Genomic DNA, 461,373 nt, shown 5'->3' on the forward strand with positions numbered 1-461,373 from the left:
AGCGAAAACGCACGCGCTGATCGCCGAGATCGACCGGCTGATCGTCGCGACGGGGATCCCGCGCACGCTGCGCGAGGTCGGCATCGGCGAGGCCGACCTGCCGAGGATGGCGTCGGACGCGATGCTGCAGACGCGCCTGCTCGTGAACAATCCGCGCGAGGTGACCGAGGCCGACGCGCTGGCGATCTATCGGCAGGCATGGTGACGCGACGGGTGCGATGCTGCCGGCCGGCCGGGTACCGTCAATTCAGGTCGCGATCCTTGCAGGTCGGCTCGAGTTCGCCGTCGAAGTACTGATACAGGTGCACGAGCAACTTGTTGGCGCCGATCTTGCGCCCGAGGTAATGCGTGCCTTCCACCGACGTGCAGGTCGAGAAGGCGAGTGGCAAGCCGCCGTCGAGCACGGCTTCCGGGTGTGCGCCCTGACGCACGAAATGCGCGGTGCCGACGACGCCGAAGCCGCGTGTGTCCGCCGGCACCGACTTCGGCAGCGACAGGGCGTACGCGGCGATCGTGCGGTCGTCGTGCAGGCTGTCGAGAATCTGGTTGCCGGGCTTGCCGGCGGGGCCGGTGATCGTCGCGCAGCAGCGCGCGACGCCTTTGTCGTCGTCGGGCAGCACTTGCAGCGACGTGCCTGCCGCGAGATGCGTATTCGGCGTGTAGTAGACGCCGTCGGCGACCACGCCGACCTGCTGCGCATGCGCGGCGAGGGAGACGGCGAGTGCCGGGGCGATCAGGAGCGGACGAGGCGGTCGGATGGGCATGATGGCGGCGATGATACACGTCGTGCGCAAGCGCCGCGCGGGCCGGGCACAGCCCGCGATCAGGCCCGCGACGCGTCGGCGCCGGTTGCCACCACGTACGCCGATGCCTGCTTCGTGCCGTCCGGCTTCGTCTGCAGGTACACGCCCTGGATTTCCGGCTCGAAGCCCGGCAGCGCGTTGATCCCGGCTTCGAGCGCGCGGAAGTAGTCGAGCGCCGGGCCGCCCCACGCTTCGCCGGGCACCACGCAGAAGATGCCGGGCGGATAGGGCAGCGCGCCTTCGGTCGCGATCCGGCCTTCGATGCGCTCGAGCGTGACGAGCTCGACGTTGTTGCGGATCAGCTCGGCATTCGCGGCCTGCGGCAGCATCGCCTGCTTCGGGAACTGCGCGCACCGGAACATCTGTTTCTGCAGATGCTTCATGTCGTGGCTGCGGTAGAAATCGTGCATCCGCTGGCACAGCTGCCGCAGGCGCATGGTGCCGTACAGCTCCGGATACGCTTCGCACAGCGACGGAATCGCTTCGCGCAGCGGCGTGTCCTGGTCGAGATGGCGCTCGAACTGCGCGAGGTGCGCGACCAGATGCTGCAGCTTGCCGGAACTCTCCGACGGCGTGAGCAGGAACAGGATCGTGTACAGGTCGGCTTTCTCGGGCACGACGCCGTGCTCGCGCAGGTAGCGCGCGAGGATCGGCGCCGGCGCGCCGAACGCCGCGTATTCGTGCGTGTCGCGATCGATGCCGGGCGTGGTCAGCAGCAGCTTGCACGGATCGACGAAATACTGGTCGTTAGCATAGCCTTCGAAGCCGTGCCACGTGTCGGCCGGATGGAAGCGGAAGAAGCGCAGGTCGTCGACGATCTGCTCGGTCGGGTAGTCGGCCCACGGGCGGCCGTCGACATGCTGCGGGACGAACGGGCGGATCTGGCGGCAGGTTTTCAGCAGCAGCTTGCGCGCATCGACGCCGTGTGCGACGCAGTCGCGCCACAGGCGCTTGCCGGCCGGGCCGGCATGCATCTGCGCGTTGACGTCGAGCGCCGCGAACATCGGGTAGAACGGGCTCGTCGACGCGTGGATCATGTACGCGTTGTTGAAGCGCCGGTGATCGCAGAAGCGCTTCTGCCCTTCGATGTGGCTGTCCTTCTTGTGGATCTGCGACGTCTGCGAGAAGCCGGCCTGCTGTTTGTGCACCGACTGCGTGACGAAGATGCCGGGATCGTCGGGGCCGAGCGTCAGCATCAGCGGCGAGCAGTCCTGCATCATCGGGATGAACTGCTCGTAGCCGACCCACGCCGAATCGAACAGGATGTAGTCGCACAGATGCCCGATCCGGTCGACGATTTCGCGCGCGTTGTAGATCGTGCCGTCGTAAGTGCCGAGCTGGATCACCGCGAGCCGGAACGGGCGCGGCAGGTCGGCGCGCTCGGGCGCGACGTCGCGGATCGCGTCGCGAATGCGCGCTTCGCCGAGCGCCGCGCTGTCGACGCCGCCGATGAGGCCCCACGCGTTGCGCGCGGTCTCGAGGTAGACCGGCCGCGCGCCGGACAGCACGAGCGCGCCGAGGTGCACCGACTTGTGGTTGTTGCGGTCGAACAGCACGAGATCGTCGGGTGCGAGCAGCGCGCTCGTGACGACCTTGTTCGACGTCGACGTGCCGTTCAGCACGAACCAGGTCTTGTCCGCGTTGTAGATCCTTGCGGCGTTGCGCTGTGCTTCCAGCGCGGGCCCTTCGTGAATCAGCAGGTCGCCGAGCCGGACGTCCGCGTTGCAGAGATCCGCGCGAAACAGCGTCTCGCCGAAGAAATCGAAGAACATCCGGCCGAGCGGATGATTCGAGAAGAACTGGCCGCCCTGATGGCCGGGGCAGTCGAATTCGACGTAGCCGCGCTGCACGTATTCGCGCATGACCTTGAAGAACGGCGGCAGCAGGTTCTCGCTGTAGATGTCGGCGGCGGCGGAAATCTGCCGGCCGTAGTAATGGCGGCCGCCGTGCCGGAGCTGGATCACGCCGCTCGCGCTCGGAAGGACCGACGGCGGCACTTCCTGGCCGGGCTCGACCGCGACGAAGAACGGAATCGCGAAACCGGTTTTCTCGACGGTTTTCAGCACCTTTTCCGCGACATCGATTCCGACGACGATGGCCGCGATATTCGTGAAATCGGTCTGAAATACGTCGACCTGTTCGTGCGTGGTGAGGAAGGCGCCAATCAGCGCCGGCTCGACTGCGATTTTCAACAGGCTCACGCGAACTCTCCGGTAAATGACCTGAAACGGGAGCCTCATTGGCGCCAGCGCGCAATCCTGAACCGACACGCGTTGCAGCCGATTGAAACGGTCCCGCGAATGCGGAATGGAATGCCGAAGGCTCGCTGCACGAAGAACCCTTGCGCGGCGCGGCACAGCGGCGATCGGGCAGTGCCCGGCGCAGCTGATCGTAGCAACAAAAGCATACGGATTCAATCGAACTGAATCGTCAATGCCATGGCGGCATGAGCATGATCAAATAATCGGGAATTGGCGTGCTGCGGTGCACATAAAAATGATCAAATCATGAAATTCGATTTGAAAGGCGCCGATTTTTTTTACCGAATCGTCGGCTTTTCAGCGAAAAGCATCTATGGCATAGTCGGCTCCGAATTGGATGGCGAATCAAGCCGGAACTGCGAGCGTCTCATGCCGCTGCCCGTGACCTGCTGTCCGCGTGCTCGTGAGACGAACGATACCAATCGAAGCAACGCAACAGCGAGGGCAAAATCATGAATACTTCTGTCGGCGGCATTCGTCGTCTCGGCATGCGTGCGCTACTGGTCGACGACGAAATCGCGCAGGAAACCGCGACCGGGCGTGCGGTCCGCACACTGAGCGCGGAGCTCGCGCAACGCGGTGTCGACGTGCTGACGGCGACGTCCGCCGACGATGCCATCGTGCTGATCCGCTCCGATCCGTCGATCCAGTGCGTGCTGCTCGACTGGGATCTCGGCGTGGACGGCCACGGGCCGTCCGAGGCGGTGGTCGATGCAATCCGGCATCGCAACGGCAGCGTGCCGATCTTCCTGCTGGCCGACCGCAGCGTCGCGTCGTCGGTACCGGCCGCGGTGATGGGCAAGGTCGACGATTTCGTGTGGCTGCTCGAGGATACGGCCGACTTCATCGGCGGGCGCATCCACGCGGCGATCGAACGCTATCGCTCGACCGTGCTGCCGCCGATGTTCGGCGCGCTCGCGAAGTTCTCGCGCGTCTATGAATACTCGTGGCATACGCCGGGTCACACGGGCGGCACCGGCTTCCTGAAATCGCCGGTCGGCCGCGCGTTCTTCGAATACTTCGGCGAATCGCTGTTTCGCTCGGACCTGTCGATCTCGGTGGGCGAACTCGGCTCGCTGCTCGACCACTCAGGCCCGATCGGCGAAAGCGAGCGCTACGCGGCGCGCGTGTTCGGCGCGCATCGCACGTATCACGTGACGAACGGCTCGTCGACGTCGAACCGCATCATCCTGATGGCGAGCGTGAGCCGCGACCAGATCGCACTGTGCGACCGCAATTGCCACAAGTCGGCCGAGCACGCGATGACGATGTCGGGCGCGATCCCGACCTACCTCGTGCCGACGCGCAACCGCTACGGGATCATCGGGCCGATCGCGGCGGAGCGCCTCACGCAGGCGGCGATCCGCGAAGCGATCGCATCGAACCCGCTCGCGGCGGGGCTGGCGGACCGCCAGCCGAAGCATGCGATCGTCACGAACTCGACGTACGACGGCCTCTGCTACAACGTGACGCGTGTCGAGGAACTGCTCGGCGCGAGCGTCGATCGGCTGCACTTCGACGAAGCGTGGTACGGCTACGCGCGTTTCAATCCGATCTACCGCGACCGCCATGCGATGCACGGCGACCCGCGCGACCACCATAAGGATCGGCCCACGGTATTCGCGACGCAGTCGACGCACAAGCTGCTGACCGCGCTGTCGCAGGCGTCGTACATCCACGTGCGCGACGGCCGCAGCCCGATTCCGCATGGTCAGTTTAACGAAACGTTCATGATGCACGCGTCGACGTCGCCGAACTACGCGATCATCGCGTCGAACGACGTCGCGGCCGCGATGATGGACGGCCCCGGCGGCGCCGCGCTGACGCGCGAATCGATCGAGGAGGCCGTCGCGTTCCGGCAGATGATCGCGCGGATGAACGGCGAATTCGGCGCGAAGGGCGACTGGTTCTTCGAATGCTGGCAGCCCGACACCGTGCTCGAGGCGCGCACGGGCCGCACGCTGCCGTTCCACGATGCGCCGCCCGACCTGCTCGCGAGCGACCCGGCGTGCTGGGTGCTGCGCCCCGGCGCGCAATGGCACGGCTTCGGCAATATCGAGGACGGCTACTGCATGCTCGACCCGATCAAGGTGTCGATCGTCACGCCGGGCGTGGCGCCGGCCGGCGGCCTGATGCCGGTCGGCATCCCGGCGAGCGTCGTCACCGCGTATCTCGATGCGCGCGGCATCGTGGTCGAGAAGACGACCGATTTCACGATCCTGTTCCTGTTCTCGATCGGCATCACGAAGGGCAAGTGGGGCTCGCTCGTCAGCGCGCTGTGCGATTTCAAGCGCGACTACGATGCGAACCTGCCGCTCGACATGGCGATTCCGTCGCTCGCGAAGGAGCATGGTTCGCGCTATGCGGGCATGGGGCTGAAGGATCTGGCCGACACGATGTTCGCGGCGATGGAGCAGCTCGGCACGACGCGCCTGATGTCGGAGGCGTTCTCGATCCTGCCGAAGCCGGAGATGAGCCCGGTGCGCGCATACGAGCATCTCGTGCAGGGCCGCATCGAGCAGGTGACGCTCGACGAGCTGGCCGGGCGCACGGTGGCCACCGGCGTCGTGCCGTATCCGCCGGGCATTCCGCTGTTGATGCCGGGCGAGAACGCGGGGCCGGCCGGCGGCCCGGTGCTTGGCTATTTGAAGGCGCTCGAAGCGTACGACCGGCGTTTTCCGGGCTTCGCGCACGACACGCACGGCGTGGAGGTCGAGGACGGTACGTACCGCGTGTACTGCCTGACGGCCTGAAGCCCTGAATCCCGATCGGGCGAACGAGCGACCGGCCGCGCGGCGGCCTCACATCGAAGGATCGAACACCATGGAAAACGCAGCGCACCTATCCGACGCGGCCCCGGCGGCCGCGCGGAAGCACCGGATGAACGTCTGGCAGCTCACCATTCTCACAGCGGTCAACATGATGGGCTCCGGCATCATCCTGCTGCCGGCGAAGCTTGCGCAGGTCGGCACGATCTCGCTGCTGTCGTGGATCGTCACGGCCGGCGGCTCGCTCGCGCTGGCCTATGCGTTCGCGCGCTGCGGGATGCTGAGCCGCAAGCCGGGCGGGATGGGCGGCTACGCGGAGTACGCGTTCGGCAAGGCCGGCAACTACATGGCGAACTACACGTACGGGCTGTCGCTCGTGATCGCCAACGTCGCGATCGGCGTCACGGCGGTCGGCTACGGCACCGTGCTGTTCGACGCGACGCTGTCGCCGCTGCAGACGGGCCTGTGGACGATCTTCCTGCTCGTGCTGACGACGGTCGCGAACTTCGGCGGCTCGCGCATCACCGGCCGGATCGGCGCGGTGACGGTGTGGGGCGTGATCATTCCGGTCGTCGTCGTATCGCTGATCGGCTGGTTCTGGTTCAGCGGCGCGACCTGGGGCGCCGCGTGGAATCCGCACAACCTGCCGTTCGGGCCGGCCGTCGGCGGCTCGATCGCGGTGACGCTGTGGGCGTTCCTCGGGCTCGAATCGGCGTGCGCGAACTCGGATGCGGTCGAGAATCCGGAGCGCAACGTGCCGATCGCCGTGCTCGGCGGCACGATCGCGTCGGCGATCTTCTACATCGTGTCGACCAACGTGATCGCCGGGATCGTGCCCAACGCGATCCTCGCGGCGTCGAACGCGCCGTTCGGCATCGCGTTCGCGACGATGTTCACGCCGACCGTCGGCACAATCGTCACCGCGCTGATGGTGATCGCGTGCATCGGCTCGCTGCTCGGCTGGCAGTTCACGGTGGCGCAGGTGTTCAAGAGCTCGGCGGACGTCGGCTACTTCCTGCCGGTGTTCGCGCGCGCGACGCGCACGGGCACGCCGATCGTCGGCATGGTGATCCTGCTGGTCGCGCAGGTCGCGCTGGCGCTGATGACGATCAGCCCGGAGCTGAGCAGCCAGTTCCAGAAGATCGTCGATCTCGCGGTCGTCACGAACCTCGTGCCTTACGTGATGTCGATGGCCGCGCTGATCACGATCCAGAAGGTCGCGAAGGTGCCGCCGGGCAAGGCGCTGGTGACGAACGTGATCGCGATGGTCGCGACCGCGTACAGCTTCTACGCGCTGTTCAGCTCGGGCGAGCAGGCGCTGATGCTCGGCGGCCTGTGCGTGTTCCTGGGCTGGACGCTGTTCGGCTTCGTCAGCGCGCGCTTCTACCAGATGGAAGTCGACGCGCACGTGAAGGAGCCGGGTAAGTCGCTGCAGGCGTGACGGCTAGCGGTCGCGCTTCGTCAGCAGCGGCGGGAGCGCCGTTTTCAGCAGATCGACGACGGCGCGCACGCGCGGCGGCAGCGGCCGCTGCGCGTGCACCAGCACGTTGAGCGCGAAGTCGGGGATGTCGTAGTGCGGCAGGAGGCGGACGAGCCGGCCGTGCGCGAGCGCATCGGCGCAAGCCGGATGCTGGACCACGCCGATGCCGCCGCCCGCCGCGATCGTGTCGAACATCGGGCGCCAGTGGCTGGTGGTCATGACCGTGCGGATGCGCGCGTAGTCGACCGCACCGCCGTCGCGCTGCAGCGGCACCTGTTCGTTCGCGAACACGCCTTTCACGCGGATGAACGGATGGTTCGCGAGGTCGGCCTTCGTGTCGAGCGGGCCGTGCCGGTCGAGATACGACGGCGCGGCGACGAGCACGCGGCCAACCGCGCCGAGCGCGTACGCGACGAAGCCGCCGTCGCGGAGCTGGCCGACCCGGATCGAAATGTCGACGCCTTCGGTGACCGGATCGACGATATCGTCGTTCAGCACCAGGTCGATGTGCAGTTTCGGATACGCGGTGCGGATCTGCATCAGCACGGCCGGCATCACGACCTCGCCGAAACATTGCGGCGCCGCGAGCCGGATCGTGCCGTCGAGCGCATTCTCCGTCTTCGACACCGATGCAACGGCCAGTTCGGCCGCCTCGAGCAGCGCCTTGCTGCGTTCGTAAAAGATGCGGCCTTCCTCCGTGCACGCGAGGGTGCGCGCACTGCGCATCAGCAGCCGCGTGCCGAGATGCTTTTCGAGTTTCTCGATGCGCTCGCTGACGGCCGGTTGGCCCATGTCGAGATCCCGCGCCGCGCCGGACATCGTGCCGCGCTCCACGACCCTGACGTAGATGCGCATCGTCGCCAATAAATCCATGAAGTCGCGCCTTGTGTCTTCCGGTTCGATTTTTACCGATCGACTGATGGTACCAAAGCGGCTGAAGAGCGACTGTGTGCGTGAAGCCGATACTGACTATCGGCCGGAACGCGACCGGTGCCCGCCGAAGCCGCGTGCGTTCATCCACGCCGTGAGCGAAAATCGGCTTCCTTCCGCGCGACCGACAGGAGACCCGACATGACGCAACAGAATGAAGCCCGACGGACGCACTGCGTCGCATGGCAGATCGTGCAGACGTGGCAGGCAGCCGAATGGTGCCGGCTCGACGAGTCGCAAACGGGCATCGCGCTGTCGGGTTCGGTCGCGGGCGCGATCGACGGCACGCCGTTTCGCATCGACTACGCGATTACATGCGGGACCGACTGGCTCACGCGCTCGGCGCGCGTGACGCGGTGGAGCGGCACGGCGCCGCCACGGCAATGGGACATCGCGTGCAATGCAGGGCAGTGGACGATCGACGGTGTCGATGCACCGATGCTTGCGGGTGCAACCGACATCGACCTCGGCTTCAGTCCGTCGACCAATACGCTGCCGATCCGGCGGCTGGCGCTCGCCGTCGGCGAGTCGGCCGAGATTCGCACCGCGTGGCTGCGGTTTCCGAGTTTCGACATCGTGCGCGGCGAGCAGCGCTATACGCGCACGGCGCCGCACGTGTATCGCTACGAGAGCGGCACGTATGCGGCCGATATCGCGATCGACGACGCGGGCCTCGTCACCGACTACGACGAATGGCGGCGCATCGGCGCGGCGCCTGCGCCGTGACGCATCAGCGAGCGCTGGCGACCGACAGTTTGCTCGGAATCAGCTTCAGCGTGCTGAACGCGTCGGCGATGCTCTGCTGGTACGCGACCGTCGCATCGGTGATCGTCTGCACGCCGTAGCCGGCGCGCTTGAGCGCGACTTCTAGCGTCGGCGCGTCGAGGCCGACGAGCGGCGACAGTTGCGCGGCCACCTCGGGCACGTGATCGCGCGCCCAGCGGTCGACCGCGTCGACTTCGTCGAGCAGCGCGCGCAGCACCTGCGGGTGCGCGGCCGCGTACTTGCGCGCGGCGAGGTAGTACTGCGTGTTGCGCACGAGCCCGTCGCCGTTTGCGACCACGCGCGCGCCGAGCTGCCGTTCGGCGGCGGCCAGGTACGGATCCCAGATCACCCACGCATCGACGCTGCGCTGCACGAACGCGGCGCGCGCGTCGGCCGGCGTCAGGTAGATCGGCTGGATGTCGGCATACGTGAGGCCCGCATGCTCGAGCGCCTTCACCAGCAGGTAGTGGACGTTCGAGCCCTTGTTGAACGCGACCTTCTTGCCGCGCAGTTGCGCGACGGTGCGGATCGGCGAATCGGGCAGCACGACGATCGCCTCGCCCTGCGGCGCGGGCGGCTCGTTGCCGATGTAGACGAAATCGACGCCGGCGGCCTGCGCGAAGATCGGCGGGGTTTCGCCGACCGTGCCGACGTCGATCGCGCCGGCGTTCAGCCCTTCGAGCAGTTGCGGGCCGGCCGGGAATTCGAGCCATTGCACGGTGACGCCCTGGCTCGCGAGACGCTTCTCGAGCGTGCCGCGCGCCTTGAGCACGACGAAGTTGCCGTATTTCTGGAAGCCGATGCGCAGCCGCGTGCCGCCGGCGTCGGCGCGTGCGGGCCCGGCCGCGAGCGGCCCGAGCGCGAGCCCGGCCAGCCCGGCGGCCGCGCCGTGCAGCCACCGGCGGCGGCGCGGGTTCGCCGGGGTCGTTTCAAGGTCTGCGTGCGGTGTGTCGTTCATCGAGGCGTCCTGCTGGCGGGTTCACGGGTCGCGCGGGCATGGCGCGATCGGCACGGGACGCGGCCGGTTGCGGGCGATGCGCGCGGCCGGCCCGCGCCGGATTCGAGACGATACGGCCATGCGGGACGGCGGCCAACCAATGAATCCGCATATGCAAATCAGCGGCCGGACGATCCGTGAACGGTGACGCGGCAGGGCGCCGCCGCGCTCACTCGGTGACGAGCGGGCTTTCCTCGATCGAATCGACGCGGTCCGGATAGAACGCGAGGTGCCCGCGAATCGATTCGACGGCCGGATACGGATGCTCGTACGTCCACACAGCGTTGGTCGCGCGTTCGCCGCCGGCCGGAATCGAGTAGTACGCGCAATCGCCCTTGTACGGGCAGTAGGTCGCGTGGTCGGTGCGTTCGAGCAGCGACATGTCGGCATCCTCGCGCGGAACGTACAGCACCGCCGGATAGCTGGCCTCGCGCAGCGCCAGTGCATGGCGCGTATCGGCGACGACCTTGCCGGCGACCTTCACGACCACGCGCGACGCGTGCGGTTCGATCAGGATCGGATGATCGGGGCCCGGCGACTTGACGGGACGAGAGGGCGTATCGGGGTTGATCGACATCGTGGGTCCTCCAGGAACGGGCGGCGCACCGGCGGGCGCGCCGTGCCGGCACGCGTGCGCCGGTGGATTCCCGCGCACCGGTGCCGGCGTTGGCCAACCGATACGATGCGCCAATTCCGCGGAACCTGCAGGGGGCCGGAAGGACGCGCGCGGCCCTGAGCGAATGGCGCTGCGTCATGTCATGACGCCGGGCCCGGTGTCGCGGCGGTGTTCGCGAGCCTGCGTGCGGCGCTCGCATGGACATTCTCATGCAGCGGCAGCGGGATGCATCCGCGACGATAAGCAACGCGGAATTAATTGGTAAGCGATCGGCGGGATGCGCGCGAAGATCGACGGTCGTCATTCGCATCGCACCTCTTGCTTCCGTCCCTCACCATGAAGAATCCTTTCGTTTCGTCAGCCGCGCGCCGTCCGCGCGGCGTATCGCCTGCCGGCGCCGCGCTTCGCTGCATCGCCGCGTCGTTGCTGCTGGCCGGCGCCGCGACGCACGCGCTCGCCGCGCCCACGGGCAAGACGCTCGTGTACTGCACCGAAGGCAGCCCGGCCGGCTTCGATCCCGGCCAGCACACGACGAGCACCGATTTCGATGCGAGCACGTACCCGGTCTACAACGGGCTCGTGCAATTCAGGCGCGGCACGCTCGATCTCGAACCGGCGCTCGCGACGAGCTGGGACGTGTCGCCCGACCAGCGCACGATCACGTTCCACCTGCGGCGCGGCGTGAAATTCCAGACGACTGCATGGTTCAAGCCGACCCGGCCGTTCCAGGCCGACGACGTCGTGTTCACGTTCCGCCGGATGCTCGACCCGGACGATCCGTTCCGCAAGGCCTATCCGGTCAGCTTCCCGTATTTCAGCGATCTCGGCTTCGACCGCAACATCGAACGCATCGAGAAGGTCGACGACTATACGGTGCGCTTCGTGCTGAAGACGCCCGACGTCGTGTTCGTGCGCAATCTCGCGATGGCGTTCGCGTCGGTGCTGTCGGCCGAATATGCGTCGCAGCTCGCCGCGCGCCATCGCGAGTCGGACATCAACCAGTTCCCGGTCGGCACGGGGCCGTTCCTGCTGCGCACGTACCAGAAGGACGCGCTGATCCGCTACGACGCGAATCCCGACTACTGGAAGCCGGACGACGTGAAGCTCGCGCGCCTCGTGTTCGCGATCACGCCCGATCCGGCCGCGCGACTGCAGAAGCTCGTGGCCGGCGAATGCCAGGTGTCGGCGTTTCCGCGGCCGGCCGATCTCGAGACGGTGCGGCGCGACCCGAAGCTGACGCTGTTTTCGGGGACGGGCTTCAACGTCGGCTTCGTCGCGTACAACACGCAGCATCCGCCGCTCGATCGTGTCGACGTGCGGCGCGCGCTCGACATCGCGATCGACAAGACGGCGATCATCAAGACCGTGTTCAACGGCGACGCGACGATCGCGACGAACCCGATGCCGCCCGCGCAATGGTCGTACAACCCGCGCCTGAAGGACGCGCCGCGCGATCCGGCCGCCGCGAAGGCGCTGCTCGCGCAGGCCGGCTTCCCGAACGGCTTCGACCTGACGCTGTGGGCGATGCCCGTGCAGCGCCCGTACAACCCGAACGCGCAGCTGATGGCGCAACTGATCCAGCAGGACTGGGCGAAGATCGGCGTGCGTGCGAAGATCGTCAGCTACGAATGGGGCGAATACAACCGCCGCGCGAAACACGACGGCCAGCACGACGCGATCCTGTACGGCTGGTCGGGCGACAACGGCGATCCCGACAACTGGCTCGGCACGCTGCTCGGCTGCGACGCGGTGCACGGCAGCAACCTCGCGAAGTGGTGCAACAAGGACTTCGAGCAACTCGTGACGGCGGCGCGTTCGAATGCCGATGTCGCGAAGCGCACGGCGCTGTACGAGCAGGCGCAGGTGGTGTTCAAGGACCAGGTGCCATTCACGCCGATCGCGACGTCGATCGTGTCGCTGCCGATCTCCAAGCGCGTACACGGGTTGACGTTCTCGCCGCTCGGCGGGCACCGGTTCGACGGCGTGTGGCTCGATTGACGGAAGCGGAGGCCGGCGCGCCCGTGCACGCCGGCGTTCGCCGCGTCAGTCGAGTGCGACGGCGGCCGCCGTTTCGACCGGCGTGCCTTCGAGCGCCACCGAAGGCGCGCCGTCGGGGCCGACCGGCACGTCGCCGATGAGCGTCGTGCGATAGAGCTGGCGGTCGAAGTCGAGATCGAAGATGTCGACGGGCGCGAGATGTGCGGTCGCACGGTTGTCCCAGAACGCGATGCTGCGCGGTTCCCACTTGAAGCGGATCGTGAATTCCGGCCGCGTCACATGCTCCCACAGCAGTTCGAGCAGCGCCTGGCTCTCGCGCGGCGTCAGCCCGACGATCGATTTCAGGAAACTCGGGCTCACGTACAGCGCGCGTTCGCCGGTTTCCGGATGCACGCGCACGAGCGGATGTTCGGTCACGAGCGGGCGGCGCTCGACGGCATCGTCGAACGCACCGGTCGCGCGCGCGCCGGGCGGCGGCGTGAAGCGATGGATGCCGCGCAGGGTATCGACGAAGCCGCGCAGCGGCGCGGACAGCGTTTCGTAGGCGCGCACGAGGTTGGTCCAGTGCGTGTCGCCGCCGTACGGCGGGATCGTCACGCCGCGCAGGATCGACGCCCACGGCGGGTTCACGGCGGCCGTCACGTCGGTGTGCCAGCCGGTCCAGGGCCGGCGCACCGGTTCGCCTTCGAAGCGCGTCGCCTTGCGATGCTTCGCGATCGAATAGACGGCCGGATGGCCGTCGACGTGCCCGAACACCGGGTGGCCGACCGTCGGCTCGCCGAACTGCGCGGAGAACGCGACATGCTGCTCGTGCGTGAGGAATTGTTCGCGGAAGAAGATCACGCGCCATTGCAGCAGCGCGGCGCGGATCGCCGCGATCTGCGGCGTGGTCAACGGTTGCGTGAGGTCGACGCCGCGGATTTCCGCACCGATATGGGCGGACAGCGGGATCACGTCGACCGGCTGGGCGGCGGGTTCGAGTAGGGCGCTCATGCGACGCTCCTGGCGGAAGTGAACGGGAGAGACGGACGACATCGTTGCGCGTGCAGGCGTCGGTCCGGCGGCGTGCGGTTCATGGCGGGTGTCCTGCAGGGAATGGCGCGGCGGCGCGCGGGAAAGCGCGCCGCCGCGGGACGTGAACGTTATTGCAGCGTGGCGCCCGGCCCTTTCAGCAGCACGCTCTGGCGGCCGTCGATGCCGACCGGCACGTCGCCGTGCACGGTCGCGCGGCGCACGACACGGCGCGCATCGCCGTAGTCGTTGATCGCGTAGTGCTGCGTCGCGCGGTTGTCCCAGATCGCGACGTCGCCTTCCTGCCAGTTCCAGCGCACCGTGTTCTCGAGGCGCGTCACGTGCTCGTGGAACACCTGCAGCAGATGCGCGGAATCCTGCGACGACAGCCCCTTGAGCTTCTGCACGAAGTGCCCGAGCACGAGCGTGCGCTCGCCGGTTTCCGGATGCACGCGCACGACCGGGTGCTCGGTTTCGTAGACGGTCGACGTGAACACTTCGCGGTAGCGCTTCAGTTGCGCATCGTCGGCATGCACGTGCGTCGACGCATAGTCGTAGGCGTTCGTATGCAGCGCCCACAGCGTGTCGGCGAGCGCGCGCAGCGGGTCGGGCAGATGCGCGTACGCGGCGGCCGTGTTGGCCCATACGGTATCGCCGCCGAACGGCGGGATCACGACCGCGCGCAGGATCGAGATCTTCGGGTACGCATCGACGAAGGTCACGTCGGTGTGCCACGAATTGGCGCGTGCGCCGTGCGCGGAATCGAGTTCGAGCAGGGCCGCGCTGCCGTCGACGGACGGCACGGTCGGGTGCGCGACCGTGTCGCCGAAGCGGCGCGCGAACGCTTCCTGTGTCGTGTCGTCGAGATGGTGCTGGCCGCGGAAGAACAGCACCTTGTGGCGTAGCAGCGCGGCCTGGATCGCGTCGAACGTCGCATCGTCGAGCGCGGCCGACAGCCGCACGCCGGCGATTTCGGCGCCGATCCGGCCGGCGACCTGGCGAAGCTGAAGCGGAACGGCGGCCGTGCGCGGCGCGGCGTGCGAAGCAGGCGAAGACGAGTGAGCGGCGTGCTGGACTTCGGACATCGGGAGTCTCCTGGGAGTCGGGTCGGTCGAGTCTCCATTCAAGCAGGCGCCGCGCGGAACCGGAACCGATGAATCGTCACAACCTTAGCGTGCGAGCTGCGATGAACGATATGTGTCGTCATGCTGAGCAATGCGGAAGCGTTGCATCGCTACCACGCGAGCCGCCATTCGCCGATCCGGTGCGGGCGCGCCCCGTCGATGCGCTTGCCGCCCGAACCGTCGTCGCCCGGCGGTTCGCTGTCGTCGAAATCGGCGAGCACGGTGTCGCGCAAGCGCGCGAATGCCGGCGAATCGCGCCGGCGCGGGCGCGGCAGCGCGACGTCGACGATGCGCGCGATGCGCCCGGGACGCGGCGCCATCGTGACGACGCGGTCGCCGAGATAGACGGCTTCGTCGACGTCGTGCGTGACCAGCATCATCGTGATGCGCTCCTGTTCCCAGATGCGCAGCAGTTCGTTCTGCATCTTCGCGCGGGTCTGCGCGTCGAGCGCGCCGAACGGCTCGTCGAGCAGCAGCACGCGCGGGCGGTTCACGAGACCGCGTGCGATCGCGACGCGCTGCGCCATCCCGCCCGACAACTGGTTCGGAAACGCGTGCTCGAAACCGTTCAGCCCGACGAGCGCGATGTGTTCCGCGACCGCGTGCCGTTTCGCGGCGACGTTCAGCGGCGCGTTGCGCAGCGCGGCGCCGATGTTCTGTTCGACGGTCAGCCACGGGAACAGCCGGTGATCCTGGAACACGATGCCGCGCTGTAGCGACGTGTCGCGCACGCGTTCGCCGCCGGCGCGGATTTCGCCGGTGTAATCGGTGTCGAGCCCGGCGACGAGCCGCAGCAGCGTCGACTTGCCGCAGCCGCTGGCGCCGACGATCGTGACGAATTCGCCGGCGCGCACGTGCAGCGACACGTCGTCGAGCACGGCGAGCGACGCGCCGCGTTGCGCGTAGTGCTTGCTGACATGGAGGATGTCGAGCGAATCGGAGGCGAGGGTCGTCATGGCGGTACGAAGAAGGGTGCGATATCGAAGGAAAGGGCGGGAAGGAAAGGGCGCTCAGCGCGTCAGGTCGCCGCGCCGGGCCAGCACCGTGCGCTCGATCGCCCGCGCGGTCGCGTTCAGTGCCCAGCCGGTCACGCCGACGACGATGATCCCGAACAGCACGAGATCCATCCGGAACTGCTCGCTGCCGTCGATCAGCGTGTTGCCGATCCCGCTGCCGGCGACGAGCAGGTATTCGGCGCCGAGCGTCGCGAGCCACGAATAGATCAGGCCGAGATACAGGCCGGTGAAGATCGACGGCAGCGCGGTCGGCAGGATCACGTGGCGGATGAGCTGGAGCCGCGAGTAGCGCAGCGCGCGGGCGACGTCGACATACGTGCGCGGCACCGCGTGAATGCCGTCGCAGGTATGGGCGGCGACCGGCAGCAGCGCGGCGAGCGACAGGAACACGACCTTCGCGACGTCGCCGAGCCCGAACCACACGGAAATCAGCGGAATCCACGCGAACAGCGAGATCTGCTTGAACGTGTCGAAGCTCGGGCCGACCATCCGCGCGGCGATGCGCGACAGCCCGAGCGCGGCGCCGAGCAACAGCCCGCCCGTCGCGCCGATCGCGAACCCGCACGCTTCGCGTGCGAGCGACGCCGACAACGCGCGGCCGAGCGCACCGCTCGCGGCCTGCGCCCACGCGGTGTGCAGCACGTCGGCGGGGCCGACGAACAGCCCGCTTTTCACGAGGTGGACGGAAGCGATGGCCCACCAGAGTGCGAACGCCACGAGCGGCAGCACGAAGCCGCGCCAGTCGGGCGCATGCAGGCGGCGGGCGGCCGTGGCGGGCGGTGTGGCTGACGGCGTGGCGGCGTGCGGCACGGGCGATTCTCCTTCGATGGGGCGTGCGGCCCGGTTCAGCCGCGAAACGCGGACGGCACGCCGCGGCGCAGGCGCGCTTCGAGTGCGTCGAGCGCCCGGTTGATCAGCAGGCCGACCGCGCCGACCACGACCACGGCCGCCATCACGAGATCGAGCTGGAACAGTTGCCGCCCGTACACGATCAGGTAGCCGAGCCCTTCGGACGACGCGACGAGTTCGACCACGACGAGCGCGAGCCACGACTTCGTGAACGCGAGCCGCACGCCGGTCGCGAGCGTCGGGATCGCGGCCGGCAGCACGACGTGGACGATGCGTTGCCGGCGCGTGTAGCCGAACCCGCGCGCGACTTCGTCGAGGGCGGGCGGCGTCTGGCGAAACCCCTGCAACGTGCTCAGCGTGACGGGGACGAGCGCCGCATGCGCGATCAGCAGGTACTTGAGCGGCTCGCCGACGCCGACGAGCAGCAGCAGGAACGGCAGCCAGCCGAGCACCGGAATCTGCACGAGCGCGTTGAAGCTCGGCAGCACGTAGGCTTCCAGTGTGCGCGACAGCCCGAGTGCGACGCCGATCGACACACCGAGCAGCGTGCCGGCCGCGAAGCCGACGAGCACGCGCTGCAGGCTGATCAGCGTGTGACGCACGAGATCGCCGCTCGACGCGAGTTCGGCCAGCGTGTCGACCACGCGTTCGGGCGGCGGCAGGATTTGCGGTGCGATCCAGCCGCGCGCGCTGCCGACGCTCCACAACGCGAACAGCAGCGCGGGCAGCATCCACGGCGCGAGCTGCCACGCGAGCCGTTTCAGCGCAGCCGCGCGGCGCGGCGGCACGGCGAGCGCGTGCGATTTGGACGACGGGGACGACGGGACGGGAAACGCGGTGTCGCTCATCGGGGCGGGCTCGGTCAGGAGAGGGGCTTGCCGGCGGCGTCAAAACGCGGCCAGTAGTGTTCGAGCTTCAACGTGCGCAATGCATTGTCGAGATACTTCGGTTCGAACCAGCCGTCGACGTCGACCGGCTGGCGGATCAGCTTCAGGTTCAGCGCATCCTGCGCGACGGCCTTGTAGCGCGCGACGACGAACGGATCGATCAGCGGGGACAGGCGGTCCTTCAGGCGCTGGTTCGCATAGTCGGCCTGCCACGACGCATACGGCACGCCGCTTTTCGCCCACAGCTTGAACAGCGCATCGCGGTTCGCCTCGTCGGACGACCATTGCGCGCCCTTCACGAACGCGGTGACGACGCGCTGCACGATGTCCGGGTGCGCGCGGTCGAAATCGTCGAGCACGAGCAGGTGGGTTTGGCGCGTCAGTTGCGGGCCGTCGTTCTGCGATTCGTAGATGATCTTCGCGAGGCCCGCGTCGCGCAGCTTGTAGAGCGCATAATCGCCCACCGACGCGTCGATGCCCTTCGACGCGAGCGCGGCGAGCGAGCTGGCCGCGTCGAGGTTGATCACGCGCAGGTCGCGTTCGCCGAGGCCATTCCTCGCGAGCGCGTTGTCGGCGACGAGCTGCAGGTTGGTGCCGCGGAAGATCGACACGCGGCGGTCCTTCAGGTCCTTGATCGAGCGGATCGTGGAGTCGGGCGGCACCGCGATCTTGATGCCCGAGCGCACGCTCGCGGCGAGCAGCAGGCGCGTCTTGATCCCGTTCGAGCGCGCGAGCACGGCCGGCAGGTCGCCCTGGTACGCGAAGTCGAGCGCCTTGTTGGCGATCGCCTCGTTGACGGCCGGGCCCGCGCCCTTGAAGAACAGCCATTCCACCTTGATGCCGTCGGCGGCGAATTCCTTTTCGACGAGCTGCTGCAACTGCACGGTGGCGGCGCTCGAGCCGCCGAACGTCGGGGGATCGCCCGCGCCTTGCTGGGCGACGCCGATGCGGACAGTGGCGGGCTTGTCCGCGTGCGCGGCGGCGGCCGGCAACGCAACGAGGGACGCGATCAGCAGCGATCGCAGCAGGCGCAGGGGAGACGGGAATCGGTCGATCATGGCGCGTCGGATGGCGAGGAGTGGAAGTCGTGCCGGAGGGAGGCAGAACCATTCTGGAGGACGCATTCGGCGCGGGACAAGCAACGATTTGAACTATGCTTATCGCCGCGTTTCGGGTTGGCAAATCACGCGTGTCGCCGATTGGAAACGGCGGCGCGCGCGAGCGCGGTTCCCGCATGTCGATCGGCGGTAAATCGATCGTCGGTGACGGCGGCGCCAAGTCGAATCGGGCAACACGATCGGGGTGTGCAATATTTTCCGGATCATGCTGGCCAGTACGAAAATAAATACCGGATAGCGCGCCCGCGTGTGCGTTTTAAATTCGGGCAGGAAAATTCTCGGCATATCGAAAAACTGAATAAAAATCATCGAAATGCACGGCGGAAGCAACGATGCATGCCGGTATTAACATTCTTGCGGCGCGCGAAGCCAGGCCTCCCGCCTCACGCTTGAAAAGCGGCAGATGACATGCGCGTATTTCATCGTTGAAGCGCTTCGCCCATAAATGCATCCGACGCTAAATAATTTGAATTCGCCCAAAAAATTGTCTATACCCTAGACGAATTAGCGTGATCCGCATCGTGTCAATGCGGCTACGCAACAGACGCGCGAAAGGAGCGGCAGATGCCATTGCCGTCCACCGCGCAGTGCAGCGATCGAATGGATTCAGGGGAATGCGCACGGCCCGATGCCAGGGCTGCCGCATGAGTCATGAATGGGCGAACGTCGTGCGCGCCACCGAAGCAACGCCGCGTCTTTACATTCAACGGTCGATCACCGACCCCGTCACACGGAGGTTGTCATGCTGCAATACGTCAAGAGCTTGCTGCGCGATGAACGTGGTGTCAGCTCGCTCGAATACGCCGTTCTGGCCGGCATCGTCGTGGTCGCGCTCGCGGCGGTCGGGGTGATTCTCAGCAGCACGTCCGGTGGCTTGCCGGCCGTGTTCACCGCGCTGATCAACAAGGTCACGGCGTTGATCTGATCCTCTGAACCCGAGCGCCGCCGACGAACACACGGATCCGCAGCGGTACGACGTATCCAGCCGGGGCGCGCCGACGGACGGCTCTCCGATGCTCTATCTCGTACAGTCGGCGGCGACGCTCGTGCTGGTGTCGCTCGCGATGCAGGATGTGTGCGCGCGACGCCTGTCCAATCGTGCCGTGCTGGCGTTCGCGATGCTGTATTTCGTCGCGGCGGCACTCGCGCGCGATGGGCTCGCGCAACTCGCCGGTCATGGGGCGACCGCCGCGGCGATGCTGCTGTTGTTCGCCGGCCTGCGGTACGCGGGCTGGATCGGCGGCGGCGACGTGAAGCTGGCGGCGGCGGTGTTCCTGTGGGCCGGCCCGGCGCTCGCGTTCCCGGTGTTGACGATCGTCGGTGCGAGCGGCACCGCGTGCGGCCTCGCCGCACTCGCGGCCGGCGCATTGCGGCGTCGCACCGCGCCGGCGGGTACGATCGCGACGCGCGGCGTGCCGTACGGCGTCGCGCTCGCGCTCGGCGGCACGCTGGCCGTCTGGGCGCCGTTTCCTCATGCGGTTTCGCTTACCTAGACCCGGGGGACGCACGCCGCCATGCCCAAACCCCTGAGAATGGCCGTCCTGATCATCGCTGCCGCGATCGGTGCGTTCATCCTGCGCCAGCTGTTCGTCGCCGCGGCGACGCCGCCGGCGCCCGGCGAAGCGGCCGAGGTGCGCGTGCGCGTCGCGACGGCGGACCTGCCCGAAGGGCTGCTGCTGCGCGACAACGATCTCGCGTGGAAGCGCATGCCGCGCACGCAGGTGCCGGCCGGCGCGTTCGTCGAGTCGCAACCGGGCGCGAACCTGCAAGGCGCGCTGCTGCGCAACCGGGTCGACGCCGGTGCGCCGATCCGCGCGGAGAACGTGATCCCGGCCGGCGCACCGGATTTTCTCGCGGCCGCGCTGCAGCCCGGCATGCGTGCGATCTCGGTGCCGGTCGACGACGTGTCGGGCAACGCGGGGCTGATCCAGCCAGGCGACTTCGTCGACGTGGTGCTCACGCAGCAGATCGGCGGGTCGGCGACGACGCCCGGCACGTTCGAAGCGGAGACGGTCGTGCGGCGCGCGCGCGTGCTCGCGGTCGGCTCGGAATTCCAGCGTGCGAAGACGCCTGCGAGTGCGCCGGAAGTACCGGCCCGCGCGCGCACGGTCACCCTCGAGGTCGCGCCGCGCACCGCACAGGTCGTGCTGGTCGCGACGCGCCTCGGATCGCTGTCGCTGGCGCTGCGCAGCTTCGCGACGAGCGATCGCCGTCAGGCGGCGGGCGGCGACGAAGCAGAACCCGATACGCCTCCGGTATGGGCCGGCGACGTGTCGCGCGCGGCCCGCGGCGCGGCGCGGGCGCCGTCCGTGAGGACGGACGCCGGCACGCGGCCGGGGTCGCAGGGCAATACGGTCGTGATCTACCGCGGCTCGTCGGTCGACGATGGGTCGCGCGGCAGCGGCACCGGCACACCGGGCGTGCCGCCGCTGCCGTCGGGTTGGCCGGGTACGCCGGTTGCGCCGGCCGCACCCGCGGGCGGCTACGCCGCCGCGGATGCGACGGCGCAGGCGCCACGGATGGCGGCGCCGCAGTGACGCGGTGACGATTCGGGGCCGGCCGCCCGGCGGCCGGCATTTGACGGGAACACGCATGGTGCGCATCGTTCGTTGGATCGCTTTCTGGTGCCTGGCCTGCCTCGTCGCGCCGGGCGTCGCGCTCGCGCAGCGCCCGCCGGCGGCGGACGCCGGCGCGGCGTTGTCGATTGCGACCGGCAAGGGCGAGATGCTGTCGCTGTCCGAACCCGCGACCGCGATGTTCGTCGCCGATCCGGGCATCGCGGACATCCAGGTGCCGTCGCCGCGCACCGTGTTCGTGTTCGGCAAGAAGGCCGGCACCACCACGCTGATCGCGCTCGGCGCGAACCATCGGCCGATCCTGCGCCGGACGGTGATCGTGCAGGTCGACACCGCCTCGCTGCAGACGGTGCTCGACAGCCGCTTTCCGCAATTGAAGCTGTCGGTGTCCGGCGCGCCGGGCTCGCTGATGGTGTCGGGCAAGGTGCCGAGCGCGGCCGACGCGGATGCCGTGATGCAGTCGCTCGCGCCCTACGTGAACGACAAGGAAAAGATCGTCAACCGGCTCACGCTGTCGCGTCCGATCCAGGTGAACCTGCGCGTGCGCGTGACGGAAGTGAGCCGCAACGTCACGCAGCAGCTCGGCATCAACTGGAGTTCGCTCGGCGCGGCAGGCAACTTCATCGGCGGATTGTTCAACGGGCGCACGCTGTTCGATCCGACGAACAAGCTGTTCAACCTGTCGCCGACCGGCGCGTATTCGGTGCTCGGCGGCTTCCATACGGGGCGCTGGTCGATCGACGTCGTGCTCGACGCGCTCGACCAGGAAGGCTTGATCACGATGCTCGCGGAGCCGAACCTCACCGCGATGTCCGGCCAGACCGCGAGCTTCCTCGCGGGCGGCGAGATCCCGATCCCGGTCGCGCAGGCCGGCAACACGACCGGCGCGATCACGGTCGAGTTCAAGCCGTTCGGCGTGTCGCTCGACTTCACGCCGACCGTGCTCGCCGACAACCGGATCAGCCTGAAGGTGCGCCCGGAGGTGAGCGAGGTCGACTCGAACAACAGCGTGACGACCGGCGGCATCACGGTGCCGGGGCTCACCGTGCGGCGCGTCGAGACGACGGTCGAGCTGTCGAGCGGACAGAGCTTCGCGATCGGCGGGCTGCTGCAGAGCCAGACGGCCAATACCGTGTCGCAGATCCCGGGCCTCGGCCGGCTGCCGATCATCGGCCGGCTGTTTTCGTCGAAGAACTTCCAGGACAACAAGACCGAGGTCGTCGTGATCGTGACGCCGTACATCGTGCAGCCGACCGGGCCCGGCCAGCTCGAGCAGGCGCTCGACACCGTCGCGCGGCCGAGCAGCGATCTCGAGTTCGCGATCCAGCGCAATCTCGGGCTCGACCTGCTGTCGGGCGACACGCCGCGTCTCGTCGGCGCCGCGGGCTTCGTGTACTGACCGGAGGAGCGCGCATGCGAGTTCGAACCCTGTTCACCGCACCGTTGGCGCTGGCGCTCGCGGCCTGCCTGTCGACGCCGCCGCCGATCAACCTGCCCGATGCACGCGCGATCGGCTTCGACGGCGTCCGTGCGGTGCCGCCCGACTGCGCGAAGCTGATGCAGCCGTCCCATCTCGTCGATGCAGGGTTCGGGCGGCCCGGCGTGCCGTTCGGCTGCGCGACCTACACGAATCTCGCGACGATGCTCGCCCGTCCGGAGGACCTCGTCGCGCCCGTGCCGTACGGCGGTGCCGATGCGCAAGTCGCGGCCGACGCGGTGCGCCGCTACGTCGAGGATCGCGTGAAGCAGCCCGCGCCGGGCAAGACGCTGACGACCGGTTCGCCCGGCCATTGACCCACTCCCGATGCGATCGCGATGCCGCCCATGAACGTCCTCGACCGCCAGAACGCCAAGCGCGCCGCCTCCGCCGGAGCGGCGGATCTCATCGCGGTCGTGTCCGATGCCGGCAGCGAGGATGTGATCCGCCGCGTCGCACAGGACCTGTCGATCACGCGCGCCCATGTGCAGCCGGGCCATTGCGACGATGCGATCCGGCTGCTGCAGCAGCACGAGCGCTCGCCGCGCCAGCTGATCGTCGACGTGTCGGATTCGGTGCTGCCGGTGTCGGACCTGATGCGGCTCGCGGACGTGTGCGAGCCGTCGGTGCGGGTCATCGCGATCGGCACGCAGAACGACGTCGGGCTGTTCCGCAACCTGCTCGGCATCGGCGTGCAGGACTACATCGTGAAGCCGCTGACCGTCGAGCTGATGCGGCGCGCGCTGACCACGACGGAGTCGGTCGTGCAGGTGCGCACCGGCAAGATCGTCAGCTTCGTCGGCGCACGCGGCGGCGTGGGCACGACGACGATCGCGGTCAACCTCGCGCGCTGCCTGGCGGGCGAGAAGCGGCGGCGCGTCGCCTACGTCGACCTGAACCTGCATGGCGGCGGCGCGAACTCGATGCTCGGGCTGTCGAGCAACAACGGGCTGATCGAATTGCTGAACATGGAACTGCGCCCCGACGACGCGCTGTTCGAGCGCATGTTCGTCACGAAAGGCGACCGCCTGCACGTGCTCTCGGCCGAACTCGCGTACGGCGAAGAGGCGCTGCTGCGCGACGATGCGATCGCGCAGCTCGTCGACATGCTGAAGGACCGCTTCCATTACGTGCTGTTCGACGTCGGCTACCGTGCCGGCAAGCTGTTCGAGGATGCGCTGACGGCGTCCGATCTCGTCTATATCGTCGCCGATCGGTCGGTGCACGCCGCGTACGAAGCCGCGCGGCTGGCACGCTTCGTGAAGGAGATACCGGGCGAGCGGATGCTGTCGATGGTGCTGAACAATCCGCTCGAGCCGGTCAAGGGACGCGTCGCGCAGTCCGATTTCGAGGACGCGTTCGGCGGTGTGCGGCTGCGCGAGCTGCCGCACGACGCGCAGTCGCTCGCGGTCGCGGAGAACCTGGCCGAGCCGATCGAAGGCTCGAAACGCCGCGGCTTCCTGGAAGAGATCCGGCTGCTCGCGAACGGCATCACCGGCGAATCGATGGCCGTCGCCGAGCCGTGGTATGCGCGCTTCTTCAAACGGAGGAAAGGATCGTGACGTTCGGTACCCGCAAACGGCCGACGCCGGACCCTGCGCCGGCGGGTTCCCGTGCCGCGCCGCGAGAGGATGTGCCCGCGGCGGGGCCGGCCGTGAGCCCGGCGCCCCCGGCAGCCCCGCCGGCGGCGCCCGCGCGCGGGACGACGGTGGCCGATACGCAGGAGGCCCTGATCCGCTCCGGCAAGTTCGACGCGATCCGCACCGCGGTATTCGCGTCGATGAACATGTCGGCCGCGCTGATGAAGACGCGCGACGAAGTGCGGGCGGGCATCGAACAGGTGGCCGCGCATACGGTCGAGCGCGAACGCCTGAAGATCACCGCGGGCGAACAGGTGCTGATCGTCGACGCGATCCTGAACGACATGTTCGGCGTCGGGCCGATCGAGCCGCTGCTCGCCGACGACACCGTGTCCGACATCCTCGTGAACGGCCCCGACCAGGTGTACGTCGAGCGCGCGGGCCGGCTCGAACTCACGCCGCTGAAGTTTCGCGACAACGCGCACGTGACCAGCGTCGCGCAGCGGATCGCGGCGGCGGTCGGGCGCCGCGTCGACGAGAGCAGCCCGATGGTCGACGCACGCCTTGCCGACGGCAGCCGCGTGAACGTGGTGCTGCCGCCGATCGCGATGCGCGGCGCGTCGATCTCGATCCGCAAGTTCGCGAAGCGCGACATCACGCTCGCGCGGATGGCGCATCAGGGCAACATCTCGCACGGGATGCTGCAGGTACTGAAGGTCGCGTGCGCATGCCGGCTGAACATCGTGATCTCGGGCGGCACCGGCTCGGGCAAGACGACGCTGCTCAACGCGCTGTCGCAGCACATCGAGGAGCACGAGCGGATCGTGACGATCGAGGACGCGGCCGAGCTGCAACTGCTGCAGCCGCACGTGGTGAGTCTCGAGACACGGCCGGAGAATACGGAAGGGCTCGGCGGCATCTCGCAGCGCGATCTCGTGCGCAACGCACTGCGGATGCGGCCGGACCGCATCATCCTCGGCGAAATCCGCGGCGCGGAGGCGTTCGACGTGCTGCAGGCGATGAACACGGGCCACGACGGTTCGATGACGACGATCCATGCGAACTCGCCGCGCGACGCGATCAGCCGGCTCGAAAGCATGGTCATGATGGCGAACGCGAACCTGCAGCTGCTGTCGATCCGGCGCCAGATCGCGAGCGCCGTGCACCTGTTCGTGCAGGTCGAGCGGATGCGCGACGGCGTGCGCCGCGTGACCCGGATCACCGAGATCGTCGGGATGGAGGGCGAGGTCGTGATCACCCAGGACCTGTTCGCGTTCCGCCAGGACGGCGACACGACGCGCGACGCGGTGAAGGGCGTGTTCGAGGCGTCGTCGCTGCGGCCCGCGTTCGCGCCGCGCGCCGCGTACTACGGCGTCGAGGATGCGCTCTCCGAGGTATTCCGGCAATGAGGGCCGCGGACCTGTTCGCGCTTGGCGCATTCGTTGTGATCCTGGCCGCGGGTCTCGCGCTGTCGGCGTGGCTCGATCGTGCGCGCCACACGCCGGAGCAGCGCGTGCGTGCGCGGATGCGGCACCTTGCGTCATCGCTGGCGGGCCGGGAGGCCGGTGCGACCGCCGCACCCGGCGTCGCGCTGTTCAACCTGCCGCGGCGGCAAGGCCGCGCGCGCGCGCGGCTGCAGCATTACGTGACGCGCGTGCGCGCGGTGGGCGGCGAACGCGGGATGCGGATCGTCGTCGTCGCCACGATCGCCGGCGCGCTGGCCGCGATCGTGGTGGTGGAGCTCGTCGCATTGCCGCGCATAGTCCATCCGCTGATCTACGTCGGGCTGCCGCTGGTGGCGATGCGCGCCAGCTACCGCGCGCTGGTCGAGCGGTTCCGGCTGCGCTTTCTCGAAGCGTTTCCGGACGCGATCGACCTGATCGTGCGGGCGGTGCGCGCGGGCATTCCGGTCACGCAGGCGATCAGCACGGTGGGCGACAGCGCGGCGGAGCCGGTGCGCTCGACGTTCCGCACGATGGGCGACAGCCTGCGCGTCGGCGCGGATCTGAAGGACGTGCTGACGCACGCGGCCGACCGGCTGATGATCGCGGATTTCTCGTTCTTCACCGTCTACCTGCTGCTGCAGCGCGAGACGGGCGGCAGCCTCGGCGAGACGCTCGACGAGTTGTCGAGCATCATCCGCACGCGCCGCGACATCCGCCTGAAGACACGCGCGCTGACCGCCGAGGGGCGGATCACGACGAAGATCATCTCGGCGGTGCCGTTCGTGATGATCGGCGCGCTGTTTCTCGTGAACCGCGCATACGTGATGCTGCTGTTCGACACGCATGCCGGACGTGTGATGCTGACGATCGCCGCGGTGCTGCTGACGATCGGACTGCTGACGATTCACAAGATCTCGAAACTGGATACCGCGCGATGACGATGTCGATGCTGGCCGCCCGCGGCCTCGAACTGTTGCTGCTGGTCGCGTGCGTCGCGGCGGCGCTCGCGACGCCGGGCGGCGGCACGCGCCGGCGGATCGCCGTGCGCGTGCAGCAGGCCGCCGGACAGCGGCCGCCGTCGCTGGGCGGGGGGCGCCTGCAGCCGGGCGAGGTGCGTCAGGATCTGACGCGACGGCTCGCGCAGTTGGGCGAGCGGCTGCCCGTGCTCGATCCGATGCAGCGCGCGAAGCTCGGGCTGCAGCTGACGCGCGCGGGCTTTCGCGAACGGCGTGCGGTGTCGTCGATGATCGGCATCAAGCTCAGCTGCGGCGTGCTGTTCGCCGGCGTCGCGATCGTGTTCAGCCCGTACATTCCGCGTTTCGGCGAATACTTCGTGATCCGGGCGGTGGCGATGGTCGCCGCGTTCGTGGTTGGCGTGATCGTGCCGGAATACGTGCTCGGCGCGATGATCCGGCGCCGCCGGCGGATCATCGCCGCGTGCTTTCCGGATGCGCTCGACTTGCTCGTGATCTGCACGATGGCCGGCAACAGCCTCGTATCGGGCGTGCGGCGCGTTGCGCGCGAACTCAAGCGCATCTGTCCGCCGCTCGCCGACGAGCTGACGGTATGCGCGGACGAGCTGACGCTGAGCGGCAACGTGTCCGAAGCGCTCACGCATTTCGCCGTCCGTGTCGACTTTGCGTCGGCGCGCTCGCTCGCCACGACGCTCACCCAATCGCAGCGGTTCGGCACGCCGATCACGCAGGCGCTGCGGACCCTGTCGCGCAGCGAGCGCACCGAGCAGATCGTCGCGCTCGAGGAGCAGGCCGCGAAGCTCGCGCCGAAGATCACGCTGCCGATGATGCTGTTCATCCTGCCGACGGTCGGCCTGATCGCGGCAGGCCCGGCGGCCATCCGTCTGCTCGAGGTGTTCAAATGAAAGGCTCCGCCATACGCGCATTCGCCTTCGCGGCCGTGCTGCCGCTGCTGGCCGGCGGCTGCGCGCCGGGCATCCAGACGCGGCCGGCGCTGTCGCACAAGAGCGACGACCCGCAGGCCGAATTGCGCATTGCCGACAGCGCGCTGGCCGGCGGCAACGTCGATCTCGCGTCCACGCTGTACGGGAAAGTGCTCGCCCGGCATCCCGATTCGCTCGCGGCGCAACTGGGGCTCGCCGACGTCAACTACCGCGCCGGCGATCTGGAGCGCGCACGCATGCTCTACGAGCAGGCACGGCAGCAGGCGCCGGCGGAACTCGGGCCGCAGGTCGGGCTTGCGCGCGTCGCGTTGCGGCAGCGGCGGCTCGACGAGGCCGCGCTCCGCTATCGCGACTTGCTCGCAGCACAGCCGAACCTGCCGCTCGCGGCGCAGGGGCTCGGCACGGTGCTCGACTTGCAGGGCCGCCACGAGGACGCACAGGCCGTGTACCGGGACGCGCTGCGCGCCCATCCGGACGCGCAGGGGCTGCGCGTCGACCTCGGGTTGTCGCTCGTGCTGAGCAATCGTCCGCGCGAGGGCGTGAACGTGCTGCTCGACGTGGCCGGGCTGCCCGATGCGCCGTGGCAGGCGCGCCAGAATCTCGCGTTCGCGTATGGCGTGCTCGGCAACACCGATTCGGCGAAGAAGCTGCTGTCCGCGGATCTGCCCGCGTCGGCGGTGGCCGACAATCTGCGCGTGTACCAGGCGGTGCGTGCGCAGCTCGCGTCGCGCCCGGTTGCCGATGCGGCGCGGCCGTTGAAGGGCGCCGCGCTCGAGCCGCGTACCGTGCCGCCCGCCGCGGGGGCCGCAAAATGACACGCGGGGCGACCGGCGCCCGCCACGCGCGCGGCGTCGTATCCCTCGAATTCGTATTGATGCTGCCGTTCCTGCTGATGGTGCTGATCGGCATCATCGACACGAGCCTGCTCCTGTGCGACAAGGCCGTGATCACGAACGCGAGCCGCGAAGCCGCGCGTGCGGGCGTCATGCTGCGCGTGCCGATGCTGACCACGACCCAGATCGCCAACGTCGCGTCGAGCTACACGCAGAACAGCCTGATCACGGGCGGCACCGCAACCACGCCGACCGTCACCGTGACGCAGGCGAACGGCACGACGTCAGGCACCGCGCTGACGGTCACGGTCACCTACACGTATTCGGGAATGGTGCTCGGTTCGGCGTTCAGCGCGCTGACCGGCCCGGTGACGATCTCGGCCAGCTCGGTGATGCTCTATGAGTGACGCGGCCGGCAAGCCATCCAGCGGGACGGCGCGCGAGCGCGGCTCCGTCGCGCTGTTCTTCCTGATGTTCCTGATTCCGCTGTTGTCGTTCGGCGCGCTGGCGATCGACATCGCGTGGGTCGCCACGGTGCGCAACCAGCTGCAGAATGCCGCGGACGCGGCCGCGCTCGCGGGCGCCGATGCGATGATGTCGCCGACCGGCGGCGCGCTGAACTGGTCGCAGGCCGCGCCCGCGGCGAACGGCGTGATCGCGCAGAATTCGGCGGCGGGCGCACCGCTGGCGAGCGGCACGGTGACGGCCGGCTACTGGAACGTGACGCGAACGCCTGCGTCGATGCAGCCGACCACGATCACGCCCGGCCCCTACGACGTGCCGGCGGTGCAGGTGACCGTGTCGCGCGCGCCGGGCGTCAACGGCGGCTCGATTCCGCTGCTGCTCGGAGGACTGCTGGGCATCCCCGGCGCGTCCGGCGTCGCGACCGCGATCGCGGTGCTCGCCGCGCCGGGCGGGGTCGCGGCGGGCGCGCTCTTTCCGGTCGCGATCGACCAGTGCGTGTACAACCAGTACTGGAATGCGCAGACCAACCAGCCGTTCATCGATCCGCTGACGGGATTGCCGTACAAGTTTTCGATCACGAACGGACAGACGTATGGCGCGCTGTGCATGGGCGGCCAGTGGACGTCGTTTCAGTCCACCGCGACCGACACGACGACGATGGGCGGCCTGATGGTGACCGGCAACCCGACGACGCTCAGTATCGGCGACACCATCAATCTCGCGACCGGCGTGAAGGCGACGCTCTATACGTCGGTGCCGGTCGGCGCGACGGTCGTGCTGCCCGTCGTCACGCAGACGTCGAGCAGCACCAGCGTGCCGATCGTCGCGTTCGCGGCGTTCCACATCGACGTGTCGCTGGGCGGCACGTACAAGTACATCCAGGGGCACTTCGTTGCCGGCGTCAAGATGACCGGCGTCGCGACGGGCGTCGGGCCGTACTACGGCGTGTACGTGCCGCCTCGGCTGGCGTTGTGAGTGTGGCGAGCGTCGTGCCGCGCGCGGCGCAGCAGCACCAGCAGCGCGAAGAGCGTCACGGCCGGGCCGAGCTGCGGCAGTTGCAGCCACGGGTTCAGGTATTCGGCGATCGGCAGCGCCCACATCAGCGCGATCGCGGCCTGTTCGCCGCGCAGCCAGCCGTCGCGCCAGCCGATCGCGAGCATGCAGGCGATCGCGATCGCGAGCCACGCGAGTTCGTAGTGCCACACGTACGGGTTGGCGACCAGCGTCGCGACCGCCAGTACGGCCGCGCGTACGCGGGTATCGCGCGACTGCGTCCACACGATGCAGGCGGCGGCGATCGCGATCACGGCGATACTCGCATGCGCGGCATACGCGGCGCCGAGCGGCACGCCCGCGAGACGGAACGCGGCGAACGGCGTCGGCGATGCGAACCAGAACACCACGCCATGCTCGAGGACGATCGAGCGGACGAGGCCGGCGCTGGCGACGAACAGGCGCAGCGACTCGACGCCGCAGACGAGCATGCTCAACGCGGCGAACGCGCCGGTCGCGAGCGCGGCCCACATGATCGTGCGCCATGCGCGCACGGCGACCAGCACGAACGGGAACAGCAGCGCCATCTGCGGCTTGACCGACAGCAGCGCGATGCAGAGGCCGGCATACAATGGCCGCCGATCCGCCCAATAGACGGCCAGCGCCGCGCACGATGCGGTCAGGAACGTGTTCTGCCCGAGCGTCGCGGTGACGAACACGCACGGCGCGGCGATCAGCGCGAATGTGCCGGCGCGCCATGCGCCGGGAGTCGTGCGGAGGCCGGATACGCGCCACGCGGCGAGGCCGAGCATGAACACGCCGAACGCGACGAACAGCGGATAACCGAGCGCGAAGGGCAGCAGCGCCAGCGGCGTCACGAGCAGCAGATAGGTGGGCGGGTACAGCCACGGGGCGAAGACGTCGCGACGAAGATGCGGGAACAGCTCGGGCAACAGCCGCGAGAATGCGGAGAAATCGTACGCTTGCGCCGGCGAGCCGTGCAGCATGACGTACGAGGCCGACCAGAACACCGAGAAGTCGGCGCCGGGGCGCGACAGGACGCTGCCGGACGCGTGCCGGACGACCGTCGTCCAGATCGCGATGAACAGCGCGTACAACACCAGCATCAGCGCGCTGTACAGGACGACGCGTCGCGGTGTGAGCCACGCGGCGACCGGGCGCGCCGCCGAGCGTATCGATTGCCGGGGAATGTCCAATTGCCGCGAGCCGGTTCTACTTGAACGACGCTTTGCGGACGGCGACGCCGGCGGCCGACGGCATCGCCGTCCGGCGGCGGGCCGCATGCGCACGCTTCAGCGGGAACTGCAGCAGCTTCGAGGCCGGCTGCCCGGCGGCCTCGCGCTCGGCACGGTAGCGCCGCCGCACGAGATAGACGGGGCGCTGCTTGGACTCATGATAGATCCGGCCGAGATATTCGCCGATCACGCCGATGCCGATCAGCTGGATGCCGCCGACGAACAGCACGACGGAAATCAGCGACGGGTAGCCGTGCACCGGATTGCCGTACAGCAACGTCCGCACCACGATGAAGGCGCCATACACGAGCGACAGCATCGCGAACGTGAGGCCGACGTAAGTCCACACGCGTAGCGGCACGGTGCTGAAGCTCGTGATGCCCTCGAGCGCGAAATTCCAGCGCCGCCATCCGGAGAACTTCGAGCGGCCGCCGCTGCGCGGCGCACGCGTGTATTCGACGATCGCGGTGCGAAAGCCGACCCAAGCGAACAGCCCCTTCATGAACCGTCGCCGCTCGGGCAGCGCGCGCAGCGCATCGACGACCTCGCGATCCATCAGGCGGAAATCGCCGACGTTTTCCGGCATGTCGACTTCGGACAGCGCGTTGTGCACGCGATAGTAGAGCGCCGCGGCCGCGCGTTGCAGGTACGGGTCGCACATCCGGTCGGTGCGTTTCGCGGCGACGACCTCGGCGCCGCCGCGCCAGTGTTCGATCATCGCGGGGATCAGCGCGGGCGGGTCCTGCAGGTCCGCGTCGATCAGGATCACCGCGGCGCCGGCCGCCTCGTCGAGGCCCGCGGTGAGCGCCGCTTCCTTGCCGAAGCGGCGTGTGAGATCCACGACGTGGACGCGCGGGTCGCCGGCGGCGATCGCGAGTAGCCGGTCGAGCGTGCGATCGCGGCTGCCGTCGTTGATGCAGACGATCTCGAAGCGCACCCCGGCGACCGACTCGAGAACCGGCAGCGTTTCGGCAAAGAACGCGTCGATCGTTTCTTCTTCGTCGTGAAACGGCACGACGAGCGATATCAGCGGCTTCCTGGCGTACGTGGGCATCCTGCGGTCTCCCGAGAGATCCGGCCTGCGCTGCACCGTATGGTTCCGGTTGTCGTTTGCCGAACGGGCCCGGCCCGGTTCGGCGCGAATTCGGTTCCCGCCTGCTTGTCCACCGCCGACCGGACGACAGGCGTTGCATTCATTGTAGGCAGGAATCGCCGATTCGTAACACGTATCGGTGGTTTTGATGGCGGACGGGCTCGCCGGGGGAAATGCCGGTCGGCGGTTGTCGGCGATCCGCGCGCGGCGGCGCCAGGATGGCGTTTTCGACGTCGACGGCGGGCGCGGCACGTTCAGCCAGTCGGGGCCGATGCTGCTGGTCGCCGCGATGCGCACGCTGGTCGCGTCGACGTTCGGCGACGACGTGCCGGATCCCGATATGTCGAAGCCGAACTGAGTACCCGCGAAGCCGGTTACGCGGCCGACAGGTTGCGCACCGCGATCGACGCGACGTCGACCCGCTTCGGCAGGATCGCATCCGCGGCCGCACGATCGGCGACGCGTTGCAGCACGTCGATGTCGGCGCCGCTGAGGCTGCGCTGCGCGAGCGCGGCCCGGCGCGCGATATCGGTGGCTGCGTCGGGCGGCAGGCGCGTGAGCGATGCATAGACGCTCGCGTAGTCGGTGGGATGCGCGAGCGCCCATTGGCCCGCACGGGCGAGCCGCGCGAGCACGTCTGCGAGCGCCGCGCGTTTCGCGCCGTCGTTCAGCGTCTCGATCGGCGACGTGAGGAACGCCAGCCCCGAATTGATGCCGCTGCCGTCCCGGACGATCCGCGCACCGCGTCGCACCGCATGCCCGTAGTACGGGTCGAAGGTCGCCCAGATGGGAATCCGCTTCGCCTCGAACGCGGCGAACGCGTCGACCGGCAGCACGAAGCGCACGTCGACGTCGCGCGGCGCGAGTCCGTGTTCGCGCAGCGCGCCGTACAACTGGTATTGCGAGATGCTGCCGCGCGCCGACGACACGACGACGGTTTGCCCTTTCAGGTCGGCCACCGTGCGAACCGGCGAGTCGGGCTGCACGACGATGCCGAGCGACGCCGGCGAGCCGACGCGCGTCGCGACGATCCGCAACGACGGATCGCCGAGCGCGGCCGTCAGCACGGGCAGGTCGCCGGCCGGTGCGAGGTCGATCGCGCCCGCGCGCTGGGCCTCGAACAGCGGCGCGGCGCCCTGGAAATTGGCCCAGCGGAACCGGTACGGCGTGCCGTCGAGCACGTGCGCGGCTTCGGCCAGCGCGCGCAGGCCGCCGGCCTGGTCGCCGAGCACGAGCGTGACGCCCGACAGGTCGGTGCCGGCCGCGCTTGCGGGCAGCGCGAGGCCACCCGCAAGCGGCGCGGCGGCGAGGGCGGCAAGGCGCTGCAGCGCGCGGCGGCGCGCTGGGGCGAAAGAGTGGGTCATCGGCGGCGTGTCCTCGGTGATCCGCGCGCGGGCGGCGCGGCTGCCGGGCAGGTTACGGAATCGGTTTCCGGCCGACAAACATCGAATCGTGAAATGCATATTCGCGCGGCGACCGCCGGTGCGGCCGGCGCTGATACCCGACGCCCGGGCGCTTGCGCGGCCGCCTTACGTGGCCGGCGCAACCGTGCGCAGGAAGGCCCGCACGGCCGGCGCCTTTTCGAACCGCCGGTGCGCGAGCGCGAGCTCCGACATGATCGGCTTGCCGGCGATCGGCCGGTACACGACGCCCGGCAGCGACACGCAAGCGGCGAGCGCATCGGGAATCACCGCGACCCAGCCGTTCACCGACACGCACGCGAGCACCGCGAGCAGGCCGCCCGGCCGTGCGGCGACGACCGGCGCGAAGCGGCCGCGACGCGCGACTTCGAGCGTGCCAAGCTCTTGTTCGGGCACCGCGAAGCGCGCGTCGGCGAGGTCCGCCGCGCGCACGGCCGCCATCGCCGCATAGCGCGAATCGGCCGGCACGGCCGCGACGAACACGTCGCGCTGCAGCGTGACGATCCGCAGCCCGCCGGGCAGCGGCAGCGGCGGGCGCACGTACGCGAGGTCGAGCCGGCCCGCGTCGAGCTGGTTCGCGACGTCGTCCATCGGCACTTCGCGCAGGTTCAGCTCGATGCGCGGGTGCGCGGCGCGGAACGCGCCGACGGTGCGCTGCAGCGTGCCCGAATAGACGGCCGACGACACATAGCCGATCTCGATCCGGCCGAGTTCGCCGCGTTCGGCCAGCGCGGCGAGTTCGCGGCCGCGCTGCAGATGGTCGAGCGCGGCGCTCGCTTCCGCGAGATAGGCCTCGCCGGCCGCGCTCAGCGTGACCGCGCGGCGCGACCGGTGAAACAGCCGCACGCCGAGCACGTGCTCGGCTTCCTGGATCTGCCGCGTGAGCGCGGGCGGCGCCATGTCGAGCGCCTCGGCCGCGCGCGCGAAATGCAGGTGTTGCGCGACGCTCAGGAATGCGCGCACGTGACGGAATTCGAGCTGGCTCATGGTTGCGATTTTCGTCAATCAAACAGCATTGAAGTATCAATGACAGGCAATACCGGGCAAGCCTAGCATACGGCTCGTTCATCCTGTTCCGGAGTGGCCGATGTCCCAGTCTTCACCGGCGTCGCGCGCGAGCGCGGCTGCCGCCCCGCGCACGGGCACCCGCCTGCCTGCCGCCGCGACGCTCGCCGTCGCGTCCGCGACCTGCTCGCTGATCGTGCTCGACACGAACGTGGTGGCCGTGTCGCTGCCGAGCATCGCGCGCAGCTTTCACGCGAGCTTCGCCGACATCGAATGGGTCGTGAGCGCGTACATGACCGCGTTCGCCGCGTGCCTGCTGCCGGCCGGCGGGCTCGCCGACCGCTTCGGGCGCAAGCGGATGCTTTTCACGGGGCTCGCGATTTTCTTTCTCGCGTCGCTCGGCTGCGGCATCGCGCCGTCGGCCGGCTGGCTGATCGCAGCGCGTGCGGTGAAGGGCGGCGGCGCCGCGCTGCTGCTGACCGCGGCGCTCGCGGTGATCGCGGTGATCGCGAACCGGTTCCCGGACGGGCGCGAGCGGGCGCGCGCGTGGGCGATCTGGGGCATGTGCATGGGGATCGCGACGGCCATTGCGCCGCTCGTCGGCGGCGCGATCACGCAATGGATCGGGTGGCGCTGGGTGTTCCTGCTGAACCTGCCCGTCTGCCTGCTGCTGGCGGCCGGCGCGCGCGTCGCGATCGACGAATCGAACGATCCGCATGCGAAGCGCGTGGACGCGGCCGGCAGCCTGCTGTTCGGCGCGGCGCTCGCCTGTGCGATCGCGGCGCTGATCGGCGCGCCGTCGCACGGCTGGCTGTCGGCCGCGACGCTTGGCCGGCTCGCGCTCGCGGCCGCGCTGCTGGCGGCGTTCGTCGGCGCGGAGCGCTGGCAGGCGCGGCCGATGATCGATCTCGCGCTGTTCCGCCAGCCGCGCTTCGTCGGCGCCGTGCTCGCGATGTTCGGTTACGCGGCGTGCGCGCAGGTGATGATGACGTTCCTGCCGCTGTACCTGCAAAACGCGTTCGGGATGTCGGCGATCGACGCGGGGCTCGGCATGCTGCCGTTCGCGTTCGCGATGATCGCCGGCCCGTCGCTCGGCGCGGCGCTCGCCGCGCGCGTGTCGTCCGGCGGCGTGCTGGCGGGCGGGCTCGCGCTGATCGGCGCGGGCAACCTCGCGACCGCGGCGCTGACGGCCAGCGGCGACTACCGGCTCGTCGCGCTCGGCATGTTCGTGACGGGGTGCGGCGCCGGCATCATGAACGGCGACACGCAGAAGGCGATCATGGCGTGCGTGCCGCCGAATCGCACGGGCATGGCGTCGGGCATCAGCACGACGACGCGCTTCTCGGCGATCGTGACGGCCGTCGGCGTGCTCGGTGCGGTGCTGGCCGCGAGTACGCATACCCGGCTCGACAGTCTGCTGTCCGCTACGCCCGGCCTGCGCGCCTTCGCCGATGCATCGTTCATGTCGAGCCTGCTGGCCGGCGACCTCGCGCAGGCGCTCGGCCGCGTGCCGCCGTCGGCTGCCGGTGCGCTCGCGCAGGCGGCGCCGGTCGCGTTCGCGAGCGGGTTTGCCGAGGCGCTGACGGTGAGCGGCGTGCTGGCGCTCGGTGCGGCCGTCGTTGCATACACGTTGCTTGCGCAACCGGTGCGCGAACGCGCGTGACGGACAAGCCGGCCTGCGCCGCGCATGGGCCGCGCCGGCACGGAACCGTCAAGCTGGCGCGTGCTCGTTTCACGCAACCTATTCAAAATGTCGTCGACGATCGAGAGTCTGTTGCCCGTGTTTGGGCAAATCGCGATCGCACTCGTGCGGCCCGTCGTTTCAACCCTTCGATCCGTCAGCCTTTCAGCGCGTCGCGATCGACCTGCGCGTCATGCAGGTCACGCGTGGCGTTACGCAGCTTCGCCTGCTTGTCGGCGAGCTTGCGTTGCGCGTCGTTCAGCTTCCTTGCATCGCCGAGCGCTTCAGCTTCGTGGACGCGCGCCTGTGCGTTGCGTACTTCGTCTTCCGCGTCGCGCAGGTCGCGCGCCTTGTCGGTCAGCTTGCGTTCGGCGCGTGCGAGCTGGCCGGCGTCCGTGCAGTTGGCCTTGATCCGTTCGAGCGCGGCCTGCTGGCGCATCGCCTGTTGCGTGTTGCCGAACCGTTTCGCGTTGTCGATCTGCGTGTGCAGCGCACGGATGCGTGTTGCGCAGTCCTGAGTGCCGGCGAATGCGCCGGTGCTCGCGAATAGCGCGACCGGGACGGCCAGCGCGACGAGTACGTTCTTCATGGGTTTCCTCGATTCGATAAAGCGGCCACGGGCGTTCGCGATGCGACGTCCGCCGGCACGTGTTCAAGGCGTCATTCTGACGAGTCGGCGCGGCGCGGGTAAATAGGACCGGTCTGACATGCAGCGGTCGAGCGGATGCTTGCGACCCGGGTGCGGCCCGGGTGCGGCGCCGGTCAGTGCGACTTCGTCGCGATGCGATGGATGCGTGCCGCCTGCGCGACGCGCGACGGGGGGGACGCATGGCAATGCGTGGCCGGTCTGCGGCGCGTGCGCCGGGTGGGCTCGGGTGGATCGGCGACGGCCGGCGCGGTTGTCGGGGTATCTGCATCGACCCCGGAAGCGGCGACCGCGGCGACGGCCGGCAGCATCGCCTCGGCGTCGAGCCACGCGCGCGTCGCTTCCGCGATCAGCCCGCGCAGCCACCGACCGCCTTCCGCGCAGGATCCCGATTCGTTCCACGTCATCCGGTACACGATGTCCGGCGGCTCGGCCGGCAATGCGACCGCGGCGAGCGGCAGCAGCTTCGCATAGTGCCGCGCGAGCCGGTACGTGGTGGTGAGGATCATGTCGGTGCGCACGAGCGCATGCGCGGCGAGCTCGAAGTGCGGCAGTGTGACGACGATGCGCCGCTGCAGGCCCACGCGTTCAAGCTGCCGGTCGATCGCGCCGGACGCTTCGAGCCATGACGGCGTCGGGCACAGCTGCGGCGCCGCCGCGAACGCGGCGGCCGTCATCGCGCCGCGCCGCGCGAGCGGATGCGTCGCGCGCATCAGGCACACGACGCGGTCGTCGAACAGGTCGTCCTGCCGGAAGCGCGGCCGGCGTGCGGGCCGGTTGTCGATCACGACGTCGAGCTCGCCGTCGGCGAGCGCGCGCTCGTCGTCGAACCCGTCGCCGAGCGGATGAAACACCAGTTGCGCGTTCGGCGCACGTTCGCGGAACAGCGCGACGAGCTTCGGCACGAACAGCACGTTCAGGTAGTCGGGGCAGCCGATCCGGTAGGTGCGCACCGACGTGCGCGCGTCGAACCTCGGCTGCTGGATGCGGATGAAGTCGATCACGCGCAGCGCGTTGCGCAGCGGCTCGATCAATCGTGCGCCGAACTCGGTCGGCACCATCCCGTAGCGGCTGCGCACCAGCAGCGGATCGCCGAGCAGCGTGCGCAGGCGCTTGAGCGCGGCGCTCGTCGCCGGCTGCGACATGTTCAGGCGCACGGCCGCACGCGACACGGTACGCTCGGTCAGCAGCACCAGCAGGATGCGCATCAGCCGTGCATCGAGCACGTCGAGCGCGCCCGCGGCGTCGGACGCGTCGCGGGACAGGGCGGGCGGGTCTAGCGGGTTCCGCATGCCGATACGCGTCCCGGCGAGACAGGGCGTGCGCGCCACACGGCAGCCGGCCGGCGGCCCGTCATTGTGCGAAGGTTCCCGGCCAGCCGACGATCCGCTTCGGGCGCGGCGGCGCGTACGTGCGGACTTTCGACGTCTTCAGCTTCAGGCGCACCAGCGACTCGGCGAGTGCGACCGCGGCCGACACGCCATCGACGACCGGCACGCCCGTGCATTCCTCGATCTGCCGGTCGAGGCCGGCCATCCCGCCGCAGCCGAGGCAGATCACTTCCGCGTGATCGTCCTTCACCGCGCGCTGCGCCTCGCCGACGATCGACTCGATCGCGCGGGCCGGATTCTCTTCCAGCTCGAGCACCGCGAGGCCGCTCGCGCGCACCGACGCGCAGCGCGCATCGAGCCCGGCGAGCTTCAGGCGATCCTCGATCAGCGGCACTGTGCGGTCGAGCGTCGTGACGACCGAGTAGCGATGGCCGAGCAGCATCGCGATGCTCGCGGCCGCTTCGGTGATGTCGACGACGGGCACCGTCAGCAGTTCCTGCAGCCCTTCGCGGCCGTGTTCGCCGTAGCCGGCCTGGATCACCGCGTCGTACGGCTCGTCGTAGCGCAACACGCGATCCATCACGGCGATCGCCGCGAGGTAGCTCTCGAAGTTGCCTTCGATCGACTCCGCGCCGAAGCGCGGCGTGAGCCCGACGATCTCCGTGCCGGGCGACGCGGCGGCCTGCGCCTGCGCGGCGATCGCGTCGGTGATCGACTCGGTCGTGTTGACGTTGACTACCAGGATCCTCATCGGTAACTCCGTATGCGTGTGTGTCAGTGTTGCGCGCAGGCGACCGCGATGTGTTCGCCGGAGCGTTCTTCGTAGTGCCGTTTGCGATCGGCCAGCAGCCAGTACACGCTGCCCGCGATCGCCGCGCCGAGCAGCCAGGAGAACGGCGTCATCGCGCTGAAGGCCGGCACGACGGCGAGCGTGATCGAGATCAGCGCGGACGGCACGAGCGCCGCGAGCGCCTTGCGGTTCACGCCGCGCGTGTAGAAGTACGCGCCGGTCGGCGCTTCGGTATAGAGATCGGGCACGTTCACGCGCTGCTTGCGCACGAGCCAGTAGTCGACCGTGATGATCCCGTACAGCGGGCCGAGCAGCGCACCGAGGCCGGACAGGAAATAGACGATCACGATCGGGCTGTTGTACAGGTTCCACGGCAGGATCAGCACGGCGATCGTCGCGCTGATCAGGCCCGCGCGGCGGAACGACAGGCGGTGCGGCGCGAGGCTCGTCAGCACGAAGGCCGGCGCGACGAAGTTCGCCATGATGTTCACGGCCACCGTCACGATCAGGAACGCGAGGCAGCCGAGCACGAGGAACAGCTTGTTCGGCACCGTCGCGATGATTTCGGTCGGGCTGTGGATGATGTGGCCGTTCACCTTGAACTGCGCGCCCGCGAGCACGAAGCTGATCGTCGCGAACACGAGGATGTTGACCGGCAGACCCCAGAAGTTGCCGACGCGCACCGTCTTCGCGCTCGGCGACGAACGGGAGAAATCGCAGAAGTTGAGCACCAGCGTGCCGTAGATCGCGAGCCACAGCGAGCCGCCCGCGAAGATTTCCGTCCACATCTTCAGGCCGGTCATCGGCTTGCCGATCGACATCGCGAGATGGCCGCCGGTGCGGCTGAACATCCACGCGGCGAGCGACAGCGTCGTGACGAGGATCACCGGGCCGGCGAGCCCCTCGTACTTGCGGACCATTTCCATCCCGTACGTGAGGATGCCGATCTGCACCAGCCAGATCGCGACGAACGTGATCCAGCCGAGCGTCGACAGCCCGAAGATCGCGTTCTGGTCGAATGCGACGAGGCCCGGCCAGATCGCGGTGAGCAGCACGCGCAGCACGACGGACGCGAGATAGGTCTGGATACCGAACCATGCGATCGCGATCACCGCGCGGATCATCGCGGGCAGCAGCGCGCCGTAGATGCCGAAGCTCATCCGGCTGATCACCGGGAACGGCACGCCGGTCTTCTGGCCCATGTAGCCGGTGAGGTTCATGAAGCAGTAGACGAGCACCGCGCCGATCGCGAGCGACGCGAGCATCTGCCAGCCCGACAGGCCGAGCGCGAACAGCCCGATCGCGAACGAGTAGTTCGCGATGTTGTGCACGTCGTTGGTCCACAGCGCGAAGATGCTGTAGCGGCCCCACGTCCGGCCTTCGGCCTGGGTCGGCGCGAGATCGGGATTGTGCAGCCGCGGGCTCAGCGCGGGATCGCGCGCGGCCGTGTCGGTTCGATGCGATGCGTCGTCCGCGCCGAGCCCGATGCCCGCGCGGTGGATGGCTTCCAGTTGCACGCCGTTGTCTCCTTCCATGTGCGGGGCGCGAGACCGGCCGCGTGGGTACGCAGCGTGGGCCCGGCCGCCGTGGACGTTATGTCTCGGATTTGTTCGCGAGTATGGGCGGCGGGCTCCATGATGGGAAATTAAATATTCGGCTGGGCGTCATTCGAAAAATGAATGAGACGCGTGCGGCCAAGGCGGCCGGCGACGGCACGCAAATTGCGGGTCAGCGGGTTCCATCCACATCGACATCAGCGGAGGTGTCATGCAGCGATATTCATTTCGTCACGTATCGCGAGCCGTCTTCGCCGGCCTCCTGATCGCGGGCCTGGCGGCCGGCGCAGGCTGCCAGAAGAAGAGCGACAACGGCGGGGCCAGTTCTGACTCGGGCGCAGCCAGCGGCATGTCGGCCGCGCCTTCCACCGCGCCATCGGCCATGCCGAGCAGCGGGGCGGCCGGCACGAGCATGCCGGGCGCGGCTTCAGCGCCCGGCGCGAGCGGCGGCTGACGCGGTCGGGCGGTCAGGCGGACGGCGCGTGAGCGTGCGGTCCGCCGGCCGGGTGCCGTGCCGGTGGCACGCGCGCCGCAGGGCGCGCGTGCGTGGCCGTGCGCGTGAAAGATTTGCAAGGACCGTTGTAGCGATTTCCGGCCCGGCAGCGACGGCGTGACGCCGGCGTTCGCAGGCCGGCCAAGGAGGTGCGATGCAAAACGCGGAATCGAACCCTACCCCGGAAAAGCAGCGGGAACAGATCGAGAAGAGCCCGGTGAAGACGCCGGCGGCCGGCGACATGCCCGACGCGGCGACCCAGGCCGCGCAGGTGGCGCGGCGTCCGCTGACGCCTGAGGCGGTCGCCGGGAAAATGCCGACCGGCTTGCCGGCGATCGATGTCGACGCGCATGCGGTCGACAGCGGCGATCCGGTGCGCCGGGCGGCCGGCCGGATCGTCACGCTCGACAACGCGAACATGGCGATGACCGACAACACGGTCGACGTCGACGGCAAGGGCATGGAGGCGCGCACCGGCGCGTCGGAGCTGCAGGACAACGTGATCTATTCGAACGCGTCGCTCGACGAAGCGGTCGCTACGCCCGACGACGGGCTCGGCGGGATCGAGAGCCGGCCGTCCGGCAACCTGCCGCAGATCGCGACGCGGCCGGGCTGGCGCGTGCGCCATGTCGGCGATGTCGATGTCGAGCACGGCGACCGGACGCGCGCCGAGCATGTGATCTGCCTCGAACGGTCCGACGACTGATCCCGGTATTCGACCCGCGGCGGCCGATGCAATCGCACCGGCCGCCGCGACCTTTTTCGGCCCTTACTGCGGCCCCAGTTCCTGCGCGGACGTATCGGCGTTGTTGCCCTGCGCGACGAGCACGTGAATGTCGTTCGGCGTCACGTCGCCGACGCCGCCGGACGGAATCGTCAGGAGCAGCCAGTCCGCGTTGTTGCCGATGCTGACCGGCGCGGTCTTGAGGATCGGCGACTTGCTGCCGGCCGTCGTGACGATCACCTGGTAGGTGCCGCCGTTCAGGTAGACCGAATCCTGCGTCGTGGCCGGCACGGCATTCTGGTAGGCCGCACCCGCCATCGTCGGGCTTTGCGTCGTGATGTCGGTGCCCGGCGGCACGACGTACACGTCCACGTTCTGCGCATTCGGCGATGCGTTGAAGCTGCGCACGCGCGCCTTGTCCGACAGCAGGCCCTTGTCGTACGGATCGTCGATGACGGAGATCAGCGACGTCGTGCTCGGCAGCGCGATCGTCGTGTAGTGGTGCCCGTTCGCGGCACTGAACGCTTGGGACGCAATGGTCGTGGTCGTGCCCGACACGTCGTAGCTCGCGGTCTGCGTGCCCGAATCGACGTCGTGATAGCGCGTCACGCCCTTGTAGGCGACGCCCGACTGGTCGACCTTCGCATTCAGGTAGTAGTCGAGGTTCGGGCCGGCCGGCACCGCGTTGATGAAGCGCGCCTGCGGCTTCGAGATGCCGAGTTCGGTCCCGGCGTCGTCGCCGCCGCCGCACGCTGCGAGCACGGAAATGACCGAGCACAGGGCCACTATCGTTCGTATTGATTTCATGTCGTCCTCTCGTTCAGGAAACCTGCCTTGCGATGCGGGACTGCCGCGCAACGGATCGCGCGGGGCGCAGCGCCGGTTGGAAGGAAGATGGCTGTCCGCCGGATGGCGGGCGCGGGAATGGCGCAATCGACGTGCCTGTGCGGAGAAAAAGCGGCGAGCGACGGCGGCACGGCGGCGGGAAGCGCGCACGCGCCGGGCTGGCGGCGTGCGCGGGATGACGCGGGGAACGTGGAGGGGGCGGACCGCGCGATCGGCGCGGTTGTAAAAAGGCAGCGTTGCGCGCGCGGCGCGCTGCTCAGTGGTTGATCAGCGGTTCACGAGCCGGGCCGGATAGGCGAGCGCGAGTGCGCAGCCCACCAGCATGCACGCGGCGAAGCCGTACAGCCCCGCGCTTTGCGAATGGAACGTGTCGCGCAGCCAGCCGATGAAATAGGTGCTGCCGAACCCGCCGAGGTTCGCGATCGAGCACGCGAACGCGATCCCGCCGGCGGCGGCCGAGCCCTTCAGGAACGTCGACGGCAGCGCCCACACGACCGGCATCGCGGCGGCCGCGCCTGCATTGATCAGCGAGAACAGCAGCACCGTGCCGAGCGTGCCGTGCGACGACGAAGCCGCGATCGCCAGAGCGACGGCCGACACCATGAACGGTACGACGATATGCCAGCGGCGTTCGCGCGCGCGATCGGAGCTGGCGCCGCAGAACAGCGTGGCGAGCACGGCGGCGGCGTTCGGGATCACCATCAGCCAGCCGATGTGATACGCGTCCTTCACGCCGGTGTCGCGCAGGATCGTCGGCAGCCAGAAGCTCACCGCATACAGGCCGAGCAGCACGCACAGGTCGATCAGGCCGAGCGCCCACACCTTCGGATCGGAGAATGCCTTGCCGAGCGCGTGGCTCTTGTTGCCGGACGGATCGGCGTCGAGATTCGCGCGCAGCATCCGCTTCTCGTCGGCGTTCAGCCATTGCGTGGATTCGATGCCGTTGGGCAGCCAGCGCAGCACCGCGAAGCCGAGCAGCACCGACGGCAGCGCTTCGAGCAGGAACAGCCACTGCCAGCCGCCGAGCCCGTGCGCGCCGTCGAACGCACGCATGATCCAGCCGGAGATCGGGCTGCCGATCATGCTCGACAGCGGCAGGCCCACCATGAACAGCGCGACGATGCGCGCGCGACGCGCATCGGGATACCACTGCGTCAGGTACAGCAGCACGCCCGGCAGGAACCCGGCTTCGGCGGCGCCGAGCAGGAAGCGCACGATATAGAACTGCATCGGCGTGTGCACGAACATCGTCGCGCCCGACAGCAGGCCCCACGTGATCATGATCCGCGCGATCCACAGCTTCGCGCCGACGCGTTGCAGCACCAGATTGCTTGGGACTTCGAACAGGATGTAGCCGGCGAAGAACAGGCCGGCGCCGAGGCCGTATACGGTGTCGCTGAACTTCAGTGCGTCGAGCATCTGGAGCTTCGCGAGCCCGATGTTGATGCGGTCGAGATAAGCCGCGAAGTAACACAGGCAGAAGAGGGTGATGAGGCGCAGCGTGACCTTGCGGTAGAGCGCGCCGTGCAGCGCGTCGTCGGCGGACACGGCGGCGCTCGGGTGTGCGGTAGACATGGGACTGCCCCTGTTCGAGTGTGACGGATGAATGGGTGGCGCGATCGACGCAAGCGGGCGTTCCGCTGCGCACAGGAGTCTGTATATCACGTCAAATAAATAGCGTACACACTAGAAAATACCGAATTGAGCAGGCATGAATCCGGACACCTTCAAGCAAGCGTTTGCGCGGGAAAAGGCCGTGTTTGCAAAGGGGTTTTGGACGATATGAAGCATGCGCTGAAAAGGCTCATTCACCCGTGACGGCATGCACGAAATTCGTGCGTATGCGCTCAAAATTGAAGTGTGTGCGCGAGAGCCGGCAGCAGCGGACGCATGCACGCGCGGCAGCCGCTGCGACGGTGCGCGGCCGGGCCGACGCGCCGCCGCGATCGGCGGGCGACCCGATGCGGCCGGGCGATCGTCACGCACAACCTGCATGCGATTGCGCGAATCATGATGCACCGCAATGACGCGACCGTCCGGCCGCCGGCTGCACCGATTTGAGGGTGTACACTGCTTGTCTTTCATTTGCACGCGGGCGCGGGCCTGCACTCTCATGGCGTCTTCCAAGGATTCATACGATTTTCATGACCAGGTCGGGCATCTGCTGCGCCGCGCGTACCAGCGGCACGTTTCGATTTTCCAGGAAGCGATCCCCGATTCGGATCTCACGGCCGCGCAGTTCGTGACGCTGTGCGCGGTCAAGGAACGGCACGCGTGTTCGCTGAACGACATCGTCAAGGCGACCGCGATCGATCAGGCGACGATTCGCGGCGTCGTCGAACGGCTGAAGACACGCGCGCTGATCGAGGTGTTGCCCGACCCGAACGACGGCCGCAAGCTGATCGTGCGCACGACCGCGGCCGGCCTCGCGCTGATCGACCGCACGGTGCCGTTCGCGCGGCAGGTGACGGAGCGCACGTATGGCGCGCTCAATCCCGGCGAACGGGTCGCGCTGCAGTTCCTGCTGCGCAAGATGATGGAAGAAGACGGCGACGCGTGACGCGGGACGCGCGGCGCAGGCCACCCTACGTCGCGCTCGCCGCGAACGATGAGCGGGCCGTGTCGGCGCGCATCAGCCGCCCGGCGTCGCGCAGCGTGGCGCGCACCATTTCGGGCGTGAACGGCGGCGCGTAGAAGCGTACGCCGGTCGCATCGAACAGCGCGTTCGCGACCGCGGCCGGGCCCGGCACCGATGCCGATTCGCCCGCCCCGAGCGGCGGTTCGCCTTGCCTCGGCATCAACACGACATCGACGTCCGGCACTTCCGCGAACGTCAGGATCGGGTAGCTCGCCCATTCGCGCGACGCGACCTTGCCGTCCGCGAACCGCACGCGCTCCTTCAGCGTGCGGCTCAATACCTGGATCACGTTGCCGTGGATCTGGTGGCGCACGCCGTCCGGGTTGATCATCGTGCCCGTGTCCTGACCGACCGTCACACGTTCGATGCGGATCTCGCCCGACACGCGGTCGACGCTCAGGTCGACGATCCACGCCGACCACGCCGCGCCGAAGCCGGGGAAGCGGCTGTGCACGTAGCGCGCATACGCGATCCCGCGGCCGCGCACGAGCCGGGCTTCGTCGCGTTCGCCGAGCGGGCGCGGCACACGTGGCGTCCAGCCCGCGCGGTCGGCCACCGCCTGCAGCAGTTCGGTCGCGCGCGCGTCCTGCAGATGGCGCAGCCGGAACGCGAGCGGATCGACGCCGGTCAGCGCCGCGCATTCGTCGACGAACGCATCGTGCGCGAACGAGTTCGGCAACGCCGACACGCCGCGCAGCCACGATGCGCGCACGAGCGGCGCGAGATCTTCGCAGACGAAGCGGCGATGCGGGCTCGCATACGGCGACACGGCCGTGCGGTCGCCCATCTCGAACACGCGCGGCTCGGGCGCGAGCGCGCCGGTCAGCAGCGCCGCGAGCAGCGGCGCGTCGTTCGACGGATAGCGCGTCGTGAAGTCATAGCCGAGCAGGCGGCCGTCGCGCGTGACGGTGCCGGTCACCTGCATCGACTGGCCTGCGCCTTTCGGTTCCCACAGATGTTCGTCCGCGCGCGACAACTGCACGCGCACCGGGCGGCCGACCGCGCGCGACAGCAGCAGCGCGTCGCCGCACACGTCGTCCGCGCCGTTGCGGCCGTAGCAGCCGGCCGCCTCCATCCGCACGACATCGACGTCGGCTTCATCGCGCGCGACGAGCGTCGCGAGGTCGTAGCGCAGCGACACGGGGTTTTGCGTGCCGGACCACACGGTGATGCGCCCGTCGCCGGGCGCGCGGTAGTCGGCGAGCGCGCACGACGGGCCGATCGAGCCGTGCATCTGGAACGGCCACGCGTAGGTGCGGGACAGCGTGAGCGTGTCCGGTTCCGTTCGCGCGGCGTCCACGTCGCCTTCGTCGAGCAGCACGCGGCGTCGGGCCGGCGCGGCGGCGATCGCGGCGGCCGGCTCGTCGAGCGGCAGCAGCGCGGGAAGCGGCCGCCACGTCACGCGCAACTGGCGCGCGGCGCGGATCGCCTGCTCTTCGCGCTCGGCGACGACACCGACGAAATCGCCGAGCGCGACGACGGCCACGAGCCCCGGCACGTCGGCCACCGACGCGCGATCGACGTCCACGAGCGACGTGCCGACGAACGGGCCGCTGTCGTGGCCCGCATACGGCGGCCGGACCACGCGGCCGTGCAGCATGCCCGGCACGCGCATGTCGTGCACGAACGTGAGCTGGCCGGTCGCTTTCGCGGGCAGGTCGACGCGCGGCGACGAGCGGCCGACGATCCGGTAGTGAGCAGGGTCCTTCGTGCGGGTGTTCAGATCGAGCGTCAGCGCGATCCGCTGCGCGGCGACGAGCGCGGCGAACGTGATCGCCTGTCCATCGGCTGCAATCGTTCCATCGTCGATGCCCAGCCGCGCCGCGTCGACACCGAACCGCTCGGCGGCGAGCGCCAGCAGCGCGTGACGGGCCTGGGCGGCCGCGCAGCGCAGCGGCGTCGCGGAAATCTGGATCGTCGCGCTCGCGATGGTCGGGCCCTGGTTCGGCGTCGCGGCCGTGTCGCCGAGCACCATCGTCACGCACACGGCCGGCACGTCGAGTTCCTCGGCGACGATCTGCGCGAGCGACGTGCGGATGCCGGTGCCGAGATCGACGTGGCCGTTGAACGCGAGGATGCGGCCGTCGTCGAGAATCGCGACGAACACTTCGGGCAGCGCCGGCACGTAGGACGACAGGCTGCCCGGCTGGCCGGGCGCCGGCTTCACGGGCGGCGCGGGCGGCCGGATCACGGTCAGGCAGCCGGTGCGCGCGAGCAGTTCGGAGCGGTTCACGGAGGAGGGATCCTGTCGGGGAAGGTGCGGCCGGCGCGCGGTCGCGACGGATGCTGCGTGCGTGCAGCGCGCGGCGCACTCGAGACGGCGGGCGGCCGCGGCGCGACGGCGCATGCGGTCAATCTAGGTCGCCAAAACCGCAGCGTCAATTGCGCGCGGGTGCTGGCGTAGCCACCGCTCAAGCCGCTCAAGCCGCCCGAACCGCCCGAACCGCCCGAATGGCCCGAATGGCCCGAATGGCCCGAATGGCCGGAGCCACCCGCGCGACGCGGCAGCTCAGCGCGCCTGCACGGCATCGATCGCCGCGATCGCATCGTCGAGCGGCATCACGGCCGCATATTTCTGCTGCATGTCGAACAGGTTCGCGTCGTGCGGTGCGATCGCGCGATCGCCGACGCAATCGGCGAGCACGAGCGGGCGGAACCCGTGCGACATCGCGTCGACGACGCTCGCGCGCACGCAGCCGCTCGTTACGGCCCCCGCGACGAGCAGCGTCTGCACCGCGCGCTGCGCGAGCCACGGCGCGAGCTGCGTGCCGAAGAACGCGGACGGCACGGTCTTGCGCACGACGAGTTCGCCGGGCGCGGGCGTGAGTTCGGGCACGATCGCGCTGTTCGGGTGATGCTCGGTCAGCGTCGCCATGCCGGGCACCTTCAGCGAGAACACGTTGTCGTCGCTGCCGTCGTCCGCATACACGATGCGACTGTGCGCGACCGGCCAGCCGCGTTCGCGCGCGAGCGCGAGCGCCCGCGTCGTGCGCGCGATCGCCGGCGCGATGTTGCCGCCGCCAAACGTCGCCGGATCGGCGAAGCCGACCACGAAATCGACGATCAGCAGGCCGAGGTTGCCGTGCGGCGGCAATGGCGTACCGAAACCCTGCTGGCGATACACGTTCGCTTCGGCGTGACGGGAAAGATTGTTCATAGTGTCGGGCGCTCGTCGGTCAGGCGGGTTGGGTGGATTGATCGGTCACGCGGCCGTCGCGCACGACGGTCTCGCCGTCGAGTTCGACCGTGCAGCGGCGCAGCGGGATGTCGATATGGCAGGTGGTCGTGCGGTTGCCGCCGCCTTCGTTGTTCGGGCCGAGCGAGAACAGGAAGTTGCCCTCGAACGCGCGCGCATCCATCCCGATCGTCGCCTCGCGGTCGTACAGCCCGAGCGTCGACCAGCGTGCGCGCGGCTGCAGCCCCCAGCCGATATGCGAGATCGCATAGCCTTCGGGGTCGGCGAACGTTTCCATGTAGTCGCGCAGCAGGTCGGCGTCGACGCCGCCTTCGATGCGCGTCGCGTAGCCGCCTTCGACGGTCAGCGCGATCGGCTCGCGCACGTAGTGCTTCTGCGGCAGCAGGATGTCGCCGCGATCGATCACGATCGTGCCGCGTGCGGTGCGATCGTTCGGGTAAGTCAGCGCGAAGCCGCTCGGCCAGTGGTCCCAGCGGCCCGGCGCGTCGACGAAGCCGTATTCGGCGGTCGGCGGGAACTCGCCGAGCGGGCACACGAGCGCGGTGCCGGCCGCCGAGCTCACGCGCATCTCGCGGGCGGCGGCGATTTTTTTCGCGGCGCCGAGCACACGCGTGCGGTCGGCCAGTGTCGGCACCATCCGCACGAGCACTTCGGGCGGCTCGACCGCGAGCAGGATCTTCGTGCCCGATTTCAGGATGTCGTGCTGCTCGGGCGAGAACAGCAGCGTCATCAGGTCGAGCACGAGATCGCTCTCGCGCAGCGCGGCGATCGCGGCCTTGTTGCCAGTCAGCGGCGTCGTGCCGAGGTAGGCGAGCGGGTCGCGGCTGAACGCCTTGTCGCCGTTGACGGGCGGCAGGTCGAGCCGGTTGACGATCGCGCCCAGCGATTGCGTCGCGATCAGCGCGCACGACAGCGTCTGCGGATGGGTGGCCGCGCTCGTCAGGATCGTGACGGTCTGGCCCGGTTCGAGGCGCGACAGCGTGAGGACCTGCTTCCACGCGTCGATCAGTTGGGTATCGCTGACTGGCATCGTCGGCTCCGGTAAAGGCGTGAAGGAAAGGGGCGGGCGCCGCGCGCTCAGGCCGCGAGCGGTGCGCCGAGGAAGTCGCCGAACGCCGCGTAGAAGCCCGCCGCGTTGTCCCACGGGATCATGTGGCCGGCGTCGGGCACGCGCACGTGCCGCATCGTCGGCGTCGCGCGCTGCAGTTCGGCGACGTCTTCATCGCGCACCACGTCGCCGCGCTCGGCGGTGATCAGCAGCGACGGCACGGCCAGTTGCGCGGCATCCGCGTGGAAATCGTCGGTGTGGAAGCCTTCGTACGACGTGCGCACCGCGCGCTCGTCGCAGGTATGCAGCCATTCGGCGCGCAACTGCAGTTCGGCGTCGGTCCAGGTCGGGCAGAACGCGCGCATGCCTTCGGCGTCGGTGCCGGCGCGCGCGAGCGCCATCGAGTCGATGTACCACGGCAGCTTGCCCGGATAGTCGCGGCGGTTCGGGCCCGAGACGGGCGGATCGACGAGCACGACCGATGCGAGCCCGCGGATGCCGCGCCGGGCCGCGCGCGCGGCGATCCGTGCGCCCATCGAATGGCCGACGAGGCTCGTGCGCGGCAAATCGAGCGCGGCGACGAGTGCGGCGACGTCATCCGCCTGCGCATCGAGGCTGTAGTCGAGCGACGGCGACGCGTCCGACAGCCCGCGGCCGCGCACGTCGAGCACGTAGGTGTCGAACGCCGCGCCGAAGGTTTCGCCGACGAAGCCCCACGTGATCGCGGGGCTCGTGATGCCGGGAATCAGCACGATCGCCGGGCGCGATGCGCGCGCGCCGGTCGCGCCGCCGTAGCGCAGATAGTGCTGGCGGATGCCGTTGGCGCGGACGTTCGCGCCGTACAGGAAAGTCGAGGACATTGGGATACTCCGAAGTGGCGGCGGCGCTCAGTACGCGCCGGACAGCAGCGCGCCGGCGCCGGGCACGACCGGTTCGAGATCGAGTTCGCGCAGTATCGCGTAGGTGGTCGCGATCGCGGCGGTGATCACCGGTTTGCCCGTCATCGCCTCGACCTTCGCGACGGCCGGCAGCGACGGCATCTGCACGCACGCGGACAGTACGATCGCATCGGCGTCCTGGTACGGCAGCGTCTTCACGATGTCGGGCAGGCGCGCAGGATCGTGGCGGCCCACGTCGAGATTGTCGGGGATTTCCAGCGCGCGGAACGCGAGCACGTCGAAGCCTTCGTTGCGGATGTAGTCGACCACCAGCTCGGTGAGCGGCAGCATGTACGGCGCGACGACGACGATGCGCTTCGCGCCGATCACCTTCAGCGCGTCGACGAGTGCGCCCGCGCTCGTCAGCACCGGCGCCTGCGCGCCGTTGTCGGCCGTGTGCTTCGTGAGACGCGCCTGCGACACGCGGTGGTAGCCGTGACCCATCGCCATGATCGCGACGAGGCACGCGTAGCCGAGCACGTCGACGCGCGCATCGCTCAGTTCCACCGCGCAGCGGTCGGATTCGGCATCCATTGCCGCGAGTTCCTCCTTGACGACCTTCTTCATCCGCATCCGGCTCGAGTGATACGTGAAGCGCTCGGGCCGGATCGTTTCGCGCAGCCGCAGCATCGCGGGGATCTCGGTTTCCATCGTCGTGTTGGAACTCGGCACGATCTGGCCGATGCGGTAGGTCTTGCTCATGACGGGAGGCTCCGTGTCGGTAAGGGTGGGGCGGCACGCTGGCGCGGGATCGCCGGATGTTGGGCAAAGTCTAGTGTGTACATTTGAAAATGGCAATGAATCAAAATGCCGTTCGGCATGGGTGTATTGTTGGTGTGCTTGGGGTTTAGACGATTTATTGGTGTTTTCCCGAATGCGTCGGCGGCGATCAACAATCTGCTTGTCCTGAATAAATTGAGTGTGTACGCTACATAAACGCCATTCAATCCGCCCGTCCTCGCGCCGCGTTCGGCAATGGGCCCACGATCAGGAGATCCGCATGAGCAAACCCCGTATCGCAATCATCGGCGCCGGCCTCGGCGGCACGGCCGCTGCGGCGCTGCTGCAGCGCGGCGGTTACGACGTCGCGCTGTACGAGCAGGCGCCCGCGTTCTCGCGTCTCGGCGCGGGCATCCATCTCGGCCCGAACGTGATGAAGATCATGCGGCGCATCGGCTGCGAGGACGCGCTGGAAACGATGGGTTCGCATCCGGATTGCTGGTACAGCCGCGACTGGCGGACGGCCGACGTGCTGTCGCGGATTCCGCTCGGCGATTACGCGCGCAAGGCCTACGGCGCGAGCTACCTGACCGTGCATCGCGGCGATTTCCATGCGCTGATGACGCAGGCGGTGACGCCCGGCACGATCCGCTTCGGCAAGCGGCTCGCGGCGGTGGTGGACACCGGCAGCGAGGTGCGCCTCACGTTTGCCGACGGCAGCGTCGAGACGGCCGACATCGCGATCGGCGCGGACGGCGTGAATTCGCGGCTCCGCGAGCACCTGCTCGGTGCGGAGCCGCCGCGCTACACCGGTTATGTCGCGCACCGCGCGGTGTTCCCCGCATCGCTGCTCGCCAACAAGCCGTACGACATGTGCGTGAAGTGGTGGTCGGAGGATCGCCACATGATGGTCTATTACGTGACCGAGAAGCGTGACGAGTACTACTACGTGACGGGCGTGCCGCAGGCCGAGTGGCCCGAAGGCGTGTCGATGGTCGACAGCAGCCGCGACGAGATGCGCGAGGCGTTCGCCGGTTTCCACGCGGACATCCAGCATCTGATCGACGTATCGCCGTCGATCACCAAATGGCCGCTGCTCGAACGCGATCCGCTGCCGCTGTGGAGCCGCGGCCGGCTCGTGCTGCTCGGCGACGCGTGCCATCCGATGAAGCCGCACATGGCGCAGGGCGCGGCGATGGCGATCGAGGATGCGGCGATGCTCGCGCGCTGTCTCGACGAAGTCGGCATCGGCGACCATGCAGGCGCGTTCGCGCTGTACGAGGCGAACCGCGCGGCGCGCGCGTCGAAGGTGCAGCTCGTGTCGCACAACAACACGTGGCTGCGCACCAACGAGGATCCGTCGTGGGTGTTCGGCTACGACGTGTTCGACGTGCCGCTCGAAGCGCCGTCGCGCAGCAACGCGGCGGCCGCGGCCTGACGCGCGGTACCTGCACCGGCCGACGCTGTGCAGCCGCTGCGCCGGCGCGGGAATCGATGCGCGGCAACGCGCGCATTTCGGCGTGTTATATGTCATGCGCGCCGGCAGGCGCCAGCCGGCGGCCGTGCGCGCCGTCGGCCGACTCCGGCCCGCACGCCGTATTCCGGATCCATTCATGTCCCATCCCGCTTCTCCGTCGCGGCCGCTGGCGTTTCGCGTGAACGGCGCGCCGCATACCTTCGCCGACGCCGCATCCGACGCGCCGCTGCTGCTGGTCCTGCGCAACGACTGCGCGCTCAACGGCCCGAAATACGGCTGCGGGCTCGGGCAGTGCGGGGCGTGCACGGTGCTCGTCGACGGGCAGGCCACGCGTTCGTGCGTCGTGCCGGCCGCCGCCGCGCACGGACGCGACGTCACGACGCTGGAAGGGCTCGGGTCGTGCGACGCGCCGCATCCGATCCAGCGCGCGTTCATCGACGAGCAGGCCGCGCAATGCGGTTACTGCCTGAACGGAATGATCATGAGCACGAAGGCGCTGCTCGATCGCAATCCCGCGCCCGACGATGCGGCGATCCGCGATGCGTTGCGCTTCAACCTGTGCCGCTGCGGCACGCATCTGGAGATCATCCGCGCGGTGCATCGCGCCGCGCGCTATCTGCGAGGCGGCGATGAAGCATGACGCGGGTCTGCCCGTGGCGCCGGCGCGCGTGACGGAACCGGCGCCGCACGACGACGCGGCCGCCGACGCATCGCGCCCGCACCGCGCGCGCTACGCCTGGCCGCTCGGCGATGCGCACACGCATGCATCGTTCGATATCGAAACGCGGACCGCGCCCGACGGCCGGATGACGACCTGGCGCTATCGCGCGCAGGCGGCCGGCGAGGGGGCGAGCGATGCTCGCGGCGCAGAGGAACGCGCCGATCCCGGCCCCGCATCGCCATTCGTCTATCGGCACGCGCAGACGTCGATCGAGCTGGCCGATGCCGACGGCGCGATTCCCGGTCATGCGCACGTCTTTGCCCGCGAATCCTTCGTCGACGAACTCGCGGGCGCGTTGCGGCGCGACCCGGTCGCGTTGCGGTTGCAGCATCTCGATGCCGCGCGGGATGCGGGGCCGCGCGAAACGATCCGGATGGTCAGCGAACGCGCCGCATGGGGCGTGCCGGCGGCGGCCCGGGCGAACGCGGCGTCGCGTGTCAGCGGTCGCGGCTTCGCATTCGACGGCGAGCGTGCCGATGCGCGCACAGCCGCATCCGGTGACGATGCCGACCGTGACGGCGATTCGCGCTGGTCCGCGTGGGTCGTCGATCTCGACGTCGATTGCGCGACGGGCGACGTCTCGGTGCGGCGCGTGGTGGCCGGGCAGGGCGCCGGCGAGCCGGGCGACGCGTCGCTGGCCGGCTTGCCCGCGTGGCAGATCGAGGCCGCGATTTCCCGCGTGATGGGCGCACGGTTGTCCGCGCGGCCCGCGCACGACGAGACCGATGCCGGCGCGCGGCCCGACGCGATCGCGCACGAGCTGGTTGCAGTCGACGCAGCCGCGCATCGCGCGCACGGCGACCTGTCCGCACACGATGCGCGGCGAATCGAACAGGCGGCCGCGCCGGCCGCGGCCGCGATCGCCAACGCGCTGTACGACGCGACGGGCGTGCGTTTTCGCGCACCGCCGTTCGATGCCGCGCACATTCGCGCCGCGCTCGCGCAACCGGTGCCGGCCGATACCGGCGACGCGCCGCGGGCGGCCCCGCGCCGCGCATCGCGCTGGCGCCGCTGGCTGGCCGGCGGCGGCGCGGGCGGCGTGGTCGGCGGGATCATCGGGCTGGCGTGCGTGATCCTGCCGGGCCCTGCGCCGATCGCGCCTGTTGCGCCCGGCGGCGCGGACGGCGCGATGTGGAGCGCGGCGACGCTCGAACGCGGCCGCCAGGTCGCGCTCGCCGGCGATTGCGCGGTGTGCCACACGGCGCCCGGCGGCGCGACCAACGCGGGCGGGCTCGCGCTCGATACGCCGTTCGGCACGATCTACACGACGAACCTCACGCCCGATCCGGAAACCGGCATCGGCACGTGGTCGTATCCGGCGTTCGCCCGCGCGATGCGCGAAGGCATCTCGCGTGACGGCTCGCACCTGTATCCGGCGTTCCCGTACACCGCATTCGCGAAGCTGAGCGAGGCCGATCTGCTCGCGCTCTATGCGTACCTGATGTCGCAGCCGCCGGTGAAGCACGTGCCGCCGAAGACGAAGCTGCCGTTCCCGCTCGACCAGCGGCGGCTCGTGGCCGGCTGGAACGGGCTGTATCACGACGCGCGGCCGTTTGCGCCGGACCCGGCGCGCTCGGCGACGTGGAATCGCGGCAAGTATCTGGTCGACGGCGCCGGGCACTGCGGCGCATGCCACACGCCGCGCAACGCGCTCGGTGCGGAGAAGGGCGGCCGCGCCTACCTGTCGGGCGGCGAAGCGGAAGGCTGGGTCGCGCCGCCGCTCGTCGCGTCGCCGGCGTCGCCCGTGCCGTGGACCGAAGGCGCGCTGTTCGACTATCTGCGCACCGGGTTCTCGGCACAGCACGGCGTCGCGGCCGGGCCGATGGCGCCCGTCGTCGCGGGGCTCGCGGGGCTGCCCGAGTCCGACGTGCAGGCGATCGCGCATTATCTGGCGTCGCTGTCGCCGCCCGTCGATGCGGCCGTCGCCGCGGATGCGGCCACTCGCCACGCGCGCGGCGCGGAAACCATCGCGACGCTCGGCCTCGAGAACGGCCGCCGCGCATTCGACGCGGCGTGCGCGGTCTGTCATGCGGAATCGGGCGGCGTCGGGCATTTCGGCGTGCGTCCGCTGATGGGGCTCAACACGAGCGTCAGCCAGGCGACGCCGGACAACCTGCTGCGCGTGCTGCATCACGGGATCGACCAGCCGGCCACCCACGGGCTCGGCTACATGCCGGGCTTCGGCGACGCGTTCGACGATCGCCAGATGGCCGAGCTTGCTGCCTACATCCGCGCGCGCTACGCGCCGGGGCAGCCGGCGTGGCGAAACCTCGCGGAAGCGTCCGCGAGCATCCGGCAGGCGGGTGCGCATTGACCGTCACGCCGGCGTGAGCGCCCCGGCCGGCGGGCGCGCCGGGCGAAATGACCTGCCGGACGAAAACGATGGCCGACGATGGCTGTAAATCTTGCCTGATTCGGCCATCGTTTAACCATTCGAAACAATGTGTTCACCGAAAGGGGCATGATCTCCGGCGATCGAGCAGGCATACTGTCGCCTATGTTGCTCAATGCACGTCTACCGACGTGCGCCTGCCCTCCATGTCCATTCCAGTCTCTTTCCGAACCTTGCGATGGTTGACCATTGCGGCTGCTGCATGCTTGCTCGCCGCGTGTTCGACTGCTTCCGACGTGACCGCGACGTCGAACCCGAACGTATACACCGTGACGACGCGCACGGTCGGCGTGTCGACGACGTGGGCCGACGCCCACGAGAAGGCCGTCAGCGAAGCCACCAACTACTGCACGCAGCGCGGGATGCGCGCGAGCGTGAAGCAGGAATCGCTGACCGGCGGCCGCCGCATCGACGCACGCTCCGAACTCGCGTTCGAGTGCCATCCGACCTTCGAGACGGCGTCGAACCCGCGCGGTTGACCGAGCGGCGGCGCGATTGTTGCGCCGGACACGCCGCCCGCGTTTTCCTTCCCCCGCATGCAAACCGACCCGCGATGCCGTTCACGCACATCGCGGGTCGGCGCACGTCCGGCGTCGGCCGGGCGGGTCAGGCCGGCTGCGCCTCGTACAGCTTCACGCACGCGGAGAAGTCGAGCGTGCCGAGCCCCTGCTGGCTCATCGACTGATACAGCTGCTGCGCGAGCGCGCCCATCCAGACCGGCTGATGCGCGCTGCGCGCGGCTTCGGTCGCGAGCCCGAGATCCTTCAGCATCAGGTTCGCCGCGAAGCCGCCCGCATAGCCGCGCGCGGCCGGCGCCGTGTCGCTCACGCCCGGATACGGGTTGTACGCGTCCGAACTCCAGCAGCGGCCGGTCGACGTGTTGATGATGCCGGCCAGCACGGCCGGCTCGATGCCGAGCGCGGCGCCGAGCGCCATCGCTTCCGCTACGCCCATCATCGAGATGCCGAGCAGCAGGTTGTTGCAGATCTTCGCGATCTGGCCGGTGCCGGTGCCGCCGCAGTGCACGACGTTCTTGCCCATGTCGAGCAGCACCGGGCGGATGCGCTCGAACAGCGCACCGTCCGCGCCGACCATGAAGGTCAGCGTGCCGGCTTGTGCGCCGCCGGTGCCGCCCGACACCGGCGCGTCGGCGAGCGGAAAGTCGCGCTGCGCGGCGGCTTCGGCCACCGCGCGCACGGTGCCGGGATCGATCGTGCTGCAGTCGATCAGCGTCGCGCCGGCGCGCGCGCCGGCCAGCACGCCGTCGTCGCCGAGGTAGACGGCGCGCACGTGCTGCGCGGCCGGCAGCATCGTGATCACGACTGCGCCGCGTGCGGCCGCGTCGCGCGGCGAGCCGGCCGCCGTCGCGCCGGCTCGTACCGCGGCGTCGACCGCGTGCGCGTCGAGGTCGAACACCGTCAGCGCGTGGCCGGCCTTGAGCAGGTTGGCGGCCATCGGGCCGCCCATGTTGCCGAGTCCGATGAAGGCGATTTCCATGTCGAGGCTCCCCATGCGTCGCATCAGCGCAGCGCGATCGTCGTGTTCACGCCGCCGGCCGTCGCGTCGTCGTCGAACCAGCGCGCGGTGACCGTCTTGGTCTGCGTGTAGAACTGCACGACCTGCTTGCCGTACGGGCCGAGATCGCCGAGCTTCGAGCCGCGCGAACCGGTGAAGCTGAAGTAGGGCACCGGCACCGGAATCGGGATGTTGATGCCGACCTGGCCAACGTCGATCTCGCTCTGGAACTTGCGCGCGGCCGCGCCGCTCTGCGTGAACAGGCCCACGCCGTTGCCCATCGGGTTGCGGTTGACGAGCGCGATCGCGTCGTCGAGCGTGTCGGCTTCCATCACGACCACCACTGGCCCGAAGATTTCTTCCGTGTAGATCGACATGTCGGTCGTCACGCCCGAGAAGATCGTCGGGCCGACGAAGTTGCCCTGCTCGTAGCCGGGCACCTTCACGTCGCGGCCGTCGAGCAGCAGCGTCGCGCCTTCCTTCACGCCGGCGTCGATCAGCGACAGGATGCGTTCCTTCGCCGCCTTCGACACGACCGGGCCGACGTCGGTGCCGGCTTCGGCGCCCGCATTGACCTTCAGCACCTTCGCCTTTTCGACGAGATCGGGCAGCCAGTCGCGCGCCTTGCCGACCAGCACGACGACCGACGTCGCCATGCAGCGCTGGCCGGCCGCGCCGAAGCCCGCGCCGACGAGCGCATTGATCGACTGCTCGCGGTGCGCGTCGGGCAGCACGACCGCATGGTTCTTCGCGCCCATCATCGACTGCACGCGCTTGCCGTGCTGGCTGCCGAGGTTGTACACGTGCGTGCCGACGCGGGTCGAGCCGACGAACGAGATCGCCTTGATGTCCGGATGCGTGCACAGGCGGTCGACCACCGTCTTGCCGCCGTGCACGACGTTCAGCACGCCTTGCGGTACGCCGGCCTCGATCGCGAGTTCGACGAGCTGCATCGTCGACAGCGGGTCCTGCTCGGACGGTTTCAGCACGAACGTGTTGCCGCACACGATCGCCATCGGGAACATCCACAGCGGAATCATCCCGGGGAAGTTGAACGGCGTGATGCCCGCGCAGACGCCGATCGGCTGGCGCAGCGTGTAGGTATCGACGCCGCCCGCGACGTTCTCCGCGAATTCGCCTTGCTGCAGCGTGCCGATCGAGCACGCGTGCTCGACCACTTCGAGGCCGCGGAAGATGTCGCCCTGCGCATCGGGCAGCGTCTTGCCTTGCTCGGCCGTCAGCGTGTGCGCGATCCGTTCGAGATTGCGGCGCACGAGATCCTGGAACTTCAGCATGATGCGCAGCCGCGCGCCGATCGGCGTCGTCTTCCAGGTCTGGAACGCGCGCTGCGCGGACGCGATCGCGGCATCGACCTCGTCGAGCGTCGCATACGGCACGCGGCCGATGACTTCCTGCGTCGCGGGGTTGACGATGTCGCCCCATTCGGCGCTTTGCGAATCGACGAACGCGCCGTCGATCAGCAGCTTGGCGGTGGGCAGGGCGAGGGTGGTCTGGGGAACTGCGGCGTTCATGAAATTCTCTCCGGGAAACGGTGTGGCGATGACAAAGGGGGGCTGCGTCCGCCGCGCGTGCAGGCGCGGCGGGCGGCAGGGCGAACTGAATTCGATCGAATGCCGGCCGGCGTGCTCAGGCCCGCGCCGGACGCATCAATGCGGTACACACGAGCGCGAACACGCCGAAGCCGACGAGGTACGCGATCACGTAGTGCGGCTGGCCGCCGCCGGCCTTGAGCAGCGACGTCGCGATCATCGGCGCGAAGCCGCCGCCGATCACGCCGGCCAGCTGCACCGACAGCGAGATGCCGCTGTAGCGGATTTCCGCGGGAAACTGCTGCGCGAACAGCAGCGATTCCGGCGCATAGAGGATCGGAAATACGACGCCGAGGCCGAGCACGATCGCCCACCATGCGTACGACGTCTGCTGCGTGCCGAGCATCATGAAGAACGGCGCGGCGAACGCGCACATCAGCACGAGGCCGATCGCGAACATCCGGCGCTGGCCGATGCGGTCGCTGAGGTGCCCGCACAGCGGCATCGTGACGAGCGACAGCGCCGCGCCGGCCGTGATCGCGTGCAGCATCTCGGCCTTCGGCAGATGCAGCTGCTGCGTCGCGTAAGCGAGCGCGAACGTGACGACCATGTAGAACCAGGTGTTCTCGGCGGCCCGCGCGCCGACGATCGTCAGCACTTCGCGCGGATGGCGGCGCAGCGCGGCCGTCACCGGCGATTTCTCGGCCTTGCCCTGGCGCTGCATCTTCTCGAAGTCGGGCGATTCCGGCACCTTCGCGCGGATGAACCAGCCGAGGCCGACGAGCGCGATGCTCGCGAGGAACGGCACGCGCCAGCCCCACGACAGCATGTCGGCTTCCGGCAGCGCGGCCACCGCGGCCATCGCCACCGACGACAGGATCAGCCCGAGCCCGACGCCCGTCTGCGGCAGGCTGCCGAACAGCCCCTTGCGGCCCTTCGGCGCGTGCTCGACGGCCATCAGCACCGCGCCGCCCCATTCGCCGCCGACGGCCATCCCCTGCAGGAAGCGCATCGCGATCAAGAGCGCGGCGGCCCAGTAGCCGATGCTGTCGTACGACGGGATCAGCCCGATGATCATGCTCGGCACGCCCATCAGCAGCAGCGTGATCATCAGCATCGACTTGCGGCCGATGCGGTCGCCGAAGTGGCCGAACACGATGCCGCCCATCGGCCGCCCGATGAAGCCGACCGCGAACGTGCCGAACGCGGCGAGCGTGCCGACCACCGGGTCCAGCGACGGGAAGAAGATGCGGTTGAACACGAGCGCGGCGGCGGTGCCGTACAGGAAGAAGTCGTACCACTCGATCGTCGTGCCGGCCATGCTGGCCCAGCCGGCCAGCAGGTAGTGCTTCGCGGTGCGGGCCGGTGCCGGCGTCGCGATGGTCGCATGCTCATCGAGGGTGGATCGGGTCTGCATGGTGTCTCCGGTTTTATTGCCCGCGGCTCATGGTCCGCAGGTCACGGTCGAGTATAGTTATGCGCAGATTCATGATGTACCGATAAAGAAACCGGTTGGATGTGCATTTATGCATATCGACGGCCGGCCCGGAGACGCCCGCCCTTTTTTCCCTCGCCGATGCGACATGCCACCGAGCCGGTTTCCGGCAACCTGAACTGGGACGACCTGCGCTTTTTCCTCGAAGTCGCGCGCACGCAGCGCGCGAGCGGCGCCGCGAAGCGGCTCGGCGTCGACTACACGACCGTCGCGCGGCGCATCCGCGCGCTCGAGGCCGCGATGGGCACGCTGCTGTTCGACAAGTCGCGCTCCGGCGGCTTCACGCTGACGGCCGAGGGGCAGCGGCTCGTCGCGTATGCGGATGCGATGGAGACGACCGTGCAATCCGCTTGCGACCAGGTCGCGAACACCGGCGAGGCGCTGTCGGGCCACGTGCGGATCGGGTCGACCGAAGGGTTCGGCTGCTTTTTCCTCGCGCCGCAGCTCGCGCGGTTCCGCGCCGCGCATCCGCACGTGACGGTCGACCTGCTGCCGGTGCCGCATTTCGTCAACCTGCCGAAGCGCGAGGCCGATCTCGCGATCACGCTCGAGCGGCCCGAGCGCGGGCCTTACGTGGTGACGAAGCTGTGCGACTACCAGTTGCGGCTCTATGCGACGCGCGACTATCTCGCCAACCATGCGCCGATTACCTGCACGGACGATCTCGCGCAGCACGCGTTCATCAGCTACGTCGACGATCTCGCGTTCAGCAACGAGCTGCTGTACCTGGACCGCGCGGTGCCCGGCGCGACGGCCGGCTTGCGCACCACCAGCGTGATCGCGCAGGTTTTCGCGGCGCTGCAGGGCGGCGGCCTCGCGATCCTGCCGTGCTTCATGGCGGCCACGCAGCCGGCGCTGGTGCCCGTGCTGCCGAACGACGTGGTCGTTACGCGGTGTTTCTGGCTGACGTGCCGCGAGGATCTGCGCAAGCTGCGGCGCGTGACCGCGCTGTGGGATTACCTGCGCGCGGCGGCAGACGCGAACCGCGCGTTGCTGTCGGGGGAATCGGGCACGCTGCGATTCGTCGGCGAGCCGGCATAGCGGTCGACGGCCGGGGCGTGACGGCGACGCGATGATCGATCTGGATGACGAAACAGCCGGCGGCGATTCGACCGGCTAGCGGGGGAACGGCAGATGGCTTTGACGCAGGCGGGCAAGGTTTTCGTGGTGTGCGTGGTCGTATTCGGCGTGGTCGCTTACTGGCTCGCGTCGCGGATGGTGCGCCGACAGACGGGCGGCAAGCGCGGCTCCGGCGGCGCGGTCGCGTTCTGGTGGCTCGTGTGTTTTTGCCTGGTGTCGCTGTTGTTCCCGTTCGCGTACTGGATCGGCGACGAGCTCTACGCACTGGCGGTGTCGCCGAAATACGAAGCGACCGTCGTGTCCTATCAGTCCGAGTGGGACACCTGCGAGCGCCGCGACAGCTCGGGGCGAACCTCTTCGTACCGCTGCATCAAGTACACGTCGATCCTGGCAGCCGTGATGCCGGATGGCGAACGCATCGTGCTGCCGGGCAACATCCGCTCGGGCGCCGCGCCTGAAATCGGCGAGAAGATCGATGTCGTGTTGCCGCAAGGGGCGCATCAGCTGCATGAACGCAGCGTGCGCAGTATCGGGCTGCTGGCCGGCGGCACGGTGATGGTCGCGATCATCGGGTATTTCGTCTACCTGATCGCGGCGTACGGGGCCGGGAAGAAGATCGACGGCGCCGCCCGCTTCGGCATGGCGGCGGTGCTGAACGGGCTCGTGCCGCTCGGCGCGCTGCTGATGGAAATCGCATTCCTGAGCGTGCCGTACCGTTACTGGGCGCACGGGAATCCGCAGCAATGGCCGGTGTGGGTGCTCGCGCTGTGCATGCTGTTTGCGCTGGCGCTGCTGCCGTTGCTGCTCGTCTATGCGCGGAGCGCATGGCGCGCGGTCGTGAAGTAACGGCGGCGCGGCGCGCCTGTGCCATCATGTGCGCACCGACAGCCGTGAGGAGACGGTCGTGGAAATTCATTCCCGGTGGACGTTCGATTGCCGGCCCGAGCACGTGTGGCCGCATTTCCTGCATGCGCGGATGGACGACACGCGGCCGCTGCTGTTCCGCCTCGGCGTGCCGAAGCCGGTCAGTTGCCGCGTGCTCGAAGGGACGCCTGCCGTCGGCAACACGCGGCAGTGCACGACCGATCGCGGCACGATCGACCAGCGGATTCTGGTGCTCGACGAAAACCGCCGGCTGCGCTACCGGATGGTCGCGTCGACGGTGTGGTGCCGCGACTGGGTCGGCCTGCTCGAGGATGAATTCACGCTGACGCCTATTGACGGCGACAGAACGCGCGTCGAGCGGCGCACCGTGTTCAGCGCGCGCGGCCTTTTCAGGCCGATCAGGCAGGTCGGATTGTGGCTCGCATTGCAGCAGGCGCACCGGTATGCGGCCCGCAACTGGCGGCGCCTGGCGATGGCCGCGCAGCGGCAGGCGTTGGCGATGGAGGCGGCGCGTCAGGCCTTGGGCGTGGGCGCATAGTAGATTTGTCCGATATCCGTGTCGCGCGCCTGGCCGTTGCGCTCGGCCTCGGTGCGCGTATCCAGGAAATCGACCGCGCACAGATCCGCGCGGCCCAGCACCTTCAGGATGCTCGACGTGCGCCACGCCGGCAGCCAGTCGGCCCACGACAGCCGCACGCCCAGGAGCAGGGCGAGCAGGATGCCCATCGCGAGCGGCGCGCCCAGCAGCATGGCCAGATCGACACTCAGGTCGGAAAAGCCGCCGTCGCCGGTCCATAGCACCAGGGCCATGATCGGGACGAGAAAGCAGTTCATGCCGATGAACATCCATTTCCACGCCAGCCAGAGGTCGCGCGTCAGGCCGGCCAGCCCCTTCTCACTGCACGTGTGATCCATGACCATGCGGCGCCGGTCGGGGGACGACAGCGCGAACAGGCGGCCGCGGCGATCGATGACGGCAACCACGTCGTCGCCAACGTCGAAGCACTGGCCGCCAAGGAACCCGCGGTACGTTTCGCCGCCTGTTTCGATTTCGACCGGAAGCTTCGCGAACAGGATCTTGCCGTTCTTCCCCACGGTCACGTATGCGTTTGCCGACACGAAGGTCTGGGTCGTGCGCATGTTCGCGTACGACCACGTCGCCGGATGCTCGACCTTGTCGGCCGCGGCGTTCAACTGGGCCAGGACGAGGTCTTCGTCGGTTTGCTGAAACACCAGCGCATTGGCTGCGGCGCCGTTGCCGGTGAGTGCGGCCATGATCGGCACGGCCGTGTGCGTGAACCAGTAACCCAGCGATTTCTTCCGGGCTTCGGGGTCGACGGGCGGCACCTGACGGCTTCCGGGACTGCCTTGGTCGGGGCGCTCGAGAAAGCGCACCGCGGTCAGTTTGCCTTCGACAAGACGCAGGGAGGATGACATGGGGGCAGGTGGCTGCAACGGAACAGGGTTTGCGGAGTCTAGCAGGCGTCTGCGTTGATGCCCGACGCGCCGTTCCGCCGGCGCTGCATCGCGGCCGGCCGAACCGCGATCGCGTACCGGAACCCGACGCTCAACCCGGGCACTCGAGCCGATCCGCGAGCTCGTTCAGGTCCCTGACGTCGAAATCCCACGCATCGTCGGCTTGCAGGTCGGTCGTCTGGCCGGGCCCGTGCTCGGTCGGCCGCAGCACGAACGCGGTCGACAGCCCGAGCCGGCGCGCGGCCGCAAGATCGCCGTTGTGCGCGGCGACCAGGCACAGCTCGGCCGGCGCGAGGCCGAGAATCTCGACCGCTTCGGTATAGACCGCCGGCGACGGCTTGTACGCGCGGGCCACCTCGGCGCCGAGAATCGCGTCCCACGGCAGCCCGCCGTGTTTCGCGACGTCGACCATCAGCCGGATATTGCCGTTCGACAGCGGCGCGATGATGTAGCGCCGCTTCAGCCGCTGCAACCCGGCGACGGCATCGGGCCACGGATCGAGCCGGTGCCACGCGAGATTGAGCGCGTCGATGTCGGCATCGGGCACGTCGACGATCCCGAAACGGTCGAGCGTGCGGACGAGGTTCTCGCGATGCAGCACGTCGAGCCGCACGTAACGGCGGCGTCCGCTGCGGATTTCTTCCATCGACGGCGAATATTCGTCGCGCCACGCATCGGCGAACGCGAACGGGTCGAGCGTCGGCGCGTGGCGCGCCAGGAATGCGGCGGCGCCGCGTGCGACACCGCTTCTCCAGTCGACGATCGTTCCGAAGACATCGAAAACGAGCGCCTTGATTTCGGCAGGGTTCGTCATGGTGATCTAGTGAAGGTCGTTCGATGAGGGTTCACATCGCCGTGCCGCTGGATGGCGCGACGCCGGTTCGATCGACATTGAATCACGGATACGAAAACGCGGCCCGGGAGGCCGCGATGCGTGGCTCGCGCGCCGGTCGCACCGGAGCCAGCGAGCGGGGCGAGGGCGCGCGATACCGGCCGGACGACAGCGCCGGCCGCCGCGCGCGCCGGGCCGGTCAGCTCTTGTCGTACGAGAACTGGATGCCGGCCGTGCCGCCGGTTTCGATGAACAGGTTCACGAACGCGGGCACGGTAGCGCTGCGCGCCCAGTCGCGCTGCAATTCGCAGAACAGTTGCGCGACGCTGATCATCCGGCCGCCGGCCTGCTCGATGCGGCGCAGCGCGGCTTCGTGCGCGGCGACCGACGTGCCGCCGACCGCATCGACGACCACGTACACCTCGTAGCCGGCCTTCAGCGCGTCGAGCGCCGGGAACGTCAGGCACGCTTCGGTCCACAGCGCGGTCATGATCAGTTTCTTGCGGCCGGTCGCCTCGACGGCCTGGCGGAACTCGACGTCTTCCCACGAGTTGATGCTCGTGCGGTCGTAGGTCGGATAGCCTTCGAGCGCCGCGCGCAGCGGCGGGATCGGCGGCTTGTTCAGCCCCGTCTTCACGTTGACGGTCGAGTGGACGATCGGGAGGTCGTACGCAACCGCCGCCTTCGATGCGCCGACGATGTTGTTGACCAGCAGTTGGCGATCCATCGACGCGATGGAATTCACCTGGACCGGCTGGTAATCGATGACGATGAACGCGGCGTTCTGCGGGGTGAGCAGGTGGTCGTTCGCGGGGTCGCGAATCGGTTCGCTTGCCATGGTTGCCTCCAGAGAGAGTGCAGGAATGTGAAGGGACATGTCGAAACAGGATGCTATGCGTGCAACAACCAGCGTTCCAGTCCCTTAAAATGCCGTCAGTGTTCTATGGGTGGAACAATCATGGATGACCTGAACGACCTCTACTATTTCGTGAAGGTGGTCGAACATGGCGGGTTCACGCAGGCCGGGCGCGCGCTGGACGTGCCGAAATCGACGCTGAGCCGGCGCATCGCGGCGCTGGAAGCGCGGTACGACGTGCGGCTGTTGCAGCGCACGACGCGCCATTTCACGGTCACGGAAACCGGGCGCGAATTCTACGAGCGCTGTCTCGCCGTGCTGGTCGAGGCCGACGCCGCGCGCGAGGTGATCGAGCGCCGGCACGCCGAGCCGCGCGGCATCGTGCGCGTGAGCTGCCCGACCGCGTTGCTCGAATACCGCGTGAGCGAACTCGTTGCACGTTTCATGGCGATTCATCCGCTGGTGCACGTGCACCTCGAGGCGACGAATCGCCGCGTCGACCTGTTGAGCGAAGGATTCGACCTGGCGCTGCGCGTGCGCTTCCCGCCGCTGGAGGACAGCGATCTCGTGATGCGCGTGCTCGCCGACAGCCCGCAGCGGCTGGTGGCCGCGCCGCAGTGGCTGGCCGGGCGCACCGCGCCGTCGGATCCGGCCGAGCTGATCGGCGCGCCGAGCCTCGACTGGGGGCCGGCGCGGCATCACGTGTGGCAGCTGGTCGGGCCGAACGGCGAGCATGCGCAGTTGCGTCACCACCCGCGCTTCGTGACCGACGACATGCACGCGCTGCGCGATGCGGCGATTCATGGCGTCGGCATCGTGCAACTGCCGTGCATGGTCGTCGAGGACGACCTGCGCAACGGCACGCTGGTCGACGTGCTGCCCGGCTGGGCGCCGAAGGGCGGCGTGGTGCACGCGGTGTTTCCGTCGCGGCGCGGGTTGCTGCCGCGCGTGCGCCTGCTGATCGATTTCCTGGTCGAGCACATCCGGAAGGACTGACGGGCGGCGCGCCCGCACCGTCGTGCAGCGCAGCAACCCGTCGTCGCACCGGCCGCCACCCGCGAGCCGCGCGGCAACCGAGCGTATCCCCTGATGGAAGCAGGTATCCGATCGTCACGGATTGGTGTTAAATACATTTCGACGCACCCTGGCACGGCGCGCAAACGGGGCGCACCGGGCATCGGCGTAAACCCGGGGCGGGACAGGCACGAAATATCGATAACGAATCGGGCGCATCAGACCCGGTCGGACAGACGGCAGGATTCAGCTTGAATACCGAACCGCAAAGTTCTCGCTACAGCCTCGGGCTCGCCGCGGAAGTGCTCGCATCCGAGCAGAGCGTACTGAGGCTGATCACACGCAACACGCCGCTGCCGGAACTGTTGGTCGAAGTTTGCCGGCGTGCCGAGGCTTTGCTCGGCGACGGCGCGTCGTGCACGATCCTGCTGCTCGATCCGGACGGCGTGCACGTGCGCGTCGGCGCGGCGCCGTCGCTGCCCGCGCAGTACAGCGCGGCGATCGACGGCGCGACGATCGGCCCCGCGGCCGGCTCGTGCGGCACCGCGATGTACGAGCGCCGGATGATCGCCGTCGAGGACATCGAAACCGATCCGCTGTGGGCCGACTACCGCGCCATCGCGTTGCCGCTGGGCTTGCGCGCGTGCTGGTCGGTGCCGTTCCTCGACGAGGCGGGCATCGTGCTCGGCGCGTTCGCCGTCTATCACCACCGGCCGTGCCGCCCGAGCGGCGAGGAAACCGCACTGTTGCGCGATATCGGCAACAGCGTCGGCCTCGCGGTGCACCAGGACCGGATCGCGCGGCAACTCGCGCGCAGCGAGGAACATCATCGGCTCGTCGTGAACAGCCTGAGCGAGGGCATCCTCGTCATATCGCGCGAGGGCGTCGTGATCGCGAGCAATCCGAGCGCGAACCGGATGATGCGCGTGAAGGGCGAGCTCGTCGGCCGCCGGCTGTCGACGGTGATCCTGCGCAAGCTGCGCGAGGACGGCACGCCGATCGCGCTGCGCGACTGGCCGAGCCTGCGCGCGTTCGAGACGGCCACGCCGATGCTCGACTACACGGTCGGCTTCGGTCTCGCGGACGGCGACATCATCTGGGTGCGCGGCAACGCGGTGCCGATCGTGCGGCCGGGCGAGACGCAGGCCGACTCGGTGCTCGTGTCGTTCAACGACATCGGCCCCGTGCGCGAAGCGCAGCAGCAGTTGCGCTATCTTGCGACCCGCGACGCGCTGACGGGCCTCTACAACCGCCGCTGGCTCGGCGACCGCATGCGCGAGCTGTTCGGCATGCACGACGCGGCGGCCGGGCCCGCGCGCGTCGCGATCCTGTTCATCGATCTGGTCGGCTTCAAGAAGGTCAACGACACGGCCGGCCACGACGCGGGCGATGCGCTGCTGCGCAGCGTCGCGGCGCGGCTCGCGGCCTGTGCGGACGGCCGCTACGCGCTCACGCGCGTCGGCGGCGACGAGTTCGTGATCCTCGTCGACGACTGCGACGATCCCGACCGTCTCGCGGTGCTCGCGCGCGAGGTCATCGAGGCGATCGCGAAGCCGTTCGCGATCGCGAACAACGAATACTGGCTCGGCGTATCGATCGGCATCAGCGTCGCGCCGCGCGACGGCGACGATGCCGTGACGCTGATGCGCAACGCCGATTCGGCGATGTACGACGCGAAGCAGCGCGGCCGCAACCACTTCACGTTCTTCACCGCGCAGCTCAACCTGCGGCTGCAGCGCCGCTTCGCGATCGAGCAGTCGCTGCGGCGCGCGCTCACGTCGGACATGCTGCGGCTCGCGTATCAGCCCGTCGTCGATGCGCGCAGCGGCCGCACGGTCGGCGCCGAGGCGCTGCTGCGCTGGACGAGCCCCGAGCTCGGGCCGATGTCGCCGGCGGAATTCATTCCGGTCGCGGAAGACACGGGGCTGATCGTCGCGATCGGCCAGTGGGTGCTCGAAACCGCGTGCCGGCAGGCGGCCGAGTGGCGCCGCACGATCGCGCCGGACCTGATGCTGGCCGTCAACCTGTCGCCGCGGCAGTTTCACGAAGGGCTCGTCGAATCGGTCGCCCGCTGTCTCGCGCAAACGCGGCTCGACCCGTCCGCGCTCGAACTGGAGATCACCGAAGGCGTGCTGATGAACGACACGGATACCGTGCTGCCGATGCTCGAAGCGCTCACGGACATGAACGTGCGGATCTCGGTCGACGATTTCGGCACCGGCTATTCGTCGCTCGCGTACCTGAAGCGCTTTCCGCTGCACAACCTGAAGGTCGACCGCTCGTTCGTGTCGGGCGTGCCCGATCATCACGACTCGGTCGCGATCACGCAGGCGGTCGTCGCGATGGCGCATTCGCTCGGGATGAAGGTCACGGCCGAAGGCGTCGAGACGCAGGCGCAGTCGTGGTTCCTGCAGCAGATCGGCTGCGACATGCAGCAGGGCTATCTGTTCAGCCGCCCGCTGGACGCGAACGACTACGCGCGCCGGCTCGGCGCAGCCTGAGCGCAGCGCGCTCGCTGGTGGTACCCGCTAGCGCGCGTCGAACCCGCCGGTGCCCGGCGGCGGCGACGACGGATCGATCTCGACCCGGTTCTTGCCTGCGTGCTTCGCGCGATAGAGCGCGCGGTCGGCCGCCTCGATCAGGACGGTCGTCGGCAGGCCGGGCGCGGGCACGATGCTCGCGCCGCCGATGCTGATCGTCACGGTGTGGTTGCCCGTCGACGAATGCGCGTGCCGCAGTCGTAGCGCCTCGACCGCGAGCCGGATCTTCTCGCCGAGCAGCCGCGCGGCGCCCGGCGACGTGGCCGGCATCACGACCGCGAATTCCTCGCCGCCGAAGCGCGCGGCGAGATCGCCCGACTGCCCGAGGCAGCGTTCGATCGTCGACGCGATCTGCTTGAGCACGCTGTCGCCCGACACGTGCCCGTACGTGTCGTTGTACAGCTTGAAGTTGTCGACGTCGATCATCAGCAGCGACAGCTCGCTGCGCTCGCGCGTGCCGCGCCGCCATTCGGCGGCCAGGTATTCGTCGAGATAGCGCCGGTTCGACAGCCCGGTCAGGCCGTCGGAGTGCGTGAGGCGCCGCAGTTCGAGATTGGCTTCGAGCAGTTGCTGTTGCGACTGCCGCAGCGCGCGATAGGCTTCGTCGCGCTGCAGCAGGTTCATGTACGAGCGCGAGTGGTAGCGGATACGCGCGATGAGCTCGATGCGATCGGGCAGCTTGACCAGGTAGTCGTTCGCGCCGGACGCGAACGCGGCGCTCTTGATCACCGGTTCTTCCTGCGTCGACAGCACGATGATCGGCACGTCGCGCGTCGCCGGATTCGCGCGGTACGCCCGCACGAGGCTCAGCCCGTCGATGCCCGGCATCACGAGATCCTGCAGGATCACGGTCGGGCGCGTCTCGATCGCGGTGGCCATCGCGTCGTCCGAGCGCGGGCAGTAGTGGAAGTCGATGCCTTCCTCGTCGACGAGCGCGCGCCGCACGGCTTCCGCGACGATCGTCTGGTCGTCGACCAGCAACACCATCGCCGGCGTGTCGGCGGGCGACGCGGTCGGGCTGCCTGGCGGGCGAGTCAGGTCAATCGTCATGGTCGAGGCGGGGCGTTGCGATCGTTGCGGTCGTTGCAGGGGCAGGCATGGGTGTCGCGCGCGGTCATCGTCGGGCTCAGATCCGCGCGAGCGCCGCCAGCTCGCCCGCGATGCGCCCGAGCGGCAGGATCGCGCGCGCCGCGCCGAGCGTCGCGGCCGCCTTCGGCATCCCGTACACGGCGCTGGTCGCCTCGTCCTGCGCGATCGTATGGTAGCCCTTCATCCGCAGCGCCTTCAGGCCGATCGCGCCGTCGCGCCCCATCCCCGTGAGCAGGACGCCGATCACACGGCCGGGCCAGTGCTCGGTCAGGCTGTTGAAGAACACGTCGACCGACGGACGATACGGCGTGGCGGCCGGTTCCCGCGTGTATTCGAGCGTGCCGGCGCGCGTGATGCGCAGGTGATCGTCGGTCGCGGCGAGCAGCGCGACGCCCGGCTGCGGACGGTCGCCTTCGCGCGCGACGCGCACGGCGATCCGGGTCTGGCCGTCGAGCCATTGCGCCATGCCTTCGGCGAACGCGCGATCGACGTGCTGCACGATCACGATCGGCGCATTGAAATCGGCCGGCAGGCTGCCGAGGATCGACGCGAGCGCGCCGGGGCCGCCGGCCGATGCGCCAATCGCAATCAGCGGGCCGCCGCCGCGCGCGGCCGCGCCGGCGACGCGCGTGCCGCCCGGCGCGTCGAGCAGGCGGCCGATCTGGTCGATCTTCGCGAGCAGGAGTTTCGTCGTGTCGCCGGCGGCGCCGTCGCCGAGCCGCGGCGTGTCGACCGCGTCGAGCGCACCGGCGCCCATCGCCTCGAACACGCGCCACGCGTTCGCGCCGATGCAACTCGTCACGATCAGGATCGCGCACGGTCGTTCGGAACGCATGATCCGCCGCGTCGCTTCGATCCCGTCGAATTTCGGCATGATCAGATCCATCAGCACGATGTCGGGCGGCTGCGCGGCGCACAGTTCGACGGCCTGCGCGCCGTCGGTCGCGACCCACAGCACGCGGTGCTCGGGCCGTCGCGCGATCGCGCGGCGCATCGCCTCGACGGCAAGCGGGAGGTCGTTGACGATGCCGATGTTCACAAGCGGAATTCTCCGGTCGGTTCGTAGTGTTGTTGGAGCTGGGCCGGGTTCATGGAGAGGGCAGCCTGTTCGGCGCGGCCGGGCGGCATCGGCGGCCGGACGGCGCGGCATTCTTTTCGGTTGACGACGCCCGAATGCTGTCATGCAGCGCGGGCGGCGGCAATCGAAAAATGTGCGCATGATGCCGTTTCAGTGCGTTTCCTCTATGACCGGGCCGCATTGCCTGCAAGCGGGCCAGCCGATGCTGTCCGGACAGGCCGCAAAAGTCCGCATGTTACCGTGCCGGCGTCGACAAAAAAGAAAGGGGAGAACCGGATGACCGCGCCCGATACCGTACTCGCCAGCCGCGACCCGTACGCGCCGATCGTGATCGAGCAGGACGGCCGTTTGCTGTACCGGATCGACATCGAGAGCGGGCACGCGTCGTTCTACCGCGATTTTCCGGTCGAACCCGATGCGGTGCGCGTGCTGCGCGACGATGCCGAGCGCTATTACTTCCTGTTCGCGGCGCTTCACCATCCGTACCAGTCGAGCGCGACGAACCTGCCCGACGCGGAGCGCGAGCGTTATTTCAGCACGATCCTGTTTGCCGGCCACGACGCGGTCGACGCCTTCATGACGGAACGCGATCGCGCCAGCAACGGCGCGGTGGCGAACGTGCTGAGGCTCTTCACGCAGGCCGATTACCGGCAACTGCGCGAGGGCCGGTGGTTCGGCGTGGGCGCGGGCACGCCGGCCGCGTAGCGGGCCGTACCGGGCACCGTGCCGCACGGCGGACGCGCCATCGCACCGTCAATGGCTGCGCGCGTAGCCCTGGATCAGCGCGCGCATCATCCCTTCGACCGTCGCGTCGAGCAGGTCGCCTTCCTGCTCGGCTTCCTCGACGAGCGCGGCATAAGCGGTCGCGAGCGTCACGCGGTCGACCTCCTGGCGTTGCTCCATCAGCGTCACCATCCCGTCCTTCGCCAGATGAGCGGAGAACGCGCGGCTGCCGATGGTCTGGAATACGTCAATCATGGCGGCTCTCCCGTACGTTGCCGATGCTTTTCAGTGTAGTCGGCGGGTCGGGGCCGCGCCACGCGCGCGGGCCGGCCGGCCCGATTCGTCCGATGAAATGTGACCGACACACGGCGCGTGCACGGTATCCAGCGGGCTTCAACGTTTACCCGAACCGGCGAATCGTCGACTTTTTATCGATAAAGTCTCGTGCTAGATTTCGCCGTCCGAGCCCGATGCAAACCGGGCCGGCAGCGCGTGGCCGACGTGCCGCGCGCCCAGACACGAGGAGGGGAAATGCTGGTGCTGATTGGGGTGCCGATCGTCGTGATCGGCTTCGCGCTGCGCTTCAATGCGCTGCTGGTGGTCACGATCGCGGGGCTCGCGACGGGGCTGGCGGGCGGGCTGAATCTCGTCGACATCGTCAGCGCGTTCGGCAAGGCGTTCACCGAGAACCGCTACATGGGGCTGATCTGGCTCACGCTGCCGGTGATCGCGCTGCTCGAGCGCAACGGGCTCAAGGAGCAGGCGAGGCGAATGATCTCGCGTGTGCAGGCGGCCACCACGGGCCGCGTGCTGATGCTGTACTTCGTGCTGCGCCAGGCGACGGCCGCGCTCGGCCTCACGTCGCTTGGCGGCCACGCGCAGATGGTGCGGCCGCTGATCGCGCCGATGGCCGAGGCCGCCGCGGTCGGCCGGCACGGCGAGCTGCCGGAGTCGGTGCGCCAGCAGATCCGCGCGCATGCGTCGGGCGCCGACAACGTCGCCGTGTTCTTCGGCGAGGACATCTTCATCGCGATCCAGTCGATCCTGCTGATCAAGGGCTTTCTCGAACAGAACGGCATCTCCATCGAGCCGCTGCACCTGTCGGTGTGGGCGATCCCGACCGCGATCGCCGCGCTGCTGATCCACTGCACGCGCCTCGCGCTGCTCGACCGCCGGCTCGCGCGCGGCTTCGGCCTGGTGACGCAGGAGGGCGCGCGATGATCGGCCTCGAATCGCTGTACACGCTCGCGGGGCTGATGTTCGCCGCGTTCGCGTACTTCAACCTGACGGACCGCACGAACCCGCGGCGCGTCGTCAATTTCGCGTTCTGGGCCATCTACGCAGTCACGTTCCTGTTCGGCGCGCTGCTGCCGCATTTCGTGATGGGCTGCCTCGCGATCGCGCTCGCGCTGATCGCCGGTTCGGGCAAGCTCGGCCGCGGCCAGTCCGACGAGGCCGGCGAAGCGGCGGCCGTGCGGCGCGAGACGCGCGCGCAGCGCTTCGGCAACCGGTTGTTCCTGCCCGCGCTGCTGATTCCGGTCGTCACGCTGATCGGCACGTTCGCGCTGAAACGCGTGCCGTTCGTCGAGCCGAAGAGCGTGACGCTGATCTCGCTCGTGCTCGGCACGATCGTCGCATTCGGCGTCGCGCTCGCGATGCTGCGCGATTCGCCCGTGCATGCGCTGAAGGAAGCGAGCCATACGATGGATGCGGTCGGCTGGGCCGCGATCCTGCCGCAGATGCTCGCGGCGCTCGGCGCGCTGTTCGCGGTCGCGGGCGTCGGCGGCGTGGTGTCGGGGCTCGTGAAGGCGTGGGTGCCGATCGATTCGCCGTTCGCGGTGGTCGCGGCCTACACGGTCGGCATGGCGCTGTTCACGATGATCATGGGCAACGGCTTCGCCGCGTTTCCGGTGATGACGGCCGGCATCGGCCTGCCGTTGATCGTCCATCAGTTCCACGGCAATCCGGCGATCATGGGCGCGATCGGGATGCTGAGCGGCTTCTGCGGTACGCTGATGACGCCGATGGCCGCGAACTTCAACATCGTGCCCGCGGCGCTGCTCGAACTGAAGGACAAGAACGGCGTGATCAAGGCGCAGTGGCCGACGGCCGTGCTGCTGCTGGCCGTGAACACGCTGCTGATGTACGCGTTCGTATTCCGCTTCTGACTCGATGGACGAGATCCTCATGACCGACCGACTCACCCCCGAACTCGCGTCGAAATTCGCGTCGCTCGCGCTCGCACACCTGACCCGCGAATATCCGAACAAGCTCACGCATGCGCTCGAAGGTCCGCACGACGTGCAGGGGCCGCGCGCGCTGCATCCGATCTTCTACGGCAGCTACGACTGGCACTCGTGCGTGCATGGCTACTGGCTCGTGCTGCGCGTGCTCGAACGCTACCCGGCATTGCCGGAGACCGAGCGCATCGTCGCGATCGTCGACGCGCATTTCACCGACGCGAACGTTGCCGGCGAGCGTGCGTATCTCGCGCGGCCGCACAACAGCGGCTTCGAGCGGCCGTACGGCTGGGCGTGGCTGCTCGCGCTCGCCGCGCAGCTCGAGCGGCTCGCGCTGAAGGGCGCGCTGCCGCAGGCCGCGCGCTGGGCGAAGACGATGGCGCCGCTGGCCGACCTGTTCGTGTCGCGCTTCGAGACTTTCCTGCCGAAGGCCACCTATCCGCTACGCGTCGGCACGCACTTCAACACCGCGTTCGCGCTGGCGCTCGCGCTCGATTTCGCGCGCGACACGCAGCGCGACGGGCTTGCCGCGCTGATCGTCGATACCGCGAAGCGCTGGCACCTGAACGACGTCGCATGCCAGGCGTGGGAGCCGTCGGGCGACGAATTCCTGTCGCCCGCGCTGATGGAAGCCGAACTGATGCGGCGCGTGCTGCCGGCCGCCGAATTCGACGGCTGGTTCGCGCGCTTCCTGCCCGACCTCGCGCGCGGCGAGCCGGCGACGCTGTTCGAGCCGGCGACCGTCAGCGACCGCAGCGACGGCAAGATCGCGCATCTGGACGGGCTGAATCTGAGCCGTGCGTGGTGCCAGCGTTCGCTGGCCGGCGCGCTGCCGGCAGGCGATGCGCGGCGCGCGAAGCTGCTCGATGCGGCCGACCGGCATCTCGCGAGCGCACTCGCACACGTGGCCGGCGACTACATGGGCGAGCACTGGCTCGCGACGTTCGCGTTGCTCGCGCTGGACGCATAGCGCGCGACACCCCGCCGGCCCATGCATGAACGCGCGCGGCCGCATCAGCCCGGCGGCGCGCCGTCGGCCGCATGCAACAGCGGCGCGAGCCGCGTGGCCGCGTCGCGCATCTTCGGCACGTTCTCCAGCAGATCGTTGAGCGTCGCGCGCGCGGTCGGCGCATGCACGGCGAGCGCCGCGAGCACGCGACCGCTCGCGGCATCCTTCACCGGCACCGCGACGGCCACCATTCCCCGTACGAATTCCTCGTTGTCGATGCCGACGCCGCGCGCGGCCAGCCGGTCGAGCTCGGCCGCGAGCAATTGCGCATCGGTCAGCGTCCGGTAGGTCATCTTCTGCAGCGAGAGCCGCGCGAGCAGCGCGTTGCGCTCGAGCGCATTCATCTGCGACAGGAACAGCTTGCCGCTCGCCGTGCAATGCAGCGGCACGCGCATGCCGGGCCGCATCTCGAGCCGCAGCGGCTCGGCCGTCTCCACACGTTCGACGTACAGCACCGTGTCGCCGTCGAGCGCGGTGAGGTTGCAGGTCTCGCCGAGCACGTCGACGAGCGCGCGCAGCACCGACCGGCAGCCGCGCGTGAACGTGTTGTTCGACAGCGCCGCGAGCGCGAACTGCGCGGCGCGCGGGCCGAGCGCGATGCCGCGGTCGTGGCCGCGCGAGTCGGGCATGTGGATCACGTAGCCGCGCGTTTCGAGCGATTCGATCAGGCGCAGCAGCGTCGCCTTCGGGATGTGCAGCCGTGCGGCGAGCTGCGACAGCGTGTACGGCTGTCCGGCCGATGCGAGCGCTTCGAGCACGGCGAGCGCGCGCAGCACGCGCGCATCGTCGGCGGGCGCGCCGTCGGGCGGCGCGGGGGCGGTGTCGCGCATGTGTCTCCTCCGTCGGGATCGGCGGGCGTCCCGGGATGGTGTGTGCGAGGGAAATGAAACGAATTGAACGGTTTTTGTACCACATTCACCGCGTGGACAATAAATCGGCTTGTACGCGTTCCGTGTGCTCAATAAATTTGGACAAAACATACCGGATTTTTCTCATACCCCGGAACGGAGACACGGAATGACACGCAGCTTCGACTATGTCGTGGTCGGCGCGGGATCGGCCGGTTGCGTCCTCGCCAACCGGCTGTCCGACGGCGGCCGCCATACGGTGTGCCTGCTGGAGGCGGGCCCCGCCGACAAGTCCATGTGGATCCACGTGCCGATCGGTTATGGCAAGACGATGTTCCACCCGGTGTACAACTGGGGCTTCCACACCGATCCCGACCCGAACATGCACAACCGCCGCCTGTACTGGCCGCGCGGCCGCACGCTCGGCGGTTGCAGCTCGATCAACGGGCTGATCTACGTGCGCGGGCAGCAGCAGGATTACGACCACTGGGCCGCGCTCGGCAACCGCGGCTGGAGCTGGCGCGAATGCCTGCCGTATTTCCGGCGGCTCGAACACAACACGCTCGGCGAAGGCCCGACGCGCGGCACCGGCGGCCCGCTGTGGGCGTCGGCGATCCGGCAGCGGCACGAACTCGTCGATGCGTTCGTCGCCGCGTCGAACCGGCTCGGCGTGCGGACGGTCGACGATTTCAACACGGGCGATCAGGAAGGCGTCGGCTATTACCAGCTCACGACGCGCAACGGTTTGCGCTGCTCGACCGCGGTCGCGTACCTGAAGCCCGCGCGCGGGCGACCGAACCTGCACATCGAGACCGACGCACAGGCGCTGAAGGTGCTGTTCGACGGCGCGCAGGCGTCCGGCGTGCGCTACGTGCAGCACGGCAAGGTGCATGAGGTGCGCGCGCTGCGCGAGGTGATCCTCGCGGCCGGCGCGCTGCAGTCGCCGCAATTGCTTCAGGTGTCGGGCGTGGGCCCGGCCGCGCTGCTGGACCGGCACGGGATTGCCGTCGTGGCCGACCGGAAGGGCGTCGGCGAGAACCTGCAGGATCATCTGCAGGTGCGGCTGATCTACGAGGTGACGAAACCGATCACGACCAACGACGAGCTGCATTCGTGGGTCGGCCGCGCGAAGATGGGGCTGCAATGGGCGCTGTTCCGCGGCGGCCCGCTCGCGATCGGCATCAACCAGGGCGGGATGTTCTGCCGCGCGTTGCCGGACGAATCGGCGACGCCCGACATCCAGTTCCATTTTTCGACGCTGTCGGCCGATTCGGCCGGCGGCAGCGTGCATCCGTTTCCCGGCTGCACGTATTCGATCTGCCAGTTGCGGCCCGAATCGCGCGGTACCGTACGGATTCGCACCGGCGATGCGCGCGACGCGCCGTCGATCCAGCCGAACTATCTCGACACCGAGCGCGACCGCCGGACGACGGTGGCCGGCGTGCGCTTCGCGCGCCGTGTCGCGGCCGCCGAGCCGATGGCGCCGCTGATGAAGCGCGAGGTGCGGCCCGGCGCGGATGCGCAGACGGACGACGAGCTGCTCGAATTCTGCCGCGAATACGGACAGACGATCTTCCATCCGTCCGGCACCGCGAAAATGGGCGTCGCGAGCGATCCGCTCGCGGTCGTCGACGAGCGGCTGCGCGTGTACGGCACGCGGGGCTTGCGCGTGGTCGACTGCTCGATCATGCCGACGCTCGTATCGGGCAATACCAACGTGCCGGTCGTGATGGTCGCCGAGAAGGCGTCCGACATGATTCTCGAGGACGCGCGCGAGGCCGATCGCGGCCGCAGCGTCGCGCCGGCCGCCGAGGCGCTCGCGTAGCGCGAAGCGCCCGCGCGGCCCGTGCTCCTGCGCCCGGACGGCCGCCGCGCGCTCATCGATGCCCCCGCCGGCACGGCGTCGGGGCAGGTTGCGGCGCATCCTTACCTGGAGAAGCTCGCATGGCAATCGATTCCCGGGTCGTCCGACGCGTGGCCGCGGCCAGCGTGATCGGCGCGACCGTCGAGTGGTACGACTTTTTCCTGTACGGCGTGGTCGCCGGCATCGTGTTCGACAAGCAGTACTTTCCGTCCGGCGACGCGTTCGTGTCGACGATGCTCGCGTATGCGACGTTCGCGGTCGGCTTCGTCACGCGGCCGCTCGGCGGCTTGCTGTTCGGCCATCTCGGCGACCGCGTCGGGCGCAAGTCCGCGCTGATCCTGACGATGCTGATCATGGGCGTGTCGACGGCCGGCGTCGCGTTCCTGCCGACCTACGCGCAGATCGGCATGTGGGCGCCCGTGCTGCTGCTGACGCTGCGCGTGCTGCAGGGTATCGGCCTCGGCGGCGAGTGGGGCGGCGCGGTGCTGATGGCGTACGAATACGCGCCGCCGCACCGGCGCGGGCTGTATGCGAGCCTGCCGCAGATCGGTCTCGCGATCGGGCTGTGTCTCGCGGCCGGCGTCGTCGCGGGGCTGTCGCGCGCGCTGCCGGACGCCGCGTTTCTCGAGTGGGGCTGGCGCGTTGCGTTCGCGGCGTCGCTGCTGCTCGTCGCGGTCGGCTTCTACATCCGCATGCGCGTGGCCGACACGCCCGAATTCGTCGCGCTCAAGCGCCAGCGGCGCGACACGAAGCTGCCGGTGGTCGAACTGCTCGGCAACTACCGGCAGGCGATCCTGCTCGGGATGGGCGCGCGTTATATCGACGGCGTGTTCTTCAACGTGTTCGCGGTGTTCTCGATCGGCTACATGACGCGCAACCTGTCGATCTCGCGCGGCGACGCGCTGCTCGGCGTGATGAGCGCGGCCGTCGTGATGTGCGGGTTCATCCCCGTGTTCGGCAGCCTGTCGGACCGGCTCGGCCGCGCGCGCGTGTACCGGTGGGGCGCGACGCTGTGCGGGCTATCGGTGCTGCCCGCGTTCTGGCTGCTGCAGACGCAGTCGACGAACCTGCTCGCCGTGTGGCTCGCGCTGGTGATCCCGTTCGGGATCTTCTACGCGATGGCGTACGGGCCGGAGGCCGCGCTGTTCGCGGAGCTGTTCGACGCGAACGTGCGTTACACGGGCATTTCGTTCGTCTACCAGGTGTCGGGCATCTTCGCGAGCGGCCTCACGCCGATCGTCGCGACCGCGCTGCTGCGTGCGAACGGCGGCGCGCCGTGGCTCGTCGGGGTTTACGTGATGTTGTCTGCACTCCTGTCGATCGTGTCCGCGCGGGCGATCGAGAAGCGCGGCGGCATGGCCGGCGTCGCGGTGCGCGCGACGTGACGTGACGCCTGAGCCGGGCGGGTGGCGGTGTGCGGGGGCGTATCGGCACGGTGGCGCCGCGGCCTCGCGTTCGCGCCTGCCGCGTGCCACCGGTTGCCCCGCGCGCCGGCCCGCGCGCTGGTCCAAGCGAATCCGGCCCACTGGCCCTACCTGCGGTAAATCGGCCTGCCTACACTTTCCTCGACAGATCGCCGCATGGAAGCATCTGCACACGATCGACCCGAAGAGAACGATCAGGAGACAGGCATGACCAACAGGCAGTCGGCAGCATCCGCCCGCGCGGCGGACACGCGCCCCGCATCAGTCAGTCGAATCGCCGCGTGCGCCGGTTGCGGCGCAACCGGCACGCCCGCATCGGAGGGCTGACCATGTCGACCCCTTCCATCGAACGCACCACGCGCGGTTTCGCGGGCGGCCGGCCGAACGATACGCGTTACGACCCGACCTACGATCCGCTCGTGTCGCCGGGCCCCGGCTGCGGCAAGCAGTACGCGCCGACCTACTGGGTCGCGACGGCCGGCACCCCGCCGGCCGACGACGGCCCCGTCACGCGCGATCTCGATGTCGACGTCGCGATCATCGGCGCCGGCTACACGGGCCTCGCGACCGCGCTGTGCCTCGCGCGGGACCACGGCATCAAGGCCGTCGTGCTCGAGGCCAACCGCACCAGCTGGGGCTGCAGCAGCCGCAACGGCGGGCAGGGGCAGAACGCGTCGGGCCGGCTGTCGCGCTCGCAATGGATCGAGCGCTGGGGCAAGGACGTCGCGTTGAAGATGCACGACGAGATCCTCGAAGGCTTCGAGCACTTCAAGTCGCTCGTGTCGGAAATCGACTGCGATCCGCAGCCGGGCGGCCATTTCCTGATCGCGCACCGCCCGCGCATCATGGCGAAGCTCGCGGCCGAGGCGAAGGTGTGGAAGGACGTGTTCGGCTATCCGTCCGAACTGCTGAGCGCGGAGACGTTCCGCCGCGAATTCATCGACGACCACGAGGCGGCCGGCGCACTGCACGAGCCGGAAGGCATCGGCATCCATGCGCTGAAACTCGCGTTCGGCTACCTGCGCCTCGCGCGCGAAGCCGGCGCGAAGGTGCATACGAGCAGCCCCGTGCTCGGCTTCGAGACGATCGACGGCGTGCATCACCTGCGCACGCCGGGCGGCGTGGTGCGGGCCCGCGCGGTCGGCATCGCGACCGGCGCGTACACCGCGCAGACGCTGCATCCGTCGCTGCGCAGCAAGGTGATGCCGATCCTGTCGAATTCGATGGTCACGCGGCCGCTGACCGACGCCGAGATCGACGCGTGCAACTTCCGCACGACGCAGGTGCTGACCGACACGCGCACGCTGCGCTTCTACTACCGTTTCCTGCCCGATCGCCGCCTGCAGATCGGCAGCCGCAGCGCGATCACCGGCGACGATGCGCCGAACCCGCGCCACCTCGATTTGCTGAAGGAAGGCATGGCGCGCAAGTTTCCCGCGCTGCGCGGCGTCGAGATCGATTACGCGTGGTGGGGCTGGGTCGACGTGAGCCACGACATGATGCCGCGCGTGTGCCAGCCCGACCCGCGGCAATCCGTGTACTACGCGCTCGGCTACGGCGGCAACGGCGTGTCGTATTCGCAGCAGGCCGGCCGCCGGCTCGCCGAGCAGATCGCGGGGAAGGGCGCACGCCCGACGCTGCCGATCTTCACGTCGCCGCTGCCCGGCCACCCGTTCGCGCCGTTCCGGCGCCTCGGGCAACGGATGCTCTACCTGTCGTACTTCAGGAACGACGAAAAGCCCTGAGCGCAGGACCCGCGACCCGGCGCGACGCAACGCAGCGCGCGCTGGGCGACCCAACACAATAAAAGCAACAGAAATCCGTGCGGCCGGGGCTGCAGGTGCCCCTGCACGCGCCGTCGCCGGCGGCGCCCGCGTTCACCCGAAGGTGGCGCGGGCGGCGCCGGACAACTGGATATGGAGAAGACATGCAACCCTCGAACCAGAGTGACCTGAAGTGTGGGCTCAAGCAGCGCCACATGACGATGATCGCGCTTGGCGGCGTGATCGGTGCCGGGCTGTTCGTCGGCAGCGGCGTGGTGATTCAGCAGACCGGGCCGGCCGCGATCCTGTCGTTCCTGATCACGGGCGGGCTCGTCGTGCTCGTGATGCGGATGCTCGGCGAGATGGCGTGCGCGATGCCGGCCGTCGGCTCGTTCTACGAGTACGCGCGGCTCGCGTTCGGCAACTGGCGCGGGCCGGGCAGGATGGCCGGCTTCCTGACCGGCTGGATGTACTGGTATTTCTGGGTGATCGTCGTCGCGCTGGAAGCGGTCGCGGGCGCCAGGCTGATCCAGTTCTGGCTGCCCGACACGCCGGCGTGGATCATCAGTCTCGCGCTGCTGGTCGTGCTGACGCTCACGAACCTGATCTCGGTCGGCAGTTACGGCGAGTTCGAATTCTGGTTCTCGTCGATCAAGGTCGGCGCGATCATCGTGTTCCTGTTCCTCGGCGGCCTCTACGTGCTCGGCCTGTGGCCCGCGTCGATGCATACGACGGCCGTGCTGCCGACGCTGCTCGGTCACGGCGGCTTCATGCCGCTCGGCATCGGGCCGGTGATGAGCGGGGCGGTCGCGGCTACCGGGTTCTACTTCGGCGCGGAAATCGTCACGATCGCGGCGGCCGAGGCGAAGGAGCCGGCCAAGGCGGTTGCGAAGGCAACCAACTCGGTGATCACCCGCGTGCTGGTGTTCTACGTCGGCTCGGTCGCGCTCGTCGTCGCGCTGGTGCCGTGGAATTCCGCGCAGATGGCCACGCCGTACGTGAGCGCGCTGGAAGTGATGGGCCTGCCTGCCGCCGCCAACGTGATGAACGCGATCGTGCTGACGGCCGTGCTGTCCGCGCTCAACTCGGGCCTCTATGCGGCCTCGCGGATGCTGTTCGCGCTGACCCGCCACGGCGACGCGCCGGCCGCGCTCGCGAAGGTCAACAAGCGCGGCGTGCCGGTGCGCGCGATCCTGCTCGGCACGGTGTTCGGCTACGTGTCGGTCGTGATGTCGTACGTGTCGCCCGATACGGTGTTCGCGTTCCTCGTCAATTCGTACGGCACCGTCGCGCTGTTCGTGTACGTGCTGATCGCGTTCTCGCAACTGCGCCTGCGCAAGCGTCTCGACCCGGTCGCCGCCGGCAAGCTGCGCGTGAAGATGTGGGCGTACCCGTACCTGACCTGGGTCGCGATCATCGGCATGGTCGGCATCCTCGTCGCGATGGCGTTCATCCCGGACCAGCGCAAGCCGCTCTGGCTCGGCGTCGCGAGCCTCGGCGTACTCGTCGTCGCGTACGGGCTCACGCGCCGCAGCCGTCGCGAGCATCTCGACGACAGCGAACTGCTCGCGTATCCGCCGCGCTGACCGGCAACACCGCATGACGCCGCCGGCCCGGTGCGTGCGCCGAGCCTGCGCGCATGCGGCCCGCCGGGTGGCGGGCGCAACTATCAGGCTGACCGATAGCACCGATCGGCGGATGCGACTTTATGTCGGCCGCCGGCCGGCATAGCATGGATGAACCGATTCACCGGTGCGCCCCGACGGAGCGCACCGTCATCCGCGAACGAGGACAGACGATGGAACATCGGACACGCGAGCGCGACGAGCAGGCCGAGATCAAGACGACGACCTGCTACATGTGCGCATGCCGCTGCGGCATCCGCGTACACTTGCGCGACGGCGAAGTGCGCTATATCGACGGCAATCCGCACCATCCGCTGAACCAGGGCGTCATCTGCGCGAAAGGTTCGTCGGGGATCATGAAGCAGTACTCGCCCGCGCGGCTCACGCAGCCGCTGATGCGCAAGCCGGGCGCCGAGCGCGGCGATGCGCAGTTCGAGCCGGTGTCGTGGGAAGTCGCGTTCGACGTGCTCGAGAAGCGCCTGTCGCATCTGCGCGCGACCGACCCGAAGCGTTTCGCGCTGTTCACGGGCCGCGACCAGATGCAGGCGCTCACCGGCCTGTTCGCGAAACAGTTCGGTACGCCGAACTATGCGGCGCACGGCGGGTTCTGCTCCGCGAACATGGCGGCCGGGATGATCTACACGATCGGCGGCTCGTTCTGGGAGTTCGGCGGCCCCGATCTCGACAACGCGAAGCTGTTCTTCATGATCGGCACCGCCGAGGATCACCATTCGAATCCGCTGAAGATCGCGCTCGGCAAGTTCAAGCGCGCGGGCGGCCGCTTCATCGCGATCAATCCGGTGCGCACCGGTTATGCGGCGATCGCCGACGAATGGATTCCGATTCGCCCCGGCACCGACGGCGCGCTGTTCATGGCGCTGATGCACGAGCTGATCGCACGCGATGCGTTCGACCACGAATTCGTGTCGCGCTTCACGAACGCGGCGGAACTGATCGACCGGCGTGACGGCGCCAACACGTTCGGGCTGTTCGTGCGCGACGCCGATGCGCCGGAGGTCAATCCGCTGTATCCGCAGAACCGGATGTGGTGGGACACGAAGACGAACCGAGCGGTGCTGCACCACGCGGAAGGCGCGGAGCCGGCGCTCGACGGCCGCTATACGCTCGACGACGGCACGCCGGTCGCGCCGTCGTTCACGCTGCTGCGCGAACAGGTGGCCGACTGTACGCCCGAATGGGCGGCCGACATCACCGGCATCGCGGCCGACACGATCCGCCGCCTTGCCCGCGAGATGGAGACGGTCGCGCGCGAGCAGGCGATCGAGCTGCCGGTGCGCTGGACCGATTCGTGGGGCAAGGAGCATGAATCGGTGAAGGGCGTGCCGATCGCGTTCCACGCGATGCGCGGGCTGGCCGCGCATTCGAACGGCTTCCAGACGATCCGCGCGCTCGCGGTGCTGATGTCGCTGCTCGGCACGATCGACCGGCCGGGCGGCTTCCGCCACAAGGCGCCGTATCCGCGCGCGGTGCCGCCTTCGGCGAAACCGCCGAACGATCCCGGCCAGATCAAGCCGAACACGCCGCTCGCGACCGGCCCGCTCGGCTGGCCGGCCGGCCCGGAGGATCTGTTCGTCCATCCGGACGGCACGCCCGCGCGGCTCGACAAGGCGTTCTCGTGGGAATACCCGCTCGCGGTGCACGGGCTGATGCATTCGGTGATCACCAACGCGTGGCGCGGCGATCCCTATCCGATCGACACGCTGCTGATCTTCATGGCCAACATGGCGTGGAATTCGTCGATGAATACGACGGAAGTGCGCAAGATGCTGGTCGACAAGCGCGACGACGGCGAATACCGGATTCCGTTCCTCGTCGTATGCGACGCGTTCGCGTCGGAGATGACCGCGTTCGCCGACCTGATCCTGCCCGACACGACCTACCTCGAACGGCACGACGTGATGTCGGTGCTCGACCGGCCGATCTCCGAATTCGACGGGCCGGTCGACTCGGTGCGCGTGCCGGTCGTGCCGCCGACCGGCGAATGCAAACCGTTCCAGGAGGTGCTGATCGAGCTGGCCAGCCGGCTGAAGTTTCCGGCCTTCACGACGCCGGACGGGCAGCGCAAGTACCGCGACTATCCGGATTTCGTCGTCAATTTCCAGACCGCGCCGGATTCCGGCACCGGCTTCCTGATCGGCTGGCGCGGCAAGAACGGCGACAAGGCCGTCGTCGGCGAGCCGAACCCCGACCAGTGGAAACGCTACGCGGAGAACAACTGCGTGTACCACCACCGGCTGCCGGAGCCGCTGCAGTACATGCGCAACTGCAACGGGCCATACATGCAATGGGCGGTCGACAACGGGATGCGCAAGTTCGGCGTGCCGATCGTGATCCAGCTCTACTCGGACGTGATGCAGAAATTCCGGCTCGCCGCGCAGGGCCGCACGTCGGGCCGCCAGCCGCCGGACCATCTGCGCGAGCGCATCGCACGCTATTTCGATCCGTTGCCGTTCTGGCATCCGTCGCTCGAAAGCGGGCTGACCGATGCCAACCGCTATCCGCTCGCGGCGATCACGCAGCGGCCGATGGCGATGTACCACTCGTGGGATTCGCAGAACGCGTGGCTGCGGCAGATCCACGGCGAGAACCACCTGTTCGTGAACCCCGTGACGGCCGCCGCGCAGCAGATCGACGACGGCGCATGGATCTACGTCGAATCGCCGTGGGGCAAGGTGCGGTGTCGCGCCCGCTACAGCGAGGCCGTCGAGCCCGGCACCGTATGGACCTGGAACGCGATCGGCAAGGCGGCCGGCGCGTGGAACCTCGGCCCGCAAGCGGGCGAATCGCAGCGCGGCTTCCTGCTCAATCACGTGATCACCGACGAGCTGCCCGACGCGGCCCGAAGCGGTGCGCGGCTGTCGAACTCCGATCCGGTGACCGGACAGGCCGGCTGGTACGACGTGCAGGTGCGGATCTACCCGGCCGAGGCCGATGCGGCGACCACGCTGCCGCAGTTCGCGCCGATGCCGGCGCTGCCGGGCACGCCGCGCGTGCTGCAGCGCGTGCAGGCGTATTTCGCGGGAACCGGCGCATTCGCCGCGCGGCTGCGGCGCGCGGCGTCGGCGGGCCCGAAGTCTGACGATCGCTGATCGAAGGAGCGCAACCATGACCCAGATGGCCCTCGTCATCGACCTGAACGTGTGCGTCGGCTGCCATGCCTGCGTGACGAGCTGCAAGGAATGGAACACGTCGGGCGAAGCCGGCAGCCTCGCCGACCTGCGCCCGTACGACGACGATCCGTCCGGCACGTTCTTCAATCGCGTGCAGACCTACGAAGCCGGCGTGTTCCCGATGACGGACACGATCCACTTCCCGAAGTCGTGCCTGCACTGCGAGGATCCGCCGTGCGTGCCGGTCTGCCCGACCGGCGCGAGCTTCAAGCGCAAGTCGGACGGCATCGTGCTGGTCGACTACGACAAGTGCATCGGCTGCAAGTACTGCGCGTGGGCATGCCCGTACGGCGCGCGCGAACTCGACGAAGGCCGCAAGGAGATGACGAAGTGCACGCTGTGCGCGGACCGCATCGACAACGAAGCGCTGCCCGAACGCGATCGCAAGCCGGCGTGCGTGCTCGCGTGCCCGACGTCGGCACGGCTGTTCGGCGACGTGCACGATCCCGAATCGGACGTGTCGCGTGCGATCCGCGACCGCGGCGGCTATGCGCTGATGCCCGAGTGGGGCACGCGGCCGTCGAACCATTACCTGCCGCGCGTGAAGACCGAAGCGTCGTGCGGGTGCGGCAGCAGCGGCGGATGCGGCAGCGCATCGAACGGGCGCGACGACGACGCGTCGTTCGAGGCCCGTGCGGCGCGCGGCGACATCGATCTCGTGGCGTTGGCGACCCGGCGCTGAGCGTTGCGCATTTCATTCAGACACTGACGGAGTTTCCATGCGCCCAGCCTTTTCGGTCGTTTTTCTCACCACGCTGTGCGGCGCCGCACAGGGCCTGCTGCTGACGCTCGTGATCGTCGAGGCGCTGGCGCGTCTGGCCGGCGTCGACGTGGCGGCCGCGTTCTACGTGACCGGCGCCGCGCTGTCGGTCGCGCTCGGCGTGCTCGGCCTGTTCGCGTCGTTCTTCCATCTCGGCCACCCGGAGCGCGCATGGCGCGCGATCGCGATGTGGCGCACGTCGTGGCTGTCGCGCGAGTGCATCGCGCTGCCGGTGTTTCTCGCATGCGCGTTCGCGTATGGCGCGGCGCATCTGTTCGGCTGGCCCGGCACGCTGCTGATCGGGGCGGCGGGCGCGCTCGCGAGCGTCGCGCTGTTCGTCTGCACCGCGATGATCTACGCGTGCCTGCGCTTCCTGCAGGAATGGGCGAGCCCGCTGACGCTCGTGAATTTCGTGCTGCTCGGTTGCGCATCGGGCTGCACGCTCGCGACGGCCAGCGCCGCGTGGCTCGCGCCGGCGCTGGTCGGCCGGCTCGCAGTGGCCGCCTGCGTGCTGACGTTCGCGGGCGGCGTGGCCCGGCTCGCGTCGCTCGCACGCAATGCACGGCTGCGGCCGAAGTCGACCGTGCAGAGCGCGACGGGGATCCGCCATGCGAAGGTCGAGCAGAAGTCGCGCGGCTTCACGGCCAGCGCGTTCAACACGAAGGAGTTCTTTCACGGGCAGGGCAACGGCACGCTGCGCACGGTGAAGGCCGGCTTCCTGATCGGCGCATTCGCGGTGCCGTTCGTGCTGACCGGGGCCGGCGCGCTCGCGCCGACCTCGATCGCGACGGCCGTCGCGATCGGCGCGGCGTTCGTGATCCAGTACGCGGGGCTGGTCGCGGAGCGCTGGTTCTTCTTCGCGGATGCGCGGCATCCGCAGAATATCTACTACCAGCGCGCGTCATGACGCGGCAGGCGCGCTGCCGCGCGGCCCTAGAACGTTTGCGCGAGCGCGCGGGCCGCTTCCTGCAGCCGCGGCACGTGGTCGAGCAGCCGCGACAGCGGCGCGCGCGACACCGGCGCATGGACGGCGACCGCGGCGATGCACGCACCGTCGGCGTCGAGCACCGGCGCCGCGATGCAGGCGATCCCCGCGACGAATTCCTCGTTGTCGATCGCGATGCCCTTGTGCGCGGTACGGTCGAGTTCGGCTTCGAGCAGTTCGGGGTCGGAGATCGTGTTCGGCGTATGGCGCGGCAGCGCCATCGTGCGCACCAGCGCCGCCCGTTCGTCGCGCGGCAGCAGCGCGAGCAGCAGCTTGCCGCTGGCGCTGCAGTAGGCGGGCACGCGCGAGCCGGGTTTCAGGTCGAGCCGCAGCGGCCAGTCGGCCTCGACGCGGTCGAGATAGACGACTTCCGTGTCGTACAGGGCGGTCAGGTTGCAGGTCTCGGCGAGGTCGGCGACGAGCCGTTCGAGGATCGCATGGCGCAGCCGGCGCGTGCCCGCATGCAGCATCACGCCGGTGCCGAGCCGCGCGAGGCGCGGGCCGACCGCATACGCGTTCTTGCGGCCCGGCTCGCGAATCACGAGCCCGCCGGCTTCGAGCGACGCGAGCATCCGGTGCAGCGAGGCCTTCGGGATATCGACGTCGCGCGCGAGATCGGCGAGCGACACGGCGTCGCCGGCCTGGACGAGATGTTCGAGCAGCGCGAAGGCGCGCAGCGTGGGCGTATCCGCGGGCAGCATGTCGGGCGTTCCGGAAACTGGACTGCGGCCATTGTACCGAACGGTCCGGCAGGCTGGCCGCACGGGGCGGTGTGCCATAGGAACCCGGCACGCGTGTTGGGCAGCGGAACGAATCGTTCCGTCGACAGAATCGACGCAGGCGCCATCGACGCCTGCGCAACAGGCAACGACAGGAGCGCAACGCGATGGATGGGGTGACGAACAAGCCGGACTGCATGGTGTCGGCTCGCGAACGGTTCGGTTTCGATTCGGACCTGATGGTGCCCGCGTTCAGCGTGCGCGACGATCACGTACCCGATATCGACGACGCGTACCGCTTCAACCCGGACGTCACGCTCGCGATTCTCGCGGGCTTCGCGCGCAACCGCCGCGTGCTCGTGCAGGGGATGCACGGCACCGGAAAGTCGACGCATATCGAGCAGGTCGCGGCGCGGCTGAACTGGCCGTGCGTGCGCGTGAACCTCGATGGCCACATCAGCCGGCTCGACCTCGTCGGCAAGGATGCGATCGTCGTGCGCGACGACGTGCAGGTGACCGAATTCCAGGAAGGGATCGTGCCGTGGGCGCTGCAGCGTCCGGTCGCGCTGATCTTCGACGAATACGATGCGGGGCGGCCCGACGTGATGTTCGTGATCCAGCGGATCCTGGAGCGCGACGGCAAGTTCACGCTGCTCGACCAGAACCGCGTGATCCATCCGCATCCGTCGTTCCGGCTGTTCGCGACCGCGAACACGGTCGGGCTCGGCAACCTGAACGGGCTCTACCACGGCACGCAGATGCTCAACCACGCGCAGATGGACCGCTGGAACGTGGTCGCGACGCTCGACTACCTGCCGCGCGACGAGGAGATCGGCATCGTGCGCGCACGCGTGCCGGCACTCGCGGACGAGGCCGGCCGCCCGCTGCTCGAATCGATGGTGAGTCTCGCCGAGCTGACGCGCAACGGTTTCGCGATTGGCGATTTGTCGACGCTGATGTCGCCGCGCACGGTGATCGACTGGGCCGAGAACTGCCAGATCTTCCGCGATCCGGCGCTCGCGTTCCGGCTGACGTTCCTGAACAAGTGCGACGACGCTGAACGGCCGGTCGTCGCCGAGTATTACCAGCGCTGCTTCGGCGAAGAACTGGCGGTCGCGTCGCGCGCCGGCGGCGGCGAGCCGGGAGCGGGGCGGTGAGCGCCGATCGCGACGCGGCGCGCCGTGCTGCCGCGCGCGAAGCGCTGGGCGCGTCGACCGTGCGGGCGCTGACGCGCGATGCGGCGCTGCATTACCGTGCGGGCCGCGTGTGCCGCGACTTGCGGCCGCTGCCGATCCATGCGCCGCATCTGCGCGCGCAGGCTGCAGACGACGATCTCGCGTCGTGGCGCGGTGCGGCCGACGGCGCCGCGTTGCGCATCCTGCACTCCGATGCCGACCTGCATCGCGCGCTGTCCGGCGACGATCCGGTCGAACGCGTGCTGTTCGAGATGCTCGAGCAACTGCGCTGCGAATCGCTGGCGTCGCCGGCAATGCGCGGTGTCGTGCAGAACCTGCGCCATCGTTTCGAAACCTGGTCGCGCGCGTTTCACCGGTCGGGGCAAGCCGATACGCATGTCGGAATCCTGGTCTACACGGTCGCGCAGATCGCGTGGTCGCGACTGACCGGCTGGCCCGTGCTCGAGGAAACGGAGGACCTGATCGAAGCGTCGCGCGCGGCGCTCGTGCCGGAGATCGGCGTGGCGCTCGCGGGGCTGCGCCGCTGCCGGCACGACCAGCGCGCGTTCGCCGACCACGCACTGGCGCTGGCGCGACGCATTGCGTCGATGATCCGCGACGCGCGCGCGGCCGTCGTCGAAACCGAGACGCAAGACGCGCGTGAGCAGGACGACGCGCTGACGAACTTCTCGCTGTGGGTCGATTTCGACGAGGCGGGCATCGACCTGCCGGCGCTTGTGGAGACCGGCGACAGTGCCGTGTTGCACGGCGGCGGCGCCACGTATCGGTCGTACACGACGCGCTACGACCACGAATTCAAGCCGGCCGCGCAGATCCGCGCGGCCTTGCTGCGCGAGTATCGCGACCGGCTCGACGCGCAGGTGGCCGCGCAGCGGATCAACGTCACGCGGCTCGCGCGCGTGCTGCGCGCGGCGCTCGTCGTGCCGCAGGCCGACGGCTGGTCGTTCGGCGAGGAACACGGCCGCCTCGACGGCCGCCGCCTCGCGCAACTCGTCAGCTCGCCGGCTGAGCGGCGCTTGTTCCGGCTCGAACGCGTGCGGCCGCAGGCCGATTGCGCGCTCGCGTTCCTGATCGACTGCTCGGGCTCGATGAAGGCGTGGATCGACGGCGTCGCGCTGATGGTCGACACGCTGGCGCGCGCGGGCGACGCCGCGGGCCTCGCGACCGAAGTGCTGGGTTTCACGACGCTCGCATGGAACGGCGGCCGCGCGCGCCAGGACTGGCTCGCGCGCGGCAAGCCGCGCCATCCGGGGCGCCTCAACGAAACCGGCCACCTGGTGTTCAAGGACGCCGATACGCGCTGGCGGCACGCGCGCGCCGGCATTGCCGCGCTGTTCAAGGCCGACCTGTTCCGCGAAGGGATCGACGGCGAAGCGGTCGAATGGGCGTGCGCGCGGCTCGCGGCGCGGCCGGAGGCGAGAAAGATCCTCGTCGTGATCTCGGACGGCAGCCCGATGGACGGTGCGACGGCGCTCGCGAACGATCCGTTCTACCTCGACAACCATTTGAAACAGGTGGTCGCGCGCCAGCAGGCGGCCGGCCGCGTCGACGTGCTCGGACTCGGCGTTGGGCTCGATCTCGGCCCGTACTACCGGCACCGGCTTGCGATCGACCTGGCATCGGCGCCCGACATGAAGAGGCTCGTCGAAATCGCCGGCTGGATCGGCGCGCGGCGGTGAAATCGACCGGGAGCGACAGCGAACGACAGCGAACGACAGGGAATCAGCCGCGATGCAGCAGCGGCGGCAGCGACGTCGCGATCAGCCCGACGCCGATCGCCATCAGCACGCCGAACGCGAGCCGGCGCAGCGCGACCGGCGACAGCGGCGGCGGGTAGTGCCGGCCGGCGATCGTCGTCAGCATCACGACCGGCGTCGCGAGCGCGGCCGGCAGCCAGATGTCGCGATCGAGCTGGCCTTCGCAGGCGCTGTACAGCACGCGCGTGGCCGACGTGGTCGTGAACAGCACGATCAGTGCGCAGCGAATCTGCACGAGCGTCAGCGGCTGCCGGTAGAACTGGAAGATCAACGACGGCCCCGACACGCCGAACATCCCGCTCAGCAACCCGCCGAAGAGGCCGCTGACGAAGAAGCTGCGGTTGTCCGAGCGTTCGGTCAGCGGCGTCGGGCGCAGCGCCGCGCTCAGGCCGCCGTACAGCACGACCGCGCCGAGGATCAGTTGCAGCAGGTCGGCCGCCGAGCGGCTCAGGCATTCGAGCAGTACCACGCCCGCGACAACTGACGGCAGGATGCCGAGCGTTGCCGCGCCGACCGCACGCCAGTCGATGTGATGCAGCCGGCCCGGCAGCGCGGTCGCACCGTTCGCGAGCGACACGACGCTCATCAGCGTCGCGACGGTGGCGAGCGGCGCGAGCCCGAAGCCGCTCGTCGCGCCCATCACGATCATCCCGAGCCCGAAGCCCGTGACCGTCTGGAAATAGCTGCCGGCGCCGATCACCGCGATCAGGATCGCCAGTTTGTCGGCTGTCATGCGTGCGCGGCCTCGCCGGTTGCGGCCCGTTGCGCGGCCGCCTGCGCCTGCACGGTGGTTGCCGCGATCACGTGATACACGTCGTCGGCGCTACAGCCGCGCGACAGGTCGTTCGCGGGCCGGCGCAAGCCCTGCAGCAGCGGGCCGACGGCCTTCGCGCGGCCGATCCGCTCGGCGAGCTTGTAGCCGATGTTGCCGGCTTCGAGGCTCGGGAACACGAGCACGTTCGCGTGGCCGCCGACCTGCGAGTGCGCGATCTTGCGCTCGGCGATTTCCGCGACGATCGCCGCGTCGAGCTGCACGTCGCCGTCGATCGCGAGCGCCGGGCGCAACGCGCGCACGTGCGCAGTCGCGGCCGTCACCTTGTCGACCGCCGCATGGTGCGCGCTGCCGCTCGTCGAGAACGACAGCATCGCGACGCGCGGTTCCTCGCCGAGCAGCGCGTGCGCGCTGTCGGCGGCGGCCATCGCGATCTCGGCGAGCTGGCCGGCATCTGGATCGACCACGAGCGCGCAGTCCGAGAAAATCAGCCCGCCCTTGATCGTATGGAACGGCTCGCACAGCATCATCAGGAAGAAGCTCGACACGATCCGGAATGCCGGATCGACGCCGATCAGCTGGATCGCCGCGCGCACGACGTCGGCCGTCGCATGCACGGCGCCCGCGACCGAGCCGTCCGCGTCGCCGAGCCGCACCATCAGGTTCGCATGGCAGAGCGGGTCGAGCACCGCGTCGCGCGCGGCGTCGACCGTCATGCCCTTGGCCTGGCGCAACGCGTGCAGGGCGTCCGCATACGCGTCGCGGTGCGAGGCGGTGGCCGGATCGACGAGCGCCATGCCGTCGAGGTCGAGCGCGTCGCGCGCGGCCGCCGCGTGGATGGCCGCGCGGTTGCCGACGAGCATGATGCGGGCGATGCCGTCGCGCGTCGCGCGGGCGGCGGCGTGCAGCACGCGCGGGTCGTCGGCTTCGCACAGCGCGATGCGCATCGGCTGGCGGCGCGCGGATTCGAGAATGCGGTCGAGGGCTTTCATCGGGAATTCGAAGTAAAAAGGCCGGATGCGGCGGCCCGCACGGGGCACGGCGTCCGGCCGGGTTCCGGCCGTGCGGGGAGGGCGCGGCCGGAGGCGGGTGCGTCAACGACGCGGCATCACACGTAGTCCTTGTACTTGTCGAGCATGCGAACCGGCTTCGACAGTGCGTCGCGGCGGAACGGGTCGCCGAGTTCGCGCGTGCACATGATCTCGATGATCGTCGTCTTGCCTTCGTTCATCTGCAGGTCGATCGCGCGCTTGAGCGCCGGGCCGACCTCCTCGATGCGGTCGACCGTGATCCCTTCCGCGCCCATCGCGCGGGCGATCGCCGCGAAGCTCTGGTTGTCGAGCTCGCCGGCCACGAAGCGGCGGTTGTAGAAGTCGACCTGGTTCTTCTTCTCCGCGCCCCATTGACGGTTGTGGAACACGACGGCCGTCACCGGGATGTCGTGGCGCACGCAGGTCATCGTTTCCATCAGGCTCATGCCCCACGCGCCGTCGCCCGCATACGACACGGCCGGGCGGTGCGGTGCGGCGACCTTCGCGCCGATGATCGTCGGGAACGCGTAGCCGCAGTTGCCCCAGCTCATCGCCGCGAAGAAGCTGCGCGGCTTGTTGAAGCGCAGGTAGCTGTTCGCGACCGAGTTGATGTTGCCGATGTCGGTCGACACCATCACGTCCTCGGGCATCGCTTTTTCAAGCTCGCGCAGCACCTGGCGCGGATGCAGGTAGCGGCCGCCGTTGAAGGTCTTTTCGTGCTTCTGCTCCTCGATCATGTCGAGGCTGTATGCGTCGCGCTCGTGCGTCCAGTCGTCGAGTTCCTTTTCCCACGCGGCCTTCTCGGTCGCGATCTGGTCGGCGCGCTCGCCGCGCGAGCCGTCGCATGCGAGCGTGCGGCCGTCGAGGCGCTGCGTGAGCGCGACGGCGGCCGCCTTCGCGTCGCCGCAGATGCCGACCGAGATCTTCTTCACGAGGCCGAGCATCTTGTGGTCGGCGTCGATCTGGATGATCTTCGCGTCCTTCGGCCAGTAGTCCATCCCGTGCTGCGGCAGCGTGCCGAACGGCCCGAGGCGCGAGCCGAGCGCGATCACGACGTCCGCGCGCGACAGCAGCTTCATCGCCGCCTTCGAGCCCTGATAGCCGAGCGGGCCGCACCACAGCGGGTGGTTCGCCGGGAACGAGTCGTTGTGCAGGTAGCTGTTGACGACCGGTGCGCCGAGCCGTTCGGCGAGCGCCTTGCATTCGTCGATCGCATCGGCCATCACGACGCCGCCGCCCGAGATGATCACCGGGAATTTCGCCTGCGCGATCAGATCGGCCGCGTCGTTCAGGCTCTGTTCGCCGCCGGGGCCGCGATCGAGCCGGCGCGGTTGCGGAATCTCGACCTTGACCTTGCCGTAGAAGTAATCGCGCGGAATGTTCAGCTGCGTCGGGCCCATCTCGGCCTGTGCGCGGTCGAAGCAGCGCGCGGTGAATTCGGCCATCCGCGCCGGGTGCGTGACGTGGCCCTGGTACTTCGTGAATTCCTGGAACATCGGCAACTGGTTCGCTTCCTGGAAGCCGCCGAGGCCGATGCCCATCGTGCCGGCTTCCGGCGTGACGATCACGACCGGGCTGTGCGCCCAGTACGCGGCCGCGATCGCGGTCACGCAGTTGCTGATGCCGGGGCCGTTCTGGCCGATCACGACGCCGTGGCGGCCCGACACGCGTGCATAGCCGTCGGCCATGTGGCCCGCGCCCTGTTCGTGCACGACCGGGATCAGCCGGATGCCGGCCGGCGCGAAGATGTCCATCGCGTCCATGAACGCGGAGCCCATGATGCCGAACATGTCGGTCACGCCGTTGGCCGCGAGGGTCTCGACGAAGGCTTCGGACGGCGTCATGTCCTGCGGGCCGCCGGTCGATGCACGCAGGGAAGGGGATTGTTCGCTCATGGGTTGTCTCCGATTGTTCAATTAACGGAACGTCTTGTTCCAGATGCTATTGGCTGGGAAAAACCGGTCAAGTCATTCCGCCCGCTGGCGGGGAATGTGGAATGAAATGAAATGATTCGTTTCAAAATGTGCGTTCGGGCTACGTGGCTCGACCGCGCGCGACGGGGTGCGCTCAGGCCGGCTGCTTCGGCCGTTCCTTGCGGAACGCGCGCTTGACGGCGATCAGCCCGTCGCGGAATTCGAACAGGTCGCAGCCCTCGGCCTCGATGCGCCAGCCTTCCGCGTGCGTGCCGGTGAACACCCATTCGGATAGGCCGCGCTCGCCGGCGACGGTGTGGCGGCTGTGGCCCCAGTGCGCATCCGGGAAGGTCTTGAACACGGCTTCGAACGCGGCGCGTACCGCGTCGCGGCCGACGAAGCGCGTGCCGTGAATGTCGGGCCCGCCGGCCGCGTCGAACACGCAGTCCTCGGTCATGAAGCCCATCAGCGCGTGGGCGTCATGCCGGTTGAAGGCGTCGGAAAATGCCGCGAGCGTGGCGGCCGTGACGGGGGCGGTAAGCGTGTCGGACATAACGTGTCTCCTGTCGAATGATGGGCGGTGCGCAAGGCGCTGGCGCGCATGCGGCACGCGGTATCGACACGTTAGTGAGCGCTCGTTTTTGGCGGTAGCGCCAGTGGGGGGGATTCGGTTGGGCCAGGGGGGGCGTTATCTTTCACGACAGCGGCGACGTCGAGTTCAAAGGCGTGATCATTGATAACATCCACGACTATGCACCCTGAGTTCCCCACGCCCACCGATAGCGCACTTGCGCACGCGACGTTCATCATTTCATCGGAGGACGCGCACCCGGACACGTGGACCGCTTTCTTCGGCATCTTCCCGAGTCGGACGATCACGAAAGGAAAGCCCTACCTGCTGCCGTCCGGGCGCCTGAGTTCGCGGCCCGGAAAGCTCAATCTGTGGGCGCTGGAAAGCAAGGCCGCCGTTCAAAGCGATCGATTGGAGCCGCACCTTCGCTACCTGATCGACCGACTCTCGTTGCCGCGTGAAGGTCTCCTCGAGCGTGTCGAGCAGGCCGGTGCGCGTATGAGGTTCTTCTGCTACTGGGACAACGAGAAGGGTGATCGTGTGCCTCACGTGTCGGACGCTACCCGTCAGCTCATTGAATCAGTCGGGGCAGTGATCGAGATCGATGAATATCGATAGCATCTACCGCTGCTGGCGTCGCGCTGACGCCTGACGCGACGCGCGTACCTCAATCCACCTCCCGTCGTAGCACTAGTGTGGGCTTACGCGCAGTTCCGGCTGCAGCGCACGGCTGCACGCGCCACGGACGGCGGGTTCGTGACGATTCATTTCAGCAGCCGCCCGAACCATCCGAAACCGAAGGTCGGCGACCTCGTATCCGATCAACTCGCCGGCTTCTGCACCCGCACACACTGCGCGAGCGCCCGCACCCCCGGCTCGATCCGTTCGAGCGGAATCGCGGAAAACCCCATCCGGAAGCAGCGGCGCGCGTTGCTGTCGTCGTTCATGAAGAACACGCTGCCGGGTTCGATCAGAATCCCGGCTTCCTGCGCGTCCACCGCGAGACGCGCCGCATCGAGCCACGGCGGCCCCTCGACCCAGCACGACGCACCGCCCGTCACGGGCACATGGCGCGCTTCCGGCAGATGCGCATCGAGCGCGGCCATCAGCGCCAGCGAGCGTTCGCTGTACGCGTGCGCGAGCCGGCGCAGCAACGCGTCGTGATGGCCGAGCGCGAGGAAGGTCGCGAATGCGCGCTGGATGTACGCGACCGGGTGGCGCACCATCAGCCGCCGCAGCGCGCGCAATTCCCGGATCAGCTCGCGCGGCCCGACCACGTAGCCGAGCCGCAGGCCCGGCGCGAACGTCTTCGACAGGCTGCCGACGTAGATCACGCGGTCGGCCGTGTCGAGGCTCTTCAGTGCCGGATGCGGCGTGCCGGAGAACGTGTTCTCGCTCTCGTAGTCGTCCTCGATGATCACGAAATCGTGCTGCTGCGCGCAATCGAGCAGCGCGCGGCGGCGCTCGACCGGCATCGTCGCGGTGGTCGGACATTGGTGGCTCGGCGTCACGTACACGTAGTCGCAGCGCGACAGCGTGTCGCCGAGCGAACCGGGCGCGATCCCGTGGCCGTCGACGGGCAGCGGCAGCAGCCGCGCGTTGCGGTTCTCGAAGATGTTGCGCGCGTCCGGATAGCCGGGATTCTCGAAGCCGACCGTCGTGTGCTTGCCGCACAGCAGGTCCGCGATCAGGTACAGCGCCTGCTGGCAGCCGTTCGTGACGACGATCTCGTCGGGCATCGCGAACACGCCGCGCCGCGGCAGCACGCGCGTGCGGATCTGCTGGATCAGCGATTCGTCGTCGCGCTCGATCAGGTCGGGCGCCCAGTTGCGGATCTCCATTACCGACAGCGCCTTCAGGCAGCATTCGCGCCAGTCGTTGGTCGGAAACAGCGACTGGTCGAACTGCCCGTAGATGAATGGATATTCGTAGTGCTGCCAGTTCGCGGGCTTCACGATGTTGCGCTGCCTCGACGGCGGATGCGCGATGCGTTGCGCCCATATGGGGCGGCCCGGCGTGTCGCCGCCGGCCTCCGGTTTCGCAGCGGGCCTGGCGGCCGCGAAGCCGGGCACGCCTTCGAGCATCTTCGGGTTCACGAAGTGCCCGCTGCGTTCGCGCGAGATCAGGTAGCCCTCTTCGACGAGCATCTGGTACGCGAGCACGACGGTGTTGCGCGCGACGCCGAGCTGGTCGGCGAGCTCGCGGCTCGACGGCAGCGCGGCATCGGGCGCGAGCTGGCCGTCGAGGATCGTGGCCACCAGCATGCGCCGGATCTGGTCCTGCAGGCTCGACGCCGACGACCGCCGGAACTGCTGGGCCCATAAGGCGGTCGGGGGACGACTCGGCATGCTTCCTCCTGTGATCGGTACGGGAAACGCGAGGCGGCGCGCGCGGCGGGTGCGCAGGCCCGCGAGGGCGCGGTGTGGCGAGAATACGCGCGTCGCGCCGCGGATGTGGACTCAATGAAAGATGGCGTCTGGCACTACTGCGCGCGGACGTGGCAAGACGATACTCAACTCGTCGCGCCCACACGATCCGGATAACTCCCCGGTACGCGGGCGCAGGGAGGCGTGCGCGCGTCGCGTGCGCCGGCATCGTCACCGGAGGGGCGCCATGCACGTCGTCGTGTTCAGGGATCGCTGCGCACGCGTGATCCGCATCGTGTTCGACGACGCGCGCGTGACGGCGGTCGCGTATCGCGACGACGAAGCGATCGGCGAACTCGGCATCGACGACGATGGCGATGCCGTGCGCACGCCGTCGCTCGCGCGGCTGTACGTCGAACCGGCCTACCGGCGCAGCGGCATCGCGCACACGCTGCTGGCGTGCGCGTCGCGCGAATTCGGGCGGCCGATCCGCATCGATACCGCCGCGCGCGAATGGCCCGATTCGCCGACGTGGGCGACGCTGTGCCGCTGCCTCGAATACGAAGGGCTGGTCGTGGTGCGCTAGCCCGACAGCGTGGCCACGATCACGCGACACCAAGAACGGAGACGACATGAGCACGGTCCTGAAGCCGATTCCCGCATCCGACGTGCGGCACGAAGCGTTGCGACTCGACGGGCAGCGCGTGTGGCGCGACGCCGTCATCGACGTGCGCGACCCGTACGACGGCACGCTGGTCGGCACCGTGCCGAAGGCGACGCTCGACGACGTGCGCCGCGCGTTCGCGGTCGCGTGGGCGTACCGGCCGACGCTCACGCGCCACGATCGCGCGGCGATCCTGCGCCGCGCGGCCGACATCGTGCGTGCGCGCACCGCGGAGATCGCGGCGCTGATCACGGCCGAGGCCGGGTTGTGCATCAAGGATTCGACGTACGAAGCCGGCCGCGTGGCCGATGTGCTGACGTTCGGCGCGGGCGAAGTGCTGAAGGACGACGGGCAGATCTTCTCGTGCGATCTGACGCCGCACGGCAAGAAGCGCCGCGTGTACACGCAGCGCGACCCGCTGCTCGGCGTGATTTCGGCGATCACGCCGTTCAATCACCCGATGAACCAGGTCGCGCACAAGATCGTGCCGTCGGTCGCGACCAACAACCGGATCGTCGTGAAGCCGTCGGAGAAGGTGCCGCTGTCGTGCTACCTGTTCGCGGACATCCTGTACGAAGCCGGCCTGCCGGCGCAGATGCTTCAGGTCATCACCGGCGACCCGAAGGAGATCGCCGACGAGCTGATCACGAACCCGGCGATCGACATGATCACGTTCACGGGCGGCGTGTCGATCGGCAAGTCGATCGCTGCACGAATGGGCTACCGGCGCGCGGTGCTCGAACTCGGCGGCAACGATCCGATCATCGTGATGGAAGACGCCGATCTCGACGAAGCGAGCACGCTTGCGGTGTCGGGCTCGTACAAGAATTCCGGGCAGCGCTGCACGGCGATCAAACGGATGCTCGTGCACGAGTCGGTGGCCGATCGCTTCACGGAACTCGTCGTCGAGAAGACGCGCGCATGGTCGTATGGCAATCCGTCCGACCCGTCGGTCGACATGGGCACGGTGATCGACGAAGCGGCCGCGAAGTTCTGCGAGCAGCAGGTGAACGACGCGATCGCGCGCGGGGCGCGGCTGCTGGTCGGCAACGTGCGTGACGGCGCGCTGTATTCGCCGACCGTCGTCGATCGCGTGACGCCCGACATGCCGCTGGTGAAGCATGAAACCTTCGGTCCGGTATCGCCGATCATGCGCTTTCGCGACATCGACGAAGCGATCCGGATGTCGAACAGCACCGACTACGCGCTGTCGTCGTCGGTGTGCACGAATCGCTTCGACCACATCACGCGCTTCATCACCGAGCTGGAGGTCGGCAGCGTGAACGTGCGCGAAGTGCCCGGCTATCGACTGGAACTGACGCCGTTCGGCGGCGTGAAGGATTCGGGGCTCGGGTACAAGGAGGGCGTGCAGGAAGCGATGAAGAGCTTCACGAACGTGAAGACGTATTCGCTGCCGTGGTGAACGCGGCGGGGAAGGGCGCGTCGCGCCCTCCCGCCGCCGGCGGCGTTACTGATAGAAGTTGAGCGTGACCATCGCCGAGCGGCCCGGCGCCCACGTCGCGTAGATCGGGTACGCGCTCGCGTAATACTGCTTGTCGAACAGGTTCTGCACGTTCAGTTGAACGTCCATCGTCTTGTTCACGCGCCACGTCGCGGCCGCGTCGAAGCGCGCATAGCCGGGCGTCCACTTCTTCACGGTCGACGATACCGACGCATAGGTCTGGCTCATCACCGTCGCGCCCGCGCCGAGCGTGAGCTTCGGCATCACGTCGTAGCTCGTCCACAGCGTGAAGTTGTGCTTCGGCACCATCACCATCGGCAAGCCCGATGCGCCCGGGCTGCCGGGGCCCGCGTCGGTCGTGATCGCGTTCAGGTACGAATAGCCGCCGAACACGTGCCACTTCTGCGTCAGGTTGCCCGCGAAGCCGAATTCGAAACCGCGCACGCGCTGCTTGCCCGCGTTGACCGTGTGACCGAGGCCGTCGCTGACGCGCGCGTTGGTCTTTTCGGTCTGGAATAGCGCCGACGTCAGCGACAGCTGATCCTGCAGCACGTCCCACTTCGCGCCGATCTCGATGTTGCGCGCGCGTTCGGGCGCGAGGTCCTGGTTGGTCGCGGTGATCTGGTCGGTGCCGCCGCCGAGGCCGCCGTTCGAGCCCGGCGGGTTCGACGACGTGCCGTACGACGCGTACAGGCTCACGTTGGTCACTGGCTTGAACACGAGGCCGAACTGGTAGCTGAACAGGTTCGACGTGTTCGACAGGTCGGCGACGCCGGCCTGCTTGCCGGTCGTGTCGTAGCGGTCGAAGCGCAGCCCCGTGTTGAACTGCCAGCGCTCGGACAGCTTCACCGTGTCGAAGAGGTACGCGGATACGGTGTCGGTGCGCGTGTTCGTCGTCGGGCCGGGGAAGCCCTTGTCGCCGTTCAGCACGATGCTGCCGGTCCACGGCCGGTTCGGGTTCCAGCCGCCGGCGAGCGGCGTGCAGTTGCCGGCCACCGCGCACGGGCTGTTCGAGCGGATGTTGTTGCCGGCCGAATCCGACACGAGATAGCCCTCGTAGCGCGCCTGCTCGTGGCTGAACTCGACGCCGGCCGTCATCGTGTGCTTCATCCCGAACAGGCTCGCGCTGCCGGTCACTTCCGTCTGGTTCGAGAAGCCGTTGAGCGCGTACTTGCCGCTCTTCGCCTGCAGCCCGAGCATGGTCGGGTTCGACGCGAGGATCTGCGGGTTCGTCGCGACGTAATCGAGCGTCGAGCGGCCGAACATCGTCGTGTTCCTCAGCTTCCAGTCGTCATTGATCTTGTGCTCGACGCGAATTTCGCCGGTGTCGGTCTGCCCGTAGCGATAGTCGCGCGTGTTCAGCCCGAAGAACTGCCCGCGATCGGTCGGCACCGGCGTGGCGCCCGATGCGCGGAACGGCACGCTGAAGTCCGGCATGTCGTACGAGTTCATGTGGTAGTAGCTGACCGTGACCGTGGTCGGCGTGTTCAGCCCGAACACGATCGACGGCGCGACGCCCCAGCGCTTGTTGTACACGTCGTTGCGGCCGGCCTGGTTCGCGTCGTGGCCCATCACGTTCAGCCGCACGGCCGTCGTGTCGTTGATCTTGTGGTTCGCGTCGACCGTCGCGCGCTTGTAGCCGTCGGTGCCGAAGCCGATGCTGCTGTTGATGAAGTTGTCGTTCTGCGGCGTCTTCGTGACGATGTCGATGCTGCCGCCCACCGAGCCGCGGCCCGCGTAGACCGAATCGGGGCCCTTGATCACGCTGATCTGCTCGACCGCGAACGTCTCGCGGTTCTGCAAGCCGGAGTCGCGCATGCCGTCGACGAAGATCGAGTTGCGCGATTCGAAGCCGCGGATCACCGGACGGTCGGCCGACGGGTTCGCGGCCGCATCGCCGCCGAGGAACGTGATGCCCGGCACCGAGCGCAGCGCGTCCGCGAACGACGTGACGTTCTTTTCCTTGATCAGTTGCTCGGGAATCACCGTGACCGAGCGCGGCGTATCGAGCAGCGGCGCGGTGAACTTGTACGACGGCGAGCGCTTCACCTGCATGTCCGACAGCGCGGACGACTGCACGGCGATGGTCGGTAGCGGCGCCGGCACGTCGGCGGCAGAAACGGAAGCGGAAGCGGAGGCGGGCGCGGTTTCGGCGGAGGCGAGCAGCGGCGTCAGGAAAACGGAGCAGGTCAGTGCCGATACGAGGGGGCGAGGCCTCGTCTTGAACTGGGCAGACATATCGGGAAGCAGCGGAAGGTTCGGTGATCGGGCGCGTTTTCTCGATGCCGGCCGGGCACGCCGGCACATCGGAAAATGTCAATGCAAATGCGTATGATTCGCGTTTGCGGTCGCAATTCTACGGATTGGTATCAAATATGTAAACGATTGAATGGTTTTTGTACTAAATCGGTCAGGCTTTCGTGGGGGAGACTGCCTTTGCGTCGCGTGCAACACCACTTTCCACGGCAAGGCCGACGCGCGGCGGCGACGACTCGCTACACTGCCGTACCGGTTGGACGGGCCCCGGCATCAGGCCCCCGAGCAAGGAGACAGAAGAGGATGGACACCCCACGCGCAGCGGTCGTCACGTACCGCGGCAATGCGATCGAGAACACGCACGTCGCCCATGTGGCGGTCGTCGATGCACGCGGCCGGCTGCTGGCCCGGTTCGGCGATCCGTTCCGGATGACGCTCGCGCGGTCGGCGGCCAAGCCGGCCCAGGCGCTGTCGGTGATCGAGACGGGCGCGCCGGAACGCTTCGGCTTCGACGACGCGGACATCGCGCTGATGTGCGCGTCGCACAGTAGCGAGGATCGTCACATCGAACGCACGCGCGCGATGCTCGCGAAGGTCGCCGCGCACGAATCGGATCTGCGCTGCGGCGGCCATCCGCCGTTGTCCGACGCGGTGTACCGGTCGTGGATCAAGCGCGACTACACACCGACCGGCGTATGCAGCAACTGTTCGGGCAAGCATGTCGGGATGCTGGCCGGCGCGCAGGCGATCGGCGCCGCGATCGCCGATTACCATCTGCCCGACCATCCGATGCAGGTGCGCGTGAAGCAGGTGGTGGCCGACGCGTGCGGCCTGCGCGACGACGAGGTCGACTGGGGCATCGACGGCTGCAATCTGCCGACGCCGGCGTTCTCGCTGGATCGGCTGGCGCGCCTGTACGCGTCGCTGGCCGACGGCGCGGATGCGGTGGAAGCGGGCGGCGCGCCGACCGATCGCATTCGCGCACTGGCGCGCATTCACCGCGCGATGACCGCCCATCCGGAACTGGTCGCAGGCGACGGGCGCTATTGCACGGTGCTGATGAACGCGTTCGGCGGGCAGGTGGTCGGCAAGCTCGGCGCGGATGCGTGCTACGGGATCGGCGTGCGCGCGTCGGAACGCACGCGGCAACTCGGCGCGGACGGCGCACTCGGCATCTCGGTGAAGATCGAGGACGGCAATCTCGACGTGCTCTATATGGTCGTCAGCGAAATCCTCGAGCGGCTGCAGATCGGCACGGCCGAGCAGCGCGCACAACTGGCCGGCTTCCACCGGCCGCGGATGCTCAACACGCAGGGCGTCGAGTTCGGGCACGCGACGTTCCCATTCGAGTTGCAGGCGGCTTAGGGCCTGTTCACGCTAATAACGGGCTTGCGCTGGCCCCCAGAAGGGCCGAGCGCAAGGATTGCGACGAAGCGAATACTCGACGTATTCGCGAGGAGCATGACGCGGCGATCGGCCCTTCTGGGGGCCAGCCCCACGAATGAATTTTTCCAAACAGGGGAACGTGCCTTTGCGCCCGCATGGCGGCGTCGTTCGTCGTTGCAATAGCTACGGCTATTGCGCCTCCTCACTCCTTGCCCTGCGGGCGCAAAGGCACGTTCGCAAGCCCGTTATTAGCGTGAACAGGCCCTAACGCGGTCGCCGCGCCGATGGCCGCCGGCCCGCGATCCGGGCCTCGCATCGGCGCGCGCTACGCGCGTGCGTCGCGAATCTTCGCCAGCTCCCGATCCGACAGCTCGCCGATCTGCGCGAGGTGTTCCGCGAGAAAATCCTTCAGCACGCGCAGCTTCGCCGAGCTGCGCCGGTTCGCCAGATACGCGATGTAGATGAATTCGCCGGTCAGCCGGTTCTGCAGCCGGTAGCGCGGCAGCACGGCTTCGAGCTGGCCGCTCGCGAGCAGGTCGCGCACGAGCCAGATTTCGAATTCCGCGATGCCGAGCCCTGCGCAGGTCGCTTCCAGCAGCAGCTCCGAATGGTCGGTGACGAGATTGCCGGCCGGCAGCACGCTGTGCTGCGTGTCGCCGTTCACCAGAGCCCAGCGCGGATCGCCTTCCGGGTGCACGTAGCGCAGGCAGTTGTGGTGCGTCAGGTCGTCCGGCGTCGCCGGGCGCCCGCAGCGGTCGAGGTAGCCGGGCGTCGCGCACAGGATGCTGTCGTTGCGCGACAGCCGGTGGACGACCAGGTTGTCCAGGTAGTTCTCGCCTTCGTGGATGTCGAGGTCGAAGCCGCCGGCGACGAGGTCGTTGTGGTTGTCGGTGAGCCGCACGTCGAGCTGGATCGTCGGATAGCGCGCCAGAAACGGCGCGATCAGCGGCGCGAGATGACGGCGGCCGAACGCGACCGGCGCGGTGAGCTTCAGCGGGCCGCTCGGCTGCGCATTCAGCTCGGCGACGACGCGCAGCGTGTCGTCGAGATCGGCGATCAGCGTGACCGCGCGCTCCAGATAGATATGGCCGGCTTCGGTGAGCGTCACGCTGTGCGTCGAGCGGTGCAGCAGCGCGACGCCGAGCGCCTCCTCGATCGCCGTCACCTTGCGTGCGACAGTCGACGTCGACACGTGCATCTCCTTCGCGACCGCCGAAAAACTTCCCGTTTCGACCACCCGGACGAACGCGCGCATCGCGCCCAGATGATCGATGCCGGTTTCTCTCGCGCCTTTTTTCATTCGATTCTCGCTGTTGCGTCCCACGCAAAACCGCTTTCGATAATACAGAAGGGAGCTTGTTTTTGCAAAGGCATAGAATGCGAACCCGTCGCGTCGGCGAGCGGCGAACGACGAGCGGCACGAGACATCCAGGAGGGGACGATGACCGAGAACGGCTTCCGCGTCGAAGCGGATCTTTTAGGCAAACGAAGTATTCCGGATGCCGCCTATTACGGCGTCCACACGCTGCGCGCGAAAGAGAATTTCGACATTTCGGGCCGCACCATTGCGTCGCTGCCGTACCTCGTGATGGCGCTCGCGTCCGTGAAGGAAGCGGCGGCCGACGCCAATTGCGAACTCGGGCTGCTGCCGCGGCCGTATCGCGATGCGATCGCCGCCGCGTGCGTCGAGATCCGCGAAGGGCGGCTGCACGACCAGTTCGTCGTCGACGTCATCCAGGGCGGCGCCGGCACGTCGACCAACATGAACGCGAACGAGGTGATCTGCAATCGCGCGCTCGAAATCATGGGGCACGCGCGCGGGCAGTACGAATACCTGCATCCGAACGAGCACGTCAATCTCGCGCAGAGCACCAACGACGTCTATCCGACCGCGATCCGGATCGCGACGTGTTTCGCGGTCGAGCACCTGCTCGAAGCGATGGCGCGGCTGCGCGATGCGTTCGCGGAGCGGGCCGACGCGTTCGCCGGCTTGCTGAAGCTCGGCCGCACGCAGTTGCAGGATGCGGTGCCGATGACGCTCGGCCAGGAATTCTCGACCTACGCAGTGATGCTGACGGAGGACATCGCGCGGCTGCAGGAGGCCGGCTGGCTGATTCGCGAGATCAACCTCGGCGCGACTGCGATCGGCACGGGCATCACCGCGCATCCGCAGTACGCGGAGAAGGCGCTGGCCGCGCTGCGCCGCATCACCGGGCTCGACCTGAGCACCGCGCCGAACCTGATCGAGGCGACTCAGGATTGCGGCGCGTTCGTCCAGGTGTCGGGCGTGCTGAAGCGGATCGCCGTCAAGCTGTCGAAGATCTGCAACGACCTGCGGCTGCTGTCGAGCGGCCCGCGCGCGGGCTTCGGCGAGATCAACCTGCCGCCGGTGCAGGCCGGCTCGTCGATCATGCCCGGCAAGGTGAATCCGGTGATCCCGGAAGTCGTCAACCAGGTCGCGTTCGAGGTGTTCGGCAACGACCTGACCATCACCTTCGCGGCCGAGGCCGGCCAGCTTCAGCTCAACGCGTTCGAACCGGTGATCGCGAGCGCGCTGTTCCGCAGCTTCAGCCACCTGACGGCGGCCTGCACGACGCTCGCGCAGCGATGCGTGAGCGGCATCACCGCGAATCCCGAGCGGCTGCGCGAAACGATGGAGCGCTCGGTCGCGCTCGCCACCGCGCTGAATCCGTACATCGGCTACAAGCGCGCGACCGCCGTGGCCGCCGAAGCGCACGAGAGCGGCAAGTCGATCCGCGAAGTCGTGCTGGCTCACCAGCTGATGACCGACGCGCAACTGGACGAGGCGCTGCATCCCGAAGCGCTGATCCGGCCGCGCGCGTACTGATTCCGGCCGCGCGGCGCCGGCCCATGCCGCCGGCGGCCCGCGCGCGGCCGTTCCCCGCAGCGCCCGTCGACGGGCGCGCTACATCAAGAAACGGAGACACACCATGAAGCACGCCAGCGAGCGCCCGGCCGATACGGCCGGCGGCGCGGATCCCCGTCATGCCGACCGCGATGCGATGTTCGCGTCGCACGAGGCCGGCTATGAGCAGAAGCTGAAGCCGCGCCACGTGCAGATGATCGCGATGGGCGGCGCGATCGGCACCGGCCTCTTCCTCGGCGCGGGCGGCCGCCTGCAGAGCGCGGGGCCCGCGCTGGCGCTCGTGTATCTCGTGTGCGGCGTGTTCGCGTTCCTGATCATGCGCGCGCTCGGCGAGCTCGTGATGCACCGGCCGACCAGCGGCAGCTTCGTGTCCTATGCACGGGAGTTCATGGGCGAGCGCGCGTCGTTCGTCGCGGGCTGGATGTACTACCTGAACTGGGCGACGACCGGCATCGTCGACATCACCGCGGTCGCGATCTACATGAAGTACTGGGGCATGTTCACCGACGTGCCGCAATGGGTGTTCGCGCTCGGCGCGCTCGGGATCGTGTCGGTGATGAACATGATCGGCGTGAAGGTATTCGGCGAGATGGAGTTCTGGTTCTCGATCGTCAAGGTGGGGACGCTCGCGCTGTTCCTCGCGGTCGGCGCCGTCTTTCTCGCGAGCGGGCACCCGGTCGCCGGCCAGATGCCGGGGCTGCATCTCGTCGCGGATCACGGCGGCATCTTCCCGCACGGCATCCTGCCGGCCGTGCTGATCGTGCAGGGCGTCGTGTTCGCGTATGCGAGCATCGAGCTCGTCGGCGTCGCGGCAGGCGAGACCGCCGATGCGCGCAAGGTGTTGCCGAAGGCGATCAACAGCGTGATGTGGCGTATCGCGCTGTTCTACGTCGGCTCGGTCGTGCTGCTGACGATGCTGCTGCCGTGGACCGCGTACAGCGCGCACGAAAGCCCGTTCGTGACGTTCTTCAGCAAGCTCGGCGTGCCGTACGTCGGCACGGTGATGAACGTCGTGGTGCTGACCGCCGCGCTGTCGAGCCTGAATTCCGGCCTCTATTCGACCGGGCGCGTGCTGCGCTCGCTCGCGATGGGCGGCTCGGCGCCGCGCTTCGTGTCGCGGATGAACGCGCGCGGCGTGCCCTATGGCGGAATTCTCGTGACGGTCGCGGTCAATGCGATCGGCGTGCCGCTGAACTACATCGTGCCGGCGCAGGCGTTCGAGATCGTGCTGAACATGGCGTCGCTCGGGATCATCACGACCTGGGGCTTCATCGTGATGTGCCAGATCCTGTTCCGCCGCGCGGTCGATCGCGGCGAACTGAGCCCGGTGTCGTTCCGGATGCCCGGCGCGCCGTTCACGTCGTGGCTCACGCTCGGGTTCCTGGTCAGCGTGCTGGTGCTGATGGCGTTCGACTACCCGGGCGGCACGTGGACCGTCGCGATGATTCCGGTCGTCGTGCTCGCGCTGGTGATCGGCTGGAAGCTGGCGAAACGCGGCGCCGAGCGCGAGCGGGCGGCGGCGATGCCCGCATCCGCGCGGGCCGTTGCCGAGCCTGCGCAGAACGCGTAATGCCATGCACCGGGGGCGCCGGTCCGTTTGCGGGCCGGCGCCCCCGGTGCGTTCGGTTCAAGTTCAGTTCAACCCGGCTGGCTCGCCGACCGATCCAACCCGGCGCGCTCACCGACCCATCGGCCGAAATCGCCGGCCATCTCCGCGGTCAGGTCGTGTCCGGCCGCATACAGCCGCGTGTCGTGCACGACGCCGAGCGCCGCGAGTTTCGCATCGGCCTTGTCGGCCCATGAGACGGGCAGCTTGTCGTCGAAGCGGCCATGCACGATCAGCGCATGGAGCGCGCTCAGTGCGTCCCGCGACGCAATCAGCGGATCGATCTCCGGCAGGATGCGGCCGCACAGCACGGCGAACGCGCTCACGTCGCCCGGCGACGTGAGGCCGACGCTCGCGCTCATGATGCCGCCCTGGCTGAAGCCCGCGATCACGGTCGCCAACGCGGGGGCTGCGCCATCCCGCGCGCGGAGTGCGTGCAGCAGCGTGATCAGTTGCACGCGGCTCTCGTCGGCACGCGCCGCATCGATTTCAGGGCCGTTCGGGCCGAAACGCACCGGAAACCAGGCATGCTGATTGGGCCCGAACGTGAGCGGGCCGCGCAGGAACGCGATTTCGATGCGCGGATCGATCGCGTCGCCCACGTTTAGCAGGTTGGTCTCGTTGCCGCCGACGCCGTGCAGCAGCAACAGGCGGGCGACGGCGCGGCCGGTGGCCGGACGCAACCGGTATTGAAGGCCGGAATCGGGATCGGTGGTCAGCGGCAGGGCGTCGGTCATCGCATGGGTCCGAAAGGGGAACGATGCGACAGTCTAGAGCGGGCGGATCGGGAGGGGAATCGCAGGCGCGGGATTGATTGTTTCTTGATGGGAACGAATCGTGGCAGGGTTGGTTTCGGGGAGCGAATCGCCGATCGCGACTATAAAAAATACCAAAACAAACCGGCCCGTCGATAATGCGCAAACGTTTTGCCGGGCACTCAATAAAACGGATTTTGCGGATCATGAATAAAACAATGAATATCCGCTATTCCAGCGACGCGCCGAGCGCAGCCGCAGCCGCGCTGCGTATGACGGCGTGAAGTTAACGGCAAACCCGCCAAAAACTTTAGGCTTTTCCCCGCGCAATTATTCATTTCAATTTCCTCAATGAACGATTGATTTTCGGTCATCGGACAGTCATACACCATCCCCGATAATTCGGCGCTCACATTCTTTCAATAGACCAAAGGGCGATCGAAGCCGGATCGCTGCGGGGAGCTGTACTCATGACCATCCGTCATCGCATTACGCTGCTAGTCGTCCTGACGTTCTTCGCGCTGTCCGCGATCGGCATCTATGCCGTGTACCAGACACGCAAGAGCGCATCCGAGGTGCGTCAGGTCACCCAGGGAATCGTGCCGAGTGCGCTCGCGTCGGCGGATCTCGTCGCCGATGTGAAGAACATCCAGATCGCGACGATGACGCTCGTCTACGCGCCCGACGCGAACACCGCCGCGCAGGCGCGCGACGAGCTGAAGGCGAAGCAGGCCGCCCTGCGCGCCGCACTCGACGCGCAGGCGAAATCGGCGGTCGGCCGCGCGCAGGAAGGCCTCGTCGCGCAGGCGAAGGACAGCGCCGCCAATTATTTCGCGGCGATCGACGACACCGTGAAGATGAAGACGGACGGCAAGGCCGAGATGGCGCAGGCCTACCTGTTCGCGAACGTCGCGCAGTATCGCGACGAACTCGAAAGCATCGTCGACACGCTGCGCGTCGAGAAGAACCGCCAGAAGGACGACGCGATCGGCGCGCTGAACGGGATGCTCGCGACCACGGCGACCGCGATCGCGGGCGTCGCCGGCACGGTGATCGTGCTGCTGACCGCGCTCGGCTTCGTGCTGTATCGCCAGATCACGCGCCCGCTGATCGGGATGCAGACGGCGATGAGCGAGATCGCGGCGAGCCAGGATTTCACGCGCCGCGTGCCGGTGGGCCGGATGGACGAAATCGGCCATTCGATCGTCGCGTTCAACGGGATGATCGAGAAGATCCAGGAGAACGCCGCGCAACTGAAGCAGAAGACGGCCGACATCCAGGCGATGCTGCAGAACATGCAGCAGGGCATCCTGACCGTCGTCGACGGCGGCGTCGTGCATGCGGAGTATTCGGCGTACCTCGAAACCATCTTCGAGACCAACGACATCGCCGGCCGCGACCTGATGGCGCTCGTGTTCGACGATTCGACGATCGGCGCCGACGCGCGCTCGCAGGTCGACGCGGCCGTGCATGCGTGCCTCGGCGAAGACAGCATGAACTTCGAGTTCAACGAGCACCTGCTCGTCAATGAAGTCGCGAAGCGGATGCCGGACGGCCGCGAGAAATGGCTCGACCTGAGCTGGTCGGCGATCACCGACGAGACCGACACGGTGGTGCGCCTGATGCTGTGCGTGCGCGACGTGACCGAGATCCGCGAGCTGACCGCGCAGGCCGGCGAGCAGCAGCGGCGCCTCGAGATGATCGGCGAGATCTTGTCGATCAGCCAGGACAAGTTCCACGACTTCGTGCACAGCGCGAAGGGCTTCCTCAGCGAGAACGAGCGGATGATCCGCCAGCACGAGCGCGTCGATCACTCGATCGTCGCGGCGCTGTTCCGCAACATGCACACGATCAAGGGCAATGCGCGCACGTACAGCCTGCAGCATCTGACGAATATCGTTCACGAAGCCGAGCAGGCGTACGAATCGCTGCGGCGCGCGGACAGCGGCCCCGAGTGGAACCGCGACGCGCTGATGGACGACCTGGCGCGCGTGCGCGAAGCCGTCGAGCACTACGCGACGATCAACGCGGTCACGCTCGGCCGCAGCGGCGAGCCGGCGCAGAATGGCGCCGATTTCCTGATGGTCGAGCGCGCGCACATCAGCGAGAGCCTGCGCGTGCTCGACGGCGCCGATCCGGCGAACGCGTCCGACTGGCACGCGGCGCGCGATGCGGTGCGGCGCATGCTGAGCCAGCTTGGCACGCAAGGTATCGGCGAGGCGCTCGGCGGCGTGATCGAGTCGCTGCCGTCGCTCGCGGCCGAGCTCGGCAAGCCGGCGCCCGTCGTGCATATCGACAGCCACGGCCAGCGCGTGCGCAGCGAAATCGTCGCGACGCTGAAGAACGTCTTCATGCACCTGCTGCGCAATGCGATCGACCACGGGATCGAATCGTCGGAAGCGCGGCGCGCGGCCGGCAAGGCGGCGTCCGGCACGATCGACATCGCGGTCGGCGTGGGCGGCGGCGAGCTGTGGTTCGTGCTCGGCGACGACGGCCGCGGGCTCGCGCTCGACCGGATTCGCGGCATCGCACGCGAGCGCGGCTGGATCGATGCCGGCAACGAAGCGGCGCTGTCCGACGAGGATGTCGCCGAGCTGATCTTCCGGCCGGGCTTCTCGACCGCGCAGACGGTGACCGAGGTATCGGGGCGCGGCGTCGGCATGGACGCGGTGCGCAATTTCCTGAAGCGCGACGGCGGCGATATCGCGCTGCGCTTCACCGACGATCGCGTCGGCGCGCCGTATCGCGCGTTCGAGACGATCGTATCGCTGCCGGCGCGCTTCGCGGCGGACGGTGCCGCGCACGGCGCGGGGCACGCGCAGCCGGCGCGCAGCGCGGATATCGACGCAGCGGAGTGACGGCGTGATCGGGCAGGCGTGGATGAGTCAGATCGCCGCCGCGCTGGCGGGCGGCGGGGTCGTCGCGGTGGCGGCGGCGATCGTGTTTCGCGTGACGCGCGGGCGGCTCGTCGCGTCGCTGGAGCGCGACGCGCAAGCGTTGCGCGGTGCGCTCCACGCGGCCGATGGGCGGGCGGAAGAAGCGGCGTCGGCGCATGCGAAAGCAGCCGACGCATGGGCGCAACGCGAGGCGGAGCTCGAGGAAGCGCTGACGCGCGAGGCATCCGCGAACGGCGCGCAGCGCGACGCGTTGCAGGCGCTGTCGGCCGACCGCGCGGCGCTCGCGCAGCACGCGATGAAGATCGCCGACGAAGCCGCGCGCCTGCGCGGGCTCGCCGGCACGTTCGAGCGCTGGCACGAGCAGATGATCTCGCTGACCACGCAGAACCAGGACATGCGCGCGAAGAACCTGGAGCTGTCGGCGATCGTCGCGCACGTGTCGATCGTGTCGCTGAACGCGTCGATCGAGGCTGCGCGTGCAGGCACGGCCGGCCGCGGTTTCTCGATCGTCGCGAGCGAAGTGCGCGGGCTGGCCGCCCGCTCGCAGGAACTGTCGAACAGCTATCGCGACAGCCTGAACCGCAACGATCTCGTGACGGCCGCGACGTTCCAGGACATCCAGGCCGGCGGCAAGATGATCACGGCCGCGCTCGCGACCGTCGAGACGCTGGCCGGGCAACTGCACGCGCGGATCGAAGGAGCGGCCGCGTGATCAGTGCGCAGGCGAGGGCCGGTTTCGAGCGGATCTTCTTCGATGCCGCGCGCACGCGGCTCGCGGCGGGCGGCGCATGCGACATCCGGCCGGTCGCCGGTCACGAACACGATGCGCCGGATCGCGTGCACGCGAAGTCGCGATCGAAGCCGAAGGTGCCCGAGCATGTGGTGGCGCTGACGATCTCGGCGCTGCATTTCCGCCTGCTGCTCGCGCTGCGCTTCAGCGACGACGACGCGACGCGCCGCCATTTCGCGGGCACGACGGCAGGCGCGAGCAACCAGCGGCCGCTGACCGACGCGTTCATGGAAGTCGCGAACCTGTGTTGCGGCGCGATCAACCAGGCGCTGACCGCGCCGTTTCCCGATCTCGGGATGTCGACGCCTTACCTGCTGAGCGGCGCGAGCATCGACTCCATGCACGCGCTCTCGCCCGATTACGTGGCCGCGTACGACCTGACGCTCGGCGACGACGTGCGGGTCGGCGCGATGCTGTGCGTGTGCGCGAACGCACCGGTCGATTTCCATGTGCCGGAAACGGCCACGGTGGACACCGGCGGCGAGCTCGAACTGTTCTGACCGACCATCAGGAATCCATCAGATGACCGAAGACCAACCCGTCAGCAAGGTGCTCGTGCTCGACGACAGCCGCGTGCACGCCGACGCGATCAAGCGCTTCTGCGACGCGCACAACCTGGTCGGCCTGACCGTGCGCCGCAGCCGGCTGCTGAAGGTGCTGCGCTCGAACATCGATCTCGGCGCGATCCTGCTCGCCGAGGATTACGGCGGCTCGCCGGCCGAGAGCGCGATCATCGCGACGCAGATCGACGCGCTGCGGCCCGAGCTCCCGATCATCCTGCGGCGCGAATCGCTCGCGTCGCGCGACGGGTTGCCCGATGCGCTTGCCCGTGTCGCGTGCGCGGCCTACGTCGCCGACGACATGACGCCGCTCGAGCGCGCGATCGACGAATACCTGTTCGGCCGCGACTACCCGAACGCGCTCGTGCGCGGCATCGCGGAGATCACCGAGGCGCGCATCGACAGCCTGTTCCCGGGCATGACGATCGAGCACGACACGCCGTGCATCGTCCGCGACCAGATCATCTTCGGCGAGGTGTTCAGCCTGATCGCGCTCGAAAGCGCGTGGTGCCGCGGCTACATGCTGTTGCAGACGCGCGAACAGCCGCTGCTCGACATGCTCGGCGGCACGCGCGACGGCGGCCGCGCGCCGGATTTCCGCGACGTGAACAGCGTGCTCGGCGAGCTGACCAACCTCGTGTGGGGCGCGTTCAAGAACCGCTATCTCGGCGATGCCGAGGCACTGGCGCGCCATCCGGTGCAGGTGCCGCTCGTCGTCAATCACAAGCAGAAGTTCATCTCGTTCGGCGGTGACTGTCCGCAGCTCTGTTTCAAGTACCGGATGACCGATCCGGCCTCGGGGCGCTCGGTCTGTCTCGACCAGCGTTTCGTGTTCAGCCTGAGCTGGTCGCCGGAGGATTTCCGCGAATTGGTGCAGGACGTCGGGCCGATGGTCGAATCGGGCGAACTCGAACTGTTTTGAATGTTGAAGTCAGCAACGACGAAAGGAGAATACGACATGGCAAAGATTCTGGTGGTCGACGATTCGGGCACGGTGCGCGACGAAGTGGCAGGCTTCCTGCGCAATCACGGGCTCGACGTCGCGACGGCCGTCGACGGCAAGGACGGGCTCGCGAAGCTCAAGGCGACGCCCGGCGTGCGCCTCGTGATCAGCGACGTGAACATGCCGAACATGGACGGCCTGACGATGGTCGAGAAGATTCGCGGCGAGCTGGCGAACACGGCGGTCAACGTCGTGATGCTGACGACCGAAAGCAGCCCGGCGATGAAGGAGCGCGGCAAGGCCGCCGGCGTGAAGGGCTGGATCGTGAAGCCGTTCAAGGGCGATGCGGTGCTCGACGCGCTGAAGAAGCTCGCGGGCTGACGCGCATCGCGCGGTAGCGGGCTCGATCGAGGGCTTGCATTCACCACTGCGGTTCGGGTTGCGCCGCCGCCGCGTGGCCGGTTGCCGGCGCAATTTACAGCGCGCCGCGATGTCCGTATCCTGCCGGGTGCCGAGGGCGGCGTGCCGGTGCGTCATGCACGGCACGCCCGGCATTGACGACATCGGGAACGGAACATCCTCCAATGAAAACCGGAATCGGTCGGGCCGCGCTGCTGCGCGGCGCGTGCGTATCGCTGGTCGCCGCGCTGGCGGGCGGATGCGCGAACACGGGGCAACAGAATGCACAAGCGGCGGCCGCGGGCAGCGGCTCGTCGTACACGTGCAACCCCACGCAGGCCGACGGGCAGGCGTCGGCCGGGCGGGGTGCAAACGGATGCTATTTCGTGCTGCACGATCCCGCCACCCAGCAGGCGCTGCCGAACACGCGCTATGCGTTCGCGCTTTACACCCGCGCGGCCCAGGACAACCCGGAACTCGAAGTCGAAGGCACGACCGACGCGCAGGGGCGTACGGTCTACATGCGTTCCGACGCGCCGATCGATGCGACGCGCATGATACTCGTCCGCATGATCGGCGACGGTCCGACCGGGCGGATGCCGGTGCTGGTCCGTCCGACGGACGGCAAGCGCATCCCGTTCGCGCAGTACAGGGTCACGGGCTGCAACGGGCCGTACGAAGGCGTGACCGACGAAACGGGGCGCGGCGTGATGTACCGCTGCAAGGCGCGCTCGAAGATCGACGTGTCGTTCTATCAATCTCGTCCGTAGCGCGCACCGATGGCATCCGAATCCGGGCGAGCCGCTGCGCCGCACACGGGAATGCTGATCGCGAAGGGCGTCGTTTTTACCCTCGTGGGCACGTGCATGCTGATCGGCGTCGCGCTGTACGCGCAGTCGACGCGTGAGTTCCTGCGAACGTCGGTCGTCGTGCCGGGGCGAGTCGTCAAGTTGAACGCGGGCCCGCATCATCCGGAGATCGCGTTCACGACGCTCGCGGGAGAGCAGGTTGAATATGCGCAAGGCGGGGACGTCAGCGTCGAGAACGGCGCGACGGTCGAGGTGCGCTATGCGCCGGACGCGCCGAGGATGACCGCGCGGATGAACACGTTCGGCGCGATCTGGGGCGGCGTGCTGACTTTCGGCGTGATGGGGTCGGTCTTTTTCATCGTCGGCGTCGGGCAGTTGTGGTCGGGCGTGCGCGTGGGGCGCAGCGGGCGGAACACGGCCGCGCGTTGACGCAGAGGCCCGAAGCCCGGAAGCCGGCTACCGGCCCGCCGCCGCAGTCGCGAACTCATCGACGACCGCTTCGATCACTGCCTGCACGCGCGCGGTCTTGTAGAGATCGGCATGGGCGACGAGCCACACGTCGAAATGATTGCATCGCCGCGCCATGAGCCGCACCAGTTCCGGCTCGGTGTCGGCGCGGAAGCACGGCAGCTCCGCAATGCCGAGCCCTGCCAGCGTGGCCTCCACCAGCATCATCGTCGACGACGTCTGGAACATCACGCGGCCGCGCGACGTCGGTTCGCCGCACAGCGCATCCCACATCGTCGGCACCACCGGCTGCTGGTACATCACCAGGTCGTGTCCGTCGAACGCGCTGCCTGCGACCGGTTCGCCCCGTTCGGCCAGGTAGCCGCGCGATGCGTAGATGCCCGTTTCGAGATGCCCGAGCCGCCTGACGATCAGGTCCGGCGATTCCGGCCGCAACGTGCGAATCGCGAGATCCGCTTCGCGGCGCGTCAGGTTGGTGATTTGCGCCGACGTCACGCACACGACGTCGATGCCGGCATGCCTGCGCCGCAAGCGGGCGATCGCGGGAACGACGAAACGCTTGCCGAGCGAGTCGGTCGTGGCGATGCGCACGGACCCGGCCAGTTGCTCGTCGAGCCCCATCACGCGGCGTTCGATCGTCAGCGACGCCCGCTCCATCGTTTCGGCCGGTTCGAGCAGCGCTTCGCCCGCGGTCGTCAGCACATAGAGGGACGGTGTGCGGAGAAACAGCCGGGCCGACAGTTCGTCCTCGAGTGCGGCGATCCGGCGTCCGACCGTCGCCTGATCGACATTCAGCTGCGCCGCGGCGCCGCGCAGCGTGCCGGTGCGCGCCAAGGCGAGGAAGAAGCGGGCGTTGTCCCAGTTCATGTGGATCGATTGTGTCATCGGGCAAGGCGGCGACGAGCGGGAAGTCATGATGCAGATTTGCATCAGGCAAATGCGAAATTATCACTTTTCCGCATCACGCGCCCGGTCCTAGACTTCCGGCATCTGCATGGAGATGTCATGTCCGATTGCCATTCCGTTTCCGTCCCCGCTTCTCCCGTCGCGCTCGCGGCACCGAGCCGCCCGACGGCGCGCGAGCAGCGCCTGACGCTGGCGCTGGTCGCGATCGGCATGTTCATGGCGGTACTCGATTCGACGATCGTCAACGTCGCGCTGCCGGCGATGCGCACGAGCCTCGGCGCGACGGTCGCGGAACTCGCGTGGATCGTCGACGCTTATACGCTCAGCTTCGCCGCGCTGATCCTCGCCGGCGGCGCGCTGTCCGACCGGTTCGGCGCGAAGCACGTGTATCTCGCCGGGCTGGCGCTGTTCGTCGGCGCATCGGCCGCGTGCGGCGTCGCGTCGTCGGTGGCCATCCTCGTGGTCGCGCGCTTCGCGCAGGGTATGGGCGCCGCGCTCTTTTTGCCCGCGTCGCTCGCGATCGTGCGCAGCACCTTCGACGTGCCGGCCGAGCGGGCGCGGGCGATTGCGGTGTGGGCGGGCATCGCGTCGGTCGCGGTCGCCGTGGGGCCGGTGCTGGGTGGGATCCTGGTCGACGATTTCGGCTGGCGCAGCGCGTTCCTGATCAACCTGCCGACCGGTGCGGTCGCCTTTGCCGGCGCGGCGGCGCTCGTTCGGGCCTCGGCCGCGCGGGATGTGCGCCAGTTCGACTGGGCCGGCCAGTGCGTCGGGGCGACGGCGCTCGGTGCGCTGTGTTTCGCAGTGGTCGAATTGCCGACGCGCGGCGTCGGCGCCACGGAGGTTTGGTGCGCGCTGCTGATCGCCGCGCTCGCCGCCGCCGTGCTGGTCGTCGTCGAGCGGCGTGCCCGCCATCCGATGGTGCCGCTCGCGTGGTTTCGCAATCGCGTGTTCGTCGCGATGAACCTGATGGGCAGCCTCGTCTATGTCGGCTACTTCGGGCTGCTGTTCGTGCTGAGCCTGTACCTGCACGGACGCTTCGGCATGAGCGCGCGGCAGATCGGGCTGACGCTGTTGCCGTTCGCGCTGAGTCTGTCGCTCGGCAACCTGCTGTCGGGAAAACTGCATGGCCGGGTTCGCCCGGTCAGGCTGATGGCGAACGGCCTCGCGATGGCCGCGCTGGCCATTCCGGCGATCGCGATTGCGCTCGCGCTGCATGCGCCGTGGCCGGTGGTCTGGATGGCCATGGCCGCATTCGGCACCGGGACCGCGCTGTCGGTGGCGCCGATGATCGCGACGGTGCTCGAACAGGTGCCTGCCGACGCGGCGGGCGTGGCGTCCGGGTTCCTCAACGCGGCACGGCAGGCCGGCAGCCTGCTCGGCGTGGCCGTCGCAGGCGCCGCGACGATACTGTTGCCGGATCTGACCGACGCGCTATGGGCGGTCGCGGCGCTCGGGTGTGTCGCCTATGCAATTGCCGCGCTGGCTGCGCGGACGGCAGGCCGCGCGGAAGCTGCACGACGGCGCCGTTGACGCGCGACCGGCAGGGTCGTTGCGCAGTGGCCGGCAGGCCGCCGCGCATGCGCGTGCGGCAGCGCGGCTGGACGCGGTGCGGAATGTGGAGGACCATTTCGTGAACGATGCCGCGAACGGACGGACACGCGTTTCATCCGTTCGCGCCGCATCGAATCCTGCCGAACCCCGTCGAGCGGAACACCATGGAACCCATTCAACAGACAGCCGAGCCGATCCTGTTGCGCGACGCGCACGACGGCGTCGTCACGCTGCGCCTGAATCGCCCGCAGCAGTTCAACGCGTTGTCCGAAGCGATGCTGTCGGCCCTGCACGATGCATTCGATACGCTGGCTGCCGATCCGCACGTGCGCTGCGTCGTGCTGGCCGCCGAAGGCAAGGCGTTCTGCGCCGGCCACGACTTGCGGCAGATGCGCAGCAAGCCCGAACTCGACTACTACCGCACGCTGTTCGCGCAGTGCAGCCGCGTGATGCTCGCGATGCGCGCATTGCCGGTGCCGGTGATCGCGCGCGTGCACGGCATCGCGACGGCGGCCGGCTGCCAGCTCGTCGCCGCGTGCGACCTCGCGATCGCGGCCGATACCGCGCGCTTCGCGGTGTCGGGCATCAACGTCGGGCTGTTCTGCTCGACGCCGGCCGTCGCGCTGAGCCGCAACGTCGCGGCCAAGCGCGCGTTCGACATGCTGATGACCGGGCGCTTCGTCGATGCGGCGACGGCCGCCGCGTGGGGGCTCGTCAACGAAGCCGTGCCCGCGGACGCGCTCGATGCGGCCGTCGCGCGCAAGGTCGCGGAGATCGTCGCGAAGAGCCCGGCCGCGGTGCGGTATGGCAAGCAGATGTTCTATCGTCAGCGCGAGTTGCCGCTCGACGAAGCCTATGCGTATGCGGGCGACGTGATGGCGCGCAACATGATGGAAGAGGATGCGGGCGAGGGCATCGACGCGTTCCTCGAGAAGCGGAAGCCGACGTGGCGTTCGTGATGCGGTGACGGAGGCGGGCGGGGAGCGCGTCGGAGCCCGTCGTTGCGCAACGATGTACCGTGTCGGCGTCGGCGCGCGTTGGCGGTTCTTCGCCGCCAAGCAAACGGTTCATCAGCCCGCGGCTGCCTAGGCTTCAACCGTCCAACTTCGCGGGGTCAGTTCACCGAGGCGGCCCGCCGGTACGTAGCACGGCATGCGCGGCGACGCGGTCACGCATTGCCGCATCGCCGCCGCTCAGCGTCCGTAGCTGCCGGTCCGCAGCGCCGGCTGCACGGTCGACGCGCCGGGCGGCACGATTGCCACCGGCACGCGGCGCGCGAGCGCGCACATCAGCTCGTAGCCGATCGTGCCGCTGGCTTCCGCGACATCGTCCACTTTCACCTGGTCGCCCCACAGCTCGACGCTCGCGCCGATGCCCGCGTTCGGGCACGGCGTCAGGTCGACGGTCAGCATGTCCATCGACACGCGGCCGACGACGCGCGTCATCACGCCGTCCACCGCGATCGGCGTGCCGGTCGGCGCGTGGCGCGGATAGCCGTCCGCGTAGCCGCACGCGACGACGCCGATCCGCATCGGCCGGTCGGCGGTGAAGCGGCGGCCGTAGCCGACGGTCTCTTCCGGCGATAGCGTCTGCACGCCGATGATCTTGCTCGTCAGCGTCATCGCGGCCATCAGCGGCGTGTCGGCGATATGGCGCGACGCGCCCGTCGGCGAAGCGCCGTACAGGATCGTGCCGGGCCGCACCCAGTCGCGGTGCGCGCGCGGATGCCACAGCACGGCTGCCGAATTCGATACCGAGCGCTCGCCCGGAATCCCGGCCGTGGTCGCGTCGAACTGTTCGAGCTGCCAGTCGACTTCCCCTTCGTCGGCGTTCGCGAAATGCATCATCAGCGTGATCTTGCCGATCGACGGCGCACTCGCCGCGCGTTCCCACGCGGCGCGGAACGCGGCCGGCCGATAGCCGAGCCGGTTCATGCCGGAATTCATCTTGAGCTGGATGTCGATCGGCTGCTGCGGCTTCGCGGCGATCAGCAGGTCGAGCTGTTCGTCGCAGTGCACGGCGACCGTCAGCCGATGGCGATCGGCCAGCTCGACGTCGGCCGGCTCGAAGATCCCTTCGAGCAGCAGCACGGGCTTGTCCCAGCCGAGTTCGCGCACGCGCACGGCTTCGTCGAGGTCGAGCAGCGCGATGCCGTCGGCGGCCGCGAGGCCGGGGTAGATCCGTTCGATGCCGTGACCGTACGCGTTGGCCTTGATCACGGCCCACACGCGCGATTGCGCGGCGGTGCGGCGGATGAAGTCGAGGTTGTGGCGGACGGCGTCGGGGCGGATATGGGCGACGATGGGACGGGGCATGGCAAGGGCTCGGGTCGGATGTCGTTCGGCGCACGGCGGCGCGGAGGGAAACGGCGGGCTTGGTGCGGTCGCGCGCCAAGCCAGTGTCGAGCGCTATCTTATTGGTGTTCGACCAGTTTTAATTAACGTATTTGTCGACGATTTGGTGGAAATTTTGGCGTCGTTGCGGGCCGGGCGCCGTCACCCGCGGCCTGCTCGGCCGAGCCTCCCGTCTAGAAAACCGGTGCGCGAACAGCACGGCGCAATGCTAAGCTCTCGGCGATCTTGTCATTGATCAATGTAATCATAATGGAGGAGACTTTGATGACGACGTCCCAGCTGTGCCTGTTCATCGTGGCGCTGTTGCCGTTCCCGATGACGTTTCTCGCCAAGGCCCGCAAGGGTTACGACAACCGTACGCCGCGCGCGTACCTGGCGAAGCTCGAAGGCTGGCGCGCCCGCGCCCAGGCCGCGCATCAGAATGCGTGGGAAGCACTCGCGCTGTTCACGGCCGCGCTGGTGGTGGCATGGCACAACGGCGCGAACGTGCATCGCGTCGACCAGCTCGCGATCGCGTTCGTCGCGATCCGCATCGTCTATGCGCTGATGTACCTGCTGAACTGGGCGTCGCTGCGTTCGCTCGTGTGGTTCGGCGGAATGGCGTGCGTCGTCGCGCTGTTCTTCGCGGCTCCGTAAGGGGCCGACAGGCAACGCGAGGCCGGCCCGTCAGGCGCCGCCCGCGCCTCGTGCGTGACTGTCGTTGGATGCGGGCGCAACCATTTTAGAAACGAACGGCGGCGCGTCCGCTTCGCTGCGCAGGAATGCGATCAACGGATCGAGCAGCCGGTGCCGCGTCGACGGATGGCGGCGCAGCACGAAGCGCCATGACGCATCGCGTGAGAGGCCCGGCACCAGCGGCACCAGGCGCCCGCTGCGCAGTTCGGGCTCGATCAGCGGCACGCGGCCGAGCGCGATACCCGCACCGCCGACGGCCGCGCCGATCACCTGGCTGAAACTGCTGTAACGGACGATCTTCGTGTCGAAGTCGCCCGGCAGGCCGAATTCCGACGCCCAGTTGCGCCAGTCGATCTCGGGGCTGTCCTCGTGCATCTCCTGCAGCAGCCGCGAGCGGCATACGTACCCCGATGCGTACGGAAACAACTCGGGACTGCAGACCGGAAACACGGTTTCCCGCATCAGCACGTCGTCGTCGGCCCGCAGCCGGCGCGACGGTACGTGCACGATCGCCAGGTCGATGCCGCTGCGCGCGAAATCCGGCTCGTCGTCGAGAACGACCGCATGCAGCGGCGTGTCGGGATGAAGCGACGAGAATTCCGCAAGCCGGCGCGCGAGCCACATCGACGAAAACGGCGCGTTGGCGGATACGGTGAGCCGTTGTGCGGTGCCGCGAATCTCGGCGCACGCGTCGGTGAGACGCGACAGCGCATCGCTGACGGCCGGCAGCAGGCGCGCACCGGCCGGCGTGACGCTGATGCCGCCGAGCCCCGTGCTGCGTTCGAGCAGCCGTGCGCCGAGCGATTCCTCGAGCGAACGGATCTGGTGGCTGACCGCGCTGGTCGATACGTTCAGCTCGACCGCCGCGCGCGCGAACCCGCCGAGGCGGACGGCCGCCTCGAAAGCACGCAGTGCGCTGAGGGGAGGGAGGTGCGACATGCGGGGTATTGTAGTTGACTCAACACCCGTTGAAAAATCATCTTTTGCCGCGCGCGGGCGGCGCGGGTAGCCTCGATCCGGTCAAGAAAAACGCAACGAAACACCGACTGGAGGGCTGCATGTATTTCGACCGACGACTATGGGCAATGATGGCGGGACTGCGCTGGCGGGTGGCGGCGGCCGTCGCGCTCGGGCTGCTCGCGATGGGTGTCGGCATCCTCCGCTTCGTATTTCTCGGCCGCGTGCTGGCGCTGGTGTTTTCCGGCGCGCCGGCGCGCAATATCGGCGAGGCCGTTGCTGCAACGGCGGCTTGCGTGCTGCTGCGTGCATGGCTCGATCATCGCCGCACGGTGCTCGCGCAGCATACGGCGGGCCGCGTGCAGGCGACGCTGCGCGCGCGGCTGTTCGACCGGATCGCCGCGCTCGGCCCCGCCTGGTTCAGCGGCGAACGCACGGGCGGCGTGATGCTGGCCGTCGTCGACGGCGTCGAGCAGTTGCAGACCTTCTTCGGCGTCTACCTGCCGCAGCTCGTGATCGCTGCGTGCGCGCCGCTCATGATCTTCGCGGTGCTCGCATGGTGGGACGTGCCGACGGCCGCGATCCTGCTGGTCGCGGCGCTCGTCACGCTCGCGCTGCCGCAGCTCGTGCATCGCGCCGACAAACGCGCGGCGCTCGCACGGTCGGCCGCATTCAAGGCGTTCGGCGAGGAGTTTCTCGATGCGGTGCAGGGCCTGCCGACGCTGAAGGCGTTCGGGCAGAGCACCGCGTTCGGCGCAAAGCTGGCCGCGAAGGCGCGCGCGCTGTCGGACAGTACGTTCTGGGTGCTCGCGCTCGGCCTGCTGACGCGGCTCTTCACGGATCTCGGTACCGGCCTCGGCGCGGCCGCGGCGATCGCGGTGGGCGCGTGGCGTGTGCGGCACGGCGACATGAGCCTTGAAGCGCTGCTGATCGTGCTGATGGCCGGCAGCGAGATCTTCCGGCCGCTGCGCGACCTGCGCGCGGTGCTGCATCAGGGGATGATCGGCCAGTCGGCGGCGAATGCGATCCATGCGCTGCTCGACGCGGGCAGCCCTGCACCTTCCGTCGACGCGCCGCGCGTAGCGGGCCTGCGGCCGGAGATCGCGTTCGATCACGTCAGCTTCGCGTATCCGGGGCGCCGCGCGGATGCCCATGCGGCGCTGAGTTTCACGGTGCGCGAGGGCGAGACGGTCGCGATCGTCGGGCCGAGCGGGGCCGGCAAGTCGACCATCGTGCGCCTGCTGCTGCGCCAGCACGACGCGCAGGGCGGTGCGGTCCGGATCGGCGGCCACGACGTGCGGACGCTCGCTGCCGACCAGGTGTGCGGCATGATCGCGGTCGTCGCGCAGGATGCGACGCTGTTCGACGGCAGCGTCGCCGACAACCTGCGGCTCGGCCGCCCGGACGCGAGCGACGCGGACATGATCGCGGCCGCGCGCGCCGCCAACGCGCACGATTTCATCTCGGCGCTGCCCGACGGCTACGCGACGCGCATCGGCGAACGCGGGCTCATGCTGTCGGGCGGCCAGCGCCAGCGCCTCGCGATTGCCCGCGCGCTGCTGCGCGATGCGCCGATCCTGTTGCTCGACGAGGCGCTGTCGTCGGTCGATGCGGAAAACGAAGCGCTGATCCAGCAGGCGCTCGACCGGCTCACGCGCGGACGGACGACGCTCGTGCTCGCGCACCGGCTGTCCAGCGTGATCGGCGCCGATCGCATCCTGGTGCTCGACCAGGGGCAGGTGGTCGACGAAGGGACGCACGCGGCGCTGATCGCGCGCGACGGCCCGTATCGTCGCCTGATGGGGCCGCAACTGGAAGCGGTCGCCGAATCCGTCGGTGCGACGGCGGCGGCCGGTGCGACCGCGCGCGCGTCGTCGGGCCCGCAGGTGCGGCCGCTGAACGACGACGCGGCGACGATCGGCTGGCCGGAAACGTTGCAGACGCTGCTGCGCTTCGTGCGTCCGTGGAAAGGCAAGGTCGTATTGACCGTGCTGTTCGGGATCGGCCGCGTGCTCGCGTTCATCGGCGTCGGCGTGATCGGCGCGCTGGTGGTCGGCGCGGTGCCGACGGGGCATGTCGGCACCGGGCTCGTGGCCGCGCTGCTCGTGATCGCGCCGGTCGCGGCCGTGCTGCACTGGCTCGAATCGTGGCTCGCGCACGACATGGCGTACCGGCTGCTCGCGGAAATGCGCATCGCGTTGTTCGCGACGCTCGAACGGCTCGCGCCGGCCGGGCTGCTGCGCCGCCGTTCCGGCGATCTCGTGTCGCTCGCGACGCAGGACGTCGAGACCGTCGAATATTTCTACGCGCATACGCTGGCGCCGGCATTCGTCGCGGTGCTCGTGCCGGCCGGCGTGCTGGTGTTGCTCGCGTCGGTCGCATGGCCGCTCGCGCTCGTGCTGCTGCCGTTCCTGCTGTGGGCGGGGCTTGCGCCCGTGCTGGCCCGGCGCGACGTCGACCGGCTCGGCACCGGCGCGCGCGAAGCGCTCGGCCAGCTCGGTGCGCACCTGACCGAAACGATCCAGGGGCTCGCGGAACTGACCGCGTTCCAGGCGATCGCGCGCCGGCGCGCAGCGTTCGTGGCCGAGGTCGATGCGTACCGCCAGCAGCGTGCGAAGCTGCTCGACGACCTGTCGACGCAAAGCGCCGCGCTGGAAGTCGCGAGCGGGCTCGGCGGGCTGGCCGTCGCGGCGCTCGGCGCGTGGTTGTGCGCGCATGGCTGGTTTCCGCGCGAGTCGTTGCCGCTGCTGGTGCTGGTCGCGGTGGCCGCGTTCATGCCGGTGGCCGAAATCGGCCAGGTCGCGCGCCAGCTTGCCGACACGATCGCATCGACGCGCCGCTTGCGCGCGCTGGAGAAGGAACCCGTGACGGTGACGGACGGCGCGCACGCGATGCCGGGCAATCCGGCGGTGCGGTTCGAGGCGGCATCGTTCACGTATCCGGGGCGCAGCGTGCCCGCGATCGACCGCGTGAGCTTCGAGGTGCCGCCCGGCAGCACGGTTGCGCTGGTCGGCGCATCGGGCGCCGGCAAGTCGACCGTCGCGAGCCTGCTGCTGCGCTTCTGGGATCCGCAGCAGGGTCGCGTGACGCTCGGCGGCGTCGACCTGCGCGACCTGCGGCTCGACGATTTGCGGCAGCACATCGCGCTCGTTGCGCAGGATACCTACCTGTTCAACGACACGCTCGAAGCGAACATCCGGCTCGCGGCGAACGACGCATCCGATGCGGACGTGCAGCGCGCGATCGACCACGCGGCGCTCGGCGACTTCGTCGCGCGGTTGCCGGACGGGCTCGCGACGCGCGTCGGCGAGCGCGGCGTGCAGTTGTCGGGCGGCCAGCGCCAGCGTGTGGCGATCGCGCGCGCATTCCTGAAGGATGCGCCGGTGCTGATCCTCGACGAGGCGACGTCGCACCTGGACACGATCAGCGAGCAGCAGATCCGCGCGGCGCTGGAGGACCTGATGACGCAGCGCACGTCGATCATCATCGCGCACCGCCTGTCGACCGTGCGCAATGCCGACCTGATCCTCGTGATCGAGCAGGGCGCGGTGATCGAGGCCGGGCGTCACGCGGCGCTGATGGCGCGGCAGGGCGCGTATGCGCGGCTCGTGTCGCATCAGGCGAGTGGGGTTGCGGCATGAGCGACGCGGCGGCGGCGCGTCGCCCGTTGGCAATCTCCGAAGCGTCCCGCACCCTGCGTTGAGCCGAGCCGGCGGTTGCCGGCTTTGCGCGCATGGCCCTCCCGGCACGGCGCGCGATCTTCTGTCCCCATGCCGCCATCCCCCGGCGCGCCACGATCCGGCGGGGCGTTTTGCTCCGCCATTCTCCCGCTTTCCTCCGATCTATCCGCGCCGCGCGGCCCGAATTTGTCTCGACGCATTTATCTGTTGCGGACTTTTTTGGCGTCGTAGTATCGCCATTGACAACACTTGTTGCACTACGGTCTAATTCAACATCGCATGTTGCGGTGCGGCTTGATGTCGTCGTTCCCCGGCCAGCCGGCCGGTTACATCGCTCAACCATGCGGAGAAAAGTCATGAGTCGCCGTTCCTTCCTGAAAGCCGTCGCGGTTGCTGCCGCGCTCGGCGCCAGCATCGCGCACGCGGACACCAAGACGCTCGTCGTCGGGACCGATACGTCGTTCATGCCGTTCGAGTTCAAGCAGGGCGACAAGTACGTCGGCTTCGATCTCGACCTGTGGGCCGAGATCGCGAAGGACCAGGGCTGGAAATACACGATCCAGCCGATGGATTTCGCGGGCCTGATCCCGGCGCTGCAGACGCAGAACATCGACGTCGCGCTGTCGGGGATGACCATCAAGGAAGAGCGCAAGAAGGCGATCGACTTCTCCGCGCCGTACTACGACAGCGGGCTCGCCGCGATGGTGCAGGCCGACAATACCTCGATCAAGTCGATCGACGACCTGAACGGCAAGGTGATCGCCGCGAAGACGGGCACCGCGACGATCGACTGGATCAAGACGCACCTGAAGCCGAAGGAAGTCCGCCAGTTCCCGAACATCGACCAGGCATATCTCGCGCTCGAGGCCGGCCGCGTCGACGCGGCGATGCACGACACGCCGAACGTGCTGTTCTTCGTGAACAACGAAGGCAAGGGCAAGGTGAAGGTCGCGGGCCAGCCGGTCAGCGGCGACAAGTACGGGATCGGCTTCCCGAAGGGCAGCGCGCTCGTGCCGAAGGTCAACGCGTCGCTCGTGAAGATCAAGACCGACGGCCGCTACGCACAGATCTACAAGAAGTGGTTCGGCGCCGAGCCGCCGAAGATGTGAGCGTGACGGTGCATCATGGCGCGGCCGAGTGGCCGCGCCGGTCTTGAATCGAACGGGGAGCGACAAGTGAATTTCGATTGGTCGGCGATCTGGGCGGCGTTGCCGGACCTGATGGACGGGGTCCGGTTGACGGTGTTCATCGCATTACTGGGGCTGGTGGGCGGTTTCATCGTCGGGATGATCGCGGGCATGTTCCGCGCATACGGACCGAAGGCGATGAACGTGCTCGCCCAGGTCTACATTGAGCTGATCCGCGGCACGCCGATCGTCGTGCAGGTGATGTTCCTGTATTTCGCGCTGCCGCTGCTCGCGCATATCCGCATCGACGGCCTGACGGCCGCGATCATCGCGATCACGGTGAATTCCGGCGCGTATCTCGCGGAAGTGGTGCGCGGCGCGCTGCTGTCGATCCCGAAGGGGCTGACGGAAGCGGGGCTCGCGATGGGGCTGTCGATGCCGCGCGTGCTGCTGAAGATCGTCGGGCCGCTCGCGTTCCGGCGGCTGATTCCGCCGCTCGGCAACCAGTGCATCGTGAGCCTGAAGGACACGTCGCTATTCATCGTGATCGGCGTGGGCGAGCTGACGCGCAAGGGGCAGGAAATCATCGCGGGCAATTTCCAGGCGGTCGAGATCTGGAGTGCGGTGGCCGTCATCTACCTGATACTGACCGGCGCGATGACGCTGACGCTGCGGATCGTCGAAAAGCGGATGAAAATCTTATGAGCATGATCGAATTCCAGAACGTGTCGAAGAGCTTCGGCCATGTACCGGTGCTGAAGAACATCGACCTGAAGATCGACGCGGGCGAGGTGGTCGTCGTGGTCGGCCCGTCGGGCTCGGGCAAATCGACGATGCTGCGCTGTATCAACGCGCTCGAGAAAATCACCGGCGGCGAACTGCTGGTCGACGGCCAGAGCGTGCGCGGCAACGCGACGACGATCCGCAACATCCGGCTCGAAGCCGGCATGGTGTTCCAGCAGTTCAACCTGTTCCCGCAGATGACTGCGCTCGAGAACGTGATGTTCGGGCCGATGCAGGTGCGCGGCGCGTCGCGCGCCGACGCGCGTGACCAGGCGATGGCGCTGCTCGACAAGGTCGGCCTCGAATCGCGCGCGAATCATTACCCGTCGGAGCTGTCGGGCGGCCAGCAGCAGCGCGTCGCGATCGCGCGGGCGCTCGCGATCCGGCCGCGGCTGATGCTGTTCGACGAGCCGACGTCGGCGCTCGATCCGGAGCTGCGCCACGAAGTGCTGAAAGTGATGCAGGATCTCGCGACCGAAGGGATGACGATGATCGTCGTCACGCACGAGATCGGCTTCGCGAAGCGGGTCGGCACGCGGCTGCTGTTCATGGATCAGGGCGGCATCGCCGAGGACGGCCATCCGGTCGAGCTGATCGACCGGCCGCCGACGCCGCGCCTGAAGGAATTCCTGAAACACGTGTCCTGAACGAAACCGAAACATCCGACATGCCGCTTTCCCTTTCTCCCGTCATCGCCGGCACGCCGTTCGACATCGGCGTGCGCCTCGGCGAGCTTGCCCGCCCCGTGTTCGATACGTACATGCAGCAGAGCAGCGCATGGCAGGCCGTGCGCCGCTGGCGCGGCCATCCGTTCGTCGATGCGCTGCGGCAGGCCGCGCTGGCCGCGTACCCCGACCTCGTCGCGGAACTGGACGGGATCGCGGCGGGTGTCGGCTGGCCGGCCGAGGACATTTTTCTGTGGAACTGCCGCGGCGAGCTGATCCATAACGCGCCGGACGGCTGCACGACGCTCGCCACGCGCGGCGCGAACGGCACGCGCTGGATCGCGCACAACGAGGACGGCGATCCGTACCTGCGCGAACGCTGCCTGCTCGTCGACGTACAGCCGACGGGCAAGCCGGGCTTCATCAGCTTCTATTACCCGGGCTCGCTGCCGGGGCATACGTTCGCCGCGAACCGCGCGGGCATCGCGCAGGCGATCAACAACCTGCGGATCCGCACGCCGGGGCCGGGCGTGCCGCGCATGATCCTCGCCCGCGCCGTGCTCGATGCGACGTCGCTCGATGCGGCCACCGACGTGCTGCGCACGCATGCGCGCGCGAGCGGCTTTCACCATACGCTCGGCGCGACCGGCGACACGCGAGTGCTGAGCATCGAGGCGAGCGTCGCGCGTTGTTCGGTCGTCGACGTCACGCGGCTTGCGGGCCATGCGAATCACCTGGTGCATCCCGGTTGCGACGCGGAAGCGCAGATCGTCACGCAATCGTCAGGCGATCGCCAGCGACGCGTCGATGCGCTCACGCCGGGCATCGACGCGATCGACGAAGCCGCGCTGCTGCGCGTGCTCGGCGATCGTGCGCCGGAAGGACTGCCGATCTATCGCGACGATCCGGCCGACCCCGACGACGAAAACACGCTGGCGACCGCGGTGTTCGCGATTCACGACACCGCGATCGACTTCACCGTCCATCAACATGGCACGCAGCGCTTCGCGACGCGCATTGAGCCGTCCGCGCACGCGCCCCGCGCGTCCTGATCCATGAGGCAACGCATGACGACCGTTTTTCATCGCGCTCCGCGCGCCACTTTGCCCGTCGCCGTCGCAGGCGACGGCATCGAGATCATCGACTCGACTGGCAAACGTTATATCGACGCGTGCGGCGGCGCGGCGGTGTCGTGTCTCGGCCACAGCAACCAGCGCGTGATCGACGCGATCAAGCGGCAGGCGCAGCAGCTGCCGTACGCGCATACGTCGTTCTTCACGACGGAAGTGGCCGAGGAACTGGCCGACCGGCTCGTCGACGCCGCACCGGCCGGCCTCGATCACGTGTATTTCGTGTCGGGCGGCTCCGAGGCGATCGAGGCCGCGCTGAAGCTCGCGCGCCAGTATTTCGTCGAGAAGGGCGAGCCGCAGCGCCGTCATTTCATCGCGCGCCGCCAGAGCTATCACGGCAACACGCTCGGCGCGCTCGCGATCGGCGGCAACGCATGGCGGCGCGAGCCGTTCCTGCCGCTGCTGATCGAAGCGCATCACGTGAGCCCGTGCTATGCGTATCGCGACCAACTGGCGGGCGAAACCGACGAAGCGTATGCGCAGCGCCTGGCTGACGAGCTCGAGCAGAAGATCGTCGAACTCGGCGCGGAAAACGTCGCGGCGTTCGTCGCGGAAACGGTGGTCGGCGCGACGGCCGGCGCGGTGCCTCCGGTGCGTACCTACCTGAAGAAGATTCGCGCGGTGTGCGACAAGTACGGCGTGCTGCTGATCCTCGATGAAATCATGTCGGGGATGGGGCGCACGGGTTACCTGTTCGCATGCGACGAAGACGGCGTCGCGCCCGATCTGCTGACCATCGCGAAAGGGCTCGGCGCGGGCTACCAGCCGATCGGCGCCACGCTCGTCAGCGACCGCATCTATCGCACGATCGTCGACGGCTCGGGCTTCTTCCAGCACGGCCATACCTATCTCGGTCATGCCACGGCCTGCGCGGCCGCGCTCGAAGTGCAGCGCGTGATCGCTGAAGAAAAGCTGCTCGACAACGTGAAGGCGCGCGGCGAGCAACTGCGTGCGTCGCTGCGCGAGCATTACGGTACGCATCCGCATGTCGGCGACGTGCGCGGCCGCGGGCTGTTCGTCGGCGTCGAGCTCGTGCGCGATCGCGACACCAAGGCGACGTTCGATCCCGCGCTGAAGCTGCATGCGGCGGTCAAGCGCGAAGCGATGCAGCGCGGGCTGATGGTGTATCCGATGGGCGGGACGATCGACGGCGTGCACGGCGATCACATCCTGATCGCACCGCCGTTCGTCTGCACCGCGCAACAGATCGACACGATCGTCGAGCGGCTGTCCGGCGCGATCGGCGCGGCGCTCGCGTCGGCCGGCGCGTGAACCCCGATCTCACCGAATCCTCACCATGACAGACAGACTGCCTCCTTTCGATCCCGCATCGGCCACCGACGAACAGAAGGCCGTGCTCGCCGACATCCTCAGCGGCCCGCGCGGCAACCTGAACGGGCCGTTCCTCGGCTGGATCGCGAGCCCCGAACTGGCCCAGCACGCGCAGAAGCTCGGCGCGTTCTGCCGCTACCGCACGGGGCTGCCGCTGCGCCTGTCGGAGCTCGCGATTCTCGTGACGGCCGCGCGCTGGCGCTCGCAGGCCGAGTGGCACATCCATCATCCGATCGCGCTCGATGCCGGCGTGCCGGCCGCGACGGCCGACGCGATCCGGCTTGGCGTCGCGCCCGCATTCGAATCGGACGACGACGCGCTGATCCATGCGTTCGCCACCGAGCTGTACGACACGCGCCGCGTGAGCGATGAGACGTTCGCACGTGCGCAGGCGCGCTTCGGCCACGAGACCGTGGTGAACCTCGTCGCGCTGCTCGGCTATTACGCGCTCGTCGCGATGACGCTCAACACGTTCGGCATGCGCGCAGACGGGCAAACTGATTTGCCGTTTCCGGAATAATCGCCGCCGGCGCGTGCGTCGGCAGCATGCCGCACGCGCGTGCAGATTGCCCGAAAAGCCCGTATACACGGGCTTTTCGGCGTTTTGGCATCGGTCGATCGACACTCGCGCTGTGTCGTCCCGCTGCACATCGCCACCCCCTGCGCGTCAATGCAGGAAATTTCCCCCGTCTCTAGAATTTCATTAAAAGAACTACGGGGGAATATCGATGCGATGGGTCCTGTTGATCGTGTTCATTGCGTGTGTCGTGTACACGCATCGGCGCGGCAAGGTTCGGCACAGGTTGTTCAGGCAACTATCCGACCATTCGACCTTTACCGCACCGCTGAACTGCTTTTCGTATGCGTTCTCGTCGGTGCCGACCACGCCGTTTCTCGACACGGAGCACTTTCCGGAGCTCGCGGTGCTGCAGCGCGAATGGCGCACGTTCCGCAGCGAAGCGCTCGCGTTGCGCGACGCGAGCCGGATCAAGGCGTCGGGCGAGTACAACGACATCGGCTTCAATTCGTTCTTTCGCCACGGCTGGAAGCGTTTCTACCTGAAGTGGTACGACGCGCCGCATCCGTCCGCGCAGGCGTTGTGTCCGCGTTCGGTCGAGATCCTGTCGCGGATTCCGTCGATCAAGGCGGCGATGTTCGCGCAGTTGCCGCCGGGCGGGAAGCTCGGGCTGCATCGCGATCCGTATGCAGGCTCGCTGCGCTACCACCTCGGGCTCGATACGCCGAACGACGACGCGTGCCGGATCGTCGTCGACGGCGAGTCGTATGCATGGCGCGACGGCGCCGCCGTGATGTTCGACGAGACGTACCTGCACTGGGCCGAAAATCGCACCGCGCACGATCGCGTGATCCTGTTCTGCGACATCGGTCGCCCGATGAAATATCGCTGGGCGCAGCGCGTCAACGATGCGTTTGGACAACTGCTGATGCACGCGGCCGCGTCGCCGAATGAAACCGGAGATCGCACGGGCGGGCTCAATCGTGCGTTCAGGTACCTGTATGCGATTCGCCGCGCCGGCAAGCGCCTGAAGGCGTGGAATCGCACCGTGTACTACCTCGTCAAGTGGCTGCTGTTCGGCGGGATCGCGGTCGCGATCTTTTGCATCTGACGGGCGAGGGCGGGCGGTTGCTTCTCGTCTGACGATAGTGCGGCGCGGCATCGCCCGGTGCCGACGGCCCGCCGCCGTCATCAATGCAACCAAATGTATTCATGCGGGATCAACGGAGGTCGGCCGCGTATGATGGCTTGTTCACGTCGATACGATCGGTGAGCAAGCATGACAAGTACCCGTAAAACCATGATGATCGCCGGCGGGCTTCTGGTGGCCGCGGCCGGCACCGCGTACGTGATGCTCCTGCGCGCGGACCACCGTGCGATCGAAGACGCCGGCATCGGCGATTCGGCCGCGCCGGTTGCCGCGGCGCCCGCGGGCAACGATCACGCGGTGCAGGGCGCGATCGCGCCGCCGGCACCAGCCGCCGCGACGGCGCCGAAACAAACGGCTGCCGCGCCGCCTCCCTCCGCACCCACGCCCGCGCCGGCAGCAACCGCGCGCGTCGGCGCCGCGCCTGCGCCGGCTCCCGCGATTCCGGTGGTCAGCGACAAGCCGCAACCGGTAACGAAGCCGGCCGCACCGCCGCCGAAGGTCAATGTCGTGACGGTCGATGCGCAGGATTCGACCCCATCGGCGCCGGCACCGGCCGCCAAACCCGCTCAGTCGGCTGCGCCCGCGCAGGTCACGCAACATACGCAGGTCACGCAACGGGCGCCGCGCAAGCGCGACGGCCTCGACCGCCACGCAGCCGCCGCGCCGCCGGCCGCGACGAAATCCGAAACGCCGGAGACGGCCGCGCTCGTCAGGGAATCGGCGAGGCTCGACCCGTCGTTGCCGCCGCCGTCGATGTCATCGGTATCTTCGATGCCGACGAGCGCCGGTTCGTACCGGCAGGGAAGTGCGTCGTCCGGCGCGAATCCGGTGGCCGCCGCGATGACCGAGCAACTGGTCAGGCAGTCGAGCAGTTTCAAGTCGACGGCGCCTGCGCCGGCAAACGGCGGCCCGACCGCGACCAAGTAATCGCGATCGACCTCGGCATAAAAAGGACCCCGCACGCCGACCAAGGCATGCGGGGCCAAGAGAGACAAACTGTGATGTCGGCAGGCTGACGTGCGTCAGGCGGCGACCGCTTCTTCGGCCTGCGGCTGAGCGCTCGTCGCCGGCGCTGCCACGTCCTGCCGGATCAGGTAGTCGAACGCGCCGAGCGACGCCTTCGCACCTTCGCCGACCGCGATCACGATCTGCTTGAACGGCACCGTCGTCACGTCGCCGGCCGCGAACACGCCCGGCACCGACGTCGCACCACGCGCATCGACGACGATCTCGCCGTGCTTCGACAGTTCGACCGTGCCCTTCAGCCATTCGGTGTTCGGCACGAGGCCGATCTGCACGAACACGCCTTCGAGCTCGATACGCTGCGTGTCGCCCGAGCGCAGATCCTTGTAGACGAGCCCGTTCAGCTTGCTGCCGTCGCCGGTCAGTTCGGTCGTCTGCGCCTGCGTGACGATCGTCACGTTCGGCAGGCTGCGCAGCTTGCGTTGCAGCACTTCGTCCGCGCGCAGTTGCGCGCCGTATTCGATCAGCGTGACTTCCTTCACGATGCCGGCGAGGTCGATCGCGGCCTCGACACCCGAGTTGCCGCCGCCGACCACCGCGACACGCTTGCCCTTGAACAGCGGGCCGTCGCAGTGCGGGCAGTACGCGACCCCGCGGTTGCGGTATTCGCGCTCGCCCGGCACATTGATTTCGCGCCAGCGTGCGCCGGTCGCGAGGACGATCGTCTTCGCCTTCAGCACCGCGCCGTTCGCGAGGCGGATCTGGTGCACGTCGCCCGGAATCAGCGCGTCGGCGCGCTGCACGTCCATGATGTCGACGTCATACTGCTTCACGTGCTGCTCGAGTGCGGTCGCAAACTTCGGCCCTTCGGTTTCCTGCACCGACACGAAGTTCTCGATCGCCATCGTGTCGAGTACCTGGCCGCCGAAACGCTCGGCGACCACGCCCGTCGCGATGCCCTTGCGTGCCGAGTAGATCGCCGCGGCCGCGCCTGCCGGGCCGCCGCCGACGATCAGCGTGTCGAACACCGGCTTGTTCTCGAGCGATTTCGCCGCGCGCTCGCCGGCACCCGTATCGAGCTTCGCGAGGATTTCCTTCACGCTGCTGCGGCCCTGGCCGAACGACGCACCGTTCAGGAACATCGTCGGCACGGCCATGATCTGGCGCGACTCGACTTCATCCTGGAACAGCGCGCCGTCGATCGCGACGTGGCGGATGCGCGGGTTGATCAGCGACATCACGTTCAGCGCCTGCACGACTTCCGGGCAGTTCTGGCACGACAGCGAGAAATACGTTTCGAACGCGTAGTCGCCGTCGAGCGCGCGAATCTGTTCGATCACGTCGTCGTCGAGCTTGATCGGATGGCCGCCCGTCTGCAGCAGCGCGAGCACGAGCGAGGTGAATTCATGGCCCATCGGGATGCCGGCGAAACGGATGCCGGCCGGCTTGCCGGGCTCGCCGATCGAGAACGACGGCTTGCGCTCGGCGTCGTCGCGGCGTTCTGCCACGGTCACCCGATCCGTCAGCGACGCAATCTCGTTCAGCAGCGCATGCAGTTCCTGCGATTTCGCGCTGTCGTCGAGCGAGGCGACGAGTTCGATCGGGCGCGTGATTTTTTCGAGGTACGCTTTCAGTTGGGTCTTGAGATTGGCGTCGAGCATGGCGTTTCGGATTCCGTATTAATGATTATGGTCGGGCACGTCGTGCCGGAGGAGGGCGCGGGCCGCGCGATGCGGCGGCCCGCCGTCGCGCGCCTCGTGCGAGGCGCGCGGCGCGATCGTCAGATCTTGCCGATCAGGTCGAGCGACGGGGTCAGCGTTTCCGCACCCGGCGTCCACTTGGCCGGGCACACTTCACCCGGGTGCGCCGCGATGTATTGCGCCGCCTGGACCTTGCGCAGCAGTTCGCCCGCGTCGCGGCCGATGCCGTTGTCGTGGATTTCGCACAGCTTGATCTCGCCTTCCGGGTTGATCACGAACGTGCCGCGCAGCGCCATCCCTTCTTCCTCGATCAGCACGTCGAAGTTGCGCGACAGCGTGAGCGTCGGGTCGCCGATCATCGGGTACTTGATCTTGCCGATCGTGTCCGACGTGTCGTGCCATGCCTTGTGCGTGAAGTGCGTGTCGGTCGACACGCCGTAGATTTCGACACCCAGCTTCTGGAATTCCGCGTAACGGTCGGCGAGGTCGCCCAGTTCGGTCGGGCAGACGAACGTGAAGTCGGCCGGGTAGAACACGACGACGGACCACTTGCCCTTGAGGTTCTCTTCCGAGACGGGCACGAATTCGCCGTTGTGGTAAGCGGTTGCCTTGAACGGCTTGATTTGGGTGTTGATGATCGGCATCTGGACAATTCCTTTTCGTCAGGGGTGAGTGGAGTGTTGCCAGTATCCGGGTTCACCCTGAGTTTGTGAAATTGCTTGTTTCAATCCGAGGGATCGGGATTTCCTATCTGCTTCCGGCCCTTGATTGGGTGGGGGCAGTGCGTGCCTTCACCATTCCGAGCGCAGATTCTCCTGGCTGGCGATCTCGCGCCCCTTCCATAGACCGAACACATTGTTGACAAGTGTGTGTTCGTGTTGCGCGATATAGGCATCGATTGCGTCGCCGATGATCTCGGCGGGAGAGCGGTTCTTGTGCTCCGCGATGATGCTCAACGCGGCATGCTGGTCATCCGACAGGTCGACCGGGATTGTGCTCATGGCAACCTCCGTTACTGGACGCGTCCATCATCGATATCCGGCCCGGCAAATGCAAGGTCGCGCCTATTCGAAGCGAATACCGATTCCCGGTTCGGTCGGCGGGACACGCCCCGCTCAAATCCCCGCCATCTTCCGCAACCATTCCGCCAGCCGCCGCGCCCCGTCCGGCATGTCCGCGTCCTCGCGCGTGCACAGGTAGTAGTCGCGCCCGTCGTCGAGCGCGTGATCGAACAGTTGCACGAGCTCGCCGTTCGCCAGTTCGCGCTGGACCAGCGGCGCGCGCAGCAACGCGGCGCCGAGGTCCGCGCGGGCGGCGCTCAGCGTGAGCTGGCCATCCTCGAACATCGGCCCCACCGCGTGCGACACGTGCCGCACGCCGGCGCCCTGCAGCCAGTTGACCCACGTGCTGCGATCCTCGTCGTGCACGAGCGGCGCGCGCGCGAGATCGGCCGGCGTGCGGAACGGCCCGTGACGCTTCAGGAACGACGGGCTGCACATCGGCACCATCGCGCCCGGCAGCAGCCGCTCGCAGCGATAGCCGGGCCAGTCGCCGGTGCCGAAGCGGATCGACAGATCCGACGCGTCGCTCCGGTAGTTGCGGTGATGCGCATACAGCACCGTGACGTCGACATCGGTGTTGTCGGCGAGGAACGCGTGCAGCCGCGGAATGAACCAGCCGATGCCGAGCAGCGGAATCAGGCTGACGGTGATCTGGCGCAGCGACGAACGGTCGCGCACGAAACGCGTCGCGCTGCGCAGCACCGAGAACGCCGCGCTGATCGACCGGTAGTAGTCGCGTCCCTCGTCGGTGAGTGCGAGCAGCCGCCCCTCGCGGACCGTCAGCGGCGTCTGGATGAACGCTTCGAGCAGTTGCAGCTGATGGCTGACCGCCGACGGCGTGATGTCGAGTTCGCCCGCGGCCGCGGTAACCGAGCCGTGACGCGCAAACGCTTCGAATGCACGCACCGCGCGCAACGGCGGATCGTGCGGCAATTGTTCGATATTTTTCATGTGTCGAATTTTATCGAAAAGTCAGGGTAAGCGACAACACAAAAATATCCTGTATTTACAGTGGTATACGTTAATGTGTCGGTAACGGTATAAGCATCCAACAATTGGATATTTGGGGTTTGGGTGCCGAATATTTAATATTTTTCATGTTTTTGATCCGACTGACCCGATCCCCGCACATGAAAATCGCTTTCCTCTCCGCCAGCCTCGCCTTCTCGGCGGCCGCCCTGGTCGCCTCCGTTCCCGCGTTCGCGCAGTCCGCTCCGCAGACGGTCCTGATCGGTCTCGCCGCGCCGCTCACCGGCCCGTCCGCGCGGATCGGCAAGGATCTGCAGAACGGCGCGCAACTCGCGATCGACGACGCGAACGCCAGGCATCCGACCATCGGCGGCAAGCCGGTCGTCTACAAGCTCGTCGCGGCCGACGACCAGTCCGACCCGCGCACGGCCGTCGCGGTCGCGCAGCAACTCGTCGACCAGCACGTGATCGGCGTCGTCGGTCACTGGAACACGGGCTGCAGCGTGCCGGCGTCGCGCGTGTACCGCGATGCGGGCATCCCGCAGATCGCGCCGGCGTCCACCGGCCATCAATACACGCAGCAGGGCTACGCAACGGCGTTCCGCATCATGGGTCACGACGATGCGGGCGGTAACTTCACCGGTGTGTACGCGGTGAAGACGCTGAAGGCGAAGCGCATCGCGGTGATCGACGATCGCACGTCGTTCGGCGCGGGGCTGGCCGACCAGTTCATCAAGGGCGTGCAGGCGAACGGCGGCACGATCGTCGATCGCCAGTACGTGAACGACAAGACGACCGACTTCAGCGGCGTGCTGACCGCGATCAAGGGCAAGCGCGCGGATCTCGTGTTCTTCGGCGGCCTCGACGCGCAGGCCGCGCCGATCGCGCGCCGGATGCGCCAGCTCGGCGTGAACGCGCCGCTGCTCGGCGCGGGCGGCTTCGTGAGCCAGACCTTCCTGTCGCTCGCCGGCAAGGACGGCGACGGCGTGACGGCGCTCGAGCCGGGCCTGCCGCTCGCCCGGATGCCGGGCGGCAAGGCATTCGACACGCAATACCAGGCCCGCTTTCACGCGCCGATCGAGCTGCATGCGCCGTTCGCGTACGACGCGGCCGCCACGCTGATCGCGGCCGCGCAGAAGGCCGGCACGACCCAGCCGGCGAAGCTGGTCGCGGCCGTGCGCGCGATCGACCGGCCCGGCGTGACCGGGCGCATCGGGTTCGACGCCGACGGCAACCTGAAGGACCCGGCCTTCACGATCTACCAGGTGCGCGGCGGCAAGTGGGCCGTCGTCGACGTGCTCGGCGGCGCGCGCACCGCAACCAAGTAACGACAAAACGACCAAGACGATCCCCATGACCGAAGCGAACCCGACATCCGCCGCCGCACCCGAGGACCCGCGCCTCGGCATCCTCGCGCGGCGCCGCATCGAAGCGGAAATCATCAAGCCGATCTACGAGATCATGAAGCGCGAGTTCGGCACCGAGCGCGCGCAGGCCGTGATCGCGGAAGCCGTGCGCGGCGCGGCCGTCGACGCGGGCCGTACGTTCGCCGCGCAGGAGCCGGACGGCACGAGCGTGAAGTCGTTCATCGCGCTGCAGGTGCTGTGGGAGAAGGGCGATGCGCTCGACGTCGAGGTGCGGCGCGCGGACGACGCGCACTACGACTACGACGTGCATCGCTGCCGCTACGCGGAGATGTATCACGCGATGGGGCTCGGCGAGATCGGCCACCTGCTGAGCTGCGCGCGCGACAGCTATTTCATCCAGGGCTATGCGCCGGACATCGCGCTCACGCGCACGAGCACGATCATGCAGGGCGGCAAGCGCTGCGATTTCCGTTATGCGCTGCATAGCGCGCCGGAGAACGGCGATGCGTAACGATACCGATACCGCGAGCATGCCGCGCGTCGACGGCGACCGGCTGTGGGCGTCGCTCGAACGGATGGCGCAGATCGGCGCGACGCCGAAGGGCGGCGTCTGCCGTCTCGCGCTGACCGATCTCGACCGCGAGTCGCGCGACCTGTTCGTGCAGTGGGCGCGTGAAGCCGGCTGTACGATACGTGTCGACCGGATGGGCAACGTGTTCGCGCGCCGGGCCGGTCGTAATCCGGACGCCGCGCCGGTAATGACGGGCTCGCACGCCGATTCTCAGCCGACCGGTGGCCGCTACGACGGTATCTACGGCGTGCTCGGCGGCCTCGAAGTCGTGCGCGCGCTGAACGACGCGGGGATCGAGACCGAGCGCCCGGTCGACGTCGTGATCTGGACCAACGAGGAAGGCTCGCGCTTCGCGCCGGCGATGGTGTCGGCCGGCGTGTTCTCGGGTGTCTATACGCTCGAATACGGGCTGTCGCGCACCGACGGCGCGGGCCGGACGATCGGCGAGGAGCTCGAACGGATCGGCTACGCGGGCGCGGAGCCGGTCGGCGGCTATCCGGTGCACGCGGCGTACGAACTGCATATCGAGCAGGGCGCGATTCTCGAGCGGGCCGGCAGGACGATCGGCGTCGTGACGGCCGGGCAGGGGCAGCGCTGGTACGAGGTGACGCTCACCGGTGTCGACGCGCACGCGGGCACCACGCCGATGGCGTTCCGTCGCGACGCGCTGGTCGGCGCGGCGCGGATGATCTCGTTCATCGACGTGCTCGGCCGCCGCTATGCACCGGATGCGCGCGCAACGGTCGGGATGATCGACGCGCGGCCGAATTCGCGCAACACGGTGCCGGGCGGCTGCTTCTTCACAGTGGAATTCCGTCATCCCGACGATGCGGTACTCGACGAACTGGATGCGGCGCTGCGCGCGGAACTCGCACGCGTGGCCGACGAAACCGGTCTCGGCGCGCAGGTCGAGCAGATTTTCACGTATGCGCCGGTCCCGTTCGCGCCGCACTGCATCGACACGGTGCGTGACGCGGCGCGAACGCTCGGGCTGTCGCACATGGACATCGTGTCCGGCGCGGGCCATGACGCATGCTATGTCGCGCGTGTCGCGCCGACCGGCATGATCTTCGTGCCGTGCGTCGACGGGCTGAGCCACAACGAGGCCGAAGCGATTACGCCGGAATGGGCGACGGCGGGCGCCGACGTGCTGTTGCGTGCGGTGTTGCAGAGCGCGCAGGAAGCGTAAGCGCGACGCGTGCGGCCGGGCGGCGGAGTGCTCGCGTTACTTCCCCGCCTTGCGCCGCGCCATATACGCGAGATACGCGACGATCTGGTCGAGTTCGCGGTCGCTCAGCTGATCGGGCGGAAACGCGGGCATGCTACGGCCCGGCCAGTCGCGCACCGACGCCGGATTGCGGATGTAGCGGCGCAGCGCGGCGGGCTGGAAGTAGTCGACCGGGTTCATCGGCGTGTTCAGGTCGGGGCCGGCGCGGCTGCTGCCCGCGCCGTCGATGCGATGACACGCGAGACATTGCGTGACGAACAGGCGCTGGCCCGCGCGGGCCGGATCGTTCGCGGGCAACGCGGCATCGACGGCGAGCGACGGCCAGCGCGCGAGCGGCGACGATTCGATCGTGATGCGCACGATCTGGTACGGCCACTGCTCGCCGCGGATCGACGACGCGTCTTGCCCGAGCCAGACGAGATAGAACGGCCCCGCGCTGACCTGCTTGCCGGGCAGCTTCGGCCACGGATGGGCCGGATCCTCGATCGCGAGCCACGGGATCGCGCCGGCCGGCGCGCGGCGGCGCACCAGATCGAGCGGCAGTTGCGCGGCGAACCCGTCGGCCGCGCGCGTTTCGAGCACGCCGTCGGCCGGCAGCGGCGTGTCGCCGAGCAGCGCGGCGAACGGCACCGCGCGGAACGTCATCGGCCGGCCGTACGCGATGTCGCGCGGCACGTGGATATCGGTTGCATCCGTACGAGCGAGCAGCGTCTGGCGGGTGAGGGCGCGGGCCGTGCCGTCGGTGTCGAGTTCGAGCGTGGACTGGGCCGACGCGCGTTGCCCGAGCAGGCAAACCGTCAGCAGCACAAGCGAAAACCACTGGCGCTTCAGCATTCGTTCTCCGGGAAGGGGCGTTCCGGCGGCGGCAGGAGGCGGGACGCCGCGGCCGATAGAGGAATCGGGCGACAGTCTATCCGGTACGCGCGGCGCTGGCGAATTCGGCGCGGAAAGGCGCGGCGGCCATGCTCGGACAGGCCCGCGACAGCGCGCCCGACTACCGGGCGGCCGAATGGGCGAGGTGTCGTCGCAGCGCGGTTCGGACGGAGGGAGACGAAGGGCGCGGGCGACATGCGGTCTGCCCGCGTTGGCGACATTGCGTTACCGGGCCGCCGTCAGTGACTCGCACACGACACGTCGTTCTTCGGCATCGACGTGCGTTGCGCTGGTTCGAAATCGGCTTCGCGCATTCCCGACGGCGTCAGCGACACGAAATGCATCGCCGTGCCGCGCGCCGGGAAACCGGCGACGCCGGTCGCGCCCCACGGAATCGGCGAGCGCTGTACGCCGCTCACCGCAATGTTCGCCGGCGCAAGCGCGAGCGTCAGCAGCCGCCCGTCGCGGGTCGGCACATACGCGTGCGTGCCGGCGACGCCGATGTCCGATTCGCGCACCGACGCGGGCAGGCAATCGAGCGTCGCCGTGCGGCGGCCGTCCGGCGCGATCAGCATTGCGACGCCGCGATCGTCCGCTGTCGTCGTGACGACGATGAAACGGTCGATCTCCGGCACATAGGCGGCTGAATACACGTAGTACTGGATTGCGCCGTTCAGCGATCCGAGTTTTTCCAGCTTCTCGGTGACCGGATCGAACATCGCGTACTCGAGCGTCGCGTCCGTGCTGTCTTCGATGAACTTCTGCCACACGAGCAGCGCGTTGCGCGGCGAGCCCGCGATCACGGGCCACCACTCGCGGCGGCGCGGCGCGACCGCGACATGGTTCAGCACGCGCCCGGCCGCGTCGTAGGTTTTCAGGTAGACGCCGTTGCCGCTGCCGAGGTTGTCGACCCCGCCGCCGTTGACCCAGTCGGCCGAATAGAACACGACGAAACGGTCGCCGACCGTCGCAACATGCCCCGAATGGCCGCCCGATTCGACGTCGTTCGGGTAGGGCTTGATCGGCTTCAGGTCGCGGCGGTAGACGCCGTAGCGCTGGCTGACTTCCTGCGACGTGTTCCAGCCGTCCTCGAACGTGACGAAGATGTCGCCGTGCGCGTTCTGCGCGATCGATACGGGTTCCTGGGCCTCGGGGCGGCTGATGAACGTGCGGACGTGCAGCACGAGCGGCTTGTCGGGCAGCCATTCGCCGACGTACACGTCATGCGGCCAGTTGCCGTTGCGCAGCGCACCGCGCGGCGCGACGCCCGAGCTGCTGAAGAACACCCAGCGTTTGCCGTCGCCGGCGTCGGCCACGCCGATCCCGTGCATGAAGCGCCGCGGGTCGCCGGTGTCCTGCGGCGACGGGTCGCTCGACACGGTGACCGTATGCACGGCCGGCGCGCCGGCGAGGGCCGGCGGCGCCGCGGCGATGCCGCCCGCGCCGCAGAGGGCAGCCACGGCCAGCCGCGTGACCGCCTGTACCGGGCGCGTTCGCCGCATCATTCGACGGTCACCGATTTCGCGAGGTTGCGCGGCTTGTCGACGTCGGCGCCGCGCGCGCAGCCCACGTGATACGCGAGCAGTTGCAGCGGAATCACGTTGACGATCGGCGACAGCAGGTCGCCCGATTCGCGCACGCGGATCAGATGCGTGTCGCGGTCGGCGTCGATCTCGAGCTGATTGCCGGCCAGGACGTAAAGCCGCCCGCCGCGCGCACGCACTTCGGCCATGTTGGACTTCAGCTTCTGGAACAGCCGATCGTCCGGTGCGATCGTGACCACCGGCATCGCGCTCGTGACGAGCGCGAGCGGCCCGTGCTTCAGCTCGCCGGCCGCATAGCCTTCCGCATGGATGTACGACACTTCCTTGAGCTTCAGCGCGCCTTCCAGCGCGATCGGGAAATGGATGCCGCGCCCGAGGAACAACGCGTTCTCGGTGCGCGCGAACTTCGCGGCCCAGCCCATGATCTGCGTTTCCAGCGCGAGCGCGTGGCTGATGCGGTCGGGCAGCGCGCGCAACTGCTTCAGGTGTGTCGCGACTTGCGCGGCGTCGAGCCGGCCGCGCAGTTGCGCGAGCGTCAGCGTCAGCACGAACAGCGCGACGAGCTGCGTGGTGAACGCCTTGGTCGACGCGACGCCGAGCTCGGTACCGGCCCGCGTCAGGAACCGCAGCGGCGCGTTGCGCGCGATCGTGCTGGTCGCGACGTTGCAGATCGCCATCGACAGGTCCTGGCCCATCGCGCGCGCCTGCTCGATCGCGCCGATGGTGTCGGCCGTCTCACCCGACTGCGAGATGCCGACGACGAGCGTGCGCGGATCGGCCACCGTATCGCGGTAGCGGAATTCGCTGGCGATCTCGACCTGGGCCGGCACGCCCGCGATGCTTTCGAGCCAGTATTTCGCGGTCAGCCCCGCGTAGTAACTGGTGCCGCAGCCGAGCAGCAGCACGCTTCTCACCCGCGACAGCAGCGCGTGCGAGCTTTCCGTCGCGTCGAACAGCGCCGGCGAGATCGTGTCGATGCCGTCGAGCGTGCTGTCGATCGCCTTCGGCTGCTCGAAGATTTCCTTCTGCATGAAGTGCTGGTACGGGCCGAGCGCGGCATCGTCTGCGCGCGCCTTCACTTCGCACAACGGGCGCCGGGCTTCCTGGCCGCCCGCATCGACCACGGCGATGCGCTCCGGCGTGATCAGCGCGACGTCGCCGTCCTCCAGGTACACGAAGCGGTCGGTCAGGTCGCCGAGCGCCGCGCAGTCGGACGCGAGGTAGTTCTGCTCGGCGCCGATGCCGATCACGAGCGGCGAGCCGGCGCGCGCGGCGACGAGGCGCTGCGGTTCGCGCGCGCTGAGCACCGCGATCGCGTACGCGCCGTGCAGCCGTTTGACGGCGCGCACCACCGCGTCGAACAGGTCGTCGCGATAGAGGCTGTGGATCAGGTGCGCGATGACCTCGGTGTCGGTCTGCCCGCGAAACGTATAGCCGCGTTCGCGCAGCTCGGCGCGCAGCGTGTCGTGGTTCTCGATGATCCCGTTGTGCACGACCGCGATCGTGTCGCCCGACATGATCGGGTGCGCGTTCATTTCCGACGGCGCGCCGTGCGTCGCCCAGCGCGTATGCGCGATGCAGGTTTGCGCTTCGAGACCGAGCGTCAGCACGCGATCCTGCAGGTCCGTCACGCGTCGCAGCGTGCGTTCGCTGTGCAGGCGGCCGTCACCCTGCACGGCGATGCCGCACGAATCGTAGCCGCGATATTCGAGCCGGCTCAGCGCATTGACCAGTTGCGGCACCTGATTGTTCCGGCCGCTTGCTCCGACGATTCCGCACATGATTCACCTCGTCTCCAGGAAGTTGTCGGCTGACGCGCGACGCGCGGCAGCACGATGTCAGAAGCGGCGCCACGTCGCGCGGCCAGGCGTCGCGCGCGGCGCGGCACGTCTCCGGCGATTCATTCGCGGGGCTGCGGCCCGGCATGCGCGACCCATTCGATGCCCGAAATCGACCCGTTCGCATCGTGCGACGCGACGAGAATGCGCGTCGTGCGCCGCGCGCCGCGCCGGCGGGCGCTCACGAACGCGGTCGGCGGCACCGAGCGCACCTTCACGCTGGCCGAGCGCCGCAGCATCTTCGACACGCGCAACCGGTACGCGAGCGGATGCACGACGCGTCCCGCGATCAGCCACATGACGATCGTGCCGGCGATCAGCGCGATGCTCGTCACGTAGAACACGATCTGCTCGATCGGCATCTCGGCCTCGTTGAACGGCAACAGGTAGCGGTACGTGTAGATGCAGATCGATGCCCATACCCCCCCGACCAGCGCGGGCCGCACGAGGCGGAACCACGCGACGAGCACGGGCCCGACGATGCCGCCCCGTTCGGCGATCATGTCGCGCGGTGCGCGCAGGGAGAGATCAATAATCGGTGCGTTCTTCATGTTGAATGCCTCGGTCGGGACTGACCCAAACGGCGCGCTTGCCGCGGCCCCGCAATACGACGGCGGGCAGGGCGACGACGGTGGTGATCATGCTGATCAGCCAGAACGCGACGGGGTACCAGATGGTGTCAAGGAAGTACATCAGGAGTTTTTCGTCGTAACGACGATCGATCATGCTGCCGATGATCAGCTGCAGGATGCAGGTTGCGACCAGCAGCATCCCGTGCCAGTGCGGCACCACGGACACATGCCAGTTCGCCGGAAGCGGGTAGACGACGTCGATCAGCGCGAGCAGCAGGATGAACGACATCGAGTACGCCCACGCGATGCCGATCAGGTATTCGACGAACAGCGGCCACATCATCATCTGCGTCGGCCGCATCAGCGTGCCCGCGTACTTGAGCAGCACCTGGATGCCGCCCTTGGACCAGCGCAGCCGCTGCCGGTAGAGCCCCTTGATCGTCTCGGGCATCAGGATCCAGCTGAGCGCGTGCGGCTCGTACACGACGCGCCAGTCGCGGCACTGCAGCTTCCAGCTGATGTCGATATCCTCGGTCAGCATGTCCGAGCTCCAGTAGCCGACGTCGGCGAGCGCGGTCTTGCGGAACATCGTGATCACGCCCGACACCGTGAAGATGCGGCCGTACACCTGCTGCGTGCGCTTGATCAGCCCGACGATCGACGAGAATTCGCCGACCTGCATGCGGCCGAGCAGCGACGTGCGCGTGCGGATGCGCGGGTTGCCGGTCACCGCGCCGACGCCCGGGTCGGTCAGGAAGTGCTCGAGCATCCAGCCGATCGCATCGTGCGCGAGCAGCGCGTCGCCGTCGATGCACAGCAGGTATTCCGCGTTGGATACCGCGGCCGCGGTCGTGAGTCCGACCGCCTTGCCTTCGTTGCGCGCGTGATGGATCACGAGCAGCCGCGGGATCTCGACGGCCAGCTCGTTGAGGATTTCGCCGGTGCGATCCTTGCTGCCGTCGTTGACCGCGATGATGTCGTAGTTCGGATACTGCATCCCGTTCAGGTGGGCGATCACGCTGCGCGCGTTCGCGGCTTCGTTGAAGCAGGGCACGACGATCGAGATCTTCGGGATGCCGCTCGACGCGATCGTGCGCATCGACAGCTCGCGGCCCTCCTCGAGCAGGAAGTAATGCACGACACCGCCGATCATCCACAGATACGACATGAAGAACGGATAGTAGAAGACGAAATCCTGCAGGCGCTGGATCAGGCTGTGGGTGTTCATGGCGTCTTGGTTCCCGGCGATTGCTGCATCTGCATCAGCGCGTTGATCGAGGTGGGATCGAGGCGCGACTTCAGCGACATGACGTCGCGCATCGCGTTGAGCTCCGGCTGGCCGTTCAGGAAGTTGTCGGGGTAGTAGCCGAAATTCACGGCGCCCTCGCTGCGCAGCCGCCGCATCTGCGCGAGCAGCGTGCTGGCCGGCACCGCCTTGCGCGCGTGCCAGTCGTATGACTGCAGTTCGAACACCGTGCGCTGCAGCCCGCGCTGCTTCGTGCGCACCACCTTCACGAGCTGGTCCAGCCAGCCTTCCGGATCCTTCGCCTGCTCCATGTACGGCATCGCCATCAGCGCGACGTAGTCGTAGGCGGCGAGGAAATCGTCGTAGTTCTGCGCATACCACGCTTCCGATTCGGGCTTGAGCACCGGCATCGCGAAAATGTTGCGCGCGGTCAGCACGTCGCCGACGTTCTGGTGGGCCAGCACGATCTGCTCGAGCTGCCGGGTCATGTCGATCAGGTAGCGCGTCTTCTGGCGCGTCCAGCGCTTCATCAGGTCGGGGTTCTCGCGGATCTTGCCGACGTCGGCCGGCAGCCCCCATTGCGAATAGGTGCGCAGCGCATGCCGGCTCGCATCCTCGTAGTCGTCGAGCACGGCGTCGTCGCTGAACAGGATGCCGCTGAACGACGCGTGCTTGCTGAGATCCTCGTAGACCTGCTGGATCATCAGTCGCGCATCGGGATCGAACGGGCTCAGCCGGAACACCCGCGTGCCGTTCTCGCGGGCCGGCGCGCCGCCGTATGCGCTGACGGCCTCGAGCCCGCGCTGCTTGTCGGCCGGCGGCCGGAACGCGAGCACCGGCATCCACGCGTACACCTGCACGTTGGCGCGCGTATTGAGCTGCCACGCGGCACGCGAGAACAGGTCGGAACGCATCGGCAGGTGCCGGTTCGGGAAATACACCGCCTCGGCCACGCCCGTGCCCTTCGGGTCCGCATATGCCTGCAGGTACACCGATTTTGGCTGCATCCGGTAGATGCGCTCGATCAGCTTGCCGAGATTCGCTTCCTGCCGCGCGGGATCGGGATCGTAGACCTGGTCGAGATCGACCTGCACGGTGCGCTCGGGCGTGTCGACGTCGCCGCGATTGGACGCCGGCTCGCGCATCGAGCGCTCGAACCCGCCGATATCGACGTCGTACATCATCAGGATCCGTCTCAGCCGGTCGAGCGGCACGTCGGGCGTATTCGGGCCGGCATCGAGGCTGAACTGGATGTCCATGCCGAGCGACGTCGATATCTGGCGCACGGGCTGATTTTCCGCGCCGTATGGCCACACCATCGAGCGTGCGACGAGGCCGGTGCGTTCGCGGATCTGCCGCACGCAAGTCTGCAGGTCGTCGTGCACGCGTGCGTGGAATTCGGCGTCGGTTTCATAGCGTTTCTGGTCTTGCAGGTAGAGATGCGACGTGGTCGCCGGCAATTCGTTGCCTTGCGGATTCGCGATCGCGCCGTGATGGAGGTTGTGGGTGTGGCAGCCGAGCTCGACGAATTCCGACTGCCCGAGCTTTTTCACCTCGTCCCACGACAGGAAGTAGTCGCGCGGCACCTGAACCTTGTCGCTGATGCGGATCGGCGTACCCGACGGTGTGTCGATCCACGCGGTGACGAGGCCCATCACGGCCGGATACTTGAAGCGCTCGAGCAGCGGCAGCACCTTCGTGTAATGGCTGCGGAAGCCGTCGTCGAACGTGAGCAGCACCGAGCGCGGCGGCAGCGGCTTGCCGCCGTGCCGCGACGCCTCGATCTGCTTGACCGTGATGGTGTGGTAGTTGTTGGTCTGCAGCCACGAGAAGATCGCGGTCAGTGTGCCGGTATCGACCGCGAACGGATCGATGATCGCCGTCGGCGACGAAAACGACGCCATCAGGTTGTCGCGCACGTCGTGCATGCAGATCACGCGAAACGTCTTGCCGTCGGCCGGATCGGACGGCGGCAGCAGGTCGATCATCCTGGCGTTGGTCACGCCCGGGAATAGCGAACAGGTGGCAAACGCACCGAGGCATCCGCACATGAAGGTCCGTCTGGATTGCATTGATCGATCTCCTTGCTAGAACGGCAGGTTGAGCGACAGGAAGCCGGTTTCGGAGCGCTCGCGCTGGCCGTCGTATGCGTGACTGCTGACCTCGACGCCGTAGCTCAGCGTGATGTCGTGCTTGAACGTCCACGCGTGCTCGAGGCGCGCGCTCCACAGCGGGCTGGTGCCGAAGCCGCGCTCGTTGTACACGCCGCCCGACACCGACACGCGCTGTTGCAGCCCCATGTCGCCCTTCTTCCACAGCGTCAGCTGGTGCATGACGGTCGCCGCGGCCGCGTAGTCGCGACCGGGGCTGAAGTAGGGCGCGTCCCGGCGCGTATTGCTGTCGGTACCGAGATTCAGCGATACGTTGACGAGCTGGTTCGCGGACGTGTACACGCGCTGCGTGGCGGTCGCCGCGATCTCCTGGTGCAGGTTCGAATCGCTGTAGCGGCTCACGCCGTAGCTCAGCTTGACTTGGCGCCGGTCGTTCTGGCGATACACGACCTCGACGTTCGCGGAGCGGCCCCAGATGTGCGCGGCATACGCTTTCCACGGCAGCGAGTTGTCGTTGGTGTCGAGCCCGGCGCTGACCGTCCAGTAGTCGTTCAGCGCGTACGCGATCGTCCCGCGGCCGCCGGTTCGGCCGTCGCCGCCCATCGAGCGCGTGACTTCGCCCAGCACGGTGAGCGGCCCGTGCCGGTAGTCGCCGCCGATGCCCGTGCGCGTGCGGCTGAGGTTGCCGTCGTCGGTCTGCGCGAAACCGTAGAACGTGTGCGAAAACACGCGCCAGTTGTCGCCGAACGGTTGCGAATACACATAGCTGTCCGACGTGAAGCTGTTGTTGGCCAGTGCGCTGTTGCCGTGCTCGAAGCTCAGGTCGGTCGTGAACACCGGGCTGCGGTACGCTTTGTAGTCGCGCTTGAAGCTGCGCACGGCGCCGCTGTCCGGGAACGTGTTGTCCAGCGTCTGGTCGACGGTCTTCGCGGTCGCGTAGTCGTCTGCCACGAGCGCTGCGCGGCCGAGGCCCGCGAGCATCTCGACGCTGTCCGGGTGGTCGGTCAGCGACGCGCGATACATCGAGATCGCCTGGCGCGGATGCGCCTGGCCCGACACCGCGTCGGCATGCGCGGCGCGGATCTCCGCGTTGAACGGCACCTGTTGCTCGAGCTGTTCGAGCGCGGCGATCCCTTCGTTGACGTGGCCCGTGAAGATCAGGTATTGCGCACGCAGCCGGTAGTAGCGCAGATAGTCGCTTTCTCCCGGACCGACGTTGGTCACTTGATTGGCCGGCGGCAGCGATTTCTCCATGTCGTCGAGCGCCTGCTTCGCTTGCGGCGCGCGTGCCTGGTCGACGTACGACCAGAACAGCCCTTCTTGCAGCTCGATCGGACGCGTGCGCGCGCCGTACTGGAAACCGCGGGTCGCGCGATCCGTCGGCGACGCGGTGGCCTGCTTCAGCGCGCGCGCGTACACGGCGTTCGCCTTGACCGGCTCGCTCAGGTACAGGTAGGCGTCGCCGACGGCCGCCAGCGCGTCGATCGAGATTTCCGCGTTGGGCGGAATCGTCTCGAACGTCGCGACGGCCGTTTTCATGTCGCCGCGTGCCGCGAGGGCGACTACCCGGTCGCCCGCGAGTGCGGTGCGGACCGGCGTGTACTCCGGCGTGGCCGGCATCCGCTTGTCGAGGTCGTCGGCCGCGTGCAGCGCGCTGTCGAGTCCGTCGAAGCGGTCCGAACTCGTCATCGAACGCGACTTGTCGCGTCCGCCGCGCACCTGCTGGCGAATCGACAGTTCTTCCAGTTGCGCGATGTCGACGGCGGAGAAGGCATCGGGCCGGGCTTTCGCTTCGTCGAGCGCCTTGACCGCGCCGCCGCTCGTCGCGAGGCCGAACACGTCGTTGCGCACCGTTGCGACGTCGGCGGTGCGGAGATTCGGCGCCTGCGCATTCGGCGCTTCGACGTCGGGCCCCTGCGAGCGTTGGGTCGACTCACCGGGGAGCTGCGCGCCGGGTGACTGTGAAGTCGGTTGCGGGGACGACGGCGGTTCGGCGCCGGGCGGCTGGGTCACGGGCGCGGGCGAATTCGGCATCGGCGTGCCGGATGCCTGCGCGGTGAGCGTCGGCGTCGTCGGCGGTGGAGCGGTCGCGGTTTGGGCGAGCGGCTGCGGTGCATCCGACGTCTGCGCGCGCGGCGCCGACGTATCCGGCGGCGCGGTGTCGAATGATGCCTGCGCGAGCAGCATCGGCGCATTCGACGTGTGCGCGACCGGCACCGCGGCGCCCGGCTGCGGCGCGTCGGGGTCCACCACGACCGTGGTCGGCATCGCCGGGTTCGATCCCTGCGCGATCTGCATCGACGCATCCGAGGCCTGCGCGATCGGCGTCGGCGCATGAGGGGGCTGCGTGCCCGAGCCCTGGGCGACCTGCGGCTCCACACCGCCCTCGGCTGCAAGGCACGGGCCGGACGCGACGAGCAGGCACAGCAGCGGCGCATGCAGGAGGGTCCGCCGGTTCGGCGGAACGACGGTGGTGCATTGTTGTTGACGATTGTTAGCCACGATGTCTCCTCACTTTGAAACGATCCCCCTCGGTTGCACGCCCGACGGCGCTCGTCGCCGGCCGTCGCGCCGCCGGGCTGCGAGGCCCGGCGGCATCCGACCGGTTTACAGGCGGTTGCGGATCGCTTGTCCAAGCAGTGCGCGCGATTCGCTGTTCTTCGGGTCGATGGCGAGTGCACGGCTCGCGTTTTGTTCTACACAGCTCCATTCGTCGATCTGGGCGCACCAGCGCGCCTTGGCCAGCGCGCGGGCGCCTTCCAGCTCATCGTGCGTGACGCTGGTGGTCTCCATGTGCGGCGTGCCGGCGATGTACGACTGCGGTTGCTGTTTCGGCACGGGGTCGGGGTGTTTTCTCATGCGCGCCAGCGCCTGCGAACGTGACGTCCGGTGCGCATCGCCGGGGCGCGTCGTGCGACTGCCGGTCGACGCGGCGTGCGGGTCGGCCGCGAGCTTCGTCGCCGGTACATGCGCGCGGCGCGTGGGTTTCGTGTCGGAACGGGCCGCCGTTTGCGGCGGCGCGGCCGGTTCGGCCGCGGCCGACGGGGCGGGCGTCGCCGATGCAGACGGCGGAACCGGCCCGGCCTGCGCGACCGTCGACGTCGAGCCGGTGCGCGCCGCTGTGCCGGACGCGCCGCCCGACGCCGCCACGATGAGCTCGCGGTACTTGCCGACGGCGTTTCCGATCACGCCGGCGATATCGTGCGTCACGCTCGCATGGCCGACCCTCGCGTCTCGCTCGACATACGCGAAAGCGCCGAAGATCGCGGCAAACGCGGCGATGCTGAGCGCCGCATTCTTTCCCGGACCCCACGAGGGTTTCGGCTGACGGGCGGGCGATTCATCCGGTCGTTCTGCACGGGGCATTCAAGTCTCCTAGATTCGATTTGTCGTTCTACCAATGACGCGATCCGAGCGGGACGGCGCGATGTTCACCATCGCAACTGCGTCGTGAGCGTGCCCGTCTCCACGATCGCGAACTGGGTTGCTCCCTGATAGGTTCCTTCGACCCGATAGCTCGCATCCGGCACGCTGAACAGGCAGCGCGATCCCGATGCGTTGAATTCGACGAGCACGCGCCCGTGCCGGCGCAGGCGCACCTGCACGTTGGAGAGCGGCTGCCCGGTGTTCCCCGACACGAAAGACACGCCCAGGTTGTACGGGCGGCCGTCAGGGGGAAGCGGCGCGGTACCGTCGATCCGCGCATCGCCGCAGATATACGAAATCACGTACCGGTTTGATCCCGGACCGGACGCCGGCGACGAGGCCGCCGGTATCTGGGCCATGGCGTTCATGCAGAGCGTGGAGAGCACGACGCCCAGGAAAGGGCGGGCATGCTGTCGAAGCGAGGGTGACATTGCAATCTCCCATTCGGAATCGATGACGCGCATCGACTTCGAGTCGAATTTGCCAACGTTCTTTTTGCGACACGCTATTGATACACGATGGCTTTTAAACCAACAACTGCGTGTGGCCCGAATGGGACGAGGGTGAAAGATCCTATCTAAATAAGATAAGTGCAGATTGGTGAGGATTTCTTAATGCTGAATAAAGGCGATATTGCCGAACATGAAAATTGCTCGTCGGTAGCGATGATCGAGCACGCTTTGAATCACGTCGGAGGTATCGACGTTCGTGCCGAAAAATAACGACCGATAAAAGAAACTATTGCGGCTGTGATCGAGGCGAATCGATCAAAATCGGGATACAGATCGCACATCATGAAATGAGGGTGCGACATTTTTGGTCATTCCGACAGTTGCAGGTAAATCGAAACTTGTGTAACAAGGTATTTCTGCCCGGAAAATCGAGCTGAATATTCTTACTTAATACGGAAAACAGTAAAAAATACGACATGAATCGCAAACGTTTGCGTTTTTATCGAGATCGATTACAGTCGGTGAGGGATTTTACGAAGTCGCACGGGGATTATCGATTGCCATCGAAAGAACGCGCATGCGCGCCGTGGATGCCCACGGCGCGAACGCTTCGTCAGCGGCTGCCGCCCGCGCTTCGCCGCGCGCTGCGCATCGCCGGCGCGGCCGCCTCTTCAGTGCCGATCGCCGTGCGCGGCCGGTTCATGATGTAGGCCCACAGCTGCTCGGCCGCGAGCCCGCGCTTGCGCGCCGATCGATACAGGCGGATTTCGAGTTCGGTGATCCAGTCGCCGGTGCCCGCGCACACGAGCGTGCCGTCCGCGAGCTCCTTCGCGACGCAGCTTTCCGGCAGCCAGCCGATGCCGTGCCCGGCCACGACCATGCCTTTCAGCGCTTCGGACATGTGCGTCTCGAAACACCGGTGCAGCACATACGGCTCGGTCGCATTCAGCAGCAGCATCTCGACGATGTTGCCGAGAAAGGCGCCCGACGAATACGCGAGCAGCGGCAGCGGCGCATCGGGCGTGCCGGGCAGCTGGAACACCGGCTTGCCGCGCGCGTCGGGCGACGACACGGGCAGGATTCGCTCGACGCCGAGGCTGACGAACGGGAAGTGGTTCGGGTCGAGCACGATCGGCAATTGCGGATGGTGATAGCCGAGCAGCAGGTCGCATTCGCCTTCGACCAGCTGTTGCACGCCTTCCGGCACGTTCACAGCATTGACGCGCGCGGTCACGTGGCCGACCTCGCTGTTGAGCTGCTTGAGCCATTCGGGAAACAGCGTGAACACGAGCGTATGCGCGACGGCGAAGCGCACGACCTGGTCGCTCGCCGCGAACTGGTCATAGCCGTTCACGAGATTGCGCGCCGCATACATGCTGCGCAGGATGTCCGCGGCGAGCCCGCGGAACATCTGGCCGGCGGGCGTCAGCGCGATCGGATTGATGCTCCGGTCCACCAGCTTCGCGTCCATCCAGGTTTCGAGGGCGGCGATTCGTCTGCTGAACGCCGACTGCGTCAGGTGCCGGTGACGCGCGGCCCGGGAAAAGCTCTTGGTATCCGCAAGGCTCAGGAAATCTTCCAGCCACTTTGCTTCCATTTCGATCTTCGCTTTTTATAGTCGGGCGCCTGAAAGGCGGCGCCGTCTGCTGCACCAACGTTCTAGCGTACCGCGCATCACGCTGGTCGGGCTGATGTTTTTTTTCGATCGGTGTCAGTCGAAATATGCATGGGCATTGTCGGCGGGATTACGGCTGCATAGCGTTGAGGGGCCGGACCGGTTAACCGGACAGTTCACCGCGTCGGACTGTCCCGGCCGCCCGGACGGCACTTCCCCCAGGGCGGGCTGCGCCGTGTGCGTGCCGGCCCGCCCGTTCATGGTCGTTCCGAGGGCCGGGCTCGCCGCTTTTGGTGCAGTGCAGATTGCATATTCGTGACACGCGGGAGAACTATGTTCGTTGGACGCGGCGCAGCATCGGCCGTGCGCGCTCGCGGCGCACCGCAAGCGCCCGTCGCGTCGGGTGTTGCACCGTTGTGGTGCGTAATGCCGCGCAGGCGTGCCTGGGCGGCGCAAAACAGGGGGATATCGAAGGGATCAAGCAAGGCACGTTCCTTGCAAAGCATTCATTACGCCGGTCCGGCATGCGCAATGCCGGGGAAAACGATCGATGGAGAAAAGATCGATGAAGCCATTCGATGAAATGCTGCAATCCGGCGACATGGTAAGGGCGCCTTACGCGCGCCTGAAGCAATGGCTCGACACGCAGAATCCTGCGAGCCTCGCCCAGAAGGCCCACGACGCGGAAGGCGTGTTCCGCAGGACGGGCATCACGTTCGCCGTCTATGGCGACGCGGAGGCCGCCGAGCGGCTGATTCCGTTCGATATCGTCCCGCGCATCATCTCGGGGGCGGAATGGAGCCGGCTGTCGCTCGGCATCGAGCAGCGCGTGATGGCGCTGAACGCGTTCCTCGACGACATCTACCACCGCCAGGAAATCGTGCGCGCGGGCATCGTGCCGAAGCACCTGATCGCGCACAACGAAGCGTTCGTTCCGGAGATGATCGATTTCCGGCCGCCCGGGAACGTTTACACGCACATCATCGGCGTCGACATCGTGCGCACGGCCGAAAACGCGTTCTACGTGCTGGAGGACAACGCGCGCACGCCGTCCGGCGTGTCGTACATGCTGGAAAACCGCGAGACGATGATGCAGCTCTTCCCGGAGCTGTTCCAGCAGGTGAAGGTGCGCCCGGTCGAGACCTATCCGCAGATGCTGCGCCAGTCGCTCGCGGCCGTGTGCCCGCCGGGCGGCAATGCCGACAACCCGACCATCGCGGTGCTGACGCCCGGCATCCACAATTCCGCGTACTACGAGCATTCGTTCCTCGCCGACCAGATGGGCGTGCATCTCGTCGAGGGCAGCGACCTGCAGGTGGTCGACGGGCGCGTCGCGATGCGCACGACCGAGGGGTTCCGCCAGATCGACGTGCTGTACCGCCGCGTCGACGACGCGTTCCTCGATCCGCTCACGTTTCGCCCGGATTCGGTGCTCGGCGTGGCAGGCATCATGGACGTGTACCGTGCGGGCAACATCACGATCGCGAACGCGCCCGGCACCGGCATCGCCGACGACAAGGCGATCTACTCGTACATGCCGGAGATCGTCGAGTTCTACACGGGCCGCAAGGCGCTGCTGGAGAACGTGCCGACCTGGCGCTGCGGCGAGGCCGACAGCCTGAAGTACGTGCTCGAGCATCTCGACGAACTGGTCGTGAAGGAGGTGCACGGCTCGGGCGGCTACGGGATGCTGGTCGGGCCGTGCGCGTCGAAGGCCGAACTCGAGGCGTTTTCCGCGAAGTTGCGCGCACGTCCCGCGAACTACATCGCGCAACCGACGCTCGCGCTGTCCACGACGCCGATCCTGACCGACGCCGGCCTTGCGCCGCGCCACGTCGACCTGCGGCCGTTCGTGCTGGTGTCGGACCGCATCCGCATCACGCCGGGCGGGCTCACGCGCGTCGCGCTGCAGGAAGGATCGCTCGTCGTCAACTCGAGCCAGGGCGGCGGCACCAAGGACACCTGGGTGCTGGCCGACTGAGCCGGGCACGACCGCGCGCGCCGCAACCGGCGCGCGAACCGAACGAAGACGGAGTGGACACGAGATGCTTCTGGGACGTACTGCAAGCGGTCTCTACTGGATGTACCGCTATATCGAGCGCGCGGAGAATATCGCGCGCATCGTCGATGCCGGGCTGCGGATGGCGCTCACGCGCACGGCCGACGCGCCGGCCGAATGGTCGTCGGTGCTCGTCAGCTCGGGCGCGGACGACGGCTACCGGCAGAAATACGACGCGTATGCGGCCGATACCGTGACCGACTACCTGCTGCGCGACCGCGACAACCCGTCGAGCGTGCTGTCGTGCATCGAGGCCGCGCGCTCGAACGCGCGGATGGTGCGCACGGCGCTGACGCGCGAGGCGTGGGAAAGCGTGAACGGCGCGTGGCTCGCGCTGCGCCGCGCGCTGGCGCAGCCGGTGCCGGAAAGCGAGCTGCCGGCCGTGCTCGACGAAGTGAAGCGCGAAACCGCGCTGATCCTCGGCAGCTTCTACAGCACGATGCTGCGCAACGAGATCTTCGATTTCGCGCAGATCGGCGCATTCATCGAACGCGCGGACAACACCGCGCGGATCATCGACGTGAAGTACCACCTGCTGCTGCCGTCGGTGTCGCACGTCGGCACGATCCTCGACAACTACCAATGGGAGACGATCCTGCGCTGCGTGGCCGCGCACCGTTCGTATCGCTGGGTGTACGACGTGCAGTACAAGCCGCTAAACATCGCCGACTACCTGATCCTGAACGGCCGGATGCCGCGTTCGCTGCGCTATTGCTACGGACGCGTCGTGTCGAGCCTGAACCTGCTCGCGAAGGATTACGGCGTGACACACCCGTGTCACGACACGGCTACGAAGATCCTGCAAATGCTGTCCGATACCTCGGTCGAGCGGATCTTCAAGAGCGGCCTGCACGAGTTCCTGACCGACTTCATCGGCCGCAACAACAGCCTCGGGATCGAAATCGCCCAGGCTTACAACTTCGACTGAGACTTGCCATGCGACTCGCCATTCGACACATTTCGCGTTACCAGTTCGACGATCAGGCCACCCACGCACTGCAACGGTTGCGGCTGCGCCCGCAGTCGGGCCCCGGGCAGACGGTGCGCGCGTGGCAGGTCACGATCGACGGCGTCGAGCCGACGCTGTCCTACGCCGACGGGCTCGGCAACCGGATCGACCTCGTGCGTCACGATCGCGGCGCGAAGGCCGAGATCGTCGTCGTGGCGGCCGGCGTCGTCGAGACGCAGGACCGCTCGGGTATCATCGGGAATCCTGAAGGCTATGCGCCGCCGTGGATCTTCGAGCGCGAGACTGCGCTCACGAAGGCCGGCGACACCGTGCGCGAGCTTGCGCAGGCGCTGCCGATCGAGCCGCACGGCCTCGACGCATTGCACTGGCTGATGACGGAAGTGCATGGCCGTATCGCATACGCGCCGAACCTGGCCGCCGACGCAGCCGTCGATGCGGAAACCGCGCTGCAAAGCGGCGAGGGCACGAGCCGCGACCATGCACACGCGTTCATCGCGGCCGCACGCGTGCTGAAGATCCCCGCGCGCTACATCTCGGGCTACGTGCTGGCCGACAGCGCGATGCAGCGCATCGCCGATGCGAAACAGCATGGGGGCGACGTCGAGGACGAGGAAGCGCTCGCGCTGCAGAGCGGCGACGGCATGCAGCAGGCGCTCGGCGCGTCGCATGCCGCGCAATCGCAATCGCAGGGGCAGTCGCAGTCGCAGGGGCAGCTACAGGCGGCGCTCGGTGGGCAGCCGCAAGCCGTCGCGCTGATGCAGCAGCCGGCCGGCCATGCATGGGCCGAGGCCTATGTCGAAGGGCTCGGCTGGGTCGGCTTCGACCCGTTCATGAACCGTTGTCCGGACGAACGCTACGTGCGCATCGCGGTCGGCCTCGACCATCGCGACGCGCAGCCGGTGACGGGGCTCGGCGCGACGGCCGTCGGCGTCGAGATCAGCGTCGTGCAGACGCCGGAACTCGTCTGACCCGCGGCGCGTTTTCGCCGAATCCGCCATGCCGGGCCGCCGCGTCGAAAGCGACGCGGCGTGCGCGGCCGGCCCAACCCGACTCGAGCTCCCATGTCCATCCACGTCGCGCTGCATCACACCACCCGCTATCGCTACGACCGGCTCGTCAACCTCGGCCCGCAGGTCGTGCGGCTGCGGCCCGCGCCGCATTGCCGGACGCCGATTCTCGCGTATTCGATGACGGTCGAGCCCGCGCAGCACTTCATCAACTGGCAGCAGGATCCGTTCTCGAACTATCTCGCGCGGCTCGTGTTTCCGGAGCGGACCGAGCACTTCGACATCACGATCGATCTCGTCGCCGAGATGTCGGTGTACAACCCGTTCGACTTCTTCCTCGAAGCGAGCGCGGAGCAATACCCGTTCAGCTATGACGACGCGCTGAAGATCGAGCTCGCGCCGTATCTCGCGTGCGATCCGCAGACGAGCGCCGCGCCGCTGTTTCGCGCGTATCTCGACGGCGTCGACCGCACGCCGGCCGGCACCACGAACTTTCTCGTCGCGCTGAACCAGCAGCTTCAGCGCGACATCGGCTATCTCGTGCGGATGGAGCCCGGCGTGCAGACGCCCGTGCAGACGCTCGAACTCGCGTCCGGCTCGTGCCGCGACAGCGCGTGGCTGCTCGTGCAGCTGTGCCGCCATCTCGGCATCGCCGCGCGCTTCGTGTCGGGCTATCTGATCCAGCTCACCCCCGACGTGAAATCGCTCGACGGCCCGAGCGGCACGTCGGTCGATTTCACCGACCTGCACGCGTGGTGCGAGGTCTATCTGCCGGGCGCCGGCTGGATCGGCTTCGATCCGACGTCGGGCCTGCTCGCCGGCGAAGGGCATATTCCGCTCGCGTGCACGCCGCAGCCGACGAGCGCCGCGCCGGTGGAAGGGCTGATCGACGAGTGCGAGGTGTCGTTCGAGCACGAGATGAGCGTGACGCGCGTGTACGAGTCGCCGCGCGTGACGAAGCCGTATACGGAATCGCAGTGGGATGCCGTGCTCGCGCTCGGCACGCAGGTCGACGGCGCGCTGGCCGCCGGCGACGTACGGCTCACGCAGGGCGGCGAGCCGACCTTCGTGTCGATCGACGATCGCGACGGCGCCGAGTGGAACACCGATGCGCTCGGCCCGACCAAGCGCGGCTACGCGACCGAACTCGTGCAGCGGCTGCGCGCCGAATACGGCGACGGCGGCTTCCTGCATTTCGGGCAGGGCAAGTGGTACCCGGGCGAGCAATTGCCGCGCTGGGCGCTGTCGATCTTCTGGCGCGCGGACGGCCAGCCCGTGTGGCACGATCCGTCGCTGTTCGCCGACGAGCGCGAGCCGTCCTCGTATACCACCGACGACGCGAAGCGCTTCATCGATGCGCTCGCCGCACGGCTGAACCTGACCGGCGAATTCATCGAGCCCGGCTACGAGGACGTCTGGTACTACCTGTGGCGCGAGCGCCGGCTGCCCGTCAACGTCGATCCGTTCGACGCGCGCCTCGACGACGAGCTCGAGCGCGCGCGGCTGCGCAAGGTATTCGAGCAGCAGCTCGACAGCGTGGTCGGCTACGTGCTGCCGCTCAAGCGCACGGAGGACGAGCCGGATCGGTCGGGCAGCGATCGGCCGGGCCTCGACGGGCCGCGCTGGCAGACGGGCCCGTGGTTCTTCCGCGACGAGCGGATGTATCTCGTGCCGGGCGATTCGCCGATGGGCTATCGGCTGCCGCTCGATTCGCTGCCGTGGGCGGCCCGCGCCGACCATCCGTACCTCGTCGAGCGCGATCCGTTCGCGCCGCGCGACGTCTTGCCGGACGCCGCCGCCATTCGCGCCCGCTACGCGGGCCCGGCCGACGCGCCGCGCTACCTGGCCGGCGTGCATCGCGAAGCGTCCGCGCAGACCGTGATGCAGTGGCGCGGCGATGGCACGGCCGCGAGCGGCCGACCGGGCGCCGCGGACCCGCATCGCCGGCCCGAGCGCTTCGAATCGGCCGCGTGGATCACGCGCACCGCGCTGTGCGTCGAAGTGCGCAACGGCATCCTGTACCTGTTCATGCCGCCGCTCGCCGCGCTCGAGGATTATCTCGAGCTGGTCGGCGCGATCGAGCTGACCGCGCACGCACTCGGCGTGAAGCTCGTGCTCGAAGGCTATCCGCCGCCGCGCGACGCGCGGCTGAAGCTGCTGCAGGTGACGCCCGATCCCGGCGTGATCGAGGTGAACATCCATCCGGCCGCGAGCTTCGACGAACTCGTCGACCACACCGAATTCCTGTACGACGCCGCGTGGCAATCGCGGCTGTGCAGCGAGAAGTTCATGGTCGACGGGCGGCACGTCGGCACCGGCGGCGGCAACCACTTCGTGCTCGGCGGCGCGACGCCGGCCGACAGCCCGTTCCTGCGCCGCCCCGATCTGCTCGCGAGCCTGATCGCGTACTGGCACAACCATCCGTCGCTGTCGTACCTGTTCTCGGGGCTGTTCATCGGGCCGACGAGCCAGGCGCCGCGTGTCGACGAGGCGCGCAACGACCAGCTCTACGAGCTCGACATCGCGTTCGCGGAGATCCAGCGCAACAAGCTGCTGTTCGGGCAGGACATGCCGCCGTGGCTCGTCGACCGCGTGCTGCGCAACCTGCTGATCGACGTGACGGGCAACACGCACCGCAGCGAGTTCTGCATCGACAAGCTGTATTCGCCCGATTCGTCCACCGGCCGGCTCGGCCTGCTCGAACTGCGCGCGTTCGAGATGCCGCCGCATGCGCGGATGAGCATCGTGCAGCAACTGCTGCTGCGCGCGCTGGTCGCGCGCTTCTGGGCCGCGCCGTACACGACGCCGCTCACGCGCTGGGGCACCGCGCTGCACGACCGGTTCATGCTGCCGGAATTTCTTCAGATGGATTTCGACGACGTGCTGGCCGAGCTGCGCGACGCCGGTTTCGCGTTCGATCCGGCGTGGTTCGCGCCGCACTTCGAATTCCGTTTTCCGCTGTTCGGGCAGATCGCGGTGAACGGGATGCAGTTGTCGCTGCGCGGCGCGCTGGAGCCGTGGCACGTGATGGGCGAGGAGGGCGCGCCCGGCGGCACGGTGCGCTACGTCGATTCGTCGGTCGAACGGCTCGAAGTGCGTGTGACGGGGCTGAACGACAACCGGCACGTCGTGACCGTCAACGGCCGCGCGCTGCCGCTGCAGCCGACCGGCACCGTCGGCGAATACGTCGCGGGCGTGCGCTACAAGGCGTGGGCGCCGCCGTCGGCGCTGCATCCGACCATCGGCGTGCATGCGCCGCTCACGTTCGACATCGTCGATACGTGGCTGCAACGCTCGCTCGGCGGCTGCCGGTATCACGTCGCGCATCCGGGCGGGCGCAGCTACGCGACGTTCCCGGTCAATGCGTACGAAGCCGAGAGCCGCCGGCTCGCGCGCTTCGTCGAGATCGGGCACACGCCGGGGCGGATGGATATCGCGGCTGCCGCGCCGAGCCGCGAATTCCCGTTCACGCTCGACTTGCGGCGGCCGTGACCGATCGATGACAGGGAGGACGACGATGCGCGGTTCGCGACCTCCCGGCGGCCGCGCCGGAATGCTAGGATGCGGGCAGATTGCGGCCGCGCGCCGTGGTAGCGCACCGCCGGTGCGGCGGCGCGCATGCGCGGTTGCACCCTGACGACGGAACGACATCGTGCCGCCCATTGACATTGATCATCTCGCCGCCCTCGACGCGATGCCCACGCTTTTCGATTCCGGCGCCCAGCCGGACGCCGCCGAACTGGCCGCCGCGCTCGCGGCACCGGCGGCCGCCGGCCGCTACGACGAACTGCGCGGCAGCGTGGCCGGGCTGAACGCGCCTGCGCTTGCGCCCGCATGGCGCAGCTTCTTCACGTCGATCGGCAGCGACGGCGTGGCCGACCTCGACCGCCGTGCCGACGCGCTGCACCGGCGCATGCGCGAGAACGGCCTGTTCTACCAGTTGCACGAGCAGCGCGCCGGCGACGGCGCGGTCGGCCCGTGGTCGCTCGACCTGCTGCCGCTGATCGTCACGCCCGAAGACTGGGTCGCGATCGAGCGCGGCGTGCTGCAGCGCGTGCGGCTGCTGAACGCGACGCTGGCCGACCTGTACGGGCCGCAGACGATCCTGCAGCGCGGGCTGCTGCCGCCCGCGCTCGTCACCGGCCACCCGGGCTACCTGCGTGCGATGCGCGGCGCACACGTGCCGGGCGATACGTGGCTGCACGTCGTCGCGTTCGATCTCGCGCGCGGCCCGGACGGCCAGTGGCGGATCGTCGCTCAGCACACGCAGGGCCCGGCCGGCCTCGGCTATCTGCTCGAGAACCGGCTGATCGTGTCGCGGCTCTTTCCGCGCGGGTTTCGCGGGCTGCGCGTGCAGCGGCTTGCGTCTGCGTACCGTGCGCTGCTGCAAAGCATGCAGTCGCTCAGCCCTGCCGCGAAGAATTCGCGGATCGTGCTGCTGACGCCGGGGCCGCACAGCGCGACCTATTTCGAGCATGCGTATCTCGCGCGCTATCTCGGCCTCACGCTCGTCGAAGGCGGCGACCTGACCGCGCGCGACAGCCGCGTGTTCCTGAAGACGCTGAGCGGACTCGAACCGGTGCACGGCATCCTGCGGCGCGTCGACGATGCGTGGCTCGATCCGCTCGAACTGCGGCCCGATTCGATGCTCGGCGTGCCGGGGCTGTTGCAGGCCGTGCGCGCAGGCAACGTGCTGCTCGCGAACGCGCCGGGCTCGGGCTTCCTCGAATCGCCGGCGATGCTCGGCTTCATGCCGCGTCTCGCGGAAGGCCTGCTCGGCGAAACGCTGACGCTGCCGGCCGTGCATTCGTGGTGGTGCGGCGAGGCGGCCGCGTGCGAGGACGCGCTGCCGCAGCTCGCGCGCGGCATCATCAAGGCATCCTATCCGCCCGACGTGCAGGAAGGCGGTGCATTCGAACCGGTAATCGGCGCGCGGCTCACGCAGGCGCAACTGGCGGAATGGCGCGCGCGGATTCTCGCGCAGCCCGAACATTACACGGTGCAGGCGGATCTGCCGCTGTCGCAGGCGCCGACCTGGCCGCGACCCGACGCGCCCGACGGCAACGACAGCGCGCGCATCGTGCCGAAGCCGCTGCTGCTGCGCGTGTTCGCGCTCGCAGACGGCGCGCAGCGCTGGCGGCTCCTGCCGGGCGGGCTGTCGCGGGTCGGCACGCGCGACACGCTGTTCAACGCGCCGATGCCGCGCGGCGGCAGCACCGTCGATACGTGGGTGATGACCGAGGGCATCGTCGATTCGACGACGCTGCTGCAGACGCACCTTGGCCCCGACGACCTCGTCGAACGGCCGCGCGCCATCGCGAGCCGCGCGGCCGAGAACCTGTTCTGGCTCGGCCGCTACACCGAGCGCGCGACCAACCTGATGCGCCTGGCGCGTGCCGCGCTCGAACGGCTGCGCGGCGAAGACGACGTCGACAGCCCCGCGCATCTGGAACTGATCGACACGCTGTGCCGCGACACCGGGCTGATCGCGGCCGATGCGCCGCACGCCGTCGATGCGCCGCGCGCGTTCCAGCATGAGCTGGCGACGTCGCTGACGCGCGGCGCCGACCGCACGTCGGGGATCGCGTCGTGCCTGTTCGGCATGCGCGGCGCGGCTGCCGCGATCCGCGAACGGCTGTCGAGCGATCAGTGGCGGCTGATCGACGACGCGACGCAACTGTTCGCGGACAGCGCAGGGCAGCCGGAAGCGGAGGAGCAGATCGGCAACGAGGCGCTGCAATTGCTGGAACGCGTCGGCCTGCTGCTCGGCGCGATCACCGGCGCGCAGACCGACAACATGACGCGCGACGACGGCTGGCGCTTGCTGTCGATCGGCCGGCAGATCGACCGGCTCGACTTCCTGTGCAGCGTGCTGAAGTTCGCGTTCGACGAAGGCGCCGTGCATCGGCAGGACGGCTTCGAACTCGTGCTGGAACTGTTCGACAGCACGATCACGTTCCGCTCGCGGTTCCAGCGCGGCTTCGACGTCGCGCCGCTGCTGTCGCTCGTCGTGCTCGATACCGACAACCCGCGCTCGCTCGGCTGGGTCGTGCAGGCGCTGCGCGGCCGGCTGACGAAGGTCGAGCACGGCGAAGGCTATGCGCTGTCCGAGCTGGCCGAGACGGTTCCGGACATCCCCGCGTGGTCGCTGCACGAGCTGTGCGAGACCGCCGAAGGCGGTCGGCACGACAAGCTGCTCGCCGCGCTCGACACGACGGTGAAGGCGGTCTGGGAGCTGTCGAACCGGATCGGCGAGCGCTACTTCAGCCACGTGCGCGAGGCGGGCAGGACGCTATGGTGACGAAAGGCGTGCCGAAAACACCGGCCGGTGACGGAGACGCACGGCAGGCACCGGCCTTGGCTGCGGTTCCAGCTCCAGCTCCAGCTCCAGCTCCAGCCCAGGCCCAGAGCCAAGGCCAAGGCCAAGGCCAAGGGCAAGGGCAGGGTCAGGGCCAGGCCGCAACGGACGCACCGGCCGCCGTCGCGCCGGGCCGGTTGCTGCGCGTCACGCACGACACCGAATACCGTTACGCGGCGCGCGTCGAATCCGCGCAGCACCAGGCACGCCTGCAACCGCTCGCGACGCCGCGCCAGCAGGTGCTGTCGTTCTCGCTCGACATCGAGCCTGCACCGGAATCGGTCTGCACGGAGATCGACGCGTTCGGCAATGCGCGCGCGTCGTTCGCGCTGAACCTGCCGCACGACACGCTGCTGGTGCGCAGCCGCAGCACCGTGCGCGTGACGCCGCCCGTGTGGTCGCTCGGCGCGCGCGGCGAGCCGCCGCCTGCGATCGCGGACCCGGACGCCGCGCATGCCACCGCATGGGAGGCCGTGCGCGACCGCTTGCGGTTCCACGCGGGGCAGCCTTACGACCCGGCGAGCGAGTTCGTGTTCGCGTCGCCGCACGTGGCGTGCGACCCCGAACTCGCCGCGTACGCGGCCGCGAGCTTCACGCCGCAACGGCCGCTCGTGCAGGCGGCGTGGGACCTGATGCGGCGCGTGCATGCCGATTTCGCGTACACGCCGAACAGCACCGACATCACGACGTCGGCGCTCGACGCGCTGCGATTGCGCAAGGGCGTCTGCCAGGATTTCGCGCACGTGATGATCGGCGCGTTGCGCTCGCTCGGGCTGGCCGCGCGTTACATCAGCGGCTACCTGCTCACGCAGCCGCCGCCCGGCCAGCCGCGGCTGATCGGCGCCGATGCATCGCATGCGTGGGTCGAGGTGTACGACCCGGCGTGGCCCGAGGATGGTGGCTGGCTGCAACTCGATCCGACCAACGATCGTGCGCCGGGCGACGACTACGTGATGCTGTCGGTCGGCCGCGACTACGCGGATGTGACGCCGCTGCGTGGCGTGATCCGCGGCGGCGGGGCGGATCAGGAGCTGAAGGTCGGCGTGACGGTCGAGCCGCTCGATGCGGCTTGAGGGGCGCGCCGGGCGGGGCTCACGCGCTTTAAGTCTTCGTTAATTCTGCACGCCTAGCATGGTGATGCCGGCGAACGGTTCGGACTCCGGCCCGACGGGCCGGCGGCACGCGCGGGTGCGTCGACGTCACGGCGCCGCGCCGCCGCGCAGCGCCATTTCCATGCAACGGCGGCAGACCATGATCAAGCACTTCGACTACACGCTCGGCAGCGAGACGATCGAGCTTTGTGCGAGCTTCGGCGCGGGCCCGGCGTTTCGCCGCGTGCTCGTGAGCCGCGCGGATTCGATGGAAACGCTGGTGGTGCTCGACGCGCGCGGGTTGTCGGGCTTGCTGAAGGTGGCGACCGAAGAGCCGGAAGGGCTGCTCGACGACGCGATCCGCAAGGTCGGCGACGAACAGCTCGTCGAGCGGGCAATCAGCGGCCGGACGATCGTCGAAGCCGCGCTTTGAGCGGTGCGGCGTGTGCGCGGCGATGATGCATGGCCGCACGCGCCGCGTTGCGCTGCATGGCGTTGATCACACTGCAAACCGGTCCGTCGCCGCGACCAGCGCTTCCAGAATCCCCGGTTCGTTGTACGCGTGCCCGGCGCCGGGCACGATTTCGAACGTCGCGTCCGGCCACGCCTTCGACAACTCCCATGCGGTACGTGCAGGCGTCGCGACATCGTAGCGGCCCTGCACGATCACGCCCGGAATACCGGCGAGCCGATGCGCGTCGCGCAGCAACTGGCCTTCCTCGACGAAGCCCTTGTTCACGAAGTAGTGGTTTTCGATCCGCGCGAACGCGAGCGCGTAGTGGCCGTCCGCGAAGTGCGCGGCGAGCGCGGGATCGGGCAGCAGCGTGATCGTGCGGCCTTCCCAGATGCTCCACGCACGCGCGGCTTCGAGCTTCGCGGTTTCGTCGTCGCCGGTCAGCCGACGATGGTAGGCGGCCATCAGGTCGCCGCGCTCCGCTTCCGGAATCGGTGCGAGGAAGTTCTCCCACAGATCGGGGAACAGCCACGACGCGCCTTCCTGGTAGTACCACAGCAGTTCCGCGCGACGCATCGTGAAGATGCCGCGCACGATCAGCGCGCTCACGCGTTCGGGGTGGGTCTCCGCGTACGCGATCGACAGCGCGCTGCCCCACGAACCGCCGAACACCAGCCATTGCTCGGCGCCGACCATCTCGCGCAGCCGTTCGATATCGGCGACCAGATCCCACGTCGTGTTGTTCTCGAGGCTCGCATGCGGCGTCGAGCGCCCGCAGCCGCGCTGGTCGAACAGCAGGATGTCGTAGCGCGCGGGATCGAACAGGCGGCGATGGTCGGGGCCGCAGCCGGCGCCGGGGCCGCCGTGCAGGAACACGGCGGGCTTGCCGGCCGGGTTGCCGCAGCGCTCCCAGTAGATGCGATGGCCGTCGCCGGTGTCGAGATGGCCGTGGGCGTAAGGTTCGATCGGTGGGTACACAGGCAGGCTCCGGGTAAGGGGTGACAGGCGGCGGGCGAGGCGCGGGCCGGTGTGCGGGCGAGGTACGGTGCTGCGGGTGTTGCTGCGCCGCAAAAATTCGTTGCGTGGGCATCGGACCGGCCGCCGCCGGACAAGGCTCGTCATTATGCCCATTCGTCGCGCCGGACGTTGGCGCGCCGTGGCGAAGCGTCGCCGGCGGTGTTTGTCACGCGGATTTTTGAAGCAATTTCATTCCGATATTTTTCATACAAAATCCCGACGGCAGGTCGGCGTGCCAATCGGGCGCCGGCCGATTCCAGCTCCTCCACCTCCACCGTGCCAACGGAAACCAGCCGATGAACCATCGTGTCACGCAGTTGACCGGGTTGCGCGCCGTCGCGGTCGCGATGGTCGTCGTCGGTCATGCCGAGCATGTGCTGCCCGGCGGCTATACGGGCTGGTATGCGCCGTTGCGGCTGATCGCCGACGGCCGGCTCGGCGTGCTGATCTTCTTCGTGCTGAGCGGTTTCCTGATCACCAACGTGCTGCGCGCCGAATTCGCGCGCACGGGCGGCATCGCGCTGACGTCGTTCTACGTGCGCCGTGCGCTGCGGATCTGGCCGGCCTGCTACGTGTATCTCGCGGCCGTCGCGATCGTGGCGGTCGCCGGCGGGTTCGACGTCGATCGCCGGCAGTGGCTCTATGCGGCGCTGCACCTGTGGAATTACTCGGCGTGGTTCGGGCTGACCGGCGACAACGCGATGCATCCGGACGGCGCGTGGTACCTCGGCCATTTCTGGTCGCTCGCGCTCGAGGAGCAGTTCTACTGGTTCTGGCCGCTGCTGTTCGTGTTCGGCATCCGCCGCGCCGGCACGCGCTGGCTGGCCGCGCTGATCCTGATCGTGCCGCTGGTGCGCGCCATCACGTATTTCGTTGCGCCCGCGCTGCGCGGGCAACTCGGGATGATGCTGCACACGGGCGTCGATCCGATCCTGATCGGCTGCTATGCGTCGCTCAACCGCGAGCGGCTCGAAGCGTGGATCGGCTCGTGGCGCGGCGAGGCGCGCATCGTGACGGCGCTCGTGTTCGTCGTGCTGCTCGGCATGCCGCTTGCCGAACACCGGCTCGGCGGCTTCTGGAATGCGACGTACGGTGTGACGCTCGAAGCCGCGCTGATCGCGATCGTGATCGTCGTGCTGAATTTCCGCAGCGAGTTCTGGTGTGCGCGCTGGTTGCGCGCCGGGCCGGTGGTGTTCGTCGGCACGATTTCGTTCAGTCTCTATCTGTGGCAGCAGCCTTTTGCGAATCCGGGTCTGCCGGTCGCGCACGCGTTTCCGCTCGGCATCGTGTGGGCGTTGGTCGCCGCGACCGCCAGCTACTTCCTCGTCGAAAAACCGTTCCTGCGGCTGAAGGATCGCTATACGGCGCGCGAGGCGCGACGCGTGCGCGACGACGCGTTGCGGATGCCGGCGCCGACCGATGCGATCGGGCCGAAGGTGGTGGAGTAGGCGGGCGGGGCGGCGATTCGCCCTGGTCTTACTGGAAGCGCTTCATTGCGGCGGGCGAATACCAGAAGTTGCGGAACATGTCGACGCCGTACGACTTGCCGTCGTAGTGGACGATCGTGCGCGCCGTGCGCTTGCCCGTATCCGAGTCATCACCGTTCTTGCGCTGCGTCTTCGTGATGTGCGCCGTGATCGACAGGTCGGCGAAGCCGTGGCTCGACGTTTTCTCGACGGCGATCGTCATGCGGGCCTCTTCGCTGAGCGCATCGCCGACGCCGGGGCCGCAGGCGTCGCCTTCGACGCCGACCCATCCGTAGAGGTTGGTGCCGAACACCGGGCGGATACGGCCACCTTCGCGCACCCACAGCGTCAACTCTTCACCGGTATTGGCATCGGGGCAACTTGGCCCGCGCGCGCTGCTGGTAAACACGACGCCGAACGCGCGCACGTCGGGCGACAACCGGTAGGGCGCCGTGTCGATGCGGTAGCTGTTTTCGTCGATCTCCGTCGCCGCATCCTCCTCGACCACCGACCGCTCGGCCGCCACGACCTTGCCGCCTTCGACGAGCGCGACGACCTGCAGCTTGCGGCTGACGTACGGATCCTTGCTCTTCGGCAGAGAATCGAAGGCGACGGCCGCGATCGTCGTTTCCGGTGCGTTCGGCATGACCTTGCACGACGACGCGACGACGAGCCGGTCCGCGTCGCGCGTGGCGATGCGTGCGCTCGCGATGCCGGCCCAGCGGGCGACGGCCGTGACGGTTTCGTCGCTGCAAGACTGGCTGTCGGCGGCGTGAGCGAAGGGTGCCGCGGCGAGCGCCAGCAGCGGAACAAAACGAACGATTCTCGGGGTCATGAGGAGAGGGGTTTTTTACGGATTGTTGTGGATGCCGCTTGACGGCCCGGAAACGAACAGCATCAGAACCGCCCCACGTCGTCATGGGCGGGCCACGGTTCATTGATCCCGATGGCGATGAACTGGCCGTATGGTCGGCAGACGAATCGAGCAAAGTAATCAAGACAAGAACCAGTAAGCGATGATACCCGCCGTCCCAAAGACATCTAAAGCCAGGGCCACTTTGAGGCTCACGATGTCCGCTTCGGGTGGCGCCGTTCGCGGATCGTCAGGGCAGCGACCGGCGGAGTTCGGCTATGAGGCGTCATTGACTCGTACCCATGCTCGGGATTTCATCTAGACGAATTGTTATGAATTTGACAAAACGTCTGGTAATGGCCAAACTGCCCAGCATGCCAAGGACCATCATCGTCTTGCTCTTGCCGCGATCCGGTATGTGCCAACGAGGAGTCGGAAAACGTGAAATCGCACTATGTTGAGCCGCTCAGCGGCACCACCTATCCTTTGGACACGCCTCGGTGGTGTTCGGACGACCGCAGGCCGCTGCTGATCTCGCCGCTGCCTGGAATTTCCCGGGATGACGTCGACCGGCATCTTCGCTCCCAATGGCGCTATCGCGCATCGCTTCCAGTCGAGATCGTCTCGCCCATTTCCATGGGGGAGGGATGCACCCCCCTGATCCAGAAGACGTGGGACGACCACCGGCCGCATTTCAAGCTGGAGTGGTTCAGCCCCACGAGCAGCTTCAAGGATCGCGGCACCACGGTGATGCTCTCGATGTTACGGCAACAAGGCATCACGTCCGTTCTGGAGGACAGTTCAGGCAACGGCGGAGCGTCGGTGGCGGCTTATGGCGCCGCAGGCGCGATGCGCGTGAAGATTCTGGCGCCCGCCTACGCATCGCCCGCGAAGATCGCCCAGATGCGAGCCTACGGGGCGGAGGTACAACTGGTCGACGGGCCTCGACAGGCGTGTGAGGATGAGGCCGTCCTGCAGTCCGCGAGCATCTTCTACGCCAGCCACAATTGGCAGCCATTTTTCCTCGAAGGGACCAAGTCGGTCGGCTACGAGATCTGGGAGGACCTCAACTTCCAGGCGCCGGACAACATCGTCATGCCTGCCGGCGCGGGCAGCAATGTACTCGGCTGTTATCTGGCGTTCTCGGAACTGATGCGCGCGGGTCAGATTCACAAAATGCCCAGGCTCTTCGTTTGCCAGCCATTGAACTGCTCGCCTATCGATGCCAGCTTCCAGGCGGGCGTCACGACGCCCGTTCCGCGCGAGGTTCGAAAGACGGTCTCCGAGGGGACGGCCATCGCCCATCCTCTACGGCTGGCGCAAGTGGTCAACGCCGTCAGAGAGACGGGTGGCACGACCGTGGCTGTGGAAGAGGAGGCAATCGTCGAAGCGCTCAGGCGGATTGCGCGACTGGGCCTTCTGCCGGAGCTGACTTCGGCGACTGCGGTTGCGGGATTTGATCGGCTCAAGCAACTTGGGGCGATTCGGGCGCGAGAGGAAACGGTTGTCCTGCTGACTGGCACGGGTATCAAGAACGCCGAAGCCATCGCGGATATGTACGCGGAAATTCCCGATACGCTTGTCTAAAGGCCAAACCTGATGAAAATCGGACTCCTGAATTGTGGCGGAACCATCACCGAAAACTATCAGGTTGATGGGACGATCAAGCGTCTATTGGCACGCGATCTGATCGTATTGAGCGGTCAGGCAGACTGGATCGGACATGACATCGATCCTGTCGATAGCTGCGACCTGACTTTCGCGTCACTTTGCCGGGCGCGTGACGTCATGCGGCAGGATCGCGAGAGCGAAGCTTTCGTGATGTGCTGCGGTACCGACGCAATGGAAGATGTCGCCTATGCGGCCGCGCTGCTTTTTGATCGCGACCGGCCTGTCGTTTTGACCGGTGCGGCGATCCCCGGCGGCCATGCCAATGCCGATGGTCCGCGCAATCTGGCGGATGCTGCCAATCTGGCACGGGCCATGCCGAAGGGCGCGAGCGTTCTCGTGGCCTTCGCGGGACGGATTTTCGATCCGGTGTCGATCGTCAAGGTATGGCCGCAGGCCATTCAGCCCTTCGGACCGGAAACAGCGATCCGCGGCGCCATCGAGGCCGACATCGTTACGCTCACAGGTTCGGGAACCATTGACGAGCGTTACGCGGAACTCGGCGTATCCGACCTCGGCGCTCGCGTTGCGATCGTCATGGAAACCTTCGGGCCACTCGTTGGCTTCCCGGATATTTCCGAACTCGACGGTATCGTCGTGGCAGGCAAGGGCGCAGGGGGCTTTTCCGCGCAGTCAGAGCGCCTTCTGAGCGAAGCCGCACGGCATATCCCCGTCGTGCTGTCGACGCGCTGCGCCCATGGCTTCCGGGTCAATCCAGCCGTCACCAAGTATGCCTATGATCGCGCCCACGACCTCGGCCTGACCACGGCAGGTTATGACGGACTGAACGCATCAAAGGCACGCATTCGACTCATAGCCGAGCTTGGTCGTGCAAATCGCAGCGGAAAGGCCGGGCGCTGATCAGCGCCTCGTCCACTCGGGGGCCTGCTTGGGCACCGTACTATTCGCGTAGGTCCAGACCGTCGAGCGATACCCGATATGAGCCGCGATAACTCGATTACCGCGACGACGGCGTGGCGGAGATCGACAATGACGTTTGGAAAACGCGCTTCGAACCGTTAGCCGCATCGCTTCCTGTGCGCTCGTGCCGAGCGCACAAGGGAAACGCCGCCGGGGACGGCGGCCATTCAAGGATTTCAGCAAAGATCCATCCGGTGCGAGCGCGGGGGCCTGGAGGCACCCGCGTCGGGGCTGCTTCGATCACATCTTTTCGACTTCCAGCAGGGTTCGCTTGCCTTTGACGTACTTGTAGAGAGAGATGGTGCTGTTCTTCAGGTCGCCGTGCTCGTCGAACCGGATATTGCCGATCAGGGTGTTCAGATTGGTCGCGGGCATGGCGGACAGGATGCCGGCGCGCGTGATCGAGTTGGAGCGTTTCATGGCATCGACGATCACGTAGACGGCGCTGTACGCAACCGGCGAGTAGACCACCGGATCGTGGCCGTACACGGCCTTCAGTTCCTTGGCGAACGCGGCGCTGCCCGCCATCGCGGACAGATCGCCGCCCGCGACCGAACAGACCAGATTGTCGGCGGCGTCGCCGGCCAGCCTCGCCAGGTCGGTCGTGCAGACACCGTCGCCCGCCAGGATCCTGGCGCGGAGGGCCAGCTGCATGGCTTGCTTGGCGAAGGGGCCGCCGGTAGCGTCCTCGCCGCCGTACATGATGGCGTCGGGGCGTTCGGCCTTGATCTTGGTCAGGATGGCCTTGAAGTCGGTGGCCTTGTCGTTGGTCGCATCGCGCGAGAGCACCTGGATGCCTTCGGCCTTGGCGGTCTTCTCGAACTGGTCCGCCAGGCCCTGGCCGTAGGCCGTGGCGTCGTCGACGATGGCGACCGTCTTGACCTTCTGGTTTTTGGCGTACTTCGCGAGGGCGGGGCCCTGCTGGGCGTCGGTGCCGATCACGCGGAAGGCGGTCTTGTAGCCTTGCAGCGTGTACTGCGGGTTGGTGGAGCCCGGCGTGATCTGGGTGACGCCGTTGTCGCGGTAGATTTTGGACGCGGGGATGGACACGCCGGAGTTCAGGTGGCCGATCACGGCCACGACGCCGTCGTCGACCAGCTTCTGCGCGACATTCGTACCGATCCGGGGATCGGCCTGGTCATCCAGCGAATCGAGCTCCAGGACGACCTTCTGGCCACCGATGACCAGATTGCCGGCCTTGTTGATCTGCTGGACGGCGAGCTTGGCGCCATCGGCCGCATCCTGGCCCATGTGGGCAATGTTGCCGGTCAGCGGTTCGGCGCTGCCGATCTTCACGATCACGTCGGCGAGCGCAGCTTGACCGTAGACCATCGCAACGCAGGCGAGCGTCAGCGCGGCGTTGATGGGTTTGAGTTGAATTTTCATATGCTTGAGCCTCTTGTTGAACTGGGTTGCTATTGAAAAATGCATACGGCGTCTCCTATCGAAGCCACGACATTGGCGACATTTTCGAATGTGAGTATTCGTCAGAGCAGCCCATCACCCGAGGGCAAGCTGATTAGCATTCCGTAGCGTTGTGGTCGGGAACCCGGCCGCTCGTTAGCGGTCCGTCTGTTCCATGGGCTCCCCTTTCTAGAAAGATTATCTAGAATTAAATAAAATGTATTGTAGGGGTAAACGCTTAGTTTCTGCCCGGCATCGACCAGAGGCTGCGCTACTTACTGATAGATAGAAGGCAGGCCCAGATTGGGGGAAAACGCTGCATCTCAGTCCGGGCAGTTGACTTGAACGCAACATCGATCGCCGGATCGACATGGTGATATGTGGCGTTGCCTCTCCAGCAGGTGGGCACTGCTGTCGGCGCCCCGGAGCATCGCGAACAACAAAAAAGGCCCTTGCGGGCCTTTCGTAGACGACGTTGCGGACAACGCTTACCGCGTCAGCGCCGTAAACCCTTCCAGCAATCGATCGACATCGGCCGCTTGAATCGCGCCCATCGTCGAGATGCGGAACAGTTCCTTCGACAGCCCGCCTTGCCCCGCATAAATCACGAAGCCACGCGCCTTCAGCCCGTCGTGCAGCGTCTCGTAGGTGATGCCCTGCGGCAACCGATACGCACGCAGCACAACCGATGAAGCGCCTTCCGGCAACACGAGCGGCATCCCGCGCGCGGCAAGCCCCGCCTGCGCCTGATCGGCGAGCGCCTTGTAGTGCGCATGCCGCGCACGCCAGCCGCCGGCTTCATCAAACTCGCGCAGCGCCTCGACGAGCGCGTAATACGCGTGCACAGACGGCGTAAACGGCGTATTCCGCTGATCCTGCAGCTTCGCAAGCCGCCCGAGATCGAGGTAATACGTGCGGCTCGCGGCCTTCACGAGTGCGCTGCGGCGCACGATCACGAACGCCGCGCCCGGCACGCCGTGCAGGCACTTGTTCGCGGTCGCGGCAACGGCGTCGATGTCGCCGCCGGCGAAGTCGATCGCTTCCGCGCCGAAGCTGCTGACGCCATCCACGAGCATCTTCACGCCGCGCGCACGGCAAACTTCCGCGATCGCGCCGAGGTCGTTCAGCCGGCCCGTCGTCGTTTCATGATGAATCACGGCGACATGCGAGTACCCACCCGCATCGAGCTTCGCACCGATCTGCGCGAGATCGGGCGCCTGCATCCATTCATGCTTGAGCACGTCATGCGCGATGCCGTACTGCGTGGCGATCTGCGTGATCCGCTCGCCGTACACGCCGTTCTCGATCACGAGCAGCTTGCCGTCCTGCGGCACGAGCGCCGCGATCATGCTCTCGACGGCGGCCGTGCCCGAACCCGTCATCAGCACGGCGGCCCATTCGGCCGGATCGAGTTCGTATGCGGCGACGAGGCGCGCGCGCGCTTCATCCTGCAGGTCGAAGAATTCGCCTTCGCGATGGCACAGATCGGGTTGCAGCAGGCTGCGGCGCACGCGTTCGGTGAGCGTGACCGGGCCGGGGTTCAGCAGCAGCATCAATGGGCTCCTTCAACGTGGGCTTCGGCTTGCGCGGCGCCGATGTGCCGCATCAGACGGGTCTTGACCTCGACCGGCGTGACGGTCGGGCGGGGCAGGCCGTCGGGCACGCCCGTGCGGATCGCCACGCGAACGAACTGCGCACCATTCGCCGTTGCGGCCAGCGTCGCATCGAGCACGTCGAGCGTATCGCCTTCGACGGCCGACGCGTAGCCGCAGGCGGCCGCGACACCCGCGAACGACACATGCTGCGACACCGTCGCCTGGCCGCCCGTCGATTCGTGCGCGCCGTTGTCGAGCAGCACGTGCGTGAGGTTGGCCGGGCCGTAGGTGCCGAGCGTCGCGAACACGCCCATGCGCATCAGCGCGGCGCCGTCGCCGTCGACGGCCACCACGCGCAGGTCGGGGCGCGCGAGCGCGAGGCCGAGCGCGAGCGGCGTCACGCAGCCCATCGAGCCGACCATGTACAGCTGGTTCGGGCGATCGTCGAGCGCGTAGAGTTCGCGGCCGCAGAAACCGGTCGACGCGAGCACGACGGTCGAATCGACCGGCGTATGCGCGATCACGCGCTGCAGCGCGTCGTGACGGGTCGGCCATGCATCGGCCGACGCGGCGCGCGACGACGATTGCGCGGCGACGTGCGCACGCGGCTTCGCGGCGGGGTTCGCCTTCAGCTCATATGGCGCGACGCTGCCTTTCTGCATCACGAGCGCGTACGGGCGGCCCGTCGTGTCCATATGCGCGATCGCGCGGTCGAGTGCCGGGCCGACCTGTTCGGGGTCGGTCGGGAACGTCTCCCACGGGATCTCCACCGTGTCGAGCATCGCCGGCGTGATCGGGCCCATCAGCGCGTGCTGCGGCTCGTCGGACACACCCGGCTGGCCGCGCCACGTGACGATCAGCAGCTGCGGCAGCCGGAACGTCCAGGTCAGCGACGTGAGCGGGCTCACCGCGTTGCCGAGCCCGGAGTTCTGCATCATCGTGATGCCGCGCTTGCCGCCGAGCGTGGCGCCGGCGATCAGCGCGACCGCGTCGCCTTCGTTCGCGGCCGACAGGTAGTGCAGCGTCGGGTCCTGCAACACATAGTTGATGAACGGCGTCAGGTACGAGCAGGGCACGCCCGCGTACCAGTCGAAGCCGCGTTCGCGCGCGGCCTCGACGAACTGGGCCGCTTCGATCATTGCGCGCCCCCGTTGCCGGTACCCGGTTCGGACAGCGGCGTCTGGCCGTGCGCGAAGTCGCCCGCGCGGCGGAAGTCTTCCAGGTCGTTGACGCCGCGCCAGTGGCCGTGCACGTACTGCACCTCGATCTTCTCGCCGGCGGCGATCAGCTCGTTCAGCAGCGACGGGATGTCGAGCGTGTCGAAATCAGGACGCGCCTGCAGCGTCGCGAGCATCGTCTTCAGGCGATCGACGCCTGCACCGCGCACGTTCAGGAGACCGATCCAGCGGCCATGCGGCGTGCCTGCGGCGACGTCGCTCGACACGCGTTGCAGATAGGTCTTCTGGCCGAACAGGCCGCGATCGTCGGCCGCCGAGCACAGCGCGAAGTCACGCACGCTCTGGTTGGTCTCCGTGAGCGACGAATCGACCACCACGCTGAACTCGGCCTCGCTCTCCGCGAGGTCGCGCACGATGTAGCTGCGGAACAGCAGGTCGCCGTACGAGATCACGGTGTCGCCGGTCAGGCGTTCGGCCGCGCATGCGAGCGACGCGAGCTCGCCCGTCTGCGCGTGGCGCTCGTTGACGACGAGCTTGATGCCCGACGTATCGATCGCATCGGCGCGATAGCCGCCGACCACGGTGATGTCGTTCACGCCGTGCGTCTTGAAGCCGTCGACGAGCCAGCGCAGCAGCGGCTTGCCGGCGACCGGCAACATGACCTTCGGCTTGTCTTCGGTCACGGCTTCGAGGCCCTTGCCGCGGCTCGCGGCGAGCACGATCGCGGCATTCGACGCGCGCGACGACGACGACAGGTAGATACGCTCGGCGGCCGAGTACTCGTCGGCGTCCTGCAGGCGGAAGATCTCGTTGACCGATGCAACGCGGTCCTCGACGTTGATCAGCGTTTCGCTTTCGTGGATCTCGCGTGCGGTCGCCTGCATCGCGGATGCCGACGCGCGGATCAGATGATTCGCCCAGATCACGGTGCTGATGCCGGCCTGGCGGAACACGTCGGTCGGCGTGCTGTAGTACTTGGTCGGCACGATCACGAGCGGCGCCTTGCCGCTCCATTCGCGCGCGAACTGCAGGATCTCGTCCGGGCGCGACAGCTTGCTGTGGATCAGGATCGCGTCGGCGCCGGCTTCCGCGTACGCGTTCGCGCGGCGCAGCGCCTCGTCCATCCCCCAGCCGGCGATCAGCGCCTCGACGCGCGCGACGATCGAGAAGTCGGGATCGGTCTGCGAATCCTTGCCGGCCTTGATCTTGCCGCAGAACTCGTCGATTTCCGCGAGCGGCTGGCGCTCGCCGCCGATGAAGCTGTTGGTCTTCGGGAACTGCTTGTCCTCGATACAGACGCCGGCGATGCCGCGCTGCTCGAGCTTCTTCACGAGGCGGCGCACGTTGTTGAAGTTGCCGTAGCCGGTATCGCCGTCGAGCAGGATCGGCAGGTCGCTCGCGTCGGCCATGAACTCGAGCACGTCGACGACCTGGGTCCAGCTCGCTTCGTTGTTGTCGCGCACGCCGAACTGCGCGGAGATCGCGAGGCCCGATGCCCAGATGCCCTTGAAGCCGGCTTCGCGGACGATCCGCGCGGACAGGCCGTTGTGTGCTTCCATCAGGAATTCGAGATCGCTGCTGACGAGCATGCGGCGCAGGCGCGCGCTGCGCGATTCGGTGAAGTTGGGTTCGCGTGCGTTCATCGTGCGGCTCCGGCGGTGGTGCGTTGAATCAGGGGAAGGATGTCTTGCGTCGCGCGTGCGACGTCGTTCGGGAAGTCGATCTCGATCCACGGCGAGCCGGTCACATCGGCGACGTCGAACGAATGGCCGCCTTCGAGCAGCAGGTCGCGCACGGCTTCCTCGTGCGGCATGTTCGCGCGGCCGCTGTCGACGTAGCCCGCGACGATCGTCGCGAGGCGGCGCGCGGTGCCTTCGGTGAAGCGGAAAAAGCCGACCGATTCGCCGATCGTGTCGTAGTCGAGGTCGACCGCGAGCTGCTTGCGCAGCTCGACCGGCACGCCGTTCTTCAGGCACAGCTTGACGGGTTCGTCGCCGGCCTCGAAGTCGCGATCGATCAGCAGGCGGTCGACTGCCTTGTCCTGATCGGCGATCAGCGCGTGCAGGATGTTCTCGTCGTACAGCACGTCCGCGTCCATCAGCAGCACGTCGCCGCCGCGCGTCATCGCGTCGGCGACGGTATGCACGGTCAGCACGCTGCCGAGGTCGTAGCGCTCGTTGACCACGATCTCGGCCTGGCGGCCGAGGCGCTTCAGTTCCTGCTCGACCTTCTCGTGCTGGAAGCCGAGCCCGAGCACGATCTCGTCGACGCCCGCGGCGTCGAGCACGCGCAGATGGCGCTCGAGCAGCGAAACGTCGTCGAAGCGCAGCAGGCACTTCGGGAACTGCGCTTCGGGCGGTTGTTGCAGGCGCAAGCCGAGGCCTGCCGCAAGAATGATGGCTCGCATGGGTTCTCCAACCAAAAAGCCGGCGATCTGAACGATCAGTCGGCGAGCGGCTGCGGCGCATGGCGCCGCTGCCAGTTTCTTTCACTGAAATGCAGATAGAGCAGGCCGGGCAGGCCGAGCGCGAGTTCGCGCGCGCGCTTCGCGAGCGACAGCGCGAGCGCCGCGTCGGGCGGCAGGCCGACCAGCGGCGCAAGCAGCAGGTAGCCGCCTTCCTGCGCACCGAGCGAGCCCGGGATCGCGAAGGCCGCCCCGCGAATCGCCTGGCCGACGCTTTCGAGCAGCAGCGCGTCGAGCCAGCTCACCGGATGCCCGAGGAAGTGCAGCGCGAGCCACACTTCCGCGGTGCCGACGATCCAGCCGGCGAGACTCAACGCGAAGGTCTTCGCGACTTTCGCGCGATCGCGGTACAGCGCGCCGACCGCGTCGTCGATCGCGTCGGCGCGCGTGGCGAGCGACGACCAATCGCGCGGGCCGAGCAGCTTCGACGCGAGGCGCAGGCCGCGGCCGAACAGCCCGCGCCGCTGCGCCGCGTAGAACGCGACGGCGAGCGCGCCGAGCACGCCGGTGGCGATCAGCGCGGGCGTACGCAGGTGCGCGACCGACTCGTGCGTCGCATAGAGGCTGAACGTGGCGATGCCGATCAGCGCGAACGCCATCTGCGCGAGCGCCTGCATCGTCGTGCTGACGGTCACGGCGGCGGCCGCGTCGGCCATCCGCGTGCCGCGCTGCGCGAGGTGGCGCACCATCAGCACGGGGCCGCCGATCTGACCGGCGGGCAGCAGGCTGTTCACCGATTCGCCGACCCAGCGCGCGCGCAGCGCGTTGCCGAGTTCGGCGCCCGGCTGCCCGCGGCGGAACATCACGGAGATCGCGACCGCGTCGATCGCGAGCGGCACGACGTGGAACGCCGCGACGAGCGCGAGGCCCCAGCCGGCCGCGAGGAACGTGGACGCTACCGCGCCGACGCCCTGCCAGGCCAGGAGTGCGATGAAGAGTGCGGTCCCGAGGGACAGCAGAATGAGGCCCGCCCGTGTCATGACCCGCTCGTGCGTCGCGTCGCCAGTTGCTTGAACACCTGGCGGAAACCGAAATATGCGATCGCGTCCTTCATGTTCGAGATGAAGCGCTTCCACGGCCGCATGCCGGGGTTCGTCACGTATTCGAACGTGAGCGACACGCGCAGCTCGTTCTGGCCGAGCGGCGTGATGCGGTGGCGCAGCTTGTCGCCGTCGAACAGCACGATGCCGCCGTCGGCGATCTGCACGGAGCCCGGTTCGTCGGCGACGTCCGGGTTGCGCGTATGCAGCTCGTAGTCGAGCCGGCACGACGATTCGTCGATCACGCCGATCAGCAGCGTGTAGCGGCGGCCATCGTAGTACGACGTGTCGTAGTGCCAGCCGATGTGGTCGCCGGGCTTCGTGTAGTAATACAGCGCGTATGCGTGCGGATCGTCGTCCGGCGACAGCATCAGCTTGTCGCCCGTGACTTTCTCGAGGAAACCGATCAGCGCCTTCGAGCGATACAGCTCGGCGATGTACGGCGCCTGCTCGTCGATCGTATGGCGGCTCACGCTGCCGCCCTGCTTGTGGCCGGGCAGGTAATTGCGGTTCAGGCCGGCCTGCATCGCGCGGGCGGCGTTCGCCAGCTTCGCGTGCGCGTCGGCCGGCAGGAAGGCGTCGAGGTAGAGGAACGAGCCCTGGCGCGTGTAGTCGCCGCGCAGGCGGTCGAGGTCGAGCTGGCCGACGCTGTCGGCCACGGTGCGATCGGGATCGGCCGCGGCCGCGCGCACGGGCGCGGGGCGTGCCGGGCTCAGCACGGAATCGTCGCGCGTGCTAGGAGTCATTTGGAAGCCTGGATTTCAGTTGGGTTCTGCGGAACATTGCTGCGGCGGACAATGCGCCACCAGTCGATCACGACCCATGCGGCGAACAGCGGGGCGCCGATCGACGCCGCGAGCAGGAACGGCTGGACGCCGTCGACGAGCGTCACGATCGGCAGCAGGTACAGCACGTCTTCCGTTTCGAAGCCGCCGGCGAACGCCTGCTTGGTGCCGGCCTTGCCGGCGATCGATTCGATCCGCATGCGCAGGAAGAAGATCAGCGCGACGGCCGCGCCGGCCACCGCGCCGAGCAGCACCGGCGACGCGGCCATCTGGCCGCCCTGGGCGACGATGCCGACGCCCATGCTGACGAACAGCGCGACCGTGACGAGCGCATCGGCCGCGAGGTCGTAAAAATGACCGATCTTGCTGGACTTGCCGCTGATGCGCGCGAGCTCGCCGTCGGTATGGTCGACGAAGTTCGACAGCACGATCAGGAACGCGCCTGCATTGCTCCAGCCGAAGCCGCCGTGCGCGAGGCACCAGGCGCCGGCGAGGCCGATCAGCAGACGAAGGGTGGTGAGGTGATTCGGGGTGACCGGCGTATCGACGAGCGGTCGGACAAGCGAGCGCGCGAGCCGCGCATCCCAGGTGCGTGGCGGGGGTGGCTCGGGGCGTGTGGCGGTTTTTCTTTGGTCCATCGGCGAAATATATACGGAATTGTAATTTGTTGCTTTTTATTCGATCAATGTCCTGACATGCGGGAGTGTTACCGCGTCTTGAGCGCATCGGCCAGTCCAGAAACGCATGGGCGAACGGGGCGGTCAAGCGGGCGGCCGGCCCCGTCTTCCAGTGTGGTTCGCGTCGCGCGCCTGTCAAGGCCGGACGGGCCTCGCAGGCGGATACGGCAGGATTTTTCGCGCCGGTCGGCTGGCGTCGCGCAGCGCATGCGACCTTGATCTCGGTCAGGCCCGGAAAAGCCGCATCGGGCGACAATCGGCCGCGCCGGACGGGTATCGGCCATTGCCGAACGAAGCGGCATCAATGCCGATGGAAAACGCATCGATTGATATGCATCAATCGGTGATCGCGAACCGGCGATTCGCCCGATGCTTTCGCACACCTTTCGTGTGCATCCGGCGCGGGCAGATCGCCTGTCACAGAACGGTCGTTCGATACCCGGCAAATCCGGCAAGGATCTTTTGCATCCAGCGGACATTTCGCGGCGATGGCCTCTGCGATACTCCGACCGTGCCCGTGGTGCCGGGCCGCCCCTCGCGGCCCCAAGGGCTTCGCGTCGCTCAGGAGACACCCCCCGCGACGTCAACGACAGACCCAAGCGTCAGATAACCAGCCATGTCTTCATCACGCATCCTCGCTCCCGCCCTGCGTTCGCTCGTCCGCACCGCCGACGAAGCCGCCGCGCTGATCCGCCCCGGCATGACCGTCGCGATGAGCGGCTTCACCGGGTCGGGCTATCCGAAGGCCGTGCCGGCCGCGCTTGCCGCCCACATCGACGCGGCGCACGCGCGCGGCGAGGACTTCCGGATCAACGTGCTGACGGGCGCGTCGACCGCACCGGAACTCGACGGCGCGCTTGCCCGCACCAACGGCATCTCGATGCGGCTGCCGTACCAGTCCGACCCGACGTTGCGCGACAAGATCAACGCCGGCGAAGTCGATTACCAGGACGTTCACCTGAGTCACGTCGCGCAATACGCGTGGTTCGGGCTATACGGCGATCTAGACGTCGCGATCGTCGAAGTCGCGGGCATCCGCGAGGACGGGCTGCTGATCCCGTCCGCGTCGATCGGCAACAACAAGACCTGGCTCGAGCGCGCGAAGCACGTGATCCTCGAGGTGAACGCGCGCCAGCCGCTCGGCCTCGACGGGATGCACGACATCTATTACGGCACCGCGCTGCCGCCGCACCGCAAGCCGATTCCGCTGACGAAGAGCGACGACCGGATCGGCGAGCCGTACCTGCGCTGCCCGGCCGACAAGATCGTCGCGATCGTCGAGACCGACGCGCCCGATCGCAGCAATGCGTTCTCCGCGCCGGATGCCACGTCGAAGGAGATCGCGCTGCAACTGATCGACTTCCTGCGCCACGAAGTGAAGCGCGGCCGCCTGCCGGAAAACCTGCTGCCGCTGCAGTCGGGCGTCGGCAACATCACGAACGCGGTGCTCGCCGAACTCAGCTCGGCCGGCTTCTCGAACCTGACCGCGTACACCGAGGTGATCCAGGACGCCATGCTCGACCTGCTCGACGACGGCACGCTGAGCTTCGCGTCGGCCACCGCGCTGTCGCTGAGCCCGGCCGCCGTGCAGCGTTTCGCCGACGAAATCGCGACGTTCCGCGAGAAGATCGTGCTGCGCCCGCAGGAGATCAGCAACCATCCGGAACTCGTGCGCCGGCTCGGCTGCATCGCGATGAACGGGATGATCGAGGCCGATATCTACGGCAACGTGAACTCGACGCACGTGATGGGCACGAAGATCCAGAACGGCATCGGCGGCTCGGGCGACTTCGCGCGCAACGGTTATCTGTCGTGCTTCATGTCGGCGAGTACCGCGAAGGGCGGGGCGATCTCGCGGATCGTGCCGATGGCGAGCCACGTCGACCATACCGAGCACGACGTCGCGGTCGTCGTCACCGAGCAGGGGCTGGCCGATCTGCGCGGCCTGTCGCCGAAGCAGCGCGCGCGCAAGATCATCGCGACCTGCGCGCACCCGGACTACCGGCCGATGCTCGAGGACTACTTCGAGCGCGCGTCGCGCGAGAGCTTCGGCAAGCACACGCCGCATCTGCTCGCCGAGGCGCTGTCGTGGCACGAGCGCTACGTGCGGACCGGGACGATGAAGGCCTGACGCGGCCTCGGACGGGCGCATGCGCGCCCGTCAGTCCATCGCCGCATGCGCGACGTCGACGCTCGCCGTTTTCTGCGGCGGGCGGACCAGCAGCAACAGCGGGATCATCAGCAGCGTCGCGGCGAACATCAGCTTGAAGTCGTTCAGGTACGCGATCATCGTCGCCTGCTGGTTGATCGTGCGGTCGAGCAGCGCGATGTCGACGCGGCTGCCGACCATCGCCTGCACGGCCGGGTTGAACGGCGTGATGTGGGTCGCGAGGTCGGCATGCGCGACCTGCGTATTGCGTGTCATCAGCGTCTGCACGATCGAGATGCCGATACTGCTGCCGATGTTGCGCATCAGGCTGTAGGTGGCCGTGCCGTCCGCGCGCAGGTCGGGCGGCAGCGTCGAGAACGACAGCGCGCTCAGCGGCACGAACACGAGCCCGAGGCCGAAGCCCTGGATCACGCCGGGCCACACGATGTCCGCTTCGGACAGCACGATCGTGTACTGCATCATCTGCCACAGCGCGAGCGCGGAAATCAGCAGCCCCGCGAGCAGCAGCAGCCGCGCATCCACGTATTTCATCAGCCTCCCGACCAACAGCATCGCGATCATCGTGCCGGCGCCGCTCGGCGCGGTGACGAGGCCCGTCGTCGCGACCGGGTAGCCCATCAGGTTCTGCAGCATCGGCGGCAGCAGCGCGCGCGTCGCGTACAGCACCGCGCCGACCACGAAGATGAACAGCGTGCCGGTCGCGAAGTTCGGGTCGCGCAGCAGTTCCGACTTGAAGAACGACGCCTTGCCGACGGTCGCCGTATGCGCGAGGAAGAACGCGAAGGCGAGCGCCGCGACGAGCGCCTCGATGCGGATCTCGTACGAGCCGAACCAGTCGAGCTGTTCGCCGCGGTCTAGCATCGCCTGGAACGCGCCGATCGCGAGCGCGAGCGTCGCGAAGCCGAACGTGTCGAATTTCACGTGCGGGCGCGGCGCGCGTGCGGGCAGGAAGGTCAGCACGCCGGCGAGCGCGAATGCGCCGATCGGCACGTTGATGAAGAACACCCAGCGCCAGTTGTAGCTATCGGTGAGCCAGCCGCCGAGCGTCGGGCCGAGAATCGGGCCGACCATCACGCCCATTCCCCAGATCGCCATCGCCTGGCCCTGTTTCTCGCGCGGGTTGATGTCGAGCAGGATCGATTGCGACAGCGGCACCAGCGCGGCGCCGAACACACCCTGCAGCAGCCGCGCGCCGACGATCTGCACGAGCGTTTCCGACAGCCCGCACAGCGCCGACGCCACCGTGAAGCCCGCGATCGACACGATCAGCAGCCGCTTCACGCTCAGCCGGTCGGACAGCCAGCCGGTAAGCGGCGTCGCGATCGCCGCGGCGACGATGTAGGAGGTCAGCACCCACGTGATTTCGTCCTGCGACGCGGACAGCGTGCCCTGCATGTGGGGCAGCGCGACGTTCGCGATCGTGCTGTCGAGGGTCTGGATCAGCGTGGCGAGCATGATCGACAGGGTCAGCATCGGCCGGTTCAGGGCGGGCGAGGCGGGGGCGTCGGCGGCGGGGTTCAAGCGGGGCGTCTCCGTGGGGCGGTCGCCGTGGGCGGCGATCCGGCATGGCGCAAATTATAAGCATGCTTATTATATAGAAGCTTATTGCCGGGGTGCGAGCCGTGGGCCGGTTCCGGCTTGACCCTATAATCGCCGCATGGACAAGACCTACGAGAACCGGATCGGTTACCTGATCGCCGACGTGGCCCGCCTGAACGGACGCCTGTTCGACCGGCGCGCGAAGCGCATCGGGCTGACGCGGGCGCAAAGCCGCGTGCTCGCGTATCTGACGTGGAAGGGCGAGATGAACCAGGCGCGGCTCGCCGAATGGCTCGAGATCACGCCGATCTCGCTCACGCGGCTGCTCGACCGGATGGAAAGCTATGGCTGGATCGAGCGTGTCGCGAACGACGACGACCGCCGCGCGTTCGTGATCCGGCTGACCGACAAGTCGCGCGAGATCTTTCCGCAGATGCTGGAAGTGGGCGATACCGTCGCCGACGACGGGCTGCGCGGCTTCACGTCCGACGAGCGCGATACGCTGGTGCGACTGCTCGGGCGCGTGCGCCGCAACCTGATCGACCGCGGCGGCGAGTGACGCGGGCGCCCGGCCGGGCGTACCGCGTGCAACCACAAAAAAGAGAACACTGAGAGATGACCCAGGCACGACGAATCGGCCGGAAGACCCGTATTGCGATCCTCATCGCGCTCGCAATCGTACTGATCCTCGGAATCGGTATCGCCTGGCTCGGGCACGACGATGCGCCCGCGGCGTTCGACGCAGCGATGGCGAAGGCGCAGCACGGCGACCTGGATGGCGAATTCAGCGTCGCGCTGATGTATGAGCACGGCGACGGTGTCGAGCGGAATCCCGCCGAAGCCGTGAAATGGTACCGGCGGGCCGCCGACCAGGGCGATGCGGCCTCGCAGAACAATCTCGGCACGCTGTACGAAACCGGCGTCGGCGTCGCGCAAAGCCGTGCGGAGGCCATGAGCTGGTATCGGCGCGCGGCCGCGCAGGGCCATGCGAATGCGTTGTGCAATCTCGGCCGCGCATACGAGGACGGCGAAGGCGCGCCGCAGGATAGCGCGGAAGCGGTGCGGCTCTACCGGCGCGCGGCCGAACAGGACCTGCCGAGGGGGCAGTTGTATCTGGGCATGATGTACGACGCCGGGACGGGCGTGCCGCAGGATGTCGCGGAAGCCGCCAAATGGTATCGGCGCGCGGCCGACCAGGGCGATCCGCAGGCGCAGAACGCCCTCGGCTACCTGTACGACAGCGGGCGCGGCGTGAAGCAGAGCGACACCGAGGCATTCAAGTGGTATCGACTCGCCGCGGAACAGGGCTACGCGAACGCGCAGAACAATCTCGGGCTGATGTACGAAAACGGGCAGGGCGTGCGCAAGGACGACGTCGAAGCGGTGAGCTGGTATCGGCTGGCCGCGGCCGAGGGTGCCGCGACCTCGCTGTTCCGGCTGGGCGTGCAGTACTACGCAGGCAGCGGAGTCGCATACGATCCGATCGCCGCGAATGCGCTGTTGGGCCTGGCTGCCGCCGCGGGCGAGACGCGCGCGCAGGAGTATCTCGATCAGGGCGCGAAGCTTACCGCGCCGGCCGATATCGAGAAAGCCGCCAGGCTGCGGGCCGAGATGAGCCGGCCGGGCAAACTGCTCGACGCGCTCGATCGTTACGAGGAAACGGCGCAGCGCGGCGACGGCAGGTGATCTTGTCCGGCTTGCACGAGGCGGACAGGGGCGGCTGAGGGCACGCCGGCGTGTGGGTCAACGGGCCAGCGCCGCCAGCGTGTACGCCGCAAGGTAGAGCCCGACCCCGTACGACAGATGCGTGACGAGGCTGCGCCGGCGCGCGACGCCCGGCTGCGGCGTGCGCGATGCCGCGATGCCGAAACCGAATGCCGGCTGCATCACGAAGAACGGCGCGACCACGCTGGCGAGGCCGGCGACGAGCGCGGGGAGCGGCGTCGGCGCATCGATCCACGCCGGGCCGGCGATCAGCACGGGCAGTGCCGCGAACGCGATGCCGATCGCGTAATGCGCGACCCAGCCGAGCGCGCGTTCACCGGCCACCGGTGCGGCGGCGCCGATCGACGCATGCCGGAACCGGCCGTGCGTCATATGGCCGAGCCAGCGGCCGACCAGTGCGTAGTCGAGCGACGGAATGCCGAACGCACGCCGCCGGAACAGCGTCCACAGATCCATCAACAGCGTGGCGCCCGCGCCGATCAACAGCAGTTCGAGCAGGACGTCGGGCATGCTCATCGCGCACCTCCGCGGCGGACGGTAATGGCGATGCGGCGCAGCGGAATACGACGCGGGTTCAACGGTTTCATGGCGGTCCGGGCTTGTCTTCATGGAGTCGAGCGACTATCTTGCAACGTCAAGTTCACTTGAGGTCAAGCATGAGCCGACTGGACATTGCGGACGTCGCGCGGCGCACGGGGTTGCCCGCGTCGACGCTGCGCTACTACGAGGAAAAGGGGTTGATCGTCCCGATCGGCCGGCATGGGCTGCGGCGGCAATACGACGCGTCGGTGCTGGAGCGCCTGGCGCTGATCGCGCTCGGCCGGGAGGCCGGATTTTCGCTGGACGACATCCTCGCGATGGTCGGCGCGGACGGCCGGCCCGAGATCGACCGCGCGAAGCTCGACGACAAGGCCGACGAGATCGACTGCACGATCCGCCGTCTCGGCGCCGTGCGCGATGCGCTGCGGTATGCGGCCGCGTGCCCGGCGGCGAACCATCTCGAATGCCCGTCGTTCCAGAAGCTGCTGCGCGTTGCCACGCATCGTCGTCCGGCGCGCCGCACGAAGGCGGAAGGCATGTAGGCGGCGAGCCCGCGCGACGCGCGCGGGCGGCTACAGGGTGACGGTATGGTTCGACGTGCCGAACCGGGGAAAGGCTGCCGATGACGTGTCGTATTCGACGTCGTTCGATCTCGATCCGGACCATGCCGATCGCCGTTCATGCGCACTTACCCGTGCATGTCGCGAGGTCGCGTCCCTGCTCGACACGGCATTCGACGTCGGCGAAGCATCCGACGCATGATTCATCCCGCGTAATACACGCGGCATTCCATCTCGCGCCCGCGCACGATCCGCTTGCCGACGAGCACGCCGTCCGTTTCGGTGAACACGGTGCGCTGGTGCTCGCACTGCACGGCGTCGTAGAAGTAGAGCGAGACCCAGTCGATCGGGCGCCCGGCTTCCGGCGTACGCATCGCGGCATGCTGGCTCAGCACCGTGAAATGCCAGCCGCCCTTGGTCATGTGCATTACGGGCGGCGGCACGTAGGCGTCCGCGTTCAGGCGCCGGTGCGTGAGCCTCGGCAGCACGCCGGCGGCCGCCTTGTTGCGGTACTGGCGATCGATGTAAAGCAGCAATTCGATGGGCGGTTCCGTACCGGGGCCGGCGTGTCGCATGTGACCTTGCCAGCGCCGGCGGCGGCTCAGCACGTCGTCGAGCGCGGCGCGGATGCCGACCGCGCGTCGCGGGCCGACGCCCGCGATCATTTCGAGCTGGCCGTTGCGGGCCGCGCGTTCGAGTTCCTCCAGCGTGTCGATGTGCAGTGCGTCATGAATGCGCAGCGCGAGCGCGTGGCCGATGCCCGGCACCGCTTCGAAGGCCGACGCGCGTTCCGCGTCGCCGCGCAAGCGGTCGAGCTGGCGCCAGCGCCCCGTCACCAGCAGCTCGGCGATCGCCTGCGCGACGCCCGCGCCGATGTCGGGCAGCGCACCGAGCGCGTCGACGCCGCCGGTTTCGAACACGCTGCGGATGTTGCGGTCGAGCGCGTCGACCGTATCGGCCGCCGCGCGGTACGCGGCGACCCGGTACGGGTTCGCACCCTGGTCGACGAGCCACTGCGCGGCCTCGCGCAAGCAGGCCGCGATAGGCCGGTTTTCCTCGTACGTCTGGCTGACGGTCGACTGCATGGCGAGGGACCCGGAAAGCACAAACGGAATGGACGCGGCGAGCGATGCGCCGGTCGGCTGTCAACCATTGTCGCGATACGCGATGAAGAAAACTTGATGTGCGTCAATGACAAACGTAGCACAGCCGCGAGGCGCACGGTCGTGCCGGAATGCGGCATGACCGTGCGCTACGTGCGATGCGGTCAAGCGTCGAGAAACGACTGCGCGTTCTCGGCCTCGGCGGCCGTGCGCAGCGCGGCGAGCGCCCGTTTCTCGATCTGCCGCACGCGCTCCCGCGACATCCCCGCATCCTGCGCGATCGCGTCGTAGGTATCGGGCTCGGCGCCGCCGAGGCCGAACCGCCGGCGCAGCACGTCGGCCTCGGTCGGCGTGACCGACCGCAGCAGCGACCGCACGCATTCGCGCATGCGCGTGTCGGCCAGTTGCTCGAACGGGCTGGCCGATGCCTGATCCTCGATCAGTTCCACGAGGCCGGTGTCCGCATCGGGCAGCGGCGTGTCGAGCGAGACCGGCTCGGCGGGCAGCGCGAGCACCGCGCACAGCTTGCCTTCGTCGAGACCGGTTTCGGCCGCGAGCTCGGCCGGCGTGGCCCGCCGGCCCGTGCGCTGCCGAAAGCGCAGCGCATGCCGCTGCACACGCTGGTACTGGTCGCCGACGTGCACCGGCACGCGGATCGTGCGCGAGCGATCCGCGACCGCGCGTGCGATCGCCTGGCGAATCCACCAGGTCGCATAGGTCGAGAACTTGAATCCGCGCCGGTATTCGAATTTCTCGATCGCGCGCATCAGGCCGAGACAGCCGTCCTGCACGAGGTCGGACAGGTCGACGCCGCGGTTCAGGTACTTGCGCGCGATCGACAGCACGAGCCGCAGGTTTGCCTCGAGCATCGCACGCGTCGCGTCGCGCACCTTCTGCTGGCCGTCGCCCAGCGCGGCCGCGAGCGCGCGCCGTGCGACCGCGTCGAAGCACGCTGCGTCGACCGCCGACGGATCGTGCGGGGCGGCCGCGAGTGCGCGTACGGTACGGCTCGCGTCGTCGACGGCCGGTGCGAGCCACGCGAGCGAACCGAGCAGGGCGGCCATGTGGTTGCGTGCGTCGCGGTATTCGGCCGAACGGCTGCCGTGCGCATGCAATGCGCCGCGCAGCGCCGACCCCGCTGCCTGCAGCGCGTCGTAGCGGGCGGGCGCGGGCGTGCCGGCGTCGTCGTCATCGGGCGATCCGGTTGCGCCGGTGCCGCCCGTTGCACGATGACGCTCGAGCAGCGCGTCGACCGCGGGCGGATAGCCGGCAATCGCGTGCAGGACCTGATGGCGGCCTGTCTCGATCTCGCGGGCGAGCACGATTTCGCCTTCGCGCGTGAGCAGCGGCACCGCGTGCATGCGCCGCATGTAGAGCGCGAGCGGATCGGTCGACGCGCTCGTGCCGCGTGCGAGGTCGCCGAGCATGGCCCGGCCTTCGTCGAGCGCGTCGCGATCGACCTCGACCGGCGCCGCGCCGGCGAACGGTGCAGGCACGGCCGGCTCGTCGAGTACCGCGATGCCGATGTCGGCAAGCGCGGCGCGCACGACGTCGAGCGCGTCGGGGCTGTCGCTTTCGGGCGGCAGCGCGTCGACGAGGTCGGCGTGCGTCAGATAACCCTGCTCGCCGGCGAGCGCCAGCAGCTGGATGATCGGATCGAGCGGTGTGTCCGCCCGGGGAGTGGGGCGTGGCGTAGTCATGTCGATGGCGGCGCGAGCCGCGTTCCTGTCTGGGCGGGCCGAAGCTCGCCGGTTTGCGGTTGCCGGTGGGTCGCGGACGCCCGTCCGCGCCGGTCAGCCCGACATCGTTCAAGTTGAGGGCATTTGCGCCAACTTCAACGCCGGTGCCGCGGACGGGCCAGCACGCAGCGTGCCTGCTTCGCCGTGCGGAGCAGGAAACAAAAAGTAACCGATCATACGCGCGGAAATCTGCAGGGGACGTAAGCTAGAGTCAGGCGCGCGCCCGGCGGCGACGCGCGGATTCTGCCGGAGCACGAGATGAACCCGATTCCCGCCGCGAGGCCCGCCGTCGTCGCGCTGGCCGCACTGGTGCTTGGCGGCTGCTACTACACGAGCCCGTACGGTTATGCACCTTATTACGCGCCGGTGCCCGCCACCGTGACGCAGCGCGAAATTCCAGCCGCACCGACCACGCCCGGTCCGGCCCCGTCGACCGTGCCCCAGGCGCAGGTCGACGCCGGCCCGGCGGTGCCGATGTATGTCGCGCCGGCCTACGTGCCGCCGCCGTATCCGTATTACTACCCGGCGTACTACTCCGGCTGGTACGGGCCGCCCGTGACGATCGGCTTCTGGGGCCGCTGGGGCGGCGGCGGATACTGGGGCGGGCGCGGCGGGTACTGGCATCGTCCGTGGGGCGGCGGGCATTGGGGTGGCGGTCACTGGGGCGGCGGCCATCGGCACTGACCGGCGCGCGGCGGCACGGCGCGGGAGAGCATCATGAAGAACACGATTGTCCGAAGTCTGTGCGTCGTCCTGGCCGGCCTCGCGGCCGCACCGGGCGTCGCCGATGCGCAAAGCAGCGCTTACACGAATTCGCCGGCCGAGCTGTATGCGGGGCCGGCGCCCGATTATCCGGTGGTCGCGCAGCTTCCGCCCGGCACCGCGCTGGACGTATTCGGCTGCCTGAGCAACTACGCGTGGTGCGACGTCGCGCTGCCGGGCGTGCGCGGCTGGATCGATGCGCAGTTGCTCGACTATCCCTACCAGGGCAGCTACGTGCCGTTGCTCGAGTATGGCGCGATCATCGGTGTGCCGGTGACCGGGTTCGCGATCGGCGCGTACTGGGATCGCTATTACCGGCACCGCCCGTGGTATCCGGACCGCGATCGCTGGGCGCATCGTCCGGAGCCGAGGCTCGGCCCGGGAGGCATGCCGCCGGGGCACGGGCGTCCGCAACCGGGCGCGCCGATGCAGGTCGCGCCGGGCGGTCCGCCGCCCGTGCATGACACGCGGCCGTCGGCGACGCGCGGCGGCTGGAATGGTGCGAACCGCATGCCGCCGCCGGCTGCGCCGGCGCCGACACCGATGCCGGGTGGGGCGGGTAATGCGCGTCCGGCCAGTCCGCCGCCGGCTGCGCCGGCGCCGACGCCGATGCCGGGTGGAGCGGGCAATGCGCGTCCGGCCAGTCCGCCGCCGGCCGTGCTGCCTCCACCGCCCGCGCCGGGCGGCGAGGGCCACCCGATGCCACCGCCGGGGCGGCAGGGAGGCGGCGGCGGTTATGCGCGACCTCAAGGCGGTGGAAACGGCGGCGGCAACCACGGCGGCGGTGGAGGCGGCGGCCCCGACGAGCTCCGGCACTGATGACGCCGGCGCCGCGGGCTCTCCGGGCAACGGACGAAAAAAAGCCGCTCCGGAGAGCGGCTTTCTGATCGGGCGGGCAGGCCGTTCGCACGACCCGCCGTCTCGCATCAGTCGTCGAGCAGCGACAGGTCGCGCACCGCGCCCTTGTCGGCCGACATGACCAGCTTCGCGTACGCCTTCAGCGCCGCGGACACCTTGCGCGGACGCGGCTGCGCGGGCTTCCAGCCTTTCGCGTTCTGCTCTTCGCGGCGGCGCGCCAGTTCCTCGTCCGATACCAGCACGTCGATCGTGCGGTTCGGAATGTCGATGCGGATCCGGTCGCCGTCGCGCACGAGCCCGATCGCGCCGCCCGCTGCCGCTTCCGGCGAGCAATGGCCGATCGACAGGCCCGACGTGCCGCCCGAGAAACGGCCGTCCGTCAGCAGCGCGCACGCCTTGCCGAGGCCCTTCGACTTGATGTAGCTGGTCGGGTAGAGCATTTCCTGCATGCCCGGGCCGCCCTTCGGGCCTTCGTAGCGCACGATCACCACGTCGCCGGCCTTGACCTTGTCGTTCAGGATGTTCTCGACCGCTTCGTCCTGCGATTCGGTCACGTGGGCCGAACCTTCGAACACGAGGATGCTCTCGTCGACGCCGGCCGTCTTCACCACGCAGCCGTCGAGCGCGATGTTGCCCGTCAGCACGGCGAGGCCGCCTTCCTTCGAGAACGCGTGCTCGTACGAGCGGATGCAGCCTTCGGCACGGTCGAGGTCGAGGCTCGGCCAGCGCGTGTCCTGGCTGAACGCGACCTGCGTCGGGATGCCGGCCGGGCCGGCCAGGTAGAACGTGCGGACCGCGTCGTCCTGCGTGCGCACGATGTCCCACTGGTCGAGCGCGTCCTTCAGCGTCGGCGCGTGCACGGTCGGCACGTCGGTGTGCAGCTTGCCGGCGCACTCGAGCTCGCCGAGGATCGCCATGATCCCGCCTGCGCGGTGCACGTCCTCGATGTGGTACTTGTTCGTGTTCGGCGCGACCTTGCACAGCTGCGGCACGGTGCGCGACAGGCGGTCGATGTCCTTCATCGTGAAGTCGATGTCGGCTTCCCGCGCGATCGCCAGCAGGTGCAGGATCGTGTTGGTCGAACCGCCCATCGCGATGTCGAGCGTCATCGCGTTCTCGAACGCCTTGAAGCCGACCGAGCGCGGCAGCACGCGTTCGTCGTCCTGCTCGTAGTGCTGGCGCGTCAGTTCGACGATGCGGCGGCCGGCGCGCTTGAACAGCTGTTCGCGATCGGCGTGCGTGGCGACCACCGTGCCGTTGCCGGGCAGCGACAGGCCGAGCGCTTCGGTCAGGCAGTTCATCGAGTTCGCGGTGAACATGCCCGAGCACGAGCCGCAGGTCGGGCACGCCGAGCGTTCGACTTCGGCGACGTCGGCGTCCGAATACGACTGGTCGGCCGCGATCACCATCGCGTCGACGAGGTCGAGCTTCTTCAGTTCGATGGCCTTGGTGACCGGGTTCGCGAGGCGCGTCTTGCCGGCTTCCATCGGGCCGCCCGACACGAAGATCACCGGAATGTTCAGGCGCATCGCGGCCATCAGCATCCCCGGCGTGATCTTGTCGCAGTTCGAGATGCACACCATCGCGTCCGCGCAGTGCGCGTTCACCATGTATTCGACCGAGTCGGCGATGATGTCGCGGCTCGGCAGCGAATACAGCATGCCGTCATGGCCCATCGCGATGCCGTCGTCGACCGCGATCGTGTTGAATTCCTTCGCGACGCCGCCGGCAGCCTCGATCTCGCGCGCGACGAGCTGGCCGAGATCCTTCAGGTGCACGTGCCCGGGCACGAACTGGGTGAACGAGTTGACGACCGCGATGATCGGTTTCGAGAAATCGTCGTCTTTCATGCCGGTGGCGCGCCACAGCGAGCGCGCACCTGCCATGTTGCGGCCGGCGGTAGAGGTTTTGGAACGGTAAGTGGGCATGGTGATGGCTGAAGAAATATCGCGGGAAAAGGGTGGAGGCTCGGGAATAAAGGCCTCTCTCGCGCCCGTGCGAACAACCTCTTGAGCTGCGCCCTGGGCAAACTCGACGATTATCCCACAGCCGCCGGGCCTGCGGCGCTGGCCGGAGCGGGCGAGCGGCGCGGGCGGTGCGGGTGGCGCGGGTGGCGCGGGTGGTGCGGGTGGTGCGGGTGGCGCGGGTGGCGCGGGTGGCGCGGGTGGCGCGGGTGGCGCGGGTGGCGCGGGTGGCGCGGGTGGCGCGGGTGGCGCGGGTGGCGCGGGTGGCGCACCGGACAGCGGCCAAGTGCACCAAGTTCCCCGAGCACGAAGTTCGACGCAGGCCATCGCCGGCGCAACCGGGCGGCGGCTTCATCGCCCGTTCCGCCGACGATGAAGCCGCGCCGTGCCGCTCGATCGCGCGTCAGTCGAGCAGCGTCAGGATCTCGTCGTACAGCGGCTTCGGAATCCGCACGCCGTTCGCGATGCTGCGCGCGCGGGCGTCGAAGCGCCGTTGCGACGGCAGCCGCGCGCCCTGCGCGACGATCGATTCGAACATCCGCTCGCCGCGCGCGCGCCCCGCGTCGAGATCGTCGCCGAGAAACACCTTCGGATCGAACGCGATCACGAGTTCGCCATGGCACGGCGTCGCGCCGACGCCTTCGTCGAAGTCCATCGATTCCCGGCTCGTCATGTCGCCGATCAGCGCGCCGCCGAGCAGTTCGACCATCGCCGCGAGCGCCGAACCCTTGTGGCCGCCGAACGTGCGCATCGCGCCTTGCAGCGCGGCCTTCGGGTCGGTGGTCGGCTGGCCGTCGGCGTCGATCGCCCAGTGCGACGGAATCGCCTTGCCTTGCTTCGCGTGCAGCTCGATGTCGCCGCGCGCGATCGCGCTCGTCGCGAAATCGAACACGAACGGCTCGCCGCCCGGGCGCGGCCACGCGAACGCGATCGGGTTGGTGCCGAATACGGGCTCGCGGCCGCCTTCCGGCGCGACCCAGCTATGGCTCGGGTTCATCGCGATGCCGACCAGCCCCTCGGCCGCGATCGCCTCGACCTCGGGCCACAGCGCGGAGAAGTGGTAGCAATGGTTGATCGCCATCGCGGCGATGCCGTGCTGCTTCGCCATCTCGACCAGCACGGGCAGCCCGGTCTCGAAGCTCAGCAGCGAGAAGCCGCGATGCGCGTCGACCGCGACGATCGACGACGACAGCCGGCGCAGCGTCGGCACGGCCTGCGGATCGACCTTGCCCTTCTTCAGCGACCGCACGCAGACGAGCAGCCGGTACACGCCGTGCGAATGGCATTCGTCGCGCTGGCCCTGCGTGATCACGTTGGCGATGGCCCGCGCATGCGCGTCGGACATCCCGTTGTGCGTCAGCACGCGCAGCGCGAGCGCGTGGACTTCGTCGAGCGGCAGGACGACTTCGGCGGTTTGCTCAGACATGGTTCACCTCGCGCGGGGCGGGCACGCCGTCGATGCGTTGCGGCACGTGCAGCGGATTGCTGCTGCGGATCGCGTCCGGCAGCAGCGCGTCCAGCAGGTCCTGGTACGACACGGGGCGCAGGAAGCGCTCGATCGCGCGTGCGCCGACGGACGTCGTGCGCGTGTCGGACGTCGCCGGGAACGGGCCGCCGTGCACCATCGCGTGGCCGACCTCGACGCCCGTGCCGAAGCCGTTGACGAGAATGCGGCCGGCCTTGCGTTCGAGCGTCGGGCGCAGCGCGGCGAACAGCGCCGCGTCGCCGTCGGCGAGATGCGCGGCGATCGTCAACTGCCCTTCGAGCGATTTCAGCACGCGATGCAGCGTGTCGGCGTCCGGGCAGCGCACGATCAGCGACGCGGGGCCGAACACTTCGTCGCGCAATTCGGGGCGTGCGACGAACGCATCGGCGGACGTTGCGAACAGCGCCGCGCGGGCCTGGTGACGGCTGCCTTCCGCGCCTTCGGCCAGCCGCTCGACCGCATCGTGATCGCGCAGCGCCGCGACGCCTTGCGCATAGCTCGCGTGGATATGGGGTGTCAGCATCGTCTGTGCGGCCGCCGCGCGCACCGCGTCGGCTGCCGCGGCTTCGAATGCGCGCAGCGCGGGGCCGTCTACTGCGAGCACGAGGCCCGGATTCGTGCAGAACTGCCCGGCGCCGAGCGTGAGCGACGCGACGAACTGCGATGCGATGGTGTCGTGACGCGCGTCGAGCGCGGCAGGACACAGCAGCACGGGATTGATCGAGCTCATTTCCGCATAGACGGGGATCGGCTCGGCTCGCGCGGCTGCGATATGCATCAGCGCGACGCCGCCGCGACGCGAGCCGGTGAAGCCGACCGCCTTGATGCGCGGATCGGCGACGAGCGCCTGGCCGATCTCGCGCGATGCGTCGAACAGCAGCGAGAACACGCCGGCCGGCATTCCGCATTCGTGCGCGGCCTGCTGGATCGCGCGGCCGACGAGTTCCGACGTGCCCGGATGCGCGGAATGCGCCTTGACGATCACCGGGCAGCCGGCCGCCAGCGCCGACGCCGTGTCGCCGCCGGCCACGGAGAACGCGAGCGGGAAATTCGACGCGCCGAATACGGCGACCGGCCCGACCGCGACGTTGCGCAGGCGCAGGTCGACGCGCGGCAGCGGCTTGCGCTCGGGGCGCGCCGGATCGATGCGCACATCGAGAAAACCGCCGTCCCGCACGAGCGACGCGAACAGCGCGAGCTGGCCGACCGTGCGGCCGCGTTCGCCTTCGATGCGCGCGCGCGGCAGCCCCGTTTCGACGACGCAGCGCTCGATCAGGTCGTCGCCGAGCGCCATGATGTGGCGGCCGATCGCGTCGAGGAACGCGGCGCGTGCTTCGAGCGACGTTTCGCGATAGGTGTCGAACGCGTCGTCGGCGAGTGCGCACGCCGTTTCCAGGTCGTGCAGGCTCGCGCCGCCGAACGCCGGTTCGAGCGGTTCGCCGGTGGCGGCGGCGATCGAGTGGAGGGTGCCGTTCTGTCCGGCGACGGCCGACTGGCCGATCAGGAGCTGACCTGTGAGTTGCATGATTTTCCTCGGGAAAAAGCAGGGCCGGGCGTGCTGCGCCCGGCCGATGGAAGGGGAAAAAGGGCGCGGGCGCGTCAGTCCTCGTCGTCGTCGAGTTGCAGCTTGTCGGAACGGACGCCCGTGTTGGCGCCCCAGTAATAGATGACGAGCGCGACGGCTGCGACGACGACCGTGTCGTACGGATGCGCGAGCCGGCCCGTGCCGCCGAAGCCGCCGAGATACGACAGCACGATCATCGCCGCATAGAACGCGATCAGCCACGCGGACGAACGCACTTGCTCGGCGAGGCTCAGGTGCGCGGTCGGCACCCAGCGGCGGCACGCGAGATAGATCGCGAACATCACGATCTGCAGGCCGAGCAGCCAGGACACCGTGCTCCAGCCGGACCAGTAGACGATCAGCGCGGCGATCACGAACGACGCGGGGCCGGTGAGGCCGAACGCGCTCGCGCGGAACGGCCGCGGCAGGTCGGGCGCGGTGCGGCGCAGCGCGGCGACCGACACGGGCGCGACCGCATAGCTCAGCACCAGCGCGGCCGACACGATGTTGATCAGCGCTTCCCACGACGGGAACGGCAGCGTCCAGAAGATCGCGAGGCCGAACGTGAGCCACAGGCCCGCGCGCGGGATGCCCGACGCTTCGTCGACGCGCGTGAACACCTTGAAGAACGTGCCCGTCTTCGCCCAGCCGTAGACGACGCGCGGCGTCGCGTTCATGTAGATGTTGCCGCAGCCGCTCGGCGAAATCATCGCGTCGGCGACGACCATCACCGCGAGCCAGCCGACGCCGAGCGCGAGCGCGATGTCGCGGTACGGCAGCGAGAACGCCTTGCTCACGTCGTGCCAGCCGGCGGCGAGCATCGCCGTCGGGATGCTGCCGATGAACGCGAGTTGCAGCAGCACGTAGATCAGCGTCGACAGCAGGATCGACAGGATCAGCGCGATCGGGATCGTGCGCTGCGGATTGCGCACCTCGCTCGCGACCGACACGATCGGCGTGAGCCCGAGATACGCGAAGATGATGCCGCCGGCCGACACGGCCATCTCGATGCCCGGCATGCCGAACGGCGCGAAGCCGTGCACGGTCAGGTTCGCGGGCTTGAAGAACGTGAACAGCACGCCGATCACCGCGAGCGGCACGATGAACTTGAAGACGCTGATGATGTTGTTCGCCTTCGCGAACGTCTTCACGCTCGAATAGTTCAGGTAAAAGAAGAAGCAGAGCAGCGCGGCCTGCACGAGCCAGCCGAGTGTGGTCGGGTCGCTCGATCCCTCGACCGTCAGGCCCGGAAACCACGCGGCCGCATACTGGCGCGCGGCGACGACCTCGATCGCGATCAGGCTGGAGAACGCGATCAGCGTGATGAAGCCCATCAGGTAGCCGAGCAGCGGGCCGTGCGAGAACACCGGGTAGCGCACCACGCCGCCGGCGCGCGGCAGCGCGGCGCCGAGTTCGCAGTAGACGATGCCGAGCAGCAGCACCGCGAAGCCGCCGAGCAGCCACGAGAAGATGCCGGCCGGGCCCGCGATCGTCGACACGTGACTCGCGGCGAACAGCCACCCCGAACCGAAAATGGCGCCGAGACCGATGAACGTGAGATCGGTCAGCGACAGCTGTTTCTTGAACTTGCCGTGACCCGCGTCGGGGTGCGCGGAACGGGAAAGCGGGACGGACGGGTGAGCGTTGCCTTGGCCTGGCATGGGCTTGTCTCCTGGGGAATGTCGGTGCAGGCGCGCGTGGCGCGCGCTCCGACGGAGCAGCGCGCACGCGTGCCGGCCGGCGTCGCCCGGTTCGAACGACCGGGGCGGGCCGCGGCCCGTTCATGCGCGGCGCGCGCTGGCGCCGGGGCGAGCGGGCCCGCAGGCCATGCCGGACCGCGGACGGCGACGCACCGGGCAAGCCCGCGCGCCGCCGCAGGGGCGTCGGTCAGAGACCGACGTCGGGCAGCGCGGGGCGCGTTTCGAGCGCCTTCGCGACGATGGCCTTCACTTCCGCGAGCGTGTCGCCTTGCAGCGCGAGGCGCGGCGGCCGCGTGACCGCGCTGCCGCGGCCGACCAGCTCTTCGCACAGCTTGATGCACTGCACGAGGTCCGGGCGGGCGTCGAGGTGCAGCAGCGGCATGAACCAGCGGTACAGCGCGAGCGCTTCGTCGAAGCGCTTTTGCTTCGCGAGGCGGAACAGTGTCTCGCCTTCCTTCGGGAACGCGTTCGACATGCCCGACACCCAGCCTTCGGCGCCGACCGCAATGCTCTCGACCACGACGTCGTCGAGGCCCGCGAACAGCACGAAGCGATCGCCGACCGCGTTGCGCAGGTCGATGAAGCGCCGCGTATCGCCCGACGAATCCTTGAAGCAGACGATGTTCTCGCAATCCTGCAACGCGATCAGCACGTCGGGCGTCACGTCGTTCTTGTAGATCGGCGGGTTGTTGTAGACCATCACCGGCAGGTCGGTGCTCGTCGCGACCGCGCGGAAGTGCGCGGCGGTTTCGTGCGGCTTCGCCGAGTACACGAGCGCGGGCATCACCATCACGCCGTCGACGCCGACGCGCTGCGCTTCGCGCACCGTGTTGCGCGCGAATTCGGTCGTGAATTCGGCGATGCCGGCGATCACCGGAATCTTGCCGCCGGCCGCGTCGCGTGCGGCTTCGATCACCTGGAGCTTCTCGCTCGTCGACAGCGACGTGTTTTCGCCGACCGTGCCGCAGACCACGAGGCCCGACACGCCGTCGTTCACCAGGTTCTTGACCACGCGGTGCGTGGCGTCGATGTCGAGGGAAAAGTCCGGCTTGAACTGGGTGCTGACGGCCGGGAACACCCCGGTCCACTGAATGGCTTTGCGGCTCACTGAAATCTCCTACGTTCGTATCGGTCGGCCGACGGGTGTGTCGGTGTGGCAACCAGTATCGCCGCGCAAACGTCCATCACGCTTGAGTCGTATCGCGGAGCAAAATGACGAAATCGGCACAGCGGCCGGCAGGGGCGCGAAGGGCGCGTCGCACTATGCCGATTTCGTCGTCGTCCTCATCGAAAAGCCACAAGCGGACGGACGCGCGACGGAGGAAGCTATGCTCCTTTCCCCACTTCGGACAGCTCATGATGAAGCGCATCCAGATCATCGATTCGCACACGGGCGGCGAACCCACTCGGCTCGTCGTGTCCGGCTTTCCGTCGCTCGGCAACGGCACGATGGCCGAGCGGCGCGACGTGCTCGCGCGCGAGCACGACCGTTACCGCACCGCGTGCATCCTCGAGCCGCGCGGCAGCGACGTGCTGGTCGGCGCGCTGCTGTGCGACCCGGTAGCGGCCGACGCGGCGGCCGGCGTGATCTTCTTCAACAATAGCGGCTATCTCGGGATGTGCGGGCACGGCACGATCGGCGTCGTGCGCACGCTGCATCACATGGGGCGCATCGCGCCCGGCGTGCACCGGATCGAGGCGCCGGTCGGCACCGTCGAGGCGACGCTGCACGACGACCTGTCGGTCAGCGTGCGCAACGTGCCCGCGTATCGCCATGCGCAGGGCGTCGCGCTCGACGTGCCGGGATATGGCCCCGTGAAGGGCGACGTCGCGTGGGGCGGCAACTGGTTCTTCCTGACCAGCGACCACGGGCAGCGCGTCGCCGGCGACAACGTCGCCGCGCTCACCGCGTATGCGTCGGCCGTGCGCGAAGGGCTCGAACGCGCGGGCATCACCGGCGCGAACGGCGGCGAGATCGACCACATCGAACTGTTCGCCGACGATCCCGAACACGACAGCCGCAGCTTCGTGTTGTGCCCGGGCCTCGCCTACGACCGTTCGCCGTGCGGCACCGGCACGAGCGCGAAGCTTGCGTGCCTCGCGGCCGACGGCAAACTCGCGCCGGGCGCCGTGTGGCGGCAGGCGAGCGTGATCGGCAGCGTGTTCCATGCGAGCTACGAGCTGGCCGACGGCGGCATCGTGCCGACGATTCGCGGCAGCGCGCACCTGAGCGCGGAAGCGACGCTGCTGATCGACGAAGACGATCCGTTCGGCTGGGGTATCGGGGCGTGAGCGAAACGAAGACCGACGTCGTCGTGATCGGCGCCGGCATCGTCGGCGCGGCGTGCGCGCACGAACTCGCGCAGCGCGGGCTGCGCGTGCTCGTCGTCGACGACGCGAGCGGCGGTGCGACCGGCGCGGGCATGGGGCACCTCGTCGCGATGGACGACAACGCGGCCGAGCTCGCGCTGAGCCATTACTCGATCGAACTGTGGCGCGCGTTGAGCGGCGAGATGCCCGACGGCTGTGCGTACCGAAACTGCGGCACGCTGTGGCTCGCGGCCGATGCGCACGAGATGGATCTCGCGCGCGCGAAGCAGGCGACGCTCGCCGCGCACGGCGTGGCCGGCGAGCTGATCGACGCGGCAGCGCTCGCGCAACTGGAGCCGATGCTGCGCGCGGGCCTCGGCGGCGCGCTGAAGATTCCGGGCGACGCGATCCTCTATGCGCCCGTTGCCGCGAACTGGCTGCTGCAGCGCGCGCCGCGCGTCACGCTGCGCCGCGAGCGGGCCGTCGCGGTCGATGGCCCGAGCGTGACGCTCGCGAGCGGCGACGTGCTGCGCGCGGAGCGGGTGGTCGTCGCGAACGGCGTGGCGGCGCGCACGCTGCTGCCCGAACTGCCGCTGCGCCCGAAAAAGGGCCATCTGCTGATTACCGACCGCTATCCGGGCCACGTGTCGCACCAGCTCGTCGAGCTCGGTTATGCGGCGAGCGCGCATGCGAGCGACGGCACGTCGGTCGCGTTCAACGTGCAGCCGCGGCCGACCGGCCAGCTGCTGATCGGCTCGTCGCGCCAGTTCGACACCGAGGACGCGCAGGTCGAGCCGCCGGTGCTCGCGCAGATGCTGCGCCGCGCGGTCGGCTATCTGCCGGATCTGGCCGACCTGAACGGCATCCGCGCATGGACGGGTTTCCGCGCCGCGAGCCCCGACGGCCTGCCGCTGCTTGGCGAGCACCCGGCGCGGCCGGGCGTGTGGCTCGCGGTCGGGCACGAAGGGCTCGGCGTGACGACCGCGCCGGGCAGCGCGCGGCTCGTCGCCGCGCTGATGGCCGGCGAGCGGCCGGCCATCGATATCGAGCCGTATTTGCCGGGACGCTTCCTGACCGCGTCCCCTGTCGCCGGAGCGCTGACATGAAACGACCCCCACGCTCACATCGTTCGCTGTCGACCGGAGTGGGTGCTTCAGCACTTACTCCGGTCCCATGCAAGGCGCCCCCCGCGGGGGCGGTCAGCCGCCCACGGCCGGCTTTGCAAAGCCGGCCGGCTACGCAGGCGCAGAGCGATGCTCTGCGAATTCCCTGCTACGCCCTTGGGGCGGCCCGGCGGAGGCTGACATGATCATTCATCTGGACGGCCGCGCGCTGACGGTGGCCGACGGCGCGACCGTCGCGGCCGCCGTCGCGGCGAGCGGCGACGACACGACGCGCGTGTCGTGCACGGGCGCGGCGCGTGCGCCGTTTTGCGGGATGGGCATCTGCCAGGAATGCCGGATGACGATCGACGGCCGGCGCCGGCTGGCGTGCCAGACGCTGTGCCGCGACGGCATGCAGGTGGAGCGCACGCGATGAAACAGGAACGACTGAGCGTCGACGTCGCGATCGTCGGCGCGGGCCCGGCCGGGCTGTCGGCCGCGCGGGCCGCCGCACAAAGTGGTGCAACGGTTGCGATCGTCGACGACAACCCGCGTGCGGGCGGGCAGATCTGGCGGCAGCCGGCAGCGGCCGCACCGACGCCGGCCGCTGCTGAACGCGTCGCCGTGCTGCGGCAGCCGAACGTCACGCATCTCGCGGCGACCCGCATCGTCGCCGAAACGCAGCCTGGCACGCTGCTGCTCGAGGACGACGAACGCGGGCTGCTGCTCGATTTCCGGACGCTGATTCTCTGCTGCGGGGCCCGCGAGCTGCTGCTGCCGTTTCCGGGCTGGACGTTGCCGGGGGTGACCGGCGCGGGCGGCTTGCAGGCGCTGATCAAGTACGGGCTCGACGTGCGCGGGCAGCGCACGGTGATCGCGGGCAGCGGGCCGCTGCTGCTGGCGAGCGCGGCGACGGCCCGGCAGGCCGGCGCGCGCGTGTCGCACGTGCTCGAACAGGCTGCATGGGGCGACGTGGCCGGCTTCGGCGCGGGGCTGTGGCGCTGGCCGTCGAAGCTCGCGCAGGCCGCGAAGCTCGTCACGGCCGCGTATCGGCCCGACGCGTACGTCGTGGAGGCATTCGGCGACCAGCGGCTGGAACGCGTGCGGATCCGTCGCGGCGATCGCGAGTTCGACGTCGACTGCGACCGGCTCGCGTGCGGCTTCGGCCTCGTGCCGAATACCGTGCTGCCGCGCCATCTCGGCTGCCGGGTCGAGCACGGCGCGGTGGCGGTCGATGCATACCAGCGCACGAGCCGCGACGGGTATTTCGCGGCGGGCGAGTGCACGGGCGTCGGCGGCAGCGAGCTGGCGATGATCGAAGGTGAAATCGCCGGCTACGCGGCGACCGGGCAGACCGCCCGACTGGCCGCGCTCGTCGCGCGGCGCGCGCACTGGCAGGCTTTCGCGGACGCCGTCCGCGAGCGCTTCGCGATCCGGGAGCCGATCCGCCGGCTCGCGCGAGCCGACACGCTGCTGTGTCGTTGCGAAGACGTGCGGTTCGATGCGGTCGCGCGGGAACCGGGCTGGACGGCCGCCAAACTGCAGTCGCGCTGCGGGATGGGCGCGTGCCAGGGCCGCGTGTGCGGCGCGGCCGCGCAGGCGCTGTTCGGCTGGACGCCGCCGGCGCCGCGCACACCGCTCGTGCCCGCGCGGGTCGGCACGCTGATGCTCGACGGCACGGGGTCCTGCGACGGCGCATGACGCATGCGGCGTCGCAGGTGAAGCGGCCCGGTTCGTGCCGGGCCGCGCCTGTTACTCCACCTTCACTTTCTCCCATCCGCCGACCTGCGGCGCCGCACAGGCGCGCAGGCACTCGATCGTCGCGGCCACGGCCGCGCGGTTCGCGCTGTCGGGATGCCAGTACATCGACACCGCGCCCTGGCCTTCGAGCTCCATCGGCAGGATGCGGATCGCGTTCAGTTGCGCGAAGCGTCGTGCGGGGCGGTGCGACGCGACGCCGAGCAGGTCGGTGTTGTTCAGCAGCGTGAGGTTCAGGATCGACGAATTCGATTCGACGCAGTGCGGCGGCTGCACGCGGCCGGCGGCTTTCAGTGCGGCTTCCAGCGCATTGTGGACGGGCGTACCCGCCGGCCATACGATCCACGGGTAGGCGAGCACGTCGTCCCAGCCGAGCGACGCCGCGCCGGCCAGCGCGTGGTCGGGCCGCGCGACGAACACGACCGGATCGACGTACAGCGCTTCGGCATGCAGCAGCGGATCGACCGACGTCGAACCCGAGCGGCCGACGACGATGTCGAGTTCGCTGCGCGCGAGCTGCGGCATCAGCTGGTTCATCGTGCTTTCGGTGAGCCGCACCTGCGCGCGCGGCATCCGTTTCAGCAACTGCGACACCGCGAACGGCACCGTGTCGGCCGCCGCGACGCCCGACGTGCCGATCGTCACGAGGCCGCTGCCGCCTTCGCGCAACGCGGCCATGTCGTCGCGCGCGATGTCGAGCTGCGCTTCGACGCGGCGCGCATGCTCGATCAGCGCTTCGCCGTAAGGCGTCGGCCGCAGCCCGCGCGCATGCCGCTCGAACAGCGGCAGCCCGACATCCTCTTCCAGCTCCTTCAGCCATTTCGACAGCGCCGGCTGCGTGGTCGCGAGCGCGACCGCCGACTGGCTCAGATTGCCGGTGCCGGCAACGCTCAACAGTACCTGCAGATGCCGCAGCCGCAGCCGGTGGGTCCAGTCCATGGCGTGCCTCGTCGCGAGAAGGTATATCCAGAAATATATGGATCAGATGATTTGACCATTTTACCGGGTATGTCTGCGTCGAATATAAATCTGCTGACGGACTGCAGCACGGTCCCCGACCCGACATCGCGCCGACGCCGATCGGCCGCCCCGAAGGAGACATCATGACGACCCAGCCGGACACGACGCGCGCCGCCTACTATGCACGGATCGCCGAGCAGCGCCTCGCGCCGCTGTGGGAATCGCTGCACAACCTCGTGCCGACCTCGCCGCAGCCGGCCGCGCAGGCCGCGATCTGGAAGTACGCGCAGCTGCGCGACCTCGTGATGCAGGCCGGCAGCGTGATCAGCGCCGAAGAAGCGGTGCGCCGCGTGCTGGTGCTGGAGAACCCGGGGCTGCCGGGCAAGTCGAGCATGACGCCGAGCCTGTATGCGGGGCTGCAGCTGATCCTGCCGGGCGAGATCGCGCCGAGCCACCGTCATACGCAGTCGGCGCTGCGCTTCATCGTCGAAGGGCGCGGCGCGTGGACGGCCGTGAACGGCGAGCGCACGACGATGCATCCGGGCGACTTCATCATCACGCCGTCGTGGGCGTGGCACGACCACGGCAATCCGTCGGTGGAAGACGGCGGCGAGCCGGTCGTGTGGCTCGACGGGCTCGACATTCCGCTGCTCGCGACCCTCGACGCCGGTTTCGCGGAGAACTATCCGGAAGCCGTGCAGCCGGTGAACCGCCTGGAAGGCGACAGCTTCGCGCGCTTCGGTCACAACATGGTGCCGGTGCGGCATCGGGTCAGCGATCCGACGTCGCCGGTGTTCAGCTATCCGTATGCGCGCAGCCGCGAGGCGCTCGACGCGCTGTACCGGAACGGCGAGCTCGATGCGTGGGACGGCGTGAAGCTGCGCTACGTGAACCCCGCGACGGGCGGCTGGCCGATGCCGACCATCGCCACCTTCATGCAATTCCTGCCCGCCGGCTTCGACGGCCGCCCGTACCGCAGCACCGACGCAACCATCTACTGCGTCGTCGAAGGCAGCGGCACCGCATTGATAGGCGGCAACGCGTTCGCGTTCGAGCCGCACGACATCTTCGTCGCGCCGTCGTGGGCGCCGGTGCGGCTGTCGGCTTCGTCCGACAGCGTGCTGTTCAGCTATTCCGACCGGCCCGTGCTGTCCGCGCTGAACCTGCTGCGCGAAGCGCGCGACTGACGCTGGCCGCTTTCGACGATCCGTTTTCCGTGCGTCGCCGAGGTCGCGGCGCGCGTCCCTTCCATTCATGCCTACGCTGGAGCCGTTCATGACTTTCGTATTCCCGCCCGAAGCGCCGGTGGCGCTGCCCGTCGTCGGCAGCGACGCCCGGTTTGCGGTCCGCCGCGTCTATTGCGTCGGCCGCAACTACGCGGCCCATGCACGCGAAATGGGCTTCGATCCCGATCGCGAGCCGCCGTTCTTCTTCTGCAAGCCGGCCGATTCGATCGTGCCGGTGGCGTACGGCGACACGCTCGAGCTCGCGTATCCATCGCAGACGCAGAACTATCACTACGAAGCCGAACTCGTCGCGGTGATCGGCAAGGGCGGCTCGGACATTCCGCTCGAGCGCGCACTCGAGCACGTGTGGGGCTATGCGGTCGGCCTCGACATGACGCGCCGCGACCTGCAGATGAAGATGCGCGAGATGGGCCGGCCGTGGGAGATCGGCAAGGCGTTCGATCGTTCGGCGCCGATCGGGCCCGTGCATCCGGCGAGCGACGTCGGTCATGTCGAGCAGGGCGGCCTGTGGCTGACCGTCAACGGCGCGACGAAGCAGAAGAGCGACGTGTCGCACCTGATCTGGTCGGTCGCGGAGACGGTGGCCGACCTGTCGAAGTTCTTCCGCCTCGAACCGGGCGACGTGATCTTCACGGGCACGCCCGAAGGGGTCGGCGCGGTGGTCGCGGGCGACGTGATGAGGGTCGGCGTCGAGCGTCTCGGCGAACTGACCGTGCGCGTGGTCTGACGCGCGTTTGTCGATTTCCTCGAAAGGTCACATCGTGCAACTGCATAGCTTCTTCAACAGTTCGACGTCCTACCGGGTGCGCATCGCGCTCGCGCTGAAAGGGCTGTCGTACGACACACTGCCGGTGAACATCCGCACCGGCGAGCATCGCGACGCCGATTACGTCGCGCGGGTGAACCCGTCGGCCACGGTGCCGGCGCTGACCGACGGCGATTTTCGTCTCGGCCAGTCGCTCGCGATCCTCGATTACCTCGACCAGATCCAGCCGACGCCTCGGCTGATTCCGCTCGAACCGCGGCGCCGGGCGCGCGTGCTGGAACTGGCGGCGCTGATTGCCTGCGATATCCATCCAATCAACAACCTGCGCGTGCTGCGCTATCTCGACAGCGAGCTGAAGGTCACGCCGCAGCAGAAGACCGCGTGGTATCGGCACTGGGTCGCGGAAGGGATGGCCGGCGCCGAGCGGCTGCTGGCCCGCGCGGACGAGGGCCCGTGGTGCTTCGGCGATACGCCGACGCTGGCCGACGTGTGCCTGGTGCCGCAGGTCGCGAACGCGTTGCGGATGGATTGCGACCTGAGCGCGTATCCGCGCTGCCTCGCGGTGTTTGAGCACGCGCGGCACGAGCCGGCGTTCGAGGCCGCGCAACCGCAGCGGCAACCGGATTACGTCGCGTAACACGAATCGCGTAATAAGAAGCAGGAGACGAACATGGGCGAGACAATCAACAACGGCCGGCGCGTACTCGTGATCGGCGGTGGTATCGGCGGGCTCGGGGCGGCGCTGGCGCTCGCACGTCAGGGCATTCGCGTGAAGCTGCTCGAACAGGCCGAGCGGATCGGCGAGATCGGCGCGGGCATCCAGCTCGCCGCGAACGCGTTCAACGCGCTCGATGCGCTGGGTGTCGGCGAGGCGGCGCGCGGCCGTGCGGTGTTGACCGACCGGCTGCAACTGATGGACGCGATCGATGCACGCGAGGTCGCACGCATCGATACGGGCGCCGCGTATCGCGAACGCTTCGGCAATCCGTATGCGGTGATTCATCGCGCGGACATTCATCTGTCGATCTACGAGGCGGTCAAGGATCACCCGCTGATCGAATTCCGGACGAGCACGCAGGTGGGCGGGTTCGAGCAGGACGGCAACGGCGTGACCGTGATCGACCAGCATGGCGAACGCTATCGTGCCGACGCGGTGATCGGCTGCGACGGCGTGAAGTCCACGATCCGTCAGGCGCTGATCGGCGATGCGCATCGCGTGACCGGCCACGTCGTGTATCGCGCGGTGGTGGACGTCGACGACATGCCGAAGGATCTTCGGATCAATGCGCCGGTCGTGTGGGCCGGCCCGCATTGCCATCTGGTTCACTATCCGCTGCGCGGCGGGCGTCAGTACAACCTCGTCGTCACGTTCCACAGTCGCGAGCAGGAGACCTGGGGCGTGCGCGAGGGCAGCAAGGAAGAAGTGCTGTCGTACTTCGACGGTATCCATCCGCTGCCGAAACAGATGCTCGACCGGCCGACGTCGTGGAAGCGCTGGGCGACCGCCGACCGCGATCCGGTCGAGCGCTGGAGCGCGGGCCGCGCGACGGTGCTCGGCGACGCCGCGCATCCGATGACGCAATACATCGCGCAGGGCGCGTGCCAGGCGCTCGAGGATGCGGTGACGCTCGGCGCGGCCGTTGCGCAGACCGACGGCGATTTCGAGGCCGCGTTCGCGCTGTACCAAAGCGTGCGGATTCCGCGTACCGCTCGCGTGCTGTATTCGGCGCGCGAGATGGGGCGGATCTATCACGCGAAGGGCGTCGAGCGGCAAGTGCGCAACGGGCTGTGGGCCGGGCGCACCGACGCGCAGTTCTACGACGCACTCGACTGGCTGCACGGCTGGCGTGCGGAAGATTGCCTGAAGACGGTCGCATAACGCACCCGTTCAGCCCGATTCCGGCGGCGCGCATTTCAACGACATACGACGTGCGCCGTCTTACTGGAGGAGACACCATCATGGCCGATACGCTGTCCATCGACGTCAGCGAATGGATCGACCGACATCGCATTGCGCCGTTTCAGGCCGCGATCGTCGTCCTGTGCTTTCTGATCGTCGCGATCGACGGGTTCGATACCGCGTCGATCGGATTCATCGCGCCGGTCATCCGCGCGGAATGGGGCTTGTCGCCCGCGCAGCTCGCGCCGGTGTTCGGCGCGGGATTGGCCGGACTGATGGCCGGCGCGCTCGTGTTCGGGCCGTTCGGCGACCGGTTCGGCCGCAAGCGTCTGCTGCTCGCGTGCGTGGCGTGCTTCGGCATCGCGAGCGCCGCGTCGGCGAGCGCGGGCGGCCTGACCGAGCTGATCGTATGGCGCTTCGTGACCGGGCTCGGGCTGGGCGGCGCGATGCCGAATGCGATCACGCTGACGTCCGAATACTGTCCGGCGCGCCGTCGCTCGCTGCTCGTGACGACGATGTTCTGCGGTTTCACGATCGGCTCCGCGCTCGGCGGGCTCGCGGCCGCGTCGCTGATCGAGCACCACGGCTGGCGCGCGGTGCTGGTCGTCGGCGGCGTAGCGCCGCTGCTGCTCCTGCCGCTGCTCGCATGGCGACTGCCGGAATCGGTGCGCTATCTCGTCAACCAGGGCGCGCCGTCCACGCGGATCGCGGGGATGCTCGGCCGTATCGCGCCGGATCCGCACCTCGCGCACGCATCGTTCATCGCGCCCGCCGGCAAGCCGGCCGGGTCGCCGCTCGGCCGGCTGTTCGCCGCCGACCTGCTGCGCGGCACGCTGCTGCTGTGGCTCACGTTCTTCATGAGCCTGCTCGTCATCTACCTGCTGTCGAGCTGGCTGCCGACGCTGCTGCGCACGACCGGCGCGACCTTGCAGACGGCCGCGCGCGTGACCGCGATGTTCCAGGTCGGCGGCACGCTCGGCGCGATCGTCCTCGGCGGGCTGATGGACCGCTTCGATCCACATCGCGTGCTGGCCTGCAGCTATGCGGCGGCCGGCGCCTGCGTCGCGGCGATCGGCGTGTTCGCCGCGTCGCCGTGGGGCGCTGCGCTCGCGGTGTTCGCCGCCGGCTTCTGCGTATCGGGCTCGCAGGTCGGTGCGAACGCGCTGTCGGCCGCGTTCTATCCGACCGAGTGCCGGACGACCGGCGTGAGCTGGGCGAACGGGATCGGTCGGGGCGGTTCGGTGGTCGGTTCGATGGCGGGCGGCGCGATGCTGGCGATGGGCGTGCCGTTGTCGACCGCGTTTGCCGTCGTTGCCGCGCCATGCGTGATCGCGGCGGTCGCGGTGCTGGCGCTCGGCGTGGTGCGCGCCGGTGCGGACCGCGCGGCGGCCGCCGACCGAATGGCGGGCAGGCGGGCCTGATCGAAGGCGGGGGCGGTCTGGTTGCCGATCCGGCAAGCGGCGGGATGCAATATTATATAAATATATATAATATTAGTTCTTTAACCGTATTCCTGCTCCGATGAACGACGATCTTCCCGCCGGGCTGCCCGGGCCCGATCAGATGCGCGCCGCCGCCGAATCGGCCTGCGCGCTCCTCAAGGTGATGTCGAATCCCGACCGGCTGCTGCTGCTGTGCGAACTGTCGCAGGGCGAGTGCTGCGTGAGCGATCTCGAGGCGCGACTGGACATCCATCAACCGACGCTGTCGCAGCAGCTCGGCGTGCTGCGGGACAACGCGCTGGTCCGTACGCGCCGCGAAGGCAAAACCATCCGCTATTCGCTCGACAGTCCGGCCGTGGTCGCGGTGATGGATGTGCTGTACGAACAGTTTTGCGGAGCGGCCGCGAAGGAGGCGCGCGATGCAGGTTGATGCGTTTCATTTCACGCCGTGGCTGTCGCTGGCCGGCGGCGTGCTGATCGGGCTCGCGGCCGCGTGGCTCGTCGCGTTCAACGGCCGGATCGCCGGCATCAGCGGGATCGTCGGCGGCTTGCTGACGGCGGGCGGCGCAGAGCGCGGCTGGCGCGCGGCGTTCATCGCCGGGATGATCGCCGCGCCCGTTGCGATGCGCTTCGTCGGGAGCAGCCTGATACCGCAGATCGACGCCAGCTGGCCTGAATTGCTGGCGGCCGGGCTGCTGGTCGGGATCGGCACACGGTACGCGGGCGGCTGCACGAGCGGTCACGGCGTGTGCGGGATCTCGCGCGGAGCGCTGCGTTCGGTGGTCGCGACGGCGACCTTCATGGTCGCCGGCTTCGCGACCGTCTTCGTGCGGTTGCACGTTCCGGGAGGCTGACATGCAGGCAGGATTCGCGTTTCTGGCGGGGCTGCTGTTCGGCGTCGGCCTCATCGTGTCGGGCATGGCCAATCCGCAAAAGGTGCTCGGTTTCCTCGACCTGGCGGGCCGGTGGGATCCGTCGCTCGCGTTCGTGATGGCGGGCGCGATTGGTGTCGGGGTGTTCGCGTTCGCGTGGGCGAAGCGCCGGACACGGTCGTGGCTCGGCCTGCCGATACAGTTGCCGGCGTTGCGGGCGATTACCGTGCGCCTGGTCGCGGGAAGTGCGGTGTTCGGCATCGGTTGGGGGCTTGCCGGGTTCTGCCCGGGGCCTGCGATCGTGTCGATCGGCTTCGGGTCGGCCAAGGGGCTCGGGTTCGTCGTCGCGATGCTGGCCGGGATGGCGCTGTTCGAGTGGATCGAGCGCCGGCGTAACGGGCGGTGAGGCAGGGGCACGCTCGCTGGGCACGTACGATCGGCACCTGCACCGGTTCCGCGAACGGTTGGCGCGTGCAGCGCGACGTGACGATCGACGCGATTGCGCGGCATTTCCCGGCCGGCACGCGGATGAACCAGCCGCCGGGCGGGATGCTGCTGGGGATCGCGTTGCCGGAAGGCGTGCGCTCCGATGCGCTGTTCGATGCCGCGCTGGCGCATGGAGTCAAGATCGCGCCCGGCTCGATCTTCTCGAATTCGGATCGTTTCGACGGCTATATCCGGCTCGCCTGCACGCGCGTATTCGATGCGGCGCACGAAGCGGCGTTCGACACACCCGGCCGCCTCGTACGGGAAGCCACGGCGGCCGCGTAAGCGCGACGGCGGCGGCCGGCCGGACTTCCGAATACGCGAGTGCGCCGGCCGGACGCGGTACCGAAGCGGCAAGCCGCCGCCATTTCATCGGCCGACCGTGTGCGTGGCGAGGTGCTGGCGAATCAGCGACAGGTAACGATCGCCGACCGAGAAATCGCGGGCCGCGCGCGGCCGGGCGGCGGCCGGCCGCAGCGTGGCCGGTACGCTCATGCCCAGATACCGGCACACGGCCGACGGAAAGGGCTTGCGCGTATGCCCAAGCTGACGCGCCGCGCGCTCGACGCGGGCATCGCCGACCTGGGCACGAAGCCACGCCAGTACTTGGCGATCGGTGTCGTTGACGATACGGACCAGATGTTCCATCGCGCACCTCACTGTTCATAAATACAGTACTGTAAATATAACCAGTGTTTGCGCTAACCGCAAGCGGCGGCGTGTCGGCTGGCCGTTCGGCCAGGGTCAGCGCACCGGCGCGGCGGCGCGCGTGATCCGGGCCGCGGGAGCGGCCGGGGCGGCGCGGCCGGTATAGCGCGCGTCGGTCAGCGTGCCGAGGAACGCGACGATGTCGTCGATTTCCGCGTCGGTCAGCGCGGGCGGCGTGCCGGGCCGGCGGTTCATCGGTGTCGAGTTGACGTTGATGTTGCCGCGATAGGCGGCCGGCACGTCGTCGAACGTGTTGGCGCCGTGATACCAGAAGCCCGGATCGGTCGAACGCGTGTTGTAGAACGCGACCGCGTCGCGCAGCGTCGTGAACACGCCGTTGTGCATGAACGTCTGCTTGACCGCGACGTTGCGCAGCCCCGGCGTGCGCAGGTAGCCGCACCATTGCGTCGGTTCGGGCCAGCGCAGTCGTCGTGCGGTGTCGCACAGCCCGTTGTCGAAATGGCGCGGATCGCGGTTCGCCGGCAGCGCACGGTTGCGCGGCACCGCGATCGCGTCGTAGCCGAAATCGGTGAACAGCGAGCGCTCCGGGCGGCTCGACGTGTCCGACAGCGTATGGCAGGTCATGCAATTGCCCTTGTCCGGATTCCGGAACAGCGCGAGGCCGCGCATCTCGGCCGGCGCGAGCGGCGTGCGCGTGCGCAGGAACGTGTCGAAGCGCGACGTGAACGGCGCCATCTCGTCGCTCTGCAGATAGGCTTCGACGGCCGAGCCCAGCGCGCGCACCAGTTGCTCGGGATCGCGCCGCACCGGCGCGCCGAAGCGCGCGGCGAGATCGGGCGCGAGTTCGGTCGCATCGACCTTGCGCAGCAACGCGGCCGGCGACCGGTTGTTCATCTCGTTCGGATCGAACAGCGGCCCGCGGATCTGCTCGGCGAGCGTATCCGCGCGACCGTCGCTGAACAGGCCGCCGAACGGCGACGGCGCGGGCGCATCGTCGTCCTGGTAGAAATGGCGGCGCGGCACGTAGCGCACATACAGCAACGACGGTGCGTTGCGCTGGCTGAAGCGCCCGGGCCGGCTGCCTTCCGGCACGCCGGGCCCCGCGAGCGACGCGGCCGACAGCGTCGGCGCGAACGCGCGGCCCGGATCGTGGCAGCCCGCGCACGACATGCCGCGCGGCTCGGACAGCCGCGGGTCGAAGAAGATCCGGCGGCCGAGCGCGACGAGCGTCGGGTCGGGCGCGAAGCGCGCGGTGGCCGCGTCGATCTTGCCCGTTACCTGCGGCGTGCCGGTGCCGATCGTGTCGACGACACGCGACGGCGGCGCGCCGGGAAGCAGCACCGTTTCGGCCGGTGCGGCGTGGGCCGAGAGCGTCAGGCCGGCGAGCACGGTTGCGGCAAGCGTGCGCAGCATCTGCCGGCCACGCACCCCGTGGCCGTCACATCGAACTTCTTCCGTCACGGCGCGATGAACCCCGTCTTGTCGCAGGCGAGCGTCGTGCCCGACTGGTTGCACGACGCCAGTAGCTTGCCGGCCGCCGAATATGCGCGGAACACCCAGCCCGTCGCCGGTGCGGCGTTGCGCTCCATGATCAGGAAGCCGAAGCTGTTGTTGTGCGACAGCCGCTCGATCACGGCGCCCGGCGCGGGCGTCAGGCCGGCCGGGAACGGGTCGGGCAGTGCGACGTCGAGGTTGTCGCCGCCGTTGCCGGACACGATCGTCGCCGGGTGCCCGGACGAGAAGTTGATCGCCTGGAAATCGTGCACGTGACCGTGCAGCGCGACGTGCACGCCCGGCGGGTAGTACGCCTGCGCGTTGAGGCTCGACATCACCGACTGCAGCGCGAGGTTGCCCGGCGCGGGCGTGCTGCCGGCGATCGGCGCGAACGCGAGGATCGGATGATGGTTCGTGAAGATCGTCGTCGTCATGCCGGCTTTCGACGCGAGCGATGCGACCGTCTGGAACTGCTTCTGGTAGATGCCGAACTGCGCGTCGGTCGTCTTGAGCGGCGTGCGGCCGACCTTCGCGGTGTCGAACACGATCACCTGCGAGCCGCCGCCGAGCGACACCGCATAGGGTTCCGAATAGTTCGCGTTGTTGTCGTTGGCCGGATCGTCGCACGACCGTGCGGCCGAATACGGGCGCGGGTCGAGGAAGCGGAACCAGCCCTGGCCCGCCCGCGCGCATTCCTCGTGGTTGCCGCGCACGACGACCCACGGCGCCTTCGCGAGCAGCGGCGCGGCCGGACGGAACAGGTCGGCCTGCCACGTATCCCAGCCGTAGCCCCACGGGCTGTCCTTGCAGCCGGCGATGTCCGGTGGGCACGCGTTCTCGCGATAGTGGTAGTCGCCGACGTGCAGCACGAGATCGGGCGACAGCTTCGCGACGCTGGCCGCGATCGTGTCGAGCGGCCAGACCGCGGCATCGTTGCACGCCTGCCATGCGTTGTCGGCCTTCTTCATCCGGCAGCCCGTGTCGGCGATGATCGCGATGCGCTGCGGCTGCGCTTTCGGCAGCGGCAGCGTGCGGCCCGCGACGCTGGCCGCCTGCGCGCCGGTCGGCAGCGTCACCTCGCAGACGGACACCGGGAAGCTCGACGGCTTCGAATCGGCCGGGTCGCTGGCGGTCGGCCGCTGGGCGACGGTCGCGGCGCCCGCGCGCAGTGCCATGCGCGACAGCTTGCCGTCGACGGTCAGTTGTGGGCACAGTGGATCGCCGGCCGACGCGGGCGTGTAGTTCGTGATCACGCGCGCGATCGCCTGGTTCGCATCGCCGATCTCGACCCATGCGGCCTGGATGTTGGCCGACGCGCTGGCCGGATCGTCCGGCGTATCGATATGATTCGAGCACGCGGACAGCGCGGCGAGGACAGCAAGCGGGGCGCAGCGCACGAGCAGCGCGCGCGTGAGGAATCGTCGCATGGGAGGGAGAGGCACCGTAGGAAAGTCGTCAACGATACGCAGCGCAAATGTAAGAAATATGAAAAAAACGGGGCGCGACGCGGGCGCACACTGGCCTTGACTTCAAGCCGGCTTGAAGCAGCACAGTCCGGTTCGTCATCAATGAATCGAAAGGGAATCGACGATGGAAGCCAACCGGCCCAACGAAGCGCAATCGGCGCTATGGAATGGTCCATCGGGGCGCGCATGGGTCGATGCGCAGGCGCCGATGGACCGGATGTTCGAGCCGTTCGAAACGCTGCTGGCGGATGCCGCGGCAGCGTCGTCTGCAACCCGCGTGCTCGATGTCGGCTGCGGCACGGGCGCGGTCACGCTCGCGATCGCGCGGCGGCTCGGCGCGAGCGCGCAGTGCACGGGCATCGACATTTCGGCGCGGATGATCGACGCCGCCCGGGCGCGTGCCGAACGCAACGGCCTGCGCGCGCGGTTCGTGTGTGCGGACGGGCAGACGCATGCGTTCGAGCCGGCGAGCGTCGACCTGATCGTGTCGCGCCTCGGCGTGATGTTCTTCGACGATCCGGTGCGGGCGTTCGCGAACCTGCGGCAGGCGGCGCGTCCGGGCGCGCCGATGCGGTTCGTCGCGTGGCGCGGCGCGGCCGACAACCCGTTCATGACGACGGCCGAGCGGGCGGCCGCGCCGCTGCTGCCGAACCTGCCCGCGCGGCAGCCCGGCGCACCGGGGCAGTTTGCGTTCGGCGACCGGCAGCGGATCGCGTCGGTGCTGTCGGACAGCGGCTGGGTCGATGTTGCGATCGAGCCGGTCGACCGGGCATGCGTGCTGCCGGCGTCCGCGCTGGACGACTACATTGCCCGGCTGGGCCCGGTAGGCCTTGCATTGCTGGAGACGGACGAAGCGACGCGGCGGCGCGTGATCGACACGCTGCGCGCAGCGTTCGAGCCGTACGTGCAGGGCGCCGAGGTGCGTTTCGATGCGGCGTGCTGGCTCGTGATGGCGCGCGCGCCGACCGCAGATGTGTAGCGTGAAAGCAGCGGATCAGGGAGGGATCGGCCGCCCGTCCGCCCCGCACGTGACCGTGCCCGCGTGACGAAGCGGCCGTGACGACGCGCGGGCGTCAGCGCTTCCGCGCGCGCAGCATCAGCCACGCGCAGCCGCCGGCCACCAGCACGAGGCCGAGCAGGACGGCCTCGACGCCGAGCGCGAAACCGGGCGGCATCTCGCCGCTGTTCGGCACCGGCGACAGGTTGCCGCCCATCGCGACGGCGCCGCCGGCGAGCAGCGCCGCGCAGACGATCCAGTAGACCTTGCCGAGCGGCGCCGCGGCGCGGATTCGCCACAGCGCGACGCCGGCGCCGCCGAGGTACAGCACGGCGAGCGTGCCGAGCGCGATGACGTCGACAGCGCGGCTTTGCAGCAGTCCGCTCATTCGGCCTCCGTCGCGTGCCCCGGCGCACGGCTCAGCAGGTGCGTGCGTTTGTCCGCGGCGAGCGACACGTAGCGCTCGTACTGGCGCAGCACGTCGGCGATCACTTCGTCGCCGCGCAGGTATTCGACGTCGTAGCCGAGCCGGCCGTCCTCGAAAAACGTGACGATGCCATGGACGTGCGCACGCGACTCGTCCGGCTCGGCCGCCTCGCGCACCAGGAACGCGGCCGCGGATTTCGCGGTGACGCGCACGCCGTACACGAAATCGCGATGTTCGGCGGTCGGCACGGTGAGCCGCACCGCATCGTCGCTGTCGCGCTGCACGTGCGCATCGACGCCGCTCGCGCGCAGCTCGTCGGCGACCTTGCGCAGCGCGGGTTCGACCGTTTCCGCGACGAACTGGCGCGCCTCGGCCTCGGTCGTCTGCCGCAGGATGTGCGTCAGGCGATGGCGCCAGTGCTGGCCGGTCCAGAAGCTCGTTGCAGGCGCAACGTCCTGCGAATAGTGCGCGCGGTCGGCCGCGAGCCCGCGCCACAGCCCGTAGCAGAGCGCGAGCATGATGAGGGCGACCGGCAGCGCGGCGATCAGCGTCATCGCCTGCAGCGCGCCGAGCCCGCCCGCGACGAGCAGCACCGCGGCCGTTACGCCGAGCAGCGCGGCCCAGAACAGCCGCTGCCAGACCGGCGAATGCGCGTTGCCGCGCGTCGCGATCTGGTCGATCACGAACGCGCCCGAATCGGCGGACGTGACGAAGAACACCGCGATCAGCACGATCGCGACGATCGACAGCAGTTGCGACAACGGCAGGAAATCGAAGAAGCGGAACAGCAGCGCATCGACGTTGGTTGCCGTCTGCGCGAGCGCGCCGGCCGCGCCGTGCGTATCGAGCCAGATCGCGCTGTTGCCGAACACGGTCATCCAGACGAGGTTGAACGCGGTCGGCACGAGCAGCACGCCGATCACGAACTGGCGGATCGTGCGGCCGCGCGAGATGCGCGCGATGAACATGCCGACGAACGGCGACCACGACACCCACCACGCCCAGTAGAGAATCGTCCAGCCGCCGAACCAGCCTTCCTCGCGCGGCGACGCGTATGCATAGGTGCGGAACGACAGGTCGACGAGGCTCGACAGGTACTGGCCGATGTTGTCGCCGAGCGCGCGCAGCAGGAATGCCGTCGGGCCCGCGATCACCACGAAGGCGAGCAGCAGGAACGCGAGCAGCAGGTTCAGCTCGGACAGCCGGCGCACGCCCTTGTCGAGGCCGGTCGCGGCCGACACGCCCGCGAGGATCACGACCACCGCGACGAGCCCGATGCGGAACAGGTTGCTGCCCGTGTCCCACCCGGCGACCGTATGCAGGCCCGCGCTCAGCTGCATCACGCCGTAGCCGAGCGTCGTCGCGATCCCGGCGACCGTGCCGACGAGCGCGAACGCATCGACCGTGTGACCGATCCAGCCGTTGATGCGCTCGCGCAGCACCGGATACAGCCCCGAGCGCAGCGTGAGCGGCAGGTTGTAGCGGAAGCCGAAGTACGCGAGCACGAGCCCCATCAGCCCATAGATCGCCCACGCATGGAAGCCCCAGTGGAAGAAGGTCATCAGCATCGCCTCGCGCGCGGCGGCGGGCGTGCCGGGATCGACGGTCGGCGGCTTCAGGAAATGCTGCATCGGCTCGCCGACGCCGAAGTACATCAGGCCGATGCCCATGCCGGCCGCGAACAGCATCGCCGTCCACGACACGAAGCTGAATTCGGGTTCGGCATCGTCCGGGCCGAGCCGGATGTTGCCGAAGTCGCTGGCGGCGATCAGCACGAGAAACACGAGGAAGCCGGTGACGGCGAGCACGTAGAACCAGTCGAACCGTGCGATGACCCATTGCTGGCCGGCGGAGAACAGTGCGCCGGCTTCGCTCGGGCGCAGTGCGCACACGACGAGTAGCGCGCCGATCACGGCGAGCGCGGGCAGGACGACCTGCGGCTTGAATGTCGTGCGGGGCGAGGGACGGGAATCCGGCATGGCGGGCATCCAGTTGTGGGCGCAACGAAGCGCGACGCCGCCCGGCGCGCACGTCGCGCGTCGGACCCTGATACGGCGTGCGTCGAGTGTACCTCGGTGTCAGGACTGCAAGAAGGGGCATGCAGAAGGGATGAGCCTGACGGATTGTAAGGTATCGGGGCGATCGCGAAAACCCGCGCGGTGCGTGCGGCGGGCCGGCGAGGCGGGGAAAACGCCGCGGCGAATGCGGATCGGGCGCCCGGACGGCGCGCGCGGCATGCGCATCGTCCGGGGCGCAGGCGGCGCACGGAAGGCGCCGCCGGGCGGGTTCAGAACGTGACGGCGATCCCGGCCATGCCGACGAACTGGCCGTGCGTCGTCGACGGCGTGAGCTGCTGCGAATCGCCGACGATCGGCGCCGCGTCGACGATGTGGCCGGCACCTTGCGCGCCGAGCGTCCGCCCGCTCGAATGCGTGTACGCCTGCAGCGCATAGAGCGTCGTGCGTTTCGACAGGCTGTACGATTCCTTCAGCGAGACCTGCTGATAGCGGGCCGCGTTCGCGACGCCGTTCGCCTTCGACGCGAGCGTGTACGCGAATGCGCCGGCCACCGAGAACGTCGGCGTGAAGCGGTACGCGGCAAGCGCGCCGTAGGTGTTGAACACGGCCGTGTCGGTGAACGCCGAGCCGTTGCCGGGCAGGTACTTCACGTTCGAATAGTTGAGCCCCATCGTCAGGTCGCCGAGCGTGTAGTTGCCGGCCGCCGCGACCTGTTCGACGGCCTTCGCGGTCAGGTAGCCCTGGTTCAGCACGGATACCGCGAAGCTGCCCGACGGCGCGGTGGCCGGGTTCAGGAAGCCGGTGGACGAACCGGAACTGTTGATCCGCAGGTAGCCGGCCGCGATCCCGATCGGCCCGTTCGCGTAGCGCAGCGCGGCGCTGAACGTGTTGCCCTTGCCGGTCGCGCCGGCAATGCCGCCGAATGCATACATCGCGCTGGCGGTCAGCCCGGCGAAGGTCGGCGACGTATAGGTGACCGAGTTGTTCACGCGGATCGTCGTGTCGAGGCCGTCGATGTCGCCCGGATGCGCGCCGGTGGCGCCCGTCAGCCAGCTGCTCGACGCGTACGGGCCGACGAACAGGAAGTAGGGCGTGTACTGGCGGCCGGCCGTGACCGTGCCGTAGCGAACGTTGCGCAGACCGACGAAGGCCTGGCGATTGAATATCGTGCCGGCGGCGGCCTGCGCGCCCGTATTCAGGTTGAAGCCGGCCTGCAGGTCGAAGATCGCATGCGTGCCGCCGCCGAGATCCTCGTCGCCGCGCAGACCGAACTTCGACGCATACAGGTTGCCGTCGCGCATGTACACGTTCGAGTGTCCCTGCTGGTTGTTCACGTACGCGAGCGAATCGTCGACGACGCCGTACAGCGTGACGCTGCTCTGCGCGTGGGCGGCGGTCGTGCCGAGCGACGCGGCCGATAAAATAAGGATTGCGTAACGGTTGACGGGTGCTTTCATTGTCGATCTCCGGAGTCTCTTCATCTTTTCAACGGGGGCGGGAGGTCGAATGCCTCCTCTGTGGCAGGGCGGCGAGCCGCGCGAACGGCCCGCCTGATCGGGTTTGCTCAGTGGTCGAACGCGACGACGAGGCGGCGCCACGCACCGTCCCGCGCATCCTGCTCGACACGCGCATCGCGCACGGCAACCGGGCCGTGCAGCGACGCGGGCAGCAGGATCTCGACGCGGTCGGCCGGGCGCGCGGGGCGGCCGTCCCAGCGGACCGATACGCCGAGCACGCCGGACGCCTCGCGGCCGGTCTCGATGCGCCACAGTCCGTATTCGCCGTCGCGCCACGCTTCCGTCTCGCCGTCGTCCTCGACGCATTCGCCGTACGCGACGCCGTCCTCGATGCGCGGTGCGACGAGGAAGCCGCGCGTGTCGGCGCGCGCACCGAAATGCTGTTCGGCGACGTTCAGCGGCAGCACGCGGCCTTCGCGCAGCAGCATCACCGGCGTGTCGAGCGGCGCGGGCAGCGTCACGCTCGCGCCGCCGTCGAACGATTGCGCGCTCGCGCAGCACGTCCAGCGTGCGCCCGACGGCAGGTACACCGTGCGCTCCGTCTGGCCGGGATCGACGACCGGCGCGACCAGCAGCGCGTCGCCGAGCATCATGTCGTCGCATGCGTCGTAGCAGCGCGCATCGCCGGGGAAATCGGCGAAGGTCGGCCGCAGCACGGGTTCGTAGCGCGCCGTCGACAGCCACAGCAGGTGATAGAGGTAGGGCAGCAGCCGGTAGCGCTGCTTGATCAGCGACGCGACCTGCGCGGTGATCTCCGGGTACATCCACGGTTCGTTGACGGTGCCGTCGTCGTTCCACGAATGGATGCTGAAGCGCGGCATGAAGATGCCGAACTGCACCCAGCGCAGCAGCAATTCGGGCGACGGCGCGGGGCCGGAGAAGCCGCCGATGTCGTGGCCGATGTTCGACACGCCCGACAGCGCGAGCCCGAGGCCCATCTTCAGGTTGTAGCGCAGCGTCTCCCACGACGTGTAGTTGTCGCCGGACCAGGTCTGCACGTAGCGCTGCATGCCGGCGCCGCCGGAGCGCGACACGAGGAACGGCCGCCGCGCCGGCGCATGTTCGCGCTGCGCGTCGCGCGACGCGCGCATCATCAGCATCGTCTGCAGCACCTTCGCTTCGCGCGCCGGAAACGGCTCGCCGAAGCCGTGCGCGATCGCGTCGGGCGACCAGATCTCGTATTCGTTGTTGTCGTTCCAGGTCGACTCGATCCCGTATTCCAGCAGCGCCGACGTGACCTGCTCGCGCCACCAGCGGTACGCGTCCGGCTGCGTGAAGTCGAGGTACGCGCCGACTTCGTCCCAGAACTGCACCCATGCGGGTTCGCCCGATGCCGAACGGATCAGCAGCCCGCGCCGCGCGGCTTCGTCGAAGGCGGGATGGTCGCGCAGCAGGCACGGCTTGATGTTCGCGCACAGGCGGATGCCGTGGTCGCGGTAGTGCCCCACGAAGCCCTTCGCATCGGGGAACTTGTCGCGGTTCCAGTTGAACACGTAGCGCTTCGCGCCGATCGACGTATAGCCCGACGACAGGTGGAACGAATCGCACAGGATATCGTGCGCGTCGCACTGCTCGACGAACTGGTTCATCTGCTGCTGCGCGTCCGGCGCATCGGTGTAGCTCATCGTCGAGCCCGAATAGCCGAGCCCCCATTTCGGCGTGCGCGCGGGGCGCCCAGTGAGCCACGTGAAGCGCCGCGCGGCCGCGAGCGGCGTAGCGGGCGACGCGATGAAGTAGTAGTCGAGATCGCCGTGCTCGGCGACGAAATAGCGATAGAGCCCGTGATAGTTGTCGAGCTCGCGGCCCATGTCGAACGCGCAGTCGGACAGCGTGTCGTAGAACAGCCCGAACCCCTGGCACGCATCGGGCGACCACGTGATGTAGAACGGGATGTGCTTGTACAGCGGGTCGGTGTACTTCGCGCTGTAGCCCATCGCGTCGATGTTGCGCATCTCGAAGCGCGCGCCCGTGCGGTCGAGTTCGCCTGCGCGTTCGCCGAGGCCGAACGCCTTGTCGCTGCGCTCGCGGGCGACGTAGTGATACGCGCGATCGTCCCACCAGCCGAAGTTGTACGCCTGCGTCGCGCGGTCGGCGAGCGCGACGCGCCATGCACCGTCCGCGCCGCGCATCGACCACGTGCAATGGCCGCCTTGCCGGCGCACCGCGAGCCGGATCTGCGCGGTTTCGATGCGCACGCCGTCGTCGTCTTCGACGAAGTCGTAGTGGGGCAGCGCGAAGCCGCCGAGGTCGAGGCGGTCGCGCCCGTCGAGCGGCACGTCGTCGAGACCGGGCGCGATCGTCCACGTGCGCGGGTTGCGCGCGGTCGCGTCGGGCAGCACGCGCACGCGCACGATGTCGTCCTCGAGCACGAAGATTTCGAGGGTGGCACCGGTATCGGATGCGAGCAGCACACGGTTCGCCTGACGGTCGGCGACGCGGAACACGGGCGGATGAAGGAGCGAAGTCATGAATGCGATTCCTGGTGGAAACGGAGGTCAGGCGTGCTGCGCGAGCAGGCGTTCCTGCTTCGACTGCCCGCGGATCAGCACCGCGAGCAGCGTGACGCCGATGAGGTCGAACAGGCCGAGGCACGCGAACAGCGGCGCATAGCCGATCTTGTCGGCGAGCGCGCCGACCAGCAGCGAGAAGCCGAGGCCGCCGATCCACGCGGCCATCCCGGCGAAGCCGCTCGCGGTGCCGACTTCCTCGGGATCGAAGACGTCGGCCGACAGCGTGTTGACGAGCGCGGAGATCATCTGGTGCGCGAAGCCGCCGACGCAGAACAGCGCAATCGCCGTGTACGGCGACGACACGAGCCCGATCATCGCCGGCCCGAGCATCAGCACCGCGCCGAGCGCGACGCCGGCGACGCGCGACCACACGAGCGGCAGCTTGAAGCGATTCGCGAGGTAGGGCGACAGGTAGCCGCCCGCGATGCCGCCAAGGTCGGCCGCGAGAAACGGCATCCACGCGAACACCGCGATCTGCGTGAGCGGCATGTGGCGCTCGGTGGCCAGATACAGCGGAATCCAGAAGCTGAAGGTCTGCCACGCCGGTTCCGCGAAGAAGCGCGGCAGCGCGATCGCCCAGAAGCGCCGTGCGGTGACGACGTCGCGGATGCGGCGCTTCGACACGGGCGGCATCGTGGCCTGGCCGTCGCGGATCAGCGTGCGCTCCTGCGGCGTGAGACGCGGATGGTCGGCGGGGGAACGGTACTGCGTGTACCAGAGCGCGGCCCACGCGAAGCCGAGCGCGCCGGTGACCATGAACGCGGCTTGCCAGCCGAACCGCATCGACAGGAACACGACGAGCGGCGGCGCGATCGCGGCGCCGAGCGACGTGCCCGCGTTGAAGTAGCCGACCGCGACGGATTTCTCGCGATCGGGAAACCATTCGGCGACGGCCTTCATCCCGGACGGAATCGCGGCGGCCTCGAACAGGCCCAGCAAGCCGCGCAGGATGCCGAGCGACAGCCAGCCGGATGCGAAGCCGTGCGCGACGCCGACCACCGACCATAGCATCGCGAACAGCGCGAACCCGAGCCGCAGCCCGATCAGGTCGACGATGAACCCGCATACCGGCTGCATGATCGTGTAGCCGATCTGGAACGCGCCGACGATGTACGAATACTGCTGCGTCGAGATCGCGAACACCTGCTTGAGCTCGGGCGCGAGCACCGCGAGGGAATTCCGTGCGAGGTAGTTGAGGATCGTGCCGAGACACACGAGCACGATGATCCACCAGCGCAACGCCTTGACTGTCTTCACTGCTGTCTCCTGTCAGGGAGGGCGGGCGCGCGGCGCCTGCCCGGTCCATGAAGGCCATCCGTCGGAGATGGCTTGTTTCGTTTTTGTTCGTACGATGTCCGATCTTGATGTGCGCCGGTTTTAGCCGGTTTATATCGAAATCAGGGTGTTCGAGCGAAAATTCAGTCGTCATCGCGCTGCGATGTTATCTGACGACTGATCATTTTCGAACATCCTATGTTCGAATACGAATCCGGTCAACGTGAATCTGCATTCGAATGAACGTACTCGGGGTTTTCCCGATGAGTGGACGGCACCCGGTGAGCGGCGACCCGCGGCGCTCGCCAGCCAAGGCCCGTGCGGCGGGGCCGAGCGAGCTTCTCGGCGGTCGATGGATGTCCGGCGGGGCGTGACAACCCCGATGAAAATTTATTTCTTTTCGAGAAGCGGATTGTGTAAATTGATTTTCATTGAACCTTGCAACGACCCTTCGCATGACGCCTTTCGTTCAGCCCGATGTCAGTCACGACGAACCCGCGATCGCCGAGCGGATCGCGTCGGCGATGCCGTTGATGACGCCGATTCACCGGCGCATGGGCGAATTCGTGCTCGCGAACCCGTTTCGCGCGGCGACGATGCGGATCGACGAGCTCGCGCAGGCCGTGAATGCGTCGATCGCAACCGCGAACCGCTTCGCGAAGGCGCTCGGTTTCGACGGCTATCCGGCGATGCGCGCGGCGCTCGTGCGCGGCTTCGAGGCCACGCTCGGGCCGGTCGAACGGCTGCGTTCCGCGCAGGAGCAGGAGTCCGGCGTGCGCGGCGCGGTCTGGATCGACGCGGTGTTCGACCAGGCTGCCGCCAACATCGAGAACACGCGCGCGCACCTGGACGCGGCCGATGTCGAGGCGGCGGTCGAGGCGATCGTCGGCGCACGGCGCGTGCTGATTCTCGGCGCCGGGTCGAGCGCGTTCCTGGCCGGCTTGATGGAGCACGGACTGTCCGTCTGCCATGACAGCGTGCAGTCGCTCGCGCTGCTTGGCGGGCCTTCGCATGCGGCGCGACGCCTGTACACGGCCGATTCGCGCGATCTCGTGATCGCGCTCGCGTTTCCGCGCTACGTGAAGGACACGGTCGAGCTGGCCCGTCGTGCGGCGGCGCGCGGCGCGGGCGTGCTCGGCATCTCCGACGGCCCGCAATCGCCGCTCGCACCGATCGCGTCGCTGAACCTGTACGTCAAGGCCGAGCGGCGTTTCGCGGCCACGTCGGAAGCCGCCGTGCTCACGATGATCGAGGCGCTGATCGATGCGGTCGCGCTGCGCACGCACCGGTCCGCGAAATCCGCCGCCGAGATGACCGAATTCCTGCTGCCGTGGCTCGTGCAGCCGCAAGCGGCCTTGTCGGCCGCCAACCCTTCTTTCCCCCGTCCGAAAAAATCATGACTTCACCCGCGATCGTCGCGATTCACGGCGGCGCAGGCACGATCCTGCGCGAAGCGATGGATACCGACACCGAACGTCGGTACCGCGCCGAACTCACCGCGATCCTGCAGGCCGCGCAACAGGTGCTGGCCGATGGCGGCAGCGCGCTCGACGCCGTCACCGTCGCGGTGCGGATGCTCGAGGATTGTCCGCTGTTCAACGCCGGGCGCGGCGCCGTCTATACGGCGGAAGGCAAGCACGAACTCGACGCGGCGGTCATGGACGGCGCGACGCTCGGCGCCGGCGCGATCTGCTGCGCGACCCGCGTGCGCAATCCGGTGCTCGCCGCGCGGCGCGTGATGGAGGCGAGCGAGCACGTGCTGTTCGCCGGCGCGGGAGCCGATGCGTTCGCGGCCGCGCAGGGGCTCGAACTCGCCGAGCCCGGCTACTTCGACACCGAATCGCGGCATGCGCAGTGGGTCAAGGCGCGCGCGGCAGCCGGCATGATGCTCGATCACGATGCGGCGACGTTCGCGTTCGGCCAGTCGCAGCAACAGGCGCAGCCGGCCGAGCCGCTCGATCCGGACCGCAAGCACGGCACGGTCGGCGCGGTCGCGTGCGACCTGAACGGCCACATCGCGGCGGCGACGTCGACGGGCGGCATCACGAACAAGCAGCCGGGGCGCGTCGGCGATTCGCCGATCATCGGCGCCGGCTGCTACGCGGACGACGCGACCTGCGCGGTATCGTCGACGGGCACCGGCGAGATGTTCATGCGGCTCGCGACCGCCTACGACGTCGCCGCGCAGATCGCGTATCGCGGCGCGTCGCTCGCCGATGCCGCGCACGACGTCGTGATGAACAAGCTGCCGCGCCTGGCGGGCCGCGGCGGGATCATCGCGGTCGACGCACAGGGCAACATCGCGATGCCGTTCAACACCGAAGGGATGTACCGCGGCTACGCGCGCGTCGGTGAAGCGCCGGTCGTCGGCATCTACCGCGACGACGCGGCCTGATTCCGGATCGCACGAGGAGAGATGCATGACTTCGAGCCGTAACCCGTCGGTCCTGGCGCTGCCCGAGCAGCGCGTGGTGGCCGTCGACGACCTGTCGGTCACGTTCCGCCGCGAAAACGCGACGTTCGACGCGGTGCGCAACGTGTCGTTTCACGTCGATCGCGGCGAGACGCTCGCGATCGTCGGCGAATCGGGCTCGGGCAAGTCGGTCACGTCGCTCGCGTTGATGCGGCTCGTCGAGCATGGCGGCGGGGAGATCACGAGCGGCCGGATCGCGTTCCGGCGCCGTGGCGGCGCGCTGGTCGATCTCGCGCAGGCGAGTGCCGCGACGATGCGCGGCATCCGCGGCGCGGACATCGCAATGATCTTCCAGGAGCCGATGACGTCGCTGAACCCGGTGTTTACGGTCGGCGACCAGATCAGCGAGGCGATCGCGCTGCACCAGTCGAAGGGCGCGGCCGAAGCACGCGCGGAAGCGCTGCGGCTGCTCGATCTCGTGCGCATCCCGGAAGCGCGCCGCGTGTTCGTGCGTTATCCGCACCAGCTGTCCGGCGGGATGCGGCAGCGCGTGATGATCGCGATGGCGCTGTCGTGCCGGCCCGCGCTGCTGATCGCCGACGAGCCGACGACCGCGCTCGACGTGACGATCCAGGCGCAGATCCTGCAACTGATCCGCGGGCTGCAGGATGAAATGAACATGGGCGTGATCTTCATCACGCACGACATGGGCGTGGTGGCCGAGGTCGCCGACCGCGTGCTCGTGATGTACCGCGGCGAGAAGGTCGAGGAGGGCGAGTCGGACCGCATCTTCGCGACGCCCGCGCATCGCTACACGCGGGCGCTGCTCGCGGCCGTGCCGCGGCTCGGCTCGATGCAGGGCACCGACGCCCCCGAGAAGTTTCCGCTGTTGAAGGTGGACGGCACGAGCGCGGCCCCTGCCGCCCCGATCACGGCGTCCGCCGCGAACGACGCGCAGCCGCCCGTCGATCACGCCGCGCCGCCGATCCTGCGCGTGCGCGATCTCGTCACGCGCTTTCCGGTGAAGAGCGGCGTGTTCGGCCGCGTGTCGCAATACGTGCATGCGGTCGAGCGCGTGAGCTTCGAGCTGCGCGCGGGCGAGACGCTCGCGCTCGTCGGCGAGTCGGGCTGCGGCAAGTCGACCACCGGCCGTTCGCTGTTGCGCCTGGTCGAATCGCAGAGCGGCTCGATCGAATTCGACGGCCGCGACATCAGCGCGATGAAGGGATCTGACCTGCAGGCGCTGCGTCGGAACATCCAGTTCATCTTCCAGGACCCGTTCGCGTCGCTGAACCCGCGCCTGACCGTCGGCTTCTCGATCATGGAGCCGCTGCTCGTGCACGGCGTCGCGAGCGGCCGCGAAGCGCAGGCGCGCGTCGACTGGCTGCTCGACAAGGTCGGCCTGCCGCCGGAAGCCGCGCGCCGCTATCCGCACGAATTCTCGGGCGGCCAGCGCCAGCGGATCGCGATCGCGCGTGCGCTCGCGTTGAACCCGAAAGTCGTGATCGCCGACGAGTCGGTGTCGGCGCTCGACGTGTCGGTGCAGGCGCAGATCGTCAACCTGATGCTCGACCTGCAGCGCGAGCTGGGCGTCGCGTATCTGTTCATCTCGCACGACATGGCAGTGGTCGAGCGCGTCAGCCATCGCGTCGCGGTGATGTATCTCGGCCAGATCGTCGAGATCGGCCCGCGCCGCGCGGTGTTCGAGGCGCCGCAGCATCCGTACACGAAGAAGCTGATGAGCGCGGTGCCGGTGGCCGACCCCGCGCGCCGGCATGCGCCGCGCCAGCTCGCGGCGGACGAGATTCCGAGCCCGATCCGCGCGGTCGGCGACGAGCCGGTGATTGCGCCGCTCGTCGCGGTCGGCCCCGATCATTACGTCGCGACGCATCGCGTCGGCGGCGCGTACTGAACGCGCGGGAGCTTGCATATGGACCGAAGCTGCGCACGAGCAAGGCAACGGCGTCTTTTTCCCGAAAGGGTGCAGTCACGCCGCGATTTCCATCACGCGTTACCGAATCATCCACAGGAGCCCAACAAGATGAACAATCCGTATTCGTTCCCGATGTTCCGTCCGCGCGCGCTGCTCGCCGCGGGGGCCGGCGCGCTCGCGTTGTCGGTCGCGGTGCCCGCGTTCGCGCAGCAGAACGTCGTGGTCGCCGTGTACTCGACGTTTACGACGATGGACCCGTACGACGCGAACGACACGGTGTCGCAGGCTGTCGTCAAGTCGTTCTACGAAGGCCTGTTCGGTTTCGACCGGAACATGAAGCTCGTCAACGTGCTCGCGACCAGCTATACGGCGTCGCCGGACGCGAAGGTATACACGGTCAAGCTGCGCCAGGGCGTGAAATTCCACGACGGCACCGACTTCAATGCCGCTGCGGTGAAGGCGAATTTCGACCGCGTGACCGATCCGGCGAACAAGCTGAAGCGGTACGGCCTGTTCCGGGTGATCGAGAAGACCGAAGTGGTCGATCCGAGCACCGTGCGGTTCACGTTGCACGAGCCGTTCTCGGCGTTCATCAACACGCTCGCGCACCCGTCCGCGGTGATGATTTCGCCGGCCGCGCTGAAGAAGTGGGGGCGCGACGTGTCGCTGCATCCGGTCGGCACCGGGCCGTTCGAGTTCGTCGAATGGAAGCAGACCGACGACATGAAGGTGAAGAAATTCGCCGGTTACTGGAAGAAGGGGTATCCGAAGATCGACGCGATCGACTGGAAGCCGGTGGTCGACAACAACACGCGCGCCGCGCTGATCAAGACCGGCGAGGCCGATTTCGCGTTCACGATTCCGTTCGAGCAGGCGAACGATCTGAAGAGCAATCCGAAGGTGGACCTGATCGAGGCGCCGTCGATCATCCAGCGCTACATTTCGCTGAACACGCGGCAAAAGCCGTTCGATAACCCGAAGGTGCGCGAAGCGCTGAACTACGCGGTCAACAAGGACGCGCTCGCGAAGGTCGTGTTCGCCGGTTACGCGACACCGCAGACCGGGGTTGCGCCGATTGGCGTCGAATACGCAACGAAACTCGGGCCCTGGCCGTATGACCCGGCGAAGGCTCGCGCGTTGCTGAAGGAGGCCGGCTATCCGAACGGCTTCGAATCGACGCTCTGGTCCGCCTACAATCACACGACGGCGCAGAAGCTGATCCAGTTCGTCCAGCAGCAGCTTGCGCAGGTCGGCGTGAAGGTGCAGGTACAGGCGCTCGAGGCCGGCGAGCGGGTCGCTCGGGTGGAGAGTGCGCAGGATCCGGCGAAGGCGCCGGTGCGGATGTACTACAGCGGCTGGTCGGCGTCGACCGGCGAGGCGAACTGGGCACTGTCGCCGCTGCTTGCTTCGGAGTCGGCGCCGCCGAAGCTGTACAACACGGCGTACTACAAGAACGGTCTGGTCGACGACGATCTCGCGCAGGCGCTCACCACGACCGATCGCACGAAGAAGGCCACCCTCTACGCCGATGCGCAGAAGCAGATCTGGACCGACGCGCCGTGGATCTTCCTCGTGCAGGAGAAGATCGTCTACGCACGCAGCAAGCGCCTGCAGGGCATGTACGTGATGCCGGACGGCTCGTTCAACTTCGACGAAATCTCGCTGAAATGACGGCGGTTCGCCCGCCATGCGGTGCCGGCGGCGCAAGCCGCCGGCGCGTTGACCCGACCGGTGCCCCATGCTGAATTTTCTCGTCAAACGCCTGTTCGGCCTGCTGCCCACGCTCGCGATCGTCGCGGTGCTGGTGTTCCTGTTCGTGCACCTGCTGCCCGGCGATCCGGCGCGGCTCGCGGCCGGCCCCGAAGCCGACGACGCGACGGTCGCGCTCGTGCGCACCGATCTCGGGCTCGACAAACCGATGCCGACCCAGTTCGCGAACTTCTTCGTGAAGATCGCGCACGGCGATTTCGGCATGTCGACGCGCAGCAAGCGGCCGGTGTCGACCGAGATCGGCGAACGTTTCATGCCGACGCTGCTGCTCACGCTCGTCAGCATGGTGTGGGCGACGGCGATCGGGATGGCGATCGGGATCGCGTCGGCCGTGTGGCGCAATCGCTGGCCTGACCGTCTCGGGATGACGCTCGCGGTGTCGGGCATCTCGTTTCCCGCGTTCGCGCTCGGCATGCTGCTGATGGAGATCTTCTCGGTGAAGCTCGGCTGGCTGCCGGTCGTGCCGGACGGCACGTGGAAGAGCTACGTGCTGCCGTCGCTGACGCTCGGCGCCGCGGTCGCGGCGGTGATGGCGCGCTTCACGCGCGCGTCGTTCGTCGAGGTGCTGAACGAGGATTTCGTGCGCACCGCGCGCGCGAAGGGCGTGCACGAACCGATGGTCGTGCTCAAGCATTGCCTGCGCAACGCGATGATCCCGGTCGTCACGATGATGGGGCTGCAGTTCGGCTTCCTGCTCGGCGGCTCGATCGTCGTCGAGGCCGTGTTCAACTGGCCGGGGCTCGGGCGCCTGCTGGTCGATGCGGTGACGATGCGCGACTACCCGGTGATCCAGGCGATCGTGCTGTTGTTCTCGCTGGAATTCATCCTGATCAACCTGACCGTCGACGTGCTGTACGCGGTCATCAACCCGACCATCCGGTTCAAGTGAGGCCAGCATGAACGCGACTGTCCAGCCCGCGGCGCCGGCCGCATCGACCGCGATCCGCACGCCGTGGCGCGAATTCTGGCGCAAGTTCCGCAAGCAGACCGTCGCGCTGGTCGCGGGCGGCTTCGTGCTGGCGCTCGTCGTGCTGGCGTTCGTCGGCCCGCACATCGTGCCGTTCGATCCGGAGAACTATTTCGACTACGACGCGCTGAACGCGGGGCCGTCGGCCGTGCACTGGTTCGGTGTCGACTCGCTCGGCCGCGACATCTTCAGCCGGATCATCGCGGGCACGCGCATCTCGCTCGCGGCCGGCTTCTTCTCGGTTGCGCTCGGCGCGGTGATCGGCACGTTCTTCGGGCTGCTCGCCGGCTATTACGAAGGCTGGTGGGACCGCATCACGATGCGCGTCGCCGACGTGCTGTTCGCGTTTCCGGGCATCCTGCTCGCGATCGGCGTGGTCGCGATCCTCGGCAACGGGATGGTCAACGTGATCTGCGCGGTCGCGATCTTCAGCATCCCGGCGTTCGCGCGGCTCGTGCGCGGCAACACGCTGATGCTCAAGCACATGACCTACGTCGAGGCCGCGCGCAGCATCGGCGCGTCCGACTGGACGATCATCATGCGGCACATCCTGCCGGGCACCGTGTCGTCGGTCGTCGTCTACTTCACGATGCGGATCGGCACGTCGATCATCACCGCCGCGAGCCTGTCGTTCCTCGGGCTCGGCGCGCAGCCGCCGACGCCGGAGTGGGGCGCGATGCTGAACGAGGCGCGCGCGGACATGGTGACGGCGCCGCACATCGCGGTGTTCCCGAGCCTCGCGATCTTCCTGACCGTGCTCGCGTTCAACCTGCTCGGCGACGGGCTGCGCGACGCGCTCGACCCGAAGCTGGAGCGCCGTTGATGCGAGCAGTCCCGATGTGGAGCGAGACGCTGCCGTCCGGGCCGCGCGGCACGATCGCCGACGTGCCGGGCGTGACGGTCGGCCATTGCACGCTCGATGCCGGCAACGTGCAGACGGGCGTGACGGTGGTGAAGCCGCATCCGGGCGACGTGTACCGCAGCAAGGTGCCGGCGGGCGCGGCCGTGATCAACGGTTTCGGCAAGAGCGTCGGGCTCGTGCAGGTCGACGAACTCGGCTCGCTCGATACGCCGATCGCGCTGACCAATACGTTCGGCGTCGGCGCGGTCGCGCACGCGCAGATCCGCGCGGCGATCGCGGCGAATCCGCGGATCGGCCGCGACTGGCCGACCGTCAACCCGCTCGTGTTCGAGTGCAACGACGGTTACCTGAACGATCTCCAGGCATTCGCGGTCACCGCCGCGCATTACGACGACGCATGCCGCACGGCGTCGCGCGACGTCGCACGCGGCGCGGTGGGCGCCGGGCGCGGGATGTCGTGCTTCGACCTGAAAGGCGGGATCGGTTCCGCATCGCGCGTGGCCGTCGCGGCCGGCCGGCCGTATACGGTCGGCGCGCTCGTGCTCGCGAATTTCGGCCGGCTGCCGATGCTGACGCTCGGCGGCGTGCCGCTCGGGCGCATCGTCGCGCAACGGCGCGCGGCCGAAGCTGCCCACACGGCGCCGCCCGAGCAGGGCTCGATCATCCTGTTGCTGGCCACCGATGCGCCGCTCGACGCGCGGCAGCTGTCGCGGCTCGCGCGCCGCGCGGCGGCCGGGCTGGCTCGCACCGGTTCCGTCTACGGGCATGGCAGCGGCGACATTGCGCTCGCCTTCTCGACCGCCTACACGATCGCGCACGATGCATCGACGATCGCGCTGCCGGCCCTCGTGGCCGATGCGGCGCTCGATCCGCTGTTCATGGCTGCTGCCGAAAGCGTCGAGCACGCGATCGCCGACGCCTTGCTGCAAGCGGTAACGGTCGCCGGGCGCGACGGCCACGTGCGGCCATCGCTGCGCGACGCGGTGCCCGATCTCGACCGGCTGTTCAACGAAGACAACGAAGGACGTTCGACCCTGTCATGAAGATCCTGATCTCGACCGACATCGAGGGTGTCGCCGGCGTATTCGCGACCGAGCAGACGCGTGCCGGCAATCCGGAATACGAGCGGGCGCGCCGCTGGATGACCGCCGAGGCGAACGCGGCGATCGAAGGCGCGTTCGCCGGCGGTGCGCAGGCCGTCTGGGTCAACGATTCGCATGGCGGCTTTCGCAACCTGCTGCCCGACGGGCTCGATGCGCGGGCGCGCGTCGTGCTCGGCAAGCCGCGCACGCTCGGGATGATGGCGGGCCTCGAACAGCAGCCCGATCTCGTGTTCATGATCGGCTATCACGCGAAATCGCAGACACGCGGCGTGCTCGCGCACACGATCAACGGCTTTGCGTTCACGCAGGTGTGGCTGAACGGCGTCGAGCTCGGCGAAGCCGGACTGTACGGGGCGCTGGCGCACGAATACGGCGCGCATGTCGCGCTCGCGACGGGCGACGACGTATTCGCCGAGGAAACGCAGCCGCTGTTTCCGGACGCGCGTTTCGAGACGGTCAAGACGGCCGGCGGCGCATCCAGCGGCGAGACGCTCACGCCGTCCGCGTCGTGCGCGCGGATCGCGACCGCCGCACGGGAAACGGTCGCGCATGCGCTGTCGTCCGGCCGGCGCGCGGGCGCCCATCGGCCCGCGCCGACCGCTTGCACGCTGCGCGTGCAGACGGCCGCGCTCGCCGACCTGTTCTGCGTGCTGCCGTCGCTCGAGCGCGTCGATGCGGTGACACTGCGGTTCGACGGGCCGTCGGTCGAACACGCGGTGCGCACGCTGAACAGCCTGTCGGCGATGTCGTTCATGCTGCGGTGATGCGTGCCGCGACGATGCCGCCGGTGCGCGGCCGGTCGGCCGATCGCGCGACGGGGCGGGCCACCTTCGATATCGGGTCATTGATGATGGAATTCGGGCCGTGAGAAATACGCTGCTAGATCCCTACGAACACATTCCCCGGAGCGTGGTCGTGCTCGCCAACGAATTTGCGGCGGGCACGACGTTTCCGGATCACGCGCACGTGCGCGGGCAATTCGCATTCGCGTCGCGCGGCACGATCAGCGTGTCCACGCCGCACGGGCGCTGGCTGGTGCCGCCGCAGCGCGCGTGCTGGGTGCCGGCCGGCGTGCGGCACGAAATGACGATGACCGGGCCGGTCACGATGCTCAACGCGTTCGTGTCCGCCGACGCCGCGCAGGCGGCCGGGCTGCCCACCCAGTGCGGCGTGTATGGCGTGTCGCCGCTGCTGCGGCAACTGATCGACGAGGCGGTCGACCTGCCGGCCATGTACGACGTCGACGGTCGCGCGGGCAAGCTGATGGATCTGCTGGTCGCCGAAATCGCGACGATGCCGCGCCTGTCGCTGCATGCGCCGTTGCCGGCCGACGCACGGCTGGCGAAGGTGTGCCGGCATCTGTTCGCGGCGCCGTCGATTGACGCCGATCTCGATCGGGTCGCGGCCGACGCGGGCGTGAGCCGGCGCACGTTCACGCGACAGTTCCGCGCGCAGACGGGCGTGAGTTTTGCCGCCTGGCGCCAGCAGGTGTGCATGCTCGCGGCGATTTCGCGCCTGACCGACGGGCAGCCGGTGACGCGCGTCGCGCTCGATCTCGGCTACGCGAGCGCGAGCGCATTCACGTCGGCATTTCGCCGCATTCTGGGCGACACGCCGAGCCGGTATCTGGAGATGCGTCGCTAGCTCTGCGCGGGCCGCGCCGCCAAAAAATACGCGTCCGCCAACTTCGGCCAGACGCGTTTAAAGGCACTCGGTCTGAAAAAATGCGCGGGCCGCCTGTCGGGCAGCGTCGCACATGATTCATGTCATTGTTGCTTCACGCGATTCAATTCTTCCGGCTCGTTGCGAATAACAAAGAATACGCCGCATAACGCGCAAACGATATCGTGTCGGCCCGACGATTGATGTGCTGTCGCAGCATGCGCTTCAATGGCGCGTTGAATATCGGGGCGGGAAGCCGATGAGGATAGGCGTCCGCAGCCGCTACGGATCATGATGCGGCGCACCATCGAATGAGGGTGACGCGGGCCCAAAACGCCGCGTGGCGCGATGCCTGTCGGTATCGCGCCACGCGGCGGTGCGGTTGCAGGCGAAGCCGGCGAGCGCCGGCGCATGCATCAAACGTCGAAGAACACGGTTTCGTCCGGCCCCTGCATGCGGATGTCGAAGCGGTAGACGACCGGGCGGCCCGGCTGCGCGTCGCGTTTCGCGACGAGCGTCGCGCGGCGCTCGGCCGGCACCGCGTTCAGCACGGGGTCGACCGCGTTCGCGGCGGCTTCGTCGTCGAAGTACACGCGCGTGAACGCGTGGGTCAGGATGCCGCGCATCATCACGGTCACGTTGATGTGCGGCGCCTCGTCGGCGGCGACGCGGCCCGGCTTCACCGTCTCGACGACGAAGCGCTGCTGCGGGTCGGTGCCCGTGCCGACCCGCGCGAAGCCCGTGAAGCCGGATTTCGCGATGTCGTCGCGCGACGCGGGATAGCGGCCCGCGCCGTCCACTTGCGTGAATTCGAGCACCGCGTCGCCAACCACGTTGCCGTCGCCGTCGAACACCTGCCCGACCAGCAGCACATGCTCGCCTTCGGCGTGCGCGGCGGCGATCGTCGGCGTGAACAGGCTTTTCAGGTCGTAGTCGTATTGCTGCGGGCACAGGCCGTACGCGAAGTACGGGCCGACCGTCTGCGAAGGGGTTTGCTTCAGCGTCGTCATGGTTCAGCGCTCCATCGGGGTGGCGTCGCGGCCGCGCAGCACGATGTCGAATTCGTAGCCGAGCGCATAGCCTTCTTCGGTGATGTCCATCGAGAAGCGCGAGATCAGCCGCTCGCGCGCGGCTTCGGGCGTGCCCTGGAAGATCGGGTCGTACGCGAGCAGCGGATCACCGGGGAAGTACATCTGCGTGACGAGGCGCGAGCCGAAGTAGTCGCCGAACAGCGAGAAGTGGATGTGATTCGGGCGCCACGCGTTCGGGTGGTTGCCCCACGGATACGCGCCGGGCTTGATCGTCAGGAAGCGGTAGCGGCCTTCGTCGTCGGTCAGGCAGCGGCCCGCGCCGAGGAAGTTCGGATCGAGCGGCGCGTCGTGCTGGTCGACCTTGTGCACGTAGCGGCCGGCCGCGTTGGCCTGCCACACCTCGACGAGTGTGTTGCGCACGGGCTTGCCGCCTTCGTCGAGCACGCGGCCGGTGACGACCATCCGCTCGCCGAGCGGCTCGCCGTTCTTCACGGCGTTCTTCGTCAGGTCGTGGTCGAGCGCGCCGAGATCTTCCGCGCCGTAGACGGGCGCGTACTGGTCGCGCAGCTTCTCCTTCAGCGGGATCAGCGGGCGGGTCGGGCCGCGCTTCACGGACGAACGGTACTCGGGGTGAACATAGGCCGGATGCGACGGCCAGTCGCGCGGCGTGAGGATCGTGGGGGAATCCATCGGGCGTCTCCTGATAGGTTTTTCGCGAAGTAACGGCACGACTTTAGCCAATCCGGAAAGTTATGCAAAATGACCTTTTTTCGCGTATCGCATAACCGTTCGTTATGTTGGTCCCCCAAATGAAAATTCCGCCGGACAGGAAGCCTGTCCGGCGGAAAAAAGCGATCGGGCTTCGCGTCGTCGGTGACGACCCCGTGCACGGCCCTCCAGCCAGCCCGTCGCTGTTTTTTTTGTCATTTGTTCTCGTTGTTATCCGGTCTCCCCGAGCGTGCCCGTCGTCATGGATGGCGTGGATCGAACACGATCCCGTCGAATTCGAGCGCCAGCGTGCCGCTGCGCAGCAGGGCCGACGGTGTCGACGCGTGGCCGGCACCGAGCACGTCGGCCACGTACTGCGCGCAGAAGCCGCGCCGCGCCCGCAGGTTGAAGCGACTGCCGAGCAGCGCATCGATTCGCTGTTCGGCCAGCGCATGGACGTGGCGCTGCGCGTCGGCCGACGCTGCCGCGACGCGGCGCGCCAGTGCGATGCGTCCGCCGTCGGTACGGGCGACGAAGCGCGACAGCGGCGTGAGCTTCGTCCACGCGAACGCGGTGGACTCGGCGATCACGGGTTCGTCGCCCGACGTATCGACGACGATGCCGAAGCGGTTGGCCCAGGCGCCCGCCGAGCCGGTCGCGGCATCCGGCGCACCGGCCGGCTCGCGGATGAACACGAGATCGCCGACATGCGCGCCGGCGGCCAGCGTGCGCACGGTGGCGAGCGGCATCATGCGATCGGTGTCGCGTGCATCGCGCGGGGCGGCGTGGTGCGGTTCGCAGGTGGCTGTGTCGATTCGGGCGGTCATTTCGGCTCCGTCGTTGTGTGACAGGACGGAGCGGATTATGCAGACAAGTAACCAAAAGTGCTGATGCGGATGCGCGAGTAGCCTAATATCCGACCTCGAGCATCATTTTTTGATACCAATATGACCGAGACCGCCCAACTCATCGAAACGCTGAAGCGCCAGTTGAAGGCGCAGGGAATGACTTACCGGGACGTCGCGCGTGCGCTCGATGTTTCCGAGACGAGCGTGAAGCGGCTGTTCGCGAGCGGCCGCTTCACGCTGGAGCGCGTCGCGGAGATCGCGCAGCTGCTCGGCTATACGCTCGCCGAGCTCGTGCAGGAAGCATCGGCGTCCGCGCCGCGCCTGCGCGTGCTGACCGAGCAGCAGGAGGCGTTGCTCGTGTCGGACGAGAAGTTGCTGCTGGTCGCCGTCTGCGCAATCAACTACTGGACCGTGCAGGACATCGTGTCGGCCTATCGCGTCACGCAGGCCGAGTGCGTGAAATATCTGCTGATGCTCGACCGGATGAACGTGATCGCGCTGCTGCCCGGCGACCGGATTCGCGTGCGCGTCGCGCGCGATTTCGACTGGCTGCCGGGCGGGCCGATTCGTCGCTACTTCCATGCGCACGTGCTCGACGATTTTCTCGGCAGCCGCTTCGACGGCCCGGGCGAGACGATGACGTTCCTACAAGGGATGCTGACGGACGCGGCCGCCGCGGAGCTCGAACAGGAACTGCGGCGGCTGAGCAGCAAGGCGGCGGCGCTGCATGCGGAGTCGTCGTCCGCGCCGCTCGGGCAAAAGCACGGCACGGCTCTGCTGATCGCGAAACGGATCTGGGAGCCGACGGGATTCCACGCGCTGCGGCGTCATGCATGACGTCGTCCCGAACGCTTGGGCCTTTCCGGAAAGTTATGCAAAATGGCGATTCATCGTCATTCGCATAACCACCCGTTATGAATAACCGTATCGCCGACGGCCGCGTCAAATTCCGGCACCTGCAGTGTTTTCTCGCGGTCGCGCAGCTGGGCGGCGTGCAGAAGGCGGCGGAAAGCCTGTCGATCACGCAACCGGCCGTGTCGAAGACGATCGCCGAGCTGGAGGCGATCCTCGGCGTGAAGCTGTTCGAGCGCGGCCGACACGGCGCGCAGCCCACCCGCGAAGCGCAACTGTTCATGCCGCACGCGAATGCGTGCGTGCTGGCGCTGCGGCAGGGCGTCGGGCTGCTGGCGCGCGAGGGCGGGGCCGCCGCCGCGACGCTGGAAATAGGCATGCTGCCGACCGTCGCGGCCTCGCTCGCGCCGGCCTTGATGAAGGCGCTGACCGCGCGCTGGCCGCGCATCGTCGTGCGGATCGCGACGGCCGCGAACGCCGAGTTGCTCGAGCGTCTGAAATCCGGGGCGATCGAATGCGCGATCGGCCGGCTGTCGGAGCCCGAGCGGATGATCGGGCTCGCGTTCGAGCAGTTGTACAACGAGCCGCTCGTCGCGGTCGTGCGCGCCGGGCATCCGCTGCTCGCGAGCGCGGCGCCGGCCGCCGAGCTGGCGCGCTATCCGGTCGTGCTGCCGCCGTTCGGCACGTTGATCCGCCAGTCCGCCGAGCAACTGCTCGGCGCATGCGGCGCGCCGCCGCTGGATTCGTTCATCGAGGTGCTGTCGGTATCGGTCGCGCGCGCGCTGGCGCTCGAGAACGACGCGGTCTGGTTCGTGCCGCTCTATGCGGCCGAGCACGATCTGTCGGCCGGCGCGCTGGCGCGCCTGCCGCTGCCGTCGGCGGGCACCGACGAGCCGGTCGGGCTCGTGCTGCGTACCGATGCGCAGCCGTCGCCGGTCGCGCGGACGCTGATCGACGCGGTGCGCGACATCGCGCGGTCGCGGTTCGGCGATGCGCGCCCGCACCGGGCGCCACGCGCGGCGCGCAAGCCCGCTCGCGGCAAGCGCTGATCCACCGGGCCTGGCGACATGCCGGGCCCGATCTCCTTTCTTGCCGAAGGATTGGCCATCCGGTCAGTAGCCGTCGTCGGGGTGCTTGGCATATCGTACCGTTTTTGATACGATGGACGACAAGACGATGGCGAGACAGCAGATTCAGGTCACGCTCGGCGTGCGGTTCTTCCGGACGGCCCGCGGCCACGAGCCGGTGCGCGAATGGCTCAATGCGCTCGGGCAAGTGGAGCGAAGGGCGATCGGCGAAGAGATCAAGACCGTTCAACTCGGCTGGCCGCTCGGCATGCCGCTGGTCCGGAAGATGGCGAGGGATCTGTGGGAGATCCGCGTGACGGTGCCGGGGCGAAGCGCGCGCGTGCTGTTCACGGTCGTCGGCGACACGATGGTGCTGCTGCACGGCTTCTTCAAGCAGTCGCGGGCCACGCCGTCGGACGATCTCGACGTCACTGTCGCGCGCCTGAAAGCGCTGACGCACGCCATCTGAATTCCCCGGTTGCGCCGGAACGCACCGTCTCCGACGGTCGGGCAGCCGGCAACGCCATGCACCTGGAGCACGACATGACGACCACGAACAATCCGCATATCGGCAGCGATTTCGACGCCTTCCTCGAAGCGGACGGCAATCTCGAAGCGGCCACCGCCACCGCGATCAAGCGCGTGATCGCGTGGCAGATCGGGCAGGAAATGAAGGCGCAGCACATCACGAAAACGGCGATGGCCGCGCGGATGAAAACCAGCCGCGCCGCACTCAACCGTCTGCTCGACGAAACCGATACGAGCCTCACACTGGCGACGCTCGCGAGCGCGGCCGCCGCGCTCGGCAAACGGCTCAGCTTCGAGCTGGTGCCGGCCTGACCGGCGCGAACCAACGACGCGCGGCCGGACCGACGCGATGGTTCGCGCGACGGGTGCGGCGAGCAGGCGGGCGTCGGCCCGCGGGCGCATGCCGGGTCATTGACGCGGGCCGGTGACCTGCAGATAAAGCAGTGCGCCGCCCGCGAGCAGCAGCGGGCACAGGAAATACCATCCGGTCGTCGTGAACAGCCCGGCGACCGCAATCAGCGAAATCCACGCGCAGCGGTACGCGATGCCGCCACGCGGCAGCAGTTTCAGCGCGGCCGCCGCGCCGAGCCCGTACACCATCACGAAACATCCGGACGTCACGAGCACGAGCGGCTTCGGTCCGACGTCCGACAGCGTCGTGGCGGCCAGCGCGATGGCCGCGAGCACGGCGATCACACCGAGGCTGCGGCGCGGCACGCCGCCGACCTGGCTGCCCTGCGCGAGCCATGCGGGTAGGGCGCCGTCGCGTCCGAGCGCGGCCCCGAGTTTTGCCGCGCCCGCGAAATACGCGTTCATCGTGCCGAGCGTGAGCAGCAGCGCAGCGGCCGCCGCCAGCACCTGCGCATGGCCGCCGATGCCGCCCGCGATCAGTTCGGCGAGCGGCGCGCCCGATGCGCCCGCGGAAGGCCCGAGCACCGTCACGCTCGCGGCGGCGACCGACAGATACAGGAGCCCGACGACCACGACCGCGATGCCGGCCGAGCGCGGCATGTCGTGCGCGGGCCGGCGGAATTCGGCCGCGAGATGCGTGATCGCTTCCCAGCCGGCGAAGCTCCACACGAGCAGCGCGGCGGCCTCGCCGACCGCGAGCCAGCCGTGCGGGGCGAACGGATGCAGGTTCGCGGTGCGGGCATGCGGTGCGGACGCAAGCACCGCGGCAAGCAGCAGCGCGACGAGCAGCGCCGACAACACCAGTTGCATGCGGCCCGATACGGTGACGCCGAACGCGTTCGCGGCCGACACGGTCGCGATCAGCGCGGCGGCCGTGACGATGATCGTCGTGTGTCCACCGCCCGTGACGGCCGCGACGTATGCGCCGCCGAACATCGCGGCGGCCGGCGCGCCGGCCGGCACCGCGAAATAGAAGCACCAGCCGACGATGGCCGCGGCCTTCGGGCCGAATGCGCGCCGCGCGTAGGTCGACACGCCGCCCGCATCGGGATAGCGGGCGCCGAGTGCGGCGAAGGTGGCCGCGAGTGGCCCGGACAGCACGACGAGCGCAGCCCATGCGAGCAGCGAGGCCGGCCCCGCGACTTCGGCGGCGAGCGCGGGCAGCGCGATCACGCCGGTGCCGAGCACCGCGCCGATATAGAGCGCGGCGCCCTGGAAAATGGTCAGCGAACCCGCGTGATGGGCAGCGGGCGAATCGGCATGCGACGGCATGAGCGGCAGTCTCCGGAAGTCTTGTTTTGTGTAGGCGAGGTGCGGCAGCCCGCGCGGTCGATCGTTCGATGCTACCCGAACGACGGCGGCCGCGCGGCCCGGCGATCAGTAGTCTCGTGCCGCTTGCGTGTCAGCCGATGTCAGCAGGAACGCGCGAGCCGCAGGCGCGCGTCCTCGCGCGCGGCGGGCGACAGCTCGGGCGCGTAGTGGAACGTACCCGAGACCAGCGATGCGACGGGCACGCCGTCGCGGAACAGCACGCGGTTGCCGGCCAGCGCCGGCACCTTGTCGCCGGGCAGCAGCGTGCCGGCGAGGTTCAATGGGTCGGCGCCCGTCACGCATATGTACTGCCCATCGCCCGGTTGCCGTCGCAGTTCGCGCAGGATCGGGATGGCCTCGGGCAGCGCGAACTGCTCGCCCGCGAGCCCGGCGACGAAGCGGCCGCCGCGAATCTCGCCGCGTGCTTCGAGGCGCTGCAGCACGCGCACGAGTTCGCGCCAGCTCGGCAGCCAGTCGGCTTCGCGTTCGAGCAGGCGCCAGAACACGACGCCGTAGCGGCGCAGCAGCGTCCACACGATATGTTCGAGCGCGTCGGGATCGGTCGTGGCGGGGCCGCGTTTCGGCGTGGGCGCGTCGTCGTCCGGTGGTGCCTGACGCTGCACGAGCGCCCAGCGGCCGGCGTCGTCCATCCCGCCGATCAGCGCGCCGCCGCGTCGCGTACGTGGCGCATAGGTCGCGCTGCGCTTGACGGCCGGCTTCAGCAGTGCGCGCAGGCCCGCGTAACTGTCCGCATTCACGAGGCCGGCCGACACGAGTTCGCCGAGCGCCTGTTCGAGTTCGACGGGCAGCATGTGCAGGTCGTCGAGCAATGCGTCGAAGAACATCGCGCCGTGCGCGGCGAGCGCGTCGCGCACCTGCGTGGCGCGTGCGGATAGCGCCGGTTGCGCATCGGGATCGCGCAGCGCCTGCCACGCGGAAAGATGGCGGCGCGGCAGCAGCACGATCGGCGTCGTCTTCACGGGCGTGCCGGTCGCGCGCGCCGGCACGCCGATGCGAGTCCACACCAGCTTGCCCGAGCGGCACAGTTCGTCGAGGCCGCCTGCCGTGTAGTCCGTGAGCCGCGCGGGCAGCAGCGCGTCTTCCCACGCGCTCGCCGCGGCCTCGTAGCCTTCGAGCTGTTCGACCACGGCGGCCAGCGCGTCGCGGCCGGTGCCGCGCGTGTCGGGCGTCAGGTGCTGCCAGTGGAACAGGAAGCGCATGAAATCGGCGCGTTCGACCGGCTCGATCTCGCGACGCAGCCGCTTCACCGTATAGCGATGAATGCGCGCGAGCAGGTGACGTTCGCACCATTCGTCGGTCGTCGCGCCCGGCGTGAAGCGGCCGCGCATCACGTAGCCTTCGCGCTCCAGCGCCGCGAGCGCCGTCGCGATCGACGCGGACGGCAGGCCGAGCGGCGCGGCGATCGCGTCGAGCGCGAGCGGCCCGAAGCCGGTGAGCCGCGCGCGGATCACGTCGACGAGCGCCGCATCGGCTTCCCACGGCTGCGCGCACGCGGCCGGCACCTTGAGCGCCGGTATCGCGCGGGCGTCGGGATGCAGCGCGCGCACGCAGACGAGCCGCTCGACCGGCACCCACAGCGCGGCGCCGCCCGGCGTCGCGAGTTTCGTCGCGCGGCGGCGTTCCGCGAGTTCCGCGAGTCGCTCGGGCCAGCCTGCGTGGGCGTGCGCCTCGCTGTCGGCGACGCAGGCGAGCGTGAGCAGCGCATCGTGCATTTCGTCGGCGTCGCGCACCAGCGGCCACGCTTCGTCGCGCACCGCGTCGATCGCGTCGGCGTCGAGCGCGCCGAGATCGTCGGCCGATTCGGGATCGCTCCAGCGGCGCGACTGCACGGCCTGCGTGCGGCGCTCTTCGAGCGGCGCATCGTCGAGGAACGCATAGGGCTTTGCGTTCAGGATCTCGGCCGCGAGCGGCGACGGCGCGGGCAAATCGCGCGCGATGAGCTCGATCGCGCCGCTTTCGATCCGGCGCAGCAGCGCGAGCCAGCCGTCGGTATCCATCGCGTCGTGCAGGCAATCGTCAAGCGTCTGGTCGACGAGCGGATGATGCGGAATCTCGCGTTCGCCGACGATGTTCTCGAGGCACGCGACCTGATCGGGGAACACCGTCGCGAGCAGATCGTCGCTCTTCATCCGCTGCAGTTGCGGCGCGGTGCGCCGGCCGCCGGTGAAGCGCGGCAGCGCGAGCGCGGTGGTCGCGTTCCAGCGCCAGCGCACGCCGAACATCGGCGCGTCGAGCAGCGCCTGGGTCAGCACATGCTCGGCGCTGGCCGAACGCAGGTAGCGCCACACTTCGTCGAGCGCGAAGCTGTGCGCGAGTGACAGCGACAGGATGATCGCGTCGTCGGTCGCGGCGGCCTGCAGTTCGAAGTTGAAGTTGCGACAGAAGCGCTTGCGCAGCGCGAGCCCCCATGCGCGGTTGATCCGGCTGCCGAACGGCGAATGGATCACGAGCTGCGTGCCGCCCGATTCGTCGAAGAAACGCTCCATCACGAGCGTGTCCTGTGTCGGCAAGGCGCCGAGTGCGGCGCGGGTGCGCGCGAGGTAGTCGGCGATCTGGCGCGCGGCATCGGGCGACAGGCGGAGATCGTCGACGAGCCAGCGCAACGCGGGCGCGAGACGGCTTTCCGCTGTGCCGCTCGCTGTGCCGCCAGCATTGCTTCGCGCATCGGTCACGGCACCGGCTTCCGCTTCCGCGCGTTTCCTTGCATTGTCGCGCGTGCCCGTCTTGCCGGCCGCGTCGCCGCTCGCGGGCTTGCGTCCAGCGGCATCCGTATGACGATCACCTTCGGCGAACAGCCCGTCGAGCCGCGCGCGCAGCCGGCCGACCGCCGCCGACAGTTCGTCGCTGCGCCCGAGCCCCTCGCCGAGCCAGAACGGAATGCTCGGCGATTGACCTTGCGCATCCTCGACGCGCACGCGGCCCGTTTCCACGCGAATGATCCTGTACGACTGGTTGCCGAGCTGGAACACGTCGCCGGCCAGGCTCTCGATCGCGAAATCCTCGTTGACGGTGCCGACCTGGATGCCCTGCGGTTCGAGCAGCACCGCGTAGTCGGCCATGTCGGGGATCGTGCCGCCTGAGGTGGTTGCGGTCATCATCGCGTTGCGGCGCCCGCGCACGGTGCCGCCGACCACGTCGCGATGCAGGTACGCGCCGCGCACGCCGCGACGGCTCGTGAACCCCTCGGCGAGCATCTTCATCACTTCGTCGAAGCGCTCGCGCGTCAGCCGGGCGTACGGCGCGGCGCGCGTGAAGCTCGCGTACAGCGCGTCTTCCTGCCATTCCGTGCACGCGACTTCGGCGACGATCTGCTGCGCGAGCACGTCGAGCGGCGCTTCGGGAATCCGCAGCGCATCGAGTTCGCCGCGTTGCACGCAATCGAGCAGCGCCGCGCATTCGACCAGCTCGTCGCGCGACAGCGGAAACAGCCGTCCCTTCGGCACGCCGCCGACATGGTGGCCCGAGCGGCCGACGCGTTGCAGGAACGGCGCGATGCCGCGCGGCGAGCCGACCTGGCAGACGAGATCGACGTCGCCGATGTCGATGCCGAGTTCGAGCGACGCGGTCGCGACGAGCAGTTTCAGTTCGCCGCGCTTCAGGCGCTGCTCGGCGTCGAAGCGGTGCTCCTTCGCGAGACTGCCGTGATGCGCGGCGATCGCGTCCTTGCCGAGCCGGTCGGCGAGATGGCGCGCCATGCGCTCGGCGGTGCGCCGCGTGTTGACGAACACGAGCGTCGTGCGATGCGCAGCCGCGAGCCCGGCGATGCGGTCGTACACCTGTTCCCACACGTCGGTGGCCATCACCGGCTCGAGCGGCACGTTCGGCAGTTCGAGCGCGAGATCGCGCTCGCGCGTGTGGCCGGTGTCGACGATCGTGCAGTCGCGCGGCGCGTCGGCCGGGCCGCCGACGAGGAAGCGCGCGACCGCGTCGATCGGCTTTTGCGTGGCCGACAGCCCGATGCGCGGCAGCGCGCACCCGGTCAGCGCGTCGAGGCGTTCGAGCGACAGCGCGAGATGGCTGCCGCGCTTGGACGATGCAAGCGCATGGATTTCGTCGACGATGACCGAGCGCACGTTCGACAGCATCTGCCGCCCCGACGTGGACGACAGCAGCACGTACAGCGATTCGGGTGTCGTGACGAGGATGTGCGGAGCGCGCTTGCGCAGCGCGGCGCGCTCGGCCTGCGTCGTGTCGCCGGTGCGCACCGCGGTGCGGATCGCCGGCACCGGCAGGCCGAGTTGCGCGAGCGATTCGGCGATGCCGGCGAGCGGGGCATCGAGGTTCACGTGAATGTCGTTCGACAGCGCCTTCAGCGGCGATACGTAGACGACCAGCGTCGCGTCGGGCAGCGTGCCGTCGTGCGCGAGCGCATCGCGCACCAGATCGTCGAGCGCGCACAGGAATGCGGTGAGCGTCTTGCCGGAACCGGTCGGCGCGGCGACGAGCGTCGAGCGGCCGGCCTTGATGTGCGGCCACGCGAGCGCCTGCGCGCCGGTCGGCGCGGCGAACGTGCGGCGGAACCACGCGGCGACGGCCGGGTGGAACACGTCGAGCGCACGGGCGGCAGGGCGGGTAGCTGTGACGTCCATCGGAGCGTTGAAATAGGGTGCGAGCGTGCGGATGCGTCGCATGCGAATCGAATCGTCAGTGTGCCAGACGCCGCGGGTGCGTGCCGGGCCTGCGTGCCGACGATTCACCCTCAGATGAGGGCCTGCACCGCACTTTCAATGGACGGAAAGTTGCGTGCGCGTCGGCACGCCGATCGCGTGCCGAATTGTGTCGAATTGCAACTAGACGCGATGCAGCCAGCCGAGCCAGTGTTCGATCAGCGGCGCACGCGACCACAGCGACTGCGCGAGCCACAGCGTGCCGCCCCAGGCGGCGGCCACCACGATCAGGTCGCAATGCCCGCTGTTCCACAGGTTGAGCGAATGGCGCCGCCAGATCCACGGTACGCCGAGCGGATTGGGCCAGTCGGCAAGCAGGTGCATCACGCCGCCGCAGGCGAAGCCGAACAGCGGCGCGGCCCACAGCGGATGCGGATGATGGATGAGCCCGTGCCAGCCGAGCGCGAGCAGCGCGACCCAGCCGATACCCCAGTGCGTGATGGTGCGATGCGTGATCCACAGGCGGCGCTTGCGGCTCCACCACGCGACTTCGAGCCAGTCGGGCGCGGTGCCGCCCGCGACGCCCGCCGCGAACGCGGCGAGCATGCCCGAGTGCCACGGGCCGGTTGCGCCGGTTTGCGCGACGAGGACGGCGGCGGCGACGCCGGCTGCGAAGCCGGACGCGTGATGCGCATTGTGTGATGCCATAGGGAGCGAGACGAAGCAACGTGAAGCGGCGCGCGCACGAACCGATGGTGCGGCGCGGAAGCGGGGCGCTATCTTCGCAGATCGGCCTGTGCCGCGGGCGGGTCCTTCGCAGATTTTTTTTCACGCGCTGCGGGGGCTGCCGCGTGGTTCGCAACTTTCGGTTTTGTGCGTTGCGCGATGGCGCGCGTTGCAGGCGATGTCGAACGATCCCCGTGTGCGTCGCGGCGCTGCAACGTGACCGCGCGCACACAACCGGCACGCGTTCGCCGCCGCCGCGTGTTCGACCCTTTTTGTCCCTCTATACTACGAAGCCGGCATATGGCCGTCGGCGCGCCAGCGGCCATCCACGGATCAGGTGCTCGTCGTGCCTGACAGAGATCCACATGGGGGACATGCAATGACTACGCTGAATCGCTTCAAATCATCCGCCGCCGTGCTGGCGACGGTGGCCGGCATCGGCTTCCTGCCGAACGCGCCCGCCTACGCGAAAGGGCCGCAGCCCGCGATCCTGACGAGCTCCGCGGTGGCCGTGGCCGACAAGTACAGCGCGGATGCCGCGGAGCGGATCTTCAAGGAAGGCGGCAACGCGATCGACGCGGCCGTCGCGATCGCATTCACGCTCGCCGTCACGTACCCGGAAGCCGGCAACATCGGCGGCGGCGGCTTCATGACGATCTACAAGGACGGCAAGCCGTACTTCATCGATTACCGCGAACGCGCGCCGCTCGCCGCGACGAAGGACATGTACCTCGACAAGGACGGCAACGTCGTCAAGGGCATGAGCCTGTACGGCCCGCGCGCGGTCGGCGTGCCGGGCACGGTGGCGGGCATGTGGGAAGCGCAGAAGCGCTTCGGCAAGCTGAAGTGGAAGCAGGTGCTCGCGCCGGCGATCCACTACGCGCGCGACGGCTTCGTCGTCGACGAGCAACTGGCGCAGCGCGGCGTCGACGCCTCGAAGGAGTTCGGCGGCAAGACCAACTTCGACAAGTACTTCTCCGGGCTGAAGGCCGGCGTGAACTTCAAGCAGGCCGATCTCGCCGACGTGCTGACGCGCATCGCGAACGGCGGCGCGGAAGGCTTCTACAAGGGCAAGACGGCCGAACTGATCGCTGCTTCGATGAAGACCGGCGACGGCAACGGGCTGATCACGACCGAGGATCTCGCGCAGTACCGCGCGGTGTGGCGCCAGCCGGTGCAGGCGAAGTGGAACGGCTATGACGTGATCACCGCGCCGCCCCCGAGCTCCGGCGGCATCGGCCTCGTGCAGCTGCTGAAGATGAAGGCCGACCTGAAGCAGGACTTCGAGGGCGTGAAGCTCAACTCGCCGCAGTACATCCACCTCGTCGCGGAAATCGAGAAGCGCGTGTTCGCCGATCGGGCGCAGTATCTCGGCGACCCCGACTTCTACAAGGTGCCGATCGCGCAGCTGACCGACGACGCGTACATCGCGAAGCGCGCGGCCGAGGTCAACCCGAAGGAGCCGTCGGACACGAAGAGCGTGCAGCCGGGCCTCGGCACGACGATGCCGGAGAAGGCCGAAACGACGCACTTCTCGGTGGTCGACAAGTGGGGCAACGCGGTGTCGAACACGTACACGGTCAACGGCTATTTCGGCTCGGGCGTGATCGCCGACGGCACGGGCATCGTGCTGAACGACGAGATGGACGACTTCTCCGCGAAACCGGGCGTTGCGAACATGTTCGGCGTGGTCGGCAGCGACGCGAACGCGATCGAACCGAAGAAGCGCCCGCTGTCGTCGATGTCGCCGACGATCATGACGAAGGACGGCAAGGTGTCGCTGGTGATCGGCACGCCGGGCGGCTCGCGGATCTTCACGTCGATCTTTCAGGTGATCAACAACATCTACGACTTCAAGATGCCGTTGAAGGAAGCGGTCGGCGCGATGCGTTTCCATCACCAGCTGCTGCCGCCGAACACGATCTTCTGGGAGCCGTACCACCCGATCGAAGGCGAACTCGCGAAGCAGATCGAGGCGCGCGGCTATACGCTGAAGGGGCAGGATTTCAGCGGCGACATCCAGGTCATCAAGATCGACGGCAAGACGCCGGAAGCGATGGCCGATCCGCGCGGGCGGGGCGTGACGCGGGTTATTCGTTGACGTGAAGCGATGCGTGCGCGTCGGCGAAAGCGGCCGCGCGCGCCGTTCGGCAGCCGGTGTTTCGATCCGGCTGCCGAATTTTTTTAGCCGGTCGTCCGGATAAAGTCCGCGATCCGCGCGGCAATGGCATCGGGCGCATCCTCGAAGCAGTAGTGCCCGACGCCCGCCAGCCGCTCGATGGGCGCGGACGGGAACAGCGCGGTAAAGAGCGGCAGGAAGTGTTCGGCGCCGAGCGTTCGGTCGGCGTCTCCCCAGATCGCGAGCGCGGGTTTGTCGCGTATCGCGCGCAGCGCCGCCGCGTCGGGTTCCTCGAACCGGTGTGCGCCGGCCGCGAACCCTCGTGCCCACCCGATCGCGCCGAGACAGTCGGCCGGTTGCGCGAACGGCGCGCCGTATGCGGCGATCCACGTATCGGTGATGATCGCGTGGCTCTCGAAGCCGTTCAGTTTCAGCGTGCTCAGGATGTTGAAGCCGAGCTGCCCGAGCGCCGTTTCGAGCGTATCGTCGGCCGCCGCGCGCATGATCCACTGGAACCACGGCGCATCGCGGCCGTTCGCATTCAGGCGCTCGACGAGATCGGGTTGACCGAACGGCGTCGGTCCGTTGGCCGGCACGATGCGCCGGATCCGGTCCGGATGCCGCGCGGCGAGCCCCATGCCGACCGGGCCGCCGAAGTCGTGCATCACCAGCGTGATGCGATCGAGGTCGCGCGCGAGCACGAAACGCTCGAGATTGTCGATGTGATCCTGCAGCCAGTAGCTGCGGTCCTGCGGCGTCGCGCTTTTGCCGAAGCCCATGTGATCGGGCACGACGACGCGATACGCCGGACTCAACGCCGTCACCAGCTGGCGGAACAGATAACCCCATGTGGGCTCGCCATGCAGGCACAGGACGATTTCGCCGTCGCGCGGGCCTTCGTCCACGTAGTGCATCCGGAAGCCGGACGCGTCGTCGAAAAGCGGGGCGAAGGGAAAGGTGCCGTCGAACGTGGCATCGGACCGGATCATCGAACGCTCCTTCGGGTAGTCGGACAAGTTGGTTTCAAGTTGAAACTGAATCGAAGCGTAGGTGATGTGGTTTCAAGTTGCAACCGAATAAATCACGAGGGCAGTTGTCGGGTGCGGCGCCGATCGAGTGGAGTGACGCGATGGAAAACTGCCACGCGTGACTTTATCGGCGGAACGGTATGAATCCATGTATCAATCCGGGGTGGAGCGGGTCGTTCCGTTCGTCGATCCCGAACAGTCGGAGCCACTGAATTGATCTTTTCCTGGTCTAGTTTTATATTGCAACCATTCGCTTCAACGAAAACGCCCGTCGTTCGGCCCATATCCCTGCCACGGCATCACCGCATGCACCGATGAACAGACGCACCACGCACGAAGATTCCCTTTGCGGCGTCGCCCGCCCGCTGGACGCGATCGGCGACTGGTGGTCGCTGCTGATCGTCCGCGATGCGTTCGACGGGCTGCGCCGCTTCGGCGAATTCCAGAAGAATCTCGGCCTCGCGAAGAACATCCTGGCCGCGCGCCTGCGCAACCTGGTCGCGCACGGGATCATGGACGTCGTGCCGGCCGCGGACGGCGGCGCGCATCACGAATACGTGCTGACCGAGAAGGGGCGTGGGCTGTTTCCGTTGCTCGTCGCGCTGCGGCAGTGGGGCGAGGATTTCTTCTTCGAACCGGATGAGGCACACGTGTTGCTCGTCGACCGGAAAACCGGCCTGCCGGTCAGGAAGCTGGAGCTGCGTTCGCAGGACGGCCGCGTGCTCGGGCCGGAAGACACGGTCGTACTGCCGCCGCCCGACTGACGCGCGGCGAACCGGCGGGGATCGCGCGGGCGGGCCGGCGTGCTGCCCGCATGCCACTTCTGACGGGCGTGGCGCCCGTTTTCATGAATTTGACGCGCGACGCTGGGATAATGGCGGAGTTTGGCTGCGTCAATAATGGAAGGAGGCCCCATGGGCGACAACGATACCCGCACCGAGACCGACAACCTTACCGATACGAGCTCGATGGAAGCGCGCCAGCGCCGTTTCGAGGAGGATCTCGTCGACGCATACGACGAAGAGCTCGAGATGGAGCTCGACGACCGCCGCTTCGACGACGGCGAGGACCTCCTGTTCTCGCCCGAGCGTCGCGAGGCGCGCAAGGAATATTTCCGCGAGCTGTTCCGCTTGCAGGGCGAGCTCGTGAAGCTGCAGGACTGGGTCGTGAACACCGGGCACCGGCTCGTCGTCATTTTCGAGGGGCGCGATGCGGCCGGCAAGGGCGGGGCGATCAAGCGCATCACGCAGCGCCTGAACCCGCGCGTGTGCCGCGTCGCCGCGCTGCCCGCGCCGAACAACCGCGAGCGCACGCAATGGTACTTCCAGCGCTATGTCGCGCATCTGCCGGCAGGCGGCGAGATCGTGCTGTTCGATCGCAGCTGGTACAACCGCGCGGGCGTCGAGCGCGTGATGAATTTCTGTACCGACGACGAGTACGAGGAATTTTTCCGGTCGGTGCCCGAGTTCGAGAAGATGCTCGTGCGCAGCGGAATCCAGATCGTCAAGTACTGGTTCTCGATCACCGATCACGAGCAGGAGGCGCGCTTCCAGAGCCGTATCGCGGATCCGCTGAAGCAGTGGAAGCTGAGCCCGATGGACCTCGAAAGCCGCCGCCGCTGGGAGGCTTATACGGCCGCGAAGGAAGAGATGCTGCAGCGCACGCATATTCCCGAGGCGCCGTGGTGGGTCGTGCAGGCGGTCGACAAGAAGCGCGCGCGGCTGAACTGCATTCACCATCTGCTCGGCCAGGTGCCGTACCACGAGGTGCCGCGCCCGACGATCGATCTGCCGCAGCGCGAGCATCACGAGGATTACATTCGCCGGCCGGTGCCGGACACGATGATCGTGCCGGACGTTTATTGAGCGGTTCGGGGTGGCTGGATCGGCCACGGAGGCGCGCCGTGCAACGCGGCGCGCGTTACTCCCGGATCAGGAACGCGGCGCGGTCGCGGCCGGCGATCCAGGCGGGCGGGCGACCGCGTCCGCTCCAGGTGGCGCCCGTCGCCGGATCGCGATATTTCGCGCCGATGGTGAACAGCTTCGCGCGATCGCTGTAACTCTGCCCGAAGACTTCCCGCGCGGTCAGCGCATGGTCAGTCACAATCTGGCGTACCTGCCTCAGTGCTGCTTGGCGTTCGCGGCGGCGCGCCGCCCGGATGCGTCTATCGAGTTCCGCGAGCTGGGCTTGCAGTTTTTGCAGTTGCATGCGTCCGATATCCCCGTAGCTGAATTCTGATTGTTGGCAGGCGCGCGATGGGCCGCATGTCTGCACGCCCGGCCAGACGTTTGCAGAACGCGTCGCGAGCAACACGGGGAGATTAAGTTTCAGCGCGCGGGTTTTCTATCGGACGCATCCGATTTTTCACGGGAATCTGCCCGTCTTATAGTGCGGGGAAGCCCGAGCGTCCTTGCGTCAGATCGAACAGTTCGGCTCTTGCGGCGGCTTCGGCCGTTTCGGGCAGCTTGATCACGAGCTTCACCGTCATTCCGTACGCGCTGTCCACCAGCTCGTAGCCGGCCTGCTCGATCCAGCGGCGCACGCGGGCCTCTTCCGGATAGCCGATCTCGATCGCGAGCCGCGTGTGCCGAATGCGTTCGATGCGTTCGGCATCGAGCAGCGCCGACGCGATCGCGTCCGTGTACGCACGCACCAGGCCGCCCGCGCCGAGCTTCACGCCGCCGTAGTAACGCACGACCGCGCCGAGCACGCCGTCGAGGTCGTGATGGCGCAGCACTTCGAGGATCGGCCGGCCCGCCGTGCCCGACGGCTCGCCGTCGTCCGACATGCCCGACTGGCCGCCCGCCAGCAGCGCCCAGCACACGTGGGTGGCCGCCGGATGCTCGTTGCGCAGGCGCTGCAGCACCTGCATCGCGGCATCGCGGTCGTCGACGGGAACCGCGTACGCGATGAAACGGCTCTTGCGGATTTCGAGTTCCCGGATGTGTGTGGTGGCGAGCGTGTAGATCATGGTCCGGGTGAGGAAAAATATAAGTAAATCAATAGTTTTTGTAGTCGTCCGCTTGAATCCATGCTGATCGATGTTGACCTGGATTGGCATAATTTGCCGATGGTATCTACATGGTGCCTACATGGATGGGGCGAAATGAAGCGAGAGAATTTTACCGTGGCGCGCGTCGATGCATTTCGTTGAGACCAGAACAAGAAGCAGACGATCTGCTGGGACGCGAAAGCGCCTGGGTTGGGTTTGAGCGTGACGTCAGCTGGTGCGTGGGCATATGTGTTCGAATCCCGGCTTTTGGGGAAAACGGATCGTTTGACGATTGGCGATCCGAGAACATGGGATCTCGCGGCCGTGCGTTCGGAAGCGGCGAGGATGAAGACGCTTGTCGATGAAGGCAAGGATCCGCGCGTATCGAGGGCGGAGCAGCGAGTTGCCTGCGAGGCACAGGAGCGCGAGAAGCGGCAGCAAGTTGTCGCGATGGGTGAGGCTTGGGATAAAAGCGCGCGTGGTTTCTCGCGTTCGCGCAACAGCACGGGATCGGCGATCGGCACGCGCACACGACGCGAACAGCTTCACCGCGCTGTTCGCTGGCCACTCTGCGCAGTTCGAGACGGACGACGCAACGTGTGCAGGCTGCCGCGCCGGGGTCCCGATCATGCGCATTGCCGGCTCATGTTCGCGTCGGCACGACGAGCAAGCTCGCGAAGCGAAATGCGTTTTCGCCGAGATCCGCGCCGCGTGCGATTTGCACATGGTTCACGCCGGGTGCGAACGGAAAGACGTCGTTCGCTTCGTAATGGAAGAATTCCCGACCGTCCTCGCCAAGCAGCGCGGGTCCGCTTCCGTGCGCGGCAAGCGTGGCCGACGCGAGCGTGCGCTGCGCGTCAGGCGTCACGAGCGTCAGATTGACGAACGTGTCTGCGGTCGTCCGGACGTCTGCCAGAAGCGGGATAAGGCGGCAGGCGACAGGTGCCGCGGTTCGGTTCGTCACGACGAAGGTCAGGTGCTTGCCGACCAGGATCGACTTGCCGATCATCACGTCCGGATAGGCGGTCGGTGCGCCGAGCGTCGACGAATCCGCAAGGCTGAAACCGCAGGTCAGGTCGAGTTCGAGGCCGACGTCGGCGCCGTGCAATTCCGCGAGTTGCGATGCAGACGAGTAGTGTCGCAGTGCCATGCCGGCGTACGGAACGCTGCGGCTCGAATCCTCGCGGCACGTCTTGTCGGAATAGGTGCCCGGTTCGGTCAGGAATGCCGAGACGAAATACCCCGGCTCGAGCTTCGCCGCGTTGCCGGGCGTATACGACTGTATGTAATCCGGATTGTCGACCAGATCGAGGACGTTGCCGTATCCGTCGGTTGCCGCCGAATAGCGTGTTCCGGTGCCGTCCTGCATCTGCAGCGCATAGAGAATCTGGTTTGCGTTACGGCTGACGATCGCTCCCCGGACGGCCGCCTTCCAGATGCAGCCGAGGCCATCCGTCAACTCGCCTGCCGACTGATTCGCGGCGAACGAGTGCTGAATCGCGAGCAGGCTGCCCGACACGCCGTCGAAGTCGCCGGTGCAACCTTGCGCGTCGATGTGTGTCGATCGGCCGGCGCCGTCGACGAAGGTCTGATTCATGCGGACGACGCGCGGATCGCCGCCGTAACCGCAATGGCAGATTGCGAGCAGGTCCGTCACGTACGACGTGCGAGACGGGAGCGTGGCGTCGGCCGTGCTGCGTACGACGTCGTGGGTGTAGATCTCCATCGAGTTGCGGAAGTCGATCTTCGTCTGGTGCAAAGCCGTGAAGTAGCTCTTCGCCGATTCGAGAAACTTCGCATAACCAAGCGTATAGAAGTTGCGGACGTACTCGTTCCTTTTGGACGGATCGGAAAGCGAGTTCAAGCGCTCGGCGAGCACTTTCTGCATGGCGTTCTGGTACCGGTAGATCTTCTCGCGCATCTCGCCCAGTGTCGCGGCGACCGTGTCGGGCGCAAGAGCGAGTTCGTCGCGCATCGACAGGTACACGCCATACATCGACACCTGAGCGCCGCAGGCGAGCGCGTGCATTGTCAGCCCCTGATATTCGGAACCCTTGATCAGGAACATCGGCGTGAGCATCGTGCAGCCGCTCCAGAACGCCGCGAACTTCGCGACGATGGCGTCCGACATCGACGCCGAGTAGGGCGGCGCGTTCCTTCGCACGAATTCGACGAGGAAGTGCAAGTCGTCGTTGATGCCCGCCAGCGTCTGCCGCATGATCTCGACGTTGTTTTTCGAAATCTCGTCCGTCGCAATGCGACGGATCATCGTTTCTTCATCCGGCCCGCGCTCGAACAGCGTATTCAGGTGGTCGAACAACAGGTTCAATACTGCGCCGACCAGCGGCCCGGCGGCCGGAATGAACGAGGCGAGTGCCTTGATCGTGACTTCGCCGAATGCGATGAGTCCCGGCAGCGTATCGGCCGACAACGCTGCATTGACGACATCCGCAATCGCGATGGCCGCCGGCTGGTATTGCTCGATTTGCGTCTTGATTTCGCCGAGCTTCATTTTGAAACCGGGAACCAGCAAGTCGTTTTCGTCGAAGGCATGGACGGGCAGGCCGGCATTTCCCCCAAGACCCGATGCGATGGCGCGTGATCGGGCCGGTGGCGTGCCGTTGTCGTCGCCGCACGCGGCGAGAAGCGGCAGCACTGCGCTGCATGCGCTGTACATCAGGAAGGTTCGTCGGTCGATTCGAGGTGTCATCGCGTCTCCGCAGGAAAGTAACGGTGCAACGTGCGGCCGGCGTAATCGGTGATGAATCGGCTGGCTGACGTGCGAATACCCGGCTTGCCGGGCAACGGGAACGGATGTGGGGAGGGGCGGTTCGGGTGCCGCGTGTGTCTTGGGCGAGGTGGCCTTTTTCTTGCTCGGCTTCTTCTTTATGGCGGGAAGGATAACATTTCAAGATACAGGGAAAGCATGCTGCGGTCGGCTACTCGGTAGTCACTGGCAGCGGCCGCAGCCGGCACACGGTGTGTGTATCCGGTGTTTCGCGGGAGTTCAAGACCGGGTGGCGCTTTGCGGGACTTCGAAGAGCGCCCGGTCTTTACCCTCGATCCATGCAGGCGGCCGGCCCCGGCCGCTCCAGGTCGCGCCGGTTTTGGGATCGCGATACTTTACGTCGGGGTGGCTCCGCTTGCGGGTTTGGCGCGCGCCGTAGATCTCCCGGACGCTGATATCGAATTCGCCGACGAGCCGGCGCACCTCCTTCAATGCCGATTCCCGCGCAGGCCTTTTGGCCGCGTTGATTTCCGCTTCGAGTGCGGTGCGCTTTGCGAGAAGTTCTTGGTATGTCGCCATGTTTTCTCCGTTCGTGGTGAGGAAGTTGATACGGGAGCTTCCGGCCGGCATGCCTGAACACGCATGGGTTCTTGCCACTGGCGGATGCTCACAGCAAAATCGACGAATGGCGCGCGTGCTATGACCCTGATCCTCGAAAGCGGATCAGACCTTGTAGCCGTCGTAATCGCCGGCGGCTGCAACGATCTGCCCGATCTGCTCCGGGACCGGCTCGACCCCGATACCCGGTACCTCGCCAAGCGAGAGATATCCCTCCTCAATCCGATGCAACGCCGGGCAGAGTTCCGTGCGCAGCGGATTGGGATTCGCGTCGACCTCCAGCAACCCATCGCCGCCAGCGGCGGCCAGTAGATGTGCAGACGCCAGAAGGCCGATACCGCTTCCCAGATAGTGCGGACAGTAGCGCACCCCCACCGCTTGCGCACGGCGAATCACTGGCCAGCAGCCGGATATGCCGCCCCATTTGGCAGCATCCGGCTGCAGCACTCCAAGCGCCCGAGACTGCAGTGCCGCATCAAAAGCAGCGTTGCCGACAAGGTTCTCACCTGCAGCTAATGCCGGACTTGTGCTTCGTTTCAGTTCCTGCCATTCGGACCACGGTCGATCGGCGCGTAGCGGCTCTTCCAGCCAGGCCAACCGGTAAGGTGACAGTCGCGCGATCATGTACTGCGCCTGTGGCAACGTCCAGGCCTGATTGGCATCGACCATCAACATTGCGCCGCTGCCCAGCGCGTCTCGTATCGAGTCGAGGTTCGCCAGATCCACGCGTTCCCCGAAGCCGACCTTGAGCTTGAAGGCGCGATAGCCCTCGTCGCGCCGCCGAAGGGCGATCTCCTCCGGTCGCTCGGGGTTCAGACCGCTGGCATACACGGGGACGCGGCTACGGTTGCCACCAAGATAGCGCCACAAAGGCTGGGCTTGCCTGCGAGCAGCCAGATCCCAGAGTGCCAGATCGATGCCTGCGATGGTCTGTGCGATCGGCCCATACTCGCCCGACTGGATGGCGAGCACGGCAGTCGATTCGCTTAGATAAGCGAAGGCAGCCTGCGGGCCGTCGAAGCGCCTGCCGACCAACAGCGGAGTCATGATTGTCTCCACCAGACGTGCGCGATGTTCAGCACCGCATCCAGGGAAGTTGCACCAGACCTCTCCCCAGCCCACGACGCCATCGCTATCCTCGACCCGCACGAAAAGGGCGGGCCGATCGTGCATGGCGCCGAAAGATGTACGCACAGGCGTCTTGAGCGGGTGGCGAAACACCATCGCCTCAATCCGTGCGACGGCCAGCGGCATGCGCGGCAGTTCAACGGCCGGCTCGCTCATGGCTTCAGGTTCATTTCCACATGGATCGCATCGCCCCGGTAGACGATTTCGCCGAGATAGATCACCCGCTCATTCTCGTCGCGGAAAACTCGGCGCACCTCGGCCACCGGAGCGTTTAACGGTACATCGAGCAGGTGTGCCACCTCGACGCCGGCAGTCCCCACGGTCAGGACCTGGTGCGCCTTGGCGATCGTTACATTCTTCATCGAAGTCAGCAACGGGATCACTGTTTCTTCGCGGAATCGCTTCGGATAACGGCGGAAAATTTTTTCATCAAGATGGATGTCGATCACGCAATAGGCACGCCCGTCGCGCGAATGCACACGGCGCATATAGACGTAGCGTTCAACCGGGACGCCTTCACCGTCACCCAGCACAGGCGCAGCGGCTGATTCGTCAATCGCGATGATCTGTGTTTTGGTGCCCTGATAAACCCGCGACAACGCATCCAGCGAAGTCACTACATTCAGCCAGCGATCGTTGGCGGGCTGCGCAGTGACAAAGGTGCCACGTCCTTGCTGTGAAGAAAGGAGGCCGTCACGCGCCAGCAGTTCTACCGCCTGGCGGACGGTAATGCGGGCCACGCCGAACTCCGCCATCAGCTTTTCCAGCGAAGGTAGCCGGTGACCCACGGGCCAGGCGCCGCGGGAAATTCGCTGACGCATTACGTCCGCTATCTGCAGATACAGGGGAGCGGGACTCCTGGCGAAGCGAAGATGATCCGTCGATCGCATCAATGGTATTTGCATATTCAAAAAAAATGGTTCTAACAACTAGGACGTTCGGTCAATAATACAACAGGATGGAAGCGAGCGCACGTAGTCGCAAACACTATTTTTCGTTTTTTTGTTAGAGAACGCATTCATGTCTATCCGGTCGGTTTTGCCTCGCATTCCGCTGATTCTCGCTCCTTGGGGATTGCTGTTGCTATTGTGGTATGCGGTACGTTCCAGCGGCCTGGTGAACCCGGCCCTGGTGCCGGCGCCACTCGAGGTGGCAGCGAGGTTCCTGAATTTGGCGCGTGGCCGCCTTCTCGGCGACGTCTGGATGTCCACGCAGCGCGTGCTTATCGGCGTTACATTTGGCTCGTTGCTAGCGGTGCCGGTGGGCTTCTGCCTGGGTTGGTACAAAGGCCTGCGCAGCTTCATCAACCCGGTCATCAATTTTTTTCGCGCCCTTCCACCCATCGCTTTGATTCCGTTGACCATCGTCTACTTTGGTATCGGCGAGGTGGCGAAGACCGTGATCCTGTTCTATGCCTCCTTCTTCGCCGCGGTCATCGTGATGTATGAAGGTATTGCACAGATCAGCCCGGTCTACATCCGCGTGGCTCGCGCACTGGGCGCGAATGACTTGGAGGTCTTCGGGAAGGTGGTGGTGCCGCTGACGGTGCCGCATATGCTGACGGCCGTGCGTGTGGCATTGGGGGTAGCGTGGGCCACGCTGGTAGCCTCCGAACTGATTGCCGCACAGCAGGGACTGGGTGCGCTGATCCAGAATGCATCGGCATTTTTCCAGCTCGACATCATCTATGTCGGGATAGCCTGCATCGGCTTCATCGCGCTGGCGATGGATTTGGTGTTGCGCACCCTCAGCCACAGACTGGTCGCGTGGCAGGACCGCATCGCATGAGCGCAACGTTCCCTACCGACGCCCCAGTGCGCGTCTCGTTTCGTAACGTGTCGATGGAGTTTTACACCCCGCAAGGCCGGATTCGTGTGCTTGACGACGTATCGCTGAACATCCGCCAGGGAGAGTTCATCTCGATCGTCGGCCCTTCGGGCTGCGGGAAGACCACATTGATGAATCTCCTGGGTGGCTTCGCGCAACCGACCAGCGGGCAGGTGCTGCTCGATGGCCGGCCGGTGGCAGGCCCGGGCCCGGACCGTGGCGTGATCTTCCAGGAATACGGCGTCTTCCCATGGCTGACAGTGCGGCAGAACATCGCCTTCGGTTTGAAGCTATCGGGTAGCAAGATACCCAGGGCTGGGCACCACGAAATCGTCCAGCGCTACATGGCACTCATGGGGCTGAAGGATTTCGCCGACCATTTCCCCAAACAGTTGTCTGGCGGCATGCGTCAGCGGCTGGCGATCGCGCGCGCCTATGCGGTGCAACCTCAGTTCCTGCTGATGGACGAGCCGTTTGGCGCACTCGACGACCAGACACGCAGCGCGATGCAGAACCTGCTGCTGGAAGTACTTCAGACCGAGGGAAAAACGGTACTGCTGATCACGCACTCGGTGGACGAGGCGATCTATCTATCCTCGCGCATCATCGTTGTCACAGCGCGGCCGGCACGTGTCCGCGCCGTGATCGACGTACCCTTCGGCTACCCGCGCACCGAGAGCGTGTACGAAGACCGGCGCTTTGGTGAGCTACGTGCCCACATCCGTGCGCTCGTCATGGAGGAGTATGCCGTACAGACGCAGCAAACCGGACAGTCGATGGACTGACGGCGGCCAGAGCCTGTAGCACCAGCCATTTTTCGGGGAGAAACCATGCTCATCGAGCGAAGACGCTTTGTCCGTACAGCCGTCGGGGCTGCGGCCGCCATCACCGGCGCGCCGCTGTTTGCGCAGTCGCGCACCCGTGTCAGGGTCGGCTATTTGCACACCCCTGCGGTCGACGGCCACATCTGGCTTGGCCAGCAGACCGGCAGCTTCGCCCGGCAGGGACTGGAACTCGAACTGGTGCAGTTCGCCACCGGACTGGAACTTTTTCAGGCAATGATTGGCGGCAGCCTCGACGTGGTGTCCGCCGGCGCGGTACTGTCGAATTTCCCGGCGCGCGGGCAGGGCAAGGTGTTTCTGCTCAACGACATCGAATATGCTACCGCGCAGCTCTGGGTGCGTGGCGACGCGGGCATCCGTTCGCTGGCGGATCTAAGGGGCAGGCAGATTGCTACCAGCACCGGCACCACAGCACACGTGTTCCTCGACCGGGCACTACGCTCTGCCCGTCTGGATCCGGCGAACGACGTGCGTGTCGTCAACCAGCGCATGACTGATGCCGTCACTTCGTTTATTGCGGGTGCTGTGCCGGCGATTGCCCAGTGGACACCTTTCGACGCCACGGTCCGCCAAAAGGCGCCGGGGGCGCGCAAGCTGATCGACGCGTCGGCCTTCTTCCCACAGGCGGCCATTGTCGACGGCTGGGCCGCCCGCAACGATTTTTACGAGCGGAATCGAGACACGTTGCGCAGGCTGGTGGCCGCATGGGTTCCGGTCAACGACTACATCGTCAATCATCCGGACGCAGCGGCGGAAACACTCCAGAAGGCGCAGTACAAGGACATTCCGCTGGCCGACTTCAAGGAGCAGTTCAAAGCCTCCAGGTACTATTCCTCGGCCGACTGGCACGTGAAGTATGTCGACGGTACGGCCACCCGATGGCTGCAGCAGGTGACCGACTTCTTTGTAAAGAACAGCGGCATTCCCGATTCACTGAAGGCCGGCCAGTACTTCGATCCGTCGATCTACCGCGAAGTCGTGAGGGCCTGACGAAGATGCGCACAAGGGATGGCTGGGACTACATCGTCATCGGCGCAGGATCGGCCGGCTGCGTGTTGGCCAACCGCCTGAGCGCCGATCCAGATAAACGCGTGCTGCTGCTGGAGGCGGGGGGCGCGAGCCGCCATTTCTGGCTGCGCCTGCCGGTAGGCTACTTCCGCTCGATCTACGATCCACGGTTCTCATGGCAGTTCGAGGTGGAGCCGCAGGAGGAGACCGCGCACCGACGCATAGTCTGGCCACGCGGGCGCGTGCTGGGTGGCTCCAGCGCCATCAACGGCCTGCTCTACATCCGCGGCCAGAAGGCCGATTTTGACGATTGGGCATGCGCCGGCGCTGACGGCTGGAGCTATCGCGACGTATTGCCTTTCTTCCGGAAGTCGGAGTGCTACGCGGGCGGTGGAAATCAGTATCACGGTTACGACGGCGAACTCTGCGTCTCCGACCTGCGCAACGATCACCCCTACTGCGCATCCTGGCTAGCAGCCGGTGCGCAGGCGGGCCTGCCTGCTTGCGACGACTTCAATGGCGCACACGACGAAGGCCTGGGAGCGTACCAACTCACGCTGCGCGGCCGTTGGCGCTGCGACGCCGCCACTGCATTCCTGCAGCCGGCGCGGTTACGCGCGAATCTGGACGTGCGTACCGGTGCACACGTGACCCGCATCGCGATTGAGCGGGGACGGGCAGTCGGTGTCGAATGGCTGCAAGACGGCGAGATACACGCAGCGCGCGCCGAGGCCGAGGTGATTCTGTCGGCCGGAGCCCTGCAAAGCCCGCAGTTGCTGCAGCTCTCGGGTATCGGTCCGGCCGGGATGCTACGTGCCCACGGCATTCCGATACACGTCGATGCACCCGAAGTCGGCGCCAATCTGCAGGACCATTACCAGGCGCGCGTGATCGTCAAGTTGCGCGAAAGGATGTCGCTCAACGACCAGGTCCGCAACCCATTTGCGTTGGCCAGCATGGGCGCGCAGTGGCTGTTTGGCCGGCGCGGCCCGCTGACCGTTGGTGCCGGCCAGGTCGGCGGTATGGTGCGTACGCCGGTAGCCAAAGACGCACGTCCCGACGTGCTGTTCAACGTGATGCCACTGTCGGTGGACAAGCCGGGCGATGCGTTACACCGCTTCTCCGGCTTTTCCGCATCGGCGACACAGTGCCGGCCCGAGTCGCGCGGAAGCGTAGGATTGCGCTCGGCCGATCCGTCGGCGCCGCCCCGTATCGTGTCCAATTACCTTACCGAGCCTCATGACATTCGGGTGTTGGTCGAGGGCCTGAAGATGTTGCGCGATATCTACCGTCAACCGGCCTTTCGCGACCTGGTGACTGGCGAGGAATATCTGCCGGGCAATGACCTGCGAAGTGATGCGGATCTTGCGCGCTTCGCGCGGGAGAAGGGCGGTACGGTGTTTCATCCGGTCGGTACGTGCCGCATGGGCAGCGATTCGCGCTCGGTCGTCGACGCCGCGCTTCGTGTGCGGGGCATAGCGGGCCTGCGCGTCATCGATGCTTCGGTGATGCCCACCATCACATCTGCGAATACCAACGCGGCAGCGATCATGATCGGCGAGAAAGGTGCCGATCTGGTACTGCGAAAGTACTGCCCGACAAAATAATAGACGAAGGCCGTTTCAACTCATCGAAGGGAGCGCTCTCCAATGAGAGGCAGAGTGACAGGAAGCCATGTTGAAGCGTAATCAGAACATAATCGACACCCATCAACGAGGTAATTCGAGTCAGGCGATTTTTATTTGAAATAGATCTATAAGGCGAGGAACATGATCACGTGGAATAAACTTCAACGTATGGTTGCTCACTCTTCGGGAAATATGAGGGGGAATGTTTTCCTTAAGGATATCGTATTACTCGTCCTCATTTTTTCATTGCCTTTGGCCGGACGTGCTCAGTCGGCCGGTGGAAATCCATATGCGATCGGCCCCGATCCCACTGCCAGCAGCCTTGAGGCGAGCAGCGGGCCATTCGGCTATACGTCGACGACTATTCCATCGTCAGAAGCGACAGGATATGGCGGCGGGACAGTCTATTACCCGGCCAATGTAAATATTGCAACGGGGGGTATCGTTGTCGTTCCAGGTTATGGTGCGACCCAATCCAATATCAGTTGGTGGGGACCCAGGCTGGCCTCGAACGGCTTCGTGGTTTACACGATCGATACGACCAACATTTACGACTTACCGGCTCAACGCGCGAAGGAAATCATGGCTGCCGTAGCGCAGTTGAAAACATTCAGCACAACGACTGGCAACGAGATCTACGGGAAGGTCGACACGAATCGTATCGGCATCATGGGCGGGTCGTTTGGCGGCGGTGGCACGCTCATCGCTGAAACGACCCATCCGCAACTCAAAGCCGCCATTCCTTTCGTGCCGAAAATTGCGTCAGGCAACCCGGACCTCTCCAAAATAACCATTCCGACATTGATCATCGGATGCCAGGAAGACCAGGTCGCCCCACCCAAATCCTATGCGATTCCGTATTACAGCGCGATACCCGAACAGAATCACAAGGCATATCTTGAAATATCAAATGGCCAGCATCTATGTGCCAGCACGCAGGGTAGCGACCAAAACAAACCGATTATTGGAAAATATGGCGTTGCGTGGATGAAGCGCTTTATCGACAACGATAGCCGCTACAACCCATATCTGTGCGGTTCGCCACATCAAACTGACGTATCAAATTCCACGGTCATTTCGGGTTATAAAGACACCTGCCCCTATTGACGGTTCCCCAGCAATAAAGTTGACCACGATGGCTTTTTTGAAGCCATTTCTTATCGAATCGAGTTGTGAACGCGTCCGCGCCAGACGGCACCGACGCGCGAAGCGTGATTGGCTCAGGTCCGTTCGTCCGGGTCGACGCGCACGACGACCTTGTCGAAATTCCTGCCGGCGAGCAATCCGATCAGCGCTCGACCTTCGAATCGACCAGGTCCTCGAGAGCGACACCTCGAAATGGCTTGATCGATTTCAATACGATGTAGCTGGAGAGATTGCTGACCTGCGGGCCGATCTTCAGCAGTTCGTCGGAGAGCATCTGATAAGCGAAGATATCGGGGCAGACGAAATGGACAAGATAGTCGGTCTGCCCACTGACCTTGGTGCATTCGACCACGAATCGCATGGACAACACCATATCCTCGAAGGTATGAAAATCCTCGAGCGTGTGATTCTTCAGTGTGACTGCGGCGATGACGTCGACGTGACGACAAATTTTGGTTAACTGAATTCGTGCCTGATAGAAGGAGATGATGTCGGCACGCTCGAGTCTTCTGATGCGATTCAGGCACGCACTGGGAGAAAGCCCAATCGAATCCGCCAGTTCCTGGTTGGTGGCCCGACCGTCCGCCTGTAGCCGGCTGAGGATTCGAAGATCCAGCTGATCCAGGGTCGTTGCGCCGTCGCCGTCTTTCATTGCCACACTCCAGATGATGCTGATGCAAAGCCGATATCTTTTCGACGCCGCGTCGCTCCGATGCGAATGACGGAGCGGTTTTGTCGAAGCGTAAATGATCAAATTATTGTCGTGCGCAAGATCGTGTGTGACCGACGAAGACCGCAGACGCGACAGCGAAGTGCCGTGTCGGGATGGCAACGTTTTCATCGAATCGTAGGTGCTTGTCCGGTAATCGAGGCCGCGGGAGCAGGCGAGGCGCCTCGAGCGCATGGCACCCGAGGCCGGAAGCTACCGCCAGCCCGACGGCACGGGGTTACTTCAGCACGGCTGCGACCGCCTGGGCGACCGCGTCGAGGTTGCGCGTGTTCAGCGCGGCGACGCAGATCCGGCCCGTGCCGACCGCATAGATGCCGAACTCGTCGCGCAGGCGATCGACTTGTGCCGAGGTCAGGCCCGAATACGAGAACATCCCGCGCTGCGCGTTGATGAAGCTGAAATCGCGATCGACGCCGCTTGCCTTCAGGCGCTCGACGAGACCGTTGCGCATCGCGCGGATGCGGTCGCGCATTTCGCCGAGTTCCTGCACCCACGAAGCGTGCAGTTCCGGCGACGCGAGCACCGCGGCGACCACCGCGCCGCCGTGGGTCGGCGGGTTCGAGTAGTTCGTGCGGATCACGCGCTTCAGTTGCGACAGCACGCGCGTGGCTTCTTCCTTGCTCGACGTGATGATCGACAGCGCGCCGACGCGCTCGCCATACAGCGAGAACGACTTCGAGAACGACGACGACACGAACGCGTTCAGGTCGGCCGCGGCAAACAGGCGCACGGCAGCGGCATCGGCTTCGATGTTCTCGCCGAAGCCCTGGTAGGCCATGTCGAGGAACGGTACGAGGTTGCGCGCCTTCACGACGTCGACGACCTGTTGCCACTGCGCTTCGGTCAGGTCCACGCCGGTCGGGTTGTGGCAGCACGCGTGCAGCACGACGACCGTGCCGGCCGCGTAGCTGTTCAGCGCCGACAGCATGCCTTCGAAGTTCACGCCGTTGGAGGCGGCGTCGTAATACGGGTACGCGACGACCTCGAAGCCGGCCGCTTCGAACAGCGCGCGGTGGTTTTCCCAGCTCGGATCGCTGATCGCGACCTTCACGTTCGGATTCAGGGTGCGCAGGAAATCGGCGCCGATCTTCAACGCGCCCGTGCCGCCCAGTGCCTGGGCCGTGACCACGCGGCCCGCCGCGATCAGCGGCGAGTCGTTGCCGAGCAGCAGCTTCTGCACGGCCGCATCGTAGGCGGCGATCCCGTCGATCGGCAGGTAACCGCGCGGCAGGCCGGCCTCGACACGCGCCTTCTCCGCGTCGCGAACCGCGCGCAGCAGCGGAATCTTGCCGTCTTCGTTCGTGTACACGCCGACGCCGAGGTTGACCTTGGTCGGACGCGCATCGGCGTTGAAGGCTTCGTTCAGGCCCAGGATCGGGTCGCGGGGAGCAAGCTGGACAGCGGAGAAGAGTGGCGTGTTCACGATGAGATATCAAATATCAAGTTAGAGGAATGGCGTGGCGGCGTGCACAGAAAGCGATCGAGGCAAGGGCTGCTGGATAGACGAGACTTCATTCAATAGCAACGCACGTCAGGTCGGACGACTTCCAATTAAAAATCCGTGCAGCGATAAAGGTAGCACGAAATTAATTAGAAATAGAGCCGCCACGTTACCCAATATGAAAGATCCTGCCAAGCCAGGATGCGGATCGAAATAGGCGAATCGATCCGCCGTCGTGATTTCAGTCTTCATACAAATCTTCACGGATTCAGTCGCGATCCGCCCAGTGCTTCTCCAGCCGATCGGACACTGCACCCCGCTGACCGGTTTCACTTGGGTGACGGGAATATATGTCGTCTGAACGCGCGCATCGGTCGCAGAAGATTCTGCACTTCGATGGACCGTTCAATGCAGAAATGGTGGGTTTTGATATTTATTTCGATGGGATTTTCTATCGAAATGATGTGTATATTTATTCAAAAGAAGGTTCGATCAATATCCAATTATCGAGAAATTCTCATGAAGACTTTGCCGTCTCTCGCGCACCGATTAATGCGCAAGAAGCCTATCGACGCGCTCATCGTCGATACGAGTGCCGTGAGTCACCAGAACGGATTGGGACGATCGATCACCTTGTTTCAATTGACCATGTTCGGGGTCGGCGCCACGATCGGTACAGGCATTTTCTTCGTGCTGAGCGAGCAGGTGCCGGTCGCGGGCCCTGCAGTTCTGATCGCGTTTCTGGTGGCGGGATTCGCGGCCGGTCTGACCGCCCTCTGCTATGCGGAAATGAGTTCGATGATTCCGGTGTCGGGGTCGTCTTACTCCTACGCATATGCAACGCTGGGCGAAGGCGTGGCGTTTTTGGTCGGCGCGTGCTTGGTGCTGGAATACGGTATATCGGCCGGGGCTGTTGCGGTCGGCTGGAGCGAATACCTGCACAACCTTATCCTGAACGTCACGGGCTTTGAACTGCCTGGATGGATGCTGTCGGCGCCACTCGTCGCTCAAGGGTATTCACTCCACCTCGGTGGAAAGGGGCTCGTCAATCTTCCTGCTGCGTGTCTCGTCTTCCTGTGCTGTTTGTTGCTGATGCGCGGATCGAAGGAGTCAGCCCGTACCAATGCGATCATGGTCGTGATCAAACTCGGGGTACTCGCCTTGTTTGTCGCGCTAGCGGCGACGTCATTCGATGCGGGCAATCTGGTGCCCTTCGCACCGCATGGTATCGCGGGCATCAGTGCAGCGGCGGGTTCGATCTTCTTCACCTTCGTTGGACTGGATGCAGTATCTACCGCTGGCGAAGAGGTCGAGAATCCGAAACGGAATTTGCCGATCGCAATCATCAGCGCGTTGTGCATCGTCACCGCCGTGTACATCTTCGTTACCCTTGCCGCGCTCGGCGCGCAATCGCAGGCGGCATTCAACGGACAGGAGGCCGGTCTCGCGATGATTCTGCAGAAGGTAACGGGGTCGCGTTGGCCAGCAGTTGTCCTGTCGGCCGGAGCGGTAGTCTCGGTTTTCTCCGTCACGCTTATCGTGCTGTACGGACAAACACGCATCCTGTTCGCGATGTCGCGAGACGGCATGCTGCCGCCGGTTCTTCATCGCGTCAACTCGCGCACAGCCACGCCAACGGCCAACACGGTCATCGTGTCTTGCATCGTGGCGGTCATCGCGGGCTTTCTGCCAGCGGACATTCTGTGGGATCTGACCAGCATGGGCACGCTGCTCGCCTTCACGGTCGTTTCCGCTGGCGTGATCGTGCTGCGCTATACGAAGCCGAATGCGCCGCGCGGGTTCAAGGTGCCGTTGTTTCCGGTCCTGCCCTTGCTGAGTATCGTCGCCTGCGTGTACCTCATCTTCAGCCTGTCGGCGATCGTGTTCAAGTTGACGGCTGTGTGGGTCGTACTGGCCGCGGTGTTTTACCTCACGTACTCGTCCCGGAATTCGGCGCTCGAGGATATGGACGAACTGATCTCAGCCAGGGACACCACGCGATGAAATATCTGGTCGGTTTTTCGCCGGATCAAGGCGGACACGAAGCGCTCAACCTTGCCGCGGTTCTCGCACGCTCGACAGGCGGTAGTCTCGTCGTATGCACGGTCGTGCCGGCGGCGTGGGATTACCCGTCTGTTGCGCGCGTGGACATCGAATACGCGAATTTTCTCGCTCAGCATGCGGAGAAGGCACTCGCCACAGCGCGGGCTATCGCGCCGGGCGATATCGAAGCGGATTTCGTCGCGCGGTCGGCGGCGTCAGCCGCCGAGGGATTGATGAATACAGCCAATGACGTCTGCGCCGACTGCATCGTGCTCGGGTCGGCCAGATCGGCAACGGCCGGCACGTTCATCGAGGGACGCGTGACAAGCAATGTCCTGCATAACGCTGGCGTGCCAGTCGCTCTCGCGCCGCGCGGTTATTCCGCTGCGCCGGATCGTGTCGTCAAGCGTGTGACGTGTGCGCTGTCGGGAACCCGATATTCCGCGTCGCTGGCGGAGCGGGCCGGCGCGGTAGCCGATGTCGGCGGTGTCGGATTGCGGATCGCGACGTTCATTGTGCGCGACAACCAGATGTATCCGACTGGTGTGGGTTACGACGCAGAAAACATGGTGGCGAACGAATTTCGCAGTCAGGCACAGGCCCTCCACGACTCGATTCGCTCGACGTGGAAAGGCAATGTCGAATTGACGAGCGCACTCGGCGATGGTCCGACCTGGAGAACGGCGCTCGAATCGCTCGATTGGTGTGAAGAGGAACTGATCATCGTTGGCTCCAGCCATCTGGGACCGCTGATGCGAGTGTTCATCGGTTCGAACTCCGGAAAGATCATCCGCCATGCCCCGGTTCCGCGACTCGTTTTGCCGCGGATGGACGAATAGCGGACAGGCGAAGCTTGCCCGGTGCCGAATCCGGGGGGCGGGCGAACCGGGTCGACGTACCGATCGAGGTGCTTGCTCCCCGCTGTCCACGCGAGTGTCGGTGCAGCGATAACGACACGGTGATCGCGTTTTTCAAGAAGAGAGGTGTTTATGAATATCGTTTCCACGTCCGTCTATGTCGGACCGAACATTTATGCCAAAGAACCTCTCATCCGCTCGACGGTGGAGATGCATTCGGACGACGTGGCCAGACTGCATCGCCTCGGACCGGCTGTTGTCGATGCCCTGTCGGCCAGCCTGCCCGGGTTGGCCGACAGTTATGCGCCTGGTCGTGCCGAACCCGTGATACGCATGCTGGCCGTGCCGACACGCGGCGTCCCGGAAGTCGAGGTTGGCGTGCTCCTTGCGCGTGTCGCGTTGTATCTGCAACGGCTGGTCGGCGAAGGCGGGGAACTTGCGATGTCGTGGCCGTCGGCTCGTTCGAGCGAGGTCGAGGTGCTGTACAGCTACGGCTCCGAAGAGATCGGGCTCGAAGCGGCCGAAATCGCATGCGACATGCTGGTTGCCATCGCGCGCGCGGACAGCGGCGAGCATCCCGACCTCCAGCGCGACATCTTGCGTTTCATCCGCTTCGCGGGCAAGCGTTCGCTCGGTCCGTCTGCGCTCGAACTGGTTCGCTCCGCCGAGGCGCGAGGCATTCCGTGGTACCGGCTCAACGATGCAAGCCTGATCCAGGTGGGGCAGGGGAAATACCAGAAGCGTATCGAGGCCGCGTTGACCAGCATGACGTCGCATATTGCAGTGGAGATCGCGTCCGACAAGAACATGTGCAACCGACTGCTTGCCGATCTCGGGTTGCCGGTGCCCAAGCAGCGGCTGGTCTACAACGTCGACGAGGCTGTGTCTGCCGCCCAGCGCATCGGTTATCCGGTCGTGATCAAGCCGCTCGACGGCAATCATGGTCGCGGCGTGACGGTAAACGTCACGGACGACGCCGGCGCCGAGATGGCCTTCGAACATGCGGACAAGGAGGGGAGCGCCGTCGTCGTCGAAAGCATGATCACGGGCGACGACCATCGCCTGCTCGTCGTGAACGGCAAGCTTGCGGCGGCCGCGCGGCGCGTGCCGGGGCACGTCGTTGGCGACGGCGTGCATTCGGTCGAGGCGTTGGTCGACATCGTCAATCAGGATCCTCGTCGCGGCGTCGGGCACGAAAACGTGCTGACCAAGCTTGAACTCGACGAACAGGCAACGCGTTTGCTCGAGGCATGCGGCTACACGGCCCAAAGCGTTCCGTCTGCAGGTGAAACGGTCTATCTGCGCAAGACGGCAAATATCTCGACGGGCGGCACTGCGGTGGATGTCACGGACGTCATTCATCCGGATAACAGGCTGATGGCGGAGCGCGCAATTCGTGCAATCGGCCTCGACATCGGGGCCGTGGATTTTCTTACATCGGACATCACTCGGAGTTACCGCGAAACAGGCGGGGCGATTTGCGAAATCAACGCAGGTCCGGGCCTGCGCATGCACATTGCACCGTCGGAAGGAAAATCGCGGGATGTCGGCGGCGAGATCATCGACATGCTGTTTCCACAGGGCAGCCAGAGCCGCGTTCCGATTGCGGCGATCACGGGCACCAACGGCAAGACGACCTGCTCGCGCATGCTGACGCACATTCTGAAGATGGCCGGTCACGTCGTCGGGCAAACGTCGACCGACGCGGTGTACATCGACGGCAATGTCACGGTGAAGGGAGACATGACCGGACCGGTTTCGGCGAAGATGGTATTGCGCGATCCGTCGGTGGATATCGCGGTACTCGAGACGGCGCGCGGGGGCATCGTTCGCTCCGGGCTTGGCTACATGTTCTGCGACGTCGGCGCGGTGCTCAATGTTACGTCGGACCATCTCGGACTGGGCGGCGTCGATACGCTGGACGAACTGGCGGAGGTGAAGCGCGTGATCGCCGAGGTGAGCAGTGACACGGTCGTGCTGAATGCGGACAACGAGCATACGCTGAAGATGGCGGCGTATTCCCCGGCCAAGCGGATCATGTACGTCACGCGCAATCCGGATCATACGCTCGTGCGCGAACACATCCGGCTCGGCAAGCGGGCGGTCGTGCTCGAGCAGGGCATGAACGGCGACCAGATCGTCATCTACGACAACGGCATGCAGATTCCGCTGATGTGGACGCACCTGATTCCGGCAACACTCGAAGGAAAGGCGCTTCACAACGTCGAGAACGCGATGTTCGCGGCGGGTATCGCGTATTCGCTGGGCAAGTCGCTCGACCAGATCCGGAACGGCTTGCGCACGTTCGGCACGACGTTCTTCCAGTCGCCCGGCCGCATGAATTTCTATGACGAGCACGGATTCCGGGTGATCCTCGATTACGGCCATAACGAGGCCGCCGTCGCCGCGATGTCGGAACTGGTCGACCGAATCAATCCGCGCGGTCGCCGTATCGTTTGCGTAACGTGTCCGGGCGATCGACGTGACGAAGACGTCGTCGCGATTGCAGAGAAGGTGGCCGGCCATTTCGATACCTATATCTGTCACCGCGACGACACGCTGCGCGGACGCGCTCCCGACGAAATGCCGCGGTTGATGCGATCGGCGCTCATCGCTCAGGGGGTGTCGGAGGATGCGATCGAGATCATCGAGCGGGAGGAGGATGCGCTGGATCAGGCGCTTTCCCGGGCTCGCCGCGACGATCTGTTGCTGTTCTTCTGCGAAAACATCACCCGGTCGTGGAAGCAGATCGTCCAGTTCGAGCCGCAATTCGAAGAGGCGGACGACACTGCGCCTTCGGTCACCGATCAGGAGGCCGGCTTCGATATTCCCGACGGGTACAGGCTGATCGCGGACGAGCGCGGCGTATTGATTTCTCCTGCGGCCTGAATGGATCGAAGGTTATGACAATTGTGAACAGCAGCCCGACCGGCGGCCGGGAACCTGGCGCACCGAGGCTCGCCGTCATCGGCGGCCGTCTGGAGGACGACAACGCGGCGATCTACGACGAGATGCATCGTCTGTCGGGCGGACGCATCGTCGTTTTCCCGACCGCCTCGTCGGAGCCGGAGACAGTCGGGCCGGAGACGGTCGAGGTGTTCCGGGCGCACGGCTTCGATGCGACACTGGCCGGCGTGTATGGCGAGCAGGCTGCCGTGGCTGCGCACGACGAGGTCGTGCTCGAGATGGTCCGCGAATACGGTAGCGTCTACTTTACCGGCGGCAATCAGGCGTTTATCACGCAGGTATTGGCGCCGGACGGGGACGAGACACCGCTTTTGCGCACGATCCGCGAGGTTCACGCCAACGGTGGCCTCGTCGCCGGATCGAGTGCCGGCGCGGCGATGATGTCGGAGACGATGATCGAGGGCGGTACGTCGCTGGAGGCCGCGACCTTCGGTGTCGTCGCGGATCCCGAGCAGCGCGGGATGCTGCTCGGCCGCGGCCTCGGCTTCTTCCGCTGGGGGATCGTCGATCAGCATTTCATCAAGCGCGGGCGGTTCGGCCGCCTGGTCGTCGCGATGGCCGAAAGCGGAACACCGCTCGGCTTCGGCGTGGACGAAAACACCGCGCTGTTCGTGGATGGCACCCTTGCTTACGTCGTCGGCGAATATGGGGCGTTCGTGCTGGACTTTGCCGACGTCCGGATCGATCGGGAGCGCCGTGCCGTCGAAAACATCACCGTCACGTATCTGGACGATGGCGACGCATTCGACCTGAGTCGCGCGGAAGCCATTCCCCATGCCGACAAGCGGCCGGTAACGTCCCGCGACATAGGCTATCGGGTACCGGCTCGTTCGCTGCGCAACGTATTTGGAGCCTATACGTTGTATGACCTGATGGCGCGTCTGGTGCTGGGCGACCCCGAAAGCTATGTGGCCGACCGCGCACGCGCGGTCGACCCGAGAGCCGGAACGGCGACCACCGTCGAATTCCAGCGCGTCAAGCGAATTTCCCGTGCGTTGATTGCCGAGCGTGACAGGATGCAGCGGATGACTGCGATCAATTTTCGTGCGGCGTTGTCGAGTCGTACGCTCAACGCGGCCCAACTGGCGGCCAGTCGAAAGTCGGCGCTCGCGCGCGATTACGGCATCAAGCCGGGGCCCGGCGCGCGGCTGATGTTGTTGGGGTCATCGCCGCTTCGGGCCGATTCGCCGCTGTTCGACGATATTGTGCTCGACTGCAAGAAGCCGGTCGGGATCATCGCTTCGGCATCGGCTGAGCCGCGTGACGAAGGGCGTGCGTATCGGCAGGCGTTTGCACGCCACGGGATCGAAGCGATCGATTTCGACGTGACGATCGACAATATCGATCGAATCGGTGCCGATTCCGAGATCGTCGAGAAGATCGCATCGCTGAAGACGATCGTGATGTCCGGGGGCAATCAGATTCGCCTGGTGGAGGCGCTGTTGCACCGCGGCGAGGTGACACCGGTGCTGCTTGCGATCGTGCGGGCGTATGCGGCCGGGGCGACGATCGTTGCGGTCAGCGGCTCGGCATCCGCGCTATCCGGCTTCATGATCGCCGGCGGAACTACCTATGAAGCGCTTCGCTTCGGGGTCGCGTCCGATCTGGGCCGCCGTGGCCTCGTGATCCAGGAGGGACTGGGAATTTTCGGCGGTGCGATCGTCGACCAGAATTTGTCCTCCGCGCGACGCCTCGGCCGTCTCATCGTCGCATGCGCGGAAGAGGGCGTCCGATACGGTATCGGACTCTGCGAGGACAGCGGAGTCATTGCCAACCACGACAATTCGATGCTGACCGTCGTCGGCGCGAATGGTGTCGTGCTGGTCGAGATCGACCAGGTGCACGTCGAATCTCAGGGCGACGATTTCATCGCGCCGGGCACGATGCTGTCGTTCGCATTGCCGGGGGATCTCATCGATCTCAACAGCGGGCAGATCTCGCGCAACGAACCTTCGGAAACCGCCGACGCAGCGCTGAAACGGCTGGTGAACGGGATATTGGACGAATGCACATCGTTCGATCCGGAGGCGAGCCACGACCCGGGAACGGATAGCCCGATTTCGCTTCGCTACCTGGCCATGGAAGGCGGGGCCGGGATTCTCGATATCGAGAGCATTCGCGACGACGTCGGCCGGCCCCATTGATTCAATGCGTCGTGCCAACCTGTGAGGTTGGTCCAGTACAACCAGACGGAGAGATCATCATGCAAGAAGACCGCCCCGAGGGCGCACCCAATCCGGCATATCGCGTCGACGTCTCGCTGCCGGCGACGGATTCCGCCAAAGCATACGCGGTGTCGACATTCCGTTATGGCGCCGTCGGCGCACGGCCGAAGGTCTATATACAGGCGGGTCTTCACGCCGACGAGTTTCCGGGCATGTTAGTACTGCGGTGTTTGCGCGAATTGCTCGACGACGCAGCAGCACGTGGCCGGATCAGGGGCGAAATCGTCGTCGTGCCGCAGGCCAACCCGATCGGCCTCGAACAGTATGGAGACGGTTTCCTGCTGGGCCGCTACGACGCTCAAACCGGCAGCAATTTCAACCGGGAGTATCCGGATCTTGCCCGTGAGATCGGTGCCCGGCTCGAAGGCAGGCTGGGTGCCGATTCGTCGGCCAACGTGGCGACCATACGTGCAGCGATGGAGGAGGCGCTGTTTGAATGGTCACCGTCCGGCACGGTCGACGCGCTGCGCCGGACGTTGATGCTGCAGGCCTTCGACGCGGATCTGGTGCTCGATCTTCATGCGGACAACGAAGCGCTGAAGCACCTCTACGTGGGCAAGACGCTCTGGCCGGATGTGCTCGACCTGGCAGCCGAGATCGACGCGCGTGCCGTCCTGCTTGCCGATGTATCGGGCGGCAGTCCGTTCGACGAAGCGTGCAGCGGCCCGTGGTGGGCGTTGGCCCGGCGCTATCCCGACCTGCCTGTTCCCCCTGCATGCGTAGCCGCGACGTTGGAGCTGGGAAGTAACGACGACGTCGATCCGCACAATGCGCGGAACGATGCGGCAGCGCTTTACCGTGTTCTCGAACGGCGCGGTGTCGTCGACGGTCCGACGGACGGTGAGCTGCCACGCCTTCGATGCGACGCAACCAGCTTGACCGCGATGGAGCAGGTCAAATCGCCCGTTTCGGGTCTGGTTGTCTATCGTTTGCGGCTGGGTGATACGGTCAAGGCCGGCGACGTCGTCGCGACCATCGTGGACCCGGTCGGCGAGAGCGTGGATATCGAGGCGATGACCGACGGGCTGCTGTTCGCGCGTCACAATCAGACCTATGCGTGGCCCGGGAAGATCATCGGAAAGATTGCCGGAAAGACGCCGCTCGAGAATCGACGCGAGGGGCAGTTGCTGAGCGACTAATCCCAGTCGGAGGGTCGGCTCTCCGAGTCGCATAAACCGACGTGTCCGACGGCGGCAATATCTCGCCACGATGACTCGCTGCCGGCGCCCAGTCGATCAAGGACGGAAGCGCGGCGTCATGTTCGTTTATCAGTTCGTCCGGCGCACGCATGTTGCTTCCCTTCGAGTGATTCAAATCAATTCGTCGATGCCGCGCGCGGCGTCAACGCACGCCGACCGACGACCGTAGCGCCGCGCCCAGCGTGCGCAGCGCCTGCCGGGCGCGCGCATCGGTCAGGCTCGAGTAGAGCACCACGTCGCGCGTCGGCAGCGGCGGCAGCCCGTACCGCATCCCCACGTCGACCGTGCCGGCCGGCGCGACGCGATGCCCGAGCGCCGCGACGGCCAGCCCCGCGGACACCGCCGCGCCGATCGTCGCCACGCCGCCGCCGACAAACACTTCCGTCCACGCGACGCCGGCTTCGTCCAGCGCGTCGACCGCCATGCGGCGCACGCTGCATGGTTCGGCCTGCGTGGCGAGCCGCAGCGGTTGCGGCGGATGGTGCTCGAAATCGGCCGCCGCCATCCACCCGAACGACTCCGACAGGATGGTTTCGCCGTCGAGCCGCCGGCTGTCGTGCTGCAGCGCGACGGCCGCATCGAGCTGGCCGCGATCGAACGCATCGAGCACGTCGCGCGACGCGGCGACGCGGATCTCCAGCACGAGCGCCGGCTCCGCTTCGCTCATCCGCCGCAGCAGCATCGGGAGATCGGCGCCGACGACATGGTGGCTGACGCCGATCACCAGCCGTCGCTGGCTCGTGCCGAACGCACTGATTGCGCCATGGTGGGCGGCCACCAGTTCGCGCGCCGGCTCCAGGAACGCGGTGCCGTCGGCCGACAGGCGAACCTGCCGCGGCGTGCGTTCCAGCAGGCGGCGGCCGAGCCCGTCTTCCAGCCGCTTGATCTTCAGGCTCACCGCGGACTGGGTCGTGTCCAGCGCTTCCGCGGCACGCGTGAAGCTCTTGAGATCGGCGGTCAGCACGAATGCCTGCACGGCTTCGATGTCGAGCGTTTTCATCGCACCCTCATTCATTTCAGAATCGAATCATTGAAATATTCTGCCATCGTCTTTTCAAATAATTCAAGGTCTTCTACGCTGCCTTCATGCCGTCCGGAATGCCGCCCGTTTCTTTCGCCAGGAGTCGATCATGCTGACCGCGTACTACGTGCACCGCCTGCCGGCGGACTACGACCTCGACATCATCCGCAATCGCGTGCGTGAGCGCGGCCGGCTCTGGGACGACACGCCGGACCTGCTGTTCAAGGGATTCCTGCTGCGCGAGGCCGGCCGCCACGGCGCGACGGAAAACGGCTATGCGTCGTTTTACCTGTGGCGCAACGAACAGGCGTTCGCGCGGTTCGTGACGGACGGCCGCTATCGGGTCGTGACGGACAGCTTCGGCCGCGCGCCGATCGACACGCAGGTTGCGCTCGACGCGCGCAAGGGCAGTGCGTCGACGGGACGTTTCGCGCGTCTGGAAACGATCGAGATTCCGCCGGACGCCGATCTCGATGCGGCACTGGCGCGGGAGATCGCACGCAATCGCGACGCGGCGGCTCGGCAGGGCGTGGTCGCGGCGGCCGTCAGTCTCGATCCGCTGCGCTGGCGGCTGACGCGTGCGCTCGTGACGGAACATGAACCGGACGACGGCGGCGCGGGCACGGTGTACCAGGTCCTGCATCTGGCGAGGCCGTTGCTCGACACGCTGGAAGCGGGCGGCGCGTGATGGCCGGCATCGCGTCGCGATTGCCGGCCGGCGTGGTGATTGCCGCGCATCTGGCGGGTGTGGCGGCGGGTATCGCCGCGATTGCGGCGCTTGCGACGGTGCTGGCGCTGCTGTTCAGGTAACGCGCTTCACGTCGCCCAAGCGGGGGCGCCGCACACGCGATGCACGGCGCCCCCGGTCGCTTCATCGTCGCTCGCTCAGTGGCCCTGCAAGCGGATATCGCGCGACGACGCGCCGACATACACGGTCCCGCCCGAGACGACCCGCCAGCCGTTGCGCGACGTATCCCAGACGCTCTGCATCCGCGGCGACACGGTCACGCGCACTCGCCGCGCCTCGCCCGGATTCAGCCGGATCTTGTCCCAGCCGACCAGCCGCTTCGGCGGCTCGTCCTTGTACGGCACGCCGAGATAGACCTGCGGTGTTTCCGCGCCGGCAACGCGCCCGTCGTTGCGCACGGTGAACGCGACGCTCAGCGAGCCGTCCCATTGCTTCGACACCGACAGACCCGAATACGCGAAGTGCGTATACGACAGGCCGTGGCCGAACTCGAACATCGGCTTGATGTTGCGCGCGTCATACCAGCGGTAGCCCATGCTCAGCTTTTCCGCGTACACCGGGTCGGTGTCGAACGTGCCGTTTTGCCCCCACGTCGGCGAGTCCTGATCGCGCGCCGGGAAAGTCACGGGCAGCTTGCCGGACGGATTGACCGCACCGAACAGCACGTTCGCGATCGCCTTGCCGCCGGCTTCGCCCGGATACCACGCCTCGACGATGGCCGACACGTTGTCCTTCCACGGCATCAGCACCGGATTGCCGCTCTGGACGACGACGATCGTATGCGGATTCGCGCGTGCGACGGCTTCGACGAGCGCATCCTGGTTCGACGGGTTCGCGAGGCTCAGGCTCTGCAGGTCGCCGAAATCCTCGCCGGCCGGCTGCGCGACCACGACGATCGCGACATCCGAGCGGCCCGCGAGCGCCGCGGCCTGGTCGATTTCCTGCTGCGTGTACGCGCGGAACGGCGACTGCTGGTCGCTGTTGCCTGCATACGTGACCTGCGCGGCCGGCGCCAGCGCGCGGATCGCCGCGACGATCGGCACGTCGACCTTGAGCCACGGATTGCGCCACCAGCTGCACCCGGTCGACGACCCGAACGTCAGGCCGCCGCAGCCTGCGAACGAACCCGTTACCGGATCGCGCGTGTTGCCCGAGCCGCCGCCGGACAGCACGGCGGCATCCGCATGCCCGCCGATCACGGCGATACGCGACAGCGCCGACGCGACCAGCGGCAACTGGTTGCCGTCGTTCTTCAGCAGAACGATCGACTGCTCGGAGGCCGCCTGCGCGAACCGGTTCCCGGCCGCGAAATCGATCGTGCCGCCGCCCTTGGCCGGATCGTCCATCACGCCGACGCGGATCATCACGGCGAGCTTGCGGCGCACCATGTCGTCGAGGCGCGCGGTCGACACCGAGCCGTTCGCGATCGCCTGCTTGACGGCCGCCGGCGTCAGGTACACGCTCGGCCCGACGTCCTCTTCCTCGTCGAGCCCGGCGTTGATCGCGGCGGCGGTGCTGTGCGTGGCGCCCCAGTCGGACTGCACCTGGCCCTGGAAGCCCCATTCGTTCTTCAGCACGTCGTTCAGCAGGTGAGGGTTCTCGCACGCATAGGTGCCGTTCAGGCGGTTGTAGCTGCACATCACGCTGCCGGGCCGGCCGCGCTTCGCGGCGATCTCGAACGGCAGCAGGTACAGCTCGCGCAGCGTGCGTTCGTCGATCTGCGTATTGCCGCCCATCCGGCCGTGCTCCTGCTCGTTGCCCGCGTAGTGCTTGATCGTGGCGATGACCTTCTGCCGCTGCGTGGCGAGCGTGCGTTCGGCGAGCAGGTCGCCGGCCAGCAGCGGATCCTCGCCGAGATACTCGAACAGGCGGCCGCCGCGCGGCTCGCGCGCGAGGTTGGTGCCGCCGGCGAGGCCCATGCCGAATCCTTGCGCGCGCAACTGGATCGCGACCTGCTTGCCGAAGTCGTACGACAGCCGCCGATCCCAGCTCGCGGCGACCGCGATCGTGGCCGGAAACGTCGTGCTGGCCTGCGACGTGCTGCCGGAGCCGGTCGCCGAATCGACCATGTTCAGATCGGGAATGCCGAGCCGCGGCACGCCCTGGATGTAGCCGGCACCGCCGCCCGGCACCTTGGACATTTCGTATTGCGAATGAATGAATTGAAGTTTCTCGTCGAGCGTCATCTTGCGCACGAGCAGGTCGGCGCGCCGTTGCGCGGCGGTCGATGCGAACGCGTCGGTCGCGTCGCCCTGCGCATTGAAATCGGCGTCGCCGGCGTAGGCGGTGGTGCAGAGGGTCGCTGCCAGCACGACGGCCGGCCAGAGGGTGTCCCGCATGTTGCTCTCCATGATCGTATTGCTCGTTGTTCGGATGATGTCTGGAGCTGCGCACGCCCGGTGGATTCGCACCGGACGCATTCGGCTGGCATGCGGGGTGGTTGCGCGTCGGCATGCCGGGCCAGGCGGGGAATCGTTACTGCCGGTTGGGCTCGACCGGTCAACGCGGGCGGCGACGCACGGGCCGTCCGACGCTGGCGAATCGGATGTAGCGACTCTCAGCAGCGACTAATGGTATGAATGTAGTTCGACTACAGCATCGGTGTTTCTACCGATACGTGTGATCTTTATTTCGTAGGGGCGCGCGGCGGGGTGGAAAGGCGGTCATCGTTCCCGGTCGTGGGTGTGTAGTTGGGTAAGAAGTACCTGAGTGCTACTGCTTTTGCGCGGGCAATGCGCCGAGACAGGCAGTCCGCTTCGTTGCGTGCACATCGATTCGGGCTGACTGCCGGGCTTTGACATGTCATCGAATACGGCGCGGGCCGGATGTTAGAAACGTCCTTTTCATATGGCGATGGCCGGTAGCGATCAATCGCTTTGGTCATTTCACGTACTGTTTGCCGGGGAGTCTGCTTCTAATCCTGCGCGGATGCGTACGCTCGATCGAGCTCGCTCATCTCTTTTCGATAATCAATAGACCGGGCATCGAATCTGACGGTGCGAAAAGGAGTTGATTTTCGCGAGGTCAGTCAATCACATCTCCAGGATCGACATGGCATTCCAGCTTCAGGATCGGGTTCAGGAAACGACCACTTCTACCGGTACGGGCGCACTGTCCCTTGCCGGTGCAATGACGGGGTTCCGCGCATTTTCATCCGTGTGCGCCAATGCCGATACTTTCTATTACGGGCTGCAAGCCGTCACGGGTACCGGTGCTCCAAGCGGGAGCTGGGAGATCGGAATCGGCACATACAACGCCAGCGGGAACACGCTGTCGCGCAACACCGTGCTGGCCTCGAGCAATGGCGGCGCAGTCGTCAATCTTGCTGCAGGCACCACACAGGTATGGATGGATTTGCCGGCAGCGCTTCCCGCCAATTTGCCGGTCAGCGCCAAATATTTTGGCGCGAAGGGAAACACCAGGATCGTCAACGACGGCGTCACGACATCGGGCTCAACCTCCTTTTCGTCGGCGTCGGCGACATTCACCGCAGCGGACGTCGGCAAGCGTATCGACATCGCGACGACGAACGCCAGTGGCGTGGCGACGCTGGTCGTTTCCACCACGATTGCGGCGTTCGTCAGCGCAACGCAAGTCACGCTCGCGAAAGCGGCCAATGCTTCGGCGACGGGGGCGAACGTGGTCTACGGCAGTGACGACGGCCCGGCCCTGACAGCCTGGTTGAACTACCTGATGACCATCTGGCCGGTCAAAGGCGACCTGCCTGCCGGCGTCTACTATTCAAGCCTCGCGCTTCCGCCGATCACGAAGCCGATAGCCGTGTTCGGGCATTCGGCGCGCACGTCCATCATTCAGTTCGGCGCCGGGGTCAGCGGGCAATGCCTGACGGTATTGAACGCGGGCTTCAACAACGAAGCGACGGATCTGCCGCAGACCGGCAACGTGTCATGGACGTCGAACATGGCCGTTCTCGCCGGGTGCGTCCTGCGCGACTTTACCCTTCAGGGCAATCGCGCATGTGCATCGCTGCAACATGGCCTGGTGTTGCAAGGCAACGTGGACTGGCTGGATGTCGCTCACGTGAACTGCCTGTATTTCCGCGGCGGCGGCGTACTGTGGATGGACACCGGAAGCGGATCGACGCAAGCACGCGCCAACGTGCGCGAAGTCAATCTGAACACGATGAAGATCAGGCACTGTGGCGACCTGTCGACGAACACGCCCAGTTTCGGGATCTACCTTGACGACAGCCCGGCTGCCCCTGCTTCCGACTCGTCGAACCTGTTCAACCTGAACAATATCGACATCATCTTCAGTTATGGCACGGCGCTCGCGGTGCAAGATCGGCGCACGTCGAATGCCGGCTTTCCGTTGTACGGAATCCAGGCGCGCAACATCGTGCTGCACGACCGGATGACGACGATGGGACTGAGCGGCGGGCGGATGTTCAGTGTCATCGGACAGGTCACCAACTGCCTTTTCGACATCAACTTCCCGTTGAGCGCACGTAATGACTACGCGGCGGAGATTCTGCCGAACCCGAATTTCAATGTTTATCCCACGGACAATGAATTTACCTTCGCATTGCCGAAGACGGTGAAGGGGGTGACGATCGGGAACATCGGCTACAACACGATCAGGTTCAGGAATTATTTCGGATGTGCCGAGGCGGTATTCATTTCCACCGAGAGCCCGTACAACCTGAGAATCGATTGCGAGACCGACAGCGTGTTTCAGCAGATCACCTCGTCCCTGGTGCTGGCGGGGACGGGCGCTGTCGCGATCCCGGGCTGGTCGTTCGGTACGACGCCGAACTTGTCGATCTTCATGCCGGTGAATGCAGTCAACGGGACCGGAGACACGACGTTGGCGACCATTTTCGGCATCACGGGCACGATCACGCGTTCGGGAAGCGTCACGGCGGGAACCGATACCTATACATTTACGCCGTCTTCATCCAGTACGGCGTACATTCCTGCCGGCGAATACTTTTCGAAGATCTGTGTCGATGCGTCGCAAGGCAATGGCGTTGCCGGGCGCTACAAATATATTCCTGAGGATCGCTACGGACGCGCCGTCAACGGCGCATGGGCCAGCGGGCGCCTGCTGCAAATGTGGCCGTGGCAATTTCACATCGAGAATGCGACGGGGCTGGTTCGTTACAGCTACGGCGTGCCGACCGCCGACAGCGCCGGCAATGCGATGGCGCTTTGGTCGAATGGCTTCGTCGGCACAAGTTCGACGCCGAGTGTAACTAGTATCAGCAAACTGACGGCGAACTATGCGTCACCCACGACGCTGACCAACCTGGTCGGCGGGATCGACGGCCAGACGGTCAAGATCGTTGCGACCAACGGCAACTGCACGATCGCGAACAACGCGAACATCCAGACGACGACCGGGGGAAATGTCGTCATGGCGAGCGGGCAGGTTCTGACCTTTACGTTCGACGCGACGCTGAACAAGTGGTGTGGTGGTTAGCCCTCTGCCGCGGTGACCAGTTTTCAGGCAGTGGCTCCCTTCCTGTATGAAGATGGGTTTTCGGTGGGATTGCTCACATACACGCCGGGCGGGACGGTGTCCAATCCGGTATCGCCGCGTGAGCGGCTGCGCCGGAGCGCGACCGGCGCGGCCGCGTCCGTCCGGACCGCCCGTGTGCCGGTGCGTTGGAGCCGCGTCGTGAATCTGCCGATTCCGTCTGCGGCGTAGGGCGCGCTCATCGCGCGGGCCGTGACGCCGTGCCCCGCGTCTCGACGGCCGCAGTCGCAACAGTTCATGTCAGTGCCTGACACATGCGCAGGTTTCGTATTGAAAGTGTAATGTGACGCACGGAATACGTCAGGATGAAATGGTCCAATCGCTCTGGACATTCGAGTGCGGTCGCCTGCGCCGTGCATCGACGTCGTCCGGTGCGAAGCATGGCGATATTGCGGAATGCACATCAAGGGCATTCTCCAAACTCGCCTCGACATTGAAGCGCCTGCGGATCGGGGTGGTCCGCAGCGAGTGCGCGCGCGTTGCTGGCGTAGTTCTCTTCGTGCATCCGGGCAAGAAGATCGAGCGCTTACACCATGGCCTGCGGCAAGCATGCATTGAAACCCGGCCTGTCAGACACTTAAAACAAGGACCAAACCATGACACCCATCCAGTTCGATGGATGCGTCGGCTGGCTTCACGAGGGCAATCGACTACACGGCGTCGTCATTTGCGAACCGCTTGGCCATGAGGCGCTCTGGCTACACAAGCTTGTTCGTTCAATTGCGGAGCATCTCGCCGACCGGGGGTTCCCGGTTCTGCGGTTTCACTATCCGGCGAGCGGCGATTCGCTCGGAGACGAACTGGACCCCGAACGCTTCGAGAAGATGCTGGCAAGCGTTCGGCATGCCGCCCGGACGTTGCGCGACAACGCCGTGCTGGAGAGCCTGACGCTCATCGGCGTACGGGCCGGCGCGCCGCTGGCGCTCCTTGCTTCGGACGGCATATCCGGAATAAAGCGTTTCATTGCACTTGCTCCCGTTGTGCGGGGCCGCGGCTACCTGCGCGAGCTTTCTCTCGTCGCGCAACGTTGGCTCGACAACGTGCCGCCGGCCGTGCGGGACGCGGTTCGGGAGGAGCGGCCGATCCATGTGCTCGGGCACGCGTATCCCGATGATCTCGTCTCGGCACTGCGGGGCATCAACCTGTGCGAGTCCGTCGGCCGGCTCGCGGCGTTGCCGGCGCGCGCGTTGCTCGTCGATACGCCGTACGGCGACGGTCCCGCGCTGTCGGACGTGCTCCAGGCACGCGGTGTGTCGGTCGACATGCGGACCTGCCCCGACTGGGGCGGCCTCATGCGGGAGCCGGTCTGGTCGCGGTTACCCGACGGATTGCTCGACACGATCGCGAACTGGATCGACGACGGTTCCGACGCGGACGTTCGCGTTTCCGTGCGGCGTGCCGAGTCAGCCGTGACGCTGGTCGGGCAGGGCTGTGTCGAGCGCATGATCTCCGTGGAGCCAGGGCGATTGGCCGGCGTGCTGTGCGAACCGGCCGGCGGTACGCGGCGCGCTGCCGCACCGACCCTGTTGATCGCCAATACGGCGGCCAATCCGCATGTTGCCGACGGCCGGTTTGCGGTTCGACTTGCCCGGTCGCTCGCGGCATCGGGTATCAGCAGCCTGCGCATCGATTCGAGCGGCATCGGCGACAGCGGCTTGCGTGCGAGAGACGATCAGTCGGACATTCCGTATTCGGACCAGGTGATTGACGATATCGCATCCGCAGCCGACTGGCTGAAGGAGCAGGGGCATCGCGAGATCGTGGCATTCGGGATTTGCTCCGGCGCGTACGCGTCGCTCCATGCCGCCGCGCGCGAGCATTTCGCCGGCGTGATCGCGGTCAATCTCCCGGTTTTCATATGGCCACGCGGAGAAACGCTCGCGAGCGCCGTCAATAACCAGACGAACTCGATGCGCGGTTATTGGGCGTCGCTGCGCAGCCGCCACAAGCTGCGTCGGCTGATACTCGAAGGGCGTGATCCGCGGCCGGTCCTGCGTGCCCTGTTCCGGCTCGTCGCGGGCGTCATGACCGTGCCCGTCAAGCGGGCTGGCGAGCATTTCGGCTGGCGTCCGGGTAACGAAACGCCTCGAGGATTGCTGCAAGACATGTCGGCGCGCGGCGTCCGGACCCATCTCGTCTACGGCACATTCGATACGGGCGTCGACGCGCTCGTCCGGCATTTCGGCCCCGTATCCCGTGCGTTCACGCATTGGCCGAACGTATCCGTCGACATGCAGGACACGCTCGATCACTCGTTGCACGGCAGCGCCGCCGCGCAGTACGTTGTCGCGCGTTGCACCGAGCTGCTTGCCTGCTGGTACGCGCCCGTCGAATTCGCGGCGCCTGCGCAACCGGAGCACGCGCATTCGTAACGTTCATGCAGGTGTCGCACGCTGGCTCGACCGGCGATCGCGGCATCCCCCGCGTGCGAGCGTCGTCGACGCGCGGTACCGGTGAGCCGGCCGGCGGGTTTTTTTCCGGCGTCTCCCTAACGTAACCGGACGAACAGATCCGCCGCTTCGGTCGCCTTATCCTGACAGTGTCGAATTTTCATCGGGCTGCCTGTTCGCAAGCGTCATGGCGGCTCCGTTCAGGAATGGCAATGAAGCAAGCGTGCCGGGAACATCGGGAATGGAACAGGCGTCGCCACGACGGAGCTGCGCGTGATCTTGCGCATGCGACGCGAGACGACGCCGGTTTGCGAAACGAAAGCGCAACGAGCGGGCCCGGTCAAGCAGGCGATGACGTGGCATCGCGCTCGCGACAGCGCGTCCACCGAGGTCGACCGTGATGCGCGTGCTGGTGATCAACGACTTCGTTCGCAAGGGTGGTGCCGAGGAAGTGTACCGGCTGTCCGTCGACGTGCTGCGCGCCCGCGACGGCGTGGTGGTCGAAACCTTCGATGAGGATGCGCTGCCCGATGTCGGCGGCGGGCGCGCGCGCGCGTGGTCACCGGCTGCTGCGCGTGCGCTCGTCACGCTGCTCGATCGGTTTCGCCCGCAACGCATCCTCGTGCACAACTACCACAACCTGCTGTCGAGTGCGATTTTGCCCGTGCTCGCTCGCTACAAGCGGCGCTCGGGATGCGGTCTGTTCATGACCGCGCACGATTACCATCTGTTGTTCTACAACCCGACCCTGCTCGTCTATCCCCGCGGACGCGCGCAGCCGTTGCCGATCGACCAGTTGCATCGCAGCCGGCGCATCGCGCTCAAGGCGAGCCCGCGCGGTGTGCTTCACGACGTCGCAAAGAAGTTGCATTGGCATGCGGTCAATACGCTTTTCGATCCGCTGGGCCTGTTCGACGAGATTCTCTGTCCGAGTCCGTTCATGCGCGACCTCATCGCGCAGAGCGGTCGAACACCTGCCACGCTGGTACCGAACCCGATCGACTCGACGCTGGTTCCCCGTCCGCCCAAACCCGCTCGGGGTGATCGCCTCGAGCTGGCGTTCGTCGGACGTGTGGACGCGGACAAGGGTCTCGGCCGGTTTCTCGCGCTCATGAGCGAATCGGCCGGCGATGCGATTGCGTCGCTGACCGTCTATGGCGACGGAGCGGAACGGCCCGACCTGGAGCACCATCACGCGACACTCGTCGAGTCGGGGCGGTTGCGTTTCGCCGGGCGCCTCGATCATGCAACGTTGTTCGCGGCGCTGCCGACGCACGATGCCCTCGTGTTGCCGTCGATCTGGGTGGAAAACGCGCCGCTCGTGATCGTCGAGGCGGCGATGCTCGGCCTGCCGGCGCTCGTGCACGACATCGGAAGCCTGTCGACCTTTGGTGACGAAATCGGCAACAAGATTCTCTACCGGAACACGTCCGAAGGCTTCGCGCGCGCACTTGCCGAACTGCGTGCGCACCTCGATGACGAAAATCGTCACTACGACTGGTCGCGTTACTCGGTCGAATGCTACGCGTCGTCGCTCTGTGCCGTGCTCGGCATCGGCACGGATGTACCGCGAACGTGGGCGCATTGACAGTCGGCACACTGTTTACTCTCAGCCCAGAAAGCACGATGACCGCTGTCCGAAAAAATTTCGCGTTGTTGTTCGCCTTGCAAATCTCCACGTACGTCGTGCCGCTCGTCACGTTGCCCCTCCTGACGCGTGTGCTCGGCCCCCTGCAATACGGGCGGTTGTCGTTCGTGCTGGCGGTGACGACGTATTTCATCAATCTGGCCAATTACAGCTTCGACCTGACCGCGACGCCGCGTGTCGCGCTGGCGGACGGCCGGGCGGAACGATCGCGGATTTTCTGGGCAACGGTGTGCGCCCAATGGGCGATCACGGCTGCCGGCTTCGCCGTACTCGTCGCGCTGACCCTGCTCATCCCGCATTTCGCGGCGGAACGTACGGCGCTGCTGATCGGATTCGGGATGGCAGTCGGTGCCGCGCTCACGCCCGGCTGGTACTTTCAGGGAATCCAGAAGTTGAGCGTCTACAGTGTCACGGTGGTCGTGTACCGTGCATGCAGCGTCGTTGCCTTCTTCATGTGGGTGCGCACGCCCGACGATCTGCTGCACGCGGTTGCCATCAACGCGGCAGTACCGATGCTGTGCGGGGTGACGTTGCTTGCGTATCTGTCTTTCCGTCGCGAGATCGAACCGGTCCGGCTGCGGTTCGCCGACATCGCTGCCGCGCTGAAAGGCGGTTCGCAGGTATTTCTGGCGTCCACCTCGATCTCGTTCTACGCGTCGACCAACACCATCCTGTTGAGTATCGTCTCCGGTAGTGTCGCCGCCGGCTATTTCGCCGCCGGCGACAAGTTGATCCGGGCCGCGGTCGGTCTGCTGCAACCGCTGAGAGCAGCAACCTATCCGCACATCACGTATCTGATGCATCACGCACGCGACGATGCGTTTGCGTTCTTGCGAAAGCTGATCGTGCTGCAGGGCGCGTTGGTGCTGGCGATGTCGGTCACGATCTACGCGTGCGCGCCGCTCGTCGTCCGGATCCTGTACGGCAGCTCGTTCGCGCCGACGGTCGGCGTGCTGCATTGCCTGGCGCTGGTGCCGTTCATGGCGTGCATGACGGATCTGTTCGGCGTTCAGACCATGTTGCCGATGGGCATGAAGCGCGCCTTCAGCATCATCCTGATTTCGTCCGGTGTGTTGAACGTGACACTGCTGCCGCCGCTTGCCATGCTGTTCGCGGAGCGCGGGGCGGCTATCGCGGTGTTGATCGCCGAAACTGCCGTCGCCGTCGCGCTCGCGTATGTCGTCTGTCGTGAACGCGTTGGCCTGATCAATCTGTCGGCGCGGTCGGGCTGATTCGCGCTGATGCGATTCGCACGCCGTCGGCTCGGTGGCCGTGGCGGCGCGGTGCGTGGAATTCGCGATCCCTCCGCGCCGCTGCCGGTGTGCGATACGAGTCGACCCGCGCTGCCTTTGTCGTCCGGCCGATAGGCCGATTACTTGGTGACAAGCGCCCCGGTCAATCCCGCGCTGATCGCCGGCAGCAGCAGGTTCAGCACGCGGCTCGCGCGGACCAGCCCGGTGTTGTCGACATACACGATATCTTTCGACGCGAGCGGGAACTGATTCGCGAGCAGCATCGAGACAGGCGACTTCATGTCGAGGTGATAGATGACCGGCTCGCTGTCGGCGGCCTTGCGCAGCACGAAGACCTGTTGGGCGTTCGATGTCTGCTGGTTGAGCTGACCGGCCTCCGAAAGCGCCGCACTCAATGTGAGCGAGCCGTCGCGCAGCGGGGGCACGGCCGCCGGTTTGTTCACTTCACCCATCACATAGACGGGATTGTCGTCGCGCGCACCCACATGCAACAGGTCGCCCGGCTGCAGCATGATCATGGCGGGATTCTTGCCTGTCTTCATCATCTGCGCGACATTCACCGGATAGATCGCGCCGTTTCGAGTGAGCGTCACGCGACTCTGATCCGCGGTCGGCGCAAAGCCGCCGGCGCGATTGACCGCTTCGACCAGTGTCATCGGAATGTCGTTGATCGTCTGCGAACCGGGGGCGCGCACTTCGCCGTCCACATACACCTGCTCGGCACGGAACGATGCCACGCGAACGGTCACTTGTGGTTTGATGAACACTTTCCTGAGTTCGGCATCGAGTTCCCGCTGGACCTGCGCCGCGGTCTTTCCGGCCGCGCGGATCGGTCGCGCCACGTACGGAAACTGCACGTTGCCGTCGTTATCGATCACGAAACCGGGCGCTGCGTCGGAGGATTTCGTGTTCTGCGCGGGCTGGCCGACAGCGGCAGCGAATTCGGGGTGATCCCACACCGTGATTTGCAACACGTCACCCGGACCGAGCTTGTAGCCACTCGGCTTGCCGAGCAGGTTGCTCGGGATCGGCCACGCCGGGCGGTGCTTCTGCTCCGTATGAATCTGATTGATCAGCGTCAGGTCGATCTGCTTGACCGGGACCTTCATGTCGCTGGTCACGTCGCCATTGTCGGCGGTCGTGACCGGCAATGCAGCCGGCCCTGCCATGTGCTGGCCGGGCGCAAACGCACAGGCGGAGAGCAGGGTGGAAATCGCCACGGACAGCGCGGCGCGCATTCGACGCACTGCATGGTCGTTCTTTTTCAGCGCGGGCGTATCGAATAGCTGGTGCTTGTTCATGTCGTCATTCAGCATGGTAAACGGGTCAATCTGCCGGCCGGATATGACCCGTATTTAAAAGAATTTAAATCAATTTAATGCTGGCCGTGCCTTCGGCTTTCCGAGGTTTCTCGTCTCGACACACTGATTTCGATGGCCGTGTGTCTGATTGATCCGCCAAGCCACGGCATTGGCATGGTTTGCGGGAACGGGAAACGACGGCCACTTAACATAGCACGAGACAGGTTGGCAACCCAGTGATTGGCGCGCTCGGTGGCTATTAATGTAAGCCATCGCACTTAGCGCGCCGGGCATTTATCGCATAGTGGTCCGGTGAAACAGAAAAATGGGTATTCCGGGCGCAGGGCTCGTGCGGCGCACTTTTTACCGCCCCGTGGTCGGATGCAACGCAGGCGCGCGGGATGGCGCCACCTGGTGCGCATCGCGAGAGGCGTGATCAACGCACGCGCGCCACGTGAAGCCCGGCAAGGTGGCAATTTGGGAGTGATGCATGGCATTGGATAGACCTTCATCTAATGAGTACCGGGACGGAGCGGGAAATATTTCTCGCGACGCGTCTCGCTTTACGCTAACCGAATTGCTGGAAAATGTATTTGAATATCGAAAGACGTTTCTTGTTGTTTTCATCGGGTGTCTTCTGCTGGCATTGGTGTATGCCATTTCGGCTACGCCGATTTACTCTGCCGACACGTTGATACAAGTCGAGGAAAACAAGCATAGCGCGCTGGGTTCGCTTTCGGAGATTTCGAGTGCGCTCGATATTCAGAACTCTGCCGTAATCGGTGAAATCGACATCGCTCGCTCGCGCACGGTCGTCACCCAGGCGATCGACGAAATCGTCGCGCAGGCTGAAGTTTCGGTCAGTAACCGGATTCCGCTCGTGGGTGGTTTTCTCGACTCGATCCTGTCGAAAGATGCGAATGGTCTCGTCATCCCGTTGTTCAATACCCCGTTCTGGGCGTGGGGCGGTGAACAAGTCGAATTCCGTAAATTCGACGTCCCGGATGCACAGCTCGGCAAAAAGCTCGAGTTTGATTATCTCGAAGGCAACCGCTTCCTGTTGAAGAACAGCGATGGTCAAGAGGTGTTGAAGGGCGTGATCGGCCAGCCGAGCGAAGGTAACGGTTATCGCGTGGACGTGTCGCGGATCGTGGCGCGCGCGGGCACGACGTTTCGTGTCCGGCGGGTTGCTACGCCCGTGCGACTCGACGCGGTCCTGACCAAGCTGAGCGGCGCGGAAACGAAACGCCAGTCGGGCATCATGCAGCTGAATTTCGAGGATCCCGATCCGGTGTTTGCTGCGCGACTGCTCAACGCCATTGCGGCAGCTTATCTGGATGTCAACTCGAGACGGCGTTCAGAGGACGCCGAGCGCAGCCTCGCGTTCCTTCAGACACAGCTGCCGGCGGTGAAGGCGCGGCTGGAGCAGGCAGAGCAGGCGCTGAATACGTTTCGCAACGCGCAAGGCTCGATCGATTCGCAGGGCGATGTCAGGTTGCTCATCGACCAATTGGCGCTGGTGGACAAGGCGCGGCTCGAGGCCAAGCTCGAGTATCAGGACTTGTCGTCGAAGTACGTTGCCGGACAGCCCCAGATCGCGGCCGTCGTCAATAAGCTGAAGACGCTCGATCAGCAGTCGGCCGAATTGAAAAGCAAGGTGGCGCACTTGCCGTCGCAACAGCAGACCTATTTGCGGTTGGCGCGCGATGTCGAAGTCAACAACCAGCTCTATGTCGGGCTGCTGAACAACACGCAGCAGTTGCAGATCGCGAAAGCCGGCACGGTCGGCAATGCGTCCATCATCGACAAGGCCGAAGTGAGCGACAAGCCGATTCGGCCGAAGCGCATGCTCGTGATCGTGCTGGGTGCGGCGGTCGGACTGATCCTGGGCGTTGCCGTGGCTCAAGGCTATGCATTGTTCTTCGGGCGCGTTCGCGATCCGAGGCAGCTGGAAACGATGGCCGGCGTACCGATGCTTGGCGTACTCCCGGCATCGCCGCAACAGATCGAGGCCGACTCGAACGACAGGTCGGCGTTCATGGCCGTGACGGAGCAACCCGATATGCCGCTCGCCGAAGCGATGGCGAATCTGGCCTTGCTGTTGCGTTGCAAGACGACCGAGGCGCGAGGCAAGTCACAGGTCGTTCTGCTCACGTCTTCCGAGCCGGGGCAGGGCAGGTCGATGATCACCGCCAATCTTGCCTGCATGTTCTCGGAAAGCAATCTCAAGACTTTGCTTGTGCGTGCCGATGCGGGCCCGGCGAGTCGTGAGCGATGCTTGCCGATGAAAGTCGAGAAGGGTTTGTCGGACGTGCTGAAAGGCTCGCTCGATCTCGGGAAGGCGATCGCTCGCGTGCATGACAATCTTGACGTGTTGCCTGCCGGAAAGGACGTCAAGCCCGGGCGGAACCTGCACGGCGCCGAGAAACTGGCGGCGCTGCTCGCGTCGCTACGAGACGAATATGACATGATCGTCGTGGATGCGCCGTTGGCCCGTCCGGCAGCAAACGTCGCCATGTTGTCGAGGGTGGCCGATATTACGTTGATGGTGGTACGCCAGGGTTCGGCCGGCTACGCGGGTGTGGCGGAAGCGGTCGAGAGCCTGAACAGGCTCGGCGCGGATGTCGATGGCCTGGTGTTCAACGGCTTCGAGCCTTCGCCGTTTCGCCATCGTTATTACACGAATGCGCGCCGACAGGCGAAGGAAAGCCGGACGCAGGCCGAGGCTCGCCACGTGGCATCCGATACGTTGTTGTTCAGGGCATGGGCACGAGTAAGAAAGGAACTGCTCAAAAGCGCTGCGTGAGCGGAACGGGCACGCAGCGCGGTAAATGCGTCATCGGGCCGTGGCGGGAAGAACGCGTCGTCGGCGATCGGCTCACGGCTGCATGGTGCCGGTGCATGAAGAATGGAGCGAATTTCGGGTTGCGGCACGATGGATAAACCGACGGGAACATGGGACGGCAACGGCGGCTTCGTATCCGCGACCGGCGTGATGGCATTGACGCTGTTCACGCTTGCATTGTTGTTCAACGCGGCGATGCCGGCGCTCGGAATGAAGGAATCGAGTGCGCTCTGCACGTTGGTGCTGGCAACACTGGGGCTCGTCGCCCTGGTCAGGTCGCGTCCGGTGTTCGCCGTGTCGATGCTTTACGTGCTGGCGATCGCGATGACCGCATTCCTGGCGGGCGTGGGATTGGAGGGCGGCGGCTATCTGACCGAAACCGACGTCATCGGTGACGCGACCGGGGCGTTCAGCCGTCTCCTGTCGTTCTATCTGGTTTTCGTCGTCTGCGCGCTTGCTGCGTTTGATCGATTCCTGGACGAACGCCCGAAGCGTGAATTGATCCGGGCGCGGATCACGTTGCAACCGGTCAGCATCGCGATCGGGTTCGGGCTCGCGGCGACGATTATCGCGATCGGCGTGATCGCGGGCCTGACGTCAGGGTTCTCGCTATTTTCAGGCATCAATCGATATGCGCTGCGCAACGATTCGTCGAACGGGATGATGTTCAACCTGTTCCTGAACAATCAGTCCTTCATGGGCTTTTTGCTGGGCACCATCGCCACCAGTTCCGACAAGCGCATCCGCGCGGCGGCGATTCTGACGATGGCTGTCGACCTGGTGCTGAACGTGATGCACGGCGAACAATTCATGGCGGTGCTTCATATCGGGCTGTGTTCGCTGGCGCCGTTCATTTCGATTCATGCGATGAACGGCAAGCCGGTTGTCCGCTATCTCGGTATCGGTGCCGGATTGGCGCTCCTGCTCGGTGCCGTTTCCATTGTTTATTCGTACAGGGGCCAGGGGCTCGAGGTCGCCGACATGCTCTCTTCGCGCTTTCTGCTGCAGGCCCAGCCTTGGTACGTGGTCGACAACGATGCGCATATGTTCACGGCACCGAGGCTTGGTGGCACGGAGGCATTCTGGCGTTTCGTGAGCTCTCTCAGCTCCTGGACGATGCCCACCTTTTTCGCCAATTCCGAACCGAGCGGCTTGCGCGACTTGATGAAGTCGTACACCGAGCCGAGCGTGCTGAGGGCCTACATGTTCGACGACGTGACCTTCACGATGGGGAACATGGCCGTGCCGGTGTATTGGTTCGGCTATGCCGGAGGCGCGCTCTTTGTCGCGATGACCGGCCTCGTGTACGGCGCGCTCGGTGCGCTCCAGATTCTGGTGGCGATGCGCGGTGGAGTCGTGATGCTTTGGCTGATGGCGAAGGTATTTTCATATGCCACCTTCGCCGTTCAGCAAGGCGAATACTGGATGATGTTCGGCTCGCGCACGGCTTTTTATGCGGTTCTCGCACTCGCCTGGTGGTATTGGGTCGATGCGAAGCATTCGGATCCCAAATGAACCCGGACCGGCAATCCGGAGCGCTGTCGTCGATCCGATGTTTCCGTCGTCGAGCGATGTGCGCCGCGATCAGGTCGTCGAAGCATGCTCGGCTGCCGCGGACACTCGCTTGTTCATGAACATGTATGGGGCGTTTCGGTCTGTTTCGTCAATGCCGGAAGCGGATTGTCCGATGTTGTCGACGAGCCGCCTCGTGCCTCGATCTTCACCATTCCAGCCATGTCAAAAGCAATGAGTTCGGAGCGGTTTCACCATATCGACGCGATGCGTGCCGTTGCGGTGATACTCGTCATATGGACGCACTATGCCGAACGGTTCGTCCCCATTGCCGGTTCCCAGCATGTACTGGACACCCTGCAACGCTCGGTGAATTTCGGGAGAATCGGGGTAGTCATTTTCTTCGCGATCAGCGGCATGCTGATTCCGACCAGCCTGCACGGCGAGATCGGCGCCGGCACGAAGCGCTTCCTCGTGCGGCGATTCCTTCGGCTCTATCCTGCCTATTGGCTGGCGCTGCCTGCCGGGTATTTCGTCCATTGGTATTTGTTCGATAAAAGAATGGACCTTCCTGGCATTCTGGCAAATGTGACCATGATTCCGGCTGCGTTCGGGGAAAGCCTGATCCTGCCGCACGGCTGGACGCTGGAAACGGAGTTGTATTTTTACGGGGTGTGCCTGATTTTGTTCTGGTGCGAGGCGCTTCACCGGATGCTCCAGCTGTGTGTCGTCACTGTCGCGTTATGTGGGCTGTTCGTGTCGACGCTCGTATTGCACGTGTTCCCTGCCGATCTTCTCAGCCAGTACAAGACCATGCCGTATCACCTCGGCATCATGTTCTGGGGGGCCTGCTTTCGCCAGGCGTACGACAACCCTTCGCAACTGCTGCATGTCAGACTGGCCAGAAGCGGTGCACTGTCTCGACTCTCCCTGACTTACCGATCGGCGGTCGCCTTGGTGACGATACCGGTCTTCGGTATCGGGCTCGCGGGCGCCATCGATGATTGGCGACATCACAACACGTTTCACCTTCCGATTTCGCTCGCTTACATGATCGGTATCGCGACATTCGCGATACTCGCAACCGTGCTGAAGCTTCGCATTCGTCCGCTTTCATGGCTCGGCAAGGTCAGTTATTCGGTCTACCTGTTGCACAGCCTTCCGCTTTTTTTCGCGTACTGGATGTGCCAGCGTTTCCACATCGTCGGATGGCCGCTCGGTCTTTACATGATCGTCCCGCTCGTGCCTCTGATTCCATTGTCGTGGGCCGGCTACCGATTGTGCGAAGCGCCGTTCGTCAAGCTCGCGCGTACGCTTACGTCGCGTCGGCGAGGTGAGGTGCTCGCGTCCGGTAATGCAACCGGCTGATGCGTTTGCCGGCTGACTGGCGGCGGTTCGGGCAGGGGCCCGCCACGTGCGCCAGGGTATTTCATGGAAACGATTCGATATGCGCAGATCGCCATGCCTGTTTCGAGTATGCACCGGTATCGCCGGCATCGTGCTGCTCGGCGGGCTGGCGTGTCCGCGGTTCGCCGCGGCGGTATCCGGCGCACCCGCACCGCGTGCGGTTCATGCGGACCTGCCGGCCGTGTACGTTCATCCCGCCCCGGGCGCAGCCGATCAGGCTGACGAGCTGCAACACGCGCTTGACGTGCTGCAGCCGGGCCAGCGAATGGTGTTCGCGCCCGGGCGGTATGTGGTCGGCCGTTCGCTGGTGGTGCGGCAGCGGCAGGTCGTGCTGGCGGGTTTCGGCGCAACGCTGATCGCGACCGTCCCCGGCAATCAGACGATCGAGATGCGGGGCGACGGGGCGACGCTCGCCGGTTTTCATCTCAAGGGAACCGGCGCGACACGTCTGGACACGCCCGAATCGACCAAGATCGAGGTGACGGGGCGTGACGTGCAGGTGCTCGACAACATCATCGAAGGCGGCGCCAGCGCGGGCATATTCGTGTTTGGCGGAGCGGACGTCGCGATCGTCGGCAACCGGGTCCTGTCGACATTCGCCGACGGCATTCACATGACGCACGGCGCGCGCAATGTGCTGGTTCAGGGCAATGTCGTGCGCGGTACGGGTGACGACATGATTGCCGTGGTGAGCTATCTGGCCGACGGGGCATTGACCCGCAACGTGCTCATTACCGGCAACGCGGTCGAAGGCAATACGTGGGGGCGCGGGATCACGGTGGTCGGCGGCGCGGAGGTGACGATCTCGAACAACATCGTGCGCGACGTGCAGGTCAGTGCGGGGATCCTCGTTGCGCAGGAAGACAGTTACCGGACCTACGGCGCGTCCGACATCCGGGTCGAGAACAACGAGATTTCGGCTATCCAGGTCGCGGCCAAGCGCACTGATCCACGTCCGCTGACGCAGCAGGCCGCGATCGATGTCAGCACATGGTCAGGCTCGGTGACGCGCGTGGCCGTGATCGGCAATCGCGTGTCGCAGGCGCGGTTCGACGGCATTCGCTTGTGGGGAAACGTATCGGGCGTCCAGCTCGCGGACAATCGATTGTCGGACGTTCGCGGCATGCCGGTGCGGGTCGGTCCCGGGCAGGATTGCGCTGTCGCCGATGCGAAAGCGGCGCCGTGCGCGTCAGTGCTTCATTCCCGGACGGTCGCGCCGGACGTGGTTGGCGCGCGTGTCTCGTTGTTGCCGCATGTCCGCGAATTCGGCGGAGGATCCCGCCGGTCGCGGAGCGACATCGACTGAAGGCGCGACGCGCCTGTCGGTCGATGTCGCCGTCCCGCTATGCCGGCTGCAAGGGCAGTGCCTCGACCGGACGTCCATACTGGTCGTCGAAGCGCACAATATCGTCTTCACCGAGATAGTTGCCCGATTGCACCTCGATGATCTCGAGCGGAATCCGGCCGGGATTCTCGAGACGATGGACTTCGCCGACAGCGATATACGTCGACTCGTTCTCGCTGAGCAGGAAGGTCTCGTTGCCGCGCGTCACCCTTGCGGTGCCGCGCACGACGATCCAGTGTTCGGCGCGGTGATAATGCATCTGCAGCGACAGCCGCTTGCCCGGTTCGACGACGATCCGCTTCACCTGGAAACGCTCGCCGAGATCGATCGAATCGTAATGCCCCCACGGACGCTGCACCTTTCGGTGTTCGCTCGCCTGCGGGCATCGATCGCTCTTCAGGCGGGCGACGATGTTCTTCACGCGCTGTACGTCGTGTTTGTTCGCGACGAGCACCGCGTCGGGCGTTTCGATCACGACGACATCCTTCATCCCGACGCACGCGATCAGACGGCCCTCCGATCGCACGAGGCTGTCCTGCGTGTCCTCGAACACGATCGGCCCGCGCGCGACGTTGCCGTGATCGTCCTTCGGCATGATTTCCCAGATCGCATCCCACGTGCCGACGTCCGACCAGCCGGCCGACAGCGGTACCACGATGCCTTCGATGCCGAGTTCGCTGCTGTCGGCGAGGCGCTCCATGACCGCGTAGTCGATCGAGTCGGACGGGCAGGCGTCGAACGCCGCCGCGTCGATCCGGAAGAACGGATCGTCGGAGACGCCCGCGCGCCATGCCGACTCGCAGGCCGCATGGATCTCGGGCGCCAGTGCGCATATCGCCTTGAGCCAGACCGATGCGCGCGTGACGAAAATCCCGCTGTTCCACCAGTAGTCGCCCGACTGCAGGTAGCGCTCGGCGAGCGCCGCGTCGGGTTTCTCGACGAAGCGTCCGATCGAATAACCGCCTTGTCCGCCATGGCGGCTCGTACGCGGCTCGCCGACCCGGATATAGCCGTAGCCCGTTTCCGCGCGGCGTGGGAGCACGCCGAGCGTGACGATCGCGCCTTCCTGTGCGTAACGGGCCGCGCGAGCGATCGCGTCCTGGAACGCGCCGACATCGGCGATCACGTGATCGGCCGGCATCACCGCCAGCACGGGGTCGTCCTCGAGCACGCTGGCGTCGAGCGCGGCGAGCGTGAGAGCCGGTGCCGTGTTGCGGGCAGCCGGCTCGAGCAGGATGCGCGCGGGCGCCGCGCGATCGACCACTTGCGCGGCGCTCATGAAGCGATGCTGTTCGCCGCACACCAGCAACAGCGTGTCGCCCAGCGCGGCGTTCTCGATGCCGTTCAGGCGGCGCGCGGTGGCCGACAGCGGCGATTCGTTCGACGTCAATTCGATCAGCTGCTTCGGATATTGTTCGCGCGACAGCGGCCAGAGGCGCGTGCCGGAACCGCCGGCGAGGATGACGGGCAGGATGCGTGGCAAATCGGGTTCGGGAACCGGGCGTAGGGTGCGGGTCATCGGTTGGCTCCGGTATTGGCGGACAGCCGGTTGTGTACGCGCCCGTCGGCGCGTGTGTCTTCGGTTCGGGGCCGGGGCGTCGAAACGGCTCGGGACAGCAGCTGGCGCAGCGCGCCGGCGGCACGGCCGGCCGGCCGGATCATGCCGACGAACGGCGCGCCCTGTTCGAGATACGGTCCGTATGCCTTTCGGAATCCAAAGCGTTTGTAGAACGCCTGACGCGACGCAGGGACGTGCATGCGCAGCGCGGCGTCCGGCCACGCGGCCAGCGCGGCGGTCAGAGCACGTTCGAGCAGGTGCTCGAGCGTGTCGCCGTCGCGGCACGCTTCGCTCGTCAGTACCTTGTCGATCACGACGTCCGGGTCGATGTCGTCGCCCGGCAGGATGCGCGCATAGGCCGCGACTTCCGCCGCGTCGCCGTTGCACGCGGTTGCATAGACGTGCAAAGCGCCCGCGTCCTTGCCGTCGATGTCGAGATGGGTATGCGCATCCTCGACGACGAGCACGGCGTTGCGTGCGCGCAGGATTGCATAGAGATCGACGGCGCTCAGATGTTCGAATTCACAACAATGCCATTCCATGATGCTGTCCTCGTGTGAAACCTTCAGCACACCGTGCCGCAGGGACGCGTTCGTCCGGTGCGGTGCGACGATGATCATGATGCGGATGCCGTGCGTGCCGGTCTGTTCGAAAGCGCACTCACGTGCCGGTTTGTCGGCTTGTGTGCGGTACGCCGGTCCCGGCGCACCGACAACAGCGCACTGTGCGGTAGCACACATCGATCGTGGCGGTGCTTTCCGATAATTGGCACGGCATGGCGGCCGCGTTGCGCGGCTCGTCCATATCGAACGTCAATGAAGAATCGGGAGCGGGACTTGAAGATTGCAATCGTTCACGACTGGCTGGTCGTGCCGGGCGGCGCCGAGCGCGTGCTGGCGCACATGATCGACTGCTTTCCGCAGGCCGATGTCCATAGCCTCGTCGATTTCCTCGAGGATCGTGACTGCCTGCGCGGCCGCGCGGTGCGCACGTCGTTCATCCAGAAGCTCCCGTTCGCGCGCACGCGCTACCGCAGTTACCTGCCGTTGTTTCCGCTGGCCATCGAGCAGTTCGACCTGTCGGCATACGACGTCGTGCTATCGAGCTCGTATGCGGTCGCGAAGGGCGTACTGAGCGGCCCGGACCAGTTCCATGCCAGCTACGTGCATTCGCCGGTGCGCTATGCATGGGACCTGCAGCACCAATACCTGAACGAGGCCGGCCTCGCACGCGGGCCGAAATCGGCGATCGCGCGGGCGCTGCTGCATTACATCCGCAACTGGGATGCGCGCTCGGCGAACGGCGTCGATCGCGTGGCCGCGAATTCGCATTTCGTCGCACGCCGCATCCGCAAGACCTACCGGCGCGATGCGACGGTGATCTATCCGCCGGTCGACGTCGATCATCTGTCGCCGCGCGCCGACAAGGACGCGTTCTACCTGACCGCATCGCGGCTCGTGCCGTACAAGCGGATCGACCTGATCGTCGACGCATTCTCGCGTACGCCGGAACGCCGCCTCGTCGTGATCGGCGACGGGCCGGAGATGGCGAAGATCCGCGCGCTCGCAGCGCCGAACGTCACGCTGCTCGGCTACCAGCCGTTCGACGTGCTGCACGACCACCTGCAGCGTGCGCGCGCCTTCGTGTTTGCGGCGGAAGAGGACTTCGGCATTTCGCCGGTCGAGGCGCAGGCATGCGGCACGCCGGTGCTCGCGTACGGCAAGGGCGGCGTGCGGGAATCGGTGCGCGCGTGGCCCGGCACCGGCGCAACGGGCCTGTTCTACCACGCGCAGACGGTGGATGCGCTGCTCGACGCGCTTGCCCGTTTCGAAGCGCTGCCGCGGGGGGCCATCGATCCGCACGCGTGCCGCGCGAATGCCGAATACTTCGGTTCGGCGCGCTTTCGGGACGAATTCACCCGCTTCGTGATGGACGGCTATGCTGCGCTGCAGGAGGAGATGGCCGGTCCCGCCGGTGTCACGGCGGGCGGCCCCGTGTCGGCTGCGGGCGACACGTGCGATCCATCGGTCGGGCATGGCGAGACGGCGCTGCGAACCTGAGCGGCGCTCGTGCCGGTTGATTACGGCATGTAACGGTCCGGCGGCCCCTGCACCATGTCGAGGCGGTATGGCCGACCGGCGGCGCACGAGATTATGCGCGCGCTGGACGCGGTGGTGGCGGTTTTTGACGGATTTCGATGAAAATCACGCGGAATCGACGGTGCCTATCTTGCAGAAAAGTAGTATTTGCCACTGATTGACGCGAATGGTCAGAGATAATCAAATCTCAGTGGTCAAAAGCGTGCAGCGCGGGAGCCACGGGCAGCGTAACCGACTGATTCACGTTTATCTTTTAGTAACAAGGCCAACTCGAAACGGGGTGTAGATTCAGGTACGGATGAAATGGGGCGGTCAATCCGGGCGCGGTTTGGCAGTCCTCCGGTTCAGCATCGGGCGCGACCGTCGTGTACGACGCGACGCACATGCGGCCGGCGTTTCCGTTTGCCGACGTGCCCCGCCTGACGGCGGGTCGCTTCAAAGCCGGAATGTCATGGCTCCTGCAGTCGCGCATTCCGTTCGAGTTCGATGACAATGAGGCCGGATGACATCCGGCTCGACCTCCGGGGGTTCTCGCCGTGTGCAGTTTCGATCTTCGCCAAGGCTGCGGAAACGCAGCGCGCAAAGGTGGCCATGCGCCGCCGGCCGCAGCGCACGCGAACGGTTCGCGGAGTGCAGAAAATGATGGTTCGTTATGAATATGCCAATAACGCGCGATAAGAGCGCCGGCGCGGGGAACGGTAACGGGCAGCGTCCGCTGATTTACTGGACGCAGTCGCCGTCCGTGATGCTGCGAAAGGAATTGTCGCGCCGCGACTGGAAAGTGTCGGTCGTCGCGCATGCGAACGAGCTGCGCGACACGTCCGGCGAAATTACCTGCGGCATTCTCGACTTGAGCGGCGGCCACGCCGATGCGATCGGCAGCATCGCGTCGACCTGCGCGTCGATGCGCGACGTCGTCTGGGTGGCGCTCGTGGACGTCGGCCAGACCGCCTCGCCGAACGTGCGCGCGCTGTTGCGCGACTACTGCTTCGACTACGTCACGCTGCCGGCGTCGCACCAGCGGATCGCCGATACGGTCGGTCATGCCTACGGCATGGAATGCCTGTTCGCGCGCGATCGCGAACAGCTCGAATCGGAGGAAAAGGGCATCGTCGGCACCTGCAGCGCGATGCTGCGGCTGTTCGATACGGTGCGGCGTTTCGCGCGCACCGACGCACCGGTGTTCGTGTTCGGCGAAACGGGAACCGGCAAGGAACTCACGGCCGTCGCGATCCACCGTCATTCGGAGCGGCGCAACGGCCCGTTCGTCGCGGTCAACTGCGGCGCGATTCCGCCGCATCTGCTGCAATCGGAACTGTTCGGCTACGAGCGCGGCGCGTTTACCGGCGCGAACGCGCGCAAGATCGGCTACGTCGAGGCCGCGAACGGCGGCACGCTGCTGCTCGACGAAATCGGCGACCTGCCGCACGAAAGCCAGGCGAGCCTGCTGCGGTTTCTGCAGGAACGTTCGATTCATCGTCTTGGCGGCAGCGATCCGGTGCCGGTCGATGTCCGGATCGTGTCGGCGACGCACGTCGATCTGCGCGATGCGATGGAGGAAGGGCGTTTTCGCGCCGACCTGTTCCACCGGCTGTGCGTGATGCGCATCGACCAGCCGCCGCTGCGCGCGCGCGGCAAGGACATCGAACTGCTCGCGCACCACATGCTCGAACGCTTCCGCGGCGATGCGCGCCATCGCGTGCGCGGGTTCTCGACGGATGCGATCACGGCGCTCTACAAGCACGACTGGCCGGGCAATGTCCGCGAATTGATCAACCGCGTGCGCCGTGCGGTCGTGATGACGGAAGGGCGCCTGATCACCGCACAGGATCTCGAGCTCGAATACTGTCTCGACGCGGCGTCGCCGTCGGTGGCCGACATCCGCAAGTCGATCGAGCGCGAGGCGATCGAAACCGCGTTGCTGCGCACGCGCGGGCGCGTCGCCGCTTCCGCGCGCGAACTCGGCGTGTCGCGCGCGACGCTGTATCGCTGGATGGAGGCGTACGGCATCGAGCGACCGCGCGGTACGGGCTCGTCCGACTGATACGCGGCAGCCTGACGCTCGCGGCGGCCCGCGAGCGTCGTGTCAGCCGGCCGGGGTGGCCCGCACCGCGCGCGCGGCATTCACGGCCCGGATTTCCACCGCGGGCGGCGCATGGTCGTCAGCCGCCGCGGGCTTCCCGTCGATTCGCCATGGAATGAGCGCGATGCGCGCCGGCGTGCCGGGCGCGAGATGGAACCAGTCGTCGCTCGGCATGAAACCCGGCGTGTCGATCTGCACGTGGCGGGCGACGTGCCGCGTGTCGATGTCGACGTGCCACGTGTCGCCGGTGCGCGATACACATGCCTCGATCCCGGGTTCGCGACGCGCCAGCACGGCCGGATGCGTGCGGGACGGAAAATGGAACGCCTGCGACAGCAGCGTGCCGTCGTCGGCGCGCAGCGTCGCGACGACCGTATCGTGTTCGCACGGGCCGAAACGGTACGCGTAGGTCCAGTCGAAGAAGCGGCCGAGCAACTCGGCCGAGCCGAGCCGCACCGTGTCGTGCGCGGCGATCCGCACCGGGCAGCCGGCCCGTGCGACCGGCGTGCGGCCGTCGCGCAGCGCGACCAGCTCGATCGCGGCCGACAGCGGCGCGGGGCGCTCGTTGACGACATGCACGTCGAGCCCGTTCAGGCCTTCGTCGACGAGCAGCACCTGGATCGGCTGCAGCACCTGGCGCAGCGCATACCACGCCGATTTCGGCCGCTGCGCGGCGTCGATCACGCCCCAACCGGCGCCCGGCATCACGTCCTGGAACTGCCACACGAGCGCGCCGGCGCAACGCGAACCGGTGCGCCGCCATTCGGAAAACGTCTCACGCATCACGTCCGCGATCACCGCACGCGACAGCTCGAAATAGCGCGCCGGATCCTCGCGCCGCAGCCGGTCGGGCGCGACGTCGTACAGCGTCTGCAGATAGTGGTCGCGGATATCGTCGAAATCCCACGACGTGCCGGGGTCGCGCGGCACGGCCGCCTTCCAGCGCGGCTCGTGCACGCCGGGCCAGCCGAGTTCCGCGAGCGTCGCATCGCACGGCACGTTCGCGAACGCGAGGCATTCGCTCGCAAAGCGCACGTCTGCGCGGCGCGCGTCGTCGAGCGGACGCAGGTACGCGCCGACGCCGTAGTAGTGCGACACGCGTTCGCGCGGCGTGAACGGCAGCACGCCGCCGTCGGGCGAATCGGGCACGTACGGGACATCGGGGCGGTGCGCGGCCGCGTGGCCGGCCAGCCGGTCGGCCGTCAGCTCGAGGAAGCGCTGCTTCGGCCCGAGCCCCGACATCGCGGCCTGCTGCGCGATCTCGCTGCCGCCGCACAGCACCGCAAGCGAAGGCGAAGCGCCGTGACGCGAGAGGAACTGGCTCGCTTCGCGATCGACGTTGGCCGCGAACGCGGGATCGTCGAGCGCATAGTCGAAGTTCGCGAAACCGAAGTCCTGCCAGACCAGCAGCCCGAGCCGGTCGCACCAGGCGTGGAACGCGTCGGCCTCGTAGGTCATCGTGCCGCCGACGCGGATCATGTTGAAGCCGGCGTCGCGTGCGAGCCCGAGCAGGCGGCCGTAGGTCGCATCGTCCGCGTGCAGCGCGAGCGGCGCGGCGCTGCTCCAGCATGCGCCGCGCGCGAACACCGGCACGCCGTTGATGCGCAGCCCGAACCCCTTGCCGTCGGCGCCGGCATCGATGTCGATCGTGCGGAAACCCGTCGAGCCGAGCGGCCGGCGCGTAGCGCCGATATGCAGCGCGATCTCGTAGAGCGCCGGTTCGCCGTGCGTATGCGGCCACCAGCGGCGCACGTTCGGTATCGCCATGCTTGCGCGCAGTTGGTCGGCGCCGGCCCGTTCGAGCGTCGCCAGATGGTCGCCGCACGACAGCCGCGCCGCGAGCGCGTCGGGCAGCGGCGCGGCGAACGTCAGCTCCGCGTCGAGCCAGCCCGTGTCGCCTTCGACGCGCGCATGCAGTTTGCAATCGGCCAGAACGGGCCCGTCGGCCGGATCGAGCACGTCGACGGGCCGCCACGGGCCGGTGGGCACATACGGCGGAAACCAGCCCGGCATGTGCCCGAACAGCGACGTGCGGATCGTGCGCAGCGCGGCCGGTTCGGCGAGCCGCGTGCGCCAGCGCGCACGGCGCGGTGCGCGCGCGTCGCGCAGGTGCGGCGCGAGCGCGCGGAAACAGACGGTCAGCCGGTGCGTGCCGTCGAGCGACACGGGCACGTCGTGGGCGACGAACATGCTGTCCGAGCGGTGGATCGGCGTGTCGTCGAGCCATGCGTGGGCGAGCGTCGCGAGGCCGTGAAAGCGCAGGATGCGCGGCCCGCGCCCACGCAACTCGAGGCGGTACCAGTGGTCGCGCTCGTCGAGCGACGCGGCTTCGTCGAGCCGGCCGGCCAGCGCGAGCGCTTGCGCGACCGTGCCGGGCACCGGCGCCGCGATCCAGCCGCCGTGGTCGGCCGGGAGGTCGCGCGGTTCGCGCACGGCGCCCGCGGCCGTCGCCAGCATCGACCACGCGGGCAGGGCGCGCGCGCGCGTCACCGCATGGCCGACACGGGCGCCGTGTCGACGCGCACGGGCGTCACGTGCCGCAGCGGCGCGCCGATCTGCCGCGCGCACGCGACGAGGTCGGTGTACGCGGCCCCGATCGCTTCGAGCGTCGAATCGCCGCGTTCTTCCTTGCCGCGTGCGCACGCGCGCGCGAGCCGGAATTCGAGCACCATCGCTTCGGACGCGATGCGATCGCACGCGGCGCGGATCTCGGCGAACGGCCCGATGCAGCCGCTCGCCTGCAGCCAGCGTGCATAGTGGCCGAACAGTTCGAAATTCGCGCCGAGCTGCCGCACCGAATTGAACGAGTACGCATGGAAGTGTTCGAGCGGCGCTTCCGCGAGGATCTGCGCGTCGGTCTGCAACTGCCGGCGGAACGCCGCGATCGGATCGACGACCGGCAGGCGCCGCAGGTGGCGCTGCAACGCGGCGAGCGAGGCTTCGCACAGCGCGCGCTCGTCGAGCGGCGCAAAGCGCCGCTTCGCGCATTCGACGTACGGCGGCAGCGTCATCGGCGAACTGGCGCCGACGAGCCCGTTGTAGTCGAAATCCTCGGCGACGTAATAGCCGCTGTTGTGGAAGTAGCCGATCTGGTGCTTCGCGCGGTCGATCGCGTCGATGCCGATCGTCGTCTTCGTGTGCTGCGTGCGGTAGCTGCTGCCGCGCGTATCGGGCAGGAACCACGCGTCGACCTCGACGATCATCAGGTGGCCGCGCGCGACCTGCGTCTCGATGTGCTGGTCGAGCGGTTCGTAGATCGAATGTTCCTGCACGACGATCCCGTAGAGCCGCTCCAGCTCGTCATGCGGAAACTTGAAGAACGTGAACTGGTCGCCCTCGAAATCGAGCGCGATCGTAAACGGCAGCGCCGCATACGGATTGAGGCCCCACCACCGGAGCACCTCGAGCCACATGTCGACATAGCAGTTGGTCTGCTTCCAGACCATCTCCTGACTGTGCAGCGGGTGCGGCCGGTAATGGCGCGCGCGGTGGCGCACGCTCTCGAACGACGCGTCTTCCCCGTCGCGGGAAACGAACCTCATCGCGCGCCCCACAGCACGTCGCGGACCGCTTGCGGCCATGCGTCGATGTCGAAGCCGTGGTGGCGGAACAGCGCGAGCGTGAGCCGCTCGAGGCCGAAGCCGACGCAGCCCGTGTGCGCGACGTCGCCCGTCGCGGTGCGGATGTCCCACAGCAGCCCGAAATGGTCCATGTGGTAGTTGAAGCTCAGGCACGCGGTCTGTCGGTCGTCGTGCTCGATCGGAATCAGCAGCTCGAACTTCAGGTTCTGCTCGCGCTGGCTGTTCGCGACGATCTTGCCGCCGCGTCCGAAGAACGGGTCGTTCGCGAGATCGATCGCATTCGGCAGGCGCAGCGCTTCGATCATTTGCGTGCCGCGCTCGATCCACGTCTCGCGGAACGAGACGATCTGCTCGGGCGTGCCGATCCGCACGTACTCGCGCATCCGGAACAACTGCATGCGGGTCGGGTCGAGCGACGGTTCGTGACGGAAGCAGTACGAGAACACGTCGACGGTCCGGCCGTCTGTGGGCAGTGCGCCCGCGCGCGCGACGACGGGATACACGGGGTAGCACGCGGCCGGCGTCATCACGACGTAGGTCGGTTTCTGGTTTTCGGTCCAGTCGTCGCCGCGATCGAGGCATTGCAGCACGCGCTGGTGCTGGCGTTCGTCGCCGCAGAATGCGTGCACGCTGCCCGCCAGTTGCGGAAAGCTCTTCATGTATTCGCTGCGCTCGAACTCGGTGCGGCTCATCGCCGGCGGGAAGCGCAGCACTTCGGCCTGCTGGTCGGCGCCGATGCGCGTGACGAACGCGTCGAGCGCTTCGACCACGCGCTCGAATCGTTCGCTGCGGCCGAACAGGCCCTGGATGCCGGTCGAAACCAGCAGGCCCGCGTCGATCAGCGCGTCGCGCAGCGGATTGACGCCCGCGCGGTCGAGCGGTGCGTCGGCGGGAACAGGGGCGGCGGAGGGCACGACGAGGCGATCGTTCACGTATGTTTCTCCAGCGTCGCGGGACGCAGCGCGAGCAACAGGCTCGCAGTGTTGGCGGCAATGCGGTCGTTGCTGATCATCAGCGGCGCCGCGTGCAGGTCGCGAATGTGGCGGCCGATGCTGAACGGCGTGCCTTGCTTGTAGCCGGCCATCCCGCAGATCATCATCGCCTGCTGCGCGACTTCGAGCGCGGTCGCCGATACATAGGTCTTCAGCGTATTGATCTCGGCGGCCCAGGCCATGCCGGCCGACCACGAGCGGGCCGACGCGCTCGCGTGGAGGCGCAGCACGTTGTCGACGCGGGCCTGCATCGCCTGCATCAGCGCGAGCGATTCGGCGATGCGTCGCGCGGCGGGCGACGGTGCGCCGTCGGTCTGGCGCGCCTGCGCGCGGAAGAACTGATGCGCGCGATGGAACGCGTCGCCGGCCACGCCGATCCACACCGCGGCCCACAGGATGTGCGAGACCGGCACCATCGTTTCCTCGGCGATCTTCGCGAACGGCACCGGCAGGCATTGCACGGCGGCGCCCTGCGCGTCGAGCACGAAGCCGTTGCTGCACGTGCCGCGCATGCCGAGCGTGTCCCATTCGCCGCGGCGCGTGAGCGTATAGCCGTCGCGCAGCAGCGTGACGAGCACCTGCTCGGAAGCCGGCGCATCCGCATCGCGTCGCGCGGTGGCGAGAATGCCGTCCGCGTAGTCGCCGTACGAGATCGTCGGCGCGGATTTGTGCAGCCGGAACCCGCCGCCGTCGATTTCGAGCGCGCACTGGCTCGCGCGCAGGTTGCCGCCGACGCCGTCTTCCGACGTGGCCGATGCGAGCAGCCACTGGTGACGCACGAGCTGCTGCAGGAACAGCTTGTGCCAGCCCTGGTCGGCGGCGTGGTCGACGATGCAGGCCACCTGGATCTGGTGCATCGCGAACACCATCGCCGACGATGCGCACGCCTGGCCGAGGATCGAGCAGGCCGACGCGATGTCTTCCAGCGACGCGCCAGCGCCGCCGAGATGGGTCGGCACCAGGGCGCCGAGCAGCCGGCGCGAGCGCATCGCCTCGATCGCCTCGACGGGGCAGCGCGCGTCGCGATCGACCGCATCGGCATGCTGGGCGGCGATCTGCGCGACGGCATGCGCGGCCTCGTCGAGGCGATGCGAATCGCTGTCGGACGCGAGTTCGGGAAGCAGCGCGCTCATGCGGAGTGCTCGGTGCGTTGCAGCGTGGCGATCGTGTCCGCGAGTGCGTCGATGCTGCGGAACAGGTTGCGGTTCAGCATCTCGTCGGGAATCTCGATGTTGAACTGCTTTTCGATCGCGAGCATCAGCTGGATCGTATCGAGCGAGGAGAGGCCCGCTTCGTAGAGGTCGTCCCCGTCACCGATCGAATCGATCGCGGCTTCAAGGTGGGCGACGTGCTTCAGGATGGTTCTGATTTCGTTTTTCACGTGCTGCTCCGGCGTGCGTGGTGTCGTCCGCTCGGGCAGACGCGCGATAAGCGCTGACATCCCCCCGGCAGTCCGGCATCAGTAGACCATCGGCAGGCACGGCGTTCTGTTCGCCACCCTACAAACAGCTGACCCGGCACGCGGGCGGCGCCGAAGCGCCGCGCCGGTCCGGCGGGCCGGTCACGCGCGCGACGCGGCCGGCACGCCCGAGTCGGCCGACAGGATGCGCTTCATCTCGTCGCGCACGATCGTGCGGCAGCCGCACGACATTTTTTCGAGGCCGTCGAGATCCGCGAGCTCGATCGAGCTGCGGTATTGCCGGATCAGGCCGAGCTTCTGGATTTCGCCGGCGGCGTCCGTGACCGTTTCGCGCCGCACGCCGAGCATTTGCGCGAGCATGCTGTGCGTCACCTGGATCTCGATGCTGCGCGTGCGGTCGAACGCGAGCAGGAACCATCTGCATAACTGATGTTTGAGCACGTGATGACGGCTGCAGAACGTGATCTGCGCGACCTGCGCCATCAGCAGCCGCACGCAGACGAACACGAGATGGCGGATCACCGGCGACGCATCGAACGCGGCCGCGAAGACGCGCCGGTCGAGCCGGTAGACGAAACCGTCGCGACACGCGACCGCGCGGCAGGGCATCCGGCCGCTGCCGCCGATCACGTCGTCGCAGACCACGCTTTCGCTGCCGATCTCCGCGACTTCCAGCGTCATGCCGCCGGACGACACGTACTGCAGCGAAATCGCGGTCGTGACCGGCAGGTAGACCGCGGCGAGCATTTCGCCGGGTTCGCAGAGCACCTGCCCGGATTTCAGGTGAACGAGTTGCAGGTGGGGTGTCAGCGTGGCGAGTTCTTCGCGGTCGATGGCCGCGAGAAACCGGTTGGCGTCGAAGCTGTGGGAAAGCTCGATCATGCCGTTCGCATACGCGACGGTGTCGGCGGTCTGGTGAGTCACGGCACATCCTCGCAGGTTGGCGGTCGCGCGTCGTCTCGGCAAATCCCGGAACGGGATTTAGCACGATCGTGCGGACTTTTCGTTGATCAAAAACGGAATGACGATACTCGCAAAAAAGGCTAGCACGCAATTGAATTCGAACAATTCCGCATTTTGCCATTTCACAAAGTTTGACGATTGCGATTGGGCGCAAACGTTATTTCGATTTAAGGATTCCTTTTTCCGGAATTAATCATCCGGAAATGGAATCGTGAGCTTGCTTGTCATTCTATGTCGACCGGGAATCAATCGGACAACTTGGTGAATCGTACGGCGCAAGTGGCTGGAAGGTATTGAACATTATTTGACAAATAAATGGGGCTCGCATTATTTGTCATTTGAATCAAAGGTTTGTAGGTGATATGTGCGATAGCGAACAGAGTCTCGAATTAGTGTGCAGATTCAAATTTGAGACAGTTTGAAACGAGCGTGTGAGGTGCGGTGACGCCGGGAAATGCTGCGCTGCACATCAAGGAAACAATTGAAAATCGGCTGTAAGTATTTGAACGATAAGCATCGCAGCCGCCAGCCAGCTACCCGGGTCCGGTGCGTGGCATTTGATCAGTCGAATGGCGCGCTGTGTCCGTCGCGTGGAAGAGTGTCCGGAAATGAGACATTTTTTTGGATTTGGGGTCGGTTATCGGGGTGATTTAAATCGACCGTGATTCATATATTAAGGACAGGCGGCTATTGGCACGTAAATCGCTTATTCGGGTTGGCGTGTCGAAACGGGGCAGTCGACTCAATTCGGCGTTGACAAGCCGATGGTTAGTCGGATTCAGGGTTGTGGGCCGCAACCGCTGTCAATGTCCGGACGCGCATCGCGATAACGAGTTCCGTGCCTGCTGCTGCAGGCGGCGCGGACGATAAAAGGGATACAGACATGCTTCATCTTTACTCGAGCTATTCGGCGAACGCCATCCTTGCTGCCCTCCCGGAGGACAGCATCCGCGCCATCGCACCGCATCTCGAACTGGTCAGGATCAAGGCCGGGATGCTCGACCGGGTCGGCGAGCCGATGCGCCATCTGCATTTTCCGACGACGGCGATGATGTCGGTCCAGCACCTGATGGAGGACGGTGCGATGGTCGAGGTGGCGGTGGTCGGCCGTGAAGGGGTGGTCGGGCTGGGGACGCTGGTCGGCGGCCTCGCTGCGTCGAGCCGGGTCGAGGTGCGCATCGGCGGAATGGCTTATCGCGTGCCGAGTTGCGTGATGCGCGCCGAATTCGAGCGGTCGGCGCAGACCTACCGGCTGCTGCTCAACACCTGCCAGGCGACGATGGCGCAGATCTCGCGCAGCGCGCTGTGCAACCGGCATCACTCGGTCAGCGAGCAGCTCAGCCGCTGGCTGCTGCTCGCGCACGACCGGATCGACGGCGACGAGCTGACCGTGACGCAGCAGACGATCGCGAACATGCTCGGCGTGCGGCGCGAGGGCGTGACGGAAGCGGCCGGGAACCTGCAGGAAGCCGGGCTGATCCGGCAACGCCGCGGCCGCATCACGGTGCTCGACCGGCACGGCCTCGAACATCAGGCGTGCGAATGCTACGAGCTGATTTGCGCCGACTATCGCCGGTTGCTCGGCACCCGCGGCAATGCGATGCCGGCGACGGTTCGCCCGCGCATGCCGGACGGGCACCGCGGATTCCCCGCACACGGTGCGTGACGATGCAGTCGATGTCGAGTGGAACGAATGCGATGCGGCGCGCCGCGATCGCGGCGGCCGACGTCGTGCTCGTGCTGGCCGGGGCGCTCGTCGCGCAGGCGGCGTCGGGTCTCGGATGGCATGACCTGTCCGATGCGCAGCGCGGCGCGATCGCGCTGCTGTGCGTGCTGACGGTGGCGTTGCTGCCGCGCTACCTGCGCACCGTGCGCGGCGGCGTGGCGGTGCAGGGCGGCGCGCAGGTGCTGACGCACACGCTGGTGGCGGTGGTGTGCGCGAGCGTGCTGACGGTGGCCGGCACGATGTGGATCATGAATCGCGGCGGCACGGTGACGACCCGCTGGATCGTGCGCACGGTGCTGGCCGGCGACGCGGCGCTGCTGCTCGGCCGCGCGGCGCTGCTGGCGCTCGCGCTGACGCGCGGCGACCCGCGTGCGCGGCAGCGCCGCGTCGCCGTCGTCGGCGCAACGGCTTACGGGCGCGTGGCGATCGAGCGGATGCAGCTCGCGCCGAACGGCCCCTTCGTGGCCGCGTGCGTATTCGACGACGATGCACAGGCCGCCGCGGGCGGCATCGGCGGCGTGCCGGTAATCGACGACTGGAACGCGTTGCGCGACCTGATTCGCGGCGGCGACATCGACGAAGTCTGGCTGACGCTGCCGATGTCGCACGAATGGCGGATCCAGCGCATCGTGCGCGAGTTGCGCGACGAGTTCGTCGAGTTGCGGCTGTTACCCGACGTGCGGCAGATGGCGGTCGTCGATCGCTCCGCGACCGACGTGCTCGGCATGCCGGCGATCAATCTCGCGACCACGCCGCGCTCCGCGCCGGAGCTGTGGGCCAAGTTCGCGTTCGACCGGCTGTTCGCGTTCGGCGTGCTGATTCCGTTGCTGCCGCTGCTGACGATGTTGGCGATCGCGGTCAAGCTGTCGTCGCCGGGGCCCGTGCTGTTCAGGCAGCGCCGCAAGGGCGTCGACGGCCGCGAGTTCCATATCCTGAAGTTTCGGACGATGCGCGTGCATCGCGCGCAGCCGGGTGTCCTGCGGCAGGCGTCCCGCAACGATTCGCGCATCACGCGCGTCGGCGCGTTCCTGCGGCGCACGTCGCTCGACGAGCTGCCGCAGTTCTTCAACGTGCTGTTCGGGCAGATGTCGGTGGTCGGCCCGCGTCCGCACGCGATCGAACACGACGATTTGTATCGGCAACTGATCGACTGCTACATGTACCGCTACCGCGTGCGGCCCGGCATCACCGGATGGGCCCAGGTGAACGGCTATCGCGGCGAGACGCGCAAGGTCGAGGCGATGGAGGCGCGCGTGAAGTTCGATCTGTTCTACATGCAGAACTGGAGCTTCTGGTTCGACATCAAGATCATCCTGATGACGGTGGTGCGCGGCTTCATCGGGCGCAATGCGTTCTGACGATACGTAAGCGCAGCGGAAGCCGTAGGTTGTGCGGTCGAACGTACCGACCGGAGCGACGGCGGCGGACACACTGACGGCACAGCAGCATCTCGCGCAGCGGGGTGTCCGGCGGCGCTTCATCACGCCGCAGCCATCGGAGCAGTCACGATCATGTCAACGTCGATTCGGGAGCGAAGCGCATCGGTACTGCAGGAAGCACGTGCGGAGCGGAGTGTCGGCACCGCCGCGTACACCGCGCGCTTGCGCCGCCTCGCGATCAACGGAAAATTCACGGCGCAGCGCATGACGGGCGTGCAGCGCGTGGCCTACGAACTGACGGCCGAACTCGCGCGCATCGCGAGCGCCGACGACGCGCCGTCGCTCGTCGTGCCGCCCGATCACGATCCGGCAGCCATGCCGGGCGGCGCGCGGTCGCAGGCCGCCGGACGCTGGCACGGCACGCTGTGGGAACAGTGGACGTTGCCGCGCACGACGCGTGGCCGGACCCTGCTGAGCCTGTGCAACATCGGCCCGCTGGCGAAGCGCGATCAGTTGCTGATGATTCACGATGCGGCGATTTTCGATCTGCCGGCCGGCTATTCGTTCGCCTTTCGCCTGTGGTACCGATTCGCGTTCGCGATCCTGAAGCGGCGCGCGCGCCATATCGTCACGGTGTCGCATTTCTCGCGGGCGCGGCTGGCCGCGCGGCTGGGAGTGCCGCCTGCACGGCTGTCCGTCGTGCCGGGCGCTGTCGACCACATCGACCGGATCGATGCCGACCCCGGCGTGCTGGCGCGCCTGAATCTCGAGACGGACGGCTACGTGCTGTTCGTCGGGTCGCTCGCGCCCGGCAAGAACCTCGTGCGGGCGCTGGCCGCGATCGCGTTGATGCGGGCGTCGCACCCGACGTTGCGCTTCGTGATCGCGGGCGGCGCCAATGCGAAGATATTCGGTGTCCGCGAGGCCGGCCTGCGCGAAGGCGATCCGTACGTGACATGGGCCGGTTACGTGACCGACGGCGAACTGAAGGCACTGTACGAGCATGCGGGCTGCTTCGTTTTTCCATCGTTGTACGAAGGATTTGGCCTGCCTCCGCTCGAGGCGATGCGGTGCGGTTGCCCCGTCATCGTGTCGCATGAAGGTTCGCTGCCGGAAGTCTGTAGCGGGGCGGCGCTGTTCTGCGATGCCTATTCGCCGCCGGATATCGCCGCAGCCATCGCTCGCGTGATGGACGATCCCGAACTGCGTGCGCGGCTGCGCACGACGGGCCGCGAGCATGCGCAACAGTACAGCTGGCAACGCTCGGCGCGCGCGTTGCTCGACATCGTCCGTTCCGATGCCTGACGGTTGGTGACGCCGTTCAGCGCCACGGCGCGATCGATGCCGGAAGCGTCTGCGTCAGACCAATCCGGCGACGCCGTGTTTTCGCGTCGGTCCCCGATTTTCGGCCGGGTGGCCGGCCGCTGATTCCGGTCAACACACGCGTGTTCAATGGGTTTATCCTGCGTCGAATGCGTCCGGCGTTTCGCACGTCCGGCCGCCCATCCGGATGCGACGGCGCAGGTCATGCCTGCATGCCGCGCACTGGCGCGATACCGCGCGCCGCTCTTTTTTCGCGCGGAACCCGGAACAGGAGAGACGGCCATGTCGCTCGACCCACAACAACGACAGACGCTGAAGCTGCGGCTGAACGAGAGCGAGCAGGCGCTGCGTGCGGAGATCCGCACGAGCGAAGACCACCGCGCGTCGGAATCCTATGCGGACCTTGCCGGCGCGGCGCCGGACGAGGGGGACGAGGCGAACGCCGACCTGTTCGTCGACGTCGATCATGCATTGATCGGCATGAAGCTGACCGAGCTGCGCGCGATCGGCCGCGCCCATCAGCGGATGCGCGACGGCAGTTACGGCGAATGCATCGACTGCGACGGCTCGGTCGGCTACGAGCGCCTGCTGGCGCGCCCGACCGCCGAACGCTGCACGCATTGCCAGTCGCTCTACGAGCGACGCTACGCGACGACGCCACGCGCGTCGCTCTGACGTCGCGGCTTCAACCGCGCTGCACGCGCGGTGCGGCCGGCGTAGGATGACCAACGTGCGCCCGGCGGCGTCGACATGCGGCGCCGGGCGGGCAGACGCCGTCGCGCAGGCGCGCGGCGCCATCCACGTGGAAGGGAGCCACGCCGATCATGCCGATCCACAATGCCGAGTGCGCAGCCGTGTTCGCCGAGATCGCCGACATGCTCGAGATCCAGGGCGCCAACCCGTTTCGCGTGCGCGCGTACCGCAACGCCGCGCGTACGGTCGCCGACTACGGCCGCGATATCCCGACGATGATCGCGAACGGCGACGATCTCGGGAAGATTCCGTCGATCGGGGCCGATCTCGCGGCGAAGCTGCGCGAGATCGCCGCGACCGGCACCTGCGAACTGCAGCAAACCTTGCGTCATGCACTGCCGGGCGCGATCGTCGAGCTGCTCGATGTGCCCGGGCTCGGCGCGAAACGCGTGAAGGCGCTGCATGACGCGCTGCACGTCGATTCGCTCGAACAGTTGCGTGCCGAAGCGAAGAGCGGGCATGTGCGCGAGCTGCCGGGCTTCGGCGCGAGAACCGAAGCGCATCTGCTCGAAGCGATCGACGATCGCCTGCAGCGCGAGCCGCAACGCTTTCTGCTGCCCGACGCCGCGCATGCGCTGATGCCGTTGCTCGAACGCCTGCGTGCGGTGGCCGGCGTCGGCAAGGCCGTGCCGGCCGGCAGCTTCCGCCGCCGCCGCGAGACGGTCGGCGATCTCGACATCCTCGTCACCGCCCGCGATCCGGTTGCGGTCGCCGAAGCGTTCGTCGGCTACAGCGACGTGGCGCGCGTGCTCGCGCACGGCAAGACCCGGTCGAGCGTGACGCTTGCCAGCGGGTTGCAGGTCGACCTGCGCGTCGTCGATGCCGATGCGTTCGGCGCGGCGCTCGTCTACTTCACGGGATCGAAGGCGCACAACATCGCGCTGCGCAGGATCGCGCAGGCCGGCGGCCTGAAGATCAACGAATACGGCGTGTTTCGCGGCGACGAGCGGATTGCCGGCGCGACGGAGGCCTCGGTCTACGCGGCCATCGGACTGCACGAGGTGCCGCCCGAGTTGCGCGAGGATCGCGGCGAGATCGATGCGTCGCGCGCCGGCACGCTGCCGGCGCTGGTCGAGCGCAAGCATCTCCATGGCGACCTGCACGCGCATACCGATGCATCGGCCGGCCGCGACGGCCTGCGCGCGATGGCCGACGCCGCGCGTGCACGCGGGCTCGCCTACCTGGCCGTCACCGACCGTGCCCCGCCTGATGGCGATCGCGACGGCTTCGACTGGCTCGCGCGCCAGCTCGACGAAATCGATCGCGTCAACGCGACCTTCGACGATTTCGTGTTGCTCAAGGGCGTGGAAGCCGGCATTCGCGAGGACGGCAGCCTCGATGTACCCGACGCGATGCTCGGCCGGCTCGATCTCGTGGTCGGCGCGGTACGCGACGGCTTCGACCTGTCGCGCGGCGCGCAGACCGATCGCATGCTGCGCGCGATGGACCATCCGCATTTCACGATTCTCGCGCATCCGACCGGCCGGGTGCTCGGCGAGCGCGACGCCTGCGAACTCGATGTGCCGCGCGTGCTCGCGGGAGCCGCCGCGCGCGGCTGCTTCGTCGAACTCGATGCGCAGCCGCGGCGATTCGACCTGCCGGACGTCTGGTGCCGCGAGGCCGCGAAGGCCGGCGTGCCGGTCGCGATCGGTTCGGATGCATGCCGCGCGGACGAACTCGACAACCTCGCGTTCGGCGTCGATCAGGCTCGGCGCGGCTGGCTGACGCGGCAGGACGTGCTGAACACGCGCACGCTCGCGCAACTGCGGCCGCTGCTGGCGCGCACGATGGGCGGTGCGGGCAGCGCGGGTGGTGGCGCGAAGCGGAGCCGGTCGAAGGGCGGGTGAACGCAACGCGGCCGGCCGCGACGCGTTCAACTCATGCCCGCACCGTCACGCAAGCACGCCGGTGGCCGGGACGTAGGGCAGGCCGAGCGCCAGCGCGACCGCTTCGTACGTGATGCGGCCGTCGCACACGTTCAAGCCCGCGCGCAGATGCGGATCGTCGAGCATCGCCTGTTTCCAACCCTTGTCGGCGAGCGCGAGTGCATGGCCGAGCGTCGCATTGTTCAGCGCAAAGGTCGACGTGCGCGCGACCGCGCCGGGCATGTTCGCGACGCAGTAGTGGACCACCCCGTCGACGACGAAGGTCGGCGCCGCGTGCGTGGTCGCATGCGAGGTCTCGAAGCAGCCACCCTGATCGATCGCGACGTCGACGACGACCGCGCCCTTGCGCATCGTCGCGATCATGTCGCGCGTGACGAGCCGCGGCGCCGATGCGCCCGGCACGAGCACGGCGCCGATCACGACGTCGGCATCGCGCACGGCTTCGTCGACCGTATGCGCATTCGAGCAGACGGTCGCGATCCGGTTGGCGAACACGAGATCGAGCTGGCGCAACCGGTTCACGTTGGTGTCGAGCACGGTGACGCGCGCGCCGAGACCCACCGCCATCTGCAGCGCGCCGGTGCCCACGACGCCCGCGCCGAGCACGACCACGTGCGCGGCCGGCACGCCGGGCACGCCGGCCATCAGCAGGCCGCGGCCGCCGCGCGGGCTTTCGAGGTGGGTCGCCGCGACCTGGATCGACATGCGGCCGGCGACTTCGCTCATCGGTGCAAGCAGCGGCAGGCCGCCGCCGGGCCCCGTCACGGTTTCGTACGCGATGCAGACCGCGCCGGACTTCACGAGCGCGGCGGCCTGATCGGGATCGGGCGCGAGATGCAGGTACGTGTAGAGGATCTGGCCGCGCCGCAGCATCGCGCATTCGGCCGGCTGCGGCTCCTTGACCTTGATGATCATGTCGGCGCGCGCGAAGATTTCGTCGGCGCCGTCGCTGAGCGACGCGCCCGCGGCCGTGTAGTCGTCGTCGAGCAGGCCGATCGCCGTGCCCGCGCCGCGCTGCACGAGCACGCGATGGCCGTGGCGCGTGAGTTCGCGCGTGCCGGCCGGCGTGAGGCCGACGCGGTATTCGTGGTTCTTGATCTCTTTCGGCACACCGATCAGCATGAGTCGCCTCCATGGCCTTCGTTATCGTCGTCGTGCGGGCAGCCGCTTGCGCAGCGGCGTGCCGACCGCAGTACTGGAATAACAGGGTAGTAGTGCACGGAGGGAAGTCAAGCGGCCGGCCTGCGCGACGACGCAAGCGCACTGCAACGCAGCATGCACGGCCACCGGTTGCGACCGGACGTCGCAATGCGCGCGTGGCCGGGTTTCGGTATCGTCATGCGTGGCGCGGACGCGGGGCCGCGTGCCGGAATCCTTTCGGCAAAACAACGAGACGAGGACATTGATCGACATGACCGGTGCGTATTTCAGCGTGCCGACGCTTTGCGCCATCGCGCTCGTGCACGTCTACTGGGCGTTCGGCGGGCGGCTGGGCAAGCGCGCGGCCATTCCGGAGCACGACGGCGTACCGCTGTTGCGGCCGACTGCCATCGGCACGCTTGCCATCGCGGCGGCACTGCTGGGCGGCGCAGGCGTGGTCGCCGCGCGTGCCGGCTGGCTGGGGCGCAACGCGTATCCCGGCACGATCGCATTCGCGGTCGTTGCGCTCGCATTGATCTTCGCGGTGCGGGCCGTCGGCGATTTCCGCTACGTCGGCTTCTTCAAGCGGATTCGCGGGTCGCGTTTCGCGCGGATGGACACGCTGTATTACTCGCCGCTGTGCGCGGCGCTGGCGCTGTCGATTGCGTCGATGTTCTGGCCGTGGTGAGGGAGGAGCCGCGCGCGATTCAGCTCGCGTGCGTATCGATCAGCGTCAGGCAGTCGGCCGGCACGGCATCGGTCAGCCAGACACCGTTCTCGGCGACGAAGAACGTGTGGCCCTGCCGCTGCATGCGCTGCGCATCGACTTCGAGAATCGCGGGCACGCCGTAGCGCGCGCCGACGGCCAGCGCCGTCCGGAGGTCCGCCGACAGGTGCACGTGATGACGGGCGCCGGGTTTCAGCCCTTGCGCACGAATCGAATCGAGGAAGCGCGTCGCCGTGCCGTGATAGAGGCGCTCGGGCGGTTGCGCGGCCGGATACCGGCGCTGCACGACGGGCGTCGAATGGCCCTGTACCGCGCGGATGCGTTGACCGTCATCCGACAGCGCGAAGCGCTGCTTGTCGTTGGTTGCACAGACGCTTTCGATCGTCGCGCGATCGAGCCGGCGTCCGTGACGGGCGGCGCCGGCGATCAGCTCATCGATATCGGCCCAGCCTTCGGCGTCCAGATGCAGGCCGATGGCCTGCGGCTCGTGGCGCAGCAGATAGCTGAGATATTTGCTGATGCCGGTCGCATCGGGCGCCGGCCGTTTGTTTTTCTGGGTATTCATGAGATGCGGAGGCTACCAGAGCGCGACGCAACTCGATATCGCCATCTGATCGGGTGTCGCCGGAAAGCGACATGCGCCCACCGCGGCCCGATCGTCTGCCCGACCGGCGAAGGCGTCCGCCATCTCGCCATCCTTGCACATTCCAGCGTCCGAATTTCCCATTGTTGCTAATTTTGATGCACTGAATTGCATTGAACCCTCTAGCGCTGGAACCGGTTCCATATATAATTCGCCGCACTCGTCGCCGGACCCGAAAAGAGGGTCGTGCACGTTGCGCTTGCCGTCGGTAGACGCGACGTCTAAGTTGAACAAGGGTCATGGGCGATGGCGGGCAGATGCAGGCCGATGCCGGTATTTGTCCGATGAAAGACCCACGAAGAGGTCAATCTGCGCAGCGCCGCCGGCACCGGGGCGACGTGCGGCTGCAATGACGGCGCCACCGCGAATCGCGCGGCCGGACGCCGGCATCGAGGTTGTGTGCAACACACGAAAGAACAGGGCGACCGGCCGCCTGCGGCACGGCTGCCTGCCGGGCACGCGACATGCGGAATGCGCGCGTCCGAACCCCCGATCCCCAACGATCAACATCCGACCATGTCCACGCCACCTGACAAACCCAATTCGCGTCGCCGTTTCCTGCGCACATCGGTCGCGCTCGTGCCGATCGCGTCGGCCGCCGGCTGCGACCTGCGCTCGTCGTCGCCGTCCGCGACGACGGCCGGCAACGCGTCCACTGCGTCGGCCGGCGCCGAACGCGCGCCGTACAAGCCGACCTTTTTCGATGCGAAGGAATGGGCGTTCGTCCAGGCCGCCGTCGACCGGCTGATTCCGGCCGACGCCGAAGGCCCCGGCGCGCTCGAGGCCGGCGTGCCCGAGTTCATCGATCGCCAGATGGAGACGCCGTATGCGCACGGCGCGACGTGGTACATGCAGGGGCCGTTCCAGCAGGGCGTGCCCGAGCTCGGCTACCAGTTGAAGCTGGTGCCGCGCGACATCTACCGGCTCGGCATCGCGGCCGTCAACCGCTATTGCGAGAAGACCCACGGCAAGGCGTTCGCGGATCTCGACGCGCCGACGCGCGACACCGTGCTCGGCGCGCTGGAGAAGGGCGGCGCGCAGATCGACGACGTCCCGCCCGGCGTGTTCCTCGGCCAGTTGCTGCAGAACACGCGCGAAGGCTATTTCTGCGATCCGGTGCATGGCGGCAATCGCGACATGGCCGCGTGGAAGATGATCGGTTTCCCGGGCGCGCGCGCGGACTTCATGGATTTCGTCAACCAGAGCGGCAAGCCTTATCCGTACGGCCCCGTCTCGATCAACGGGGAGCGCAGCTGATGGCCGCAGATAAGAAGCCGCATGTCGATGCGGTGATCGTCGGCTTCGGCTGGACCGGTGCGATTCTCGCGAAGGAACTGACCGAAGCGGGCCTGAACGTCGTCGCGCTCGAGCGTGGCGAATATCGCGACACCTATCCGGACGGCGCGTACCCGAACACGATCGACGAGCTGACCTACAACATTCGCAAGAAGCTGTTCCTCGACCTGTCGAAGACGACCGTGTCGATCCGCCACGGCCTGCAGGACACCGCGCTGCCGTACCGGCAGCTTGCCGCGTTCCTGCCGGGCGAAGGCGTCGGCGGCGCGGGGCTGCACTGGTCGGGCGTGCATTTCCGGATCACGCCGGAAGAGCTGCGCCTGCGCAGCCACTATGAAGAGCGCTACGGCAAGAAGTTCATCCCCGAAGGGATGACGATCCAGGATACGGGCGTCACGTACGACGAGCTCGAGCCGCATTTCGATTTCGCCGAGAAGGTGTTCGGCACGTCGGGGCAGGCGTACAAGGTCGGCGGCAAGGTGGTCGGCGACGGCAACGTGTTCGAGGCGAACCGCAGCGACAACTTCCCGCTGCCCGCGCAGCTCAATACGTATTCCGCGCAGCGCTTCTTCGATGCGGCGCACTCGCTCGGCCTGCATCCGTACCGGCTGCCGTCGGCGAACACGTCGGGCCCGTACACGAACCCGTACGGCGTGCAGATGGGCCCGTGCAACTTCTGCGGCTACTGCAGCGGCTACGCGTGCTATATGTATTCGAAGGCGTCGCCGAACCTGAACATCCTGCCGGCGCTGAAGCAGGCGCCGAACTTCGAGCTGCGCTCGAAGTGCCACGTGCTGCGCGTCGACCTCGACGACACGAAGAAGCGCGCGACCGGCGTGACCTACGTCGATCCGGCCGGGCGTGAAGTGCACCAGCCGGCCGATCTCGTGATCGTGGCCGCGTTCCAGTATCACAACGTGCACCTGCTGCTGCTGTCGGGCATCGGCAAGCCGTACGACCCGGTGTCGGGCGAGGGCGTCGTCGGCCGCAATTTCGCGTACCAGAACCTGTCGACGATCAAGGCGTTCTTCGACAAGGACACCTACACGAATCCGTTCATCGGCGCGGGCGGCAACGGCGTCGCGGTGGACGACTTCAACGCGGACAACTTCGACCACGGCCCGCTCGGTTTCGTCGGCGGCTCGCCGCTGTGGGTGAACCAGGCCGGCGTGAAGCCGATCAGCGGCATCGCGACGCCGCCCGGCACGCCGCAGTGGGGCTCGGCGTGGAAGAAGGCCGTCAAGGACAACTACGCGCACACGATCTCGATGGACGCGCACGGCACCAACATGTCGTACCGCGACGTGTATCTCGACCTCGATCCGACCTATCGCGATTCGTACGGCCAGCCGCTGTTGCGGATGACGTTCGACTGGAAGGACAACGACATCAAGATGGCGCAGTACGTGACCGGCCAGATGAAGAAGATCGCGGAAGCGATGGGGCCGAAGGCGATCGGCGTGTCGACGCGCGAGTTCGGCAAGCACTTCGACTCGCGCCAGTACCAGACGACCCACCTCGTCGGCGGCGCGATCATGGGCACCGACCCGAAGACGAGCGTGCTGAACCGCTACCTGCAGTGCTGGGACGTGCACAACGTGTTCGTGATGGGCGCGTCCGCGCTGCCGCAGGGCATCGGCTACAACCCGACCGGGATCATCGCGGCGCTGGCCTACTGGTCGGCACGCGCGATCCGCGAGCAATACCTGAAAAATCCCGCCCCGCTGGTGACCGTATGAAGAGGACGATGAACCACCACAACGCCGCGCGCCGCATTTCTCCGCTGCGGCGCGCGCTGGCGATCGGCACGGCATGGGCGGCATTCGGTCTCGCGGGCGGCGCTGCGTTCGCGCAGCCGGCGTCCGCACCGGCCGCGGCTTCGGGCCCGGCGGCCGCGCCGGCACCCCAGTCCGCCGACGCGGCGCTCATCAAGCGCGGCGAATATCTTGCGCGCGCAGGCGACTGCATCGCCTGCCACACCGCGAGCGGCGGCAAGCCGTTCGCGGGCGGGCTGAAGTTCGACACGCCGATCGGCGGCATCTACTCGACGAACATCACGCCGGACCCGAAGACGGGCCTCGGCGGCTGGACCTACGAGGACTTCACGCGGGCGGTGCGAGAAGGCGTGCGCAAGAACGGCGACACGATGTATCCGGCGATGCCGTTCCCGTCGTACGCGCGCCTGACCGACGACGACATGAAGGCGCTGTACGCGTACTTCATGCACGGCGTCGCGCCGGTCGAGCACGAGAACCGCGCGGTCGACATCGTGTGGCCGCTGTCGATGCGCTGGCCGCTCGGTATCTGGCGCAAGATGTTCGCGCCGTCGGCGAAGCCGTTCGACGCGGCGTCGTACCCCGATCCGGTGGTCGCGCGCGGCGCGTATCTGGTGCAGGGGCTCGGCCACTGCGGCGCGTGCCACACGCCGCGTGCACCGACGATGCAGGAGCGCGGGCTGACCGACGCAGACGGCCTCGACTTCCTGGCCGGCGGCGCGGCGATCGACGGCTGGGTGCCGACGAGCCTGCGCGGCGAGCCGCGCACGGGCCTCGGCACGTGGAACGAAACCGAGATCGTGCAGTTCCTGAAGACCGGCCGCACGTTGCGCACGGCCGCGTTCGGCGGGATGACGGACGTGGTCGGCCACAGCATGCAGCACATGACCGACGGCGACCTGAACGCGATTGCGCGCTACCTGAAGACGTTGCCGCCGCGCGTGCAGGGCGAGCAGCCGCACGTGTACGACGCGGCCGCGGCGAAGGCGCTGCAGACCGGCGACGCGAGCAAGCCGGGCGCGGCCGTCTATCGCGACAACTGCATGGCCTGCCATCGCAGCGACGGCCACGGCTACACGCGCGTGTTCCCGGCGCTCGCCGGCAACCCGGTCGTGCAGGGCGACGATCCGACCTCGCTGATCCACGTCGTGCTGGAAGGCAGTGCGCTGCAAGGGACGCGCACCGCGCCGTCGACCTTCACGATGCCGCCGTTCGGCTGGCGCCTGTCGGACCAGGAAGTCGCGGACGTGTCGAACTTCGTGCGCACGAGCTGGGGCAACACGGGCGCGCCGGTGACGGCCGCGCAGGTCGCGAAGGTGCGCAAGAGCGTGCCGTCGACGCGGCCCGAGCCGCCGCCGGGCGCGCGGTTCCCGCAAGCGTCGCGCTGACGTGAGCGGCGGGGCGCCAGCCCCGCCTGCCGCCCGGTTCGCGCCGACGTGCGGCCGGGCGTGCGACGCCTTTCCCTTCGCCGGGGTTGCACCCCGCCAATGCGCCGCCACCGCGTGAAATTTTCGCGGCGGCGCGCCATTTTTTCGCCTCATCCCGTATCCTTCCACTCTTGAACCTTACTAAATAGTTACAAGAGCTTGGGAGGGGGGATGCCTCATGACGTCAGCCTGATTGCGTTGCTCGCGGCCGGTTTCGGTCTTGCGATGATCTTCGGTTACCTCGCGTCGCTGCTGAAAATGCCGCCGCTCGTCGGCTATCTGCTCGCCGGGATCGTGATCGGCCCCGGCACGCCCGGTTTCGTCGGCGACCTGTCGCTCGCGCAGCAGCTCGCCGAAGTCGGCGTGATGCTGCTGATGTTCGGCGTCGGCCTGCATTTTTCGCTCGGCGATCTCCTCGCGGTGCGCAAGATCGCGCTGCCGGGCGCGGTCGTGCAGATTACCGTCGCGACGCTGCTCGGCGGCGGGCTCGCGCTCACGTGGGGCTGGAGTCTCGGCGCGGCGCTCGTGTTCGGGCTCGCGCTGTCGGTCGCGAGTACCGTCGTGCTGCTGCGCGCGCTCGAAGGGCGCGGGCTCGTCGAGACGGTCAACGGGCGCATCGCGGTGGGTTGGCTGGTCGTCGAGGATCTCGTGATGGTGCTCGTGCTGGTGCTGCTGCCGCCGGTGGCGGGGCTGCTCGGCGGCACGCCGCCCGGCGACGTGCATGCGGCCGGCGGCAGCGTGTGGGGCACGCTCGGCGTCACGATGCTGAAGGTCGCCGCGTTCATCGCGCTGATGCTGGTGGTCGGCAAGCGCGTGTTTCCGCGCATTCTGTGGCTCGTCGCGCGCACCGGTTCGCGCGAATTGTTCACGCTTTGCATGATTGCCGCGGCGGTCGGCATCGCGTTCGGCGCGGCGAAGCTGTTCGACGTGTCGTTCGCGCTCGGCGCGTTCTTCGCCGGGATGATGATGCGCGAGTCGGAATTCAGCCGGCGCGCGGCCGACGAGACGCTGCCGCTGCGCGACGCGTTCTCGGTGCTGTTCTTCATCTCGGTCGGCATGCTGTTCGACCCGAAGGTATTGATCGACGAGCCGCTGCACGTGATCGAGGTCGCGGCCATCGTGCTGATCGGCAAGACGCTCGCGGCCGTCGCGCTCGTGATCGCATTCCGCTATCCGCTGAACACCGCGCTGACGGTCGGCGCCGGCCTCGCGCAGATCGGCGAATTCTCGTTCATCCTCGCGGGGCTCGGCCGTGCGCTCGGGCTGCTGTCGGCCGAGGGGCAGAGCCTGATTCTCGCGGTCGCGCTGATCTCGATCGCGATGAACACGCTGCTGTTCGCGATGATCGATCCTGCGCTCGCATGGATCCGCAAGCATTCGGCGTTCGCGCGCAAGCTCGAGGCGCGCGACGATCCGCTCGCCGCGCTGCCGATGTCGACGCCGCAGACGCATCTGACCGGGCAGGTCGTGATCGTCGGCTACGGCAAGGTCGGCACGCGGATCGCGCATGCGCTGGACGAGCGCGGGATCGCGTATGTCGTGGTCGAGCAGAATCGCGAGCTCGTCGAGAAGCTGCGCGCGGACGGCATCGCGGCCGTGTCGGGCGACGCGATCGAGCCGATCGTGCTCGTGCAGGCGCATATCGCCCGCGCCGGGATGCTGGTCGTGACGCTGCCCGACGTGTTCGACGTGCGGCAGATCGTCGAGATCTCGCGCACGCTCAACCCGACGCTCGAGGTCGTGCTGTGCACGAACAGCGGCGACGAGGCCGCGCTGCTGTCGAGCGAGGGCATCGGCACCGTGTTCATGGGCGAAACCGAACTCGCGCGCGGGATGACCGAGCACGTGCTCGGGCGGATGGTGAAGCCGGTCGCGGCCGCGCATTGACGGCGCGGGGCGTCGCGCCGCGTACCGGGCATGGGCGCGGCGGCCGGCCCTGTGCTTTTTCACGATCCGATCAGTAGAACGTCTCGGGCGTCAGTTCCTGCGCCGTCGCGCGCTTGCCGGCAAGTGGTTGTAGTCGGCCGAGCAAGCAAGGCCGCCCGCGGCGCGAAAAAATCGTAGGGGGGCGCGGCGGGAACGCTCAAATAACGCGGTGCGTTCCTGGCGAGTGGGATGCGGCGGGTCGATGCGGATACGGCATCGACCCGGCATCGTCAGCCTGCTGTAGCCACCTTCGCGGGCGCGGGCGTGCCGGATTGCGCGGCCGTCCTGAGCGAGGCCGACGGTTTCTGCGTGACGGTCGTCGTTGTCGCCGCCGCTTTCGGCGCCGCGACCGTCTTCTGCGGCGCGGCGGCCTTCGCCGGCGCATTCTTCTCCGGTTCGACCGGTGCATCGGGCGGCACGCCGAGCAACTGCAGCGAGCCGCTGGTGACCGACGCGAACACCGGGCCGGCCACCGTGCCGCCGTAGTAACCCTTGCCGCGCGGCTCGTCGATCATCACCGCGACGATCAGGCGCGGGTCGCTCATCGGCGCCATCCCGGCGAACAGCGCGCGGTACTTGCCCTTCGCATAGCTCGCGCCGACCTGCTTGCGCGCGGTACCGGTCTTGCCGCCGATCCGGTAGCCGTCGACGCGCGCGCGGCGCCCCGTGCCGCCTTCGCCTACCGCCATCTCGAGCATCGAGCGGATCGCGGCGGCCGTTTGCGGCGACGTCACGCGGTGGCCGCGGTGCGCGTCGATCGTCTGCTGGTCGGTGCCGTTCTTCAGCAGCGACACCGGGTGCAGCGTGCCGTCGCCCGCATAGGCGGTATAGGTCTGCGCGATCTGCAGCAGCGACATCGACAGCCCGTAGCCGTACGCCATCGTCGCCTGCTCGATCGGCCGCCAGCGCTTGTAGCCGCGCAGCCGGCCCGACGCGACGCCCGGGAACGTCAGTTCCGGCGCGCGGCCGATCCCGTACTCCTGGTATTTGTTCCAGATCGTTTCGGCGGGGAGGTTCAGCGCGAGTTTCGCGAGCGCGACGTTGCTCGACTTCTGCAGCGCCTGCGATACCGTCAGCGACCCGTGGTTCGACGTGTCGTGGATCACCGCCGGGCCGATCTTGTAGGTGCCCGGCGACGTGTTGATGATCGTGTTCGGCGTGACCTTGCGTTCGTCGATCGACAGCGCGACGACGAGCGGCTTGATCGTCGAGCCCGGTTCGAACGTGTCGATCACCGCGCGGTTGCGCAATTGCTGGCCGGTGAGGCGGGCGCGGTCGTTCGGGTCGAAGGTCGGATAGTTCGCGAGCGCGAGGATCTCGCCGTTCTGCGCGTCGAGCACGACGACGCTGCCGGCCAGCGCGTTGTTCTCGATCACGGCCGCCTTGAGCTGGCTGAATGCGAGCTGCTGGATGCGGCGGTCGATCGTCAGCTCGATCGTCGCGCCGTGCTGCGCGGGGACGAGCGGGCGCGTGTCCGACACGATGCGGCCGAGCCGGTCGCGGATCACCTCGCGCTGGCCGGACGTGCCCAGCAGGCGCGCATTCGCCGCGAGCTCGACACCTTCCTGGCCCCTGTCCTCGACGTTCGTGAAGCCGACCACGTGCGCGGCCGATTCGCCTTCCGGGTAGAAGCGCTTCGAATCGGCGATCTGCGTGATGCCGTCGATCGCGAGCTTGTCGAGCCGGCTGGCGGTGTCCGCGTCGACCTGCCGCTTGAGCAGCACGAACGTCTTGTCGTTGCCGAGCCGCCGCTTCACCTCGACGAGCGGCAGGTCGAGCAGCTTCGCGATCTGCGGGTAATCGGTGTCGGCGACCTGTTTCGGGTTTGCCCAGATTTCATAGGTCGACAGGCTGACCGCGAGCATCGCGCCGTTGCGGTCGACGATGCGCCCGCGCATCGCGTCGAGCTCGATCGTGCGCTGATAGCGCTTCTGGCCCTGGCCGACGTAGAAGTCCTGGTTCGCGACCTGCACCCAGAAAGCGCGCGCGATCAGCGCCGCGAACGCGAGGAACACGACGACCACGATCAGCCGCGAGCGCCACATCGGCAGCCGCGACGCAAGCATCGGATTCTTGGTCGCCGCTGCGTACGGATCGGCAGGGTGGGTCTTCTTTTTCACGCTCATGCAATGGCCGGGTCGGGCCGCCGGACGGCGGCGGGTCAGTCTGAATAATGCGATTGTAATAAATGAGTAAACACCGTGTGGGGAAAGTATGTTCCGGCCCCGCAAAAAGGCGCATGGTAGGCCATCTGGGAAAGGGTGAGAAAGGGCAGGAAAGGAGGGCGACGCAGGATTCCGCGGCGGGTGCGGATGATGAACACGGACGATCCATCGCATGCCGATCCGGCACACGGTTTCCGGCATGGCGCGATCGCGATCGTCCCGGCGCGCGATCAATTGCCCGTGCCTCGGTTATTTCTTTAATCCCGAAAATGAAAAGCGCCTCGAGCCGAGGCGCCATTCATGCTGAATATCGAAATTAATATTAGCGATACCGGAATAAACCCGAAAACCGCAGACGATTCACGCCAATAATATCTATCGGTCAACGGAAATAAATTCCCGGTATTCCGGCTGGGTCGTGCAGGTATCGACCGCCTGCAGCCGCCACGCGCCGTCGGGATGCTCGCCGGCGAGCACGGCGGGGCCCTGTTCGCGCCGCGTCGCATCGGACGACAGCCCCTTCAACTGACAGACGGCTTTGCCGCTGTCGGCCGCGCAGAGCGCCATCGCGCCCTCCACGTCGCGGACCTTGCCCCAGGTCGGAAGGTCGATGCCCTGATGTGCCTCGCGCGACCACAGTCCCTCGTCGGTATCGACCCACAATACCGCGAAGGAATGCCGGGTTGCCGATTCGTTGCCATTAATCCGAATGGTGAGGCGCATTGCATCGTCTCCTGAAAAAGAAACATTCGACCGTTTTGACTTGAACAGTCTAGATAGACTGGTGTGAAACGCAAGTGATAATCCGCAATAAATCGTATTGGGTCCATTTCGGTTTCAGATGAAACGACGTCCGACGATTCATGGTCGTTCCCGAGGCGTCAGCACACGCGGGCGATACCGGCGACAGCGGTGGATGCGGGACACGCGCGGCGATCCAGAGATGGGATGACAGGGCCGCCGTCCGCGTCGATCTGTCGCGCGCTGGCTACCGTCGAAACCGGGGCGGGCGACGTGATTCGGCACCGGTCGAATGCAGCCGGGCGGAACCTTTCAGCGTTTTGACGCGCCGGCCGGCGCGACACACTCCGACAATCGCGTACAAATCGGCACACTTTCACGAAACTTTCGGGACAGACTTGCATGCGGTCGGGCCCCACACTGGGAACTTCCCGATCCTGTGCCGCGGACGCCCGTCCGCGCCGGCTGCCGCCCCCTCGTGCCAGAGCGCGATCGACGCGATCGCAGGCCGCACGCCCGATCGGGAGCCGCCGGGGCGCGCGTCAGCCCCGGCCCGGCCGGTGAGCCGTGCGCCGCCCGCAACCGCGGGCACCGCGCCGCCCGGCCGACTCTTCGAAGGAGACTATCGTGCTGATCTGGAAAACCGCGTTGTCGCTGAACTGGCGGACGAGCCTCGTGTCGCCGGCCAGCGCACCGGTCGCGGCGGCGAACGTCGGACGGCTGGTGCTGACCGGCGCGACCGGCTTCATCGGCAGTACCGTGCTGACGGCGCTCGTCAATGCCGGGCTGCTCGAACGCATCGTCTGCGTCGTGCGCGCGCAGGATCGCGGCCACGCGGTCGCGCGGCTGCGTGAAGCCGCGCTGCGCGCGGGGCTCGCGCCGTACTGGGCGTCGCGCCTGACCGATGCGAACGTGATCGTCGGCGCGCTCGGCGACGTGTGGCACGGCGCCGATGCGCCGCGCCTGGCCGGCGCGACGCACGTGATTCACTGCGCGGGCCATGCGTCGCCGGCCGACGGCGCGCACCTGCAGGCCGACATCGCCGATGCGGTGCGCTTCGCCGAACGCTTTGCGCGCGCGCCGCGCCTGCAACGCTTCGTCTACGTCGGCACGGCCTACGCGCATGCCGGCCGTGGCGGGATCGTGCAGGAAGCGGCGGCATGCGACGCGGCGAACGATGCCGCGCCGGGCGACGAAGGCCTGCCGGGCGCGGTGCTCGCGGCCGACTACCTGCACGCGAAGGCGGAGACGGAACAGCGCCTGCGCGCGCTCGGGCTGCCGCTCGTCGTCGTGCGGCCGTCGCATGTGGTCGGCCACACGGTGCTCGGTACGCGGCCCGGGCCGAATTCGTTCTGGATGTTCCGGCTCGCGCATGCGGCGCGCCGCTTCACCGCGCGGCCGATGACGCGCATCGACATCGTGTCGGTGGACGACGTGGCGCGCGCGACGATGCTGCTGGCCGTCAAGCCGGCGCTCGCGCACGACGTCTATCACGTGTCGGCCGGCGACGAGGCGCCGCAGGTCGCGCAGATCGTGCGCGCGATGGACGAGGCGGCGGGGATGACCGGGGCGCCGCGCTACGCGGCATGCGCGCCGGCCGAACTGCCGCTCGTCGTGCGCGACGTGCTCGGGCGCCCCGATCCGGCACTCGAGCGCGTGATTGGCCGGGCGTTGCAGCGCTGCGGGGAATTCGCGACGGTCGATCGCGTGTTCGACAATCGCCGCGTGCGCGACGAAATCGATTTCGAACCGTTGCCGTTCATCGATTACGTCGAGGAGTGCATGCGCACGTCGCGCGGCGTGGCCGTGACCGAGCTGATGCGCGGCGCGATCCACTGACCGTCCACATCGCACCGGCGCCCGTTCCCGCGCGTGGCGGGCGCGGGCGCCGTCTTTACGCGTGGCTGCCGAGCTCGATGAGCCGGTCGAGCGCGCGGTAGATGTCCTCGAGGCCGTCCTGGCCGAATCGCGATTCGAGCTGACGATATTGCTCGTCGATGCGCGGACCGATTTCCGTCACCAGTTTCCTGCTTTGCGGCGTCAGGCTGACCAGCAGCCGGCGCTGATCCTCCTGCGCGCGCGTGCGCGTGATCAGGCCGTCGCGCTCCATCCGCTCCAGCACGCCGGTCAGGCTCGGGCTCAGGATGCAGCAGCGTTTCGCGATCTGCCCGGCTTCGAGTGCCTGCGCCGGTTCGCCGTCGAGCACGCGGATGATCCGCCATTGCTGTTCGGTCAGCGAGAATTCCTTGAGAATGGGGCGAAACAGGCCCATCAGCGTTTCGCGGGCCTCGAGCAGCAGCATGGCCAGGTTGCGATGGTCGAGCGTACGGTTCATCGGGGTGGGCAGAGGACGGGGACGCATCAATCTTAACAGCCGAAGCTGATGAATTTCGTGTATCAGGGTAATCGAGGTTGCCAGCGCCCGATTGTTTACTTAAGATGTTAAGTATTGACGATGCGCCGCGACGCGCGGCAGGGGAATGACGCATGGAGCTGTCTTGCACGACCGCCGCCGCGGCGCCGCCGTTGCCGGTGGCCATCGGTACCGTCTACGGCGCGCTGCTCAACGAGCGCGCGGCGCTCGCCGCGCTCGGCGACGCCGTGAACGCACCGCCGTACGGCCGCCCGCCGCAGGCGCCGATCCTGTACATCAAATCCGCCAACACGCATGCGGCCGACGGTGCCGCCGTCGTCGTGCCGGCCGGCGTCGACGCGCTGGAGATCGGCGCGTCGGTGGCCGTCGTGTTCGCCCGGCGCGCGACGCGCGTGACGGCCGCGCAGGCGCTCGACTACGTGCACGGCTTCACGCTCGCGAGCGACGTGTCGGTGCCGCATCCCGATTACTACCGTCCGGCCGTGCGCTTCAAGTGCCGTGACGGCTTCTGCCCGCTCGGCCCGGCGATCGTGCCGGCCGCCGCGCTCGGCGAGGTCGACGCGATCGGGCTGACGGTGCGGATCGACGGCAAGGTGGCCGCGTCCGCATCGACCGCGACGCTGATTCGCCCGGTGCGCGAGCTGATCGCCGACGTGACGGCCTTCATGTCGTTCGACGCGGGCGATGTGCTGCTGCTCGGCGTCGCGGGCGGCGCACCGCGTGCCCGCGCGGGCAGCAGGATCGAGATCGCCGCGGCCGGTATCGGCACGTTGCGGCATACGCTGATGGCAGAGGAGGCACGATGAAGACGGCGCGCGTGATCTACAACGGCGCACTGCATGCGGCCGAACCGGCCGGCGACGGCGCGATCCGCCTCGATACGGGGCGCGTGGTGGCCGAGGACGCCGTGGTGTGGCTGCCGCCCGTCGCGCCGCGCACGACGTTCGCGCTCGGCCTGAACTACGCCGACCATGCGAAGGAGCTCGCATTCAATGCGCCGAGCGAGCCGCTGATTTTCCTGAAGGGGCCGAACACGTTCGTCGGCCACCGGGCGCACACGGTGCGCCCGGCGGACGCCACGCACATGCACTACGAGTGCGAGCTGGCCGTCGTGATCGGCCGGCCCGCGCGCCGCGTGAGCCGCGCGCAGGCCATCGACTACGTGGCCGGCTATACGGTGGCGAACGACTATGCGATCCGCGACTATCTCGAGAACTACTACCGCCCGAACCTGCGCGTGAAGAACCGCGACACCTGCACGCCGCTCGGGCCGTGGTTCGTCAGCCGCGACGAGATCGGCGACGCGGGCGACCTGACGCTGCGCACGACGGTGAACGGCCGGGAGACGCAGCGCGGCAGCACGCGCGACATGGTCTTCGACGTGCCGGCGCTGATCGAGCACATCAGCAGCTTCATGACGCTCTCGCCGGGCGACCTGATCCTGACCGGCACGCCCGAGGGGCTGGCGGACACGAAGCCGGGCGACGAGGTCGTGACCGAAATCGAAGGGATCGGCCGGCTCGTGAACACGATCGTCGGCGAAGCAGACTACTATCGCGCCGGCTGAGGCCGTCGCCCGAGGAAGGAGAACACATGACCATCAAGCACTGGATCGACGGCCGCGAAGTGGAGAGCCGCGAAACCTTCACGACGCTGAACCCGGCGACGGGGGAAGTCATCACCGACGTCGCGTCGGGCGGCGAGGCCGAGGTCGACGCGGCCGTGCGCGCGGCGAAGGAAGCGTTCCCGAAATGGGCGAACACGCCGGCGAAGGAGCGCGCGAAGCTGATGCGCAAGCTCGGCGAGCTGATCGAGCGGAACGTGCCGATGCTCGCGGCGCTGGAGACGCAGGATACCGGCCTGCCGATCGCGCAGACGAGCAAGCAGCTGATTCCGCGCGCGTCCGAGAACTTCAACTTCTTCGCGGAAGTGTGCGTGCAGATGAACGGCCGCACCTATCCGGTCGACGATCAGATGCTGAACTACACGTTGTACCAGCCGGTCGGCGTGTGCGCGCTGGTGTCGCCGTGGAACGTACCGTTCATGACGGCCACGTGGAAGACGGCGCCGTGCCTCGCGCTCGGCAACACGGCCGTGCTGAAGATGTCGGAGCTGTCGCCGCTGACGGCCGACCAGCTCGGCCGGCTCGCGCTCGAAGCCGGGATCCCGCCGGGCGTGCTGAATGTCGTGCAGGGTTACGGCGCGACGGCCGGCGACGCGCTCGTGCGGCATCCGGACGTGCGCGCGGTGTCGTTTACCGGCGGCACCGTCACCGGCAAGCGGATCATGGAGCGCGCGGGCCTGAAGAAGTATTCGATGGAGCTCGGCGGCAAGTCGCCGGTGCTGATCTTCGACGACGCCGATTTCGACCGTGCGCTCGACGCGTCGCTGTTCACGATCTTCTCGATCAACGGCGAACGCTGCACCGCGGGCTCGCGGATCTTCGTGCAGCGCACGATCTACGACCGCTTCGTGCAGGAATTCGGCCGCCGCGCGAACAACCTGGTGGTCGGCGATCCGGCCGATCCGGGCACCAACCTCGGCGCGATGATCACGCGCCAGCACTGGGAGAAGGTCACGGGCTACATCCGCATCGGCGAGCAGGAAGGCGCGCGCGTGGTCGCGGGCGGCGCGGACAAGCCGGCAGGGTTGCCCGACCATCTGCGCAACGGCAACTTCGTGCGGCCGACCGTGTTCGCCGACGTCGACAACCGGATGCGCATCGCGCAGGAAGAGATCTTCGGGCCGGTGGCGTGCATCATCCCGTTCGACGACGAAGACGAAGGGCTGCGGCTCGCGAACGACACGGCGTACGGCCTCGCGTCGTACATCTGGACGCAGGACGTCGGCAAGGTGCATCGGCTCGCGCGCGGCATCGAGGCCGGGATGGTGTTCGTGAACAGCCAGAACGTGCGCGACCTGCGCCAGCCGTTCGGCGGCGTGAAGGAATCGGGCACCGGGCGCGAGGGTGGCGAGTACAGTTTCGAGGTGTTCGCCGAGATCAAGAACGTGTGCATCTCGATGGGTTCGCATCACGTTCCGCGCTGGGGTGTGTGACGGGCGCGGGTCGTGTCGCCGCAAGAACGAACGATTCCTTGGCCGGCACGCCGGCCAAGCATGGGGCCGGAGTAAGCGCTAAAGCGCTAACTCCGGCCGACCGCCAAGCATGGGACCGGAGTAACCGCTAAAGCGCTAACTCCGGCCGACAGGGAGACTTAACGATGGGCAAACTGTCCCTCGCCGCGAAGATCACGCACGTGCCGTCGATGTACCTGTCGGAACTACCCGGCAAGCATCACGGCTGTCGTGAGGCGGCGATCCGCGGCCACCAGCTGATCGGCGAACGCTGCCGCGCGCTCGGCGTCGACACGATCGTCGTGTCGGACGTGCACTGGCTCGTCAACGCGGGCTATCACGTGAACTGCAATGCGCGGTTCGCCGGCACCTATACGAGCAACGAGCTGCCGCATTTCATCCGCGACATGCAGTACGCGTATCCGGGCAACCCGGCGCTCGGCCGGCTGATCGCGGAAACGGCCACCGAGCGCGGCGTCGCGACGCGTGCGCACGAGATCGACAGCCTCGAGCTCGAATACGGCACGCTCGTGCCGATGCGCTACATGAACGGCGACCAGCACTTCAAGGTCGTGTCGATCGCCGGCTGGTGCATGTGGCATCAGCTCGACGAAAGCCGGCGCTTCGGCGAGGCGCTGCTCGAAGCGATCGAAAAGAGCGATTCGAACGTCGCGTTTCTCGCGAGCGGCTCGCTGTCGCACCGCTTCAACGACAACGGCAGCCCCGAGGAATCGATCCACCAGATCAGCCGCGAATTCTTCCGGCAGGTCGACCTGCGCGTGGTCGAGCTGTGGAAGCAGGGCGATTTCAAGACCTTCTGCGCGATGCTGCCCGAGTACAACGTGCATTGCCACGGCGAAGGCGGCATGCACGACACGGCGATGCTGCTCGGGCTGCTCGGCTGGGATCGTTACGACCAGCCCGTCGAGATCGTCACCGACTATTTCGCGAGCTCGGGCACCGGGCAGATCAACGCGATCTTCCCGCTGCCCTGAGCGGTGCTGCCACCACGCCTTCGAATCCGACCGGAGACTTGCCATGCCACACATCGTCGTCGAATACACCGCGAACCTCCGCGACGACGCACGCATTCCCGCGCTGCTGCGCACGATCAACGCGACGCTGATCGCACAGGGCGGCGTGTTCCCGACCGGCGGCATCCGTTCGCGCGCGATCGAGTTGCACGACTATTGCGTCGCCGACGGCACGGAGGACGACGCGTTCGTCCACGTGACGCTGAAGATCGGCGCGGGGCGCAGCGACGCGACCAAGAAAGCCGCGTGCGACGCGCTGTTCGACGCGATCAAGGCGCATTTCGCCGAGCTGTACGCGAAACGCTACCTTGCGCTGTCGATGGAACTGACCGAGTTCAGCGAAAGCGGCTCGTACAAGCACAACAACATTCACGCCCGCTACAAGCGGGCCGGCTGAACCCATTCCCGATCCGACCATGCTCGAACCTGCCATCATCGACCAGCTCGCGCACCGTCTGCACGACGCCGAACGCGCGCGCACGCAGATCCGCCAGATCTCGCTCGACCATCCCGACATCACGATCGACGACGCGTATGCGATCCAGCGCGCGTGGGTGACCCTCAAGCTCGCGGAAGGCCGCACGCTGAAGGGACACAAGATCGGCCTCACGTCGAAGGCGATGCAGAACACGTCGCAGATCGACGAGCCCGACTACGGCGCGCTGCTCGACGACATGTTCTTCGAAGACGGCGGCACGATCCCGACCGGCCGCTTCATCGTGCCGCGCGTCGAGGTCGAGCTCGCGTTCGTGCTCGGCAAGCGGCTCACCGGCCCGAACTGCACGATCTTCGACGTGTACGACGCGGTCGATTACGTCGTGCCGGCGCTCGAGATCATCGACGCGCGCAGCCAGTCGATCGACCCCGATACGAAACGGCCGCGCAAGGTGTTCGACACGATCGCCGACAACGCGGCGAACGCGGGCGTCGTGATCGGCGGCCGGCCGGTGCGCCCGCAGGACGTCGATTTGCGCTGGGTCGCGGCGATCATGTCGCGCAACGGTGTGGTCGAGGAAACCGGCGTCGCGGCCGGCGTGCTGAACCATCCGGCGAACGGCGTCGCGTGGCTCGCCAATCGGCTGGCGCGCTTCGACGTCGCGCTGGAGCCGGGACAGATCGTGCTCGGCGGGTCGTTTACGCGGCCCTGCGCGGCGCGTTCTGGCGATACGTTCAGCGTCGACTACGGCCCGCTCGGGACGATCCAGTGCTACTTCGAGTGAGGTGAGCGAACGATGCAGATGCCGTCGAATGTCTTCAAGGCCGCGCTCGCACGCGGCGACGCGCAGGTCGGCCTGTGGCTCGGCCTCGCGAATCCGTACAGCGCCGAAGTGGTCGCGGGCGCCGGTTTCGACTGGCTGCTGATCGACGGCGAGCATGCGCCGAACACGGTGCCGACGATACTCGCGCAACTGCAGGCGATCGCGCCGTATCCGTCGCATCCGGTCGTGCGCGTGCCGTGGAACGATCCGGTGATCGTCAAGCAGGTGCTCGATCTCGGCGCGCAGACGCTGCTCGTGCCGATGGTGCAGAGCGCCGACGAAGCGCGTGCGGCGGTGGCCGCGACGCGTTACCCGCCGCACGGGATTCGCGGCGTCGGCAGTGCGCTCGCGCGCGCGTCGCGGTGGAATCGCGTCGGCGATTACCTGCATCGCGCGAACGACGAGATGGCCGTGCTCGTGCAGGTCGAGACGCGCGCGGGGCTCGACGCGATCGATGCGATCGCGCGGGTCGACGGCGTGGACGGGGTATTCATCGGGCCGGCCGATCTCGCGGCCGATCTTGGGCATCTCGGCCATCCCGGGCACCCGGACGTTCAGGCCGCGATCGACGGGGCGATCCACGCGATCAAGGCGGCCGGCAAGGCGCCGGGCATCCTCAGTGCGGATGAAGCGGCCGCGCGGCGCTATCTGGAAGCGGGGGCGCTGTTCGTCGCGGTCGGCGTCGATACGACGCTGCTGGCACGGAGCGCGGAGCGGCTCGCCGCGCAGTTCAAGGGGAACGGCGGCGACGCCGCGAAGAAGGGCGACGGCACGTATTGACGCAGCGGCGGGCGGTTTTCGTGTGCCGACCCGACCGCCGACCGCCGACCGTTCGCCGTGCGGCTTCATGCACGCGCATGGCCGCACCTATCCCTGTGCTTGGTTTCCCGCTTCCATATACCGTCCCGGCGTCGTCCCCAGCGCGCGCCGGAACATGTCGATGAACGCGCTCACGTTGTCGTACCCGAGATCGAGCGCGATCGTCGTCACCGGCACGCCGTCGGCAATGCGCTCCAGCGCCCGCAGCAGCCGGGCCTGCTGACGCCACTGCGCGAACGTCAGCCCCGTCTCGGCGACGAAGCGGCGGCTCATCGTCCGTGCGCCGATGCCGGCCCATTCGGCCCATTCCTCCAGCCGCCGGTCGTTCGCGAGATCCGCGGCCAGCGCATCGGTGATCTTCACGAGCCGCGGGTCCCGCGGCCGGACCAGCCCCAGCGCCTCGGCTTCCGATGCCGCGATTTCATCGAGGATCACGTCGGCGATCCGGATCTGTGCGGCATCCAGCTCGGCATCGCCCCAGCTTGCCGCGCGCTGCACGGCTTCGCGGAGCAGCGGCGTCGTGCGGATCGCGCGCGGCGTCGCCGGCAGCGCCGCGCAGCGGGCTTCGGCGACGAACGCCGACCAGCCGGCAATCGGCCCGAACGAGCGCAGCGAATGCCGGCAATGCGGCGGAATCCAGATCGCATGGATCGCCGGCACGACCCACTCCTGGTCGTCGAGGCCGATCGTCACGAGCCCGCTCAGCGCGCCGACGAGCTGGCCGCGCGCATGCGAATGCGGCGCGGTGATGCGCGGGTCGCGTTGCGACAGGACGGCGGCGACCACGAACGGGCCGTCGTCGGACGTGACGAAGCGGGCGGGCAGGAGCGGATCGGACATGGCCGGATATCGGTATCGAATGGCCGTTATACCGGAGATCGGCCGGCTTCGCACGCCTACACTGCGTTCCATCGATGACAACTGGAGCAAGACGCGATGCGAGCTGAACAGATGCTTCCCGACCATGCCGACCGGGTCGATGCCGGCGGAACGACGATTCGCAAGGGGACCGTTGGCGCGTTTCTGGTCAATGCACGTGTGTTGACCGATCCGAACGCCGCGCCGGCGGAGCGGGCGCGCGCGGAGGCCGATGCGATCGATGCGTTGCCTGCACTGCGTGCGCTCGGCCTGTTCGACGTGCTGGAAGTACGCGATCCCGCGCTGCGTGCGTGGCTCGATGCCCGGTAAAGACCCACCTTCCAGGATTGAAGGAACCACCATGAAAGCAGCAGTCGTGACGGGCGCCGGCGAGCGTCCGGTTCATATGGAATTCGACGCGCCGCACGCGATGCCGGGCCACCGCCTGATCGACGTGACGGCGTCCGCGCTGAGCCGCCTCGCGCAGGGGCGCGCGGCCGGCACGCATTACTCGTCGGACCGACGCTATCCGTTCGTCGTCGGTGTCGACGGCGTGGGGCGTCTCGACGACGGTCGGCGCGTCTACTTCTTCGGTGCCCCGGTGCCGTTCGGCGCGATGGCCGAACGCACGATCGTGCCCGATACGCAGTGCGTGCCGCTGCCGGACGCGCTCGACGATGTCACGGCCGCGGCGATCGCGATTCCGGGGATGTCGTCGTGGGCGGCGCTGACCGAACGCGCGCGGCTCGTCGCGGGCGAGACGGTGCTCGTCAACGGCGCAACGGGCACGTCGGGGCGGCTGGCGGTGCGGATCGCGAAGCATCTCGGTGCGGCGAAGGTGATCGCGACCGGCCGCAACGCGGCCGCGTTGCAGGCGTTGCTGAGTGCCGGCGCGGACGCCGTCGTGTCGCTGCAGCAGGACGACGCGCATCTGGCGCGGGCGCTCGAACCGCATTTCCGCGCGGGCGTGGATGTCGTGCTCGATTATCTGTGGGGGGCCAGCGCGCAGACGCTGCTGGTTGCCGGCGCGAAGGCGACACCCGACGGCCGACGGCTGCGTTTCGTGCAGATCGGTTCGATCGGCGGCGCGGACGTGCTGCTGCCGGGCGCCGTGCTGCGCGCGACCGCGATCGAACTGATGGGCAGCGGCTTGGGCAGCGTGTCGCTGCCGCGCTTGCTGGCGTCGGTGCGCGGCGTATTCGAAGCGGCCGGGCCGGCGGGCCTCACGATCGAGACGCGCACGGTGCCGCTGTCGGACGTCGGTGAGCACTGGGGCGATACGAGCAGCCTCGTGCGTCCGGTGTTCACGATGCGTGCTGACTGAACGGGGCATCGCCACGCGGCGAACCGGATGCGGTGTGAGGAGCGAGTAGCGCAGCGGCGGTCGGTCGTTTGCCGTCATGCCGCCGCGCGTGGCGTGAGAGCCGGCGGGCAGCCGATCGCCCGCCGTCGCCCGCCATGTCAGGTTCAGAACCGCTGCTGAATCCCCGCCGTGACCCCGACCTGCGTGGTGCCGTACCCGTTGAAATCGCGCGACACGCCGACTTTCTGGTCGTGCTTCGCGATCGCGAACGCACCGGCCGCGTACAGCACCGTGCGCTTCGACAGCGCGTACTGCGCACGCACCGACACCAGCGTCGGATCGGCATCCGTGCCGCCCTTGATGTTCTGGTGATAGACGGCCGCGATCAGCGAGAACGTCGGCGTGAACTGGTACGACCCGCCGAGCCAAACCATGTCGCTCAACTGGTTCGCGGCCGTGGTGTGATACGTGCGCCGATAGTTGCGATAGCCGGCCATCGTTTTCAGGCTGCCGAAGTCGTAGCTCAGGCCCGCGTGGATGCCTTGAATGTAGTTGACGGTATCGGCCGGCGTGACGCTGTCGGCCGCGCCGTTCTGCCGGTCGAACGTGACGACCGCCGCGAACGGGCCGGTCTCGTAACCGACCGCGAAATCGTACTTGGAGCTGGTCTTCATGCTGCCCGGCACGTTGCCGAAACCGTACAGCGCGCCGAACTTGAAGCCGCTGAATTCGCCGTCGTAGCGCACCGCGTTCGACGAACGCGTGAACAGGCCGTCCTTGCGGCCGCCAGTCGCCATCGACGAGGTCGCCCACGAGTAGTTCTGCGCGTAACCCATCGGGTCGAACGGCAGCATGTAGTCGTAAGTGACGGTGAAGTTGCGGCCGAGCGACAGTTCGCCCCATTTGCCTTTCAGGCCGACCGTTGCGCGGCGCGCGAAGATCGAGTCGGGGCCGTCGTCGGACGCGCCGTTCGCGAGATCGATCCCGCTTTCGAGCCGGAACACCGCCTTCAACCCGCCGCCGAGATCCTCGACGCCGCGCAAGCCCCAGCGCGACGTGTTCTTGTTGCCCGACTTCAGCTTGAACGAATTGCCGCCATCCGGTGCCGCATGGTTCGCGTATTCGATGCCGGCGTCCATGATCCCGTATATCGTGACCGACGACTGCGCGTGCACGACCGGCGCGGCGATACAGGCTGCCGCTGCCGAGCCGGTGAGGACTACTGTTCGAATCGAACGTTCTGTGCGTGACTTCATCATTTGCTCCGAGAAACCCCGTCCTTCAGACGGGGAGGAAAGGAGCGCCGCTGTTTGACAACGGCATTCCACCGTTAAAATGGCCGGCATGATCCTTGTCTATCGCTACCGGGTGAAATCGCTCAACGGACTGCTTAACAAGCAGCGCCGCGCGGTGAACTACGTCTGGAACTTCTGCAACGACACGCAGAAGCACGCGCTCAAGTGGGACAAGAAGTGGCCGACCGGTTTCGACTTGAATGTGCTCACGACCGGCAGCAGCAAGGAACTCGGTATTCACTCCGGCACGATCAACGCGACGTGCGAGCAATACGCGAAGTCGCGCAGTCAGCACCGTCGCCCCTACCTGCGCTATCGCGGCAAGAAATCGCTGGGCTGGGTGCCGCTGAAGGGCCGAGACTTGAAGCGCGAAGGCGATGCGTTTCGCTTTGCCGGCAACACGTTTCGCGTGTTCAGCAGCCGACCGCTTCCCGAAGGCAAGATCAAGGACGGGACCAACTTTGCGCAAGATGCACGCGGCAACTGGTTTCTCAACATCGTGATCGAGATACCCGATGTTCAGGCCCGACCGATCCGTTCCTGTGTCGGCATCGATCTCGGCCTGAAAGACTTCGCCACACTTTCGACGGGCGAGAAACTGCCGAACGACCGATTCGGCCGACACGCGGCAGACAAGCTGGCGAAAGCGCAGCGAGCGCGAAAGCACAAGCGGCATATCGCGAAGCTGCACGCCAAGGTGGCGAATGCCCGTGCCGATTTCCAGCACAAGCTCGCGCTCGATCTGGTGCGGCGTTTCGATTACATCGCGGTTGGCAACGTATCCGCCGTCAAACTTGCCAGAACCAGGATGGCGAAAAGCGTCTACGACGCATCCTGGTCGTCCTTCCGAAACAAGCTCCGCTACAAAGCGATCGCGCACGGGGCCACGTTCGAGGAAGTCGACGAAAGCGGTTCGACCCAGTCCTGTTCGTCGTGCGGATCGAAAGACAGCACGACGCGGCCGAAAGGTATCGCGGGACTGCGAATAAGAGAGTGGGCCTGCAGTAGATGTGGTGTCGAGCATGATCGAGATACCAACGCTGCGTTGAACATTCTCCGATGCGGACGTGCATCGCCAGGTGTGGGAATCCTCTCCCTTTAGGGAGCGGAGGACGTCAATTTGACGGTGTCTCCTTGGTTGTTTTAGGCGGGTTGAAACAGAAAACGCGTACGCGGCGCGCCATCGGCGGACGCCATCAAGCATCCGCCGATGCGAGCTGCAAAGGTCGAAAAGGGATATGCGCTCGACTGCATGCGTGGCGGCACGCGAGCTGCCGCGATCGGGTCAGCCCGCTTTTGCGAACGCCCAGCAGTCGTTGGTCGGGAATTCGATCCAGTGCTTGCCGGCCGCGCGCGGTACATGGCCGAACGCACGCAGGCGCATCTCGCCGCAATGGAACAGGTATTCCCAGCGGTCGCCGAGATACATCGACGTGACGAGGTCGGCCTGCAGCCGGTTCGCGCCCGGGCCGTCGGTGACCTGCAGGCGTTCGAGACGGATCACGGCCTGTGCGTCCTGGCCCGGCGCGAGCGTGTCGCGGGCGACGGCGCGCAGCTCCCAGCCGTCGCCGGCGAGCGTCACGCATTCGCCGTCGATCGCGGCGACGCGCGCGTCGATCCGGTTGTTGCTGCCCATGAATTCGGCCGTGTACAGCGAGCGCGGCGCGCCGTACAGCTCGGCCGGCGTGCCTTCCTGCTCGATGCGGCCGTTGCGCAGCAGCAGGATGCGGTCGGACATCGCCATCGCTTCGGTCTGGTCGTGCGTCACGCACAGGGCCGACAGCCCGAGCGACACGATCAGCTCGCGCAGCCATGCGCGCGCTTCCTCGCGCAGCTTCGCGTCGAGGTTCGACAGCGGCTCGTCGAGCAGGATCACCGGCGGGTTGTAGACGAGCGCACGCGCGATCGCGACACGCTGCTGCTGGCCGCCCGACAGTTGATGCGGAAAGCGTTCGGCGAGATGGCCCAGGCCGAGCTGGTCGAGCGCGCTTTGCACGCGGCGCTTCTGTTCGGCAGGCGCTACCCGGCGCAGCTTGAGGCCGTAGCCGACGTTGTCGGCGACGGTGCGGTGCGGCCACAGCGCGTACGACTGGAACACGAGGCCGAGCGAGCGCTGTTCGACCGGCAGGTCGACGCGTTGCGCGCCGTCGAAGAACACGCGGTCGTCGAGCTGGATGCGGCCGTCGGACGGCTGTTCGAGGCCCGCCACCGCGCGCAGCAGCGTGGTCTTGCCGCTGCCCGACGCGCCGAGCAGGCACACGACTTCGCCGGCCTTCAGTTCGAACGACACGCCCTTGAGGATCGGGTTGGCGCCGTAGCTGAGATGCAGATCGTCGACGATGAGCTTATCCATGAAGTTTCACTCCGAAGCGCAGGGCCACGCCGAGACCGGCGCCGACCATCGCGATGTTGATGACAGAGAGCGCGGCGACCTGGTCGACGGCGCCGGTCGCCCACAGCGACACGAGCAGCGCGCCGATCACTTCGGTGCCGGGCGACAGCAGGTAGACGGCGGTCGAGTATTCGCGCTCGAAGATCATGAAGATCAGCAGCCACGCCGCGAGCAGGCCGAAGCGCACGAGCGGCAGCGTCACGTCGAGCGACACGCGGCTGCGCGTCGCGCCGACGCTGCGGCCGGCTTCCTCGAGTTCGGGGCCGACCTGCAGCAGCGCGCTCTGGATCAGCCGCATCCCGTACGCGAGCCACACGACCGTGTACGCGATCCAGATGCTCCACATCGAGTTCTTCAGTTCGCGCAGGCCGGGCACGAACAGGAAGATCCACAGGAACGCGAGGCCGGCGAGCAGGCCGGGCACCGCGCGCGGCAGCAGCACGAGATAGTCGAGCAGCCGGGTCGCCCAGTCGTTGCGGCGGTGGCCGGCGAACGCGACGAGCGAGTAGAAGCCGATCGCGAGCGCGCCGCCGATCACGCCGATGCCGAGCGTGTTGACGATCGCGCGCACCAGGTTGTCCTGCTCGAACAGCTCGATGAAGTTCGACAGCGTCAGCACTTCGGCGAGCGCGACGCCTTCGCCCCAGTTGGTCACGAACGCGCGCAGCACGATGCCCGAGATCGGCACGATCACGGTCAGCATCAGCCACAGCGCGACGATCGCGAGCGCGATCCAGCGCCACACGCCGAGCGGCAGCACCGTCGAGCGGCCTGCCTTGCCCTTCACGGTGACGAAGCGGCTCGCGGTCTTCAGCAGGCGGCGCTGCAGCAGCACGAGCGGGAACGTGATCGCGACGATGCACACCGCGACCGCGGCCATCAGGTGATACGACGGCACGCCGAGCTTGTTGGTCAGCTTGTACAGGTAGGTCGCCAGCACGAGATGGCCTTCCGGGTCGCCGAGCACGAGCGGTAGCCCGAACACCTCGAAGCCGAGGAAGAACACCAGCACGCCGGCGAACAGCAGCGCGGGCATCGTCATCGGCAGGCTCACGTCGAGCGCGACGCGGAACGGGCGGGCGCCCGTCACGCGGGCCGCTTCCTCGACGTCCGAGCCGAGGTTGCGCAGCGCGGCCGACGAATACAGGTACACGTGCGGCACGTGCGTGAGGCCGACGATCACCGTGATCGCGAAGATCGAATACACGTTCCAGGGCACGTTCTGCACCCCGAACAGTTCCTTGAACCACACCGAATAGAAGCCGACCGGGCCGGCCGCGACCACGTAGCCGAACGCGAGCACCATCGGCGACACGAACACCGGCGTGAGCAGCAATGGCTCGAGCCAGCGGCGGCCGGGCAGGTCGGTGCGCACCATCAGGAACGCGAGGATGCCGCCGAGCGGGATCGAGATGAACAGCATCCCGCCGGCGATGACGAACGAGTTCTTCACGGCCGACCAGAAGTCGGGATCGGCGAAGATGAAGCGGAAGCCTTCGATGCCGAGCGTCTTGTTCGCGTCGAAGAACGGCGCGGACAGCAGGCTCTGGAACAGGATGAAGCCGAGCGGCAGCGCGACCGCGATGGTCAGTACCGCGACGACGATCCAGCGCAGCATGCCGGCGAGCGGCTGCAGGCTGCTGACCGGCAGCGCGGGAATCGCATCGCGCGGGCCGGTGGCGGGCGGAACGGCCGGTGCCGTGCCGCGAGTGCTGGTTGAAAGCATGAGTTCGCCCCTGCGGCCATCCGGATGGCCGCCTCAAGGAAGTCGGTAAGGGGAAGGGGCCGCCCGCGCGACGTGCGGCGGGCGGCCCGGGGTCAGCGGCTCAGCGCATCAGCGCTTGATCGACTGCTGCCATTGCTTCAGGAACGCGAGGCGCTTCGACTGATCGAGATAGACCAGCAGGCCGGTGCCGATCTGGATCGGCTTCAGCGAATCGCCGAGTTCCTTCGTGAGGCTCGCGGCCGACGTTTCGCCGGTCACGTCCGCGCGGATCGCGTACAGGTTCGCCTGGTTCGCGATCAGCGTCTGGCCGCGCTTGGACAGCAGGTAGTCGACCCACAGCTTCGCGGCGTTCGGGTTCTTCGCCTTCTTCGAGATCGTCGCCAGGCGGCTCACGACCTGCGTGTAGTCCTTCGGAAACACATAGCCGATCGACTTGTCCTTCTTCGCCTTTGCATAGGCATACGAACCGATGATGTTGTAGCCGATCAGGTTCTCGCCCGACGAGATGCGCTCCATCATCGCGCCTGTGCTCGACTGCAGCTTCGGGCCGGTCGCGCCGATCGCCTTCACGAGTTCCCACGTGACCTTCTCGTTCACGTGGGCGTCCTGGGTCAGGTAGTTGAAGCCGACGCCCGATTTCTCGATGTCGTAGGTCGTGACCTTGCCCTTGAACTTGTCGGCTTGCGTGGTGAGGAGCTTGATCAGGTCGGCGCGCGTCGTCGGCACTTCGTTCTCGGGGATCAGGCGCTTGTTGTAGACGATCGCGAGCGGCTCGAACGTCGTGCCGTACGCCTGCTTCTGGTACTGCGCCCATTGCGGCACGTTCGGGCTTTCGGGCGAATCGTAGGACGCCATCAGGCCGTCGTTGACGAGCTTGACCTGCAGGTCCATCGCCGAGCTCCACAGCACGTCGGCGCTGGTGCTGCTCGCCGCGTTCTCGCTGATGTAGCGGTTGTACAGCTCGGTGCTGTTCATGTCGTTGTACTCGACCTTCACGCCGTACAGGCTTTCGAAGTCCTTGATCAGCGGACGCACGAGGCCCGTGTCGGTCGTCGAGTAGACGATCAGCTTGCCTTCCTTCTTCGCGGCGTCGATCACGCCCTGGTAGTTCCCCGGGTAGCCGGCCGGAACCTGCGCGACGGCGCTGCCGGCGGCAGTGCCCAGAACGACCGCCAGCGCGGCGGCGAGGTGCTTCGGTGCAAACGGCATGTCTTCCTCCAGTTACGCATAGTGTTGTTCGAGTGACGCGGATGTTAATTGCGAGGCACTTTCAGCCTGCTTTCATTCCGGTTCGCAATCGCGCCGTTCATGTCATGGATTTCCCGAGGTCGAAGCGGCGGCGGCCGCGGGTTTCGCGGCGCGCGGCAGGGCGTGAAAGGGAGCGCGCGCGGGCTACGCGGAGGTGGCCAGCAGTTGTCCGAGGAGGCGGCCGCCATGCCGCGCGTGCGCGGCCGTCAGCGCGGCATACCCGACGACGACGCCCGCTTCGCAGCGGGCGCTTCGACAGAAGCCGCGGATCGGCTGCAACTCGACGCCGGCCGCGCGGGCTTGCGCGACACAGGCTGCATCGTCCAGGCCGGGCGGCAGCCACAGCACGAAATGAAAGCCCGCGTGCTCGCCGGACACCGTGTACCGGCCGCCCGCATGCTTCGCCAACTGGTCGAGCACGATGTCGCGCCGCTGGCGGTACGCGTGGCGAGCGGCGCGCAGGTGCTTCGCGAAATCGCCGTGGCCGATGAAACGGGCCAGCGCGAGTTGCGGCGCGACGCCGACCGAGCGCGCGGTCGCGTGCCACACGGCGGACAGCGCCGGCCGCAGTTCCGCCGGCACGACCATGAAGCCGATACGCAACCCGGAAAACAGCGTCTTGTTGAACGACCCGCAGTAGATCACGCGGTCGCATGCATCGAGCGCTTTCAGCGCGGGGAGCGGAGCGGTCTGGTAGCTGAATTCGCCGTCGTAGTCGTCCTCGATGATCCACGTGCGGTTGCGCTGCGCCCAGTCGAGCAGTTCGAGCCGGCGCGACACCGACATCGTGACGCCGAGCGGCGCCTGATGGGCCGGTGTCACATACGCGGCGCGCGCATCGGGGTAGCGATCCAGCGATGCGGTGTCGATGCCTTCCCGATCGACCGGCACGTCGATCACGGTCGCGCCCGCGATCGTGAAGATCTGCCACGCCGACGCATAGCCGGGGTCTTCCATCAGCACCGTCGCGCCGGGCGCGAGCAGCGTGCGTGCGACGAGGTCGATCGCGTTGCGGATGCCGGTCGTGATGACGATGTCGCCGGCTTCGCACGGGATCCCGCGATATTCCCGCAGGTACGCGGCGATTTCGACGCGCAGGCTTTCGACGCCTTGTGCCGGCGTCGCGCCGAGATCGTCCGCGGTAGCGGCAAGCAGGCTGGCGCCGAGCGCCTTCTTCCATTGCTGCATCGGCAGCAGGCCGGGATCGGCGAGCCGTGCGACGAACGGGACGCCGGGACGCACGCCATGCTCGGGCTCGGCCGGGGCGGCCGGCGCCGGGGACGCGGTGGTGGCGTGGAGCGGGCTGTCGTCACGCGACCGCGCGGCCGCGCGCAGATAGCTGTCCGGCACGACCGCGCACACGCGCGTCCCGGATCCTTGCGTGCGGGCGATGTAGCCCTCGGCGCACAGGATGTCGTACGCCGCTTCGACGGTGCCGCGCGCGACGTCCCAGCGCGCGGCCAGCGTCCGGCTCGACGGCAGCGGACTGTCGCCGGGTAGCAGGCGCTTCAGGATCGCGTCGCGAATCGTGTCGGCGATGCATTCCTGCTTCGACTGCGGGCTGCCGCCCGACAGCCCGGCCGGGCACGGCAGATCCAGCGGAATCGCGGCTTTGCCTCGCGGCATAGTGGTCCAGTCAATGGTCGATTTAATGGTCCTTCAGCTTATATCACTTTCGCCTTAGATTGCTGTCGACCCCACCCATCCGACCAAAACGGACTGACTGCATGAAGACGCGTTCATTGCCCCGATGGGGCTGGCTGTTCCTGTTGATGCTCGTGGTGTGCCTGCCGCGCGTCACGATCGATGCGTACCTGCCGTCGCTGCCCGCGATGGCGGACGCGCTGCACGGCACCGACGCGCAGTTGCAGCTCACGCTGACCCTGTACATGGTCGGCTATGCGCTGTCGATGCTGGTGTCGGGGCCGCTGTCCGACCGCTACGGCCGACGTCCGGTGCTGCTCGGCGGCCTGTGCCTGTACGTCGTCGCGAGTGTCGCCTGCGCAGGGTCGACCAGCATCCCGGCGCTGATCGCCGCGCGCGTGTTTCAGGCGCTGGGCGGCTGCAGCGGCACCGTGATCGGCCGCGTGATCGTGCGCGAGCGCTTTCCGGCCGCGACGCAGGCCACGATGCTCGGCCATATTTCGGCCGGCATGGCGCTGTCGCCGGTGGTCGCGCCGCTGGCCGGCAGCGCGATTGCCGAGTGGCTCGGCTGGCGCGGCGTGTTCGGCTGGCTGGCGGCGGGCGGGGTGGTGGCGACCGCGATGGTGCTGCGCTACCTGCCCGAGACCCGCGAGCGCGATGCGCGGACGCCAGCCGGTGCGGGGCTGCTGCGGACCTACGCCGGCCTGCTGCGCGAGCGGCGGTTCCTGCGCTATTCGCTCGCGATCAGCTTTGCTTACTGCACCTACTATCCGTTCATCGCGGAATCGTCGACGCTGTTCCAGCGGCAAATCGGCGTGTCCGGGCCGGTCTATGCGGCGATCTTCGGCGTGACCGTGCTCGGCTACCTGATCGGGTCGAGTGCGTTCGCGCGGACCAGCGCGCGCTGGACAGCCGATTCGGTCATCGCGGCGGCCGCGGCCGTCAATCTGGCCGGCGCCGCCGTGCTGTGGATCGGCGGCGCGATCGCCCCGACTTCGGTGACGGCCCTCGTCGCGCCGATGTTCGTCGTGATGATCGCGGTCGGGATCGCGATTCCGGCCTGCCAGTTCGCGGTGATGCAGCCGTACACGAAGATCGCCGGCACGGCGTCGGGGCTGTTCTTCTTTATCCAGATGGCGATCACGGCCGCGTGCGGCGGCGTGCTGGCGTGGCTGTCGGACGGCACCGCGCACCCGATGATCGTCGTCACGGTCGGCGCGAGCGTCGCGTTCGTCGCGGTGGTGGCCGGTTTTCGCGAGCGGAGCGTGACCGGCGATGCGCGCATCGTGGCGCGCAACCGTCCGGCTGCCGAGCGCTGAGCGGGGCCGCCGGCGCCGCGCGCGGCGGGTTCGCGACATCCGCGCAACCCGTGTTTGCGCGAGGCGAGGAGATGGAAAGGATCATGTAATGTAGCGGGCTGTCGCTGACCTTTCCGGAATCCCCATGCGTGTGCTGCTCGTCGAAGACAACCCGAACCTGGCCCAGTCGCTGAACGACGCGCTGAGCGCCGCGCGCTTCGCGGTCGATCACATGGCCGACGGCGAGGCGGCGGACCACGTGCTGCGCACGCAGGATTACGCGCTGGTGATTCTCGATCTCGGGCTGCCGAAGCTCGACGGGCTGGAGGTGCTGCGGCGGCTGCGCGCACGCCGCAATCCGGTGCCGGTGCTGATCCTCACCGCGCACGGGTCGGTCGAGGATCGCGTGAAGGGGCTCGATCTCGGCGCCGACGACTATCTCGCGAAGCCGTTCGAGTTGACCGAACTGGAGGCGCGCGCCCGGGCGCTGATCCGGCGCAGCCTCGGTCACGAGCATTCGCGTGTCGAATGCGGGCCGCTTTCGTATGACAGTATCGACCGCAGCTTTCATCTCGCGGGCGAGCCGCTGTCGCTCACGCCGCGCGAGCGCTCGGTGCTCGAGGTGCTGATCCTGCGCAACGGCCGCGCGATCAACAAGGACACGTTGTCGGAGAAGATCTTCGGGCTCGACGAATCGGTCAACGCGGACGCGATCGAGATCTACGTGTACCGGCTGCGCAAGAAGCTGGAGAACACGGGCGTCGCGATCGTCACGCTGCGCGGCTTGGGCTATCTGCTCGAAGCGAAGGCGGAGACGGCCGAGTGAACTGCCCCCACGCTCACTGTTGTTCGCTGCCCCCCGAGGGGGCGCATGCCTTCCTTGGGGCGGCCCGGCGGCAGGCATGATGACCCGCCCGAACCTGCGCGCGCAGGTCGCGCTGTGGCTGCTGCTGCCGCTGCTCGGCCTGCTCGCGCTCGACTCGTGGCTCACGTACCAGCGCGCGATGAGCGCCGCGCACGTCGCGTTCGACCGGACGCTGTCGTCGTCGCTGAAGTCGATCCGCGAAGGCGTGCGGCTCAACGACGGCGAGATCGAGGTCGACCTGCCGTATCTCGCGCTCGAAATGCTCGAATCGAGCGACGGCGGCAAGATCTACTACCTGATCCGCGAGGACAACGGCCACACGATCACCGGCTATCCGGACCTGCCGCTGCCGCAGGGGCGTGACGCGGGCGACGGCGCGCTGTTCGTCACGCGCTACTACGACGTCGTGTATCGCGGCGAACAATTGCGGATGGCCGCGCTGCGTATCCCCGTGCACGACGTGCCGACCGCGCAGTCGCGCATCGTGTGGGTGATGGTCGGCGAGACGATCGAGGCGCGTCAGGCGCTCGCGCGCGAAATCCTGATCGGGTCGCTGCTGCAGGAAGGGCTGCTCGTCGTGCTGGCGCTCGGGATCGTGTGGCTCGGCGTCGGGCGCGGGCTGCGGCCGCTGAACCGGCTGTCGGCCACCGTCGCCGCGCGCAGCGAGGACGACACGACGCCGCTCGACACGGGCGCGATGCCGAGCGAACTCGCGCCGCTCGTCGATTCGATCAACCAGTACATCGGCCGCACGCAGCGGATGCAGGTGGCGCGGCGCCGCTTCTTCGCCGATGCGGCCCATCAGTTGAAGACGCCGCTCGCGGCCGTGCAGGCGGGCGTCGAGCTCGCGTTGCGCCCTGACGAGCAGCCACGCGCGAACGTGCACCTGCGCCGCGCGAACGGCGCGGTGCGGCAGGCCGCGAAAATCGTCCAGCAGTTGCTGTCGCTGTCGCGGCTCGATTCGGACAGCGGTCATGCGGTCGCGCACAAGCCGGTCGCGCTGCACCGGCTCGCACGCAGCGTGACGCTCGACTGGTCGCCCGTCGCACGCGCGCGCGACATCGATCTCGGCTTCGAGCACGAGGCCGATGTCGACGTGCTCGGGCAGTCCGACTTGCTCGGCGAGATGATCGGCAACCTGATCGACAACGCGATCCGTTATGCGGGCGACCATGCGGTGATCACGGTGCGCGTCTCGCGCGACGGCGACGACGCGCGGCTCGATGTGATCGACAGCGGGCCGGGCATTCCGGCCGACGAACGCGACGCGGTGTTCGAGCGCTTCCATCGCGGCAGCAAGACGCAGACGGTCGAAGGCACGGGCCTCGGGCTGTCGATCGTGCGGGAGATCGCGCGCGTGCATCAGGGCAGCGTGACGCTGGCCGATGCGGGCGGCGGCGGGCTGGTCGTGACGGTGTGGCTGCCGGTGGCGATCGATGCAGGACTGCAGATATAAAAACAATTAAATCGACAATTCAGTGATTAATTTAATATCTTCGTAATGCGCTGTTATTTTTGACAGCTACAAAAGCGGAATCTTTATACCTACGATAAATTGGCCGCCTGATGCGCGGCCTTGTCTTGATGATTTAGGGGTGAATCAAAATTTCAGATTATTGAAAAGGAACCACATCATGGCTACAGTACTCGACGAAGATGTTCTGCCGGAAATCGTTGTCGTGAAATTCAAGGTAAGCGGAGGGCAGGTCACGTCCGGGAGCGGAAAGGCACCGCTCATCACCTTCGCCGCTGCTTTCAACACGGAAGGCGTGCAGGCGTCACTGCCGGAGGGTACCGGCTCGGTGCACGGTCCGGGTGCGGTCGTCTGGAGCCAGCGGCCCGCACCGACAAAAATCGCGATTCGAGGGAATTACTGGAATTTTCCGGCAAAGGAAGGCGGGGGGCACAGCAATTTGGTGCGCACCTTCTGGATGCACCTGCACGGTTACATCGGATTGGTTTCCGTCGCCAACTGGCATGGCATTCCGCCGGCGCCATTCCCGTTGCTGGATTTGACCTCGGTTACGCCGCGGAATTCAAAAACCGGAACGGCGAACTATACGATCTATCTCGATCCGAAAATTCCCGATGAAACGATCACGGTAAGCGATGCAGTGCTTACCGAATTGTCGATTCAGAAATAAATGGTCGATATGGTTTATAAATAAAGCGCCAGCGGAATTCAGGGTTAAATCATTTTGTCCCGGTGACGCATCGCGGCAAATTACCACGTGCGTCACATTTCAAAGCAATGGCTGGCCCGGCCATACTGCAATCGGCCCCGGCCAGCCGGGCACCGGAACGTAGCGGCAGAAGATTCCCGACCGGCGCAGCCCGTCGAGCGTTCCCTGAAAGGTCTTCCGACCCGAGCCGTGTCGACGACGTGCCCGCCGTCGCCCTTGGTCAGACACCGTGTCGATGGTGAGCGGCAGGCTCGATCTGCCGGCGCGCGTGCACGCAGGTCCGGCGGTCTGCACGGCAGGTCAATCAGTCGCCGAACCCGATCTCCGCTTCGACCGGCTGCCCGATTTCGAGCCACGCGCCCGCGCCTTCGACGACGATCGCATTGATGCCGAACGTCAGCGCGCCGTCGTAGTTCGGGTTCGCACGATAGGTCTGCATCGTGTCGGTCGGCTCGTGCGGCCAGGCCGGATCGGGCGCGCCGGTGGCCTGGTCGATCGTCGGCATCGGGCAGCGCGTGCACAGCTTCACGAGCCGCAGCCGCACCGGCGTGTCGCCGTCGGTGTCGAGGTGCTCGACGAAATCCTCCTCGTACGCATCGAGATCCGACACGACGATGTTCGGCCGGAAGCGGTTCATCGGAATCGCCGGCGCGCCTTTCGCGGCGAGCCGCGCATTCAGGTCGTCGAGCGACGACTGGCCGATCACCAGCAGCGGATAGGCGTCCGAGAATTGCGTATGCGTATCGATGTCGCCGGTCCATTGGCGGTTGCAGTTGCGTCGCGCGTCGGGGCCGAAGCGCGCGAGCTTCGTCGGCACGCCGAGGAATTCGGTGAGCCACGCGGCCGTGTCGGCGCCCGTGTCGATCGCGTCGACGGTGTCGCGCCACACGGTCGCGGCCATCTTCGGCGTGGCGGGCGTCGCGTCGCCATCGAGCGGCGTGCGAATCTCCGGCATGCCCGGCGCGTTCAGCACGAGCGCATCGCTGTCGAGCGTCGGGCGGATCAGCGCGAGGCGCGGGTGCGTGCGCTGCGTGAGCATCTGCCCGTGCGGATCGGTGATCAGCCAGTGGCGGTCGTACGCGAGGCCCGTTTCGAGCAGTTGCGCGCGCGTCAGCGCGATGCCGGCGCAGGATTTGATCGGGTAGACGAAGAGTTCGGTGATGGCTGGCATGACGCTGGCTACAGGCGGGATGGTCGAATCGCGATTGTGCCAGATCGTGCCGAAGCCGTTTGGGCGGCTGCGCGCCGCCACGCGCCCGTCACGCGAGCGGGAAGCCTGCGTCGAAGGTCGTGCGCACGTCGAGCGGCTGGCGCAGCAGCCCGGCCTTCAGGTAGAAGTCGGCCGTGCGCTGCTGTTCGGCGATCACCGCTGCGTCGATCGGCAGCCAGCGTGTGCCGCGACGCTCGAACTGCAGCTTCGCGGCGGCCGGCGGAATGCCGATGATGCGCGCGAGCGCCGCCGAATACGCGTCGACGTGCCGGTACGACCAGGCCTGCGCGCGCACGACGCGCCGCAGGAAATCGTGCAGCACGTCGCGCTTCGAGGCGATCGCCGCGTCGGTCGCCGCGAGATAGCTGAGGCCCGACCACAGCCCGCGGCCGTTGACCAGCACGCGCGCGCGGCCGCTCGTTTCGGCGAGCGCGGTATAGGGCTCCCAGGTCGCCCACGCATCGATCGAACCGGTGGCGAGCGCAAGCATCGTGTCGGCCGGCGGCAGGAAGCGGAACGACACGGCATCGGGCGGCAGGCCGGCCGCATCGAGCGCCTTCAGCGTGACGAAATGGCCGATCGAGCCGCGCGTGGTGCCGATGCGCTTGCCCTTCAGGTCGGCTGCGCCTTTCAGCGCGGCGCCGGGTTGCACGAGCACGGCCGTGCCGTACGGATCGGAACGGTTCGCGCCGATCACCTTGATGCGGGCGCCCGATGCCAGCGCGAAGATCACCGGCGCGTCGCCGATCGGCCCGCAATCGACGGCGGCCGCGTTCAGTGCTTCGGCGAGCGGCGCGGCCGCCGGGAATTCGGTCCACGCGATGTCGTACGCGAGGCCGTTCAGTTCGCCGGCCGCTTCGAGCAGCGCGCGCAGCCCGCCTTTCTGGTCGCCGGCACGCAGCAGCGGGCGGGCACCCGATTGCGCGCGCACGGCGGCCGGCGCGGCGGCGATCGTGGCAAGGGCGCTCGCCTGGGCGAGGAAGTGGCGTCGGGTCGGATTCATCGTGAAGTTCGGTTGAAGGAAGGGTTCAGGGATTCAATGCGGGAGCCCGGCCTGTACGTCGCGCACGGGTTCCGTGTCGACGCGCAGCAGCAGTGCGGTCAGTGCGTCACTGTTCGTGGCGCGCGCGGCCGGCCGGGCCACCGCATCCGAGCGGCACAGCAGGTCGGCATCCGACCAGCCGGCGCTGCCTGGCAACGCACGCGCCCGTAGCCAGCCGCGTCGATCGGCAAGCAGTTGCGTGCCGCCGAGCGCATCGGGCGCGACGCCGGCAATCGTCGCGAACGCGAGCCACGCATCGGCGGTCGTCGCGACGCAGTTCGCACGCGCGCCGGTTGACGGCGGCACGGGCACGCCGCGTTCGGTGACGAGCAACGTCTGCCAGCGTGCGTCTTCCGGCGGTGGCGTCGCACCGGGCGCGAGCGCGACGACGCGCACGCGCTGGCCTTCGCGCCAGCGCTCGAGCGCCTGAGGCGCGGCGTCGCCGCACCGCACGTCGAGCGCCGGCAGCGGGACGGGCACCGGCCACGCGCCTTCCGCCTGCGCGCCGCTACCGGCGGCCAGCGCTTTCAGGTAGTCGAGCACGGCCCAGGTGTCCTGCGGGCCGAGCGTTGCCGCGAAGCCGGGCATCGTCGACGTACCGTGCTCGTCGTGCGTGCCATGACGCACGCGCCAGAACAGTTCGCCGTCGAGCCGACGCGCGAGCAGTGCGCCGGCGAAGGTCGGCGGCCAGTGCGCGAGCGTGGCCGCGAGCGGCCCTTCGCCGCGTCCGTCCGCGCCGTGGCAGGCCGCGCAATGTTGCGTATACAGATGTGCGCCGCGCATCACGTTCGACACGGAAAACGGCGCGGGATCGCGCTGGAAGCTCGTCGGCACGGCGGGCGCGAGCCACAGCGACGATGGCGGCCACGGCGCGAACCACGCGACGGCCAGCGCGGCGATGGCCGACGCGATACGCCACTTGCGCGAAGCCAGCGCGATGCAGGCGAGCACGACGGCCAGCGCCGTCACGCCGCAGGCGAACGCGAGTTGCCGCGTGAGCCCCGCGTCGATGCGCAGCGTTTCGAGCGCGATGCGCTGTGCCCACGGCCACGCCGCCTGGCCGTCAGCGTCGCCGGTCAGGCCGATCGCATGCAGCACCCGCGCCAACGCGATTTGCGCGCGATACAGCAGTTGCAGGAAGGCGATGGCCCAGTCGGCGAACGGCGGCGCGTTCATCGCGCACGTCTCCGGCGCACCGCAGTCAAACGTCGAACGGCACCCGGCATCTACCAGCTCGCATCGAGCCCAAGATGCCGCAGCGCGTCGTGGCGCAATTCGGCGAGGCGCGGGTCGCCGCGATGGCGCGGGTAGGGCAGGTCGACGTGCAGTTCGGCGACGATCCGTGCGGGGCGCGGCCCGAACACGATCACGCGCTGCGCGAGGAACAGCGCTTCTTCCACGTCGTGCGTGACGAGCAGCGCGGAGAAACCGTCGCGTTGCCACAGCGCGGTCAGCTCGGCCTGCATCGTGAGCCGCGTCAGCGAATCGAGCTTGCCGAGCGGTTCGTCGAGGATCAGCAGGCGCGGATCGTTGACGAGCGCGCGGGCGAGCGCGACGCGCTGCGCCATCCCGCCCGACAACTGATGCGGAAACACGTTCGCGAAGTCCTGCAGCCCGACGCGCGCGAGCGCATCGTCGACGCGATGCTGCGCGGTGCGCGCCACGCCGCGCGCTTCGAGGCCGAGCGCGACGTTTGCGCGCACGCGCCGCCACGGGTACAGCGTCGGGTCCTGGAACACGACGATGCGCGACGGGTCGGGGCGCTCGATCGGCACGCCGTCCTGCGCGATTCCGCCTTGGCCGGCGGCGTCGAGCCCCGCGACGAGGCGCAGCAGCGTCGATTTCCCGCAGCCGCTCGGGCCGAGCAGCGCGACGAATTCGCCGGCCGCGACCGACAGCGAGACGTCGTCGAGCACCGGCAGCGCGCCGCCGGGGCCGTCGAACGCATGGCTCACGCGGCGGATGTCGATGCGTGCGCCGCGCGGCGCGGTGACGGCGGGCGCAGCGGCCGCGGACGATTCGAGTACGGCGGCGCTTACCATTTGACGGTTCCTTTCTGCCAGGCGAGCACACGGTCGCGCACCGCGAACAGCAGCGCGATCAACCCGGAAAACAGCAGCGCCATCACGATCAGCGCTGCATACATGTTCACGTACGATGCCCAGCCCTGCGCCCAGCTCAGATACCAGCCGAGCCCCGACTTGACGCCCATCATCTCGGCGACGACCAGCACCGTGAACGACGCGCTCAGCCCCATGAAAATGCCGACGAACACGTGCGGCAGCGCGGCCGGAATCGCGACGCGCAGCACGAGGAAGCGCGCGTTCGCGCCGAGCGTGCGCGCGACGTCGTAGTACTGCCGGTTGACGCTCGCGACGCCCGACCACGTCAGCACGGCGACCGGGAAGCCGGTCGACAGCGCGATCAGGAACGCGGCGGCCGAATAGCTCGACGGGAAGAAGTAGAACGTGAGCGGCAGCAGCGCGGTGGCCGGCACGGGGCCGAGCACGCGCAGCACCGGATGCACCCAGTAGCCGATCCGGCGCGACCAGCCGATCGACACGCCCACCGCGAAGCCCACCGTGACGCCGTACGCGAACCCGAGCGCGAGCAGCTTCAGCGTGTTGCCGGCGCTGCCGGCGAGGCGCGGCCAGTCGTCGACGTAGACCTCGATCAGCGCCTGCGGCGGCGCGAAGAACGGCGTCGGCAGCCAGCCGGTTTTCGCGGTGACGATTTCCCACGCGGCGAGCACGAGCGGCAGCGCGACGAGCCACGGGCCGGCCGGCCGCACCCGCGCGAGCCGCGTGCGGGTCGCGGCAACGAGATGGCCGAGCGTCGCGGCGGCGAGCAGCAGCGCGGCGATCGTCCACGCGGCCGTGCCGAACGTGTCGGTGTACGCCCAGTCGCTGAAGCCGACGATCCGGTTCGGCCACAGTTGCGTGAGCGCGCCGAGCGCGGCCCACGCGAGCGCGGCGGCGATCCCGGTCGGCCAGGTGCGCTCGCGCCGGGCGTCGGCGGCCAGCGTGGCGTCGCAGGCCGTGCAGGCTGCACGCGCGGAAGCGTTAGCGTTGGCGGCGCCGCCGGCCGGGGCCGATGCGGTGCGTGCGGCGGAAGCGTGTTCGATCGTCGACATCGCGTTACCCCAGTACGTTGGCATAGACCTGCTGCGCGAAGCGCTGCGGGTCCGTGCTCTTCTTCAGCACGCTGATGCGGCGGAAATCGTCCGCATAGAACGCGATTTCCTGCTGCAGGTCGACGTTGGTCGGGTGGTGCGTGTAGGTGAGCGTCGCGTACAGCTTGCGCAGATCATCGGGGCTGATCTTCGGCGAATACTTCGCGAACACCTTCGCGGCTTCGTTCGGGTTGTCGTGCGTGTACTCGGTGGCCTGCACGATCGAGCGCGCGAGCGCGGCGGCCGACGGCCGGTCGTTGCGCACGAGGTCGCCGCGCGCGCCGATCACGCAGCACACCTTGCGCGCGTATTCGCCGGACAGGTTGGTCGCGAGTTCGGTGTAGGCACCGTTGCTGCGCTTTTCGAGCAGGTAGAGATTCGGGTCGCCGTCGGCGATCGCGTGGATCTCGCCCTTGTCGACCGCGACGCCGAGCAGGTCGGCAGGATACTGCCGCCACGTGATGTCGCGCTCGGGATCGATGCCGTTCTTCGCGAGCAGGATCGAGAAGAAGTGCTTGCCGGGCGCGGCCAGATCGCTGACGCCGACCGTCTTGCCCTTCAGCGCCTGCAGCGTCGTGACGCCGGCCGCCTTCGCGCCGAGCAGCCGCACGCAGCCGCCGTGCGAGCTGCCGATGATCTTCACGTCGAAGCCGGCTTCGAGCGGCTTCAGCCAGCGGTGGATCATCCCGACCGCCGCATCGGCCTTGCCGGTCGCGATCGATTCGAGCAGTTGATCGGTCGAGCCGCTGTAGTTGATCAGCTCGACTTTCAGCCCGTTTTTCTCGAAGAAGCCGCGCTCCTGCGCGACGACGATCGGCGTCAGGCAGAACGCGTTCTGGTTCCACGCGAACGTGAGCTTCTTCAGCGGCGGCGCGGACCAGGCCTTGCGGCCGAGCGTGATCGCCGGCACGGCGAGCGCGGCGGCGCCGGCCGCGCGCAGCAGCCGGCGGCGTTGGTCGTCGGGCGCGTCGGCGGGCGTGGGTGCGGTGGTTGGGGTCATGGTCTGGTCTCCGGTGTGGTGGCGCAAGGGCGGCTCAGTCGAGCAGGTCGGGTTCGTCGGCGACGACGCGCGCGAACAGGCTGTCGAACGCATGCAGCGCGCCGTCGGGGCCGCCGATCTGGCCGTGCGTATGGCGCGCGGTCGCGCGATCGATCGGCTGCGGCGTGCCGGCCGCTTCGGCCAGCAACTGCGTGTGTGCGACGTTGTCGAGCGCGATGTACCACCATGCGGCGGCCTCGACCGTCGGGCCGGCAGTCAGGATGCCGTGGTTCTTCAGGATCACGCCCTTGTGCGTGGTGCCGTCCGGCTTCGCGAGCGCATCGGCGATCCGCGCGCCTTCGCTGGTATCGACGACCATCCCCGTGAAGTCGTCGAACAGCGCGTGATCCTCGTAGAACACGCAGGCGTCCTGCGTGAGCGGATCGAGCGGGCGGCCGAGCGTCGACCATGCCTTGCCGTAGGTCGAATGCGTGTGCGCGGCGGCGACGACGTGCGGATGGGCTTCGTGGATCGCCGCATGGATCGCGAACGCGGCCTTGTTCAGCGGCCGCGTGCCGATCGCCGTTTCGCCGCGCGCGTTGACGAGCAGCAGGTCGGACACCTTGATCTGCGAGAAATGCACGCCGAGCGGGTTAACCCAGAAATGATCGGGCAGCTCCGGATCGCGTGCGGTGATGTGGCCGGCGAGGCCCGACGCGAAGCCGAAGCGCGCGAACAGGCGGAACGCGGCCGCGAGCCGCTCCTGCCGGTGGCGGCGCTCGGCGGCGACGTCGATGCGCGGCGCGGGCGGGGCGAACCAGAAGTGCTGGCGCGGGGTGTCGGCGAGCACGAGGCCCGATGCGGTACGGTTGGGTGAAGAAAGGACGGCGGACATGATCGCTCCGTTGGGCTCAGGCGGCGCGCCGCGCCGCGTCGCGTGCGGCGACGGCGCTGCGCACGCGCGGAATCAGTTCGCGGCCGTAGTCGAGCGCGTCTTCCAGCGGGTCGAAACCGCGGATCAGGAACGTCGTCACGCCGAGGTCGTAGTAGTCGAGCAGCGCGTCGGCGACCTGTTCGGGCGTGCCGACGAGCGCCGTCGAATTCGAGCGCGCGCCGGTGAGCTTCGCGATCTCGGTCCACAGCCGCTTGTCGACGCGTGAGCCGCGATCGGCCGCGGCGAGCAGGCGGCGTGCGCCTTCGCTTTGCTGCGGGCCGCCGGCGCCGAGTCCGGCCGCTTCGCGCAGCCGGCGCGTTTCGTCGAGGATGCGGTGCGCACGCGCCCACGCTTCGTCCTCGGTCGCCGCGAGGATCGGGCGGAACGACACGGAGAAGCGCACCTGGCGGCCGTGCTTGGCAGCTTCGGCGCGCACGCGCGTCGTCAGGTCGCGTACCTGGTCGAGCGATTCGCCCCACAGCGCGTAGACGTCCGCGTGCTTGCCGGCCACCGCGAGCGCCGCTTCCGACGCGCCGCCGAAGTAGATCGGCACATGCGGCTGCTGGAACGGCTTCACCTCCGAAAAACCCTGCTTGAAGCGGTAATGCGCGCCGTCGTGATCGAACGGCTGGGTTTCCGTCCAGATCCGCCGCAGGATGCCGAGGTATTCGTCGGTGCGCGCATAGCGCGCGTCGTGATCGAGGAAATCGCCGTCGCGCTGCTGTTCGCTGTCCGAGCCGCCGGAGATGAAGTGCACGGCGAGCCGGCCGCGGCTGAACTGGTCGAGCGTCGCGATCTGCCGTGCGGCGAGCGTCGGCGCGGTGAAGCCCGGGCGATGCGCGAGCATGAAATGGATGCGCTCGGTGGCGGCCGCCGCGAACGCGATCGTCAGCGTCGCCGACGGGCCGGTCGAGTGGTGCGGCACGAGGATCCGGTCGAAGCCGGCCGTTTCGTGGGCGCGGGCAAAGTCGCGCACATAGTCGGGATCGACCACGGGGCCGGACGCCGGGTGGATTTCCGACTGCTTCTGGCTCTGGATCATGCCGATGAATTCGACGCTCATCTGGGTCTCCGGTGCAGGGATGTCCCGGCGCACGGCCGGGCAGGAATGGAGCGCAGGTTAACGCCGCGATCATGCGGAATGTAAATAATCAATCCCGATTTGAATATCAGATTTGCATGGTTTGGGGCCGCATGCGTTGCGCATACGCTGTGGGCTCGTGAATGATCGGGCGCGCGTCGGCGCCGTGTTTGCCGCCGTGTCTGAACTACCCAGGGAATCCGTTTCGATGTCCGCCAGCCTTGCCGCTTCCTCGCCGTCACAGCAGCCTGCGCTGCGCCTCCTGCCTGCCGGCGTCGCTGAATCCGCCAACGAGACGAACGACGCACGCCTCGCCGCGCTGCTCGAGCGCCTCGCCCCCGAACTCGCCGCCGATGCGGCCCGCAACGACGTCGACGGCCGCTTTCCGCACGAGAACTTCGCACGGCTGCATCGTGCCGGGCTGATCGCGCAGGTCGTGCCGCGCGAGCATGGCGGCGCCGGCGCGACGCTTGCGCAGGCGAGCCGGATCGTCGCCGCCGTCGCGCGGGCCGATCCGGCGACCGCGCTGGTGCTGACGATGACGTATCTGCAGCATCGTGCGCTCGGCCGCGCCGACAACCGCTGGCCGGCCCAGGTGCGGCGGGCGGTGTTCGACAGCGCGGTCGCGCACGGCGCGCTGATCAATGCGCTGCGCGTCGAGCCCGCGCTCGGTTCGCCGTCGCGCGGCGGGCTGCCGGCGACCATCGCGCGCCGCGATGGCGACGGCTGGCGGCTGTCGGGCCACAAGCTCTACAGCACCGGGATTCCGGCGCTGCGCTGGCTGGCCGTGTGGGCGCGTACCGACGAGCCGGCGCCGCGGGTCGGCGTGTTTCTCGTGCCGCGCGACCGCGATACCGACGGCGATCGCATCCGCGTGATCGAAAGCTGGAATCACCTCGGCCTGCGCGCGTCCGGAAGCCATGAAGTCGTGTTCGACAACGTGCCGCTGCCAGCCGATCACGCGGTCGACGTGCGCGCGCCGGACGCATGGGCCGTGTCGGCTGCCACGCACGCGGATGCCGACGCGCAGGCCGATCAGCAGGCGTGGATGGTCGCGCTGCTCGGCAGCCTGTACGACGCGGTGGCGCGCGCGTCGCGCGACTGGCTGGTCGAATTCGCGACGACGCGAGCCCCGAGCGGGCTCGGCGCGCCGCTCGCGACGTTGCCGCGCGTGCAGGAGGCGGTCGGCGATATCGAAGGCTGGCTGCACACGAATCGCGTGCTGCTCGACGATCTCATCGCGCGCACCGATGCGGGCAATGCGCCGTCGCTGACGACCAGCGGCCTCGTCAAGCGCACCGTGACCGAGCAGGCAATCCGGACGGTCGAGCAGGCGCTGAAGCTGTCGGGCAATCACGGGCTGAGCCGCGGCAATCCGCTCGAACGCCACTATCGCGACGTGCTGTGCAGCCGCGTGCATACGCCGCAGGACGACGCGATCGCGGTGGCGGCGGGGCGGGCGGTGCTCGATGCGGCGACGCGCGGGGAGACGAACGCGGAGGCGGACGGAACGTCACGCAACGGGGGCGAACGCGGTCGACATGATGCGTAAGCCGGGCCGGGTTGCCGCGCACGGCAACGGCGCGGCGCGACGCAGGCGCTGCGCGGCCACCGCGGCCACTGCGGCCACGTTATGCGGCCTTGTCGTGCGATTGCTCGGGCAGGGCGAACGCCGTACGCGCATGCGCGGCGACGGCCGCGAGCGGCGCGTCGAAGCGGGCCGCATCGTGCCGGCGCAGCAGCCACAGGTCGATCTGCGGCTTGAAATCGGCGAGCGGCACGATGTCGAGCGCATCGCGCAGCGGGCTGCCTTCGACGAGCGGCAGTGGCATCAATCCGAGGCCGAAGCCGTTTGCCACGCTCTGCAGTTGCAGGTCGCGGCCATACGCATCGAGCGTGACCGGCATCGGCAGGCCCTGCGCATCGAGCGCACGCCGCAGGCCCGCACGAAAGCCGCAACCGTCCGGATTGAGCACCCAGCCGCGCGCGTGGCAATCGGCGAGCCGGTAGCTGCGGCGCGGCCAGTCGCCCTTGCGGCCGACCGCGACGAGCCGCGTGGCCAGCAACCGTTCGCCCTCCACCTGCGCCGGCAGCACCATTTCGCGGGCGAGGAAGACCAGCGCCGCATCGAGTTCGCGGCGGGCGATGCGTTCGACGAGCAGGCCGCCCCAGGCGGTCGTGACGTGCGTCGCGAGCGCGGGCCACTGCGCGGCGAGGTCCGCGATGAGCGCCGGCAGCATCAGCTCGCCGAGCCCTTGCGTGAGCCCGATCCGGAATTCGCCGGCGGGCGGCTGCTGGCCGGCCGTCAGTTCGCGCAGCGCGTCGACCTCGCGCAGGATCGCGCGACATTGCTCGAACACCTGCCGGCCGATGTCGGTCGGGCGCGGCGGCTTCGTGTTGCGGTCGAGCAGCGTCACGCCGAGCGCTTCCTCGAGATTCTGGACGCGCCGCGTGATTGCGGGCTGCGTCATCCCGAGCTCGGCCGCGGCCTGGCTCAGGGTCTGGCAGCGGACGACCGCTGCAAAAGCGTCGATATCGCTAATTTTCATGTTTGTTCTGCATGGTCTTTCGGGTGCATCATGACGATCCATCATATTCGAGGAGACGGCCGATGAGTACGCTTTCGTTGCAACAGACGCCGCTGCGTCCGTTCGTCGAGGGGCTGGATGCGCTGCTCGCGTCCGGCGCGAACGAGGCGCGCATTCTCGACGAGGGCGGCGCGCTGCTCGCCGCGCTCGTCGAACACGACGACTGGTTGCCCGACGCATTCGCGCAGCCCGATCCCGAGCGCTACCGGCAGTACCTGCTGCATCTCGATCCGGACGAGCGCTTCTCGATCGTCAGCTTCGTGTGGGGGCCCGGCCAGACGACGCCGATCCACGATCACACGGTGTGGGGGCTGATCGGGATGCTGCGCGGCGGCGAATTCTCGCAGCCGTACCGGTTCGACGCGGCCGGCAAGCCGGTGCCCGCGGGCGACGCCGTGCGGCTGCAGCCGGGCGAGGTCGAGGCCGTGTCGCCGCGCATCGGCGACGTGCATCGCGTGACCAACGCGTTCGCCGATCAGGTATCGATCAGCATCCACGTGTATGGCGCGAACATCGGCAAGGTCGAGCGCGCGGTGTACCTGGACGACGGTACCGTGAAACCGTTCGTGTCAGGCTATTCGAATGCCTGACGCACAGCCCGCTCGCGCGGCCCGTTGCGGGTGCGGGCTGGCAGGGGCCACGCTTGATCCGTTCCGCTTTCTTCACCGACTTCAACGTATTCAACATCGAGACATCGTGACGCAATCCGCCGATTCCACTTCCCGCTTTCCCGTCGCGTCGTACCAGGACGTACGCGCGCGCCTGCTGGCCCGCGACGAGATCGCGCTGATCGACGTACGCGAGGAAGATCCGTACGCACAGGGCCATCCGCTGTGGGCCGCCAACTTTCCGTTGTCGAAGCTCGAACTCGACGCATGGACGCGGATTCCGCGCCGCGACACGCCGATCGTCGTGTTCGGCGAAGCGGGCGGCGAGGATCTCGCGCCGCGCGCGGCCGCGACGCTCGCGCGGCTCGGCTACACCGACGTGCGGCTGCTCGACGGCGGCCTCGCGGGCTGGGTCGCGGCGGGCGGCGAACTGTTCATCGACGTGAACGTGCCGAGCAAGTCGTTCGGCGAATGGGTCGAGGCCGCGCGCCATACGCCGTCGCTGTCCGCGCAGGAGGTGCAGGCGCTGATCGATGCGAAAGCCGATGTCGTGATCGTCGACGCGCGCCGCTTCGACGAGTACCAGACGATGAACATCCCGACGTCGACCAGCGTGCCGGGCGCGGAACTCGTGCTGCGCGTGCGCGCGCTCGCGCCGGATCCGCGGACGCAGGTGATCGTCAACTGCGCGGGCCGCACGCGCAGCATCATCGGCACGCAGTCGCTCGTCAACGCGGGGCTGCCGAATCCGGTCGCCGCGCTGCGCAACGGCACGATCGGCTGGACGCTGGCCGGCCAGACGCTCGAGCGCGGCGCCGCGCGCCGTTTTCCGGACGAGATCGACGCGACGCAGCGCGCCGAAGCGCGTCGGGCCGCCCGCGCGGTGGCCGAGCGCGCCGGCGTGCCGCGCATCGCACTGGCCGATGTCGCGGCGCTCGACGAACCGGGCCGCACGCTGTACCGCTTCGACGTGCGTACGCCGGAGGAATACGAAGCCGGCCACCTGCCGGGCTTCCTGAGTACGCCGGGCGGCCAGCTCGTGCAGGAGACCGATCATCACGCGGCCGTGCGCGGCGCGCGGATCGTGCTGGCCGACGACGACGGCGTGCGCGCGGACATGACTGCTTCCTGGCTCGCGCAGATGGGCTGGGACGTGCGCGTGGTCGAGCCGGCCGGCACGGCGGCGTTCACCGAGCGCGGCCAGCCGCCGCGCGACGTGCCGGCGACGCCACCCGCGACCGACGTGTCGCCCGCGACGCTCGCCGGCTGGCTGAAGGAGGCCGTGCCCGGCGAGCTCGCGATCGTCGACGTGACGGCCAGCGCGAACTACGTGAAGCGTCATATCCCGGGCGCGTGGTTTGCCGTGCGCGCGCAGTTGCGCGACGCGCTGGCGGCGATTCCGCCCGCGAAGCGCTACGTGTTCACGTGCGGATCGAGCCTGCTGGCGCGGTTCGCGGCGGACGACGCCCGCGCGCTGCTGCCGGCGTCGGCCGACATCCGGGTGCTGACCGGCGGCACGGCCGCGTGGATCGACGCCGGGCTGCCGCTCGAAAGCGGCGAGACGCACCTGGCGTCGCCGCGCGTCGACCGCTACCGGCGCCCGTACGAAGGCACCGACAACGCGGCGGCGGCGATGCAGGCGTATCTCGACTGGGAATACGGGCTGGTCGACCAGTTGAAGCGGGACGGCACGCACCACTTCAACGTGATCTGAGCGACGCGGAGCAACCGGGCGCGGCGCCCGGTCGCGATGCGGGTCGGCACTTCGTATCAGCGCTTGAACGTATCGACGGCCGTGCGGCCGACGGCCGGATCGTCGGTGAAGAAGCCGTCGATGCCCGCGCGCAGGTATGCCTGGATCTCGCGCACCGAGCCGGCCGTATTGCGCGTGGCCGGCGTGCCGCCGTCCTTCAGCGACGCGGGCAGGAAGTTGTTCTCCGGGCGGAACGTGTACGGATGCACGACGAGGCCGGCCTCGTGCGCATAGCGCACGTACGGCGTCGGCTGCTGCAGCGTGCCGTCCGCGGCGACCGCGATGATCGACGTCTTGTACGGCCCGACGCCGTTCGCATAGGTCGCGATCTCGCGCATGCCGTCGCGCGTCGACAGGTCGCCGTAGGTGCGCGTGTCGTTCGCCTTCACGAAGTCGTACGGGCGCTGACCGGCTTCGTCCATCAACTGCACGAGCTTCCAGTTCGGCTGGCTCGACTTGATCCGGTTGCGGATCGTCTTCAGGTTCGCGACTTCGAACGACTGGATGTAGACGGTCGCCGTGCGCGACGTGTACGAATCCTTCAGCAGCGCGTCGACGAGACGGTCCTCGAGCGGCAGGTTGATCGACTGGAAGTAGGTCGGATGCTTGGTTTCCGGATACAGGTGGATCGTGCGGCCGGTTTGCGCGGACATCTGCTTCGCGAGCGCGACGATCTCGTCGAACGTCGGAATCTCGAACTGGTCGTTGTACGCGGTGTTGGCCGGGCGCACCTGCGGAATGCGCTCGCGCGCCCGCAGCGTCTTCAGCTCGGCGAGCGTGAAATCCTCGGTGAACCAGCCGGTCAACTGCGCGCCGTCGATCGTCTTGGTCGCCTTGCGGCTCGCGAACTGCGGCAGCGCCGACACGTTCGTCGTGCCCGAGATCTCGTTCTCGTGGCGGGCGACGAGCACGCCGTCGCGGGTCGACACGAGGTCGGGCTCGATCACGTCCGCGCCGTCCTCGATCGCCTTGCGGTACGACGCGAGCGTGTGTTCGGGGCGCAGCGCGCTCGCGCCGCGATGGCCGACCACCTGGACCTTCGCGGAAATCGGCTGGGTGGGATCGCGTGTCAGATCGTCGTCGCCGCCGCACGCGGCGAGCAGGAACGCGGCGGCGCAGGCGAACGGGACGTAGCGCAGGGAGGTCGGGCGCTTGAGGAGCATGTCGATGAACCTTCGAAACGGAGTCGGAAAAGGGCGCTCGCGCCGGTGGCCCGGCAGGGCGCCGGGTTACGCGGAATCGAACGGTGCGCGATCGTCGCATCGAATAATTACATATGTATTACTTCGACCTTTCTGTTGGTTTTTTGGGGGGCGAGGCATGCGCCAGGGCAGTTGATGACAGGCTTGTTCGCGCAAGCATTCCGGCCGTCGCAGCGAACCCGCGCGCCGGATGCACTAAACTTGCGGGAATTTTGCATCGCCGCACCGGGGCCGACACCCACCCGGCGCGACGATGCGGCGACTCGCGGGCCGGCGCGGGCGTCCGGCGCCCGTGTGCGTCCGGGGCCCGCGCCGGCCGATTTTTCCCGACCCATGACGACTCATACCGATCCCGCCTATCTGCTCGGCGAGCTGCTGAAGAACGTTTCCCGCTCCTTCTACCTGACGCTGCGCGTGCTGCCCGACGGCATGCGCGACCCGGTCGGCCTCGCGTACTTGCTTGCACGCGCGGCCGACACGATCGCCGACACGGCGCTCGTCGCGCCCGACCGGCGGGCGGCGCTGCTGACCGCCCTGCGCGACGACATCGAGCGGCTCGGCGACGGCGCGGCGCTGTCGCGTTCGCTCGAGGACGTGACGCGGATGCAGACCGATTCGCACGAACACCTGCTGCTCGGCTCGATGGAGCCGATGCTCGCGCTGCTGCGCGCGCAGCCGGAGGCCGATCGCGCGTCGATCCGCAAGGTCGTCGCGACGCTCACCGCGGGGATGGAATTCGACCTGCGCACGTTTCCGGACGAGCAGTCGGGGCAAGTCGCATCGCTGCCGACCCGCGACGTGCTCGACCGCTACACGTACCTCGTCGCGGGCTGCGTCGGCGAGTTCTGGACCGACATGACGGGGGCGCACACGCGCGCCGCGCGCGGCTGGGATCTGCCGGACATGCGGGAGAAGGGCATCCGTTTCGGCAAGGCGCTGCAGATGACCAACATCCTGCGCGACTGCGCGAAGGACCTGCGCATCGGCCGCTGCTACCTGCCCGACGACGTGCTGGGCGCGCACGGGCTCGTCGTGGCCGACCTGATGCTGCCCGAGGCGTCGGCGCGCGCGCGCGGCGTGCTGGTCGACCTGCTGCGCGTCGCGCTCGACCAGTATCGCGACGCCTGCCTGTATACGCTCGCGATCCCGCGCCGTTTCGTGCGGCTGCGGCTCGCCTGCCTGTGGCCGATCATGATCGGCCTCGAAACGCTCGAGCTGCTGGCCGGCCACGCTGCGTGGCTCGACCCGGCGAAGCCGGCCAAGGTGCCGAGAAAGCGCATCTACCGGATCATGGCGGCGTCGCTTGTACTGGTCGGTTCGAACACGGCGATCCGCGCGCGCCTGACCGCGCTCGCCGATGCCGTGAGCGCGCGGCTCGCGCGCCCCGCAACGCAGCACTGAAGATCGCCGGCGCGACAGGCGCCGGTATCGCCTCCCGGCCCGCGTTCGTCGGGCCGTACCCGTCCGGTCTCCGGCACGCCGACTAAAACGTTTTCATGATTTCGTGTCTCGAAATGTGGGTGTCACGAACGTCGGCGATCCTGCGCGGCGGCGTGAATCGCGGCGTCAGCTTCGATCGCGCATTTGTAAGATGTTTTGTCGCCGAAGGCGTCTGACGACATCGGTCGGTCGCGTTGCACCCGTAAAAATGTAAAGCTAGGGTTTTCACCGGCAAATGCCGGAAACGCCCGCCGCACAAGCGTTTCGGGCTGTCATGTAACCGTTTGGTGAACCGCCGCGTTGCGTCGATCATACGATGACCGACTGCACATGTTGGGAAACAATGGGTAATCCGTCAGAATCGCGTCGGCATGTACTCGCACATGTGTCGGTCATAAAACCACACCAGAAAAGAAACATTCTTTGAGGACGGAGAATCAATGAAAAAGCGCGTCGCTTTCGCCATGACGGCAGTGGGTCTCGCAGCCGCTACCGCCGCCCACGCCCAGAGCAGCGTGACCCTGTACGGTATCGTCGACAACGGTATCGCTTGGCAGAACAACTCGTCGGGCACCAGCGCGATCTCGGGTGGTCACTCGAAGGTGCAGATGTCCACCGGCGTGTGGGCAGGCAGCCGCTTCGGCCTGAAGGGCAGCGAAGATCTCGGCGGCGGCACGAAGGCGATTTTCCAGTTGGAAGCCGGCGTCAACACGGCTAACGGCTCGTCGCAGTGGACCAACGGCATCTTCACGCGTCAGGCATGGGTTGGCCTGACCAACACCGCGTACGGTACGCTGACGGCCGGCCGCCAGTACACCGCGTACTACACGCTGCTGTCGCCGTACAGCCCGACGACCTGGCTGACCGGTTACTACGGCGCGCACCCGGGCGATATCGATTCGCTGGATACCAGCTACCGCGCGAACAACTCGCTCGTCTACATGTCGCCGAAGTTCTACGGCTTCACGGTCGGCGGTTCGTACTCGTTCGGCGGCGTCGCAGGCGCGACGAACCGCGGCTCGACGTGGAGCGCGGCGATCCAGTACCTGAACGGCCCGGCAGGCATCGCGGTCGGCTACCAGAAGGTCAACAATGCGACGCTCGGCGGCGGCGTGTGGGGCGCGAACTCGACGGTCGAAAATGGCCTGACGGCAACGGGCGACGGCAACCAGCCGGCAGTCTCGTCGATCAACGGCGGTTACAAGACGGCACAGTCGCAACAGCGTCTCGCCGTGACGGCCGGTTACCAGTTCACGCCGGCGTGGGACATCTCGGTGTCGTACTCGAACGTCCAGTACATCCCGGGCGTGGGCTCGGCATTCCGCAACACGGCGATCTTCAACACGGCAGGCGCCGTGCTGCACTGGAAGGCATCGCCGCAGTGGGACTTCGCGGCAGGCTACTCGTACACGGCGGCAACGCAGTCGAACGGTGTTTCGAGCTCGGCCAAGTACCACCAGGTCACGCTGTCGCAGTACTACAGCCTGTCGAAGCGCACGGGTCTGTACGCGGTTGAAGCGTACCAGCACGCTAGCGGCAACACGATCAGCGGCCTTACCGGCGGCATCGTTAATGCGACGACGTCGATCGGCGACGGCGTGGGCGCAGGTTCGAAGCAGAACCAGATCGGCGCCGGCGTCGGCATGATCCACCGCTTCTGATGTCGCGCGGCGCGCGAGCGCCGCTCACGGCATGCGGTATGAAAAACCGGCCTTCGGGCCGGTTTTTTTATGCGCCGCGCATGGGCGCACTCCCGCACGCATCTTGCGATTCGGGTTGCGCCCGTGACGTTTGAATCAGGCATCGTTATCGCCGGGTTGCGGGCGTAGCGCGGCCCATTTCAGCAGCGCATCGAGCGCCGGGCAGAGCGCCTGCCCCCAATCGGTCAGGCCGTATTCGACCTTCGGCGGTACCTGAGGGTGAACGATCCGGCGAACCACCCCGTCTGCTTCCATCTGGCGAAGCTGCTGAGCCAGCATCTTCTGCGTGATGGCGGGGATCGCTCGTTCGAGTTCGGAGAATCGCAGCAGGTTGCCGCCGAACAGATGGAACAGGATCACCAGCTTCCATTTTCCATCGAGCATCTTGAGCGCCTGGTCGACACCCTCGGCCGCCGAGGTCGGGGTCCATTTCTTTTCCAATTTTCATCCTTACCGTTAAGTACGTACCTTACTTTTTCGTGCGTTCTTCCTGTTTCGGGCGCTTGGCTTCATCATTCTGGCTTATCGAGTCCGATTGCACCGGGCGATCCGGTGCCTCGTCAAGCACCGTCAAGTCGGGTGCATCAAGTTCCTCTCTCCGGAAATCACGCCATGACCTTCAATCTTGAACTTGCCGGGCGCAGAGCCCTTGTCACCGGCGGCACCAAAGGGGTTGGCGCGGCTGTCGTCGAATCCTTGCGAAATGCCGGCGTAACGGTCGTCGCCGCGGCGCGTTCGGTTCCCGACACGGCCGCTGAAGGCGTCACCTGGATCGCCGCCGATCTGACGACGGCGGCCGGATGCCAGGTTCTGTCGAAGGCAGTGCTCGATCGCCTCGGCGGCGTCGACGTGATCGTCAATGTTCTGGGGGGATCAAGCGCGCCGGGCGGCGGATTCGCAGTCCTGAGCGATGAGGAATGGGACGCCGCGCTCAATCTGAACCTGATGGCGGCCGTGCGCATCGACCGGGCGTTGCTCCCGTCGATGATCGCACAGGGGGCCGGCGTCATCATCCACGTCACGTCGATACAGGACGAACTGCCGCTGCCCGAGGCAACCACCGCCTACGCGGCGGCGAAGGCGGCGCTGTCGACTTACAGCAAGAGCCTGTCGAAGGAGGTCACGCCGAAAGGCGTCCGCGTCGTGCGCGTTTCGCCGGGCTGGGTCGAGACCGAGGCAGCCGTTCGGCTAGCCGAGCGGCTGGCGGATCAAGCGGGGACCGATTACGAGGGCGGCAAGAAAATCATCATGGATGCGCTTGGCGGGATTCCGCTCGGTCGCCCGGCCAAGCCTCAGGAAGTGGCCGACCTGATCACCTTTCTCGTATCGCCGCGCGCAGCATCGATCAGCGGCACCGAATATGTGATCGATGGCGGGACCGTTCCGACGGTCTAGCATCGACAGGTGCATGACCCGCATCAGTTGAAGGTGCGCCGAAGCAAAAAGGATTCAAGTTTGTCGGGCCGACCCTCGTCCCTGCGTGGATGCAGGCAGCCGGCATCGTCCACGACCACCCGGCATGCTGCTTCCGACGGCAGCAGGTGACGCACGCCGGTCGATACGGGAACGCGTCGAGGGGTGCGTCAATGGAACGGCCGTCGCAGAGGAGTGTCGCGTCGCACTCGTCGTGCAGCGGCGGCGACGCGCTCGAGCAGGTCATTGCGCCGCATCGGCCGTCCAGTTCCCCGCCAGCGCCTGAAACAGCGCCGCCGTGTCGGCAAGCCGGTCGGCCTGCGCGCGCGTCCGGTCGAGCGCCGTCTGCAGCGCCTGCCGCTGCGCGTCGAGCAGGTCGAACGTGCTGATCCCGCCTGCCGCGTAACGGTCGCCGGCAATCGCGTTGCTGGCCGCCGCTTCCCGCGCGGCGGTGTCTCGCGCCTGCAATTCGGCCGCGTCGTGTTCGACCGCGCGCATCGCGTCGGCCACTTGCTGAAGCGCCTGCAGCACGGTTTCCCGATAGCTCGCGAAGGCGGCATCGTACGCCGCTTCGGCCGCCCGTTTCTTCGCACGAAGCTCGCCGCCGTGAAAGAGCGGCTGCGTGAGGCCAAGGCCGACATTCCATATATTGAGCCCGCTGACGATATCCGCGATGCGCGTGCGCTCCGAGCCGATTCCCGCCGAAATCGAAAAGCGCGGATACAGGTTCGCGGTGGCCACGCCGACGTTCGCGCTCGCCTGGTGCAACACCGCTTCCGCCGCGCGGATGTCGGGCCGCTCGCGTGCCAGCGTCGACGGCAGCGCGACCGGCAGGGTGCGCGGCAACGCGAGCGCATCGAGCGTGAGGTCGGGCAGCACGGCGTCGGACGGCGGCGCGCCGAGCAGGATCGCGAGCCGGTGGCCGGCCTGCGCGAGGCGGGCCGCGAGCGGCGGCAGCGATGCCTGCGTCTGCGCGAGCAGCGCGCGTTGCGCGTGCACGTCGGCCTGCGACACGCCGCCCGCCGCCAGGCGTGCTTCGACGATGCGCAACTGCCGCGTCTGTGCGTCGACGAGTAGTCGCGTGAGGGCGACCTGCTGCGCGAGCGACGCGCGCAGGATCGCGGTGGCGACGACGTTGCCCGCCAGCGTCAGCCGCGCGGCGTCGAGCGTGTATGCCTGGAAGTCGACCTGCGCGCGCAGTGCTTCGAGCGCGCGCCGGTTGCCGCCGAACACGTCGAGCACGTACGACACGCTCACCGACGCGTCATACAGCGTGAACGGCCCCGGATTCGGCACGTTGGCCGGTAGCCCGAATGCGGCGACATCGACCTTCTCGCGCGTGGCGGACAGGTTCGCGTCGACACGCGGTAGCAGCGTCGCGCCGGCTTCGGCCGCATGGTTCTGCCGCGCTTCGTCGAGCCGCGCGCGGGCTTCGGCGAGCGTCGGGCTGTTTTGCCATGCGGTGTCGACGAGCCGGTTCAGCGGTTCGGAATCGAACTGCGTCCACCAGTGTGGCAGCGTGTGCGCGGCGCTTGCGAAGGTTTGTGCGTCGCCGGTCGGGCCGTTGGCGGCGGCGGTCGTCGCGGGCGGCTCGTCGCGCGTGTAGCGTGGCGTGGCCGGCGGGTCCGGCGCGCGGAAATCCGGCCCGACCGCGCATCCGGCGACGAGCAGCGCAGCGGCGGCCAATGCGCCACCGTGCTGGGCGAGGGGCGCGCGACGCGAAACCGGCTTCATCGTGAGGTTCCCTAATCGAGCGTGCGCCGGTAGAAGCGCAGCGCGATGCCCATCACGACGACGGTGAACAGCGCGACCGGCCACACGGACGGCCACAGGTCGGCCCAGCCGTTGCCTTTCAGCAGAATGCCGCGCACGAGGCGGTTGAAGTAGGTGAGCGGCAGCAGGTTGCCGACGAACTGCGCCCACTTCGGCATCCCGGCGAACGGGAACATGAAGCCCGACAGCAGGATGTTCGGCAGGAAGTAGAACACCGCGAGCTGCATCGCCTGCAGCTGGTTCTGCGCGAGCGACGACAGCGTGATGCCGACCGTCAGGTTCGCGGCGATGAACAGCAGCGCGGACAGATAGATCGCGAACACGCCGCCGACGAACGGCACGTCGAACACGAATCGCGCCGCGGCGACGATGATCGACACCTGGATCAGCCCGATCAGCACGTACGGGACGATCTTGCCCGTCATCACCTCGAGCGGCCGCACGGGCGTCGCGAGCAGGTTCTCCATCGTGCCGCGCTCGCGTTCGCGCGTGATCGCGAGGCCCGTCATCATCACCATCGTCATCGTCAGGATCACGCCCATCAGGCCCGGCACGACGTTGTACTGCGTGATCCCTTCCGGGTTGTACAGCCGGTGCAGCACGACGTCGAACGCGGCCGGGCGGCCGTTCAGGTGCGCGAGCGGGCCGGTCAGGTCCTTGTTCGCGACGGGCTGCACGAGGCCCGGCAGCGCGCCGATCGCCGAGGCGGTCGCGACGGGATCGGTCGCATCGGCCTCGACGAGCAGCGACGGCCGCTCGCCGCGCAGCAGCCGCCGCGAGAAATCGGCCGGCACGCTCAGCACGAACTGCACGTCGCCGCGGGCGAGCGCATGACGGCCGGCCGCTTCGTCGGGCAGCGCCGCGACGATGTCGAAGTACGCGGAATTGCGCATCGCGGCGATGAAGCTGCGCGCGAACGGACTCGTATCGGCAACGATCACCGCGGTCGGCAGGTGTTTCGGATCAGTGTTGATCGCGAAGCCGAACAGCGCGAGCTGGATGATCGGCACGCCGACGATCATCGCGAACGTCACGCGGTCGCGGCGCAATTGCAGGAATTCCTTCAGTACGATGCTCCACCAGCGCGCGACCGAGAACGCATCGCGCAGGCCCGCTCGCGCGTTCATGACGACGCTCCGCCGGGCGGCCTGGACGCGCGGCCCATCATGTAGATGAAGACATCCTCGAGCCCGGTGTCGATCGGTGCGACCCGCAGCGACGTGTCGCGGGCAACCTGTTCAAGTGTCGCGTCGAGCAGCGCGCGGTCGCGGCCGCTCACGTGCAGCGCCGAGCCGAACACGACCGTCTGGTCGACGCCCGGCATCGTGCGCAACCGTTCGGACAGTTCGGTCAGGCGCTCGCCGGTGATCGTACGCGTCGACAGGTGCTGCGACGCGACGATCTCCGCCGACGTGCCCTGCGCAAGCAGTTCGCCGTACGCGATGTAAGCGAGCTTGTGGCAGCGCTCGGCTTCGTCCATATAGTGCGTGCTGACGAGCACCGAGATCCCTTGCGCGGCCAGCCTGTGCAACTCTTCCCAGAAATCGCGGCGCGCGGCCGGATCGACGCCGGCGGTCGGCTCGTCGAGCAGCAGCAGCTCGGGCTCGTGCAGCATGCACGCGGCCAGCGCGAGGCGCTGCTTCCAGCCGCCCGACAGCGCGCCCGTGAGCTGGTCCGCGCGGCTCGCGAGGCCGAGCCCGTCGAGCGCCCGCGCGACGGCCGCCTGGCGGTCGCGCATCCCGTACACGCGGGCGACGAAATCGAGGTTCTCGCGGATCGACAGGTCTTCCCAGTACGAGAAGCGCTGCGTCATGTAGCCGACGCGCCGCTTGATCTGCGCGCTGTCGCGCACGATGTCGTAGCCGAGACAGGTGCCGCTGCCCGAGTCGGGCGTGAGCAGCCCGCACATCATCCGGATCGACGTCGTCTTGCCGCTGCCGTTCGGGCCGAGAAAGCCGAAGATCTCGCCGCGCGCGACGCGCAGCGACACGTCCTTCACGACGTGCTTGTCGCCGAACCGCTTGTTCAGGCGATCGACGTCGATCGCGTAAGGCGCGGCCGGCGTGTTCATGGCGCCCTCACGGCGACGGGCTGGCCCGGATGCAGCTTCGGCGCGTCGGCGGCAGCGGGGCGCGCCTCGATCATGAACACGAGCTTGGCCCGGCTCTCGTTGCTGTAGATCACGGGCGGCGTGTATTCGGCTTCGCTCGAGACATAGGTGATGTGCGCGGGCACGTCGGCCGCGCAGCCGTCGCAATGGATCGCGACCGCGCGGCCCGGCGCGAGCGATGCGATGGCGGCTTCCGGCACGAAGAAGCGGACCTTCAGGTTTTGCGGCGGCAGCATCTGCACGACCGGGTTGCCGGCCTGCACCCATTCGCCGACGCGGTACAGCGTGTCGTACACGCGTCCGGCGGCCGGCGCGGCGATGCGTTTCTGGTCGAGTTTCCATTGCGCTTCGGCCACGGCCGCCTGCGCGGCGTCGACCTGTGCGGCCTGCGCGGCGACCTGTTGGGCGCGGCCCGGCAGCCGGGCGACGTCGACCTGATGGTGCAGTTCGCGCATCTGCGCGGCGGTGGTCCGAGCCGACGTGCGCGCATCGTCGAGCTGCTGCTGCGACAGGCCGCCGGCCGCGTACTGGCGCTCGTCGCGCGCGAGTTGCGCGGCGGCCCGCGCGGCCTGCGCGGTGGCCTGGACGAGCTGCGCCTGCGTGACGGCGACTTCCGGCGGGCGCTTGCCGGTCTGCAGGTCGGCAAGCTGCGCACGCGCCGCGGCGAGTTGATGTTGCGCCTGCGACAGCGCGGCCGTTTCGTTCGCGGCTTCGAGCGAGAACGCCGGCGCGCCGGCCGCGACGGCCTGGCCGCGTGCGACCGACAACTGCGTCAGCGTGCCCGATTGCGATGACGACAGGTACACGAATTCGCCCTCGACATAGCCCTGGTAGGTCGGGCCGTTGTCCGTCGACCGTCCGCAACCGGCGAGCAGCGCGAGCGCGGCCAGCGCGAGCGGCAGCGCGCGGGCCGCGTTCACGACGGCCTCCGCGGCGAACACGTCCGCGCACGCGGCGCGGCGGCCGGCGGCTGCATGCCGGAACCGAGCAGCGCACGGACGTGCCGGTGCAGCACGTCGCGATCGATCGGCGGCAGGCCGCGCGCGCTTTGCCACAGTTTCGCGGTCGCGAGCGGCAGCATCACGAGCGCGATGATCGAATGAAACAGGAACGCGGGTTCGAGCGCGGGGTTCAGCGTGCCGGCCTGCTGCGCGCCGCGGATGCGTTCGGCGAAACGCCCGATAGGCTCGAGCGGAATGCGGCGGAGCATCCGCTCGCGCAGCAGCCCGCCTTCGTGGATGATCTCGCGCAGCCAGATCGACGGCAGCCACGGCATGCGGTGCGTGACGTCGAAGAAGCGGTCGACGAGTTCGGCGACGAGCGCGAACGGATCGTTTTCGATCTGCGGCTCGCTCGGACGCCACACGAACGCGATGACCTGCGCGAGCCGTTCCTCGACGATCGCGTCGAGCAGTTGCTCGCGGTTCGTGAAGTAGTAGTGGACCATCGCGGACGTGACGCCGGCGGCGGTGGCGATCTGCGCGACCGTTGTCGCGGCGATGCCGCGCTCGGCGAACAACTGCATCGCGACGTCGAGCATGTGGTCGCGCAGGTCGAAATCGTCCACCGACGGGCGGCGCCCGCGCGGCCTGGCGACGGTGGATTTCGCGTTCATGCAGACGACGCTAATTGATGCGTTAGTTAATTTCAAGGAAGGGTTTTCGCCGGCGTCGATCGCGCCCGGACGCGCGTCGAATGGCGGCGCGGACGGGCGCGGACGTGACGTGGCGGCGGGCAATGCGCCGGCGGCGGCGTGTAGGGAGCAGCTAAATGGGAAACGGCGGACGGGCTACGGCAAAGCGCGGCGGGGAAACCGCCCGGAACCGGCGGGAAAACCGGTCGGGAAACGCGGGCGCGGGCCGCACGCGGCACGCGCCCCGGCACGACGTCACTGATCGATCGGCGACTTCAGCGGCTGATGCTCGCCGGTCAACCCGAACACGACGAGTTGCGCGGGCTCGGTCGCGCTCGCGTTGCGCGACACCTGATGACGCGAGCCCGGCGGCTCGTACCAGCCTTCGCCGGCGCGATAGCGGCGCAGCGGGCCGCCGTTCACCTGCGACAGCACTTCGCCTTTCGACACGACGGCGAACACCGAGCCGAGATGCCGGTGCGCTTCGGATGCCTGGCCGGGCGCATAGTCGACCGTCGCGACGACGACGCGCTTGCCGGGCGCTTCGGGCACGGCCTGCTGCATGATCGCGTGCACGCTGTCGCCGGCTTCGTGCGCGCTGGCGGCGGCCGGCAGTGCCGCGGCGAGCACGAGCCCGGCGGACAGCGCGACGCGATGGAACGGGGAACGGATCATCGTCGCCGCCTTACTCGGGCATCTTGCGGAACGCGATCGCGAAGCGGTTCCACGAGTTGATCGTCGCGATCAGCATCGACAGGTCGAACAGCTCTTCGTCGGTGAAGTGCGGCTTCACGGCTTCCCAGACGGCGTCGGGCACATGGTTGCCGGCCACCAGCGTCAGCGCCTCGGTCCATTCCAGCGCCGCGCGTTCGCGCTCGGTGAAGAACGGCGTTTCTCGCCACGTGACGACGGTCGCGAGACGGCGATCGGTTTCGCCGCCCTTGCGCGCGTCGGTCGTATGCATGTCGACGCAGAACGCACAGCCGTTGATCTGCGACGCGCGCAGGCGGACGAGTTCGGCGAGCGGCTTCTCGATCGAGCTTTTCGCGAGGAATTCCTCGGCGTTGCGCATCACCTTGATGGCATTCGGGCTGGCGGCGTAGAAGTTCAGGCGCGGTTGCATGGCAGGTCCTTTTCGGTTGGGTAGCGCCGGGGTGGCGCGACAGGACCCACTTTAAGACGCGTACTGGCCTGCTTGAATAACCAATTCTGTGGAAATTCAGGTAACCAGTGGCGACTCGCCCGCGAGGCCGGCATCCAGCAAGCCGGCCAGCTTCGCGAGCGCCGTGTCGATGCGCAGCGCGTCGATCCCGCCATAGCCGAACAGCAGCCCCGGGCGCACCGGCACGCCCACGTGGAACGCCGAGATCCCGTACAGGCCGATGTCCTGCGCGCGGGCCGCGCGGACCAGCGCCGATTCGTCGAGCCCCGGCTTCAGGTGTGCGGCGAGATGGATGCCGGCGGTCGGCACGATCGCATCGAACCACGGTGCGAGTGCGCCGCGCAGGTGCGCGATCAGCATCTTGCGACGCGCGTCGTAGTGCTTCTGCACGCGCTTCAGGTGCCGCGCGAAATCGCCTTCGACCATGAAGCGCGCGAGCGCCGCCTGCGTCAGCGTGCACGTGTGCCAGTCGACGATCTGCTTCGCCTTGACCAGCGCGCCGCGCAGCGCGCGCGGCGGAATCGCATAGCCGATCCGCAGCTCGGGAAAGATCGTTTTCGAGAACGTGCCGACGTATGCGACGAGGCCCGTACGGTCGAGGCTCTTCAGCGATTCGACCGGCCGCCCTTCGAAGCGGAATTCGCCGTCGTAGTCGTCCTCGATGATCACCGCGCGGCGCCGCTGCGCCCATTCGAGCAGCGCGACGCGGCGATCGAGCGTCATCGGCATGCCGAGCGGGAACTGGTGCGACGGCGTCACGTAGACGAGCCGCGCGTCGTCCGGCAGCCGCTCCGTGACGAGGCCGTGCGCGTCGACCGGCACGCCGATCACCGTCGCGCCGAGCGATGCGAACGCGGCGCGTGCGGGCGGATAGCCGGGATCCTCGACCGCGACGACGTCGCCCGGCCGCACGACGACGCGCGCGAGCAGGTCGAGCGCCTGTTGCGCGCCTTGCGTGACGAGCACGTCGTCCCAGCTGCATGCGACCGCACGGCTGAATCCGACGTAGCGCGCGATCGCGCCGCGCAACTGCGGATCGCCGGCCGGGTCGTGGTACTGGCCGGGGCCGCGTGCCTGCTGGCGCAGCGCGTGATGCAGGCAGCGCCGCCACGCGTCGAACGGGAACAGCGTCTTGTCGGTCACGCCGCCGCGAAAGTCGAAGCCGGGCGAGTCCTGCGGCGCGGGCATCGCGAGCGCATCGGGCAGGTCGTTCCACAGCGCACGCGCATCGACCGCGTCGATGCGCGGCATCTCGTCGACGATCGACGGCGCCGACATCGTCGCCGCGTGCGGCACGCGCGCCAGGCCGTCGGCGACGAACGTGCCGTCGCCGGCGCGTGTATTCAGGTAGCCCTCGGCCACCAGGCGCTCGAACGCGTCGAGCGTCGTCTTGCGCGACACGCCGAGCTGTTTCGCGAGGTCGCGCGTCGACGGCAGCCGCGCGCCGCCTTCGAGACGCCCGTCGACGATCGCGGTGCGCAGTTGCCTGAAGATTTGCCCCGTCAGGTCGTGACGGCCTTCGATGCGGATCGCGATGTCCATCGCAGTGGTTACCTCGTTTCGAGTCATTTCGCGTGAATGAGCATACCGGAAGTTGCCCGCGTCAGCCGGGGTTCGAAGGGGGCGAGCGGCTTCGCGCGAGGGCGGCCGGGCGGCGCATTCCCGTGACGGGAACCGGCCGTCCCGGCCGCCGGCTCGTCGTCCGATTGGACCGCCGCCTGCCGCTGCCGTACGATCCACGACAACCTCATTCCGGAGCGACCTCATGCTGTCCGAAGACGAACTGGCGCTGCTCGACGCGATCCGCGCCACCGGCAGCCTGTCGCGTGCCGCCGCGCGGCTCGGCAAGGCGCCGTCGACGGTGTCGCACGCGGCGCGCCAGCTCGAAACGCGGTTCGACGCGCTGCTGTTCGACCGGCGCGGCTACCGGCTGCAGCTCACGCCGGCCGGGCAATTGCTGGCCGACGAGGCGGCGCGGCTGGCGCTCGACGTCGCCCGGCTGACGCAGCGCGTGCGGCAGGTCGCGAGCGGCTGGGAGGACCGGCTGTGGATCGTCACCGACGAAGTGCTGGAGTTCGATACGCTCCTGCCGGTCGTCCGCGCATTCGATGCGCTCGATTCCGGCGTGTCGCTGCGCTTCACGCACGAGGTGCTCGGCGGGACCTGGGAAGCGTTGCGCGACGGCCGCGCGGATCTGGTCGTCGGTGCGACCAACGAGCCGCCGGCGATTCCGGGCCTCAAGTGGTTCGAACTCGGTGCGATGGCGTGGGTGTTCGCGGTGTCGCCGCGCCACCCGCTGGCGTCCGCGAGCGGGGTGCTGACGCGCGACGCGATCGGTGCGCACCGCGCGGTCGTCGTCGCCGATTCGTCGCGGCGCGCGGCCGGCCGAGCCTATGGCCTGCTCGGCGGGCAGGCGGTGCTCGCGGTGCCGTCGATGCGCGCGAAGATCCTCGCGCAGCGCGATGCGCTCGGCGTCGGTTGGGTGCCGCGCCGGCGCGTCGCGTCGTTGCTCGCACGCGGCGAACTGGTCGAGAAGCAGACGGCCGATCCGCGCGAGCCGAATCTGCTGTACGTCGCGTGGCACGGCGACCGCGACGGTCGCGCGCTGCAATGGTGGCTGGAGCAACTGCGCGAGCCGAGACTCGCACAGCGGCTGCTCGACGGGATCGACGTGGTCGTCTGAACGCGTGCGCGCGAACATGTTCGACGTTTTCGAACATGTTCGTCGCGCCGGTCGTACGGCAAGGCCGCGCGGCGCGCGCATCCTGTGTTCACGGTCAACTCACCGGTTCACAGGAGAACATCATGCAACGCTTCGAAGGAAAGACGGTCCTCGTCACGGGCGGCAACAGCGGCATCGGCCTGGCGGCCGCCAGGGCATTCGCGGCCGAAGGCGCGCGGGTCATCATCACCGGGCGCGACGCCGAGACGCTGGAAGCCGCCCGGCAAACACTCGGCGAAGGGGCGCTGGCGATTCGCAACGAAGCCGGCAGCGTCGCGTCGGCCCGCGCGCTGGCCGACGCGATCGCCACCGCCGGCGTGCGGCTCGACGCCGTATTCGTCAACGCGGGCGTCGCGAAACTCGCGCCGTTCGCCGACAGCGACGAAGCGATGTGGGATCTCGTGTTCAACACCAATGTGAAGGGCGCGTATTTCCAGATCCAGTCGCTCGTGCCGCTGCTGAACCGCGGCGCATCGATCGTGATCAACGGCTCGATCAACGCGCATATCGGGATGCCGGGCTCGTCGGTGTACGCGGCGAGCAAGGCGGCCGTCAATTCGTTCGCGAAGACGCTGTCGGCGGAACTGCTGCCGCACGGCGTGCGCGTGAACGTGGTCAGTCCCGGGCCCGTGCAGACGCCGCTGTACGGCAAGCTCGGGCTCGATGCGGCGACGCTCGACGAGACCGCCGAGAAGATCAAGGGCCTCGTTCCGGTCGGCCGGTTCGGCACGCCGGATGAAATCGCGTCGACGGTGCTGCACCTGAGCGCGCCGGAATCCGCGTTCATCGTCGGCGCGGAAATCATCGCGTCGGGCGGGATGGGGTTGCTCTGAAGGGCGAGGCGGGCGGGGACCGCAACCGGCCAATACGATGCCGGGCGAGCGGCCCCCGTCACATGCGCCTATCGGGACGCACAGGCGCCACGCGTGGCATCGCCGGTTTCCAGTTGCGTCACCGTCAACCCCGCGAACGTCGCGCGGCCCCGCTCGGCGAACACGGCCACGCGATCCGCCTCGAGCGGCGGAAAGATCAGGTCCGTCAGCGTCACGCGGCCGCCGTTCGCGAATACCTCGACCGACCCGCGATCGACGACGATTTCCAGCCGCAGTTGCCCGTGTTCGAGCGGCAGATCGACGATGTGCTCGCGGCTGAACGTGCCGGCGAAATTCGCTTCGCCGGATTGCGAGCGGTCGAGCGTCAGCGTGCGCTTCGCCGTGTCGTACACGATCCGGGTGCCGATCGAGCCGTCGGCCGAACGCCGGACGATCAGCCCCGCGCGCGCGGCACGCTGCGGCGAGAGCGTCACCGTGATGCGCTGGACGACGCCGCGCGTGGCGGCCGACAGCACCCGGGTAGCGGAGTCGACCGTGACGTCGCCTTCATGCACGGCGGGCCGGCCGTCGGCCCATGCGTCGAAGGCGGCGGCCGGCGCGACGACGAGGCTCGGCTCGCCGTCGATCGTCTTCAGCGACAGTTCGCGCGGCAGCGTGGTCGCGCCGCGCCATGGGGTGGTCGGCGCTTTTGCCGCGTAATCCCAGTTGCTCATCCAGGCGATCGCGACCGGCCGCGCGCCGGGTGCGCCGGAGAACGTGCCGGCCGCATAAAAATCGGCGCCGTGATCGACCCAGCGGAATTGCGCGGGATCCGAGCCGGCCGGCGCGACGCGGTCGGGCACGAACGTGCGGCCGTCGAAGTTGCCGACGAAGTACATCGCACCGGAACCGCCGGCGATCGACCACGGATTCACGTTGACGATCATCACCCACTTGATGCGGCGGGGATCGCCGTCGAGCGGCAGCGGGACGAGATCGGGCATTTCCCACAGCGCGCCCGCATGCGGCACGTCCGGCAGCGTGAAGTCGCTGAGGAACGACCAGTGGACCAGGTCGTCGGAGCGATAGAGCTTCACGACATGCGCATCGGCGACGACCGTCGTCATCAACCAGTAGCCGCCCGGCGCATACCACGACACTTTCGGATCACGAAATTCCTTCGATTCCGGATCGAGCGTCAGCACCGGGTTGTGCGCATACGGCTGCCAGGTCGTGCCCTGATCGAGGCTGTACGCGAGCGACTGGGCCTGTATGCCGGGTGCGTGACCCGAGCCGGCCTTGTAGACGCTCGTATAGAGCGCGACGAGCGGCGTGTGGCCCGGTGTGCCGAGACCGGACGTGTTCAGGGTATCGGCGACGATCGAGCCGGAGAAGATTTCTTCGGTGGCGTTCGCGCGCATCGCGACCGGCTGCTCGCGCCAGTGGACGAGATCGGTGCTGGTCGCGTGGCCCCACGACATGTTGCCCCAGTCGTTGCCGAGCGGGTTGTACTGATAGAACAGGTGATAGCGGCCGTTCGCGTAGACGAGCCCGTTCGGGTCGTTCATCCAGTTGCGCTGCGGCGTGTAGTGGAGGGCGGGCCGCCATTGCGGCGTGCCGTTATCGCCGTTATCGGCCTGCATATGGCAGGGAGCGGCGACGGCCTGCGTGCAGGCCATGCAAACGAGCAGCAGCCGGATGATGCGGACGGAAAAGCGGAAAGACGTCGATTTCATGCGGTGCCAGAGGTGCTTCGTCGGGCGAAGCGGGAAAGGATGGCGCAGGCCGCGTGCAACGACGACCTGCGCAATGGTCAAAAAAGTCGGAAGAAAAAGAGGAGGCGCACACGCGACACGCGCGATACGCGCCTCCTGAACCTCGTGCCTTTACCGACGATCGTTACTGTTGGTTACTGCCCCTGACCGTTGCCGTCGTTGTGGCCGGCCCCCGTCGCCGGCAGGTTCGACGGGATGTCGCCGTAGCCGCCGAGGCCGCCGCGTCCATACGTGCGGTCGACCGTCGTCGACGTGCCGTTGATGTTCACCTTCACCGTCGGCGCGAGCGTGCCGCCGCGGCGCGGGCCGATCGCATCGATGAACGACTCGACGAGCCCGCCCGGCATCACGTAGTGCGAATACGACTGGAATTCGCGCGGGTTCTGGTTCGGGTCCTGCGAATACGGTGCGCCGGCCGGTGCGGAGAAGTCGGTCGGGTTGCCGAGCACGAGGCCGCTGCCGCCGTTCAGCGGCAGGAAGTCGCTGCGGATGCCGTTGCCGACGAAGCCGTACACGCCGTCCGGGCCGTCGACGCCGGCCGCCATCGTCGTGCGGTGGCTGATCGTGAACAGGTAGTACTTGCCGTCCTTCAGGTAGATCTGCGGGCGCTCGGTCTGGTCGTCGACGCAGTTCGCCGACAGGATCGGCGGCAGGAACTTCCACTCGGTCAGTTGCGGGTTCGTTGCGACCGCGAGGCCGACGTTGGCCTTTTGATACACTGCGCCCGAATTCATCACCGCGTTGAGATCTTCCCGGTTCGGATCGTTCGGTGCATAGCCGAGATCGGCCTCGTTGCAGGTGCGTGCGCCGCGCTGGCCGCCGGTATTGCCTTCGAACACCATGTAGGTCTTGCCCGGATGCGCGGGGTCGGTGAACACGAACGGATCGCGGAACGAGAAGTAGGTGTTCTGCTGGCCGGTCTGGTAGTAGTTGCCGTCCGGCTGCAGCAGCGCCTTGTGATCGCCGAAGCCGGTGAACCACACGTGCTTGTCGTCGGCGTGGATGTTGCCGTCGGTGCGCGTGATGATCGCCTGCGGCGGCGTGATGTCGGCGCCGCCGGGCGCCGAGCGGTTGAACGACGTCGCGGTGTAGTAGAGGCTGACGTTGCTGCCGTTCGTGAGGCGCGCGGAGCCCGACCATTCGGCGTTGTTGGTCATCGGCGCGGTGCCGAACACCCGGGCGCTCGCGCCGTCCGGGAACAGGTGGCCGCCCCAGGTCCAGCCGCCGTTCGCGGGGCGTTGCGACGCGGGGATGCCGGCGCGGCGATAGAAGAAGCCGATGCGGGCGTGGACGTGACGGTCGTCGAACGTGTAGCCCGCGTGCGGATCGGCGGTGAGCGAGAAGATCACCTCCCAGCCCTTGTAGCTGAGCTGGTTCGCGCGCAGGTCGGCCAGCGGCCACGTGTCCCACACCCACACGTTCGAGTTGATCAGCGGGAAATCCTGCGGGATGTCCGGCATCGTCAGCGCTTGCGGCAGCGAATTCTTGTCGGCGCCGGCGGTGTGCGATTGCGCGACGATCTGGCGGATGTCCGCCCGCGTCCAGCGCATCGTGAAGTTGCCTTCGGGATCGTAGGCTTGCTGCGTATGGGGCGTGGGCACGGGCGCGCCCGTGCCGCCGGACTGCGCGTGCGCGACGGACGCGAAGGCGGCGAGTGCGCCGCCAGCGAGCAGCAAACGTTTGGCCGCGGTCGGGCGGAAAAGGGGAAAGTATGTCATCTCGTCGTCGTTTCCTTGGGATGGTGAAAGTGAACGGCTGAGTGGGCATCGATGTCCAAACCGGTTTGGATGCTATTTCAAACCGGTTTGGAACGCAAAAGATATTTATTTGACGGTAATCATTACCAAATGGAAATAATTACCCGGTCGGCGCGTCCCGGTTGTCGGGCGGCCGGGCGGATCGGCGAATGCGAGGAGTGACGGTGAAGGTGAATCTGAAGGCGCTGTCGGATGCGCTCGGTCTGTCGCGGACGACGGTCAGCCGCGCGTTGAACGGTTACGACGACGTGAGCGAAGCGACGCGCGAGCGCGTGGCGAAGGCCGCGCAGGAAATGGGCTATGTGGCCGATCCGACCGCGCGCCGGCTGGCCACCGGGCGGGCCGACATGATCGGGATCGTCTATCCGTTCGGCGCCGGCGATCTCGGCGATCCGCGGTTCGGCGAAGTCGTCGCGGGCATCACCGGGCGGCTCGCGGAGCGCAATCTCGATTTCATCATCGCGGCCGCGCGACCGAACGCGGAACGGGACACCTATCGGCGGATCGTCGACGGCAAGCTCGTCGACGGGCTGATCGTCGCGCGCACGCTGGTGGACGATCCGCGTATCGCGTATCTGCAGGCGAGCGGGTTTCCGTATGTCGCGTACGGCCGCACGCAGGCGGCCAGCCCGTATGCGTGGTTCGACTTCGACAACGAGGCGGGCGCGCGCGACGCGGTGCGCCGGCTGATCGGCTTCGGGCATCGGCGCATCGCGATGATCAGCGCACCGCTGGCGCTGAATTTCGCCGCGCAGCGGCGCGCCGGCTATCTGTCGGCATTGCGCGAAGCCGGTATCGACGCGGATCCGGCGCTGCTCGTCGAATGCGCGTTTACGTACGACGGCGGGCAGCAGGCGGCGCGGGCGTTGCTCGCGCACGCCGAGCCGCCGACCGCGCTGCTGGTCGACAACAACATCGCGGGCGGCGGCGCGTTTCGCGCGCTGGTCGACAGCGGGCTGCGCCTGGGCGCGGACCTGTCGCTGATCGTCTATGACGGCGTGCCGCCGGATATCGCGCATCCGTATCGCGTCACGGCGGTCGTGCAGCCGACCGGGCATGCATCCGGGCGCTCGCTCGCGGAACTGATGCTGCGGCTGCTGGACGATGGCGTGCGCGACCACCGGCTCGAAGCACCGGTAATCGAAGCGGGCGATACGGACGGTCCGTTGCGCGGGTAGCCGGCGGTAGCCGGCGCGGCGACGGGGCGACGGCGGGCGGCGATGGCGATGCCGAACTGCGCCCGTCGCAAAGGCCATGACGACGGCAGGGGCGAATACGCGTTCTTCTAGACGACCGGTCTAATCCGGGGCTATCATCCGTCCTTGTAAATGCGGCGACGTCTCCGGCAGGTTCATGCTGCGGGACGCCGTCGTTTTATTTCGGCCGATTCTAGACGACTGGTCTAATAGGCGTATATCGCATGCGGATGAATGAATCGCACGTTGCCGCGCGCTGGCTGACTAACCGACAGGCGCGCCGCGCCGACGTGCGGCGCCGTTCTCCCGTTCATTTTCGAAGGAGTGTCCGATCATGAAGATTCTGGTTGTCCTGACCTCGCACGACACGCTCGGCGACACCGGCAAGAAAACCGGCTTCTGGCTCGAGGAACTGGCCGCGCCGTACTACACGTTCAAGGATGCGGGCGTCGAGCTGACGCTCGCGTCGCCGAAGGGCGGCCAGCCGCCGCTCGACCCGAAGAGCAGCGACCCGACCGCCCAGACCGACGCGACGCGCCGTTTCGACGCGGATGCGGCGGCCCAAGCCGAACTCGCGTCGACGCACAAGCTGGCCGATGTGTCGGCGGACGATTACGACGCGGTGTTCTACCCCGGCGGCCACGGCCCGCTGTGGGATCTCGCCGAGGATCTGCATTCGATCGGCCTGATCGAGCGCACGCTCGGGGCCGGCAAGCCGGTCGCGGCGGTTTGCCACGCGCCGGGCGTGCTGCGCCACGTGAAGAACCCGCAGACCGGCGAGTCGGTCGTGCGCGGCAAGCGCGCGACGGGTTTCACCAACAGCGAGGAAGCGGCCGTCGAGCTGACCGAAGTCGTGCCGTTCCTCGTCGAGGACATGCTGAAGACCAACGGCGCGGAATTCGAGCGCAGCGCCGACTGGGCGCCGCATGTCGTCACCGACGGGCTGCTGATCACCGGGCAGAACCCCGCGTCGTCGGCGCCCGCGGCCGAGGCGCTGCTCGCGAAGCTCGGCCATCGCTGAACGCGTGGCGCCGGCCGGGCCGGCGCCGCTTCCTTGCCGTCGCCGGGCGTAGCCGGCCCGCCGACGGCCCGTATCGTTGCGCCGTGCGCACCGCACGACGCATTCCCAGCCGTTTTGCAGAACCCAACAAAGGAGTCGTGGATGTCTGCCCTGTTCGAACCGTTCAAACTCAAGGATGTCACGCTGCGCAACCGCATCGCGGTGCCGCCGATGTGCCAGTACGTCGCCGAAGACGGCGTCGTCAACGACTGGCATCACGTGCATCTGGCCGGCATCGCGCGCGGCGGCGCGGGCCTCGTGATCGCGGAGGCGACGGCCGTGTCGCCGGAAGGACGCATCACGCCGGGCTGCGCGGGGTTGTGGAACGACGCGCAGGCCGGCGCGTTCGCGCCGTCGGTCGCGGCGATCAAGGCGGCCGGCGCGGTGCCCGGCATCCAGATCGCGCACGCGGGCCGCAAGGCGAGCGCGAACCGCCCGTGGGAAGGCGACGACCATATCGCCGACGGCGATCCGCGCGGCTGGCAGACCATCGCGCCGTCGGCCGTGCCGTTCGGTGCGCATCTGCCGAAGGTGCCGCGTGAAATGACGCACGACGATATCGCCCGCGTGCAGGCCGACTTCGTCGCCGCGGCGCAGCGCGCGCGCGACCTCGGTTTCGAATGGCTGGAACTGCACTTCGCGCACGGCTATCTCGGCCAGAGCTTCTTCTCGGTGCATTCGAACCAGCGCACCGACGAGTACGGCGGTTCCGCCGAAAACCGCGGCCGCTTCGTCGTCGACACGCTCGCGGCCGTTCGCAAGGTCTGGCCCGAGCATCTGCCGCTGACCGCGCGCCTCGGGGTGATCGAATACGACGGTCGCGACGAAGAGACGCTCGCCGAGTCGATCGCGCTCACGCAGCGGATGAAGCGGGAAGGGCTCGACATGCTGAGCGTGTCGGTCGGCTTCTCGACGCCCACCGCCCAGATTCCGTGGGGCCCGGCGTTCCTCGCGCCGATCGCCGAGCGCGTGCGCCGCGAGGCCGGGCTGCCGGTGTCGTCCGCGTGGGGAATCGACACGCCGCAACTGGCGAACCGTGTGGTTGAGGAAGCGCAACTCGATCTCGTGATGGTCGGCCGCGCGCACCTGGCCGACCCGCACTGGCCGTACTACGCGGCCAAGCAGCTCGGCGTCGAGCGTCCGTCGTGGACGCTGCCCGCGCCGTACGCGCACTGGCTCGAGCGCTATCGGATCGCCGACAAGGCGGCCTGAGCGGGGCGCGTCGACGCAGCGCCGGGGTGGCTCGCGCATCGCGCGTGCCGCCGATCCGGCGCCGATGGATAGAATGGCGGTTCGTCCAGGCCGGTGGCCTGGGCGAACCGCCATTTTTTCATTTCGACAGAGGTGCCATGGGCGCACATGTCCCGTCGTCTCACGATTCCGCCGCGCGACCGCGCGCCCAGCAGTTCGCCCGCGTCGCGCTGTATGCGGCGCTGCTGGTGCTCGCGCTGTGGGTGATCCGCGACTTCATTCCCGCCATCGCATGGGCCTGCGTGATCGCCATCGCGATGTGGCCGCTGCTGAAACGCTTCGAATCGCACCGGCTGTTCCGCAGCCGGCCGACGCTGATCGCGACCGTCATCACGGCGGCGATTTCGCTGCTGGTCGTGCTGCCGGTGGCGGTCGCGACGACCCAGGCGTTCGCGCAGGCGCACGACCTGCGCGAGTGGCTGCACACGATCCAGGACAACGGCATTCCGCTGCCGGAGGTGGTCAGCCGGTTGCCGTACGGCGCCGCGCAGATCACCGAATGGTGGCAGGCGAATCTCGGCCATCCGCTGCATGCGGCCACCGCGATGCACGGCGTCAACGGCGAGAAATTCATCGCGTTCGGCCGGCAATTCGGCACGAAGCTCGCGCATGTGCTGCTCGAATTCGGTTTCATGCTCGTGACGCTGTTCGTGATCCTGCGCGCCGGCCACAAGCTGTCGGGCGCGTTGCTGCAGGGCGCGCGGCGCGCGTTCGGACGCAACGGCGCGGAACTGATCGAGCGCATGGTCGCGGCCGTGTACGGCACGGTGACCGGGCTCGTGGTCGTCGGGCTCGGCGAGGGCGCGTTGCTCGGTGTCGCCTATGCGCTCGCGGGCGTGCCGCACGCGGCGCTGCTCGGGCTCGTCACGGCGGTCGCCGCGATGCTGCCTTTCTGCGCGCCGGTCGTGTTCTGCGGCGCGGCGCTCTGGCTGTTCGTGCAGGGGGCGACCATGTGGGCCGTCGTGGTCGCGGCGCTCGGGTTCATCGTCGTGTTCATCGCCGAGCATTTCGTGCGGCCGGTGCTGATCGGCGGTTCGACGCGGCTGCCGTTCCTGCTCGTGCTGTTCGGCATCCTCGGCGGCGCCGAGACGTTCGGCCTGATCGGGCTGTTCGTCGGGCCTGCGCTGATGACGGTGCTCACGATGCTGTGGGCCGAATGGATTGCTTGATCGCGCATGCCGTTGCACCGGTTCGACGCACCGGTGCGGCGTGCGGATGCGTGCATGTGTGCACCGGCTGCAACGATCGCTGACGATTCGGCTGGCGCGGATGCCCGCAAACGCAGGGATTCGGATAAAGATCTCTACATTTCTTTTCGATCCGGACCCAAAGGTCGAGTAGCATGGGGCTTTCGATCACGCCGGTATGGCGCAGCAGATTTCCCGAGCATGCGATTGATTTCGATGTCCCGTCCCGCAGCGACGCTGTCCCTGGCCGCCGGCTGCCTGATGTTGCATGGCTGTGCGTGGTTCGACTCGTGGCTGCCGTTCTCGTATTCGCGCACGCCGCTTGCACGGGCCGCGTCGCGGCACGGCGCGACGCGCGCCGACGTCGTCCGCGCCGCCGGCAACCCGCGCAGCGTCTGGATGGTCCGCAACGGCAGCGGCGTCTGCTACAACTACTTCATCGAGCACGGCAACGATCACCGATCGTACTTCGTCGTGTTCGACAAGGCCGGCGTCGTCACGCAGTCCGGCTTCGATACCTGCATGGACGCCGATCGCAAGGGCGCGCTCCGGTCGGACAAAGCCGCCTCGCGCTAGCGCGGCGGCCACGCGCCGCGCGAGCGTGTCACGCAGTCGTCACGCTATCGTGTCGACCACGCCGCCATCGACGCGCAACGCCGCGCCGGTCGTCGCCGAGGCTTGCGGCGAGCATACGTACACGACCAGGTTCGCGACTTCCTCCGTCGTCGCCGGCCGCTGGATGATCGACGTCGCACGCTCGCTGCGCACGAACTCCACTGCTACGTCGTCGATGCTGCGGCCCGTTTCGTCGGCCGTCTCCTTCAGCAGCGCGCGCACGCCTTCCGACATCGTCGGCCCCGGCAGCACCGAATTGACGGTCACGTGGGTGCCGGCCGCGAGCTTCGCGAGGCCGCGTGCGATCGACAGCTGCGCGGTTTTCGTGAACCCGTAATGAATCATGTCGACAGGGATATTCAGGCCCGATTCCGACGAAATGAACACGATGCGCCCGGCATTGCGTTCGATCATCCCTTTCAGGTAATGCCGCGCGAGCCGCACGCCGGACATCACGTTGATCTGGAAATAATGTTCCCATTCGGCGTCGTCGATGTCGAAGAACGCCTTCAGGCCGTAGATGCCCGCATTGTTGACGAGAATGTCGGCGTTCGGCGTGTGCTGCGTGACGCGCGCGACGCCGGCCGCGTCGGACAGGTCGGCGGCGATGCCGTCGAAGCGTGCGTCGGGCACGGCGTCGCGCAATTTCTCGAGCGCGGACTGCACCGACGGGTCGCTGCGGCCGTTGACGACGACGTGCGCGCCGGCGCGCGCGAGCCCTTCGGCGATCGCGAGCCCGATGCCGGCGGTGGAAGCGGTGACGACCGCGGTCTTGCCTTTCAGATCGATCTGCATGAGGTGGCGGGGGAAGAGTGAACGGGAACCACCGCGCGTGCCGCGGCGGACGGAATTCAAAGCTTAGGCAAATTCCGGTCAATAGGCCATGTCGCGAGCGTGCTGGCGGCGTCGATGCAAAAACTGATCCGCTCGATTTTCAGCGTGTGTGCGGGCGGAAACGCCTGTAAGCGGGTGCAGGGTGGGTAAGGTTCCAGCGTAAGTGCGGCATGCTCCGGATCTTGTGTCGAAGAATCGGCAGGGCGCAATTGCGCTGAACCTCGAAGTCGGGCGAGCCGGTTGCGCGGCGCCGCACAGTCTTGTACGGTGGGTGTTCGCCGTCCGACCCGGGAGCCCGCCGCGTGAGCCGTATTGCCAACCGATCCGCCGTACCGTCGCCGTTCTGGCGCGATACCGCGCTGCCGTTCATCGAGGCGCGCACCGTCGACGACGGGCGCGCGATCTGCTACGCGAAGCACACGCACGACACGTTTTCGGTGGGCGCGATCGTCGGCGGCACGAGCACGTACGTGAACGGTGCGACGAACGCACACGTCGGGCGCGGCGTGCTCGTGATCATCGATCCGGAGCAGGTACACGCATGCAACCCGTACGGCCCCGATGCGTGGGCGTACCGGATGGTCTATGTCGACGTGCCGTGGCTCGCGCGGCTGCAACACGCGCTGGGCCGTGACCCGAATCGCGATTTTCACGGGTTTTCGCCGAAGTTGACCGAACGCGGCGATCTGTTCGCGCAATTTGGCGGCTTCTACCGCACGCTCGTGTCGCCCGGCATCGACGCGCTCGGCAAGGAGAGCGCAGCGGTCGAATTCTTCACGGCGCTGCACGGCGCGCTCGATCGCGAACTGCCCGACCCGCGGCCGGGCGACGACAACGCGAAGCTCGCGCGCGCGGCGGACTACATCGCCGCCCATTGCCGCGAGGCCGTCACGCTCGATGCGATCTGCGCGGCGGCCGACCTGTCGCCGTCGTACCTGATCCGCGCGTTCAATGCGCGTTACGGGATGACGCCGCATGCATTCCTGATCGATCGGCGCGTGCAGTACGGCCGTACCGAGTTGCGCCGCGGCCGGCCGATCGCCGAAGTCGCGCTCGACGCCGGCTTTGCGGACCAGGCGCATTTCCAGCGCGCATTCAGGCGGATCGCGGCCGCGACGCCCGGGCAGTACCGCAGCGCGATGCGCTGAACGCCACCGCGGCTACACGTCGAGCAGAAACAGCGCGCTGCCCGCGAGCAGCAGCGCCATCAGCCGATTGAACACGCGCATGCGCCGCGCGTTCGCGAGCCGGTGCCGCAGCGACGCGCCCGCATAACCCCAGCATGCGATCGACGCGAAGCAGATCACCAGATACAGCGCGGCGAACTGCCAGACTTGTGCGCGGTCGCCGTCGGCTGCATATGCGCCCATCGCGGCCACGCACGCGAGCCACGCCTTCGGATTGAGCCACTGCATCGCCGCGCCGGCCGCCGCCGACGGGCCGACCACGTCCGGATCGGCCGACAGCCGGCCGTCGTCGAGCGCGAGCCGCAGCGCCATGACCAGCAGGAACGCGATTCCCGACCACTGCGTGGCCGTCGTCAGCACGGGCCAGCGCGCGAGCGCCGCGTGCAGGCCGAGGCCGATCAGCAGGAACAGCGCGACGAAGCCGAGCGTCGCGCCGGCCGCGTAGCGCAGGCTCGCGCCGAGGCCGTGGCGCGCGCCCGCGCTGAGCGCGACGATGTTGACGGGACCGGGGGTGATCGACGAGGCGAGCGCGAACGCAGCCATCGAAACCAGCATGCTCATCAGGTGTCTCCATGCGAATGTCAAAGTCGCATCGAGACTAAAGAAGCGGCGCGGGCCCGTATTGAAGAAAACTGCCCTCGGCGGCGCTGTCGGGATTCCCGTCACGCCGAGCCGGGCGCAGCGCTCACTGGCCGACCGAAAGTCATCGGACGCAAGCGTTGCAACCGAAGCCATCGAGTCTCACTTCACGGACGGGCGGTCGTCGCGAGCGCGTCGAACGCGTCAGCTTCCGGAAGCTGCAGCCACGACTCCGGGCCTGCGTCGATTTCTTCGACCGTCAGCAGACACGCATCGAGTTCGCGACGCAACCGGACCTGATCGATCGCCTGCCCGATGAACACGATTTCCTGTCGACAATCACCTGTTGGCTCTTCCCATTTTTGCAGCACACCATCGCGACGATAGTCGTCGTGCGGCCAGTCCGACCGAGAAACAAATCGCCACCATCGCCCGACGTAACCCCACTGGAACTCTCCGCCCGTCTGCACGAGCATGGCGATTTCAGCATATCGGTGCGCAGTCCAGACATATCCCTTGCAGCGAAGCAGTCGGCCGTTGGTCCAGGGGCGACGCAGCCACGCGAGCAGGCGCGCCGGATGAAACGGCGCACGTTCGCGATAGGTCCACGACGCGATCCCGTACGCATCCGATTCCGACGGGCGTTCGTCGACCTGCATGCGTTGCATCCATCCCGGCGATTCGACGAGCGCCGGGAGATCGAAGCGCCGCGTATCCAGGACGTCTGACGGATCGATCTCGCCGTGCTGCATCGGCAGGATTCGCGCGGACGGATTCAGCGACGCAAGGACCGCGCGTAGCCTGTCGAAACCTGCGTCGCCGATCCGGTCGAGTCGGCTCACGAGGATCACGTTCGCATATTCCACCTGTTCGATCAGCAGGTCCGACAGCTTGCGCGGCGGACCGGAATCGCTGCCGTTCGCGAGCGTGGCGTCGCGCGTGACCGGTTCAGCCGACGCGATCATGTCCTCGAACGTCTCGCCGTTGACCACCGTGACGAGCGTGTCCAGCCGCGCGAGTTCGCTGAGGCTGAAACCGTCCCGGTCGAGAAACGCAAACGTCTCCGCAACCGGCATCGGCTCCGAGATGCCGGTCGACTCGATCAGCAGATAATCGAAGCGACGCTGCCGCGCAAGCGTGCTGATCTGCTCGAGCAGATCGGCGCGCAGCGTGCAGCAGATGCAACCGTTGCTCATTTCGACCAGTTCGTCCTCGCCTCGATGCAGCTCGACGTTGCGGCGCACATCGTCGGCGTCGACGTTCACTTCGCTCATGTCGTTGACGATCACGGCGACCTTCAGGCCGGCGCGATTGCGCAGGATGTGGTTCAGCAACGTCGTCTTCCCGGCACCGAGGAAGCCGGACAGCACGGTGACCGGAATCCTCGGCGGAAGGGCGGCCGGCGCTTGTCGATTCCCCGGCGTCGTCATGCGCGCTGCCCGGACGCGCGATCCAGGTAGCCTTCGAACAGGTCGACCACGACATAGCCGTCGTCGGCGGCGTCGCCCCACAGATCCTTCACGCGGAACTCGACATGATAGGTCGGCTGATGCGCGGCGCCGGTGTCGCCGTGGCCGATCGCGTCCGGGAATGGCCACGATTCGGTCGTCCGGTGCAGCACGACGCCTTCCTTGCCGCGAACGTAGCCCGGCGCGCGGATGTGTCCGCTGACGTATTCGTCGCGAACGACGACGCGATCGCCGACCTCGAACCGCGTCGAGTCGGGCGGTGCCGCCCGGCCGCCGGATCGCGGCGGGTTCGCGAGCCGGAAAGGCGAACCGAGCGCGCGGTCGAGTTCATCCTGCGTGAGCACGCCGGTTTCGACGAGCAATGTTGCGGTCGCGATCACGTAGCGCTCGTAGTAGCGCGTGCCGACGTGCTGGCGCACGTCGATGCGTTCGACTGCGTGACGTACCTCGTCGACGCTGAATTTTTTCAGTTGGTCCACGCCGACGAACATCAGGCTGTACGCGAGATGCTCCCAGTCTTCCTTGAAGACTGGCTTGTAGCCGAGACTGTTGATCGTGTGCGGCACCGGGCCGAAACCCTGGAAGCCGCCGAGGTCGTGAAAGCCGTCCATATGTGATCTCCGAGATAAGGTCGAGAGCGAAACGGGGTGCGAGTCAGTGCGCGCGCGGCAGCGCAACGCCGATCAGCACGTCCTTCGTGACGAGCGTGCGCAGTTGTTCCTCGGTCATGTGCTCGCTGCCGGCCGGCCGCACGGGCAGCACGAGATAGCGGCTTTCGGCGCTCGTATCCCAGACCTTCACGACGACGTCGTCGGGCAGGTCGGTGCCGAGCTCCCGCAGCACCGTGCGCCCTTCGCGGACGAGCCGAGCACGATATTCGAAGCCCTTGTACCACTCGGGCGGCAGCCCGAGCACCGGCCAGTTCGTGCATGAGCACAGGCTGCAGACGATCACGTTCTTCAGCGTCGGTGTGTCTTCGAGCGCGACGATGTATTCGCCCTGCGGGCCGGTGTAGCCGAACTGCGCACACGCGGCCGTGCCGTCCTTCAGCAGAAGTTCGCGAAACGCCGGGTCGACCCACGCACGCGCGACGATGCGCGCGCCGTTGGCCGGATCCCAGGTCGTGGACATCAGCTCGGTCAGACCTTCGATATAGCCGTCGGGAATCAGGTTCTTCTCTTTCATCACGCGAAACAGCGCCCAGGCGCGTTCGCCTGGCGTCGAGGCTGTTTCCGCAGAAGGCATCGTGCTCATCGTGGGGCTCCTTGTGGTGGTTCGGGGCGACCGCTGCCACGACGTCGGGACTGTCGTGGCGAGGTGCGGGTGCGTCGTGTCGGTCACGCTCGACGAGCAGGGTAAGAAGAGAAAAAACGCGGTTCTTTGCCGACACGGATCGGAAACTATGCCGAGACGGCCCCGTGCGCGGCAGGCGCCGACGCGCAACGGATGCACGGTGATTCGCGGCATCGGACAGGGCGCCCGGCACGAAACGGCGGCAGCCGGCGCACGTTTTGCGATCGCTGCAGGGCACGGGCCGAGGAGGTCCGCCACAGCCAATTTCTTGTTCCGCCGGAAAACAGAAATGCGGATTTTGCCTTTCTATTCTCACCCTCAAGCGACGGCCGTTCGATGTCGCGAATCGTCGGTACTCCACCGAGTACCGGCGGAATAACAGTCAGCCAGCACTCCGCGATTCCACCATTCGGCAACGGCTTCCGTTCGTCGTACGTCGAGCGCGGCGGTGTCTGCGCACCCAGGTGAGGAGCATGATGGACCACGTCAACAGAATGAAACTGAAGCGAATCGCGCGCTGGATCGGCTTGTCGCTGATGGTCGTCGCATCGCATTACGCGGGGGCGGTCGAGGTCGATCCCGGCGACTACGAGCAGTATCCGACCGGCGCGACGATCGGCGTGCTGTACTACAACTATTCAGCGACGAACGCGTACTACGCGAATGGCCAGCGGACGTCGGATTTCGACCTGCAGTCCAATACCGGCATCGCCCGCCTGCTGCATGTGTTCCAGCTCACCGACAGGCTCACGATCGATCCGCAGGTGCTGCTGCCGTTCGGTCACATCAGCAGCTTCGGCAACGCAGGCGCGCTTGGCAGTACGAACGGTGTCGGCGACGTGATCCTGACCGCGCCGTTGAAATTCCGCCTGAACGAAGCGAAGGATGTCGTCGCCGCGACGGTCTACGTTTACGCGCCGACCGGGAGTTACGACCAGAACCGCGGTCTCAATCTCGGCGCCCACCGCTGGTCGCTCGATTTCCAGGCAGCCTACGTCAAGCACTTTTCGCCGCAGTGGGCCCTTGATCTCGTCGGCGACGCGATCTGGTACGGCAACAACACGTCGTACGGCGCGAACGGTACGACGCTGCATCAGCGGATGAGCTACAGCGCCCAGGCGATGGTGCGTTACATGCCCGATCCGGGCACGTCGCTCGGGATCGGCATCACCCAGCTCTGGGGCGGTGAAACGAGCGTCGACGGCGCGGACAACCACGACGCGCTGCGCACGACGCGCCTGCGGATCACCGCGGCGAAGTTCGTGACGAAGGCCGACCAGGTGCAAATCCAGCTCGGCACCGACCTGAGCGTGCACAACGGTCCGAAGAACAGCGTGCTCGCCGGCCTGCGTTACGCGCACATCTTCTGACCACCCGCATGCGCCGGGATATGGCCGGTGCATGTCGTTCCGTGTCCCCACGTCGAACCCTCGACACCCGATTCCCTTTCCAGAGAGGTCATGCATGGAATCCGCCATCGACAAACACCTGATCTGCCCGCGGACGCTGTCGCGCCGCGTCGCCGATGATTACCAGCCGCCGTTCCCGATGTACGTCGCCCGGGCCGCCGAAGACCTGAGCCAGGTCGTGATGGGCTATTTCGGCGTCCAGTATTGCGGCGCCGACAAGCGCTCGGCGGCGCTGGCCGCGTTGCGCCGGATCGTCGCCGATTTCGGCGTGCAGGACGGCCCGAACAACTTCGACCTGACGCAACACACCGACGACCAGGGCTACGAGAACCTGATTGCCGTCGGCTACTGGCGCGATCCGGCCGCGTATGCGCGCTGGATTGCGTGGCCGGCGCTCGTCGAATGGTGGGCCTCCGACGCACGCCTCGCGGACGGGATCGGCTACTTCCGGGAAATCGTCGCGCCGCGCGCCGAGCAGTTCGAGACGCTTTACGCATTTACGAGCGATTTCCCCGGCGTCGGCGCGATCATGGACGGCGTCAGCGGCGAGATCGAGGAGCACGGCTACTGGGGATCGATGCGCGACCGGTTCCCGATCTCGCAGACGGACTGGATGAACGCGGACGGCGAGTTGCGCATCGTCGAGGGCGATCCGGCTCGCGGCGGCCGTGTGGTCGTACTTGCACACGACAACATCGCGCTGATTCGGTCCGGTCAGGACTGGCGCGCGGCGGAGACTGACGAGCGCCGGCTGTATCTCGAGGAGATCGAGCCGACGCTGCGCAGCGGCATGGAGTTCCTGCGCGACAACGGCAAGGACGTCGGCTGCTACAGCAATCGCTACGTGCGCTCGATCGATCTCGACGGCAACGCACTCGACGAAAGTTACAACATCGGCCACTGGCGCTCGCTCGACCGCCTCGAGCGGTGGGCCGAATCCCATCCGACGCACCTGCGGATCTTCGTCACGTTCTTCCGCGTCGTCACCGGGCTGTCGAAACTGCGGCTGTATCACGAGGTTTCCGTCTTCGACGCAAAGCATCAGGTCTACGAATACGTGAACTGCCATCCGCGCACCGGGCTGATGCGCGACGCCGTCGCCATCGCCCGCTGAATCCCGCCGGCACCGCCAAGGCTGGCGGTGCCGCTTACCGAACTGGAGAACGTCGATGGCCATCAAACGCCCGACCCGCGAACAACTGTCCGACATTGCAGCCGGCTTCGGCTTTCATGTCGATTCCCGCCAACTCGCCGAATACGACGATGCCTTGCAGGCGAACTTCGACGCGTACGACGTCATCGACGCGCTGCCCGACCATCTGCCCGGCGTCGCGTATCCGCGCACGCCCGGCTACCGCCCGGAAGGCGACGAGAACCGTTACGGCGCGTGGGCGCGCAAGAGCACGATCCACGGCGCCGCCGACGGCAAGCTGCGCGGCAGGACGGTGGCCGTGAAAGACAACATCTGCGTCGCCGGTGTGCCGATGCGCAATGGCGCGAGCACGTTCGAGGGCTACGTGCCCGATATCGATGCGACCGTCGTCACGCGGGTGCTCGACGCCGGCGCGACGATCGCCGGCAAGTCGACCTGCGAGTACTACTGCTTTTCCGGCGGCTCGCACACGAGCGCGTCGGGGCCGGTGCACAATCCGCGCAAGGCCGGACACTCGTCCGGCGGCTCGTCGTCCGGCAGCGGTGCGCTGGTCGCGAGCGGCGAGGTCGACATGGCGCTCGGCGGCGACCAGGGCGGCTCGGTGAGAATCCCGTCCGCCTATTGCGGTGTCTACGGGATGAAGCCGACGCACGGGCTCGTGCCGTACACCGGCGCGATGCCGATCGAGGCGACTGTCGATCATCTCGGGCCGATGACGAGCACCGTGCTCGACAATGCGCTGCTGCTCGATGTCATCGCGGGCGACGACGGGCTCGATCCGCGCCAACGGATGTTGCCGCCGCGCGCCGATTATCTCGGCGCGATCCGCGACGGCATCGCAGGCCTGCGGATCGGCATTCTGCGCGAGGCGTTCGGGCTCGCGAATTCGGAGAAAGTGGTCGACGAGGCCGTGCGGGTCGCCGCGCTCCGGTTGCGCAAGCTGGGCGCGAGCGTCGACGAAGTGTCGGTGCCGCTGCATGCGGCCGGCACCGCGATATGGCTGCCGATCGCGGCCGAGGGTGCGACGCAGCAGATGATGAAGGGCAACAGCCACGGTTTCAACTGGGGCGGCCTGTACGTGACCGGCATGATCGATCATCACGCGGGCTGGCGCGAGCGCGCCGATGAGTTGCCGGATACCGTGAAGGTGACGATGCTGCTCGGCGAATATTTCACGAGCCGGTATCGCGGGCGCTACTACGCGAAGTGCCAGAATCTCGCGCGACGCTTGCGATCGGCTTACGACGCGGCGCTGCAATCGTACGACGTATTGGTGATGCCGACCGTACCGATCCGCGCGTCGGAACTGCCGAAGCCGGGCTGTGCGATGTCCGAGTCGCTGACGCGGGCGTTCGAGATGCTCGCGAATACCGCGCCGTTCGACGTGTCCGGGCATCCGGCCATGTCGCTGCCGTGCGGGGTAGCCGACGATCTGCCGATCGGGCTGCAACTGGTCGGGCGCCGCTTCGACGAGGCGACGCTCTATCGCTGCGCCTATGCGTATGAACAGTCTGCCGACTGGCGTCAGACGACATTCGGATGACATGCCCGGCGCGGCAGCGCATTGCCGCCGCGCCGCGCGCCGTGTGTCGCTCCGACCGGCAACGCGGCGGATACGGTTATCGATTGGACAATGCGCTTTTGAACGGGCACGCTACCGGCTGCGTGTTTGCTAACCCATGTGGGGCACGACCATGACGATGCGTCCTTTCCCGCGCGCCCCAAGCGGCGATGCGCCGGGCCTGGCGTCCGACAGCCCGCCGGACGAACGGACGAATTCGGCCATCGAGGTGGCGACCGACGGCTCGGTCAGCCAGCGTATCGAGTTCTGGCGCGAGACGATTCTGCGTTTGTTCGCGGATGTGCAGATCGCAGCCGTGCAGAAAGCCGATTTCTTCGGCCAGGTGCGGCAGCGCAAATGCGAAAAGATGCGCATCTCGGAAATCCACGCAAGCGAGCAGACCGTGAGTCGGCGCTATCGCCAGGCGCGGAGCGAGTATGAGGACAAGTATTTCGGCGTATTGATGCTCGAGGGCAGCCAATCGGTCGAGCAGGACGGCAAGATCGTCACGCTGCACCCCGGGGATTTTGCGATCTACGACGCGACACGGCCTCACCACCTGCAGTTCGGCCAGTCGTGGCGCGAGATCGTCGTCAGCATTCCCCGTGCGACCCTGAACCAGCTCGTCATCGGGATGGAACACCGCACGGCCTGCCCGACGCAAACCGGGGAGGGCGTCGGCAGCGTCATGCGTGCGTTTCTCGAGCAGATGTCGTCGCAGATCCGTAGCGTGACCGAGGACGAGATGCGGCAGCTGTCGGATACCGCGATCTCGCTGATCGCGATGACGCTCGGCGGCATGCAGCGCAACGACCTCGCGCAATCGAGGATGAAGGCGTTGACGCTGACGCGTGTGAAGCGGCATCTGCTCGAGCACCTGCACGATCCGGAGCTGAGCCCGATGATGATCGAGCGGTCGATCGGGATTTCGTCGCGGTACATCAACAAGCTGTTCGAGGCCGAAAATACGTCGCTGATGCGTTACGTATGGCACTTGCGGCTCGAACGGTGCGCGCAGGATCTGGCGAATCCGCAATGCGCGGTGCTGCGCGTATCCGACATCGCGTTGCGCTGGGGATTCAACGACATGTCGCATTTCAGTCGCGTGTTTCGCGAGCGGTTTGCGATGTCGCCGCGGGCGTGGCGCGAGCAGGGTGGCAAGCCACGCGCGTAACGCGTCCCGGGCCGAGTTCGCGGCAGGCGAGCGCCGATCGGAAGCAACCGGACGTCGACAGGCACGGCCGACGTTAGTGCAACGCGCGCGGCGCGTGCGCCGGCCGCGCGTCGTGCGGATCGGCCGGATTGGCGGAATCGGTGGAATCGGCCGGGCCGACGGCATCGGCCGGACGCAGCGGCCCGCCCGAACAGCGTTGCGTCGACACCGAGAAGCCGAACGTGTTGACGCCGCCCGCGCACGCGACGAACACGCCGCCGCCGTGCATCTCGGCCACGGCCTTGACGATCGACAGCCCGAGCCCGTGGTTTTCCTTGCTGTTCGCGCGCGCTTCCTCGAGCCGGTAGAAGCGCTCGAACACGTGCGAGCGCTGCACCGGGTCGATCGGCTCGCCGGGGTTCGACACGGCCATCTCGACGAGCGTATCGCGCGGCGTGATCGTCACGTTCAGCGTCGCGCCGGGCGCCGAATGCTGGATCGCGTTGATCAGCAGGTTCGTCATCGCGCGGCGGAACAGCGACGGATCGACGGCCGCGCGCGCATCGCCGTGCAGTTCGGCGCGCAACTGCGCCTCGTCGAGCGGGATTTCGAGGAAGTCGAGCATGCGCCGCACCTCGTCGGCGAGCGACACGTCCTTCAGGTCGGTCGCGCGTTCGCCGCGATCGCTGCGCGACAGGAACAGCATGTCGTTGATGATCACGCGCAGCCGCTCGAATTCCTCGAGGTTCGACTGCAGCGTCTGCCGCATCCGGTCGACCGAGCGGTCGCGGCTCGTCAGCGCGACCTGGGTCTGGCCGATCAGGATGCTGATCGGCGTGCGCAGCTCGTGCGCGACGTCCGCGTTGAACGCTTCGAGCCGCGCGTAGGTTTGCTGGATGCGTTCGAGCGCGCCGTTGAACGACGTCGCGAGATCGCGCAGCTCGGTCGGCAGCGCGTCGGTGTGCAGCCGCTGGCGGCGATTCGTCGCGCTCACGCTCGCTGCGTCCTGCGACAGCCGGTCGAGCGGCGCGAGCCCGAAGCGCGCGACCGCGCGGCTCAGCAGCAGCGTGATGACGGTGGCCGTCGCGATCAGCGCGGCCAGCGTCCAGCCGAAGCGGCGCAGCATCCGCTGCGTACGCTCGCACGACGTCGCGACGACCAGTTGCAACGTCGGCCGCTCGTCGGCGCCGGCCAGCGTGATGGTTTTCGTCATCACCGCGTAGCTGCTGTCGTTGAGCTGGTAGCGCTGGAACGCGCCGAACGGCGGATCGAGCGGCACGCCGTTGACGGGGCTGCCGAAGCGGAACGCGGGGTTGTCGCTGATCACCTGATAGTGCGTCGAGCCGTCGGGCGGTTCGAGATCCGCGAGTTTTTCCTGCATCATGCGGCCGCGCGCGGCCGTGGTCGCGTGCGACACGATCATCTGGGCGACCTTGGCGCGCGTGTCGATCGTCGCGCGCAACTCGGCGAACAGCTGGCGCTCCATCATCACGAACAGCCCGCAGCCGACCAGCGTGAACACGAGCAGCGACACGATGCCGAACATCGCCGAGAGCCGCAGGATGATCGAGCGCTTCATGCGCGCCGCTCCGTGTCGCCGTCCTCGCGCGCCTCGAGCACGTAGCCCATCCCGCGGATCGTGTGCAGCAGCTTGTCCGCGAACGGGCCGTCGAGTTTCGCGCGCAGGCGCTTGATCGCCGTCTCGACGACGTTCGCGTTGCTGTCGAAGTTCACGTCCCACACGAGTTCGGCGATGGTCGTCTTCGACAGCACCTCGCCGCTGCGCCGCGCGAGCACGCCGAGCAACTGGAATTCCTGCGCGGTCAGGTCGAGCCGCGCGCCGTCGCGGGTCGCGCGGCGGCCGATCAGGTCGACGCGCAGGTCGCCGATCGAGATCAGCGTCGATTCCTGCACGCGCGCGCGGCGCGTCAGCGCACGCAGCCGTTCGATCAGTTCGAGGAACGAGAACGGCTTGGTCAGGTAGTCGTCGGCGCCGCCGCGCAAGCCCCGCACGCGGTCGTCGACGCGATCGCGCGCGGTCAGCATGATCACGGGCGTCTGCTTCTGCGCGCGCAACGCCCGCAGCACGCCGAAGCCGTCGAGCTTCGGCAGCATCACGTCGAGCACGACCACGTCGTAGTCGAATTCGACGGCTTTCCACGCGCCGTCCTCGCCGTCGAGCGCGGTGTCGACGACCCAGCCTTCCTCGGTCAGGCCGCTCTTCAGGTATTCGACGACTTTCGGTTCGTCTTCGACGATCAGGACTTTCATAGGCGTGTTCGCATAACCGGGTTAGGGGCCGATGCTTGCGGCGGGTTGCGGGCTTGCCGCCGCGACGTCGGTTGGAGCGGTGCCGTCCCAGCCGCCGCCGAGCGCCTTCGCGAGAAACACGACGAGCGCCGCGCGCTGGCCCTGGATCTGCACGGCCTGGCGCTCGCTCGTCAGCAATTGCTGCTGGGCCGTCAGCACGTCGATGAACGGCGTCAGGCCGCCCGCGTAACGGTCCTGCGCAAGCGACACGAGCTTGCGCGCGTCGTCGACGGCCGCCGACGCCTGCTGCGCCGCCTGCGCGAGCACCGACAGGCCGGTCACCGCATTCTGCACCTCCTGGAACGCGGTGAGCACGGTCTGCCGGTAGCTGGCCTGCGCGGCGACGTAGCCGGCCTGCGCGAAATCGACGCCGGCCTTCAGCTTGCCGCCTTCGAACAGCGGCTGGCTGAGCGACCCGCCGACCGACCACAGCAGCGCCGGCACGGTGAACAGGCCCGCGAAGCGCGTCGCGTCCCAGCCGATGTCCGGCGACAGCGTGATGCGCGGGAAATACGCGGCGCGCGCGACGCCGATCTGCGCGTTCGCGGCGGCCATCGCGCGCTCGGCCGACGCGACGTCGGGGCGCCGTTGCAGCAGGTCGCTCGGCATGCCGGTCGGCAACGCGGGCGCGTTGATCGGCACCACGCGCGGCGCCAGCGAGAATGCGGGGGCGGGCGTGCCGACCAGCGTCGCGATCGCGGTTTCGACCTGCGCGCGCTGCTGGATCAGCAGCTGTGCCTGCGTGCGCGTCGCGTCGAGCTGCGCGCGCTGCTGCAACAGGTCGAGGCCCGACACCGCACCGAGATCGTGGCGCGCGCTCACGTAATCGAGCGCCTTCTGCTGCAGGTCGATCGAGCGCTTGACGACGTCGATCTCGGTGTCGAGTTCGCGCAGCGTGAAATAGCTCGACGCGAGATCGGCGCTCAGCACGAGGCGCGCGTTCGCGAAATCGTCGCGCGCCTGCTCGGAGCTGGCCTGCGCGGATTCGACGCTGCGCCGCACGCGGCCGAACAGGTCGAGTTCGTAGCTGACCGCCGCGCCGACCTGGATCTCGTTCTGCACGGTCGACATGCTCCGCGTCGCGTAGTTGGTCTGCGGCCGGTCGGCGGAAATCTTGAAGCGCTGTCCGCTCGCGTTCAGGCCGACGGCCGGATACTGCGCGGACGCGACCGACGCGAGCGTCGCCTTCGCCTGGTCGTAGCGCGCGGCCACCGCCTTCAGGTTCTGGTTGTTGCGCAGCGCGTCGGCTTCCAGCGCGTCGAGCTGCGCGTCGCCGAACGCGGTCCACCAGGCCGGATCGAGCGGCGCGCGGGCTGGTGCGGCCGGATGCCAGTACCCGTCGGCCGGGTCGAGCCGCCACGCGGCCGGCGTGTCGACGGCCGGGCGCCGGTAGTCCGGGCCGACCGTGCAGCCGGCGAGAGCGGCGGCCGCGACGACGGCGGCGAGCGCCACCGGCCGCACGCGGGTGCGCATCGCGATCACGACTTCGCTCCCGCGACGGCCGAGGCCGGCTGCGCCGCCGGCGCCTGCACGACGACCCGGTCGCCGGTCGCGAGCGCGTCGCTCGGATTCGCGACGAGGCGGTCGTTCGGCGTGACCGGCCCGTCGACTTCGAGCGTCTGGCCGATCGTGCGCACGACCGTCACCTGTTTCAGGTGGACCACGCCGTTCGCATCGACGGTCGCGACCGTCGGGCCTTCGGCGCGGAACAGCAGCGTATTGGCCGGCACCTGCAGGCGGCCGACCGGCGTCATCGGCAGCGTCGCCTGCACGTACGCGCCGGGCAGCAGCCGCCCGTCCGGGTTCGGCAGCGTGATCTCGATCTGCAGCGAACGCGTCGCGACGTCGATCGCCTCGGACGTGCGCGTGATCGTGCCGTCGAACGTCCGACCCGGCAGCTCGGCCTGCGCGACGCTCACGTGCTGGCCGACCTTCACCTGCTGCGCATACGCCTGCGGCACCTGCACGTACAGGCGCAGCCGGTCGGCCTGCACGACCGTGAACAGCGCGCGGCCCGCGTTGCCGGAACTGACGAGATCGCCGACGTCGACGTTGCGCTGCGTGACGATCCCGTCGATCGGCGCGACGATCCGCTGGAAGCCCTTCAGCTCGGTGAGGCGGCGCATGTTCGCATCGGCCGCCGCGAGGTTCGCGGTGCCCTGGCTGAACGCGCCTTGCCGGTCGTCGAGTTCCTGCTGCGACACGGCATCGCGCTGGCGCAACTGCTGCGCGCGGTCGAACGACGTCTTCGCGAGCGCGAGCGCGGCTTGCGCCTGCTGGCGCTGCGCGGTGGCCTGCGCCAGTTCCTGGTTCAGCTCCGGCGTGTCGAGTTCGGCGAGCGTTTGCCCCTGCCTCACGTGCGCGCCGATGTCGGCCTGCCAGCGCAGCACGTAGCCGCTGGCGCGCGCATAGATCGGCGCCTCGACGAAGCCGCGCAGCGTGCCGGGCAGCGTCAGCTTGCCGCCGGTGGCCGCGTCGACCGGATGCACGACGCTCACGTACTGGCGCGTGTTCTGCTCGGCGACCGCGTCGAGCCGGTTGCGGTTCAGCCCGTTGACGATGAGCGTGCGCGCGGCGCCGGCGGCCAGCAGCACGCCGATCACGATCACGACGATGCGCCCGCGTCGCGACACCGACGCGCGCGCCGGCAGGTGCATGCCGTGTTCGTCCACCTGGATGCCGACGGCGCTGTGATGTTTCTCTTCCATGAATTCAACCAGTTCAACCGGGTAGGGGGGCGAAAGTCAGTGTCCGGCCTGGCGCGCGCGCCGCCGGGCCAGCCGGGAATGCACGCCGCCGAACACGAGCGGCACGAACAGCAAGGTCGAAACGGTCGCGAACAGCAGCCCGCCGATCACCGCGCGGCCGAGCGGCGCGTTCTGCTCGGCGCCTTCGCCGAGACCGAGCGCCATCGGCACCATCCCGATGATCATCGCGAGCGCCGTCATCAGCACCGGCCGGATCCGTGTCGCGCCGGCCTCCAGCGCGGCCGTGAGCGGCGGCGCGCCGGCCGCGAGGCGTTGCCGCGCGAACGACACGACCAGAATGCTGTTCGCGGTCGCGACGCCGACCGTCATGATCGCGCCGGTCAGCGCGGGCACGCTCAGGTGCGTGCCGGTGATGAACAGCATCCACGCGATGCCGGCGAGCGCGGCCGGCATCGCGCTGATGATGATCAGCGGGTCGAGCCACGACTGGAAATTGACGACGATCAGCAGGTAGACGAGCACGATCGCCATCGCGACGCCCGCGCCGAGGCCGAGATACGACGTGCGCATCGTCTCGATCTGGCCACGCATCGCAAGGCTGGTGCCGCGCGGCAGCGTCGCGCGCGCGTCGGCCACGATGCGGTCGATCTCGCCCGCGACCGCGCCGAGATCGCGGCCCTCGACGCTCACGTACACGTCGATCGCCGGGCGGATGTTGTAGTGCGTGATCACGGCCGGGTTCGCGGTACTGCGCACCTGCACCAGGTTGCCGAGCAGCTGCAGCGGCATGCCCGTGCGGCCGCTGGCCGAGATCGGCGTGCCGAGCAGGGCGTCGACCGACGAGAGGTTGTATTGCGGGGTCTGGATCTGCAGCGGGTACTGGACGCCGGTGCGCGGGTTGATCCAGAACGACGGCGTCGTCTGCGAGCTCCCGGACAGCGAGATCAGCATGTTCTGCGCGACGTTCTGCGCGGAGAGATTGAGCTGCTGCATGCGCGTACGGTCCATGTCGGCCAGCAGGGTCGGCTCGTCGTTGCGTTGCAGCACGTGCACGTCGACGGCGCCGGGGATTTGCCTGATCTTTTTCATCAGGCTGCTCGCAATGGTCATGTTACTCGCGAGATCGTTGCCGAGCACCTGCACGTCGATCGCGGCCGGCTGCCCGAAGTTGAGGATCTGCGTGATGATGTCCGACGGCTGGAAGAAGAACTCGACGCCCGGGAAGCGTTGCGGCAGCAGCGTGCGCAGCGTCTGCACGTAGTGCCCGGTCGCGCGGTGGCCGGGCTTCAGCGCGATCAGCAGCTCGCCGTCGAGCGTGCCGATCGTGCCGGCGTTGCTGTACGACAGGTTGATGCCGCTCACCGGCAGCCCGAGGTTGTCGACGATCGCGCCGAGCTCGTCGGGCGGCACGGTTTCGCGGATCACGCGCTCGACCTGATCGGCGAGGCGGGCGGTTTCCTCGATCCGGTAGCCGGTCGGCGCGCGCACGTGCAGCCGGATGTTGCCGGAATCGGCGTTCGGGAAGAAGTCGCGGCCGAGCACGAACACGAGGCCCGTCGACAGCACGCAGAAGCCGAGGAAGCACAGCGCGTAGAAGCGGCGGCGCACGAGCAGGCTGCTGAGCAGCACGACGTACCACGCGCGCAGCCGCTCGAACGCATGGTTGAACGCGTGATGGATGCGTGCGAAGCGCGACGTCGCGTGGTCGGGGCCGGTGCTCGCCTGCTGCGGGCGGAACAGCAGCATCGCGAGCGTCGGCACCAGCGTGCGCGACAGCACGTACGACGCGAGCATCGCGAACACCACGGCTTCCGCGAGCGGCACGAACAGGAAGCGCGCGACGCCGGTCAGGAAGAACATCGGCACGAACACGATGCAGATGCACAGCGTCGACACGAGCGCGGGCACCGCGATCTCGCCGGCGCCTTCGAGGATCGCTTCGTGCAGGTTCGTACTGAACGACGACCCCCACGCTCCCTCCGGTCGCTGCCCCCCGAGGGGGCTGCTCGGCACGCTTGGGGCGGCCCGGCGCGTACCGAGATGCAGGTGCCGCTCGATGTTCTCGATCGTGACGGTCGCATCGTCGACGAGAATGCCGACCGCGAGCGCGAGGCCGCCGAGCGTCATGATGTTGATGGTCTCGCCGAGCGCGGACAGCGCGATCAGCGACGTGAAGATCGACAGCGGGATCGAGATCGCGATGATCAGCGTGCTGCGCCAGTTGCCGAGGAACAGCAGGATCATCATCGCGGTCAGCACGGCGGCGATCAGCGCCTCGTGGATCACGCCCTGGACGGCTGCGTTGACGAACACCGACTGGTCGAACAGCGGCGTGATCGTGAGCCCCTCGGGCAGCGTCGGGATCACCTTCGGCAGCAGCGCCTTCAGGTCCGACACGACCTTGAGCGTCGACGCGTCGCCGCTTTTCAGGATCGAGATGAGCACGCCGCGCTGGCCGTTCTGGCGCACGACGTTGGTCTGCGGCGCGAAGCCGTCGCGTACCGACGCCACCTCGCGCAAGTAGGTTGTCGCGCCGTTGACGGTCTGGACCGGCAGGTCGTTGATGTCGGCGACGGTATCGGCCGACGCGTTCGTGTCGATCCGGTACTCGGTCTGGCCCATCTTCGCGGTGCCGGTCGGCAGCACGAGGTTCTGCGCGTTGACCGCGTTGACGATGTCGGCCGGCGTGAGGCCCTTCGCGAGCAGCGCCTGCGGGTCGAGGTCGATCGCGACCACGCGCGTGCGGCCGCCGTACGGGAACGGAATCTGCACGCCCGGCACCGTGATCAGCTGCGGGCGCAGGAAGTTGAGCGCGATGTCGGCGAGCGACTGCTCGCTGAGCGTCTTGCTCGACAGCCCGAGCTGGATCACCGGAATGCTCGACGCCGAATAGGTGATCACGAGCGGCGGCGTCGCGCCCTGCGGCATCTGCCGCACGATCGCCTGCGCGGACGAGACCGTCTGCGCGATCGCCGTCTGCACGTTCGCGCCCGGTTGCAGGAACACCTTCACGACCGCGATGCCGGGCAGCGACGTCGATTCGACGTGCTGGATGTTGTTGACGGTCGTCGTCAGGATCCGTTCATGGACGGACGTGATGCGGTTCGTCATCTCCGTCGCGGAGAAGCCGCTGTAATTCCAGATCACGCTGATCACCGGGATGTTGATCGCGGGCAGCACGTCGACCGGTGTGCGCATCAGCGCAAGCGGGGTGGCCAGCACGATCATGATGGCCATCACGATGAACGTGTAGGGGCGCCTGAGCGCGAGATTGACGATCCACATGGAGGCGGCGGGGCAGGAGGTGATCGGGCGTCGGTAAAGGGAACCCGAATGATAGGCGTCGGCCCGGCACGGGTTACTGTCGCGAAACTGGCTGAATCGTCAGGTTGAGGTGTGCTGGCCGTCGGCCGATTCCGCAGACGGAATGCGCCGCCGCGATGGCGGCGGTTTCGCGCATCGGGCGGCGCTTACAGCTGCTCCATGCCGAAGCGGGCGAGCGCGTCGAGATCGACGACCTCGATCTGGTTGTACGCGAGCCGCAACGCGCCGAGCTTCTCGAGCTGCTGCAGCGCCTGGTTGATCCGCTGGCGCGACACGCCGACGAGCATCCCCAGTTCCTCCTGCGAGATCGACAGCGACGGGCCGGTATCCGGGTACAGCGCGGGGTTGAAGAGCTGCGCGAGCGCCTGCGCGACCCGCGCATCGACGTCGAGCAGCCGGCTGTTCTGGATCGACGCGATGAATTCGCCCATCCGGTTGTTCAACTGATGAATCACGAAGCGCGTGAACGGCAGGCTCGTGTCGAGCAGCGCATGGAACGTGTCGACCGGCACGAACAGCACGGTCGAGCGCTGGATCGCGACGACCTCGTACTTGCGCAGTTCGCGCTTGATCACGCTGCCTTCGCCGAACCAGCCGCCCGACGGCACGCCGGAAAACGTGCAGCCGCGCCCCGACACGTTGAAGATCGCGAGCTTCAGCAGCCCTCGATGGACGCCGATCCAGTATTCGGACGGCGCGAGCCGCTGCGCGATCACGTCGCCGGCGTCGCACTGCTCGACGTGCGACTGGGCAAGCACGAGCGCCTGGTGTTCGGGCGCCAGCGTGCGGAACCACGCGCACTGGCCGAACAGCGTCGCCAGCGGCGGCAGCGGGCCCGGTTCGGGAAGCGTGTCGGCCGGGTGGGCGGCCGCGTCGGGGTGGTCGTGCATGGGTGCGGGTTTGCGAGGATAGGGATAACGCGCAGCGCTCGAGCGGCACTCTGTCGTTTCGATGACAGACGGCTCACAATAACGCCCGTTAGGCTGTCGGCAATTGAACCACATCAAAACGATCCGGGGTGCATGCGCCCCGGTCGACAGAACACGGGAGACAGGATCATGACGCAGATGTTCGAGGCCGGGCTCGGCCGCCGCGATGCCAACTACGTACCGCTCACGCCGATCGATTTCCTGGTCCGCGCGGCCGAAGTCTACGGCGAGCGCACGGCGATCGTGCACGGCGACGTGCGGCGCACGTGGGGCGAAACCCATACACGCGCAAAGCAACTGGCGAGCGCGCTCGCGCAGGCCGGCGTCGCACGCGGCGACACGGTCGCGGCGCTGCTGCCGAACATCCCGGCGATGGTCGAGGCGCACTTCGGCGTACCGATGGCCGGCGCCGTGCTGAACACGATCAACACGCGGCTCGACGTGTCGTCGGTGCTGTTCATGCTGCGTCACGGCGACGCGAAGGTGCTGATCGTCGACACCGAATACGCGGAGGTCGCGCATCGCGCGGCGCTCGAGGTGCCGGGCCTGAAGATCGTCAGCGTGGCCGACGCGATGCCGGCCGACCCCGACCGTTTCGCGGGCGCAACCGACTACGAGACGTTCGTGGCCGGCGGCGACCCCGGCTACGCCTGGACGCCGCCCGCCGACGAATGGGAGGCGATCGCGCTGAACTACACGTCGGGCACGACCGGCGACCCGAAGGGCGTCGTCTACCACCATCGCGGCGCGTATCTCGCCGCGATCAGCAATATCCTCGAATGGGACATGCCGAAGCACGCCGTGTATCTGTGGACGCTGCCGATGTTCCATTGCAACGGCTGGTGCTTCCCGTGGGCCGTCGCGGCGCGCGCGGGCGTGAACGTATGCCTGCGCAAGTTCGACGCGAAGACCGTGTTCGACCTGATCCGCCGCGAGCGCATCACGCACTACTGCGGCGCGCCGATCGTGCAGAGCGCGATCGCGAACGCGCCGGCCGAGCTGCGCGAGGGAATCGACCACACGGTGCACGCGATGGTCGCGGGAGCCGCGCCCGCGCCGGCCGTGATCGCGAAGATGAAGGAGATCGGCTTCGACCTGCTGCACGTGTATGGGCTGACCGAGGTCTACGGCCCGGCGACCGTCTGCGCGAAGCAGGCGCACTGGGAGGCGTTGTCCGACGACGAACGCGCGCGGTTGAATGCACGCCAGGGCGTGCGCTATCACCTCGAAGCGGGCGCGACGGTGCTCGATCCCGACACGATGACGCCGGTGCCGGCCGACGGCGAGACGCTCGGCGAGATCATGTTCCGCGGCAACATCTGCATGAAGGGCTACCTGAAGAACCCGAAGGCGACCGACGAGGCGTTCCACGGCGGCTGGTTCCATACCGGCGATCTCGCGGTGCTGATGCCGGACGGCTATATCCGGATCAAGGATCGCAAGAAGGACATCATCATCTCGGGCGGCGAGAACATCTCGAGCATCGAGGTCGAGGACGCGCTGTACCGCCATCCGGCGGTGGCCGTGGCGGCCGTCGTCGCGATGCCCGACCCGAAATGGGGCGAGGTGCCGTGCGCGTTCGTCGAGCTGCGCGAAGGCGCGAGCGCGACCGAGGAGGAGATCGTCGCGCACTGCCGGCAACTGCTCGCGGGCTTCAAGGTGCCGAAGGCCGTGCGCTTCGGCGAGCTGCCGAAGACGTCGACCGGCAAGATCCAGAAGTTCCAGCTGCGCCATGCGGTCGGCTCGGACAAGGCGATCGACCTCGCGGGCGACAAGAAGTAGGCGGCCGGCTTTCCGCCGCCGCGCGTCGACGATCACGCGATCACGCGATCACGCGTCGCGCTCCAGCCGGAACACGCTCACCGCGTCCGACAGCTGCGCGGCCTGGTCGCGCAACGCGACGGCCGCACGTTCGGCATCCGAGATCAGCGTCGCGTTCTGCTGCGTCGCCTCGCCGATCTGCGTGACGGCCAGGTTCACCTGCTCGATGCCGGTCGACTGCTCGCGCGACGCGGCGCTGATCTCGCCGATCAGCGTGCGGACCTGGTCGACCCGCGCGACGATGTCGCGCATCGTGCCGCGCGCGGCGTCCGCGATCCGGTAACCCTGTTCGACGGTCGTCGACGATTCGGCGCTCAGCGCGTCGATCTCCTTGACCGCGGCCGCACTGCGCTGCGCGAGCGCGCGCACCTCGGCCGCGACCACCGCGAAGCCCTTGCCGTGTTCGCCTGCGCGTGCGGCCTCGACGGCTGCGTTCAGCGCGAGAATGTTGGTCTGGAACGCGATGCCTTCGATCACGCCGGTGATCTCGGCGATCCGGCGCGTCGCGCGGCCGATGTCGTCCATCGTCGCGACCACGCGCTGCACCGCGGCGTCGCCGTTCGTCGCGGCGGCCGATGCGTCCGCGACCAGCGCGTTGGCTTGCGCCGCATGCTCGGCGCTCTGCTGCACGGCGGCGGTGATCTGCTCCATGCTCGCGGCCGTTTGCTCGACGCTGCTCGCCTGCGTCGCGATCCGCGCGGCGATGTCGCCGCTGCCGGCCGCGATACCGACCGTGCCGCGCGCGATGTCGGCCGAGCCGCTGCGCACCTGCGCGACGATCTGCGCGAGGCCGTCGCCGATCCCGTCGACCGCCTGCACGAGCCGGCCGATCTCGTCGTTGCCCGCGCCGTCGTGCGCGTGCGCGCCGTCGCGGATCCGCACGCTGAGATCGCCCGCCGCAAAGCGCTCGGACGCGCGTGCGGCGGCTTCCAGCGGCCGGCTCACGACGCGTCGCACGACGATGACGAACAGCGTCGCGAACGCCGCGACGAGCACGGCGCCGATCATCAGGAAGCGGTTGCGGGTGGCGCGCATCGTGGCGAGCAGTTCGTCGTCGAGCGCGATGCCGCCGACGAGCCATTGCCACTGCGGGATCGTCGTGAAGGACACGACTTTCGCGGTCGGCCCGCGGTCGTGCGCGGCCGGGTCGGTCGACGTGTACGCGAGCCGGCCCTGGCCGGCCGCGAGCATCTGCGCGTAGGGGGCGCGCGTGTCGTCGGCCGGCTGGCCCGCCGCATCGGGATGCACGACGAAGGCGCCGCGCGACGGGCCCTGCGATGCATCGAGCACGAAGTAGTAGCCGTTGTCGCCGATTTTCAGCGAGCGGATGCCGTCTTCGACGAGCTTGAGCTGGGCGCCGATGTCGAGGCCGACGAACAGCGCGCCGATCACGCGGCCGGTCGCGTCGGTCACCGGCTTGTACTGCGTGATGTACGGCCGGCCGAACAGCTTCGCGAGGCCGGTGTAGCTGCGCCCCGCGACCAGCGGCGCGTACGCGGGGCCGGCGCGGTCGAGCTTCGTGCCGACCGCGCGTGCGCCGTCCTGCTTCTTCAGCGACGTCGTGATGCGCACGAAGTCGTCGCCGTCGCGCGCGAAGATCGTCGCGATCGCGCCGCTTTTCTTCAGGAACTGATCGGGAATCGAATAGTCGAGGTCGAGCGGCTGGCCGCCGGCGGACAGCGTCGGCGCGGCGACGCCGCCGATGTCGACGGTGCGAGCCGGGTCGAGCGCGAAGTCGGCCGGCAGGAAGCTCGCGAACAGCGACATCGAACGGTTGGCTTCGGCGGTCAGGGCCTTGTCGAACAGCTCGACCATCGCGCCGATCGACTGCTCCTTGTCGGCAATCCGCGCGTGCGCCTCGTCGGCGAGTTGCTGGCCGGCAAAATGGGCGAGCGCCCATGCGAAAACGGTGAACAGCAGTGCAACGAGCGCGCACGCCAGCGCGGCAAGACGCGTACCGACGCTCACCCGGCCCAATTGGGTCAATCTCATACGGGATCCTGAGTGGGGAGAGAGGGGCGGAACGCACGCGTCACCGCTTGTCGTCAGGTAATCGGCAGTTTCGGCGAATTCTTTAGCGGCGCGCACACGGCGGCGGGGTGCGCCGGCGCGACAGGCGAAACCGGATGACGGACGGCGTCAGTGCACCACGAGCCATGCGACGGCCAGGTAGCGGCCGACTTTCGCGATCGTCACGATCGCGAGAAAGGTCGGCAGCGGCTCGCGCAGCACGCCGGCGATCATCGTGAGCGGATCGCCGATCACCGGCGCCCAGCTCAGCAGCAGCGACCAGCGGCCGTAGCGCGCATACCAGCGCTCGGCGCGCGCGAGCGCCGACGGCTTGACCGGAAACCAGCGGCGCTCGCGGAAGTGCTCGATGCCGCGCCCGAGCGCCCAGTTGATCGCCGAGCCGGCGACGTTGCCGACGCTCGCGACGAGCACCAGCGCCCACACAGGCTCGCGCCCGGCGAGCAGCAGGCCGGCGAGCACGGCTTCGGATTGCAGCGGGAACAGGGTCGCGGCGACCATCGACACGGCGAACAGGCCGCCGTAGGTGAGCAATTCGGACATCGCGCGATTGTACCGGCCAGGCGGCGGCGGGCCCGGGTCACGCGGTCACGGGCTCACCGGCTCACGGCATCACGCGGCATCGGTCGTGCCGAACAGCAGGTGCGAGATCATCGACTTGTCGACCGGTTCGTCGTTGAGCGTGCTGGCGAGCAGTTCGCCCGCGAGCTGCTGCGGCGAGAACACCATGTCGGGTTTCAACAACCGCAGCCGTTCGAGGTTGCGCTGGTGGTTCACGAGCGCGACCGTGCGCACCGACGGCGCGATCTCGCGGATCGCGAGGATGATGAACGCGTTTTCGGCGTCGTCCGAACGCAGCGCGAGCACCGCGCGCGCGGTCGCCGCACCGGCGCTTTCCAGCACCGCATGGTCGGTCGCATCGCCGACGATCAGGTCGGTTGCGGCCGGATAGTTGTGCTCGACGCCGGCCGGCACGACGACGGTCACCGCGTAGCCGCGCTTGCGCAGCCCGTCGTGCACCGCATGCGCGACGGGTGTCGCGCCGACGATCAGGAAATGATGCTTGCGGATCACGTTCGAAATGCCTCCCTTGACGATCCGTTTCAGATTGCCGCCGATCACCGGGCCGACGACCGCGCTGATCGACGTCGCGAATACCGTGATGCCGAGCACGATCACCGATGCGGTGAACAGGCGCGCGGTCGGTGCGTGCGGCACGATGTCGCCGTAGCCGACGGTCGACATCGACACGATCGAGAAATAGACGGCAGTGGCGAGATCGTGGACGGGCGGCGTGAATTCGTCGCCGAGATAGAGCACGCCGAAGGTCGCGTAGATCAGCAGCGACACGATGCTCAGCAACGCGAACAGGCTGCTGGCGGCCACGCTCGCGCGGTCGAAGTGCCGCCAGTAGTACAGCAGCGCGACGACCAGCACGGCCGTATAGACGAACACCGCATGGCTGCGATAGCCGCCGAGCACGCTGATCGCGGCGGCCGCGACCAGCAGCAGGATCGACAGCACCCATGCGACGCGGGCGCGCAGCACGATGCCGATGGCCATCGTCGCGAGGCCGGCTGCGACGACGACCTGCGGCAGGACGACGAGCCCCATGTTGTCGACGAGGTTCAGCGCATCGGCGAGCCACGCGTGATGCAGCCCGAGCCGCGCGTGTTCGACGACGGGGCGCAGCACCATGAGCGCATCGAGTGCGAGCAGGAGGGCGAGATACCAGTGCAGGCCGATCGGCGCGAACAGGCGCCGCAGGCGGGATGTGACGTGCTTCATTCAGTCGCCCGGCAGCCCGGGCATGTCCAACGAAAGAGCCGCTACCCTAAAGCATTCGGCGCCCGGCTGCTTTTTCGAGGGGCCTGGCGGCGGCGTCGACGAAGCCCGCACGCGCGGCCGTTCAGTTCCAGCCGACCATGATCGCGCCCATCCCGACGAGCAGCCCGCCCGTCACGCGGTTCATCGCACGCATCCGCGCCGGCCGCTGCAACGCGCGGCTCAGCCGGTGCGAGAACAGCGCCATCGACGCGACGCCGCCGGCGAACAGCAGCGCGAACGTCGCGGCGAGCAGCAGGTATTGAAGGTTCAGGCTCCAGTCGGCATTCGGGCTGAGGAACTGCGGAAAGAACGACGGAAAGAACAGCAGCGTCTTCGGATTCAGCCCGGAAGTCGCGACGCCGCGCCAGAACAGCGCGCGCCCGGTGTCGGTGTCCGGCGCGGCGCTTGCCGTTCCGGCGCTGGCGTCGGCCGGTGCCGCTGCGCCGGCCGGCGCGCGGCTCAGCCATTGCTTGCCGCCGAGCCACACGAGATACGCGGCGCCGGCCCAGCGCAGCACGCTCAGCGCGTGTTCATCGAGGTGGACCAGCGAGTTCAGGCACAGCGCGGTCAGCGCGAGTTGCAGCAGCACGGCGAGCGTGCCGCCCCAGACGCACGGCAGCGCGCGGCGCCAGCCGGCGCGCAATGCCTGATTCATCGTGAGGAGGTTGACAGGGCCGGGGGCGTAGATGAGGACGGCGGACGCAGCGACGAACGACAGATAAAGCCTGAACGACATGACGGGAAGTGCGGAAACGGGGGAGTCGGGCGCCGGCCCGGGCAGCCGGATAGGCGCGCGGGAGGCGGGGATCGCATGCCTGCATGTCCGGCGCCGCAACTCGTGATTGCGGCCAGGCGTCCCGATGCGAAGGGGTTGTCGCGCGGAGCGTGCCGGACAACAGGCATGGAGAAAATGTATCAAGTGGCCCGGTTAAAAGGCTTCCTGTTTTCCAGCAAAACACACCCGAAACCGGAATCCTGTTCGGCTAGAATTCGAATTTTCAGTAGAAGATTCTTTCCGCCATGGCTACCCGCGAACGCTCGCCGAAAACCCTCGACAACCAGGACCGCAAGATCCTCGGTGCCTTGCAAAAAAATGCGCGTCTGTCGAACGCCGAACTGGCCGAACAGATCGGCATGTCGACCACCGCATGCTGGAACCGCACGCGGCAGCTCGAACTCGACGGTTACATCGACGGCTACGTCGCGCTGGTGAACCAGCGCATGCTCGGCTATGCGGACATCGTGATCCTCGAAGTCACGCTCGACCGCCACGAAGACGACGCGCTCGCGCGGTTCGGCGCCGAACTCGCGGCGCTGCCCGAGGTGCTCGAGGCGTATCTCGTGTCGGGCGAATACGACTACTGGATCAAGGTCGCGGTGGACGGCACGGCCGGCTACGAACGCTTCCTGCGCGAGAAGCTGTACCGGATTTCGAGCATCCGCCACAGTCGCTCGATGTTCGCGCTGCGGTGCATGAAAGACGTGCCGTCGATTCAGGTGTGAGGAGGGCGGCGCAGGGCGGCGCATCGTCGTGACGACGAGGTTGGCGGCCGTGCTGAAGAAGGGCGGGAATCGGGCTGTCGCGGCGAGTGCGCGCGGCCCGACAGCGAATGCAGGCGGGAAATACCAGCGGGGCAGGAAAACGGATGAATCTTCCGCTGCGACCGCTCCGATGCCGGACGCGGCGGCCGTCAGGCGCGCGTCCCGGCAAGCGGGTCAGGGTCAGGCCGGTTATCGTGCCGCCGGCCGGCGGCCAGTCGCTGCGCTCAGCGCGGCAGGCGTGCGTGCGCTTCAGCGATGATTGCGCAGTTCTCGAGGTGCAGTGCCCAAGCTTCTGCGAGCAGTTCGCCAACACGTGCGAGCCAGCCAGCGGATTCGGTGGAACGGTTCGAGACATTAGACGTTTGCATGACGAAACCCCATATAGGTGGTGAGTTAGGGATAACCCTAATCATAGAGAAACTTCGCCGCCTTGTGAAATGCGATTTCGTTATATGAGAATTACTGACAATTCATGTTGCTGCGGCGCAACATGAATTTTTGGCGCGCCCGCGTCCGTGCTCGCCTTCGCGTGGCGACCAGGCGTGACGAGGCCGTGGCGAGCACCGCCTCGCGTTGACCAGGCAAGAGAGGAAGGCCGAGTGGCGGCGAGACGGCGCGGCGATGGGCCGACGATTACCCGCCGATCCACCCGAAGCGCCAGGACAGCCGCCGAGTCGCGGCCCGCAGCGTCTGCGCCAGTTCGCTGTCCGGCCCGCGCGGGAAGCCGCGCGACGAGCCGATGATCGCGATCACGAGCCGGATGCTGCCGGTGTGATCGAACACGGGGGCGGCAATCGTCCCGATGCCGGGCACCGGCGCGTCGAACGCGAAATCGAGTTCGTCCGCGCGGATCGCCGCGAGCCGCGCGCGGAAGGCCGCGTCGTCCGGGGCGGCGGGCGCGCCGGCGAGGCGCACCGGTTCGTTGGCGAGCAGATCGGCCAGCACGTCGTCGGACATGCCGGACGCGAAAATCCGGCCGATCGCCGTATTGACGAGCGACATCACGGTGCCGACCTGCAGGCTCACGTGCTGCGGCCGCGCCGATTCCTCGAGCCGGATCACGGTCGGCCCGAGCGGCCCGAGCGTCGCGGCGGCCACGCTCATGTCGGTCGCGCCGGCGAGCGCGACGATCTCGGCTTCCGCGTCGCGCGTCGGCGACACGCGCTGCATCGCGATCAGGCCGAGCGCCTGCGCGAGCGGGCCGCCGTCGAAGCAGCCGGCGTCGTCGCGGCTCAGCAGGCCGATCTTCTGCAGGCTGACGAGATGCGGAAACGCCTTCGCGGCCGGCATGCCGGCCGCCGTCGCGAGATCGCGCAGCGGCAGCGCGCGGCCCGCCGACACCAGCGCGAGCAGCAGCTCGCCGGTGCTGTCGAGCGCATTGATCCCGCGCTGCGCTTTGGCGTCGTCGGCCAGCGCGGGCGGTACGCGCGCGGCGCCCGGCGCCGGCGCGGGCGCCGGTTCCGCACGCGCCGCGCCGAGCGACGCGGTGGCTTGCCGCGCCGCGTCGCGCAAGGCCGCCGCGATCGGGCCGTCCCAGTCGACATCGATCGATCCCGTCGAACCGATCACCGTCAACGCGAGCTGCAGATGCCCGTGCGCATCGAAGACGGGCACGCACATGCCGCTGACGCCCGGGCTCGGCCGGTCGATGCTGCGTTCGATGCCGCGCGCGCGGATCGCGTCGAGTTCGACGTGTTGCGCCTCGGCGTCCGGCGCGACCGACCCGCCTTCGGCGCCGGCGAGCGTATCGCCCGCACCGGCCTGGCTGGCCGCCATCGCGTCGAGTTGCGTGGGGTCGCCGAACGCGCGGAACACCCGGCCGGTCGCCGTCGTGTCGAGCGACATCACCGAACCGACGTGCAGGTTCATGTGCAACGGATAGCCGCCGTGCTCGATGCGCACGATCGTCGGGCCGAGCACGCCCGGCACCGACAGCGCGACGCTCAGGCCGACCGTTTCCGCGAGTCGCGCCGCGTGCGGCAGCGTCGCGCGGTAGGCCGGCTGGCGCTCGATCGACATCAGCCCGAGCCGCAGCGACAGCGGGCCCGGCTCGTAGTTGCCGGTGATCGCATCGCGTTTCACGAGCGCGAGCCGCGTCAGGCTCACGAGATAGGTGTGCGCCTGCGCGGTGGAGAGATCGGCCGCCGCGGCCAGCTCCGACAGCCCGAGCGGCTTGCGCCGGCGCGCGAACGCGTCGAGCAGCCGGCCGCCGACCTCGACACTCTGGATGCCGCGCTGCGCCTTGGGCGGCGCATCGTCCGCGCTGACTTCGTGGTTCTGCACGCGATGATTCTTCCGTTGACGAAACCCCGCATGGTATCCGACGCCATTTCTCGCGCCAGCCCGCAGGTTTACCCGTATTAGACAATAACAAGCGCGTTTGCCATTGACAAATATTCGAGGCAAGCAGATGATCCGCTCATTCCCCTCAACACATGGCTCGCAGCCACGGAACGCACAATGGCCAAAGCATTCGCCTCCCAAGCCGATCTGGAAGAGAAGAAAGTCACCTGGACGAAGCTGTCCGAGAACGCGTACGCGTACACAGCCGAAGGCGACCCGAACTCGGGCGTGATCATTGGCGACGACAGCGTACTGATCGTCGATACGACCGCGACGCCCGCGATGGCGCAGGACCTGATCGCGAAGATCCGCAGCGTGACCGACAAGCCGATCAAGCACGTGGTGCTGTCGCACTACCACGCGGTGCGCGTGCTCGGCGCGTCCGCGTACTTCGACGAAGGCGCGCAGCAGGTGATCGCGAGCCGCGGCACGTACGAGATGATCGTCGAGCGCGGCGAGGCCGACATGAAGTCGGAGATCGAGCGCTTCCCGCGCCTGTTTGCCGGTGTCGAGACGGTGCCGGGCCTGACCTGGCCGACGCTCGTGTTCGAGCGCGAGATCACGCTGTTCCTCGGCAAGCTCGAAGTGAAGATCATGCACGTCGGCTCGGGCCACACGAAGGGCGACACGATCGTGTGGCTGCCGTCGCAGAAGGTGCTGTTCTCGGGCGACCTCGTCGAATACGACGCCGCGTGCTATTGCGGCGACGCGCAGCTCGAACAGTGGCCGGCCACGCTCGAGGCGCTGCGCGCGCTCGGCGCGGAAAAGCTCGTGCCGGGCCGCGGCCCCGCGCTGCTGAATCCGGCCGAGGTCGACAAGGGCCTCGACTACACGAAGGATTTCGTCACGACGCTGCTCGCGCAGGGCCGCAAGGCGGTCGAGCGCAATCTCGACCTGAAGGCGGCGATGGCGCTCACGCGCGAAGCGATGGACCCGAAGTTCGGCCACGTGTTCATCTACGAGCACTGTTTGCCGTTCGACGTGTCGCGCGCGTTCGACGAGGCGAGCGGCATCGCGCATCCGCGCATCTGGACCGCGCAGCGCGACAAGGACATGTGGGCCGCGCTGCAGGACTGAGCGGTGCACGGCGGCGGGGCGGCGTTCACCTGATCGCCTTGCCGTTTTCCTGAAGGTTGCGGCATTCGCGGCGGCATCGCGCCGCGGTGCCGGCAGCCGTATCCGGTCTCACAAGAAAGCAGGGCGCATGCACGCCCTCGGAGACTGCTGCGCGCTCGACATCGCGCGGCCCGTTTGGAGAGAGACATGCCCCAATCGCTTCCCGCCGAAGCGACGCTCGCGCACGCGAGCGCTTCGGCGCCGATTTCCGCATCCGCATCCGCATCCAGCGACGCGCTGCTGTTCCGCAAGATCGCGTGGCGGATCGTCCCGTTCCTGTTCCTCTGCTACGTCGTGTCGTTTCTCGACCGCATCAACATCGGCTTCGCGCAGTTGCAGATGAAGCACGATCTCGGCTTTAGCGATGCGATGTACGGCCTCGGCGCCGCGGTGTTCTACGTTGGCTACGTGTTCTGCGAAGTGCCGAGCAACATGCTGCTCGCGCGGTTCGGCGCGCGCCGCACGTTCACGCGGATCATGCTGCTGTGGGGCATCGCGTCGACCGGGATGATGTTCGTGTCGCAGCCGTCGCATTTCTACGTGCTGCGCTTCCTGCTCGGCGTGTTCGAGGCCGGCTTCTTCCCCGGCATCGTGCTGTACCTGACCTACTGGTTCCCCGCGAACCGGCGCGCGGCGGCGATCTCGGTGTTCTTCGCGGGCGTCGCGGTGGCCGGCGTGCTCGGCGGGCTGATGTCCGGCTGGATCATGCGCGACATGAGCGGCGTGCTCGGTCTGCACGGCTGGCAGTGGATGTTCGCGATCGAAGGCGCGCCGGCGATCCTGCTCGCGTTCGCCGCGTTCACGTTCCTCGTCGACCGGCCGCAGGACGCCACATGGCTCACGTCCGACGAAAAGGCGCGCGTCGCCGCGCTGTGCGCCGAAGGCCGCGCACCCGGCGGTGCGCACGACGGACGCAGCGTGATGGCCGCGCTCGCGAACCCGCGCGTGTACCTGTTCGCGTTCATCTATTTCTCGCTGACCTGCGCGTCGCTGACGCTCAACTTCTGGATGCCGCTGATGATCCGCGACTTCGGCGTGACCGACGTCGTCGCCGTGAGCCTCTACACGGTCGTGCCGAATGCGGTGGGCGCGGTGGGGCTGGTCCTGATCGCGCGCCGCTCGGACCGCACCGGCGAGCGCCGCAAGCACTTCGCGTGCTGCACGATCGGCGGCGGCCTCGCGCTCGCGGCGCTGACGCTGCACCTGCACAGCTTCGCGGCGATGCTCGCGTGCCTGTCGATCGCGGCGACGCTGATCTTCGCCGCGCTGCCGATCTTCTGGGCCGTGCCGACCCGCTACCTGTCCGGCAACGCGGCCGCGGCCGGGATCGCGCTGATCAGCAGCATCGGGATCACGAGCGGCATCGTCAGCCCGTGGGTGATCGGGATGATCCGCACGCGCACGGGCAGCATGGATCTGGCCGTGTATCTGCTCGCTGCGCTGCTGGTCGCGAGCGGCGTGGCGCTGATGGTCGGCGTGAAGGGCGAAGGCGCGCGGCGCGGCTGAGCACGTGACGACCGGTCGCTGCCCGTGGGCGGCGGCGACCGGCGATTTCTCTCCGTCCGCACCCGAATCCATCGAGGAGACGATCGATGTCAGCCCCTCTTCAAGCGCACGCCGCACCGGCCGTCGCGTCCGGCGCCGGTTCGATGGACTCGGCCGGCAACGACGTGCTGTACCGCCGCATCGGCATGCGCATCGTGCCGTTCCTGTTCATCTGTTACATCGTATCGATCCTCGACCGCAGCAACATCGGCTTTGCGCAGTTGCAGATGCGGCAGGATCTCGGCCTGACCGACGCGATGTACAGTCTCGGCGCGGTGCTGTTCTTCGTCGGCTACGTGCTGTTCGAGGTGCCGAGCAACGCGCTGCTGCGCCGCTTCGGCGCGCGCCGCACGTTCGCGCGGATCATGTTCCTGTGGGGCGCGGTGTCGGTCGCGATGATCACCGTCGACAGCGCGAAGCAGTTCTACGTGCTGCGCTTCCTGCTCGGGCTGTTCGAGGCCGGGTTCTTTCCGGGCGTGGTGTTCTACCTGACGTACTGGTATCCGGCGCGGCGACGCGCGTCGGTGCTGTCGATTTTCTACGCGGGCGTCGCGGTGGCCGGGATGGTCGGTGGGCTGCTGTCGGGCTGGCTGATGCGCGGGATGTCCGGCGTGCTCGGGCTGCACGGCTGGCGATGGATGTTCGCGATCGAGGGCGCGCCCGCGATCCTGCTCGGCGTGATCGCGTGGTTCTGGCTGTGCGACTGCCCCGAACACGCGAGTTGGCTGTCCGACGACGACCGGCAGCGGCTCGCGGCCGACCTCGCCGCGGATCGCGCGGATGCCCCAGCGCACGCGGCTGCTTCGCTGCGGCAGGTGCTGGCCGAGCCGCGCACCTATCTGTTCGCGTTCATCTATTTCTCGCTGACGACCGCGCTGCTGATGCTGCTGTTCTGGATGCCGCTGATGATTCGCGAATTCGGCATTCACGACGTCGTGCACATCAGCCTGCTGTCGATCGTGCCGAACGCGATCGGCGCGGCGGGCCTGATCGCGATCGCGCGGCGCTCGGACCGCAAGCGCGAACGCCGCCGGCATTTCGCCGCGTGTGCGTTTGGCGGCGCGGTGGCGCTCGCGCTGCTGACGCTGCACCCGCCGAGCATCGTCGCGATGATGGCGCTGCTGTCGGTCGCAGCGATGCTGATCTTCGCCGCGCATCCGGTGTTCTGGGCCGTGCCGTCCGCGTATTTCTCGGGCGCAGGCGCGGCAGGCGGGATCGCGCTGATCAGCAGCATCGGCGTGTCGAGCGGGATGATCACGCCGTGGATCGTCGGGCTGATCCGCACGCGAACCGGCAGCATGGACCCGGCGATGCTGATGATCGCGGCGCTGCTGGCCGCGTGCGCGGTCGCGATGCTGCTGGGCGTGCGGGCGACGCCGCAGGAGCCGGCGCACGGGCCGCGTTGATCGACCTGCGCCGGATGCATCGACGCGGCGGGCCGGACGATGCCGTCCGGCCCGCGCTCGGTGAGCAACGGCCACGCGAGATGCCGGCCTGGCCCGGGCGCGATGCCGATACTGTCCGACTAGCGCACGGCCGCGTAGCGCGGGGCCGGCGTATCGGCCGACAAATGCGGCGCCATCGTGCGGCGCGCGGCCTCGTACGCGTCCCATTCGTCGCCCGCATGCAGCGACGGAATCGTCACCAGTTCGCCGCGATCGAACCCGACCAGCGCTGCATCGACCAGGTCCGGCGCCGTCATCACGATTTCCTTCGGCAGGTGCTCGAGCGGCAGGCCGCCCGTCTGCCAGAAATCGGTGGCCGTCGCGCCGGGCAGCACGGCCTGCACCTGCACGCCCTGGTCGGCGAGCTCGTGATGCAGCGACTGGCTGAACGCGAGCACGAACGCCTTGCTGCCGCCGTACACGCCGTTCAGCGTTTCCGGCGAGATCGCGACGATCGACGAAATGTTGATCACCGCGCCGTGGCCGCGTGCGACGAAACCCGGCACGGCCGCATAGGTCAGGCGCGTGAGCGCGGTCACGTTCAGGTCGATCATCCGCGTCATCGCGTCGACGTCGCTGTCGAGCAGCGGCGCATGCGTGCCGATGCCGGCGTTGTTCACGAGCAGCGTGATGCTCGCGTCCTGTTTCAGCTTGGCTTCGACGGCGGCGAGCGCCGTGCGGTCGTTGAGATCCGCGTCGACGATCTCGACGCTGCGCTGTGTGTCGTTCGTGATGCGGTCGGCGAGGGCGTTCAGCCGGTCGCGGCTGCGCGCGACCAGGATCAGGTCGTAGCCGCGGCGCGCGAGGCGGTCCGCGTAGACGGCGCCGATGCCCGACGACGCGCCGGTAATGAGGGCGGTACCGCGATGTGCTTGCGTCATGATGTGCTCCGTTTCGATGAGGATGGCCGGATGGCGTGAAGGCATTCTGGCCTCGAAGCGTTGCGACACAAATGACGTAGATGGGTATGATTCATGACATCGGCCAATCGGCACGGGACCGGAGAACGTACATGCACCGAATCGGCTTCTTGATCAGCGACGGCTTCCAGATCATGGCGCTCGCCGCGCAGTCGGTGTTCGAGTACGCGAACATGGGCATGGACGCGCCGTTCTATGCGATGGACAACTACTCGGTCGACGGCGGCGACGTGCGTTCGTCGCTCGGGCTGCCGGTCGCCACGCGCGCGCTGCGCGGGCGGCTCGGCGTCGATACGTGGATCGTCGCGGGCGTCAACGATCCGCTCGCCGCGCCGGCGCCGGCCGGCGTCGTCGCCTACCTGCGCCGCGCGAACGCGCGTGCGCGGCGGATCGCCGGCATCTGCACGGGCGCGTTCGTGCTGGCCGAGGCCGGGCTGCTCGCGCAGCGTCGCGCGACCACGCACTGGGCGTTCGGCCGCGACATGCAGCGGCACTACCCGGAGATTCGCGTCGAGGACGACCGGATCTTCATCGTCGACGGCCCGATCTGGACGTCGGCCGGGATGACGGCCGGCCTCGATCTCGCGCTCGCGATGGTGGAGAAGGACCTCGGCGCCGATGCCGCGCGGTCGGTCGCGCACAAGCTGGTGATGCATCAGCGCCGGGCCGGCGGTCAGTCGCAGCATTCGGAAATGCTCGAGCTTGCGCCGAAATCCGACCGGATCCAGAACGCGCTCGACTACGCGCGGCGGAATCTCGGCCGCGCGCTGACCGTCGAGGATCTGGCCGAGGCCGTTCATTTGAGCCCGCGCCAGTTCAGCCGCGTGTTTACGCTCGAAACCGGGCAGTCGCCCGCGAAGGCGATCGAGCGGCTGCGGCTCGAGTCGGCGCGGCTGATGATCGAACAGAGCCGTCATCCGCTCGACGTGATCGCGAAGGAGAACGGCTTTCGCGACCGCCGACACATGCGCGAGGCGTTCGTGCGCGGGTTCGGCGTGCCGCCGCAGGCGCTGCGGCGCGATGCGCGGGCGGACGAGCGGGAAACGGGCTGATGGGCTGACGGGCGGGCGTGGTTCAGCGCGTGCCGGCAAAATCGCGCAGAATCCTGTCGACATTCGTCGCGAGGAGACACCGTGCACACTGACCCGTTCGACATTGCGATTCCCGAGCACGCGCTTGACGATTTGCGCCGGCGCCTGCGCGACTACCGCCCACCGAACCTGACGCCCGCCGAGCCGTGGCAGCAGGGCGTCGACGGCACATGGCTGCGCGAATTGGCGGCGCACTGGGCCGACGGCTTCGATTGGCGCGCGGTGGAACGCGAGCTGAACCGGCTGCCGCAGTTCGTCGCGGACGTCGGCGGGCGGCGTGTGCATTTCGTGCATCGGCGCGGTACGGGGCCGAAACCCTATCCGCTCGTCGTCACGCACGGCTGGCCCGGTTCCGCATTCGAATTCCACGCGTTGATCGATCGCTTGTGCGATCCGGCCGCGTTCGGCGGCGATCCGGACGACGCGTTCGACATCGTCGCGCCGTCGCTGCCCGGCTTCCTGTTCTCTCCCGCACCGGCGGCACCCGGCACGTCGGCGCTTCAGGTCGCCGACTGCTGGGCGGAATTGATGGCCGGCCTCGGATACCAACGGTTCGGCGCGCAGGGCGGCGATCTGGGCGCGGGCGTGTCGGTCGCGCTCGGCGCGCGGCATGAGGGCGTGGTCGACGGCATCCACCTGAACTACCTGCCCGGCAGCTACGAACCGGCGATCGACGCGGCGCGGCCGCTGACCGACGACGAGCAGGCGTTCCTGAAGCAGCGCGGCGACTGGGCGGCGCTCGAAGGCGGGTACGCGCACGTCCACATGACGAAGCCGCAGACGCTGGCCGTCGCGCTCAACGATTCGCCGCTCGGGCTGGCCGCGTGGATCGCCGAGAAATTCCGTGCGTGGAGCGATTGCGATGGCGACGTCGCGCGCCGTTTTTCGCACGACACGCTGCTGACGGGCATATCGCTCTACTGGTTTACCGGCTGCATCGGCTCGTCGATGCAAATGTATTGGGAGAACCGGCTGCAGTCGATGCGGTTTGCGGCCGGGCAGCGCGTGGCGGTACCCGTGGCGTTCGCGCGCTTTCCGAAGGAGATCAGCCGTCCGCCGCGCAGTTGGCTCGAACGGGTATTCGACGTGGTGCAGTGGACCGACATGCCGAGCGGCGGCCATTTCGCGGCGATGGAGGAGCCGGACTTGCTGGCCGACGATATTCGGCGGTTTTTCAGGCGCTTCCGGTAACGGGCGGGCAAGCCGGCGGAGGGCGGAAACCGATACCCGGAGGTCGCACACGCGGGACGGGAGCGGCTCGATGCGGATCGCGTCGCCCGCCTTGCCGCGTCATTACCGCGTAACGAACGCCGTGGCCGCATCCGGCGCCGTACGCGCATGCTTGCGCTGGCGCAGCAGCGCGACGCGGCAGTTCTCGCGCGCCGTTTCGCGGCCGTCGTCGTCGAGCAGTACGAGGTCGCCGCGCATCACGTTCAGCGTGATCACATCCTCGCCCGGCGCGCCGAGCGTTTCCGGCGTGTGCACAGAGCCGGCCGGTTCGAGCACTGTCGAACCCGCGTGCGCGACCCAGTCGTATTCGCGGTAGCGCCACGCCCCCTGCAGCGTATGGACGAACACCTCGCCGTCGTGACGGTGGCGCGGCAGCGTGCCGCCGGCCGGCATCTTCAGCAGCGCGGTGAGCGTGTCCTCGGCCGCATTGATATGGAGGTACTTGATCGCGAGCCCCGGCAGGTCGGCGCTCATCGGCAGCCACGGCAGCGCGTCGCCGGGCAGGCACGAGATCGGCGGCAGGTCGGTGGAGAGCGGGGCGGACGGCTGCGTCATGGCGGAAGGCGGAGCGGAAACGGGAAGCCCGCATTATCGCAGAGCCGGATCGCGCGGCCGAACGGGTGCGGCGTCGCGCCGAAAACGTGCGCGGCGGTCCGATCCTTACTCGATGAAATATACAGTCAAACTGTACAGTTTGACTGTATATATGCTATCTTGAATGCATGAACGCGCCATCCTCTCCCCCCGACATACTCCCGCTGGCCGGTCTCGCCGGCGAACTCCGCATCTCGGTCGGCAAGCTGATGCGGCGGATGCGGGAGCAGACCCATCCGAACGACCTCACGTCGTCGCAGAAATCGGTGCTGCTGCGGCTCGATCGCGACGGTCCGGCGACCGTGTCGGCGCTCGCGCGTGCCGAAAGCGTCCGCCCGCAGTCGATGCGCGTGACGGTCGCGACGCTGGAGACGCTCGGCGCGGTCGCCGGCGCGCCCGATCCCACCGACGGCCGGCAGACGCTGATCGCGCTCACGCCCGGTTTCCGCAAGGTGCTGCAAGCGAACCGCGCGGCCAAGGACGACTGGCTGTTCCGCGCGCTGCATGCGCAACTGTCGGCGGCGGAACAGGCCGAGCTCGCGGCGGCCGTGAAGCTGCTGCAGCGGCTTGCCGAATTCCAGGACCCGGCGCGTCCGTGAACCGCCCCGACCCGCTCGCCGAAAGGACAACCCGCCCATGAATCTCCTGCATCTCGTGTCGTACTTCTTCGGCGGCGCGTTTCTCGCGAACGTCGTGCCGCATCTCGTCAGCGGGCTGCGCGGCGAGCCGTTCCAGACGCCGTTCGCGAATCCGCCTGGGCGCGGGCTGTCGTCGTCCACCGTGAACGTGGTGTGGGGCGTCGTGAACCTCGGCATCGCTTACGCGCTCGTGTGCCGGGTCGGCGATTTCGACCTGAAGATCACGGCCGACGCGGCGGCGCTCGGCCTCGGCATCCAGGTGCTCGGCCTGTTCCTCGCGCGGCATTTCGGCGAACTGCACGGCGGCAACGAGCCGGACCGGGAGCGGCCATGAGCGTGCCGGCAGCGGGCGTATTTCGCTCGCTTCGCAGCTTCAACTACCGCGTGTGGGCGATCGGCTCGCTGGTGTCGAACATCGGCACGTGGATCCAGCGCACCGCGCAGGACTGGCTCGTCCTCACGCAGCTCACGCATCACGACGCATCGGCGGTCGGCACGGTGATGGCGCTGCAGTTCGGGCCGCAACTGCTGCTGTTGCCGTGGACCGGCTACGCGGCCGACCGCTTCGACCAGCGCAAGCTGCTGATGGCGACGCAGGCGCTGATGGGTGCGCTGGCGCTCGTGCTCGGCGGGCTGACGGTCACCGGCGCGGTGCGGCTCGAGCACGTGTATGTGTTCGCGTTCCTGTTCGGCTGCGCGTCGGCGTTCGACGCGCCGGTGCGGCAGACCTTCGTCGCGGAACTGGTCGGCGATCGCGAGCTCGCGAACGCGGTCGCGCTCAATTCGACGTCGTTCAACGCCGCGCGGATGGTCGGCCCGGCGGCGGCGGGCTTCCTGATCGCATCGGTCGGCACTGGCTGGGCGTTTCTCGCGAACGGGCTCAGCTTCTTCGCGGTGCTGGCGTCGCTGTCGCAGCTTCGGGAAGACGAACTGCGCGCGAACGTGCGGACAGGCCGCTCGCGCGGCAGCCTGCTCGACGGGTTCCGTTACGTGTGGCACCGCCCGGACTTGACGGCGATTCTCGTGATGCTGTTCCTGATCGGCACGTTCGGGCTCAATTTCCAGTTGTACATTTCGACGATGGCCGCCAGCGTGTTTCACGTCGATGCGCGCGGGTTCGGTTTCCTGTCATCGATGATGGCGGTCGGCACGATCTCGGGCGCGCTGCTTGCCGCGCGCCGCGAGCAGCCGCGGTTCCGTCATCTGTGGATCGGCGCGACGCTGTTCGGGCTCGGCTGCACGTTCGCCGCGTTGGCGCCCGGCTACTGGTCGTTCGCCGCCGCACTGGTGCTGACCGGGATCGCCGCGATCACCTTCATGAATTCGACCAACAGCCTGATGCAACTGTCCACCGAGCCGGCGATGCGCGGCCGCGTGATGGCGCTGCGCCTCGCGGTCGCATTGGGCGGCACGCCGATCGGCGCGCCGGTGGCCGGCTGGGTCGCGAACCATCTCGGCCCGCGCTGGGCGCTCGGCGTCGGCGCGGCGTCCGGCTTTGCGGCGGCGCTCGTCGCGACCCATTTCGTCACGCGCAAGCGCGCGCAGCCGCGCACGGGCGGCGACGGGGCCTGACCGAACCGAAAGCCGCCGCTATGCCGCCGGCCGCGCCGCCGCATGCGCGGCGTCGAGGCACGACTGGAACAGCAGCGCGGCCCGCGGTGGCTGCGGCGAGCGCCGCAGCAGGCTCACGAACCGGCACCGGTAATTGAACCGGTGCGGCGCGATCGGTTGCATCAGCTCCTTGTTTTCGAAACTCTCCGCGTAGTGATCGGGCAGGAAGCCGAGATAGCGGCCCGACAGAATCAGCGTCGCGATCGATTCCTGGTCCGACGCGGTCGCGCTGCGCGTGAGCTTCGCGCGATGGCTCAATTCCATGTTCGGCGAATGGAAACCGAGCCCGGCGAACGCGTGGTGGCGGATCGTCGTCCACGTGAGCTTGCCGTGCGGCGCATCGAAGAGCGGATGCTGGCGGCCGCAGTAGAGCAGCATCCGTTCGTCGAACAGCGCCGAATACACGAGGCTGCCCGAGTTGCGGTGCACGGGGATGATCCCGACCTGATAGCTGCCATCGATGACCCCGCGCTCGACCTCGTTGATCGACGCGACGTGCAGGTTCAGCGCGACGTCGGGCGCTTCGTCCGCGAACTGGCGGATCGCGTCGCCCAGGCGCGCATGCGGGTTGGTGGCCGTCTTGTCGAACACTGCGATGTGCAGTTCTCCGCCCATCTTGTCGTGAATGCCGTCGATCCTGCTGCGAAATGCTTCCATCGACGCGAGCAGTCGCAGCGTTTCCTCGTACACCGTCTGCCCCTCGGGCGTCAGCGTGAAGCCCGCGCGGCCGCGCCGGCACAGTACGAGGCCGAGCCGCGTCTCTAGATCCTTCACGTGCCGGCTGATCGTCGAGATGCCGATATTCAGTTCCAGTTCGGCGGCCGCCATCCCGCCGCACTGCACGACGCCCTTGAAGACCCGCAGCAGGCGGAGATCCATGTCGCTGAGCTGCCCGAGCAGCGCGCGGCTCTTCGGTTTCTTTGCTTGCATAGTTGAGCAAGTGAACATTGATATTGCGATATTCAAAAGACTAATTGGCGTCCCGACAATGTGCAACATCATCATCAGGAGGAGGGGCGCGACGCGCCGACCGACATGACCGACATCACTACCGCCCAGCACGACGACACGAACCTCCGCACCGACGCCGCGTGGCTCGATGCGCACTGGATGCCGTTCACGGCCAACCGCCAGTTCAAGGCCGATCCGCGCATGATCGTGTCCGGCCAGGGCGCGTATTACACCGATGGCGAAGGCCGCAAGATCTTCGATGGCCTGTCGGGCCTCTGGTGCACGGGCCTCGGTCACGGTCGCACGGAAATCGTCGAAGCCGTGAGCCGCCAGGTCGCGCAGCTCGATTACGCGCCGGCCTTCCAGTTCGGCCATCCGAAATCGTTCGAACTCGCCAACAAGATCAAGGAGCTGACGCCGGCCGGCCTCGACTACGTGTTCTTCACGGGCTCGGGCTCGGAAGCGGCCGACACGTCGCTGAAGCTGGCCCGCGCGTACTGGCGCGCGAAGGGCAAGGGCACGAAGACGCGCCTGATCGGCCGCGAGAAGGGCTACCACGGCGTGAACTTCGGCGGCATCTCGGTGGGCGGGATCGGCGCGAACCGCAAGCTGTTCGGCCAGGGGATCGACGCCGACTTCCTGCCGCATACGCAACTGGCCGAGAACAAGTTCTCGCGCGGCATGCCGGAGCACGGCGCCGAGCTGGCCGACCGCCTGCTCGAACTGATCGCGCTGCACGACGCATCGAACATCGCGGCCGTGATCGTCGAGCCGTTCTCCGGTTCGGCGGGCGTTGTCGTACCGCCGAAGGGCTATCTGAAGCGCCTGCGCGACATCTGTACCGCGCACGACATCCTGCTGATCTTCGACGAGGTCATCACGGGCTTCGGCCGCGCCGGCGCAATGACGGGCGCCGACGCATTCGGCGTGGTGCCGGACATCATGAACTTCGCGAAGCAGGTGACGAACGGCGTGCAGCCGCTCGGCGGCGTGATCGCGACGAAGGAGATCTACGACACGTTCATGGCCGCGGGCGGCCCCGAGTACATGCTCGAGTTCCCGCACGGCTACACGTATTCGGCGCATCCGGTCGCCTGCGCGGCCGGCGTCGCGGCGCTCGACCTGCTGGTGAAGGAAGACGCGGTGGCCCGCGTGCGCGATCTCGCGCCGCATTTCGAGGCGGCCGTGCACGGGCTGAAGGGCCAGCGTCACATCACGGATATCCGCAACTACGGGCTGGCGGCCGGCCTGACGATCGCCGCGCTGCCGGGCGAGCCGGCACGGCGCCCGTACGAGATCGCGATGCGCTGCTGGGCGAAGGGCTTCTACGTGCGCTACGGCGGCGACACGATCCAGCTCGCGCCGCCGTTCATCGCCGAGAAGCGCGAGATCGACAACCTGGTCAACGCGCTGTCCGACGCACTGAACGAAGTGGACTGAGCCACGGCTTGCCCGCAGCGACAACCGAATTCACGAAAGAGCCAGACACATGAAACACGACAGCAATGTGACCTCCACCGTCGGCCACCTGATCGACGGCAAGCGCGTCGACGGCGGCAGCCGAGTCCAGCCGGTGTTCGACCCGGCCACCGGCGAATCGCACAAGAGCGTCGCGCTCGCCGACAAGCTGACCGTCGAAGCCGCGATCGCGTCCGCGCAGGCCGCGTTCCCGGCGTGGCGCAACACGCCGCCGCTGAAGCGTGCCCGCGTGATGAGCCGCTTCAAGACGCTGCTCGAGGAGCACGCGGAAGAACTCTGCGCGCTGATCACGGCCGAGCACGGCAAGGTGCTCGCCGATGCGATGGGCGAACTGCAGCGCGGGATCGAGAACGTCGAATACGCGAGCTACGTGCCCGAACTGTTGAAGGGCGAGCACAGCAAGAACGTCGGCCCCGCGATCGATTCGTGGAGCGAGTTCCAGGCACTCGGCGTCGCGGCCGGCATCACGCCGTTCAACTTCCCGGTGATGGTGCCGCTGTGGATGTGGCCGATGGCCGTTGCGTGCGGCAACACGTTCGTGCTGAAGCCGTCCGAGCGTACGCCGTCGTCGACGCTGCGCATGGCCGAGCTCGCGCTCGAGGCCGGCCTGCCGCCGGGCGTGCTGAACGTCGTGAACGGCGACAAGGAAGCGGTCGACACGATCCTGACCGATCCGCGCGTGAAGGCGGTGAGCTTCGTCGGCTCGACGCCGATCGCGGAATATATCTACTCGACCGGCTGCGCGCACGGCAAGCGCGTGCAGGCGCTCGGCGGCGCGAAGAACTTCGCGGTCGTGATGCCGGATGCCGACATCGGCAATGCGGTGAACGCGCTGATGGGCGCCGCGTACGGCTCGTGCGGCGAGCGCTGCATGGCGATTCCGCTCGTCGTCGCGATCGGCGACGAAACGGGCGACCAGGTGGTCGCGGGGCTGAAGGCCGAGATCGAGAAGATGAAGGTCGGCCCGGGCAACGGCGCGGGCGTCGACATGGGCCCGCTCGTCACGAAGCAGCATTTCGAGAAGGTGACGGGCTTCGTCGAAGCGGGTGTGGCAGCGGGCGCGACGCTCGTCGTCGACGGTCGCGGCGTGAAGGTCGACGGCCATGACGGCGGCTACTACCTCGGCCCGTGCCTGTTCGACAACGTGAAGCCCGGCATGCCGATCTACCAGCACGAGATCTTCGGGCCGGTGCTCGGCGTGATCCGCCTGAAGTCGCTCGACGACGCGATGGCGCTGATCGACGCGCACGAATACGGCAACGGCACGTGCCTGTTCACGCGTGACGGCGAGGCCGCGCGCTACTTCAGCGACAACATCCAGATCGGCATGGTCGGCATCAACGTGCCGCTGCCGGTGCCGGTCGCGTACCACTCGTTCGGCGGCTGGAAGCGTTCGCTGTTCGGCGATCTGCATGCATACGGCCCGGATGCCGTGCGGTTCTACACGAAGCGCAAGACGATCACGCAGCGCTGGCCGTCGGCCGGCGTGCGCGAAGGGACGGTGTTCAGCTTCCCGTCGAACCGCTGACCCGACGCGCGCACCGGCGGCATGCGGCCGGTGCGGCGTGCGAAGCTGCCAAGGCCCGCTCCCGATCGACGATCGGGGCGGGCTTTTTTACGGCCGTGCGAAATACGCGGAACGCGGCGAAAGCAGGATTACGGCGCGACCACGTGCCACATGTTCTTGAAGTTGTCGCCGTTGCGATCGCCCTGTTTCATGTCCTTCGAGAAGAAATACAGCGGCTTGCCCTTGTACGCCCATTGCGGGCTGCCGTCGTCGCGCTTGACGATCGTGTAGGGCCCGACCGGCACGTCGGTGGCGCTGGCCTTGTACGGCGGCCAGAAGGATTCGCACTGGCCCGTGCACGCGCTGGTGCCGGCGTTGGCCTTGTCCTTGTCGAACGTGTAGACGGTCATCCCGTTCGCGGCGACGAGCGCGCCGTTTTCTTCCTTCGTGATGGATCCCTGGGCCGTGGCCGAAGCTGACGCAATGGCGAGCAGGGCGGAGCTGACGAGCAGCGCGGCTTTCATGAGTGCCTCCTGATAGTCCGGTGGGCGGCCGCGATCGCGCACGGGCGAGCGTGCGCCGGAATCGCGATGAATGGTGCCGGAGCACGGCGCCGTCGCCGCCGGCCCGCGTGAGCAACGCCGGGGCGAATGGCGGCAAACGGGGCGCCTTATTCACGATAGGCGGTTTTTCGCGGCGCTGCGAGAAGATCGGGGGGCATATCGGCGGCACGCAGCCCTCGCGCAACGGCGCGACGATCGCCGTCATGCGCCGGTATTCGGCATCCGTCCCCGAGTGCGCGCCGCGCGTGCGCTGCGGCGTCGACGACGCCGATACGGGTTTGCGCGGATGACATCGCGCGCATTCCGCCTGAATATCTGCGTCAGCGCGAGCCGGACTCGCGCCGATGCTTCCGGGAGGTGACGACGATGCTTCAGGATCCGGGCGAGGTTGCGCGCGCCAGCTATCGCGCGTATGCCGACAAGAACCGAGACGCGATCGAAGCGCTGATCGCGCCGGATTTCCATTTCACGAGCCCGCTCGACAACCGGCTCGATCGCGACACGTATTTCCGGCGCTGCTGGCCGAACAGCGTGACGCTGGCGCGCTTCGATTTCATCGACGTCGCCGTTCACGGCGAGCAGGTATTCGTCGTGTACGAGGCGGAAACGGCCGACGGCAGACGGTTCCGGAATGCGGAGCGGTTGCATGTCCGAGACGGGCTGATCGTCGAGGCCGAGGTGTATTTCGGCTGGAACGTGCCGCACGATGCGCCCGACGGCGGTTTCGTCGAACCGCGCGGTTGAGTGGAGGGCGGGAGCAGGCGGTTCATCCGGTGCTGCGCGCGACCTCGCGGTTCGGGCGTGCCGGGCCGGCGAATCCTTCGTTCAGCGCCGGCGTGGCACGACATGGATCGGGATTCCGGTTTCCGGAGCATCGTGTCGTTGCCGCTCGTCCCGGTCGATGCACTCATCCCGCCGCATCTTCCCCCAACGCCTGGATGAACCGCGAAAACAGCTCCGGCTGCGACGAAATCCCGAGCTTCGCGTAAAGGTGCCGCCGATGCACCTTCACCGTTTCGGGTGAAATCGCGAGCCGTTCGGCGATCGCCTTCGACGAATTGCCGCGCAGCACCATGCGCGCGATCGACATCTCGCGGTCGGTCAGCACGCCTGCACCGAAGCGCGCGAGCGCCTGCTCGACGCGCGCGCCGAGGTCCGCGTCGGGCGTTGCGCGCGCTGCGTCCCCCACCAGCCGCCAATGCTGCCGGATCGCCGCGAGCACCCACGGCATCGCGGCCGTCAGCTTGCCGAGCGGCTCGACGTCGAAGCGCGTCGCTGCACCGAGCGACAGCGACAGCAGCGTGTCGGCATTCGGCCGCACGAGAATCTGGATCTCGTCGTCGCCGACCGCGTCGCGGAAATAGCTCAGGAAATACTCGCTCTGCCGGAACAGGTCCGGCGCGACTTCCTCGAGCCGGTAGCAGCCGTCGGCGAGCCCGTCGTGCGCGGCCTGCAGGAACGGATCGAGCAGATATAACCCATTCAGGTAAAGCGGCACCGGCGACGCGGTGTCGGCGCCGCCCGTGTCGTATTCGTCGAGCACGAGCGGCACGCCGTCGCGGCCAATCGCGGTCGCGAGCGCGTTGTCGAACGGCGTCATTTCATTGAGCAGCAGCACCAGGAACCGCCAGAAACGCGGCTGGCCGAGATGATCGATTGCGCGGCCAAGCGCCTGGTGCATCGCGATTTCGGAAAAGAGACGATCCATACCACCACCGGATGGGCGTAACACGAAGGGGGAATAGCGGTCCTGAAATTGGCTTCCTAGACTGCCACGCAATCAATCGGGCCCGAGTATGGGCGTTCAAAAACAAGTGGCATAGGAGCAGGAGAACGAAATGGCGATGATGTCGGAATCGACGGGCAGCCTGCAAGCGGCGCCTGCAACGGAAGACGCGCCGCGCGCGCTGTCGCAGACGCTCAGCGTGCGCGATGCAGTGATGATCACCGTATCGGGCGTGACACCGGCCAGCTCGATCTTCGTGATCGCGCCGTTCGCGATCCAGCAGGCCGGCAGCGGCGCGGTGCTGTCGTTCGTGCTCGGCGGCGTGCTCGCGCTCGCGTTCGCGCTCTGCTATGCGGAACTCAGCGCCGCGCACCGCAGCGCGGGCGGCGAATACGTGATGGCCAAGCGCGTGTTCGGCACGCTGCCCGGCTACCTGACCTTCATCACGGTGCTGTCCGTCAGCGTGTTCATTCCGGCCGTGCTCGCGAGCGGCGCCGCGCCGTACCTGAACAATGCGCTCGGCACGCACTTCGGCAACCAGTCGGTCGCGCTGACGATCGTGCTGCTCAGCTATCTGCTCGGGATGCTGAACATCAAGACGAACGCGTGGATCACCGGCGCGTTCCTGGTCGTCGAAATCGGCGTGCTGATGCTGATCGCGGGGCTCGGCTTCGGGTCGCCGCATCGCGGCGCCGAAGTGCTGATCGCACCGGTCGTCGCGAGCGGCAATGCGCTCGTGCCAGCGACGCTCGCGGCCATCGTGCCCGCGATCGGCACCGCGATCTTCTGCTACAACGGCTTCGGTTCGGCAGCCTATCTCGCGGAAGACCTGCGCGGCGGCAACCGCAACGTCGCGAAGGCGGTGATCTATTCGCTGCTGGTGATCCTCGTCGTCGAACTGGTGCCGCTCACCGCGATCGTGCTGGGCGCGCCGTCGCTGACGGAACTGACGAAGAGCACTGATCCGATCGGCTATGTCGTGCGCTCGCTGAGCAATCCGGTCGTGTCGCGCGTGGTCAGCGGCGGGATCTTCCTGTCGGTGTTCAACGCGATCATCGCGATCGTGATCGCGATGGGCCGCCTGCTGTACAGCAGCGGCCGGCATGCGCTCTGGTCGCGCACCTGCAACCGTGCGTTTTCGACGATCCATCCACGCCTCGAATCGCCGTGGCTGGCGACGATCGCGCTGGCCATTCCGTCGGCCGGGCTCGTGTTCGTGTCGAGCCTCGACGAGCTGACCGCGTTCACCGTCGACCTGCTGCTGCTGATCTATCTCGTCGTCGGGCTGGCCGCGCTCGCGAGCCGGTTCGTGCGTCGCGACGTCGAGCATCATTACCGGATGCCACTGTGGCCCGTGACGCCGCTCGTCGCGGTGGCGGGCGCCGCGTATACGCTGGTCACGACTTTGGCAACCGCGACGAAGCCGACCGACCTGATCATCATCGCGGGGCTGCTGATCGCGGCCCTCGTGATGTACGTGGTGTGGGCGCGCCACAGCGAAGCATTCCGCGCGCTCTGAGCCCCGGATCGACAGCTTGCATCACCGACACACCGAACCATTGAAAGACGGGAGGAATCGCATCATGCGCACGAGGGATCTCGGCATCCGCATCGGACTCGGCACGCCGGGCCGCTTCAACGCGATCACGGACGTACCGGGCGTGCGGGTCGGACATTGCACGCTGAACGTCGAGAACGGCGACGCGTCGATCCGCACCGGCGTCACCATCATCGAGCCGCGCGCGGGCGCCGCGCACGATTCGCCGTGCTTCGCGGGCGTGCACGTGCTGAACGGCAACGGCGACGCGACCGGGCTCGAATGGATCCGCGAAGCCGGCCTGCTGACGACGCCGATCGCCTATACGAACACGCACAGCGTCGGCACGGTGCGCGACGCGCTCGTCGCGAACGAACGCGAAGCGGCGGCCGGCCGCGTGTACTGGTGCATGCCGGTCGTGATGGAAACCTACGACGGACTGCTGAACGACATCTGGGGGCAGCACGTGAACGCCGCGCACGTCCAGCGCGCGCTGGCCGCCGCGCAGTCGGGGCCGGTCGCCGAAGGCGGCGTGGGCGGCGGCACGGGCATGATCTGCCACGAGTTCAAGGGCGGCATCGGCACCGCGTCGCGCGTGCTGGCCAGCGATGCGGGCGGCTGGACCGTCGGCGCGCTCGTGCAGGCGAACTACGGCGTGCGCGAGACGCTGCGCGTGGCCGGCTACCCGGTCGGCGACGTGCTGCGGCACGTGCATTCGCCGTTCCGCGAAGCAGACGCGAAAGGCGAAGCCGGCATGGGCTCGATCGTCGTCACGATCGCGACCGACGCACCGTTGCTGCCGCATCAATGCACGCGTCTCGCGCAGCGCGCGAGCGTCGGGCTCGCCCGCGTCGGCGGCGGCACCGAGGATTCGAGCGGCGACATCTTCCTCGCGTTCGCCACCGGCAACGACGGCTTGCCTACCGCGAACTACGGCAACAAGGGCACGCCGACGACCGACGTGCGGATGGTCAACAACGACCATATTTCCGCGCTGTTCGTCGCGGCGGCGGAAGCGGTGGAGGAGGCGATCGTGAATGCGCTGGTCGCGGGTGGCGACGTCGAGTCGCGCGGGGCGCGGGTCGAGGGGCTCGGGCAGGCGCGCTTGCTGGATGCGTTGCGCGAAGTGGGCTGGCGGCCGGGGCGCGGCGCGTGAAACGGCAAGCGCCGCTTCAATCGAAGCGGCGTGGTGCAGGACGGCGATGCGGCGAGCGGCCGGACCGCCGTCCGCCCGCGCATGTGATGCATGCGGTGCGGGCGATACGGGCCTGGCCGTGACGACGCGGCGTCATGCTCAGCTGCCGAAGTAGATGTTGCAGAAGCTGACCGGGCCGACGCAGGCGTTCGGGTCTTCCTGCTTCGATTGCGCACGATCGACGCGGCCGGCGGCCTTGACCGCCTCGGCGCGGTTCGCCTGTTGCGGTGCGGCGTCTGCCGGCGCCGGCTGCGCGTGGGCGACAGTAGCGGCGAGCGACAGGGCAACGAGGGCGAGGTGCAGCGGCTTCATTTTGTTTCTCCTGGGTGAGTGCCAGTCTCGCTGGCAGTGAGGAAACTATAGGCTCGCACTGCTTAAAGATTAATCACCGCGGCTGTAGAGCTTATTTCCATCCGGAACAAGGATCCCGTTGCGCGCGCACCCGTCTTCAATGGCGATGCCGGTTGAACGGCGCGTCCTTGTCGAGCAGCGCGCTGCGCATGAAGTGCAGGCAGCCGACGATCCGCTGCATGCTGCGGCGCGCGTCGGGCACCGCGTACCACGCCTGCAGCGTGTGCTGCGCCGCACGGATCGCGAGATTCACGGATTTCAGCGTGCGCGCATGGCGGGCGGGCGTCGGATCGTCGAAGAAGCGCGGCAGTTCGATCAGCACCGCATCGATCGAACCGGTCCAGCGCAGCGTCTGCGGCGGTTTCGACGCGCAGAACGCATGCAGCTCGTCGCGCAGGTCGATGACCGCGTGGCCGACTTCGAGCGTCGACAGCATCCAGCGCAGTGCATCGCGATGCTGCCGCGTGCGGCGCACCAGCAGCGTACGCAGTTGCGCCATCAGGTCGTGCGTGCTCGACTGGAAGCGCTGCGCGAGGCCGTCCGGCGCGCCTTCGCATGCCAGCGTCACCTGGCGGCGCAAGTCGTGCGCGATCCGGCCGGTGAGCCAGGGCATGTGCGTCGGGAACACGACGGCAAACACGAGCGAGCACGCAAGCATCGCGACGACGATCGCCAGCCCGTTGTTGATCAGCACTTCAGGCGTATACGCGATCGCGTTGTCGGGGCCCGCGAGCAGGCAGAAGAACACCGCGAAGCCGATCCCGTAGCCGGACAGGCCCGGCCGCATCGCGAGAAACGCGCCGAGGCCGAGCACGAGGGCGAGCGCCGCGCACAGCAGCGGAAAGCCGTCGATGTTCGGATAGACGTAACACAGGAACAGGTAGCCGACCGCGGTCGCGAATGCCGCGCCGACGCCCATCTGCGCGACGAACTTCGGCGCGCGCGGCGAGGTCGAGCTGAGCGCGCACGCGATCGCGGTGGCGATCACCGCGAGCGGGCCGCTCGGCCATTCGGACGCGATCCAGAACGCGCTCATCGCGCCGACGGCGACCACCGTGCGCAGGAACGCGAAACCGACGAAGAACGCGTTGGTTTTCACCGCGTAATGCGTGACCGAGCGCTCGAACGCGTGGTCGTCCTGGTCGAGCGACGCGTAGGTGTCGACGTAGCCGAGATATTCGCCGATGAACCGGTACAGCAGCTCGATCGCGGTATCGAAGTCGAGCAGGCCGCCGGCCGCATGGTCCTCGATTGCCCGCCGCGACGCACGCGCGGCCTTCGGCAACGCACTGTGGAAGCGGCGCAGTTCGAGCAGCGCGCCGGTGGCCGGCGCGATGCCGCGCTGGCGTTCGTCGCGCAACGCGGCGAAGCGCAGTGCGAGCGCGTCGACGTGCGGTGCCAGTGCGTCGAGCACCGCGTCCGAGTGATTCGCACGCAGCCGTTTGACGAGCTGGTGCAGCGCATGCAGCCGCGTGCATGCATTCATGAACTCGCTGTTCAGCCGCGCAAGCCGGCGGCTGCGTGCGCGAATGTGCGGATCCTCGAACGACGCGAACGCACGGTTGGCTTCGAAGCCGACGATGTCGTCGACGAAATCGGCGAAGCGCCGTTCGAAATCGCCGCGCGCGACGTCGCCCGACAGCGCGCCGGCGGTGAACGCAGCAAACGTCGCGTGGCGCGCGCTCAACGAACGCATCAGCGCCTTCGCGGAGCTCAACGGCAGGATCAGCGCGCTGACCGCGCCCGAGCACGCGATGCCGAGTGCGACTTCCGCGGCGCGCGTGAGCGCGGACTGGAACAGCGTCTGTGGCGTCATCACGGCCGGCAGGCCGATCAGCGCGGCCGTGTAGCCGGCGAGCACGAAGCCGTACCAGCGGAAATGGCGGTTGCGCACCGCGAGTGCGATGCAGCCGCCGATCCACAACGTGATGCCGGCCATGTACAGCTCGGGCTGCTGCGCGAACAGCCCACCGAGCGCGAGCGCGCCGACAAGGCCGGCCGCCGTGCCGAGCACGCGGTAGAAACTCTTCGCGAACACCATGCCCGACAGCGGCTGCATCAGCACGAACACGGTCGTCATCGCGGTGCGCGGCTGCGACATCTCGAGACGCATCGCGATGCCCATCGCCAGCAGCGCCGCGAGCACGGTTTTCGCGAGGTGCAGCCAGATCAGCCCGTCGGTCGCGGCCCAGTCGCGCGCCGCGTTGCCGAGCGGATCGAGCCATCGCCTCCATCGTGCCGGTTCGATGGAAGGTCGCTCGATCGCAGGTTGTGGCTTCATGAAAAGAGGGGCCCGGGAGGGACCGGGCATGGTGCCGCGGCGCGTCCGAACGGTCCGTTCGACTGGTGAGGCGCCGATTGTAGGAGTGCAACGGCCGCGCATTAACGCAGTTGCGGGGAAACGATAGTTGCAGCCGGCGTAACAATCTGTCGCATCCAGTGGAGGAAAATGGCGGCTCCGCTACAGGTTGCTCACAGGAATGGATACCCTACAAAACATGCGGGTGTTTTCGCGAGTCGTCGAGACGGGCAGCTTCACCGCCGCCGCGCAATCGCTGAATTCGACGACGGGCGCGATGTCGCGCGCGGTGTCGGAGCTCGAGGCGCGCCTGCGCACGCGTCTGATGAATCGCTCGACGCGCCGTCTCGCGCTCACGTCGGCCGGCGAAAGCTATTTGCGGCGCTGCCGCCAGATCCTCGCCGACGTCGACCGCGCGGAAGAAGAGGCGAGCTGCGCGCACGAGCGCCCGGCCGGCGTGCTGCGCATGCACAGCTTCGCGAGCGTCGGTCACCACTACGTATTGCCCGCGCTGACGCGCTACCACGCGCAGTTCCCGGACGTATCGATCGAGCTGTCGCTGTCGCAGCGCATGCCCGACCTGTTCGACGGCACGAGCGACATGGCCGTCGTCACCGCGTCGTCGCTGCCCGATTCGGAACTCGTGTCGCATCTGCTCGGCTCGACGTTCAGCATTCTGTGTGCATCACCCGACTACGTGAAACGGCACGGCGTGCCGGCCCGCCCGCAGGATCTCGCCGCGCATGCGTGCCTGACGCTGTGTACGCCGGCGTTCCCGACGCACGAATGGGTGCTCGAAGGGCCCGAAGGCGTCGAGCAGATCCACGTCGCCGGGCCGGTGCAGACCAATACCGCCGAATCGCTCGCACTCGCGATCCGCGACGGCATCGGGATCGGCATGCTGCCGCTGTATTCGGCGATCGACGCACTGCGCGACGGCACGCTCGTTCGCGTGCTGCCCGCGCATATCCTGCAGAAGATGAACGTGTATGCGCTGTACCCGTCGCGCCGCTTCGTCGATGCGAAGGTGCGGACCTGGGTCGAGATGCTGCGCGCCCAGGTGCCGGCGATGATCGCGCGCGACGTCGAGATGCTGAACGCGATCGACCGCGAACCGCAGGCAGCCTGAACGCAGGCCGCCTGAACGCCGCGCGCGCATCGGCGCGCGGCGGGTTGCTTCATGCAAATGCCGAATACGCGTCGCTCGCGATGCATCCTTGATGCGAGCGACGCGCGTCGTTACAGCGCGGGCTTGGCCGCCGCGCCCGATTCGGTTGCCGGCTCGCCGGCCGGGCCGTACGCGGCCTGCGCCGCTTTCCGCTGGGCGAGACGTTTCGCCTGCAGCCGTTCCTGCGCTGCGAGGATGTCGTCCGGATAGTTGCCGATTTCACCGCGCGCCGGGTTGTAGCCGACCGATTCGAGATCGATCAGCTCCTGCAGCACCTGCGCGCGCGTGACGGGCGACTTCGCCTGCTGGGCGAACGACAGGGCCGGTGCGACAAGCAGGACGGCAGCAGCGGCGGTAACGACGAGCGATTTCACGAGATTCTCCTGGTACGGGGTAGGCGGCCGGAGCGGCGCGCGACGCGCGGCTGCGACTTTCGACGTCAGTCTACGCAGCGCTTCCACGCGCAAACACCCCGATTCCAGGAGGGCTGCGTTCCAGAAGGAACAACATTGGCGGCGTCGCCCGCAGTCACCGAACCCGTGTGCGAACACGGGCGCCGTGCATACGGGCGCAGCGTAGGCAGACGACGTCGCGCGCTACCGCTCAGAACCGCGTGCGCATGCCGATCGTGCCGACCACCTGGTTCGCCGTGCTCGATGCGCCGCCCGACGTGTTGATGAACGCCTGGTAGCCGCGGCCCGACGCATGCTGGAACATCGCTTCCGCGTACAGGTCGGTGCGGCGCGACAGCTTGTACACGGCCTGCAGGTTGGCCTGATGCCATTTCGGGTCGGTGCCGTGCTTGCTGTCGGGATTCGACACGCTGGCGTCCGTATAGACATAGGCCGCGCCGAGGCTGACGGCCGGCGTGACCGCATAGCGCACGTTCACGTCGTAGTTGTTGAACGCGATCTGGCCGCTGGAGCCGAACGAGCCCGTGTTGTCGTACTGCGAGCGCGTGTAGACGAAGCCGACGGTCGCCGGGCCGAACACGTAGCTGACGCCGCCGCCGTAGGTGCGCATGCGGTCCGAGCCGATCGACCAGCCACCCTGGTTCAAGCTCTTCGCTTCGGCCGAATCGGTCGCGCCGGGGCTCGCGCTCGTCGAGCCCTTCGTGCCGTTCATCTGCAGGTAGGCGCCGGCCAGCTTCAGCGGGCCGTTCGTGTAGCTCGCGGCCACGCTGTATGCGCGGTTCGCGCTGAAGTTCGCCGAGTTGGAGAACGCGTACAGCGCGCCGACCTTGAAGCCCGCGATCGTGTCGCTCGTGTACTTGACCGCGTTGTTGATGCGCAGCGAGTGGTTCAGGTTGTCGTTGTCGAACGGATGCGCGAAGCCCGTATCGCCGAAATCGCCGGACGTCGCCGACAACGGCGCGACGAAGTCGACCATCGTGTCGTACTGGCGGCCGAGCGTCAGCGTGCCGTAGCCGGCCTGGCTCAGGCCGACATACGCGTGCCGGCCGAACAGCTTGCCGTCCTGGCCGAGCCCGCCGTTGTTCGCGTTGAAGCCGTTTTCGAGCACGAACAGCGCCTTCAGGCCGCCGCCGAGATCCTCGGTGCCGCGCAGGCCGAAGCGGCTGCCGTTGATCGTGCCGGTCGCCATGCGCCACTGCGACGCGCCGTTCACGTTGTTGGTATAGGCGATGCCGGCGTCGATCAGGCCGTACAGCGTGACCGAGCTTTGCGCGTGGGCGAGCGGCGCGAACAGGGTGCCGGCGCACGCGCCGGCGATCAGGGTTTTTTTCATCGTGAAGCTCCTGCGTGTGGGAGGGGAAACCAAAGTTCGGCGCAAGTATAGAAATGCGCGGCACGCGCAAGGGCCTGGCGGCCGCGAGCGCACTGTTCCGGATCCGGCAAGAGTCGTTCACAAAACCGACACGACGCGTCGCGCGCGCGCCGGGCAGGCGGTTCTTGCGTGACGGCCGGCGCGCGGCTTCCGTCCGGCGCGGCCCGGCTGTCGTGTCGATGCAACATGCGCGGCACGTGCGCGCGGCGCTGCTTTTCCTCCATACTGGTCGCCCGGACCGCACGGCCGCCGACGCAGATCGCGCGGCCGTGTCAACGCATACGACAAGAGGCCTCCCCATGAACCTGTTCAACGTACGCTTGCGCGGCCGCGACGGCCTGTTCACGATCGGCATCGATGCCGGCAGGATCGCGCGGATCGATGCGCAAACCGCACCGATCGCGCCGACGAACCCCGACCATATCGATGGCGGCGGCCGTCTCGCGATTGCGCCGCTCGTCGAACCGCATATCCACCTCGATGCCGTGCTGACGGCCGGCGAACCCGCGTGGAACATGAGCGGCACGCTGTTCGAGGGCATCGAGCGCTGGGCCGAGCGCAAGGCGACGATCACGCACGAGGACACGAAAGCACGCGCGCATACGGCGATCGGCATGCTGCGCGACCACGGGATCCAGCACGTGCGCACGCACGTCGACGTGACCGATCCGACGCTCGCGGCGCTGAAGGCGATGCTCGAAGTGAAGGACGAGGCGCGCGGGCTGATCGACTTGCAGATCGTCGCGTTCCCGCAGGAGGGTATTGAGTCGTTCGACGGCGGCCGCGCGCTGATGGAGCAGGCGATCGAGCTCGGCGCGGACGTCGTCGGCGGGATTCCGCATTTCGAGAACACGCGCGAGCAGGGCGTCAGCTCGATCCGCTTCCTGATGGATCTCGCGGAGCGCACGGGCTGCCTCGTCGACGTGCACTGCGACGAGACCGACGATCCGCATTCGCGCTTTCTCGAAGTGCTCGCGGAAGAAGCGCGCGTGCGCGGCATGGGTGCGCGCGTCACCGCGAGCCACACCACCGCGATGGGTTCGTACGACAACGCGTACTGCTCGAAGCTGTTCCGGCTGCTGAAGCGGGCGGGACTGAATTTCATCTCGTGCCCGACCGAGAGCATCCATCTTCAGGGGCGTTTCGACACGTTTCCGAAGCGGCGCGGCGTCACGCGCGTCGCGGAGCTCGACCGCGCCGGACTCAACGTGTGCTTCGGGCAGGATTCGATCAAGGACCCGTGGTATCCGCTCGGCAACGGCAACATCCTGCGCGTGCTCGACGCGGGCCTTCATATCTGCCACATGATGGGTTACCAGGATCTGCAGCGCTGCCTCGACTTCGTGACCGACCACAGCGCGACGACGATGCATCTCGGCGATGGTTACGGCATCGCGGTCGGGCGTCCGGCGAATCTCGTCGTGCTCGATGCGGACAGCGACTACGAAGCCGTGCGCCGGCAGGCGAAGGCCACGCTGTCGGTGCGCCACGGGAAAGTCATCATGCGGCGCGAACCGGAGCGCATCACGTATCCGGATTGACGGGAAAGGCGGGGTCATCCCGGGCCGCCGGCCTCCATGTATTCTCAAAATGCATGAGTCAATTCGAAAAATACGTTTGTCTCATGAGCGGGGCGGGCCTACGATGCGGTCCTGACGACGGCGTGCACTTTGCGCGCCGTCCTTTCGATCCTCGTTCGCCGACCCCATGCGCCTCGATCTTCCATCCGCTCCCGCTTCTTCCTCGCCGCCCGCCAGCCCGTTCGCGCGCATGGCCGTCGTCACGGTCCTGACCGGCATCGGCGCGGGGCTCGGCGGCATGCTGCTCGCGTTGCTGCTGCATGCGATCCAGCACATCGCGTACGGCTACAGCTTCGCGCACGTGATCGGGTCCGAGAGCTTCCTCAGTGGCGTGACCGGGGCTGAGCCGCTGCGCCGGTTGGCGGTGCTGGCCGTCTGCGGGATCGTCGCCGGCGGCGGCTGGTGGGCGCTTTACCGGTATGGCCAGCCGCTCGTCAGCATCCGCCGCGCGGTACGCGCGGCGGATCCGCGGATGCCGTTCGTCAGCACGACGGTTCATGCGTTGCTGCAGATCGTCACCGTCGCGCTCGGCTCGCCGCTCGGCCGTGAAGTCGCGCCGCGCGAGATCGGCTCGCTGCTCGCCGGGCGGCTTGCCCATGCGGCGCGACTCACGCCCGACGACTGCCGGCTGATGGTCGCGTGCGGCGCAGGCGCGGGGCTCGCGGCCGTCTACAACGTGCCGCTCGGCGGCGCGATCTTCGTGCTCGAGGTGCTGCTCGGCACGTTCGAATTGCGTGCGCTGATCGTGGCGGTCGTGACGTCCGCGATCGCGGCGATCGTCGCGTGGGTCGGCCTCGGCAACGAACACCAGTACACGGTGCCGGCGTTCGTGCTGAGCACGCCGCTGGTCGCATGGTCGATCGTCTGCGGGCCGCTGTTCGGCTTCGCCGCGTACGGTTTCGTGCGGCTCACGACCCGCGCGCGGGCGAACGCGCCGAAGGACTGGCGATTGCCGGTGTTCGCGCTGCTCAACTTCGCGGTGATCGGCGTGCTCGCGATGTGGTTTCCGCAACTGCTCGGCAACGGCAAGGGCCCGGCGTCGCTGGGTTTCGACGGCACGCTGACGATCGGCCTCGCGGCGGCGCTGCTCGTGCTGAAGGTGCTGATCGAGGCCGGCAGCCTGCGGGCCGGCGCGGAAGGCGGGCTGCTGACGCCGGGTCTCGCGAACGGCGCGCTGCTCGGGGTCGTGCTCGGCGGATTGTGGAGCGTCGTGTGGCCGGGTGCATCGCTCGGCGGATGCGCGCTGATCGGCGCGACCGCGTTTCTCGCCGCGTCGATGCAGATGCCGATCACGGCCGTCGTGCTGCTGCTCGAATTCACGCGTGCGAATCACGACAGCCTCGTGCCGATGCTGCTGGCCGTGGCGGGGTCGCTTGTGGCGTATCGGCTTGCGCAGAAGCTGGCGGAGCGGCGAGCGACAGCGATCGCAGCCGTCAGCACGCCGGAGGCGGTTGCTCGCTAGCGGGCTCACGCCAGGGCCCGTATACGCATCGATGCGCGCTGTGATCCATCCACGATGTGGCGTATCTGGAGGGCGTCTCGTGGGTACGGGAAGAGCATGCATCGCTGACGCATCAATTCCGTCTCGGAGTGGATTATCCGGGGAAATCGCGTCATAAGGCCCAATATACGGGAATTATATTTCCTGAGTGCATCTCTTCTATAACTCTATAATATTGTGAGTTACGAGAGATAGAGCGCGGGAAGACCCACTATGTTGGAATTAAGTTTTCGCAAGCCCGATGAAATCGTCACCCTGCTTTGCGCGAGGCTTCGCACGGAGCGGCTGGCGTTGCAACTGACGCAGAGCGACGTAGCCGCGCGTGCCGGCGTCGGTTCCAATACCGTGTCCAATCTGGAAGCCGGACGCAATGTGAGCCTCGAGACGGTAGTTCGTGTAGCCATGGTCCTGGGACGAAGCAAGGAACTCGAAGGATTGTTCCTGCCGAAGCTCGATAGCCTGGAAGACGTTCACCGGTATGAAAAAAGTGCCAAACGTCAGCGCGTCAAGAGGGGCAACCAGAAATGATCGAGCGGATCGATGTCTACTACGACGGCTGGGGGGAGCACTGGCTGTGGGGATCGATGGTTTCGACGACGGCGATCACGGGGCGCCCGTTGATCGTATTCGAATATGGCGATGACGCGCGCAAGAGGGGGCTGGAACTGTCGTCTTATGCGCTCCCATTGCATGGGGCGAGGCTGCGCAAGGACTTCCCGTCCCACCAACTGGGATTGCCCGGCCCAGTCTATGACGCGCTGCCCGACGGATGGGGCATGTTGCTCATGGACCGCTTGTTCAAACGCCGCGGTCTCAACGCGGCACGCATCGGGCCGCTGGAGCGGTTGGCTTACATTGGCAACCACGCAATGGGCGCCTTGTCGTTCGAGCCGGTCGCGCTCGAGATCCAGGCACCGCAGCCGGATATTCCTCTCGACCGGCTCGCGGCCGAGGTACAGGAAGTCCTCAATGGTGAGGGCGGCGAATTCCTTCATCAACTGCTGCAGGTGGGCGGCTCTCCGCAAGGTGCCAGGCCGAAGGCCCTGGTGTATCGTGATCCGCAGTCCGGCGTTTTTACCACGGCCGCGGTGGCGGGTTCTGAAGCATGGTTGGTCAAGTTCCCGGCCCGGCAAGAGCATCCCGAGGTGTGCGCGATCGAAATGGTCTACGCCGAGTGCTTGCGCATGTGCGGCATCGAGACCCCGGACACGCTGCATTTCAATTTGCCTGACGGAATGGCGGCATTTGCGTCCAGGCGTTTCGATCGACGGGACGGTCTGCGCGTGCCCATGCAAAGCGTTGCCGCGTTTACCGGTGCCGATTACAAAACGCCGGGTGCGCTGGACTACGTGAACTTCTTGCGCGCGACTCACATGTGCACCAACGACGTACGCGAGAAGGCGCGGGCGTTTGAACGGGCTGTCTTCAATGTCGCGTTCAACAATCGCGACGATCATCCGAAAAACTTCGCATACGTCATGTCGCGATCCGGCCAGTGGAAACTCGCGCCGGCCTACGACGTGACATTCTGCGAGGGGCCGGGCGGTTACCACCAAATGGACGTCATGGGCGAGGCGCTGCGGATCGACCGGGCGGCATTGCTCGGACTGGCAAAGGAAGCGGAGCTTTCCGCAGCCGCTGCCGGCGACATGATCGACGGAATGTGCGGAGTGGCCAGCCAGTTCTCGGCCATTGCGAAGCGCCGCTACGAGGGGATCATCACAGAAGACACCCTGACGGACATTCAGCGTCGAATCGACGAGAACGTTGCGCTGCTGCGCTAGGGCGTGTTCACGCCCTATGGGGCAGGGGTTGCCGAAAGAGAATCGGCGAGACGGGCGTTCGTCGGCTCACGGTATCGCACATGCATGATGGGACCGGCTCTTGGCAGCGGGGCGTCATACCGCGCCCTCATCGTTGAGTTCGTCCCACCCAGCATCCGCAGCCGCGCCGGGACGACAAGCCGTTAGGACGATCAGGCGCAAGCAAAGCGCGGTCTCCGGATAGCCCTTGTACCCCCGCAATGCTGGGTAGACCCCTTGAATTTGTTCGCGGGTCGTCGCGGCTACGCTCTCACTGACCGGGCTACGGAGTAGCCCGCGCAGAGTGGAGATCGGATCCATCCGGACAAATGCAGGCGCCACATCGAAGCAAATCATGTGGTTCTGTGCAAGAATCCGCGCGTTTCCGCGCCTCAACCAACAACCATACGCGCGGATGTCCCTATCAGGAAACGAGGAGCTCAAGTTGATCCAGCGCATTTCCCGCTTTTTCACGCAGGTGGTTCACCGCGTGTTGCCCGACCCGTTGATTTTCGCGATCCTGCTGACGATCGTCACGTTCGCGCTCGCATTCGGCCTCACGCCGACCACGCCCGTGCAGCTCACGACGATGTGGGGTTCCGGCTTCTGGAACCTGCTCGCGTTCTCGATGCAGATGGTCATGATTCTCGTCACCGGCCATGCGCTCGCGAGTTCGCCGCCCGTCCGGCGCCTGCTCGTCGCGCTCGCGAGCACCGCGCGCACGCCCGGGCAGGGCGTGATGCTCGTCGCATTCGTCGGCGCGCTGGCCTGCGCGATCAACTGGGGCTTCGGCCTCGTGCTCGGCGCGATGCTGGCCCGCGAAGTGGCGCGCCGCGTGGCCGGCAGCGACTACCGGCTGCTCGTCGCGTCCGCCTACATGGGCTTCCTGAGCTGGCACGGCGGGCTGTCGGGTTCGGTTCCGCTCGTCGCGGCGACGAAGGGCAATCCGATGGAAAAGACCATCGGGCTGATTCCGGTGTCCGACACGATCTTCACCGGCTACAACGCGTTCATCACGATCGGGCTGATCGTGATGCTGCCGTTTCTCGCGCGGATGATGATGCCGAAGCCGGGCGACGTCGTCAGCGTCGATCCGGCGCTGCTCGCGGAGCCGCCAAGCGTCGAGCGCCAGCTCGGGCCCGATGCGACCTTCGCGGAGCGGCTGGAAGAGAGCCGTGCGCTGTCGGTCGTCGTCGCGGCGCTGTGCGCGGCGTTCCTCGTGCTGCGTTTCGCGCAGAAGGGCTTCGCGCTCGACATCGACACGGTGAACCTCGCATTCCTCGCGGCCGGCATCCTGCTGCACCGGACGCCGATGGCCTATGCGCGCGCGGTGGCCGGCGCGGCGCGCGGCGCGTCGGGGATCATGATCCAGTTCCCGTTCTACGCGGGCATCCAGGCGCTGATGGATCACTCGGGGCTCGCGGGCGTGATCACGAAGTGGTTCGTCGATATCGCGAACGTGCACACGTTCCCGCTGCTCGCGTTCCTCAGTTCGGCCGTGATCAATTTCGCGGTGCCGTCGGGCGGCGGCCACTGGGTCGTGCAGGGCCCGTTCGTGATGCCGGCCGCGCAGGCGCTCGGCGCCGATCTCGGCAAGGCCGCGATGGCGATCGCGTACGGCGAGGCGTGGACCAACATGGCGCAGCCGTTCTGGGCGCTGCCCGCGCTGGCGATCGCGGGGCTCGGCGTGCGCGACATCATGGGGTATTGCGTGACGACGCTGCTGTTCTCGGGCGTCGTGTTCGTCGCGGGGATGTATCTGTTCTGACGAAGCGAGGCGAGATGCGGGCGCGGTGGAGCCCGCATCTCGCCAGCTTGATTCCAGCCTGCCTTCAGCCGCGCGACCGCACGTCGGCGCGTTCATGCCCGTGACGCAACGCGAGGCTCGCGAACGCCGCGACGACGAGCGCGGCCGCCAGCAGCGTCAGCCCGTTCTTCGCATTGCCGGTCGCCTGTTCGATCGCGCCGACGACGGTCGGCCCGACGAAGCCGCCGAGCAACCCGCACGTATTCACGAGCCCGAGCCCGCCGGCCAGTGCGCTACCCGCGAGCCGCGACGCCGGAAACGTGAACACGATCGACTGCACGACGAAGAACATCGACGCGGCCACGCACACGCAGAGCAGCCCCGCCAACGGCGACGCATGCGCGGCGCCGATCATCCCGGCCGCCATGACCACCAGCCCCGCACACAGCATCCGGCGCGAGTGATGCGACTCGCGTGCGAAGCGCGGCAGCGTCCCGGCCCCGAGCGCGGCGGCGAGCCAGGGCAGCGACGTCAGCAACCCGACCGCGAACGGCGACAGGCGCCCCGATGCGCCGATGATGCCGGGCAGGAAGAAGATCACCGTATAGATGGTCAACTGGTGGCAGAAGTACACGAAAATCGCGAGCCAGATCTGCGGATCGCGTAGTGCCACGCCGAATGCATGGCCGCCGTGCGCGGCGACGCCCGCGTCCTGTTCGGCGGCCAGCTTGCGCTCGAGCGCGCGGCCGGTTTCAGGGGCGAGCCACGGCGCGGCGCTCGGCCGGTCCGGCAATCGCGTCCATACGACGAACGCGAGCAGGATCGCCGGAATGCCTTCGACGACGAACAGCCATTGCCAGCCATGGAAACCGAGCGTGCCGTCGAGCTCGATCAGCGCGCCGGCCAGCGGCCCGCCGACGATGTTGGCGATGCACACGCCGAGCAGGAAATAGCCGGTGGCGCGCGCACGCTCCTCGCGGCTGAACCAGTACGTCAAATACAACATCACGCCGGGAAACAGGCCGGCTTCGGCCACGCCGAGCAGCAGGCGCATCACGTAGAACGACGTCTCGCCGCTGACGAACGCCATCGCGACCGACAGCGCGCCCCACGTGATCATGATCCGCGTGATCCAGAAGCGCGCCCCGACGCGATGCATGATCAGGTTGCTCGGGATTTCGAAGAGCGCGTAGGTAAGAAAGAACAGCCCCGCGCCGAGCCCGTACGCGGCCGATGAAATGCCGAGATCGACGCCCATCGAATGTTTGGCGAACGCGATGTTGGTGCGGTCGAGAAAGCTGATCACATACGCGGCGATCAGCAGCGGCATGAGTTTGCGGAACAGCAGCCGGTTCAGCGACGCGTTCGCGTCGCCGGCGGCGGACGACAGGGCCTGAGCGTGATGAGTGGACATGCGGACGACTCCGGTAAGGGCGAACCGGCGCGCACGGCAAGCACGGCGCGCCGCGTTCGGCAGATGCCGCTGCGGTGCACGCAGCGGATGGGCAGTCGACGGAGCCGCGCCGGCGGCGCTCGAACGGAGCGGGGCGATGAAGGGCGTCCTGGCGCCGGCCGGCTCGGGCCGGCGCCGTGTCACTGCGCTTGCGGATGCGGGTGTGGGGGTGGCGACCCGGCGCTCAGAAGTTCACCGCGTCGCCGCCCTTGAGTGCGAGCATCGCGCGCACCTCGGCCGGCGTCGCGATCTCGAGCGACAGGCCTTCGAGCACCTGACGCATTTTCAGGACTTGCGCGGCACTCGATTCCGCGAGCTGGCCGGGCGCGATCCACAGCGAATCCTCGAGCCCGACGCGCACGTGCGCACCTTGCGCGGCGCCGATCGTCGCGAGCGGAATCTGGTTGCGCCCCGCGCCGAGGATCGACCACACGTAATCGCTGCCGAACAGGCGGTCGGCCGTGCGGCGCATGTGCATCAGGTCCTCCGGATGCGCGCCGATCCCGCCGAGCAGGCCGAACACGCTTTGCACGAAGAACGGCGGCTTCGCGAGCCCGCGATCGACGAAGTGCGCGAGGTTGTACAGGTGCGAGATGTCGTAGCACTCGAATTCGAACCGCGTGCCGTTCGCGCCGCAACGCGTGAGGATCGTCTCGATGTCGGCGAACGTGTTCTTGAACACGAGATCGCGGCTTTTCTCGAGATGTTCGCGCTCCCACGGATGCTTCAGCTCGCGGAAGCGCTCGAGCATCGGGTACAGCCCGAAGTTCATCGACCCCATGTTCAACGAAGCGACCTCGGGCTGGAAATGCAGCGCGGGCTGCAGCCGTTCGTCGACCGTCATGTGCGGGCTGCCGCCCGACGTGAGGTTGATCACAGCGTCGGTCTGCGCCTTGATGCGCGGCAGGAATTCGGCGAACACGGCCGGATCCTGCGTCGGTTTGCCGTCGGACGGGTTGCGTGCGTGCAGGTGGAGGATCGCCGCGCCGGCCTGCGCGGCCGCCACCGCGGCCGTTTCGATTTCGTGCGGCGTGACAGGCAGGTACGGCGACATCGACGGCGTATGGATCGCGCCGGTCGGCGCACAGGTGATGATGACTTTGCGAGCGTTTGCCACGGATGGATTCCTTTCGATGAGCGATGCAGGAGGCGTCAGAGCACTTCGACGTTGCCGCAGACGGAGATCGCCTGCCCGGTGATCCCGTGCCCGCCCGGCGAGCACAGGAACAGCGCGGTCGCGGCGATCTCGGCCGGATCGGTCATGCGCCGCAGCGAGATCTTCTCGAGATAGCGCTGCTCCATTTCGTCGTAGCCGATGCCGAGCTGCTGCGCGCGCGCGTCGATCACCCGGCGCATCCGCGGGCCGCGCACGATGCCGGGCTGGATCGCGTTCACGCGGATGCCGAGCGGCCCGAGTTCGATCGCGAGGCTCTTCACGAGGCCGACCACCGCCCATTTGGTGGCCGCATACGGCGTGCGGAACGCGTAGCCGAGCCGGCCGGCGACCGACGACAACGCAATGATCGCGCCGCCGTGTGTCGACTCGCGCAGCAGCGGCACCGCGCGGCGCGCGAACTGGAATTGCGCGTTCAGGTTGATCGCGACGGTTTGTTCCCACTGCACGGGATCGATTTCGTCGATGCCGCCGGTCGGGCCGGCGATGCCCGCGTTGTTGACCAGCACGTCGAGGCCGCCGAGCGTGGACGAGATGTCGGCGAACACGCGCTCGACGGCGGCCGGGTCGGATACGTCGGCCAGCGTCGCACTGATCGCGCCGGCCGCGGCGCGCGGCGGCCGGTCGGCGAGTGCCGCGATCGCGGCTTGCGACGCGTCGCACACGTGCACGCGCGCGCCGCATTCGGCGAACGCGTCGGCGATTTCGAGACCGATGCCCGACGCGCCGCCCGTCACGAGGACGCGCAGGCCGTCATAGGGTTTCAGCAGGTCGGAAGCTGTCATGCCGGGTTGTCTCCATCGTTGATCTAGTGGGATGGCGGCCGCTCGCGTTTCGGGCGGCCGTGGCAAGCGGCCGCTACGGCTTCGCGTTCACGGTCCGCGGTGTCTGTTCGGCCCGCAGCGTCTCGGCGAGATCGTGCGCGGCGCCGCCGATGTCGAGCGCGATGCCGGCCCGCACGCCCGCGCCGTCGCGCCGTTCGAGCGCATCGACGATCGCGCGGTGCGCATCCATCGAACGCCGCATGTGCGGGATGTCGAGCGCGACCATGTTGAGGAACGGGCCGACGCGCATCCACAGGTTCTCGACGATCGCGAGCGTGTTTTCGCTGGCGCCGTGCGCGTAGATCGCGCTGTGGAACGCAAAGTTGCTTTGCAGGTAGGCGCGCGAGCGGCCGGCCTCGACATGCGCCTGCATCGTCTCGCAGGTCTTGCGCACGGCCGCGATCTGCGCGTCGGTCATCCGGCCGCACGCGCGCTCGGCGATGCAGCCTTCGAGGGCAATGCGCACGTCACGCAGTTCGTCGAGCATGTCGAGCGTCATCGGCGGGACGACGAGCGCCCGATTCGGGCCGTCGACCAGCGCGCGTTCGGCACGCAGCCGCGTGAGCGCGGCACGCACGGGCATCGTCGACGAGCCGACCGCCTCGGCGACGCTGCGCAGGCTCAGCGCCTGGCCAGGCGCGAAGCGGCCGCTCATCAGCGCTTCGCGCAGTTGCTGGTAGACCTTGTCGGCCATCGTTTCCTGTTCGATGGCTTTCAGTGCGGGCGGGACGATACGAGGCGGCAAGGCGGGGTTCTCCTGGGTTTGATCTGCGATCTGTGATCACACTGACGATGTGCGAAGTTTTGACGATCGGGGGAGCCGAGTCAAGTCGAACGGGATCGGGGAAAACGAGGGGGCGGGTAGGCGAAGAGGCTGGCGGCGACAGTCGGCAATACTTTTCCAGGTCGGGGATTTGATTCGATTCTCGCGGCACGGATGGGGACGGCGACGGAGGCGAGCATGCGCCCTCGATGCGCAGGGCCACGCCACGCTGTTCAATGGGCGGACGTGTTACGACCATTGTTACTTTAACGAACCGGGCGCGCGGTATCGTACCGATCGCGCAAATTTTTGGAGCCTGTCATGAGGGGAGTCTGGATCGCTGCCGCGTTGGCGTGCATCGCGCTTCAGCCGGCGATGGTTGTGGCGAAGGACACCGCACAAACCTCGCCCGAGGCCGGTTCACGGCCTTACATCCAGAACTTCAAGGACATGGTGCTGGCCGACTGCCTGGCTACCGCTTACAAGCAGGAGGCCGGCGTAAGCAAGGATATCGGCAGCAGTACCAGTGCGTTGCGCGACTGGACCTACTACGACATGGAGCGTGCACCGGACGTCATTCACGCGCTGGTCGCGAAGTATCTGGCCCGCGACTATCGAAATCCGGTTGTCGAATCTGAAGTCAAGGATGTGAAGTTCGACTTCCTGAAGTGCATCGATCTGTATCACGGCAAGGAACTGGACGCTGCAGCGAAGCAACTCGTATTGCGCCCGAGCCGTAACTATCGCGCCGAGCATTCGCCGAAGCCGCAGTAGCGATCAAACGCCGTTGCGCCATGCAACGGCGCGCCGTATGCCGTTTCGCGACGCTATTCCAGCGTCCGGATCGAATTGCTGATGCCGCGCGCGCAGTCGATCACCGCCGGCGCGAGCTTGCGGCGCGCGTCGTCGAACGTCCAGCGGCTCGTCGGTGCGACCACGTGCACGGCCGCGACCGGCTGCCCCTGGCTGCCGAGCACGGGCGCCGCGATCGACATGTCGCCGATGAACAGTTCTTCCTGGTTGGTCGCGTAGCCTTCGCGTCGCGCACTGTCGAGCAGCGCGACGAGATCGTCGAGCGCCGTGACCGTGCGCGGCGTATGCGGCGTGCGCACCATGTCGTCGAGCCGCACACGCGCGTCGTTCGGCGGCAACGCGCTCAGGAACGCGCGGCCGGAGCCGGTGCAGTACATCGGGATACGGCTGCCGATCGGCATGTGGATCGGCACGAACTTCGTCGACACGAAACGCGCGACGTACACCATTTCGTCCTCGTCCGGCTCGGTCAGATTGGTGGTTTCGCCGGTCAGGTTCGTGAGCTCGGACAGGAACGGATTCGCGACGTCGATCAACGTATCGGCCGCGAGATAGTTGAAGCCGATCCGCATCACGTGCGGCGTGAGCTGATAACGCCGCGTGACCGGATGCTTGCGGATGTAGCCGAGCTTCTCGAGCGTATAGACCATCCGCTGCGCGGAGCTTTTCGTCATCCCCGCCGCGTCGGCCACTTCCGCCAGCGTCATCGTGCGCCGCTTCGCGCTGAACGCGCGCAGCACGTTGAGCCCTTTTTCCAGCGACTGGTTGAACAGCAGATCGTTTGCTTGGTCAGGCGACGTTTCCATGGCGAGGGCGTGATCGATTCGATATCGCATCATAGCGTATCGAATATCGATACACAAAAATCTATTTGCGATGTTTTTGATTCGTTTTAAGATCGGGTCATCGTCGCAGTGTCGATCAGCGGCCGGCCGGCGCACCGGGTTATTCGAGAAGGAGACATCATGGTTTCGTTCATCAAGCGGTTCGGCGCACTGGCCGCCGGTTTCGCCACCTGTATCGCGCTTTCCACGGCATCGGCGGGCGCCGTTGCGGCCGAGCCCACGCTGAAGGTCGGTGCGACAGCCACCGGCGTGCCGTTCACGTTTCTCGACGTCAAGAGCAATTCGATCCAGGGGATGATGGTCGATGCGATCACGGCGGCCGGGAAGTCCGCCGGGTTTCGCGTCGACGTGCAGCAGACCGTGTTCTCGGCGCTGATCCCGTCGCTCACCACGCAGAAGATCGACATCATCTCGGCCGCGATGCTGAAGACGCCCGCGCGCCAGCAGGTCGTCGATTTCTCCGACACCGTCTACACGTTCGGCGAAGGCCTGATCGTGAAGGCCGACGACCCCGGCCGCTATACGTCGATGGACGATTTCAAGGATCAGGTGGTCGGCGCGCAGGTCGGCACGGCCTTCGTCGACGCGCTCAACAAGAAGGGCATCTTCAAGGAAGTGCGGACCTACGATTCGATCGCCGACATCATGCGCGACGTCTCGCTCGGGCGCATCAAGGCCGGCTTCGCCGATCAGCCGATCGTCGCGTACCAGATCGAGCACGGCGTCAATCGCCAAGTGCGGCTCGTGCCCGAATACCAGAGCGTCGTGAAGGGGCAGGTCTGCTTCATCGTGCGCAAGGGCGACACCGCGACGCTCGAACAGCTCAACGGCGCGATCCGCAAGATGAAGGGCGACGGCACGCTGCAGCAGATCCTGCAGAAGTGGCACATGAGCTGAGCGTCGGCGCGCGATTCCCGACCGGTATCGCCCGCGCGTCGCGGGCATCCACCGCGGCACGCCGTCCGCGCGTCGCATAGGAGACCTCATGTTTTTCCAGAACGCGATCGATTTCCTGCCGATCCTGCTGAAGGGCGCGGTGGTCACGATCGAGATCACCGCATGCGCGTTCGTGCTCAGCTCGGTACTCGGGCTGATCCTCGCGTTGCTGAAGGTGTCGCGCAATCGTGCGGTATCGACGGCCGGCAGCACGATCGTCAACGTGATCCGCGGGCTGCCGATCATCGTGCAGCTGTTCTACATGTACTTCGTGCTGCCCGATCTCGGCGTGCAACTGTCGGCGTTCCAGGCCGGCGTGCTCGGCCTCGGCATCGCGTATTCGGCGTATCAGGCCGAGAACTTCCGCGCGGGCATCGAGGCGATCGACCGCGGCCAGATCGAAGCCGCGCACGCGATCGGCATGCGCGGCCCGATGATCATGCGGCGCGTGGTGCTGCCGCAGGCGTTCCGCATCGCGCTGCCGCCGTACGGCAACACGCTCGTGATGCTGCTGAAGGATTCGTCGGTCGCGTCGACGATCACGGTCGCGGAAATCACGCGCGCCGGCCAGCTGATCGCGTCGTCGACGTTCCAGAACATGAGCGTCTACACGCTTGTCGCGCTGCTGTATCTCGCGCTCGGCCTGCCGCTGATGTTCGGCGTGAACCGGCTCGGCAAGCGGCTCGCCCTGAGGAGAGGCGCATGATCCGGATCGATTCGATACACAAGCGGTTCCAGCAGCACGCGGTGCTGAAGGGCGTGAGCCTCGACGTGCAGCAGGGTGAAGTCGTATGCCTGATCGGGCCGTCCGGTTCCGGCAAGTCGACCGTGCTGCGCTGTATCAACGGCTTCGAGACCTACGACGAAGGGGCGATCACGATCGACGGCGTGAAGGTCGACGCGCATTCGAAGCGGATCCACGAGTTGCGGATGCGGGTCGGCATGGTGTTCCAGCGCTTCAACCTGTTCGCGCACCGCACGGCGCTCGAGAACGTGATGGAAGGGCCGGTGCACGTGCGGCGCATGCCGGCCGCGCAGGCGCGCGAGCAGGCCCGCGCGCTGCTCGACAAGGTCGGGCTCTCGCACCGGATGAATGCGTATCCGTCCGAGCTGTCGGGCGGGCAGCAGCAGCGCGTCGCGATCGCACGCGCGCTCGCGATGGAGCCGCAGGCGATCCTGTTCGACGAGCCGACGTCGGCGCTCGACCCTGAACTCGTCGGCGAAGTGCTCGGCGTGATGCGCGGGCTCGCGCGCGACGGGATGACCATGGTGGTCGTCACGCACGAAATGGCATTCGCCCGCGAGGTGGCCGATCGCGTGTGCTTCCTGCACGACGGCACGATCTGCGAAAGCGGACCGGCGCGCGACGTGCTCACGCAACCGACCCATCCCCGCACGCAGGAATTCCTGCGCCGCCTGCTGGCGTCGGACGGCGCCGACCACCCGGATCGAACATGAGCGCAACGAACGCGGCACCCGGATGGCCCGACTCGCCGTGGCCGGATTCACTGTGGGCGGCGACCGCCGTGCCGGCGCCCGATACGCCCGCGCTCGACGCGTCCGTGTCGTGCGACGTGGCGATCGTCGGCGCCGGCTTCACGGGCCTGTCGACCGCACTGCACCTGGCCGAACGCGGCGTGAACGTCCGCGTGATCGACGGCGCGCAGCCGGGCTGGGGCGCATCGGGCCGCAACGGCGGGCAGGTGATTCCCGGCCTGAAATACGACCCCGACGAACTGGTCCGCCGGTTCGGCGACGAAACCGGCGAGCAGCTTGCCGGCATCGTCGGCGGCGCGGCCGACACGGTATTCGACCTGATCGCGCGGCACGCGATCGACTGCGATGCGCGTCGCGAGGGCTGGATCCAGCCGGCGCCGACCGCCGCGATGCTCGACACGGTCGCCCGCCGTGCGCAGCAATGGGCCGCGCGCGGCGCGCCGGTCGACGTGCTCGACCGCGACGACGTCGCGCGGCGGCTCGGCACGCACGCGTATGCGGGCGGCTGGATCGATCGCCGCGCGGGCAGCGTGCAGCCGCTCAGCTATACGCGCGGCCTCGTGCGCGCCGCGCAGGCGAGCGAGGCGGTCGTGCACGGGTTGACCCGCGCCGTCGGGCTGACGCGCGCCGACGGCCGCTGGCGGATCGCGACGTCCGGCGGCGCGACACTGTCGGCGGAGCGCGTCGTGATCGCGACCAACGGCTACACGGACGGACTGTGGCCCGGCTTGCGTCAATCGGTGATCGCCGCGAACAGTTTCATCGTCGCGACGGAACCGCTTGCGCCGGCGCTCGGTCGCGACATCCTCGCCGGCGGCGAGGTCGCGTCGGATGCGCGGCGCCTGCTGCTGTACTTCCGCCGTGACGCGGCCGGGCGCCTGCTGATGGGCGGCCGCGGCCCGTTCGCCGAACCGCGCGCGCCGAGCGACTGGCGCCATCTCGAACGCGCGACGACGCTGCTGTATCCGCAACTGAAGGGCGTCCGGTTCGAATACCGCTGGGCGGGGCGCGTCGCGATCACCGCGGATTTCCTGCCGCACGTGCACGAGCCCGCGCCGGGCGTGACGATCGCGCTCGGCTACAACGGGCGCGGCATCGCGATGGCGACGACGCTCGGCAAGCATCTGGCCGCGCATCTGTCGGGCGATGCGCAACTGCCGCTGCCGTTCCGGGTCACGCCGATCCGGCCCATTCCGTTGCACGGGCTGCAGCGCTTCTACATCGCGGCCGGCGTCGCGTGGTATCGGTTGCTCGACAGCCTGTCCTGACGCAGGCGTGACGGCAGTCGCCATCCGTTATCCAATCGGGCAGAATCGGCCTGCCCAGTTCTGACCGACGGATGCCGCATGACCGAACCGAACGAATCGAATGAACCACCCGGCCGCCGCGCTTACGCGAGCTTCGCGCAACGCTATGCGGACATCGCGCCGACGAAGGCGCACAACGCGCTCTACGAGCGTCCGGCAACCCTGGCGCTGCTCGGCGAGGTCGACGGCCTGACGGTGCTCGACGCCGGCTGCGGGCCCGGCATCTGCAGCGCGCATCTCGTCGGCCACGGCGCAACCGTGCATGCGTTCGACGTGACGCCGGAGATGGTTGCGCTTGCGCGAATGCGCTGCGCGGGGCTGGCGGTCGACGTCAGGGAAGGCGACCTGGAGGCGCCGCTCGCGTGGTTGCCCGATGCGTCGGTCGACAAGGTGCTGTGCTCGCTCGCGCTCGACTACGTGCGCGATCTCGCGCCGACACTGCGCGAATTCCGGCGCGTCGCGCGTCCGGGCGGAACGCTCGTGTTCTCGATGGCGCATCCGATGCGCGACTGGATGGACGAACGCACGCGCGGCGACGGTGCGTACTACGACACGTCCCGCTTCGGTTTCCACTGGTCGGGGTTCGGCGAACCACGGCCGTACGTCGAAGCGTGGCGGCGGCCGCTTGCCGACATCCTGAACGCGGTCGCCGACGGCGGCTGGCGGCTCGACCGCTTCGTCGAACCGACGCCGCTGCCGGAGATGAAAGCCGTGTCGGAACGGCTCCATGCGGAGCTGTCGCTGGCGCCGGCCTTCCTGTGCATCCGCGCGCGCTGCTGACGCGGCGCGGCGCCAATCTGCAAATATCGCGGCTCGTCGTTCGGCGCTTCAATAGCCTTGATACCCTGCGTCGCCCATCGCGCTTGTTGCCCGGTGGGTGGTCGAACCGCGCGTCAGGTGCTCCGACGTTTGCGCGACATGCCAGCGGACGCCTTCGCAGTCGGCGACTGCGGCCCGCACCTCATACCGGCAATCGGGAAAAATCAGCTGCGCTCCGGCCCTGCTTGGCTATTGGGATACCCTATGTTATAAAGGCCGCGCCCGAATCAGGCGCATATTCCAACAATAGACCACATACGCTGCATCGATAGAAATCATGGCCGAAGCGGGTTATACCAAAGGTGAGGACACGCGTGTTCGCGTGCTGTTTCATGTAACCGATTTCGGGAACGGCGGGATCGAATCGTCTCTGATCCAGTGGCTGCGAATCCTCGAT

General features: G+C 67.6%; 393 protein-coding genes and 3 pseudogenes (2 of these 396 only partly in view). 214 read left to right on the top strand and 182 right to left on the bottom strand.

What is annotated here, in order from left to right; translation table 11 throughout:
- On the top strand, positions 1-205 hold the 3' end of the coding sequence (locus tag HWX03_RS02875) for an iron-containing alcohol dehydrogenase (RefSeq protein WP_175870157.1). 953 nt of this gene lie to the left of the window's left edge; only the last 205 of its 1,158 coding nucleotides appear in the window; its start codon lies beyond the left edge, outside the window; its stop codon occupies positions 203-205.
- 37 nt (positions 206-242) lie between these two features.
- Here the strand turns inward: HWX03_RS02875 and HWX03_RS02880 are convergent, their stop codons facing one another.
- Positions 243-764: a hypothetical protein gene (locus HWX03_RS02880; protein WP_175870158.1), complete on the bottom strand. Its 522-nt coding sequence runs from the start codon at positions 762-764 to the stop codon at positions 243-245.
- A gap of 59 nt (positions 765-823) precedes the next feature.
- Positions 824-3,004 carry an ornithine decarboxylase gene (locus tag HWX03_RS02885; protein WP_175870159.1) on the bottom strand — a complete coding sequence of 727 codons (2,181 nt, stop codon included), beginning with the start codon at positions 3,002-3,004 and terminating at the stop codon, positions 824-826.
- Positions 3,005-3,310: 306 nt separating this feature from the next.
- Between HWX03_RS02885 and HWX03_RS02890 the strand changes: the two genes are divergently transcribed.
- From HWX03_RS02890 to potE, 3 genes are all read left to right on the top strand, one after another.
- A complete protein-coding gene (locus HWX03_RS02890) occupies positions 3,311-3,520 on the top strand; it encodes a hypothetical protein (RefSeq protein WP_175870160.1) in 210 nt (69 codons plus the stop codon).
- The gene (locus HWX03_RS02895) at positions 3,517-5,817 is read left to right on the top strand and encodes an Orn/Lys/Arg decarboxylase N-terminal domain-containing protein (RefSeq protein ID WP_175870161.1); all 2,301 of its coding nucleotides are present in this window, start codon (positions 3,517-3,519) and stop codon (positions 5,815-5,817) included. Before HWX03_RS02890 ends, HWX03_RS02895 begins: the two co-directional genes overlap by 4 nt.
- A gap of 70 nt (positions 5,818-5,887) precedes the next feature.
- Complete coding sequence (gene potE / locus HWX03_RS02900; protein ID WP_175870162.1) at positions 5,888-7,273, top strand: putrescine-ornithine antiporter; 1,386 nt, start codon at positions 5,888-5,890, stop codon at positions 7,271-7,273.
- Between the two features lie 3 nt (positions 7,274-7,276).
- Here the strand turns inward: potE and HWX03_RS02905 are convergent, their stop codons facing one another.
- Positions 7,277-8,185 (bottom strand): LysR family transcriptional regulator, encoded by a 909-nt coding sequence (locus tag HWX03_RS02905; RefSeq protein WP_175870163.1) that lies wholly within the window; start codon positions 8,183-8,185, stop codon positions 7,277-7,279.
- 198 nt (positions 8,186-8,383) lie between these two features.
- Between HWX03_RS02905 and HWX03_RS02910 the strand changes: the two genes are divergently transcribed.
- A complete protein-coding gene (locus HWX03_RS02910; RefSeq protein ID WP_175870164.1) occupies positions 8,384-8,968 on the top strand; it encodes a putative glycolipid-binding domain-containing protein in 585 nt (194 codons plus the stop codon).
- Positions 8,969-8,972: 4 nt separating this feature from the next.
- Here HWX03_RS02910 and HWX03_RS02915 read toward each other — a convergent pair whose 3' ends face one another.
- Both HWX03_RS02915 and HWX03_RS02920 read right to left on the bottom strand, forming a co-directional pair.
- Positions 8,973-9,965, bottom strand: a complete 993-nt coding sequence (locus tag HWX03_RS02915) for a sulfonate ABC transporter substrate-binding protein (RefSeq protein WP_175870165.1) — start codon at positions 9,963-9,965, stop codon at positions 8,973-8,975.
- Positions 9,966-10,173: 208 nt separating this feature from the next.
- Positions 10,174-10,581, bottom strand: coding sequence for a DUF427 domain-containing protein (locus HWX03_RS02920; RefSeq protein WP_175870166.1), 408 nt, complete (start codon positions 10,579-10,581; stop codon positions 10,174-10,176).
- Between the two features lie 375 nt (positions 10,582-10,956).
- Here HWX03_RS02920 and HWX03_RS02925 point away from each other — a divergent pair, with 375 nt between their 5' ends.
- A complete protein-coding gene (locus HWX03_RS02925; protein WP_175870167.1) occupies positions 10,957-12,618 on the top strand; it encodes an ABC transporter substrate-binding protein in 1,662 nt (553 codons plus the stop codon).
- A gap of 45 nt (positions 12,619-12,663) precedes the next feature.
- Here the strand turns inward: HWX03_RS02925 and HWX03_RS02930 are convergent, their stop codons facing one another.
- The 6 genes from HWX03_RS02930 to HWX03_RS02955 all read right to left on the bottom strand — a co-directional run bounded on the left by HWX03_RS02930 (position 12,664) and on the right by HWX03_RS02955 (position 18,563).
- Entirely contained in the window at positions 12,664-13,611 is a 948-nt protein-coding gene (locus HWX03_RS02930) for a TauD/TfdA family dioxygenase (protein WP_175870168.1), read from the bottom strand.
- Between the two features lie 149 nt (positions 13,612-13,760).
- On the bottom strand, positions 13,761-14,714 hold the full coding sequence (locus HWX03_RS02935; protein ID WP_175870169.1) for a TauD/TfdA family dioxygenase: 954 nt from the start codon (positions 14,712-14,714) through the stop codon (positions 13,761-13,763).
- Between the two features lie 149 nt (positions 14,715-14,863).
- Positions 14,864-15,709, bottom strand: coding sequence for an ABC transporter ATP-binding protein (locus HWX03_RS02940; protein ID WP_175870170.1), 846 nt, complete (start codon positions 15,707-15,709; stop codon positions 14,864-14,866).
- A gap of 54 nt (positions 15,710-15,763) precedes the next feature.
- Positions 15,764-16,579, bottom strand: coding sequence for an ABC transporter permease (locus tag HWX03_RS02945; protein ID WP_175870171.1), 816 nt, complete (start codon positions 16,577-16,579; stop codon positions 15,764-15,766).
- A gap of 35 nt (positions 16,580-16,614) precedes the next feature.
- Positions 16,615-17,466: an ABC transporter permease gene (locus HWX03_RS02950; protein ID WP_175870172.1), complete on the bottom strand. Its 852-nt coding sequence runs from the start codon at positions 17,464-17,466 to the stop codon at positions 16,615-16,617.
- Positions 17,467-17,480: 14 nt separating this feature from the next.
- Positions 17,481-18,563 carry an ABC transporter substrate-binding protein gene (locus HWX03_RS02955; protein ID WP_175819280.1) on the bottom strand — a complete coding sequence of 361 codons (1,083 nt, stop codon included), beginning with the start codon at positions 18,561-18,563 and terminating at the stop codon, positions 17,481-17,483.
- A gap of 802 nt (positions 18,564-19,365) precedes the next feature.
- Between HWX03_RS02955 and HWX03_RS02960 the strand changes: the two genes are divergently transcribed.
- The 12 genes from HWX03_RS02960 (at position 19,366) to HWX03_RS03015 (ending at position 29,892) form a co-directional block, all read left to right on the top strand.
- Positions 19,366-19,548, top strand: coding sequence for a Flp family type IVb pilin (locus tag HWX03_RS02960; RefSeq protein WP_174434244.1), 183 nt, complete (start codon positions 19,366-19,368; stop codon positions 19,546-19,548).
- A gap of 88 nt (positions 19,549-19,636) precedes the next feature.
- The gene (locus HWX03_RS02965) at positions 19,637-20,116 is read left to right on the top strand and encodes a prepilin peptidase (protein WP_175870173.1); all 480 of its coding nucleotides are present in this window, start codon (positions 19,637-19,639) and stop codon (positions 20,114-20,116) included.
- 21 nt (positions 20,117-20,137) lie between these two features.
- On the top strand, positions 20,138-21,160 hold the full coding sequence (cpaB, locus tag HWX03_RS02970) for a Flp pilus assembly protein CpaB (protein WP_175870174.1): 1,023 nt from the start codon (positions 20,138-20,140) through the stop codon (positions 21,158-21,160).
- 55 nt (positions 21,161-21,215) lie between these two features.
- Positions 21,216-22,598, top strand: a complete 1,383-nt coding sequence (locus HWX03_RS02975; RefSeq protein ID WP_175870175.1) for a type II and III secretion system protein family protein — start codon at positions 21,216-21,218, stop codon at positions 22,596-22,598.
- Positions 22,599-22,612: 14 nt separating this feature from the next.
- Entirely contained in the window at positions 22,613-22,993 is a 381-nt protein-coding gene (locus tag HWX03_RS02980) for a CpaD family pilus assembly lipoprotein (protein WP_175870176.1), read from the top strand.
- Between the two features lie 21 nt (positions 22,994-23,014).
- Entirely contained in the window at positions 23,015-24,238 is a 1,224-nt protein-coding gene (locus HWX03_RS02985) for an AAA family ATPase (RefSeq protein ID WP_175870177.1), read from the top strand.
- On the top strand, positions 24,235-25,665 hold the full coding sequence (locus HWX03_RS02990; RefSeq protein WP_175870178.1) for a CpaF family protein: 1,431 nt from the start codon (positions 24,235-24,237) through the stop codon (positions 25,663-25,665). Before HWX03_RS02985 ends, HWX03_RS02990 begins: the two co-directional genes overlap by 4 nt.
- On the top strand, positions 25,662-26,639 hold the full coding sequence (locus HWX03_RS02995; protein ID WP_175870179.1) for a type II secretion system F family protein: 978 nt from the start codon (positions 25,662-25,664) through the stop codon (positions 26,637-26,639). The genes HWX03_RS02990 and HWX03_RS02995 overlap by 4 nt, the downstream gene beginning before the upstream one ends.
- Positions 26,636-27,580 (top strand): type II secretion system F family protein, encoded by a 945-nt coding sequence (locus HWX03_RS03000; RefSeq protein ID WP_175870180.1) that lies wholly within the window; start codon positions 26,636-26,638, stop codon positions 27,578-27,580. Before HWX03_RS02995 ends, HWX03_RS03000 begins: the two co-directional genes overlap by 4 nt.
- A complete protein-coding gene (locus HWX03_RS03005; protein ID WP_175870181.1) occupies positions 27,577-28,434 on the top strand; it encodes a tetratricopeptide repeat protein in 858 nt (285 codons plus the stop codon). Before HWX03_RS03000 ends, HWX03_RS03005 begins: the two co-directional genes overlap by 4 nt.
- A complete protein-coding gene (locus HWX03_RS03010; protein WP_175870182.1) occupies positions 28,431-28,859 on the top strand; it encodes a TadE family protein in 429 nt (142 codons plus the stop codon). The genes HWX03_RS03005 and HWX03_RS03010 overlap by 4 nt, the downstream gene beginning before the upstream one ends.
- Entirely contained in the window at positions 28,852-29,892 is a 1,041-nt protein-coding gene (locus HWX03_RS03015) for a TadG family pilus assembly protein (protein WP_175870183.1), read from the top strand. Before HWX03_RS03010 ends, HWX03_RS03015 begins: the two co-directional genes overlap by 8 nt.
- Here HWX03_RS03015 and HWX03_RS03020 read toward each other — a convergent pair.
- Positions 29,856-31,127 carry a glycosyltransferase family 87 protein gene (locus HWX03_RS03020; protein ID WP_175870184.1) on the bottom strand — a complete coding sequence of 424 codons (1,272 nt, stop codon included), beginning with the start codon at positions 31,125-31,127 and terminating at the stop codon, positions 29,856-29,858. The genes HWX03_RS03015 and HWX03_RS03020 overlap by 37 nt on opposite strands.
- A gap of 16 nt (positions 31,128-31,143) precedes the next feature.
- On the bottom strand, positions 31,144-32,220 hold the full coding sequence (locus HWX03_RS03025; RefSeq protein WP_175870185.1) for a glycosyltransferase family 2 protein: 1,077 nt from the start codon (positions 32,218-32,220) through the stop codon (positions 31,144-31,146).
- Positions 32,221-32,407: 187 nt separating this feature from the next.
- Here HWX03_RS03025 and HWX03_RS03030 point away from each other — a divergent pair, with 187 nt between their 5' ends.
- Entirely contained in the window at positions 32,408-32,617 is a 210-nt protein-coding gene (locus HWX03_RS03030) for a hypothetical protein (protein WP_175869783.1), read from the top strand.
- A gap of 16 nt (positions 32,618-32,633) precedes the next feature.
- On the opposite strand, the gene HWX03_RS03035 is transcribed toward HWX03_RS03030, so the two are convergent.
- The gene (locus HWX03_RS03035) at positions 32,634-33,623 is read right to left on the bottom strand and encodes an ABC transporter substrate-binding protein (RefSeq protein ID WP_175870186.1); all 990 of its coding nucleotides are present in this window, start codon (positions 33,621-33,623) and stop codon (positions 32,634-32,636) included.
- Between the two features lie 165 nt (positions 33,624-33,788).
- Positions 33,789-34,667, bottom strand: coding sequence for a LysR family transcriptional regulator (locus HWX03_RS03040; RefSeq protein WP_175870187.1), 879 nt, complete (start codon positions 34,665-34,667; stop codon positions 33,789-33,791).
- A 100-nt stretch (positions 34,668-34,767) separates the two neighbouring features.
- On the opposite strand from HWX03_RS03040, the gene HWX03_RS03045 reads away from it, so the two are divergent.
- Positions 34,768-36,348 (top strand): MFS transporter, encoded by a 1,581-nt coding sequence (locus HWX03_RS03045; protein WP_175870188.1) that lies wholly within the window; start codon positions 34,768-34,770, stop codon positions 36,346-36,348.
- A 175-nt stretch (positions 36,349-36,523) separates the two neighbouring features.
- On the opposite strand, the gene HWX03_RS03050 is transcribed toward HWX03_RS03045, so the two are convergent.
- From HWX03_RS03050 to HWX03_RS36820, 5 genes are all read right to left on the bottom strand, one after another.
- On the bottom strand, positions 36,524-36,955 hold the full coding sequence (locus HWX03_RS03050) for a DUF1090 family protein (RefSeq protein WP_175870189.1): 432 nt from the start codon (positions 36,953-36,955) through the stop codon (positions 36,524-36,526).
- Between the two features lie 173 nt (positions 36,956-37,128).
- A complete protein-coding gene (locus HWX03_RS03055) occupies positions 37,129-38,304 on the bottom strand; it encodes a LysR family transcriptional regulator (protein WP_175870190.1) in 1,176 nt (391 codons plus the stop codon).
- 61 nt (positions 38,305-38,365) lie between these two features.
- The gene (locus tag HWX03_RS03060; RefSeq protein ID WP_175870191.1) at positions 38,366-39,094 is read right to left on the bottom strand and encodes an aspartate/glutamate racemase family protein; all 729 of its coding nucleotides are present in this window, start codon (positions 39,092-39,094) and stop codon (positions 38,366-38,368) included.
- Positions 39,095-39,117: 23 nt separating this feature from the next.
- On the bottom strand, positions 39,118-40,668 hold the full coding sequence (locus HWX03_RS03065) for an NCS1 family nucleobase:cation symporter-1 (protein ID WP_175870192.1): 1,551 nt from the start codon (positions 40,666-40,668) through the stop codon (positions 39,118-39,120).
- A gap of 252 nt (positions 40,669-40,920) precedes the next feature.
- Complete coding sequence (locus tag HWX03_RS36820) at positions 40,921-41,103, bottom strand: hypothetical protein (RefSeq protein ID WP_174434220.1); 183 nt, start codon at positions 41,101-41,103, stop codon at positions 40,921-40,923.
- Positions 41,104-41,336: 233 nt separating this feature from the next.
- Here HWX03_RS36820 and HWX03_RS03075 point away from each other — a divergent pair, with 233 nt between their 5' ends.
- Positions 41,337-41,888: a DUF3005 domain-containing protein gene (locus HWX03_RS03075; RefSeq protein WP_175870194.1), complete on the top strand. Its 552-nt coding sequence runs from the start codon at positions 41,337-41,339 to the stop codon at positions 41,886-41,888.
- A gap of 63 nt (positions 41,889-41,951) precedes the next feature.
- On the opposite strand, the gene HWX03_RS03080 is transcribed toward HWX03_RS03075, so the two are convergent.
- Positions 41,952-42,713 carry a DUF4397 domain-containing protein gene (locus tag HWX03_RS03080; RefSeq protein WP_175819302.1) on the bottom strand — a complete coding sequence of 254 codons (762 nt, stop codon included), beginning with the start codon at positions 42,711-42,713 and terminating at the stop codon, positions 41,952-41,954.
- Positions 42,714-43,019: 306 nt separating this feature from the next.
- Positions 43,020-44,327 carry an MFS transporter gene (locus HWX03_RS03085; protein WP_175870195.1) on the bottom strand — a complete coding sequence of 436 codons (1,308 nt, stop codon included), beginning with the start codon at positions 44,325-44,327 and terminating at the stop codon, positions 43,020-43,022.
- A 538-nt stretch (positions 44,328-44,865) separates the two neighbouring features.
- Here HWX03_RS03085 and HWX03_RS03090 point away from each other — a divergent pair.
- Positions 44,866-45,312: a MarR family winged helix-turn-helix transcriptional regulator gene (locus HWX03_RS03090; RefSeq protein ID WP_174433876.1), complete on the top strand. Its 447-nt coding sequence runs from the start codon at positions 44,866-44,868 to the stop codon at positions 45,310-45,312.
- 25 nt (positions 45,313-45,337) lie between these two features.
- Here the strand turns inward: HWX03_RS03090 and HWX03_RS03095 are convergent, their stop codons facing one another.
- The 5 genes from HWX03_RS03095 to HWX03_RS03115 form a co-directional block, all read right to left on the bottom strand.
- Positions 45,338-47,623 carry a molybdopterin cofactor-binding domain-containing protein gene (locus tag HWX03_RS03095; protein WP_175870196.1) on the bottom strand — a complete coding sequence of 762 codons (2,286 nt, stop codon included), beginning with the start codon at positions 47,621-47,623 and terminating at the stop codon, positions 45,338-45,340.
- Positions 47,624-47,899: 276 nt separating this feature from the next.
- Positions 47,900-48,547, bottom strand: a complete 648-nt coding sequence (locus tag HWX03_RS03100) for an isochorismatase family protein (RefSeq protein ID WP_175870197.1) — start codon at positions 48,545-48,547, stop codon at positions 47,900-47,902.
- A 19-nt stretch (positions 48,548-48,566) separates the two neighbouring features.
- Complete coding sequence (locus tag HWX03_RS03105; protein WP_175870198.1) at positions 48,567-49,616, bottom strand: 2,5-dihydroxypyridine 5,6-dioxygenase; 1,050 nt, start codon at positions 49,614-49,616, stop codon at positions 48,567-48,569.
- 47 nt (positions 49,617-49,663) lie between these two features.
- Complete coding sequence (locus tag HWX03_RS03110; protein WP_175870199.1) at positions 49,664-50,494, bottom strand: alpha/beta hydrolase; 831 nt, start codon at positions 50,492-50,494, stop codon at positions 49,664-49,666.
- A gap of 27 nt (positions 50,495-50,521) precedes the next feature.
- Positions 50,522-51,274: an Asp/Glu racemase gene (locus HWX03_RS03115; RefSeq protein ID WP_175870200.1), complete on the bottom strand. Its 753-nt coding sequence runs from the start codon at positions 51,272-51,274 to the stop codon at positions 50,522-50,524.
- 298 nt (positions 51,275-51,572) lie between these two features.
- Here HWX03_RS03115 and HWX03_RS03120 point away from each other — a divergent pair, with 298 nt between their 5' ends.
- The 4 genes from HWX03_RS03120 to HWX03_RS03135 all read left to right on the top strand — a co-directional run bounded on the left by HWX03_RS03120 (position 51,573) and on the right by HWX03_RS03135 (position 56,361).
- Positions 51,573-52,730, top strand: coding sequence for an FAD-dependent monooxygenase (locus tag HWX03_RS03120; protein WP_175870201.1), 1,158 nt, complete (start codon positions 51,573-51,575; stop codon positions 52,728-52,730).
- 175 nt (positions 52,731-52,905) lie between these two features.
- Entirely contained in the window at positions 52,906-53,409 is a 504-nt protein-coding gene (locus HWX03_RS03125) for a (2Fe-2S)-binding protein (protein ID WP_175819309.1), read from the top strand.
- Positions 53,399-55,804, top strand: coding sequence for a c-type cytochrome (locus tag HWX03_RS03130; protein WP_175870202.1), 2,406 nt, complete (start codon positions 53,399-53,401; stop codon positions 55,802-55,804). The genes HWX03_RS03125 and HWX03_RS03130 overlap by 11 nt, the downstream gene beginning before the upstream one ends.
- Positions 55,805-56,028: 224 nt before the next feature.
- Entirely contained in the window at positions 56,029-56,361 is a 333-nt protein-coding gene (locus HWX03_RS03135; protein ID WP_174433885.1) for a hypothetical protein, read from the top strand.
- A gap of 127 nt (positions 56,362-56,488) precedes the next feature.
- Here the strand turns inward: HWX03_RS03135 and mmsB are convergent, their stop codons facing one another.
- The 3 genes from mmsB to HWX03_RS03150 form a co-directional block, all read right to left on the bottom strand.
- Complete coding sequence (gene mmsB / locus HWX03_RS03140) at positions 56,489-57,379, bottom strand: 3-hydroxyisobutyrate dehydrogenase (RefSeq protein WP_174433886.1); 891 nt, start codon at positions 57,377-57,379, stop codon at positions 56,489-56,491.
- A gap of 23 nt (positions 57,380-57,402) precedes the next feature.
- On the bottom strand, positions 57,403-58,929 hold the full coding sequence (locus tag HWX03_RS03145; RefSeq protein ID WP_175870203.1) for a CoA-acylating methylmalonate-semialdehyde dehydrogenase: 1,527 nt from the start codon (positions 58,927-58,929) through the stop codon (positions 57,403-57,405).
- 115 nt (positions 58,930-59,044) lie between these two features.
- Positions 59,045-60,364: an MFS transporter gene (locus HWX03_RS03150; RefSeq protein WP_175870204.1), complete on the bottom strand. Its 1,320-nt coding sequence runs from the start codon at positions 60,362-60,364 to the stop codon at positions 59,045-59,047.
- Between the two features lie 159 nt (positions 60,365-60,523).
- Between HWX03_RS03150 and HWX03_RS03155 the strand changes: the two genes are divergently transcribed.
- The 3 genes from HWX03_RS03155 (at position 60,524) to HWX03_RS03165 (ending at position 62,945) form a co-directional block, all read left to right on the top strand.
- Positions 60,524-61,483, top strand: coding sequence for a LysR family transcriptional regulator (locus HWX03_RS03155; RefSeq protein ID WP_174433889.1), 960 nt, complete (start codon positions 60,524-60,526; stop codon positions 61,481-61,483).
- 93 nt (positions 61,484-61,576) lie between these two features.
- Positions 61,577-62,368, top strand: a complete 792-nt coding sequence (locus HWX03_RS03160; protein WP_175870205.1) for a uracil permease — start codon at positions 61,577-61,579, stop codon at positions 62,366-62,368.
- A 58-nt stretch (positions 62,369-62,426) separates the two neighbouring features.
- Complete coding sequence (locus HWX03_RS03165; RefSeq protein ID WP_175870206.1) at positions 62,427-62,945, top strand: SRPBCC family protein; 519 nt, start codon at positions 62,427-62,429, stop codon at positions 62,943-62,945.
- On the opposite strand, the gene HWX03_RS03170 is transcribed toward HWX03_RS03165, so the two are convergent.
- From HWX03_RS03170 to HWX03_RS03180, 3 genes are all read right to left on the bottom strand, one after another.
- Positions 62,921-63,844 carry a hypothetical protein gene (locus tag HWX03_RS03170; RefSeq protein WP_175870207.1) on the bottom strand — a complete coding sequence of 308 codons (924 nt, stop codon included), beginning with the start codon at positions 63,842-63,844 and terminating at the stop codon, positions 62,921-62,923. The genes HWX03_RS03165 and HWX03_RS03170 overlap by 25 nt on opposite strands.
- 130 nt (positions 63,845-63,974) lie before the next feature.
- Positions 63,975-64,697 carry a haloacid dehalogenase type II gene (locus HWX03_RS03175; RefSeq protein ID WP_175870208.1) on the bottom strand — a complete coding sequence of 241 codons (723 nt, stop codon included), beginning with the start codon at positions 64,695-64,697 and terminating at the stop codon, positions 63,975-63,977.
- Positions 64,698-64,914: 217 nt separating this feature from the next.
- The gene (locus tag HWX03_RS03180; RefSeq protein ID WP_175870209.1) at positions 64,915-65,553 is read right to left on the bottom strand and encodes a hydrolase; all 639 of its coding nucleotides are present in this window, start codon (positions 65,551-65,553) and stop codon (positions 64,915-64,917) included.
- Positions 65,554-65,673: 120 nt separating this feature from the next.
- Here HWX03_RS03180 and HWX03_RS03185 point away from each other — a divergent pair, with 120 nt between their 5' ends.
- Positions 65,674-66,567, top strand: coding sequence for a LysR substrate-binding domain-containing protein (locus tag HWX03_RS03185; RefSeq protein WP_175870210.1), 894 nt, complete (start codon positions 65,674-65,676; stop codon positions 66,565-66,567).
- A gap of 269 nt (positions 66,568-66,836) precedes the next feature.
- The gene (locus tag HWX03_RS03190; protein WP_175870211.1) at positions 66,837-69,086 is read left to right on the top strand and encodes an EAL domain-containing protein; all 2,250 of its coding nucleotides are present in this window, start codon (positions 66,837-66,839) and stop codon (positions 69,084-69,086) included.
- A gap of 27 nt (positions 69,087-69,113) precedes the next feature.
- On the opposite strand, the gene HWX03_RS03195 is transcribed toward HWX03_RS03190, so the two are convergent.
- Both HWX03_RS03195 and HWX03_RS03200 read right to left on the bottom strand, forming a co-directional pair.
- Entirely contained in the window at positions 69,114-70,175 is a 1,062-nt protein-coding gene (locus HWX03_RS03195; protein ID WP_175819320.1) for a diguanylate cyclase, read from the bottom strand.
- Between the two features lie 76 nt (positions 70,176-70,251).
- Positions 70,252-71,253 carry a chemotaxis response regulator protein-glutamate methylesterase gene (locus tag HWX03_RS03200; protein ID WP_175819321.1) on the bottom strand — a complete coding sequence of 334 codons (1,002 nt, stop codon included), beginning with the start codon at positions 71,251-71,253 and terminating at the stop codon, positions 70,252-70,254.
- Between the two features lie 315 nt (positions 71,254-71,568).
- Between HWX03_RS03200 and HWX03_RS03205 the strand changes: the two genes are divergently transcribed.
- Complete coding sequence (locus HWX03_RS03205; RefSeq protein WP_175870212.1) at positions 71,569-71,997, top strand: hypothetical protein; 429 nt, start codon at positions 71,569-71,571, stop codon at positions 71,995-71,997.
- Between the two features lie 48 nt (positions 71,998-72,045).
- Here HWX03_RS03205 and HWX03_RS03210 read toward each other — a convergent pair whose 3' ends face one another.
- Positions 72,046-72,270, bottom strand: coding sequence for a hypothetical protein (locus HWX03_RS03210; RefSeq protein ID WP_060263547.1), 225 nt, complete (start codon positions 72,268-72,270; stop codon positions 72,046-72,048).
- Between the two features lie 276 nt (positions 72,271-72,546).
- Between HWX03_RS03210 and HWX03_RS03215 the strand changes: the two genes are divergently transcribed.
- The 3 genes from HWX03_RS03215 to HWX03_RS03225 are packed head-to-tail and all read left to right on the top strand — an operon-like array spanning position 72,547 to position 75,225.
- Positions 72,547-73,236 carry a DUF969 domain-containing protein gene (locus HWX03_RS03215; RefSeq protein ID WP_174433898.1) on the top strand — a complete coding sequence of 230 codons (690 nt, stop codon included), beginning with the start codon at positions 72,547-72,549 and terminating at the stop codon, positions 73,234-73,236.
- A complete protein-coding gene (locus HWX03_RS03220) occupies positions 73,233-74,183 on the top strand; it encodes a DUF979 domain-containing protein (RefSeq protein WP_175870213.1) in 951 nt (316 codons plus the stop codon). Before HWX03_RS03215 ends, HWX03_RS03220 begins: the two co-directional genes overlap by 4 nt.
- A gap of 19 nt (positions 74,184-74,202) precedes the next feature.
- Entirely contained in the window at positions 74,203-75,225 is a 1,023-nt protein-coding gene (locus tag HWX03_RS03225) for a DUF2891 domain-containing protein (protein ID WP_175870214.1), read from the top strand.
- Between the two features lie 44 nt (positions 75,226-75,269).
- Here the strand turns inward: HWX03_RS03225 and HWX03_RS03230 are convergent, their stop codons facing one another.
- Positions 75,270-76,094, bottom strand: a complete 825-nt coding sequence (locus tag HWX03_RS03230; RefSeq protein ID WP_175870215.1) for an IclR family transcriptional regulator — start codon at positions 76,092-76,094, stop codon at positions 75,270-75,272.
- Positions 76,095-76,281: 187 nt separating this feature from the next.
- Between HWX03_RS03230 and HWX03_RS03235 the strand changes: the two genes are divergently transcribed.
- From HWX03_RS03235 to HWX03_RS03265, 7 genes are all read left to right on the top strand, one after another.
- Positions 76,282-77,937, top strand: coding sequence for a choline dehydrogenase (locus HWX03_RS03235; protein WP_175870216.1), 1,656 nt, complete (start codon positions 76,282-76,284; stop codon positions 77,935-77,937).
- Positions 77,938-78,056: 119 nt separating this feature from the next.
- Positions 78,057-79,361 carry an MFS transporter gene (locus tag HWX03_RS03240; protein WP_175870217.1) on the top strand — a complete coding sequence of 435 codons (1,305 nt, stop codon included), beginning with the start codon at positions 78,057-78,059 and terminating at the stop codon, positions 79,359-79,361.
- Between the two features lie 368 nt (positions 79,362-79,729).
- Positions 79,730-81,145, top strand: coding sequence for an FAD-binding oxidoreductase (locus tag HWX03_RS03245; protein WP_175870218.1), 1,416 nt, complete (start codon positions 79,730-79,732; stop codon positions 81,143-81,145).
- Between the two features lie 182 nt (positions 81,146-81,327).
- Positions 81,328-82,749, top strand: coding sequence for an amino acid permease (locus tag HWX03_RS03250; RefSeq protein ID WP_175870219.1), 1,422 nt, complete (start codon positions 81,328-81,330; stop codon positions 82,747-82,749).
- 212 nt (positions 82,750-82,961) lie between these two features.
- Positions 82,962-85,898: a molybdopterin oxidoreductase family protein gene (locus HWX03_RS03255; RefSeq protein ID WP_175870220.1), complete on the top strand. Its 2,937-nt coding sequence runs from the start codon at positions 82,962-82,964 to the stop codon at positions 85,896-85,898.
- Between the two features lie 16 nt (positions 85,899-85,914).
- Positions 85,915-86,661, top strand: a complete 747-nt coding sequence (locus tag HWX03_RS03260; protein ID WP_175870221.1) for a 4Fe-4S dicluster domain-containing protein — start codon at positions 85,915-85,917, stop codon at positions 86,659-86,661.
- A 37-nt stretch (positions 86,662-86,698) separates the two neighbouring features.
- Positions 86,699-87,646 (top strand): DmsC/YnfH family molybdoenzyme membrane anchor subunit, encoded by a 948-nt coding sequence (locus HWX03_RS03265; RefSeq protein WP_175870222.1) that lies wholly within the window; start codon positions 86,699-86,701, stop codon positions 87,644-87,646.
- 26 nt (positions 87,647-87,672) lie between these two features.
- Here the strand turns inward: HWX03_RS03265 and HWX03_RS03270 are convergent, their stop codons facing one another.
- Entirely contained in the window at positions 87,673-88,425 is a 753-nt protein-coding gene (locus tag HWX03_RS03270) for an IclR family transcriptional regulator (RefSeq protein ID WP_175870223.1), read from the bottom strand.
- 185 nt (positions 88,426-88,610) lie between these two features.
- Here HWX03_RS03270 and HWX03_RS03275 point away from each other — a divergent pair, with 185 nt between their 5' ends.
- On the top strand, positions 88,611-89,600 hold the full coding sequence (locus tag HWX03_RS03275) for an AAA family ATPase (protein ID WP_174434617.1): 990 nt from the start codon (positions 88,611-88,613) through the stop codon (positions 89,598-89,600).
- Positions 89,597-91,318, top strand: coding sequence for a cobalt chelatase (locus HWX03_RS03280; protein WP_175870224.1), 1,722 nt, complete (start codon positions 89,597-89,599; stop codon positions 91,316-91,318). The genes HWX03_RS03275 and HWX03_RS03280 overlap by 4 nt, the downstream gene beginning before the upstream one ends.
- A 43-nt stretch (positions 91,319-91,361) precedes the next feature.
- Here HWX03_RS03280 and HWX03_RS03285 read toward each other — a convergent pair whose 3' ends face one another.
- The 4 genes from HWX03_RS03285 to HWX03_RS03300 form a co-directional block, all read right to left on the bottom strand.
- On the bottom strand, positions 91,362-92,129 hold the full coding sequence (locus HWX03_RS03285) for a sulfite exporter TauE/SafE family protein (RefSeq protein ID WP_175870225.1): 768 nt from the start codon (positions 92,127-92,129) through the stop codon (positions 91,362-91,364).
- Entirely contained in the window at positions 92,126-93,160 is a 1,035-nt protein-coding gene (pta, locus tag HWX03_RS03290; protein WP_175870226.1) for a phosphate acetyltransferase, read from the bottom strand. The genes HWX03_RS03285 and pta overlap by 4 nt, the downstream gene beginning before the upstream one ends.
- Before the next feature lie 116 nt (positions 93,161-93,276).
- Entirely contained in the window at positions 93,277-95,094 is a 1,818-nt protein-coding gene (gene xsc / locus HWX03_RS03295; RefSeq protein WP_175870227.1) for a sulfoacetaldehyde acetyltransferase, read from the bottom strand.
- Positions 95,095-95,266: 172 nt separating this feature from the next.
- The gene (locus HWX03_RS03300; RefSeq protein ID WP_175870228.1) at positions 95,267-95,665 is read right to left on the bottom strand and encodes a nuclear transport factor 2 family protein; all 399 of its coding nucleotides are present in this window, start codon (positions 95,663-95,665) and stop codon (positions 95,267-95,269) included.
- A 198-nt stretch (positions 95,666-95,863) separates the two neighbouring features.
- On the opposite strand from HWX03_RS03300, the gene HWX03_RS03305 reads away from it, so the two are divergent.
- A complete protein-coding gene (locus HWX03_RS03305; RefSeq protein WP_175870229.1) occupies positions 95,864-96,301 on the top strand; it encodes a DUF4279 domain-containing protein in 438 nt (145 codons plus the stop codon).
- 203 nt (positions 96,302-96,504) lie between these two features.
- On the opposite strand, the gene HWX03_RS03310 is transcribed toward HWX03_RS03305, so the two are convergent.
- Positions 96,505-98,031 (bottom strand): PLP-dependent aminotransferase family protein, encoded by a 1,527-nt coding sequence (locus tag HWX03_RS03310; protein ID WP_175870230.1) that lies wholly within the window; start codon positions 98,029-98,031, stop codon positions 96,505-96,507.
- A gap of 265 nt (positions 98,032-98,296) precedes the next feature.
- Between HWX03_RS03310 and HWX03_RS03315 the strand changes: the two genes are divergently transcribed.
- Entirely contained in the window at positions 98,297-98,635 is a 339-nt protein-coding gene (locus HWX03_RS03315) for a GNAT family N-acetyltransferase (protein WP_175870231.1), read from the top strand.
- A gap of 46 nt (positions 98,636-98,681) precedes the next feature.
- Entirely contained in the window at positions 98,682-100,136 is a 1,455-nt protein-coding gene (gene phnY, locus HWX03_RS03320; protein WP_175870232.1) for a phosphonoacetaldehyde dehydrogenase, read from the top strand.
- Between the two features lie 45 nt (positions 100,137-100,181).
- On the opposite strand, the gene HWX03_RS03325 is transcribed toward phnY, so the two are convergent.
- Entirely contained in the window at positions 100,182-102,413 is a 2,232-nt protein-coding gene (locus HWX03_RS03325; RefSeq protein WP_175870233.1) for a TonB-dependent receptor, read from the bottom strand.
- A 321-nt stretch (positions 102,414-102,734) separates the two neighbouring features.
- Between HWX03_RS03325 and HWX03_RS03330 the strand changes: the two genes are divergently transcribed.
- Complete coding sequence (locus HWX03_RS03330) at positions 102,735-103,796, top strand: asparaginase (protein ID WP_175870234.1); 1,062 nt, start codon at positions 102,735-102,737, stop codon at positions 103,794-103,796.
- A 346-nt stretch (positions 103,797-104,142) separates the two neighbouring features.
- On the opposite strand, the gene HWX03_RS03335 is transcribed toward HWX03_RS03330, so the two are convergent.
- Positions 104,143-105,117, bottom strand: coding sequence for a LysR family transcriptional regulator (locus HWX03_RS03335; RefSeq protein WP_174430711.1), 975 nt, complete (start codon positions 105,115-105,117; stop codon positions 104,143-104,145).
- 141 nt (positions 105,118-105,258) lie between these two features.
- Here HWX03_RS03335 and HWX03_RS03340 point away from each other — a divergent pair, with 141 nt between their 5' ends.
- Together HWX03_RS03340 and HWX03_RS03345 are read left to right on the top strand one after the other, a co-directional pair.
- Complete coding sequence (locus HWX03_RS03340; protein WP_175870235.1) at positions 105,259-106,665, top strand: aspartate ammonia-lyase; 1,407 nt, start codon at positions 105,259-105,261, stop codon at positions 106,663-106,665.
- A gap of 103 nt (positions 106,666-106,768) precedes the next feature.
- Complete coding sequence (locus HWX03_RS03345) at positions 106,769-108,274, top strand: amino acid permease (RefSeq protein ID WP_174430712.1); 1,506 nt, start codon at positions 106,769-106,771, stop codon at positions 108,272-108,274.
- Positions 108,275-108,342: 68 nt separating this feature from the next.
- Here HWX03_RS03345 and HWX03_RS03350 read toward each other — a convergent pair whose 3' ends face one another.
- Positions 108,343-109,047: a phospholipase gene (locus HWX03_RS03350; RefSeq protein WP_175870236.1), complete on the bottom strand. Its 705-nt coding sequence runs from the start codon at positions 109,045-109,047 to the stop codon at positions 108,343-108,345.
- A gap of 200 nt (positions 109,048-109,247) precedes the next feature.
- Complete coding sequence (locus HWX03_RS03355) at positions 109,248-109,439, bottom strand: hypothetical protein (RefSeq protein ID WP_244132566.1); 192 nt, start codon at positions 109,437-109,439, stop codon at positions 109,248-109,250.
- A gap of 96 nt (positions 109,440-109,535) precedes the next feature.
- Between HWX03_RS03355 and HWX03_RS03360 the strand changes: the two genes are divergently transcribed.
- The 7 genes from HWX03_RS03360 (at position 109,536) to HWX03_RS03390 (ending at position 115,892) form a co-directional block, all read left to right on the top strand.
- On the top strand, positions 109,536-111,923 hold the full coding sequence (locus tag HWX03_RS03360) for an MCP four helix bundle domain-containing protein (protein WP_175870238.1): 2,388 nt from the start codon (positions 109,536-109,538) through the stop codon (positions 111,921-111,923).
- Positions 111,924-111,945: 22 nt separating this feature from the next.
- Positions 111,946-112,674, top strand: a complete 729-nt coding sequence (locus HWX03_RS03365) for a methyl-accepting chemotaxis protein (RefSeq protein ID WP_175870239.1) — start codon at positions 111,946-111,948, stop codon at positions 112,672-112,674.
- Positions 112,671-113,252 (top strand): hypothetical protein, encoded by a 582-nt coding sequence (locus tag HWX03_RS03370; RefSeq protein ID WP_175870240.1) that lies wholly within the window; start codon positions 112,671-112,673, stop codon positions 113,250-113,252. The genes HWX03_RS03365 and HWX03_RS03370 overlap by 4 nt, the downstream gene beginning before the upstream one ends.
- Before the next feature lie 22 nt (positions 113,253-113,274).
- On the top strand, positions 113,275-114,234 hold the full coding sequence (locus tag HWX03_RS03375; RefSeq protein WP_175870241.1) for a chemotaxis protein CheX: 960 nt from the start codon (positions 113,275-113,277) through the stop codon (positions 114,232-114,234).
- Between the two features lie 36 nt (positions 114,235-114,270).
- On the top strand, positions 114,271-114,636 hold the full coding sequence (locus HWX03_RS03380) for a response regulator (protein WP_006486240.1): 366 nt from the start codon (positions 114,271-114,273) through the stop codon (positions 114,634-114,636).
- Positions 114,637-114,839: 203 nt separating this feature from the next.
- A complete protein-coding gene (locus HWX03_RS03385) occupies positions 114,840-115,424 on the top strand; it encodes a hypothetical protein (RefSeq protein WP_175870242.1) in 585 nt (194 codons plus the stop codon).
- Positions 115,425-115,475: 51 nt separating this feature from the next.
- Positions 115,476-115,892 carry a DUF3592 domain-containing protein gene (locus HWX03_RS03390; protein WP_244132567.1) on the top strand — a complete coding sequence of 139 codons (417 nt, stop codon included), beginning with the start codon at positions 115,476-115,478 and terminating at the stop codon, positions 115,890-115,892.
- A gap of 27 nt (positions 115,893-115,919) precedes the next feature.
- Here HWX03_RS03390 and HWX03_RS03395 read toward each other — a convergent pair whose 3' ends face one another.
- Positions 115,920-116,798 carry a LysR family transcriptional regulator gene (locus HWX03_RS03395; protein WP_175870512.1) on the bottom strand — a complete coding sequence of 293 codons (879 nt, stop codon included), beginning with the start codon at positions 116,796-116,798 and terminating at the stop codon, positions 115,920-115,922.
- 138 nt (positions 116,799-116,936) lie between these two features.
- On the opposite strand from HWX03_RS03395, the gene HWX03_RS03400 reads away from it, so the two are divergent.
- Both HWX03_RS03400 and HWX03_RS03405 read left to right on the top strand, forming a co-directional pair.
- On the top strand, positions 116,937-118,367 hold the full coding sequence (locus HWX03_RS03400; protein ID WP_175870244.1) for an MFS transporter: 1,431 nt from the start codon (positions 116,937-116,939) through the stop codon (positions 118,365-118,367).
- 185 nt (positions 118,368-118,552) lie between these two features.
- Positions 118,553-119,347 (top strand): enoyl-CoA hydratase, encoded by a 795-nt coding sequence (locus HWX03_RS03405; protein WP_175870245.1) that lies wholly within the window; start codon positions 118,553-118,555, stop codon positions 119,345-119,347.
- A 234-nt stretch (positions 119,348-119,581) separates the two neighbouring features.
- On the opposite strand, the gene alr is transcribed toward HWX03_RS03405, so the two are convergent.
- Positions 119,582-120,703 (bottom strand): alanine racemase, encoded by a 1,122-nt coding sequence (gene alr / locus HWX03_RS03410; protein WP_175870246.1) that lies wholly within the window; start codon positions 120,701-120,703, stop codon positions 119,582-119,584.
- Between the two features lie 303 nt (positions 120,704-121,006).
- Between alr and HWX03_RS03415 the strand changes: the two genes are divergently transcribed.
- Positions 121,007-121,378 (top strand): MAPEG family protein, encoded by a 372-nt coding sequence (locus HWX03_RS03415; protein ID WP_175870247.1) that lies wholly within the window; start codon positions 121,007-121,009, stop codon positions 121,376-121,378.
- 30 nt (positions 121,379-121,408) lie between these two features.
- Here the strand turns inward: HWX03_RS03415 and HWX03_RS03420 are convergent, their stop codons facing one another.
- Positions 121,409-122,356, bottom strand: coding sequence for a LysR family transcriptional regulator (locus HWX03_RS03420; protein ID WP_175870248.1), 948 nt, complete (start codon positions 122,354-122,356; stop codon positions 121,409-121,411).
- 119 nt (positions 122,357-122,475) lie between these two features.
- Here HWX03_RS03420 and HWX03_RS03425 point away from each other — a divergent pair, with 119 nt between their 5' ends.
- The 9 genes from HWX03_RS03425 (at position 122,476) to HWX03_RS03465 (ending at position 133,685) form a co-directional block, all read left to right on the top strand.
- Positions 122,476-126,015: an ABC transporter ATP-binding protein gene (locus tag HWX03_RS03425; RefSeq protein ID WP_175870249.1), complete on the top strand. Its 3,540-nt coding sequence runs from the start codon at positions 122,476-122,478 to the stop codon at positions 126,013-126,015.
- A gap of 395 nt (positions 126,016-126,410) precedes the next feature.
- Positions 126,411-127,163, top strand: a complete 753-nt coding sequence (glnH, locus tag HWX03_RS03430) for a glutamine ABC transporter substrate-binding protein GlnH (RefSeq protein WP_175870250.1) — start codon at positions 126,411-126,413, stop codon at positions 127,161-127,163.
- Between the two features lie 15 nt (positions 127,164-127,178).
- Entirely contained in the window at positions 127,179-127,886 is a 708-nt protein-coding gene (gene glnP / locus HWX03_RS03435) for a glutamine ABC transporter permease GlnP (protein ID WP_175870251.1), read from the top strand.
- Complete coding sequence (gene glnQ, locus HWX03_RS03440) at positions 127,883-128,611, top strand: glutamine ABC transporter ATP-binding protein GlnQ (RefSeq protein ID WP_174388472.1); 729 nt, start codon at positions 127,883-127,885, stop codon at positions 128,609-128,611. Before glnP ends, glnQ begins: the two co-directional genes overlap by 4 nt.
- 20 nt (positions 128,612-128,631) lie before the next feature.
- Positions 128,632-129,681: a C45 family peptidase gene (locus HWX03_RS03445; protein ID WP_175870252.1), complete on the top strand. Its 1,050-nt coding sequence runs from the start codon at positions 128,632-128,634 to the stop codon at positions 129,679-129,681.
- Between the two features lie 15 nt (positions 129,682-129,696).
- Positions 129,697-131,031 carry an aspartate aminotransferase family protein gene (locus HWX03_RS03450; RefSeq protein WP_174430732.1) on the top strand — a complete coding sequence of 445 codons (1,335 nt, stop codon included), beginning with the start codon at positions 129,697-129,699 and terminating at the stop codon, positions 131,029-131,031.
- A gap of 25 nt (positions 131,032-131,056) precedes the next feature.
- The gene (locus tag HWX03_RS03455; RefSeq protein ID WP_175870253.1) at positions 131,057-131,611 is read left to right on the top strand and encodes a carboxymuconolactone decarboxylase family protein; all 555 of its coding nucleotides are present in this window, start codon (positions 131,057-131,059) and stop codon (positions 131,609-131,611) included.
- Between the two features lie 208 nt (positions 131,612-131,819).
- Positions 131,820-132,719 carry a lipid A hydroxylase LpxO gene (lpxO, locus tag HWX03_RS03460; protein WP_175870254.1) on the top strand — a complete coding sequence of 300 codons (900 nt, stop codon included), beginning with the start codon at positions 131,820-131,822 and terminating at the stop codon, positions 132,717-132,719.
- A 168-nt stretch (positions 132,720-132,887) separates the two neighbouring features.
- The gene (locus tag HWX03_RS03465) at positions 132,888-133,685 is read left to right on the top strand and encodes an extensin (protein WP_175870255.1); all 798 of its coding nucleotides are present in this window, start codon (positions 132,888-132,890) and stop codon (positions 133,683-133,685) included.
- Between the two features lie 95 nt (positions 133,686-133,780).
- Here HWX03_RS03465 and ahpF read toward each other — a convergent pair whose 3' ends face one another.
- The 4 genes from ahpF to HWX03_RS03485 form a co-directional block, all read right to left on the bottom strand.
- Positions 133,781-135,382 (bottom strand): alkyl hydroperoxide reductase subunit F, encoded by a 1,602-nt coding sequence (ahpF, locus tag HWX03_RS03470; RefSeq protein ID WP_175870256.1) that lies wholly within the window; start codon positions 135,380-135,382, stop codon positions 133,781-133,783.
- A 119-nt stretch (positions 135,383-135,501) separates the two neighbouring features.
- Positions 135,502-136,065 (bottom strand): alkyl hydroperoxide reductase subunit C, encoded by a 564-nt coding sequence (ahpC, locus tag HWX03_RS03475; protein WP_089457974.1) that lies wholly within the window; start codon positions 136,063-136,065, stop codon positions 135,502-135,504.
- A 147-nt stretch (positions 136,066-136,212) separates the two neighbouring features.
- Positions 136,213-136,422 (bottom strand): CopG family transcriptional regulator, encoded by a 210-nt coding sequence (locus HWX03_RS03480; protein ID WP_175870257.1) that lies wholly within the window; start codon positions 136,420-136,422, stop codon positions 136,213-136,215.
- A gap of 114 nt (positions 136,423-136,536) precedes the next feature.
- On the bottom strand, positions 136,537-137,433 hold the full coding sequence (locus tag HWX03_RS03485) for a LysR substrate-binding domain-containing protein (protein ID WP_175870258.1): 897 nt from the start codon (positions 137,431-137,433) through the stop codon (positions 136,537-136,539).
- Positions 137,434-137,612: 179 nt separating this feature from the next.
- On the opposite strand from HWX03_RS03485, the gene HWX03_RS03490 reads away from it, so the two are divergent.
- Genes HWX03_RS03490 through HWX03_RS03500 form a run of 3 tightly spaced genes read left to right on the top strand, consistent with a single transcriptional unit; the run spans position 137,613 to position 140,578 of the window.
- Positions 137,613-138,779 (top strand): branched-chain amino acid ABC transporter substrate-binding protein, encoded by a 1,167-nt coding sequence (locus tag HWX03_RS03490; RefSeq protein ID WP_175870259.1) that lies wholly within the window; start codon positions 137,613-137,615, stop codon positions 138,777-138,779.
- 25 nt (positions 138,780-138,804) lie between these two features.
- Positions 138,805-139,329 (top strand): L-2-amino-thiazoline-4-carboxylic acid hydrolase, encoded by a 525-nt coding sequence (locus tag HWX03_RS03495; protein ID WP_175870260.1) that lies wholly within the window; start codon positions 138,805-138,807, stop codon positions 139,327-139,329.
- A complete protein-coding gene (locus HWX03_RS03500; RefSeq protein WP_175870261.1) occupies positions 139,322-140,578 on the top strand; it encodes a Zn-dependent hydrolase in 1,257 nt (418 codons plus the stop codon). Before HWX03_RS03495 ends, HWX03_RS03500 begins: the two co-directional genes overlap by 8 nt.
- Positions 140,579-140,614: 36 nt before the next feature.
- On the opposite strand, the gene HWX03_RS03505 is transcribed toward HWX03_RS03500, so the two are convergent.
- The 10 genes from HWX03_RS03505 to HWX03_RS03550 all read right to left on the bottom strand — a co-directional run bounded on the left by HWX03_RS03505 (position 140,615) and on the right by HWX03_RS03550 (position 154,276).
- Positions 140,615-141,451, bottom strand: coding sequence for a cytochrome c (locus tag HWX03_RS03505; RefSeq protein WP_175870262.1), 837 nt, complete (start codon positions 141,449-141,451; stop codon positions 140,615-140,617).
- Positions 141,452-141,729: 278 nt separating this feature from the next.
- Positions 141,730-142,995, bottom strand: a complete 1,266-nt coding sequence (locus HWX03_RS03510; RefSeq protein WP_175870263.1) for a hypothetical protein — start codon at positions 142,993-142,995, stop codon at positions 141,730-141,732.
- Entirely contained in the window at positions 142,992-144,815 is a 1,824-nt protein-coding gene (glmS, locus tag HWX03_RS03515; RefSeq protein ID WP_175819378.1) for a glutamine--fructose-6-phosphate transaminase (isomerizing), read from the bottom strand. Before glmS ends, HWX03_RS03510 begins: the two co-directional genes overlap by 4 nt.
- A gap of 119 nt (positions 144,816-144,934) precedes the next feature.
- Positions 144,935-145,423: a Biofilm PGA synthesis auxiliary protein PgaD gene (locus HWX03_RS03520; RefSeq protein ID WP_175870264.1), complete on the bottom strand. Its 489-nt coding sequence runs from the start codon at positions 145,421-145,423 to the stop codon at positions 144,935-144,937.
- Positions 145,401-146,672 carry a poly-beta-1,6-N-acetyl-D-glucosamine synthase gene (gene pgaC, locus HWX03_RS03525; protein WP_175819380.1) on the bottom strand — a complete coding sequence of 424 codons (1,272 nt, stop codon included), beginning with the start codon at positions 146,670-146,672 and terminating at the stop codon, positions 145,401-145,403. The genes HWX03_RS03520 and pgaC overlap by 23 nt, the downstream gene beginning before the upstream one ends.
- The gene (pgaB, locus tag HWX03_RS03530) at positions 146,669-148,762 is read right to left on the bottom strand and encodes a poly-beta-1,6-N-acetyl-D-glucosamine N-deacetylase PgaB (protein WP_175819381.1); all 2,094 of its coding nucleotides are present in this window, start codon (positions 148,760-148,762) and stop codon (positions 146,669-146,671) included. The genes pgaC and pgaB overlap by 4 nt, the downstream gene beginning before the upstream one ends.
- Before the next feature lie 15 nt (positions 148,763-148,777).
- Positions 148,778-151,303: a poly-beta-1,6 N-acetyl-D-glucosamine export porin PgaA gene (gene pgaA, locus HWX03_RS03535; protein ID WP_175870265.1), complete on the bottom strand. Its 2,526-nt coding sequence runs from the start codon at positions 151,301-151,303 to the stop codon at positions 148,778-148,780.
- A 105-nt stretch (positions 151,304-151,408) separates the two neighbouring features.
- Entirely contained in the window at positions 151,409-152,167 is a 759-nt protein-coding gene (locus tag HWX03_RS03540) for a hypothetical protein (protein WP_175819383.1), read from the bottom strand.
- A 65-nt stretch (positions 152,168-152,232) separates the two neighbouring features.
- On the bottom strand, positions 152,233-152,658 hold the full coding sequence (locus HWX03_RS03545; RefSeq protein ID WP_175820669.1) for a hypothetical protein: 426 nt from the start codon (positions 152,656-152,658) through the stop codon (positions 152,233-152,235).
- Positions 152,659-153,292: 634 nt separating this feature from the next.
- A complete protein-coding gene (locus HWX03_RS03550; RefSeq protein WP_175870266.1) occupies positions 153,293-154,276 on the bottom strand; it encodes a LysR substrate-binding domain-containing protein in 984 nt (327 codons plus the stop codon).
- Positions 154,277-154,859: 583 nt separating this feature from the next.
- Between HWX03_RS03550 and HWX03_RS03555 the strand changes: the two genes are divergently transcribed.
- The 7 genes from HWX03_RS03555 to HWX03_RS03585 all read left to right on the top strand — a co-directional run bounded on the left by HWX03_RS03555 (position 154,860) and on the right by HWX03_RS03585 (position 166,212).
- Positions 154,860-156,275 carry a circularly permuted type 2 ATP-grasp protein gene (locus tag HWX03_RS03555; RefSeq protein ID WP_175819385.1) on the top strand — a complete coding sequence of 472 codons (1,416 nt, stop codon included), beginning with the start codon at positions 154,860-154,862 and terminating at the stop codon, positions 156,273-156,275.
- A gap of 64 nt (positions 156,276-156,339) precedes the next feature.
- Positions 156,340-157,281 (top strand): alpha-E domain-containing protein, encoded by a 942-nt coding sequence (locus HWX03_RS03560; protein WP_174430751.1) that lies wholly within the window; start codon positions 156,340-156,342, stop codon positions 157,279-157,281.
- Positions 157,282-157,289: 8 nt separating this feature from the next.
- Entirely contained in the window at positions 157,290-158,291 is a 1,002-nt protein-coding gene (locus tag HWX03_RS03565; RefSeq protein ID WP_175819387.1) for a transglutaminase family protein, read from the top strand.
- 93 nt (positions 158,292-158,384) lie between these two features.
- Positions 158,385-161,822 (top strand): transglutaminase family protein, encoded by a 3,438-nt coding sequence (locus tag HWX03_RS03570; RefSeq protein ID WP_175870267.1) that lies wholly within the window; start codon positions 158,385-158,387, stop codon positions 161,820-161,822.
- A gap of 202 nt (positions 161,823-162,024) precedes the next feature.
- Positions 162,025-164,631, top strand: coding sequence for a circularly permuted type 2 ATP-grasp protein (locus tag HWX03_RS03575; protein ID WP_175870513.1), 2,607 nt, complete (start codon positions 162,025-162,027; stop codon positions 164,629-164,631).
- Positions 164,625-165,761: a transglutaminase family protein gene (locus HWX03_RS03580; RefSeq protein ID WP_175870268.1), complete on the top strand. Its 1,137-nt coding sequence runs from the start codon at positions 164,625-164,627 to the stop codon at positions 165,759-165,761. The genes HWX03_RS03575 and HWX03_RS03580 overlap by 7 nt, the downstream gene beginning before the upstream one ends.
- A 178-nt stretch (positions 165,762-165,939) precedes the next feature.
- The gene (locus HWX03_RS03585; RefSeq protein WP_059500877.1) at positions 165,940-166,212 is read left to right on the top strand and encodes a hypothetical protein; all 273 of its coding nucleotides are present in this window, start codon (positions 165,940-165,942) and stop codon (positions 166,210-166,212) included.
- Between the two features lie 66 nt (positions 166,213-166,278).
- On the opposite strand, the gene pip is transcribed toward HWX03_RS03585, so the two are convergent.
- A complete protein-coding gene (gene pip / locus HWX03_RS03590) occupies positions 166,279-167,211 on the bottom strand; it encodes a prolyl aminopeptidase (RefSeq protein ID WP_175870269.1) in 933 nt (310 codons plus the stop codon).
- 143 nt (positions 167,212-167,354) lie between these two features.
- The gene (locus HWX03_RS03595; protein ID WP_175870270.1) at positions 167,355-167,555 is read right to left on the bottom strand and encodes a hypothetical protein; all 201 of its coding nucleotides are present in this window, start codon (positions 167,553-167,555) and stop codon (positions 167,355-167,357) included.
- On the opposite strand from HWX03_RS03595, the gene HWX03_RS03600 reads away from it, so the two are divergent.
- Positions 167,547-168,698, top strand: a complete 1,152-nt coding sequence (locus HWX03_RS03600) for an acyltransferase (protein ID WP_175870271.1) — start codon at positions 167,547-167,549, stop codon at positions 168,696-168,698. The two genes, HWX03_RS03595 and HWX03_RS03600, sit on opposite strands and share 9 nt — an antisense overlap.
- A gap of 28 nt (positions 168,699-168,726) precedes the next feature.
- On the opposite strand, the gene HWX03_RS03605 is transcribed toward HWX03_RS03600, so the two are convergent.
- Positions 168,727-169,551: a multidrug ABC transporter ATPase gene (locus HWX03_RS03605; protein ID WP_175870272.1), complete on the bottom strand. Its 825-nt coding sequence runs from the start codon at positions 169,549-169,551 to the stop codon at positions 168,727-168,729.
- A 459-nt stretch (positions 169,552-170,010) separates the two neighbouring features.
- Between HWX03_RS03605 and HWX03_RS03610 the strand changes: the two genes are divergently transcribed.
- Entirely contained in the window at positions 170,011-171,156 is a 1,146-nt protein-coding gene (locus HWX03_RS03610) for a threonine synthase (protein ID WP_175870273.1), read from the top strand.
- A gap of 12 nt (positions 171,157-171,168) precedes the next feature.
- Positions 171,169-172,098 carry an asparaginase domain-containing protein gene (locus tag HWX03_RS03615; protein WP_175870274.1) on the top strand — a complete coding sequence of 310 codons (930 nt, stop codon included), beginning with the start codon at positions 171,169-171,171 and terminating at the stop codon, positions 172,096-172,098.
- A gap of 300 nt (positions 172,099-172,398) precedes the next feature.
- On the opposite strand, the gene HWX03_RS03620 is transcribed toward HWX03_RS03615, so the two are convergent.
- The 8 genes from HWX03_RS03620 to HWX03_RS03655 all read right to left on the bottom strand — a co-directional run bounded on the left by HWX03_RS03620 (position 172,399) and on the right by HWX03_RS03655 (position 181,262).
- The gene (locus HWX03_RS03620; RefSeq protein ID WP_174430761.1) at positions 172,399-173,544 is read right to left on the bottom strand and encodes a branched-chain amino acid ABC transporter substrate-binding protein; all 1,146 of its coding nucleotides are present in this window, start codon (positions 173,542-173,544) and stop codon (positions 172,399-172,401) included.
- A 506-nt stretch (positions 173,545-174,050) separates the two neighbouring features.
- A complete protein-coding gene (locus HWX03_RS03625) occupies positions 174,051-175,115 on the bottom strand; it encodes a 2-aminoethylphosphonate aminotransferase (protein ID WP_175870275.1) in 1,065 nt (354 codons plus the stop codon).
- A complete protein-coding gene (aepY, locus tag HWX03_RS03630) occupies positions 175,115-176,296 on the bottom strand; it encodes a phosphonopyruvate decarboxylase (RefSeq protein ID WP_175870276.1) in 1,182 nt (393 codons plus the stop codon). The genes HWX03_RS03625 and aepY overlap by 1 nt, the downstream gene beginning before the upstream one ends.
- Positions 176,293-177,978 (bottom strand): phosphoenolpyruvate mutase, encoded by a 1,686-nt coding sequence (aepX, locus tag HWX03_RS03635; RefSeq protein ID WP_174430764.1) that lies wholly within the window; start codon positions 177,976-177,978, stop codon positions 176,293-176,295. Before aepX ends, aepY begins: the two co-directional genes overlap by 4 nt.
- On the bottom strand, positions 177,975-178,742 hold the full coding sequence (locus HWX03_RS03640) for a phosphocholine cytidylyltransferase family protein (RefSeq protein WP_174430765.1): 768 nt from the start codon (positions 178,740-178,742) through the stop codon (positions 177,975-177,977). Before HWX03_RS03640 ends, aepX begins: the two co-directional genes overlap by 4 nt.
- Positions 178,743-178,777: 35 nt before the next feature.
- Positions 178,778-179,779: an HpnL family protein gene (locus HWX03_RS03645; protein ID WP_174430766.1), complete on the bottom strand. Its 1,002-nt coding sequence runs from the start codon at positions 179,777-179,779 to the stop codon at positions 178,778-178,780.
- Positions 179,776-180,585, bottom strand: a complete 810-nt coding sequence (locus HWX03_RS03650; RefSeq protein ID WP_175870277.1) for a 2OG-Fe(II) oxygenase — start codon at positions 180,583-180,585, stop codon at positions 179,776-179,778. Before HWX03_RS03650 ends, HWX03_RS03645 begins: the two co-directional genes overlap by 4 nt.
- A complete protein-coding gene (locus tag HWX03_RS03655) occupies positions 180,582-181,262 on the bottom strand; it encodes a CDP-alcohol phosphatidyltransferase family protein (protein WP_175819401.1) in 681 nt (226 codons plus the stop codon). Before HWX03_RS03655 ends, HWX03_RS03650 begins: the two co-directional genes overlap by 4 nt.
- A gap of 655 nt (positions 181,263-181,917) precedes the next feature.
- Between HWX03_RS03655 and HWX03_RS03660 the strand changes: the two genes are divergently transcribed.
- A complete protein-coding gene (locus HWX03_RS03660) occupies positions 181,918-183,432 on the top strand; it encodes an acetyl-CoA hydrolase/transferase family protein (protein WP_174430769.1) in 1,515 nt (504 codons plus the stop codon).
- A gap of 30 nt (positions 183,433-183,462) precedes the next feature.
- On the opposite strand, the gene HWX03_RS03665 is transcribed toward HWX03_RS03660, so the two are convergent.
- Complete coding sequence (locus tag HWX03_RS03665; RefSeq protein ID WP_175870278.1) at positions 183,463-184,992, bottom strand: DHA2 family efflux MFS transporter permease subunit; 1,530 nt, start codon at positions 184,990-184,992, stop codon at positions 183,463-183,465.
- A 136-nt stretch (positions 184,993-185,128) separates the two neighbouring features.
- Between HWX03_RS03665 and HWX03_RS03670 the strand changes: the two genes are divergently transcribed.
- Entirely contained in the window at positions 185,129-185,569 is a 441-nt protein-coding gene (locus HWX03_RS03670; protein WP_175870279.1) for a MarR family transcriptional regulator, read from the top strand.
- A gap of 56 nt (positions 185,570-185,625) precedes the next feature.
- Complete coding sequence (locus tag HWX03_RS03675) at positions 185,626-186,696, top strand: tetratricopeptide repeat protein (RefSeq protein ID WP_175870280.1); 1,071 nt, start codon at positions 185,626-185,628, stop codon at positions 186,694-186,696.
- Between the two features lie 57 nt (positions 186,697-186,753).
- On the opposite strand, the gene HWX03_RS03680 is transcribed toward HWX03_RS03675, so the two are convergent.
- Positions 186,754-187,251, bottom strand: coding sequence for a DUF2938 domain-containing protein (locus HWX03_RS03680; protein WP_175870281.1), 498 nt, complete (start codon positions 187,249-187,251; stop codon positions 186,754-186,756).
- 140 nt (positions 187,252-187,391) lie between these two features.
- Between HWX03_RS03680 and HWX03_RS03685 the strand changes: the two genes are divergently transcribed.
- A complete protein-coding gene (locus HWX03_RS03685) occupies positions 187,392-187,817 on the top strand; it encodes a helix-turn-helix domain-containing protein (protein WP_175870282.1) in 426 nt (141 codons plus the stop codon).
- Between the two features lie 221 nt (positions 187,818-188,038).
- Here HWX03_RS03685 and HWX03_RS03690 read toward each other — a convergent pair whose 3' ends face one another.
- Complete coding sequence (locus HWX03_RS03690; protein ID WP_175870283.1) at positions 188,039-188,920, bottom strand: helix-hairpin-helix domain-containing protein; 882 nt, start codon at positions 188,918-188,920, stop codon at positions 188,039-188,041.
- Positions 188,921-189,102: 182 nt separating this feature from the next.
- The gene (locus tag HWX03_RS03695) at positions 189,103-190,638 is read right to left on the bottom strand and encodes a sigma-70 family RNA polymerase sigma factor (protein WP_175870284.1); all 1,536 of its coding nucleotides are present in this window, start codon (positions 190,636-190,638) and stop codon (positions 189,103-189,105) included.
- 297 nt (positions 190,639-190,935) lie between these two features.
- Here HWX03_RS03695 and HWX03_RS03700 point away from each other — a divergent pair, with 297 nt between their 5' ends.
- Positions 190,936-191,361 carry a hypothetical protein gene (locus HWX03_RS03700; protein WP_175870285.1) on the top strand — a complete coding sequence of 142 codons (426 nt, stop codon included), beginning with the start codon at positions 190,936-190,938 and terminating at the stop codon, positions 191,359-191,361.
- A gap of 33 nt (positions 191,362-191,394) precedes the next feature.
- Positions 191,395-192,258 carry an SH3 domain-containing protein gene (locus tag HWX03_RS03705; protein ID WP_175870286.1) on the top strand — a complete coding sequence of 288 codons (864 nt, stop codon included), beginning with the start codon at positions 191,395-191,397 and terminating at the stop codon, positions 192,256-192,258.
- 107 nt (positions 192,259-192,365) lie between these two features.
- On the opposite strand, the gene ilvD is transcribed toward HWX03_RS03705, so the two are convergent.
- The 5 genes from ilvD to HWX03_RS03730 form a co-directional block, all read right to left on the bottom strand.
- Entirely contained in the window at positions 192,366-194,225 is a 1,860-nt protein-coding gene (gene ilvD / locus HWX03_RS03710; protein ID WP_175870287.1) for a dihydroxy-acid dehydratase, read from the bottom strand.
- Between the two features lie 439 nt (positions 194,226-194,664).
- Complete coding sequence (locus HWX03_RS03715) at positions 194,665-195,687, bottom strand: Ldh family oxidoreductase (protein ID WP_175870288.1); 1,023 nt, start codon at positions 195,685-195,687, stop codon at positions 194,665-194,667.
- On the bottom strand, positions 195,680-197,272 hold the full coding sequence (locus tag HWX03_RS03720) for an aldehyde dehydrogenase (NADP(+)) (RefSeq protein ID WP_175870289.1): 1,593 nt from the start codon (positions 197,270-197,272) through the stop codon (positions 195,680-195,682). The genes HWX03_RS03715 and HWX03_RS03720 overlap by 8 nt, the downstream gene beginning before the upstream one ends.
- 74 nt (positions 197,273-197,346) lie before the next feature.
- Positions 197,347-198,972 carry an APC family permease gene (locus HWX03_RS03725; protein WP_175870290.1) on the bottom strand — a complete coding sequence of 542 codons (1,626 nt, stop codon included), beginning with the start codon at positions 198,970-198,972 and terminating at the stop codon, positions 197,347-197,349.
- A gap of 226 nt (positions 198,973-199,198) precedes the next feature.
- Positions 199,199-200,119 carry a dihydrodipicolinate synthase family protein gene (locus HWX03_RS03730; RefSeq protein ID WP_059591384.1) on the bottom strand — a complete coding sequence of 307 codons (921 nt, stop codon included), beginning with the start codon at positions 200,117-200,119 and terminating at the stop codon, positions 199,199-199,201.
- Positions 200,120-200,370: 251 nt separating this feature from the next.
- Between HWX03_RS03730 and HWX03_RS03735 the strand changes: the two genes are divergently transcribed.
- The 4 genes from HWX03_RS03735 to HWX03_RS03750 all read left to right on the top strand — a co-directional run bounded on the left by HWX03_RS03735 (position 200,371) and on the right by HWX03_RS03750 (position 204,125).
- Positions 200,371-201,303, top strand: a complete 933-nt coding sequence (locus HWX03_RS03735; RefSeq protein ID WP_175870514.1) for a 4-hydroxyproline epimerase — start codon at positions 200,371-200,373, stop codon at positions 201,301-201,303.
- Positions 201,300-202,427 carry an FAD-dependent oxidoreductase gene (locus HWX03_RS03740; RefSeq protein WP_175870291.1) on the top strand — a complete coding sequence of 376 codons (1,128 nt, stop codon included), beginning with the start codon at positions 201,300-201,302 and terminating at the stop codon, positions 202,425-202,427. Before HWX03_RS03735 ends, HWX03_RS03740 begins: the two co-directional genes overlap by 4 nt.
- A 199-nt stretch (positions 202,428-202,626) precedes the next feature.
- Positions 202,627-202,860 carry a 2Fe-2S iron-sulfur cluster-binding protein gene (locus HWX03_RS03745; RefSeq protein WP_012338331.1) on the top strand — a complete coding sequence of 78 codons (234 nt, stop codon included), beginning with the start codon at positions 202,627-202,629 and terminating at the stop codon, positions 202,858-202,860.
- Positions 202,857-204,125, top strand: coding sequence for an FAD/NAD(P)-binding oxidoreductase (locus HWX03_RS03750; protein ID WP_175870292.1), 1,269 nt, complete (start codon positions 202,857-202,859; stop codon positions 204,123-204,125). Before HWX03_RS03745 ends, HWX03_RS03750 begins: the two co-directional genes overlap by 4 nt.
- A gap of 51 nt (positions 204,126-204,176) precedes the next feature.
- Here the strand turns inward: HWX03_RS03750 and HWX03_RS03755 are convergent, their stop codons facing one another.
- Positions 204,177-205,121: a LysR substrate-binding domain-containing protein gene (locus HWX03_RS03755; RefSeq protein ID WP_175819417.1), complete on the bottom strand. Its 945-nt coding sequence runs from the start codon at positions 205,119-205,121 to the stop codon at positions 204,177-204,179.
- A gap of 164 nt (positions 205,122-205,285) precedes the next feature.
- On the opposite strand from HWX03_RS03755, the gene gtdA reads away from it, so the two are divergent.
- The 9 genes and pseudogenes from gtdA to HWX03_RS03800 form a co-directional block, all read left to right on the top strand.
- Complete coding sequence (gene gtdA / locus HWX03_RS03760) at positions 205,286-206,329, top strand: gentisate 1,2-dioxygenase (protein WP_175870293.1); 1,044 nt, start codon at positions 205,286-205,288, stop codon at positions 206,327-206,329.
- An 88-nt stretch (positions 206,330-206,417) separates the two neighbouring features.
- Positions 206,418-207,116, top strand: coding sequence for a fumarylacetoacetate hydrolase family protein (locus tag HWX03_RS03765; RefSeq protein WP_175870294.1), 699 nt, complete (start codon positions 206,418-206,420; stop codon positions 207,114-207,116).
- A gap of 34 nt (positions 207,117-207,150) precedes the next feature.
- A complete protein-coding gene (maiA, locus tag HWX03_RS03770; protein WP_175870295.1) occupies positions 207,151-207,792 on the top strand; it encodes a maleylacetoacetate isomerase in 642 nt (213 codons plus the stop codon).
- A 33-nt stretch (positions 207,793-207,825) separates the two neighbouring features.
- Positions 207,826-209,034, top strand: a complete 1,209-nt coding sequence (locus HWX03_RS03775) for a 3-hydroxybenzoate 6-monooxygenase (RefSeq protein ID WP_175870296.1) — start codon at positions 207,826-207,828, stop codon at positions 209,032-209,034.
- Positions 209,035-209,114: 80 nt separating this feature from the next.
- Positions 209,115-210,476, top strand: a complete 1,362-nt coding sequence (locus HWX03_RS03780) for an aromatic acid/H+ symport family MFS transporter (protein WP_175870297.1) — start codon at positions 209,115-209,117, stop codon at positions 210,474-210,476.
- A gap of 100 nt (positions 210,477-210,576) precedes the next feature.
- A complete protein-coding gene (locus tag HWX03_RS03785; RefSeq protein ID WP_175870298.1) occupies positions 210,577-210,927 on the top strand; it encodes a metalloregulator ArsR/SmtB family transcription factor in 351 nt (116 codons plus the stop codon).
- The gene (locus HWX03_RS03790; protein ID WP_175870299.1) at positions 210,917-211,351 is read left to right on the top strand and encodes a YeeE/YedE family protein; all 435 of its coding nucleotides are present in this window, start codon (positions 210,917-210,919) and stop codon (positions 211,349-211,351) included. Before HWX03_RS03785 ends, HWX03_RS03790 begins: the two co-directional genes overlap by 11 nt.
- Before the next feature lies 1 nt (position 211,352).
- Complete coding sequence (locus HWX03_RS03795; protein WP_175870300.1) at positions 211,353-211,775, top strand: DUF6691 family protein; 423 nt, start codon at positions 211,353-211,355, stop codon at positions 211,773-211,775.
- 25 nt (positions 211,776-211,800) lie between these two features.
- Positions 211,801-212,140 (top strand): annotated as a pseudogene (locus HWX03_RS03800) (PLP-dependent aminotransferase family protein); the annotation flags it as partial.
- An 84-nt stretch (positions 212,141-212,224) separates the two neighbouring features.
- On the opposite strand, the gene HWX03_RS03805 reads toward HWX03_RS03800, so the two are convergent.
- The 3 genes from HWX03_RS03805 to HWX03_RS03815 all read right to left on the bottom strand — a co-directional run bounded on the left by HWX03_RS03805 (position 212,225) and on the right by HWX03_RS03815 (position 215,445).
- Positions 212,225-212,503 carry a hypothetical protein gene (locus tag HWX03_RS03805; protein ID WP_175819426.1) on the bottom strand — a complete coding sequence of 93 codons (279 nt, stop codon included), beginning with the start codon at positions 212,501-212,503 and terminating at the stop codon, positions 212,225-212,227.
- A gap of 96 nt (positions 212,504-212,599) precedes the next feature.
- A complete protein-coding gene (locus HWX03_RS03810) occupies positions 212,600-213,937 on the bottom strand; it encodes a cytochrome c peroxidase (RefSeq protein WP_244132568.1) in 1,338 nt (445 codons plus the stop codon).
- A 44-nt stretch (positions 213,938-213,981) separates the two neighbouring features.
- Entirely contained in the window at positions 213,982-215,445 is a 1,464-nt protein-coding gene (locus HWX03_RS03815) for a metallophosphoesterase (RefSeq protein WP_175870302.1), read from the bottom strand.
- A 163-nt stretch (positions 215,446-215,608) separates the two neighbouring features.
- On the opposite strand from HWX03_RS03815, the gene HWX03_RS03820 reads away from it, so the two are divergent.
- A complete protein-coding gene (locus tag HWX03_RS03820; RefSeq protein WP_175870303.1) occupies positions 215,609-216,463 on the top strand; it encodes a class I SAM-dependent methyltransferase in 855 nt (284 codons plus the stop codon).
- Positions 216,464-216,557: 94 nt separating this feature from the next.
- Here the strand turns inward: HWX03_RS03820 and HWX03_RS03825 are convergent, their stop codons facing one another.
- The 5 genes from HWX03_RS03825 to HWX03_RS03845 all read right to left on the bottom strand — a co-directional run bounded on the left by HWX03_RS03825 (position 216,558) and on the right by HWX03_RS03845 (position 224,210).
- Positions 216,558-216,869 (bottom strand): hypothetical protein, encoded by a 312-nt coding sequence (locus tag HWX03_RS03825; RefSeq protein WP_175819430.1) that lies wholly within the window; start codon positions 216,867-216,869, stop codon positions 216,558-216,560.
- Complete coding sequence (locus tag HWX03_RS03830) at positions 216,866-218,887, bottom strand: BCCT family transporter (RefSeq protein ID WP_175870304.1); 2,022 nt, start codon at positions 218,885-218,887, stop codon at positions 216,866-216,868. The genes HWX03_RS03825 and HWX03_RS03830 overlap by 4 nt, the downstream gene beginning before the upstream one ends.
- Before the next feature lie 308 nt (positions 218,888-219,195).
- Positions 219,196-220,383 (bottom strand): porin, encoded by a 1,188-nt coding sequence (locus tag HWX03_RS03835; RefSeq protein WP_175870305.1) that lies wholly within the window; start codon positions 220,381-220,383, stop codon positions 219,196-219,198.
- Between the two features lie 107 nt (positions 220,384-220,490).
- The gene (locus tag HWX03_RS03840) at positions 220,491-222,911 is read right to left on the bottom strand and encodes a glycoside hydrolase family 31 protein (RefSeq protein ID WP_175870306.1); all 2,421 of its coding nucleotides are present in this window, start codon (positions 222,909-222,911) and stop codon (positions 220,491-220,493) included.
- Positions 222,912-222,938: 27 nt separating this feature from the next.
- On the bottom strand, positions 222,939-224,210 hold the full coding sequence (locus tag HWX03_RS03845) for an MFS transporter (RefSeq protein ID WP_175870307.1): 1,272 nt from the start codon (positions 224,208-224,210) through the stop codon (positions 222,939-222,941).
- 473 nt (positions 224,211-224,683) lie between these two features.
- Between HWX03_RS03845 and HWX03_RS03850 the strand changes: the two genes are divergently transcribed.
- The 9 genes from HWX03_RS03850 to HWX03_RS03890 all read left to right on the top strand — a co-directional run bounded on the left by HWX03_RS03850 (position 224,684) and on the right by HWX03_RS03890 (position 234,920).
- Positions 224,684-225,628 (top strand): MurR/RpiR family transcriptional regulator, encoded by a 945-nt coding sequence (locus tag HWX03_RS03850; RefSeq protein WP_175870308.1) that lies wholly within the window; start codon positions 224,684-224,686, stop codon positions 225,626-225,628.
- Entirely contained in the window at positions 225,625-226,623 is a 999-nt protein-coding gene (locus HWX03_RS03855; protein ID WP_175870309.1) for an isoaspartyl peptidase/L-asparaginase, read from the top strand. The genes HWX03_RS03850 and HWX03_RS03855 overlap by 4 nt, the downstream gene beginning before the upstream one ends.
- 25 nt (positions 226,624-226,648) lie before the next feature.
- On the top strand, positions 226,649-228,553 hold the full coding sequence (locus HWX03_RS03860) for a dipeptide ABC transporter ATP-binding protein (RefSeq protein ID WP_175870310.1): 1,905 nt from the start codon (positions 226,649-226,651) through the stop codon (positions 228,551-228,553).
- A gap of 129 nt (positions 228,554-228,682) precedes the next feature.
- Positions 228,683-230,245 carry a glutathione ABC transporter substrate-binding protein GsiB gene (gsiB, locus tag HWX03_RS03865; RefSeq protein WP_175819438.1) on the top strand — a complete coding sequence of 521 codons (1,563 nt, stop codon included), beginning with the start codon at positions 228,683-228,685 and terminating at the stop codon, positions 230,243-230,245.
- Positions 230,246-230,312: 67 nt separating this feature from the next.
- Positions 230,313-231,233 (top strand): glutathione ABC transporter permease GsiC, encoded by a 921-nt coding sequence (gene gsiC, locus HWX03_RS03870; protein ID WP_175819439.1) that lies wholly within the window; start codon positions 230,313-230,315, stop codon positions 231,231-231,233.
- A gap of 7 nt (positions 231,234-231,240) precedes the next feature.
- On the top strand, positions 231,241-232,134 hold the full coding sequence (gsiD, locus tag HWX03_RS03875; protein WP_174432285.1) for a glutathione ABC transporter permease GsiD: 894 nt from the start codon (positions 231,241-231,243) through the stop codon (positions 232,132-232,134).
- A complete protein-coding gene (locus tag HWX03_RS03880; RefSeq protein ID WP_175870311.1) occupies positions 232,134-233,216 on the top strand; it encodes a P1 family peptidase in 1,083 nt (360 codons plus the stop codon). The genes gsiD and HWX03_RS03880 overlap by 1 nt, the downstream gene beginning before the upstream one ends.
- Complete coding sequence (locus HWX03_RS03885) at positions 233,213-234,040, top strand: M55 family metallopeptidase (protein WP_175870312.1); 828 nt, start codon at positions 233,213-233,215, stop codon at positions 234,038-234,040. Before HWX03_RS03880 ends, HWX03_RS03885 begins: the two co-directional genes overlap by 4 nt.
- 100 nt (positions 234,041-234,140) lie before the next feature.
- Positions 234,141-234,920 (top strand): helix-turn-helix transcriptional regulator, encoded by a 780-nt coding sequence (locus HWX03_RS03890; protein ID WP_175870313.1) that lies wholly within the window; start codon positions 234,141-234,143, stop codon positions 234,918-234,920.
- Between the two features lie 434 nt (positions 234,921-235,354).
- Here the strand turns inward: HWX03_RS03890 and pcaG are convergent, their stop codons facing one another.
- The 3 genes from pcaG to HWX03_RS03905 form a co-directional block, all read right to left on the bottom strand.
- A complete protein-coding gene (gene pcaG / locus HWX03_RS03895) occupies positions 235,355-235,948 on the bottom strand; it encodes a protocatechuate 3,4-dioxygenase subunit alpha (RefSeq protein ID WP_175870314.1) in 594 nt (197 codons plus the stop codon).
- A gap of 3 nt (positions 235,949-235,951) precedes the next feature.
- Positions 235,952-236,659 (bottom strand): protocatechuate 3,4-dioxygenase subunit beta, encoded by a 708-nt coding sequence (gene pcaH, locus HWX03_RS03900; protein WP_011547893.1) that lies wholly within the window; start codon positions 236,657-236,659, stop codon positions 235,952-235,954.
- Between the two features lie 278 nt (positions 236,660-236,937).
- The gene (locus tag HWX03_RS03905; RefSeq protein ID WP_175870315.1) at positions 236,938-237,504 is read right to left on the bottom strand and encodes a YiiX/YebB-like N1pC/P60 family cysteine hydrolase; all 567 of its coding nucleotides are present in this window, start codon (positions 237,502-237,504) and stop codon (positions 236,938-236,940) included.
- Positions 237,505-237,624: 120 nt separating this feature from the next.
- Here HWX03_RS03905 and HWX03_RS03910 point away from each other — a divergent pair, with 120 nt between their 5' ends.
- From HWX03_RS03910 to HWX03_RS03925, 4 genes are all read left to right on the top strand, one after another.
- The gene (locus HWX03_RS03910) at positions 237,625-238,362 is read left to right on the top strand and encodes a helix-turn-helix transcriptional regulator (RefSeq protein WP_174432277.1); all 738 of its coding nucleotides are present in this window, start codon (positions 237,625-237,627) and stop codon (positions 238,360-238,362) included.
- Positions 238,363-238,439: 77 nt separating this feature from the next.
- On the top strand, positions 238,440-239,426 hold the full coding sequence (gene pcaQ / locus HWX03_RS03915; RefSeq protein ID WP_174388557.1) for a pca operon transcription factor PcaQ: 987 nt from the start codon (positions 238,440-238,442) through the stop codon (positions 239,424-239,426).
- Positions 239,427-239,553: 127 nt separating this feature from the next.
- A complete protein-coding gene (locus HWX03_RS03920; protein WP_175870515.1) occupies positions 239,554-239,913 on the top strand; it encodes a type II toxin-antitoxin system RelE/ParE family toxin in 360 nt (119 codons plus the stop codon).
- 74 nt (positions 239,914-239,987) lie between these two features.
- Complete coding sequence (locus HWX03_RS03925) at positions 239,988-240,284, top strand: XRE family transcriptional regulator (protein WP_012338300.1); 297 nt, start codon at positions 239,988-239,990, stop codon at positions 240,282-240,284.
- A gap of 96 nt (positions 240,285-240,380) precedes the next feature.
- Here the strand turns inward: HWX03_RS03925 and HWX03_RS03930 are convergent, their stop codons facing one another.
- The 3 genes from HWX03_RS03930 to HWX03_RS03940 form a co-directional block, all read right to left on the bottom strand.
- Positions 240,381-241,655: an amino acid permease gene (locus HWX03_RS03930; protein ID WP_175819446.1), complete on the bottom strand. Its 1,275-nt coding sequence runs from the start codon at positions 241,653-241,655 to the stop codon at positions 240,381-240,383.
- Positions 241,656-241,795: 140 nt separating this feature from the next.
- Entirely contained in the window at positions 241,796-246,304 is a 4,509-nt protein-coding gene (locus HWX03_RS03935; RefSeq protein WP_175870516.1) for a DEAD/DEAH box helicase, read from the bottom strand.
- 201 nt (positions 246,305-246,505) lie between these two features.
- A complete protein-coding gene (locus HWX03_RS03940) occupies positions 246,506-247,030 on the bottom strand; it encodes a metal-dependent hydrolase (RefSeq protein ID WP_126366625.1) in 525 nt (174 codons plus the stop codon).
- 397 nt (positions 247,031-247,427) lie between these two features.
- Here HWX03_RS03940 and ggt point away from each other — a divergent pair, with 397 nt between their 5' ends.
- Positions 247,428-249,149 (top strand): gamma-glutamyltransferase, encoded by a 1,722-nt coding sequence (gene ggt / locus HWX03_RS03945; RefSeq protein WP_175870316.1) that lies wholly within the window; start codon positions 247,428-247,430, stop codon positions 249,147-249,149.
- 83 nt (positions 249,150-249,232) lie between these two features.
- On the opposite strand, the gene HWX03_RS03950 is transcribed toward ggt, so the two are convergent.
- The gene (locus HWX03_RS03950) at positions 249,233-250,156 is read right to left on the bottom strand and encodes an alpha/beta fold hydrolase (RefSeq protein WP_175870317.1); all 924 of its coding nucleotides are present in this window, start codon (positions 250,154-250,156) and stop codon (positions 249,233-249,235) included.
- Positions 250,157-250,509: 353 nt separating this feature from the next.
- On the opposite strand from HWX03_RS03950, the gene HWX03_RS03955 reads away from it, so the two are divergent.
- Both HWX03_RS03955 and ppk2 read left to right on the top strand, forming a co-directional pair.
- Positions 250,510-250,959, top strand: coding sequence for a helix-turn-helix domain-containing protein (locus tag HWX03_RS03955; RefSeq protein WP_006479218.1), 450 nt, complete (start codon positions 250,510-250,512; stop codon positions 250,957-250,959).
- 150 nt (positions 250,960-251,109) lie between these two features.
- On the top strand, positions 251,110-252,060 hold the full coding sequence (gene ppk2 / locus HWX03_RS03960; RefSeq protein ID WP_175819453.1) for a polyphosphate kinase 2: 951 nt from the start codon (positions 251,110-251,112) through the stop codon (positions 252,058-252,060).
- Positions 252,061-252,115: 55 nt separating this feature from the next.
- On the opposite strand, the gene HWX03_RS03965 is transcribed toward ppk2, so the two are convergent.
- Positions 252,116-252,403: an H-NS histone family protein gene (locus HWX03_RS03965; protein WP_175870318.1), complete on the bottom strand. Its 288-nt coding sequence runs from the start codon at positions 252,401-252,403 to the stop codon at positions 252,116-252,118.
- A gap of 175 nt (positions 252,404-252,578) precedes the next feature.
- Positions 252,579-253,166 (bottom strand): YigZ family protein, encoded by a 588-nt coding sequence (locus HWX03_RS03970; protein ID WP_175870319.1) that lies wholly within the window; start codon positions 253,164-253,166, stop codon positions 252,579-252,581.
- A 231-nt stretch (positions 253,167-253,397) separates the two neighbouring features.
- Here HWX03_RS03970 and HWX03_RS37170 point away from each other — a divergent pair.
- Positions 253,398-253,574: pseudogene (locus HWX03_RS37170) on the top strand (Arm DNA-binding domain-containing protein); the annotation flags it as partial.
- 256 nt (positions 253,575-253,830) lie between these two features.
- Here HWX03_RS37170 and HWX03_RS36830 read toward each other — a convergent pair.
- The 4 genes from HWX03_RS36830 to HWX03_RS03990 all read right to left on the bottom strand — a co-directional run bounded on the left by HWX03_RS36830 (position 253,831) and on the right by HWX03_RS03990 (position 258,566).
- Positions 253,831-255,897, bottom strand: a complete 2,067-nt coding sequence (locus tag HWX03_RS36830) for a hypothetical protein (RefSeq protein WP_244132569.1) — start codon at positions 255,895-255,897, stop codon at positions 253,831-253,833.
- Positions 255,898-256,194: 297 nt separating this feature from the next.
- Positions 256,195-256,494 carry an H-NS histone family protein gene (locus tag HWX03_RS03980; RefSeq protein WP_175819458.1) on the bottom strand — a complete coding sequence of 100 codons (300 nt, stop codon included), beginning with the start codon at positions 256,492-256,494 and terminating at the stop codon, positions 256,195-256,197.
- Positions 256,495-256,638: 144 nt separating this feature from the next.
- A complete protein-coding gene (locus HWX03_RS03985; RefSeq protein WP_208449928.1) occupies positions 256,639-257,817 on the bottom strand; it encodes a mandelate racemase/muconate lactonizing enzyme family protein in 1,179 nt (392 codons plus the stop codon).
- On the bottom strand, positions 257,814-258,566 hold the full coding sequence (locus HWX03_RS03990; protein ID WP_175820674.1) for a GntR family transcriptional regulator: 753 nt from the start codon (positions 258,564-258,566) through the stop codon (positions 257,814-257,816). The genes HWX03_RS03985 and HWX03_RS03990 overlap by 4 nt, the downstream gene beginning before the upstream one ends.
- A gap of 115 nt (positions 258,567-258,681) precedes the next feature.
- Here HWX03_RS03990 and HWX03_RS03995 point away from each other — a divergent pair, with 115 nt between their 5' ends.
- From HWX03_RS03995 to HWX03_RS04015, 5 genes are all read left to right on the top strand, one after another.
- A complete protein-coding gene (locus tag HWX03_RS03995; RefSeq protein ID WP_175870320.1) occupies positions 258,682-259,449 on the top strand; it encodes an ABC transporter permease in 768 nt (255 codons plus the stop codon).
- Positions 259,446-260,273, top strand: coding sequence for an ABC transporter ATP-binding protein (locus HWX03_RS04000; protein WP_175870321.1), 828 nt, complete (start codon positions 259,446-259,448; stop codon positions 260,271-260,273). Before HWX03_RS03995 ends, HWX03_RS04000 begins: the two co-directional genes overlap by 4 nt.
- Before the next feature lie 45 nt (positions 260,274-260,318).
- The gene (locus HWX03_RS04005) at positions 260,319-261,320 is read left to right on the top strand and encodes an ABC transporter substrate-binding protein (protein ID WP_175870322.1); all 1,002 of its coding nucleotides are present in this window, start codon (positions 260,319-260,321) and stop codon (positions 261,318-261,320) included.
- A 5-nt stretch (positions 261,321-261,325) separates the two neighbouring features.
- The gene (locus tag HWX03_RS04010; protein ID WP_175870323.1) at positions 261,326-262,945 is read left to right on the top strand and encodes a GMC family oxidoreductase N-terminal domain-containing protein; all 1,620 of its coding nucleotides are present in this window, start codon (positions 261,326-261,328) and stop codon (positions 262,943-262,945) included.
- Positions 262,946-263,107: 162 nt separating this feature from the next.
- Entirely contained in the window at positions 263,108-264,073 is a 966-nt protein-coding gene (locus HWX03_RS04015) for a dienelactone hydrolase family protein (protein ID WP_175870324.1), read from the top strand.
- Positions 264,074-264,254: 181 nt separating this feature from the next.
- Here the strand turns inward: HWX03_RS04015 and HWX03_RS04020 are convergent, their stop codons facing one another.
- The 3 genes from HWX03_RS04020 to HWX03_RS04030 form a co-directional block, all read right to left on the bottom strand.
- A complete protein-coding gene (locus tag HWX03_RS04020) occupies positions 264,255-264,764 on the bottom strand; it encodes an Lrp/AsnC family transcriptional regulator (RefSeq protein WP_174388571.1) in 510 nt (169 codons plus the stop codon).
- Between the two features lie 295 nt (positions 264,765-265,059).
- The gene (locus HWX03_RS04025; protein ID WP_175870325.1) at positions 265,060-266,265 is read right to left on the bottom strand and encodes an amino acid aminotransferase; all 1,206 of its coding nucleotides are present in this window, start codon (positions 266,263-266,265) and stop codon (positions 265,060-265,062) included.
- Between the two features lie 108 nt (positions 266,266-266,373).
- Positions 266,374-266,535 carry a hypothetical protein gene (locus HWX03_RS04030; protein ID WP_175823067.1) on the bottom strand — a complete coding sequence of 54 codons (162 nt, stop codon included), beginning with the start codon at positions 266,533-266,535 and terminating at the stop codon, positions 266,374-266,376.
- Between the two features lie 156 nt (positions 266,536-266,691).
- Between HWX03_RS04030 and HWX03_RS04035 the strand changes: the two genes are divergently transcribed.
- From HWX03_RS04035 to HWX03_RS04055, 5 genes are all read left to right on the top strand, one after another.
- The gene (locus tag HWX03_RS04035) at positions 266,692-268,287 is read left to right on the top strand and encodes an amino acid permease (protein WP_208456793.1); all 1,596 of its coding nucleotides are present in this window, start codon (positions 266,692-266,694) and stop codon (positions 268,285-268,287) included.
- Entirely contained in the window at positions 268,284-269,165 is an 882-nt protein-coding gene (locus tag HWX03_RS04040; protein WP_174391261.1) for a universal stress protein, read from the top strand. Before HWX03_RS04035 ends, HWX03_RS04040 begins: the two co-directional genes overlap by 4 nt.
- Before the next feature lie 150 nt (positions 269,166-269,315).
- A complete protein-coding gene (gene cphA / locus HWX03_RS04045; protein WP_175870326.1) occupies positions 269,316-272,072 on the top strand; it encodes a cyanophycin synthetase in 2,757 nt (918 codons plus the stop codon).
- 14 nt (positions 272,073-272,086) lie between these two features.
- Positions 272,087-274,294, top strand: coding sequence for a cyanophycinase (locus HWX03_RS04050; protein WP_175870327.1), 2,208 nt, complete (start codon positions 272,087-272,089; stop codon positions 274,292-274,294).
- 59 nt (positions 274,295-274,353) lie between these two features.
- Positions 274,354-275,514 (top strand): succinylglutamate desuccinylase/aspartoacylase family protein, encoded by a 1,161-nt coding sequence (locus tag HWX03_RS04055; RefSeq protein ID WP_175870328.1) that lies wholly within the window; start codon positions 274,354-274,356, stop codon positions 275,512-275,514.
- Positions 275,515-275,716: 202 nt separating this feature from the next.
- On the opposite strand, the gene HWX03_RS04060 is transcribed toward HWX03_RS04055, so the two are convergent.
- Positions 275,717-276,574, bottom strand: a complete 858-nt coding sequence (locus HWX03_RS04060) for a LysR family transcriptional regulator (RefSeq protein WP_175870329.1) — start codon at positions 276,572-276,574, stop codon at positions 275,717-275,719.
- Positions 276,575-276,704: 130 nt separating this feature from the next.
- Here HWX03_RS04060 and HWX03_RS04065 point away from each other — a divergent pair, with 130 nt between their 5' ends.
- Both HWX03_RS04065 and HWX03_RS37175 read left to right on the top strand, forming a co-directional pair.
- Positions 276,705-277,283 (top strand): DUF4865 family protein, encoded by a 579-nt coding sequence (locus tag HWX03_RS04065; RefSeq protein WP_175823073.1) that lies wholly within the window; start codon positions 276,705-276,707, stop codon positions 277,281-277,283.
- A complete protein-coding gene (locus HWX03_RS37175) occupies positions 277,283-277,405 on the top strand; it encodes a hypothetical protein (RefSeq protein ID WP_279612209.1) in 123 nt (40 codons plus the stop codon). Before HWX03_RS04065 ends, HWX03_RS37175 begins: the two co-directional genes overlap by 1 nt.
- Before the next feature lie 75 nt (positions 277,406-277,480).
- Here the strand turns inward: HWX03_RS37175 and HWX03_RS04070 are convergent, their stop codons facing one another.
- Positions 277,481-279,682 (bottom strand): glycoside hydrolase family 3 C-terminal domain-containing protein, encoded by a 2,202-nt coding sequence (locus HWX03_RS04070; protein ID WP_175870330.1) that lies wholly within the window; start codon positions 279,680-279,682, stop codon positions 277,481-277,483.
- Positions 279,683-280,394: 712 nt separating this feature from the next.
- On the opposite strand from HWX03_RS04070, the gene HWX03_RS04075 reads away from it, so the two are divergent.
- From HWX03_RS04075 to HWX03_RS04090, 4 genes are all read left to right on the top strand, one after another.
- Entirely contained in the window at positions 280,395-282,785 is a 2,391-nt protein-coding gene (locus tag HWX03_RS04075) for a hypothetical protein (RefSeq protein ID WP_175870331.1), read from the top strand.
- Positions 282,786-283,438: 653 nt separating this feature from the next.
- Positions 283,439-285,214 carry an alpha/beta hydrolase gene (locus tag HWX03_RS04080; RefSeq protein ID WP_175870332.1) on the top strand — a complete coding sequence of 592 codons (1,776 nt, stop codon included), beginning with the start codon at positions 283,439-283,441 and terminating at the stop codon, positions 285,212-285,214.
- Between the two features lie 418 nt (positions 285,215-285,632).
- A complete protein-coding gene (locus HWX03_RS04085; RefSeq protein WP_175870518.1) occupies positions 285,633-286,820 on the top strand; it encodes a glycosyltransferase in 1,188 nt (395 codons plus the stop codon).
- Between the two features lie 38 nt (positions 286,821-286,858).
- A complete protein-coding gene (locus HWX03_RS04090; RefSeq protein WP_175870333.1) occupies positions 286,859-288,112 on the top strand; it encodes an oligosaccharide flippase family protein in 1,254 nt (417 codons plus the stop codon).
- Positions 288,113-288,252: 140 nt separating this feature from the next.
- Here HWX03_RS04090 and HWX03_RS04095 read toward each other — a convergent pair whose 3' ends face one another.
- Positions 288,253-289,434, bottom strand: coding sequence for a polysaccharide biosynthesis/export family protein (locus tag HWX03_RS04095; protein ID WP_175870334.1), 1,182 nt, complete (start codon positions 289,432-289,434; stop codon positions 288,253-288,255).
- A 490-nt stretch (positions 289,435-289,924) separates the two neighbouring features.
- Between HWX03_RS04095 and HWX03_RS04100 the strand changes: the two genes are divergently transcribed.
- The 4 genes from HWX03_RS04100 (at position 289,925) to HWX03_RS04115 (ending at position 296,504) form a co-directional block, all read left to right on the top strand.
- Complete coding sequence (locus HWX03_RS04100; RefSeq protein WP_175870335.1) at positions 289,925-292,240, top strand: GNVR domain-containing protein; 2,316 nt, start codon at positions 289,925-289,927, stop codon at positions 292,238-292,240.
- 129 nt (positions 292,241-292,369) lie between these two features.
- A complete protein-coding gene (locus tag HWX03_RS04105) occupies positions 292,370-293,794 on the top strand; it encodes a DUF6418 domain-containing protein (protein ID WP_175870519.1) in 1,425 nt (474 codons plus the stop codon).
- 219 nt (positions 293,795-294,013) lie between these two features.
- Positions 294,014-295,159 (top strand): acyltransferase, encoded by a 1,146-nt coding sequence (locus HWX03_RS04110; RefSeq protein ID WP_175870520.1) that lies wholly within the window; start codon positions 294,014-294,016, stop codon positions 295,157-295,159.
- 79 nt (positions 295,160-295,238) lie between these two features.
- Complete coding sequence (locus HWX03_RS04115; RefSeq protein ID WP_175870521.1) at positions 295,239-296,504, top strand: right-handed parallel beta-helix repeat-containing protein; 1,266 nt, start codon at positions 295,239-295,241, stop codon at positions 296,502-296,504.
- Between the two features lie 37 nt (positions 296,505-296,541).
- Here HWX03_RS04115 and HWX03_RS04120 read toward each other — a convergent pair whose 3' ends face one another.
- Positions 296,542-298,062: a mannose-1-phosphate guanylyltransferase/mannose-6-phosphate isomerase gene (locus HWX03_RS04120; RefSeq protein ID WP_175870336.1), complete on the bottom strand. Its 1,521-nt coding sequence runs from the start codon at positions 298,060-298,062 to the stop codon at positions 296,542-296,544.
- Positions 298,059-298,721, bottom strand: coding sequence for a drug:proton antiporter (locus HWX03_RS04125; protein ID WP_175870337.1), 663 nt, complete (start codon positions 298,719-298,721; stop codon positions 298,059-298,061). Before HWX03_RS04125 ends, HWX03_RS04120 begins: the two co-directional genes overlap by 4 nt.
- A 216-nt stretch (positions 298,722-298,937) precedes the next feature.
- On the opposite strand from HWX03_RS04125, the gene HWX03_RS04130 reads away from it, so the two are divergent.
- Both HWX03_RS04130 and HWX03_RS04135 read left to right on the top strand, forming a co-directional pair.
- A complete protein-coding gene (locus HWX03_RS04130) occupies positions 298,938-300,161 on the top strand; it encodes a glycosyltransferase family 4 protein (RefSeq protein WP_347879519.1) in 1,224 nt (407 codons plus the stop codon).
- A 691-nt stretch (positions 300,162-300,852) separates the two neighbouring features.
- Positions 300,853-302,244: a sigma-54 dependent transcriptional regulator gene (locus tag HWX03_RS04135; RefSeq protein ID WP_174388432.1), complete on the top strand. Its 1,392-nt coding sequence runs from the start codon at positions 300,853-300,855 to the stop codon at positions 302,242-302,244.
- 42 nt (positions 302,245-302,286) lie between these two features.
- Here the strand turns inward: HWX03_RS04135 and HWX03_RS04140 are convergent, their stop codons facing one another.
- The 6 genes from HWX03_RS04140 to HWX03_RS04165 form a co-directional block, all read right to left on the bottom strand.
- Positions 302,287-304,740, bottom strand: coding sequence for a glycoside hydrolase family 2 protein (locus tag HWX03_RS04140; RefSeq protein ID WP_244132570.1), 2,454 nt, complete (start codon positions 304,738-304,740; stop codon positions 302,287-302,289).
- Between the two features lie 29 nt (positions 304,741-304,769).
- The gene (locus HWX03_RS04145) at positions 304,770-305,825 is read right to left on the bottom strand and encodes a DUF1839 family protein (RefSeq protein WP_174429011.1); all 1,056 of its coding nucleotides are present in this window, start codon (positions 305,823-305,825) and stop codon (positions 304,770-304,772) included.
- On the bottom strand, positions 305,822-306,796 hold the full coding sequence (locus HWX03_RS04150; protein ID WP_175870339.1) for an amino acid--[acyl-carrier-protein] ligase: 975 nt from the start codon (positions 306,794-306,796) through the stop codon (positions 305,822-305,824). The genes HWX03_RS04145 and HWX03_RS04150 overlap by 4 nt, the downstream gene beginning before the upstream one ends.
- Positions 306,793-307,989 (bottom strand): acyl-CoA dehydrogenase family protein, encoded by a 1,197-nt coding sequence (locus HWX03_RS04155; protein ID WP_175870340.1) that lies wholly within the window; start codon positions 307,987-307,989, stop codon positions 306,793-306,795. The genes HWX03_RS04150 and HWX03_RS04155 overlap by 4 nt, the downstream gene beginning before the upstream one ends.
- Positions 307,986-308,237, bottom strand: coding sequence for an acyl carrier protein (locus tag HWX03_RS04160; RefSeq protein WP_006490451.1), 252 nt, complete (start codon positions 308,235-308,237; stop codon positions 307,986-307,988). The genes HWX03_RS04155 and HWX03_RS04160 overlap by 4 nt, the downstream gene beginning before the upstream one ends.
- Positions 308,238-308,417: 180 nt before the next feature.
- Entirely contained in the window at positions 308,418-309,200 is a 783-nt protein-coding gene (locus HWX03_RS04165; RefSeq protein ID WP_175870341.1) for a Crp/Fnr family transcriptional regulator, read from the bottom strand.
- Between the two features lie 922 nt (positions 309,201-310,122).
- On the opposite strand from HWX03_RS04165, the gene HWX03_RS04170 reads away from it, so the two are divergent.
- The 5 genes from HWX03_RS04170 (at position 310,123) to polX (ending at position 316,267) form a co-directional block, all read left to right on the top strand.
- The gene (locus tag HWX03_RS04170) at positions 310,123-310,905 is read left to right on the top strand and encodes a Crp/Fnr family transcriptional regulator (RefSeq protein WP_175870342.1); all 783 of its coding nucleotides are present in this window, start codon (positions 310,123-310,125) and stop codon (positions 310,903-310,905) included.
- An 11-nt stretch (positions 310,906-310,916) separates the two neighbouring features.
- Positions 310,917-312,323 (top strand): undecaprenyl-phosphate glucose phosphotransferase, encoded by a 1,407-nt coding sequence (locus HWX03_RS04175; RefSeq protein ID WP_175870343.1) that lies wholly within the window; start codon positions 310,917-310,919, stop codon positions 312,321-312,323.
- A gap of 153 nt (positions 312,324-312,476) precedes the next feature.
- On the top strand, positions 312,477-313,649 hold the full coding sequence (locus tag HWX03_RS04180) for a glycosyltransferase family 1 protein (RefSeq protein ID WP_175870344.1): 1,173 nt from the start codon (positions 312,477-312,479) through the stop codon (positions 313,647-313,649).
- 300 nt (positions 313,650-313,949) lie between these two features.
- On the top strand, positions 313,950-314,342 hold the full coding sequence (locus tag HWX03_RS04185) for a TraR/DksA family transcriptional regulator (RefSeq protein ID WP_175870345.1): 393 nt from the start codon (positions 313,950-313,952) through the stop codon (positions 314,340-314,342).
- A 149-nt stretch (positions 314,343-314,491) separates the two neighbouring features.
- Entirely contained in the window at positions 314,492-316,267 is a 1,776-nt protein-coding gene (gene polX, locus HWX03_RS04190) for a DNA polymerase/3'-5' exonuclease PolX (protein ID WP_175870346.1), read from the top strand.
- A gap of 45 nt (positions 316,268-316,312) precedes the next feature.
- On the opposite strand, the gene ald is transcribed toward polX, so the two are convergent.
- On the bottom strand, positions 316,313-317,428 hold the full coding sequence (gene ald / locus HWX03_RS04195) for an alanine dehydrogenase (RefSeq protein ID WP_175823096.1): 1,116 nt from the start codon (positions 317,426-317,428) through the stop codon (positions 316,313-316,315).
- A gap of 289 nt (positions 317,429-317,717) precedes the next feature.
- Between ald and HWX03_RS04200 the strand changes: the two genes are divergently transcribed.
- The gene (locus HWX03_RS04200; RefSeq protein WP_175823266.1) at positions 317,718-318,134 is read left to right on the top strand and encodes a DUF3995 domain-containing protein; all 417 of its coding nucleotides are present in this window, start codon (positions 317,718-317,720) and stop codon (positions 318,132-318,134) included.
- 19 nt (positions 318,135-318,153) lie between these two features.
- On the opposite strand, the gene HWX03_RS04205 is transcribed toward HWX03_RS04200, so the two are convergent.
- A complete protein-coding gene (locus HWX03_RS04205; RefSeq protein WP_175870347.1) occupies positions 318,154-318,738 on the bottom strand; it encodes an RNA 2'-phosphotransferase in 585 nt (194 codons plus the stop codon).
- Positions 318,739-319,332: 594 nt separating this feature from the next.
- On the opposite strand from HWX03_RS04205, the gene HWX03_RS04210 reads away from it, so the two are divergent.
- The 4 genes from HWX03_RS04210 to HWX03_RS04225 all read left to right on the top strand — a co-directional run bounded on the left by HWX03_RS04210 (position 319,333) and on the right by HWX03_RS04225 (position 325,201).
- Positions 319,333-320,073, top strand: coding sequence for a gluconate 2-dehydrogenase subunit 3 family protein (locus tag HWX03_RS04210; protein ID WP_175870348.1), 741 nt, complete (start codon positions 319,333-319,335; stop codon positions 320,071-320,073).
- Positions 320,073-321,851: a GMC family oxidoreductase gene (locus tag HWX03_RS04215; RefSeq protein WP_174388447.1), complete on the top strand. Its 1,779-nt coding sequence runs from the start codon at positions 320,073-320,075 to the stop codon at positions 321,849-321,851. The genes HWX03_RS04210 and HWX03_RS04215 overlap by 1 nt, the downstream gene beginning before the upstream one ends.
- On the top strand, positions 321,848-323,275 hold the full coding sequence (locus HWX03_RS04220; protein ID WP_175870349.1) for a cytochrome c: 1,428 nt from the start codon (positions 321,848-321,850) through the stop codon (positions 323,273-323,275). The genes HWX03_RS04215 and HWX03_RS04220 overlap by 4 nt, the downstream gene beginning before the upstream one ends.
- Before the next feature lie 210 nt (positions 323,276-323,485).
- Entirely contained in the window at positions 323,486-325,201 is a 1,716-nt protein-coding gene (locus tag HWX03_RS04225) for a cation:proton antiporter (RefSeq protein WP_174428998.1), read from the top strand.
- Between the two features lie 269 nt (positions 325,202-325,470).
- Here the strand turns inward: HWX03_RS04225 and HWX03_RS04230 are convergent, their stop codons facing one another.
- The gene (locus HWX03_RS04230) at positions 325,471-327,366 is read right to left on the bottom strand and encodes a penicillin-binding protein 2 (protein WP_175870350.1); all 1,896 of its coding nucleotides are present in this window, start codon (positions 327,364-327,366) and stop codon (positions 325,471-325,473) included.
- A 414-nt stretch (positions 327,367-327,780) separates the two neighbouring features.
- Complete coding sequence (locus HWX03_RS04235; protein WP_175823102.1) at positions 327,781-328,128, bottom strand: DUF3564 family protein; 348 nt, start codon at positions 328,126-328,128, stop codon at positions 327,781-327,783.
- A gap of 645 nt (positions 328,129-328,773) precedes the next feature.
- On the opposite strand from HWX03_RS04235, the gene HWX03_RS04240 reads away from it, so the two are divergent.
- Entirely contained in the window at positions 328,774-329,985 is a 1,212-nt protein-coding gene (locus HWX03_RS04240; RefSeq protein ID WP_175870351.1) for an SDR family oxidoreductase, read from the top strand.
- A gap of 55 nt (positions 329,986-330,040) precedes the next feature.
- Here the strand turns inward: HWX03_RS04240 and hpaR are convergent, their stop codons facing one another.
- A complete protein-coding gene (gene hpaR / locus HWX03_RS04245; RefSeq protein ID WP_006490704.1) occupies positions 330,041-330,481 on the bottom strand; it encodes a homoprotocatechuate degradation operon regulator HpaR in 441 nt (146 codons plus the stop codon).
- Positions 330,482-330,633: 152 nt separating this feature from the next.
- Here hpaR and HWX03_RS04250 point away from each other — a divergent pair, with 152 nt between their 5' ends.
- The 7 genes from HWX03_RS04250 to hpaI all read left to right on the top strand — a co-directional run bounded on the left by HWX03_RS04250 (position 330,634) and on the right by hpaI (position 336,668).
- Positions 330,634-331,326: a fumarylacetoacetate hydrolase family protein gene (locus tag HWX03_RS04250; RefSeq protein WP_175870352.1), complete on the top strand. Its 693-nt coding sequence runs from the start codon at positions 330,634-330,636 to the stop codon at positions 331,324-331,326.
- Entirely contained in the window at positions 331,323-332,087 is a 765-nt protein-coding gene (locus HWX03_RS04255) for a fumarylacetoacetate hydrolase family protein (RefSeq protein WP_175870353.1), read from the top strand. Before HWX03_RS04250 ends, HWX03_RS04255 begins: the two co-directional genes overlap by 4 nt.
- A gap of 26 nt (positions 332,088-332,113) precedes the next feature.
- Positions 332,114-333,577, top strand: a complete 1,464-nt coding sequence (gene hpaE / locus HWX03_RS04260; protein ID WP_175870354.1) for a 5-carboxymethyl-2-hydroxymuconate semialdehyde dehydrogenase — start codon at positions 332,114-332,116, stop codon at positions 333,575-333,577.
- A 164-nt stretch (positions 333,578-333,741) separates the two neighbouring features.
- Entirely contained in the window at positions 333,742-334,590 is an 849-nt protein-coding gene (hpaD, locus tag HWX03_RS04265; protein WP_174428991.1) for a 3,4-dihydroxyphenylacetate 2,3-dioxygenase, read from the top strand.
- A gap of 43 nt (positions 334,591-334,633) precedes the next feature.
- Entirely contained in the window at positions 334,634-335,026 is a 393-nt protein-coding gene (locus tag HWX03_RS04270; protein WP_175870355.1) for a 5-carboxymethyl-2-hydroxymuconate Delta-isomerase, read from the top strand.
- Positions 335,027-335,045: 19 nt separating this feature from the next.
- Complete coding sequence (gene hpaH, locus HWX03_RS04275; protein WP_174428989.1) at positions 335,046-335,849, top strand: 2-oxo-hept-4-ene-1,7-dioate hydratase; 804 nt, start codon at positions 335,046-335,048, stop codon at positions 335,847-335,849.
- 12 nt (positions 335,850-335,861) lie between these two features.
- Positions 335,862-336,668: a 4-hydroxy-2-oxoheptanedioate aldolase gene (hpaI, locus tag HWX03_RS04280; RefSeq protein ID WP_175870356.1), complete on the top strand. Its 807-nt coding sequence runs from the start codon at positions 335,862-335,864 to the stop codon at positions 336,666-336,668.
- 87 nt (positions 336,669-336,755) lie between these two features.
- On the opposite strand, the gene HWX03_RS04285 is transcribed toward hpaI, so the two are convergent.
- The gene (locus HWX03_RS04285; protein WP_175870357.1) at positions 336,756-337,547 is read right to left on the bottom strand and encodes a helix-turn-helix transcriptional regulator; all 792 of its coding nucleotides are present in this window, start codon (positions 337,545-337,547) and stop codon (positions 336,756-336,758) included.
- 96 nt (positions 337,548-337,643) lie between these two features.
- Between HWX03_RS04285 and HWX03_RS04290 the strand changes: the two genes are divergently transcribed.
- Positions 337,644-337,895, top strand: a complete 252-nt coding sequence (locus HWX03_RS04290; protein ID WP_034204951.1) for a hypothetical protein — start codon at positions 337,644-337,646, stop codon at positions 337,893-337,895.
- Positions 337,896-337,926: 31 nt separating this feature from the next.
- Positions 337,927-338,889: a zinc-binding alcohol dehydrogenase family protein gene (locus HWX03_RS04295; protein WP_175870358.1), complete on the top strand. Its 963-nt coding sequence runs from the start codon at positions 337,927-337,929 to the stop codon at positions 338,887-338,889.
- A 143-nt stretch (positions 338,890-339,032) separates the two neighbouring features.
- On the opposite strand, the gene HWX03_RS04300 is transcribed toward HWX03_RS04295, so the two are convergent.
- Entirely contained in the window at positions 339,033-340,127 is a 1,095-nt protein-coding gene (locus tag HWX03_RS04300) for a porin (RefSeq protein WP_347879520.1), read from the bottom strand.
- An 85-nt stretch (positions 340,128-340,212) separates the two neighbouring features.
- Between HWX03_RS04300 and HWX03_RS04305 the strand changes: the two genes are divergently transcribed.
- The gene (locus HWX03_RS04305; protein WP_175870360.1) at positions 340,213-341,265 is read left to right on the top strand and encodes an RNA-guided endonuclease TnpB family protein; all 1,053 of its coding nucleotides are present in this window, start codon (positions 340,213-340,215) and stop codon (positions 341,263-341,265) included.
- A 183-nt stretch (positions 341,266-341,448) separates the two neighbouring features.
- On the opposite strand, the gene HWX03_RS04310 is transcribed toward HWX03_RS04305, so the two are convergent.
- From HWX03_RS04310 to HWX03_RS04325, 4 genes are all read right to left on the bottom strand, one after another.
- Positions 341,449-342,516: an ABC transporter ATP-binding protein gene (locus HWX03_RS04310; RefSeq protein ID WP_175870361.1), complete on the bottom strand. Its 1,068-nt coding sequence runs from the start codon at positions 342,514-342,516 to the stop codon at positions 341,449-341,451.
- The gene (locus HWX03_RS04315) at positions 342,509-344,281 is read right to left on the bottom strand and encodes an iron ABC transporter permease (protein ID WP_175870362.1); all 1,773 of its coding nucleotides are present in this window, start codon (positions 344,279-344,281) and stop codon (positions 342,509-342,511) included. Before HWX03_RS04315 ends, HWX03_RS04310 begins: the two co-directional genes overlap by 8 nt.
- Positions 344,282-344,389: 108 nt before the next feature.
- Positions 344,390-345,490 (bottom strand): ABC transporter substrate-binding protein, encoded by a 1,101-nt coding sequence (locus HWX03_RS04320; RefSeq protein WP_175870363.1) that lies wholly within the window; start codon positions 345,488-345,490, stop codon positions 344,390-344,392.
- 183 nt (positions 345,491-345,673) lie between these two features.
- Positions 345,674-347,155, bottom strand: coding sequence for a PLP-dependent aminotransferase family protein (locus tag HWX03_RS04325; protein ID WP_175870364.1), 1,482 nt, complete (start codon positions 347,153-347,155; stop codon positions 345,674-345,676).
- Positions 347,156-347,256: 101 nt separating this feature from the next.
- Here HWX03_RS04325 and HWX03_RS04330 point away from each other — a divergent pair, with 101 nt between their 5' ends.
- The 4 genes from HWX03_RS04330 (at position 347,257) to HWX03_RS04345 (ending at position 351,480) form a co-directional block, all read left to right on the top strand.
- Positions 347,257-348,492 (top strand): multidrug effflux MFS transporter, encoded by a 1,236-nt coding sequence (locus tag HWX03_RS04330; protein WP_175870365.1) that lies wholly within the window; start codon positions 347,257-347,259, stop codon positions 348,490-348,492.
- A 124-nt stretch (positions 348,493-348,616) separates the two neighbouring features.
- Positions 348,617-349,297: a response regulator gene (locus HWX03_RS04335; RefSeq protein WP_006484260.1), complete on the top strand. Its 681-nt coding sequence runs from the start codon at positions 348,617-348,619 to the stop codon at positions 349,295-349,297.
- A 79-nt stretch (positions 349,298-349,376) separates the two neighbouring features.
- Positions 349,377-350,792 (top strand): sensor histidine kinase, encoded by a 1,416-nt coding sequence (locus HWX03_RS04340; RefSeq protein WP_175870522.1) that lies wholly within the window; start codon positions 349,377-349,379, stop codon positions 350,790-350,792.
- 178 nt (positions 350,793-350,970) lie between these two features.
- Positions 350,971-351,480: a hypothetical protein gene (locus tag HWX03_RS04345; RefSeq protein ID WP_175870366.1), complete on the top strand. Its 510-nt coding sequence runs from the start codon at positions 350,971-350,973 to the stop codon at positions 351,478-351,480.
- A 343-nt stretch (positions 351,481-351,823) separates the two neighbouring features.
- On the opposite strand, the gene HWX03_RS04350 is transcribed toward HWX03_RS04345, so the two are convergent.
- The 8 genes from HWX03_RS04350 to HWX03_RS04385 all read right to left on the bottom strand — a co-directional run bounded on the left by HWX03_RS04350 (position 351,824) and on the right by HWX03_RS04385 (position 359,919).
- Positions 351,824-352,690: an MOSC N-terminal beta barrel domain-containing protein gene (locus HWX03_RS04350; protein WP_175870367.1), complete on the bottom strand. Its 867-nt coding sequence runs from the start codon at positions 352,688-352,690 to the stop codon at positions 351,824-351,826.
- 88 nt (positions 352,691-352,778) lie between these two features.
- Entirely contained in the window at positions 352,779-353,732 is a 954-nt protein-coding gene (locus tag HWX03_RS04355) for an ABC transporter substrate-binding protein (RefSeq protein ID WP_175870368.1), read from the bottom strand.
- A gap of 33 nt (positions 353,733-353,765) precedes the next feature.
- Positions 353,766-354,947 (bottom strand): cytochrome c, encoded by a 1,182-nt coding sequence (locus HWX03_RS04360; protein WP_175870369.1) that lies wholly within the window; start codon positions 354,945-354,947, stop codon positions 353,766-353,768.
- 50 nt (positions 354,948-354,997) lie between these two features.
- Complete coding sequence (locus HWX03_RS04365) at positions 354,998-355,813, bottom strand: ABC transporter ATP-binding protein (RefSeq protein WP_175870370.1); 816 nt, start codon at positions 355,811-355,813, stop codon at positions 354,998-355,000.
- Positions 355,807-356,904 carry an ABC transporter permease gene (locus tag HWX03_RS04370; RefSeq protein ID WP_175870523.1) on the bottom strand — a complete coding sequence of 366 codons (1,098 nt, stop codon included), beginning with the start codon at positions 356,902-356,904 and terminating at the stop codon, positions 355,807-355,809. The genes HWX03_RS04365 and HWX03_RS04370 overlap by 7 nt, the downstream gene beginning before the upstream one ends.
- 4 nt (positions 356,905-356,908) lie before the next feature.
- A complete protein-coding gene (locus tag HWX03_RS04375; RefSeq protein WP_175870371.1) occupies positions 356,909-357,943 on the bottom strand; it encodes an ABC transporter substrate-binding protein in 1,035 nt (344 codons plus the stop codon).
- Between the two features lie 34 nt (positions 357,944-357,977).
- Positions 357,978-358,817 carry a class II aldolase/adducin family protein gene (locus HWX03_RS04380; RefSeq protein ID WP_175870372.1) on the bottom strand — a complete coding sequence of 280 codons (840 nt, stop codon included), beginning with the start codon at positions 358,815-358,817 and terminating at the stop codon, positions 357,978-357,980.
- 16 nt (positions 358,818-358,833) lie between these two features.
- The gene (locus HWX03_RS04385; RefSeq protein ID WP_175870373.1) at positions 358,834-359,919 is read right to left on the bottom strand and encodes an LLM class flavin-dependent oxidoreductase; all 1,086 of its coding nucleotides are present in this window, start codon (positions 359,917-359,919) and stop codon (positions 358,834-358,836) included.
- 226 nt (positions 359,920-360,145) lie between these two features.
- On the opposite strand from HWX03_RS04385, the gene HWX03_RS04390 reads away from it, so the two are divergent.
- Positions 360,146-361,489, top strand: a complete 1,344-nt coding sequence (locus HWX03_RS04390; protein WP_175870374.1) for an acyl-CoA dehydrogenase family protein — start codon at positions 360,146-360,148, stop codon at positions 361,487-361,489.
- A 79-nt stretch (positions 361,490-361,568) separates the two neighbouring features.
- Here the strand turns inward: HWX03_RS04390 and HWX03_RS04395 are convergent, their stop codons facing one another.
- On the bottom strand, positions 361,569-362,486 hold the full coding sequence (locus HWX03_RS04395; protein WP_175870375.1) for a LysR family transcriptional regulator: 918 nt from the start codon (positions 362,484-362,486) through the stop codon (positions 361,569-361,571).
- 62 nt (positions 362,487-362,548) lie between these two features.
- On the opposite strand from HWX03_RS04395, the gene HWX03_RS04400 reads away from it, so the two are divergent.
- Together HWX03_RS04400 and HWX03_RS04405 are read left to right on the top strand one after the other, a co-directional pair.
- Positions 362,549-363,115: a cysteine dioxygenase gene (locus HWX03_RS04400; RefSeq protein ID WP_174428970.1), complete on the top strand. Its 567-nt coding sequence runs from the start codon at positions 362,549-362,551 to the stop codon at positions 363,113-363,115.
- 106 nt (positions 363,116-363,221) lie between these two features.
- On the top strand, positions 363,222-364,847 hold the full coding sequence (locus HWX03_RS04405; protein WP_175870376.1) for a rhodanese-related sulfurtransferase: 1,626 nt from the start codon (positions 363,222-363,224) through the stop codon (positions 364,845-364,847).
- Positions 364,848-364,903: 56 nt separating this feature from the next.
- Here the strand turns inward: HWX03_RS04405 and HWX03_RS04410 are convergent, their stop codons facing one another.
- The gene (locus tag HWX03_RS04410; protein ID WP_175870377.1) at positions 364,904-366,049 is read right to left on the bottom strand and encodes a glycerophosphodiester phosphodiesterase; all 1,146 of its coding nucleotides are present in this window, start codon (positions 366,047-366,049) and stop codon (positions 364,904-364,906) included.
- Between the two features lie 372 nt (positions 366,050-366,421).
- Between HWX03_RS04410 and HWX03_RS04415 the strand changes: the two genes are divergently transcribed.
- A complete protein-coding gene (locus tag HWX03_RS04415) occupies positions 366,422-367,489 on the top strand; it encodes a squalene/phytoene synthase family protein (RefSeq protein WP_175870378.1) in 1,068 nt (355 codons plus the stop codon).
- A 479-nt stretch (positions 367,490-367,968) separates the two neighbouring features.
- Complete coding sequence (locus tag HWX03_RS04420) at positions 367,969-369,189, top strand: porin (RefSeq protein ID WP_175823134.1); 1,221 nt, start codon at positions 367,969-367,971, stop codon at positions 369,187-369,189.
- A gap of 135 nt (positions 369,190-369,324) precedes the next feature.
- Here the strand turns inward: HWX03_RS04420 and HWX03_RS04425 are convergent, their stop codons facing one another.
- Entirely contained in the window at positions 369,325-369,669 is a 345-nt protein-coding gene (locus tag HWX03_RS04425) for a helix-turn-helix domain-containing protein (RefSeq protein WP_279608054.1), read from the bottom strand.
- Between the two features lie 171 nt (positions 369,670-369,840).
- Between HWX03_RS04425 and HWX03_RS04430 the strand changes: the two genes are divergently transcribed.
- Together HWX03_RS04430 and HWX03_RS04435 are read left to right on the top strand one after the other, a co-directional pair.
- Entirely contained in the window at positions 369,841-370,623 is a 783-nt protein-coding gene (locus HWX03_RS04430; RefSeq protein ID WP_175870379.1) for an SDR family oxidoreductase, read from the top strand.
- Positions 370,624-370,658: 35 nt separating this feature from the next.
- Positions 370,659-370,763 (top strand): annotated as a pseudogene (locus HWX03_RS04435) (DNA-3-methyladenine glycosylase I); the annotation flags it as partial.
- Between the two features lie 121 nt (positions 370,764-370,884).
- On the opposite strand, the gene HWX03_RS04440 reads toward HWX03_RS04435, so the two are convergent.
- The 8 genes from HWX03_RS04440 to HWX03_RS04475 form a co-directional block, all read right to left on the bottom strand.
- Complete coding sequence (locus tag HWX03_RS04440) at positions 370,885-372,375, bottom strand: efflux transporter outer membrane subunit (protein WP_175870380.1); 1,491 nt, start codon at positions 372,373-372,375, stop codon at positions 370,885-370,887.
- Between the two features lie 11 nt (positions 372,376-372,386).
- Positions 372,387-373,541: an ABC transporter permease gene (locus tag HWX03_RS04445; protein ID WP_174390729.1), complete on the bottom strand. Its 1,155-nt coding sequence runs from the start codon at positions 373,539-373,541 to the stop codon at positions 372,387-372,389.
- Positions 373,538-374,485 (bottom strand): ABC transporter ATP-binding protein, encoded by a 948-nt coding sequence (locus HWX03_RS04450; protein WP_175870381.1) that lies wholly within the window; start codon positions 374,483-374,485, stop codon positions 373,538-373,540. The genes HWX03_RS04445 and HWX03_RS04450 overlap by 4 nt, the downstream gene beginning before the upstream one ends.
- On the bottom strand, positions 374,482-375,444 hold the full coding sequence (locus HWX03_RS04455; protein ID WP_175870382.1) for an HlyD family efflux transporter periplasmic adaptor subunit: 963 nt from the start codon (positions 375,442-375,444) through the stop codon (positions 374,482-374,484). Before HWX03_RS04455 ends, HWX03_RS04450 begins: the two co-directional genes overlap by 4 nt.
- Complete coding sequence (locus tag HWX03_RS04460; protein WP_175870383.1) at positions 375,441-376,139, bottom strand: TetR/AcrR family transcriptional regulator; 699 nt, start codon at positions 376,137-376,139, stop codon at positions 375,441-375,443. The genes HWX03_RS04455 and HWX03_RS04460 overlap by 4 nt, the downstream gene beginning before the upstream one ends.
- 273 nt (positions 376,140-376,412) lie before the next feature.
- Positions 376,413-376,832, bottom strand: coding sequence for a cupin domain-containing protein (locus tag HWX03_RS04465; protein WP_175870384.1), 420 nt, complete (start codon positions 376,830-376,832; stop codon positions 376,413-376,415).
- A gap of 10 nt (positions 376,833-376,842) precedes the next feature.
- Positions 376,843-377,280 carry a carboxymuconolactone decarboxylase family protein gene (locus tag HWX03_RS04470; RefSeq protein ID WP_027805767.1) on the bottom strand — a complete coding sequence of 146 codons (438 nt, stop codon included), beginning with the start codon at positions 377,278-377,280 and terminating at the stop codon, positions 376,843-376,845.
- A gap of 96 nt (positions 377,281-377,376) precedes the next feature.
- Positions 377,377-378,861: a PLP-dependent aminotransferase family protein gene (locus HWX03_RS04475; protein WP_175870385.1), complete on the bottom strand. Its 1,485-nt coding sequence runs from the start codon at positions 378,859-378,861 to the stop codon at positions 377,377-377,379.
- Between the two features lie 223 nt (positions 378,862-379,084).
- On the opposite strand from HWX03_RS04475, the gene HWX03_RS04480 reads away from it, so the two are divergent.
- Positions 379,085-380,002 (top strand): LysR family transcriptional regulator, encoded by a 918-nt coding sequence (locus HWX03_RS04480; protein WP_175823143.1) that lies wholly within the window; start codon positions 379,085-379,087, stop codon positions 380,000-380,002.
- Positions 380,003-380,124: 122 nt separating this feature from the next.
- The gene (locus HWX03_RS04485) at positions 380,125-380,874 is read left to right on the top strand and encodes an SDR family oxidoreductase (protein ID WP_175870386.1); all 750 of its coding nucleotides are present in this window, start codon (positions 380,125-380,127) and stop codon (positions 380,872-380,874) included.
- A gap of 68 nt (positions 380,875-380,942) precedes the next feature.
- Here HWX03_RS04485 and HWX03_RS04490 read toward each other — a convergent pair whose 3' ends face one another.
- Both HWX03_RS04490 and HWX03_RS04495 read right to left on the bottom strand, forming a co-directional pair.
- Positions 380,943-382,589, bottom strand: a complete 1,647-nt coding sequence (locus HWX03_RS04490) for a glycoside hydrolase family 32 protein (RefSeq protein ID WP_175870387.1) — start codon at positions 382,587-382,589, stop codon at positions 380,943-380,945.
- 173 nt (positions 382,590-382,762) lie between these two features.
- The gene (locus HWX03_RS04495) at positions 382,763-384,346 is read right to left on the bottom strand and encodes a glycoside hydrolase family 68 protein (protein WP_175870388.1); all 1,584 of its coding nucleotides are present in this window, start codon (positions 384,344-384,346) and stop codon (positions 382,763-382,765) included.
- A gap of 188 nt (positions 384,347-384,534) precedes the next feature.
- On the opposite strand from HWX03_RS04495, the gene HWX03_RS04500 reads away from it, so the two are divergent.
- The 5 genes from HWX03_RS04500 to HWX03_RS04520 all read left to right on the top strand — a co-directional run bounded on the left by HWX03_RS04500 (position 384,535) and on the right by HWX03_RS04520 (position 389,655).
- Complete coding sequence (locus HWX03_RS04500) at positions 384,535-385,563, top strand: substrate-binding domain-containing protein (protein ID WP_175870389.1); 1,029 nt, start codon at positions 384,535-384,537, stop codon at positions 385,561-385,563.
- 352 nt (positions 385,564-385,915) lie between these two features.
- Complete coding sequence (locus HWX03_RS04505; RefSeq protein WP_175870390.1) at positions 385,916-386,602, top strand: type 1 glutamine amidotransferase domain-containing protein; 687 nt, start codon at positions 385,916-385,918, stop codon at positions 386,600-386,602.
- 141 nt (positions 386,603-386,743) lie between these two features.
- The gene (locus HWX03_RS04510) at positions 386,744-387,853 is read left to right on the top strand and encodes an NADH:flavin oxidoreductase/NADH oxidase (protein ID WP_175870391.1); all 1,110 of its coding nucleotides are present in this window, start codon (positions 386,744-386,746) and stop codon (positions 387,851-387,853) included.
- Positions 387,854-387,990: 137 nt separating this feature from the next.
- Entirely contained in the window at positions 387,991-389,061 is a 1,071-nt protein-coding gene (locus HWX03_RS04515) for an AI-2E family transporter (protein WP_175870392.1), read from the top strand.
- 219 nt (positions 389,062-389,280) lie between these two features.
- The gene (locus tag HWX03_RS04520; protein ID WP_175870393.1) at positions 389,281-389,655 is read left to right on the top strand and encodes a hypothetical protein; all 375 of its coding nucleotides are present in this window, start codon (positions 389,281-389,283) and stop codon (positions 389,653-389,655) included.
- A 39-nt stretch (positions 389,656-389,694) separates the two neighbouring features.
- Here the strand turns inward: HWX03_RS04520 and HWX03_RS04525 are convergent, their stop codons facing one another.
- Positions 389,695-390,489, bottom strand: a complete 795-nt coding sequence (locus HWX03_RS04525; protein WP_175823152.1) for an SDR family oxidoreductase — start codon at positions 390,487-390,489, stop codon at positions 389,695-389,697.
- A gap of 341 nt (positions 390,490-390,830) precedes the next feature.
- Between HWX03_RS04525 and HWX03_RS04530 the strand changes: the two genes are divergently transcribed.
- The gene (locus tag HWX03_RS04530; protein ID WP_034204915.1) at positions 390,831-391,676 is read left to right on the top strand and encodes an AraC family transcriptional regulator; all 846 of its coding nucleotides are present in this window, start codon (positions 390,831-390,833) and stop codon (positions 391,674-391,676) included.
- Between the two features lie 12 nt (positions 391,677-391,688).
- On the opposite strand, the gene HWX03_RS04535 is transcribed toward HWX03_RS04530, so the two are convergent.
- From HWX03_RS04535 to nthA, 4 genes are all read right to left on the bottom strand, one after another.
- Positions 391,689-392,276 (bottom strand): LysE family translocator, encoded by a 588-nt coding sequence (locus HWX03_RS04535; protein WP_175870394.1) that lies wholly within the window; start codon positions 392,274-392,276, stop codon positions 391,689-391,691.
- A gap of 185 nt (positions 392,277-392,461) precedes the next feature.
- On the bottom strand, positions 392,462-393,724 hold the full coding sequence (locus tag HWX03_RS04540) for a GTP-binding protein (protein ID WP_175870395.1): 1,263 nt from the start codon (positions 393,722-393,724) through the stop codon (positions 392,462-392,464).
- Complete coding sequence (gene nthB, locus HWX03_RS04545) at positions 393,721-394,374, bottom strand: nitrile hydratase subunit beta (protein ID WP_175870396.1); 654 nt, start codon at positions 394,372-394,374, stop codon at positions 393,721-393,723. The genes HWX03_RS04540 and nthB overlap by 4 nt, the downstream gene beginning before the upstream one ends.
- A gap of 43 nt (positions 394,375-394,417) precedes the next feature.
- Entirely contained in the window at positions 394,418-395,017 is a 600-nt protein-coding gene (nthA, locus tag HWX03_RS04550) for a nitrile hydratase subunit alpha (RefSeq protein WP_174430080.1), read from the bottom strand.
- 512 nt (positions 395,018-395,529) lie between these two features.
- Between nthA and HWX03_RS04555 the strand changes: the two genes are divergently transcribed.
- The 4 genes from HWX03_RS04555 (at position 395,530) to HWX03_RS04570 (ending at position 400,353) form a co-directional block, all read left to right on the top strand.
- Positions 395,530-396,426, top strand: a complete 897-nt coding sequence (locus HWX03_RS04555; RefSeq protein WP_175870397.1) for a transporter — start codon at positions 395,530-395,532, stop codon at positions 396,424-396,426.
- Positions 396,427-396,520: 94 nt separating this feature from the next.
- Positions 396,521-397,579, top strand: coding sequence for a phenylacetaldoxime dehydratase family protein (locus tag HWX03_RS04560; protein ID WP_175870398.1), 1,059 nt, complete (start codon positions 396,521-396,523; stop codon positions 397,577-397,579).
- 55 nt (positions 397,580-397,634) lie between these two features.
- Positions 397,635-399,161, top strand: coding sequence for an amidase (locus tag HWX03_RS04565; RefSeq protein WP_175870399.1), 1,527 nt, complete (start codon positions 397,635-397,637; stop codon positions 399,159-399,161).
- A 151-nt stretch (positions 399,162-399,312) separates the two neighbouring features.
- On the top strand, positions 399,313-400,353 hold the full coding sequence (locus tag HWX03_RS04570) for a helix-turn-helix domain-containing protein (RefSeq protein ID WP_175870400.1): 1,041 nt from the start codon (positions 399,313-399,315) through the stop codon (positions 400,351-400,353).
- Positions 400,354-400,426: 73 nt separating this feature from the next.
- On the opposite strand, the gene HWX03_RS04575 is transcribed toward HWX03_RS04570, so the two are convergent.
- The 6 genes from HWX03_RS04575 to HWX03_RS04600 form a co-directional block, all read right to left on the bottom strand.
- Positions 400,427-401,911 (bottom strand): heavy metal sensor histidine kinase, encoded by a 1,485-nt coding sequence (locus HWX03_RS04575; protein ID WP_175870401.1) that lies wholly within the window; start codon positions 401,909-401,911, stop codon positions 400,427-400,429.
- Positions 401,908-402,603, bottom strand: a complete 696-nt coding sequence (locus HWX03_RS04580) for a heavy metal response regulator transcription factor (RefSeq protein WP_027782937.1) — start codon at positions 402,601-402,603, stop codon at positions 401,908-401,910. Before HWX03_RS04580 ends, HWX03_RS04575 begins: the two co-directional genes overlap by 4 nt.
- Positions 402,604-402,624: 21 nt before the next feature.
- Positions 402,625-404,115 carry an efflux transporter outer membrane subunit gene (locus tag HWX03_RS04585; RefSeq protein WP_175870524.1) on the bottom strand — a complete coding sequence of 497 codons (1,491 nt, stop codon included), beginning with the start codon at positions 404,113-404,115 and terminating at the stop codon, positions 402,625-402,627.
- A gap of 5 nt (positions 404,116-404,120) precedes the next feature.
- On the bottom strand, positions 404,121-405,350 hold the full coding sequence (locus HWX03_RS04590; protein ID WP_175870402.1) for an efflux RND transporter periplasmic adaptor subunit: 1,230 nt from the start codon (positions 405,348-405,350) through the stop codon (positions 404,121-404,123).
- Between the two features lie 36 nt (positions 405,351-405,386).
- The gene (locus tag HWX03_RS04595; protein WP_175870403.1) at positions 405,387-408,635 is read right to left on the bottom strand and encodes an efflux RND transporter permease subunit; all 3,249 of its coding nucleotides are present in this window, start codon (positions 408,633-408,635) and stop codon (positions 405,387-405,389) included.
- A 185-nt stretch (positions 408,636-408,820) separates the two neighbouring features.
- Positions 408,821-409,564, bottom strand: a complete 744-nt coding sequence (locus HWX03_RS04600) for a Crp/Fnr family transcriptional regulator (RefSeq protein ID WP_175870404.1) — start codon at positions 409,562-409,564, stop codon at positions 408,821-408,823.
- Between the two features lie 168 nt (positions 409,565-409,732).
- Here HWX03_RS04600 and HWX03_RS04605 point away from each other — a divergent pair, with 168 nt between their 5' ends.
- Positions 409,733-411,385, top strand: coding sequence for an acyl-CoA synthetase (locus HWX03_RS04605; RefSeq protein WP_175870405.1), 1,653 nt, complete (start codon positions 409,733-409,735; stop codon positions 411,383-411,385).
- A 48-nt stretch (positions 411,386-411,433) separates the two neighbouring features.
- Here the strand turns inward: HWX03_RS04605 and HWX03_RS04610 are convergent, their stop codons facing one another.
- The 4 genes from HWX03_RS04610 to HWX03_RS04625 all read right to left on the bottom strand — a co-directional run bounded on the left by HWX03_RS04610 (position 411,434) and on the right by HWX03_RS04625 (position 416,015).
- Positions 411,434-413,416 carry a methyl-accepting chemotaxis protein gene (locus tag HWX03_RS04610; protein WP_175870406.1) on the bottom strand — a complete coding sequence of 661 codons (1,983 nt, stop codon included), beginning with the start codon at positions 413,414-413,416 and terminating at the stop codon, positions 411,434-411,436.
- Positions 413,417-413,563: 147 nt separating this feature from the next.
- Positions 413,564-413,995 (bottom strand): YqaA family protein, encoded by a 432-nt coding sequence (locus HWX03_RS04615; protein ID WP_175870407.1) that lies wholly within the window; start codon positions 413,993-413,995, stop codon positions 413,564-413,566.
- 69 nt (positions 413,996-414,064) lie between these two features.
- On the bottom strand, positions 414,065-415,240 hold the full coding sequence (gene kch / locus HWX03_RS04620; protein WP_175870408.1) for a voltage-gated potassium channel protein: 1,176 nt from the start codon (positions 415,238-415,240) through the stop codon (positions 414,065-414,067).
- 121 nt (positions 415,241-415,361) lie between these two features.
- On the bottom strand, positions 415,362-416,015 hold the full coding sequence (locus HWX03_RS04625) for a LysE family translocator (RefSeq protein ID WP_175870409.1): 654 nt from the start codon (positions 416,013-416,015) through the stop codon (positions 415,362-415,364).
- A gap of 284 nt (positions 416,016-416,299) precedes the next feature.
- Here HWX03_RS04625 and HWX03_RS04630 point away from each other — a divergent pair, with 284 nt between their 5' ends.
- Positions 416,300-416,782, top strand: a complete 483-nt coding sequence (locus tag HWX03_RS04630; protein ID WP_175733155.1) for an Lrp/AsnC family transcriptional regulator — start codon at positions 416,300-416,302, stop codon at positions 416,780-416,782.
- A gap of 672 nt (positions 416,783-417,454) precedes the next feature.
- On the opposite strand, the gene HWX03_RS04635 is transcribed toward HWX03_RS04630, so the two are convergent.
- Positions 417,455-419,104, bottom strand: coding sequence for an IclR family transcriptional regulator C-terminal domain-containing protein (locus tag HWX03_RS04635; protein ID WP_175870410.1), 1,650 nt, complete (start codon positions 419,102-419,104; stop codon positions 417,455-417,457).
- A 177-nt stretch (positions 419,105-419,281) separates the two neighbouring features.
- On the opposite strand from HWX03_RS04635, the gene HWX03_RS04640 reads away from it, so the two are divergent.
- The 3 genes from HWX03_RS04640 (at position 419,282) to HWX03_RS04650 (ending at position 423,231) form a co-directional block, all read left to right on the top strand.
- Positions 419,282-420,241 (top strand): MBL fold metallo-hydrolase, encoded by a 960-nt coding sequence (locus HWX03_RS04640; protein ID WP_174992242.1) that lies wholly within the window; start codon positions 419,282-419,284, stop codon positions 420,239-420,241.
- A 186-nt stretch (positions 420,242-420,427) separates the two neighbouring features.
- Positions 420,428-421,786, top strand: coding sequence for an MFS transporter (locus HWX03_RS04645; protein ID WP_175870411.1), 1,359 nt, complete (start codon positions 420,428-420,430; stop codon positions 421,784-421,786).
- Between the two features lie 86 nt (positions 421,787-421,872).
- On the top strand, positions 421,873-423,231 hold the full coding sequence (locus HWX03_RS04650; protein ID WP_175870412.1) for an MFS transporter: 1,359 nt from the start codon (positions 421,873-421,875) through the stop codon (positions 423,229-423,231).
- A gap of 119 nt (positions 423,232-423,350) precedes the next feature.
- Here HWX03_RS04650 and HWX03_RS04655 read toward each other — a convergent pair whose 3' ends face one another.
- Entirely contained in the window at positions 423,351-424,151 is an 801-nt protein-coding gene (locus HWX03_RS04655) for an SDR family oxidoreductase (RefSeq protein ID WP_175870413.1), read from the bottom strand.
- A 131-nt stretch (positions 424,152-424,282) separates the two neighbouring features.
- Here HWX03_RS04655 and HWX03_RS04660 point away from each other — a divergent pair, with 131 nt between their 5' ends.
- Both HWX03_RS04660 and HWX03_RS04665 read left to right on the top strand, forming a co-directional pair.
- Positions 424,283-425,242: a helix-turn-helix domain-containing protein gene (locus tag HWX03_RS04660; protein WP_175870414.1), complete on the top strand. Its 960-nt coding sequence runs from the start codon at positions 424,283-424,285 to the stop codon at positions 425,240-425,242.
- Between the two features lie 81 nt (positions 425,243-425,323).
- A complete protein-coding gene (locus HWX03_RS04665) occupies positions 425,324-426,472 on the top strand; it encodes an epoxide hydrolase family protein (RefSeq protein ID WP_175870415.1) in 1,149 nt (382 codons plus the stop codon).
- Between the two features lie 102 nt (positions 426,473-426,574).
- Here the strand turns inward: HWX03_RS04665 and HWX03_RS04670 are convergent, their stop codons facing one another.
- The gene (locus HWX03_RS04670; protein WP_050010988.1) at positions 426,575-427,066 is read right to left on the bottom strand and encodes a 2,4'-dihydroxyacetophenone dioxygenase family protein; all 492 of its coding nucleotides are present in this window, start codon (positions 427,064-427,066) and stop codon (positions 426,575-426,577) included.
- A gap of 167 nt (positions 427,067-427,233) precedes the next feature.
- Here HWX03_RS04670 and HWX03_RS04675 point away from each other — a divergent pair, with 167 nt between their 5' ends.
- From HWX03_RS04675 to HWX03_RS04685, 3 genes are read left to right on the top strand one after another with little or no spacing between them, the layout of a single operon-like run.
- Positions 427,234-427,704: a MarR family transcriptional regulator gene (locus HWX03_RS04675; RefSeq protein ID WP_175870416.1), complete on the top strand. Its 471-nt coding sequence runs from the start codon at positions 427,234-427,236 to the stop codon at positions 427,702-427,704.
- Between the two features lie 37 nt (positions 427,705-427,741).
- Complete coding sequence (locus HWX03_RS04680; protein ID WP_175870417.1) at positions 427,742-428,077, top strand: hypothetical protein; 336 nt, start codon at positions 427,742-427,744, stop codon at positions 428,075-428,077.
- Positions 428,074-429,315 carry an MFS transporter gene (locus tag HWX03_RS04685; RefSeq protein ID WP_175870418.1) on the top strand — a complete coding sequence of 414 codons (1,242 nt, stop codon included), beginning with the start codon at positions 428,074-428,076 and terminating at the stop codon, positions 429,313-429,315. Before HWX03_RS04680 ends, HWX03_RS04685 begins: the two co-directional genes overlap by 4 nt.
- 18 nt (positions 429,316-429,333) lie before the next feature.
- Here HWX03_RS04685 and HWX03_RS04690 read toward each other — a convergent pair whose 3' ends face one another.
- Positions 429,334-430,284 (bottom strand): LysR family transcriptional regulator, encoded by a 951-nt coding sequence (locus tag HWX03_RS04690; protein ID WP_175870419.1) that lies wholly within the window; start codon positions 430,282-430,284, stop codon positions 429,334-429,336.
- A gap of 105 nt (positions 430,285-430,389) precedes the next feature.
- Between HWX03_RS04690 and HWX03_RS04695 the strand changes: the two genes are divergently transcribed.
- Together HWX03_RS04695 and HWX03_RS04700 are read left to right on the top strand one after the other, a co-directional pair.
- Positions 430,390-431,745, top strand: coding sequence for an aspartate aminotransferase family protein (locus tag HWX03_RS04695; protein WP_174386349.1), 1,356 nt, complete (start codon positions 430,390-430,392; stop codon positions 431,743-431,745).
- A 49-nt stretch (positions 431,746-431,794) separates the two neighbouring features.
- A complete protein-coding gene (locus tag HWX03_RS04700; RefSeq protein WP_175870420.1) occupies positions 431,795-433,312 on the top strand; it encodes a CoA-acylating methylmalonate-semialdehyde dehydrogenase in 1,518 nt (505 codons plus the stop codon).
- A gap of 128 nt (positions 433,313-433,440) precedes the next feature.
- On the opposite strand, the gene HWX03_RS04705 is transcribed toward HWX03_RS04700, so the two are convergent.
- Positions 433,441-433,815: a hypothetical protein gene (locus HWX03_RS04705; protein WP_174430053.1), complete on the bottom strand. Its 375-nt coding sequence runs from the start codon at positions 433,813-433,815 to the stop codon at positions 433,441-433,443.
- Positions 433,816-433,922: 107 nt separating this feature from the next.
- Here HWX03_RS04705 and HWX03_RS04710 point away from each other — a divergent pair, with 107 nt between their 5' ends.
- Positions 433,923-434,144: a hypothetical protein gene (locus HWX03_RS04710; RefSeq protein ID WP_175870421.1), complete on the top strand. Its 222-nt coding sequence runs from the start codon at positions 433,923-433,925 to the stop codon at positions 434,142-434,144.
- 76 nt (positions 434,145-434,220) lie between these two features.
- Positions 434,221-434,598, top strand: a complete 378-nt coding sequence (locus tag HWX03_RS04715) for a nuclear transport factor 2 family protein (protein WP_175870422.1) — start codon at positions 434,221-434,223, stop codon at positions 434,596-434,598.
- A 163-nt stretch (positions 434,599-434,761) separates the two neighbouring features.
- Here HWX03_RS04715 and HWX03_RS04720 read toward each other — a convergent pair whose 3' ends face one another.
- On the bottom strand, positions 434,762-435,562 hold the full coding sequence (locus HWX03_RS04720; RefSeq protein ID WP_175870423.1) for a LuxR C-terminal-related transcriptional regulator: 801 nt from the start codon (positions 435,560-435,562) through the stop codon (positions 434,762-434,764).
- A gap of 130 nt (positions 435,563-435,692) precedes the next feature.
- Here HWX03_RS04720 and HWX03_RS04725 point away from each other — a divergent pair, with 130 nt between their 5' ends.
- Both HWX03_RS04725 and HWX03_RS04730 read left to right on the top strand, forming a co-directional pair.
- Entirely contained in the window at positions 435,693-437,099 is a 1,407-nt protein-coding gene (locus HWX03_RS04725) for an APC family permease (RefSeq protein WP_175870424.1), read from the top strand.
- Between the two features lie 64 nt (positions 437,100-437,163).
- Positions 437,164-438,273, top strand: a complete 1,110-nt coding sequence (locus tag HWX03_RS04730) for a P1 family peptidase (RefSeq protein WP_175870425.1) — start codon at positions 437,164-437,166, stop codon at positions 438,271-438,273.
- A gap of 138 nt (positions 438,274-438,411) precedes the next feature.
- On the opposite strand, the gene HWX03_RS04735 is transcribed toward HWX03_RS04730, so the two are convergent.
- Together HWX03_RS04735 and HWX03_RS04740 are read right to left on the bottom strand one after the other, a co-directional pair.
- Positions 438,412-438,624 (bottom strand): hypothetical protein, encoded by a 213-nt coding sequence (locus tag HWX03_RS04735; protein WP_175870426.1) that lies wholly within the window; start codon positions 438,622-438,624, stop codon positions 438,412-438,414.
- A 136-nt stretch (positions 438,625-438,760) separates the two neighbouring features.
- Complete coding sequence (locus HWX03_RS04740) at positions 438,761-440,944, bottom strand: FUSC family protein (RefSeq protein ID WP_175870427.1); 2,184 nt, start codon at positions 440,942-440,944, stop codon at positions 438,761-438,763.
- A gap of 199 nt (positions 440,945-441,143) precedes the next feature.
- Between HWX03_RS04740 and HWX03_RS04745 the strand changes: the two genes are divergently transcribed.
- Positions 441,144-442,091 (top strand): LysR family transcriptional regulator, encoded by a 948-nt coding sequence (locus HWX03_RS04745; RefSeq protein ID WP_174386360.1) that lies wholly within the window; start codon positions 441,144-441,146, stop codon positions 442,089-442,091.
- 110 nt (positions 442,092-442,201) lie between these two features.
- On the opposite strand, the gene HWX03_RS04750 is transcribed toward HWX03_RS04745, so the two are convergent.
- Together HWX03_RS04750 and HWX03_RS04755 are read right to left on the bottom strand one after the other, a co-directional pair.
- Complete coding sequence (locus HWX03_RS04750) at positions 442,202-442,504, bottom strand: DUF4148 domain-containing protein (protein WP_175823191.1); 303 nt, start codon at positions 442,502-442,504, stop codon at positions 442,202-442,204.
- A 229-nt stretch (positions 442,505-442,733) separates the two neighbouring features.
- Complete coding sequence (locus HWX03_RS04755) at positions 442,734-443,876, bottom strand: porin (RefSeq protein ID WP_175870428.1); 1,143 nt, start codon at positions 443,874-443,876, stop codon at positions 442,734-442,736.
- 338 nt (positions 443,877-444,214) lie between these two features.
- Here HWX03_RS04755 and codA point away from each other — a divergent pair, with 338 nt between their 5' ends.
- The 5 genes from codA (at position 444,215) to HWX03_RS04780 (ending at position 450,566) form a co-directional block, all read left to right on the top strand.
- A complete protein-coding gene (gene codA, locus HWX03_RS04760) occupies positions 444,215-445,456 on the top strand; it encodes a cytosine deaminase (protein ID WP_175870429.1) in 1,242 nt (413 codons plus the stop codon).
- 166 nt (positions 445,457-445,622) lie between these two features.
- Entirely contained in the window at positions 445,623-446,957 is a 1,335-nt protein-coding gene (locus HWX03_RS04765) for a chloride channel protein (protein ID WP_175870430.1), read from the top strand.
- A gap of 255 nt (positions 446,958-447,212) precedes the next feature.
- Positions 447,213-447,524 carry a helix-turn-helix transcriptional regulator gene (locus HWX03_RS04770; protein ID WP_338025138.1) on the top strand — a complete coding sequence of 104 codons (312 nt, stop codon included), beginning with the start codon at positions 447,213-447,215 and terminating at the stop codon, positions 447,522-447,524.
- Positions 447,521-448,780 (top strand): type II toxin-antitoxin system HipA family toxin, encoded by a 1,260-nt coding sequence (locus HWX03_RS04775; RefSeq protein WP_175870431.1) that lies wholly within the window; start codon positions 447,521-447,523, stop codon positions 448,778-448,780. The genes HWX03_RS04770 and HWX03_RS04775 overlap by 4 nt, the downstream gene beginning before the upstream one ends.
- A 463-nt stretch (positions 448,781-449,243) precedes the next feature.
- The gene (locus HWX03_RS04780; RefSeq protein ID WP_175823270.1) at positions 449,244-450,566 is read left to right on the top strand and encodes a TIGR00366 family protein; all 1,323 of its coding nucleotides are present in this window, start codon (positions 449,244-449,246) and stop codon (positions 450,564-450,566) included.
- 64 nt (positions 450,567-450,630) lie between these two features.
- Here HWX03_RS04780 and HWX03_RS04785 read toward each other — a convergent pair whose 3' ends face one another.
- The 4 genes from HWX03_RS04785 to HWX03_RS04800 form a co-directional block, all read right to left on the bottom strand.
- Positions 450,631-451,959 (bottom strand): MFS transporter, encoded by a 1,329-nt coding sequence (locus HWX03_RS04785; protein WP_175870432.1) that lies wholly within the window; start codon positions 451,957-451,959, stop codon positions 450,631-450,633.
- A gap of 223 nt (positions 451,960-452,182) precedes the next feature.
- A complete protein-coding gene (locus HWX03_RS04790; RefSeq protein WP_175870433.1) occupies positions 452,183-453,115 on the bottom strand; it encodes a 3-keto-5-aminohexanoate cleavage protein in 933 nt (310 codons plus the stop codon).
- Positions 453,116-453,150: 35 nt separating this feature from the next.
- A complete protein-coding gene (locus HWX03_RS04795) occupies positions 453,151-453,957 on the bottom strand; it encodes an SDR family oxidoreductase (protein ID WP_175870434.1) in 807 nt (268 codons plus the stop codon).
- A gap of 73 nt (positions 453,958-454,030) precedes the next feature.
- Positions 454,031-454,741: a GntR family transcriptional regulator gene (locus HWX03_RS04800; protein ID WP_175870435.1), complete on the bottom strand. Its 711-nt coding sequence runs from the start codon at positions 454,739-454,741 to the stop codon at positions 454,031-454,033.
- Positions 454,742-455,080: 339 nt separating this feature from the next.
- Here HWX03_RS04800 and HWX03_RS04805 point away from each other — a divergent pair, with 339 nt between their 5' ends.
- Entirely contained in the window at positions 455,081-455,533 is a 453-nt protein-coding gene (locus HWX03_RS04805) for a type VI secretion system amidase immunity protein Tai4 (protein ID WP_175870436.1), read from the top strand.
- Between the two features lie 53 nt (positions 455,534-455,586).
- Here HWX03_RS04805 and HWX03_RS04810 read toward each other — a convergent pair whose 3' ends face one another.
- Positions 455,587-456,378: an IclR family transcriptional regulator gene (locus HWX03_RS04810; RefSeq protein WP_175870437.1), complete on the bottom strand. Its 792-nt coding sequence runs from the start codon at positions 456,376-456,378 to the stop codon at positions 455,587-455,589.
- A gap of 159 nt (positions 456,379-456,537) precedes the next feature.
- On the opposite strand from HWX03_RS04810, the gene HWX03_RS04815 reads away from it, so the two are divergent.
- From HWX03_RS04815 to HWX03_RS04840, 6 genes are all read left to right on the top strand, one after another.
- Positions 456,538-457,314 (top strand): ABC transporter substrate-binding protein, encoded by a 777-nt coding sequence (locus HWX03_RS04815; RefSeq protein WP_175870438.1) that lies wholly within the window; start codon positions 456,538-456,540, stop codon positions 457,312-457,314.
- 88 nt (positions 457,315-457,402) lie between these two features.
- Complete coding sequence (locus tag HWX03_RS04820; protein WP_006482843.1) at positions 457,403-458,059, top strand: amino acid ABC transporter permease; 657 nt, start codon at positions 457,403-457,405, stop codon at positions 458,057-458,059.
- Positions 458,056-458,811: an amino acid ABC transporter ATP-binding protein gene (locus HWX03_RS04825; protein WP_060052682.1), complete on the top strand. Its 756-nt coding sequence runs from the start codon at positions 458,056-458,058 to the stop codon at positions 458,809-458,811. The genes HWX03_RS04820 and HWX03_RS04825 overlap by 4 nt, the downstream gene beginning before the upstream one ends.
- Positions 458,808-460,118: an FAD-binding oxidoreductase gene (locus tag HWX03_RS04830; RefSeq protein WP_175870439.1), complete on the top strand. Its 1,311-nt coding sequence runs from the start codon at positions 458,808-458,810 to the stop codon at positions 460,116-460,118. Before HWX03_RS04825 ends, HWX03_RS04830 begins: the two co-directional genes overlap by 4 nt.
- Before the next feature lie 78 nt (positions 460,119-460,196).
- The gene (locus tag HWX03_RS04835) at positions 460,197-460,937 is read left to right on the top strand and encodes a class I SAM-dependent methyltransferase (RefSeq protein WP_175870440.1); all 741 of its coding nucleotides are present in this window, start codon (positions 460,197-460,199) and stop codon (positions 460,935-460,937) included.
- A 316-nt stretch (positions 460,938-461,253) separates the two neighbouring features.
- Positions 461,254-461,373: the beginning of a glycosyltransferase gene (locus tag HWX03_RS04840; protein ID WP_244132572.1), read on the top strand. Its footprint extends 1,149 nt past the window's final position; 120 of the gene's 1,269 nt are visible here — the first part of the coding sequence; its start codon is at positions 461,254-461,256; its stop codon lies off the right edge, out of view.

Source organism: Burkholderia sp. BCC0397 (assembly GCF_902832865.1).
In the GTDB taxonomy this organism is placed as follows: Bacteria; Pseudomonadota; Gammaproteobacteria; order Burkholderiales; family Burkholderiaceae; genus Burkholderia.

Coding starts and splice junctions, on each gene's coding strand:
- HWX03_RS02880 (WP_175870158.1), bottom strand. CDS start 764: ATGCCCATCCGACCGCCTCGTCCGCTCCTGATCGCCCCGGCACTCGCC.
- HWX03_RS02890 (WP_175870160.1), top strand. CDS start 3,311: ATGAAATTCGATTTGAAAGGCGCCGATTTTTTTTACCGAATCGTCGGC.
- HWX03_RS02895 (WP_175870161.1), top strand. CDS start 3,517: ATGAATACTTCTGTCGGCGGCATTCGTCGTCTCGGCATGCGTGCGCTA.
- potE (WP_175870162.1), top strand. CDS start 5,888: ATGGAAAACGCAGCGCACCTATCCGACGCGGCCCCGGCGGCCGCGCGG.
- HWX03_RS02905 (WP_175870163.1), bottom strand. CDS start 8,185: ATGGATTTATTGGCGACGATGCGCATCTACGTCAGGGTCGTGGAGCGC.
- HWX03_RS02910 (WP_175870164.1), top strand. CDS start 8,384: ATGACGCAACAGAATGAAGCCCGACGGACGCACTGCGTCGCATGGCAG.
- HWX03_RS02915 (WP_175870165.1), bottom strand. CDS start 9,965: ATGAACGACACACCGCACGCAGACCTTGAAACGACCCCGGCGAACCCG.
- HWX03_RS02920 (WP_175870166.1), bottom strand. CDS start 10,581: ATGTCGATCAACCCCGATACGCCCTCTCGTCCCGTCAAGTCGCCGGGC.
- HWX03_RS02925 (WP_175870167.1), top strand. CDS start 10,957: ATGAAGAATCCTTTCGTTTCGTCAGCCGCGCGCCGTCCGCGCGGCGTA.
- HWX03_RS02930 (WP_175870168.1), bottom strand. CDS start 13,611: ATGAGCGCCCTACTCGAACCCGCCGCCCAGCCGGTCGACGTGATCCCG.
- HWX03_RS02935 (WP_175870169.1), bottom strand. CDS start 14,714: ATGTCCGAAGTCCAGCACGCCGCTCACTCGTCTTCGCCTGCTTCGCAC.
- HWX03_RS02940 (WP_175870170.1), bottom strand. CDS start 15,709: ATGACGACCCTCGCCTCCGATTCGCTCGACATCCTCCATGTCAGCAAG.
- HWX03_RS02950 (WP_175870172.1), bottom strand. CDS start 17,466: ATGAGCGACACCGCGTTTCCCGTCCCGTCGTCCCCGTCGTCCAAATCG.
- HWX03_RS02955 (WP_175819280.1), bottom strand. CDS start 18,563: ATGATCGACCGATTCCCGTCTCCCCTGCGCCTGCTGCGATCGCTGCTG.
- HWX03_RS02960 (WP_174434244.1), top strand. CDS start 19,366: ATGCTGCAATACGTCAAGAGCTTGCTGCGCGATGAACGTGGTGTCAGC.
- HWX03_RS02965 (WP_175870173.1), top strand. CDS start 19,637: ATGCTCTATCTCGTACAGTCGGCGGCGACGCTCGTGCTGGTGTCGCTC.
- cpaB (WP_175870174.1), top strand. CDS start 20,138: ATGCCCAAACCCCTGAGAATGGCCGTCCTGATCATCGCTGCCGCGATC.
- HWX03_RS02975 (WP_175870175.1), top strand. CDS start 21,216: ATGGTGCGCATCGTTCGTTGGATCGCTTTCTGGTGCCTGGCCTGCCTC.
- HWX03_RS02980 (WP_175870176.1), top strand. CDS start 22,613: ATGCGAGTTCGAACCCTGTTCACCGCACCGTTGGCGCTGGCGCTCGCG.
- HWX03_RS02985 (WP_175870177.1), top strand. CDS start 23,015: ATGCCGCCCATGAACGTCCTCGACCGCCAGAACGCCAAGCGCGCCGCC.
- HWX03_RS02995 (WP_175870179.1), top strand. CDS start 25,662: ATGAGGGCCGCGGACCTGTTCGCGCTTGGCGCATTCGTTGTGATCCTG.
- HWX03_RS03000 (WP_175870180.1), top strand. CDS start 26,636: ATGACGATGTCGATGCTGGCCGCCCGCGGCCTCGAACTGTTGCTGCTG.
- HWX03_RS03005 (WP_175870181.1), top strand. CDS start 27,577: ATGAAAGGCTCCGCCATACGCGCATTCGCCTTCGCGGCCGTGCTGCCG.
- HWX03_RS03010 (WP_175870182.1), top strand. CDS start 28,431: ATGACACGCGGGGCGACCGGCGCCCGCCACGCGCGCGGCGTCGTATCC.
- HWX03_RS03015 (WP_175870183.1), top strand. CDS start 28,852: ATGAGTGACGCGGCCGGCAAGCCATCCAGCGGGACGGCGCGCGAGCGC.
- HWX03_RS03025 (WP_175870185.1), bottom strand. CDS start 32,220: ATGCCCACGTACGCCAGGAAGCCGCTGATATCGCTCGTCGTGCCGTTT.
- HWX03_RS03030 (WP_175869783.1), top strand. CDS start 32,408: ATGGCGGACGGGCTCGCCGGGGGAAATGCCGGTCGGCGGTTGTCGGCG.
- HWX03_RS03035 (WP_175870186.1), bottom strand. CDS start 33,623: ATGACCCACTCTTTCGCCCCAGCGCGCCGCCGCGCGCTGCAGCGCCTT.
- HWX03_RS03040 (WP_175870187.1), bottom strand. CDS start 34,667: ATGAGCCAGCTCGAATTCCGTCACGTGCGCGCATTCCTGAGCGTCGCG.
- HWX03_RS03045 (WP_175870188.1), top strand. CDS start 34,768: ATGTCCCAGTCTTCACCGGCGTCGCGCGCGAGCGCGGCTGCCGCCCCG.
- HWX03_RS03050 (WP_175870189.1), bottom strand. CDS start 36,955: ATGAAGAACGTACTCGTCGCGCTGGCCGTCCCGGTCGCGCTATTCGCG.
- HWX03_RS03055 (WP_175870190.1), bottom strand. CDS start 38,304: ATGCGGAACCCGCTAGACCCGCCCGCCCTGTCCCGCGACGCGTCCGAC.
- HWX03_RS03060 (WP_175870191.1), bottom strand. CDS start 39,094: ATGAGGATCCTGGTAGTCAACGTCAACACGACCGAGTCGATCACCGAC.
- HWX03_RS03065 (WP_175870192.1), bottom strand. CDS start 40,668: ATGGAAGGAGACAACGGCGTGCAACTGGAAGCCATCCACCGCGCGGGC.
- HWX03_RS36820 (WP_174434220.1), bottom strand. CDS start 41,103: ATGCTCGTGCCGGCCGCCCCGCTGCTCGGCATGGCCGATGGCGCGGTG.
- HWX03_RS03075 (WP_175870194.1), top strand. CDS start 41,337: ATGCAAAACGCGGAATCGAACCCTACCCCGGAAAAGCAGCGGGAACAG.
- HWX03_RS03080 (WP_175819302.1), bottom strand. CDS start 42,713: ATGAAATCAATACGAACGATAGTGGCCCTGTGCTCGGTCATTTCCGTG.
- HWX03_RS03085 (WP_175870195.1), bottom strand. CDS start 44,327: ATGTCTACCGCACACCCGAGCGCCGCCGTGTCCGCCGACGACGCGCTG.
- HWX03_RS03090 (WP_174433876.1), top strand. CDS start 44,866: ATGGCGTCTTCCAAGGATTCATACGATTTTCATGACCAGGTCGGGCAT.
- HWX03_RS03100 (WP_175870197.1), bottom strand. CDS start 48,547: ATGAACAATCTTTCCCGTCACGCCGAAGCGAACGTGTATCGCCAGCAG.
- HWX03_RS03105 (WP_175870198.1), bottom strand. CDS start 49,616: ATGCCAGTCAGCGATACCCAACTGATCGACGCGTGGAAGCAGGTCCTC.
- HWX03_RS03110 (WP_175870199.1), bottom strand. CDS start 50,494: ATGTCCTCGACTTTCCTGTACGGCGCGAACGTCCGCGCCAACGGCATC.
- HWX03_RS03115 (WP_175870200.1), bottom strand. CDS start 51,274: ATGAGCAAGACCTACCGCATCGGCCAGATCGTGCCGAGTTCCAACACG.
- HWX03_RS03120 (WP_175870201.1), top strand. CDS start 51,573: ATGAGCAAACCCCGTATCGCAATCATCGGCGCCGGCCTCGGCGGCACG.
- HWX03_RS03125 (WP_175819309.1), top strand. CDS start 52,906: ATGTCCCATCCCGCTTCTCCGTCGCGGCCGCTGGCGTTTCGCGTGAAC.
- HWX03_RS03130 (WP_175870202.1), top strand. CDS start 53,399: ATGAAGCATGACGCGGGTCTGCCCGTGGCGCCGGCGCGCGTGACGGAA.
- HWX03_RS03135 (WP_174433885.1), top strand. CDS start 56,029: ATGTCCATTCCAGTCTCTTTCCGAACCTTGCGATGGTTGACCATTGCG.
- mmsB (WP_174433886.1), bottom strand. CDS start 57,379: ATGGAAATCGCCTTCATCGGACTCGGCAACATGGGCGGCCCGATGGCC.
- HWX03_RS03145 (WP_175870203.1), bottom strand. CDS start 58,929: ATGAACGCCGCAGTTCCCCAGACCACCCTCGCCCTGCCCACCGCCAAG.
- HWX03_RS03150 (WP_175870204.1), bottom strand. CDS start 60,364: ATGCAGACCCGATCCACCCTCGATGAGCATGCGACCATCGCGACGCCG.
- HWX03_RS03155 (WP_174433889.1), top strand. CDS start 60,524: ATGCGACATGCCACCGAGCCGGTTTCCGGCAACCTGAACTGGGACGAC.
- HWX03_RS03160 (WP_175870205.1), top strand. CDS start 61,577: ATGGCTTTGACGCAGGCGGGCAAGGTTTTCGTGGTGTGCGTGGTCGTA.
- HWX03_RS03170 (WP_175870207.1), bottom strand. CDS start 63,844: ATGTCATCCTCCCTGCGTCTTGTCGAAGGCAAACTGACCGCGGTGCGC.
- HWX03_RS03175 (WP_175870208.1), bottom strand. CDS start 64,697: ATGACGAACCCTGCCGAAATCAAGGCGCTCGTTTTCGATGTCTTCGGA.
- HWX03_RS03180 (WP_175870209.1), bottom strand. CDS start 65,553: ATGGCAAGCGAACCGATTCGCGACCCCGCGAACGACCACCTGCTCACC.
- HWX03_RS03185 (WP_175870210.1), top strand. CDS start 65,674: ATGGATGACCTGAACGACCTCTACTATTTCGTGAAGGTGGTCGAACAT.
- HWX03_RS03195 (WP_175819320.1), bottom strand. CDS start 70,175: ATGACGATTGACCTGACTCGCCCGCCAGGCAGCCCGACCGCGTCGCCC.
- HWX03_RS03205 (WP_175870212.1), top strand. CDS start 71,569: ATGACCGCGCCCGATACCGTACTCGCCAGCCGCGACCCGTACGCGCCG.
- HWX03_RS03210 (WP_060263547.1), bottom strand. CDS start 72,270: ATGATTGACGTATTCCAGACCATCGGCAGCCGCGCGTTCTCCGCTCAT.
- HWX03_RS03215 (WP_174433898.1), top strand. CDS start 72,547: ATGCTGGTGCTGATTGGGGTGCCGATCGTCGTGATCGGCTTCGCGCTG.
- HWX03_RS03220 (WP_175870213.1), top strand. CDS start 73,233: ATGATCGGCCTCGAATCGCTGTACACGCTCGCGGGGCTGATGTTCGCC.
- HWX03_RS03225 (WP_175870214.1), top strand. CDS start 74,203: ATGACCGACCGACTCACCCCCGAACTCGCGTCGAAATTCGCGTCGCTC.
- HWX03_RS03230 (WP_175870215.1), bottom strand. CDS start 76,094: ATGCGCGACACCGCCCCCGCGCCGCCCGACGGCGCGCCCGCCGACGAT.
- HWX03_RS03235 (WP_175870216.1), top strand. CDS start 76,282: ATGACACGCAGCTTCGACTATGTCGTGGTCGGCGCGGGATCGGCCGGT.
- HWX03_RS03240 (WP_175870217.1), top strand. CDS start 78,057: ATGGCAATCGATTCCCGGGTCGTCCGACGCGTGGCCGCGGCCAGCGTG.
- HWX03_RS03245 (WP_175870218.1), top strand. CDS start 79,730: ATGTCGACCCCTTCCATCGAACGCACCACGCGCGGTTTCGCGGGCGGC.
- HWX03_RS03250 (WP_175870219.1), top strand. CDS start 81,328: ATGCAACCCTCGAACCAGAGTGACCTGAAGTGTGGGCTCAAGCAGCGC.
- HWX03_RS03255 (WP_175870220.1), top strand. CDS start 82,962: ATGGAACATCGGACACGCGAGCGCGACGAGCAGGCCGAGATCAAGACG.
- HWX03_RS03260 (WP_175870221.1), top strand. CDS start 85,915: ATGACCCAGATGGCCCTCGTCATCGACCTGAACGTGTGCGTCGGCTGC.
- HWX03_RS03265 (WP_175870222.1), top strand. CDS start 86,699: ATGCGCCCAGCCTTTTCGGTCGTTTTTCTCACCACGCTGTGCGGCGCC.
- HWX03_RS03270 (WP_175870223.1), bottom strand. CDS start 88,425: ATGCTGCCCGCGGATACGCCCACGCTGCGCGCCTTCGCGCTGCTCGAA.
- HWX03_RS03275 (WP_174434617.1), top strand. CDS start 88,611: ATGGATGGGGTGACGAACAAGCCGGACTGCATGGTGTCGGCTCGCGAA.
- HWX03_RS03285 (WP_175870225.1), bottom strand. CDS start 92,129: ATGACAGCCGACAAACTGGCGATCCTGATCGCGGTGATCGGCGCCGGC.
- pta (WP_175870226.1), bottom strand. CDS start 93,160: ATGAAAGCCCTCGACCGCATTCTCGAATCCGCGCGCCGCCAGCCGATG.
- xsc (WP_175870227.1), bottom strand. CDS start 95,094: ATGAGCGAACAATCCCCTTCCCTGCGTGCATCGACCGGCGGCCCGCAG.
- HWX03_RS03300 (WP_175870228.1), bottom strand. CDS start 95,665: ATGTCCGACACGCTTACCGCCCCCGTCACGGCCGCCACGCTCGCGGCA.
- HWX03_RS03305 (WP_175870229.1), top strand. CDS start 95,864: ATGCACCCTGAGTTCCCCACGCCCACCGATAGCGCACTTGCGCACGCG.
- HWX03_RS03310 (WP_175870230.1), bottom strand. CDS start 98,031: ATGCCGAGTCGTCCCCCGACCGCCTTATGGGCCCAGCAGTTCCGGCGG.
- HWX03_RS03315 (WP_175870231.1), top strand. CDS start 98,297: ATGCACGTCGTCGTGTTCAGGGATCGCTGCGCACGCGTGATCCGCATC.
- phnY (WP_175870232.1), top strand. CDS start 98,682: ATGAGCACGGTCCTGAAGCCGATTCCCGCATCCGACGTGCGGCACGAA.
- HWX03_RS03325 (WP_175870233.1), bottom strand. CDS start 102,413: ATGTCTGCCCAGTTCAAGACGAGGCCTCGCCCCCTCGTATCGGCACTG.
- HWX03_RS03330 (WP_175870234.1), top strand. CDS start 102,735: ATGGACACCCCACGCGCAGCGGTCGTCACGTACCGCGGCAATGCGATC.
- HWX03_RS03335 (WP_174430711.1), bottom strand. CDS start 105,117: ATGAAAAAAGGCGCGAGAGAAACCGGCATCGATCATCTGGGCGCGATG.
- HWX03_RS03340 (WP_175870235.1), top strand. CDS start 105,259: ATGACCGAGAACGGCTTCCGCGTCGAAGCGGATCTTTTAGGCAAACGA.
- HWX03_RS03345 (WP_174430712.1), top strand. CDS start 106,769: ATGAAGCACGCCAGCGAGCGCCCGGCCGATACGGCCGGCGGCGCGGAT.
- HWX03_RS03350 (WP_175870236.1), bottom strand. CDS start 109,047: ATGACCGACGCCCTGCCGCTGACCACCGATCCCGATTCCGGCCTTCAA.
- HWX03_RS03355 (WP_244132566.1), bottom strand. CDS start 109,439: ATGACCGAAAATCAATCGTTCATTGAGGAAATTGAAATGAATAATTGC.
- HWX03_RS03360 (WP_175870238.1), top strand. CDS start 109,536: ATGACCATCCGTCATCGCATTACGCTGCTAGTCGTCCTGACGTTCTTC.
- HWX03_RS03365 (WP_175870239.1), top strand. CDS start 111,946: ATGAGTCAGATCGCCGCCGCGCTGGCGGGCGGCGGGGTCGTCGCGGTG.
- HWX03_RS03375 (WP_175870241.1), top strand. CDS start 113,275: ATGACCGAAGACCAACCCGTCAGCAAGGTGCTCGTGCTCGACGACAGC.
- HWX03_RS03380 (WP_006486240.1), top strand. CDS start 114,271: ATGGCAAAGATTCTGGTGGTCGACGATTCGGGCACGGTGCGCGACGAA.
- HWX03_RS03385 (WP_175870242.1), top strand. CDS start 114,840: ATGAAAACCGGAATCGGTCGGGCCGCGCTGCTGCGCGGCGCGTGCGTA.
- HWX03_RS03390 (WP_244132567.1), top strand. CDS start 115,476: ATGCTGATCGCGAAGGGCGTCGTTTTTACCCTCGTGGGCACGTGCATG.
- HWX03_RS03395 (WP_175870512.1), bottom strand. CDS start 116,798: ATGAACTGGGACAACGCCCGCTTCTTCCTCGCCTTGGCGCGCACCGGC.
- HWX03_RS03400 (WP_175870244.1), top strand. CDS start 116,937: ATGTCCGATTGCCATTCCGTTTCCGTCCCCGCTTCTCCCGTCGCGCTC.
- HWX03_RS03405 (WP_175870245.1), top strand. CDS start 118,553: ATGGAACCCATTCAACAGACAGCCGAGCCGATCCTGTTGCGCGACGCG.
- alr (WP_175870246.1), bottom strand. CDS start 120,703: ATGCCCCGTCCCATCGTCGCCCATATCCGCCCCGACGCCGTCCGCCAC.
- HWX03_RS03415 (WP_175870247.1), top strand. CDS start 121,007: ATGACGACGTCCCAGCTGTGCCTGTTCATCGTGGCGCTGTTGCCGTTC.
- HWX03_RS03420 (WP_175870248.1), bottom strand. CDS start 122,356: ATGTCGCACCTCCCTCCCCTCAGCGCACTGCGTGCTTTCGAGGCGGCC.
- HWX03_RS03425 (WP_175870249.1), top strand. CDS start 122,476: ATGTATTTCGACCGACGACTATGGGCAATGATGGCGGGACTGCGCTGG.
- glnH (WP_175870250.1), top strand. CDS start 126,411: ATGAGTCGCCGTTCCTTCCTGAAAGCCGTCGCGGTTGCTGCCGCGCTC.
- glnP (WP_175870251.1), top strand. CDS start 127,179: ATGGCGCGGCCGAGTGGCCGCGCCGGTCTTGAATCGAACGGGGAGCGA.
- glnQ (WP_174388472.1), top strand. CDS start 127,883: ATGAGCATGATCGAATTCCAGAACGTGTCGAAGAGCTTCGGCCATGTA.
- HWX03_RS03445 (WP_175870252.1), top strand. CDS start 128,632: ATGCCGCTTTCCCTTTCTCCCGTCATCGCCGGCACGCCGTTCGACATC.
- HWX03_RS03450 (WP_174430732.1), top strand. CDS start 129,697: ATGACGACCGTTTTTCATCGCGCTCCGCGCGCCACTTTGCCCGTCGCC.
- HWX03_RS03455 (WP_175870253.1), top strand. CDS start 131,057: ATGACAGACAGACTGCCTCCTTTCGATCCCGCATCGGCCACCGACGAA.
- lpxO (WP_175870254.1), top strand. CDS start 131,820: ATGCGATGGGTCCTGTTGATCGTGTTCATTGCGTGTGTCGTGTACACG.
- HWX03_RS03465 (WP_175870255.1), top strand. CDS start 132,888: ATGACAAGTACCCGTAAAACCATGATGATCGCCGGCGGGCTTCTGGTG.
- ahpF (WP_175870256.1), bottom strand. CDS start 135,382: ATGCTCGACGCCAATCTCAAGACCCAACTGAAAGCGTACCTCGAAAAA.
- ahpC (WP_089457974.1), bottom strand. CDS start 136,065: ATGCCGATCATCAACACCCAAATCAAGCCGTTCAAGGCAACCGCTTAC.
- HWX03_RS03480 (WP_175870257.1), bottom strand. CDS start 136,422: ATGAGCACAATCCCGGTCGACCTGTCGGATGACCAGCATGCCGCGTTG.
- HWX03_RS03485 (WP_175870258.1), bottom strand. CDS start 137,433: ATGAAAAATATCGAACAATTGCCGCACGATCCGCCGTTGCGCGCGGTG.
- HWX03_RS03490 (WP_175870259.1), top strand. CDS start 137,613: ATGAAAATCGCTTTCCTCTCCGCCAGCCTCGCCTTCTCGGCGGCCGCC.
- HWX03_RS03495 (WP_175870260.1), top strand. CDS start 138,805: ATGACCGAAGCGAACCCGACATCCGCCGCCGCACCCGAGGACCCGCGC.
- HWX03_RS03500 (WP_175870261.1), top strand. CDS start 139,322: ATGCGTAACGATACCGATACCGCGAGCATGCCGCGCGTCGACGGCGAC.
- HWX03_RS03505 (WP_175870262.1), bottom strand. CDS start 141,451: ATGCTGAAGCGCCAGTGGTTTTCGCTTGTGCTGCTGACGGTTTGCCTG.
- HWX03_RS03510 (WP_175870263.1), bottom strand. CDS start 142,995: ATGATGCGGCGAACGCGCCCGGTACAGGCGGTCACGCGGCTGGCCGTG.
- glmS (WP_175819378.1), bottom strand. CDS start 144,815: ATGTGCGGAATCGTCGGAGCAAGCGGCCGGAACAATCAGGTGCCGCAA.
- HWX03_RS03520 (WP_175870264.1), bottom strand. CDS start 145,423: ATGAAGAACGCACCGATTATTGATCTCTCCCTGCGCGCACCGCGCGAC.
- pgaC (WP_175819380.1), bottom strand. CDS start 146,672: ATGAACACCCACAGCCTGATCCAGCGCCTGCAGGATTTCGTCTTCTAC.
- pgaB (WP_175819381.1), bottom strand. CDS start 148,762: ATGCAATCCAGACGGACCTTCATGTGCGGATGCCTCGGTGCGTTTGCC.
- HWX03_RS03540 (WP_175819383.1), bottom strand. CDS start 152,167: ATGCCCCGTGCAGAACGACCGGATGAATCGCCCGCCCGTCAGCCGAAA.
- HWX03_RS03545 (WP_175820669.1), bottom strand. CDS start 152,658: ATGTCACCCTCGCTTCGACAGCATGCCCGCCCTTTCCTGGGCGTCGTG.
- HWX03_RS03550 (WP_175870266.1), bottom strand. CDS start 154,276: ATGGAAGCAAAGTGGCTGGAAGATTTCCTGAGCCTTGCGGATACCAAG.
- HWX03_RS03555 (WP_175819385.1), top strand. CDS start 154,860: ATGAAGCCATTCGATGAAATGCTGCAATCCGGCGACATGGTAAGGGCG.
- HWX03_RS03560 (WP_174430751.1), top strand. CDS start 156,340: ATGCTTCTGGGACGTACTGCAAGCGGTCTCTACTGGATGTACCGCTAT.
- HWX03_RS03565 (WP_175819387.1), top strand. CDS start 157,290: ATGCGACTCGCCATTCGACACATTTCGCGTTACCAGTTCGACGATCAG.
- HWX03_RS03570 (WP_175870267.1), top strand. CDS start 158,385: ATGTCCATCCACGTCGCGCTGCATCACACCACCCGCTATCGCTACGAC.
- HWX03_RS03575 (WP_175870513.1), top strand. CDS start 162,025: ATGCCCACGCTTTTCGATTCCGGCGCCCAGCCGGACGCCGCCGAACTG.
- HWX03_RS03580 (WP_175870268.1), top strand. CDS start 164,625: ATGGTGACGAAAGGCGTGCCGAAAACACCGGCCGGTGACGGAGACGCA.
- HWX03_RS03585 (WP_059500877.1), top strand. CDS start 165,940: ATGATCAAGCACTTCGACTACACGCTCGGCAGCGAGACGATCGAGCTT.
- HWX03_RS03600 (WP_175870271.1), top strand. CDS start 167,547: ATGAACCATCGTGTCACGCAGTTGACCGGGTTGCGCGCCGTCGCGGTC.
- HWX03_RS03595 (WP_175870270.1), bottom strand. CDS start 167,555: ATGGTTCATCGGCTGGTTTCCGTTGGCACGGTGGAGGTGGAGGAGCTG.
- HWX03_RS03605 (WP_175870272.1), bottom strand. CDS start 169,551: ATGACCCCGAGAATCGTTCGTTTTGTTCCGCTGCTGGCGCTCGCCGCG.
- HWX03_RS03615 (WP_175870274.1), top strand. CDS start 171,169: ATGAAAATCGGACTCCTGAATTGTGGCGGAACCATCACCGAAAACTAT.
- HWX03_RS03620 (WP_174430761.1), bottom strand. CDS start 173,544: ATGAAAATTCAACTCAAACCCATCAACGCCGCGCTGACGCTCGCCTGC.
- HWX03_RS03625 (WP_175870275.1), bottom strand. CDS start 175,115: ATGCTGCTGCTGAACCCCGGCCCGGTCACGCTCACCGAACGCGTGCGC.
- aepY (WP_175870276.1), bottom strand. CDS start 176,296: ATGATCGAAGCGGCCCAGTTCGTCGAGGCCGCGCGCGAACGCGGCTTC.
- aepX (WP_174430764.1), bottom strand. CDS start 177,978: ATGAACGCACGCGAACCCAACTTCACCGAATCGCGCAGCGCGCGCCTG.
- HWX03_RS03640 (WP_174430765.1), bottom strand. CDS start 178,742: ATGCGAGCCATCATTCTTGCGGCAGGCCTCGGCTTGCGCCTGCAACAA.
- HWX03_RS03645 (WP_174430766.1), bottom strand. CDS start 179,779: ATGACACGGGCGGGCCTCATTCTGCTGTCCCTCGGGACCGCACTCTTC.
- HWX03_RS03650 (WP_175870277.1), bottom strand. CDS start 180,585: ATGACTCCTAGCACGCGCGACGATTCCGTGCTGAGCCCGGCACGCCCC.
- HWX03_RS03655 (WP_175819401.1), bottom strand. CDS start 181,262: ATGGACCAAAGAAAAACCGCCACACGCCCCGAGCCACCCCCGCCACGC.
- HWX03_RS03660 (WP_174430769.1), top strand. CDS start 181,918: ATGTCTTCATCACGCATCCTCGCTCCCGCCCTGCGTTCGCTCGTCCGC.
- HWX03_RS03670 (WP_175870279.1), top strand. CDS start 185,129: ATGGACAAGACCTACGAGAACCGGATCGGTTACCTGATCGCCGACGTG.
- HWX03_RS03675 (WP_175870280.1), top strand. CDS start 185,626: ATGACCCAGGCACGACGAATCGGCCGGAAGACCCGTATTGCGATCCTC.
- HWX03_RS03680 (WP_175870281.1), bottom strand. CDS start 187,251: ATGAGCATGCCCGACGTCCTGCTCGAACTGCTGTTGATCGGCGCGGGC.
- HWX03_RS03685 (WP_175870282.1), top strand. CDS start 187,392: ATGAGCCGACTGGACATTGCGGACGTCGCGCGGCGCACGGGGTTGCCC.
- HWX03_RS03690 (WP_175870283.1), bottom strand. CDS start 188,920: ATGCAGTCGACCGTCAGCCAGACGTACGAGGAAAACCGGCCTATCGCG.
- HWX03_RS03695 (WP_175870284.1), bottom strand. CDS start 190,638: ATGACTACGCCACGCCCCACTCCCCGGGCGGACACACCGCTCGATCCG.
- HWX03_RS03700 (WP_175870285.1), top strand. CDS start 190,936: ATGAACCCGATTCCCGCCGCGAGGCCCGCCGTCGTCGCGCTGGCCGCA.
- HWX03_RS03705 (WP_175870286.1), top strand. CDS start 191,395: ATGAAGAACACGATTGTCCGAAGTCTGTGCGTCGTCCTGGCCGGCCTC.
- ilvD (WP_175870287.1), bottom strand. CDS start 194,225: ATGCCCACTTACCGTTCCAAAACCTCTACCGCCGGCCGCAACATGGCA.
- HWX03_RS03715 (WP_175870288.1), bottom strand. CDS start 195,687: ATGTCTGAGCAAACCGCCGAAGTCGTCCTGCCGCTCGACGAAGTCCAC.
- HWX03_RS03720 (WP_175870289.1), bottom strand. CDS start 197,272: ATGCAACTCACAGGTCAGCTCCTGATCGGCCAGTCGGCCGTCGCCGGA.
- HWX03_RS03725 (WP_175870290.1), bottom strand. CDS start 198,972: ATGCCAGGCCAAGGCAACGCTCACCCGTCCGTCCCGCTTTCCCGTTCC.
- HWX03_RS03735 (WP_175870514.1), top strand. CDS start 200,371: ATGAAGCGCATCCAGATCATCGATTCGCACACGGGCGGCGAACCCACT.
- HWX03_RS03745 (WP_012338331.1), top strand. CDS start 202,627: ATGATCATTCATCTGGACGGCCGCGCGCTGACGGTGGCCGACGGCGCG.
- HWX03_RS03750 (WP_175870292.1), top strand. CDS start 202,857: ATGAAACAGGAACGACTGAGCGTCGACGTCGCGATCGTCGGCGCGGGC.
- HWX03_RS03755 (WP_175819417.1), bottom strand. CDS start 205,121: ATGGACTGGACCCACCGGCTGCGGCTGCGGCATCTGCAGGTACTGTTG.
- gtdA (WP_175870293.1), top strand. CDS start 205,286: ATGACGACCCAGCCGGACACGACGCGCGCCGCCTACTATGCACGGATC.
- HWX03_RS03765 (WP_175870294.1), top strand. CDS start 206,418: ATGACTTTCGTATTCCCGCCCGAAGCGCCGGTGGCGCTGCCCGTCGTC.
- HWX03_RS03775 (WP_175870296.1), top strand. CDS start 207,826: ATGGGCGAGACAATCAACAACGGCCGGCGCGTACTCGTGATCGGCGGT.
- HWX03_RS03780 (WP_175870297.1), top strand. CDS start 209,115: ATGGCCGATACGCTGTCCATCGACGTCAGCGAATGGATCGACCGACAT.
- HWX03_RS03785 (WP_175870298.1), top strand. CDS start 210,577: ATGAACGACGATCTTCCCGCCGGGCTGCCCGGGCCCGATCAGATGCGC.
- HWX03_RS03790 (WP_175870299.1), top strand. CDS start 210,917: ATGCAGGTTGATGCGTTTCATTTCACGCCGTGGCTGTCGCTGGCCGGC.
- HWX03_RS03795 (WP_175870300.1), top strand. CDS start 211,353: ATGCAGGCAGGATTCGCGTTTCTGGCGGGGCTGCTGTTCGGCGTCGGC.
- HWX03_RS03805 (WP_175819426.1), bottom strand. CDS start 212,503: ATGGAACATCTGGTCCGTATCGTCAACGACACCGATCGCCAAGTACTG.
- HWX03_RS03810 (WP_244132568.1), bottom strand. CDS start 213,937: ATGCTGCGCACGCTTGCCGCAACCGTGCTCGCCGGCCTGACGCTCTCG.
- HWX03_RS03815 (WP_175870302.1), bottom strand. CDS start 215,445: ATGCGACGATTCCTCACGCGCGCGCTGCTCGTGCGCTGCGCCCCGCTT.
- HWX03_RS03820 (WP_175870303.1), top strand. CDS start 215,609: ATGGAAGCCAACCGGCCCAACGAAGCGCAATCGGCGCTATGGAATGGT.
- HWX03_RS03825 (WP_175819430.1), bottom strand. CDS start 216,869: ATGAGCGGACTGCTGCAAAGCCGCGCTGTCGACGTCATCGCGCTCGGC.
- HWX03_RS03830 (WP_175870304.1), bottom strand. CDS start 218,887: ATGCCGGATTCCCGTCCCTCGCCCCGCACGACATTCAAGCCGCAGGTC.
- HWX03_RS03835 (WP_175870305.1), bottom strand. CDS start 220,383: ATGAAAGCACCCGTCAACCGTTACGCAATCCTTATTTTATCGGCCGCG.
- HWX03_RS03840 (WP_175870306.1), bottom strand. CDS start 222,911: ATGACTTCGCTCCTTCATCCGCCCGTGTTCCGCGTCGCCGACCGTCAG.
- HWX03_RS03850 (WP_175870308.1), top strand. CDS start 224,684: ATGACGCCTTTCGTTCAGCCCGATGTCAGTCACGACGAACCCGCGATC.
- HWX03_RS03855 (WP_175870309.1), top strand. CDS start 225,625: ATGACTTCACCCGCGATCGTCGCGATTCACGGCGGCGCAGGCACGATC.
- HWX03_RS03860 (WP_175870310.1), top strand. CDS start 226,649: ATGACTTCGAGCCGTAACCCGTCGGTCCTGGCGCTGCCCGAGCAGCGC.
- gsiB (WP_175819438.1), top strand. CDS start 228,683: ATGAACAATCCGTATTCGTTCCCGATGTTCCGTCCGCGCGCGCTGCTC.
- gsiC (WP_175819439.1), top strand. CDS start 230,313: ATGCTGAATTTTCTCGTCAAACGCCTGTTCGGCCTGCTGCCCACGCTC.
- gsiD (WP_174432285.1), top strand. CDS start 231,241: ATGAACGCGACTGTCCAGCCCGCGGCGCCGGCCGCATCGACCGCGATC.
- HWX03_RS03880 (WP_175870311.1), top strand. CDS start 232,134: ATGCGAGCAGTCCCGATGTGGAGCGAGACGCTGCCGTCCGGGCCGCGC.
- HWX03_RS03885 (WP_175870312.1), top strand. CDS start 233,213: ATGAAGATCCTGATCTCGACCGACATCGAGGGTGTCGCCGGCGTATTC.
- pcaG (WP_175870314.1), bottom strand. CDS start 235,948: ATGACGACGCTGAAGCAAACCCCTTCGCAGACGGTCGGCCCGTACTTC.
- pcaH (WP_011547893.1), bottom strand. CDS start 236,659: ATGGATTCCCCCACGATCCTCACGCCGCGCGACTGGCCGTCGCATCCG.
- HWX03_RS03905 (WP_175870315.1), bottom strand. CDS start 237,504: ATGACCGCCCGAATCGACACAGCCACCTGCGAACCGCACCACGCCGCC.
- HWX03_RS03910 (WP_174432277.1), top strand. CDS start 237,625: ATGACCGAGACCGCCCAACTCATCGAAACGCTGAAGCGCCAGTTGAAG.
- pcaQ (WP_174388557.1), top strand. CDS start 238,440: ATGAATAACCGTATCGCCGACGGCCGCGTCAAATTCCGGCACCTGCAG.
- HWX03_RS03920 (WP_175870515.1), top strand. CDS start 239,554: ATGGCGAGACAGCAGATTCAGGTCACGCTCGGCGTGCGGTTCTTCCGG.
- HWX03_RS03925 (WP_012338300.1), top strand. CDS start 239,988: ATGACGACCACGAACAATCCGCATATCGGCAGCGATTTCGACGCCTTC.
- HWX03_RS03930 (WP_175819446.1), bottom strand. CDS start 241,655: ATGCCGTCGCATGCCGATTCGCCCGCTGCCCATCACGCGGGTTCGCTG.
- HWX03_RS03935 (WP_175870516.1), bottom strand. CDS start 246,304: ATGGACGTCACAGCTACCCGCCCTGCCGCCCGTGCGCTCGACGTGTTC.
- HWX03_RS03940 (WP_126366625.1), bottom strand. CDS start 247,030: ATGGCATCACACAATGCGCATCACGCGTCCGGCTTCGCAGCCGGCGTC.
- ggt (WP_175870316.1), top strand. CDS start 247,428: ATGACTACGCTGAATCGCTTCAAATCATCCGCCGCCGTGCTGGCGACG.
- HWX03_RS03950 (WP_175870317.1), bottom strand. CDS start 250,156: ATGATCCGGTCCGATGCCACGTTCGACGGCACCTTTCCCTTCGCCCCG.
- HWX03_RS03955 (WP_006479218.1), top strand. CDS start 250,510: ATGAACAGACGCACCACGCACGAAGATTCCCTTTGCGGCGTCGCCCGC.
- ppk2 (WP_175819453.1), top strand. CDS start 251,110: ATGGGCGACAACGATACCCGCACCGAGACCGACAACCTTACCGATACG.
- HWX03_RS03965 (WP_175870318.1), bottom strand. CDS start 252,403: ATGCAACTGCAAAAACTGCAAGCCCAGCTCGCGGAACTCGATAGACGC.
- HWX03_RS03970 (WP_175870319.1), bottom strand. CDS start 253,166: ATGATCTACACGCTCGCCACCACACACATCCGGGAACTCGAAATCCGC.
- HWX03_RS36830 (WP_244132569.1), bottom strand. CDS start 255,897: ATGACACCTCGAATCGACCGACGAACCTTCCTGATGTACAGCGCATGC.
- HWX03_RS03980 (WP_175819458.1), bottom strand. CDS start 256,494: ATGGCGACATACCAAGAACTTCTCGCAAAGCGCACCGCACTCGAAGCG.
- HWX03_RS03985 (WP_208449928.1), bottom strand. CDS start 257,817: ATGAGCGAGCCGGCCGTTGAACTGCCGCGCATGCCGCTGGCCGTCGCA.
- HWX03_RS03990 (WP_175820674.1), bottom strand. CDS start 258,566: ATGCAAATACCATTGATGCGATCGACGGATCATCTTCGCTTCGCCAGG.
- HWX03_RS03995 (WP_175870320.1), top strand. CDS start 258,682: ATGTCTATCCGGTCGGTTTTGCCTCGCATTCCGCTGATTCTCGCTCCT.
- HWX03_RS04000 (WP_175870321.1), top strand. CDS start 259,446: ATGAGCGCAACGTTCCCTACCGACGCCCCAGTGCGCGTCTCGTTTCGT.
- HWX03_RS04005 (WP_175870322.1), top strand. CDS start 260,319: ATGCTCATCGAGCGAAGACGCTTTGTCCGTACAGCCGTCGGGGCTGCG.
- HWX03_RS04010 (WP_175870323.1), top strand. CDS start 261,326: ATGCGCACAAGGGATGGCTGGGACTACATCGTCATCGGCGCAGGATCG.
- HWX03_RS04015 (WP_175870324.1), top strand. CDS start 263,108: ATGATCACGTGGAATAAACTTCAACGTATGGTTGCTCACTCTTCGGGA.
- HWX03_RS04020 (WP_174388571.1), bottom strand. CDS start 264,764: ATGAAAGACGGCGACGGCGCAACGACCCTGGATCAGCTGGATCTTCGA.
- HWX03_RS04030 (WP_175823067.1), bottom strand. CDS start 266,535: ATGAAGACTGAAATCACGACGGCGGATCGATTCGCCTATTTCGATCCG.
- HWX03_RS04035 (WP_208456793.1), top strand. CDS start 266,692: ATGCAGAAATGGTGGGTTTTGATATTTATTTCGATGGGATTTTCTATC.
- HWX03_RS04040 (WP_174391261.1), top strand. CDS start 268,284: ATGAAATATCTGGTCGGTTTTTCGCCGGATCAAGGCGGACACGAAGCG.
- cphA (WP_175870326.1), top strand. CDS start 269,316: ATGAATATCGTTTCCACGTCCGTCTATGTCGGACCGAACATTTATGCC.
- HWX03_RS04050 (WP_175870327.1), top strand. CDS start 272,087: ATGACAATTGTGAACAGCAGCCCGACCGGCGGCCGGGAACCTGGCGCA.
- HWX03_RS04055 (WP_175870328.1), top strand. CDS start 274,354: ATGCAAGAAGACCGCCCCGAGGGCGCACCCAATCCGGCATATCGCGTC.
- HWX03_RS04060 (WP_175870329.1), bottom strand. CDS start 276,574: ATGAAAACGCTCGACATCGAAGCCGTGCAGGCATTCGTGCTGACCGCC.
- HWX03_RS04065 (WP_175823073.1), top strand. CDS start 276,705: ATGCTGACCGCGTACTACGTGCACCGCCTGCCGGCGGACTACGACCTC.
- HWX03_RS37175 (WP_279612209.1), top strand. CDS start 277,283: ATGGCCGGCATCGCGTCGCGATTGCCGGCCGGCGTGGTGATTGCCGCG.
- HWX03_RS04070 (WP_175870330.1), bottom strand. CDS start 279,682: ATGCGGGACACCCTCTGGCCGGCCGTCGTGCTGGCAGCGACCCTCTGC.
- HWX03_RS04075 (WP_175870331.1), top strand. CDS start 280,395: ATGGCATTCCAGCTTCAGGATCGGGTTCAGGAAACGACCACTTCTACC.
- HWX03_RS04080 (WP_175870332.1), top strand. CDS start 283,439: ATGACACCCATCCAGTTCGATGGATGCGTCGGCTGGCTTCACGAGGGC.
- HWX03_RS04085 (WP_175870518.1), top strand. CDS start 285,633: ATGCGCGTGCTGGTGATCAACGACTTCGTTCGCAAGGGTGGTGCCGAG.
- HWX03_RS04090 (WP_175870333.1), top strand. CDS start 286,859: ATGACCGCTGTCCGAAAAAATTTCGCGTTGTTGTTCGCCTTGCAAATC.
- HWX03_RS04095 (WP_175870334.1), bottom strand. CDS start 289,434: ATGAACAAGCACCAGCTATTCGATACGCCCGCGCTGAAAAAGAACGAC.
- HWX03_RS04100 (WP_175870335.1), top strand. CDS start 289,925: ATGGCATTGGATAGACCTTCATCTAATGAGTACCGGGACGGAGCGGGA.
- HWX03_RS04105 (WP_175870519.1), top strand. CDS start 292,370: ATGGATAAACCGACGGGAACATGGGACGGCAACGGCGGCTTCGTATCC.
- HWX03_RS04110 (WP_175870520.1), top strand. CDS start 294,014: ATGTCAAAAGCAATGAGTTCGGAGCGGTTTCACCATATCGACGCGATG.
- HWX03_RS04115 (WP_175870521.1), top strand. CDS start 295,239: ATGCGCAGATCGCCATGCCTGTTTCGAGTATGCACCGGTATCGCCGGC.
- HWX03_RS04120 (WP_175870336.1), bottom strand. CDS start 298,062: ATGACCCGCACCCTACGCCCGGTTCCCGAACCCGATTTGCCACGCATC.
- HWX03_RS04125 (WP_175870337.1), bottom strand. CDS start 298,721: ATGATCATCGTCGCACCGCACCGGACGAACGCGTCCCTGCGGCACGGT.
- HWX03_RS04135 (WP_174388432.1), top strand. CDS start 300,853: ATGAATATGCCAATAACGCGCGATAAGAGCGCCGGCGCGGGGAACGGT.
- HWX03_RS04140 (WP_244132570.1), bottom strand. CDS start 304,740: ATGCTGGCGACGGCCGCGGGCGCCGTGCGCGAACCGCGCGACCTCCCG.
- HWX03_RS04145 (WP_174429011.1), bottom strand. CDS start 305,825: ATGAGGTTCGTTTCCCGCGACGGGGAAGACGCGTCGTTCGAGAGCGTG.
- HWX03_RS04155 (WP_175870340.1), bottom strand. CDS start 307,989: ATGAGCGCGCTGCTTCCCGAACTCGCGTCCGACAGCGATTCGCATCGC.
- HWX03_RS04170 (WP_175870342.1), top strand. CDS start 310,123: ATGCTTCATCTTTACTCGAGCTATTCGGCGAACGCCATCCTTGCTGCC.
- HWX03_RS04175 (WP_175870343.1), top strand. CDS start 310,917: ATGTCGAGTGGAACGAATGCGATGCGGCGCGCCGCGATCGCGGCGGCC.
- HWX03_RS04180 (WP_175870344.1), top strand. CDS start 312,477: ATGTCAACGTCGATTCGGGAGCGAAGCGCATCGGTACTGCAGGAAGCA.
- HWX03_RS04185 (WP_175870345.1), top strand. CDS start 313,950: ATGTCGCTCGACCCACAACAACGACAGACGCTGAAGCTGCGGCTGAAC.
- polX (WP_175870346.1), top strand. CDS start 314,492: ATGCCGATCCACAATGCCGAGTGCGCAGCCGTGTTCGCCGAGATCGCC.
- ald (WP_175823096.1), bottom strand. CDS start 317,428: ATGCTGATCGGTGTGCCGAAAGAGATCAAGAACCACGAATACCGCGTC.
- HWX03_RS04200 (WP_175823266.1), top strand. CDS start 317,718: ATGACCGGTGCGTATTTCAGCGTGCCGACGCTTTGCGCCATCGCGCTC.
- HWX03_RS04205 (WP_175870347.1), bottom strand. CDS start 318,738: ATGAATACCCAGAAAAACAAACGGCCGGCGCCCGATGCGACCGGCATC.
- HWX03_RS04210 (WP_175870348.1), top strand. CDS start 319,333: ATGTCCACGCCACCTGACAAACCCAATTCGCGTCGCCGTTTCCTGCGC.
- HWX03_RS04215 (WP_174388447.1), top strand. CDS start 320,073: ATGGCCGCAGATAAGAAGCCGCATGTCGATGCGGTGATCGTCGGCTTC.
- HWX03_RS04220 (WP_175870349.1), top strand. CDS start 321,848: ATGAAGAGGACGATGAACCACCACAACGCCGCGCGCCGCATTTCTCCG.
- HWX03_RS04225 (WP_174428998.1), top strand. CDS start 323,486: ATGCCTCATGACGTCAGCCTGATTGCGTTGCTCGCGGCCGGTTTCGGT.
- HWX03_RS04230 (WP_175870350.1), bottom strand. CDS start 327,366: ATGAGCGTGAAAAAGAAGACCCACCCTGCCGATCCGTACGCAGCGGCG.
- HWX03_RS04235 (WP_175823102.1), bottom strand. CDS start 328,128: ATGCGCCTCACCATTCGGATTAATGGCAACGAATCGGCAACCCGGCAT.
- hpaR (WP_006490704.1), bottom strand. CDS start 330,481: ATGAACCGTACGCTCGACCATCGCAACCTGGCCATGCTGCTGCTCGAG.
- HWX03_RS04250 (WP_175870352.1), top strand. CDS start 330,634: ATGGAGCTGTCTTGCACGACCGCCGCCGCGGCGCCGCCGTTGCCGGTG.
- HWX03_RS04255 (WP_175870353.1), top strand. CDS start 331,323: ATGAAGACGGCGCGCGTGATCTACAACGGCGCACTGCATGCGGCCGAA.
- hpaE (WP_175870354.1), top strand. CDS start 332,114: ATGACCATCAAGCACTGGATCGACGGCCGCGAAGTGGAGAGCCGCGAA.
- hpaD (WP_174428991.1), top strand. CDS start 333,742: ATGGGCAAACTGTCCCTCGCCGCGAAGATCACGCACGTGCCGTCGATG.
- HWX03_RS04270 (WP_175870355.1), top strand. CDS start 334,634: ATGCCACACATCGTCGTCGAATACACCGCGAACCTCCGCGACGACGCA.
- hpaH (WP_174428989.1), top strand. CDS start 335,046: ATGCTCGAACCTGCCATCATCGACCAGCTCGCGCACCGTCTGCACGAC.
- hpaI (WP_175870356.1), top strand. CDS start 335,862: ATGCAGATGCCGTCGAATGTCTTCAAGGCCGCGCTCGCACGCGGCGAC.
- HWX03_RS04285 (WP_175870357.1), bottom strand. CDS start 337,547: ATGTCCGATCCGCTCCTGCCCGCCCGCTTCGTCACGTCCGACGACGGC.
- HWX03_RS04290 (WP_034204951.1), top strand. CDS start 337,644: ATGCGAGCTGAACAGATGCTTCCCGACCATGCCGACCGGGTCGATGCC.
- HWX03_RS04295 (WP_175870358.1), top strand. CDS start 337,927: ATGAAAGCAGCAGTCGTGACGGGCGCCGGCGAGCGTCCGGTTCATATG.
- HWX03_RS04300 (WP_347879520.1), bottom strand. CDS start 340,127: ATGATGAAGTCACGCACAGAACGTTCGATTCGAACAGTAGTCCTCACC.
- HWX03_RS04305 (WP_175870360.1), top strand. CDS start 340,213: ATGATCCTTGTCTATCGCTACCGGGTGAAATCGCTCAACGGACTGCTT.
- HWX03_RS04310 (WP_175870361.1), bottom strand. CDS start 342,516: ATGGATAAGCTCATCGTCGACGATCTGCATCTCAGCTACGGCGCCAAC.
- HWX03_RS04315 (WP_175870362.1), bottom strand. CDS start 344,281: ATGCTTTCAACCAGCACTCGCGGCACGGCACCGGCCGTTCCGCCCGCC.
- HWX03_RS04320 (WP_175870363.1), bottom strand. CDS start 345,490: ATGCCGTTTGCACCGAAGCACCTCGCCGCCGCGCTGGCGGTCGTTCTG.
- HWX03_RS04325 (WP_175870364.1), bottom strand. CDS start 347,155: ATGCCGCGAGGCAAAGCCGCGATTCCGCTGGATCTGCCGTGCCCGGCC.
- HWX03_RS04330 (WP_175870365.1), top strand. CDS start 347,257: ATGAAGACGCGTTCATTGCCCCGATGGGGCTGGCTGTTCCTGTTGATG.
- HWX03_RS04335 (WP_006484260.1), top strand. CDS start 348,617: ATGCGTGTGCTGCTCGTCGAAGACAACCCGAACCTGGCCCAGTCGCTG.
- HWX03_RS04340 (WP_175870522.1), top strand. CDS start 349,377: ATGACCCGCCCGAACCTGCGCGCGCAGGTCGCGCTGTGGCTGCTGCTG.
- HWX03_RS04345 (WP_175870366.1), top strand. CDS start 350,971: ATGGCTACAGTACTCGACGAAGATGTTCTGCCGGAAATCGTTGTCGTG.
- HWX03_RS04350 (WP_175870367.1), bottom strand. CDS start 352,690: ATGCCAGCCATCACCGAACTCTTCGTCTACCCGATCAAATCCTGCGCC.
- HWX03_RS04355 (WP_175870368.1), bottom strand. CDS start 353,732: ATGAATCCGACCCGACGCCACTTCCTCGCCCAGGCGAGCGCCCTTGCC.
- HWX03_RS04360 (WP_175870369.1), bottom strand. CDS start 354,947: ATGAACGCGCCGCCGTTCGCCGACTGGGCCATCGCCTTCCTGCAACTG.
- HWX03_RS04365 (WP_175870370.1), bottom strand. CDS start 355,813: ATGGTAAGCGCCGCCGTACTCGAATCGTCCGCGGCCGCTGCGCCCGCC.
- HWX03_RS04370 (WP_175870523.1), bottom strand. CDS start 356,904: ATGTCGACGATCGAACACGCTTCCGCCGCACGCACCGCATCGGCCCCG.
- HWX03_RS04375 (WP_175870371.1), bottom strand. CDS start 357,943: ATGACCCCAACCACCGCACCCACGCCCGCCGACGCGCCCGACGACCAA.
- HWX03_RS04380 (WP_175870372.1), bottom strand. CDS start 358,817: ATGTCCGCCGTCCTTTCTTCACCCAACCGTACCGCATCGGGCCTCGTG.
- HWX03_RS04385 (WP_175870373.1), bottom strand. CDS start 359,919: ATGAGCGTCGAATTCATCGGCATGATCCAGAGCCAGAAGCAGTCGGAA.
- HWX03_RS04390 (WP_175870374.1), top strand. CDS start 360,146: ATGTCCGCCAGCCTTGCCGCTTCCTCGCCGTCACAGCAGCCTGCGCTG.
- HWX03_RS04395 (WP_175870375.1), bottom strand. CDS start 362,486: ATGAAAATTAGCGATATCGACGCTTTTGCAGCGGTCGTCCGCTGCCAG.
- HWX03_RS04400 (WP_174428970.1), top strand. CDS start 362,549: ATGAGTACGCTTTCGTTGCAACAGACGCCGCTGCGTCCGTTCGTCGAG.
- HWX03_RS04410 (WP_175870377.1), bottom strand. CDS start 366,049: ATGCTCCTCAAGCGCCCGACCTCCCTGCGCTACGTCCCGTTCGCCTGC.
- HWX03_RS04415 (WP_175870378.1), top strand. CDS start 366,422: ATGACGACTCATACCGATCCCGCCTATCTGCTCGGCGAGCTGCTGAAG.
- HWX03_RS04420 (WP_175823134.1), top strand. CDS start 367,969: ATGAAAAAGCGCGTCGCTTTCGCCATGACGGCAGTGGGTCTCGCAGCC.
- HWX03_RS04430 (WP_175870379.1), top strand. CDS start 369,841: ATGACCTTCAATCTTGAACTTGCCGGGCGCAGAGCCCTTGTCACCGGC.
- HWX03_RS04440 (WP_175870380.1), bottom strand. CDS start 372,375: ATGAAGCCGGTTTCGCGTCGCGCGCCCCTCGCCCAGCACGGTGGCGCA.
- HWX03_RS04445 (WP_174390729.1), bottom strand. CDS start 373,541: ATGAACGCGCGAGCGGGCCTGCGCGATGCGTTCTCGGTCGCGCGCTGG.
- HWX03_RS04450 (WP_175870381.1), bottom strand. CDS start 374,485: ATGAACACGCCGGCCGCGCCTTACGCGATCGACGTCGATCGCCTGAAC.
- HWX03_RS04460 (WP_175870383.1), bottom strand. CDS start 376,139: ATGAACGCGAAATCCACCGTCGCCAGGCCGCGCGGGCGCCGCCCGTCG.
- HWX03_RS04465 (WP_175870384.1), bottom strand. CDS start 376,832: ATGATCCGTTCCCCGTTCCATCGCGTCGCGCTGTCCGCCGGGCTCGTG.
- HWX03_RS04470 (WP_027805767.1), bottom strand. CDS start 377,280: ATGCAACCGCGCCTGAACTTCTACGCCGCCAGCCCGAATGCCATCAAG.
- HWX03_RS04475 (WP_175870385.1), bottom strand. CDS start 378,861: ATGGACATCGCGATCCGCATCGAAGGCCGTCACGACCTGACGGGGCAA.
- HWX03_RS04480 (WP_175823143.1), top strand. CDS start 379,085: ATGCTGTCCGAAGACGAACTGGCGCTGCTCGACGCGATCCGCGCCACC.
- HWX03_RS04485 (WP_175870386.1), top strand. CDS start 380,125: ATGCAACGCTTCGAAGGAAAGACGGTCCTCGTCACGGGCGGCAACAGC.
- HWX03_RS04490 (WP_175870387.1), bottom strand. CDS start 382,589: ATGAAATCGACGTCTTTCCGCTTTTCCGTCCGCATCATCCGGCTGCTG.
- HWX03_RS04495 (WP_175870388.1), bottom strand. CDS start 384,346: ATGACATACTTTCCCCTTTTCCGCCCGACCGCGGCCAAACGTTTGCTG.
- HWX03_RS04500 (WP_175870389.1), top strand. CDS start 384,535: ATGCGAGGAGTGACGGTGAAGGTGAATCTGAAGGCGCTGTCGGATGCG.
- HWX03_RS04505 (WP_175870390.1), top strand. CDS start 385,916: ATGAAGATTCTGGTTGTCCTGACCTCGCACGACACGCTCGGCGACACC.
- HWX03_RS04510 (WP_175870391.1), top strand. CDS start 386,744: ATGTCTGCCCTGTTCGAACCGTTCAAACTCAAGGATGTCACGCTGCGC.
- HWX03_RS04515 (WP_175870392.1), top strand. CDS start 387,991: ATGGGCGCACATGTCCCGTCGTCTCACGATTCCGCCGCGCGACCGCGC.
- HWX03_RS04520 (WP_175870393.1), top strand. CDS start 389,281: ATGCGATTGATTTCGATGTCCCGTCCCGCAGCGACGCTGTCCCTGGCC.
- HWX03_RS04525 (WP_175823152.1), bottom strand. CDS start 390,489: ATGCAGATCGATCTGAAAGGCAAGACCGCGGTCGTCACCGCTTCCACC.
- HWX03_RS04535 (WP_175870394.1), bottom strand. CDS start 392,276: ATGAGCATGCTGGTTTCGATGGCTGCGTTCGCGCTCGCCTCGTCGATC.
- HWX03_RS04540 (WP_175870395.1), bottom strand. CDS start 393,724: ATGACGACGCCGGGGAATCGACAAGCGCCGGCCGCCCTTCCGCCGAGG.
- nthB (WP_175870396.1), bottom strand. CDS start 394,374: ATGGACGGCTTTCACGACCTCGGCGGCTTCCAGGGTTTCGGCCCGGTG.
- nthA (WP_174430080.1), bottom strand. CDS start 395,017: ATGAGCACGATGCCTTCTGCGGAAACAGCCTCGACGCCAGGCGAACGC.
- HWX03_RS04555 (WP_175870397.1), top strand. CDS start 395,530: ATGATGGACCACGTCAACAGAATGAAACTGAAGCGAATCGCGCGCTGG.
- HWX03_RS04560 (WP_175870398.1), top strand. CDS start 396,521: ATGGAATCCGCCATCGACAAACACCTGATCTGCCCGCGGACGCTGTCG.
- HWX03_RS04565 (WP_175870399.1), top strand. CDS start 397,635: ATGGCCATCAAACGCCCGACCCGCGAACAACTGTCCGACATTGCAGCC.
- HWX03_RS04570 (WP_175870400.1), top strand. CDS start 399,313: ATGACGATGCGTCCTTTCCCGCGCGCCCCAAGCGGCGATGCGCCGGGC.
- HWX03_RS04575 (WP_175870401.1), bottom strand. CDS start 401,911: ATGAAGCGCTCGATCATCCTGCGGCTCTCGGCGATGTTCGGCATCGTG.
- HWX03_RS04580 (WP_027782937.1), bottom strand. CDS start 402,603: ATGAAAGTCCTGATCGTCGAAGACGAACCGAAAGTCGTCGAATACCTG.
- HWX03_RS04585 (WP_175870524.1), bottom strand. CDS start 404,115: ATGCGCACCCGCGTGCGGCCGGTGGCGCTCGCCGCCGTCGTCGCGGCC.
- HWX03_RS04590 (WP_175870402.1), bottom strand. CDS start 405,350: ATGGAAGAGAAACATCACAGCGCCGTCGGCATCCAGGTGGACGAACAC.
- HWX03_RS04595 (WP_175870403.1), bottom strand. CDS start 408,635: ATGTGGATCGTCAATCTCGCGCTCAGGCGCCCCTACACGTTCATCGTG.
- HWX03_RS04600 (WP_175870404.1), bottom strand. CDS start 409,564: ATGCACGACCACCCCGACGCGGCCGCCCACCCGGCCGACACGCTTCCC.
- HWX03_RS04605 (WP_175870405.1), top strand. CDS start 409,733: ATGACGCAGATGTTCGAGGCCGGGCTCGGCCGCCGCGATGCCAACTAC.
- HWX03_RS04610 (WP_175870406.1), bottom strand. CDS start 413,416: ATGAGATTGACCCAATTGGGCCGGGTGAGCGTCGGTACGCGTCTTGCC.
- HWX03_RS04615 (WP_175870407.1), bottom strand. CDS start 413,995: ATGTCCGAATTGCTCACCTACGGCGGCCTGTTCGCCGTGTCGATGGTC.
- kch (WP_175870408.1), bottom strand. CDS start 415,240: ATGAAGCACGTCACATCCCGCCTGCGGCGCCTGTTCGCGCCGATCGGC.
- HWX03_RS04625 (WP_175870409.1), bottom strand. CDS start 416,015: ATGTCGTTCAGGCTTTATCTGTCGTTCGTCGCTGCGTCCGCCGTCCTC.
- HWX03_RS04630 (WP_175733155.1), top strand. CDS start 416,300: ATGGCTACCCGCGAACGCTCGCCGAAAACCCTCGACAACCAGGACCGC.
- HWX03_RS04640 (WP_174992242.1), top strand. CDS start 419,282: ATGGCCAAAGCATTCGCCTCCCAAGCCGATCTGGAAGAGAAGAAAGTC.
- HWX03_RS04645 (WP_175870411.1), top strand. CDS start 420,428: ATGCCCCAATCGCTTCCCGCCGAAGCGACGCTCGCGCACGCGAGCGCT.
- HWX03_RS04650 (WP_175870412.1), top strand. CDS start 421,873: ATGTCAGCCCCTCTTCAAGCGCACGCCGCACCGGCCGTCGCGTCCGGC.
- HWX03_RS04655 (WP_175870413.1), bottom strand. CDS start 424,151: ATGACGCAAGCACATCGCGGTACCGCCCTCATTACCGGCGCGTCGTCG.
- HWX03_RS04660 (WP_175870414.1), top strand. CDS start 424,283: ATGCACCGAATCGGCTTCTTGATCAGCGACGGCTTCCAGATCATGGCG.
- HWX03_RS04670 (WP_050010988.1), bottom strand. CDS start 427,066: ATGACGCAGCCGTCCGCCCCGCTCTCCACCGACCTGCCGCCGATCTCG.
- HWX03_RS04675 (WP_175870416.1), top strand. CDS start 427,234: ATGAACGCGCCATCCTCTCCCCCCGACATACTCCCGCTGGCCGGTCTC.
- HWX03_RS04680 (WP_175870417.1), top strand. CDS start 427,742: ATGAATCTCCTGCATCTCGTGTCGTACTTCTTCGGCGGCGCGTTTCTC.
- HWX03_RS04685 (WP_175870418.1), top strand. CDS start 428,074: ATGAGCGTGCCGGCAGCGGGCGTATTTCGCTCGCTTCGCAGCTTCAAC.
- HWX03_RS04690 (WP_175870419.1), bottom strand. CDS start 430,284: ATGCAAGCAAAGAAACCGAAGAGCCGCGCGCTGCTCGGGCAGCTCAGC.
- HWX03_RS04695 (WP_174386349.1), top strand. CDS start 430,390: ATGACCGACATCACTACCGCCCAGCACGACGACACGAACCTCCGCACC.
- HWX03_RS04700 (WP_175870420.1), top strand. CDS start 431,795: ATGAAACACGACAGCAATGTGACCTCCACCGTCGGCCACCTGATCGAC.
- HWX03_RS04705 (WP_174430053.1), bottom strand. CDS start 433,815: ATGAAAGCCGCGCTGCTCGTCAGCTCCGCCCTGCTCGCCATTGCGTCA.
- HWX03_RS04715 (WP_175870422.1), top strand. CDS start 434,221: ATGCTTCAGGATCCGGGCGAGGTTGCGCGCGCCAGCTATCGCGCGTAT.
- HWX03_RS04720 (WP_175870423.1), bottom strand. CDS start 435,562: ATGGATCGTCTCTTTTCCGAAATCGCGATGCACCAGGCGCTTGGCCGC.
- HWX03_RS04725 (WP_175870424.1), top strand. CDS start 435,693: ATGGCGATGATGTCGGAATCGACGGGCAGCCTGCAAGCGGCGCCTGCA.
- HWX03_RS04730 (WP_175870425.1), top strand. CDS start 437,164: ATGCGCACGAGGGATCTCGGCATCCGCATCGGACTCGGCACGCCGGGC.
- HWX03_RS04735 (WP_175870426.1), bottom strand. CDS start 438,624: ATGAAGCCGCTGCACCTCGCCCTCGTTGCCCTGTCGCTCGCCGCTACT.
- HWX03_RS04740 (WP_175870427.1), bottom strand. CDS start 440,944: ATGAAGCCACAACCTGCGATCGAGCGACCTTCCATCGAACCGGCACGA.
- HWX03_RS04745 (WP_174386360.1), top strand. CDS start 441,144: ATGGATACCCTACAAAACATGCGGGTGTTTTCGCGAGTCGTCGAGACG.
- HWX03_RS04755 (WP_175870428.1), bottom strand. CDS start 443,876: ATGAAAAAAACCCTGATCGCCGGCGCGTGCGCCGGCACCCTGTTCGCG.
- codA (WP_175870429.1), top strand. CDS start 444,215: ATGAACCTGTTCAACGTACGCTTGCGCGGCCGCGACGGCCTGTTCACG.
- HWX03_RS04765 (WP_175870430.1), top strand. CDS start 445,623: ATGCGCCTCGATCTTCCATCCGCTCCCGCTTCTTCCTCGCCGCCCGCC.
- HWX03_RS04775 (WP_175870431.1), top strand. CDS start 447,521: ATGATCGAGCGGATCGATGTCTACTACGACGGCTGGGGGGAGCACTGG.
- HWX03_RS04785 (WP_175870432.1), bottom strand. CDS start 451,959: ATGTCCACTCATCACGCTCAGGCCCTGTCGTCCGCCGCCGGCGACGCG.
- HWX03_RS04795 (WP_175870434.1), bottom strand. CDS start 453,957: ATGACAGCTTCCGACCTGCTGAAACCCTATGACGGCCTGCGCGTCCTC.
- HWX03_RS04805 (WP_175870436.1), top strand. CDS start 455,081: ATGAGGGGAGTCTGGATCGCTGCCGCGTTGGCGTGCATCGCGCTTCAG.
- HWX03_RS04810 (WP_175870437.1), bottom strand. CDS start 456,378: ATGGAAACGTCGCCTGACCAAGCAAACGATCTGCTGTTCAACCAGTCG.
- HWX03_RS04815 (WP_175870438.1), top strand. CDS start 456,538: ATGGTTTCGTTCATCAAGCGGTTCGGCGCACTGGCCGCCGGTTTCGCC.
- HWX03_RS04820 (WP_006482843.1), top strand. CDS start 457,403: ATGTTTTTCCAGAACGCGATCGATTTCCTGCCGATCCTGCTGAAGGGC.
- HWX03_RS04825 (WP_060052682.1), top strand. CDS start 458,056: ATGATCCGGATCGATTCGATACACAAGCGGTTCCAGCAGCACGCGGTG.
- HWX03_RS04830 (WP_175870439.1), top strand. CDS start 458,808: ATGAGCGCAACGAACGCGGCACCCGGATGGCCCGACTCGCCGTGGCCG.
- HWX03_RS04835 (WP_175870440.1), top strand. CDS start 460,197: ATGACCGAACCGAACGAATCGAATGAACCACCCGGCCGCCGCGCTTAC.